Below are 453,900 nucleotides of genomic sequence, written 5' to 3' on the forward strand. Positions count from 1 at the left end.
CCCACCCCGATCTGCAGGCACGCACCGTGCGGCACCAGGTCGGCCACGAGGCCGGCGATCGCGTGGTCGGCGGGGGAGGGGTCGCGGTGCCGGACCGGCGGCAGGGCCCGGTCGCTCGCGATCCACCCGACGACCTGGTCCGCGCGCAGCAGGTTCTCGCCGCGCGTGAACGGCATCGCCGGGGTGACCTCGAGCAGGAACGGCACCTCGCCGATCATCGAGGCGACGTAGTCGGCGTTCGTGCCCAGGCTGAACCGTCCCTCGTCGTCGGGACCCGCCGCCGCCGCGAGGACCACGGTGCGCTGCGTGGCCTGGCGGAGGAGCAGTGGCATCTCGGAGAAGTGGTTGGGCACGAGGTCGCACGTGCCGCGCCGGTAGGCCTCGCGGGAGCCCGGCCCGAGGTAGTAGTCGACGTGGCGCAACCGGTCGCCGAACTCCCCGCGGATGTAGGGGCGCTCGACGAACGGGTCCATCCGGTGCACGCGCACCCCGTCGAGGTCGTCGGCGATGGACTCGAGGAGGTCGAGCAGCGTCTGCGGCTCGCCCTGAGCGATCGGCACGATCACGTCGGCGCCGTCGGGGATCAGCTCGCGGAGCCGCGTGCGGGCCTCGTCGGGGGACAGCGGTGCGATCACGATCATCGACGTACCCCGCCGCGTCCCGGGGGGAACAACGCGGAGCCCGGGGCGGTTCGACGCTTGACGCATCAATCGAGGAGGGGACATGGAGGCCACGCTCTGGGACCGGGGCACCTTCCACGCCGAGCTCGGGCAGTGGATCGACGCCGCCCGCGTGCTCGCCGAGCTCGTCGAGGCCGAGCCGGACGCGTCCGCGGCGCGCCTGCTGCTGGCCCGCGCCTACTACCACTCCGCGCAGCTCTCGCGGGCGGAGGAGCAGGCCCGGCGGCTGGTCGCCGACCGTCCCGACGACGGGTACGCCCACCTGCTGCTCGGACGCTCGCTCCAGCGGCAGGGCCGCCACGACGAGGCGACCGGGTCGATGCGGATCGCATCCGCGCTCGGGGCGCGGTGATACCCGGTCGCTGGGCCGTGTGAGTGAACGACACGCCGACTCCGGTTGCGCCCTACTCAATGTGATCGATCCGCGTCACGCGGCTGACGTCCGTCCGTCGTCGGCCGATATCCCGCACGTCGAGCGACGGCGAGGGAGTGGGATGACGCAGGTGGGAGAGCCGTGGGTGGTGGTCCTCTCGGATCCGCAGACGGGCGGGATCGAGAGCTTCGGACCCTATTCGCGGGAGGAGGCCGAACGGCTGCGCTACTGGTGCACCGCCGAACTCGACCTCGACGAGCTCGGCGACGTGCTCGTGCTGGCCGCCCCGATGCGGGCGTGATCGCGGTGGGGGAACTGGCGCTGCGGCGCTTCGTGGTGTTCGACGAGGGGGACCGGGCGCCGGCAGGACCGGCGGAACCGCCGGCCCGGGCGCCGGAGGTCCCGGAGGACCCCGACGACGGGTGGACGGTCGCCCTGCACCACGGCGAGCGCGGGGAGTGGAGCGAGGCGGCACGGCTGCTCGGGCCCGTCGTCGAGGACGACCCCTCGACGACGATCCCGCGCATCCTGCTGGTGGAGGCGCTCATGGGGTCGGCCCAGTGGCGCCCGGCGGCCGCGCACCTGCGGGTGCTGATCGCCGAGCACCCCGCGGACGCCTACGCCCGGGACCTGCTCGAACGCTGCTCGGCTCAGCTCGGGTCCCACTCCAGGGTGGTGGTGTCGAGCGAGTCGAGCAGGTCGAACCAGGGGCCGGTGCGGGGCAGCTCGAACCGGTAGAAGTACCGGGCGGCGGCGCGCTTGCCGGTGGCGAACGCGTCGTCGCGGGAGCCGAGGACGACGAGCTGCTCCAGCCAGATCCACGCCGCGACGACGTGGCCGACGGCCTCGAGGTAGACGCTCGCGTTGGCGAGCGTGACGTCGGGGTCGCCGGTCGCGTGCAGGGTCGCGGTGGTCTTCTCGATCCGCACCAGGGCGGCCTCGAGGGCGGCGGCGTGCTCGGCGTGCTCGCCGGCCCGGTCGATCGTCGCGCGGACCGTGCCGAGCAGGAGCTCCAGCCCGGCGCCGCCGCGCATCACGGCCTTGCGACCGAGCAGGTCGATCGCCTGGATGCCGTGCGTGCCCTCGTGGATCGGGTTGAGCCGGTTGTCGCGGTAGAACTGCTCCACCGGGAAGTCGCGGGTGTAGCCCGACCCGCCGAGCACCTGGATCGCGAGGTCGTTCGCGGCGAGGCACCACTGCGACGGCCAGCTCTTCGCGATCGGGGTCAGGACGTCGAGCAGCAGCGCGGCCTGCGCCCGGGCCCCGTCGTCGGGATGGGTGTCCTTCTCGTCGACGAGGCGCGAGCAGTAGAGCCCCAGGGCCATGCCGGCCTCGGCGTAGGACTTCTGCGCGAGCAGCATCCGCCTGACGTCGGGGTGCCGTGCGATCGGGATCATCGGGGTGGAGACGTCGCGACCCCCGACCGCGCGGCCCTGCGTGCGGGTGAGCGCGTACTCCAGCGAGTGCAGGTAGCCGGTGACGCCGAGGGCGGTGGCGCCCATCCCGACGCCCACCCGGGCCTCGTTCATCATGTGGAACATGGCGGTGAGCCCGCCGTGCTCGGCGCCGACCAGCCAGCCGACGGCCCCCTCGCGCTCGCCGAAGTTCAGCAGCGTGTTGACCGTCCCGCGGTAGCCCATCTTGTGGTTCAGACCGGCGAGCGCGACGTCGTTGTGCGTCCCGTCGTCGAGGTAGCGGGGCACCGCGATCAGGCTGATGCCCTTCACCCCGGCCGGGCCGCCCGGGATCTTCGCGAGCACCAGGTGGACGATGTTGTCGGTCAGCTCGTGCTCGCCGCCCGAGATCCACATCTTGGTGCCGATCACGCGGTAGGAGCCGTCGTCCTGCGGCTCCGCGCGGGTCGTGATGTCGGCCAGCGACGACCCGGCCTGCGGCTCGGAGAGGCACATCGTCCCGGAGGTGCGGCCCTCCAGCATGCCCGGCACCCACGCCTCGACCTGCTCCGGCGTGCCGTGCGCGAGGAGCAGGTTGACCGCCGCCGTCGTCAGGAACGGGTAGGAGGCCGTGCCGATGTTGGCGGCCTGGAACCAGGCCAGGGCCGCGCGGGCGACGGTGAACGGCAGCCCGGTCCCGCCGTGCTCGGCCGGGACGGACGCGGCGATGAACCCGGCCTCGGCGAACGCCTCGATCGCCTCCCTGACCCCGTCCACGAGGACGACGCGGCCGTCCGGGCCCTGGTGGGGCTCGGCGAGGTCGGCGGCCCGGTTGTGGGGCTCGAAGCGCTCCGTGGCGATCTGCTCGGCGAGGTCGAGGACGGCGTCGATCGTCTCGCGGTCGTGCTCGGCGAACGGTGCGCGATCGAGCAGGTCGCCGACGCGCAGCCAGTCGTGGAGGAGGAAGTCCAGGTCGGCGCGGTCGAGGATCCGGGAGGTCACCGGTCCATCATGCGCCAGCGTCCGGCCCACCGCCTTGATCATTCTCCGGTCGCGGTTCCTGGCGGCCAGGCCCGGGATCCGCGACCTCTACAAGATCTTGGGAGCCGTACGCGCCTCCCTGTCGTCCGAGCAGATGTGAAGGTCCAACGTCTGCTCGCGTCCAACCACGGCGTCATCAGCCTCGCCCAGGCCCGCCGCTGCGGGCTCAGCGACGACCAGATCGCGCGGAAGGTGGCCTCGGGGGAGTGGATCCGGCGCGCCCCGGGCGTGTACTTCGCGATCGCCTGGGCGTGGACCCCGGCCGCGCGGGTGCGGGTCGCCGCGGAATGGGTCCGGCCGACGGGAGCGCTGGCGGGTCCGACCGCGGCGTGGTGGCTCGGGCTCGACATCGAGTCGCCCACGCCGATCAGCGTGGTGGTGCCGAGAGCGTCCTCCCGGCGCCCGCCCGGCGGGGTGCACATGACCCGCCGCGACCTCAGGGGCGACCGCGTCGAGCACCGCGGGTTGTGGGTGGTGGCCCGGGCGCTGGCGGTGCTGGACGCGGCGGTCGCACTGGGCCCGCAGGGGCAGGCGTTCCTGGACCGGGCGTTGCAGCAGAAGCACGTCACGCTCGAGGAACTGCGCGCCATGCAGGCACGGCACCTGGGGCGGCGCGGGTCGCGGACCGCCCACGAGTTGCTGGTGCGGGCGGGGGACCGGGCCGCGTCCGCGGTCGAGCGGCGCACCGTGGCACTGCTGCGCGGCGCGGCGATCGACGGCTGGGAGGTGAACGTCGAGGTGGTGCTCGCCGACGGCCGGACCGTCGTGCTCGACCTCGGTTTCCTCGAGCTCAGGATCGCCCTCGAGGTCGACGGGTGGGCCTTCCACACGGACCCGTCCCGCTTCGTCGAGGATCGGGCCCGGAAGCGGGCGCTGGTCGCCGACGGGTGGCTGGTCGTCGAGGTGACGTGGGACGACCTGGTCCGCCGGCCCGAGAAGGTGCTCCACGAGCTGCGTCGCATCATCGCCCTGCGCACCGTCGCTCCATGATCACCAGGATGTCGCGGATCCCGACGGCGAGGCCGGGAATCCGCGACGTCCCGGTGATCTTGGAGCGGCGCCTACCGGCCCGCCCCGAGCCAGGCGCACGCCAGCAGCGCCAGCTCCACGTCGAGGCGGTCGCCGTCGACGGGGCGTCCGCGGATCTCCTTCGCCCGGCGGACCCGGTACTTCACCGTCGACGGGTGCACGCCGAGCTGGCTCGCGGTGGCCGCGTTGCTGCCGCCGGTGGCGAGGAAGACCCGGAGCGTCTCGCGCAGGCGCGCGCACGTCGCCCCGGGTTCGGCGAGCGGGCCGAGCACCCGTCGCACCCACGCTGTGGCCCCGTCGAGGTCGGCGCAGAGCAGGGCGACCGCCCCGACCTCGTCGAACAGGGTCACCGCCGGCGCCTCCTCGCCGGCCGCGAGCGTCACCGCGCGGGCCCGCAGCGCCTGCTCGTGCGTCACGCGGAACCCCTCGACGTCCGCGGCCGGGGCCCCGCACGCCACCCGGACCGGCTCGCCGCCGCGGCGCACCACGGCCGCCACCGTCTCCCGCGACACCTCGACGACGCCGGGCAGCCACACCCACGCGCTCGTCGTGTCCCAGGGGACGACGAGGGCCCGTCCCTGGGCGTCGAGCGCGAGCGCCAGGGCGTCGGCGCAGCGCTCGAGCGCGACCAGCGCCGGACCCGCCGTCGGAGGCTCGTCGAGCCAGAGGACCAACCCGAGGTGCTCCCGCCCGAAGCGGTAGCCCAGGACGGACTCGACGGCGAGGCGTTCGTCGGCACCGTGCGGGCCCCGGCGGTCGAGCACGTCGCGGATGCGGGCGACCCGGATCGCGTGCCGGTTCTCCAGCCAGCGGTCCCGCTCCGCCTCGTACACGGCGACGACGTGCTGCGAGACGTGGTCGACGTACTCGAAGACGGTCAGCACCACGTGCTGGGACACCGCGGCGACCGCGTCCCGCTCCACGGCGGCCTCGACACAGGTGAACGCCCACTCCATGAGGTGGGCCTGCCCGAGCCGGTACGCGCGGACCAGCGCGTTCACCGGCACCCCGCGCTGCGCGAGCCGCCGGGCGTACTCGACGGCGGCCGGGGGCGCCTCCACCTCGCGGGGCGGCAGGTCGTGCGCGAGCACGTGCAGGATCGTCTCGACGTTGCCGCCGACGCTCGCGCCGAGCAGGTCGATCAGGCCGGGGTCGCCGCGCAGCTCGTCGATGCGGGCGGCGAGCAGGTCGCGGATCGCGTCCGAGATCTCGTCCCGGTGGCGCGCGAGACCGGCGGCGACCGCGGCGACCGCGGAGGACCCGTCGTCGGGACGGGGCAGCGTGCCGTGGAGCTCCCGCACCTGACCACCGTCCCCTGTGACGCCCGCCACCCGACGGTAGCCGCCACGGGGCGGACGAACCAGCGCGCGCGGTTCGTCCCCGCGGGACGAAGCGTCGTGCTGTGTCCTGGGTCACGGTGGAGGTCCCGACGAGACGAGGAGATTCCGTGCCCCTGCACCCCGAGGCCCAGGCCCTGCTGGACGCACTGGCCGAGATGGGCAGCCCGCCGTTCGAGTGCATGACCGTGCCGCAGGCCCGGCAGGCCACGGCCGCGTTCCTGGACCTGCAGCCCCCGGCGGAGGAGGTCGGGACGGTCTCGGACCGGGCGATCCCCGGCCCGGGCGGCGACATCCCGGTGCGGATCTACGTGCCGTCGGGGGAGAAGGTCCGCGGCGTCCTGCTCTACTTCCACGGCGGCGGCTGGGTGATCGGCGACCTCGAGACCGTCGACCGGCCGTGCCGCAGCATCGCCAACGCCGCCGACGTGGTGGTCGTGTCGGTGGACTACCGCCTCGCGCCGGAGCACCGTCAGCCCGCGGCGTTCGAGGACTGCTACGCCGCGACCACCTGGGTCGCCGAGCACGCCGAGGAGCTGAACGTCGACCCCTCGCGGCTCGCCGTCGGCGGCGATTCCGCCGGTGGGCACCTCGCCGCGGCCGTCTCCCTGCACGCCCGCGACCACGGCGGCCCCGCGATCGCCTTCCAGTTGCTGATCTACCCGGTGACCGACTTCGCGTTCACCACCCCGTCGCACGCCGAGAACGGCGAGGGCTACCTGCTGCAGCGCGCGACGATGCAGTGGTTCTGGGCGCACTACCTGGGCGCGACCGACCCGGACAAGGACCAGACCGTCTTCCCCGCCCGCGCCGCGACCTTCGCCGACCTGCCGCCCGCCTTCGTCGCGACCGCCGAGTTCGACCCGCTGCGCGACGAGGGCGAGGCCTACGCCGAGTCGCTGCGCGCGGCCGGCGTCGAGGTCACCAGCACCCGGTACGACGGCATGATCCACGGCTTCCTCTGGACCCTCGGCGCCACGCCGTCGGGCGCCCGGATGGTCGACGACGGTGTGGCCGCCCTGCGTTCAGCCCTGGAGAGGTGAGCACGATGACCGTGACCGAGACCCGTCCCGAGACCACCGGCACCGGGGGAGTCGAGCACGTCGACGTCCTCGTCGTCGGGGCCGGCGTCGCCGGCATCGGCGCCGGACACCACCTGCGCGAGAACTTCCCGGAGCGCAGCTTCCTCATCCTCGACGCGCACCCCGACCGCGGCGGGACGTGGTGGACCCACCGGTACCCGGGCGCCCGCTCGGACTCCGACCTGTTCACCTACGGCTACCGGCACAAGCCGTGGCGCGGCCCGTCGATCGCCGCGTCGGGGGAGATCCTCAGCTACCTGGACGAGGTGATCGAGGAGGACCACCTCGCCGAGCGCATCCGCTACCAGCACCGGGTCGTGTCCACGAGCTGGTCGTCCGACGACGCCCGCTGGACCGTCGAGGTGCACCGCGAGGACACCGGCGAGACCGTGCGGCTGAGCTGCAGCTTCCTCTGGATGTGCCAGGGCTACTACAAGCACGACGAGCCCTACACGCCGGAGTTCCCCGGTCGCGAGCGGTTCACGGGCCCGGTGCTGCACCCGCAGAGCTGGCCCGAGGACCTGGACTGGACCGGGAAGAAGGTCGTCATCATCGGGTCCGGGGCCACCGCGGCGACGGTGGTGCCGGCGATGGCGGAGACGGCCGAGCACGTGACGATGCTGCAGCGCACGCCGACGTTCATGATCGCGGCGCCGAAGACCCACGAGCTCGCGATCCAGCTCCGGGCGCTCGACATCCCGGAGGAGTGGACCTTCGAGATCCTGCGGCGGACCTACATCGAGCAGTTCAACGAGCTGACCCGCCTGTCGCACGATGACCCGGACGCGGCCCGGCAGTACCTGCTCGACGAGATGCGTCCGCACCTGCCCGAGGGCTTCGACATCGAGAAGCACTTCAGCCCGAGCTACCGCCCGTGGCAGCAGCGGATCGCCCTGCTCCCGGACGGCGACATGTTCGCGTCGATCAAGGAGGGCCGGGCCTCGGTGGTCACCGACACCATCGAGACGTTCACCGAGACCGGCATCCAGCTCTCCTCGGGGGAGGTGCTCGAGGCCGACATCATCGTCTCGGCCACCGGCTTCAACCTGTCCTGCTTCGGCGACGTCGCGTTCTCCGTGGACGGGGAGCCGGTGGACTTCTCGGAACGGGTCACCTGGCGCGGGATCATGATCGACGGCGTGCCGAACATGGCCTTCGTCTTCGGCTACTTCCGGCACTCGTGGACGCTGCGGGCGGACCTCATCTCCGACCTGGTGACCCGCCTGCTGCAGCACATGGACTCGCTCGGGGTGCGCTCGGTGACCCCGGTGGCCGGTCCGGACGTCGAGCTGCGGCCCTGGTCGGACCCGGAGAACTTCAACCCCGGGTACGTCATGCGCTCGCAGGACAAGATGTTCAAGCAGGGCGACCGCGCCCCGTGGACCCACATGCACGAGTTCGCCGAGGAGCGGCACACGCTGCCCGCGGCCGATCTCGACGACGGGTCGCTCAAGTACGACTAGCTCGACGCCCAGAGCACGAGCCCGGCCAGCACGAGGCTCGTCGCGAGGGTGAGCCAGCCGCCGAGGGCGTGGGCCAGGGCGCCCCACCCTCCGCGGCGGGCGCCGAGCGCCGCGACGACCACGGAGCCGAGCACCCCCAGCGCGATCACCACGAGGGCGACGAGTTGGGGGAGCCCGGTGCACAGCAGCGCGGCGCTGCTCGCGGTGCACGAGTCCGCCGCCACCGCGATCGGCAGCAGCGCGACCATCCCGACGAGCCCGCCCGCGGCGAGGAGCACGGCCGCGTGCACGGCGGCGAGGGTCACGACGGCGGGGCGGGGCCGGGTCTCGAGCAGCATGGTCGGGACCCTGCTCGCGCCGACTCGTCGTCGGGACCGGGGAACTACTCAGGCACCCCGGTAGCGCGGCGGCCGCTTCTCCGCGAACGCCGCCGGGCCCTCCACGGCGTCGTCGGTGCGCATCACGCCGAGGAACGCGGTGTGCTCGCGCGCCATCGCCGTCTCGTGGTCCAACCCGAGCCCGTCGAGGACGCGCTCCCGGGCCGCCCGGACCGCGAGCGGACCCTTCGCCGCGATCGACCGGGCCAACGCGCAGGCGGCCGGCACGAGCTCGGCGGGCTCCACGACGCGGTTGACCAGCCCGGAGCGGTACGCCTCGGCGGCGTCGATCGGCTCGCCGGAGAGGATCATCTCCATCGCGAGGCCCAGCGGCACGGCCCGCGGCAGCCGCACGGTGCCGCCGGCGCCCGGGATGATCGCCCACTTCGTCTCGGCGAGCCCGAAGGTCGCGTTCGGCGAGCACAGTCGGATGTCGCAGGCCAGCGCCATCTCCAGCCCGCCCGCGAGGGCGTGCCCGTTGACGGCCGCGATCAGGGGCTTGTCCCGGGTCGTCGCGGTGAAGCCGCCGAAGTTCCAGGGCGGGTCCTCCCCGGCGCGGACCGCCTCGCGGTAGGCCGGGATCAGTGTCTTGAGGTCGGCGCCCGCGGAGAACGTGGTGTCCCCGGCGCCGGTCAGCACCGCGACGAGCCGGGTGTCGTCGGCCTCGAAGTCGGCCACCGCGGCGCCGAGGTCGCGCTGGTGGTCCGGGTCGAGGGCGTTGCGCGCCTCCGGACGGTCGATGGTGATGACGACGACGCGGTCGTCCTCGGGATCGGTCGCGACGCGGATCGGCACGGTCGGAGAGCTTCGCGGAGGGCGGCCGCCGGTTCAACGTCTACGGTTGTGTGCGATCGACTGGGGTGCGATGGTGGTGTGGATCACCACACGACTCGTGACGGGGGCCACCACCACATGAGCAGCACCTCACTCTTCGAGCGTCTCGGCGGGACCTACGCGATCGCGGGCGCCGTCGACGTCCTGGTCGACCGCCTCTTCGAGAACGCCGGGGTCATCGCGAACCCGGCCGTCGCCGAGCACCACGTCGCGGCCAACGGGCCCGGCTACAAGTTCCTCGTCACGGCCTGGTCGATCGAGGCGGCGGGCGGGCCGAAGTGCTACCCGGGGCTCGACATGATCGCGGCGCACACGAAGCTGCACATCACCGACGAGCAGTTCAACGCCGTGTACTACGAGATCGAGGCGACCCTGCGCTTCCTCGGCGTCCCGGAGCCCGAGACGAAGGAGTTCATGGCGATCATCGAGCACTACCGGCCCGAGGTGACCCAGCAGCAGAAGGTCGAGCAGGCCGGGACGCTGGAGCCCGCCGTCGCATGATCTCCGCGTGAGCGAGGAGTCGCTCGACGTCGACCTGCAGCGGGCGTCGGCCGCCTGGCCCCGCCCGCTGCGGGTCGACCTCGTCGACCCCGACCCCGCCTGGCCCGAGGAGGCCGGGCGCTGGAGCGTGCGGCTCGGTCTGCCGGTGCACCACGTCGGCGCGACCGCCGTGCCCGGCCTCCCCGCGGTCCCGCAGATCGACCTGCTGGTCCTCCTCGACGATCCCGACGACGAGGCGGTGCACGTCGCGCTCGAGGCGCGCGACCTCGTCGATCGCGGCGCTGGCCTCTGGCGCCGTCCCGCTCTTCCCGACGACGGGGCGTGCCCGACGGCCGTCGAGGTCCGCCTGCTGCGTCCCGACGACCCGGCCGCCGAGTCCGTGCTCCGGTTCCGGGACCTGCTGCGCACCGACCCCCGCGCGGCGGGCCGGTACACCGACGTCCGGCGCGGCCTCACCGGCGAGTACGCCGACCTCGGCATGTACCGCCGTGCGAAGGGGCCCGTCATCGCGGCGCTGCTGCGGGGCTGAGCGCTTCCGCGAGGTGCACAGGAGTCAGGTCCCGCGGCCACCCGGCGTGCGTGACGTGAACCTCGGCGTCGGGAGGGCGGGTCGCCTCTCCTCGAGGGTGACGTGGGGCAGGTCCCGCGGCCGCCCGGCGTGCCTGAGGCGAACCTCGCGACGGCGAGCTGACCCGCCCGGCGTCGTGCGGGTCACAGGCCGTGTGCGCGGGCCGTCAAGAGGACCCGGCGACGCGTCAACGGCGCGTCAACGTCCGGTCCACCGCCGGGCCCCCGACGCAGGGTGGCGTCCGCACGGCGGCCCGCCCCACCGAAGGGTCGCCCGGACACGGAACGGACGGCGGACGTGGCGGACCTCCTCTACGTGGGCCTGGTGATCGCGATGTTCGCGGTCCTGGTGCTCGCGGCGCGTGGGCTGGAGCGGTTGTGAGCGGGGTGGCCGGCGACGTCGTCGGCGGGCTCGTCGCGCTCGCCCTGCTGCTCTACCTGGTCGTGTCCCTGCTGCGCCCCGAGTGGTTCTGATGTCGGACACCGCAGCCGGGCTGGTGCAGGTGGTCGTCCTGCTCGTGCTCCTCGCGGCGGCGTGGCGTCCCCTGGGCGACTGGATGGCACGCGTCTACACGAGCGAGAAGCACTGGCGGGTGGAGCGCATCGTCTACCGGATCGGGCGCGTGGACCCCGACGCCGACCAGCGTGCGAGCACCTACGCGCTGGCGATCCTCGCGTTCTCCTTCGTCGGGGTGCTGCTCGTCTACCTGATCCAGCGGCTGCAGGGGTTCCTGCCGTTCGACGCCACGGCGGGCGGCGACGCCAAGGGCGCCGTGGACCCGTCGGTCGCCTTCAACACGGCGATCTCGTTCGTCACCAACACGAACTGGCAGTCGTACGTCCCCGAGACGACGATGAGCCACGTCTCGAACGCCGCCGCGCTGGCGGTGCAGAACTTCGTGTCGGCCGCGGTCGGGATGGCGGTCGCGGTCGCGCTCGTCCGCGGCTTCGTCCGCTCGCGCAGCGGCCGGATCGGCAACGCCTGGGTGGACGTCGTCCGCGGCACCGTCCGCGTGCTGCTGCCGATCGCGGCCGTGCTCGCCGTCGTGCTCGTGGCGTGCGGGGTCGTCATGAGCTTCCGCACCGGCCTCAGCCTGACGGCGGCCGACGGCAGCACCCACGCGGCCGCGATCGGCCCCGTCGCCTCGCAGGAGGCCATCAAGGAGCTGGGGACCAACGGCGGCGGCATCCTCAACGCCAACTCCGCGCACCCGTTCGAGAACCCGAACGGCGTCTCGAACCTCCTCGAGATCCTCGCGATCCTGCTCATCCCGGTCTCGTTGACCCGGACCTTCGGGCGCATGGTCGGCGACATGCGCCAGGGCGTCTCGCTCCTCGCCGTCATGACGATCCTGTGGGGCGGCATGCTCGCCGTCATCTGGGCCGCCGAGGCGCACGCCCCGGCGGTGACCGGCAGCGGGATGGAGGGCAAGGAGACCCGGTTCGGGATCCCCTCGTCGGCGTTGTTCGCCGACACCACGACCGGCACCTCGACCGGTGCGGTCAACTCGCTGCACGACTCCTACACCGCGTTCGGCGGCGGCGGGACCCTGCTCAACATGCTGTTCGGGGAGCTCAGCCCCGGCGGCGTGGGCACCGGGCTCTACTCGATCCTGGTCATCGCGATCATCGCCGTGTTCCTCGCGGGGCTCATGGTGGGCCGGACCCCGGAGTACCTCGGCAAGTCGCTGGGGCGCCGGGAGGTCACCTGCGCGGCGATCGTCGTGCTCGTGATGCCGGCCCTGGTGCTGCTCGGCACGGGGGCGGCGGTCGTCCTGCCCGGCACGTCGGACGCGCTGACCAACTCCGGCCCGCACGGCCTGTCCGAGGTGTTCTACGCGTTCGCCTCCGCGGCCAACAACAACGGCTCGGCGTTCGGCGGCCTCACCGTCACCTCGCCGTTCTTCCAGATCGCGCTGGCCGTGGCGATGCTGTTCGGCCGCCTCCTGCCGATCCTCGCCGTGATCGCCCTCGCCGGCCTGCTCTCCGCCCAGCCCCGACGGCAGGCGTCGGCCGGGACGCTGCGCACCGGCACGCCGCTCTTCGCGGGCCTGGTCACCGCGACGGTCCTGCTGGTCAGCGCCATCACCTTCCTGCCCGCCCTGGCCCTCAGCCCGATCGCCGAGGGTCTGACGGCGACCGCCTCGATCGGAGTTCCGCAGTGACCTCCTCGGTCCTCACCCCGCCCTCCGGCACGGACACCCCTCCGGAGCAGCCCCGCGGCACCGGCCGGGCCGTCCCGGCAGGCGCGTTCCGGCCCCGGGCCCTGCTCGAGGCCCTGCCCCTGGCGCTGCGGAAGTTCGACCCGCGGGTGCAACTGCGCAACCCGGTGATGTTCGTGGTGTGGGTCGGGTCGGTCGTCGTGACCGTCGCGGCGATCGTCGACCCGAGCGTGTTCGCGTGGCTGGTCGCGGTCTGGCTGTGGTTCACCGTGCTCTTCGCGAATCTCGCCGAGTCCGTCGCCGAGGGCCGCGGCAAGGCGCAGGCCGACGCGCTGCGGCGCACCCGCACCGGCACCGTGGCCCGCCGCGAGGACGGGACGGAGGTCCCGGCCACCGAGCTGCGCCCCGGCGACCGCGTGGTCGTCGAGGCCGGCATGACGATCCCCGGGGACGGCGACGTCGTCGAGGGCATCGCGACGGTGGACGAGTCCGCCATCACCGGTGAGTCCGCCCCCGTCGTCCGGGAGTCCGGCGGCGACCGGTCCGCGGTCACCGGCGGCACCACCGTCCTCTCCGACCGCATCGTCGTCGCGGTGACGGCGAAGCCGGGGGAGTCGTTCGTCGACCGGATGATCGCCCTGGTCGAGGGCGCGCAACGGCAGAAGACGCCGAACGAGATCGCCCTGTCGATCCTGCTCTCGGCGCTGACGATCGTCTTCCTGCTCGCCGTCGTGACGCTGCAGCCGATCGCGGTCTACTCGGGCTCGCCGCAGACGCTCGTCGTGCTCGTGGCCCTGCTGGTCTGCCTCATCCCGACGACCATCGGGGCGCTGCTCTCGGCCATCGGCATCGCCGGGATGGACCGGTTGGTGCAGCGCAACGTGCTCGCGACGTCCGGCCGCGCGGTCGAGGCCGCGGGCGACGTGTCGACGCTGCTGCTCGACAAGACCGGGACCATCACCTACGGCAACCGGCGCGCCACCGCCCTGCACGCGGTCGGTGTCCCCGATGGCGAGCTCGCCCGGCTCGCGCGGCTGGCCTCGCTCGCGGACGGGACCCCCGAAGGACGCTCGGTGGTGGAGCTGTGTGCGGAGCGGTTCGGGCTGCCCGCCGAGGCGTCGGCGGAGGAGGCCCGGGCAGAGTTCGTGCCCTTCTCGGCGACCACCCGCATGTCCGGGGTGGACCTGGCCGGCCCGGACGGAACCACCCTCGCCGTCCGGAAGGGGGCCGTCGCGTCGGTCCTCGCCTGGCTCGACGAGCACGGCGGGGTCGACCCGGCCGCGCAGGAGCGCGTCCGCACGATCGCCGGGGAGATCTCGGGGCGGGGCGGGACGCCGCTGGTGTCCGGGCAGGTGTCCGGCGCCACGGCCACGCTGGGCGGTGCGATCGAGCTGTCCGACGTCGTGAAGCCCGGGATCGCCGAGCGCTTCGCCGACCTGCGGGCCATGGGGATCCGCACCGTCATGGTCACCGGCGACAACCCGGTGACCGCCCGGGCGATCGGCGACCAGGCCGGGGTGGACGAGGTCCTCGCCGAGGCCACGCCGGAGGACAAGCTCGCGCTGATCCGGCGCGAGCAGCGCGGCGGGCGGCTCGTCGCGATGACGGGCGACGGCACCAACGACGCCCCCGCACTGGCGCAGGCCGACGTCGGGGTCGCGATGAACACCGGCACCACGGCGGCGAAGGAGGCCGGGTCGATGGTCGACCTGGACTCCGACCCGACGAAGCTGATCGGCATCGTCGAGGTGGGCAAGCAGCTGCTGGTCACCCGCGGGGCGCTCACGACGTTCTCGGTGGCGAACGACCTGGCCAAGTACTTCGCGATCCTGCCCGCCATGTTCGCCGCGCTCTACCCGCAGCTCGGCCTGCTCAACGTCATGGGCCTCGCGACCCCGGAGTCGGCGATCCTCTCCGCGGTCGTGTTCAACGCGCTGATCATCATCGCGCTCATCCCGCTGGCCCTGCGCGGCGTGCGCTTCCGGCCGGTGAGCTCGGAGCAGATGCTGCGGCGCAACCTGCTGATCTACGGGCTGGGCGGCGTCGTCGTGCCGTTCCTCGCGATCCCGCTCATCGACCTCGTCGTCCGGCTGATCCCGGGGATCGGGTGACCACCACATGACCAGCACTCTGGACCAGAGGTCCGACAATCTCCCCGACGCGACCGAGGAGGCGCCCCGGACCCCCGTGCTGCGGGGGCTCGTGCGCCAGCTCGGCCCGGCCCTGCGGCTGATGCTCGTCGCGACCGTCCTGCTCGGCGTCCTCTACCCCGCCGTGATCTGGGGTGTCTCGCGGCTGCCCGGGCTCGCGGGGCCGGCCGAGGGCTCCGTGTCGGCCTCCGGGTCGTCGTCCCTGATCGGGATCGACCCGGTCCCGGCGAACCCCGCCGCCGACCCGTGGTTCCACCTCCGGCCGTCGGCCTCCGCGCCGGAGTCGGCGACGGCGGGCCTCGGCCCGGCCGACCCGTCGACCTCGGGCGGCTCGAACCTCGCGACGACGGCGGGAGAGCTCGCGCAGGCGGTGGCGCAGCGGCGGGCGGCGATCGCCGCACGGGAGGGCGTGGCCCCGACGGCCGTGCCCGACGACGCGGTGACCGCCTCCGCGTCCGGGGTCGACCCCGACATCAGCCCGGCCTACGCCGCCCTGCAGGTGCCGCGGGTGGCCCGGGTGACGGGCCTGCCGGCCGCGCAGGTCGAGGCCCTCGTCGCGGACGCCACGCACGGACGCGCGCTGGGCGTGCTCGGGGAGCCGACGGTCGACACCTCGGAGCTGAACGCGGCGCTCGCGGCCACCCGACCGGGGCTCAGGTAGCCGAGGTCGTCGGGGGGTCGGGCCATGATGGACGACGTGGAGGACACGTCGACGCGGTACGACTCCCGGCCCGCCGGCCGGGAGTCGGTGCGCAGCGACCCCACCCGTGGTGAGCTGCGCATCCACCTCGGCGCCGCACCCGGCGTCGGGAAGACCTACGCCGCGCTGTGCGAGGCGCGGCGGCGGCACGCCCGGGGGACCGACGTGGTCGTCGGCCTGGTGGAGACCCACGGGCGGGCCCGGACCGCGGAGCTGCTCGAGGGGCTGGAGGTGCTGCCGCGGCGCACGGTGGTGCACCGGGGGACCGCGCTGACGGAGCTGGACGTGGACGCCGTCCTCGCGCGGGCGCCCGAGGTGGTCGTCGTCGACGAGCTGGCGCACTCCAACGCCCCGGGCAGCGTGCACGCCCGGCGCTACGAGGACGTCGAGCAGCTCCTGGCCGCCGGGATCGACGTCATCTCCACGGTGAACGTGCAGCACCTGGAGTCCCTGCACGACGTGGTGGAGCGCATCACCGGCACCCGCCAGCAGGAGACCGTGCCCGACGCGGTGGTCCGGGCCGCGGAGCAGGTCGAGCTCGTCGACATCACGCCCGAGGCGCTGCGCCGGCGCCTCGCGCACGGCAACGTCTACCCGGCCGAGCGGATCGACGCCTCGCTGGCGCACTACTTCCGCCCCGGCAACCTCATCGCGCTGCGCGAGCTGGCCCTCCTGTGGGTGGCCGACCAGGTGGACGTGGCGCTGCGCCGCTACCGGGCCGACGAGCACATCGACGAGGTGTGGGAGGCGCGGGAACGCGTGGTCGTCGCGGTCACGGGCGGCCCGGAGAGTCTCACGGTGCTGCGGCGCGCGGCCCGGATCGCGCGGCGGGCGGGCTCCGCCGACCTGCTCTGCGTGCAGGTGCTGCGCGGCGACGGCGTGGCCACGCGCGACACCGGCCGCGGGCGGGACCTCCGTCGCCTGGCGAAGGAGGTCGGGGCCTCCTTCCACACCGTGGTGGGCGACGACGTGGCCGCGGCCCTGCTCGACTTCGCCCGGGGCGCCAACGCCACCCAGCTCGTGCTCGGCACGTCCCGCCGGTCGCGGCTGGCCCGCCTGGCCGACCCCGGGATCGGTTCCCGTGCGGTCGCCGGCTCGGGGTCCATCGACGTGCACCTGGTCCCGCACGTGGAGGCCCCGGCCGGGGGCGGGACGCCCGCCGACGGCGGGTGGTGGCCGCGCCTGGCGCGGCTCCTCCGTGGGCGGCGCGCGGCCCGGGGGTGGCCCGCGGCGGTGGTGCTGCCGCTGCTGGCCTGCGGCTTCGGGTGGTCCTTCCCGCTCGTCGGGCTCTCCACCGACACCGTCGCGTTCTTCCTCGCCACGGTGATCACCGCGATCATCGGCGGTCTGGTCCCGGCGATCGTGGCGGCGCTGTTCGCGGGGGCGCTGCTCAACTACTTCTTCACCCCGCCGCTGCACTCCTTCACGATCGCCCGCTTCGAGGACCTCGTCGCGGCGACGACGATGTTGGTGATCGCCGTGCTCGTGGCCGCGGTGGTCGACCGCGCCGACCGGCGGGCGGCCCAGGCGGCACAGGCCCGGGCCGAGGCCACCCTGCTCACCACGTTCGCGCGCGTGGTCATCTCCCGCTCCGACCCGCTTCCACGGCTCCTGGAACGGGTGCGGGAGGCGTTCGGGTTCGACTCGGTCGCCGTGCTCGAACGCGGGCCGAAGTCGTCGTGGACCGTGAGCGCCCGGATGCCGGCGGTGCTGCCCGGGGACGATCCGGACCACGGAGCGGGCGACGACCGGGACGCCGGCGACCCGGCCGACGCGGACGCCGACGTGGAGATCGACGAGGGGTCCCACCTCGTCGGGCGCGGCCGCACGCTGACGGCCGCCGAGAACCGGCTGTTCGCCACCGTGGCCGGGCCCGCCCTGCTCGCCCTGCGCAACCGCCGGATCAGCGCCGAGGCGGTCGACGCGGCCCGTCGGGCGGAGGCGAGCGGGCTGCGCACGGCCCTGCTCTCCGCCGTGGGGCACGACCTGCGCACGCCGCTGTCGGCGATCAAGGCGGCGGTGTCGAGCCTGCGCGACCCGGACCTCGCGCTCGACCCGGCGGACGCCGAGGAACTGCTCGCCACCGTGGAGGAGTCCGGCGACCGGCTCGTCGCCCTCGTCGACAACCTGCTGGACTCCTCGCGGCTGGCCACCGGCGCGGTCACCCCGCACCGGACGACGGTCGGCGTCGCCGAGATCGTCGACGCCGCGGTGGCCGCGCTGCCCACCGCGGAGGTCCGGGACCGCGTGGAGATCGCGCCGCCGGTGCCCGGCGAGTCCGACGAGGTGGTCGCCGACCCGGGGCTGGCCGAGCGCATCGTGGCCAACCTCGTGGACAACGCGGTGCGCCACGGCGGGGGCGGTCCGGTGTCCCTGCGCACCAGCGCGCACGCGGACCGGGTGGAGCTGCGGGTGGTCGACCGGGGCCCCGGGATGGCCCGCGACGCGGAGCTGTTCACCGCGTTCCAGCACCTCGGCGACCACGACTCGCACGGGGCGCCGGGCGGTCTGGGTCTCGGGCTGCACGTCGCCCGGGGCTTCGCGCGCGCCATGGGCGGCACCCTCGATCCGGAGGAGACCCCGGGTGGTGGCCTGACGATGGTGCTGTCCCTGCCGCGGGCCGACGTCCCCCCGCCGGCCCGGCCGGTGGTCGCGCGGGCCGGGGGAGACGGAGCGGGGCGGAACTCCACCGGGGTGATGGCGTGAGCCGGGTCCTCGTCGTGGACGACGACCCCCACCTGCTGCGCACCCTGCGGATCAACCTCACCGCCCACGGTCACACCGTCGTCCCGGTGGCGACCGGGGCGGGCGCCCTGCGCGCGGCGGCGGACCGGCCCGCACCCGACGTCGTGGTCCTCGATCTCGGGCTGCCCGACATCCCCGGGCTCGAGGTGCTCGAGGGCATCCGCGGGTGGAGCGCGATGCCGGTGATCGTGCTGTCCGCCCGCACCGACGCCGGGGACAAGGTGGCCGCGCTGGACGGCGGCGCCGACGACTACGTCACCAAGCCGTTCGGCATGCCGGAGCTGCTCGCCCGCATCCGGGCCGCGGTCCGCCGTGCGGCGACGGTGGCGTCCGAGGGCGAGCCACGCGTCACCACGCCCGACTTCGAGGTCGACCTCGTGGCGAAGAAGGTCGTGCGGGACGGTGCCGAGGTGCACCTCTCGCCGACCGAGTGGGGCGTGCTGGAGCACCTCGTCCGGCACCCGGGGATGCTCGTCACCCAGCAACAGCTGCTGCAGGAGGTGTGGGGACCGCAGTACGGCACCGAGGGGCACTACCTGCGGGTCTACCTCGGGCACCTGCGCCGCAAGCTGGAGCCCGAGCCGTCGCGACCGCGCTATCTCGTCACCGAGCCGGGCCGCGGCTACCGGTTCGAGCCCGCGGGCTGACCGGAGCAGCGGAGGTGCACGGCCCCGGCCCGTGGCGGGACGGACCGGGAGCCGCGCGACCCGACGACCGTGCGGGGGGTGTGTCCGGTCGCCGGGGGTCGGTTCAGCCCGGCACGCGGCCGGAGTGCCGGGGGACGGCGGCCGTGCGGTCCGCAGCCGGCCAGCGCGCGCCGGTCACCCGGTCGGCCGCGTCGGAGAGCAGGAACCGCACGGCGTGGGCGGTGTCCGCCGGGTCCTGGCCCTCGCCGACCGAGTTCACCCGCACCCCGTCGTCGGCGAGCCAGCGCGCGAGGGCGGAGGCCTGGTCGCTCGCGTCGCCCACGAGCACGACGGCGGCGCGCCGCGACGCCCGCAACGGTGCCCGGGCGGCGCGCAGCACGGCGACGGTCTCGCTCTCGTCGCGGTCGACGGTCACGACGCCGTCGAGGAGGCCGCGGTCGGCGACGACCGTGGTGACCACCCGCCGGACCACGTCCGCGCACGCGTCCGGCTCCAGCGGTCGCGCCGAGACGCGACCGAGCGGACCACCGTGCCGACGCGCCGCCTCGCGGGCGGCGACGTCGTCCTCGTCCACGATCTCCACACCCGCCCCGTCGGCGACGAGTGCGTCGACGATCGCGCGTCCGGTCCCCCCGGCACCACCGACGACGAGGAAGACTCGCCCGTCCAGTTCCCCCATGGTCCTGCTCCGTTCCCGCGCGTGGAGGCACGGTCGCGATGCGTGAGCAACGGAAGGTAGCCGCCCGGCATTCGGGTGGCTATGCCGCTCACGCACGTGTTGTCCCCCTGACGCACAGCCTGCCCCACGATCGTGGAGACGGCCGCGCGGACACCGTCTTCCGGACGAACCGACCGCCGAACCGGGTCGTGTCGAGGTCGCGCCGAGTTCCTCAGGGGAAGGGCCAGCCGGACATGTTCTTGGTCCGGGCCGGCGCGAAGGTCCTCGACCTGGACGTGGACAACCCCAGCCTGACCAGGGCCTCCGCCGTCGTCACGGCGGCCGGCACGCCGTCGACGACGGGGACGCCCGTGCGTCGCGTGACCGCCTCGGCGAGGCCCGACATCCCCCCGCAGCCGAGGACGATCACCTCGGCGTGGTCGTCCCGGACCGCCGCGGCCGCCTGGGTCGCGACGGCCTCCGTCGCGCGGACCGGATCCCGCTCGAGCTCGAGGACGCCGAGGCCGCTCGCACGGACCCCGGCGCACCGGCGGTCGAGCCCCGCGAGCAGGAGGCGGTCCTCGATGAGAGGTACGGTGCGGTCGAGCGAGGTCACCACGGCGTAGCGCCGGCCCAGGAACAGCGCGGTGGTCGCGGCGGCCTCGGTGATGTCGACGACGGGGACGTCCACCGCCTCCTGCAGCGCCTCCCGGCCGTGCTCGCCGAAGCCCGCCTGCACCACCGCGTCGTAGGGCCCGGGGTGGTGCAGGACCGCGTCCAGCACCCCGACCGCGGCGAGGTGGCTCTCGACGTTGCCCTCCACCGACTCCGCGCCGAACCGCGGGGTGAGACCGACGATCTCGGTGCCGGGCGCGGCGACGGCGCGCGCCTGTACGGCCACGGCCTCGGTGACCGCAGCGGTGGTGTTGACGTTGACGACCAGGATGCGCACGGCCGCCACTGTGCTCGTCGCCGCCAGGTCGATCGTGTGAGCATCTCGTGAACGATCCGGACATCCTCCGTTCGCCGCGTCCCGTGCGACCTAGCGTCCCGGGGGAGACGACCCCGGGGGAGGACCGCGATGACCGACCAGATGAGCGCAGGTCACGACGACCTGGTGGAGGCCGCCGCCCCTCCCGTCGGGGTCGGCGCCGCGCACGAGGGCTACGACCCGCGGCTGACGAACGAGGACCTCGCGCCGCTGCGCGAGCAGACCTGGTCGTCCTACAACTTCTTCGCCTTCTGGATGAGCGACGTCCACTCGGTGGGCGGCTACATCACCGCCGGGTCGTTGTTCGCCCTCGGCCTCGCGGCGTGGCAGGTCCTGGTGGCGCTGCTCGTCGGCATCGCGATCGTCTACGTCCTCTGCAACCTCGTCGCACGGCCCTCGCAGGCCACCGGCACGCCGTACCCGGTCGTCTGCCGGTCGGCCTTCGGCGTGCTCGGCGCGAACGTCCCGGCGATCATCCGTGGTCTGATCGCGGTCGCCTGGTACGGCATCCAGACCTACCTCGCGTCGGCGTCCCTGGTGATCGTGGCCCTGAAGCTGTGGCCGGGCCTCGCCCCGTACGCCGACGACGCGACCGGGTTCACCGGTCTCTCGCTCGTCGGGTGGGTCGCCTTCGCCGTGATGTGGGTGCTGCAGGCCCTCGTCTTCTGGAAGGGCATGGAGGCCATCCGGCGCTTCATCGACTTCTGCGGTCCCGCGGTCTACGTCGTGATGTTCCTGCTCGCGGGCTACCTCGTCTGGCGGGCCGGTGGCTTCTCCGCCATCGACCTCAACCTGTCGGAGAACGTCATCGGCGGGTGGGCCGTGCTCCCGGTCATGGCGACGGCGGTCGCCCTGGTCGTCTCCTACTTCTCGGGTCCGATGCTCAACTACGGCGACTTCTCCCGCTACGGGAAGAGCTTCCGGGCGGTGAAGAAGGGCAACGTCCTCGGGCTGCCCGTGAACTTCCTCGTCTTCGCCCTCCTGGTGGTCGTCACCGCCGCCGCGACCCGGCCGGTGTTCGGAGAACTGATCGACGACCCGGTGGAGACCGTCGCCCGCCTCGACTCGACCACGGCCGTGGTGCTCGGTGCCCTCACGTTCATGATCGCCACGATCGGCATCAACATCGTGGCCAACTTCGTCTCCCCGGCGTTCGACTTCTCCAACGTCGCACCGCAGCGCATCAGCTGGCGGACCGGGGGCATGATCGCCGCCGTCGGGTCGGTGCTGCTGACGCCCTGGAACCTGTACTCGAGCCCCGAGGTCATCCACTACACGCTGGACACCCTCGGCGCGTTCATCGGGCCCCTCTACGGGGTCCTCATCGCCGACTACTTCCTGGTCAGGCGTCGGCGGATCGACGTGGACGCGCTGTACACCCTCGCCCCGGACGGGCGCTACTTCTTCCGGGGCGGGTACAACCCGGTGGCGATCGGGGCCACCGCCGTCGGTGCCGTCGGCGCGATGCTGCTGGTGCTGCTCGGCTCGTCGGACGCGGCCGCCTTCTCGTGGTTCGTCGGGGCCGGGCTCGCCTTCGTGGTGCACCTGGTGGTGAGCCGCCGGGCGGCGGTGACCGCCTGACGGGTCAGCGCCCCGGCTCGACGACCACCACCTCGCCGGGCACGGGCGCCGCGGCGAGGGCGGCGGGGGCCTCGTCCAGTCCGACACGGCGGGTGACCAGGCGGGCCGGGTCGAGCCGACCCGACGTCACGAGCTCCATCAGCGCCGGGTAGTCCGCGGCCGCCATGCCGTGGCTGCCGAGGACGGCGAGCTCGCGGGCGATCATCGCGGGGACCGGTACGACGGGGGCGGCGGTCAGCAGCCCGACCTGGACCAGCGTCCCCTGCCGCCGCAGGGCGCCCAGACCCGCCGTCAGGGACTCCGGGCGGCCGGCGGCCTCGATCGCGACGGCGAACCCGCCGTCGCCGGGCAGCTCCGCCGGGTCGAGCGCGTGGACCGCGCCGAGGGCGAGGGCACGTTCGCGGGCGGCGGGGGCCGGGTCGGCGACGACCACCTCCGCCCCGAGGAGGCCCGCGACCAGCACGGCGGCGAGGCCCACCCCGCCCGCCCCGAGGACGAGCACACGGTCCCCGGCGCGGACCCGGGCCCGGGCGACGACGGCCCGGTGGGCGGTGGCGACGCGGCACCCGAGCAGGGCCGCGCCGCCGGCGTCGAGGCCCTCCGGCAGCCCGATGAGATTGGTGTCGGCGTGGCGGAGGGCGACGTACTCGGCGAACGAGCCGTCGTGGGTGAAGCCCGGCTGGGACTGGTCCGGGCACACCTGCGCCTGCCCGGCGGCGCACTCGGCGCACCGCCCGCAGCCCTCGACGAACGGGGTGAGCACCCGGTCGCCGACCGCGACGCGCCGGACCTCCGGGCCGACGGCCACCACCCGCCCGGCCAGCTCGTGGCCCGGGACGAGGGGGAGCACCACCCCGTCGTCGTGCCCCCGCCAGGCGAAGCGGTCGCTGGCACAGAGCCCGGTCGCCTCGACCGCGACGACCACGCCGTCGGGGTCCGGGGCCGGGTCCGGTCGCTCGACGACGGCGGGCTCGGCCCCGAACTCGGTGATCACCACGGCTCGCACGCCGGACATTGTCGGGGGTCGGTGGCAGCATCACGCGCGTCGAGGAGCCCACCGTCGCGAGGAGCCGCCCGTGTCCGTCCTGTCCGCGTTCGCCGACGCGCTGCGCTCCGGAGCGGTGGAGGTCGTCGACCTCACCACGCCGCTGCAGTCCTCGACGCCGATCCTGGAGCTGCCGGAGCCGTTCGCGAACACCTCGCGCTTCCGGCTCGAGGAGCTCTCGCGCTACGACGACCGCGGGCCCGCCTGGTACTGGAACGACATCCACACGGGCGAGCACACGGGCACGCACCTCGACGCCCCCAACCACTGGGTCACCGGGCGGGACGGGCCCGACGTCTCCCAGGTGCCGATGCGGACCCTCGTCGCGCCCGTCGTCGTGATCGATCGGACCGCCGAGGTGGCCGCCGACCCCGACTTCCTGCTCGAGGTGTCCGATCTCGAGGCGTGGCAGGCCGAGCACGGTCCGCTGCCCGACGGCGGATGGCTGCTCTACCGCACCGGCTGGGAGGCCCGCGGCGGGACGCAGGAGGAGTTCGCCAACGCGGACGAGGCCGGCCCGCACACGCCGGGCGTGTCCGCGGCGTGCGCGCGCTGGATCGCCGAGGAGTCCCCGCTCGCCGGGTTCGGGGTGGAGACGGTCGGCACCGACGCCGGTGCCGCCGGCGGGTTCGACCCGCCGTTCTCCTGCCACCACTTCCTCATGGGCGCGCACAAGTGGGGCTTGACCAGCCTGCGCAACCTCGGCCGGGTCCCGACGACGGGCGCGGTGCTGGTGGTCTCCCCGCTCCCGATCGTCGGCGGTTCCGGGTCGCCCGCGCGGGTCCTGGCGCTGGTCGAGCGCGCGTGAGCACGGTCGCGGAGCAGGTGGGGACGCTGCTGGCCGACCTCGGGGTCGGGCACGCCTTCGGGGTGGTCGGCAGCGGGAACCTGCACGTCACGAACGCGCTGCGGGCCGGCGGGGTCGCCTACACCGCGGCCCGGCACGAGGGCGGGGCCGCGACGATGGCCGACGCCTACGCCCGCACCTCCGGCGAGGTCGGGGTGCTGACGGTGCACCAGGGGTGCGGGCTGACCAACGCGCTCACGGGGATCACGGAGGCCGCGAAGTCGCGCACGCCGCTGCTGGTGCTGGCCGCCGACGTCGCGGGCCACCACGTGCGGTCGAACTTCCGGGTCGACCAGGACGCCCTGGCCCGGGCGGTCGGCGCCGTGCCCGAGCGGGTGCACTCCGCGGCCTCGGCGGCGGCCGACGTCGTGCGCGCGTACGGGACCTGCCGCGACCAGCGGCGCACCGTGGTGCTGAACCTCCCGCTCGACGTCCAGGCGGCGCCCGCGGTCGACGCTCCGGTGCCCGCGCGGACGACGTGGGGACCGCCCTCGCCGGACGCGGACGCGGTGGTCGACCTCGCCGGGCTCCTCGACACCGCGGAGCGGCCGGTCTTCGTGGCGGGCCGGGGTGCGCGCGGGGCCCGCGCGGAGCTGGAGGCGCTGGCCGACCGGTGCGGCGCGCTGCTGGCCACGTCGGCGGTGGCGCACGGGCTCTTCACCGGATCGCCGTGGTCGGTCGGCATCTCCGGGGGGTTCGCCACGCCGCTGGCCGCGGAGCTGATCGCCGACGCCGACGTCGTCGTGGCCTGGGGCGCCTCGCTGACCGCGTGGACCACCCGGCACGGCGAGCTGACCGCCGGGGCCACGCTCGTGCAGGTCGACGACACCCCCGAGGCACTCGGTGCCCAACGCCCGGTCGCGCTGGGGGTGCTCGGCGACGTGGCGGCCACCGCGCGGGAGGCGCTCACCGTCACCGACGCCCAGGAGGGCTACCGCACCGCCGACGTCGCGGCGCGGCTGCGGAGCGAGGGGCGGCACGCCGCGCCCCCGGAGGTCGTGGGGGAGCGGATCGACCCGCGCGTCCTGTCCGCCGCGCTCGACGACCTCCTGCCGGCCGAACGCACCGTCGCCGTCGACTCCGGGAACTTCATGGGCTACCCGGCGGGCTACCTGCAGGTCCCCGACGAGGCGGGTTTCTGCCTCACCCAGGGGTTCCAGTCGATCGGTCTCGGCCTGTCGACGGCGATCGGCGCGGCCGTGGCGCGCCCCGACCGCGTCGCGGTCGCCGCCTGCGGGGACGGCGGGTTCCTCATGGGTGTCTCCGAGCTGGAGACCGCGGTCCGCCTCGGCCTCGGGCTCGTGGTCGTGGTGTACGACGACGCCGGGTACGGCGCCGAGTTCCACCACTTCACCGACGCCGACCAGAGCACGGTGCGCTTCCCCGACACCGACCTCGCGGCGCTGGCGCGCGGATACGGGTGCGACGGCGCGGTGGTCCGGTCGACGGCCGATCTCGCCACCCTGCGGGACTGGCTCGCCGGGCCGCGCGACCGGCCGCTGCTCCTCGACGCGAAGGTGATCGCCGACGAGCCGTCCTGGTGGCTCGCGGAGGCGTTCCGGGGCCACTGAGTGGCGCAATGAGAGGAGACGGACACGGTGCGGCGCCGCGGGGTCCGGTGGCCGAGCCCGGGTGGCCCCTGTATCAAGTTCTCATGCCGATCCTGATCGAGACCACGGTCATCCGGTGAGCGCCCCGACCCGCGCGAACGTCGAGATGACGATCCACGGGAGGCGGCTCCGACGCGACCGCGCCCTCATCATGGCGATCGTCAACCGGACGCCGAACTCCTTCTACGACCACGGCTCCACCTGGCGGCCCGCCGCCGCGGAGGCCGCCGTCGAGCGGGCCGTGGCGCAGGGAGCCGACGTCGTGGACCTCGGCGGCGTGCCCGCGAGCCCCGGGCCGGAGGTCACCGTCGCGGAGGAGATCGACCGCGTGCGCCCGACGCTCGTCTGGGCCCGCGAGCGGTTCCCGGAGCTGACGATCTCCATCGACACCTATCGCGCCGAGGCCGCCGAGGCGCTGCTCGCGGCCGGCGCGGACCTGGTGAACGACAGCTGGGCGGGCTGGGACGAGGACATCCTCCCGGTCACCGCCCGCTACGGGGCCGGGTACGTCGCCGCGCACACCGGCGGGCTGACCCCGCGCACCGACCCGGAGAAGCCGGTCTACGACGACGTGATGGGCGACGTCGTGGACTTCACCGTGACGCTCGCGCAGCGCGCGGTCGAGGCCGGGGTGCCGGCGGACGGCATCCTGCTCGACCCCACGATCGACTTCGGCAAGAACACCCTGCAGAGCCTCGAGGTGCTGCGTGCGCTGCCGCGGCTGATCGACACCGGGTGGCCGGTGCTGCTCGCGATGAGCAACAAGGGCGTGGTGGGGGAGACCCTCGACGTCCCGCTCGACGGCCGCCTGACCGGCACGCTCGCCGCGACCGCGCTGTGCGCGCAGATGGGCGTCGCGATGGTCCGTGCCCACCAGGTGGAGGAGACCCGCCAGACCCTGGAGATGGTCGCGAGCGTGCTGGGCCACCGCCCGCCGTCGCGCGCCGAGAGGTGGATGTAGTGCACCAGGTGTGGCCGCTGCCGGCGGGGGAGCTCTCGGCCGGGCAGCTGGAGGAGCTGTACACCTATCCGCAGCACGACGGCGGGTGGGTGACCGTCAACTTCGTCAGCTCCCTCGACGGCGGGATCGAGATCGACGGGACGAGCCGGGGGCTCTCCTCCGACGCCGACCGGAAGGTCTTCGGACTCGGCCACGACCTCGCCGACGTCGTGCTGCTCGCCTCCGGCACGGCGGTCGCCGAGGAGTACCCGGGCCTGCGGCCCGAGGGGGAGTCGGCCCGTCGTCGGGAACGGCACGGGCTGGCCGAGGTGCCGCCGCTCGCCGTCGTGACCTCCGGGTCGCTGCCGGCGGACGCGCCGAGCATCGTCGACGTCCTGGTGCCGACGATCGTGATCACGTGCGCGTCCGCGCCGGCCGAGAAGCAGCAGGCGTGGAAGGACGCAGGCGCGGAGGTGCTCGTCGCCGGTGACGACGACGTCGACCTGGTCGACGCGGTGCGGCAGCTCGCCGAGCGCGGTCTGCGGCGGATCGACTGCGAGGGCGGCCCGGGCCTGACCGGCAAGCTCCTCGCCGCCGACCTCGTCGACGAGATGCGGATCAACTTCGTGCCCACCGCCGTCGCCGGGCAGGCGGGCCGGGTGGCCCGCACCGACGACCCGCTGGACTCGCCACGCGGGTTCACCGTCGACTCGTTGCTGGTCGAGGACTCGACGATCCTCGTCCGGTACCTGCGCGCCCGCTCCGCGTGAGGGGAACCCTCGAGCCGTAAGAGCGCTCGAATCCTCCCCTCACGATCCGCTCGCCACCATTCCGGCCCACGGTGTCGGACCCCTCTGTCACCATCGTGATCATGACGACGGGGGTGGCACAGCGGCGCGGGGTGGAGGTCCTCGCCGTCGTGCTCGTGGTCGCACTCGGGCTGCGGGTGCTCGGGGTCGACCCGCTGGTCACGCCGCAGCTGCGGGTGGGGGCGACCGTCTTCGTCGCGGTCGTCGTGCAGGCGCTGCCGTTCCTGGTGCTGGGCGTCCTGCTGTCCGGTGTCCTCACCGCCTACGTCTCGCCGGCGGCGCTGCGGTGGGTGCTGCCCGCCCGGACGGGGGCGGCGGTCCCGGTCGCGGTGGCCGCCGGGGTGGCGCTGCCGGGCTGCGAGTGCGCGTCGGTGCCGGTGGCCCGGCGCCTCGTCGGGCGCGGGGTGCCCGACGCGGTGGCGCTGGCCTTCCTGCTCGCCGCGCCCGCGGTGAACCCGATCGTCCTCGTCGCCACCGCCGTCGCCTTCCCCGGTGCCCCGGAGATGGTGGCGGCCCGCTTCCTCGGCTCCTTCCTGACGGCGAGCGTGGTCGGGTGGGTCTGGGCCCGTGCGGGTCGCGCGGAGTGGATGGCCGAGCGGGTCCGGCGGGTCCCCGCGGCGGGTGCCGGTCCCCGCTGGCGGGTCGCGGCCGCCACCGCGCGGCACGACCTGGTGGACGCGGGCGGTTTCCTCGTGCTGGGCGGCCTCGTGGCGGCGGTGCTCACGACGGTCGTGCCGGAACGCTGGGTGGCCGGTCTCGGCGAGCAGGTGGTGCTCGCCGTGCTCGTCATGGCCGTGCTCGCCGTGGTGATGTCGTTGTGCAGCGAGGGCGACGCGTTCGTCGCCGCCTCCCTGTCGGCGCTGCCGCTGCTCCCGCGCCTGGTGTTCCTCGTGGTCGGGCCGGCCGTCGACCTGAAGCTGATCGCCCTGCAGGCGGGCACCTTCGGGCGCGGCTTCGCCGCCCGGTTCGCGCCGTTGACCTTCGTGGTCGCGGTGCTGTGCGGCGTCGGCGCGGGCCTGGTGGTGGGGCTGTGACGCCGGGAGACGCAGCGGAGCGGAGCTCGACCCGATGACGCGCGAGGTGCGCAACGCGCTGCTGGTGTTCGTCGGCGCGGTGCTGGTGCTCATCGTGGTCGACGGCACGGTCCTGCACTACGTCCGTCCCGGGATGGCGCCGCTCGTGGCGGTGTCGGGCGCGGTGCTGATCGGGCTGGCCCTGCTCGACGTGGCGCGGGACCTGCGGTGCCCGGGCCCCGGGGACGGGGCGGACGACGAGGACGAGCACGACCACGGTTCCGGCCGGTCGGCGTGGCTGCTGCTCGTCCCGGTGCTCGTCGTGCTGCTGGCCGCGCCGCCGTCGCTGGGGTCGGACGCGGTGGACCTCGCCGGGTCGCGCACCGTCGCCGTGGGCCGGGTCCCCGAGGAGCCGTTGCCGCCGGGGGAGGCGCCGGCGGTCCCGGTGGTCGACCTCGTGGCCCGGGCCGCGGCCACGGCGGACGGCGGCGCCCTGGCCGGTCGCGACGTCACGCTCACCGGGTTCGTCGTGCCGGCGCGGGACGGACGGGGGCTCGACCTGGCGCGGTTGGTGATCTCCTGCTGCGCGGCCGACGCGAGCCCGGTGCGGGTCCACCTGGACGACCCGCGCGCCCTGGTCGGGGCGCCGGGAACGACGGGCGACCGGTGGGTCGACGCCCGGATCCGGCTCGTGCCGGGCACCGCCACGCGGGGGACCGGGTTCGTCCCCACCGTCACGGTCGTCGACGCGCGCGAGGTCGCCGAACCCTCGCCCGCATACGAGTACTGAGCATCCGACGTTCGTCGGCGCGTCGATCGGGGTACCTCGCGGCGGCTCCGACCTCCGTCACCCGTTCCCACGGGTGGACGGGCGCAGAGGGCGGCCCGGGTCGCGTCGTCGTCCCGGGCCGTTCGCGTCCCGGGGTCAGCGTCGCGGCGGGGGCGCGCAGATGCAGCCCCGCGTCCACACCCCGACCTGGGTGGCGGTGCAGAACCGCCGCCCGAGCGCGTCGTGCTCGGACCACGGGTGGGGGCACATGGCGCAGGTCGGGTCCGTGGTGGCGCGGGCGCCGTCGGAGCGGGGCGGGCGCTCGGCGCTCACCGGGGGAGCTCCGCGCCGGCCAGGAGCTCGGTAGGGGAGTGCCGTTCGGCCGGGTCGGCCGCCGCGCTCATCACCGACTCGGCGGTCGCTCCCGACGTGGTCGCGGGAACGACCAGCAGGACCAGCCGGAGGCCCGTCGGTCCCGTCAGGGTCACGGTGTGGGGGACGGTCGAGCGGAAGCCCTCGAGCCGGACCTGGCCGTGCGGGAGCCGTCGCGGCGCGGGCCCCCAGTCGTCGAGCCGGTAGGCGACCCGGGCCACCGGGCCCGCACCCGGCTCGAGGTCGGCCAGCAGCGGGGGCAGCTCGGCGGACAGGTCGTCGGACCGGGGCCACCAGGCGCCGTCGACGGTGCCGGTCACTGGTCCGGCGGCCTTGAGCCGGAGACGTGTGGTCGTGGTGTTCGGGGCCGGGCTCACGCCGGCACTCCCGTCTCCGGTCGGACGACCGGGCGAGGACTGCGCCGACGACGACCGCGGCTCGTACGCCGCCGTGCAGGAAACCCCCGGTGACCGCCACCGTACGCGCTCCTCACCTGCGCGGACCCGTGTGCCAGGGTCATCCGCGTGCCTCCCGCGCTGCAGCCGGTCGCCGACGGGGTCCTCCTCGGCGCGCTGTTCCCCCGCCACCTGTTCAACACCGTCGTCCTGGAGGGCCCGGCCGGTGACGTCGTGATCGACGCCGGGTTCCCGTGGTCGGGGAAGCGTCTGGCGGGTCTCCTGCAGGGCCGTGACGTCGTGGAGCACGCCGTCACCCACGCGCACGGAGATCACGTCGGGTCGTCGGCCTGGCTGTGCGCCCACACCGGCGCCACCCTCTCGATGAGCGCCGTCGAGGCCGACGGCTTCGAGCACGGGAGCGTGGCCTGGCACTCCGGCGCGATCGGCCGGATCGGCGTCGCCCCGTTGGCGCGGCGGCGTCGGACCGTCGACCGCCGTCTCGAGCCGGGGGACACGGTCGCCGGGTTCGAGGTGCTCGCCCAGCCCGGACACAGCCCCGGCCTCCTCGCCTTCTGGCGGGCGGCCGACCGGCTCCTGGTCGTGGGCGACGGACCGATCAACGTCTCCACCGACCCGGGCGCGCCGCGCTGGCTCCCCCTGCCGGCCGGCCTGCACCACGACCCGGCCGCCACCGCGGCGTCGCGGCGGCGGATGGCGGCCCTGGAGCCGGCCCTCGTCGTCTCCACGCACGGCCATCCCGTCCGCGGCGACCGTTGGGCCGCGGCCGGCTGCTGAGGCGGGGTCGTCGTGGGACGCTCGCGCCCATGAGCGCCGTCTACGCCCTGAACCTCTTCGACCTCGCGCCGAACGACGACTACAAGGCCTACTCGAAGCGGTCGGTCGCGGCCGTCGGCGCGCACGGCGGCCGGGTCGTGGCGCTGGGCCGGCTCAGCGAGGACTCCCCGTCGAGCGGCGGCACGCCCCGCCAGGTGATGGTGCTCGTGGAGTGGCCGTCCGCGGAGGCGTTCCAGGCGTTCAAGGACGACCCCGACCACACGGACCTCCACCCGCTGCGCGAGGGCGGCACCGAGAACTACCTGTGGTGGGCCTACGACCGGCTCGAGGACCTGCGGCCCGTGCTCAACGACCGCTGAGCCCGGACCGCGGCCCGACCCGTCACTGCTCCTCGGTCTCCCGCTTCTCCACCTGCGCGGACATCGAGAGCTCCGACTCCGACTCCGCCGACTCCTCGGGGATCTCAGTGTGCCCGATGCCCTCCGGCTCGTCGTCGTTCTTCCCGGCAGCGTTCGGCATGGCGTGTCCGTTCCCCTGCGTCCGCGCCGACCGGTCCGGTCGGCGACAGCGTCGGGTTGCCGGGTCGGCGAGATCAGGAAACGGCCGATCTCGGCGCGTGCGAGACTCCCGCCATGGCGACCAGGGCGGGGAACCCCGCCGTCGTCATCGCGGCAGCGTTCGCCGGGGGCGTCGCCGCAGGCACCGGGCTGCTCATGCTGCCCGCCGCGACGGCGGCGCCGGAGGGGTCCACCTTCCTCGACGCGCTGTTCACGGCGACGTCCGCGGTGTGCGTGACGGGCCTGACCACCGTCGACACCGGCACGCACTGGTCGCCGTTCGGGCACGTCGTCCTCGCCGCCCTCATGCAGGTGGGCGGGTTGAGCATCATGACCGTGGCGTCCCTGCTCGTCGTGCTGGTCTCGCGCCGGCTCGGCCTGCGGGCCCGGCTCGTGGCGCAGGCCCAGTCCGGCAGCCTCGACCTGAGCGACGTCCGCCGGGTGCTGCTCAACGTCGTCCTGTTCAGCCTCGCCGGGGAGGCCCTCACCGCTCTCGTCCTGGGGCTCCGGCTGGGACTGGGCTACGACGTCGGCGCGGTGACCGCGGTGTGGGAGGGCCTCTTCCACGCGGTGTCGGCGTTCAACAACGGCGGCTTCGTGCTCTGGCCCGACGGGATGGCCGGCTTCGCGGGCGACCCGTGGATGCTCCTGCCGGTCGCCCTCGCCGTCATCGTCGGCGGGCTCGGCTTCCCGGTGATCTTCGAGCTCGTCCGCTCGCACCGCCCGCGCACGTGGTCGGTGACCACCCGGATCACGGTGGTCACCTCCGCCGCGCTGCTCGTCGTCGGCACCGTGCTGTACACGGCGATGGAGTACGGCAACCCGGCCACCCTCGGACCGATGGGCGTGGCCGACAAGCTCCTCGCGGGTTTCTTCTCGTCGGTCATGCCGCGCAGCGGCGGCTTCTCGGCCGTCGACGTCGGGTCCATGACGCCGGAGAGCTGGCTGGTCACCGACGTCCTCATGTTCATCGGCGGGGGCAGCGCGAGCACGGCGGGCGGCATCAAGGTGACGACCTTCGGCCTGCTCGCGCTCGTGCTGTGGGCCGAGATGCGCAGCGAGGCCGACGTCGACGTCGGGCCGCGCCGCATCCCGGAGGCCAACCAGCGGCAGGCCCTGGCCGTCGCGCTGCTCGGCCTCGGGCTCGCCGTGGTGGCCACCTTCGTGCTCTCGGGCGTGACCCCGCACCCGACCGAGCGCGTCGTGTTCGAGGTGCTCTCGGCCCTGGGTACGGTCGGGCTCACGACGGGGATCACGACCGATCTGCCGGACGTCGCGGAGATCCTGCTCGTGGTGCTCATGTTCGTCGGCCGGCTCGGGCCCCTCGCCCTCGCCTCGGCGCTCGCCCTGCGGGAGCGGCCGCGGCGCTACCGGCGGCCCGAGGAGAGGACGATCATTGGGTGACGCGCACGAGCCGGTGGTCGTCGTGGGGTTGGGGCGCTTCGGCGCGGCGATCGCCCTCGAGCTGTCGCGGCAGGGCACCGAGGTGCTCGCGATCGACTCCTCGCGCGACGTCGTGCAGGCCGTGTCCCGCGAGCTGAGCCACGTGGTGACGGCGGACTGCACCGACCTCGAGACCCTGCGCCAGCTCGGCGTGGGCGACTACCGCCGGGCCGTCGTCGCGATCGGGGACCACCTCGAGGACAGCATCCTGGTGACCTCCCTGCTGGTGGACCTCGAGGTGCCCGACATCTGGGCGCGGGCGATCAGCGCCCACCACGGCCGCATCCTCGAGCGCATCGGCGCGCACCACGTCGTGTTCCCCGAGCAGGACATGGGCCAGCGCGTCGCCCACCTCGTCTCCGGCACGGCGCTGGACTACCTCCGGCTCGACGACGGGTGCGCCCTGGCCAAGCTCCGCCCGCCGCGCGGCCTCATCGACGTCCCGCTGGGGAGTTCGGAGATCAAGGACCGGTACGACGTCACGGTCGTCTCGATCAAGCGCCGGGACGAGGAGTTCATCTCCGCCACGTCCGACACCGTGGTGCGCAAGGGCGACATCGTGCTGGTGGTGGGCCGCGACGAGGACGTCGAGCGGCTCCTCGAGGACTCCTGACCCTCAGCGGGGCACGCGGATCAGCACCTCGCCGTGGGGCAGGGAGAACCAGCCGTCGGGGTGGGCGGCCCAGTGCCGCCAGCCCGCGGCGACGTCGGCCAGTTCCTCGCGGGTGGCGAACCCGCCCGCGACCGCCCGCTCGGCGATCGTGGAGTCGACGATCCGCTCGGCCCACTGCCCGCCCCACCACGCCCGTTCCTCCGGCGTCGCGTGGCACCAGATCGACGCGCTCGGCGTGACGTCCCCCGCACCCGCGGCGTGTGCCCAGGCCAGCACGCGGCGGCCCGCGTCGGGCTCGGTCCCGTGGGCCCGGGCGACCCCGCGGTAGATCGCGAGCCAGCGGTCGAGCCGCGGGTCGTGCGGGTACAGCACCACCCCGGCGTAGTCGCAGTCGCGGACGGCGACCAGCCCACCCGGCGCCGTCACCCGGATCATCTCGCGCAGGGCGGCCACCGGGTCGGTGAGGTGGAGCAGCACCTGGTGGGCGTGGACCACGTCGAACGGTCCGTCGGGCAGCGCGGACACGTCGCCGACCCGCGCGTCGACCCCGAGCGCCCGGGCCTTCTCCACCACTCCGGGGTCGCTGTCGATCCCGAGGACCGAGCCGACCCGCGTCGCCAGGTCCGCGGTGATCGTGCCGGGACCGCACCCGACGTCGAGAACCCGCATGTCCGCCCGCAGGTGCGGTGCGAGGTAGGCGGCCGAGTTGTCGACGGTGCGCCACGTCTGCGAGCGCAGGACGCTCGCGGCGTGGCCCTGGGAGTACGCGGTCACGCCGCACACGCTGTCACGTCCGCGTAGCGTCGGAGCGGTGAGTACCGCCGTCTCGCTGCTCGAGCACACCTACGCCGATGCCGTTCCCGGCCTCGTCGCGAACTGGACCGCCGCGCCGGCGCCGCACCCGTCACCGCTGGTCGTCAACGACGACCTCGCGGTCGAGCTGGGGCTCGACCCCCGGCAGCTGCGGGAGTCCGGCCTGCTCACCGGCACCGTCGGCGAGGGTGTCCAGCCGGTGGCGATGGTGTACTCCGGCCACCAGTTCGGGATGTACCAGCCGCGGCTCGGCGACGGGCGCGCGCTGCTGCTGGGGGAGATCGTCGACCCGCAGGGCCGGCGGCACGACCTGCACCTCAAGGGCTCCGGGCGCACCCCGTTCGCGCGCGGCGGCGACGGGAAGGCCGCGCTCGGCCCGATGCTGCGCGAGTACCTCATGGGCGAGGCGATGCACGCCCTCGGCGTCCCCACCAGCCGCGGCCTCGCGGTCTCGACGACCGGCGAGGACGTCCCGCGCGACACCGGGCTCCTGCCCGGCGCCGTGCTCGCGCGCGTCGCCTCGAGTCACATCCGGGTCGGCACGTTCCAGTACGCGGCGGCCAACGGCGGACCCGACGTCGTGCGGGCGCTCGCCGACCACGCGATCGCGCGGCACCACCCCGAGGCGACCGGCTACCTCGACTTCTACCGCCGCGTGGTGCACGCGCAGGCCGAGCTGATCGCGCGCTGGATGCTCGTCGGCTTCATCCACGGCGTGATGAACACCGACAACACCACCATCTCCGGCGAGACGATCGACTACGGCCCCTGCGCGTTCATGGACCGGTACGACCCGCAGACGGTGTTCAGCTCGATCGACCACGCCGGGCGCTACGCGTACTCCCACCAGCCGCCGATCGCCCGGTGGAACCTCGCGCGCCTCGGCGAGGCGCTGCTCCCGCTGATCGACGAGAACCAGGACGCCGCCATCGAGCAGGCGACCGCGGTGGTGCAGGAGTTCGGCGACGTGTACGAGCGCCACTTCCAGGCCGGCATGGCCGCGAAGCTCGGGCTGCGCGAGCCGGACCCGGACCTGGTCGCCGACCTGCTCGCCCTGCTGCACGCCCAGCAGGTCGACTGGACCGGCTTCTTCCGCGCGGAGGACCCGCGGGACCTCTTCCTCGACCGCGAGGCCTACGACGCCTGGGCCGCACGGTGGCACCCGGAGCTGGACCGGGACAGCAGGAACGGGGTCAACCCGGTCTACGTGCCCCGCAACCACCTCGTGGACGAGGCGCTGACCGCCGCCGAGGGCGGCGACCTCGGGCCGGTCCAGGAGATCCTCGAGGTCGTGTCCCGGCCGTTCACGGTCCAGCCGGGCCGGGAGCGCTACACCGAGCCCGGCACGGGGCCGTTCGTCACGTACTGCGGGACCTGACGAGGCCGACGCCGACGACGCCGCACAGCAGGCCGAACGCCGCCAGCAGGACCGGCAGGCCGAGCGCCGTCACCAGGGACCCGACGACGATCGGCGCGCCCACGGCACCGAGGGCGCCGACCACCATCGCGGCCGACAGCGCGCGGCCCGGGTCGGAGGTCGCCACGCTCCCCGTCCAGACGGCGAGCGTGGCCGCCCCGACCATGTAGGGCGCGGCGAACACCACCGCGGCCAGCAGCGCGATCACCGGCGACCGTTCGCCCAGGGCCAGGAGCAGCAGGGCCACCCCGATCGTCAGCAGGCAGCAGGCCGCGACCCGTGGCGGCCCGATCCGGGCGGTCATCGCGCCGGTGAACAGGCCCGCGAGGCCGAGCACGCCGATGATCACGAACAGCAGGGGCCGGACGCCCGCCGACAGGCCGGCGCGGGTGGCGACGTCGGCGCTGTAGGTGAAGGCCACCGCCGTCCCGGCCTGGTAGACGATCGCGTACAGGGCGGGTGCGCGGAGCGCCCGCCACGGCATCGGGCGGCGGTCGGCGACCGGGGTGGGCGGGACGGCGGGCACCCAGCGCAGGTTGAGCAGGGCCGCGAGCGTGGAGCACACGGCCACCGCGGCCCAGGCCGCCCGCCAGGTCGTCGCGGCGGCGACCGCCACGATCGCGACCAGCACCAGGCCCCCGCACGTCCCGGTGCTGATGATCGAGAGCAGGCGGGGTCGGCGTTCGCGGGCGACGAGGGCCGCGGCGAGGTCCGAGTACGGCGCCCACACCCAGCCCGCGGCGCTCCCGGCGAGCACGGCCCCGACCGCGAGGACGCCGGGCGACGGCGCCAGCACCACGATCAGCGCGCCCAGCGCCCCACAGACACCGCCGACCGTCGTCGGGGTGCGCGGTCCGCGGCGGGCCGCCAGGAGCGGCGCGCCGACGATCCCGGCGAGAAAGCCCGCGAACGTCCCGCCGGCGATGAGCCCGAGGACGGCCTCCGGCACCCCCGTCGTCGAGAGCCCGGGGTCGACGCGGAGGTCCGGCAGCGTGAGCCCGAAGCAGAACCGGCCCATGCCGAAGGCGACCCCCACGACGGCCGCCCCGGCGATGGCCACCCGCGTCTCCGTCGTCCGCACGCGATCACCCTGTCGAGCGAGCGGCCCGTTCGCAGCATCTATGGGCGTGAGAGTGCCGTTCGCTCGGAATCCGCCGTCCCGGAGCGGGCCACGACCGCCGCGACCAGCGTCGTCACCGGCACGGCCGCGACGATGCCGATCGACCCGACGAGGGTGCGCAGCACCTCCTGGGCCACGTCCTCGGCGGTCAACAGGTCGCCGACCCCGCGCCCGGAGAGCGTGAACAGCAGCAGGAGGGGCAGCGCCGCACCCGCGTAGGCGAGCACGAGCGTGTTCACCGCCGAGGCCACGTGGTCGCGCCCCACGCGCATCGCCGCCGCGTAGAGCTCCCGCGTTCCCGACGACGGGTCGGCGCGGTGGAGCTCCCAGACGGTCGAGGTCTGGGTGACCGTGACGTCGTCGAGCACCCCGAGGGCGCCGATGATCAGTCCGGCGAGCAGGAGCCCGCGGGCGTCGATCCCGGCGCCAAGCACGCCGATCAGCTCCGTGGACGCGTCGTCCAGTCCGGTCAGCCGAGTGAGCCCGCCGAACACCAGCGCGAGCACGCCGATGAGGCCGAGCGAGACGACCGTGCCCAAGGCCGCGGTCGCGGTCCGTGCGGAGAAGCCGTGGATCGTCGGGAACACCACCGCCACGATCAGTCCGGATGCGACGAGCGCCACCGGCACGGGGGAGGACCCGGTGAGCAGCGCCGGGAGCACGAACAGGCCGAGCACGAGCAGCGTGATGCCGAGGGCGCCCAGCGCGGCGAGCCCCTGCCAGCGCCCGAGCAGCACGACCGCGAGCGCGAACACCCCCGCGAGCAGCAGCAGCGACCCGCCGCGCTGCCGGTCCACCACCTGGTAGCCCGAGGCGTCGGCCGGGTCGCCCCCGGACCACGCGACCACGACGGCGTCCCCGTCGGCGAACCGGGGCGTCGCGGGCCCGCCGGGCAGCAGGGTGTCGATCGTGCGGCCCGACGCGGGGCCCTCGTCGAGGCGGACCTGCAGCGGGAAGCAGCCGGTGCCGGCCTCGACGGCGAGGGTCGGGTCGGAGCAGTCGGCCTCGGCGCCCGCGCGCACGACGGTGCCGTCGAGCGGCTGCGTGGCCACCGCGGCGGCCGCTCCGCTCGTGGTCCCGGCGGCCGACCCCGCGGCCGCGGCGTGGCTGCCGTCGAGGACCGCCCGGTACTCCGAGGGCGACGGCGCGAGCAGCACCAGCCCCACGAGCACGGCCAGCCCGCAGGGCACGAGCAGCACGGCCAGCAGGCGCCGGACGGTCGTCCCGACGGCGGGTGCAGGGCCGTGCCCGTGTCCGTGGCCGTGACCGCCCTCTCCGCGCGCCGCACCCCGCCGCGCCGGCGCGGCGGCCCGTCGTCGGGCCCCGGACCGGGACCGCCGAGCCGGGCGAGGGGCACCCCCGCCCGGTCCCGGTGCGCGGGCGGGCCGGCCGGTCGTCCCGGGGGTGGGCCGCTGCGCGGGGATCGGCGCCGTCACCGGGTCGTCGATGTCCATCGGCGTCCAGTGTCCGCTATGTCCCGGACGGCTCGAGCTGGTAGCGGATCATCCGCGACGAGTTGGCGACCACCGCCACCGACGAGGCGTTGTGCAGGATCGCGGCGACGACGGGGGAGAGCGCCCCACCGGCGGAGACGACCAGCCCGACCGCGTTGACCGCGATCGACATGCCGTAGTTCTGCCGGATCACGCCGACCCCGCGGCGGCCGAGGTCGCGGAGGTCGAGCAGCGCGGTGAGGCGGTCGCCCGCGAGCGCGACGTCCGCGGTCTCGACGGCCACGTCGGTTCCGGCCACGCCCATGGCGATACCGAGATCGGCGAGCGCGAGGGCGGGGGCGTCGTTGGTCCCGTCGCCCACCATCGCGACCGTGAAGCCGTCGGCCTGCAGCGCGCGCACCACGTCCTGCTTGTCCTCGGGCATCACCTCGGCCCGCCACTCGTCGATGCCGAGCTCGGCGGCGACGGCCTCCGCGACGTCGGGGTGGTCGCCGGAGAGCATGACGATCCGCCGGACGCCGTCGGCGCGCAGCGCCTCGAGCACCGCGACGGCCTCGGGGCGCACGGTGTCGCGCAGGCTGATCAGCCCGGTCAGCCTCCCGTCGACCGCGAGCAGCAGCGGGGTCTCGGCCTGGCGCTGCAGGCGGCGCACCCAGTCCGACGCCTTCCGCGAGACGCTGACCTTCTGCTCCTTGAACAGGGCCCGCGAGCCGAGCAGCAGGGTGCGGCCGTCGGCCTGCACGCGCATGCCCTGTCCGAGGAGCACCTCGCACTCCTCGTGCGGCGGGATCTCGATCCGCCGCTCCTCGGTCGACCGGATGACGGCCTGCGCGAGCGGGTGCCGGGAGTGGATCTCCGACGAGGCGGCGAGGGCGAGGACCTGCTCGGGGGAGTAGCCGTCGTCGAAGGAGACGACGTTCGTGACGACGGGCCGACCCGTCGTCAGGGTGCCGGTCTTGTCGAGGACCACCGCGTCGACCCGCCCGGCCGCCTCCAGGTGCGAGCCACCCTTGATGAGGATGCCGCGTCGCGCGCCGTTGCCGATCGTGGCGCTGATGGCGGTGGGGGTGGACAGCCCGACCGCGCAGGGGCAGGCGACGAGCAGCATCGTCATGGCCCGGCGCACGTCGCGGGTGACGAGCAGGGTCGCCGCGGACAGGGCGAAGGACAGCGGGACGAAGCGGCGGGAGAAGTTCTCGCCGACGGTCTGGATCGGGGCGCGGTCGGACTGGGCCGCCTCGACCCGCTCGATGATGCGCCCGACGGCGGTGTCGGAGCCGACGGCGGTCGCGCGGACCACCAGGCGGCCGCGCAGCAGCACCGAGCCGGCGTGCAGCTCGTCGCCGACCTCCGCCGTCACCGGCAGGTTCTCCCCGGTGATCGCGGCCTGGTCGACGAGGCAGCCGAGCTCGGAGGCCTCGACCACGACCCCGTCGACCGGGAGCACGACGTGCTCGTGGACCACGATCTCGTCGCCCACGCGCACCCGGTCGATCGGCACCTCGACCTCGACGGCCTCGCCCGCGGGGTCGGCCGGGGCGACCCGCATCCAGGTGGTGGTGCGGGCGCCGGTGAGCAGGTCGGAGATCGCGCGGCGGCTGCGGCGCAGCGTGAGGTCCTGCAGGTACTCGCCGATGTTGAGCAGCCACAGCACGGTGAGCGCGACGACGTTCTCGCGCAGCACGAGCGAGGCCACCGTGGCGGCCGAGACCAGCGCGTCGGTGCCCGCCCCCCGGCCGCCCACCAGCGAGCGCAGCGCGCCGCGCAGGAAGGGGTAGCCGGTGAAGATCGTGACGCCGGTGGCCACCGTACGGCTGGTCGGCCCGAGCATCGGGGGGCGGCGCAGGACCCAGCGGCGCCCGCCGAGCAGGAGCAGCGCGATCCCGCCGACGGCCATCCGCAGCAGGTCGCCGTTGCCGACCTCCGCCGACCGCGGCAGCCGCGTCGCGGGCTCGTCGTGCGGCGTCACCGTGGTCACCCCGCGGTAGACCTCCGCGATGGCCGCGGCGGAGCAGTGGTCGCGGTGGTACCAGACGACGAGCGCCCCGGTGCGGGGGAAGGCGTGGACCTGACGCACGCCCTCGACGTCGTCGAGGGCCTCCTCGACGGCGACGGCCAGCCCGGTCGCCGCCCTCAGGTCGGGTGCGTCGAACCGCACCCGGCCGGCCGCGTCGGACACGACGTGCAGCCGGGGCCCCTCGTCGGGAACGGGGTGCAGGTGCCGGGCGCTCGTCACGACGCGCTCAGTGCTCGTGGTCGTGCTTCTCGACGGCACCCGGCGGCGGCGCCTGCTCGCCCAGCCGCTCGCGGGCCTCGGCCACGACGTCGGCGGTGTTGAGCCGGACCCGTTCGGCGCCGGCCTCGGCGGCGCGCGAGACCTTCAGTCCGAGCGTGGTGACCGCCACCGCCGACTGGTGCACCGCCCGGCCCCCGGACAGCTTCTTCACGCCCTCGACGACGGCGACACCGGCCACACCGGTCGCCACCGCCCCGGCCGCCCGCGCCGCCAGGGCACCCCACGCCACCATCCGTCGTCTCCCTCGTCCGCTCGCTGCGCAATGCCGTGATCGTCGCCCCGACGCTAGCCCACGGCACCGACAGTGGAGGTCGGCGCCGTGATCATCACCTTGTCGGAGATGATTGTCGGTGTCATTCCATCACGGAACCCGTCTGTCGGTGCGCCCGAACGGGGGGTGGATGACCCCGGTCGGATGGCGTCGGTCACGATCACGAGGTGGAACCGGACAGCGAGCACGGGACCTCCGCGGGCACGGGCACCGTCGTCACCCTCGACGACGGAGCGGTGCCCGCCCTGGTCGGCGACCGTTTCGAGCTGGGTCCGCGCCTCGGTCGCGGGGCCTCGGCGACGGTCTACCGCGCGCAGGACCACCTCCTGCACCGCGACGTGGCGGTGAAGCTGTTCGCGCCCGGCGTCGGGACCCTCGACTCCGCCGCCGTGCGCCGCGAGCTGCAGGCGGCGGCGCAGGTCTCGCACCCCGGCGTCCTCGAGGTCTTCGACGTCGGCGAGACCGACGACCGCGTCTTCCTGGTCACCCGGCTCGTCGCCGGCGGCTCGCTCGCCGACACCCTCGAGCAGGGCCCGCTGCCCGCGGAGGTGGTGGTCGGGCTCGCCGGCGAGCTGCTCGGCGCGCTCGCCCACGTCCACGCCCTCGGCATCGTCCACCGCGACGTCAAGCCCGCGAACATCCTGCTCGACCCCGCCGAGCCCGACCCGGAGGCTCCCGACGACGGGCCCGCGCGGGTCCGTCCGGTCCTCGCCGACTTCGGGGTGGCCGCCGTGGCGACCGCGACGACGGCCCACGGACAGGTCACCGGCACGGCCGCCTACCTCGCGCCCGAACAGGTACGGGGGGACGAGGTCGGCTCCCCGGCCGACGTCTACGCGCTGGGCCTGGTGCTGCTCGAGTGCCTGACCGGTCGTCGGGAGTTCCCCGGCGGGCCGGTCGAGTCCTCGGTCGCGCGCCTGCACCGCGAGCCGGTGGTCCCGGCCGGGCTTCCCGACGACCTGCGGGACCTGCTCACGGCGATGACCGCCGCCGCACCGGTGGAGCGGCCGTCCGCCGAGGCCGCCCGCACCCGGCTCCGCGCGCTCGCTCCCGCGCTGGGCCTCGACGGCGAGACGCTGGCCGTCCCCGCCGCGGCCCTGACCGAGGGGATGCCGGCGCGCTCGCCGATCGTGATCGGCCCGGCCGCGACCGCCGCCCCCTACGGTGGTGCCGCCCCGTCCGGTGACAGCAGAGCGTCGTTGCCGGCATCCCGTGGCAGGGACGCCACGTCGTCGCCGGCCGTCGTGCCCGCCGCGCGCACCGGGACCGCCGCTCCCGTCGCCGCGACCGTGCTCCGCGCCCCCGAACCGCCGACCGGGCCCGTCGCGACGCCGGCCCGGACGGGCTCCCTCCGGCGCGGCCTGCTCGGCGCGGCCGCGGTGCTGGTGCTGGCCGGCGGCGTGGTCGGCGGGGTCGTGCTGACCGGCGCCTCGTCGCCGCTGGCCGGCCCGGCGCCCGCGGTCGTCCCGTCCGCGCCGGTCCTCGCCGCCCCCGCGGCACCGCCGCCCGCACCCGCCGTCGGGAACGCGGGGGCGCAGCCGGTCGCGGCCGAACCCGGCGACGCGGCGCAGCCCGGCGTGCCGGACGCGGCGCCGGACGCCGGCGCCGACCCCGACGGCGGGGACGCGCCTCTCGCCCCGGCCCCCGCGCCGGTCCCCGCGCCCGGGGTGCCGACGCCGCCGGCCCCGCCCGCGCCCTGCACGAGCGTCGTGTCCTCGCTGGCCGGCGCGGGCGCCTCGGTGCGGATCGTGTTCACCAACCGTGGCGACACGGCCTGCACGCTCGCCGGGTTCCCGGCGGTCTCGTTCGTGGCGGGCGCGAAGACCGTGGGGAAGCCCGCGAGCCGGTCCGGTGCCCGTGGGGCCGCCCTCACGCTCGCGCCGAACGGGTCGGTGGCCGCGTCTCTGCGGATCGTGCCGGTGTCGGAGTTCGACGCGAAGAACTGCAAGCCCGTCGACGTCTCGGGGCTGCGCGTCCGGGCCCCCGGTACGACGGCCGCGGCCACGCTGCCCCGCGCGGGGAAGGCCTGCTCGGGCACCGTCGCGAAGCCTCAGCTGCGGGTCGCGACCGTCGCGGCCCTGTAGCGCAGCCCGCTAGCCCGACCGGCCGCACTCGACGGCGTGCGCGAGGCGCAACGTCGTCGTGAGCCAGAGCAGCACGTCGTGCAGGCGCAGGCGACCGGGGTGGGCGTCGAGGGCGTCGGCGACCACCTCGTCGAGGGCGGTGAACGCCTCCGCGTTGACCCGGAGCTCCCGGTGCACCACGGCCTCGACACCGCTGTCGCCCTCCTCGACGTGCGGCAGCAGCGCGCGCCGGGTGGTCGGCGTGAGGTGGGGGACCAGGCCGGGGTGCCGGTGGTGCAGAGCGGCGAGGACGTGGGCGGCGTACGGCCCGGCCTCGTCGCCGATGCCGCGCAGGAGGGCGCCGACCGTGCCCGGCTCGTCGAGCACCGAGAACTCGTCGGCGGGCAGCGCCCAGAACGGTCGCCCCGCGGCCCGCGCGCACGCCGCGTCGACGAGGGGGACGACCCGGACCAGGGCGTCGTGGACGCCGTGCCAGGCCGTGCGGTCGAGGCGGCCGTGCAGCCCCTCGGCGATGAGCACGTCGGCGTCGAGGCCCGTGCTCGGCGGGTGGGCGTCGAACCGCGCCCATCCGTACGCCGGGACCTCCACCCAGCGGCCCTCGGGACGGCCGGGGGAGCGGAAGCGCAGCCAGCGGCGGCCCCGGGCGTAGCCGACGACGGCGGCGAGCGCGCGGTCGAGCGGCACCGCCTCCGGGCCCGCGCCGGGCAGACGGAGGGCCACCGCGGTCCGTCCCGGTCCCACCATGCCCGCGATGGTGCCGGACCGGGGCGCGCGATGGGGTCCGAGGGACGAGAACAGGTCGACGATTCGGGACACGGTCGCGGGGGGCATCACCGCGCACCGCGGTCCACCACCGGCCGCCGGACTCGTTCTGCGCCCCCGCCCACCTCGGTGCGGGTGAGGCGCGCCCCCGTCAGCAGGAGTCATCTCTGTGAGCACTCGCGACACCGGTTTCCGCGCCCTCCACGACATCGGGCTCGCCGCCTGGTTCGGCGGCTCGCTGTTCGGCGTCGCCGGCCTCAACGCGGCCGCCGAGGAGGCGGACCAGCAGCGGACGACCGCGCGCATCACCAGCGTCGGCTGGGCCAAGTGGAGCCCGGTGAACACCGCGCTCATCGGGGCCCACCTCATCGGCGGCGCCGGCCTGCTCGTGAACAACCGCAAGCGGGCGGCGGCGCAGAAGGGTGCCACCGGCACCACCGTCGCCAAGCTGGTCCTCACCGGCGCCGCCCTCGGCGTCACGGCCTACACCCGCGTGGTGGGCAAGAAGGTCGAGGACGCGGTGATCCACGACTCGCCCGGGATGTCGTCGAGCACGACGACCCACCTCGACCGCGGCACCACGCAGGAAGGTCGCGGTGGCGCGGCCCAGGCGGTGCAGGAGGCCGACAAGCAGGCGGGCCGGGCGATGAGCGCCGCCGCCGAGTCGCTGCCGGTCGGCGCCGCCGAGGCGCAGCGCCAGCTGACCGTCCTGCAGCTGATCATCCCCGCCCTCACCGGTGCGCTGGTCGTCCTCAACGCCCAGGCCGGGGAACAGCAGAAGCCCACCGACCAGCTCAAGGGCGTCGCTCGTACCGTCGGGTCCGCCCTCGGGGTGGCCGCCTGACCCGTCAGGACGTGGACCCGGGGCGGACCCGTCGGGCACGGTGAGGCCTCGTCCGTCCCGCGGTTCATCTCCGACGCCGTGCGACTCCCTCGGCCCCTTCCGGGAGACCCCATGGCGTTGATCCCCCTGCCGCGCCGCGGCGAGGAACCGACCGTCGTCGTCGAGCTCGTCGGCGACCTGGACCACGCGGCGCGTGAGCGGCTCGACGTCCTGCTGGAGGCGCTGACCGCGGTCCCGCAGGCCGTCGTGCTCGACGTGTCGGAGGCCTGGTCGGACTCGTCGCTGGCCCTGGCCCGTCTGTGCCGATTCCGGGCGACCCGGCACGCCGACGGTCTCGGCTGCCGGTTGCGGGGTCTGCACCCGGCCGTCACCCGCGGCCTCGAGCGGGTACCGCTCGAGCAGGTGTTCGCGGTGTACGCGGACTCCCGGACCGGTCCGGCCGCGGGCTGACGCCCCTCCGGTGAGGTAGGGCTCCGCCGGCTCCGGGACGGGGACGACCGTGGACGCCTGCATCCGGGCCGTGGACGGTCTCGGTGCGGGCGTCCACCGCCCGACCACGCGCACCCCGGTGTGCCGGGACCCGGTCAGCGTAGGAGTCGGGGACGCGCCGGTCGCCGCGGCACCCGTTGCGGTGGCGCTGTCCGCGTCCCGGCGTGTCGGGGTGCGACGCGCCGCATCACCCGATCGAGCTAGAACAAATTTCAAGACTTGTTTCACCTTCGTTGACCTGCAGGAACATGTCCGTCGTGGTCCAACGGTCAACCGTCCGTCGCCGGACCGTTGCGTGACCGTTAAAACGCCACTTCGTTGAGGCCCGCAACACAGTCTTCGTCCGCCCGGCCGCTCCCCCTTGCGCCGATCGGACGCTGCCGGGAGGCGACGATGCCCACTCACCGAGCGACCACCACGCGCTCGCGCCCGACCACCGAGCCGGCCCACCGCGCGGACGTCAAGCGCCGCAGCTTCCTCGGGCTGCTGGTCGCGGCGCCGGTGCTCGTCACGGCCGCGGAGATCGGTCGTCAGACGATCTTCGAGTCGGTGCCGAACGCGTCCGCCGTGGCGCTGCCCTCGGCGCCGCAGCCGGCCGAGCTCTACGACCTGCTCGACGTCATCCGCGACAGCGCCCGGCCGACCGCCAACCTCATCACCGTCAAGGTGAACAAGGACGGCACGGTCTCCTTCGCGATCCCGCGGTCGGAGAACGGCCAGGGCATCATCACCTCGACCCAGATGATCATCGCCGAGGAGATGAACCTCGACCCCGACCAGGTCGTGGTCACGCTCGCCGACGCCCGGCCCGAGCTGGTGTTCAACCAGCTCACCGGCGGCTCCAGCACCACCTTCAGCACCTACACCCCGATCCGCGTCGCGGCCGCGCTCGCCCAGGGCCGCCTGCTCGGGGCGGCGGCGAACGAGCTCGACCAGGACGTCTCGGTCCTCACGAGCCGCCAGGGCCTCATCACCGGCCCGAACGGGAAGTCCCTGCCCTTCGGTGATCTGACCGCCAAGGCGGCCGCCCCGGTCACCGAGGCCGCGAACGTGGTGCTCAAGGACCGCGAGAAGTTCACGGTCATCGGCAAGAACCGGACCAAGTCCGACGCCCTGGCCATGGTGACCGGGAAGAAGAAGTTCACCACCGACCTGAAGATCCCGGACGCGCTCCCGACCGTCATCTGCCGGGCGCCCGACCTCAACGGGTTCCCCCGCTCGGTCGGCAACCTCGAGGCGATCCGGGCGATGCCCGGCGTCACCGACGTGGTGAAGGTCGGCACCGGCGTGGCGGTCCGGGCGAAGACCTACGGGCAGGCCATCGACGCCGTCAACGCCCTCGAGGTCCGCTGGGCCGCCGGCACGGTCGCCGGTGAGGACGACGAGTCGGTGCTGCGCAAGCTCCGCCGGGGCGAGCTGCCGCTCGCCGTGCCGAAGGGCGTCGGGACGACGCTCGAGAGCGACACCGTCTTCTACTTCCGCAGCAACTCCTCGCTCGAGACGAACTGCGCCATCGCCGACGTCCGCGCGAACAGCGCCACGATCTGGGGCCCGTCGAAGAGCCCGATCGCCGCGCAGGCCGAGATCGCGCGGAAGATCGGCGTGCCCCAGAACGCGGTGACCTTCCACGTCATGGAGGGCGGCGGCTCGTTCGGCCGCAAGCTCTTCTTCGACGCCGCGCTCGAGGCCGCCGAGGTCTCGAAGGCGATGGGCAAGCCGGTCAAGCTCATGTGGACCCGGTCCGACGACTCCCGCCAGGGCCGGGTCCACCCGATGGCCACGACGCGGATCCGGGCGAACGTCGCCGGCGAGGCGGTGTCGAGCTTCGAGATCCGGCACACCAGCGTGGCGACCGAGGTCAACCCGGGACTCTCCGAGGCGATCACGGCGAACGCGCAGAAGGTGCCGGGCGGGAACCTCACCGTCTCCGAGAGCATCTTCGTGACCACGCAGGTGACGCCCTACAACTTCGGTGTGTCGACGAACTTCCTCAGCGAGGTCGACATGCGCTTCAACACCAGCTCGATGCGCAACATCTACTCCCCGGACGTCGCCACCGCCCGGGAGCTGATGGTCGACCGGATCGCCGGGCAGATGGGCAAGGACCCGTACGAGTTCCGCAGCGAGTTCACCAAGCTCGAGCGCTGGAAGAAGGTCGTCGACCGGGCCGCGAAGGAGGCGGACTGGGGCAAGTCGATGGCCGACGGCACCGCCCAGGGCATCGGCATGCACGTCGAGTACAAGGGCGTGGCCTGCGCCGTCGTCGAGCTCGACTGCCGCCCCGAGACGGTCAACCGTGAGATCCGCTCGGCGCGCACCGGCCCCCGCGTCACCAAGGTGACCTACGTCGTCGACGTCGGTCTCGTGATCAACCCGCGCGGGGTGCGCGCCCAGATGATGGGCGGCATCAACGACGCGCTGGCGATGACGCTGACCTCGAGCCTGCACCTCACCGACGGCCACTTCGTCGAGGCGAGCTGGGACAACTACTTCTACACCCGGCAGTGGAACACCCCGCCGGAGATGAACATCATCGTCATCGACGACTCGGACGCCCCGGAGCCCGGCGGCGTCGGGGAGTTCGGCGTCGCCGCGACGTGCGGCGCGATCGCCTGCGCCTACGTGCGCGCCACCGGGAAGACGCCGAGCTACTTCCCGCTGGACCACAAGGACCCGCTGCCCTTCACGCCCTACCCGACGTCCCCGCCCGTGCCGCCGTCGCCGGTCAACGGCCTCGAGACCACGTTCTGACGAGGAGACCCGCATGCCCAACCACACCTTCAAGCTCAACGGCGAGTCGGTGAACGTCGACGTCGAGGACGACGTCCGCCTGCTGTGGGTCATCCGCGACCTGCTCGGGGTCACCGGTCCCAAGTACGGCTGCGGCATCAACGTCTGCAAGGCGTGCACCAGCCACATCAACGGCAAGGCGTTCAACCCGTGCTCGGTGCCGGTCGGAGCGGTGAAGCCGACCGACGAGGTCACCACCATCGAGGGCCTCGCCGACACCGCGCCCGGGGGCGACCTGCACCCGATGCAGCAGGCGTGGATCGACAACGACGTCGCGCAGTGCGGCTACTGCCAGCCCGGCCAGATCATGGCCGCCGTCGCGAAGGTCCGGCAGTGCCAGGCGGAGGGCCGTGAGGTCGACGACGCCGCGATCGAGGAGCTGCGCAACATCTGTCGCTGCGGCACCTACAACCGCATCCGCGAGGCCATCAAGGCCGGCGCGGAGAAGATGTGACCTCGAGAGAACCAGGAGAAACCGTGACCTTCCGCAAGCCGCTCGCCGCCCTCGGGCTCGCCGGTGCCGCGCTCCCGCTGCTCGCCGGCGTGGCCCAGGCCGACGAGAGCCAGAGTCCTCTCCAGGCCGTGACCGCGGTGTCCGCCATCGGCTCGGACCTGTTCGCGCAGAGCGCCGACGCCTCGAACCTCCAGGGCAACCGGCCGCAGGGTGCCGACGGCACCGAGAGCACGGTGCCGCCGGCCGACTACCGGTACGTCGAGGGCCCGGCCGGTGGCCTGGTCAAGGACGGTCCGTTCGAGTAGGTGCTCCGCATGTGAGCAGAAAAGGTCGCGATAGAGCCTGTCGGCTTTTATAGACCGGCGCCAGCGCCTCTGATTGGATCTTGGGGTGGCTCGTGACTTCCGTCCGGTGGATCGTGACACCGGGTTCCTGCTGCCCCCGGATGTGCGGGACTGGCTGCCCGAGGGGCATCTGGCCTGGACGGTGATCGACGCGGTCGAGATGTTGGATCTGACCGCGTTGATCTCCACCTACCGGCTGGGGGGTCGCGGCCGGCGGGCCTACGACCCGGCGATGATGCTCACGTTGTTGATCTACGCGTATGCGGTGGGTCTGACGTCCTCACGCGGGATCGAACGCGCCTGCGGCCACGACGTGGCGTTCCGGGTGATCACCGCCAACCAGGTCCCTGATCACGACACCATCGCCGCGTTCCGGGTCCGGCACCGCGAGGTGTTCAAGGACCTGTTCATCGAGGTCCTCAAGGTCTGCGCGGCCGCGGGGCTGGGGCGGGTCGGGACGATCTCGGTCGATGGCAGCAAGATCGCCGCGAACGCCTCGTCGCGGCGCAACCGCACCGCGGCGGGGATCGCCAAAGCCCAGGCCGAACTGGGTGAGCCGGAGCCCAGTGGCGCGGAGCTGGGTGGCCCGGATCTGGGTGACCCGGAGCCCGATGACCAGGGTCTGGCGGGGGTGGTCGAGGACCGCCTGGAACGGGCCGAGTCCAGCGACGCCGCCGAGGACGCCGAGCACGGGCCGGGACGACGGGGCGACGAGCCGCCCGAGGACATGAACGACCCGACCGCGCGGCGGGCCCGGCTGGCCCGGGCCGCGGCGAAGGTCGCCGAGCAGAACGCCGCCCGGGCGGCGGAAGCGGCCGCCCAGCAGCAACGCTACGAGACCAAGCTCGCGGCCCGGAACGCCCACCACGCCACCCACGGGCGCTTCCCGAAAGGCCGGCCCCCGAAGGCACCGGCCACCCCGACCGAGAGCACCCCGGCCGGGGACAAGCCGGTGCGGGCGAACACCACCGACCCCGACTCCCGGCCGTTGCGGACCGCGCAGGGGTTCCTGCAGGGCTTCAACTCCCAGGCCGTGGTCGGCGACGACCAGGTCGTGATCGCGGTCGAGGTCGTCGAGCAGGCCAACGACGCCGGTCTGCTCGCCCCGATGACCGCCGCCGCGCTGGACAACCTCGCCCGCGCCGGGATCGACGCCCCGGTCGAGACCGTGCTCGCTGACACCGGCTACTTCACCGCCGGAGACATCACCGCCCTCGATGACGTCCACCAGCAGGGGCGGGGTCCCCGACCGCTGGTCCCGCCCACACGTGATGCGCTGCGCGACCCCGAGCAGCAACAACCACCCCGGCAGGAGTCGCGGGTGCGCCGCGGGATGCGCGAACGGCTCGCCGAGCCCGAGGCGCGCGAGCGCTACCGACGTCGCAAAGTCACCGTCGAACCGGTCTTCGGGCAGATCAAGAACCGGATCGCCGACCGGTTCCGGGTTCGGGGTCTCGTCGCGGTCCGCGCCGAGCTCACCCTGATCGCCACCGCCCACAACCTGCTCAAGCTCCACACCGCAACCACCTGAGAAGCGGGCCACGGCGCCCTCCGGGCGCCGCAGCCCGCCCTCAGGAACCCGCCGTCAGGAACCCGCCGTCAGGAACTCGCCGTCAGGAACCCGGAATCAGCGACTGACTCCGAGCACCCACCGGACTTACAAAGTCCGACAGGCTCGATAGCGACCTTTTCTGCTCACCTGGCGTCAGCCACATCCAGCCCCGCCGTCACGATCCCGTCGGCGTCGATCCCGTGCAGGGCGTAGGCGTCGGCGAGGTCGGACGACTGCCCGAAGCCCCGCACGCCCAGGTGCTTCGCGCGGACCCGGTGCACGCCCGCGAGGAACGCGAGGGTGTGCGGGTGCCCGTCGAGCACCGTCACCAGCGGGGCCGCGCGGTCGGCGGGCAGAGCCGCGTCCAGGACGGCCCGGTCGCCGGTGTCGAGGGCGCGGAAGAGCAGGTCCCCGCTGGTCACGACGACGACGTCGGCCGGGTGCCCGAGCGCGTCCAGCCGTTCGGCGGCCTCCAGCGCCTGCGGGACGACGGCGCCCATCGCCGCGATCGTCACGTCCGGTCGCCGCTCGCTGCGCCGCAGCAGGTACCCGCCGCCCACCACCTGACGGCGCCGACGCTCCCGGGCCGCCGGGTCCTCCGGCACGGCCGCGATCGACTGGTCCACCGGCCGCGTCGAGAGGCGCAGGTACGTCGACGACCCGTCGGGGCGCCCCAGCCGACCGAGCCCGTCGAGCAGGCACCACGCCACCTCGACGGCGAACGCCGGCTCGAACGCGACGCAGCCCGGCTGCTCCAGCCCGATCGACGGCGTCGTGATCGACTGGTGGGCCCCGCCCTCGGGCGCCAGGGAGACCCCGGACGGCGTCCCGACCAGGATCGACTGCCCGCCCGCGTACATGCCGAAGGCCCACGGCTCGAGCGCGCGGGCGACGAACGGGTCGTAGAGCACCCCGATCGGCAGCAACGGCTCGCCCCACCGCGACCAGGTCGCCCCGAGCTCCCCGAGCAGCCCGACGAGGTTGGTCTCCGCGATCCCCAGCTCGATGTGCCGGCCGCTGGGGCGCTCCTTCCAGTGCAGGATCGTCTCGGCGTCGTCCTCGAACCAATCCCGCCGCTCCTGCGGGGACCACGAGCCGACCTTGTTCAGCCAGCCGCCCAGGTTGGTCGAGCTCGCGACGTCGGGCGAGCAGGTCACCACCCGACGGGCGGCGTCCGGGGCGGACCGGGTGAGGTCGAGCAGCGCGCGGCCGAGGGCCTGCTGGGTGGTGCCCGTGCCGGTCGGGGTGCGGCCGACGTCGGTGGGCACGTCGGGGAGCTCGGCCGGACCGTGGTCCTGCGCCGCCGGCCGGGAGCCGTCCCGCTCGGTCTCCCGGGGCCGGGCGAGCCGGGCCGACGCGTCCGCGCACAGGCGGGCGGCGGGGGAGTCGGGCGCCAGCGCCGCCCACGGCTCGTCGAGGTCGGTGCCCGCCCACGCGGCGAGCTCGCGCATCTGGTCCTCGGTGAGCAGCGACGAGTGGTTCTGCGGGTGGCCCTGCGTCGCGAGGCCGTAGCCCTTCACCGTATAAGCGAAGATCACGGTCGGGCGGGAGTCGTCGATGCGGTCGAAGGCGTCGAGCAGGGCGCCGAGGTCGTGCCCGCCGAGGTTGCGGATCGCGGCGTGGACGGCGTCGTCGTCGAGGCCCTCGAGCAGGGACGCGACCAGCGACCCGTCGTCGGGATGGCCCTCCGAGGACTGCGGGAGCCGCTCCCGCAGCTCGGCGGCGGAGCAGCGCAGCAGGCGCTGGTACTCGGGGTTCGACATCGTGTCGATCCGCCGGCGCAGGGCCTCGCCGCCCTCGCGGGCGTAGAGGTCGGTGAGCAGCCGGCCGTACTTGACCGTGATGACCTGCCAGCCCGCGGCCTCGAACAGGCCCTGCAGGCGGGTGACGGAGATGTCGGGGACGACGCGGTCGAGCGACTGGCGGTTGAAGTCGACCACCCACGTGACCTCGCCGAGCTCCCGGACGATCGGGTCGAGCACGGCCTCCCACACGGCGCCCTCGTCCAGCTCGGCGTCCCCGACCAGCGAGAACTGGCGGCCCGTGCCCGCCCGCGTGCCGAGCCCGTGCGCATACCGGCGGGCGATCGCACCCCAGATCGGGGCCGTCGCGCCGATGCCGACCGAGCCGGTCGAGTAGTCGACGGGGTCGGGGTCCTTCGACCGCGACGGGTAGGACTGCAGCCCGCCCTTCTGCCGCAGGGTGGTGAGGTGGCGGGCGTCGAGGCGGCCGAGCAGGTGGTTGATCGCGTGCAGCACCGGGCTGGCGTGCGGCTTGACCGACACCCGGTCCTCCGGGCGCAGCACGCCGAACCACAGCGCCGTCATGATCGAGACGATCGACGCCGACGACGCCTGGTGGCCGCCGACCTTCACCCCGCCGGTCGCGGACCGGACGCGGTTGGCGTGGTCGACGATCGCGGCCGAGAGCCAGAGGACCCGCTTCTCCACCTCGCGGAGCGTGTCGAGATCGGAGGACCCGTCGGCGTCGGAGCGGGGCGCGGGCATCGTCGTCGACACACTCTCCAGGTGCCCGCGCCCGGTGCGGGGCACACTGCACCGCGATGAGTGATCCGCAGCGTGCCGTGCGCGAGCTGGCCGACGACCACGTCCGCCGCCTCGCCGCCCTCGACCCGATCCTGGCCGGCGATCTCGGGTGGAACGACCACCTCGACGAGCTCCCCGACCTCTCGCCCGACGGCATCGCCGCCGGCGACGACGTCCGTCGGGACACCCTCGCGCGGCTCGCGGCGCTGCCGGAGCCGACCGACGCCGACGAGCGGCGGTGCGCGCGCCTGCTCGTCGAGCGGCTCTCCGCCGAGCTCGACCACAGCGCCACCGGCGAGCCGCTGCGCGCGGTCCAGGAGCTGTTCGGTCCGCCCGCGGGGCTGCGGGGCGCGTTCACGATGATGCCGACGGCGACCGAGGACGACTGGGCGGTGGTCGCCCGCCGGTCCGCGCGGATGCCGGCCGCGTTGGAGGGCTACCGGCGCTCGCTCGAGGAGGGCCGACGGCAGGGTCTGTTCGCGGCGCCGCGGCAGGTGCGGCGGGTGGCGGCCCAGCTCCGGGCCTGGCTCGACGACGACGGCGGGCGCGGCTGGTTCTCGGCCTTCGCGCGCGACGCCGAGGTCGGACCCGCCGTCCGGACGGAGCTCGACCGGGGCGCCGCAGCGGCGGCGACGGGCCTCGCCGGGCTGCGGGACTGGCTGCTCACCGAGTACCTCCCGGCGGCCGAGGGGACTCCGGACGGGGTGGGGGCCGAGCGCTACCGCGTGGCGAGCCGCTACTGGAACGGCGCCGATCTCGACGTCGACGAGGTGTACGCGTGGGGCTGGTCCGAGTTCCGCCGGCTGCGCGACGAGATGGCGGTCGAGGCCGACCGCGTGCTCCCCGGGGCCGACGCCGCGACCGCGATGGCCCACCTGGACACCGCGGGCGAGGTGCTCGTCGGCGGCGAGGCCACCGTGGCGCGCCTGCAGGAGCTGATGGACGCGACGATCGCCGCGCTGGACGGGACGCAGTTCGACCTGTCGGGGCCGATCCGCACGGTGGAGGCCCGCCTGGCGCCGGTCGGGAGCGCCGCGGCGCCGTACTACACGCCGCCGTCGATGGACTTCGCGCGCCCGGGACGGACGTGGCTCCCGGCGTCGTCCGACGACCGCTACCCGACGTGGGGGCTGTACTCGACCTGGTACCACGAGGGGGTCCCGGGCCACCACCTGCAGCTCGCTTCGTGGCCGCTGCACGCCGAGCGGCTGTCGCTGTTCCAGACCTCGGTGGTCGGGATGGTGAGCGCGAACGTCGAGGGCTGGGCGCTCTACGCGGAACGGCTCATGGACGAGCTCGGGTTCCACACCGACCCGGGCTCGCGGCTGGGCTACCTCGACGCGCAGATGCTGCGGGCGATCCGCGTGATCATCGACCTCGGGATGCACCTGTCGCTCCCGATCCCGGACGACGCACCGGTCGGCGCGGGGGAGCGGTGGACCCCGGAGCTGGCCCGGGAGTTCTTCGGACGGCACAGCGGGCGGAGCGCGGAGATGCTCGACTCCGAGCTCATCCGCTACCTGGGCGGGCCGGGCCAGGCGATCGGCTACAAGCTCGGCGAGCGGGCCTGGCTGGCGGGCCGCGACGCGGCGCAGCGGCGTGCCGGCGCGGACTTCGATCTCCGCGCGTGGCACGCCGCCGCGTTGGCCCAGGGGTCGCTGGGGCTGGACGACCTGGTGCGAGAACTCGCAGGTGAGCACTCAGGGGGCCTATAGGCCCCCGTAGTGCTCACCTGCGCGAAGCGCACATCAGTGGCGCAGACCCGCCTCACGCATGAGCGGCATGACCTGCTCGCCGAACTGGTCGATCTCCTCGTTGTAGTCGAGGAAGCCCATGATCATGCCCTCCATGCCGTGGTCGGAGAGCTGCTGGAACCCCTCCACGACCTGCTCGGGCGTGCCGACCAGCGGCTGTCCGGCCCAGCCGGCGATGAAGCGCTCCTGGAACTTCTCGATCTGCTCGTTGAACGACTGCGACTCCATGCCGATGATCGACATGAGGTTGCGGGCGCCCGGCCAGTCACCCTCGTCGATGATGCGCTGGTGGTCGCGCTTGGCCTCGGCCTCGGTGTCGCGGCAGACGATCAGGCCGTAGGTCATGGTGGAGATCGTCCGCTGGTACTCCTCGCGGGCCTTGCGCTTGATCTCCTTCGTGTAGTCGGCCATCTTCTCCATGTCGAGCGAGGCGAAGTTGATGTCGACGTACTTCGCGGAGAAGTCGGTGCCCGACGCCGAGTTGCCGGCGTTGATGAGCACCGGACGCGGGTCCTGGACCGGCTTGGGCTCGGACTCCAGGTTCTTGGCCTGGAAGTACGTGCCGTCGAAGTCGAACTCGCCCTCGGCGGTCCACAGTCGCTCGACGAGCTCGAGCCACTCCCCGCCGTAGACGTAGCGCTCGTCGTGCTCGAGCTGCTTCGGGTTGAACATCCCCATCTCGGGCGTGAACCAGCCCATCACCAGGTTCATCCCGAACCGGCCCTGCGCGATGTGGTCGTTGGTGACGGCCATGTTCGCGGCGACCACGGGGTGCACGGTCGGGATGTGGGTGGTGGTGAAGACGGTGATCTGCTCGGTCGCCTCGGCGATGCCGGCGGCCCAGGTGAACGTCTCGAAGTTGGTGCCGTTGAAGTTGACGTTGCCGCCGAAGCCCTTCCATCGCGCGACCGGGACCATCGCCTCCATGCCGAGCCGGTCGGCCTTCTGCGCGATCGACTTCGTGTGGTCCCAGGTGATCTCGTAGGTGGTCGGGGCGTCGGTCATGCACAGACCGCCCGAGCAGTTCGAGCCGAACAGTCCGAGCTTCATCTTCTGGTCGTTGAAGATCGACGGCCCGGTGCGCGGGTGCTCCAGGGGCAGCGTCTGCTCGCGGCCGTGCGTGATCGTCTGGACCATGGGTGGCAACCTCCAGCGGCGTCCTCGGTGACTGCGATCACGCTAGGAAATCGCGCCCCGCTGATCCATCCGGTTGACGCAGCCGGGCATCCGAAGTGCGCAGCGCCCGACGTCAGGAACGCAGGGTCTGCGACGGCAGGCGCCCGTACTTGGCGCGGTACTGCTCGGAGAAGCGCCCCTGGTGCAGGAAGCCCCACGCGGCGGCCAGCTCGGTGACCGAGCTGTCGGCCGGGTTCGCGGTGACCAGGTCGGCGTGCGCCCCCGCCAGGCGGACGTCGCGGACGTACTCGCTCGGCGTCATCCCCACGTGCCGGGCGAAGGTCACCTGCAGCGTGCGGGTGGAGACGCCCATGCGCTTCGCGAGCTGCGGGATGCTGAACGGCTCCGCGGCGTGCGCGTCGATGAACTCGAGGGTCTGCCGCACGATCGCCGGCCGCTCCTCCACGCGGGGCGCGAGCAGTTCGTTCGTGTACTGGTGCCCGACGCCGTGGAGCAGGGCGGTCATCACGTAGGTCTCGAGCTGGGCGCGCGCCAGCGGGGCGGTGGCGATCCCGCCGGGCCGGTCGAGCTCGGTCTGCAGGAAGCGCACCGCGCTCATCAGCGCCGCCCCGGGCCCCGCCGTCAGGTCCATCGAGACGTCGAAGTCGAGCGCGTCGTGGATCGGGTGGCCGAGCAGCCCGCCCAGGTGCTCCTCGAGCGGGCCGCGGGGGAACTTCATCGCGAACTGCGTCGCCTCCGGGGTCCAGGTGACCGTGGAGTCCTCGGTCGGCAGCAGGACCGCGCCGCTGCGCCCGCCCTCGGTCACCGCCCGCTCCCGCCCCCGACGACGGGTCACCTCGGTGCGCCCGGAGAGGGTGAGGTTGACGTGGTAGCAGTGCTCGAGGGGCGGGAGGTCGAGCGACGCGTCCGCGCCGTAGACCAGGTAGCCGAGCGTCAGGCGTTCCGAGGCGACGCTGTTCAGCCGCGCGTCGAGCGGGCGCCCGCCCAGCGAGTCGAGCTCGTGCGGGACGTAGACCTCGGTGACGACGTGCCGCGCCTCGTCGACGTCGTCGGTGTTCATCACCGCGTGCGCCGCCAGGGGTTCGTCGGTCGGAGCGCTCACCTGCACGACCCCTTGCTCGGTCACGTCATCGTGTGGTGGGGCTCACGGTCGCACGCATACGATCCGTCCGCAAGGCGATGGGGGACGGGGTTGGAACCGCCCGACCGCATACGATCCGTGCACCCGCCGCGTGGAGCACACCGCGAGGACCGGGCGCCGGAACGTCGTCCGTCCGTCGTCAGGAGTGTCCCTCGATGTCCTCCACCGTCTCGCAGGACGGGGCCCGCACGCAGGCCTACCGCCGCATCCGTTCCGACATCGCCGCCGGCGCCCTCGTGCCCGGCTCCTGGGTGCGCGAGGGTCCGCTCGCCGACACCCTCGGAGTGAGCCGCACGCCCGTGCGCGAGGCCCTCAACGCGCTCGCCGCCGAGGGTCTGGTGGAGATCGTCCGCCACCGCGGGGCCCGGGTCAGCTCCTGGACCCGACGCGACGTCGACGAGGTCTACTCGCTGCGGGCCCTCCTCGAGGGGGAGGGGGCGCGACTCGCCGCCGAGCGCGCCGACGCGTCGGTGATCGCCACCCTCCGCGAGCACGACCGGGCCTTCGCCGCGGCGGCCGCGGAGCTGTCCGAGCTGCGTGCCGCCGGTCACGACGAGGCGGCCGCCGTGGCGCGCGCGGTCGAGGCGAACGGCGCGCTACATCGGGAGGTGATGGCCGCCGCCGACAGTCCGCGCCTGGCCTCGCTGCTCGCGTCGGTCTCGTCGACCCCGCTGGTGGCGCTCGCCTTCGGCCACTACGCCGACGCCGACCTCGCCCGCAGCGTCGCGGGCCACCACGACCTCGTCCTCGGCATCTCCCACCGCGACGCCGCCCTGGCCGAGTCGGCGATGCGTTCGCACATCCTCGGCGCCCGCCACGCCGCCGCCCGGAGCGCGACCGACGCCTGATTCCCGACGCCGGGTCCGGGTGCGTCCGCCGTCCGACGATGCGGCTCTCCTCCCGCTGGACGACCGCAACGACGCGTCGCAGTCACAGGGGGGCGGGTTCCCCCTGCGCGAATCGGCTGACCCCGTGCGCGAGACGGATGGGGGCCGGAGGTGCAGGACGCCTACGTTCTCGGGGTACTCGCCACCCGTGAGCTGTCCGCACCCGGAGGTCGACCGGTGACCGTCTCCCTGCTCGGTCTCGTCGGATCGCCCAACGCCGGGGGCCGCAGCTCCACGGCGCTGCAGGCGTTCCTCGACGCCACGGGCGCGCCGAGCACGGTGGTCGAGCTCGGACGGGCCCCGGATCCGGAGGACCTGCAGCGGGCGGTCGAGGCCGCCGACGGCGTCGTGTTCGCCACCCCGACCTACCGGGCCCGGTCGTCCGGCCTGATCAAGGCGTTCCTCGAGAACACCCAGCGTGGGGCCGCCGGCGAGCAGCGGGCCCCGCTGCGCGGCAAGGCCACCGCGATCCTGCACACGGGGAACGCCACCGAGCACTTCCTCGCGGTCGACGACCTGCGCTCGATCCTCGCCGGGTTCTTCGCCGCCCAGGTGCTCTCGCCCGGACTCTTCCTCAGCGGCGACCACTTCGACCCCGACGGCGGGCTGGCCGCCGGGTCCCTCGACCTCGTCGCCGCCCACGGGCGCGCGTTCGGGGAGTTCACGGCGGCGGTGCGCGGCGCGCCCGCCGTCACCGCGCTCGCCCCGCTGCTCTAGCCCCGCACCCGCCGTCGAGAAGGAGGAGAAGTGACCCTCGCCGTCGCCCCGGCTCTCGACCTCGTCGAGCACGCCGTCGACGAGATCGGCCGTGGCCGACCCGTCGTCGTGCACGGAGGCACGCAGGGCGCCGTGCTGGTGGCCGCGGCCGCCGGGATCGAGCCCGCCACGGTGGCGTTCCTGGTGCGCTACGGCAGCGGGTTCCTCGAGGCGGCCGCCCCGGAGTCGCTGCTCACCGCGCTGGAGCTCCCGCCGGCGCACGGGCGCAGTGCCCGCACCGTGCCCTTCGACGCCGCGAGCGAGGTGAGCACCGGCATCAGCGCCACCGACCGTGCACGCACCCTGGCACTCCTCGCCGACCCCGGCACCCGATCCGACGACCTCACCCGCCCCGGGCACGTCGTCGCCACCGCCGTCCGCCCGGGCGGGGCCGACACGGCGGAGGTCGCGTCGGCGCTCGCCGAGCTGGCCGGGCTCGGCCCGGTCGCGGTGCTCTGCACGATGCTCGACGAGGAGTCGGGCGAGCTGCTCGACGCCGTGACCGCCGGGGCCTTCGCGCGCGTGGAGGGCCTGGCGGACCTCGCCGTCTCCGATCTGATCACGAGGAAGTGAGCCTGATGGAACAGTTCAGCATGCTGATCGGCGGCCGATCGGTCGACGCGATCTCCGGGAAGACCTTCGAGTCGCAGAACCCCTACACCGGGGAGAACTGGGCGACCATCCCCGACGGCGGGCCGGAGGACGTCGACGCGGCCGTCGCCGCAGCGCGGTCCGCGTTCGAGGGCGAGTGGGGCGCGATGACGGGCTTCGCCCGCGCCGCCTGCCTGCGCCGCCTCGGCGACCTCATCGGGCAGGACGCCGAGCGGCTCGCGAAGCTCGAGGTGAACGACTCGGGCAAGCTCTACCGCGAGATGCTCGGGCAGCTCAACGGGCTCGGCGGCTGGTACCACTACTTCGCGGGTCTCGCGGACAAGATCGAGGGCGCGCAGATCCCCTCGCCGAACCCGAACTACCTCGTCTACACCCGGCGCGAGCCGATCGGCGTGGTCGCCGCGATCACGCCGTGGAACTCGCCGCTGCTGCTCATGACCTTCAAGCTCGCGCCGCTGCTGGCGGCCGGCTGCACCGTCGTGATCAAGCCGAGCGAGCACGCGCCGGCCTCCACGCTGGGCTTCGCCGAGCTGATCGAGAAGGCGGGCTTCCCCGCGGGGACCGTCAACGTCGTCACCGGCCTGAGCCGCGAGACCGGCGCCCACCTGGCGGGGCACCCCGGCGTCGACAAGGTCGCGTTCACCGGCTCCACCGCGACCGGCAAGCACGTCGGCCAGGCCGCGATGGAGAACCTCAACCCGGTCACCCTGGAGCTCGGCGGCAAGTCGCCGCAGGTGGTCTTCGCCGACGCCGACCTGCAGGCCGCCGCGAACGGGCTGGTCGCGGGCGTGTTCGCCGCGACCGGGCAGACCTGCATGGCCGGCTCGCGGCTGATCGTGCACGCCGACGTCCACGACGAGCTCGTCCGTCTCGTCGCCGAGCGCGCCGCGTCGATCAAGCTCGGCAACCCGATGGACGCCGAGACCGAGATGGGCCCGGTCGCCAACCAGCCGCAGTACGAGAAGGTGCTGGGCTACCTCGACAAGGCCCGCGAGGAGGGCGCCACGATCGCCTACGGCGGCGTGGCCGAGGAGTCGCTGGGCAGCTACTTCGTCCAGCCCACGGTGCTCTCGGTGAAGCCCACCGACACCGTGTACCGCGAGGAGGTCTTCGGGCCGGTGCTCTCGGCGGTCACGTTCACCGACGAGGACGAGGCGATCAAGCTCGCCAACGACACGCCCTACGGGCTCGCGGGCGCCGTGTGGACCAAGGACATCCACCGCGGCCACCGGATCGCCGGGAAGATCCGGGCCGGCACGGTGTGGATCAACGCCTACCGCGCGATCGCGCCGAGCGTCCCCTTCGGCGGGTTCAAGCAGTCCGGTCTCGGCCGGGAGAACGGCCTGAACGGGATCGACGCCTACCTCGAGACGAAGGCGGTGTGGGTCGAGCTGACCGGCGGCACGCGGGACCCGTTCACGCTGGGCTAGGTGCCTGCGGCCCGTGAGTACTTTTCCGTGCCGGGGAGCCTGTCGAACTTTGTAGTTCGATGACTGCCCCGCGGTAGGTGATTCCTGACGGCGGGTTGCTGATGGCGGGGTGGCGGCGCCCGGAGGGCGCCGCCACCCAGCGGTTCAGGGGCTGGCGACGTGGAGTTTGAGCAGGTTGTGGGTCATCGCGATCAGCTTGAACTCGGCGTTGACCGCGGCCAGTCCGCGGAGCCGGAACCGGTCGCCGGTGCGTTGCTTGATCTGCCCGAAGACGGGTTCGATGATCCCGGAGCGGCGCTGGTAGTGGGCGCGTCGGTCGGGTTCGCGGAGCCGTTCACGCATGCGCCGGGCGCGGGTGGACTGGCGTTGCGGGTCGTGCCCGCCGGGCTCGGGTCGCAGCGCCGCCCGGTCGGGCGGCACCACCGGCTCCGGGCCGAGACCTCGGTCGTGGGCGGTGTCCATCTCGGTGATGGCGGTGGTGTTCCAGTAGCCGGCGTCGGCGAGCACGGTGTGCGGGACCTCGAGCCCGAGCAGCCGCAGCATGATCAGCGCGGCGCGGGTCATCGGCGCGAGCTGCTGGGTGTCGTTGGTGTCGGTGACGACCTCGGCGTCCAGGATGACCTGGTCCTCGCTGGCCACGACCTGGGTGTTGTAGCCCTGCACGAAGCCCTGGCGGGTCGCCATCACCACCGAGTCCGGGTCGGTGGTGTTCGCCCGGCCCGGCTTGCGGTCGGGATCGGGAGCGGCCGGTGGCTTCGGGGGCCGCCCGCGCGGGTTGCGGCCGTGTTCGGCCCGGTAGGCCTCCCGCGCCGCGACCTTCTGCTCGTAGCGGGCCTGCGCCCCCTGCTGCTGGGCGGCTTCGGCCGCCTCGCGGGCCGCGATCCGCGCCGCGGCCGCCGCGAACCGGGACCGCTGCCCCGACCGGTCCCGCATCCCCGGCGGCGGTTCGTCGCCGCGATCGGAGCCGAACTCGGCATCCTCGGCCGCGTCGGTCGCCTCCGCGCGCCGCAGCTGCTCGGCGACCACCGCCGCGTCACCCCCAGCCCCAGGGGCGGTCTCGGCGTCAGGGGCGGTCTCGGCGTCGAGCGCGGCCTTGATGCCGGCGGCGGTGCGGTTGGCCCCGGAGGAGGCGTTGGCGCGCATCTTGGTGCCGTCGAGGGCGATGGTGCCGACCTTGACCAGCCCCGCTTCCCGACACAGCCGCAGGACCTGGACGAACAGGTCCGCGAAGGTGTCCCGGTGCCGGACCCGGAACCCGGCGATGCTGCTGTGATCCGGTGCGTCCCCGGCGGCGATCACCCGGAACGCCACGTCGTGCTCGCAGCGGGCCTCGATGCGGCGCGACGAGGACTCCCCGACCGCATAGGCGTAGATCAACAGCGCCAGCATCATCGCCGGGTCGTAGGCCCGCCGGCCCCGCCCACCGAGCCGGTAGGACCCGGTCAACGCGCTGAGGTCCAGCGCGTCGACCGCGTCGAGCACCGTCCATGCCAGATGGCCTTCCGGAAGCCAGTCCCGCATGTCCGGGGGCAGCAAGAACCCGGTGTCACGATCGACCGGACGGAACCCACGAGCCACCACAAGATCCAATCAGGACCGGTGGCAGCCGTCTACAAAATCCGACAGCCTCCGGGACACGGGAAAGTACTCACGGGCGGGTACCGCACCCCTATGAAGGCCATCGCCTACACCGAGAAGTCCGGCCCGTTCACCGAGATCGACCTGCCCGACCCGACCCCCGGGCCCCGCGACCTCGTCGTCGAGGTCCGGGCGGTCTCGGTCAACCCCGTCGACACGAAGCTCCACCACGGCGTCGACCCCGGCGGCGAGGCCAAGGTCCTCGGCTTCGACGCCGCCGGCGTGGTCACCGCGGTCGGCGACGAGGTCACGCTCTTCGCCGTCGGCGACGAGGTGATGCACGCCGGGTCGATCCTGCGTCCGGGGACGAACGCGCAGTACCACGTCGTCGACGAGCGCATCGTCGGCCGCAAGCCCTCCACCCTGGACTGGGCCGAGGCGGCCGCCCTCCCGCTGACCGCGATCACGGCCTGGGAGTCGCTCTTCGACCGCTTCCGTCTTCCCGACGGCCGGTCGCGCACGTTGCTCGTCATGGGTGCGGCCGGCGGGGTCGGCTCGATGGTGCTCCAGTACGCCCGGGCGCTGACCGATCTCACGGTGATCGGCACGGCCTCGCGGGAGGCCTCCCGCGACTGGGCCACCGCGATGGGCGCCCACCACACCGCCGACCACCACGACCTGCTCGACTCCGTGCGCGAGGTCGCCCCCGACGGCGTCGACCTCGTGTTCTCGCCCTTCACCGAGGGGATGATCGAGACCTACGCGGAGCTGCTGAACCCCGGTGGCGGCATCGTCGCGATCGACGAGCCGGAGGGGCTCGAGACGCTGCCGCTCAAGGACAAGAGCCTGGCCCTGCACTGGGAGCTCATGTTCACGCGGTCGATGTTCGAGTCGGCCGACATGGTCGCCCAGCACGAGCTGCTGGACCGCACCGCGGAGCTGGTCGAGGCCGGCACCGTGCGCACCACGCTGTCGGAGCGCCTGGACGGGCTCACCGCCGAGAACCTGCAGCGGGCCCACGAGCTGGTGGAGGGCGGGCGGATGACCGGGAAGGTCGCGATCACCGTCTGAGCCGGGCGAGGGCGTGCGCCGTCTCCCGGGTCGAGCACGCCCTCCGAGCTCTGCGTCCCGAGGTCGATGCCGCGATGCGTGGGCGGCTCAGTCGAGGTCGATCCGCACGCCGTCCAGCTCCAGGGCGTCGACCTCGACGTAGCGGCCCTCGTGCAGCGCGACCACGGCGGTCGCGCCCTCGGGGTCGACGAGGACGTAGTGCTCGATCCCCGCCGACGCGTACTCGTCGGCCTTCATGATGCGGTCGGTCCGCCGGGTGCCGGGGGAGAGGACCTCGACCGCGAGTCGGACCTCCGACGCCTCACACCGTGCCCGCCGGCCCACGAGCCCGGACGGGACCGCCACCACGTCGGGCACGCGCACCGTCGGGAAGGGGTCGCCCTCGACGACGATCTCGACCTCGATCAGCGCCGTCCACCGGGGCGGCAACCGCGTGCACAGCGCCCGGTAGACGCGGCCGAGCACGTCCTGGTGGCGGAACTGCGGCCGGGGCGACACACGCAGCACCCCCTCCACGAGCTCGACGTGATGGAGCTCGTCGTCGGGAAGGGACTCCCAGTCCGCGAGCTCGAGCAGCCGCGAGGGAGCGGAGTAGCTGATGCTCATGGCACCTCCCGGGTCGCTGCCCATGCTCGCACCTCCCCGACGGCGGGTGGGGTCGTTTCAGTCCGCCCGGTACGACTGGATCGCGTCGTGCACGTACTGCGCGAGGCCCGGCTCCAGGTCGTCGTAGGTCCGCGCGAAGCGCTCGTCGGTGACGTACAGGCAGGCGAGGTTGCGGTGCATCTCCGGCGAGAGGTCGTAGAACCGCTCGTGGATCTGCCGGCCGTGCGCCTCGGCCGCCGCGCGGGCCGCCTCCGAGTCGGGCGCCGCCCCGGACCGCTTCGCGGCGACGAACGCGGCGTTGACCTCGTCGGTCTCGGCCTTGATCGCGGCCCAGTCGTCCTTCGTGTACCGCGCGGTCCGCGCCTGGGACTGCCGCCACTGCTCGGTGTCGCCCCAGCGCTCCCGCGCCTCGGCCTGGTACTCGTCGGAGAACCCGTCCCCGAAGAGCTCCCTGCGCTCGTCCCGCGTCAGCTGGATTCCGTCCATCTCCGCCTCCAGGGCTCGGTCGATGGCCACGACGAGGTCGGTGAGCTCGTCGAGCCGGGTGGTGACCGCGTCCCGCTGCCGGCGCAGGTGCGCCGCCACGTCGGCGCCCGGGTCGTCGAGGAGGACGGCGATGTCCTCCAGCGCGAAGCCGAGCCGTCGGTAGACCACGACGTGCTGCAGGCGGGTGATGTCGGAGTCGGTGTAGAGGCGGTAACCCGACGCGCTGCGACGGCTCGGCCGGAGCAGCCCGACCTCGTCGTAGTGGTGCAGCGTCCGGACCGTCAGCCCGAACCGCTCGGCGAGCTGACCCACCGTGAGCGCCGTCCCCGTCATCCCGGTCATGATGGAGAGGTTCCGGGCTGACGTCGCGTGAGGGTCAAGTGCACATCCGAGACTCCGTCCCCGCCGACCTCGAGGCGCTCGTCGGGATCTGGCGGCGGGCGGTCGACGCGACCCACGACTTCCTGACGACGGAGGCGGTCGACGGCTTCGAGGCGCGGGTGCGCGGGGAGCTCCCGCGGGCGGCGGTCCGGGTCGCGGTCGGTCCCGACGACGGGCCGCTCGGGTTCCTCGCCGCGCGCGGCGGTGAGATCGACATGCTGTTCGTCGACCCGGCCGCCCACGGGCGCGGCGTGGGCACGGCGCTGCTCGACGACGTCCGGGCCCCGATCCTCACCCTCGACGTCAACGAGCAGAACGAGGCGGGACGCGCCTGGTACGGGCGACGCGGCTTCGTCGCGACCGGGCGCTCGGAGACCGACGGCGACGGCCTGCCGTACCCCCTGATCCACCTCCGTCGGGTGACCCCTCCGCGATCCACGCGTGACGGTTCCGCCCACAATGGGCGATGAGGGGGAGAGGCGTTCGTGAGGGGACGACGTGAGTGGTGACGACGGAATCCAGGTGACCGACGTGATGCCTCCACGGGCCTTCGACGAGGCCTGTCGGATGGTCGTCGACTACCTCGGGGAGGCGGTCCCGCTCGGGGCCTGGGCCGTGACGCGGGTGGCCGCGGGGTGGCAGACCGTCCTGGTGGCGCACGACCGCGAGTACGGACTCGAACCCGGCGTCGGGAACCGGTGGACCGAGACGATGTGCCGCACGATGATCACCGGGGAGACCCCGCGGATCGTGCCCGACGTCGGGACGCGACCGGAGCTGGCGGGCCCCCGGGAGACCGCGGCCGCCCTCGACTTCCGGGTGGGGGCCTACGTCGGGACGCCCATCGTGCATCCCGACGGCGCCCTGTTCGGCACCCTCATCGGGCTCAACCGGGAACCGATGGAGCCCGGCTTCCTCGAGCACGAGGGCCTGCTCGACCTGCTGTCCAGCCTGCTCTCCAGCGTGCTGGAGGCCGACACGAACGCCGTGGACTCGGCCCGCGAGCTCGAGCGGGCCGTGTCCGACGCCGAGACCGACCAGCTGACGGGGCTGCTGAACCGTCGCGGCTGGGACCGGTGGCTGGAGCGTGAGGAGGAGCGGTTCCGTCGGTTCGGCGACCCGGCCTGCGTCGTCATGATGGACCTCGACGGGCTGAAGACCGTGAACGACACCGAGGGGCACGACGCCGGCGACCGCTACCTGCGGCGGACCGCCGAGACGCTGCGGCGCGCCACCCGGCACGGGGACCCGCTCGCCCGGCTCGGCGGTGACGAGTTCGCGATGGTGGCGACCGTGGGGCCCGACGACGCCGGCCCGCTGGTCGCCCGTCTGCAGTCGGTCCTCGACGCGGCCTGCACCCCGTGCTCGGTGGAGGTGGCGCCGGTCGGGGTCGCCGCGGGGTTCGCCGAGGCGGTCTCGGAGGCCGACGCGGCGATGTACTCCGACAAACGTGCCCGGAAGGGATCCTTCGCCCGTTCGTGAGCCGCACCGGCGCCCGACGGGGTGGTCGTGGCGCCGAGCAGGAGTAGAGCCCCCGCCCGCGGTGGTACCGGTACGCGCATCCGGTTCGCGACGACGAGGGGGCCACGAGTGCCGACGCGGCTCGAGGAGGTGGCGGCGGAGCTGACGCCGCCGAGGGCGTTCGACGCCGCCTGTCGGATGGTCGTGGACTACCTGGCGGAGACCGTGCCGATGGGTGTCTGGGCGGTGTCGCGGGTGGTGGGCCGGCGCCAGACGATGCTCGTCACCGCGGACCGCGCGTACGGGATCCGCCCCGGCGTCGAGGTGGCCTGGTCGACCTCGCTGTGCCGCACCATGTCGCTCGGGTCCACCCCGCGGGTCGTGGCGGACACCGCGCTCGTGCCCGACCTGGCCGAGGCCGTCGACGCGCAGGCGAGGGACGCGGTCCGGGTCGGCGCCTACGTCGGGACGCCGATCCTCCAGGCCGACGGCTCGCTGTTCGGCACCGTCGTCGGGCTCAACCCCGATCCGCTGCCGCAGACCTTCCTGCAGCACGAGACGCTGCTGGACCTGTTGTCGAGCCTGTTGTCGAGCGTGCTCGAGGCGGACAGCGCCGCCGTCGAGTCGGCGCGGGCGCTCGAGCGGGCGGTGTCCGACGCCGAGACCGACCCGCTGACGGGCCTGCTGAACCGCCGGGGCTGGCAGCGGTGGATGGAGCGCGAGGAGGACCGGTTCCGCCGCTTCGGCGACCCGGCGGCCGTCGTCATGTTCGACCTCGACGGGCTCAAGACCGTGAACGACGTCGAGGGGCACGACGCGGGGGACCGCTTCCTGCGCCGGACCGCGGAGGCCCTGGTCGAGGCGGTCCGGGCCGGCGACCCGCTCGCGCGGCTCGGCGGCGACGAGTTCGGGCTGATCGCCTCCGTCGGCGCGGACGACGCCGGGCGGCTGGGCGACCGCCTCCAGGCCGCGCTGGCCGATGCCGACGTCCCGTGCTCGGTGGGCGTGGCCCCGTTCCGGGTGGACGGCGGCTTCACGCAGGCCCTCGCCGAGGCCGACGCCGCGATGTACGCGAACAAGCGGGCCCGCAAGGCCGCACGCCCCGTCCACGCGGGCGTCGCGGGCGTGCGGGAACCGGTCGTCGAGGTCACCCCCTGACACGGCAGACCCCTTCCTCGTGACAGCGAAGCGTCGTTGCCGGCGTCCAGTGGCAGGAACGCCACACCGTCGGCCGCCCGGCAGGACGAATCGGGCACCCTGGTCCGTGGACGCGGCCGCCTGAGCGGGCACACCGGCGACATGTTCTCCACCCACGCCGCGGGCGGCGTCGTCGTCGATCCGCGGGGACACGTCGTCGTCGTGTCGCAGCGGTCGCGGACCTGGTCGTTGCCGAAGGGTCACGTCGAGGACGGCGAGAGCGTGCTCGGGGCCGCCCGGCGTGAGATCCACGAGGAGTGCGGGCTCGCCGACCTCGACCTCGTGCAGGAGCTCGGCTCGTTCAGCCGCATGGCGGTGCGCCGCGGGCTGCCCGAGTACAAGACGATCACGCTCTTCCTGTTCCGCAGCCCGACGGCGCCGCTCGCGCCGCTCGACCCGGCCAACCCGGAGGCCCGGTGGGTCCCCGCGGCCGAGGTGCCGGACCTGCTCTCGCACCCGGCCGACGGCCGGTTCTTCCGCGAGCAGGCCCTGCCGCTCATCGGAGGAGCTGCTCGGTGAGGAACGCCGCGAGGGTCTCCCGGTGGCGCCGGTCGGCCTCGTCGTCGTGGGTCGGGTTGTCCGGCACCGCGAACCCGTGGGCGGCCGGGTAGGTCTCGAGGGTCAGCGCGACCCCCGCCGCGTCGCACGCCTCGCGGAGCCGGGCGTGTGCCGCGGTGTCGAAGCTCGCGTCGTCGGTGGCGGCCGCGACGTACACGGCGGCGCGGATCGAGCCGGCCAGCAGGTGCGGGCTGGACGGGTCGTCGGGGGCCGCGAGCCCGCCGCCGTGGAAGGTCGCCACCGCCGCGACGTGGTCCGGCTCGGCCGCCGCGGCACGGAAGGCCATGGAACCGCCGAAGCAGTACCCGGCCGCGCCGAGCCCACCGGACGCCACCTCGGCCCGCGCCCGCAGCGCCGCGACGAGCGACTTCGCGTCGGTGACCACCTGGTTCGGGGTCAGGCTCCCGGCCAGGGACGTGAGCCGCGCGAACTCCTCGGGGTCGCCGAACAGCGTCGAGGTGTCGAACGGCGCGTAGGGCGTCCGGTGGTAGATGTCGGGCACCAGCACCGCGAAGCCGCGCGCGGCCAGCGCGTCGGCCATCCCGGCCAGCGTCTCCCGCACCCCGCCCGCGTCGGGGTAGGACACGACGCCCGGCCAGGGCCCCTCGCCGTCGGGGGTGTGCAGGGTGGCGCGGCAGGTGCCGTCGGGGGTCTCGACGGCGAGCTCGGTCCGGGTCATGCGGTGATCGTGGACCGTCCGGGACGGCGGGTGGGTCGGCTTTCACCGACGGCGAACGGCCTACCCGTCGTCGTCCCCGTCGTCGTCGTCCGCCGGCGGCTGTGCCGGTGGTGCGGGGGCCTGGACGGCGGGCTGCTGAGGTGCGACGCCGGGCGCGGGCGCGACCTGGCTGGTGGGCGGAGGAGCGGCGGGCGCATCGTCATCGTCGTCGCGCTCCGCTGCGTGGCCGAACCCGGTCAGCACCGCCACGAGACAGAAGATCGCCCCGAGGACCCCGAGCACGTTCGTGATCCGATCCTTCGTCATCCGCGCGACGGTGTCCGCGATCACCGGGCCGCGTCAAGATCTACAGCCAACCCGGCAGAATCAGCACGCCGGTCCCATCGGCACCTCCCTGTGCGGGAGGATGGGAACAGAGGAACGTCGCGCGTCGAACCGGGCGGTGCATGATCGAGGACGTGTCGGACCGGGAGGAACGCTTCGCGGGCTACCGGCGCGCGCGGCTGCGGATCCACGATCTCGACGGCGGGGTGGTCGAGGTGCATCCCGCCGACCCGGGCATCACGTCCGGTCGGTTCCCGTTCGCCGCGCCGGTCCACGTCCTGACGGCCTTCGACCCCGGCCCGGCGCGCCTCGCGCCCGAGGAGAACGACCGACGTCAGCAGGCGCTGCTCGGGGACCTCCCGGGGCACCTGTGCCGCTGGGACGCCGAGGCCGGCGCCTCCGACGGCTCGCACACCGAGCACAGCGTGGTCGTCGAGGGCCTGACCGACGACGAGGCGGTGTCCCTGGGCCGTCGGCACGGCCAGGACGCGATCTTCCGGTGGGACCCGGCGGCCTGGTCGATCCTCCCGTGCGACGGGGGCCCGCCGAGCCACGCGGGCTGGACGCTCAGCGGGTGAGGTCGAGGACGTAGGCGGCGTCGGGGTCGACGCCGGTCTCGCCCGGGAGTCGGTCGAGGTCCTCGGCGGCATCGCCGACCATCCGCACCCGGGCCACCGTCCACCCGACGCGGCCCTCCGGCCGGTCGCGGGCGAGCTCGCCGTCGGGAGCCCAGAGGTACGGCTCCACGGTGAGCCACCCCTCCACGAGAAGTTCGACGCCGGCCGGGACACGGCCGGCCGTGAACAGCGCGAGCGTCCACGGCCCGCCCACCAGCACGGTCGACCGCCCGACCGTGGCGGTGCGACCGGCGACGGTGGTGAGCCCGGGGCGGTCGGGAGCCTGGTCGAAGGTCTCGGCCGCCCCGGGCGAGGTCGCGGTGACGGCGAGCGCGAAGCCCGTGTGCACCGGATCGCCGGGCGCGAGTCCGACGTACTCGCCGTCGGCGAGCATCCACGCCGGCACGACCGCCTCCACCCGCACGCCCTGCACCGTAGGCCCCGTCACCGTCATCCTCCGGTCAGCCGACACGCGGGCGGGCCGTGTCGCCGACCCCGACCGGCACCAGCCCGACGACCAGCACCACGTCCTCGTCCACGTGGTCGGGCACGGCGTCGAGGTGTCGGGGTGGCTCCGGGCGCCACGACAGCCGGGAGGACAGCCGCAGCGCCGTGACCCGGTAGCGCTCACGGCACAGGGCGATCTGCTCCCCGTGGCCCGTCCCGGGGGCGAGCTCGGGGTCGAGGTAGAGGGCCCCGGCGACGGCGAGGCGGCCGGACGACGGTTCGTTCGTCGCCCAGAACAGCGGGAAAAGGCGTTCCCCGGCGTCGAGCACGCTGACCGGGCACTCCCCGTCCGCGCCGGGCAGCGCGGTGAGCACGGTGCCCTGCGCCCGCGCCAGGCCGACGTCGTCGTGCGACCAGCCGTCCGGTCCGCGGCCGGCCGGCATCGTCTCGGCGACGAACAGCGCGGGGGCCGCGTCGATCTCGGCGCCGGGCACGAGCGCGGCGAGCTCCGGGTCGTCGAGGAACGTGCCCGGCAGCTGCACGGCCAGCTCCTCGGAGCGGGTCCGTGGGACGACGACGGGGCCGCCGCGGCGGTCGCCGGCCACCCGCACCGGCCGTCGGCGCGGACGCCTCACGCCGGGACCCCGGTGGGGGCGACGTCGAGCAGGTCCACCGTCGTCCCGCGACCCACCCGGCGCCAGCCGCGGATCCGCCAGAGCCGGGCGAAGGGCGTGGCGTCGAGCGCGACGTGGAGGAGGCCCGCCACCTCGAGGCGCACGCCCGGACGGACGTCGGCGCCCGTCGCGAGCGGCCAGCGGCGGCCCACCACCTCGAGGAACCCGGGGGAGCACAGCGGTTCCCGGGGGAGCCGGCCGAACGTCCCCCGTGCGTCGACGCGGGCCCGGCCGTCGGTCCGCCAGCGGTCCGCCCCGACGAGCGCGGGCCGCACCTCGTCCTCGGCGATCGCGAGCGCGAGCCGCACGGTCTCGCCCGGCCGACGGGTCCGCAGCAGCGGCAGCGCGGCGGGCGGTACCAGGGCGGTGACGACCACACCGTCCCAGTCGGGCAGCGCCGACGGGTAGCGGCTCGCTCCGAGATCGGGACCGGAGGGCTCTCGGGTCCGGACGATCGCGTTCACGGGTACCTCCAGGGGTCACGGGTGCCGTCATCCCCTTGGAGTGCGCCGCGCCCCGATCGGTTCCAGGAATCCCCGACGGCGTTCCGACGGCGTTCCGACGGGGTCAGACCGGCCGGACCGTCGCCCCGCGTAGGCGCAGGCCGCCCGGACCGCGGCTCGCGGGTCCCGAGACCACCACCTCGGCGCCGATCAGCCGGGCCGCCGCGACGAAGGGGTCGGCGTCGGCGTCGAACCCGGCGAGCACGCTCTCGACCACCACGTCCGCCCCGGACTCGTCGAGCACCCGCAGGACCCGTCGTCGCAGGTCGACGCGGTCGAGTCGACCGCGCACCGTCGCCGCCGCCCCGTAGCGGCGCGGGGCGTCCTCGCGCGGCCAGACGTCCCGGGAGAGGTTGCCCGGGGTGAAGCTGACCGCACGGAACCGGGCCCCGCCGAACGTCGCGGTCCGCGCCACCCGGGCCAGGGCGTCGAGCAGCTCGACGCACGCCTCGCCCAGCAGCGGCGTGGTCCAGGTGGGCGGGACCTCGTTCCAGAGTCCGCGGACGAGTTCCAGGACGGCGTCGGTGACCTCGTGCTCCAGTCCGTCCCCGAGGACGCCCTCCTCGCCGACCGCGAACCGCAGCACGGTCGCCGTGCCCTCCCCGGCGAGGCCGACGAGCCGCAGCCGCGCCGCGCGCTCGACCACCCCGGCGCTGCGACCCGGTCGCGCCTGGTCGACGAGGTGGCGGGCGACCCGGGTGGTCAGCAGCTGCACGGCGCCCAGCAGCCCCCGCAGCCCGGCGGCGTCGAGCTCGCCCGGGTGGTCCGGGCCCCCGACCAGCCGCACCACGACGTCGTCGGCCATCAGCGGGCCCGGTGCGCGAACAGCACGCCGCGCATTGTGGCGCACCCTAGGGTGGACGGCGTGGTGCAGGACGAGCGGCGACCGGTCGCGCGCCCGGAGCGGGTGGTGTGGAACCGGCTCGCGGAGCGGCGCGGCGAGTTGTTCAGCCGTGAGCTCGCCCCCGACCGGCACGCCTACTGGTGGGCGCGTCGGCACGACGGCGGGCCGGGTCGGCTCAACCGCTGGGTCGACCGGTTGCGCGACACCACCCTGGAGAACGTCCCGTACGTGGACCCGACGGCGGCGGGGGAGGGCGCCCGCGTGCTGCTGCTCCTGCACGAGCCGGCGGCCGACGCGGAGGACGGCAGCGGGTTCGTCAGCCGCTACGCGAACGACGCGGTGTCGGCCAACCTCTACCGGGCCGCCGACCGCGCGGGGCTGGGCCACGAGGTGACGCTCCACTGGCACCTCGTGCCGTGGTGGATCGCCAACCCGAACCACCATCCGCCGCGGCGTCTGGCCGACGAGGTGGTGCGCGCGAAGCCCCGGCTCGCGGAGTTCCTCGACCTGCTGGGCGCTCCTCCGGCCGAGGTCGTGCTGCTGGGCTCGCCGGCGGGGAAGGCGTGGGACGTGCTCGCCCGGCGTGCGGGCCTGCCGTGGCAGCTCACCACGGCCACCGTCTCCCGCGCGCCGCACCCGAACCCCCTGGTGCACGACCGGCTCGACCCCCTGACCGGGCGGCGCAACGGCGACCGGCTGGTCGAGGTGCTGCGGCACGCAGCGCAGCGGGCCCGCGGCGAGGTGGTCCCACCGGCCCGGACCTCCGGGCGACGTCCTTTCTAGGGGCCCGGAGGCACTCCGACCAGGGCCGCGACCGCGTGCGCCGCACCCCAGCTGGCGGTGACCCCGCCACTGGCGTGCCCGTAGGCGTGCACCACCCGGCCGGCCGCCAGGTTCTCGATCTCCAGGCGCATCGTCGGGCGGCTCGGCAGGAGGCCGGCGTCGATCCGCCGGACCCGCGCGTCGACCAGGGCCGGCTCCAGCTCACGGCACCGCCGCAGGACGTCCGACGCGAGCTCGCGGTCCGGTCGCTCGTCGTCGCGCCCGGTGACCCGCACCCCGCCCAGGTGCACGCGGTCGCGGTGCGGGACGACGGACACCCACCGGCGGGAGTCGGTGGTGTCGACGACGACGCGGTCCAGCCCGGGGTTGTCGGTCACGACGTACTGCGAGAACACCGGCCGCACCGTCGGGTCCGGGGTCAGGTCGCGGGCTCCCAGGCCGGAGGCGTTCACGACGACGGGTGCGGCCGCCAGCGGCTCGGCGAGGGTCGCCACGCGCTGCTGTCGCAACCGTCCACCGGTGGTGTCGAGCCGCTGGAGCAGCCAGGGGACGTAGCGGTCCATGTCGATCAGTGGGAGCCGGTAGCGCAGACCGGCGGTGAATCCGGCGGGCAGCTCGTCACGGGCCGCGTCGCGCAGGTCGGGGGAGAGGCGGGTGAGCGCGGGGAGATGACCCGATGTGTCGCTCGCGGTCAGGGTGAGGCCCTCGGCGAGGGTGACCCCGCTGTCCGGGACGCGGCTCAGGCCGCAGAACTCCTGCAGCGACCGGGCGGCCCAGGTGAGCGAGGTCTGGAGCGGGGCGTGCGGCGTCGGCGTCCACACCGCGGCCGCGCGGGCCGACGGCGTCTCCGCCGGATCGTCCGCCGTCCACACCTCGGTCCGCCACCCCGCGGAGGAGAGCACCACGGCCGTGGTCAGACCGATCACGCCGGCCCCCACCACGACCACCTCGGCGCGGGTCGGCGGCGGTGTCGGCACGGACGGACCGTAGCGACGGCGGGTTACGGGCCGGTTCCCCACGACGCCGAGTCACTCGAACGGACCTGTCGGTGCCGCGGAAGGATCGACGCAGGGTTCCAGAAGCGTAGGAACTATCCGTCATCCGACGAGCCCGGGAACGACGACGGCGCCCGGGCCGGGGGCCACGGGCGCCGTCGAGGTGCGGTCGATCAGGACTTGAAGGCGTCCTTGATCTTCTCGCCGGCCTGCTTGATGCTGCTCTTCGACTGGTCGGCCTTGCCCTCGGCCTCGAGGGACTCGTTGCCGACCGCGCTACCGGCGGTCTCCTTGACCTTGCCCTTGAGCTCCTCGCCCTTGTTCTCGGCCTTGTCGGCGCCGCTCATGGCGTCCCCTTCCGTGATGGGCGTCGGGTCGGTTCGACCCGCTCGGGCGCTGGGCTACCCGATCGTCAGGCCGGGGAACCGCCCTCCCCGTCCGCAGGGGTGGCCAGGATCCGGCGCCACCGCCGGTGCTCGGGGTCGAGCAGGTGCGCGGGCGGCTCCCCGCCCTCGAAGAGCTCGACGTCGTGCACGTCCTGGCCCGACCACGTGCCGACCACCCGCCCCGCCCGCACGACGACGGGTGCGATCCAGCCGGCGGCGCGGCTCACGCGGCCGCGGTGGACGGGCGCCAGGATCTCGGGACTGCGCGTTCCGGGGCCGAGCACCCACTGGTCGAAGGCCGGCAGGAAGCGGAGGCGGTCATCGGGTCCGGGCCCGTCGGCGAGCTCGTCCAGGTCGGCCGTGCGGGCGTAGCGCACCTCGCCGCCGTGGTCGGGGTGGACGGCGACCGGCGTGATCGTCCCGGCGTCGACGAGATCGGCGAACCAGCGCCGCAGGGTCGCCCGCCGGGTCGCGCCGCGCAGCAGCCAGGCGTCGAACGTGGCGGGGCTCGCGGGCCCGTAGGCGTCGAGGTAGGCCGGGATCACCCGTCGGGCGGCGTCGTCCGGGTCGGGCAGCGCCGCCCAGGGGGGAGCGACGAAGGTGGGCCGGCTCCCGCGCGGCGGGCCGTTGACCAGCAGCCCCTGCCACGCGAGCGGCTTCAGGACCGTCCCCCACCCCGAGGTGAGCCGGTCGGCCAGCTCGTTCGGGACGTGGGGTGCCGCCCCGGCCACCAGCTCGTCGCGGGTGTGCGGCCCGCCCTCGAGGAGCCCGCGCACCACCTCGGCGAGGCGGGCCACATCCGGGGCCGTCGCGAACTCGCGCTGCCACGATCCCTTCTCCCACGTCCGGGCGGCGGCGAGCAGGGCGAGCAGGTCCGGGGCGCGGGTGGCGTCGAGGACGTGCAGCGTGCCGCGGACGCTCCACGTGCGGACGAGGGAGCCGTCCGCGAGGCCCGCGCGCACCGTGGTCACGTCCGGGCCGCGCACCGCGACCGCGCGCTCGGCGGCGGAGCCGACCTGGGCCTGCACGCCGAGCAGACGCGCGACGACGTCCACGGCGCGGGCGGCGGGCTCGTCGGCCAGGAAGTGACGGACGGTCCGCCGGGCCAGCACGCGGTCCCGGCGGACGACGGGGACCTCGGCGCTCGCGGGACTCATCGCGGCGCTCGCCGGGACGGGCTCACCGCTGCTCGAAGCCGCGGAACCCCTCGGGCTCCCGCTCGGTGACGTCCACGCCGGTGACCTCGGCGCGCGCCGGGCCCTCGTGCGCCCACCGGACCAGCGCGTCCACCGCCGGGTCGTCGCCCTCGGCGACCATCTCGACCGTCCCGTCCGAGCGGTTGCGGACCCACCCGGAGACCCCGAGCCGGGCGGCCTCCTGCTCGGCGGTCGCGCGGAAGAACACACCCTGCACGGTGCCGTGGACGACGAGGTGACGAGCACTCATGCCGTGCTCCGTACCCTGGCGCGGAGCCGGTGACGCGGCTTGCCGCTGCCTCGAACATGTGTTCGACTGTAGCCCATGACCGCGGTGTTCACCCCCTCCCTGTTCGACGACCCGGGGCTCGGCGTCGGGCGGCCCGGCGACGTGTCGTGGTCCGGTGCGCACCGCACGGTGCTCGACGAGCGCTCGTGGGTGGACGTGGTGCCCGGGTGGCTCCCCGGCGCGGAGGAGTGGTTCTCCCGCCTCGTGCGGGAGGTGCCGTGGCTGCAGCGGCGCCGGCGGATGTTCGACCAGGAGATCGTGGAGCCGCGGCTCACCTGCGGCTGGGATCTCGCCGGCGCCCCGGCCCCGGCGGACGAGCTCGCCCCGCAGCTCACCGGGCGCTACGGCGAGGCGTTCGACCGGGTCTCGGCGAACTTCTACCGCGACGGCACGGACTCCGTGGCCTGGCACGGCGACCGGGTGCGCTTCACCCACCCGTCGCCGGTCGTCGCGATCGTCTCGCTCGGCGCGCCCCGGCGGTTCGGGCTGCGGCCGGTCGGGCCGGCGGGGGCGGCCGGACGGAGCGGCGGCGGCACCCGGTGGCTCACGGTGTGCGGGGGAGACCTGCTGGTGATGGGCGGCCGGTGCCAGCACGAGTGGCAGCACACGGTGCCGAAGGATCCGGGCGCCGGGCCGCGGATCAGCGTGACGTTCCGGCACTCCGACCCGGGGCCGGTGGCGGCGCGCTCGGAGCGGGCCCGGGAGGTCCCGGCGTGGGCGCTGCGCTGAGCCCGGCCGGGGGAGCGGTCAGACCGGGAGGTCGGACTCGTCGCCCTCGTCCCGCGACCCGACGATCCGCCGGTCGGCCTCGTCGATGCGCAGGTCGTTGATGCTCGCCTCCCGGCGGCGCATGAGGCCGTTGTCGGCGAACTCCCAGTTCTCGTTGCCGTAGCAGCGCCACCACTGGCCGTCGGCGTCGCGGCACTCGTACTGGAAGCGCACGGCGATCCGGTTCCCGGCGAAGGCCCAGAGGGACTTGCGCAGCGCGTACTCCTGCTCGCGCTCCCACTTGCGGGTCAGGAACGCCACCACCTCGTCGCGTCCCCGCACCCACTCGCTGCGGTTCCGCCAGACGGTGTCGACGGTGTAGGCCAGGGCGACCTTCTCCGGGTCGCGGGTGTTCCAGGCGTTCTCGGCCGCCCGGACCTTCTTCGCGGCGGAGTCGGCGTCGAACGGGGGGAAGGGCGGGCGGGGTTCCTCGGTGGGGCTGCTCATGCTGATCAGCTCACCACGTCCGGGCGCCGTCGGGCGCGTCGCCGTCGGGACGGACCGGGGGCGGTGGGTAGCGTGCGGACCGCGAGCGGTGCCGAGCGACGGGGGACGGATGCGGGTTCTGGGCGTCGACCCCGGGCTGACCCGGTGCGGGCTCGGGATGGTCGAGGGAGTCCGGGGCCGCGAGGTCCGCGCGATCGCGGTCGACGTCGTGCGCACCCCGCCCGACGACGAGGTGGCGGCGCGGCTGGGGGCGATCGCGGACGCCGTCGAGAGCTGGATCGCGCGGTACCGGCCCGACGTCGTGGCCGTCGAGCGGGTCTTCAGCCAGCACAACGTGCGTTCGGTGATCGGAACGGCCCAGGCCGGCGGGGTGGTCGCGCTCGTCGCCGGGCGGGCCGGCCTCCCGGTCGTGTTCCACACCCCCTCCGAGGTGAAGGCGGCGGTGACCGGGTCGGGGCGGGCCGACAAGGCGCAGGTCACCGCGATGGTGACGCGGGTGCTCGCGCTCGACACGCCGCCGAAGCCCGCGGACGCCGCGGACGCCCTGGCCCTCGCCGTCTGCCACTGCTGGCGCGCGCCGATGGCCGCCCGCATGGCCGAGGCGCAGGCCCGGGCCGCCGAGCTGTCCCGCGTGCACACCGCGAAGCTCGCCGCCGCCACGCGCCGCCGCGGCACACGCTGACGCCGTATCCGCTGACGCCCTACGCGCCGACCGGGTCGTTCTCCCGATCGGGCGCGGCGGGTCTGCACCGAGGGTGTCGGACCCGCGCGGTAGCGTCCCGCGTCGAACAGGTGTTCGTGGTGCGGGGAGAGGTGGGCGATGATCTCGTCGGTGCGCGGTGAGGTCCTCTCGGTGGGGCTGGACCACGCCGTGGTCGAGGTCGGCGGCGTCGGGATGGCGGTCCAGGCCACGCCCACCACGCTCGCCGGGCTGCGGCGCGGGCAGGCCGCTCGGCTCGAGACCGCCCTGATCGTGCGGGAGGACTCGCTCACCCTCTTCGGCTTCGCCGACGCCGCGGAGCGGGAGCTGTTCGGCCTGCTGCAGACCGTCACGGGTGTCGGTCCCCGCCTCGCGCTCGCGACGCTCGCCGTGCTCGATCCGGCGGCCCTCTCGCGGGCGCTGGCCGACGGGAACCTCACCACCCTCATGAGCGTCCCCGGGATCGGCCGCAAGGGCGCGGAGCGCCTCGTCGTCGAGCTGCGGGACAAGGTCGCGCCGCCGGATCCGGTCGCCGACCTGCCGGCGGGCGCGGACGAGGCCGGGTTCGGCTCCGTCGTCGCCACGGGCACGATGCGCGACCAGGTGGTGGAGGCGCTCGTGGGGCTCGGCTTCGCGGCCAAGCCCGCCGAGAAGGCCGTCGACGAGACGGTGGGGGCGCTGGGCGAGACCGCCGGCTCGTCGGCCGTGCTGCGGGCGGCGCTGCACCGGCTCGGGCCGAACCGATGACCCGCCGGTGCGGCGGGGGCACCGCATGAGCGGCGACGAGCTCTCGGCCGACCTGGAGCGGGCCCTGGCCGCCACCCGGGAGGTCGGGGAGTCCGACCTGGAGAACCGGCTGCGGCCCGCCCGGCTCACCGAGTTCATCGGGCAGCCGCGGGTCCGCGAGCAGTTGGACCTCGTGCTGCAGGGGGCGATGCGTCGCGGTCGCCCGCCGGACCACGTCCTGCTCTCCGGTCCTCCCGGCCTGGGCAAGACGAGCCTCGCGATGATCATCGGCACCGAGCTGGGCAGCGGGGTGCGCATCACCAGTGGCCCGGCGCTCGAGCGGGCGGGCGATCTCGCGGCGATGCTGTCGAACCTCGTCGAGGGCGACGTCATGTTCATCGACGAGATCCACCGGATGGCCCGTCCGGCCGAGGAGATGCTCTACCTCGCGATGGAGGACTTCCGGGTCGACATCGTGGTCGGCAAGGGTCCGGGCGCCACGTCGATCCCGCTGGACGTCGCGCCGTTCACCCTCGTCGGCGCCACCACGCGCGCGGGGTCGCTGACCGGCCCGCTGCGCGACCGCTTCGGGTTCACCGGGCACATGGAGTTCTACGAGCCGTCGGACCTCGAGCTCGTCGTGGCCCGCAGCGCGCAGATCCTCGAGGTCGACCTGCAGCCCGACGGCGGCCGGGAGATCGCGCGCCGCTCCCGGGGCACGCCCCGCATCGCCAACCGGCTGCTCCGCCGGGTGCGTGACTACGCCGAGGTGCGGGCCGACGGGCGCGTCACCCGGGAGATCGCCCGGGCCGCCCTCGCCGTCTACGACGTCGACGAACTGGGCCTCGACCGGCTGGACCGTGCCGTGCTCGGCGCACTCGTGCGCTCGTTCGGCGGCGGCCCGGTCGGGGTGTCCACGCTCGCCGTCGCGGTGGGCGAGGAGCCCGGCACGGTGGAGGAGGTCTGCGAGCCCTACCTGGTGCGCGCGGGGATGCTGGCGCGCACCCCGCGGGGCCGCGTCGCCACCCCGGCGGCCTGGCGGCACCTGGGCGAGACGCCCCCGGAACCGGACGTCCGGGACGAACCGGATGGACAGGGCCCGCCGACACTCTTCGGCTGAGCTGGCAGACTCGGGGTGGACCCCACCCCGTACCCGCATTGGAGAGAGATGGACCTCCTCTTCCCCCTGCTGATCGTCTTCATGATCGGCATGATCTTCTTCTCGAACCGTCAGCGGAAGAAGCAGCAGCAGCAGCAGGAGAGCCTGCAGAACTCGATCTCGGTCGGCGACGTCGTCCTGATGACCTCCGGGATCAGCGGAACGGTCGTCGACACCGAGGACGAGCGCACCATCGACCTCGAGATCGCGCCCGACGTCATCACCACCTGGCTGCGTGCTGCGGTCCGCGAGAAGCTCTCCACCGAGGCCGAGGAGATCCTCCCGGTGGACGACGTCGAGGGCGACGAGCCCGTCGAGGCGCCGACCACCACGGCGGCCCCGGTCGTGGCCGGCGAGCCGCAGGACGCGCACCCGAACGGCAACGGCGTGTCGGCAGGCTCGAAGGAGTCCCGCAACAACTGAGCCCGTCCCTAGCGGACGCCGTCCGGGTGTCCGCCGCGGGCCGGGTGCGGTCGCCGTCGGAGGGTGGTCCTACCCTGCGGTGAGGTCCTTCGTGGGCCGCCGCGGCCTCGTGCCGCGGCGCCCCGCGGGGCGGGCGTGGCGAGATCGACGCCGGCTCGCGGGGCCGACCCGAGGACACGATCCCGCCTCACCCAGGAGTTCGCAGCGTGGCCCCTCCCACCGTCCGGTTCCGGCCCGGGCGCTACCTGGCCGTCTTCGTGGCCATCGTGGCGGTCCTGTACGGCCTGGTGTTCCTCACCGGCGACGGTCGGCCCACCCCGAAGCTCGGCATCGACCTGCAGGGCGGCACGCAGGTGACGCTCACCGCGCGCACCGAGACCGGGGCCGCGCCGACGCCCGACCAGCTGAACCTCGCGCGCCAGATCATCGAGCAGCGCGTGAACGGCCTGGGCGTCACCGGCGCGGAGGTCGTCCAGAACGGCAACAACCTCGTCATCACGGTGCCCGGCACCTCCGGGGACCAGGCCCGGAGCCTCGGCCAGACCGCGCGGCTGTACTTCCGGCCCGTCGTCAGCGGCCCGGTCGCCGCCGCGCCGCAGGCCCAGAACGGGCAGCAGGGCCAGCAGAACGGGCAGCAGGGCCAGACCGGCCAGCAGCAGGGCTCGACCGGCCAGCAGCAAGGCGGCACCGGTGGCGCCGGTGCGGCCACGCCGGGGCAGGCGCCCGCCGGGCAGGCCGTGCGGCTCCCGGCCCAGCAGCCGACCCCGCCGTCGCCGTCCCCGTCGCCCGGGGGCGGCACCTCGCAGGACCCGCGCCTGGCCGCGGCCATCGCGCAGGCCAAGGAGACCCGGCAGAGCACCGACCCCACGGTGCAGGCCCGGGCGCTCGCCACGCTCAACTGCGCCGCGGACGACCCGCTGCGCGGCTACGACGACCCGACGCGGCCCCTCGTGGCGTGCGACCGCGACGGGGCCGCCAAGTACGTGCTCGGTCCGTCGATCCTCTCCGGCACCGAGGTCGCCGGCGCGAACAGTTCGCCGAACCCGCAGGGCGCGGGCTACGTCATCGACGTGACCTTCAAGTCCGAGGGCGCCGGCATCTGGGCGCAGTACACCAGCGCGAACATCGGTCAGGCCGTCGCCTTCGTGCTCGACTCCGAGGTCGTCTCGGCCCCGGTGATCCAGGCGGCCCAGCCCGCCGGCAACTCCCAGGTCAGCGGCAACTTCAACCAGCAATCCGCGCAGGACCTCGCGAACGTGCTGCGATACGGGTCGCTGCCGCTGTCGTTCGACACCTCGGACGCCCAGACGATCTCGGCGACCCTCGGGCTCGCCTCGCTGGAGGCCGGGCTGATCGCCGGAGTGATCGGCCTGATCCTGGTGTTCGTCTACTCCCTCTTCTACTACCGCGCGCTCGGCGTCCTGACGATCCTGTCGCTGGTCCTCTCCGGTCTCATCGTCTACGCCGTGCTCGTGCTGCTCGGTCGCAGCATCGGCTTCACGCTCGACCTCGCCGGCGTCGCCGGGTTCATCGTCGCGATCGGCATCACGGCGGACTCGTTCGTCATCTTCTTCGAACGGATCAAGGACGAGATGCGGGAGGGCCGGAGCTTCCGGTCCGCCGTGCCCCGCGGGTGGACGCGCGCGCGGCGCACGATCCTCTCCGGGGACGCCGTCAGCTTCCTCGCGGCCGTCGTGCTCTACGTCCTCGCCGTCGGCCAGGTCCGCGGCTTCGCGTTCACCCTGGGCATGTCGACGATCCTCGACCTCATCGTCGTCTTCCTGGTCACGCACCCGCTGCTGGCGCTCGCCTCGAACTCGAAGCTGTTCGCGAGCCCGGCGTGGTCGGGCCTGGGCAAGGTCGCCAACCAGTCCGGGTCGTCCGGCCCGCGTCCCGGGTCGTCCCCCCGGGTGGGTGCCCGGCCCGGCGGGACCCGCAGCAGCAGCACCCGTTCCCGCTCGACCACGCGCAGCGGCTCCGGCCGCGGAGGTGCCCGATGACCCGCGCAGGCGGCCGCAACGGCCGTGACGCCCGCGACGACGAGCCCGAGGACCTGGTGTCCGACGACGCCGACCTCGACGTCGACGACGCCTCCGACGACGACGTCGAGCCGGCTCCCGCCCGGCGGGTCAAGCGCAGTCGGCTCGACTCGCTCTACGAGGGCAACGGCGGCCTCGACATCGTCGGCCGCTCGAAGACCTGGTATGCGGTCTTCGCCGGGATCGTCGTGGTCTGCCTGCTCTCGATGATCCTGCGCGGCTTCAACTTCTCGATCGACTTCGAGGGCGGCACGTCGGTGCAGTTCCCCGCGCGGGGGGCGACCGGGGTGGCCGAGGTCAGTCAGGTCCAGCAGGTCTTCGACCAGTCGGTCGGTCGGCCCGCCGAGACGGTGCAGACCGCGGGCGCCGGCGACAACGCGACGATCATCGTCAAGTCCGACCGCCTCTCGCAGGCCGAGGTCGTCGCGCTCCGGCAGGCGCTGTTCGACCGCTTCCAGCCACTGGACACGGCGGGCGTCCCCGACCAGAACGCCGTCAGCGACAGCGCCGTCAGCGCGAGCTGGGGCGGGGAGATCACCCGGCAGGCGCTGATCGCGCTCGTGGTGTTCCTCGTGCTCGTCGCGATCTACCTGGCGTTCTACTTCGAACGGCGGATGGCCCTCGCGGCGCTCATCGCGCTGGCGAACGACATCATCGTGACGGCGGGCGTGTACTCGCTCATCGGCTTCGAGGTCTCGCCCGCGACGGTGATCGGTCTGCTGACCATCCTCGGGTTCTCGCTCTACGACACGGTGGTCGTGTTCGACAAGGTCCGCGAGAACACCCGCGGGCTGCAGAGCCTCACGCGGCGCACCTACGCCGAGGCGGCCAACCTCGCGGTCAACCAGACGCTGATGCGGTCCCTCAACACGTCGCTGATCGCCGCCCTGCCGCTGATCGGCCTGTTCGTCGTCGGCGTCGTGCTGCTCGGGGTCGGCGTGCTGGGAGACCTGGCGCTCGTGCAGCTGGTCGGCACGATCATCGGTGCCGCCTCCTCGGTCCTGCTCGCGACGCCGATCGTGGTCGACCTCGCGATGCGCGACCGGGTGTGGGTCCAGCAGGCGCAGCGCGTCGCGGCCCGGCGGGCCAAGAATGCGCGGAAGGCCGAGGGCGGCGACACGGCCGCCGGCGAGCACACCGAGGTCATCGACACGCGCGCCGTGGCGGCGGCCGGCGCCGGGGCCTCCTCCCGCCCGGTCGTCGACGGCCGGGCGTCGGCGCCCCGTCCCGGGGCTCGGCCGGCGGGCAAGTCGGGTCGGCCGAGCGGCAAGCGTCGCCGGTGAGCCCGAGCACCGACCGCGGGACCGTCGAGCAGTTCTTGCGGGCGGTCCCCGACTTCCCCGAGCCGGGCATCCGGTTCTGGGATCTCACGCCCGTGCTGGCCGACGCCGAGGGGCTCGCCGCCACCACCCGGCTGCTCAGCGAGCCGGTGGCGGACGCCGCGGTCGACGTCGTCGTCGGGATCGAGGCCCGCGGGTTCCTGCTGGGGGCCGCGGTGGCGCAGGCCCTCGGGCTCGGGATCGTGCCGGTCCGCAAGCAGGGCAAGCTGCCCGCCGTCGCCGCGTCGCGGTCCTACGACCTGGAGTACGGCTCGGCCACGCTGGAGCTGCCCGCCGGTGTCCTCGCCGCCGGCACCCGCGCCCTGCTCGTCGACGACGTGCTCGCCACCGGTGGCACCGCCGCCGCGGCCAGCGAGTTGGTGGAGAGCTGCGGCGCCCACGTCGCGGCCCTCTCCGTCGTGCTCGAGCTCCCGGCGCTCTCCGGCCGCGCCCGTCTCGGCGACCGCCCGCTCCACGCGGTCCTCGAGCGCTGACCGCGGCCGTCTCCTGCCGCGAGACGTACACCAGGCACCCTCGCGCGCTCCGGAGGCTGCCTGGCGTGACCCTCGGCGGCCCGTCGGGCGGGAGGGGATTGACCACATCCGGTCGGGGAACTCCTCCCACGGCTCCACGAATTGTTTCGCACAGCTAACATTCAGGGCGGCCGAGCGAGGGAGGACGATGACCATCCAGGCGACCGGTCGCCCCACCGACACCCGGGACGACGAGCCGCAGGAGCCCGCGACCCCGACGACGCCCGAGGTCCGCGAGACACGGGCGCCGGCCACGGTGCGGACGCGCGACCGTCTGCTCGCCTCCGACCCCGGTCACGTGCGCCTCGCACTCGCCAGCCGGGCGGCCGTGTCGCTCGCGCTCTCCCTGGCGGCGTCCGCGGTCCTCGCCGCGGTGCTGGGCCTCGCCGGAACGCAGGCGATCATCGTGCTGGTCCTCGGCGCCGTGCTCACCATGATCACCACCTTCACGGCCGCCGACCCCACCCCGGGCGGCCGGGCGATCACGCACGTGAGCCTGCCGGTGGCGATGCTGGTCGGCATCACGCTGAGCACGCTGGTCGACAAGCACCGGGTGCTGTCGCTCTCGCTCTTCGTCGTCGTGATGTTCGCGGTGGTGTGGGTGCGCCGCTTCGGGCCGCGGGCCTTCGCCTGCGGGATGGTCGCGTGGATGGGCTATTTCATCGCCCTGTTCCTGCAGCTGTCGTTCGCGCAGCTCCCGACCGTGCTCCTCGCGGTCGCGACCACCACCGTGCTGCTGCTCGTGATCGCCCTGGTCCTGGTCCCGCAGCGCCCGGCCCGGCGCCTGCGTCGGATGGTCGACTCGTTCGGCGCGCGGGTCCGGATCGCGCTCGCCGAGCACCGGGACCCCGCGCTGCGCCCGTCCTGGCGGCGCGGCGACGAGACGGCGCGCGACCGCGCTGTCCTGCGGGTCAACGAGGCCGCCGTGCTGGTCGACGGTCAGCTCGCGATCCCCGGCTCGCTCGCCGCCCCGGCCCGCGCGGCCGACGTGCGCGCGGCGGTCATCCGGGCCGAGGCCGCCCTGTCCCGGGCGCTGGACGACACCGACGACGTGGCCGCCGAGCAGGCCGTCACGGCCGCGCTCGCCGACCTCGACACCGTCCTGGACGACGACCGGGCCGGCCGTCCACGCCCCGACGACGGGACCGGCGAGCCGGCGCCCTTCACCCCGGCCGCGGAGCTGTTCGCGGGCTTCCTGCCCGGCAGCGCCATCACGGTCGGGCCGATGGTGGCCCCGGAGGACGAGGCGCAGCCCGGGACGGGACGCGCCACGGGGATGCTCCTGAGCACCCGGCAGGCCTGCCAGATCGCGCTGGCGGGGGGCCTGGCGATCGCCCTCGGCGATGCGGTGTCGGGGCAGCGCTGGTATTGGGCGGTACTCGCCTGCTTCCTGGCGTTCACCGGCACGGCCACCGCGGCCGAGACCATCCGCAAGGCGGTCCAGCGCACGGTGGGCACCCTGGTCGGTGTCGTGGTCGCCCTCGTCGTGGTGCCGTGGCTCGGGAACTCCACCGCCGTCGCGCTGACCGTGATCCTGGTGGCGCTCTTCGTCGGCTTCTACCTCTTCCGCGTGTCCTACACGTCGATGGCCTTCGCGGTGACCCTCATCGTCGCCGAGCTCTACGAGATGCTCGGCACCTACTCCGACGGCCTGCTCGCGCTGCGGGTGGGGGAGACCGCCCTGGGTGCCGTGATCGGCGGCGTCGTCGCGGTCTCGTTCCTGCCGATCACCGCCATGCGGGCCGAACGGCAGGCCCGCGCCCGGCTCGCCGAGGAGCTGCGGGCGGCCACCGCCGACGTCGCCGCGGTGGTGCGCGGCGAGACCGAGGACGGCCCCGGCCGCCCGGATCTGCACGCCCGGGCCCGAGCGCTCGACGCCGCGGTGCACCAGCTCGCGCTGATCGGGGTGCCGCTCTCGCTGCGCTTCTCCCCGGGCGGGGCCCGCCGGCGCCCGACGCTCGCCCGCCGGCTCGCCGCGTGGGTGCGGTGCGCGGTGCGGGTCCGCGCCCTCGTCGAGGCCGCGCTCGAGCTCGAGCGCACCCGACGGTCGGACCCGACGGTGCGCCACCAGCGCGTCGGCGCCGCCACGCGGGCCGTCCAGGGGCTCGTCGACGCCCTGGCCGAGGGCCGCGGGCCCGGCGAGCACCGTCATCGGGCCTGGGACGACGGCCCCGACGACGTCCTCACCGAGCTCTCCGCCCTGCACGGCGCCCTCGTGGCCCTGCACGAGATCGACCCGCAGGCCGCGGGGGAGGCCCCCGCGGCGCCGGAGGCGCCCGCCCCCGCCGTCGGGAAGGAGGCCGGGGTACGGGGCCGCGTCGTCGACACCGACGGGTCCGGCCTGCCCGCCGTCGTCACGGTGGTCGACCCGCACGGCAGCCAGCGGGCGCGGGTCCGCACCGGCGGCGACGGCTGCTTCGCCCTCGACGTTCCCGACGACGGGTGGTGGCAGATGGTCGTCGCGGCCGACGGTTACGCCCCGTACGCCGGGCGGATCGCGGGCGGGACCCACGACGTGGTGGTGCTGCGCCCGTCCCGCACCGCCCGCCGTTGAACGACCGCTCACCGGACGGCGGTCCCGGCGTGGCACGGGCCACCGCCCCGGGGGGACCGGACGGCGACGTCGGCGGACGCCGGTGGTCCTCCTGACCTACGCTGAACTGATTCCGGTGTGCACGATTGCCGGGATGTGCAGGGGGCCGTTCCAGCGGAGGTGACCGTGAGCCAGGACGTGGGGCCGGTCGAGACGGTCAGTGACGGTGCGGCCGACGGCGTCGACGCGCCCGGGGAGCCGACCGTCGGGTCGAGCGAGCCGCGCGAGGCCCGTCGTCTGGAACCGGTCGGGGGCACCACCACCGGCCGGCCGCGGTCCGCGACGCGGCGGGTGCGGGCCCGCATCGCCCGCCGGATCACCGCGCAGCGCAGCGGGCCGGTCAAGCCGGTGCTCGAACCCCTCGCCACGGTCCACCGGGAGCTCCACCCGAGTGCCGACCTCGCGATCCTGCAGCGCGCGTACGACACCGCGGAGGCCTTCCACGAGGGCCAGATGCGCAAGTCCGGCGACCCCTACATCACCCACCCGCTCGCCGTCGCGACGATCCTCGCCGAGCTGGGCATGGACACCACGACGCTGACCGCGGCGCTGCTGCACGACACCGTCGAGGACACCGACTACTCGCTCGAGCGCCTGGCGGCCGACTTCGGCGCCGAGGTGGCGCACCTCGTCGACGGCGTCACGAAGCTCGACAAGGTCCAGCTCGGGGCGGCGGCCGAGGCCGAGACGATCCGCAAGATGGTCGTGGCGATGGCGCGCGACCCGCGGGTGCTCGTCATCAAGCTGTCCGACCGGCTGCACAACATGCGCACGATGCGCTTCCTCAAGCCGGAGAAGCAGGCCAAGAAGGCGCGCGAGACGCTCGAGGTGCTCGCCCCGCTGGCGCACCGGCTCGGGATGTCGACGGTGAAGTGGGAGCTGGAGGACCTCGCGTTCGCGATCCTGCACCCCAAGCGCTACGACGAGATCGTCCGTCTCGTCGCCGACCGGGCCCCCAGCCGCGACACCTACCTGCGCACCGTGATCGACGAGGTGTCCGGCCAGCTCGAGGCCGCGCGGGTGAAGGCCGAGGTGCTCGGCCGCCCGAAGCACTACTACTCGATCTACCAGAAGATGATCGTCAAGGGTAAGGACTTCGACGACATCCACGACCTGGTGGGCGTGCGCATCCTCGTCGAGGACGTGCGCGACTGCTACGCCGCGATGGGCATGGTGCACGCCCTCTGGCAGCCCATGCCGGGCCGCTTCAAGGACTACATCGCCCAGCCGCGCTTCGGCGTGTACCAGTCGCTGCACACCACGGTGATCGGGCCGGACGGGCAGCCGCTCGAGGTGCAGATCCGCACCCACGAGATGCACCGCACGGCGGAGTTCGGCATCGCCGCGCACTGGCGCTACAAGGAGACGAAGGGCAGCCACAACTCCGGCGGCCTCGAGCTCGACGAGATGGCCTGGATGCGCCAGCTCCTCGACTGGCAGCGGGAGGCGGCCGACCCGGGCGAGTTCCTGGAGTCGCTGCGCTACGACCTCGCCACCCGCGAGATCTTCGTGTTCACGCCGAAGGGCGACGTGATCACGCTGCCCGCCGGCTCCACCCCGGTCGACTTCGCGTACGCGGTGCACACCGAGGTCGGGAACAAGTGCATCGGCTCGCGGGTCAACGGCCGGCTGGTCGCGCTCGAGCGGCAGCTCGAGAACGGTGAGGTCGTCGAGATCTTCACCTCGAAGGCCGAGAGTGCGGGGCCGTCGAAGGACTGGATCGGCTTCGTCTCCTCGCCGCGCGCGAAGCAGAAGATCAAGCAGTGGTTCGCCAAGGAGCGTCGCGAGGAGGCGATCGAGGAGGGCAAGGACTCGATCACTCGCGAGGCGCGCCGCACCGGTCTGCCGCTGCAGCGCCTGGTCTCCGCCGACTCGATGGGTGCCCTCGCCCGCGAACTGCGCTACGTCGACGTCACCGCGCTCTACGCCGCGGTGGGGGAGCACCACGTCTCCGCGCGGCACGTGGTGCAGCGTCTCGTCGCCCTGCTGGGCGGGGTCGAGCAGAACGAGGACGAGCTCGCCGAGCGCGCCACCCCGTCGACGGTCCAGCGCCGCCGCGGCACCGGCGACGTCGGCGTGGTGATCAACGGGGTCGACGACGACTCCGGCAGCTCGTCCGACCTCTGGATCAAGCTCGCCCGCTGCTGCACCCCGGTGCCTGGCGACGAGATCCTCGGCTTCGTCACCCGCGGCGGCGGCGTCTCGGTGCACCGCACCGACTGCACCAACGCCGACGACCTGCGCTCGGAGCCCGAGCGGCTCGTGGACGTCAGCTGGGCCTCGTCGTCGACCGCGGTCTTCCTCGTCGCGATCCAGGTGGAGGCGCTCGACCGGCACCGCCTGCTCTCCGACATCACGAAGGCGCTGGCCGACGAGAAGGTCAACATCCTCTCGGCGTCGGTCACCACGTCGCGCGACCGGGTCGCGGTGAGCCGGTTCTCGTTCGAGATGGGCGACCCGAAGCACCTCGGACACGTCCTGCGGGTGGTCCGCAACGTCGAGGGCGTCTACGACGTGTACCGGGTGACGTCGGCCAGCTAGGTGCGCGGAGCGCTCGTGAGCAGAAAAGGTCGTGATAGCGACCGTTTCTGCTCACCTGCTGAGCTTGCTCAGCACCTCGGCGAGGTCGTCCATCGCCCGGTCGCGGGCCTCCGGAGCGAGGTGTGAGCACCACAGCGGCGCCTGGCTCATCGTCGCGTGCATGGCCTGCAGCGTGGCGTCCACCGAGACGACGCTGAACTCCCCGGCGTCGACCCCGGCGGTGATCTCGCGGCGGAACACCAGGTCGTGGCGCCGACGGAGCTCGCGGATGCGGTCGCGCAGCGCGGCGGGCCACGAGTCGGGGACGAGGAAGAGCCGCAGCGCCGCCGGGTACTCCTGCACCGCGATCGCGATGTGTGCCCGCAGCAGCGCCCGCAGCCGCTCCGGCCGGGACGCCTCGGCGAGCGACCCCGCCAGGGCCTCCAGCCGCTCGGTCCAGTCCGTCCCCAGCGTCTCGATCGCCGCCGTCGCCAGCTCGTCCTTGCCGGCGAAGTAGTAGTAGAGCGAGCCCTTCGTGACGTCGAGGCGCTCGGCGACCTCCTCGAGCGTCGTCGCCTCGTAGCCGCGCTCGCCGAACACCTCGGCCGCGACCGCCACGATGCGCCGCACGCGCTCGTCGCGCTTGCGCTGGACCCGGCTCACGGCGGCCATGCTAACCGACGATTCATCTCTTGACTCCTGGGTCAGAATTCGGCACGTTCGTCAGCATCGAGGACGGAGGCCGACGATGGACTTCGAGCTCACCGACTCCCAGCGTCGCGTCCGCGACACCGCCCGGGAGATCGCGACGAGCACGCTGCTGCCGGGGTACGCGGACCGCGAGCGGGCCGGCCGCATCGAGCCGGCGCTGCGCCGCGAGCTCGGCGGGCTCGGGCTGATCGCGCCGGAGCTGCCGTCCGCGCTGGGCGGCCGCGACAGCGACCGGGTCACCACCGGCCTGATCTGCGAGGAGATCGGCCGGGGCGACATCAACGTGGCCTACCTGCAGGTCGTCGGCTCGCTGGTGGGCCAGATCCTCGCCGGCCACGCCCCGGAGCTGGCCCGCGAGTGGGTCCCGCGGATCACGGCGGGGGAGGAGATCGTCGGGATCGGCCTCACCGAGCCGCACGGCGGCTCCGACGCGGGGGTACCGCGGATGACGGCCGTTCCCGACGCCGGGTGCTGGCGGCTGGACGGGGTCAAGTCGCTCTCGTTCGCGGCGGACGCCGCCGCGGTCGTCGTCTTCGCCCGCACCGACCCGTCGTCGGGACGGGGGAAGGGCATCTCCGCGTTCCTCGTGCCGCTCGACGCGGACGGGGTGACCCGGGAGGACTACCCGGACATCGGGACCACTGCGGTCGGGCGCGGGGCGGTGCACCTCGACGGCGTGCGGATCCCCGGGTCGAACCTGATCGGCGCCGAGGGCGCGGGGTTCGGGCCGGTGATGCAGGGCTTCGACTTCAGTCGGGCGCTGATCGGGCTGCAGTGCCTCGGGGCGGCGGAGCAGTCGGTCGACGAGACGTGGGAGTACGTCAGCGGTCGGGAGGCGTTCGACCGGCCGCTGTCGACCCGGCAGGGCGTCGCCTTCCCGCTCGCGGAACAGGACACCTACCTCGCCGCCGCGCGCCTGCTCTGCCTGGAGACGCTGTGGCGCAAGGACACCGGCCGGCCGCACACCGCCCAGGCCGCGATGTGCAAGTGGTGGGCCCCGAAGGCGGCCCACGAGGCGATCACCGCCTGCCTGCTGCTGCACGGGCAGTACGGCTACCGGCGGGAGCTGCCGTTCGACCAGCGGATGCGCGACGTCCTCGGTCTCCAGATCGGCGACGGCACCGCCCAGATCATGAAGCTCGTCATCGCGCGCCAGCGCGTGGGCCGGGCGCTCGCACCCTAGGGAGGCACACGATGGGAAGACACGACGGGAACGTCGCGATCGTCACCGGCGCCGGGCGCGGCATCGGCCGGGCGATCGCGGAGACGCTGGCGGCCGAGGGCGCCACGGTGGTCGCGACCGACGTCGACGAGGGGTCGGCGAAGGACACCGCGGCGGCCGTCGGCGGCACCGGTATCGCGGCCGACGTGAGCGACCGGGCCGCGGTCGACGCCCTGGTCGCGCAGGTCCGCGAGCAGCACGGGCGGATCGACGTCCTGGTCAACAACGCCGGCTACGACGAGGTCGGGCCGTTCGTCGACTCCGACCCCGACCGCTGGGGCCGCATCATCGGGATCAACCTGGTCGGGGTGCTCAACACCTGCCACGCGGTGCTGCCGGTGATGGTCGAGCAGCTGCGCGGCGCGGTGGTGAACCTCGGGTCGGACGCCGGGCGGGTCGGTTCCTCCGGGGAGGCGGTCTACTCCGCGGCAAAGGGCGGGGTCATCGCGTTCACCAAGACGATCGCGCGGGAGACCGCCCGCCACCAGGTGCGGGCGAACTGCGTGTGCCCGGGTCCGACGGACACCGCCCTCTTCGCCTCCGTGGTCGAGGGCAACGATCGGCTGCGCGACGCGCTGATCAAGGCGATCCCGATGCGCCGGCTCGCCCAGCCCGCGGACCTGGCCCCGATGGTCTCGTTCCTCGCCTCCGACGAGGCCGGCTTCGTCACCGGCCAGACCGTCAGCGTCAGCGGCGGGATGTCGATGTCGTGAGCTACACCTACGACCCCACCGCGTACCGCCGGTACTTCGAGCACTCCTTCACCTACCTCGCCGGGTTCCGGCGCACCGCGAGCCGGTACGCCGAGCGCCCGGCGATCACCGACCCGTCGTCCGGACGGACGTGGACCTACGCCGAGCTCGCCGTCGACGTCGACCGGCTCGCCGCCGGTCTCGCGGCGGCCGGGGTACGCGCCGGCGACGTCGTCACCTACCAGCTCTACAACTCGCCGGAGTTCGCGCGGCTCTACCTCGCCACGCAGGCGCTGGGGGCCGTGGGCTCGCCGATCAACTTCCGCCTGGCCGCCGGCGAGGTCGCGCACGTGCTCGCCGACAGCGAGCCGCGGGTGTTCCTCTACGACGCGACGCTGCAGGACACGGTGGCCGAGGCGCTGCGCCGCAGCCCGCACCGACCCGACGTCGTGATCGCGCTGACGCCGGGGGAGGAGCTCGCGGACCTTCTCCCGGACGACGGCGCGGTGCCGGTCCCGGAGCGGACCGTGTACGACGAGACGACCCGGCTCTACACCTCGGGCACCACGGGGATGCCGAAGGGCGTGCCGCTGAACAGCCTGGTCGAGGTGTTCAGCGCGCACGACGTGGCCATGCACTTCCCGCTCGGCCCCGAGGACGTCACGCTCAACATGACGCCGTGGTTCCACCGCGGCGGGCTGTACTCCGGGGGCCCGAACCCGGCGTTCTACGTCGGCGCGCAGGTGGTGCCGCTGCGCGCGTTCGACGCCGACGTCGTGCTCGACCTGGTCGAACGACACGGCCTGACCTTCCTGATCGGGGCGCCGACCAACCTCGCGATGCTCGCCGCCGCGCAGGAGGCCCGGCCGCGCGACCTGACGTCGTTGCGGGGCATCGTGACGATGGGGGCGCCGCTCGAGCGCGAGGCGTGCCTGCGCTACCAGTCCGTGCTGACGCCGAACATCTTCAACGGCTACGGCACCACCGAGTCGTTCTGGAACACGTTCCTGCGTCCGGCCGACCTGCCCGGACACGCCGGGGCGGCGGGGCGGGCGTGCACCGACGACGAGGTGCGGGTGGTCGCGATCGGCGGCGGTCCGGGCGAGGAGGTGCCGAAGGACGCGGAGACGGTCGGCGAGGTCGTCGTGCGCTCGCCGAAGGCGGGCTACGCCTACGTCAACGTCCCCGAGCAGGAGCGCGCGAAGTTCGACGACGACGGGTGGATCCACCTCGGCGACCTCGCGACGTGGGACGCGGGGGAGTTCGTGACGATCGTCGGGCGCGCCGACGACATGCTCGTGTCCGGCGGCGAGAACGTGCACCCGGTGCAGGTCGAGGAGGCCCTCAACGAGCTCCCGGGGGTGGCCGACTCGCTGGTGGTGGGCGTGCCGGACGAGCGGTGGGGACGGCGGGTGGTGGCCTACGTCGTGCGGGCCGACCCCGCGCTGACCGCGGCCGACTGCGAGGCCCACTGCCGGGACCACCCGATGCTCTCGCGGTACAAGCGTCCGCGCGGCTACCGGTTCGTCGACACCCTGCCGCTGACCGCGACCGGGAAGAAGATTCACTACCGGGCGACCGAGCAGGCGGCCGCGGACGTCGCGGCCGGCCTGTTCACCGAGGTGCGAGGAGGCACGGATGTCCTTCGATGACTACCAGCAGCTGCTGTTCGAACGCCGCGACCACGGCGTCCTGCTCATCACGATCAACAACCCGGAGAAGTACAACGCCACCGACGAGGTGCTCCACGGCGAGCTCGCCCGGGTGTGGCGGGACGTCGACGCGGACGCGGACGTGCGGGTCGCGGTGGTGACGGGCGCCGGGAAGGCGTTCTCCGCCGGGGGCGACCTCGCGATGGTCGAGCGGATGACGGGGGACCACGCGCGGGTCTCGCACATGCTCAAGGAGATGTCGCAGCTCGTCTACAACATCATCGACTGCGAGAAGCCGGTCGTCTCGGCCATCAACGGGGTCGCCGTCGGGGCCGGTGTGGTGGTGGCGCTGCTCGCGGACGTCGCGATCGCCGCCGAGGACGCGAAGCTCGGCGACGGCCACGTCAAGCTCGGCGTCTCCGCGGGCGACCACGCCGCGATCATCTGGCCACTCCTGGCCGGCATGGCGAAGGCGCGCTACTACCTGCTGACCGGCGAGATGGTGACCGGGGCCGAGGCCGAGAAGCTGGGCATGGTGGCGAAGGCGCTGCCGCGCGACCAGGTGCTCGACGAGGCGCTGCGGGTCGCGGACGTGCTGGCGACCGGGTCGCAGCAGGCGATCCGGCTGACGAAGAAGTCGCTGAACAACTGGCTGCGGGCCATGGGACCGACCTTCGACCAGTCCGCCGCCTACGAGATGCTCTGCTTCCTCGGCCCGGACGTGCCCGAGGGTGTGGCGGCGTTGCGGGAGAAGCGTGCGCCCGTGTGGCCTTCGGCCAGGTGAGCAGAAAGTGGGGTCATAGGCCCACTTTCTGCTCACCTGCGGGTACCGCACCTCCATGAGCGCACGCGAGCTCGCCCGCGACTTCGTCGCCGGCGTGATGGAGCACGACTTCGACCGGATGCACGCGGCGCTGGCCCCCGACGCGACCTGGAGCGTTCCGGGCGACCACGGCATCTCCGGGGTCGCCCGGGGTGCCGACGCCGTCGTCGAGCGGGCCCGCGCGGTCGCGGCCGGCGGCGTGGCGATCCGACTGCAGTACGAGCTCACCGGCTGGGACCGGGTCGCGGTGCTGCTGCACAACACCGGCGAGCGGAACGGGACGGTGCTCGACGAGCAGGTCGTCATCGTGTTCACGATCGCCGACGGGAAGATCGCGGCGGCGGAGAACCTGATCTCCGACGTACCCGGCCTGGAGGCGTTCTTCCACGTGGGTTCCTGACGGCGGGTCGGCCGACCACGAGCCGGACCACCGACTGCACCTGGAGGGCAGCCAGGGTCGCCGGCACCGACGCGCCCACCCGTCGGCCCGGGCATCGGACCGCGGCCGTGCGCCGCGGACCAGCAATCGATCCCGGGGTGCGGTGGCCCGCTCGAGAGAGTGGCCGTAGCGCTCCAGGAACCGGCGACAGCGGCATGACGTCGAGGGCCCCGGTCGACGCGCAGTGCCGGGACCTGGTCCGAGGGGAGTCCTCGAAGCTCCGGTATGAAGAAGCTAGGCTGCGAGTATGAGCGCGGAGAGGGTCACGGTGAGCCTGCCGGCCGAGGTGCTGGCCCAGGCCCGTGGTGCCGTGGCCGCCGGAGAGGCGGAGAGCGTGTCGGCCTACGTCGCCCAGGCGCTGGCGGCGCGTCAGTCGAAGGCGCGGGCGTTGGCCCGGCTCGACGAGGTGCTCGGGGGGCGGCCGTCGGTCGCGGCGCTGAACGAGGTGCGCGCCCAGCTCGGCCTCCCGTTGCTCCCGACGGCGTGATCGGTGGCCGGGTCCTCGACCTGTCCGCCCTGTTGGCCTTCGCCGAGCGGCGGTCGGTCTACGCCGACGCCCTGGTGTGGACCGCCGTCGAGGAGGACGTCGTCCTGCTGATGCCCTCCAGTGCCTGCGGTCTGGCGTGGGCCCGTCTCGACGACCGCGCGCGCCCGGTCCTCGAGGTCCTGCTCGGTCTTCCGGTCGCGGTCGCCGACGACCTCGGTGCCGGTCGCGCCCGCGAGATCGGTCAGCTCCTCCGCGGACGAGACGGGCGCCTGGACATCGCCCATGCGGCTGTCTGTTCGCGCCAGCGCGGCTGGCCACTCGTCACCACCGAGCCCGAGAGCTACGCGGTCCTCGACGTCGATCTCGAGATCGAACCGCTGATCTGACCGTGTGGCCTCCGGCCAGGTGAGCAGAAAGTGGGCCTATAGGCCCACTTTCTGCTCACCTGGGCGAAGCCCACAGGCAGAACACGGCGTCGCCTGCACCATCGCGTCGACGCTCTCGAACGTCCACGGGAAGTCGGCCCGCGGCAGACCGCACACGGTGGCGGTGGCCCCGGTGTCGGCCAGCAGGTGCACCTCGCCGGACGGGCGACGGAAGATGTCCGGCTTCCCGGCGTAGACCCGGCCGGCGCGGAGGCCGGGGTAGTCGCTCCAGGTGAACCGCGAGGCCACGACCATGGTCATGAGCGGAGCGTAGAGCGGATCAGGCCCGCGTGGCCTCCGGCCAGGTGAGCAGTAAGTGGGGCTATCGGCCCACTTACTGCTCACCTGGGCGGAGCCCACACGGATCAGGCCGCCTCGGGGACCACGTCGACGGCGGGGTCGCGCTGGTACTCGGGGCGGGCACTGCGGGGGTCGAGCGCGTTCACCGTCGCGGGGTCGACGGTGCCGTCGGACGCCCGCATCAACGACCGGACGCCGTTGTCGAGCACCGTCACCAGCGGCACGGCGAGCAGCGCACCGGCGATCCCGGCGACGACGAGGCCGCACGCGATCGGCAGGACCACCGCGAGCGGGTGCAGCTTGATGGACTTCCCGAGGAAGAGCGGCTGCAGGATGTAGCCCTCGAGGTTCTGCACGGCGAGCAGGAGCAGGACGACCAGCAGGGCGTCGGTCAGGCCGCCGCTGACCAGGGCGACCAGGGCCGCGACGGCACCCGAGATGACGGCGCCGAGGGTCGGGATGAACGCGCCGAAGAAGATGAGGGCGGCCAGCGGGACGGCCAGCGGGACACCGATCAGCCAGAGGCCGATGCCCGCCGTCACCGCGTCGATGAAGGCGACCACGATGATCGCGCGGGTGTAGCCGACCAGGGAGGCGAACGCCCGGCGACCCGCGACGTCGGCCCGGTTCCGCACGGTGCGCGGGACCCCGCCGAGGAGGAACCGCCAGATCGCCCCGCCGTCGTGGATGAGGAAGATCAGGGTGAACAGCGCGAGCAGGCCCTCGGTGAACAGCTCGCCCACCGTGCCGACCGCGCCCAGCGCGCTCGCCGCGATCGCGGCCTGGCTCGACTGGATGCTGCCGAGGATCTGGTCCCCGATCTGCGCGAACTGCTGGTTGTTGAGCCCCAGCGGCCCGGTGCGCACCCAGTTCTGGATCTCGGCGAGGCTGCCGGTGAAGGCGCTCGTCAGCTGGGGGAGCCCGGAGATGAACGCGTAGACGACCCCGGTGAACACGCCGCCGACCACGGCGAGCCCGGCGATGATGACGATCGCGGTGGCGACGGAGTGCGGGAGCCAGCGCACCCGCGAGCTCATCAGGTGCGCCTCGGGTGCGAGCAGCGAGGCCAGGATCAGGGCGATCACGACCGGGATGAGGACGACCGAGAGCGTGCTCGCGACGAAGATGAGCGTGGCGACCGCAGCAGCGATGAGCACGACACGCCACGCCAGCCCGGCGGCCACGTCGAGCCCGTGCGGGATCGTCCAGCGCTGTTTCGGCCGCGCCGCCGCGGGTCCGATGGCCGGCTGCTCGGTGGTGGCCCGGCCCGCAGCGGGGTCCGTGGCCCGAGCGCCCACCACCTCCGGGGCGCCGGTCCCGGTGTCACGCTGCGTCGTCACGGGCGTCACGCTAGACCTGCGCTGGTCAGAGGGCCGGACGGGCAGCCTGAAGATGTCGAGCGGCCCGATGCCGTGTCCTGCCCTACTGGATCGGTGCAGAAGCGCGTAGTCTGGGGGTGTGAGCCGTCGCGCGAAGATCGTCTGCACGCTGGGCCCGTCGACGTCGTCCCCGGAGCGCATCCGCGCCCTCGTCCGCGCCGGGATGGACGTCGCACGGCTCAACTTCTCCCACGGGGAGCACGCGCAGCACGCGGAGGTCTACGCCCGCGTGCGCGAGGCCGCCGACGCCGAGGGGCGCGCGGTCGGCATCCTCGCCGACCTGCAGGGCCCGAAGATCCGGCTCGGCCGCTTCACCGACGGGCCCCAGATGTGGGCGACCGGCGAGACCGTCCGCATCACCACCGAGGACGTCGCCGGCACGCACGACCGCGTCTCCACCACCTACAAGGGCCTGGCCGACGACGTCCGCGCCGGCGAGTCGCTGCTGATCGACGACGGGAACGTGTCGGTCGAGGTCACCGGGGTCGAGGGCCGCGACGTGGTCTGCCGCGTCGTCGAGGGCGGCCGGGTCTCGGACAACAAGGGCATCTCGCTGCCGGGCACCGTCGTGTCGGTCCCCGCGATGAGCGAGAAGGACGAGGCCGACCTGCGCTTCGCGCTCGGCCTGCGGGTCGACATGATCGCGCTGTCCTTCGTCCGCTCGCCCGCGGACGCCGAGCTCGTCCACAAGATCATGGACGAGTACGAGTGCCGGCTCCCCGTGATCGCGAAGCTGGAGAAGCCCGAGGCGGTCGACGCCCTCGAGGCCATCGTGCTCGCGTTCGACGCGGTGATGGTCGCGCGCGGTGACCTGGGCGTGGAGCTCGCGCTCGAGGACGTCCCGCTGGTGCAGAAGCGCGCCGTGCAGATCGCCCGGGAGAACGCCAAGCCGGTGATCGTCGCGACGCAGATGCTCGAGTCGATGATCCACAACTTCCGCCCGACCCGCGCCGAGGCCAGCGACGTCGCGAACGCCGTGCTCGACGGCGCGGACGCGGTGATGCTCTCGGGGGAGACCTCGGTCGGCGACTACCCCATCGAGACGGTGCAGACGATGTCCCGCATCGTCGAGGCCGTCGAGTCCGGCCCGGCGTCGGTCCCGGCGATCCAGCACGTGCCGCGGACGCAGCGCGGCGTGGTCACCACCGCGGCCCGCGACATCGGTGAGCGCCTCAACGCCCGCGCGCTGGTCGCCTTCACGCGCTCCGGGGACACCGTGCGTCGCCTCGCCCGGCTGCACACCCGCCTGCCCGTGCTCGCCTTCACGCCCGTCCCGGCGATCCGGTCGCAGCTCTCGCTCTCGTGGGGCGTCGAGACCTTCCTGGTGCCCTGGGAGGAGACGACGGACGCCATGATCGCCCGCGTCGACGCCTCGATCCTGCAGATCGGCCGTTTCGCCCCGGGCGAGCTCGTCGTCATCGTCGCGGGCTCCCCGCCCGGGCAGGCCGGCAAGACCAACCTCCTCCGCGTGCACCGGCTGGGCGAGGACACGCACTAGGCCGTTCGGCGGCGTCCCGGTGCGGAGCGAACGGCACCTTCGCAGTCTCTATGTGCGCGAAAGTGCCGCTCGTTCGTTTGGATGGGGTCATGCCCGACACCGCCGCGCACCCGTTCGACGCCCTGACCGCGGACGCGATGCGGGCCGGCGGCTCGTGGAAGTGGTCCGGCCAGGGGGTCGGCGACGGCGTCGACCGGCACGGTCGCCCCCTCATCGGGGCGTTCGTCGCGGAGATGGACTTCCCGACGGCGGGTCCGGTGGTCGAGGCGGTCCGCGCGAGCGCCGGGGCGTCGCAGTTCGGCTATCTCGCGGACGCATGGGTCGCCGACCTGGCGGCGGCGTGCGCCGCGTTCTGGGCCGACCGGTTCGGGTGGTCGGTGGACCCCGAGCGAATCCGGCCCGTTCCCGACGTCATGACGGCGCTCGTGGCGACGATCGAGCACTTCACCCCGCCGGGCACCCCGGTGCTCCTGCCGACGCCCGCCTACATGCCGTTCCTGACGGTGCCCGGGCGGCTCGGGCGGGAGATGGTGCCGGTCCCGATGACCGCGGCGCCGTTCGCCCTGGACCTCGACGCACTGGACGCCGCGTTCGTCTCGTCCGGGGCGAAGCTGCTGGTGCTGACGAACCCGCACAACCCGACGGGCCGGGTGTTCACCCGGGACGAGCTGCGCGCGGTGACCGCCGTCGTCGAGCGGCACGGCGCCCGGGTGTTCGCCGACGAGATCCACGCCCCGTTGGTGTTCGACGGCCGCGCGCACGTGCCGTACGCGTCGACCTCGGAGGCGGCCGCGGCGCACACGGTCACGGCGACGTCGGCGTCGAAGGCGTGGAACCTGCCGGGACTGAAGTGCGGCCAGGTGATCCTGTCGAACGCCGCCGACGCCGCGCGGTGGTCGGAGCGCGGCTACCTCGCCGAGCACAGCACCGCGACGCCGGGCGTGCTGGCCTCGACCGCGGCGTACGCGCACGGCCGGGCGTGGCTCGACGACGTGCTCGCCTACCTCGACGGCAACCGCGCCCTCCTGCGCGACGCGCCCCTGCCCGGCGTCGGGAAGGAGATCCCGGAGGGGACGTACCTGGCGTGGCTGGACGCGTCCGGGCTCGGTCTCGACGAGCCGCCGTCGGCGTTCTTCGCCCGCGAGGCCGGCGTGGTGCTGACCGACGGGGCCCTGTGCGGCGGGCCCGGCGGGATGCGGCTCACCCTGGCGACGGCGCGGCCCGTGCTGGCCGAGGCGCTGGAGCGGATGGCGGCCGCCCTCTCCTGAGTGGCAGGAAAGCGTCGTCGCTGTCGTCCAGTGGCGGAGAAGCCACCTCGTCGGCGCCTAGGGTGGAGGCATGCCGCTGTCGTTCTCGGAGGAGCGCGAGACGGGCCTGGTCGCCGTCACGCTGACCGACGACGCCGGCGAGGTCGTGCAGACCCGGGTGGTCGGCGCCGACGAGCTGGCCCGGATCGCGGCCGCCGCGCGGCGTGCGGCCGCGCGGGCCCTGGAGCGGGGCGAGCCGCTGTTCGTCACGCTCGACGAGCTGATCGACGACCCGCCGGACTGAGCGAGGGTGTGGGTTTCCTCCCACTGGACGACAGCGACGACGCTTTCCTGCCGACGAGTGGGAATCGATCCAGGATGGACGACGACCGCTACGCCCCGCCCGCCGACCTCGCGGCCCGGGCCAACGTCACCGCCGCCGACGAGGCCCGGTTGCGCGCCGAGGCGGACGCCGACCTCGACGCCTTCTGGCTCGCGCGCGCGAAGGGACTGGACTGGGAGCGGGAGCCGACGCAGGGCTACGACGGGTCCGGGCACCCGTTCGTCACCTGGTTCGCCGACGGTCGGCTGAACGTCGCGCACAACTGCGTGGACCGGCACGTCGACGCCGGGCGCGGCGAGAAGGTGGCCCTGTCCTGGGAGGGCGAGCCGGGGGACCGGGTCGCGGTCACCTACGCGGACCTGCAGCGTCGGGTGGCGCAGGCGGCGCACGGGTTGACCGAGCTCGGCGTCCGGACGGGCGACGTCGTCGTGGTGTACCTGCCGGTGCTCGTCGAGACGGTCGTCGTGATGCTGGCGTGCGCGCGGATCGGGGCGCTGCACTCGCTGGTGTTCGGCGGGTTCTCGGCGGAGGCGCTGCGGTTCCGGGTGACCGACGGGCGGGCGAAGGTCGTCGTCACCACCGACGGGCAGTACCGGCGCGGGAAGGCCGTCCCGGTCAAGGAGAACGCCGACCACGCGGTGGCCGGCACCGACGTCGAGCACGTCCTCGTCGTCCGCCGCACCGGCCAGGACGTGCCGTGGACCGAGGGCCGCGACGTCTGGTGGCACGACGTCGTCGACCGGCAGCCGACCACGCACGACGCCGAGGCCTTCGACGCCGAGACGCCGCTCTTCCTCATCTACACGTCCGGGACGACGGGCCGTCCCAAGGGCCTGGTCCACACGATGGGCGGCTACCTCACCCAGACCGCGTGGACGGCGTGGGCGTGCTTCGACCACCGCGACGACGACGTCTACTGGTGCCAGGCCGACCTCGCCTGGGTCACCGCGCACACCTACGAGGTGTACGGCCCGCTCGCGAACGGCGTGACCCAGGTGCTCTACGAGGGCACGCCCGACACCCCGCACCGCGGGCGGCACTTCGAGATCATCGCCCGCCACGGCGTCACCGTGTACTACACCGCGCCCACCCTGGTCCGGACGTTCATGACCTGGGGCACGGAGATCACCGACGACCACGACCTGTCGTCGTTGCGCCTGCTGGGCAGCGTCGGCGAGGCGATCAACCCCGAGGCGTGGCGGTGGCTGCACGAGCACGTGGGCGGCGGGCGTGCCCCGATCGTCGACACGTGGTGGCAGTCCGAGACCGGCGCGGCGATGGTCGCCCCGCTCCCCGGCACGACGACGTTGAAGCCGGGGTCCGCGACGCGGCCGCTGCCGGGCATCTCGGTACGGGTGGTGCGCGAGGACGGCAGCGACGCCGATCCCGACGAGGGCGGGCTGCTCGTCGTCGACCGGCCCTGGCCCGCGGTGGCCCGCACCGTCTGGGGCGACCCGGACCGGTACGTCTCGTCCTACTTCTCGAAGTTCTCGGAGCGGGGCTGGTACCTCGCGGGGGACGGCGCCCGCATCGACGACGACGGGTACGTCTGGCTGCAGGGCCGGGTGGACGACGTGATGAACGTGTCCGGGCACCGCCTGTCGTCGATCGAGCTCGAGTCGGCGCTGGTCAGCCACCCGCGGGTCGGCGAGGCCGCCGTGATCGGCGCACCGGACCCGACGACGGGGCAGGCGGTGGTGGCCTTCGTTGTCACGCGCGGGGAGGGCGCCGCCGACGAGGACCTCACCGTTGACCTGCGCGCGCACGTCACCCGCGAACTGGGCCCGGTCGCGCGCCCGCAGCAGGTGCACGTGGTGTCGGTCCTGCCGAAGACGCGCTCCGGCAAGATCCTGCGCCGCCTGCTGCTCGACCTCGCGTCCGGCCGGGAACCGGGGGACACGACGTCGATCGTCGATCCGACCGCTCTCGACCAGGCCCGAGGTGCGCTGCGCGCAGGTGAGCAGAAAAGGGGGCTATAGCCCCACTTTCTGCTCACGAGGTGCGCAGCACCACACACGACTCGGCGGGCAGGACGACCGCGGCCTCGGAGAGCCCGACCTCGAACGGCGTCCACACCACCTCGGTGGCGCCGTCGACCGGCACCGTCGCCTCCCCGGCGCCGAGGTTGACCACGAGGCGCAGCGCCCCGCGGTGCACCACGAGGGTCCGGGCGCCCGCGTCGACGTCGACGTGCACCCGGTCCAGGCGCGGGTCGGCGAGCTCGCGCTCGGTGCGCCGCAGCGCGGTGAGCGTCCGGTAGACGTCGAGCAGCCAGGCGTGCTGGCCCTCCTCGGGCTCGGCCCAGTCCAGGCGGGAGCGCTCGAAGGTGGCGACGTCGGTGGGGTCGGGGACCTCCTCGGCGCCCCAGCCGTGCTCGGCGAACTCGCGGCGACGGCCCTCGCGCACGGCGTCCTGCAGCCCGGGGTCGTCGAACCCGACGAAGAATGCCCAGGGGGTGGAGGCGCCCCACTCCTCGCCCATCCAGATCATCGGTGTGAACGGCGAGCAGAACACGAGCGCGGCGCCGCAGGCGAGCCGGCCGGGGGACAGCGACGCGGACAGCCGGTCGCCGCCGGCGCGGTTGCCCACCTGGTCGTGGTCCTGGAGGTAGGCGAGGAACCGCCACCCGGGCACGCGGTCGAGGTCGACGGGCCGGCCGTGGGTGCGGCCGCGGAAGGTCGACCACGTCCCGGCGTGCACGTAGGCCTCGCGCAGGACGGCCCCGAGGGTGTCCAGGTCGCCGAAGTCGACGTAGTAGCCCTGCGTCTCGCCGGTCAGTGTGGAGTGCAGGGAGTGGTGGATGTCGTCGCACCACTGCGCGTCGAGCCCGTACCCGCCGGCCTCGCGGGGGGTGACCAGCCGCGGGTCGTTCAGGTCGGACTCGGCGATCAGGGTCAGCGGCCGGCCGAGTGCCGCCTCGAGCCCCTGCACGTGGACGGCCATCTCCTCGAGCACGTGGGTGGCCCGGGTGTCGCGCAGGGCGTGCACGGCGTCGAGGCGCAGGGCGTCCACCCCGAAGTCGACGAACCACATCGTGACGTTCTCGAGGATGTAGGCCCGGACGGTGTCCGAGCCGGGTCCGTCGAGGTTGAGCGCGGACCCCCAGTCGTTGGAGCCCGCGAAGTAGGGCCCGAAGCGGTCGAGGTAGGCCCCGGACGGCCCGAGGTGGTTGTAGACGACGTCGAGCGCCACGCCCAGCCCGCGCTCGTGGCAGGCGTCGACGAAGCGGCGGAACGCGTCCGGCCCGCCGTAGTTCTCGGTCACGGCGAACCACAGCACGCCGTCGTAGCCCCAGCCGCGGGTGCCGTCGAAGGCGTTGACCGGGAGCACCTCGACGATCGTCACGCCGAGGTCGACCAGGTGGTCGAGACGCTCGACGGCGCTGTCGAAGGTGCCGCCCGGGGTGAACGTGCCGACGTGCAGCTCGTAGATCACCGCCCCCGGCAGGCCCCGCCCCGTCCACCTGTCGTCGGGAAGGCCCGGTGGCGCCCAGACCTGCGACGGCGCGTGCACGCCGTCGGGCTGGCGGCGCGAGCGCGGGTCGGGCAGCGGGTCGGCGCCGTCCAGCGCGTAGGCGTAGGAGCTCCCGGGACCGGCGCCCTCGACGGTCGCGGTCCACCACCCCTCCTCGGCGGCCATCGGCCACGTCACACCGTCGACCACCACGCTCACCGATCCGGCCGTCGGAGCCCACACCGAGAACGTCCCGTCGACGCCCAGACCTGTCATGGGTGGCGATTGTTGCGGTCCCGACGTCCGGTCGCCGCGCGAACCGGGTACACGCCCGCGGCGATAGGCTCGATCGTCGACGGCAGGACGGGAGCGGTACGGATGGTGAGGACGGACGGGGAGGACGTGGATCCCCTGTTCGCCGTGGACGGTGACGTGGCCGCGGCCATGGCGGGGGTCGACTGGTCGTCGACCCCGCTCGGGCCGTCCAGGTCATGGCCCCAGGAGCTGCGCACCGTCGTCCGCGTGCTGCTGACCTCGCGGTTCTCCATGTGGATGTCGTGGGGCCCGGACCTGACGTTCTTCTACAACGACTCCTACCGCCGCGACACGCTGCGCACGAAGCACCCGTGGGCGCTGGGCCGGCCGCTGCGCGAGGTGTGGTCGGAGATCTACGACGCGATCCTGCCGCAGGTCCGGGCCGTCACCGAGCGGGGCGAGTCGACGTGGGACGAGGACCTGCTGCTCTACCTCGAGCGCAACGGCTGGCCCGAGGAGACCTACCACACGTTCTCCTACAGCCCGCTCACCGACGAGCAGGGGAACCTCCACGGCCTGTTCTGCGCGGTCGCCGAGACCACCCCGCGGGTGCTCTCCGAGCGCCGCATGGCGTTCCTACGCGACCTCGCCACCGCGATGACCTCGGCCCGCACCACGCGGCAGGTGGCCGACGCGTCCGGCGACGTGCTCGGCGGCGATCACGCCGACATCCCGTTCGGGCTGGTCTACCTCCGCGACGTCGACACCGGGGACCTCGCCCTGGCTGCGGCCGTCGGGGCCCGGAGCAGCGGCCCGGCCGCCCCGACGACGGCCACCCTGGACGACGACGGGCCCTGGTCGCTCGGACGCGCCCGGGCGGGCACGGTGCCCGCGGCACTGCCGCCGGCCCTGCGCGACGAGGTGCCGACCGACTGCGACCGCGTGGTCCTCGTGCCGCTGCGCCCGCCTGGTTCCGCCCCGGACGACCTGCTGGGGGTGCTCGTCGTCGGGCTCTCCCGCTTCCTCGCGTTCGACGACCTGTACCGGGACTTCGTGGAGCTCGTGGCCGGGCAGGTCACCTCAGGCGTGCTCGACGCGCGGGCCGCGGAGTCCGAACGGCAGCGCGCCGAGGCCCTCGCCGAGCTCGACACCGCCCGACGCCGCTTCTTCGCCGACGCCAGCCACGAGCTCCGGACGCCGCTGACCCTCATCTCGGGGCCCGTCGACGGGCTGCTCGCCGAGCCCGACCTCGCCCCGTCGCGGGCCCGCGGGGACCTCGAGGTCGTCGCCCGCAACGCCCGGCGGCTCACCCGGCTCGTGGGCGACCTGCTCGAGGTGGCGCGGCTGCAGGCCGGGAGCGCCGAGCCCCGGCGCAGCCCGGTCGACCTCGGCCGGTTCACCGTCGACGTGGCCGGCATGGTGGCCTCGGCGATGGCGCGGGCCGGGCTGGAGTACGTCGTCGACGCCCCCTCGTGGCCGGTGCCGGTCGCGGTGAGCCGCGTCGGGTGGGAACGCATCGTGCTCAACCTCGTCGCGAACGCCCTCAAGTACACCCGCGAGGGCTCCGTCTCGGTGCGGCTGCGCCACGAGGGCGACCGCGCGGTCCTCACCGTCGCCGACACCGGGATCGGCATCGCGGCCGACGAACTGCCCCGCCTCTTCGACCGCTTCCACCGCATCGAGGGCACCTGGGCGCGCAGCGCCGAGGGCAGCGGGATCGGGCTCTCGCTGGTCCGGGAGCTCGTCGAGTACGACGGCGGGTCGGTCGAGGTCGCCAGCGAGCCCGGCATCGGTACCACCTTCACCGTGTCGATGCCGGTCGCCGAGCTGGCGGACGGGACCGACGACGGTGATGACGACGACGCGCCGGAGGGCGCCGTCCGGTCGCGCGCGCTGGTCGACGAGGCGGAGCTGTGGGTGCCCGCCGGGGCGGCGGGGGAGCCCGACCCCGACCAGCCGGTACTCGGCCGCGTCCTGGTCGTCGACGACAACGCGGACATGCGGGCCTACGTGAGCCGGCTGCTCGCGCCGCGCTGCGCCGTGGTCACCGCGGTCGACGGGGAGGCGGGGCTGGAGATGGCCCTCGCCGACCCGCCCGACCTGGTCGTGTCGGACGTGATGATGCCGGGGCGGGACGGCCTCGGGCTGCTCACCGCCCTGCGCGAGGACCCGCGCACGTCCCGGGTCCCGGTGCTGCTGCTCTCGGCCCGCGCCGGGGAGGAGGCGGCGGTCGAGGGGCTCGTGGCGCAGGCCGACGACTACCTGGTCAAGCCGTTCGCCCCCGGGGAGCTGCAGGCCCGCGTCCAGGCCCACCTGCAGCTCGGGCGCGCCCGGCGCGAGGCCGAGGCGCGGTTCACCGCGGTGGCCGACCTGGCGCCCGCCCTCATCTGGGTGTCCGACGGCTCCGGACGGCGGGTGTTCCTCAACGCCGGGTGGGCCCGGTTCACCGGACGGGACCGCGCCGCGGAGCTGGGGTCGGGCTGGTTCGCCGGGGTCCACCCGGCCGACCGCGCCGGGTACGAGGCCGTGGTCGGACCGGCCCGCGACGAGGGCCGGAGCTGGGAGACCGACCTCCGGCTGCTCCACGCCGACGGCACCTACCACCGCCTCGTCGAGCAGGCCACGCCCGTGCCCGGCCCCGACGGTCGCGCCGGCGGCTGGGTGGGGGCCGCGGTCGACGTCGAGACCCGGCTGCGCGAGGCCGACCGGGCGCGGCTGCTCGCCGAGGTGGCCGCCGGGATGGAGTCCACCGACACCGTCACCGGTCGGCTCGGGGAGCTGGCGCGGGTGCTGCGGGACGCCCACCTCGGCGACCGCGTGTTCGTGGACGACAGCGGCGACCCCGCCCCGGCGGAGGCCCCCCGCCGGCTCTGCCGTCCGTTGCGGGTGCGGGACCGGACGCTCGGGGTGCTGGTGCTCGAGCGGGATCCGGATTCCACGCCGGTCTCCGCGGCCGACCGGGAGCTGGTGGACGAGGTCGTCGCCCGGACGCTGCCGAGCCTCGACAACGCGATGCTCCACGCCGACGAGCGCAGCGCCGCGCACCGGCTGGCGATCGTCCACCACGCCACGACGGCGTTCTCGGCCGCCGCGACGCCCGCCGAGGTCGGCCGGGCGATGATGGAGCACATCGTCGAGCTGCTCGGCGAGGACGCGCAGGCCGCCGTGTTCGAGTACGACCGGGGCCTGCGCCGGCTGCGCCTGGTCACCCGTCGTCCGCCGGCCGGGGACCCGCGCTCGAACGGCGACGACGTGCCCCTCGAGGTGGACACCCTGCTCACCCGCGCGGTGCTCAGCGAGCGGTCGATCTGGGTCCACGAGCCGGAACCGGGGGAGCCGGAGGACGCGCAGGACCCGGAGCTGGTCGCGCTGATGCGTGCCCGGGGGCTGCGCAAGGTCGTGACGATCCCGCTGATCGCCGCGGGTCAGGTCGTCGGTGCCCTCGCCGTCGGGCGGGACGTCCTCGGCCGGCTGGACGCGGGGGAGCGGACCACGCTGCTGGCGCTCGCCGAGCCCTGTGCAGTCGCGCTCGACCGCGCCCGTCTCTTCCGCGCCGAGCACGAGATCGCGCAGACCCTGCAACGCTCGTTGCTGCCGCAGGCGCTGCCCGAGATCGCGCGGCTGCCGATCGCGGTGCGCTACCTGCCGGGCGCGGTCGGGACCTCCGCCGGCGGCGACTGGTACGACGTCGTGGAGGTCGGCCCGCACCACGTGGCGGTCGTGGTCGGCGACGTCGTCGGCCAGGGCACCGCGGCGGCGGCCGTGATGGGGCAGCTGCGGACGGCTCTCTCCGGCTACCTGCTCGCGGGCCACGGCCCCGGTCCGGCCCTCGACCTGCTCGACGGGCTGGTCGCCCGGGTCCCCGGCGCGCGGGCGTCCACCGCCATCTGCCTGCTCGTCGACACCGACTCCGGCGAGGTGCGTTGGGCCCGCGCCGGCCACCTGCCCGCCCTGCTCGTCGACGACCCCGGGCCCCGGCTCCTCACCGACCCGGCGGGCCACGGCCCGCTGCTCGGGCTCGGGCTGGACGCCCGCGCGCCGCGGACCGAGGGCACGATCACGATCCGGGACGGCGACGACCTGGTGCTCTACACCGACGGTCTCGTCGAGCGGCGCGGGGAGTCCCTCGACGAGGGACTGGACCGCCTGGTCGAGGTCACGGCGGCCCGCCCCGACCCGGCGCCCGAGCAGACGGCCACCTACCTGCTCGACGCCCTCGCCCCGAGCGAGGCGATCGACGACGTCGCTGTGGTGGTGCTCCGTCTCGCCCCGTCCCCGATGACCCGCACCTTCCCGGCGGACCCGTCCGAGCTCGCCCGCATGCGCCGGGCCGTCCGCGTCTGGGCCGGGCCCGCCGGCCTGCGGGACGAGGTCGCCGAGGACGTCCAGCTCGCGCTCGGCGAGGCCGCCACCAATGCCGTCGAGCACGCCTACGGGCCGGTCCCGCCGCCCGACGCCGAGGTCCGCGTCACCCTCACCGTCCTGCCCGACGGCGGGGTGACGGTGGACGTCACCGACCATGGATCCTGGCGTGCCATTCCGAGCGACCCCGGGCACCGGGGCCGCGGCCTCTCGATGATCCGGGCGCTCGCCTCCGACGTGGTGCTCGACGCGGGTCCTGACGGGACCACGGTGACGTTCACCGTGCCCCCGGCCCGGCGGTCGCAGGAACCCGTCCGGGAGCACGCGCGGGTGTCGGAGTCCGACCGGGAGGTGTCGGTGACCGTCGAGGGGAGCACCGTGACCGTGCAGGGCGACCTCGACCTCGCGGGCGCCGACGTGCTCTCACGGGTGGTCGCGGCACCGCCGGCGCGGTCCTGGACGCTGGACGTCTCCGCCGTCGGGCACCTCGCCAGTGCCGGCATCGGGGTGCTCCTCGCGGCCGCGGACGTCGGCGCGGAGCTGGTGCTGCCGCAGTCGGGCCCCGCGGCGAGGGTTCTCGCGCTGGGCGGGCTCCCCGCACCCCCGCAGGCGGCCGTCCGATCCTGACGGCGGGCCCGGCCGCTGTTCGGGGACGTCTCCGGGCGGGCATCCGGCGGGCATGGAGTACAGGCAGCTGGGCCGGTCGGGACTCAAGGTCTCGACGATGACGATGGGCACGATGACCTTCGGCGGCCGGGGCATGTTCGAACAGCTCGGCACCACCGACGTCGAGGGCGCCACGCGGCAGATCGACCTGTGCGTCGAGCACGGGGTCAACCTCGTCGACACGGCCGACATGTACTCGGCCGGGCAGTCCGAGGAGATCGTCGGGCAGGCGACGAAGAACCACCGGGACGACCTCTACCTCGCCACGAAGATGCGCTTCCCGATGGGCGACGGGCCGAACGACGGCGGGGCCTCCCGGACCCGCATCGTCCGGTCGTGCGAGGACAGCCTGCGCCGGCTCGGCGTCGAGCACATCGACCTCTACCAGCTGCACGGCTGGGACGGCCAGACCCCGCTCGAGGAGACCCTCGAGGCGCTGGACACGCTCGTGCGCAAGGGCAAGATCCGGTACATCGGCTGCTCGAACTACTCGGCGTGGCACATCATGAAGGCGCTGGGCGTCTCGGAGCGGGGCGAGTTCCAGCGCTTCGTCTCCCAGCAGATCCACTACACGCTGCAGGCCCGCGAGGCGGAGAACGAGCTGGTCCCGGTCTCGATCGACCAGGGGCTCGGCATCCTCGTGTGGAGCCCGATCGCCGGTGGGCTGCTGTCCGGCAAGTTCCGGCGCGGCCAGGACGACCCGGAGACCTCGCGCCACCTCGGCGAGTGGTCCGAGCCGCCGGTCCACGACCGCGACCGGCTCTACGACATCATCGAGGTCGCCGCGGAGGTCGCGGAGGCCCACGGCGTGTCGGTGGCGCAGGTGGCCAACGCGTGGCTGCTCCACAAGCCCGGCGTGACCTCGCTGGTGATCGGCGCCCGCACCGAGGAGCAGCTCGCCGACAACCTCGCCGCCGCCGACCTCGCCCTGACCGACGACGAGGTGCGCCGCCTCGACGAGGTCTCGGCGATGCCGCTGCTCTACCCCTACTGGCACCAGAAGAACACGATCACCGACCGGCTCTCCCCGGCGGACGCGACGCTGCTCGGGTAGGGGCGCTGCACGTGGGCCGCCCGGGGGCGTCGGCGACGCCCTCGGGTGATCTCACGGGGACCTCATCCGGCATCCTGGAGGCGTGGCGGCGTCGGGAGCGGTGCGGGCGGGCTCGGGCGCGCGCAAGAAGTCCCAGCACGAGACGAACAAGCGCATGATCGTCGAGACCACCGCCTGGATCACCGCGATCGCCGCCGCGCTCACCGTCGGGCTGCAGGCCGCGATCTCGGCGACGGCCTCCGCGCCGGACGTGCCGCGGGTGACGCCGCTGGAGTACCAGTACACGCGCCCGCAGGAGGGGCCGCTCGTCTACACCCCGTTCACGCGGTGACCCGGTGCTCCAACTCTGGTTCGTCTCGCGCGCCCTCGGGGCCATGGGCCTGCTGCTGCTCAGCCTCGTCGTCGTCCTGGGGATCCTGCACAACACCTCGGTGGTGAAGAACGCGGACCTGGGGCTGCCCCGGTTCGTCCTGGTCGCGCTGCACCGCAACCTCTCCCTGATCACCGTCGTGTTCGTGGCGCTGCACGTGGTGACGGTGCTGGTCACCGACTACGTGCACCTGCGCGTGGTCGACGTGTTCGTGCCCGGCATCGCCGAGTACAACCCGATCGGCGCCGCCTTCGGCACGGTCGCGACCGACCTGATCCTCGCGATCATCCTGACGTCGGTGCTGCGGTCGCGGATCTCGCGGCGGGTGTGGTTCTGGGTGCACTGGTCGTCGTACCTGTGCTGGCCGATCGTCGTGGTGCACGCCGTGCTCAACCTGTCGTTCCGGGGGACGACGTGGTGGACGCTGGTGGTCCCGCTCATCGCGACGCTCGCGATCCTCGGCGCGCTGATCTACCGGCGCCGCGACAAGCGGCGGACCGCCGTGCCGGTCGCCGAGCGCGGGCGCGTGCCGGAGGAGGCGATCCGCGCCGTGACGGGGGAGCTGCCGCTCGCGCGGGCATCCAGGGCCGACCCCGGTGAGGCGGTGACCGAGACGATGGCACCGGTCGAGGCCGCGACCGAGGTGCTCCCCGCCGTCCGGCCGGCCCGACGGGTGGTCCCGTTGGCCCCGAAGCGGCGTCCGTAGCCCCGCGAGGGTCACCTCAGGCAGGCTCCGGGTCGCCCGGGGCTGCCTGGTGTCGACCTCGCGAACGGACCAGCGGGCCACGCGTCCGCGAGGGCCACGTCAGGCAGGTCCCGCAGCGCGCGGAGCTGCCTGATGTGACCCTCGCCGGACGAGTCAGGCGGGCCGGACCAGCAACGCCACGGGATAGCGGGCGAGGAGCTCCGACAACGCCGGGGCGGAGCCGTCGACGGCCTCACCGGTGACCATGTCGGTCCAGTCGGAGGCCCCGGCGGGCAGCGGGAGGACCGTGTCGGCCCACCCGCCGGCGGCCTCGAGCCCGACCGGCAGCCGGGTCGCCACGACGACGAGCCGCTCCCGCCCGGCCGGACCGCCCCGGGCGAACGCCACCGCGTGGTCGGCCGCCGGACCGGCGGCGATCAGCGGGGCGTACCCCTCGAAGAGCTCCGGCCGGAACCGGCGCAGGCGCAGTGCCGCCGCGGTCACCAGCAGCTTCGTGGCCCCGTCCGGGTCGTCCCCGGGCGGCAGCCATCCCCCGTCGATCCGGCCGAGCAGCTCCCGACGGCGGGCGAACTCGACGGGCCGCCGGTTGTCCGGGTCGACCAGCGAGTACTCGAACAGCTCGGTGCCCTGGTAGACGTCGGGCACGCCCGGCCCGGCGATCTGCAGGAGCTTCTGGCCGAGCGAGTTCGACCGCGCGTGGGCGTCGATGCCCGCGACGAAGGCCTCGATCTCGGCGACCGTGTCGGCTTCGGAGAGGACCTGGGCCGGCCACGCGGCGATCTGCTCGTCGACCTCGGCGTTCGCGTCGACGTGCGCCGTGACGAGCTTCGCCTCCTTCGACGCCTTCGTCAGGTAGCCGCCGAGCCGGTCCTCGGTCAGCGGCCACGCCCCGATCACCGACTGCCACGCCAGGAGCTCGAGCGAGGGCGAGGGGAGCGGGTGGCGGGCCGACAGGGTGCGCAGCAGCGCGCCCCACTCCGCCGTGAGCTCCGAGAGCACCGCGAGCCGGGCCCGCACGTCCTCGGAGCGCTTCGTGTCGTGGGTCGACAGGGTCGTCATCGCGACCGGCGTCGCGGCGGCCCGGTGGGCGGCGGCGACGTGGAACTCCGCGGGGGAGACGCCGAACCGGTCGGGCGCGCCGCCGACCTCGTTGAGCGCGACGAACCGGTTCCACCGGTAGAAGGTCGTGTCCTCGACGCCCTTCGCGGTGACCATCCCGCTGGTCTGCTCCACGCGCAGGGTCAGCGGCCCGTCCGGGTCGGCGATCATCGCCGCGCGGATACGGCGGACGACGGGGGCCAGCTCGGGACGGGCGGTCGACGCCGTGTCGACCGCGCGCTCCAGGTCGGCCCGCCCCTCCGGCAGGTACGACCGGTACACCGGGTACGCCGCCAGCAGCTCCGCCACCGCGTCCCGGACCGTCGCCTCGTCGTCACCGTCCTCGGCGGGCACCAGGGCCGCGATCCGGCGCACCTCCGCGACCAGGATCTCGTCGGTGACCAGCCGCTTCGCCGTGTGCTCGGCCACCGACAGGCGCTGCCGCGCCCCGGTGTGCTCCGCGGCGATCTGCTCGACCAGCGACTCGCCGCGCGGGTCGACGAACAGCCCGCACACCTCGCGCAGGGCGTCGTACCCCGTCGTCCCGTCGGCGGGCCACGACGCCGGCAGCGCCTCGGTGGCGCCGTCGGCGCGCAGGGAGGTGATCTTCTCGACCAGCAGCCAGGCGTCGTCGCCCAGCCGCTCGCGCAGGCGTCGCAGGTAGGCCCCGGGGGCGGTGAGCCCGTCGGGGTGGTCGATGCGCAGCCCGCTGACGACGTCGGGGTCCGCCCCGACCCAGCGCAGCACCTCGGCGTGCGTCGCGTCGAAGACCGCCGGGTCGTCCACCCGGACGGCGGCCAGGTCGGACACGTCGAAGAACCGGCGGTACGTCAGCTCCGCGTTGCCGCGCCGCCAGTGCACGAGCCGGTAGTGCTGGCGCTCGTGCACCTCCTGGGGCGAGCCCTCGCCCGTCCCCGGCGCCACCGGGTACCGGTGCTCGAAGTACCGCAGCTCGGTCCCGTCGTCGGACAGCTCGAGCTTCTCGACGTCCTCGGGCGAGCCGAGCACCGGGATCAGGACCGGCACCGAGAGGTCGACGTCGTACCAGGACGCGTACGGCGACTCCGGGCCGAGCTGCAGCAGCGACCACCACGACGGGTTCGCCTCCGGCACCGCGACGCCCATGTGGTTCGGCACGAGGTCGATCAGCGCCTTCAGGCCCGCCTCGCGCAGCGCCCCGATCAGCGCCACGCGGGCCTGCTCGCCGCCCAGCTCGTCGTTGACCTTCGTGGGGTCGACGACGTCGTAGCCGTGCATCGACCCGGGGGAGGGCTGCAGCAGCGGGGAGCAGTACAGCGCGCCCGCGCCGAGGTCACCGAGGTAGCCGACGAGGTCGGTGGCCGAGGCGAAGTCCTGCTCGGGCGAGAGCTGGAGCCGGTAGGTCGAGCTGGGGATCCGGGTGCTCACGAGCCGGCGTCCGTCTTCTGCAGCAGGAGCATCGAGCGGGCGGTGAGGGTGACCGTGTCGCCGCCGCCGAGGGTGTCGAGGTCCTCGGGCAGGGCGTCCACGGTGGTGAGTGCGGTCGACCGGGCCGTCCCGACGACCACGGTGCCGTCGACGGTGTCGAGCACCGTGCCCCAGCGCTCGGGCAGCCCGTGCCCGGGCAGCGTCACCTCGACGTCCTCGTGGTGGGCGTTGAACATCAGCAGGAACGAGTCGTCCACGACCCGCTGCCCCCGCTGGTCGGCCTCGGCGATCCCGTCGCCGTTCAGGAAGACCGTCAGCGTCGCGGCGGTGCCGGCCTCCCAGTCCTCGTCGCCCATCTCCTCGCCGGAGGGCGAGAACCAGGCGATGTCGCGCTGGGGCTCGTCGGAGGAGCCGGGCAGGGCGGGGCGGATCTCGCGGCCGTTGAAGAAGCGGCGCCGGCGGAACACCGGGTGTGCCGCCCGGAGCGCGGAGAGCCCACCGGTATAGGTCATCAGCTCGGAGTCGGACTTCTCCGGCGACCACTCCATCCAGGAGATCTCGGAGTCCTGGCAGTAGCCGTTGTTGTTGCCGTCCTGGGTGCGGCCCTGCTCGTCGCCGTGCAGGAGCATCGGGACGCCCTGGGACAGGAACAGCGTGGCCAGGAAGTTCCGCCGCTGGCGCTGGCGCAGCTCGAGCACCGCCGCGTCGTCGGTGGGGCCCTCGACGCCGCAGTTCCAGGAGTTGTTGTCGTCGGCGCCGTCGTTGCCGCCCTCGCCGTTGGCCTCGTTGTGCTTCTCGTTGTACGAGACGAGGTCGTTGAGGGTGAAGCCGTCGTGCGCGGTGACGAAGTTGATCGAGGCGTACGGCCGGCGCCCGTCGTCCTGGTAGAGGTCCGAGGAGCCGGTGAGCCGGGCCGCGAACTCGCCCATGGTGCCGGGGGTGCCGCGCCAGAAGTCGCGGACGGTGTCGCGGTACTTGCCGTTCCACTCCGTCCACGCGGGCGGGAAGTTGCCCACCTGGTACCCGCCGGGCCCGACGTCCCAGGGCTCCGCGATGAGCTTGACCTGGGAGATCACCGGGTCCTGCTGGACGAGGTCGAAGAACGTCGAGAGCCGGTCGACGTCGTAGAACTCCCGCGCGAGGGTGGACGCGAGGTCGAACCGGAAGCCGTCGACGTGCATCTCGGTGACCCAGTACCGCAGCGAGTCCATGATCAGCTGCAACGTGTGCGGCTGCCGGACGTTCAGCGAGTTCCCGGTGCCCGTGTAGTCCATGTAGTACTGCGGCTGGTCGTCGACGAGGCGGTAGTAGGCCTGGTTGTCGATGCCGCGCATGGACAGCGTCGGGCCCTGGTGGTTGCCCTCGGCGGTGTGGTTGTAGACGACGTCGAGGATCACCTCGATGCCCGCGGCGTGCAGGTCGCGCACCATCGCCTTGAACTCCTGCACCTGCGCGCCCGGCGACGTCGTGCCCGTGGGCCCGGTGCTCGCGTAGCCGAAATGCGGGGCGAAGAAGGCGATGGTGTTGTAGCCCCAGTAGTTGCGCAGACCGCGCTGGACCAGCGCGTCGTCGTGCACGAACTGGTGCACCGGCATGAGCTCGATCGCGGTGATCCCGAGCCGCTGCAGGTGGGAGATCGTGGCCGGGTGCGCGACGGCGGAGTACGTGCCGCGCATCTCCTCGGGGATGTCCGGGTGCTGGTAGGTCAGGCCCTTGACGTGGGCCTCGTAGATGACCGTCTCGTGGTAGGGCGTCCGCGGCGGTCGGTCGTCGTGCCAGTCGAAGAAGGGGTTGACCACGACGGCCTTCGGCACGTGCTGCGCCGAGTCGTCGTGGTTCACCTCGTCCGGGTTCTCGAAGTGGTAGCCGAACAGGCTCTCGTCCCAGGCGTAGGTCTGGCCGAGGCTCCCGTCGATGGACTTCGCGTACGGGTCGATCAGCAGCTTGTGCGGGTTGCACCGCTGGCCCGCCTCGGGGTCGAGGGGGCCGTCCACGCGGTAGCCGTAGCGCTGCCCGGGCACCACGCCGGGCAGGTAGCCGTGCCAGACGAACCCGTCCCGCTCCGGGAGCGGGATCGACGTCTCGGAGCCGTCGGGGTCGTAGAGACACAGCGTGACCCCGGTCGCCACCTCGCTGAAGAGCGCGAAGTTCGTGCCGGCCCCGTCGTAGGTGGCACCCAGCGGGTAGGACGTGCCCGGCCAGGGCTGCATCGATTCTCCTCAACACCTTCGAACACCGACAGGACGCCGGCCCGACCACGCTACCGGCCCGCACCGACCCTTCCGGGTCGTTAGGCTCCGGCGCGTGGCGACCGTCTTCACCAAGATCATCAACGGCGAGATCCCCGGGCGATTCGTGTGGTCCGACGACCAGGTCGTCGGGTTCCTCTCGATCAACCCCCTGGGGCCCGGCCACACCCTCGTGGTGCCCCGCGAGGAGATTGACCAGTGGATCGACGCGCCAACCGGGCTCTTCGAGCACGCGATGGCGACGGCGCGCACGCTCGGGACCGTGATCCGCGACGTCTTCGAGCCCCCGCGGGTCGCGCTGATGATCGCGGGCTTCGAGGTGCCGCACCTCCACGTGCACGTCCACCCGGCGTGGGGTCTCGAGGCGTTCGACTTCACACAGGCGGCGACCGACCCCGACCCGGCGGCGATGGACGACCAGGCCGAGCGCATCCGCGCGGGGCTCCGGGCCGCCGGCCACGGCGACCACGTCCCGGCGTCCTGATGCAGCTCATCCTCGCCCGCCATGCCGAGCCGGTCGCGGCCGACCCGACGCCCGACGGCGCCCCGGCCGACCCCGAGCTCTCCTCCCGCGGTCGCGTGCAGGCCAGCGCGCTGGGCTGGTGGGCCGCGAACAACACCGGCGAGAAGATCACCGAGATCGTCGTGTCCGGCATGCGGCGCGCCCAGGAGACCGCCGCGCCGGCCGCGGACGCCCTCGGCCTGACCCCCGTCGTCGACGAGGAGCTCGCGGAGTTCGACGCCGGGCGCTCCTCCTACACCCCGGTGCACCTGCGGCTCGGGTCCGACGACCCGGACTGGCAGCGGATCCAGGAGGGGTTCCTGCCGGAGTTCGTCGACGTCGGGGCCTTCACCGCCCGGGTCCGCGGCGCCTTCGACCGCATCGTCGCCCGGCACGCCGACGCGGGCCGCGAGTCGGTGCTCGTGGTCTGCCACGCGGGCACGATCAACATGTTCCTCGCCCTCGAGCTCGCCCTGGGGCGTCCACTGACCTTCCCGCTCGACCACGTGGGCCTGAGCCGGGTGCTCGTCTCCCGGTCGGGACGCCGCAAGGTGCGGTCGGTCAACGAGACGGGGCACGTCGCGGAGCTGCTGTGAGCGCCCCGGACCGGCTCCCGCCCCCCGGACGCATGGTGGCGTTCACCGACGCCGCGGTCGCCATCGCCCTGACCCTGCTCGTGCTGCCCCTCGTGGAGCTCGTGCCGGAGGCGGCGCGCGCCGGGGAGCCGGGGGCCGGCGCGATCATCGCGGGCAATCTCCCGGCGATCGGCAGCTTCCTGCTGGGGTTCGCGGTGATCGCCCGGCTCTGGGTCTCCCACCACCAGCTGTTCGGGTTCGCCGTCCGTCTCACCCCGTCCCTGGTCACGCTCAACCTCGTCTGGGTCCTGACGATCACGGCGTTGCCGTTCTTCGTGGAGCTGGTCTCCTCGTACGGGCCGAGCGACGTGGTGCTGCGGTCCTTCGTGGGCAACCTCCTGGTGTCCAGCGTCCTGCTCACCACGATGACCGTGGTGATGCGCCGGACGGGAGAGGCGGACGGCGACGGCAGCGGCCCGTCGGAGGAGTTCGTGACGTCCTCGATCGCGGCGACGGTCAACTTCCTCGTCGCCTTCCTGCTCACGCTGATCGTCCCGTGGCTGAGCTACTACTCGATGCTCGTGCTGTTCCTCGACCCGCTCACGACGCGGCTGGTGACCCGCCTGCGCCGCTGAGGTCGCTCGCGTTGCCGGGCCGTGCGTCCCGTGGTTGCGTGCAACGGAACGGCCGTTCCTCCACTCCCGGGGGCCACGGCGCCGAGCACGGAGGCACCCCACCCATGCCCCAACCGGGCAGCACGGAAGAACGCAGTCTGGCCCACTGGGCCGAGCAGGGCCGCGCGGGGATGGAGGCGTTCTACGCCCTCGCCGCCGAGGACTACCGGCAGATGGTTGCCGCCCGCGACTGGGCGGCCGACCTGCGCGAGCACGGCGACGCCGCGCGGGCGCGCGTCCTCGACGTCGCGTGCGGCAGCGGGAAGTTCCCCGCCGAGCTGCAGCGCCGGGGTCTCGCCGGGGCGGTCGGGGACCTGCGGGTCGAGGTCGACCTGCTCGACCCGTCGGCCTTCTCGATCGCCGAGGCCCGCTCGGTGCTCGCGGCGCCGTTCGTGCCGGTCGGCGAGCACGAGGTCCGCATCCAGGACCTGCCCGACGACGTCGGCGGCTTCGACGTCGCCTGGGCGACGCACGCTCTCTACGTCGTCCCGCCCACCGAGATCGGGGCCGGGATCGCGCGGATGGTCGCGGCTCTGCGCCCCGGCGGGTTCGGCGCGGTCGTCCACGCCTCGGAGACCTCGCACTACATGCGCTTCGCGCAGGCGTTCCGCACCACCTTCGCGCCGGACGCGACGCCGTTCACCACCTCCGAGCAGGTGCGGGACGCCCTGGGCGCGGCCGGGATCGAGCCGGACGTCACCACGATCCGCTACGACGTCGGGCACCCCGACCGGGCCGTGATCGAGGGCTTCCTGCAGCGCTGCGCGTTCGACGACTCGGTCGGACTCGAGCGGATGGAGACCGAGGGCGCGGTGGGGGAGTACCTCGCCGGCACGCACGGCGACGACGGCTACCGCTTCAGCCAGGTCGTCGACGTCATCACGTGGGAGGTCGCGCGATGAACCCGCACCTCAGCGAGGCCACCGCGGCCGGTGCCCCGGACGACGTCGCCCCCGCGTGGGACGGCGACAACGAGCAGTGGTGGGACTGGTACATGTCCCTCGCGGGCAACGAGGCGCCGCCGGAGCTCGTCGACGTCCCCGTCACCGACCCGGGCCCGCTGCCCGACGAGGACGCGGTCGTCGCCGAGCTCGCGGCGCCCTACGAGCTGCCCGTCGGCGCGGCGGGCGCGTTCGCCGCCGACGGCTTCGTCGTGCTGCCCCGTGTCGTGTCCCCCGGGGCGGCGGAGGTGCTGCGCCGGCGGCTGACCGACCTGCTCGCCGACACGACCGGCACGTCGCTGCGCGCCCGCGAGATGATGTGGCTGGAGGACCCGCTGGTCCGCGCGGCCGTCCTCTCGCCGCGCATCGCCGGGATCTGCGCGGCCCTGCTCGGGCACGACACGCTGCGGCTCTACCACGACAGCGCGCTGTGCAAGGAGCCCGGCGCCGGTCGTACCCCGTGGCACTACGACGCCCACCACTTCCCGCTGGACTCCCACGACGTCATCTCGACGTGGATGCCGCTGCAGGCGGTACCCGCCGCGATGGGTCCGTTGTCGTTCGCCCGCGGGATGGACACGTGGCGGCTGGTCGAGGACGTGCCGTTCGACAAGGTCGGGACCTCCTACGACCTGCAGGTCTCCGAGACGCTGCGCGAGGCCGGGGTCGTCGTGCATGACGAGCCGTTCGCCCTCGGCGACGTCAGCTTCCACTCGACGCTGTGCTTCCACACCGCCGGCGCGAACCACACCACGCGCCCGCGCATGGTGCTCGGGGCGACCTACTACGCCGACGGAGCGCGGGTGATCGACCACCCGACGATGGTCAGCGGCGACTGGCGGCTGTTCGTCCCGGACACCGAGCCGGGCGAGGCGGCGGCCAGCGCGCACAACCCGATCGTCACGGGGAACGGCTGATCGCCGCCGACCCCTTCCCGACGGCGGGTGGGGCTGGTTGTGTTGCACCGCACACGGAATTCAGCTCCGGAGGGTCCGATGACGTACCGCCTGACCGCCAGCTATCACCACCCGGCCGACAAGGAGAAGTTCGTCGCGCACTACCGCGACACCCACGCGCCGCTGGCCGCGAAGCTGCCCGACGTCCGCTCCTTCACCTGGGGCGTCTGCGAGACGCCGGACGGCTCGCAGCCGGCCCACGCGCTCGTCGCGGTCCTCGACTGGGACTCGAAGGAGGCCGCCCAGGCCTCGCTGGGCTCCGAGCCCGGGCAGGCCGCCGTCGCCGACTTGGACAACTTCGCCCGGGCCGGCGTGGACATGGAGTTCCAGGAGATCACCACGACGGTGTGACGTCGGGTCGTGGCGGCCGCTCGCGCGGCCGCCACAGCTCGGACCGCTCGGTCCGTCGCTCCCGCCCGTAGCGCGCGGTCCGCGCCCGGCTGAGCAGGACGGCGACCACCCGCACCACCAGCCCGAGCACGAGCAGCGGCGGGACGTGCACGCCGTTCGGCACGGGTAGGGCGACCATGACGACGCCCAGCACCGCCGTCAGCGCCGACGACACCGTCAGCGGCGCGACCACCGGGTCCCGACGCCAGGCCCGCGCCGCGGCGGGCCGGATCGCCCGGGGGACGGCGCGGTGCAGCCGGGCGAGGACCACCCCGACGACGGCGAGCACCACCACGACCGCCAGCGCGTGGGCGAGGGCACCTGCGCCCGCCGAGGCACCCGCGCCCGATGTCGGGAGCCGGGGGGCGAGCGCCACCCCGGCGACGGTCGAGGCGAGGAACAGCAGGGTCAGCACCAGGCCCGCCCGGCGGACGAGCCCGAGCATCGCGAGCGGCACGTTGAACGCCGCCGGCTCCAGCGTCGGGTCGAGGGCCAGGGCGTCGGCGAACGAGCGCAGCGCGCGCCGCGACCGGCCGAGGGTCAGGTCGACGACGCCGAGGGCGTTGAGGTTGGCCGGGTCGTCGGGCTTCAGCCGCACGGCCTCCTGCAGGCGGGGGAGCGCCTCGCGGGCGCCCCGTCGACCGTGGGTGGAGGCGAGGACCTGCCCCAGGGCGTAGTGCGCGTGGTCGTTCTCCGGCGCGAGCGTCACCGCGTACTCGCCGTGCGCGCGGGCGCGTGGGTAGTCCGCGCGGCCTTCGCTCCCCAGCATCTGGGCGAGCAGGATGTGCGCGAGGACGTGCTGCGGGTCGTGGCGCAGGAGGTCCTCGCCGGCCGCGACGGCCTCGGGGAAGCGGCGCGCGTGGTAGAGCGTGTTCAGCCGGGTGGCCAGGTGGCTGGTCGGCGGGAGCCCGAGGGCGGCGGCCCGGTCGAGCGCGGCGAGCGCGTCGTCGTGGTGGCCCACCCGCTGCTCCAGCAGGGCGAGCACGTGGAAGGCGGCCGCGTCCTCCGGGTCCTCGGCGAGCGCCCGGGCGATCTCGGGACGTGCGAGGTCGTACTGCCGGGCGTCGACGAGCAGGCCCGCCCGTCGCCGGGCCTCCCCGGCGGTCATGCCCCGCCCGCCCGGCTCACAGCAGCTTGCGGCGCTTCATGTAGGCGGCGAGCTCGTCGTAGGACCCGTCCCCGTTCGCGTACAGGGCGACCTGCCGGGCGGTGGTGAACCACGGGCCGGTCGACGGACGGAGCTCACCGGCCGCCGCGAGCAGGTCGGCCTGCGTGATCCTCCGGACGGTGCCGGTGGCGACCGAGTCGAGCAGGGCGTGCTCGGTCGCGGCCTCGCAGAGGTGGGCGAGATCGGCGCCGGAGAACCCCTCGGTGCGCGCGACCAGGGGCTTGAGCGCGACGTTCTCCACCGGACGGTCGCGCAGGTGGTACTCCAGGATCGCGCGCCGGGCGTCGCCGTCCGGCGGCACCACCAGCACCGTCCGGTCGAAGCGCCCGGGCCGGCGCAGCGCGGGGTCGACGTCCCAGGGCATGTTGCTCGCCGCGAGCACGAACACGCCCTCGTTGTCCGCGGACACCCCGTCGAGCTCGGCGAGCAGCTGCGTGATGACCTGCCGGAGCACCCCGCCCACGACCGCCGACCGCTTCTGCGCGATGCCGTCCAGCTCGTCGAAGAACAGGATGCAGGGCGCCGCGGCCCGGGCGGCGAGGAAGACGTCGTGCATGTTGCGCTCGGAGTTCCCGGCCCACTGGTCGAGGACGTCGTGGATGCCCACCGCCAGGAAGTTCGCCCCGAGCTCTCCCGCGAGCGCCCGCGCGAAGAACGTCTTCCCGCACCCGGGCGGCCCGTAGAGCAGCAGTCCGCCCCGCAGGCTCTTGCCGTACAGCGCGCGCAGCTCTTCGTTGCGCAACGGCGCCAGGAACGCGGCCTCCAGGCGCTTCTTCACCGCGTCCATGCCGCCGACGTCGGCCAGGCGCAGGTCGGGCCGCTCCACCACGAAGCGCCCGCCGCCGGTCGGCGCGTGCGCCGGGACCCGCTCGGGTTCGTCGTCGGGGGCGAACCGCGGCGCCACGACGTCGCTGACCTCGGCCTCCGCGGCCTCCCAGTCGAAGGAGGGCTTCCCGACGACGGGTGCGGGCTCCGGCCGGGGTGGTCGCGGCGGCTGCTGCGGGGTGAGCCCGCGGGCCATCAGGGCCGCGGCGTCGGCGTTCCCGGGGTCGCGCCCGAGCACGGCGGCGACGTGGGAGACTGCCTCCTGCTGCTCGCCGGCGTCGAGGAGCAGGCCCGCCAGGTGGAGCCGCAGCGTCGGGTCGTCCGGGGAGGCGGCGACCGCGGACCGGAGGCTGTCGAGCAGGGGATCGGCGCCGCTCACGCCCGGCACCCTAGCGACCGCCGGAGCGACCCGTCGTCGGGAATCAGCGGTCGAGCATGGCCTCCTCGTAGTCCAGCTCGCGGAGCAGTTCGCGCATGGTGCCCTCCTCGAGGCGACCCATGTCGCGGAAGCGGACGAAGGTGGTGCGCTCGGCGTCGAGCATGGCGCGGCGCAGCCGGACGAACGTCACCGACGGGGACTCGCCGATCTCCTCGGCGGGGCGGCCGAGGCGTTCCCAGGCGCCGTTCGAGCGCTGCTCGGCCCACGAGCGCAGCTGCGAGGTGATGTGCTCGGGCGTGTGGTTCCCGGGGCCGGTCAGCTCCTCCAGCGTCTCCAGTGCCCGCTCGGCCGCCGCCTGCTTCGCCGCGGCCTCCTGGAGGGTGTCGTGCTGGGCGCCGCGGTCGTGGACGTTCAGTCGGCGGATGACCCACGGCAGGGACAGGCCGTGGATCAGCAGCGTCCCCACGGTGACGACGAAGGCGAGGAACAGGACGATGTCGCGCCCGGGCATCGCGGGGTCGATCGTGAACGCCGCGGCGAGCGTGACCACCCCCCGCATCCCCGCCCAGGAGAGCACCGTCGGCACCTGCCAGGGCAGGGCCGGCCCACGCGCCCGGACCTTGGGCAGGAGCCGCGGCAGGTAGATCGTCGGGAACATCCAGACGAACCGGGCGAGGATCGTCGCGGCGAGGACGGCGAGCGAGGACGCGACGACGAGGCCGAAGGGGATGCGGAGTTCGGCGACCACGATCGGTAGCTGCAGCCCGATGAGGGCGAACACGAGCGCCTCGAGGAGCCGGTCGAGCGCCTTCCACACCGCCTGGTCCTGGATGCGGGTCGCGAAGCCGCCCTCGGTCGACTTGTGCCCGAGGTAGAGGCCCGCGATCACGACGGCGAGCACGCCGCTCGCGTGGAGCTCCTCGGCGAGCAGGTAGATCGCGAACGGCACGACGAGGCCGACCGCGCTCTCCAGCGACGAGTCCCCGAGCCGCAGGCGCACGCGGTGGATCACCCAGCCGACGGCCGCGCCGACCAGGATCCCGCCGCCGGCCGCCAGCACGAACTCGCCGAGCCCCTCGAGCAGGGACGCGCCGGTACCCAGGGCGACGGCGAGCAGGACCCGGAACAGGGTCAGCGCGGTCGCGTCGTTGAGCAGGCTCTCGCCCTCGATGATCGTCATCATCCGGCGCGGCAGCCCCAGCCGGCGCCCGATGGACGCGGCGGCGACCGCGTCCGGCGGGGCGACGACCGCGCCGAGGACGAGCGCACTCGCGAGCGGGAGCCCCGGGACCACCCACCACGCGACGAGACCCACCACCGCCGTCGTGAAGATGACGAGCCCGAACGCGAGCTGGCCGATGCGGTTGAGGTTCTCGCGCAGCCGCAGCGCCGAGGACTCGAGCGCGGCGGAGTAGAGGAGCGGCGGGAGGACGAGGAAGAGGACGAGGTCGGGGTCGAGCGGGACGTTCGGGATGCCCGGGAGGTAGGACAGCGCGAGCCCGACCAGCACGAGCAGCAGCGGCGACGACACCCGGAACCGGTCCGCGAGGGCGGTGACCGCGAGCGAGACGACGAGGACGATCAGCAGGGCGAGGCCGTTCACGGCGCGGTGCTCCCTCGGCGGTGGACGCTGACCGCGTAGCCGCCGCCGGTGTACGGCTCGGCGCCGTCCCAGTCGGCGGTGCGCGTGTGCAGGTGGAGGCCGGCGCCGACGGCGGCCGTGTCGTAGGCGTGCAGGTCGGGCACGGCGACGTCGTCGGGCAGCGAGGTCGGCACGTGCTCGGGGCCCAGGCCGAACCCGAGCACGAGCAGCCCGCCCGGCCGCAGGTGCGCGGCCAGCCGGGCGAGCACCCGCGCGTGGGTCCCGGGGGTGAGGAACGGCCAGATGTTGCCCGCGCCGACGACGAGGTCGAACCGCTGCCCGAGGTCCAGCGCGGTGAGGTCGCGCAGGTGCCAGGACAGCCCGGGCGCCGCGCGCCGGGCCTCGTCGAGCATCGAGGCGTCGAGGTCGACCCCGACCACGCGGTGGCCGAGCTCCGCCAGGTGGATCGCGACCCGCCCCGTCCCGCACCCGGCGTCGAGCACGTCGGACGGCGTCCCGTCGAGCAGGGCGTGGACCCGCCGCGCCTCGCCGTGCAGGTCGGCGCCCTCGGCGGCCAGGGTCGCGAACCGTTCCGCGTAGCCGGGTCCGGCGGTGCCTCCGGTGACGGCGAGCCAGGGGTTGTCGGGCACCGGCGCACTCTAGTGCCGGGGCGAGCGTGCGGGACGGGGATCGGGTCGGTCCAGGCGGTACACGCGGTGGTCCGGTGGGTCGATCGGGTTGTCCGGCGCCGCCGAGGCGTGGGCGACGAAGCGGAACCCGGCCTTCTCCAGCGCCCGCCACGAGGCCGGGTTGCCCGTGACCACGGGGACGAGGAGGACCCCGCAGTCGTGGTGGGCGGCGAAGGTGTCGGCGGCCAGGTCCCGGATCAGGGCGGTGCCGAGGCCGTGCCCGACGTCGGCGGGGTCGCCGATCAGGTAGTCGATCGTCATGGCGTCGCGCGGGACGTCGAGGAACGGCGCGAACTCCTCGACCTCCTCGGGGTAGGCGTGCCAGAAGGACCGCTGGCACAGTCCGATCGGGCGGCCGTCCAGCTCGGCGATCAGATCCTCGGCCGGCTCCTCGCCGCGCAGCGTCGGCCCGAAGTCGCGCTCGACCGCCTCCGGGGACCACTCGTGCGCCCACCACCGCGCGACGTGCGGCTCGGCGAGCCACCGGCCGATCAGCGGGAAGTCGTCGGCCGTCACCGGGCGGAACGTCACCTCCACGGCGCGGAGGCTAGTTCCGCCCGACGACGGGCCGCACCTGCTTTCCACCTCAGACGGTGGGGACGGTCCCGCCGTCGATCACGTACTCGGCGCCGACGATCGCCGTGGCGCGGTCCGAGACGAGGAAGCCCACCAGGTCGGCGATCTCCTCGGGGTGCGCGAACCGTCCCAGGGGCACACCGCCCAGGGAGTCGACGATCTGCTGTTTCGCGTCGTCCCGGGTGAGGCCGTTGCCCCCGGCGATCCGGTCCACGAACTCCTCGTACGCCTCGGTCTCGATCCCGCCCGGGCTGACGGCGTTGACCCGGACGCCGCGTGGCGCGACCTCGTTGGCGCGCCCCTTGCTGTAGGTGCGCAACGCCGCCTTCGCCGCCGCGTACGCCAGCGACGCGTCGTACAGGGGCAGTTCCCGCTGGATCGAGGTCACGTGGACGATCGCGCCCGAGCCGGCCTCGACCATGGCCGGCAGGAGCGCGCGGTCGAGCCGCACCGCGCCCAGGAGGTTCAGGTTCAGCTCGACGAGCCACTGCTCGTCGGTGATGGCCGCGAACCCGCCGGGCGGCGTCGAGGCCCCGCCCACGACGTGTACCAGGACGTCGAGCGGCCCGTCCTCCGCGAGCCGCGCGACCACGGCGTCGGTGCCGCCCGCCGTCGAGGTGTCGGCCGCGATGAAGCGGTCGGGCCGCTCGTACCCGCCGGGCATGGTCCGGGCCGTCGTGTACACGTCGGCGCCCATCTCCCGCAGGCGCTCGACGACGGCCCGGCCGGAGCTCTTCGAGCCGCCGGTGACGAGCGCCCGGCGCCCGTCGAGACGATCGCGATCCGTTCCCATGGTCTTCGTGTCCGCTCAGGCGTCGTGGGTGGCGATGACGAGCTCGGCCACGAGGTCGTCCCGGAGCGCGAACCGGTAGTCGAGCTCGGCGACCCCGCCCGGGAAGGTGCCTTCGAGCCGCACGGTGACCACCGCGTGGGTGTCGTCGACGCGGCGGGCGCCGATCTGCTCGGTCGTGGTCTCGAACCGGGCGCCGGCATCCCGCAGGAACGCGTGGACCTGCTCGCGGCCGCGCAGGGTCTCGCCCACGTCGACGAGCACCACGTCCTCGGTGAAGAACGACGAGGCGCCGTCGTCGTCACCGGCCACATGGGCGGCCATGAAATCGCGGACGGTGGTCGGGAGCGTGTCGGACGGGAGGTCGGTGCGCTGTGTCATGGGACCACCGTGGGAGCTCGCGGCGCGGGAGGGTCAAGGGCTGGACCCTCTCCCCGGGGGAGGGTCCAGGCTGCAGGGGTGCTGACCATCGGGGAGTTCTCGCAACTGACCCACCTGAGCGTGCGCACCCTGCGCCGGTACCACGAGGCGACCCTGCTGGAGCCCGCCGTCGTGGACGAGGCCAGCGGCCACCGCTACTACGCGGTGGACCAGATCCCGGTCGCGCAGGTCATCCAGCGTCTCCGGGAGCTCGACGTCCCCCTGGGCGACGTCCTCCGGATCCTGCGGACCCCCGACCCGGAGGTCCGGGCGGCGCTGGTCGCGGACCACCTGGAGCGTCTCGAGGACGAGCTCGCGAGGACGCGGACCGCCGTGGTCTCGCTGCGCCGCCTGCTCCGGCCCGACCCCGCGCCGCTCGACGTCGAGCTGCGCGCGGAGCCCGCCTGCACGGTCGCAGCGGTCGAGGGCGTCCTCGGGGCCCACGAGGTGGAGAGCTGGTTCGCCGGCGCGGTGGCCGAACTGGAGGCCGCCGTCGGCGCGGCGGCCGTCGGCCCACTCGGCGGCACCTACGAGAACGCCCTCTTCCAGCAGGAGCGTGGTCACGCGCTCCTGTACCTGCCGACCGCGGCACCCCCACGCACCGGGCGCGTCCACCCCGCGGACCTGCCGCCCGTGGAACTGGCCGTCACCACACACGCGGGCGAGCACGACGGCATCGAGGTCACCTACGGCCAGCTCGGCACCTGGGTCGTGGAGAACGCGATGGCGGTCGCCGGGCCGGTCCGCGAGCGCTACCTCGTCGGTCCGCGGGACAGCCCCGATCCGGCCGCGTGGCGCACCGAGATCGGTTGGCCGGTCTTCCGGGTCGGCTGATCGTCGTGGGAGCGATGGACGAGATGATCGACGCCGCCGTGATCGGACAGCTCGCACGGCTGCTGCGGCAGGTCGGCGTCGAGCCGACGGCGCTCGGGGCGGCTCGCGTCGCCGACCAGAAGCTCCGGCGTCGGGTGGACGTCGTCCGCGACGCCCTCCTGGTCGATCTCCCTCCCGGGTACCGGGAGACCGCCGCGGCGGTCCGCGCCGCGTTCGAGGACGAGGCCTTCGCGGGCTGGATGTTGTGGCCGGTGTCCGAGGCCGTCGTCGACCGGGCCCTGGCGTCGGGTTCCGCGCTGTGCTTCGACGACGCCTTGGACGTCCTCGCCCTGCTCACGACCCGGCTGTCCGGCGAGTTCGCCATCCGCCGCATGCTCGACGCCGGGCTCGAGCGGACACTCGAGGTGGCCACCCGCTGGACGGAGGACCCGGACCTGCACGTCCGCCGGCTCGCGAGCGAGGGGACACGCTCCCACCTCCCGTGGGCCACGGGCGTGCCCGAGCTGGTCTGGCGGCCCGGGGTCACCCGCCCGATCGTCGACGCGCTCTACACCGACGAGTCGGAGTACGTGCGCCGGTCGGTGGCCAACCACGTCAACGACCTCGCGCGCGACGATCCCGACCTCGCGGCCGACATCGTGGCGGGCTGGCTCGACCGTCCGGACGGGAACACGCCCCGGGTCGCCCGGCACGCCCTGCGCACCCTGGTCAAGAAGGGGCATCCCGGGGCGCTCGCGCTGATGGGGTTCGAGGGCTCCGACTTCCGGGTGGACGGGCCTCGGGTCGATGACCACGAGGTCCCCCTGGGCGGGGACGTCCGGTTCACCGCGCAGGTCACCAACACCGGGACCCTCCCGGCCCGGACCGCGATCGACTACGTCCTGCACTTCCGGAAGGCGCGCGGTGAGCTCCGGCCGAAGGTCTTCAAGCTCACGACGCGGTCGATCGCCCCGGGCGAGACGGTCGCCGTGGACACGTCCTACTCGTTCCGGGCCCGGACGACCCGGACCTTCCACCTCGGCGAGCACGCGATCGAGCTCCAGGTCAACGGGCGGCCCCACGGCCGCGCCACCTTCGACCTCGTGGAACAGGAGGAGTCGTCGTGACGGCCGGCACGCCGAGGATGCGTCGGCGCCTTCGGGATGAGCGAACGGCACACCGGCGGGTTCCGGGGATGCCCCGACCTGCACGGTGTGCCACTCGTGGTCCTGCAGGGGAGATCAGCTGCAGACGCAGTGCCCGTTGCCGCCGCCGTTGTTGCCGTTGTTCCCGCCGGTGCCGTGCCCGTTGCCGTTCCCGCCGCCGTTGCCGTGCCCGTGACCGCCGCCGTTGTCGCCGCCCTGACCGGGCTCGGTGGTCGGGGGAGTGGTGGGCGTGGTCGGGTCGACCGGAGTGGTCGGCTTCGTCAGCTCGAAGTCGTAGGTCGTGGTCGGGGTCGAGATGAGGTCCACCGCCGACTCCAGGCCTGCGTTCCCGCTGCCCTGGTTGATCACGACGCGCTGGACGACGAGGTCCGGCGCAGCCGCGACGTAATCGGCGAGCGGCTTGGCGCCGCCGTTCGAGCAACCGCGCTGGGCTTCCTCGATGACGCCGGGAATCGCCCTGGTCGAGCACCAGTTGCCGGCGCCGGCCAGGAAGCGGTTCCACTGACCCGGAGTGGTGCTGTCACCGGGGTTGTAGACCGGTTCGTACGTGAGGTTCGAGTACCCGCCGTCGGCCGGACCGTTGAAGTCCACGGTGAGCTGGAGGCTCGGGAACTGGACCGGGTTGTCGGCGGCGCCCTGGTAGGCGGAGTACGCCCCCGCCGCGATCCAGTTCTCGAGGTCGGCGTCGGCGCCGGACACCGTCGCGTAGTAGTTGACCTTGTCCGAGCCCGCGGGTGTCGACAGACGGAGTGCCGCCTTCCCGCCTCCGGTCGGTGCGCCGTACTCGTCCGACACCTCGGCCTTCCCGTCGCCGCGGGTGTCGTCCTTGACGAACGGGTCGAGGTCCGGCAGGACGTACGTCGTCGTCGCCGGGGAGCTGATCGGGAGGATGTCGAGGGGGGCGGCGCTCCCGGTGCCGAACATGACCGCGGAGGTCCCCCCGATCACCAGCGCGCCGGTCGCGGCGAGCATCGCCACGCCCCGTCGTCCGATGCTGACCCTGTGCTTGCCCATGCGAGCGATCCCCCCGAGTACTGCGGCGTGCGACCGAGAGCACGGTCACGCAACGGGTAACGACGGGGTCACGAAAGAGTGATGACGGGTCCTCGATCGTGGCGGTACGGGTCACCTCCACGCCGACTCCACATGCGCATGCGTGCATGTATTGTCCGGGTCATGGGGCACGACCACGGGCACGGTCACGGACACGGTCACGGGGCCGCCACGGACGGACGTCGGCTGACCGTCGCGCTGGTGATCACGGCCGTCGTGCTCGTGTCGGGGGCGATCGGCGCCTGGGTCACCGGGTCGCTGTCGCTGCTCGCCGACCTCGGGCACCAGGTCACGGACGTCGCGGCGCTGGTCACCGCGGTCGTCGCGGCCCGGCTCGCGCAGCGCCCCCCGAGCGCCCGGCGGACCTTCGGGCTCGGGCGCAGCGAGGTGCTCGGCGCCGCCGTGAACGCCCTGGCCCTGCTCGCCGTCACGGTGTGGGTCGCGGTCGAGGCGGTGGAGCGGCTCCTCGCCGACACCCCGCCCGAGGTGCCGGGGTTCGCGCTGCTGATCTTCGGTGCGATCGGTCTCGTCGGGAACCTCGTGTCCCTGGCCGTGCTCTCCGGCGGGAGCGGCTCGCTCAACGTCCGCGGGGCGGCCCTGCACGTGCTCGGCGACGCGCTCGGGTCGGTGGCGGTGATGGTGGCGGCCGCCGTGCTGCTGCTGACCGGCTGGCCCTACGCGGACGTCGTGGCCTCGCTGGTCATCGTCGCGATCCTCGTGCCGCGTACGGTCGCCCTCCTCTCCACCACCGCGCACGTCCTGCTCGAGGGCACACCCCCCGGGATGGACGTCGAAGAGGTCCGCGCCGCCCTGCTGGCGGTGCCCGGCGTCCGCGAGGTGCACGACCTGCACGTGTGGGTCATCTCCGACCGCACCCCCGCCGCGTCCGCGCACCTCGTCGTCGAGGACGGGACCACGCCGCAGTGCGAGGGCACCGGGCACTCCAGCGTCCTCGACCGGGCGGCCGCCGCCCTGCGCGAGGAGTTCGGGCTCGATCACTCCACGTTGCAGATCGAGACGCCCGAGCACGCCGACCACGAGGAGCACTGCCCCCCGCCCCCCGTTCGGGTGGCCGTTAACGACCCCGTGACACCGCGGCAAACCTGACCACATCGGGCTCACCCAGGCTTCACCCTGCGCCACCCGAGCGGGTCGGCCGGTGTGAAGGGGTGGGCAGATGTCGCAGGACGTGCAGGCGCCGGCGGCGGCGCCCCCGGCGAAGGCCAACGAGACCCTCGAGGACTACACCCTCCGGTTCGCGCCGCGCAGTTACCGGAAGTGGTCCACGGGCGTGGTCGCCACCTCGGCGCTGGGCGGAATCGCCTATCTCGCCGACTTCGCGATCGGCGCGAACATCGGCATCTCGTACGGCACGGTGAACGCGCTGTGGGGGATCGGCGTGTTCGCGGTCGTCATCTTCCTGTCCGGGTTCCCGCTGGCCTTCTACGCCGCGCGCTACAACCTCGACCTGGACCTCATCACCCGGGGGAGCGGCTTCGGCTACTACGGCTCCGTCGTCACGAACATCATCTTCGCGACGTTCACCTTCATCTTCTTCGCCCTCGAGGGCTCGATCATGGCGCAGGGTCTCGAACTGGGGCTCGGCCTGCCGTTGTGGGCGGGTTACGCGCTCTCGACGGTCATCATCTTCCCGCTCGTGGTCTACGGGATGAGCCTGCTCTCGAAACTGCAGCTCTGGACGACGCCGCTGTGGCTGATCCTCATGGTCGCGCCGTTCGTCTACCTGTTGCTGAGCCACCCCGAGTCGGTGCAGACGTTCTTCGCCTACCAGGGTGAGGAAGGCCAGGGGACGCCGTCGCTCGGCGCCGTCTTCCTCGCCGCCGGGGTCTGCCTCTCGCTGATCGCGCAGATCGCCGAGCAGATCGACTACCTGCGCTTCATGCCGCCGAAGACGCCCGAGAACTCGCGGCGCTGGTGGACCGCCGTGGTCCTGGCGGGGCCGGGCTGGGTCATCTTCGGCGCCGCCAAGCAGGTGGTCGGCCTGTTCCTCGCGGTGTACCTGCTCGCGAACGTGGCGGGGGCGTCGGAGTTCGCGAACGAACCGGTGCGCCAGTTCGTCGTCATCTACAACGACATCCTGCCCGGCTGGCTCGCCCTCACCCTCGCGGTCATCCTCGTCGTCATCAGCCAGATCAAGATCAACGTGACGAACGCCTACTCCGGGTCGCTGGCGTGGACGAACTCGTTCACCCGCGTCACGAAGTACTACCCGGGCCGGCTCGTGTTCCTCGGCGTGAACCTCGTGATCGCGCTGATCCTCATGGAAGCCAACATGTTCGACTTCCTGAACACGATCCTCGGCTTCTACGCGAACTGCGGCATGGCGTGGGTGGTCGTGGTCGCCACCGATATCGCGATCAACAAGTACGTCCTCGGGCTCTCGCCGAAGCAGCCGGAGTTCCGGCGCGGGATGATCTACGACGTGAACCCGGTCGGGTTCGTCTCGATGATCGTCTCCGCCGGGGTCTCGATCCTCGCGTTCTTCGGAGCCCTCGGGTCGACGCTCGCCTCGTACTCCCCGCTGGTCGCGATCGGGCTCGCCTTCGTGCTCCCGCCGATCCTCGCGATCGCCACGAAGGGGAAGTACTACCTGCGCCGTCCCGACGACGGGATCGACGCCCCGATGCTCGACGAGCTCGGCAACCCCTCGGGCGAGACGCTGCACTGCCAGGTGTGCGACCAGGACTTCGAGCGCCCCGACATGACCGCCTCGGGCACCGGGACCGGCCACGTCTGCTCGCTGTGCCTGTCGACCGATCGCAGTGGGGACCACGTCCTGCCGGCCGCCCCGTAGTCTCGCCGCCACCCGACCGGGAGGAGCCCCGAGGTGCTGCTGTCGCCCCACGAACAGGAGAAGCTGCTGCTGCACGTGGCGGCCAACCTCGCGCGGGAACGGCGGGGCCGCGGGCTCCGGCTCAACCATCCCGAGGCGGTCGCCCTGCTCAGCTCGTGGATCCTCGAGGGCGCGCGGGACGGCCGGTCGGTGGCCGAGCTGATGGCGGACGGACAGCACGTGCTGACCCGCGACGACGTCATGGAGGGTGTGCCCGAGATGGTGCCCAGCGTGGCCGTCGAGGCGACGTTCCCGGACGGGACGAAGCTCGTCACCGTGCACGAGCCGATCCAGTGAGCGCACCGGGAGAGGTGTTCCCCGGCGACGGCGAGATCGTCGCGGGGGAGGGCGCGCGGACGCTCTCGCTCACGGTGACGAACACGGGCGACCGGCCGATCCAGGTCGGGTCGCACATGCACTTCGCGTCGACCAATCCGGCGCTCGCCTTCGACCGCGAGGCCGCGACGGGCATGCGGCTCGCCATCCAGGCGGGGACCTCGGTGCGGTTCGAGCCCGGCGTCGAGAAGGACGTCGACCTCGTGGCGCTGGGCGGGCGCGGGTCGTTCCCCGGTGGGCGGCTGGACGTGGCGGACCCCGCCGGCACCGACCCGTCATCGGGAAGGACGGGCAGTGGCTGGAGCGTGGGGCGCGACCGGTACGCGGCGCTGTTCGGCCCGACGACGGGTGACCGTGTCCGCCTCGCGGACACCGACCTGACCATCCGCGTCGAGGAGGACCGCTCGCGCGGGCCGCGGGGCGGCGACGAGGCGGTCTTCGGCGGCGGGAAGGTCATCCGCGAGTCGATGGGCCAGTCGCGCGCCACCCGGGCCGAGGGTGCCGCCGATCTGATCATCACCGGCGCGCTGGTGCTCGACCACTGGGGCGTCGTGAAGGCCGACGTCGGGGTGCGCGACGGGCGGATCGTCGGGCTGGGCAAGGCCGGGAACCCGGACACGATGGACGGGGTCTCGCCGGAGCTCGTCATCGGCCCGTCCACCGAGATCCTCGCCGGGAACGGCCTCATCCTGACGGCGGGCGCGGTCGACTGCCACGTCCACCTCATCAGCCCGCAGCAGATCCCGGAGGCGCTCGGCTCCGGCGTCACGACGTGGATCGCGGGCGGCACCGGACCGGCCGAGGGCACGAAGGCGACGACCGTGACACCGGGCGCCTGGTGGCTCGCGCGCATGTTCACGGCGCTCGACGCGGTGCCGCTCAACGTGTCCCTGCTCGGCAAGGGCAACACGGTGGGCCTGGAGGCGATGCGCGAGCAGGTCGCTGCGGGCGCCTCCGGGTTCAAGGTGCACGAGGACTGGGGCGCGACGCCCGCCGCGATCGACGCCGCGCTGCGGGTGGCCGACGAGACCGGTGTGCAGGTCGCCCTGCACACCGACACCCTGAACGAGGCGGGCTACGTCGACTCGACGCTCGCCGCGATCGCGGGCCGGTCGATCCACGCGTACCACACCGAGGGGGCCGGGGGCGGGCACGCGCCGGACATCATCACCGTCGCCGGCCAGCCCCACGTGCTCCCGTCGTCGACCAATCCGACGCGCCCGCACACGGTGAACACCGTCGACGAGCACCTCGACATGCTGATGGTCTGCCACCACCTCTCCCCGTCGATCCCGGAGGACCTGGCGTTCGCCGAGTCGCGCATCCGGGCGTCGACGATCGCCGCGGAGGACCTGCTCCACGACCTCGGCGCGATCTCGATGATCGGCTCCGACTCGCAGGCGATGGGGCGGGTCGGCGAGGTCGTGCTGCGGACCTGGCAGACCGCGCACGCCGCCCGACGACGGGTGACCGGACAGTCCGGCGTCTCGGCCTCGGGCGACGACAACGACCGCGCGCGCCGCTACGTCGCCAAGTACACGATCTGCCCGGCCGTCGCCCACGGGCTCGACGGCGAGGTGGGGTCGGTGGAGGTCGGGAAGCTGGCCGACCTCGTGCTGTGGGACCCGGCGTTCTTCGGCGTCCGCCCGCAGGTCGTGGTCAAGGGCGGCATGATCGCCTGGGGCCGGATGGGCGACGCCAACGCCTCGATCCCGACCCCGCAGCCCGAACTGTCCCGCCCGATGTTCGGTGCGATGGGTGCGGCCCCGGCGGCGTCGTCGGTCTTCTTCACGGCGCCCGGCGTCACCCCGCCCGACGTGGACGTGGCGCGTCGGTTCGTGCCCGTCAAGTCGACCCGGGCGGTGGCCAAGGCCGACATGCCGCAGAACGCGGCGACCCCGGACATCCGGGTCGACCCGGAGACGTTCACCGTGACGATCGACGGCTCCGTGGTCGACCCCGACCCGGTGCGCGAGCTGCCGATGGCGCAGCGGTACTTCCTGTTCTAGATGTGGCCTGCGGCCATGTGAGCAGAAAGGGTCGCCATAGCGACCCTTTCTGCTCACATGGACCATGTCCACATGGCGGTCACGCACTCGATCACGGACAGCCCGCTCGGCCCGCTGACGTTGCGGGCCGACGACGGCGTGCTGTCCGGGCTGTACATGACCGAGCACCGCCACGGGCCCTCCGCCGACGCCCTGGGGGAGCGGGTCGACGACGCGGCGCCCGCCGCCCGCGAGGAGCTGGCCGCCTACTTCGACGGGGACCTCCGCGAGTTCACCGTCGACGTCGTGCTGCGCGGCACCGAGTTCCAGTCGCGGGTGTGGGCGGCGCTGCGGACGATCCCGTACGGCGAGACGTGGACCTACGGCGAGCTCGCGGCGCGGATCGATGCGCCGACCGCCGTGCGCGCGGTCGGGCTCGCGAACGGGAAGAACCCGATCAGCATCGTCGTCCCGTGCCACCGGGTGGTCGGGGCGAACGGGTCGCTCACCGGCTACGGCGGCGGCATGGAGCGCAAGCGCGCGCTGCTCGACCTCGAGGGCCTCGGGGCGCCCACGCTGTTCGGCTGAGCGAAGGTCCGGACGTGTGGGGCGCGTCGCCGGCGCCCGTGGGCGTGTCGCCACACAGGTCGGGATCTCCTGGTCGTAACAGAGCCCGACTACGGTGTCCGCGTGCCCGCGCCGGAGCTGTGGTTGCTCGCCGACTCCCGGCTGCCGACCGGCGGGCACGCGCACTCCGGCGGCATCGAGGCGGCGGTCCGACGCGGGTTGGTGCGGGCTCCCGACGACGTGGCGGCCTGGCTCGCCGGACGGGTCCCGACGGCGGGTCTGGTCACCGCCGCCGCTGCGGCCGCGGCGTGCGCGCTGGTCCATCCGCGAGGGGAGGATCCGAGCGCTCTTGTGGCCCGAGGGTTCCCCTCACGCGGGACGGCGGTGACCGACTGGGCGCCCTGGGACGCGGCGATCTCGGCGCGCACCCCGGTGGCGGCACTGCGTGAGGTGTCCCGCCAGCAGGGCCGGGCGATGCTGCGGACGGTCCGGCAGGCCTGGCCGCACGCCGAGGTCGCGGGCCTCGGGACCCGGCCGCACCAGGCCCTCGTGCTGGGCGTGGCGGCGGCCGCCGCCGGGGCCACTCCCGAGGACGCGGCCGGCCTCGCCGTCCACCACCTCGTCGGCCAGGTCTGCTCGGCCGCGGTCCGACTGCTCGGGCTCGACCCCCTGGCGCTCGCGGGTGTGCACGCGCGGGCCCTGGCCGAGCACGCACCCGTCGTCGGGACGGCCTCGGACGCCGGGACGACGGCGGCCGCGGCGCTCGACCCCCGACTGCTGCCCACCGCGACGACGCCGTTGCCGGAGGTGCTCGCCGTCCTGCACGCCCGATCCGAGGGAGCCCTCTTTGCTTCATAGACTCGACGAACTCGACCTGTCCGGCGGCTCGCACGACCACCCGAAGCCCGGTCGGGCGGTGCGCATCGGCATCGGTGGGCCGGTCGGCTGCGGGAAGACCGCGCTGGTGGCGGCCCTGTGCCGGGCGCTGCGGGACGAGCTGGCGCTCGCCGTCGTCACCAACGACATCTACACCACCGAGGACGCCGACTTCCTGCGCCGCGAGGCGGTGCTCGACGCCGAGCGGATCGTCGCCGTCCGCACCGGGTGCTGCCCGCACACCGCCATCCGGGACGACGTGACCGCGAACCTCGACGCCGTCGAGGACCTCGTCGAGCGATTCGACCCGGACCTCGTGCTCGTCGAGTCCGGCGGCGACAACCTCACCGCGACCTTCAGCTACGGCCTCATCGACCGCCAGATCTTCGTCATCGACACCGCGGGCGGGGACGACGTGCCCCGGAAGGGCGGTCCCGGCGTGGCCGGCGCCGACCTGCTGGTGATCAACAAGGTCGACCTGGCGCCGCTCGTCGGCGCCGACACCGACCGGATGGCCGGCGACGCGGCGCGGGTGCGGGACGGGAAGCCGACCGCCCTGGTGAGCGTCCGGACCGCTCCGATCACCGAGGTCGTCGACTGGGTGCGCGCGCAGGTGCGGGTCGCGGCATGACGGGTGCCGTCCTCGCGGCGGCGCGGGTGTCGGTCACCGGCGGGCGCCTGACGTGGGCCTCGGCCCCGCCGGTGGTGCTGCGGCGGACCGGGCCCCGGCAGGTGCACGTGGTGGCCGTCGGCGGCGGCCCGCTCGGTGGTGACCGGCTGGGCCTCGAGATCGACCTCGGGCCGGGGGAGCGCCTGACGGTGCACTCGGCCGCGGCGACGCTGGTCCAACCCGGCCGTGACCCGGCCGCCGAGGCCTCCTTCGACGTGGTGGCCCGCCTCGCACCGGGCGCGGATCTCCTCTGGGCGCCGGAGCCGACCGTGGTGTGCGACGGGGCGGTCTGGGCCCCGTCGGTCCGGCTCGAGGTGGCCGAGGGCGCGACGGCTCAGGTCGTCGAGCAGGTCGTGCTGGGGCGGGCCGGCCAGGCCGGCGGTCGGTGTTCCTCGTCGGTGGACGTGACGTTCGGCGGTCGGTCCCTGCTCGCGACGACGACGGTGCTCGCCGGCGGCGACCCGGCCCTGGCCGGCATCGGCGGGACCGGGGGTGCGCGGTCGGTCGGGACGGTGGTGCGGGTGGGTGCCGGGCCGCACGGTGAGGACGGCGGCATCGACGACGACGTGCTCTGGGCCCGGAGCCCGTTGGACGGGCCGGGGTCGGTGCTGTCGGTGGTCGGGACGGTCCGCGGGGTCGCGCGCGTGCTGGCGGCGGACGGGGCCGGGGTGATGTCGTCGGTCGGCTAGGTTGCTGAATCCCGTGTCTGGTGCGCAGGAATCCTGCGCACCAGACACGGCGCTCAGTGACCTGGCGGGTGGGGGGCACTCGCCCCGGCGTCAGTTGTCCCGGTTCTCCGTGCCGAACCCCTCGGCCGCGCCGTCCGTGACCGGCTCGAACCAGCCCGCGACCGGTGCCTTCGAGGAGCGCCGCGGAGTCTGCGGCTCGGCGGGTGTCCCGCCGACCGCCTCGTCGGAGACCTCCGGGAGCGGAGCCGACGGGCTGAAGAGGTCCGTTCCCGCTGCGGGGGTCGGCGTCGGCCGCGGTGTCCGTATCGTCCCGGCGAGGCCGGGGTGGCTCGCGGGAGCCGGTCCCGGCGACGGGTCGTCGGTGTCGGTCCGGGGCTCGTCGGCCGGGGCCGAGGGCCGGGGGCTGGGCCGCGACGACGGCTGGGACCCGGGCCCCTGATCGGCCGGGGCGGCCGCCGACCCGGTGGCAGCGGGCTGCGGCGCGGACGCAGGGCCGACCGGAGTCACGGCCGGCTGCGACGCCGACGTCGGACCGGCGGACGGCGTGACGGCGGGCTGGGGGCCGGACGACGGGCTGGGCGACGGCGCGACGGCGGGCTGCGAGCCGGACGACGGGCTCGGCGACGGCGCGACGGCGGGCTGCGGTGCGGACGCCGGGCCGGCCGGGCGGGTCACCGCCGGCTGCGGTGCGGACGCCGGGCCCGCCGCGGGCTGCGACGGCGGAACGGCCGGCATCGGCGAGGACGGCGAGGGAGAGGGCTGCGGCGACGGACGCACGGCGGGCGACGGTGCGGAGGCGGGCCCGGTGGACGCGCCGTCGCGGGCGGGCGGGGGCGTGCCCGGGTCGGCGTCGGCGGTGGTCGGGGTGCCGCCCACGGCGGCCTCGTCGACGTCGACCGCGGCGGCCGCGGTGACCCCGTTGACCCCGTTGACCGAGCGGGAGGCGGCGGGCGTCAGGTCGGTGTCGGCCTCGTCGGGGTCGGCGCCGGTGGGCGTGCCGCCGACCGCGGCCTCGTCGACCCCGGCCGGACCCGGGTCGGACGGCGGCGACACGCGAGCCGCGGAGGTCACGGGCACGTCGGGCTGTGCCACCTCGGCGGGCGAGGAGGGGGCCTCGGCGGCGTCGGGGTCGGCGCCGGTGGGTGTCCCGCCGACGGCGGACTCGTCGACCCCGGCCGGGCCCGGGTCGGGCCGGTCGGTGCCCTCGACGGTGCCCGCTTCCCTGTCACCGGGTGCACGCAGCGACGCCTTGCCTGCACTCGAGGTGCTCAGGACCGGCACGGCCTCGGTGGGCAGGTCCGCGGTGTGCTCCGGGGCGGCCGCGAACGGACCGGAGCCGGAGGCCGCGGCGGCCGCACCGAGCCCCGCGGCGCCGACGGCTGCGCCGCCCGCCGCGAGGCCGGCCGTCTGCGGCGAGAGCCGGACCCCGGCCTGGGCGACCACCTGCTGGCCGTGCTCGTCGAGCAGCGCGTGCCGTCCGGTCGGCGCGTCGTCGGCGAACGGCTCGGGCGCGAACCCCGGGGGAGGGGTGGGCACGGCCGTGGTCGGTGCGTCCGCCCCCGCGGCGGCCGCCTCGGCGGGCAGCCGGCGGAACAGCGCGGTGAGGATGAGGACCCAGGAGACGACGGTGAGGGCCGCGACCACCAGGGCGATGACGGTCGCCACCGTCACGGCCGTCTGCGGGTCCCCGCCGCCCCGGACGATCGAGGAGGGGATCACGTTGACCAGTGCGCCGGCGATGATCGCCACGAGCTGCAGGGCGAGGCCCCAGAGCGCGGGGGTGGCGACGTCGGGCTGCACCCGACGCCGCTGGATGGCGAGCACCAGGCCCACGACGACGGCGACGCCCGCCGGCAGGAAGGCGAACGCGAACCGCAGACCGGACTCGACCATGCGCCGAATCTAACGAATGGGTACGACATCCACCGCGACGTGGTTCCGGGACGATGGACCCGTGGAACCGATCACGGCCGCCGAGGCCCTCGTCGACGTCGACACCCTGGGCGGGTTCTTCGTCCTGGCCATCGGCCCGGTCGAGGGCGCCGACCCCTCGTGGCGGCCCCTCGGGGAGTTCGCCGGCGACGTCCTGGACGCCCGGATCGACGCGATCGCCGAGCAGCTCGGGGCCACCCGCCGGGTGGCCGGATCCCTGCTCGGGCTCTCGGTGTCGGCGCGGGTGACCGGGCTCGTCCTGGGCGCGGCGGCCCTGCACGGCCTGGTGCCCCGGCTGCACGACCGGCTGCACTGGCGCCCCTGGGCCGGTGGTCCCGCCCCCCTCTGGCTGGGCGAACCCGAGGCCCTGGCTCCCGACGACGGGCTCGGCGCGACCGCCGCGGCGGAGATCGACCGGACCCTCGCGCCGGTCCTCGGGGCGATCCGCGCCCAGGCGAGCGTGTCCGACCAGGTCCTCCGGGGGAACGTGGCCTCGTCGGTCGGCGGCGCGCTGCGGATGATCCTCACCGACCGCCCCGCGACCGGCGCCCGGGCGCTCGAGGTGGCCCGGTCCGTCGTCGGGAACCCGCCCTGGGAGGGCCTGGGGGAGTTCGGGCCCGAGCCCGCGCACCCCACCGGGGTCGGCTTCCGGCGCCGGACGTGCTGCCTCTTCTACCAGGTGCCTGGCGGCGGGACCTGCGCCGACTGCGTCCTGGCGAGCTGACTCACGGCAGCGGCGGCCACGCGAGCAGCAGGTTCGCCGCGAGGATCAGCGAGATCACGCCGACCAGCGCGAACAGGGCGACGACGGCACCCGCCGGGACGCCGGTGAGGCGCTCGACCTGGTCCGGGTCGGACGTCGGCGCACCGCGGCGCTGCAGCCGGGAGCGCTTCTGCGCCATCTCCAGCACCGTCTTCAGCCCGCCCACGATGAGGAACCACGTGACGAAGCAGGCGAACGCGTACTGGGTGGTCACCGAGCCGTACGCGATGACGAGCGCGACGACGGCGCCGGTGAGCACCACCGACACGACCCCGAAGACGTTGCGGATCAGCACCAGCGTGCCGAGCAGCACCATGATCGCGAGGCCCAGCATCGTCGGGACCGCCCCGCCCGCCACGAGCGCGGCCGCACCCAGCCCGAGCAGCGGCGGCGTCGGGTAGCCCGCGAAGGCCGTCGCCGCCATGCCGGGCCCCGTCGGTCGACCCTTCGACAGGGTCACGCCGGACGTGTCGGAGTGCAGCCGGATCCGGGTCATCGTCCGGCCGGTCATGATCGCGACGAGGGCGTGCCCGCCCTCGTGGGCGATGGTCACGACGTTGCGGGCCACCCGCCAGGTGGTGTCGAACGCGATCACGAGCAGCGCGACGAGGCCGGCGCAGACGACCAGGGCGACCTGGGTCTGGGCGGCGGTGAGGTCACCGAGTGGTTCGAGCACAGTGCTCCTGACCGTAGCGTGGTGCCCGTGGCGGACGAGCTGCGCATGAGGACCCCCGCGGGGCGCTGGGTCCTGGCGACGACGGTGCTGGGTACGGGGCTCGCGATGCTGGACTCGACGGTGGTCAACGTCGCCCTCGAGCGCATCGGGTCGGACTTCGGCGCCGCCTTCGCGGACCTGCAGTGGACGATCAACGCCTACACGCTCACCCTCGCCGGCTTCATCCTGCTCGGCGGCTCCCTGGGCGACCGCTTCGGACGCCGCCGGATCTTCCTCGTCGGGGTGGTCTGGTTCGCCCTCGCGTCCGCGCTGTGCGGGCTCGCGCCGTCGGTCGAGGTGCTCATCGCGGCGCGCGCGCTGCAGGGCGTCGGCGGGGCCCTCCTGACGCCGGGCTCGCTCGCACTGATCTCCGCGTCCTTCCGCGGCGAGGACCGGGCCGCGGCCATCGGGGCGTGGTCGGGCCTCGCCGGGGTGGCGGGCGCCGTCGGCCCCTTCGTCGGCGGGTGGCTCGTGGAGTGGAACTGGCGGGCGGTGTTCCTGGTCAACCTGCCGGTCGCCGCCGTCATCGTCGTGGCCGCGCTGCGCCACGTCCCCGAGTCGGTCGACCCCTCGGCCGTGAAGCACCTCGACCTGCCGGGCACGGTGCTCGCGCTGCTCGGGCTCGGGGCCCTGACCTGGTCGCTGACCGAGGCCGGCGCGGCCGGGGCCTCCCCGGCGGTCCTGACGACGGGGGTGGCCGGGGTGGTCGCGCTCGCCGCCTTCGTCGTGGTCGAGCGCCGCTCGCGGTCGCCGCTCGTGCCACCCGACCTGTTCGCCAACCCGCGCTTCTCCGCCCTCAACGTGGTGACGCTGCTGATGTACGCCGCGCTCGGGGTGCTGTTCGTGCTCCTGGTGCTGCAGCTGCAGGTCGTCGCGGGCTTCTCGCCGCTACGGGCCGGGCTGTCCACGCTGCCCATCACGCTGGTGATGCTGCTGCTGTCCGCGCGGGCCGGACGGCTCGCGTCCCGGATCGGTCCGCGCCTCCCGATGACGGTGGGGCTCGTCGTCGCGTCCGCCGGGATGCTGCTGCTCCTGCGCGTCGGCCCCGACGCCTCGTACTGGACCGACGTGCTGCCCGCGGTGCTGCTCTTCGCGCTCGGGCTCTCGGCCACGGTCGCCCCGCTCACCGCCACCGTGCTCGACGCGGCCGACGACCGGCACGCGGGCGTCGCCTCCGGGGTGAACAACGCCGTCGCCCGCGCCGCCGGCCTGCTCGCCGTCGCCGTCATCCCGGCCGCGGCGGGGATCGCGGGGGCGGACTACACGGACCCGGTCGCCTTCTCCGCGGGCTACCACCGCGCCGTCGTCATCGCGGCGTCCCTGCTGCTGGGTGCGGCCGTGCTGACCGTCCTGCTGCTGCGCCCGTCCCCGCGCTTCCAGGTGCACGAGTGCACGCACTGCGGGGTGACCGAGCCCGCGCCCGACCCGTCGTCGTGATGGGCGCCGGGACGTGTCAACCGCGCTCCGGTGGGGGAAGCTCGTCTTCGTGACCGATCAGGGAGACACCCCGCCCACCGTCTTCGTGCTGTTCGGCGCGAGCGGAGACCTCGCGGCGCGGCTCGTGCTGCCGGCCTTCTTCCGGCTCGCCCAGGAGAAGCTCCTGCCCGCGCAGTGGCAGCTGATCGGCAGCGGGCGGCGACAGCTCTCCGACGACGACTTCCGCGACCACGTGCACGAGAAGCTCACCGAGTTCGGGCCGAAGCCCGAGGACGGGCCCCGCGAGGTCTGGGACGAGTTCGCGTCGCGCCTGCACTTCGCCGGGAACGGCTTCACCGCCGACGACCCCGGCGAGCTCGTCGACAAGGTCGCGCAGGCCGAGCAGGAGCTCGGTGACGGCGACCCGTCGTCGGTGCAGCGCGTGCACTACCTGGGCCTGCCGCCCACCACCTTCGAGGCCTACACCGAGGCGCTCGCGGCCCACGACCTCGTCGAGCGCAGCCGCGTGGTCTACGAGAAGCCGTTCGGCACGTCGCTGGAGTCGTTCCGCTCCCTCGACGAGGCGGTCCACCGCGTCTACGACGAGTCGGTCATCTACCGGATCGACCACTTCCTCGGGAAGGAGGCGACGCAGCAGCTGCGGGCGCTGCGCTTCGCCAACGGTCTGTTCGGATCGAGCTGGGACCGCCACCACGTCGCCGCCGTGCAGATCGACGTCCCGGAGACCCTCGACGTCGCCGACCGCGCCGAGTTCTACGACGAGACCGGCGCCGTGCTCGACATGCTCGTCACGCACCTGTTCCAGGTCGCCGCCGAGATCGCGATGGAGCCGCCGAAGAGCCTCGCCGCCGACGACATCGCCCAGGCCCGCGCGGACGCGGTGAAGGCCTTCCGCCCGCTCACCACCGACGACGTGGTGCGCGGCCAGTTCGACGGCTACCGCGACATCGACGAGGTCGCCGACGACTCGGACACCGAGACCTTCGTGGCGGCGCGGATGTTCGTCGACACCGACCGGTGGCGCGACGTCCCGTTCCTCATGCGGACCGGGAAGATGATGGCCGAGAGCCACCAGAAGGTCTCCCTGGTGATGCGCGACCCGCAGGGCGGCCCGTACTGCGCCCCCGACGAGGCCGGGAACCCGGACTGCGCCGACATCCCGCGACGCGGCAACGTCGTCCGCTTCGACCTCTCCGGCGACGGGGAGCTCGGCATCTCGATGAACATCGAGCTGCCCGGCAGCGCGTCCGCGCTGACCACGCAGTGGACGACGATCTCGCTGCACGACGTGCACGGCGGCGACCCGTTGCCGCCCTACGTGCGGCTCATCCACGACATCCTGCTCGGCGACCGGACGCTGTTCACCCGGCCCGACGGGCTCGAGGAGGTCTGGGAGGCCGCCGGGGCCGCCCTCGACGGGTCGGCGGAGATCCGCCCGTACGAGCGCGGCTCCTGGGGCCCGAGCGAGGCCCTGCGCCTGGCCGAGCCGGTCGGCTGGACGTTAGGCGACCAGTAGGGCCGGCCCGGGCCCGTCGTCGGGGTGCAGCCAGCTGCTGACCACCAGGTCGGGCCCGGCGGCGGGCCACAGCGGAGAGTCCTCCGGGTGGTCGTCGTCGACGATCCGGTGGGCGAGCGCCGTGGCCTCCTCGCGCAGCGTCGTCGACACGGCGCGCGGGTCGACGGCGATACCGGTCAGGCCGTTGCTGACGACGTTGACCGCGGCGTCGGAGAGCTCGGGGTAGCGCCCGCTGCGGCGGCGGATCAGCACGAGCGAGCGGGCCCGCAGGAGCAGGCCGGTCACGGCGTGGTGGTGACGGGTACGGGTGCGCATGGCACCTCCAGGGATGCGGGGGAGCACCCCCAGGGTGCCCGCGGGTCCTTCCCGACGACGGGTGACGCTGATCGCCTCGCGCGTCGGTGCAGGTCAGGCGCCTGCCGTGGACCCCGGGCCGTGACGACCCCCACCTCCCGGCTCCACCCGCTTCGACGGCGAGTGCGGCGGAGTGCACTCCGGGTGACACACTCCGCCGCACTCGTGCGCGACGTACCGGCTGCCGCCGAGCCGTCGGTGACGGTGCGCCAGGTCGCCGCCGACCATCGCCGTGGGCTCGTGGCGCTGCCTCACCGCAGGGCGTCCAGCACGAGGTCGACGTCGGCGTCGGTGTTGTGCAGGTGGAAGCCCACCCGGATGGCGCCCGCACGGGCGGCGCAGCGCACTCCGGCGTCGAGCAGGCGCTGCGGGTCGCCGGGGACGGAGACGATCGGGCTCGGCGACGGCGGGAGGTCGAGCGCGGTCCGCAGGCGGGTCGCGAGCCCGACGCCGTGGGCGTGCACCGCGGACCGGTCGAGCCCGGCGAGCCACGGCAGGGCGACGGCGGCGCCGACGAAGGACGACCAGGCGGGGGAGACGTCGAGCCGTCGTGCCGTCCCGGCGAGGCGCAGCGGGAGGCCGTAGACCGTGCTCCACCGGTCCTCGCCCGCGTACCAGCCCGCCGCGCTCGGCGTGGTCCGCTCGAGGGCCCGCCCGGAGTACGCGGCCCACGCACAGCCGCGCGGGGACAGCAGCCACTTGTAGCCCCCGGCCACCACCACGTCGGCCCACGACAGGTCCGCCGGCAGCCAGCCCAGCGACTGCGTCGCGTCGAGCACGACGAACGCGCCCGACGCGCGGAGGGCCTCGAGGTCGACCAGCGCGCCGTCGGCGGACTGGGCCACGCTCACGGCGACGACCTCGTGCTCGGCCGCCCGTGCGCCGACCTCGGCCACCGGAACCTCGGTGACCTCGTGTCCGCAGGCCGCGAACGGGAAGCTGACGCTGGTGAACTCGCCGGCGGCGGTGAGCACGCGGGTGCCCGCGGGGAAGGACGCCGCCACCGGTCCGAGCAGCCCGGAGACGACCGAGCCGACCGCCACGCCCGTCGTCGGGAAGCCGGTGAGCGCGGCGAAGGCCTCGCGCGTGGCGTCGACCGGGGCGTCCATCGCGGGCGCGGAGACGGCGCCGGTCGCCCAGTCGTCCACCCAGGCGCGGACGGCGTCGACCACGTGCCGCGGCGGAACGCCGACCGAGGGGGTGTTCAGGTAGCCGGGTCCGACGTCGAACCGGGCGTCGAAGGCGGTGATCACGGCACCGACGATGTGGCTTTCCTGCCACTGGATGCAAGCAACGACGCTTTCCTGTCACAGGGGGACGAGCGCGAGCGCCGCCGATCCCACGACCGATCCCACGGCGAGCACGACCGCCACCACCCGCGCCCGCGGCGCCACCGGGTCGCGCAGCACCGGGTCGCCCGCGGAGAAGACCGGGGCGATCCAGCGCAGGTAGTAGAAGAGGCTCGCGATCGAGTTCAGCACCACCACGACGGCGAGCCACGCCGCCCCGCTGTCGAGGGCCGCGGCGAGCACGCCGAGCTTGCCGGCGAAGACGACGGTCGGCGGGGTCCCCACGAGGCCGAGCAACCCGGCCGCCAGGGCCACCGCGAGCGCCGGGTGCCGACGGGCCAGTCCACGCTGCTCGCCGATCTCGACGGCGTGCGGGCGGGCGGCGAGGACGGCGAAGGCGACGAGGTTGGTGACGGTGTACGCGGCGAGGTAGCCGAGCAGGGTCGGCAGCGCGAGCACGGTGTCCCGCGCCACCGCGACCGGCACCAGGAGGTACCCGACCTGGCTCACCGTCGAGTAGGCCAGCAACCGGCGCAGGGAGGTCTGGGCGAACGCCGCGAGGTTGCCCAGGGTCATGGACGCGACGGCGAGGATCGCGACGACGAGCGGCGTCGGCACGCCCGGGACGGCGAGCGTCAGCCGCCACACGGCCACGAGCGCGCCGATCTTGGCGGTGGTGGTGAGCACGGCGCCCGTGACCGGGGCGGTGCCGTCCACGGCGTCCGGCACCCAGAAGTGCGCCGGGACGGCGCCCGCCGCCATCAGCAGCCCCGCCAGGACCAGGATCATCCCGACGGCGGGTGCGGGTCCGGTCAGCCCCGCGAGGGCCGGGTAGGCGGTGGCCCCGGCGAGCCCGAGCAGCAGTGTCGTGCCGGTGAGGGCGAGCAGCCCGAAGAGCGCCGAGGACAGGAAGTACTTCAGCGCCGCCTCGGTGGCGCGCCCGTCCCGTCCGAGGCCGGCCAGGGCGGCGAGCGGCAGGCCGGCGAGCAGGATCGCGGCGGCGAGCAGGAGCAGGTCGGTCGCGCCGCCGAGCAGCATCGCGCCGACCGCCGAGAGCTGGAGCAGGACGGCGAACGCGGTGTCGACCCGGGCCGTCGTCGGGGAGTCCGCGGTCAGCGGTGGCCCACCGCTGCCGCTCGACGTCAGCCGTGGCCCACCGCTGACGTCCGGGCGGTCCCCGGCGAGCACCAGCGTCACCACGACGGCACCGGCCACGACGACGCGCACCACCGTGGTGGCCGCGTCCACCAGGTACGTGCCGTCGAAGGCGGCTCCCCGGGGACCGACGAGCGCGACCACGACGGCGGCCAGCGCGAACAGCACCCCGATCCCGCGGACCGCGCCCTCCCGGCCGGGCGGCAGCCACGTCCCGACGGCGAGCCCCAGCACCGCCCCGAGCGCGACCAGCGCCTCCGGGGCGAGCGCGAGCAGGTCGGCGGTCACCGTGACACCAGGTCCACCACGGTCGCGGCGGCCGGGGCGATCGTGGAGGTCACCAGCGCGGGCGCGAGCCCGATCGCGAGGGAGCCGGCGAGGAGCAGGCCGACCGCGGCGGTCTGGGTGACCCGCAGGTCGGGGGAGGCGGGACGGCGGAACGTCCCGGTGCGCGGCGGGGTCCGGTCGGCGGCGCGGGGGAGGTGCCGGTCGCCCAGCAGCATCGACTGCAGGGCCCGCACGAACAGCGCGGCGGTCACGGCCAGGCCGAGGGCGGCCAGCGCCGCGGCGACGGGGACGGCGGGCAGCGATCCCGCGATCATCGAGAACTCGGCCACGAACCCCGACAGCCCGGGGAGTCCCAGCGAGGCGAAGGCCGCCACCGCGAACGTCCACGAGAAGCGCGGCATCGGGCCGGCGATCCCCGACCACGCGGCGATGTCGGAGGTCCCGCCCCGCTCCCGCAGCACGCCGGCCAGCAGGAACAGCGCTGCGGTGACGAGCCCGTGCGAGACCATCTGCACCGTCGCCCCCGTGACGGCGAGGCCCCGGGCCTCCGGACCCGCCGTCAGGAACCCCGCGGCGCCGAGCGCGAGCAGGACGTAGCCCATGTGGTTCACCGACGTGTAGGCGACCATCCGCTTGAGGTCGCGCTGCGCGAGCGCCACCAGCGCCCCCCACAGGACCGACACCACGCCGAGGACCACGGCGATGAGCGCGACCGAGCGCCACGGGCCGGGCAGCAGCGGCAGCGCGATCCGGAGGAATCCGTAGGTGCCCATCTTCAGCAGCACGGCCGCGAGGATCGCGGAGCCGCCGGCCGGGGCGTCGGTGTGCGCGGGCGGCAGCCAGGTGTGCACCGGCCAGACCGGGGTCTTGATCGCGAGCCCGATCCCGATCGCGACCAGGGCGAGGGTCCCGGCCACGCCGCCGAGGGGGCGGGCGGCCAGCGTCGGGATGTCGAAGGTGAGCTGCGGCCCGGACACGGCGAGCGCGAGGAAGCCGAGCAGCATGACCAGCGACCCGACGAACGTGTAGAGGAAGAACTGGAGCGCCGACCGGGCCGCCGTCGAGGTTCCGGCTCCGCTGCGCTGCGCGTCCTGCGCCCCCGACCCCCACCCGGCGATCACGAAGTACATCAGCACGATCGCGACGTCGAAGAAGACGAAGAACAGCACGAGGTCGAGGGCGACGAACACGCCGATCGACACGGCCTCGAGCCCGAGGAAGAGCAGCACGTAGCCGCGGGTCCGGCGCGGATCGGTGTCGCCGTCCTGGGCCGGGTCGGCGCGCAGCGAGTACAGCGCGACGGCGAGGAACACCAGCGCCGTCATCCCCACCAGCGGCGCGGACAGTCCGTCGAGCCCGACGTGGTAGCCGACCCCGAACGCCGGGATCCACGGCACCACCACCTCGTGCGCGTAGCCGACCCCCACCCCCGCCCACGCGATGCCCGCGAGCACCACCTCGAGCAGGGCGAGCACCGTCCACGCGCCGAGCAGCACCTCCCGGCGCGTCACCGGTACGAGCAGCAGCGCCACCACCAGCGGCGCGACCCACATCGCCGTCAGCATCACCGCACCCCCGCCGTCACCACGACCACCGCCACCCCCGCCAGCACGCCGATCGCGATCACCCCCTGCGCGTAGTACTGGTGCTGCTGTCCGGTCTGCGGGCGCCGCGCCAGGTCACCGAGGCGCCGGACCCCGGCGGCCAGCCGGTCGATCGCCCCCGCGAGCGGCCGCTCGCCGTACCGGTCCACGCCCCGCGCGAGGGTCGGAACCGTCGCCGCGGCCCGGGGCACGGCCCGGCCGAGCGTCGCGTCGGCCCGGTCGAGCAGGCGCGCCAGCGCGAGGACGGGTGTCCCGACGACGGGTCCGACCAGCGCCTCGAGCCCCAGCCAGCCGCGCGCGGTGGCGGCCGCCCGACCCCACGCCGACGAGCGCAGCCGCACCGGCCGGCTGTGCAGCACCCAGGTGGCGGCGGCCGCGAGCAGCACCACCACCCCCGTCGTCACGAGCTCGCCCGGGTCGGCGCCGGGGACGAGGCCGACCGCCACCGCGACGCCGCCGAGGGCCACGGCGGGCACCGCGAGCACGGCGAGGGCGACGGTGATCGCGACCGGCACGTGGCGCCGGGGGCGGTCCCCGTCGGTGCCGCGCCGGATCGACGGCGAGCGCACCGGCCGCCACACGAACCAGGCGGCGCGCGTGGCCGAGACCGCGGAGAGGACCGTGGCGAGCAGGGCGGCGACGGTGAGCCCGCCGTCGCCGAGCGGGATCCCGGTGAGGACGGCGTCCTTGGTCCACCACAGCGAGAGCGGGGGCACGCCGGCGAGGGCGACCGCGCCGAGGGTGAACGGCACGCCGACCGCCGGGTGGCGCCGGGCCGCGCCGCGCAGCGCGGGCAGGGCCCGGGTACGGAGGAGGGCGAGCCACCCGCCCGCGGCGAGGAAGAGGAGCGCCTTGACCGCGGCGTGGGCGACGAGCAGGCCCGCCGCCCCGGCGGACGCGCCGACCCCGGCGCCCAGCACCATCAGGCCCACCTGCGAGCAGGTCGAGGCGGCGAGCAGCTGCTTGAGGTCGCGCTGCACGCAGGCGACCACGCCGAGGACCACCGCGGTGAGGCCGCCGACCCAGGCGACGGTGCCGGCGGCCCAGCCGGTCGCGGCGAGCAGCGGCGCGGACCGCAGGAGCAGCACGGCCCCGGCGGCGACCATGGTGGCCGAGTGCAGCAGGGCCGACACCGGGCTCGGCCCGATCATCGCCCCGGAGAGCCAGCCGGAGAACGGCAGCTGGGCGGACTTGCCGAGCGCGGCGACCACCAGCCCGGCCGCGACCGGTGAGCTCCACGCCGGGTCGGCGTCGCCGAGGGCGGCGAACGAGAGGCCGGGCACCCCGGCCGCGAGGGCCGCGCCGGTGGCGACGTAGAGCCCGACGTCGGCCGTCCTCGTCGTCAGGAAGGCCCGGCCCGCGGCGGGGCCGACCGCCGGGTCGCGGCGGTCGAAGGCGATGAGCGCCCAGCTCGCCGCGCCCATGACCTCCCACGGGGCGAGCAGCGCGGGCAGCGTCGCGGCGGTGACGGTCGCGAGCATCGCGCCCAGGAAGACCAGCACCATCCCCACGAAACGACCGCGCCGGAGCCGTTCCTCACCGGCCGCGGCGAGCAGCACGAGGGCGCCGATCACCGCCACCGTCACGGCGAGGACGGCGCCGAGGCCGTCGACGGCGTAGGTGAACGTGATCCCGGGGACGAGCGGGACGACCAGGGCGGGGGTCATGACGGCCGGCCGGGAGGCGGCGAGCTCCACCGCGAGGACCGCGGTCACCACCGCCGCGACGCCCCCGGCCGCGACGACGGGCGCCCCCGTGGCGCGGGGGAACGCGGTGACCAGCAGCAGCCCGGCGAGGATCGGGACGGCGAGCAGCAGCGCCAGCAGGAGGCTCATCCGGCGAGCTCCCCGGCGTCGTCGGTGAGGTCGACCTGCCGCGCGCGGTAGATCGCGAGGGCCACGGCGAACCCCATCGCCATCTCCACGGCCATGACGGTCACGAGCACCACGACCAGCACGCTCGCCGCGACCGGCTGCCCACCGGCCCACCAGAACGCGCCCGCGCCGAGGATCAGGCCGTTCACCACGAGCTCCAACCCCATCATGATCATCACGATCGACTGCTGGGACAGCGCGCCGTAGAGCCCGGTGGCCACCAGCGCGGCGGCCGCGGTGAGCGCGAGGCGCAGGACGAGCTCGGTCACCGTCGACTCACCGCCACGGCCACGGTCCCGACGATCGTGGCCAGCAGCGCGAGCCCGAGCGTCATCATCGTCAGCATCTGCCCGCCCATGAGCGCGTCGCCGAGGGCGGCCGTGGGGTCCGGACCCGGGGCAGGACCCGACGTCGGGAAGGGGACCAGCCACACCCCGGCAGTGAGGAGCCCGAAGACGACGAGCGCGATCGCCCAGGAGCCGCGCCGGTTGTGGACCATCGTCATCGGCATCAGCCCCGCCGGGTTCATCATCAGCATGACCATGAAGACGACCATGATCATCATCTCGGTCGTCATCATGAGGATGACGACCGTGCCGAGGTAGCCGAGCCCGAACGCGATCAGCACGACCGCCACCGCGACGAACGAGGCCAGGAGCAGGAACGTCGCCCGGGCCATCGAGTCCACCGTGAACACCAGGAGCCCGGTGATCACCGCGACCGCGCCGAGGGCGCTCACCAGCGCGATCACGCGAGCACCACCAGCGTGACGACGAGCGACTGGGCGACGGCGAGCGGGAGCAGGACGACCCAGGAGAGCGTCGCGAACCGGGCCATCCGCAGCATCGGCACGGCGCGGCGCAGGGCCAGGAGCAGGCCGAGCACGACCACGAGCTTCACCGCGAACCACAACACCGGCAGGCCGGGGAAGGGGTCGGGGCCGGTGATCGGCGGCGGTGCGCCTCCGCCGAGGAACAGGGGCACCGCCATCGCCGCGGCGGCGGTGAGCAGCATCCAGCGGCCGGCGAGCAGGAGCAGCCGGTCGAGCCCCGCGTGCTCGGCGGCGGCCCCGCCCGCGAGGTCGCGGCCCAGTGGCGCGGCGAACGGGCCCCAGAAGGCCATCGCGGCGACCGAGAGCAGGTAGAGCAGGAACGCCGCCGGCATCCAGACGACGTACCAGAGGTCCTGCTGGGCCGCGGCGATCGCGGTGGGGGAGAGCGACCCGGCGGCGATGGCCGGGGTGATGATCGCGAACATGTGCGGCAGCTCGTAGGCCAGGCCCAGCGGCAGGACGCGGTAGCCGCCGGCCAGGGTCGTGGCGGCGTTCGGCCCCCACCCGAACACCCACACCGCGAACCAGGCCACGACCTCCATCGCGTTGAACCACACGACGCCGACGTCGAGGTCGACCGGGGCCCGGTCGCCGAGCGGCACGACGGCGAGCGCGAGGACGGCCGCGACCGGCAGGGCGACGAGCCCGATCCGGGCGAGGGCCGGGTCGTCCGCGGGGGTGCGGCGGCGCTGGGTGCCCAGGAGCCGGAGGGTCTCGACGACGGGGGTGCTCGGGCGCTCCCCGGCCGTCACCGCCTTCGCGCCCGCGGCGAGCCCGGCGACGAGGACGAGGGCCGGGGCGAGGAGGACGAGGACGAGGAGCTCAGTGGTGCTGATGGGTCACCTCCTCCGGCGTGTGGGCGGCGACCGGGCCGGCGCCGAGCGTGGTGTCGGGGTCCATCGCGGCGAGCGCGAGCCGGGCGGCCCCGAGCTCGAGCCCCACGAGCGCCCCCACCGCCTTCTCCGCCGTCGGGCGGACCGGCGGGGCGAGGCTGCCCCCGAGACCGCCCGCGAGGTTCGCCACCCGCTGCTCCAGCGTGCGCTCCTCGACCGGCCCACCCACGAGCGGGACCCCGCGGACGGCCCACCGCAGCGGGCGGTTCCGGCGCAGGCGCCGCCCGAAGGCGGTGAGGTCACCGGGGGCGGGGTCCTGGTCGCGGAGCCGGCGGGCGCGGACGGCGAGGTGGTCGGCGCCGAGCAGGCCGAACACGCGGGTGAGGATGTCGAGCCGGGTCCGGTCGGGCCCGAGGGGTGAGCGGCCGCGGCTGCCGGGACCGACGCTCGCCGGGACGTCGAGCACCTCGGCCCGGGCGTCGGTGATCAGGTCGCCCGCGAGCGTGGCGTGCACCACGAGCCCGGCCGGCCAGTGCGGGAGCACCGGCCCCAGCGCCACGTGCAGGGCGTCGAGGGCGAGCCCGTCGCGGTCGTAGAACGCGAGGTCGGCCATCTGGGCCTCGGGCCCCGTCCCTCCTGGCAGGAGAGCGTCGTTGCTGTCGTCGGGCGACAGCAACGACGCTTTCCTGCCATGCGGGTCGACGAGCGCCGCCGCCGCGTCGTCGAGCACCGACCGGACCACACCGGTCGTCGGGACGGTTGTGAGCACCCGCGGCGCCGGGACTCCTGCCCACACGGCACGCACCACTCCGCCCAGCCGCGGGCCCGGCGTCCCCAGCACGAGGACGACGTCGGTGTCGGCGGGGGAGTCCGCGACGGGCCACCGACGGCGGCCGAGCTCGGCCTCCACGGCGAGGCGCAGCGCGGGGTCGACGGTCGCGGGCGCGATCGTCAGGACGTGCGGGCGGCGGGCGACCAGCGACCCCACGGACCTCAGGACCACCGGAAGGCGCCCTCCCGCCAGGCGTAGCCGACCCCGACCAGCAGGATCCCGAGGAACACGAACATCTCCACGGCCGCGCCCGTCCCGGTCCGCGCCACGACGAGCGTCCACGGGTACATGAAGAGCATCTCCATGTCGAAGGCCAGGAAGACCAGCGCGAGCGTCGGCCACCGGACGTGCCAGCGGGAGACGGCGTGCTCCGTCACCGGCATCCCGCCGGCGTGCGGGGCGGCGACGAGCGGGCGACGCACCCCGGCGGCCGCCCGGACCAACCACGACACCGCGACGACGATCCCGACCCCGACGAGGGCTGCCCCGCCGACGACGGCGAGCGCCACGAACGGGTTCACCGGAACCGCCGCAGCCGCAGGCTGTTGCCCACGACGAACACGCTGGAGAACGCCATCGCGGCGCCCGCGACCATCGGGTTGAGCAGCCCGAGAGCCGCCAGCGGGATGGCCGCGACGTTGTAGGCGAACGCCCAGAAGAGGTTGCCCCGGATCGTCGCGAGCGTGCGGCGGGCGAGCCGCAGCGCGTCCGGGACGGCGAGGAGGTCCTCGCGGACGAGGGTCACGTCGCCGGCCTCGATCGCCACGTCCGTCCCCGTGCCCATCGCGAGCCCGAGGTCGGCCCGGGCGAGCGCGGCGGCGTCGTTCACCCCGTCGCCCACCATCGCGACGGCGTGGCCCTCGGCCTGCAGCGCGGCGACGGCGTCGGCCTTCTGCTCCGGCAGCACACCCGCACGGACGTCGTCGATCCCCACGCTCGTCGCCACCGCCCGCGCGGCGGCCTCGTGGTCACCGGTGAGCAGCACCGGGCGCACCCCGAGCGCCCGCAGCGCCCGGACGGCGTCGGCGGAGGTCTCCCGCACGGTGTCGGTCACGGCGAGCACCGCCCGCGCGGCACCGTCCCAGCCCACGACGACGGCGGTGGCCCCGTCGGCCTGCGCGGCCTCGAGATGGGCGGTCAGTGCGGGTGAGAGCGGCATCCCGCGCTCGGCGAGCAGCGCGGGTCGGCCGACGAGCACCTCGGTACCGTCCACCGTCCCGCTCACCCCCAGCCCGTCGATCGTCCGTGCCTCCGTCGCGGCCGGCAGCGGGCCGTCCCGACGGCCCGCCTCCGCGATCGCCCGGGCGATCGGGTGCGTGGACCCGTCCTCCACCGCGGCCGCGTACCGCAGGGCGGTGTCGTCCACGTCCCCCACGACGCGCATCCGCCCCGTGGTGAGGGTGCCGGTCTTGTCGAGCACCACCGTGTCGACGCGCCGGGTGGACTCCAACACCTCCGGGCCACGCAGCAGGATGCCCAGCTGCGCCCCGCGGCCGGTGCCGACCATGAGCGCGGTCGGCGTGGCCAGCCCCAGCGCGCACGGGCAGGCGATGATGAGGACGGCGACGGCCGCGGTGAAGGCCCCGCTCACGTCGCCGGCGAGCACGAGCCAGCCCACGAAGGTGGCGACGGCCATCAGCACGACGACGGGCACGAAGACGCCCGACACCCGGTCGGCCAGGCGCTGGATCTCCGCCTTGCCGTTCTGGGCATCGGCCACCCGTCGGGCGATCCGGGCGAGCTGGGTGTCCGCGCCGACCTTCGTGGCCCGCACCACCAGCCGCGAGCCCACCGCCACGCAGCCGCCCACCACGTCCGCCCCCGGCGCGACCTCGACCGGCACCGACTCCCCGGTCACGGTGCTCGCGTCGACCGCGCCCACGCCGGAGACGACGACGCCGTCGGTCGCCACGCGCTCGCCGGGCCGGACCACGAACTCGCTCCCGACGACGAGCCGCTCCACCGGCACCCGCGTCTCGGTGCCGTCGACCAGGAGCGCGACGTCCTTCGCGCCGAGGTCGAGCAGCGCCCGCAGCGCGGCACCCGCCCGGCGCTTGGCGCGGGCCTCGAAGAACCGGCCGGCGAGCACGAACGTGGTGACCGCGGCCGCGGTCTCCAGGTAGATGGCGTCCCCGGGGTCGGCGGTGAAGGACAGCGTGTGGGTCATCCCGGGCATCCCGGCGTCCCCGAACAGCAGCGCCCACACCGACCACAGCAGGGCGGCCAGCGTGCCGAGCGAGATCAGGGTGTCCATCGTCGCCGTGCCGTGCCGCAGGTTCACGGCCGCGGCCCGGTGGAAGCGCCAACCGCCCCAGACGACCACGGGCGCGGCGAGCACCAGCGAGATCCACTGCCAGTCGACGAACTGCCAGGCCGGGGCCATCGCGAGGACCACGACCGGCACGGACAGCGCCGCACTGACGAGCACGCGGTGCCGGAGCTCGTCGACCTCGCTCCCGTCGTGCCCGGCGTCGGGCTCCTCGCCTGCGGACGGCGGGGTGGCGCCGTAGCCGAGCTGCTCGACCGTCTCGACCAGCGTGCCGGTCGACATCCCGGCGGGGTGGTCGACGTGCGCGTTCTCGGTCGCGTAGTTGACGCTCGCCGTGACGCCCTCGAGGCGGTTCAGCTTCTTCTCGATACGCATCGCGCACGAGGCGCACGTCATCCCGGAGATGGCGAGCTGGGTGCTCGCGCGGCCGTCGAGGGCGGGCGTCATCGTCTCCACGTCTCCAGGGATACCCCCAGGGGGTACCGGCGTCAATCCTCGTAGGGATACCCCACCCCGGTATGATGACACCCGTGAGCGAGCACCAGCACGGCTACTCCCCGCACAAGGACGCCCACCTGCGTCGCCTCAAGCGTGTCGAGGGGCAGGTGCGGGGGATCGCGCGGATGGTCGAGGAGGACAAGTACTGCATCGACGTCCTCACGCAGGTCAGTGCGGTGACCGGGGCCCTGCAGAACCTCGCGCTCGCGCTCCTCGAGGAGCACATGGGCTCCTGCGTGGTCGACGCCGCGAAGGCGGGCGACGAGGAGGCGAAGGAGAAGGTCGCCGAGGCCTCGGCCGCGATCGCGCGGCTCGTGCGGTCCTGACGGCGGTCCCTCCCGGACGAGGTGACCCCGCCGCCCCGGGGGGAGGGGCGACGGGGTCGGTGCGGTCCACTCGGGGGGCGAGGGACCGGCGCGCAGGACTGTCCCATCTTCACCTAGTTGCACGCAATGTGAGCAACCCCGCGCCGCGCGCGCCGAACCGACGGGCTGCGGGCCGCCCGGGTCCCGGTGCACGCGGGGTGCCGCCGGCCGCGACCCGGACATGACCGACGCCACGCCCTGCCCGCGCCCCGCGCGGATGCCTCCGACCGGCCGCGGTGTTGGACAGGATGCCGCTCCGACACCGTTCCGAGACCGGGACCCGGGGCGGCGGATCCGGGCAACGGCGCCCGGGGAGGAGGACGTCGTGGGATGTCGTCAGGCACCCTTACTCATCACCGACGCGGCGGTCTCGTTCGAGCAGGAGTTCGCCGCCCGTCGTCGTCGCTACTCGTGGATCATGGCGATGCGCATCCCGTGCCTCGTGCTCGCCGGGGTCTTCGGCATCGCCTTCGGCTGGACCTGGGTGGCGGTCGCGCTGATCGTCGCCTCGGTACCCCTGCCGTGGATCGCGGTCCTCATCGCCAACGACGCGCCGCCGCGCCGGGCCGAGCAGCCCGCCCGGTTCCGCGCCGACCACCGGGAGCACCAGCTCGAGGTCTCGACGCACGAGGTCATCGAGCCGACCGAGATCGTCGGTGCCCCGGTGGACGACGAGTACCACCGCGCGGCCTGAGCACCGCCTTCCCGACGACGGGCCGGGTCAGCCCAGCGCGGCGACCCGCGCCCGCAGCTCCGCCGCGAGGTTCTCCACGCCGCCGAAGCGCCGGTCGACGATGAGCTGTCCGAGGCAGGACAGCAGGACGGCGGGCCACTCGACGAGGCCGAGGAAGCCGGCGCCCACGAAGAGCGCGTAGAGCAGCAGGCTCTCCGGCTCCGGCACGTGCGCCGCGATCCACGCCCGGACCGCCGCGTCGTCGCCGCGGTCGAGGGCGGCGAGCAGGTCCGGGGCGTGCAGCGGGTCGCCGTGCTTCTCCGGCGGGAGGGCCGGTGCCGCCTCGGGACCCGTCGGGACGCTGGTGAGCACGCGGTCTGCCATCGCTCCGACGCTACCCGCCGTTCATGCTCCTGTCGCCGGATCGCTGTCCGTCGGAGGTCGCGCCCATCGGGTGACCCCTTTGCCGGACATCGGGCGACGACGAAAGGGGGGTCGGAAACCCGGAGCGTGATCAGTAAGACTGCCTACGTGAATGCCGAAGCTTCCGACCGGGCCGTCGCACACGAGTGCGAGGGGCTCGAGGACCTCGGGGCAGCCGTCCTGGCGCAGGCCGAGGGCTGGATCGAGAACGGGGTCGGCGAGGACGTCGGGCTGGCCCTCGTGCAGAACGCCCTGCCGTTGATCGAGGACACCGGCCACCTCACCCGCCTGCAGCGACGCTCGCACGCCCAGGTGCTGCTGGGGTTGCTCCTGCTGCTCGACGACCCGATGGCCGGGGGGATCGCGACCGAGCTCGTCGAGCTCCTGCACGGCGCGGCCACGGAGGCACGCGTCCTCGCGAGCTAGTCGGGCCAGAGCGGACGCAGCGCCCGCCGTCGCTCCCCACGGTCCAGGCCGCGCAGGTCGGCCACCCCGTGCTCGGTGACCACGACGTCGACGTCGTGGCTCGCCGTCGTCACCGGCCGCGACAGCCGTTCGACCATCGTGGGGACGCCGCGGTGCGTGCTGGCCAGGGCGATCACGGAGAGACCGTGGCGCGACCGGGTGGCGGCCGCGGCGTAGTCCGGGTGCCCGCCGATCCCGCCGACGATCGCGGACGCCGGGCCCTCGACGTTGACCTGACCGTCGCGGTCGATCTCCACGGCCGTGTTGACCGCGACGAGGGGTGGGTCGGCGGCGAGCCGGTTCGGGTCGTGGGTGACCTCGACGCCGTGGAGCACGGGGCGGCCCGCGCGACCGTGCTCGTCGGCCCACCCGTACAGCCGGGGGGTGCCGACGAGGTAGGTGGCGGTCGGGGTCGAGGCGAGCAGGCCCGCCTCGTCGAGGTCCACCACGGGGTCGCCGAGCAGGCCGGAGTCGGCGTGCACGGGGCGACCGCGGTCCAGGATGCCCCGCACCACGGCCTGGCCGAGCTGGCCGGGCGCCCACTGGACCCGGGCGTCGTCGGGGAGCAGCCCCGCGACGAGCTCGCCGATGCGGCGGTGCTCCGGGCTCGGCTCGGGGGCCACCGGCACGACGGCCGGACCGTCCGACGCGTGCCCGATCACGAAGGTCTGGTCCTCCGGCAGCGGTGGACCCGACGCGGCGCGGGGGAGCGCGTCGTCGAGCACGACCGCGAGCGGCACCCCGGCGTCGATCGCGACCCGCATCCACGAGACCTCGCTGCCGAGCACCGGCCCGTAGGGTCCCGGCGCCGCGGACACCACGAGGAGGTCCGGGCGCAGCGGTCCCGCGAGGAGCGCGGGCATCGCCGACAGGCGCGCCGGGACGGCCCGGACATGCCCCTGCGACACCCCCGCACGCAGCCCCCAGCCCGGCATGACCGTGCGGGCGTCGGCGAAGGCGGCGAGGTCGAGGCCCTCCACGGGCGCCGGCATCCACCCGAGCACGAGCCGCAGGTCCCCCCGCTCGCGTGCGATCCCGCCGAGCGCGGGGAACGCCGCGCGCGGGGTCCCGCACCCGTCGGCCACCGCGATCCGCGCCCCCGGCCGCATCAACGAGGACAGGGCCCGCGTGTCGATCTCCGCGTTCACGTTCGGTACTCCTCGGACGGGGTGGTGGAGGGCGCAGGGTGATCATGCCGGACGGGCCGACGGGTCCCCGGGTGGTCGTTGGGACACCTGTGGGTGACGGGGTGTTTCGCGGCCCCGGTCCGGCCGCCGGGATTCCTAGCGTGCGCCCGCATGGAGCTCCTCCGACCGCCGCGGCGTCCCCGGCGGGTCCTCCCCGCGTTGACCGCCGGTCTGGTCGCCCTCGTCGGCTTCACGGTCGGGACGGCCGCGCTGGCGGCCCCGGCGGACGCCGGGTCGTGGGCGGTCCAGCGCTCGTCCACGGCGAAGGTCGCCGATCTCGTGGGCGCCGGGTCGATCAACGACACGGGCGCACGGTACGGCGTCGAGGGCACCGACCTCGGACACATGTTCATGGTGGGCCCGCGCATGGCGATGGCCTTCGGCGACACCTTCGGCGCCCCGGCGGCGAAGGACTTCTTCTCGGTGAAGCACACCGACTGGCGCTCCAACGTCATCGCCTCGATCGACCCGCCCGCGAGCCCGGCGCAGGGCCTGCCGTTCAAGGGGATGATCTCCGACCGGGACGGGCACGCCAAGGAACTGATCCCCTCGCAGAAGCGCAAGGGCGTGCAGGAGACGGTGATCCCGACCTACGGCATCGCGACCGGGCCGAAGAACACCACGATGAACCTGCAGTTCATGTCGGTGAAGAGCTTCGACACGCCGGGCCGCTGGCAGCTCACCGGCTCGGGGATCGTCACCTCGACCGACGGCGGCACGACGTGGAAGGACAGCGGGGCCCGCTGGCCGGCGAACTCGAGGTTCGGGCAGGTCGCGTACGTCCGCCCCGGCGGACCCGACGACCCCGCCTCGCCCGTCGCGGCCGGGACGTCGCCGGGCTCGGAGATCTACGTCTACGGCATCCCCGGCGGACGGTACGGCGACCTGTCCCTGGCCAGGGTGGCGGCGGACCGGCTCACCGACACGGCCGCCTACCGGTACTGGAACGGCACGACCTGGGTGGCGGGGGAGGCGAACGCCGTACCCGTGGTGAAGGGTCCGGTCGGCGAGCTCTCGGTGCGCTGGAACGCGTTCTACCGGCGGTGGATCATGATGTACCTGGTCGACGACACCGGCGAGGTCGTCCTGCGCACCGCGACCACGCCGACCGGCCCGTGGACGCCCGCCCAGGTGGTCACCACCACGAAGGACTTCCCGCAGGCCTACGCGCCCTATCTCACCCCGCGCTGGAACGACGGGCCCGACATCTGGTTCACGATGTCGCAGTTCACCACCTACCGCGTCGCGCTGATGAAGACCCGGCTCACCCCGCTCGCCGCCGGCGCCGCGCTCCCCACGTCGGTGGTCCCGCGGTCCGCGCCGGCCCGCCTGGCCTCGGTCAGTGCGCCGGCCTTCCGGACGGCGGGTCCTGCCGGACCGGGGGAGACCACCTCGGCCCCGCCGACGAGCTCGACGTCGTCGGCCCCGCCGACCGGGGCGACCACGACCACCGCGCCCGCCACACCCGCGACGACGACCGCGACACCCGCGAGTCCGCCGCCGACCATCGACACAGCGTCGCCGGAGCCGGGGGAGAACCCGCCTCCGGCGTGATCTGCTGGGCCGGACGAGGGAACCTCGACCACCGACCGTCGCAACTTCGACCGTCCACTCGAACAACCGTGCTACTCCTCATGAGGGGAGTTACGGAACGGGGGGATGGCAGTGATCCAGTCGTGGATGCTGGTGCTGGGTGCCGGTGGGGTCGGCGGCTTCTTCGTCGGGCGGTGGAGCGCGGAGGTCCGCCGCGCCCGCTACGACGGACGACGTCTGTGGGCGCAGCGCAAGAACTACCGTTTGTAGGCCCCGACTTCCGGCGAAGCGGGTGATCGCGACAGGATCGTCGCGACCCGACACCGCCGGAGGACGCGATGCGCTACGACGACGACGCCCAGCTCGACGCGTCCGAGGTCACCGACCGCCGGGGCGGCTCCGACGGGGGCGGTCTCGGCGGAGGCGGTGGCTTCGGGGGAGGTGGCGGGGGCGGGATCCTCGGGCTGGTCCTCGGCCTGCTGCTCCGCGGCCGGGGCGGCAAGGCGAGCCTCGGCGTCATCGTCGTCGCGATCATCGGCTTCGTCGCCGCGCAGTACCTCGGCGGCGGTTCGGGGACGACGACGGGCGTGGCCGGCGGGTTCGGGGACCCGGGTGGCCCGGCGCAGGTCGGCACGAGCGACCTCGCGAGCGAGTGCCGCACGGGCGCGGACGCGAACTCCAAGCTCGACTGCGCGATCGTCGCGGACATCAACTCGATCCAGGGCTACTGGGCCGGCGGTGGCTACGCCCGGGCGGCCTCGGCGGTGCGGGGCGCGCAGCCGACCTACGAGCGGGTCGACACGGTGTTCTTCACCGGCGGGGTGCGGACGGCCTGCGGGTCGGCCGACTCGAGCGCCGGGCCGTTCTACTGCCCGGGCGACAACCTCGTGTACATCGACCTGAGCTTCTACGACCAGCTCCAGCAGCAGTTCGGGGCGCAGGGCGGGCCGCTGGTGAACGCCTACGTGCTCGCCCACGAGTACGGCCACCACGTGCAGGCCCAGCTCGGCACCGAGGCGAAGGTCCGCTCCCGGCAGGGGGCGACCTCCGACTCGGTCCGCCTCGAGCTGCAGGCCGACTGCTACGCCGGGGTGTGGATGAACCACGCGAGCCAGCCGTCGAACGGTCGGCCCGCGCTCATCGAGGACATCACTCCGGCGGACCTGAGCTCCGCGGTCGACGCCGCGCAGCGGATCGGCGACGACTACATCCAGGGCAAGCTCGGCGGCGGGACGGTCAACCCCGACACCTTCACCCACGGGTCGTCCGACCAGCGCAAGCGCTGGCTCACCACCGGCTACACCGGCGGCGACCCGACCCGCTGCGACACCTTCGCCACGAACAGTCTCTGACGCGCTCCGCGAGGGTCACGTGACGCAGGTTCCGGGGCGCCCGGACCTGCCCCACGTGCACCTCTCGACGGAGGTCAGCGCACCCCACGCATCGCCCGCCGCACCCACGGCGCGAGGGCGAGCAGCACTCCACCGAGCACCAGGGCCGCGATCCCGATGACGGAGAAGTAGGTGCCCTCCGTCGACGGGTCGTAGAAGCCCGCCATGGTGCCCGCGAGTGTCGAGCCGAGCGACACCGACAGGTAGAACAGCGCGACCGACTGCGAGCGGAACGCGTCCGGCCCGATGCGGGTGGACAGCGACAGCCCGACCGGCGACAGGTTCATCTCCGCCAGTGCGAACACCAGCATGATCAGCACGATCGCGAGCACGGGGGTCGTGTTGCCGGTGCCGCCGGCCCAGGGCAGGAAGAGCAGGAACGCCACGCCCATGCCGCCCGCGCCGATCGCGAACTTCACCGGCGTCGACGGGCCGCGCTCCCCGAGCCGGGTCCACAGGATCGCGAACAGGGGCGCCAGGACGATCACGAAGAACGGCTCGAGCGAGTTCACCCACGCGATCGGCATCTCCCAACCGCCGAGCATCCGGTCGAGGCGCTCGTCGGTGTAGAGCGTGACCACCGTGAACTGCTGCTGGAACAGCGACCAGAACACGACGCTCGCGAGCCACATCGGGATGTAGGCGCGGGTGCGCGACCGCTCGTCCGCCGACACCTTCGGGCTGCGCAGCAGGAGCGTGAACAGCGCGATCGCGATCAGAGCCACGACGATCGCCACGGCCGTCGAGAGGTTCTCGGCGGTCAGCACACCGAACACGAACAGCAGGGCGATCACGACGACGGCGCCCACGACGATCCCCACCGGACGCTGCCAGGCACCCGGCGTCAGGGGGGTGGGGACCACGTTCGCGGAGGCCGGGAGGTTCTTGCGACCCGTGACGTAGATGCCGAGGCCGAGCGCCATCCCGATCGCGGCGAGGCCGAAGGCCCAGTGGAAGCCGATCGTGGTCTGCGCGAGCCCCGTGAGCAGCGGCCCGACCAGGGCACCGATGTTCACGCCCATGTAGAAGATCGAGAACCCGGCGTCGGCCCGCGGGTCGTCGCGCCGGTAGAGGGAGCCGACGACGGAGGTGGCCGCCGTCTTCACGCCGCCGGAGCCGAGCGCCACGAGGACGAGGCCGACCACGACGCCGGCGAGCCCCGGGATCAGGGCGAGCGCGATGTGGCCGAGCATGACGGTGCACGCGGCGAAGAACAGCGTGCGCTCGGCGCCGAGGACGCGGTCGGCGATCCAGGCGCCGCCCACGCACGCGAGGTACACCATCCCGCCGTAGGCGCCGATGATGCTGGTCGCGGCCTCCTTGGGCAGGCCCAGCCCGCCCTCGGCCAGCGAGTAGTAGAGGTAGTAGGCCATGACGGCCTGCATGCCGTAGAAGCTGAACCGCTCCCACAGCTCCACGGAGAACAGGTTGGCGAGCGCGAGCGGATGGCCGAAGAAGCGGCGGTCCGCCGAGACGTCCTGGCCGGGGTCAGGGGTGTCGGCCGTCGTCACGCCACCGTCGGCGGGATCGACCGCCTTCGGGTCGTCGGGGTTACCAGGGGTGATGGTCACGGCCCAAGACTGTGACGCACCTGAGAGGTCCGCACCAGTAGGGCGTCCGAATTCCGTCAGGTGAGTTTCAGGTGGCTCGTACCCCTCTGTCGGGGTATGACCCACGCCACGCTCGCCGACGAGGAGTCACCACCATGTACATCCAGCAGTACGCCCCCGTGCTCGGGTCCCTGGCCTGGAGCTCCCTGGTCGCGGCGCTCCCGCTCCTCGTGCTCTTCGTCCTGCTGGGCGGCCTGCGCGTCCGTGCCTGGCTCGCCTCGATCATCGCCCTGGTCGTCTCGCTGCTGGTCGCGGTCCTGGTGTACGCGATGCCGGTCGGTCAGGCGCTCCTCGCCGGGACCGAGGGCGCGGTGTTCGGCTTCTTCCCGATCCTCTGGATCGTCATCAACGCCCTCTGGATCTACCGGATGACGGTGCGCACCGGGCACTTCGACGTCCTGCGCCGCTCCTTCAGCTCGGTCTCGGACGACCAGCGGGTGCAGGCGATCATCATCGCGTTCGCCTTCGGCGCGCTGCTCGAGGCGCTGGCGGGCTTCGGCGCCCCGGTGGCCATCTGCACCGTGATGCTCATGGCCGTCAACTTCCCGCCGCTCAAGGCCGCCGTGGTCGCACTCGTGGCCAACACCGCGCCCGTCGCCTTCGGGGCGATCGCCGTGCCGATCACCACCCTCGCCCAGGTCACGGGGCTGCCCGAGGACATGCTGGGCGCGGTCGTCGGCCGGCAGACCCCGGTCCTCGCGGTCTTCGTGCCGTTCGTGCTGGTGATGCTCGTGGACGGGGTCCGCGGTCTGCGTGAGACCTGGGGCGTCGCACTGGTCGGCGGGCTGGTCTTCGCGGTCGCCCAGTTCCTCACGTCGAACTTCCTGTCGGTCCCGCTCACCGACATCGTCGCCTCGCTCCTCTGCGCGGGCGCCGTGGTGCTGGTCGTGCGCTCCCGGAGCGGCTCCTCGGCGCGGGTCCCGGTCGCGGCGGGCGGCGGGGACCTTCCCGACGACGGGCCGGGTCCGGACGCCGGGCCGGGTCCCGACTCCGGGCGCGACGCCGGGTCGGACGCGGCCGCGCGGCACGACTCCACCCGCGACACCGTCCTGGCCTACCTGCCCTACGTGATCATCATCGCGCTCTTCTCGATCCAGCAGATCCCGGCGGTGAAGTCCGCGCTCGACGCCACCACGGCGAAGTTCCGCTGGCCGGGACTGGACGTGCGCTCGCCGTCGGGAAGCCAGGTGTCCTCGACCAGCTTCACGTTCAACTGGCTGGCCTCGGCCGGCTCGATCCTGCTCATCGCCGGCCTGATCACGATGCTGGTGCTCCGCGTCGCCCCGCGGACGGCCGTGAGTTCCTACGGCCAGACGCTCTCGGAGCTCCGCACGGCGATCGTGACGGTCATGGCCGTCCTCGCGCTGGCCTACGTCATGAACCTCTCGGGGCAGACGATCACCATCGGGCAGTGGCTCGCGGCCACCGGGGGATTCTTCGCGGTGCTGTCGCCGGTCCTGGGCTGGCTCGGGGTGGCGGTCACCGGGTCCGACACGTCGTCGAACTCGCTGTTCGGCGCCCTGCAGGTCGCGGCCGCGGAGCGCAGTGGTCTCGACCCGATCCTGCTCGCCGCCGCCAACACCTCCGGCGGGGTGCTCGGCAAGATGATCTCGCCGCAGAACCTCGCGATCGCCGCCTCCGCCGTGGGCATGGCCGGGCGGGAGGGCGAGATCTTCCGGAAGGTCCTGCCGTGGAGCCTGCTCTTCCTCGTCGGGATGGCGGTGCTGGTCTACCTGCAGTCGACCCCGGTGCTCGGCTGGATGCTTCCTTAGGTGGCCTTCGGCCAGGAGAGCAGAAAGTGGGGTCATAGGCCCACTTTCTGCTCACCTGCTCCGCACCTGGTGCAGGGCCAGCACCCCGTCCGCCGCGCCCGTCTGTTCCCAGGTCCCGGACGCCGCCGTCCACGTCCGCCCGTCGTAGCTGACCCGGTCCAGCGCCAGGCGCGTCGAGTGCCCCACCAGCCAGGACGCGATCGCCCAGCCGTTCTCCGCGTTCTGCGGGCCCGAGAGCCGGGCGTTGCCGAGCTCGGCCCGCGCGAGACCGGCGACGGTGTCCGCGGGCGGCTGCGACAGGTCGAGGTCGGTGCAGGTCAGCCCGCCCGGGTTCTGGCCGAGGAAGGCGACGGCGAGGGTGCGGGCCTCGGGCTCGTGGTCGGCGTAGGCCTCGGGGAAGCCGCTGCGCTGGACGCGCTGCGCCGCCTCCGTGACGTCCATGCCGGCCCATCCCGGCGTCGCGAGCAGGGCGTCGTAGAACTTCGTCGACGAGGTCACGGTGTCGAGCAGCTCGGACACGGTGCCCCAGCCCTGTGAGGGCCGCTGCTGGAAGAGGCCGACCGAGTCCCGGTCGCCGCCGCGGAGGTTCGCGAGCGTGGACTCCTGGATGGCCGTGGCCAGGGCGATCGTGATCGCCCGGTCCGGCGCGCCGAGCTTGCGACCGACCGCCGCGATCGTCGCCGCGTTGTCCATCTGCTCCGGCGACCCGCTCCAGCTCGACCGCAGGCCCGGGGAGTTCGGGGGAGCGGTGACCGTGCAGGTGGGCCGGGCGAGGGGACCGCTTCCCGAGACCACGACGACCAGCACCACCAGCGCGAGGAGGACCACGGCGCCCAACGTCGCCGGGAGCAGCCAGCGCGGGCGCGTCCGCGGAAGCTCCGTCACACCGGTCAGCATCCCATCCGGGTCGGTTTCGTCCGGGTGACGCCCGGGAATGATGTCTTGGTGACCAAGACATCGGACTCCGTCCGCGCCATCGCGGTGCTGGTGACGGCCGTCGCGCAGTTCATCGTCGGGTCGATCGGGGGCTCGGGTGCCCTCGGACGGCCGATAGGAGAGGTGTCCGCCTCCCTCGAGACCCCGATCGTCCCCGCGGGCGGGGCCTTCGCCATCTGGGGCCTCATCTACCTCGGGGTGCTCGTCCTCGCGATCCGCCAGGTGCTGCCCTCGCAGTGGGACCGCCCCGTGCACCGCGCCACCGGCTGGTGGCTGGTCGGCGCCGCGATCGCCAACATGGCTTGGATCGTGCTCTTCTCCCAGCCCCTGCCCGGCTTCGCCGAGATCGTGATCGTCGCCCTGCTCGTCTGCCTGGCCGTGGTCCTCGCCCGCCTCGCCACCTTCCCGACGACGGGGGCCGACTTCTGGCTCCTCGCGGTCCCGGTCGCGTTCTACGCGGGCTGGGTGAGCGTCGCGACCGTCGTCGGCACCGCGGCCACGGGTGTCTGGGCCGGCCTGCCCGGGACCGGCGGCGTCGCGATCCTGCTCGGTGTCGTGATGCTCGTCGTGACCGGTCTGATCGCGGCCGTCGTGACGTCCGCCGGTCCGGCCCCGGTCGCGTACGCGCTGTCGGTGCTGTGGGCGCTCGGCGGGATCGTCGTGGCGGGCCGCCCGGTGCTCGTCGTCATCGCGGCCCTCGTCGCGGCGGCGATCGTGATCGCGGCCGTGGTCCGTCGCCTCCTGGTCGACGGCACCGTCAGGACCCGCACGAAGCAGCCCTCCCGGGTCGCCTGACCGGCCGCCGCGGCAGGGAGTCATCGCATGATCATCAGGCCCTCATCGGTCCGGTCCGGGCCCGACCACACCGATGAGGGTCTGTTGATCACGCCCCGGGGGGGCGGGAGGATCGCGCCCCGTCGACCGGTCGTCGCGGGCACCTCACAGCGCACGGACACCACCCGGCGGGCGCACAGGGAGCGCACAGCAACGGCACACCCGACGGTGAGGGACCGGGGTGATCGTCTGCGCTCGTGACCGCCACCCTCACCCGCCCGGCCGCGCCCGCCGGTCGTCGGGAACGCGCCTGGTTCGGGCCGGCCCTCGCCGGCCTCCTCGCCGTCACGGCGCTGATCGACCTGTGGGACCTCGGTGCCCAGGGCGACGCCAACCCCTTCTACGCGGCGGCCGTGCAGGCCTCGACGCGCAACCCCGTGGCCTGGCTGTTCGCCGCGGTGGACGCCCCCGGGCTCATCACGGTCGACAAGCCGCCGGCCGACAACTGGTGGATGGGCCTGTGGGCGAACCTGTTCGGCTTCTCGCCCTGGTCGATGCTCATCCCGCAGGCGCTGCTGGGGATCGGGTCGGTGGCGCTGCTGGTCCTCGCGGTGCGCCGCTGGAGCGGGGACGTGGCCGCGATCGGGGCGGGCGCGGTGCTCGCGCTGACGCCGGTCGTGGTGATCATGTCGCGGTTCGACGACCCCGACCCCATGCTCACGTTCCTGCTGGTCGCGGCCGCGTACACGCTCGTCCGCGCGGTGGACGCGGTGACCACCCGGGCCGGGACGGCGTGGTTGGCCGCGACCGGCCTGCTCATCGGGCTGGGGTTCCTGGCGAAGATGGGCGTGGCCCTGCTGGTGCTGCCGGCGTTCGCGGTGACCTTCCTCGTGGCGGCCCGGGGCACCTGGGGGCGACGGCTGGGCCAGCTCGTCGTCGGGGGCCTCGGGATCGTCGTGGGGGCCGGGTGGTTCCTCGCGCTGGTGTCGCTCTGGCCGGCCTCGGAGCGTCCGTGGATCGGCGGGTCGGACGACGACTCGCTGCTCCAGCTCGCCGTCGGCTACAACGGGCTCTCCCGCCTGCAGGGCCGTGGCGGCGGGGGACGGCCCGGCGGCTTCGGTGGCGAGACGCCGGGGCTGGAGCGGCTGTTCACCGGGCAGTTCGCGGGCCAGATCGCGTGGTTGCTGCCGGCGGCCCTGCTCGCCCTCGTGGCCCTGCTCTGGGTGACCCGCCGGGCCCCGCGCACCGACCGGGTGCGGGCTGCGGCCCTGCTCTGGGGCGGATGGCTGCTGGTCAGCGGCGCGGTGTTCTCGTTCATGGCCGGGACCGTGCACTCGTACTACACGATCGTCATGGCCCCGGCGGTCGCGGCGCTCGTGGCCGTCGGCGCACGCGAGGCGTGGCAGCGGCGGGAATCGTTGGGCGCCCGGGTGCTCCTCGCCGTCGGGATCCTCGTCAGCGCCGCGTGGGGATTCGCCCTCCTGGACCGCGCCCCGACCTTCGTGCCGTGGGTCCGCTGGCTGGTGCTGGTCGCGGGGATCGTCGCGGTGGTCGTGGTGCTCCTCCCGGCGGGCCTCGCACGCCGCGGCGGGGTGATCGCGGCCGTGGCACTCGGCCTGGTCGGCGCGCTTGGCGGGACCACGGCCTGGGCGGTCGACACGGTGGTCAAGCCGCACACCAGCGCCGACTCCCCGGGGCCGACCGTCCACGACGCCCGCTCCACCCACGGCCCGGGCGCGGGGCGCGGGGGACCCCCGGGAGGCTTCGCCGGCTTCGGCGGCCGCACCGACCCGCAGGTCGTGGCGCTCCTGCGGACCACGACCGACCAGTGGTCGGCGGCCACCCCCACCACGATGGCCGCCGCGAGCCTCGAACTCGCCAGCGGCACCTCGGTGATGGGCCTCGGCGGGTTCTCGGGCAGCGACCCCGCGCCCACGCTCGCCGCCTTCCAGGCCGACGTCGCCCAGGGGCTCGTCCGCTACTACGTCGTCCCGACGACGACGGGCGGTTCCGCGGACGCCCGGTACGCCCAGGTCTCCGGGCACTCCGGACGGGGCCGGGCGATCCTGCCGATCCAGGACTGGGTGGCCGCGCACTACCGCGGGACCCGGGTGGGTGCGGACACCGTCTACGACCTCGTGGCGCCGCGAGCCTGATCACCCGCACCGGAGGGCGCGCCTCGACGAAGATCGGGGCGTGACCCTCCTGGCCCTCGCACGGGCGGCGCTCGGGATCGTCGGCGTGCTCGGCACCGTGGCCCTCGCGGTGATCGTGCTCGGCACCTTCCTGCCGCGGGTGCCGGTGATCGGGTTCCTGGGGTCGTTCGTGTCCGGGCAGTACCCCCTGCACGCGGCACTCGGGGCCCTCGTCGGGCTCGCGGCCGGGGTCGGGCTGCTCGCCCTCGGGGTCCCGCGCCTCGGCGGGGTGGTGACGACGGTGGGTGCGCTCGCCGTGGTCGGCACCCTCGTCGCGCTCGGGACGCAGGCCGCGGCGGCCCGGGCCGCCGGGGTGCGGGTGGACTGGGGTCTGGCCCTCACGGCGGTCGACCAGCGGGGCGCCCCGCCGGACCTCGTCGTGGAGTACCAGCCCGGGCTGGAGCTGGCCGTGCACCTGCCCTCGGGGCCGGGGCCGCACCCGGTGCTGGTGTGGGTGCACGGCGGCAGCTGGGTCCGCGGGACCACGGCGGACCGCGCGCGGGCCAACCGCTGGTACGCCGACCGGGGGCTCGCCGTGGTGGCGGTGCAGTACCGGCTGCCCGGCGACCCGCCGCTGCCCGGCGCGACCCTCGGCGAGGCGCAGCGCCACGACGTCGCCTGCGCGCTCGCGTGGGTCGGCGGACCGGGGGCCGCCCACGGGCTCGACGCGGGCGCGGTGGTCCTCGGGGGCCAGTCCGCCGGGGCGACGCTGGCGCTCTCGACGACGGCGGCGCTGGTCGGCGTGCCCCGGGCGTCGTTGCCCGCGGGGTGCCCGGCGCCGGCGCCGCGCGCGACCGTCGCGTTCTACCCCGTCGTCGACATGACGCAGATCGCGCTCGGGCTGCAGGACGCGGTGTTCGGCGGTCCCACCTCCGCGCACCCGGCCCTGACCCGCGCCGCCTCGCCGGGCGACCTCGTCGATCCCCGCCTGCCCCCGACGCTGCTGGTGCTCGGGAAAGCCGACAACTTCATCCGGGCCGACCTCGTCCGCGACCTCGACGCCGAGCTCCGCGCCGCGGGCGTGCCGGGCCGACTGGTCCAGGTGCCCTATGCCGATCACGTCTTCGATCACCCGTACGGCTCACCGGGCGCACAGATCGCCCGGCCCGCCGTCCTCGCGTTCGTCCGGGAGCGGATCTCGGACCCGTCCGGCCGCTGACGACGGGCCCCGCGTCGCGTTGCATGGTCGACGTGACGGAGCGTGGAGCGGACATCCACCGGGTGTTCCACGACGTGGAGCGGGCCGCGTCGGCCGGCCCCGCCGTGGAGTTCCTCCGGGCGGTCGAGGCGGCGCCGTCGGTGCTGGCCTACCGCACCCGGCTCGAGGAACACCTCGCCCCGGTCGCGGGGGAGACCGTGCTCGACGTCGGGTGCGGCGCCGGGCACCACGCGGCCGCGATCGCGGCGGCGCGGGCGGCGGCGGACGCGCCCGGACCCGTCGTCGGGATGGACCGACCGCGGATGCTCGAGGAGGCGGCGGACCGGTACGGGGACGCGGTGCGGTGGCTGCCCGGGGCGGCCGAGGCGATGCCGCTCGAGGACGACAGCGTCGACGCCGTCTACGCCGAGCGGGTGCTGATGTACGTGGACGACGCGGTGGACGTGGTCGCCGAGATGGCCCGGGTCCGCCGCCCCGGCGGGCGGGTGGCGCTGTTCGAGCTGGACTACGCGTCGATGGTGCTCGGCGGGGACCCGAAGACGGCCGACGAGGTGCTCGGGGTGGTGTGCGGGACGGTGGCCTGCGACCGGATGGGCCGCGCGCTCGGACGGCTGCTCACCGACGCGGGCGTGCTGGTCGTTGAGCAGGCGCCGTTCGCCATGCCGATCCCGCCGCCGGTGTGGGCCTCGGCGGTGCGCGCGCCGGTCGAGGAGGCGGTCGCCGACGGGCGGCTCGACGCCGGCCGCGTGGCCGCGTGGTTCGACGCGGTCGAGGCCCCCGGCGCCTACCCGGGGTCGGTGACGGGGGTCCTGGCCTGCGGGCGGTGATCGTCCTGGCGTGACTGGGACGATGATCGGGTGCGCCGATCCCTGCCCGCCGTGCTCGGCGCCCTCGTGGGCCTCGTGGTCGCCCTCGCGGTGCTCCTCCCCGGCTACGTCGGGCTGGACCGCGTCACCCCGTTCGTCCAGCTCGCCGCCCTGACCCCGCTGCTGCTCGTGGTGGTGATGGTCTCGGCGTTCGTCGGCCGGTTCGCCGGGGTGCTCGTCCGGCGGAAGGGACCGCCGCTCGACGAGCGCCGACCCCGTCTGTTCGCGGCCGGGTTCGCGGCGATGGTCGCGGCCGCCCTGGTGGCGCTGACCGCCGCGGGCATCGTCGGGAGCCGGCTGCTCGCCGACGACGCTCCCGTCGGGTCCCGCGGCCCCACCGTGCTCACCGTGAACACCGACCGGGGCCGCGCCGACGTCGACGCCCTGGCCGCGCTGGTACGCGAACGGGCCGCCGACGTCGTGGTCCTGCCGGAGGCCGGGAACCTGTTCCGGGCGCGACTCACCGCCCTGCTGCCCGACTACCGCGGATGGACCGCGGACGCCTCCTCGCCCGACGACGTCGCCTCGACGTCCCTGCTGCTCGGCCCGCGGGTGCCGGCCCCGCAGATCCGGTCGGTCCCCGGGCGGCTCTTCGGCACGCTCGACGCCACGGTCTCCGGGGTGCGGGTCGTCGCCGTCCACGTGGCGGCGCCCTATCCGCCCAGCCAGGTCGGCCTCTGGCGCGACGACCTGGCGCGGCTCGTCGCGCCCGCGTGCGGGACGCCGCCGGCCGGCCCGACGATCGTCGTCGGCGACCTCAACGCCACCGCCGACCACAGCGTCCTCCGGGCCGCGACGGCCGGCTGCACCGATGCCCTGCCGGCCGCGGGGTCGGGCACGGTGGCGACCTGGCCGACCGCCCTCCCACGGTGGTTCGGCCTCCAGGTCGACCACGTGCTCGTCGGGGGCGGGCTGGGCGTCGCCGACGCGGAGGTGCTCGACGTCCCCGGCACCGACCACCGGGCGGTGCTGGCCCGGCTCGTGGTGGGCTGAAGCGGCGCGGAGCAGAGTGGACCCCATGACCGTCCTCGTCACCGGCGCCCGTGGCGCCGTCGGATCCGCCGTCCGCTCCGGCCTGCTCGCCGCCGGTGTCGACGTCCGCGCCGCCGGGCGCGACCCGTCGGTCCTTCCCGACGACGGGTCCGCGCGGGTCGCGCTCGACCTCGACGACCCGTCGTCGTACGGACCGGCGCTCGACGGCGTGGACCGGGTGTTCGTCTACGTCGCCGAGGACCTGCGACCGTTCGCGCGGGCGATGGCCGACGCCGGGGTCCGGCACGCCGTCCTGCTGTCCTCCGAGTCGGTGCTGACCGAGCCGGAGCCCGAGCCCGGGGGGATCGCCGCGCACCACGCCGACGCGGAGACGGCCCTGCGCGGGGCCGGCATCACGACGACGGCGCTGCGTCCCGGGGCGTTCGCGGGCAACACCGGGCAGTGGTCGCGGGGGATCGCGGCCGGGTTCGTCGAGCTGCCGTTCCCGCGGTCCGCCACCACCCCGATCGACGAGCGCGACATCGGTGACGTCGCGGTCGCCGCCCTGCTCGCCGACCCGGTCGACGAGTCGGTGCACGTGACCGGGCCGGAGTCGCTGACGATGGCCGAGCAGGTGGCGCAGGTCGCCGAGCGGCTGGGGCGGCCGATCGAGGTCCGCGCCGTCGACCCCGACGTCGCGCGGGAGCAGATGGCCCGGTTCGTCCCGTCCGCGGTCGTCGACTCGCTGTTCCGCTACTGGCGGGACACCGACGGGGTGCCCGCCCCGGTCACCGACGAGGTCGCCCGCCGCACCGGTCACCCCGCGCGGACCTACCGGCAGTGGCTCACCGAGGTCTTCACGGGAGCGTGAGCAGCGTCGGGGCGAACGGGAGCAGCCCCGTCGTCGGGACGCAGTTGACGTACTCGAAGCGGGCGCTGCGGGGGAGCACCACCACCTCGTGCCAGGTGACGACCGAGCGGGCGTCGCCCCAGTGCCGCTTGGCCTCGATGGCGTGCTCGTAGATCGCGAGGTGCGTGTGGTGGCTCGCGGCCCACTCCTCGAGCTCGCCGAGGGCGTGGAAGTACCCGAGCACCGACGTCTCGCGGCGCGGGGCGAGGGAGGCCGGGTCGAGGGAGGTGAGGATGCGCAGCGAGAGCGTGCCGGTGTCGGTGGGGTGCTCGCGCAGGTGGTCCATCCCGGTGAGCAGCTTCGACTGCAGGTTGTGCTCGTAGTCGACGAGCTGCTCGCCCTCGGCGGGCTCCCAGAACTGCCCGGAGCGGATGACGGCCGTGTCGTGCGAGCACTCGACGCGCAGCCGTCGCCCGCGGGACGGCACGTCGGTGCGGCGGACCTGCTTCCCGACCGCCTCCAGCGGGTCGATGGCCGACACCGGGAAGCGGTCGCGGGCGGCGCCGAAGTAGCCGTTGGTGGTCATCGGCTCGCGGCTCGTCCCGCGGCACCCGGCGAAGCCGAAGGGCCACCGCGGGTCGGAGTAGATCGTCTCGAAGCGGTCGGGGTGGACCTGGAGCACCTCGTGCCAGGCGCCGATCGTCGCGGTCGCCGGGTCGAGCCGGTCGAACCACGTCGGCAGCGGCGCGTCGTGCAGCCAGCGCTCGTGGGCGGTCGGGTCCTTCCAGTACGCGAGGTGGACGAGCTCGACGGTGCCCTCCGGCCCGGTCGCGACCAGCAGCTCGGTCGACTCCGGACCGTCCGCGCTCGCTCGCGCCAGGGCCAGGAACTCCTCCTCGGCCGGGCCGCCGCGCTCCGGCAGCTGCACGGCGAGGTAGTCCGCGGTGAGCAGCGAGGTCGGCGCGTCGAGGACGAGGGTCCAGCGGGGGGCGCGCGGCTCGTGGCCGGGCGGACGGCGCTCGGGCAGGACGCGGGGGTACGACACCGTCCAACTCACCCGACGACCCTCGCAAGTGCAGGACCACCCGACAAGGTGCTGCTCGATCGGTCCCGACACGGGTCGTCCGCCGCTCCCGGGGGTCCGACACGTCTGCCGACGGGGTGTCGGCACCCGATGCGGTGTCGAGCAGGAGGAACGTGCGTGTGGGTGACCCACGGGGCGTGAACGCCGCCCGAACGGCGGGCGAACGACGGCGTTGACACCGGCCGGGCACGGAGTACCGTCGGCGTCGTCGATGTGGTCCCGATCACAGGGTACAAGTCCACGACCGAAGCACCCGTGGATCGACTCACAGCGGCACGACCGACGTCCCCTCGTGGAAGCTGGTGATCGTTTGATCGCAGGGAGCATCCCGCACCGGACCGGCTCGTGCCGCTCAGAGGACATCGGCCGCCCGTAGCCCCCGAGGCACGGCGCGGCGACGCCGAGAGAGCGCAGACCCACGAGCGGTGAGCCGCGGCCAGGACGTCAGTCCGAGGCGGGTCCCGAATCCGAACCCCTCCGAAGCCCACGGCGGCGCCACTCCCTCACGCGGGGGTGGCGCCGCCGCGGCACGTCCGGCCCTCCCCGGGCACTCAGTAGTGCACGACCCCCGGCTGCCCGCCGCCGGCGCCCAGCGAGTCGCCCGTGACCGCCACCGCGCGGGGCGAGGCCAGGAACGTGACCACGTCCGCCACCTCGGCCGCCGTGATGATCCGCCGCAGGCTCGTCGTCGCCTCGAGCCCCTCGCGCGCCTCGTCCTCGGAGATCCCGCGCTTCCCGGCGATGTCCGCGAGCATGCCCGGGGTCCGCTCCGTGTCGGTGATCCCCGGGTGCACGCAGGTCACGTTGATGCCCTGCGGTCCGAGCTCGTCGGCGAGGTTCGCCGTCAGCGCCGCCACCGCGACGTTCCGGATCGTCCCCGCGATCGACCCCGTCTTCCGCGCGTTCAGGCCGCTGATGTTCACGATGCGCCCGGCACCCTGCGCGATCATCGCCGGCGCCACCGCGCGTGCCGTCCGCAGGTAGCCCATGACCTTCGTGTCGAACTCGACCTGCACCGCGTCGTCGGTCAGGTCGGTCAGCTTCGGGATCGGCGCCCCGCCCGCGGGCCGTGCCGCCGCGTTGACCAGCACGTCCACCCCGCCCCACGCCTCCACGACCCGGTCCACCGCCGCCCGCACCGCCGCGTCGTCGGTCGTGTCGGCCGTGAGCTGGAGGGTCTCGCCGTTCACCTGCTGCGCCGCCGCGTCCAGGTCCACCGCCGTCCGCGCCACGAGCGCGACCCGCGCGCCCTCCGCCGCCAGTGCCTGCGCGCACGCCAGTCCGATGCCACGCGACGCCCCGGTGACGATCGCGCGCGCTCCACCCAGTCCGAGGTCCATGGGCGCTGCCTTCCCCGTCCGCGTCGGCTCCACCCCTTCGGAGACGACGGGTGCACCGCCGCCCCCATCGAATCGGAACGAACGAGTCGTTCGTGCACCTAGAGGCCACGAACGGCCCGTTCGTGCCGAACGGCTCGGGTTCGACGGCCCGCGATCACGAGCTCGCCGCCGTGAGGGGAGGATCCGAGCGCTCTTGTGGCACGAGGGTTCCCCTCACGCGGAGGATCAGTCCGAGGCGGCCGGGAGCAGCAGGGTGATCGTCGTCGGGGCGGCCGAACGCAGGCGGAGCCGGCCGCCCTGGTCCTCGGCGAGCCGGCGAGCGAGGGCGAGACCGATGCCGTGGCCCTCGGTGGGGGAGCGGGTCGCGAACAGCGCCGATTCGTCGACCGTCAACGCCCCGGAGTCCGCCACGTCGAGCGCCACCGCCGGGCCGGCATCCCGCACGGTCACGGTCACCGGAGCCTCCCCGTGGACCCGCGCGTTCTCCAGCAGGACGGTCAGCACCTGGCGGACCGCCGCCTCCGAGCCCGAGATGCACGCCCCGTCGTCGGGAAGGACGAGGTCGACGGCCATCCCGTCGGCGCCCACCTCCTCGACGACCCGCCGGCTCAGCGCCACGACGTCCACCCGCGAGCGGCGCTCGCCGGCGGGTTCGCGGGCGAGGGCGAGGAGTTCGGTGACCGTGCGGTCGAGGCGGTCGGCGGATTCGAGCGAGCCCTCGATCGCCTCGGCGACCCCGGGCGAGCCCGGCGGCAGCGTCGCCGCCTCCTCGAGGCGCAGCCGGAGCCCGGCGAGCGGGGTGCGCAACTGGTGGGACGCCTCGGCGGAGAACGCGCGCTCGCGGGCGAGGAGGTCGGCGAGGCGGGTCGCGGTGAGCGAGAGCGAGCGCTGGACGGCGGCGACCTCGGGGACGGCGGCGTCCGCGGCGTCGGCCGAGACGGTGAAGTCGCCCTCGCCGAGGCGGCGCGCGTCGTCGGCGAGGACCTCCAGCGGCGCGGCGAGACGGGTCGCGAGCCGCCGGGCGACGAGCCGGGTGCCCGCGACGGCGGCGACCCCGAGCACGAGCATCACCACCCACGTGACGGCGGTCCGCTCCACGGCCTCGCCCTGCGACCGCTCCGCGCGCAGCACCCCGACGCGACGGTCACCGTCCAGCACCGGCACCGCGACCAGGAAGGTCCCCGCGGAGCTGCGTCGCTCGACCCGCCCGGTCAGCGCCCCGGTCAACGACGCGTCGAGCCGGTCCGGCCCGTCGCCGGTGACCCGCCGGCCGTCCAGCGCGTAGACCGCGCCGGGGCTCTCGGCGGAGATGGGCGAGACGGCGGTCGGGACCTGCCCGGCCGCGAGCACCGGCCCGATCGCGTCCGCGGCGACCTGCGCGTCCCCCTCGAGGTCCGTCTGCTCGTCGACCACGTAGTACCGCGCTGCGCCCACCGCCAGCGGCAGCCCGAACACGGTGATCGCCACCATCGACACGATCACCGCGAACCGCACGATCCGGGCGCGCATCAGACCTTCTCGAGGCGGTAGCCGTGGCCGCGCACGGTCGCGATCACGGGCTCCGGGCCGAGCTTGCGGCGCAGGGCGGCGATGTGGACGTCGAGGGTCTTCGTCGACCCCGACCAGTGCTCGTCCCACACGTCGCTCATCAGCGCCTCGCGCGAGACCAGCACCCCCGGCTCGGCCGCGAGCCGCGCCAGCAGGTCGAACTCCTTGGCCCGCAGCCCGAGCTCCTCGCCCTCGCGCGTCACCCTCCGGGCCGCGAGGTCGATCGCCAGGTTCCCGACGACGAGCCGTGACCCGCGGTCCTCGGGCAGCGCGGCACCCGCGCGGCGCAGGTGCGCCCGCACCCGCGCGGCGAGCTCGGTGAAGCGCACCGGCTTGGTGAGGTAGTCGTCCGCGCCGGCCTCGAGCGCGACCACCACGTCCATCTCGTCGTCGCGCGCGGTGACCACCACGAGCACGGCGTCCGGGAACGTGACCCGCAGCCGCCGGCACACCTCGGTGCCCTCGAGGTCGGGCAGCCCGAGGTCGAGCAGCACCAGGTCGGGCGCGGGGAGCGACCGGACCAGCGCCGACCCGCCGTCGGGAAGGGCCGTCACCTGATGGCCCTCCGCCTGCAGACGGGAGCTCAGCACCCCCCGGATCGTGTCGTCGTCCTCGACGACCCACAGCTGCGCCACAGCCGATCACCGTACGGTCCGCGTCGCCGCCTTTGCGCCTGCGCGTCGTCTTGCCGACCGTTAACCCGTCCGCGCGCACGATCACCGCTGTGACCCCGAGGCTGCCGACGCGTGCCCGACTGGCCGTCGCTGCTGCACGCAGCGTGAGCGGGGTGGCGCGCCGGACGGGGCGGAACGGTTCCGTGATCGGGGGCCGGGTCGCGACCGTGCTCGACGGTCGGGTGCTCGCCCGGCTCGCCGTGGGCCGGACGGTCGTGCTGGTCACCGGGACCAACGGCAAGACCACGACCACCTCGATGATCGCCCGGGCCCTCGGCGGCGACGGCGAGGTGGCCACCAACCACCTCGGCGCCAACATGCCCGACGGGATCACCACCGCCCTGCTCGACGCCCCCGGCAAGCGCCTCGCCGTCATGGAGGTCGACGAGTCCTACCTCGGCGAGGTCGCCGCGGCCACGGACCCGGCCGTGATCGTCCTGCTCAACTTCAGCCGCGACCAGCTCGACCGGGTCGGCGAGGTCCGCACCGTCGCCCGTCGGGTCGGCGACGCCGTGGCGGCGCACCCGCGGGCCCGGGTGGTCGCCTTCGCCGACGACGTCCTCTGCGCCGGCGCCGGCCTGCGCTCGGCGGCGCCGCTGTGGGTGTCCTCGCCGTCGTCCTGGACCGGGGACGCCGGGGTGTGCCCCCGCTGCGACGGGCCGGTCACGCACGCGGGGCTGCGGTGGACGTGCGGGTCGTGCGGGCTCACGCGCCCGCCGGGGAACTGGGCGATCGTCGACGACGACGGGTGGTGCGCCCGCGGTCCCGACGGTGTGGACGTGCCGCTCGAGCTCGCCCTGCCCGGCCACGCGAACCGGTTGAACGCGACGTTCGCGATCGCGGTCGCGGCGGAACTCGGGGTCGAACCCGCCGTCGCGGCGGCCCGGCTGCGCGGCCTCGAACAGGTCGGGGGCCGGTACCGGACGGTGACGCGGCCGGGCGGCACCACGCGCCTGCTGCTCGCCAAGAACCCCGCCGGCTGGGCGCAGGTGCTGGACCTGCTCGACGAGGGGCCGGGGCGGCCCGTCGTCGTCGCGGTGAACTCCCGTGAGGCCGACGGCCGCGACGTGTCCTGGCTCTGGGACGTGCCCTTCGAACGGCTCGCCGGGCACCCGGTGGTGGTCGCGGGGGAGCGGTCGGCGGAGCTCTCCGTGCGGCTGGCCTACGCCGGGCTCCCGCACCGGCTGGCCGACGACGCGGTCCGGGCGACCCGGGACACGGTCGGCGCCGTCGACCTCGTCGGCAACTACACCGCCTTCCACGACGCGGCGCGGGTGCTCACGTGAGCGCCACGATCGTCCTGCTCCTGCCCGAGGTCCTCGGGACCTACGGCGACGCCGGGAACGCGGCCGTCCTCGCGATGCGTCTGCGCTGGCGCGGCCTGGACGCGGACGTCCACACCGTGGGCTGGGACGACCCGGTCCCCGCGGGCGGGGACGTCTACGTGCTCGGCGGCGGGGAGGACGCGGCGCAGATGCTCGCCGTCGAGCGCCTGCGGGACTCGGCCGGGCTCCGGCGGGCGCTCGACCGCGGCGCGCCGACCCTCGCCGTGTGCGCCGGGCTGCAGATCCTGGGTCGGGCGTTCACGGTCGCCGACGGCACCCGGGTGCCCGGGCTGGGGCTGCTCGACGTCGAGACCGTGCCCGGCCGGGGGCCCCGCCGGATCGGCGACGTGACCGCCGACGCCCTGCTCGACGGGCTCGACGACCCGCTCGTCGGCTTCGAGAACCACGGGGGCATCACCACGTTGGGCCCCGGCGCCACGCCGTTGGCCCGGGTGCGGGGTGGTGCGTCGGGGAACGGCACGGGCGACCGGGCCGAGGGGGCCGTGGGCGGCTCCGTCGTCGGGACCTACCTGCACGGACCGGTCCTCGCGCGGAACCCCGCCCTCGCCGACCTCCTGCTGACCCGCGCCCTGGGCGACCTGCCGCCGCTCGACCTGCCGGAGGGCCTGCCGTCGTCGACCGCGGGTCGCCTCGGTGCTCGATTTCGGGGACCGTTCAGCTCAGCCGCTGCGCGACGTGCGGGGGCATGAGGACGGCTCGGCGGGCCAGTAGCGCGACGAAGCGTGAGGTCAGGGCGTCGGGGTCCGGCCCCGTCGTCGCCGCCAGCTCGCGGGTGATCGCGGGGACGGGTCGGGCGATCCGGCCCGCGAACGACGTCGGGACGATCCCGGCCGGGACGAGGGCCGGTCCGAGGCCGGCCTCCACGAGCAGCGGGGCCATCGCGGTCTGCTCGGTGCGGACGGCGGCCCGGGGCCGGAAGCCCGCCTCGCGCGCCGCCCGGTCCAGTTCCTCGGCGAGCCCGTGGCTGGGGGAGTACTGCACCCACGCCGCGTCGGCGAGGCGCTCGAGCGCGATCTCGTGGTGCCGGACGTCGGGCGGGCCCTCGGCGGGGAGCAGCACCACCAGCTCCTCCGTCCCGAGCACCCGCACCCGGCCACGCCACCCGGGGGCCGTCGGACCGACCGCGACGTCGGCCTGCCCGGCCTGCATCGCCGTCGTCATGGTCTCGGTGGTGCGGTGCTCGAGCAGTCGCACCGTCACGTCCGGATGCTCCGCGCGCCACCGCGTGAGCACGGGCGGGAGCACCCCCAGCCCCGTCGAGTAGACGGTCGCGATCCGCAGCTCCCCGGCGTCGGTCCCGACGACGGCCCGGGCCGCGGTGGTGCCCCGGGCGGCGGCATCGACGGCCGCGCGGGCGTGGGGGAGGAGCGCCCGGCCGGTGGGCGTGAGCGTGACCGAGCGGGGCAGCCGGCTGAACAGCGTGGTGCCCAGCTCCGACTCCAGCGCGGCGATCTGCTGGGACAACCCGGGCTGCGACACCCCCAGAATCCCGGCCGCACGTGTGAACGAGCCCTCGTCGACAACCGTGAGGAACGACTCCAGCTGGCGCAGCGTCGGCACGTGACCAGGATAGACAAGCTGAGCTTATCGACCTCTGCGTGTCGGTTCTTCGACTTATGGGCGCGGCGTGCCGACCCTGGATCGCGTCGTTGCTGGATCGATCCCGTTGGAGAAGCCGCCGTGATCCGTCGTCCTTCCGCAGGGCTCGCGTTGTTCGCCCTCGCCGTCGGCACCTTCGGCATCGGGACCACCGAGTTCGTCATCATGGGCCTGCTGCCCGAGGTCGCCGCCGGGCTCGGGGTGTCCGTGTCCGAGGCCGGGCACCTCATCTCGGCCTACGCCCTCGGCGTCGTCGTCGGGGCCCCGCTGCTCGCCGGGGCGGGGGTGAGCTTCTCCCGACGACAGGTGCTGATCGCGCTGATGGGCACCTTCGCCGTCGGGAACCTCCTCTCGGCCCTCGCGCCGGAGATGGGCTCGCTGCTCGTCATCCGGTTCCTCACCGGACTGCCGCACGGCGCGTTCTTCGGTGCCGCGTCGGTGACCGCCGCGTCGATGGTCGCCCGGGACCGCCGCGCCACCGCCGTCGCCCGCGTCTTCCTCGGCCTGACCATCGCGAACGTCGCCGGCGTCCCGCTCGGCACCCTGCTCGGGCAGGCCCTCGGCTGGCGCGCGACGTTCGCCGCGGTCGGCCTGATCGGCGTCCTCGCCGTCGTCGCGGTGTGGGCGTTCGTCCCCGAGGCCGCCCCCACCGGCGGGGGTCGGGCGGCGTTGAAGACCGAGGTGTCCGCGCTGCGCCACCCGCAGGTCCTGCTCTCGCTCGGTGCCGTGGTGTTCGGCTTCGGCGCGATGTTCGCCTGCTACTCCTACGTCACCCCGATGCTCACCGACGTCGGCGGGTTCGCCCCCACCACCGTGACCCTGCTGCTCGCCGTGGTCGGCCTCGGCATGACGGCGGGCTCGATCGTCGGTGGCCGCCTCGCCGACCGCGCGCCGCTTAAGACCCTGTGCGGCTGCCTCGTCGCCCTGGCCGTCGTACTCGCGACCTTCCCGCTGACCGTCGGCACCCCGCTGCTCGCCGTGCTCTCGCTCTTTGGAGCAGGCATGTTCTCGCTGGCCCTGGGCCCGGCGATCCAGACCCGGATCATGGACATCGTCGGCGACGCCCCCACCATGGCGTCGGCCGCGATCCAGTCCGCCTCGAACGTCGCGAACTCCCTCGGCGCCTGGCTCGGCGGGATCGTCATCGCCGCCGGCTTCGGCCTGCTCGCCCCGGCCCTGGTCGGCGCGGTCCTCGCGATCGCCGGCCTGGCGGTGCTGCTGGTCAGCGGCGGACTGCAGGTGCAGGCCCGCCGGGAGGCCCGTCGCGACGAGGCGACGCTGGTCCCGGCCTGAGTCCCGAGTTCCGAGCGAAGGGCACCCCCGGTCGATCTACTCGTCCGGAGGTGCCCTTCGCTCGTTCTGCACGTCGGCGCGACGACCCGTTGCGGGTCGCACACGGTCGGCGCGGCTCGTCCTCGCGAGGGGCCGCGTTGTGGGCCGCACCCGATCGCTCCATCGGGGCCCTGGGGCAGCGATGAAGACGCTGGTCGCGAGCAAGATCCAGATCAGCCGAGCGAAGTGATCGCCCAGCGACCACTTCGCGCGGCGGAACCGGATCTTGCCGTGGGCCGGCCCGTCGGCGGGCCGCGCACACGTCGATCCGGCGCTCGTGTATCGCTCGTCGCGACGCGGGCGCCCTCCGACCCGGCACCACATGATCATGACCTCGTGCGCGACACGCCCAACCGCAGCTGCAACACGCTCACGAGGTCCTGGTCGGGCTGCCGACCTCACCGTGTGCGTGCCGCAACGCGCGCGGGCTGTGGAGGCCGCCCCGTCCCGCCGTGTGCGTTCCACGCAACGAAGACCCCGCGCGAGCGACGATGTGGCTTTCCTGCTGCTGGACGACAGCACGACGCTTCGCTGCCACAGGGGCCACGGGGGGAAGGGGGAGAGGACCCGCCGTCAGGAAGCCGACCACCCGGACCACCCGGTCACCGCGACCTCGATGACCGGCCCCTGCGGAGGGTCCGCCGCGTGCTGCGGGTACCGCGCGGCCAGAGCGTCGCGGGCCTCGTCGAGCACGTCGTCCCGCACGGAGGCCTCGCCGTCCGCGCGGACCCACCAGAGCGTGGACCAGTCGTCGGAGTACGCGTCGGCGAGCAGGGACACCGCCGGGTTGGCCTCGATGTTGCGCAGGCGCTTCAGGTCGCGCGTGCATTTCGGCTTCTGGTCGATCGCGATCAGCACCCGCGCACCGACCACCGCGAACACCACCGGCACCAGGTGCGGTCGGCCGGACCCGGACACCGTCCCGAGCCGGGCGACGCGCGCGGCGGCGAACCGTGCGCGCGCGTCGTCCGGACCGAGCGTCGGCATCAGTGCTGCGACACCAGCGGGGCCAGCTCGTCGAGCTCCTTCAGCACGGTGTCGCGGTCGGCGCTGGAGACGCCGTAGATGACGCGGTCGAGCCCGGCGCGGTGGTAGCCGTCGAGGGCCTCCTGCGAGGTCTCGGCCCCGAACAGCGACATCGGGATCCGGCCGCGCCCGGCGTCGGCGGCCCGCTGCTGGAGCTTCTCGGCGCGCTCGATGAACTCGTCGACGTTGTCCGGGCCGACGCGCTGCGGCAGCCACTCGTCGCCGAACTCGAGGATGCGGTCCTCGACGGTCGGGCCCATGCCTCCGACGATCACCGGCGGGTGCGGGGAGGTCACCGGCTTCGGGTAGGCCCAGCTCGTCTCGAAGCGCACGAACTCGCCGTCGTAGGAGGCCTCCTCCTGCGTCCACAGCGCCTTCATCGCCTCGACCTGCTCACCGAGGCGGCGCATGCGGGTCTTCGGGTTCGTGCCGTGGTCGGCCATCTCCTCGCGGTTCCAGCCGCCGCCGATCCCGAACAGGAACCGTCCGCCGGACAGGCGGTCGAGCGAGGCGACCTCCTTCGCGGTGTGGATCGGGTCCCGCTGGATCAGCAGGCAGATGCCGGTGGCGACCTTCAGCGTCGTCGTCGCGGCCGCCGCCCAGGAGAGCGCGACGAACGGGTCGTAGGTGTGGACGTACATCCGGGGCAGGTCGCCGCCGCCCGGGTAGGGCGACTGCCGGGACACCGGGATGTGGGAGTGCTCGGGGAACCAGAGCGAGTCGAACCCGCGGTCCTCGACCTCCTTTGCCAGGGTCGCGGGGTCGATCGCGTAGTCCGTCGGGAACATCATGATGCCGTGCTGCACACCAGGGGCTTCCCCCCGTGACGATCAGCCATGCGGCACGTCATCATGCGCGTCGTGTCGTGGGAAGAAACGCTCACCGAGCAGGAGAAGCGCCGGGCCCGGGAGCAGCTCGAGCAGCTGCTGGAACGGCAGGCCCGCATGGGCCACGCCGACGTCGTCACCTACTACCCGCCCGAGGCGATCGCCCAGCGCGACCTGTTCGCCCTGGCCGGCACGCACGTCGACGGCACGCAGTGGGCGGTCGGCGACTGCGACCACCGCTTCCCGCTGCAGTCGATCTCCAAGGTGTTCACCTATGCGCTCGCGCTGGAGGACAACGGCCGGGAGACCACCCTGACGCGGGTCGGGGTGGAGCCGAGCGGTGACCCGTTCAACGCGCTGGAGTTCGACTGGAACATGCGGCGCCCGCACAACCCGATGGTCAACGCCGGCGCCCTGGTCGCCGCGGACATCCTGGGCGGCTCGGACGTCGAGGAGAAGATCGGCCGCCTGCTCGAGCGGATGCGGATCTACGCCGGCAACCCCGACCTCGACGTCGACGAGGAACTGCTCGACTCGATGATGGCCGAGGCCGACCGCAACCTCGGCATCAGCTACTACATGCGCTCCCTCGGCATGCTGGTCGGCGAGGTCGACGAGATCCTCCGCGTGTACCTCGCCGCCTGCTCCGTGCACGTCAGCACCGCCGAGCTCTCCGAGATGGGCGCCACCCTCGCCAACGGCGGGGTCAACCCGCGGACCGGCGAGCGCGCCATGCCGCGCACCTACGTCCGCGACGTCATCGGCGTCATGTTCACCTGCGGCATGTACGACGCCGCCGGGCAGTGGGCCAACGACGTCGGCATCCCGGCGAAGAGCGGGGTCTCCGGCGGGATCATGGCCGCGATCCCCAACCAGGTCGGCCTGTCGGTGTTCTCGCCCGGCCTGGACATGCACGGCAACTCGGTGCGCGGCATCAACGTGTTCCGCGAGCTCTCCGACCGCTTCGGCCTGCACATCTTCGCCGACCCGGAGGAGACGCAGCTGGGCCGGCTCGGCGGGCGGGTCTGGCCCGAGCCGGCACCCGAGCCCGAGCCGGGGGCGCTCGACCCGGAGCCCCGGGAGGATCTTCCCGACGCCGGGTCGCCGCCGCCCGCGCTGGAGAGCTCGCAGGCCTGACGTCCGCGGCGGGAACTGGCTACGGTGCCCGCCGTGGGCATCCTCGATCGTTTCCGTCTCGACGACCGCGTCGCCGTGGTGACCGGCGCCTCCTCCGGCCTCGGGGCGGTGTTCGCCCGGACCCTCGCGGAGGCGGGGGCCGACGTGGTGCTCGGCGCGCGGCGCACCGACAAGCTCGACGACACCCGGACCGCCGTCGAGAAGGCCGGGCGGCGGGCGATCGCGGTGCGGACCGACGTGGCGTCCCCGGAGGACTGTCAGGCGCTGGTGGACGCGGCGATGAGCGAGTTCGGCCGGGTCGACGTCCTGGTGAACAACGCCGGCGTCGGCACGGCCGTCCCGGCGACCAAGGAGACCCCGGAGCAGTTCCGGCAGGTCATCGACGTCAACCTCAACGGCTGCTACTGGATGGCCCAGGCCGCCGCGACGGTGATGGGGGAGGGCAGCTCCATCGTCAACATCTCGTCGGTCCTCGGGATGACGACGGCGGGCCTGCCGCAGGCCGCGTACTCCGCCTCGAAGGCCGGGCTGATCGGCCTGACCCGCGACCTCGCCCAGCAGTGGACCCCGCGCAAGGGCATCCGCGTGAACGCCCTCGCCCCCGGGTTCTTCACCTCCGAGATGACCGACTCCTACCAGGACGGCTACCTCGAGTCGCAGCTCCCGCGCATCCTGGCCCGCCGCATCGGCGACCCGGAGGAGCTCGCGGCCGCGCTGGTCTTCCTCGTCTCCGACGCCGGGTCCTACTGCACGGGGATCACGCTGCCGGTCGAGGGCGGGCTGCTCACCAGCTGAGCCCTCGACGCGACCGGGCCCCGCGGTGTGGGATCGGCCGGTGAGCTGGGACCCCGACCTGGCCGCGGCACTGCCCGCGCTGCCCGACCTGCACATCGCCGACCTCGCCGTCGCCCGTGCGCGCATGCAGGAGGTGGCGGCGCGGACCCCGCCCCCACCGCCGGGGGCGGTCGTCGAGGAGTCGGCGCCGGGACCCGACGGTCCGGTCCGGGTGCTCCTCGCCCGCCCGCCGGTCCCGACGACGGGTGCCGCGCCCGGCGTGCTCGTGCTGCACGGCGGCGGCTTCGTCATGGGGTCCGCGGACATGTCCGCGACGCTCGCGGCCGGCCTGGCCGACGCGCTCGGCGCCGTCGTCGCGGTCCCCGACTACCGGCTCGCGCCCGAGCACCCCTACCCGGCCGCCCTCGACGACTGCGCCGCCGCGCTGGACTGGCTGGCGGCGCGACCCGACGTCGACCCCGCCCGGGTCGCCCTGCACGGCATGAGCGCCGGGGGCGGGCTCGCGGCGGCGCTGACGCTCCGAGCGCGCGATGAGGGCGGGCCGGCCGTGTGCTTCCAGGTCCTCGACGCCCCCGAGGTCGACGACCGGCTGGACACCCCGTCGATGCGGGCCTTCGTCGACACCCCGCTGTGGAGCCGGCCGGACGCCGAGCGGAGCTGGCAGCACTATCTCCGTGGGCTTGACGGAGGCGAGGTCCCGGTGCACGCCGCCCCTGCCCGGGCGACCGACCTCACCGGTCTGCCCCCGGCCTACGTCGTGGTCTACGAGAACGACCCCCTGCGCGACGAGGGCCTCGCCTACGCGTCCGGGCTGCTCGCCGCCGGGGTGAGCGTGGAGCTGCACCTGTTCCCCGGCACCTTCCACCGCTCGGTGATCCTCGCCGGGGCAGCGGTGTCGCAGCGCCAGGCCGCGGAGACGGTGGCGGCGCTGCGAGGTGGCCTGCGGCCAGGTGAGCAGAAAAGGTCGCTATGACGACCCTTACTGCTCACGTGCGCGGAGCGCACCCGGCAGCGTCACCGCCGCCTCCAATAGGCTCGGGCCGTACCAGGTGAGCAGGCGCCCGCTGACCAGCCGGGCCGGGGCGGCGAAGGCCTCCGGTCCGTCGTCGGCGGTGAAGAGGTAGGGCTCGTCGGGCAGGACGACGAGGTCGTGCGCCGGCAGGTCCGCCGGGTCGAAGCGCGGGTAGCGCTCCGCGGTCGGCCCGCCGTCGGCGAGGACGTTGTCGACGCCGAGCCGGTCGAGCAGGGCGCCCGCGAACGTGTCGCACCCGACCGCCATCCACGGCCTGCGCCAGATCGGGATGACCGCGGTGCGGCGCTCGTCGTCGGGAACGCGCCCGATCTCGCCCCACGCCTTCTCCGCGCCCTCCAGCCAGGCCGGCCGCTCCAGCCCGCACGCGGCGAGCATCCCGTCGAGGCTGGAGAACGCGCCGTCGACGGTGCGCACGTCGGTGACGTAGACGGCGAGCCCGCGGTCGCGCAGCGCGGCGATGTGCTCCGGCTTGTTCTCCTCCTCGTTCGCGACGACGAGGTCGGGCTCGAGGGCGACGATCGCGTCCAGGTCGGGGTTCTTCGTGCCGCGGATGCGGGCGGGCGGCGTGACGACCTGCTCGTCGAGGTCGACGGGGTGGGTGCACCAGTCGGTGACGCCCACGAGCAGGTGCGGGTCGGAGACCCCGATCGCCTCGGTGAGGGACGGGACGAGGCTGACCACGCGGCGCACCTTGTCGGGCACCTGCACGGTCGTCCCCTGGTCGTCGATCGGCACGGCGCTCATGGTCACCAGTCTGCCGGGTGCCTGCGCGCGGTGGTCCCGCTCACCCGGTACCGTCCGTACCTCACACTTGCGGAGGGGTGCGATGGACCGCTGGGCGTCCGGGATCGACACGGCGTGGTTGCAGCTCGAGCAGGAGACCAACCGCATGGTCGTGCACGGGCTGCTGTTCTGCGACGGGCCCGTCGACGTCGAGGAGCTGCGCGGCCGGATCCGCGAGCGGTGGGTCGACGTCTACCCCGGGTTCCGGCAGCGGCCGACCTGGCCGACCGGCCCGATCGGGCCCGCCCGCTGGGTCGACGCGCCGCCGGACCTCACCGTCCACGTCACGACGATGGCGCTCCCGCAGCCCGGGGACGACCACGCGTTGGCCCGGCGGATCGGCGAGCTGATGTCGACGCCGCTGCCGGCCGACCGGCCGTGGTGGCGGGTCGAGGCGATCACCGGCTACGCCGGCACCGCCGTGCACGTCGCGATCCACCACGGCCTCGCCGACGGGGTCGCCCTCAACCACCTGTTCCACGCGCTCGCCGACCCGGTCTCCGACCCCCGCACCCCGGCCGCGTACGTCGACCCGCCCCGGCAGGCCCAGCCGGTCCACGACGTCCGGCTCTTCCGCCGCGAGGTGCGGGACCGGGCCTCCGCCCTGTGGGCGACGGTGAAGCGGTCGCGGACGCCCGAGGGCGCGGCGGAGCTCGGCGCGACCGGCCGGGCGATCAAGAACTCGGCGTGGCTGCTCGCGGCCCCGCCGCGGGAGAAGCCGTCCCCCCTGCAGGGCCGGCCCGGCGTCGCGAAGGGCGCCCGGTGGACCCGCGACGTGGAGCTCGACGTCGTGAAGGCCGCCGGGAAGGCCGCAGGCGGCAGCGTCAACGACGTGCTCTGCGCGGCCATCGCGGGGGCACTGCGCTCCGTGCTCGGTGCGGACGTGCCCCGCCTGCGCGCCGTGATGCCGACCAACCTGCGGCCGCTGGACCGGCCGATCTCGGACGACCTGGGCAACGAGTTCGGGCTCGTGCTCCCGCCGCTGCCCACCGACGAGCCCGACCGCACGCGGCGGATCGAGCGGATGCAGCGGTCGATGGCGACGATCAAGCGGACCAACCAGGCGCTCGCGAGCTTCACCGGGATCGCGGCGGCCGGGCTGGGCACGGCACGGCACACGCAGGCGCTGGTCGCCCGCTACGCCCGCGCCGGCTCGCTGATCATCTCCAACGTCCCGGGGCCGCTCGAGGAGCTGACGATCGGCCCGGTGCGGGTCCGCGACGTCATGTTCTGGGTCCCGTGCTCCGCCCGGCTCGGGCTCGGCGTGTCGGTCCTGTCCTACGCCGGGCGCGTCCGCCTGGGTATCGACGCCGACCTCGGGCTGATCGGCGGCCAGGAGGGCCTCGACCGGTTCACCGAGGCGCTGGACGACGAGTTGGCCGCACTTCGGAGGTAGACCACCCGATCGTGGACAACTTTCGCTAAGCTGGCGGGCGCTGCCAGCCATGCTGCTGGTCGCACTCTTGCGAGAGAGGAGCGATCTCCGTGTCCCGGGCCGCGCAGAGCCGCCCGTCCACCGGCGTCCGCGGTGCCCCGTGCCCGCTGCTGCCGGGTGTCGTCCCAACCGAGCTCGTGCCCGCCCGCCCCGCGTGGGCCGCCGAGGCGCTCGCCGTCGCTCCCGACGGTCGGCTGTGGGCCGCGCATCCTCTCGCCGGCACCGTCTCGGTGCTCGACCCCGCGACCGGGGACGTCGAGGTCGTCCTCGGCCCCGAGGGTCCGCTCACCGCGCCCGTCGCGCTGGCCCTCGCCGCCGACGGCGCCTGCTTCGTCGTCGACGGGCCGCCCGGTCTCGTCTGGCGCTGCAGCCCCGGCGGGACCACCTGCCTGGTCGCCGACGGGCTCCTCGCCCCCGGCGGGATCGCGGTGCTCGGCGGCCGTCTCGTCGTCGGCGAGACCGGGCCGCACGGGCGGCTGCTGGAGGTGCTTCCCGACGGCGGGTCGCGGGAGATCGCGGCCGGGCTCGACGTCGGCGGCACCCTGGGCGTGAGCCCCGACGGGCGGGTGCTGGTCCCGGGCCCCGCCGGCGCGGTCCGGGCGGTCGATCCCGACGGCAGGGCCGAGCGGCTGTGCGACGGCCTCGAGGACCCCGTGGCGGCCCGGGTCGACCCGGCCGGTCGGACGCTGGTGCTCACCGGCGACGGTGCCGTCCACGTCGACGGGGAGGTGGTGCCGACCGGGCTGACCGGCGCGGACGACCTCGCGATCGGCCCCGACGGCACCTGGTACGTCTCCGGCCGGGGCACCGGTGAGCTGGTGGCGCTCGCCCCCGACCGGTCGCGACGGCAGGTCCTCCCGCCCGGGCTCTCCGGCCCCGGCGGGTTGGCCGTGCTCGGCGGACGCCTGTACGCCGTGGACCACCAGACGCTCGTCGAGGTGGTCGACGGCGGCTTCCGGCTGCTCGGGGTCGGCGCGTCGACGTGGCGGGGGCTCGCGGCGGTCGGGGACGAGCTCCTGGCGACGACGGTGGACGGGGAGCTGCACGCCATGACCCCCGGGGTGACCAGCCGTCGCCTCGTGGCCGGGCTGGAGCGGCCGGCCGGGCTGGTGGCGGTCGCGGGGGAGGTGCTGGTCGCCGAGTCGGGGGCCGACCGGGTCGTGCGGGCGGGCCGCGCCGGCGAGGTCGACCCCGTCGCCTCGGGGTTCGGGCGCCCGACGGACCTCACCACCGCCGACGGCGAGGTCTGGGTGACCGATGCCGAGCGCGGCCAGGTCGTCCGGCTCTCCGACGGGCTCGTGGTCGCCGCGGGGCTGGCGCGGCCCGAGGGGCTGGTCGCCCACGGGGCGGCCCTCTACGTGGTCGAGGCGGCGGCCGGCCGCCTGACGCGCGTGGACCCGCGCACCCGGACCGCCACGCCCGTCGTCGGGAACCTGCCGCTGGCGTCGCTGCCGCCGCACGTCCCGGAGCGGGGGTACGCGGTGGGCCCGCAGCGCCCCGCGCCGTACGCGGCCCTGGCCGTGCACGACGGCGGGCTGGTGGTCGGTCTGACCGGGACCGGGAGCGTGCTGAGGTGCGCCCTGCGCCGGTAAGTGCTCCGTGCCCCGACACGGAGTGCTCACCAGGTCGGAGGCCACCTAGAACTCGGTGACCCCCGCGTCCGGGGCGAGCTCGTGCGCGGTGATGTACCGCGACTCGTCGGAGGCGAGGAACAGCACGGTGTCCGCGACGTCCGCGGGCATCGTGACGTTCACGGGCAGCAGGTTGGTGAACATGCCGGCGGGCCGCGGGTTCTCCGCCATGGCCTCGCCGAGGGCGGACTGCATCGCCTCGCCGGTCATCCCGGTGGCCACGCCCGTGGGGTGGACGCTGTTCACGCGGATCGAGTGCTGCGCGAGCTCCGCGGCGAAGGCCTTCGCCATGCCGCGCACCGCCCACTTGCTCGCCGTGTAGGGAACCATGAACGGCTGGACCTTCATGCCGGCCGCCGAACTGATGACGATGACCGACCCGCCGCCCGCCGCGACCAGGTGCGGCGCGCCGACCATGATCGTGTTCCAGGTGCCGGTCACGTTGACGTCGAGGGTGTCGCGGAAGATCTCCGGGGTCACGCGGTGCCAGGTCCGCGGGATGCAGATGCCCGCGTTGGCCACGACGACGTCGAGGCGCCCGAGCTGCGCGACCCCGTCGTCCACCACCGTGCGCAGCCCGTCGAGGTCCCGGATGTCCACCTGCCCGGCGGCCACCCGCCGCCCGGTCTTCTCCACCAGCGCGGCCGTCTCGTCCAGCTCGGCCGGCGTGGCCGACGCGTAGTCGACCCCCGGCAGCGGCCCGCAGACGTCGACCACGATGACGTCGGCGCCCTCCTCCGCGAGCCGCACTGCGTCCGCCCGCCCCTGTCCGCGCGCCGCGCCGGTGACCAGCGCGACCTTCCCCTCGACCCGTCCGGCCATGTGCCACTCCCGCAGATAGGTGTCCGATCGCGCAGTTGATGGCGCTCAGTGCCAGCAAAGATACGCTCGGAGCGAACCCATTCCAGGGGCGATCGGCGGGCCTCGGCTGCTAGTCCTGGGCGAGACGCGCCGGGAAGCCGCCCGTCGCGATCGGGCCCCAGCGCTCGACGGCGAGGCGGACCAGGGTCTTGTCCTCCTTCGCCATCGCCTCCTTGTACTCCTCCCAGTCGGGGTGGCTCGCCCGAGATGGAGCGGAAGTACTCGATGAGCGGGTCGAGGGCGTCGGGCATGTCGAGGACCTCGGCGGTGCCCTCGACGTGGACCCAGGGGCCCTCGAAGTCGTCGGAGAGCATGCACATGGCGACGCGGGGGTCCCGGCGGATGTTCTTGACCTTGGCCCGCTCGGGGTAGGTCGAGACCAGCAGGCGGCCCTGCTCGTCGATCCCGACCGTCACCGGGCTGGTCTGGTCCCCGCCGTCGCTGCGCTTGGTCACGATCACGGCGTGGTGCCGGGTCCGGAGGAAGTCGACCAGCTCGTCGCGGTCGACCTTGTCGTTGGTCGCGATGTTCGCCACTCGTTGATCTTAGGCGGCGGCGTGGCCTTCGGCGGAGCGACTCAGGGAGACGGGGTCTCCGTGCAGCCGTCCTGCAGGTCCTGGGCGACCTGGCAGGCGGACGGCTGGTCCGGGTCGGCCGTCGCGAGGCGCGCGAGCAGGTCGCGGAGCGTGGCGCGCTCGTCGGGTCCGAGCGGGGCGAGCATGTGGTCCTCGGCGTCGCGCAGCTTGCGTTCGAGCTCGCACAGCCGGGCCCGCCCGGCCTCGGTCAGCTCGACGCGCCGCGCGCGGCGGTCGGCGGGATCGGGCCGGCGCTCGACGAGCCCCTCGGCCTGGATCTCGTCGAGCAGGTAGGTCATGACCGTCCGGTCGACCCCGAGCTTGCGGGCGAGGGCGAGCTGCGTGCTCGGTTCGCCGCGGGCGACCGCGGCCAGCACCTGGTAGCCGCGGGGACCACCCGGGAGGCCGACCAGCACCGTCTGGGCGGTCTTCAGGTGGGCGCGCGCGACACGCCCCAGGGCCCAGCCCAGGTCGGACTCCACCTGCTGCGGCGTGCTCACGGCCTCAATCTACGCGGTTGCGCAGGAAATCTTCTCGGTAGATAGTCTGTTGAGCAGAACATCTCGGCACACGCACACTCGGGAGATCGACATGAGCCTGCTCCGTATCGACAGCAGCATCCGCACCCAGGGCTCGGTGAGCCGCGAGGTGCTGGACAGCCTCGAGCGCTCCTACCTCGAGTCCGATCCCGGCGCGCAGGTCGTCCGCCGCGACCTCGGGCTCGACCCGATCGCGCCCACCACCTGGGCGGCGGCCGTCGCCGCGGGCATGACGCCGGAGGACGAGCGCACCGCCGAGCAGCGCGAGGCCGTGGCCACCGCGGCCGCGCTGGCCGACGAGCTCGCCGCCGCCACGGCGGTGGTGATCGGCTCGCCGCTCTACAACTTCGGGATCGCGGCCCACCTCAAGAGCTGGGTCGACCTGCTCATCACCGACGCGCGCTTCGCCCCCGGCAGCACGCCCCTGGCCGGCACCCCCGTCGTCCTCGTCGTCTCCCGCGGCGGCGGGTACGGGCCGGGCACGCCGCGCGAGGGCTGGGACCACGCCACCGGCTGGATCACCCGCATCCTGCGCGACGTCTGGGGCGCCGACGTCACCGTCGTCGAGGCCGAGCTGACCCTCGCCGAGGTCGTCCCGGCGATGGCCGAGCTCCGCCCGCTCGCCGCCCAGAAGCGGGCCGAGGCCCACGAGGCGGCGGCGAAGCTGGGTGTGGCGCTCCGCGCCTCGTGAGCACTAAGTGGGGCTATAGCCCCACTTAGTGCTCACTTGAGCGAAGCTCACATACTGCGCCGGTACTGCCCGCCCACCTCGAAGAACGCGTCGGTGAGCTGACCGAGCGAGCACACCCGGGCGGCCTTCATCAGCTCGGTGAACACGTTCTCCCCGGCCGTCGCGGCGGCCTGCAGCCGGGCGATCGCCTCGGCGGACTCGCTCTGGTGGCGGGCCTGGAAGTCGTCGAGGCGCTGCAGCTGCGAGCTCTTCTCCTCCTCGGTGGCGCGGGAGAGCTCGATCTCCTTCGGCTCCTCGCCGTCGGCGTCGGCCGGGGGCAGGAACGTGTTCACGCCGATGATCGGCAGCGAGCCGTCGTGCTTGCGGCCCTCGTAGAGCATCGACTCGTCCTGGATCTTGCCGCGCTGGTAACCGGTCTCCATGGCGCCCAGCACGCCGCCGCGCTCGGCGATCCGGTCGAACTCGGCGAGCACGGCCTCCTCGACGAGGTCGGTGAGCTCCTCGATCACGAACGACCCCTGCAGCGGGTTCTCGTTGAGTGAGAGGCCCCACTCGCGGTTGATGATCATCTGGATCGCGAGCGCCCGGCGCACCGACTCCTGCGACGGGGTCGTCACGGCCTCGTCGTAGGCGTTGGTGTGCAGCGAGTTGGCGTTGTCGTAGAGCGCGCACAGCGCCTGGAGCGTCGTCCGGATGTCGTTGAACTGCATCTCCTGCGCGTGCAGGGACCGGCCCGACGTCTGGACGTGGTACTTGAGCTTCTGCGAGCGCTCGTTGGCGCCGTAGCGCTCGCGCATCGCCACGGCCCAGATGCGGCGGGCCACCCGGCCGATCACCGAGTACTCCGCGTCCATGCCGTTGGAGAAGAAGAACGACAGGTTGGGCGCGAAGTCGTCGACGTCCATCCCGCGCGCGAGATAGGACTCGACGTAGGTGAAGCCGTTCGACAGCGTGAACGCCAGCTGCGAGATGGGGTTCGCCCCGGCCTCGGCGATGTGGTAGCCGGAGATCGAGACCGAGTAGAAGTTCCGCACCTTGTGGTCGATGAACCACTCCTGGATGTCGGCCATCATCCGGAGCGAGAACTCGGTGGAGAAGATGCAGGTGTTCTGGCCCTGGTCCTCCTTGAGGATGTCGGCCTGCACCGTGCCGCGGACGTTCGAGACCGCGTGGGCGACGAGCTCCTCGCGCTTCTCGGGCGACGGGTCCTCGCCGTGCTCCTCGCGGTAGGTGTCGACGACCTGGTCGATCGCGGTGTTGAGGAAGAACGCCAGCATCGTCGGCGCCGGGCCGTTGATCGTCATCGACACCGAGGTGGTCGGCGAGGTCAGGTCGAACCCGCCGTAGAGCACCTTCATGTCGTCGAGCGTCGCGATCGAGACCCCGGAGGTCCCGACCTTGCCGTAGACGTCCGGGGGAGTGGCCGGGTCGCGGCCGTAGAGGGTCACCGAGTCGAAGGCCGTCGACAGGCGCTTGGCCGGCGAGTCCTCGGAGAGGTAGTGGAACCGGCGGTTGGTGCGGAACGGGTCGCCCTCGCCGGCGAACATGCGGGCGGGGTCCTCGCCGTCGCGCTTGAAGGCGAAGACGCCCGCGGTGAACGGGAAGTACCCGGGGAGGTTCTCGCGGCGCAGGAACCGCACGACCTCCTCGTCGGCGGTGAACGACGGCAGCGAGACGCGGTTGACCTTCGACCCGGAGAGCGTCTCCTTGGTCAGCTGGATCCGGTTCTCCTTGTCGCGGACCTTGTAGACGAACTCGTCGCCCGCGTAGTCCTCCTTCGTCTGCACCCAGCCGTCGAGCAGCTCGCCCGCCTCCCGCGGCAGGTCGCGCTCGGCCTGCTCGAGCACGGCCGGCAGGTCACCCGCGTCGCGGTCGCCGAGCAGCTCCGCCGCCTGCTGCAGCGCGGACCGCTTCCGGGTCGCGACGACCATCGCCTCGGTGTCCTCGTGGTACCGGCGCACCGTGGCGGCGATGTCGGCGAGGTAGCGCTCGCGCTCGGCCGGGATCGCCGACCCGGCGAAGGTGGAGACGCTGGTGTCGGGGATCTCGAGGTGGCCGGCGCCCTCGGCCAGGCCCTTCTCGCCGAGCAGCGAGACGAGCTTGCCGTAGAGCGCGGTGACGCCCTCGTCGTGGAAGGTCGCGGCGCTGGTGCCGTAGACCGGCATCTCCTCCCAGCTCGCGCCCCACGCGTCGCGGTTGCGCACCAGCTGGCGGGCCACGTCGCGGCGGGCGTCGTCGCCGCCGCGGCGCTCGAACTTGTTGATCGCGACGACGTCCGCGAAGTCCAGCATGTCGATCTTCTCGAGCTGCGAGGCCGCCCCGAACTCCGGCGTCATGACGTAGAGCGAGACGTCGGCGAACTCGACGATGCCCGCGTCGCCCTGCCCGATGCCGGGCGTCTCGACGATCACCAGGTCCGCCCCGGAGGCGCGCAGCACGGCGATGACGTCGCCCAGGCGCTCGGGGAGCGCCGTGCCCGACCCGCGGTTGGCCATCGACCGGAAGGCGACGGGACCGCCGAGGGCGTTCATGCGGATGCGGTCGCCGAGCAGGGCCCCACCACCCCGACGACGGGTCGGGTCGACCGCGAGGACCGCCACCTTCAGCTTGTCCTCGCGGTCCATACGGGTGCGGCGGACCAGCTCGTCGGTGAGCGAGGACTTTCCCGACCCGCCGGTACCGGTGATGCCGAGGACCGGGACGTGCCGCTCGGAGTTCGCGGCGTCGACGCGCTCGCGGACGTCGTCGGGCAGGACACCCGACTCGGCCATCGTCACCGCGCGCGCGACGACCGCGCGCTCGCCGGTGAACAGCCCGTCCCACGACGACGGGGCCTGCGCCGACAGGTCCTCGTCGCACTCGCGGATGATCATGTTGATCATGCCGGGCAGGCCGAGCTGCTGGCCGTCCTGCGGCGAGAAGATGCGCGCCACCCCGTGCGCGTGGAGCTGGTCGATCTCGCGCTGGACGATGACGCCCCCGCCGCCGCCGTACACGCGGACGTGCCCGGCACCGCGCTCGCGCAGCAGGTCGACCAGGTAGGTGAAGTACTCGACGTGCCCGCCCTGGTAGGAGCTGATCGCGACGGCGTGGGCGTCCTCCTCGACCGCGGCCGACACGACGTCGTCGACCGAGCGGTCGTGTCCGAGGTGGATCACCTCGGCGCCCTGGCGCTGCAGGATGCGCCGCATGATGTTGATCGCGGCGTCGTGTCCGTCGAACAGGCTGGCGGCGGTCACCACCCGGATCGGGTTGCTCGGCACGTGCAGCTCGGATTCGGCCATGGTCGGTTCGCCCTCGGTCGCCGGGTGGGAAGCGGAGTACCCGGCCGACATTAGTAGGACGTCCTAGTAATTGCGAGAACCGCGGGCGCCGTCGCCGAGTGAGGTATCCGACCCGACCCGCCCGACCCGCCGTCAGGAACGCTCGGCGACGTACTGGAGGAGCCCGACCAGCGTGCCGGAGCCGAGCAGCTCACCGGCCGCGGCGAGGCGCACCACGTCGGCGACCGGGAGCCACTGCGCCTGGCCCGGCTCGTGGCGGTCCAGCGGCGCGTCGCTGCGCTCGGCGTCGGTCCAGAGATGGACGTGCACGGTCGAGACGACCCCGCCGGGCAGCGGCTGGAAGGTGATGAGCGGACGCCCCGGACCGACCGGCGCCCACCCGGTCTCCTCCGCGGTCTCCCGGGCCGCCGCGACCGCCGGGTCCTCGCCCGGGTCGACCCCGCCGCCGGGCAGTTCCCACCCGTAGCGGCCCACGGGGTAGCGGTAGGTCCGCAGCGCGAGGACCTCCTCGTCGCGGACGACGACGGCGACCGCCACCGACGGCAGGTGCACCACCGGGTAGTCGAACCGGTCGCCCTCGGGGGCGGTCACGTCGTGCAGGTCGACGCGGATGGAGGAGTCGTCGTCGTCCGTGGTCACGGACAGGGGCGCGCCCCAGACGGTGGTCACCTCATGGGTGGCCCAGGCATCCGCGGGAGTCACATCAATCCCCTCTGTCTCAACATGCGACGAACGGTCAGATCCGGGGTCACTCGGCGGGGTGATATGTGGACCATGTGTGTGTTCCTCGTGACGCTCGGGTACTTCGCAGACCCCGGCCGCCGGCCGGTTCGAACGCGAGGGAGCGTCATGATCATCCTGGGCATCATCCTGCTGGTCGTCGGATACATCGTCGGGATCTCCGTACTGACCTACATCGGGTGGATCCTGGTCGTCGTCGGCCTGATCCTCACCATCCTCGGCGCCGTCGGCCGCGGTGTGGGCGGGCGCAAGACCTTCTTCTAGGTCCCACCGTCCTGGGAAGCGGGGGCTACCCGGGGCTGCTGTCGCGAACGCCCGTTCCCGGCGAGGGGGACGGGCGAGCGCGTCACCGTCAGTGATGAACCATGGCGATTTTCGCCAGTTCTCTTCTCTCGTGCTACACAGAGCGTCACGATCGCTCCATGACCCTTCCTGCGTACTCCGGCCGTCACGCGACCTTCGACGCCACCACGGTCCTACCCGTGGTCCCGCCCGCCGGTGCGCCGCCGGGCCCGCCCGCGACGGTGACGACCGCCGTGGTCGTCCTCGCGGTCCAGGGCGGGTTCGGAGTGCTGGGCCTCGGGTTCTTCGGCCTCATGGCGGTCGCCTTCGGCCTCGGCACCGGCGACTACCCGGGGCTGGTCGCCTGCCTGCTCCTCGTGGGGGCGGGCCTGGCCTTCCTCACCGGTTGGTTCCTGCTCGCGCTGCGCATCCGGACCGGCAGCCGGGGCGCCCGCGTCGTGGTCGCCCTCGTCAGCGCGATCGGTCTCGCGGGCGCCGCGACGAGCGCCGCGCTCGTGTGGCCGTCCCTGATCACCATCGGTTCGGCGGCGCTCCAGGCGTCGGTCCTCGTCCTGCTCTTCGTCCCGTCGTCGAACGCGTGGTTCCGGGCGGTCAGCCCAGCGCCCGGTCCAGGTTCACCGCGGCGCTGATCAGCCCGAGGTGCGTGAGGGCCTGGGGGAAGTTCCCCAGCTGCTCACCCGAGGCGGAGAGCTCCTCGGCGAACAGGCCGACGTGGTTGGCGTAGGTGAACGCCTTCTCCAGCACGTTGCGGGCCTCCTCGAGCCGCCCCGCCCGGGTGAGCGCCTCCACGTACCAGAACGAGCACAGGTTGAAGGTGCCCTCCTCGCCGTCGAGCCCGTCGGAGCCGTCCGGCGGGTACCGCTGCACCAGCGAGTCGACGACGAGGTCGTCCTCGATGCGCCCGAGGGTGGAGAGGAAGCGCGGGTCGGTGGGTCCGGAGAACTTCACCAGCGGCAGGATCAGCAGCCCGGCCTCGACCTGGTCGGTGCCGGGGAACTGCGTGTAGCTGCCGAGGTCGCCGTCCCAGCAGTCCCGCTGCACCTCCTCGTAGGCCTCCGCCGCGGCCTTCTCCCACGCCTCGACCGGGGCCGGGAGCCCCCGTTGGCGGGCCAGCCGCAGCGCCCGCTCGAACGCCACCCACACCATCACCCGCGAGTAGGTGTGGAACTGCGGCTCGCCGCGGGACTCCCACAGTCCCTGGTCGGGGAGGTGCCGGTTGCGGTCGAGCCAGTCCAGCGAGCTGCGGACCCGCGTCCACAGGTCGTAGGAGATCGGGGTCTCCTTGTTCGCGATGTAGATCGAGTCCATCACCTCGCCGTAGGTGTCGAGCTGGCGCTGCGACCCGGCCGCGTTCCCGATCCGGACCGGGCGGGACCCCCGGTAGCCGGACAGGTGGGTCAGCTCGACCTCCTCGGGCGGCGGCGCGCCGTGCACGGTGTAGACCGGCAGCAGCCCCGACTCGTCGTCCGCCTCCGCCATCCGCTGCTCGAGCCACGACAGGAACGCCCGGCCCTCCTCGACGAACCCGAGCCGCATCAGCGCGTAGGAGGTGAACGCGGCGTCGCGGAGCCAGGCGAAGCGGTAGTCCCAGTTGCGCTCCCCGCCGATCTCCTCGGGCAGCCCGGCGGTCGGCGCCGCGATGAGCGCCCCGGTCGGCCGGTGCACCATGAGCTTCAGCAGCAGGGCCGAGCGGTGCACCATCTCCCGCCAGCGCCCCGAGTAGTTCGACCGTGCGAGCCAGTCCTGCCAGTAGGTGAGCACCGTGTCGCGGCGGCGATCCGCCTCGTGCTCGCCGAGGACGTCCACGTCGTTGCGGTGCGGCGCCTCGTCGTGCCAGGTGAGGAGGAAGTCGGCCGCCTCCCCGGCGCCGAGGTCGATCTCGGCGACGACGGCGGGGCCGGTCGCCTCGGGATCGTCGGCCACCCGGAGCCCGGCCGAGGTCCGGAGCACCAACGCGCCCGACCCGTCGTCGGGACGGAAGACCGCCCCGACCCCGTCGAGCAGTTCGACGGAGTGCCGCACCCGGGCCCAGTCGAAGGCCGGCGCGCAGCGCACGGTGAACCGCTGGCGGCCGCGGACCACGCGCACCGTGCGCACCAGTGGACGCGTCCCGTCGTCCTCGGGGTCCATGAGGTCGACGACCTCGGCCACCGAGGTCGCGTCGAGGAAGCGGGTCATCAGGACGTTGGAGTCGGGCAGGTAGAGCTGCTTGGTGCGCGTGCACGAGCCCGGTCGGACGGTGAACGTGCTCCGTTCGGCGGCCGCGCCCTCCTCGGTGAGCAGGGCCGAGAAGACGGCGGGGGAGTCGAAGTCGGGCAGGCAGGCGAAGTCGATGCTGCCGTCCGTGCCCACCAGGGCGACCGTCCGCAGGTCGCCGATCACGCCGTGGTCCTCGATGGCCAGCATGATCGGGTGGTACCCCGTGAGGGCGGTCCCGAGCGGATCCGCCCCCACGGAGTCCGTCACTGCTTGCGGGCGTCCTTCGCCTTCTCCTTGGCGTTCGCGACGTCGAGCGCCTCGGCCTTGGCCGCGGCCGCCGCCCGCTCGGCCTCGACGGCCTCGGACTCCGCCTCGACACGCGTGCGCCGCGCCTCGTGGGCGTGCTCGTCGGCGATCTCCTGCTTCCGCTGCTCCTCGCGCTGCGCGGCCTGCTTGCGCTCCTGCTCGCGCTCCTTCTCCTGCTGCTGACGCTGCTGCTTCTCGCGCTCGAGCCGCTGGTGCTGCTCCTGCTCGGCCTTCCGGGCCTGCTGCCGGGCCTCCTGGTCGCGCTCACGGCGCTGCGCGAGGCGGTCGTCGGCGACCTCGCGGCGGGCCTGCGCCGCCCGGTCCCGCTCGGAGGCCTCGGTCCGCTGCTGCACCCGGGCGTCGGTGACGTCGCCCTGGGCCGCCAGGCCCGGGTCGCCCAGCAGCGACCCGAGGAGCTGCCGCACGCCGCCCTCGACCGCGTCGACCGCCAGCGACGGCCCCCACTCCTTGTTGCCGCCGTTGCCGGTGACCTGGGCCAGCAGCCCCACCGGCAACCGCACCACGCCGAAGCCCAGCGAGATCACGGGCCCCGCCACCGCCGACACCGGGTTGCTCATCGGTCCTCCTCCTCGACCTGCTCGAGCGTGCGCGCCGTGCGGCGGGCCTCCTCGGCCCGCTGCTCCTCGTCGCGCACGCGGCTCTCCGCCTCGCCCCGCTCCTGCACGGCGGCGGCCTCGTCGCGCCGCGCGGCCTGCTCCCGGGCGCGGGCCGTCTGCGAGACCGCCTGCTCGCGCTGCGCGGTCTCGGCCTCGATCCGCTGCTCGCGGGCGCGGCGCTCGGCCTCGGCCCGGTCCTCCCGCTCGCTGCGGGCGTCCTCGGCCGCGAGGCGCTCGCGCTCGACGCGCAGCTCCTCGGCGCGTGCCTCGGCCTCGGCCTCCTCGCGCTTCTGCCGGGCCTCGGCCTCGGCGCGCTGCGCGTCCTTCTCGGCGTCCGCGCGCTCGCCCTGCAGCTCGCCCTCGGCGCGCAGCGTGTCGTTGCCCGTGACCGCTCCGGCCGCCTTCTTCACGGCTCCCGCGAGCCGCTGGCCCGCGCGCTGGGTCGTACTGGTGTCGGTGGGTTCGGCACCGTCGGACATGGTCCACTCCTCCCGTTCGGCGGGCCGAGGTACCCGAACGAGCGCGGAAGGATGCGTCCTATCGGACCAGGCCCTGCACCACCTCGGCGGCGGGCCCGGTGGCTGCGCGGCGGAAGTGCACCCCGGCCCAGAGGTGCAGCCGGGTGGTGTCCCCGGCCTTCGCCGCGGCGACGCGGACCGGGCGGGTCAGGTGGTGGAGCTCGGGATACGCCGCGGGGGCCGCCGGGCCGTGCTCGACGGCGAAGCGGTTGGTCAGGGCCCGCGCGGGCCGACCGGTGAACGCCCGGGTCACCGTCGTGCCGGAGAACCCGGGATCGGCGAGCGCGTCGCGGTGCGTCGTGGACGTGCCCGCCTCGTCGGTACGCAGGAACGCCGTGCCGAGCTGGACCTGCTCCGCCCCGGCGTCGAGGGCCCGCCGCACCCCGGCGGCGTCGGCGACCCCGCCCGCGGCCACCAGCGGCAGCGCCGTGACCGGCCGGATCGCCCGGAGCAGGTCGAGGGTGTCGATCTCGTCGGGCGCGGTCGTGACGGCGTGCGTCCCCCGGTGTCCGCCGGCGTCGGTGCCCTGGACGACCAGTCCGTCGACCCCGGCCGCGGCGGCCGCGCGGGCCTCCTCGACGCTGGTCACGGTGGCCACGAGGCGCGCCCCGGTCGCCCGGAGCGCCGCGAGCCGCTCGCCGTCGGGCAGGGCGAAGGTGACGCTGATGGTCTGCGGCGGGTCGGCCGCCAGGACCCGGATCTTCGCGTCGAGGCCGGGCCCGGTGTCCGGGTCGGACGCGGGGTGCGGGTCGCCGAGGTCGACGTGCACGGCACGGGCCTCGCCCGCGATGCGCGTCGCGTAGGCGGCCACCGCGCGATCCCGACGACGGGTGGGTGGCGTCGGGTCGGGCAGGAAGAGGTTCACCCCGAACGGCCGGTCGGAGCGTTGACGCAGCTCCGCGAGCTGGGCGGCGAGGGCGTCGGCGGTGAGGTAGCCGGCGGCGAGGTAGCCGAAGCCGCCCGCCCCGGCGACGGCGGCCACCAGGGCCGGGGTGGAGGGCCCGCCCGCCATCGGCGCGGCGACGACCGGGTTCACCTCGTGCCCCCGCCGTCGAGCCCGTTCGTGCTGGTCCGGACTAGTCCGACCGCCCGAACCGAAAGTCCCCCGCCGCTTCCCACGGGCCGCCACGGTAGTGCCAGAGGGCGAGGGCATCGACGGCGGTGTCGTACGGGACGTGCGTTTCCCGGACGGTCTCGAGCGTCCGCCGGGCCTCGTCGGGGGTCACCTTGTTCTGGATCGTCACGTGCGGGCGCCAGCGGCGGGCGTCCTGGTCGGTGAGGTCGGCGTCGAAGCGCTTCGCGATCGCGCCGCGGATGCCCTCGAGCTCGGAGGACTGCAGGCGCAGGCCCACCCCGCGGCCGAGCTTGAACGGGTCGCCCACGTGGATGGCCGGCCGCTCGCCCTGCGTGAGCCGGGTGAGCTGGGTCCGGACGTCGTCGATGAGATCCCCGGGCAGGGCGTGGAACAGCGTGATGTGCGCGCCCACGTGCAGGCGGTCCGCCGGGAACCAGCGGCGGCGCTGCGCGTCGAGATCGGCCTGGGCGTCGGGGACGAGGACGGCGGAGATGATCAGCGGGTCGGGCACCGTCGGGAGGTACCCGCTGGCCCCGCGAGCCAGCCCGCCGGGTCGTCCCACGCCTGCAGGGTCCGCCGCGAGTGCACCGTGACCGCTTCTCCGGACGCCGGGTCCGGCCAGCTCAACGTCCGGGCCAGCAGCTGGAGGGGCGTGCGGAGGTCGTCGAGCGGGACGTCGCGCAGGTCGGGGTAGAACGGGTCGCCCAGGATCGGGATGCCGAGCGAGCACAGGTGCAGCCGGAGCTGGTGCGTACGGCCGGTCCGCGGGGTGAGCCGGTATCGCGCGACCGGCCCGACCAGCGGGTCGTCGCGGTGGTCGACCAGCTCCACGAGCGTCTCGGCGTTGGGTTCGCCGTCGACCTCGCGGGCGGTGACGATCCCGCGCTCCTTCACGATCCGGGACCGGACGACCTGCTCGCGCGGCAGCGTCGGGTCGTAACGGGTGATCGCCTCGTAGGTCTTGGACACCCGACGGTCGCGGAACAGGTTCTGGAACGTCCCGCGGTCCTCCCGGTGGATCACGAACAGCACGAGCCCGGCCGTCACCCGGTCCAGCCGGTGAGCGGGGGAGAGGTCGGGCAGGCCGTGCTCGTCGCGCAGCCGTACGAGGGCGGTCTCCCGGACGTGCCGCCCGCGCGGGATGGTCGCCAGGAAGTGGGGCTTGTCCGCCACCAGCACCCGGTCGTCCCGGCAGGCGACGTCGATGCCGAACGGGACCGGTGCCTCGTCGGGAAGGTCCCGGTGGAACCACACCGACCCGCCGCTGACGTACGGCGCGTCGATGGGCAGCGGACCCTCGGCGTCGTGGAAGCGCCCGGCGTCGAACATGGCGTCGACCTGAGCGGCCGGGAGGGGCACCCGGGTCACGAGGTGGTCGCGGATCGTCGCCCACTCCTGCGACACCGGGAGCCGCATTCGTGCGGGGTCGAGCCCGAAGCGGGGCGGGATCGACGGGGGCGGGCGCACCAGCCCATTGTGAGGGGAGGATCCGAGCGCTCTCGTGGCACCAGGGTTCCCCTCACGCGGCACGGCTCAGAGCAGCGCGTCCGACACGATCTTGCGCTGGATCTCCGACGTCCCCTCGAAGATCGTGGTGAGCCGGGCGTCGCGCCAGTACCGCTCGGCCGAGTACTCCGTGGTGTAGCCGTTGCCGCCGAAGATCTGCAGGGCGCGCGAGGTCACGCGCTCCGCCGTCTCCGACGCGACGAGCTTCGCCTGCGAGGTCTCGACGTCGGCCGCGACACCGCTGTCCACCAGCCACGCTGCGTGCAGGTAGAGCTGCCGCGCCGCCTCGACCTGCGCCGACATGTCCGCGATCGCGTGCCGGATCACCTGCTGGTCGCCGATCGGGTGCCCGAACTGGACCCGCTGCTTCACGTAGGCGATGGCGTCCTCGACCGCCCCGCGTGCCAGCCCGACCGCCCGCGCCGCCGTCTGCACCCGCGCCGGACCGAGCCAGCGCAACGACTCCTTGAACCCCTGACCCTCGTCCTGCCCCGTGTCCTGCAGCGCGTCGGCCGGGAGTCGCAGCCCGTCGATCTGCAGCTCCCACGTGGTCAGGCCGTAGTAGCCGATCTTGTCGATGGGGGTGCCGGTGACGCCGGCCGGGAACTCGCCACGCGCCTTCTCCACCAGGAACAGCTCCAGCCCGTCGGACCGACCGTGCCCCTCGCGCGGGTCGCGGGTGCGGGCGAGCAGGTGCAGGAAGTCGGCCCGCTTCGCGTGCCCGACCCACCGCTTCGTGCCCGTGATCACCCACCCGTCCCCGTCGCGCTCGGCGTGGCACCCGACGTTCGCGAGGTCCGAGCCCGCCGAGGGCTCCGAGAACGCGATCCCGCCGATCCACTCACCCCGTGCGGAGCGCTCCAGCAGGTCGGGGCGGCCGGCGCACCCGGTGCCGTTGCCGCGGGCAATGATGCTCGCGACGCTCATCCACGCCCGCGCGAGCTCCTCGCAGATCAGGGCGTACTCGAGGACGCCGAGCCCGAGCCCGCCGTGCTCGCGGTCGATCATCACGCCGAAGTAGCCGAGCTCGGCGAGCCGCGCCATCAGCTCGTCGGGGATCTCGCCGCGCTGCGGGTCGAGCTCGTCGGCGACCGGCAGCACCTCCTCCATCGCGAACGTCCGTGCCGTCCGCTGCAGCTCCAGCCGCTCCGGGGTGAGGTACACGCTCGCCGCGGGCGCGAGCGTCTCGACGCCCTCGAGGTTCTTCCGGCTCCAGCTCATAGGGCGTGCATTCCCGACGACGGGTCCTCCCGCACCTGCGCGGGCGGAGGTCACGTCCGGACGTGCGGGACGATGCGGTCGGCGGCGAGCCGGTCGAAGACGGACGCGAACGCGTCGAGGGTGCGGACGTACCCGGTGAACCCGGCGAGCCGCGAGCGCGTCATGTCGGTGACGCACTCGATGTCGCGGCCGAGGTCGCCGTCGGTGTGCCAGAACGAGGCGACGCGGTCCAGGTCGGACTCCACGAGGTGCTCGCGCTCCGCGATCCGCGCCCAGACGTCCTCCATGCCCTGGGTCTGCTCCTCGAGCGGGCGCACGGTGCCGTCGAACCCCTCGGCCTCCACCCCGAGCAGCTCGGCGAGGCGCGGCCACATCCAGCGCCAGCGGAAGACGTCGCCGTTGACCACGTTCAGCGCCTGGTCGTGGGCCGACGGCGATCCGGTCGCCCAGATCATCTGCTCGGCGGCCTGGCCGGCGTCGGTCATGTCGGTGAGCCCGTCCCACTGCTGCTGCGAGCCGGGGAAGGTGAACGGCCGCCCGGTCTCGCGGCACAGCGCGGCGTAGGCGGCGAGCGTCGAAGCGATGTTCATGGCGTTGCCGACGGCGTAGCCCACCACCGTGTGCGCCCGGTGCACGCTCCAGGAGAACTTGTGCTCCGCCGCGGCGGCGAACAGCTCGTCCTCCTGCGCGTAGTAGAAGTTCGGGTGGTCCAGGCGCGGTTCGGTCTCGACGAACGGGGTCTCGGGCATGTCGCCCTGCCCGTAGGCCTCGAACGGTCCGAGGTAGTGCTTGAGCCCGGTCATCAGCGCGACGTGCTGCACTGTGCCCTCGGCGCCGGCCGCGGCGAGGACGTCGCGCACCATCCCGCCGTTGACCCGGATGTTCTCCTCCTCGGTGTCCTGGCGCGCCCAGGCGGTGAGGAAGATCGAGGTCGGGCGCGTGCCGGCGATCGTCGAGCGCAGTGCCTCGGCGTCGGTGAGGTCGGCGTGCAGGCCCTCGACCTCCCGCACCGTCGACGACGAGCGCCGCGACAGCCCGAGGACGTGCCCGCCGCGGAGGGTGAGCCGCTCGGCGAGGGCGTGGCCGACGATGCCGGTGACGCCGACGATCAGGGGACGGGAGAGCGCGTGCATGCGGGGCGGGTGCCCCACGGCGCGCACGGTTGAACCCTTGACCATTGCGGTAGAAGGAGGCGTGTTCGTCTACACCGCGCAGCCCGCCCGCGTCGTCTTCGGCGCCGGGAGCCTCGACCGGTTGGCGGAGGAGGTCGAGCGCCTCGGCCGGTCCCGGGTCCTCGTACTCGCCGGCCGGCGCCACGTCGAGCGGGTCGAGGCGGTGCTGGGGGAGCTCGCCGTCGGGCGGTTCGAGGGCGCCGCGATGCACACGCCCGTCAAGGTCACCGAGCGGGCGCTCGCCGTGCTGCGGGAGGCCGACGCCGACTGCGTCGTCGCCGTCGGCGGCGGCTCCACCACCGGGCTCGCGAAGGCGCTGGCCGTCCGCACGGGTGCCGACCAGGTGATCGTGCCGACCACCTACTCCGGCTCGGAGGTCACGCCCGTCCTCGGCGAGACCGAGAACGGGATCAAGAAGACGCGGACCTCCCCGGACATCCTCCCGGAGACGGTGATCTACGACGTCGAGCTCACCCGCTCGCTGCCCCACGATGTCACCGTGACCAGCGCCGTCAACGCCCTCGCGCACGCCGTCGAGGCGCTGTACTCGCCGCAGGCGAACCCGGTCGTCGACCTGCTCGCCCTCGACGCCGTCCGCCGCCTGAGCACCGGCCTGCGCGGGCTCGACGTCGGGAACGACGCCCGGGACGACCTGCTGGCCGGAGCGTGGCTGGCGGGGACGTGCCTCGGGTCGGTCGGGATGGCGCTGCACCACAAGCTCTGCCACACCCTCGGCGGGTCGTTCGACCTTCCGCACGCCCCGACCCACACCGTCGTCCTGCCGCACGCGATGGCCTACAACGCCGCGGCTGCGCCGGACGCGATGCGCCGGATCGCCGACGCGCTCGGGGTCGACGACGCCCCGCGCGGGGTCTTCGACCTGGTCGCGACGGCGGGTGGCCCCACCTCCCTGCGCGAGCTCGGGATGGCCGAGGCCGACCTCGACCGCGCGACCGAGCTCGCCGTCGGGACCCCGTATCCCAACCCCGCCGAGCTGACCCGCGACGGGCTGCGAGCCCTGCTCGGCCGGGCGTGGGCGGGGGAGCGCCCCTAGACCAGTTCCGCGCCCGCACGCAGCGCGCGGAACTTCTCCCACACGACCGTCGGGTGCACCTCGGGCTGGTAGCTCGCGCGGGAGGAGAACCCGCAGTCGGCGCCGGCGATGACCTGCTCGCGCCCGACGGCGTCCACGTAGTGCCGGAGCATCTCGGCGATCAGCTCGGGGTGCTCGACGTAGTTCTGCGCGTGCCCGAGCAGGCCGGGGATCAGGATCGCGTCGCCGAGCTGCTGCTTCAGGGCCGCGTCGTCCCAGATCGTCCACTCGTGCATGTGCCGCGGGTTCGCGACCTCGAACGAGTACGCCCCCGCCCGGATCGCCAGCATCGGGCCCGCGACCTCGGCCATCGTGATGTCGTGGATCCGCGGCCCGTGGTTGAGGCCGTAGCAGGTGTGGAGGCGGATCCGCTCGGTCGGGATGTCGCGCAGGGCGTGGTTGACGATCTCGGCGTGCTCGGCGGCGGTCCGCTGCCGCTCGTCGGGGGAGAGCTCGGGGTCGGAGAGGATCTCGATCAGCCACGGGTCGTCGATCTGCAGCAGGAACCCGGCATCGACGATGGCCAGGTACTCCTCGCGCAGCGCCTCGGCGACCGCGGTGTAGTACTCGGTGTCGGTCGCGTAGAACTCGTTGCGCCCGAACCCGCGGGGCGAGGTCGACGGCATGAACGCCTCGGTGGCGTCGACCCCGACGAGCGCCGCCTTCAGGTTGTCGATGTCGGTCCGCAGCTGCTCGTGCCCGGAGTAGGACACGGGTCCGACGCAGGCGACGGTCACCATCGGCGCGACCGTCTTCGTGTACTTCCCCATGTACTGCTCGTAGTACGCGGGGAACGCGTCGAGCTCGAGCTTCCACGACGGCGGGAGCAGCTTCTCCCCGCTGCTGGGGGAGAAGCCCTCGAGGCGGTCCTGGATGTAGGTCGCGAAGCTGACCTTCCCCATCTCGCCGTCGGTCACGACGTCGAGGCCCACCTCGGCCTGCTTCGCGACGACGTCGCGCACCGCCTCGGTCACCTGCTTGGCGAAGCCCGCCTCGTCGTACGGGCGGCCGTGCTCCTTCTCCCGCATGGTGTCGAGCAGCGCCTCCGGGCGGGCGAGGCTGCCGACGTGGGTGGTGAGGATTCGGTCTCCGCTGCGCTGCATGGCCCCGACGTTAGGAACGGTTCTCCGCGGGAGACACCGTGCCGTTCGCGTGCGCGGGACGGGGCACGTGGTGGAAACCGACCTGTGCGGGCAGCGGGACGAAGCGGCACAGGTAGACCAGACCGCGGTCGTCGCCCTCGCCCTCGACGGTGTACTGCCACCGGTCCCGCGTCTCTGTGGTGCTCGCGCGGACGAGGACGGTGTGCCGCGGGGCGCCCTCTGCGGTGGGGCGGTGGTGGACGGCGATCCGGGCCCCGACCGCGATGCCGGTCAGGCCCGTCTCCTCGAGCACCTCCCGGTGGGCCGCCGCCTCGAGCGACTCGCTGGGGTCGACGCCGCCACCCGGGAGCTGTGTGCCGGCCTCGGGGTGGTCCCGGTGGTCGAACACGAGCACCTCGGGGCCGTGGTCGGTCTCGCGGGTCAGGGCGACGGCGACGCGGAGCCGGATGGTGGGCACCGGTCGAGTCTGCCTGCGCGCGACGCACACACTCGCGACACCGGATGAAGAGTGCGGGTCACTCCTGCGCGGGATACACACGGACCGACTGGCTCGCGCCGGATATCCGTGATCGACGTGGCCGGGTTCGAAGCGAGAGCGAACGTGGCAGCGGTGCCAGGTCGGTGGACCCGCCACCGAGTCCGCACTAGGCAGTCATGCCGCGATAACGGGGCATATCACGGCATGAAGGGCATTCGCACGGCTCGAAGATCAACGAGCGGTCCAGCCTCCGTCGACGGGGGACTGGGCCAGCTCCTGGTCTGCACCGAGGGCTTCGGGTTCGTCGGCACCCGCGACGGCACCGCGATCCGGTTGCGCGCGGGCGAGTCGGTGTGGACCCCGCCGGGCGAGGAGCACTGGCACGACGCCACCGAGGGCACGATGATGTGCCACCACGCGCTGCTCGAGGTCCCCGACGACGGGACCGAGGCCACCACCTGGCTGGAGCCGGTCACCGACGAGCAGTACGAACAGGCTCAACCCGCCTAGACCTATGCGGCCGCCGACCCGAGTCGCCCCCCTCGCGGCTCGGGTCGCCGCCGCAGGCCCGGGCGGGCGGCCTGAGCAACCGAGGACCGCTCTGAGTCTCGCGGCTGGGCGGTCAGGCCAGGCCGCGGGCGTCGTAGGTGACCTCAGGCCAGGGGCGGCGCATCCGCTCGAGCCCACGGGCGACCCACCCGGTGATCGTGTCCGCCTCCTCGGACAGGCCAGCGGCGTCCGCATGCACCTGCGGGTCGAGCTCGACGCCGCGCAACAAGATCTCCGGGGCGTGGAGCCGGGCCTCGACCCAGGCCACGGGGTCGACCGTGAGGTCGGCATCGGTGCTGCGGGCGCCCGGTTCACCGTCGACCATCCCGGGGTGCCAGTGCATCCGATCGGCGGCGCCAGGTCGGCTCTCGAGCAGGTCGATCCGGCAGAACGCCGGCGCCAGGTCCCAGCGGAGCGAGGCATAGATGCTGCCCGCGTGGACCTGTCGCATTTCCCGGAGTTCGACCCGCACGCCTCGCTCCCGGACGTATGGGCCGGACTCTGCGGGGTCGTGGAAGTCGACGAGTTCGGCGGTGACCGCCAATCGCCCGACAGTCCACATCGTGGCCACGGCGTCCGACCTCAGCTCAGGTCCGGGGCGCGGACGCGGTCCGGGGCGAACACGCGGCGCACCATCGGCTCGAAGAACTCCAGCGGCTCGATGTCGTAGTCGGGGTCGAACGAGTTCTGGTCGTAGTTCGCGCAGAAGTCGACGCAGTCCTGATACCAGGGGTGGTCGGCGTACCGGTCGCGGGCGTTCGGGTCGGCGCCGACGTGGTGGAACCAGTAGACGCCCTGGAACACCCCGTGGTGGCGCATGATCCAGTAGTTGCGTTCCGAGACGTAGGGGCGCACGACGGCGGCGGCGACCTCGGAGTGGTTCGCGGGGGCGAGCATGTCGCCGACGTCGTGGACCAGGGCGCAGATCACGGTCTGCTCGTCCTCCCCGGCGCGGTGCGCGCGGGTGGCGGCCTGCAGGCTGTGCTGCAGGCGGGTCACCTGGTAGCCGGTGTGGTCGTCCATGGCCCGCAGCCAGCCCAAGACGCGGTCGGGGAATCGGGCCAGCTCAGCGTGCTCGTAGGGCTCGAGCAGGGCGTAGTCGGCGGCGGTGCCGTCGGCCATGGCGGTGAACCCGACGGTGGGTCCGGCCGCGGTGTTCGCGGCGGTCGGTCGGGTCGCGGTCATCGGGTCTCCTGCGGTTGGGCGGGCAGCGGCTGGTGCTCGCCGCGCAGGACCCGGCGGCGGGCGGTGAAGTCGTCGAACTCCATGTAGACGTCCTGGAGGTGGCGGGCGCCGCTGGCGGGGTCGTAGGGCATCCGGCCGTGCAGCACGCGGTGGGAGTGCACGGTGAGCAGGTCCCCGTCCGAGGACTTGAAGGTGGCGCGGTAGCGGCCGGAGTCGATGATGCGGGCGAGGTGGCGGTAGGCGGCGTAGAACACCTCGACCTCCTCGAAGGGCGCGGCAAGCGGCTGGGCGAGCTGGTTGGAGAACCGGAACAGTCGCACCTGCCCGTCGGTGTCGAGCTGGATCATGGGGTTCTCGGCCCAGGTGTCCTCGTCGTCGCTGAACAACTGGTAGGGCACCGGTACCCGGACCAGGGTGTCGAAGTGTTCGGGGGCGTCGCGGCGCAGCTCGGCCACTGCGGCCCAGCCGTCCACGAGTGTGGACTCGCCGCCGGTGGCCTGGTTGGTCAGGAAGTGCAGCAGCTGGATCGACGGCGGCCAGTTGTAGCTGGGCATGTCGGTGTGGGGCTTGAGCTCGCCCGGGGTGTGGGCGACGTTGTAGCCGGCGGGGTCGTGGCGCACGTTGTGGACCCGCTCGAAGGCCACCTCGCGGACGTGCCCGATGCGCTCGGCGAACCGCTCGACCTCGTGGTGCTCGCAGGGGACCCCGGTCACGATCGCGGCGCCGTGCTCGCGGACGGCGTCGAGGTAGGCCAGCTGTCCCTCGGCGCTGCCCAGCACCTCGTCGTGCGGGAATCGCGGCGGCTCGCCCGCGGCCGCCGACCACAGCGTGACCGGGGAGCGGCGGGCAGCCCGGGCGGCCGGGGAGTAGTCATAGCGACGCAGCCACGCCGGGGAGTAGGTCGCGGCCCGACCGTCGTTCCAGAGAATTTCCAGCCCGGCGTTCGGGTCGTAGGAGGCGCTGGTCGGGGCGATGCCGTCGGCGATGGAGGCGGTGAACAGCTTGCGTTCTCCGCTCTGGGCGACCCGGTCCTCGCCGGCCCAGCTGTTGTCGCGCAGCCAGACGTAATGGAACCGGCGAGCGCGGCCGTCGATCACGACGGCCAGGGCACGCGGCCCCAGGACGAGGGCGCCCTCGGGGCCGACGACGGAGCCCAGGTCGGTGTCCCGGTCGACGGTCGTGGGCTGGGGGGTGTCGTGGCCGACGAGGCTCACGGGCTCTCCTGACGAGTGGTGGTGCGGTCGAGTTCCACCGTCCCGTCCGAACGTCCCGGTATCAAACGAGCGCTCAGGCCCCTGAGACCGCAGAAAAGTAGGCCTCTCCGGGTTGCGTCGGTACGTTCGGCCGGTGCGTGTGCCGCTGCCGCCGTTGCCCGGGGTGCAGGCCTTCGAGGCGGCCGCTCGGCTCGGGAGCTTCGCCGCGGCGGCCGAGGAGCTGCACCTGTCCGCAGCGACGGTCAGCCAGCGCATCCGGTCCCTCGAGACCCACCTCGGGGTCCCGTTGTTCGAGCGGCATGCCCGCAGCGTGGAGCTGACCGAGCTCGGCCGGGCCTATCTGCCCGCGGTCCGGGAGAGCCTCGACGATCTCGCCGCTGCGACCGGCGGCCTGTTCGCCCCCGCCCGCCGAGAGCAGCTCACGGTGCGCACCCAGGTGTCCTACGCGACCACCTGGCTCGCGCCGCACCTGCACCTGTTCCAGGCCGAGCACCCCGACATCGATCTCCGCGTGGTGTCCGCGGTCTGGTCCGAAGCACTGACCCTCGGCGAGGTCGACCTCGACATCCACCAGGGCCGCGGCGCCTGGCCGAACGCCCACGCCGAGCTCCTGCACCACGACAGTGCGGTCGTCGTGCACGGACCCGGACACCTCGACCGCTGGGGGCCGGTCACCGAGGTCGCCGACCTGTTCGCCCGACCGCGCATCCAGGTCCTCGGCTTCGACGACGTGTGGCAGCGCATGAGTCACGACGGCGGGCCCGTGGGTCCCGGCGGTCGCGCGGGACCCGCGATCACCGTCGACACCACCGTGACCGCCCTCGAACTCGCCGCCGGCGGGGACGCCAGCGCGGTCGTCCCGGAGCGCTTCGCCCGCACGGCCGTGCGGGCCGGCCGGGTGAGCCTCGCGCTCCCGCAGGCCTTTCCGATGCGTCAGGCCCACTACCTGCTCCGGCCCCTCGAGGCCCCCCGTTCCTCGCCCCGCGCCCGCGTGTTCCTCGAGTGGCTCACCCACCTCGACGAGCACCAGCCCGCCCTCGGCTGAACACCCAGCCGTGCACAGCGTTGCTGGTGATTGCCATCGGCAGAGACGGTTCCTTGCCATTGCTGCCCGGCAGAATCCGTCGCGCCGCACGCCTCACCATCGAGGGCGACGAAAGGCTCGCATTGTTCCGACCTGCATCGATGCCGCTCAACTTCCGGAAAGCTCCGCTTCTCGGAAGTTGAGCTTCGGCGGTTCTACGAGGTGCTCCTGCCGGCTTGGACAGGACGGCCGGAGTCGATCCAGGCCCGGGTTCCGCCGGCCACGGAGACGGCCGGGATGCCCTGTCCGGTGAGGTACTCGACGGCGCGGGCGCTGCGGTTCCCGGACTGGCACACCATCTGCAGCCCGTGGGCGTCGCGCAGCTCGGGGAGGTGGTCGGCGATCTGGGGCAGGGGGATGAGCCGGGCGCCGGGGATGTGTCCGGCGGCGTACTCGTCGGGGTCGCGGACGTCGATCAGGGTGGTCGTGTCGGTTCCGTGGGTGGTGGCGACGTCGTCGACGGTGATCTCGGGGACGGTCATGGCGAGTGTCCTTCGTGTGGTGGGTTAGGTGGCGAGGGCGGTGACGGCCTGGAAGGTGACACCGGCGGCGACGAGCAGGACGAGTACGGCGAAGCCGCGTCGCAGCACGGCGGCGGGGATGCGTCGGGCGAGGCGCCCGGCGGGCAGTGAGACGGCGATGGCGGCGAGGGCGAAGACGGCGATGACCGGCCAGTTCATGGTGCCGGTGCCGTGCGCTGCCGCCAGGTAGGGCGTCAGGCCGGCGATCGAGTTGACGACGATGATCACCAGCGAGGTCGCGACGGCGTTCGGGGTACGCAGCCCGAGGGCGATGACGAGGGCGGGAACGAGCAGGAAGCCACCGCCGACGCCGAGCAGTCCGGTGAGGAACCCGACGGCGAGGCCGGTGAGGATCGCGCGGGGCAGGCAGCGTCGCCAGGCGACCCCGCCGCCCGGGAGGTCGCAGACGCCGCCGGTCTCGGTGGTGGAGCGCAGCATGCGGACCGCGGCGGCCACCATGATCGCGGCGAAGACCAGCAGGAGCACCTGTGGGTCGAGGTGGTGGTTGACGAGGCCGCCGAGCAGGGCGGTGGGGATGCCGGCGGCGCCGACGATCCCGGCGATGCGCCAGTTCACCTCGCGTCGGGCGCGGGGGGCGACGGCGACGGCCGAGGCGGATCCGACGACCACGAGGGAGGCGGGGACCGCGGCGGCCACGGGGAGTCCGAGGCCGTAGACCAGAGCGGGGACGGCGAGGATGCCGCCTCCGCCGCCGACGAGGCCGAGCAGGGCGCCGATGACGGCGCCGAACAGGGCGGCGAGGGCGAGCACGGCTCACGCGGCCCGGGTGCGTCGGGCGAGTCGGTCGAGGGTGTCCGTGGGCTCGGGGTCGGTGTGGTCGCGGTTCCAGGGCATCCGGGCCAGGGCTGCGCCCATGGCGCAGGTGTCGGTGAGGGCGGAGACGGTCAGGCCGGTGCCGATCGCGGCGGCGAGCAGCCGGGCTCGGGGGGAGACGAACCGGCCGGCGGCGAGTCCGGTGACCACGAGGCTCCCGGCGGTGAGGCGGACCTGGCGTTCGAGGGCCCAGGCGCGGCGGCCGCGGACGACGTCGCCGCCGGCCTGTTCGTAGGCGGCGACGCCGCCGTCGAGGACCTGGGCGTGCTCGAGGCCGACGGCGGCGAGGTGGCGGCGGCCCTGTTCGGCGCGCACGCCGGACTGGCAGACGAGCACGACGCGGTCGTCGTGGGCGAGGTGGTCGGCGAGCTCGCGGGTGTGTTCGCCGAGGGTCGGCAGGGGGACGTGGTAGGCGCCGCGGACGTGGACGGCGTCGAACTCGGCGGCGCTGCGGACGTCGATGACCAGCGGCGCGGCCTCCGACGTGGACTGCCAGGCGAGGAGTTGAGCGGCGGACACGGTGGACGGTGAGGTCACGGGTTTCTCCGGGGTCGGGGAGGCGGGGTCGGGGAGGTGGAGGGGGTGGCCCGGTGCAGGCGCGCGGCCGGGCCACCCCGGGTGCGCGGTCCCGTCGGGGGAGGTCGGGACTGCGCCGTTCAGGTGGCGCTGCTCGGTCGGCGCTGCTCAGGCGGCGCGGCGGTCGTCGTCCCGGACGACGGCGAGCCCGGCCTGGGCGGCGTGGGGCCAGTCGTCGTTGACGACGACGAGGTCGCGGTGGCGTCCGGGCTGGGCGGCGAGCAGGGAGGCGGCGACCGAGGCGCGGTAGCCGGAGCCGCAGTAGATCCAGACCTCGCCGTCGGGAATCTCGTCGCGGCGGGCGAGGAGCTCGTGCAGCGGGAGGTGGAGCGAGCCGGCGACGCCGCCGCCGGCGCGCTCGTTCTCGGTGCGGGCGTCGACGACGACCACCCGGGCCGGGTCGCGGTCGGCCAGGCCGGCGAAGTCCGAGACCCGGTAGGACGCCAGGTCGGTGCCGCCGGCGAGGTCGTCGATCGGGCCGGTCGTGGCGCCGGCGAGCCGGTCGATGCCGATGCGGACGAGTTCGCGGCGGGCGTCGGCGACCTGTTGCTCGGTCTCGCCGATCAGGGTGAGGTCGGCGTCGTCGGGCAGCAGCCAGCCGAGGTAGGTGACGAAGGGCTGGGCGAGCTGGAAGGACAGCGATCCGGCGAGGTGACCGCCGGCGAAGGCGGTGCGTTCGCGCAGGTCGACGACCCACTGGCCGGCCGCGAGGCCCTTCTCCAGTCGGCCACGCAGCTCGTCGGGGGAGACCGGTTCGGGCAGCGACAGGTCGACCGGCTCCGGCCCGGCGGAGTTCGTGGGCGCCATGCGGGCGTAGTAGGCGGGGTAGGCGCCGAGCCCGGCGACCAGGGTGTCGACGAAGTCCTGTTCGTCGGAGGTGAGCGCGGGGTTGGTGCTGCGCTGCTCGCCGACGGTGGAGGCTTCGCCCGAGGGCGGGGTGGCCGAGCAGAAGCTGCCGAACCCGTGGGTGGGGAAGACGGTCGCGTCGGCGGGCAGCTCGTCGACCAGGCGTCGCACCGAGTGGTACTGGGCGTGGGTGAGCTCGACGGTGTCGTCGGGGGAGACCAGGTCGGTGCGCCCGGTGGTGCCGTAGAGCATCGAGCCGCCGGTGAACACCGCCTCCACCTGACCGGACTCGTCGACCGTCGCGTCTGACAGCGCGTAGGACAGGTGGTGGTGGGTGTGGCCGGGGGTGGCGATCGGGCGCAGTCGCATGCTGCCGATCGCGATGTCGTGTCCCTCGCGGGCGGGGGTGCGGTCGAAGGCGACGTGGTCGCGGGCGTCGACGAGGTAGACGGCGTCGAGGCGGCGGGCGAGTTCGAGGCCGCCGGTGACGTAGTCGTTGTGGATGTGGGTCTCGGCGACGTGGGTGATGCGCACGCCGAGTTCGTCGGCCAGGGCGAGGACCCGGTCGATGTCGCGCTGCGGGTCGATCACGAGGGCGACCTCGCCGTCGTGGGCGAGGTAGCTGCGGTCGCCGAGGCTGGAGGTGGCGATCGTGCGGACGTCGATCATGTTGGTTCCCTACCCGGTAGGGTATCTACCGTCGAGACGGGAACCCGCGGCAGCGGGTTCGGGAATGGTGGGCCGATCAGCCCGGGGACAGTCAGGCCAGGGACAGGAAGAGGCGCTCGAGCTCGGCGACGTTGACGACCTGATCGCCCTCGTCGTTCTCGGTCATGCAGTGCTTCAGCCCGGTCGAGATGATCTTGAAGCCGGCCTTGTCGAGGGCACGGGACGCGGCCGCCAGTTGGGTGACCACGTCCTTGCACTCACGGCCGTCCTCGATCATGCGGATGATCCCGCTGATCTGGCCCTCGACCCGACGCAGTCGGGCGACGACGTCGGTGAGCTGTGCGGCCTGTACCTGCATGGCGTTCTCCGTCCCGGCCGCCCGCGGTGGGTCCGTGGGCTTGCCCTCTCGCCAACCAAGGTACCCCTGGGGGTATTCCGATAGGGTCGTGACCCCGGCCACCACCGCGGTCGGCTCCCCATCAGGAAGGACGACCAGCATGCAGATCGCGCACACCGTCGAGGTCGACCTCGACCATGCCGCCGCCATCGACGCCGTCACCGCCGCCCTCGGCGAGCAGGGCTTCGGGGTGCTGACCACCATCGACATCAAGGCCACCCTCGCGGCCAAGCTCGGCGAGCAGGTCGACGACTACACCATCCTCGGCGCCTGCAACCCCCGCCTCGCCCACGCCGCGCTCAGTGCCAGCCCCGAGGTCGGGCTCCTGCTCCCGTGCAACGTCACCGTCCGCCGCGCCGGGGGTCGCACCGTCGTCCAGGCCGTCGACCCCGGCGCCCTGCTTGGCATGGCCGCCGGCGAGCAGGCCGACCTCGCCGACACCGCCGCCGACGCCGGCGCCCGCCTGCGTGCCGCGCTCGACTCCCTGACGAGCAGGTGACCGTGCCCGGCGGGGCCACCATGACCGGTGTCGTCCTGACGGCGTTCGGGGGACCGGAGGTGCTGGTCGTCCGGCGCGATCTTCCGGTCCCGTCCCCGGGTCGGGCGCAGGTCCGGCTCCGGGTGCACGCCGCGGCGCTGAACAACACCGACATCTGGACCCGCGAGGGCGCCTACGGGACCGCGGAGGACCCCGCCGCCCGCGCAGGGTGGCTCGGGCCGATCGCGTTCCCCCGCATCCAGGGCGGCGACGTCGCCGGGGTCGTCGACGCCGTCGGGGAGGGCGTGACTCCGGGGCTCGTCGGGCGTCGTGTGCTGGTCGATCCCGCTCGCTACGCCCACGACGGGCCCGACGCGCCGGTCGCGGCGGTGCTGGGCAGCGAGTTCGACGGCGGGTTCGCCGAGTACACCGTCGTTGACGCCGCCCGCGTGCACGACGTCACCGGCTCACCGTTGACCGACGAGCAGCTCGCCTGCCTGCCCATCGCCTCCGGCACCGCCATGGGCATGCTGGAACGCGGCGGCGTCCGGGCCGGCGAGACGGTGGTGGTGACCGGTGCATCCGGAGGGGTCGGGTTGGCCGCGGTCGGGCTCGCCGCCGCGCGCGGCGCCCGGGTCACCGCGATCACCGAGAGGTCCAAGGCCGGCCTGGTGCAGAGCGCGGGCGCGGCGGAGACCGTCGACCGCTCCGGGGCCGACGGAGATGTCGTCGCCGCGGTCCGCGCCGCCCACCCGGACGGGGTCGACGCGGTGATCGACGTCGTGGGCGGCGACCAGCTCGCACGCCTCATCGATGTCCTTCGACGGGGTGGGCGGGCCGTCGTGGCGGGGGCGGTGGCCGGGGCGGTACCGGCGATCGACCTGCGCCGGCTCTACCTGCACAACCGGCAGCTCATCGGCTCGACGATGCACACCGCCGCGTACTTCGCGAAGCTGGTGGAGCACGCCCGGGCCGGTGATGTCCGGCCTCGGGTCGCCGCCCGGCACGCCCTCGCTGCGATCGGCGAGGCCCAGGCGGAGTTCCTGCGCCGCGAACACGTCGGCAAGATCGTCGTAGTGCCGCCGGGCGCGAGCTCAGGAGGATGATTCGTCCTGGCCAACACCCCGGATGACGGCTCCACCTCTCGCTAAGGTTCCGATGTGCCGGGACGCCAGGACGCTCGTTGGACATTGGTCGCCGCGATTGCGTCGGCCGTCGGTCTCGGGGCTCTGGTCGCACCGTCGCGTGCACTGCGGGCACTCGGTTCGCCCCCGGCGATGGACGGTCGTGGAGACCTCGGCTGGCGGCTGTTCGGAGCGCGCAACCTGGCTGTCGTCGCCGGGCTGCTGCGCGCCGACCGGTCGGCGCAGGTGACGGCCGTGGCGCTGCAGGTGCCAGACCAGGTCGCGTTCGTCGCCGCCTACCGCTCGGGCGACCTCGAGCGCCGCACCTTCGTCCTCGCGATGGTCCTCTCGACCGCCATCATTGGCCTCGGCGGCTCAGCTCTGGCGAGTCCGCCCCAGAGGTGATGCTCGCGCTCATCGATCTTCGAGTCGCGGTCCAGCTGGCTGAAGAGCAAGCCCGATTCTCGCCCTCTGCGAACGCCTGTCGTCGGCTGTCCCACCTCGAGGCCTGCGCCGGCGGAAGCTCCACCGAGCTCGAACAGTTCAGGGTGGTTGCGGCCCCGCCCGCTCCGACGAAGCCACCAACCTTGCAGGCTCGTCCCATACGCCTGGTGCTACTCGCCTGGGCGAGGGGTCGAATCTCGACAGTCCTCTGACCTGGGCTGATGCGGCTCAACTTCCGGAGACACCACTTCTCGGAAGTTGAGTGTCCGGAAGGTGACCGTCTCCGTGACCCGGCGCCGTGAGTGCTCGTCACGACCGGCCCAGTGCTCTGAACGGTGTGGGAGCGGGGCGCTGACTCCTGGTGCCGCGATACGAGGGCTCATGGCAATTTCTCCATGAACTGGCCAGCGGTGATTGGTCTGCGGCTCCTGGTGGGCCTCGAGGTCTGCCCTGCATAGAGGTGTGCGGCACGCGCAGGCATCTCGGGTGAGCCCCGGCCCGGCCGCGCAGCGCGTTGATCAGCCCCGGCGCGCGTCCTCCACGGCCCGGCGGATGGCGATGACGGCGCGGTCGCGCTCGGCGACGAGCTCCGCGAAGGACCGGTCGGTCGCGGTCCCGTCCACCATGGCATCGCGAAGCTCCGGCGTGAGCGACGGCGCCCCGAGCCGCGTCCACGGCGCCTGCAGCGACGGGCCGAAGTGGTCGAGCATGTGCGCCATCCCGCCCTCACCGCCGGCGAGGTGGAAGGTCCGGCACGGCCCGTGGACCGGCCAGCGCAGGCCCGGGCCCTCGGTGATGGACGCGTCGATCTGTTCGACCGTCGCGTCCCCGTTCGCGACCATGTGCAGCGCCTCGCGCCAGAGCGCCTCCTGCAGCCGGTTCGCGACGAACCCCGGCACCTCGTGGTCCATCTCGATCACCGACTTGCCGATCGACCGGTAGAAATCCGCCGCCCCCTTCACGACGGCGGGTGCGGTCGCCTCACCGCCGACCACCTCCACCAGGGGGATCAGGTACGGCGGGTTGAACGGGTGCCCGACGACGAGGCGCGAGGCGTCGACCGCCCGCACGGCCATGTCGGTCATCGGGAAGCCGGAGGTCGACGACGCGACGATCGTGTCCGGCCCGGTCGCGGCGGCCAGGTCGGCGAGCAGGGACCGCTTCAGCTCGAGGTCCTCCGGCGCCGACTCCTGCACGAAGTCCGCGTCCTGCACGGCGGCGGCGAGCGAGCCGGCGACGGTGAGCGAGCCCCACCCGTCGTCGGGAAGGCCCAGGCTGTTGAGCGCGGGACGGGCGGCCTCGACGATCCGGCGCAGCCGGGCCTCGGCGTCGGGACCCGGGTCCCAGGCGACGACGTCGTGGCCCTGCGCGAGGAAGTACGCGGCCCAGCCGCCGCCGATGACTCCGGCGCCGATGCAGGCGATCACCGGTGCAGTCCGAAGATCTCGCGGGCCTCGTCCGGGGTGGCGACGGCCGACCCGAGGGACTCGATGATCGTGGCCGCCCGCTCCACGAGCTGGGCGTTCGTCGCCTTCACCCCACGCGCGAGGTAGAGGTTGTCCTCGAGCCCGACGCGCGCGTGCCCGCCGAGCAGCACCGACTGCGCGACCCACGGGAGTTGGTCGCGGCCGAGCGCGAAGGAGGTGAACTCGGCGTCGTCCGGGAGCTGGTTGACCATGGCCATCAGCAGGCCCGGGTCGGCGGGCGCGCCGTAGGGCACGCCCATGCAGAGCTGGAAGAGCCCCGGCGTGTCGATGAGTCCCTCCTCGCGCAGGACCTTCGCGAACCACAGCTGGCCGGAGTCGAACACCTCGAGCTCCGGCTTCACACCGATCTCCTGGAACCGCTTCGCGCCCTCACGCAGCATGTCGGTGGTGGAGACGTAGAGGGCCTGGCCGTCACCGAAGTTGTAGGACCCGCAGTCGAGGGTCGCGATGTCGGGAAGGAGTTCCTCGACGTGCGGCATGCGGTCGTGCTGGCTGACGAGGTCGGTGCCGTCGACGGGCTTGAGCGGGTCCTCGGCGTCGACGACGAGGTCGCCGCCCATGCCCGCCGTCAGGTTGAGGACGACGTCGACGTCGCTCGCCCGGATCAGCCCGGCCGCCTCGCGGTAGAGCGCGACGTCGCGGGACCGGATGCCGGTCTCGGGGTGGCGCACGTGGACGTGCACGACCGCCGCGCCCGCCCGCGCGGCGGCGATCGCGTCGTCGGCGATCTGCTGCGGGGTGACGGGGACGTGCGGGCTCTTGGCGGGGGAGTCGGCGGCGCCGGTGAGCGCGGCGGTGACGACGACGCGGCGGTTCCTGGGTCTCACGGGTGGTCCTTCCGGACGATGGATGCGGTGAAGTCGTGCAGCGCGGCGCGCATCTGCGCCGGGGTCGACGCCCCGGTCATGACGCCGACGCCGAGGCCGTCGACGAGGGCGGTGAGCTGGCGGGCGCGCAGGGTCTGGTCGCCCTCGGTGAAGACGCCGGCGCGGGCGCCGCTCTCGAGGGTGAGCAGCACGGTGCGGAACCAGCGGTCCTGGCCGCGGGCGTAGAGGTCGCGGTGGCTGCCCGGACTCCACCGTTCGGTGACCGCCTCGACCCACACCTGCATCCAGATCGACCACTCCGGCTCCAGCACCGGGCCCTCGGGCATCTGCAGGTCGAGGAGCTTCTCCAGCCGGGCGACCGGGTCGTCGATCGCGGTGAGGGCGGCCGACTGCCGGTCGTGGGCGAGCTCGACGTTGTGGCGCAGCGCCTCGTCGAGCAGGGCGTCCTTGTCGGCGAAGTGGTAGTGCACCGAGGCGCTGCTCGTGCCGGCGGCCTCGGCGACGTCGGCGATGCGCACGCGGTGGTAGCCGCGGGACGCGATGAGCGTCCAGGCGGCGTCGAGGATGCGCTTGCGGGCGTCGTCGGGGTCGCTGCGCGCACTGATGAGGTCAGACGTCGCCGTCACCGGGGGCGGGCCCTCGCCGCGGAGCAGCCAGGCCAGGTCGGTGCCGGTCGCCGCGGCGATCCGGTCCAGCTCGTCGGCGGTGAACCGGCGTCGCCCGGCGAGCGACTTCGACAGCTTCGTCTCGTCGAGCCCGACCGCCGCCGCCACCCGTCGTCGGGAACCCGCCGCGTCGATCGCCGCGCGGACCCGGTGGCGGAGCCCGTCGTCGTCCATGACCCGACCTTAGGGCGCGGCTTGCTCAGATCGCAAGGACTGACTGGCTAGTCAGCTCAGGTGTTGCGATCGTGAGGGGAGATTCCGAGCGCTCTTGTGGTGCGAGGGTTCCCCTCACGAGGATCGGGGGCGTGGCGTACGCGAACGACGTCGGCGGGATGCACGGTTTCGGCGAGCTGCCCGAGGAGGGGCACGGCTTCGAGTCGGTGTGGGAGGCGCAGGTCTTCGCGCTGAACCAGGCGTGCGTGGCGGCGGGCGTCTACACGCTCGACGAGTTCCGGCACACCATGGAGCAGATCCCGCCGGCGCAGTACTACGCGATGCCCTATTACGAGCGCTGGCTGTACGCGGTCGAACGGTTGCTGGCATGAGCCCCGGCGACCGGGTACGCGTGCGCATGCTGAACCCGCCGGGCCACAACCGCGCGCCGGTGTACGTGCGCGGGCGGACCGGGACCGTCGTGCGGTCGGTGGGGGACGGGCGGTTCCCCGACGAGGCCGCGGCGGTGGGTGCCGACGCCCGCCGGGAGGAGATCGTCACCGTCGCCTTCGACGGCGCCGAGCTGTGGGGCCCCGACGGCGGCCCGCACGACCGCGTCCACGTCGACCTCTTCGTCAGCTATCTGGAGCGTGCATGAGCGGGTCCGGCCACCATCGCAACGGCGAGCTGCAGGCGCGGGTGAACGTGCTGCTGGCGCTGGCCGAGGAGCGCGGCGTCGTGACGCGCACGCAGATCGACGAGCGGATCGAGGCGCTGGGGACGTCGGTGTCGCCGCTGAACGGCGCGCTCATGGTCGTCCGGGCCTGGAACGACGACGGGTACCGCGAGCGGCTGCTCGCCGACGCCGGGGCGGCCGCGGCGGAGGTCGGGATCGCCGGCGGCGGCTACTCCTCGGACATCCGGCTGCACGCGGTGGCGAACACCCCGGAGGTGCACAACGTCGTCGTCTGCACCCTGTGCTCCTGCTACCCGCTGGCATGGCTCGGCCCGCCGCCGGCCTGGTACAAGTCCGAGGCCTACCGGTCGCGGGTGGTGCGCGACCCGCGCGGGGTGCTGGCGGAGTTCGGGACGGTGTTGCCGGACGACGTCGAGGTCCGGGTGTGGGACGCGAGCGCCGAGGCCCGGTACCTGGTCGTGCCGATGGCGCCGGACGGGGCCGGCGCGCTGTCCGAGGACGACCAGCTCGACCTCGTCACCCGGGACTGCCTGATCGGCGTCGCCGTTCCCTGACCTGATGGCAGGAAAGCGTCGTTGCTGTCACTGGGCGCCAGCAACGACGCTTTCCTGCCAGGGGGGTTCCCTACGACGACGCGCGCTCCAGGGCGACGCTGATCCGCTCGGCGGCACGGCGGACCCCCTGCACGAGCGCAGGCTTGCGCGGCCCGAGCACACGGGAGGTCGACCCCACCACCGACACGGCGGCCACGGCCCGACGACGACCGGCCGCGCCGGTGAGGATGGGCGCTGCGATCGACGACCAGCCCTGGTCGTACTCGTCGCGGCACGTGGCGTAGCCCTGCTCCCGCGTCTGCACGAGCGTCCGCCGCCAGCGGAGCGGGTCGACCACGGTGAACGGGGTCCGGCGCTCCAGGCCGCGTTCCAGGATGGCCACGACCAACGACGGGTCGGACGCGGCGAGCACCCGGCCGATCGACGACGAGTGCGCCGGGTTCCGGTGGTAGTCGGTACGGAACCGGAGGCCCGCGCCCGGCGTCTCCAGCCGCTCGAGGTAGAGCACGTCGGTGCCCACCGCGACGCCGAGCTGCACGGTCTCGCGGACGGTCTCCCGCAGCTCGCCGAGCACCGGCATGGCCACCTCGCGGAGCAGCAGTCGATCGACGGCCAGCTGCCCGTACTCGAACAGCCGCAGGCCGAGCCGGTAGCGCCCCGAGCCGGCCTTCTCCAGCAGCCCGCCCGCGGCGAGGGCCGCGAGCATCCGGCACGCCGTCGACTTCGCGATCCCGAGCCGCGCCGCCACCTTCGTCGCACCGAGCTCGGCCTCGGAGGCGAAGCAGTCGAGGACGGCGACCGCGGTCGAGACCGACCGCAGCGGGGTGTCCTCCAACCCGTCGTCGGCCACCGGCGGCGAGAAGGGCAGCACCGTCATGGTCACGCCTCCCAGTTCGGGAACTCGTCGGGCGGAGGCACGTTCACCTCGGTCACCCGATTCCGGTAGGAGACGAACGCGGTGCGCCCGCCCTCGCGCATCTTGACCCGGATCTCCTCGGTGTTGAGGGGTTCGCCGGGGTCGTAGCCGTGGGCCCAGGTGGCGAAGGCGCGCATCGGGCCGGAGTGCGTCGCGGCGAGGATCCGCTGGTGCCCGGGCTGTTCGGACATCAGCCGGTGGAAGCCCCGCCAGAACCGCCGCACGCACATCGCCGGCGGCTCGAAGTACATCATCGGGATCGTCAGCCACTCCTGGATCGGGTCCGCCCCGCCCAGCTGGGTCCGGTAGAACCGGTCGATCTCGACGAGCCACCGCGGCCGGTCCCCGACGGCGAGCCGCTCCAGCGTCTCGTTCGTCGCCTGGTACTGGCGGAACGCCGAGGTCACGTCGCGCAGCCCGTCGGGGGTCCACACCCCGAAGTTGCGCAGCTCCGGGATCGGCTCCTTGTCGGTGATCTCGGCGTCGATGCCCCACATCGACAGGCCGTCCTTGGCGCCGCGGAAGAGCTGGTCGGCGGTCTGACGGGCCCGGTTGGTGTCGGCGCAGACGAGCAGGACGCGGTCACCGTCGGAGAAGCGCCGCGCGAGCTCGTGCCCGCGGCGGTGCGCCTGCCAGGCGCCCATCGGGGTCAGCCCGGCGTCGGTGGAGTACCCCTGGGTGATGCCGTGCCGGATGATCGAGATCTCGCAGGTGATCTTCTCGGTGGCCTTCCGCTCCACCGGCGCGGCGATCTCCTTGCCGCGGCTGGCCTCCGCGAGGGCCGGGGTGAAGCGCTCGCCCTCGTAGGAGACCGACGTCTCGCTGCCCGACGACTCCGTGGTCCGTTCGCGGAAGCGGCGCAGGTAGAGCGGGACGCCGTCCTCCGCGGGGGCGTCGCCGCCGGCACCGACCTGCCGTCGGGACCGGTACTTCGAGAGGTAGTCCGGCGTCTCGTAACGGTCGACGGACCGGGGATCGCGGGCCATCAGGAGTGCACCGTGAAGAAGCGCTCGTTGACCTGGCGGTGGTAGTAGAAGATGGCGCGCCCCATCTCCTCCTCGGTCCACGTGATCGGCTCGAAGTCGGGGTCGACCCAGTAGCCGCCGGTGAACAGTTCGTTCCGGTTGCCGGCCGGGTCGAAGAAGTAGGTGGTGTAGCCGCGGGTGACGCCGTGGCGCGTGGGCGCCACGTCGATCGGCACGCCGTGGTAGGCCAGCGTGTCGGCGGCGTCGCGGATGCCGTTCCAGTCGTCCATCCAGAACGCGAAGTGGTGCAGCGCCCCGTTCGGGCCCGTGATGACGGCGATGTCGTGCGGGGTGTGGGAGTGCTCGAGGAACGTGGCGAGCTGGTGCCCGTCGTTCGCGAGGATCTGCTCGGTGAGCCGGAACTCGAGCAGGTCGCAGAAGAACGCGGTGAACGCCTCGACGTCCTCGGCCATGACGAACACGTGGTCCAGGCGCGGCGGCGCGATCCCCACCAGGTCCTGCGGACGGGGCGGCGGGTTCTGCATCGGGAGCATGTTCCCGATGCGCTCCATGCCGTGGACCAGCTCCACGAGGTGGCCCGACGGGGCCTCGAACCGGATCGCCTCGCCCCATCCGGGGCCGAGCTCCCGCGCGGCGAACCGCTTGACGGGCACCCCGGCCGCCTCGAGCTTCGTCGTGAAGTGGTCGAGGTCCTCGGCGGCGTGCAGCTTGAACGACATGTGGTCCAGGCCGTGGGTCGGCGCGGACCGCAGGATCACGGAGTGGTGCTCGCGCTCGTCCCAGCACTTGAGGAACACGCGCTCGGCGCCGTCGCGCTCGTCGCGCGCGGTCTCGACGAGGCCGAGCACCTCGGTGTAGTAGGCGGTCGCGAGCTCGAGGTCCGGGACGCGGATCTCGACGTGCTGCAGGCGCAGGATGCGGTCGGAGGTCGAATTCGCCGGCATGTCGGGGCCCCTCACGTGTGCATGCGCAGGAAGCGCTGGCTGACGACGTTCTCGTAGTAGAAGAGGCCCTTGCCGAAGTTGTCCTCGGTCCACGTGAGGATCTCGGTGTCGGGGTCGACCCAGTAGCCGCCGGTGAAGACCTCGTTGCGGATCCCGAGCGGGTCGAAGAAGTAGATGGTGTTGCCGCGGGTGACGCCGTGGCGCGTCGGGCCCTGGTCGATCTGCACGCCGTTGTAGGCGAGCGTGTCCGCGGCCTTGCGGATGTGGTCCCAGTCGTCGAGCCAGTAGGCCCAGTGGTGCAGCGCGCCGTTCGGACCGTTGACGATCGCGATGTCGTGCGGGGAGTTCGTGCGGCCGGCGAGCCAGACGCCGAGCTGGTGGCCGTTGCCGTCGAGGACCTGCTCGGTCATCCGCAGCCCGAGCACGTCGATGAAGAACTTGGCCGACTCGGCGACCTCCTCGGCGTTGACCAGCATGTGGTCCATCCGCGGGGGCGCGATGCCCGGCAGGTCGGGCGGCGGCGTGGGCGACGGGTTGTGCTTGCCGAGCAGGTTGCCGGTCTTCTCGATGTCCCAGACCAGCTCCATGATCTGGCCGGACGGGACCTCGAAGCGCAGCGACTCGCCCTGCCCGACCGCCTCGCCGCGGCTCACCCGCGAAATCGGGCACCCGTACGCCTCGACCTTGTTCTCGAAGTCGGCGAGGTCGTCCTCGGCTTCCACCCGGAACGTGAAGGAGTCCATCCCGGTGCGCGGGTGGTAGCGCATCCGCAGGGAGTGGTGGTCCTCCTCGTCCCAGCACTTCAGGTACACCGTGTCGTCGGTCCGCTGCACCTGCTGCAGGCCCATGACCTCGGTGTAGTAGGCCGTCGAGAGGTCGAGGTCGGGGGTCCGCACGTCGATGTGTGCGAGGCGCAGGATGCCCACGTCGGGGTCCTCTCCGTCGGGGACTCGTGTGCTTGACGTCACGACGCTAGCCGCCCTAGCGTTCCGGGGAGAAGACCTGCCGTTCCGGCGTCCGGAACGAGTGCGAGGAGGCGACGTGGCCGACCCGATGGCGATGCGCCGTGCCGTCGCGGGCTACGTGGAGGGCATCCACGCCGCGTACGCGACCCAGGCCGCGACGTTCCCGCCGGCGGTGCGCGGGCGGATGCCGCTGCTCGCCGCCGGGCGGTTCACGGTCGTCGCGGCCGGGGCCCGGCACCTGCACGTCCTCGCCACCACGGAGCCGCTCGGCCCGCTGCGCGGCGAGGAGGTCGAACTCCCGGGATCGCTCGAGGGCCTGGACTGGGTGGTCCGGTTCTACGACCCGGTGGTGCTGCCCGCGCTCGGCCTCATCGACGAGGGCGCCGGACCCCGTCCCGACGACGTCCGGGGCACGTTGGGCGTCTCCACGGTGCTCTACCACCTCGTCACGCAACCGGGCTCCGGGCTCTCGCCGCATCACGCCGGGCACGTCGGGGCCGGGCTCGCCGCCGGGCACTCCGCCGCCGCCCGCGACTTCGACGCGCTGCGCTCGCGCGCCCGGGGCCGGGAGGTCCTCGTCGACGAGATGCAGGGCGCGGCGACCGCGGGCCTCGCGCGCGCCCAGGTGCTGCTCGCCCGGGCGATCGCGCCGCAGAACGCCCCGGTCGCCGAGGCCGTCGACGCCGCTCTGCGTCCCGGTGCGGCCGTCGACCCCGACGCCGTCCGCCGCGTCCTGGTCACCGCGCTCGGGGGCACCCCGGCCGGCACCGCGGGGGCGGCCTGACGTGGACGCGACGCTCCAGTCGGTGACCAACGCCGCCCGCCTGCTCAAGGCCTTCCTCTCCCGCGAGGAGTCGCTCGGGGTCTCGGAGCTGTCCCGACGACTGGGCCTGGGCAAGTCCGCCGTCCACCGCCTGCTCGCCACGCTGGCGGCCGAGGGTCTGGTGACCCGCGCCGAGAGCGGCGGCTACCGGCTCGGGATGGTGATGTTCGAGCTGGGCGAGGCCGTGCGCGCGCACCTGGACCTGCACGGTGCCGCCGGGCCGGTGCTCGTCGAGCTCCGGGCGCAGACGGGGGAGTCCTCGCAGGTCGGGGTGCTCGACGGCGACGAGGTCGTCTACGTCGACCGGCTCGAGAGCACGCACTCGCTGCGCCTGTTCCACGAGACCGGTCGCCGCGTGCCGCTGCACTGCACGAGCTCCGGGAAGGTGCTGCTCGCGGCGATGCCCGAGGAGCGGCGCGAGGCCGTCGTCGCCCGGGGCTTCACCGCGCTGACCCCGCACACGATCGTCGAACCCGACGCCGTCCGCGCCGAGCTCGCGACCGTCCGCCGCCGGGGGTGGGCGGAGGCGATCGACGAGCGCGAGATCGGGGTCGCCTCCCTCGCCGCGCCGGTGTTCGGCCCGGGCGGGGACGTCGTGGCCGCGATCAGCGTCGGCGCCCCGGTGCTGCGCTTCCTGGCCCTCCCGCGCGAGCACCTCGTGCGGTGCGTCGTCGAGGCCGGGGAGGCCGTGTCGCGGCGACTCGGCTGGAGCCCGGAGACGGAGCGGCCCGCGAACCCGAGTGACCCGTCGTCAGGAAGGCTGGAGGAGCCCCGGCATGCCCGTGTCTGACCCGGAGTCCAAGGCCCGCGCGCTCTACGACGCGCGGCGCATGCGGACCCCGATCCCGCCGTTCACCGACGAGGACCCGTCTCTGGGGATGGCCGACGGCTACGCGATCCAGCGGGAGCTGGTGCCGCTGCTGCTCGCCGACGGCGACCGGATCGTCGGCTACAAGGTGGGCCTGACCTCGAAGGCCATGCAGAAGATGATCGGGGTGGACGACCCCGACCACGGCCCCGTCCTCGCCTCCACGGTCTACCGCGACGGGGACACGCTCTCGCTCGCCGACTTCATCGCCCCCAAGGTCGAGGCCGAGATCGTGTTCGTGCTGGGGGAGCGGCTGGCGGGCCCCGGCGTCGGGCCGACCGACGCGGCCCGGGCCGTCGCGGGCGCGGCGGCGGCGATGGAGATCGTCGACTCCCGGATCGCGGACTGGCGGATCCAGCTCGCGGACACGGTCGCCGACCTCGCCTCGAACGGCGCGGTCGCGGTGTCGTCGCGGGTGGTGCCGCTGGCGGGCCTCGACACGCGGTTGATCGGCATGACGCTGACCCGCAACGGGGAGCTGCTCGACACCGGGGCGGGCGCGGCGGCGCTCGGCGACCCGCTGGCGGTGGTGGCGTGGCTCGCCAACGTGCTCGGCGAGCACGGCGTGGCGCTGGAGCCGGGGCACCTGGTGATGACCGGCGCCCTGCACGCGGCGGTCCCCATGGCGGCGGGCGAGGTCTACCGCGCGGAGTTCGACCGGCTGGGTCCGATCAGCATCAGGGTGGCACCGTGAATCACGAGGAACTGGCGGCACGGCTGTCGAAGGCCGTGGCTGAGCGGACGGCGATCGAGCCGCTCAGCGACGAGTACCCCGACCTCGACCTGGAGGCCGGCTACGCCGTGCAGCGGGTGCTGCGCGACCAGGCCGGGCCGCTCGCGGGCTGGAAGCTCGGCGTCACGTCGCGGGCGAAGCAGGCCCAGGTCGGCGTCTCCGCCCCGGTCTGCGGCTTCCTGCCGGCCGCCGCCGCGCTCGACCTCGGCGAGCCGCTGCGCGCGGGCGAGCTGATCCAGCCGCGCGCCGAGCCGGAGATCGTGTTCGTGCTCGGACGCGACCTCTCCGGCGCGCACTGCACCGCCGTCGACGTGCTCTCCGCGACCTCGGGCCTCGCCGTCGGGATCGAGATCCTCGACTCCCGCTTCCGCGACTACCGCTTCACGATGGCCGACGTCGTCGCCGACGACACCTCGGCGGCCCGCTACGTCGTCGGGACCCCCGTGCCGCCGGCGGGCGTCGACGTCCGCCTCGTCGGGGTGGTGCTGGAGAAGAACGGCGAGCTGGTCGCCACCGCCTCGGGCGCGGCGTCGCTGGGCCACCCGGCCGCGGCCGTGGCGTGGCTCGTCCGGCGCCTCGCGCTCTCCGGCGAGGGGCTGCGGGCCGGTGAGGTCGTGCTCTCCGGCGGGCTGACCGCGGCGACCCCCGTGGCGTCGGGCGACGTGGTGACCGTGTCGATCGACCGGCTCGGCACCGTCGAGCTGCCCGTCTCCGAGTAGAGGAGTCCCCGTGCCCCTGGTCCAGATCACCCTCGCCCGTGGCCGCACCCCCGAGCAGCTGGCCGCGCTGGGGGAGAAGGTGACCGCCGCCGTCGCCGACGCCGTCGGCGCGCCCGCGGGCAACGTCCGCGTGGTGGTCACCGAGTGCGAGCCGGAGCACTGGTTCGTCGGCGGGGAGTCGCTCGCCGAGCTGCGGGCGTCCGGGAAGCGGTAGGAGGTCGGTCGTGCTCCTCGCCCTGGGCGACCCGGCGGGTCGGACCGCGTGGACGGTCTCCAGCCCCGACGGCCGGGAGTTCGCGGTCTTCCGTCCCGACGCCGGGGTGGTGCGGGTGACCGACGCCGGCTGCCCGCACCGGGGCGGACCGATGGTCGAGGGACGGGTCGCCGACGGCGAGGTGCGCTGCCCGTGGCACTGGTACCGGTTCGACCTGGACACCGGCGAGTGCCGGACCACCGACGCCCACCGGCTCGCGGTGTACCCCGTGGTGGAGCGTGACGGGGCGTGGTTCGCCGACGTGGGCGAGCCGGCGCCGGTGCTGTCGTGGTCGGAACGGCTGCGGGCGCACGCGCGGGGGGACTGACCCGCTCGACCGAGCGCGGTCTACCTAGATAGAGTTAAGCGGTGCCCGGTCCACGCATCACCCCGCAGACGGCCTCGGTGCTCGCGGCACTGCTCGACCGCGAGCAGGCGTGGGGCTTCGAGATCGGTCGGGCGACCGGGCTGAAGGCGGGCACCATCTACCCGATCCTGGCGCGGCTGGTCGCCGCCGGATGGGTCGAGGACGCCTGGGAGGACCCGGAGCTCGGCCGGGCCGAGGGACGGCCGTCGCGGCGGTACTACCGGTTGACGACGACGGGTCGGGCCCGGGCCGTGCACGCGACGGCGTCGGGGTCGCCCACCCCGGGAGCGGTCGGCGACGCCCTGCCCGGGACCTCCTCGTGAGCGCGGTCCGGCCACGGTTCTGGCTCGTGCCGTTCGTCCTGCTGACGGCGGTCCTGCTGCTCGCACCGCGGGTGACCGATCCGGCGCCGGCCCGCGTGTGGGCCGCCCTCGCCGCGCTGGTGGCCGCGTCGACCTTGCTCCGCGGGGTCGCCGCCCTCCGCGCCCCGGACCGCGACCGCCGTGCCCTGGCCTTGCTCGGCGTCCTGCTGCCTCCGGGGGCACGGGAGGACTGGCGGGCCGAGATGGCGACCGTGTTCCACCACGTCGGTGCCGGCCCGGCGCGGCGCCGGGAGGCCCTCGGCTACCTCCTCGCCCTGCCGGGCACGGTGGTGTGCTGCTGGCGGCTGCACCGGTCGCGGTCATGAAGCTCCGGGGCGTCCGCCACCGGTTCCGCGGCACGGGGTGGGTGCTCGACGGCGTCGACCTGCGGATCGAGCCGGGCCGACCCGTCGTCGTGACCGGGGGGAACGGATCCGGCAAGTCGACGCTGCTCCGGGTCGTCGCCGGGGTGCTGCGCCCGACCGGGGGGACGGTCGGCGGGCGGCCCGGGGTGACGGGCTACCTACCGACGCCGTTCCCCGACTCCCGCCTGTCGACGCGCCGCCTGACGGAGCATCTCGACGCCGTGCACGGGCTCCGACGCGGGGCCGCCCTGGACGTGCTCGACCGCCTGGGATTCGACGCCGACCCCGACCGCCCGGTCGCCGACCTCTCGGCGGGCACCCGGACGAAGGTGGGGCTCGCCCAGGCGGTGGCGGTCCGCGAGGGGCTGGTGGTGCTCGACGAGCCGTGGACCGCCCTCGACGACGAGGCCGCCGCGGCGCTCGACGTCGTCCTCGCCGAGGAGCCGGCGCGGACGCTCGTCGTCGCCGACCACTCCGGCCGCGCGACGACCCTGCCCGGGGCCCTGACGTACCGCCTGGCGGACGGGGCGCTGACGCGCTCGCGGCCGTGCCGGCCCGGTGGCACGCGGATCGAGCTGTCCTGCCGGGGTCCCGCCGCCGCGGTCGCGGCCGCCCTGCCGTCGGCGGCCGTCGGCTGCTGCGAGGGGGAGCGCCTCGTCGTGACGGTCGACGTCCCCGGTGCCGACCGGTGGCTCGCCGCCGCCCTCGCGGCGGGCTGCTCGGTCATCGACGTGACCCGACTGCCGGAACGGTCGGCGTGACGACGACCGATCTCCGGCGCATCCGGGCCCTCGTGGTGCTGCGGCTCGCGGAGGTCCTCGCCGCCCAACGTCCGCTCGTCCCCGCCGTGCTGTTCGTCGTGCTGGTCCTCGTGCTGACGGTGAACGACCCGTCGTCCGCACCGGGGCCGTGGCCGGTCACCGTGCCCGTTCTCTCCGCGGCGAGCACGTGGCTCACGCTGGCCGCGACGAACACCGGGGAGGACCGCACGGTCGCCACGGCCGCGGCGGGAGGACCCGGCCGCTGGGCCGTCGCCGCGATCGGCGCGGCGCTGTTGCTCGAACTCCCGCCCGTGGTGGTGGGCGCCCTGCTACCGGCCCTCCTGCACCCCGCGGGGTATCCGCCCGCCGTCATCGGCGGCGCGGTGGTCGCCCACCTCACGGCGGCCATGGCGGGCACCGCGATCGGGCTGGGGTGCTCGCGCCCGGTGGTCGACCGACCGGGGTTGGCCGCTGCTCTCGCGTTCGTGGTCGTCGTGGTCGCCGCCACGGTGCCGTGGCTCCCGCCGGTGGGGACGGCGGTGCGGGCGGTCGGCGAGGGGACCCCGTCGGTGGCCGACCCGGTCGTGGCCGCCGCGCTTCTCGGCGTCGTGAGCGTCGGGTGGTGGGCTCGCTCCCGCCGCGGGTGAGCCGCGCGTAAGCGGCAGCGCGCTCCCACTTCCGGTGTTACGGTCGGTGGTGCCGTCGTCGTGAGGAGTCACCACCGTGTCCGTCGATGCCAGCGAGCTCCCGCTCCACGTGCAGCGCGACCAGTTCGACCCACCTGCGGAGATCAGCGCCCTGCGCGACCGGCCGGGCCTGGAGCGGGTGCACGACTCGCTGGGCCGCGAGGCCTGGCTGGTCACCCGCTACGACGACGCCCGGGAGGTGCTCGGCGACGCGACCCGCTTCTCCAACCAGCGCGTCCCCGCCGTCCCGATGCCCGGGGTCGACCCCGAGAAGATGCGCGCCGGGCAGCTGCTCGCGCTCGATCCGCCGGACCACACCCGGCTGCGTCGTCTGCTCACGGGCGAGTTCACCGTCAGGCGGATCCGCCGTCTGCAGCCGCGCGTGCAGGAGATCGTCGACGAGCACCTGGACGCGATGGCGGCCGCCGGCCCGCCCGCCGACCTCGTCACCGACTTCGCGCTGCCCATCCCCAGCCTCGTCATCTGCGAGCTGCTCGGGGTGCCCTACGACGACCGGGACGACTTCCAGACCCGTGCGTCGAAGCAGATCGACCTGACGCTGCCGATGGCGGAGCGCGGGAAGGTCGCGCTCGAGTCGCGGGAGTACATGGGCGGTCTCGTCGACCGCGCCGTGGCGTCCCCGGGCGACGACCTGCTCGGCATGCTCGTCCGCGAGCACGGCGACGACGTGACCCGCGACGAGCTGATCGGCATCGCGTCCCTGCTCCTCATCGCCGGGCACGAGACCACCGCCAACATGCTGGCCCTCGGCACGCTCGCGTTGCTGCGCCACCCCGACCAGGCCGCGCTGCTGCGCGAGGACCCGGACGCCGTGGCCCCCGCCGTCGAGGAGCTCATGCGGTTCCTGTCGATCGTGCACGCGGCGGTCCCGCGGGTGGCCGTGGACGACAGCGAGGTCGGCGGCGAGCGGATCGCGGGCGGCGACATGGTGCTGGTGCAGCTCGCCGCGGCCGACCGCGACCGGGCGCTCGCCGACGACCCCGACCAGCTCGACATCGGGCGCGCCGCCGCACCCCACGTCGCGTTCGGGCACGGGGTCCACCACTGCCTCGGCGCCCCGCTCGCGCGGATGGAGATGGCCACCGCCTTCCCGGCGCTGCTGCGGCGCTTCCCGACGCTGGCCCCGGTCCACGACGTCGCCCGCGCGGACTTCCGCGAGGGCACCTTCATCTACGGGATGCGGAGCCTGCCGCTCACGTGGTGACCCACGCGGCGTGACGGGCGCCGATCGGGGAGGGTGCGTGCCGTGCGCCTGGCGACGTTCAACCTGCTGCACGGCCGCTCCCCGGCGGACGGCATCGTCGACCCCGACCGGCTGGTCGCGGCGGTGGCCTCCCTGGACGCCGACGTCCTCGCGCTGCAGGAGGTGGACCGCGGCCAGGAGCGCAGCGGCCGGGCGGACCAGACGGCGCTCGCGGCGCACGCGCTGGGTGCCGTGGAGGCGCGGTTCGTGCCCGCGCTGGTCGGGACGCCGGGGGAGCGGTGGCGACCGGCCGAGGTCGGCGACGCCGACGCCGAGCCGACCTACGGCGTCGGGCTGGTCAGCCGGCTCCCGGTCGCCCGCTGGCGCCGGATCCCGCTCGGGTCCTCGCCCGCGCGGCTGCCGCTGCTGATCGACGCCCGGCGACCGGCCCTGGTCCGCGACGAGCCCCGGGTCGCGGTGGCGGCGGAACTCGCGGGTGACGGGCCGGTGGGCACGGTGGTGGCGACGCACCTCTCGTTCGCGCCCGGCGTCAACGTCGTGCAGCTGCTGCGCCTCGCGCGGGCGCTGCGCGACGCCCGTCCGCCGGTGGTGCTGCTCGGCGACCTCAACCTGCCCGGGCCCGTGCCGCCGGCGGTCCTCCCGGGCTGGCGGTCCCTGGTCCGGGCGACGACGTTCCCCACCGACGACCCCCGGGTCCAGCTCGACCACGTGCTGGCCCGCGACCCGTCCGGGCTCGAGGTGACCGACGCCGCGGCGGTCCCGTTGTCCGTCTCCGACCACCGGGCGCTCGTGGTCGACGTCGAGGCGGTCACGGCACGACCGTGACCGGCCACTTCCCGGCCTTGATGAGCCGCCCGGCGAGGGACCCGACGAACCGGTGCCCGGCCTTCATCGAGGCGCCGACGACCACGGCGTCGGCGCGTAGGTCGTCGGCGGCGCGCACGATCTCCAGGTACGGGTCGCCGTGGACGAGGATCAGGCGGGCCTGCATCTCGAGCAGCTGCAGGTACTCCTTGGCCTGCTCGTGCAGGTCCGTCGCGAGGTCCCGGGCGGATTCCGCGAGGACGGTGACGGCGTCGGCGGACATGCCGGCGAGCGCGGGCGTGGTGGTCACGGTGATGACGACGAGCTCGGAGTGCTGCCGGCGGGCGAGGCCCACGGCGTAGGCCCCGGCCCGCAACGAGGTGGTCGAGCCGTCGACTGCGGCGAGGATGAGGGACGGACCGTCGGTGCCGAGCTCGAACTGACTCACGGCCCCATCCTGCTCCTCAGTGCTCGGGTTCGTGCCCCCGTGCGGTGCCGCCGGTGGTGGTCACCTCACCGGTCCAGTCGCACGCCGCGCACCAGCAGTAGAACCGGCGCTCGTCGCCCTCCCAGAACTCGCTGGCGAGGTCCAGCCCGGCGGCGCACGCCGGGCAGTACCGGGGCTGGTCGCGGCGGTGGGCGTCGGCGTCCGCGACGAACCGCCGGTCGGGTGCGCTCATCACTCGCTCATCTCTGCGTCATCGCGGCACGAGCCCGGAGTCGACCTGCGCGTCGGTACCCGGCTCGAGGGTCGCGGTGCCGATCCCGCCCTCGGGGGTGACCGACGGGCGTCCGGCCGCCTTGTCCTTCCCGACCCGTTCCGCGGCGGACAGGTGCACCTTGCGGATCGCGTCGAGCATCGGCGAGAAGCGGGTCGACCCCATATCGCAGAAGTCGAGCGCGAACTGGGCGCCGCCGCCGGCGTGGAACTTGTCCTTCTCGCACGGCAGGTCGATCCGCTCGTGCGGTTCGCGCACGGTGCCCAGCGGGTCCTCGCCGTTCTCCACGGCCACCATCTGCTGCTTGAACATCTTGCGCAGCATCGACACCCCGATGTCGGACCGCCCCAGGTGCTCGGTGGTGCGGTCGGTGATCGGCCCCTGCGTCGCCCAGGCCATGATGTCCTGGCCCTCGACGTAGTTCACGACGTGCCGGCCCTGCGCGTCGAACACCGGGATCTCGTAGTCCGGGATCGTCGGCTGCTCCAGCGACTCGTAGCCCTCGGGGGCGTGCACCGTGTAGAGCATGAACCGGGTGGTGGTCCGGTTGATCGGCACGCGGATCTGCATCTGGTGGATGCCGCCGCCGCCGACACGCATGTTGTAGGGGAAGACGAGCGGGTGGCCGACCTTCCAGTCGTCGCTGTCCTCGTCCGCGCCGGAGAGGATGCGGCGCTTGATGATCCCGTACTCGAAGGCGTCGAACCCGATCCGCTGGTGCTTCTTGCCGAACGACGCCGGCGCGACGAAGCCCTCGTGCGACCCGATGAACTCGAAGTACCGGCCGTGCAGGTGCTCGACGTGGTGCGGGTCGACCGCGTTCTCCATGATCTGCACGTAGTTGCACGGCACGTCGGCCCAGCCGATGTCGCGGAACCCGTCCATCACGTAGACGTCGAAGCGCGGCAGCAGCGGCGCCGGGTCCGGGCCGAGGTAGGCCCACACCAGGCCGCCGAGCTCCTCGACCTTCCCGGCCGTCGCGCGGACGCGGTCCTGGAAGTTGGTGTTGTCCTTCTCGGCGGGCTGGTCGGTGCACGCACCGTCGGTGTCGAACCGCCACCCGTGGTACGGGCACCGCAGGCCCGCCTCCTCGACGACCCCGTAGGCCATCGACGCCTTCCGGTGCGGGCACGGCTCCGGGATGATCCCGTACCGGCCGGACGGGGTGCGCCACAGCGCGAAGAACTCGCCCAGGAGCTCGACCCGCTTGACGGGGAACTCGGTGAGCTCACGGGTGAAGGCGACCGGGTACCAGTAGCGCCGGAGGACATCGCCCATCCGGGTCCCGGCCTCGACGGCGGTGAGTTCGTCGTTCTGCTCGGCGGTCAGCACGGCTGCCCTCCCGGGGGTCGTGGTGGTGCCCTCGACGGTAGGGCGGGCCCGTCCGGTCGGGAAGCGCACTGTGCCGCGCTGCGGGACACGGCCCGTGCTCCCGCGCGCGAGCCCCTCGCGGGGTCGGGTGAGCCGGGGCCGTGCTCGAGGTTCACATGAGGCAGCTCCGCCGGCCTGGGAACCTGCCCTGTGTGACTCTCGCGGCGGGCCACTCCGGCGTCGGCGACCATGATCACCGAGATGTCGCGGATTCAGGTGCTGGGCCGCGGGATCCGCGACGTCCCGGTGATCTTGCTCAGCCGTCCGCGCCCGGGCCGGGCGCGAGGTTCACGTCAGTCAGGCATGCGGACCGCAGGACCTGCCCCACGTCACTCTCGCGACGGGGGGTCGTCCCGGCCCGGGTGCGAGGTTCACGTCAGGCAGGCCTGCGGGCCGCAGGACCTGCCCCACGTCACCCTCGGCGCAGGCGACTCAGTGCCCGCCACGGTTGAGCCGGGTGAGCATCCGGTTGTAGGCGGCGAGGGCCTCGTCGTCGTCGTCGAGGTCGCCCGACCCGTCGTCGGGACCGGCGTCGGAGCCCCCGGTCTGCTCCCGGAACGCGTCCCGGCGCGCCGACTCCAGCCAGGGCCCGAAGTCGACCTTCGCCGAGGCGTCGGTGACCCACAGCCGCCCGAGCAGCACCATGATCACCATCATCAGGCCGTCGCCGACGACCCACATCAGGGCGCCGCCGAGGTGCACGCCCTCGAGGTCGTAGGACGGGAACATCGACGCCGGCGCCTGCATGAGGACCACTCCCACGAGCGTGTCGACGCCCATCGCCAGCGCCATCAGCACGTAGCGCACGAAGTAGGCGGGGCGGTTCGGCAGCAGGTCGACGCCGATCGCCACGTGGAAGAACAGCACGCCGGCCACCAGGTAGAGCCCCTGCTCCGCGTGGTGCAGGGCCATCGACGCCGCCATCGCCTCCATGAACGACGTCAGGTGGGTCAGGACGATCACCAGCGTGTAGAACACGAGCACGGTGCCCGGGAAGAACAGGGCCCGGGAGGCCCGCGAGTCCAGGGCCGCGTCGAAGCGTGCCCCGGCCCGGGACGGCAGGGCCGAGCGGAGCAGCTCCAGCGGGTGCGCCGCCACCCAGAACGCGGGCACGACCATGATCAGCGCCAGGTGCATCACCATGTGCACCGCGAAGGCGGCGTGCCCGAACACCGCGATCCCGGAGTTCCAGGTGATGACGCCGCAGGCCAGGGCGGCGAGGAACGACGCCGTCCGCCGCACCGGCCACGCCCCGTGCCGCCGGGCGGCGACGAGGTAGAGCGCCGCCAGGACCAGCAGCACCGCGTTCACACCCCATGCGGGCGACCACGTGGTGATCACGTCCACCCAGGCCGGGCCCGGCGTGGGCCCCATCGGCATCAGCACGGGTCCATGGTGCGCCTGCCCGACGACGGGAGCAGGATGCGGCCCCGTGCGTGGGTACGGGTTCGTCGCGGTAGGTGGTCCGGAGCAGCAGGCGTGGGTGGAGGTCGACGAGCCGACCCCCGGGCCCGGGGAACTCGTCGTGGCGGTCCGGGCCGCCGGCGTGAACCCGGGGGACTGGAAGGTCCGCGACGGGTCCTACGGCATCAGCGGGCCCGCCGTGCTGGGCCGGGAGGTCGCCGGCACCGTCCTCGCGACCGGCCCCGACGTCACCGGCTTCGGCGAGGGCGACGAGGTCTTCGGGGGCTGCCCCGACATGCAGGGCGGATGGGCGCCGCGGACCCGCGTGACCGCGGGATTCGCCGCGCACCGACCTGCGTCCGTGCGCCCGGAGGACGCGGCTGCCCTGCCCGTCGCGGCCGGGACCGCGTGGGACGCGCTCGAGCAGCTCGGCCTGGCGTCGGGGGCCACCCTGCTGGTGAACGGCGGGGGCGGCGGCGTCGGCATCCCCATGATCCAGCTCGCGGCCGCCCGTGGCCTGCGGGTGGTGACGACGGCGAGCCCGGGCAAGCACGCGATGCTGAGCGGCTTCGGGGCCACGCCCGTCGCGTACGGCGACGGCGTCGTCGACCGGCTCCGCGAGGTCGCCCCCGACGGCGTGGACGGCGTGTTCGACCTCGTGGGCGGCGACGCCCTGCGCACGGTCGCCCCGTTGCTGACCGACCCGACGAAGCTCATCTCGGTGGCCGACTACGGCCTGTCGACCGAGCTCGGCGGCCAGCAGATCCGCCGCGACCGCAGCACCGAGGTGCTCGAGCGCCTCGTCGGCCTCGTCGCCGACGGCACCCTCGACCCCCACGTCACGGACGTGCGCCCGCTGGAGGAGGTCGAGGCCGCCCTCGCGCTCGTCGAGAGCGGCCACGCGACCGGCAAGGTGATCGTCACCGTCGGCTGACGGCGGGGCGTTCCTGCCACGGGACGCCGGCGACGACGCTTCGCTGCCACGGGGGCGGGCCGTGCTCCACGGCCCGCCTCCTCCGCACCCCTACGTCGGCAGCGCCGACATGGACTGCCACTCCTGCCAGGAGAGCGACCAGTCGTAGATGTCGGTGCGCGGCATCGGCACGGGGCTGCCCGTGACCTCCACCGGGTCACCGAACATCGCCGTGTTGAAATACGCCTCGGCGTCCTGCGTCGACAGGTTGACGCACCCGTGGGTCACGTTCTCGTTGCCCTGCGCGCTCGTGGACAGCGGGTTCGCGTGGATGAACTCGCCGTTGTTCGAGATCCGGACCGCCCACTTCTCCGGCACGTTGAAGTAGCCGTAGTCGGGGTTCGTCATGAGCTTGGTGGCCTCCTTGCTCATGACCACGTGGATCCCGTTCGTGGTGTTGCGGTTCGGGTCCGCGCCGAGGCCGTAGCTCGCCGGGACGGTCATGACCGTCTGCCCGTCGCGGACCACCACCATCTGGAACGAGTTGACGTCCGCCTTGACGATCTGCGAACGACCGATGGTGAAGTGCGAGGTGACGTTCGCGCTGCCCCAGGAACCGTCGCCCACGTCGACCCCGACGAGGTTCGCCGCCACGTCGACCTGCGTGCCGGGCTTCCAGTACTCCTTCGGCCGCCAGTGGGCGCGCGACCCCTGCTCGGCGTCGGGCAGCCACGCCCACGAGCCCTCGGTGGGCACCGAGGTGCGCACCGTCAGCGCCCGCTGGGCCGCGGCCTTGTCGGTGACCTCGCCGTTGAACTGCACGATGATGGGCGCACCGACGCCCACCGTCGCGTCGTCCGCGATGTTGATGTTCGCGGCGACCTTGCGCTGCGGCGTCACCGTGGTGAACGACCCCGCGACCGGCGTCGGGTTCCCCGCCGTGTCGACGGCGAGCCCCTTCCACGTGTACGTGGTGCCGTACGCGAGCGTGCCCGTCGAGCTCCACCCGTCGGCCGTCGGCCGCCCGGGCACGCTCTTGCCGTCCGCACCCATGAGTGCGATGTCGGTCAGACGTCCCTGCGCCACCTTCACGACGGCGGGTGCGGCCGGCGCGACGCCGGCCGTCCCGTCCGCAGGGCTCAGCGTCACCTGGGCCGCCGGCGCGCTCGGCGCCTCCTGCGACCCCGCTTCGACCGAGGCGCCGGGCGTCGAGCCCGAGGCCCGTTCGACCGTGCCCCACACCGTGATCGCGGCCAGTGCCACCGCGAACGCCACCATCAGCCCGAGCACCGTGCGCCCGAGTGCCATGCCTGACCCCCACCCGTTCCCTGGCGTGCCCCCGCCGGCCCGCCGTAGATCCGGACGTCCACGAGGACGCCCGGTTCCACCATCGTGCACCGGGGGACCGACAACCTCACGGCACCACCCCGCGCCACGGGCCGAGTGGCCCACCCCCGACGTGCACGAACGGGCCGTCCGTCACGGTCCCACCGTGACGGACGACCCGCTCGGGGAGGTCCTACCGCCCCGGGATCGGCTTCCCCGAGAACAGGTACTTCTGGGCCAGGGCCACCGGGTCGTAGGCCGGGGCCGCCGTGGTGACCGGCTCCACGGTGGTGACGGGGCGGGTCTGCACGATGCACACCGGGTCGCCGGCCCGCCGGTGGCGGCCGATCACCCACTCCACGTCGACCGGGTGGCCGTAGTGCGTCTCGATGGAGGTGACCGCCGCGGCGATCGCCGCGATCTGCTCGTCGTCGAGGACCCGCCGGTCGGCGAGCTTGGCCGGCATCTCGATCTCGGTCACCGCGCCGACGGCGAAGTCGAAGGCCGACACGACCTTCTTGTGTGCGACGTCGTACCGGAGCACGCGGCCGTCGGCCTTGCCCACCTCGACGTGGTCCGGGTCGACCAGGCCCTGCACGATCGCCTCGCCCCAGCCCCAGCTGGTCTCGATGACGATCCGGTCGCGCTTGCCGGTGACCGGGTGCACCGAGAACGCCACCCCGGAGGACCGGGCGTGGATGAGCTCGATGACCCCGACCGCGATCGGCATGGCGTGGTGGCTGATGCCCCGGCGCAGGCGGTAGGCGAGCGCCCGCGCGGTGAACAGCGAGCCCCAGCAGCGGCGCACCGAGTCGACCACCCGCTCGATGCCCGAGACGCCGAGATAGGTGTCGAAGATGCCGGCGAACGAGGCGTCGGCGGCGTCCTCCCCGGTCGCCGAGGACCGGACCGCCACGGGCACGTTCACGTCCACGCAGCGCAGGCACAGCTCCTCGTAGGCCTCGGTGAGCCGCGCGGTGAGCGCCTCCGACATCGGGGTGGCCACGAACAGCTCGCGGATGGCCGCGGACGCGGCCTCCACCGCCCCGTCGTCGGGATCGGGGCCGAGGCCGGCCAGGACGGCGTCGATGCGGCCGTCGAGGCCTGACTCGGCGCAGTGGCGCAGGTAGGCGTCGACGGTCACGGCGAACCCCTGGGGCACGAGCACCCCCGAGGCCAGCAGCTCGGCGAGCCGGCCCATCTTCGCGCCGCCGCAGGCGACCGCCTGCGCCGGATCGACCTCGTCGAGCCAGGCGATCGCCTCGCAGCTGTGTCGCTCGGTCACGGAGTCCTCCACGGCCACCACCCCCGACGTCCCCGACACCACCGTCATGCGGTGACCCCCTCCGCCGCCGCCGGAGCCACGACGTCCGCCGCGCGGGTCAGCACCGTGACGACGCCGGCGCTGCCGTCGACCTCGATCTCGTCGCCGTCGTGGATCGACAGCGTCGCCACGCCGGTCGCGGTGACCGTCGGGACGCCGTACTCGCGACCGACGATCGCGGCGTGCGAGAGCATCCCGCCGCCGTCGCAGACGCAGCCCGCGATCTTCCCGAACGCCGGGGTCCAGTTCGGCGACGTCGACTCGCACACCAGGATCGACCCCGGCTCGAGGCGGTGCAGCTCGTCCGAGGACTGCAGCACCCGGGCGATGCCCCGCGCGGTGCCCTTGGCCGCGGGCACGCCGGAGATGGTCGTCTGGGCCGCCGCGTCGGGGTTCTGCACGGCGCGGATGGAGTTCGGGTTGAGGCCGAAGATCTCGATGAGGATGGGGTCCTCGACCGACTCCGGGATCGTCCCGAGCACCTTCGGCATCTCGCTGCGCCGGCCGTGCCAGTGGTCGAAGTACTGGCGGCGGTCCTCGACCAGCGAGCGGAGGCCGGCGTCGTAGGGCCGCTCGCCGGTGGCGACGTCCATGAGCTCCGGCCAGAAGAGGTAGAGCATGTCGTCGTTCCGCTCGGCCTTCACGCGGTTCGCGAGCTCCTGGCAGCCCCACCGCAGGGGCAGCATGACCTTGAGGTCGATGTAGTAGTTGTGGTCGTCCTGCCACCAGGGGAAGTTCGCCTCCTGGTTGGAGGCGAGCCCGGCGTCGAAGACGGCCTGCTCCTCGCGGGTGAGCCCGGCGCGCGCGTTGTCGATGGCCTCGTCACGCTCGGCGAGGGCGTTGCGGGCGGCCGCCTCGAAGTCGTGGGCGTCGCCGCGCTGCAGGAACGTCCGCACCAGGTCCAGCGGGATCGTGTTGTCCTCGATCCAGGCCGGGACGCCCACGTCGCAGGTCGCCTCGGCGCGCCAGCCGTAGACCTGCAGGAAGTCGTCGAACTCGGTCAGCCACTGCGAGGCGGCGCCGCCGTGGCGACCCAGCGCGTCGCGCAACTGTGAGCCCGTGTGCGCCTGGAAGACGCCCTCGAGCCCGACCGCCCGCGCCTTCATAGCCAGCGCGTAGAGCGCCCGGTCGGTCTCCATGATCTTGGTGTCCTCGCCCTGGAGGAACTTGCCGATCTCGTTGGGGTCGATCCCCATGTCCGCGCACGCCCCGTAGAAGCCGAGGAAGTTCGCGAGCATCGGGTACATGACGCCGAAGTGGATCTCCATCGACCGCTTGTGGTAGCGGCGGCCCTTCACCAGCAGTTCGGGGAGCTCGTCGCCGCGGGCCTGCGTGAAGTCCACCCCGCGGAAGTAGGACCAGGTGTTCTCCAGCTCGTCGCGGCCGCCCTCCCAGATGTGGCGGTAGTTCTGCAGGAAGTGGGGGAGGTTGGTGGCGATGCGTCCGGCCCGGGCCTCGATCTCGCGGGGATCGGTCTCGGGGAGGGCGCTGCCGTAGAGGTGGGTGCCGGCGAAGCGGGCGCTGACCCCCCGGCCCGGCGGCAGGGGGAGGGACTCGGCGGCGTGCTGGGTGCCCCAGCAGTAGCCGTCGCCGCTCCAGAGCGTGGCGCCGAGCGGGGTGAGGCCGCGCGACCAGTGGAAGTCGAGGAACCAGAACTGGTTCTCGTCGCCGGGCTTGAAGGGGCCGGCCGGGTCGACGATCCACGGCATGTCGAAGTACTCCGGCTTGTACCCCGGGTACCACTCGCCCGTGCTGTAGGCGTCAACCGGAACGATGTTGGCCATCGGACCCTCCTCCGCGATGAGATCGAGCCGACCGTGATCCAACCGCAAGGGTGACGCAAGCAACACGTTCGCGGGACGGGAACGTTGCCGGGGCGCGAACGGGGACCGGTACGGAGGGCGGTCGAACCCCTACCGTGCGGCGCATGCGGGGAGACGCAGCGACGCGGAGCTCGACCCATCGACCGCAGGCACTGCTGCTCGACATCGGGGGCGTCCTGCTCGTCTCGTCCCACGAGCGGATGGTGGACCTCGACGCCCCGGCGGACTTCACCGAGGTGCGCGGCCTGCTGGGCCCGCGCCCCGACCCGGCCTGGGACGACGTCCTCACCGGCCGCGGCCGGGAACGCGCCTACTGGGCCGCCCGCGCGGCGGAGTACGGGGCGCTCCGCGGCGGCACGGGCACGGTCCCGGAGCTGATGGCGGTGCTCTATCCCGACGACGAGCCCTTCCGGCCCGAGGTGATCGCCCTGATGGACGACGCCCACCGCGCCGGGCTCACGGTCGCCGCGCTCACGAACGACCTGGCGGCCTTCCACGGCGACGCCGACATCACCCGCCACCCCGTACTCGGCCGCTTCGACGTGATCGTCGACGGCTCGGTGACCGGCGTGCTCAAACCGGACCCCCGCGCCTACGCCCACGCCCTCGAGGTCCTCGACGCACCGCCCGAGGCCGTCGTGTTCCTCGACGACCTCCCCGGCAACTGCGCCGGCGCCCGCGCCGCGGGGATCGTCACGGTCGAGGTCGACCTCCGGGACCCCTCCGCGGCGGTCGCCCGCGCCCGCGACCTCCTCGCGCTCCGGGCCGTGGCATGAGCCTTCCCGACGACGGGGCCGGTGAGATCGCGGTCGTCGTCGGTGCCTCCGGCGCCTTGGGCTCGGCGATCGCCGAGCGGCTCGGCCGTGCGGGGCTCACGGTGGTGGCGGTCGCCCGGACCGCGCCGGACCGGTCGTCGGGAGTCCCGTGCGCCGCCGACATCGGCGCCGACGCGGCGGTCGACGCGATCCGGGAGGCGGTCGACGCGGTGGACCGGCCGGTGCGGATGGTGGTGCAGGCCGCCGGACTGCCGGCGGCGGGACCGCTGCCGACGATCGACCCGGCCGCGCTCGGGACGGCCGTCGCGCTCAAGGTCGGCGGGATGCTGCGGCTCGTGCGGGCGGTGTCGCACCGGCTGCGGCCGGGCTCGCGGCTCGTCGCGCTCGGCGGGCACTACGGCAGCGAGCCCTCCCCGCACACGTGTGCCGCCGGGGTGACGAACGCGGCGCTGGCCAACCTCGTGCGCCAGCTCGCCGACCACCACGGTCCCGACGGGGTGACCGCCCACCTCGTGGCCCCCGGGCCCGCCGACACCGACCGGCTGCGGCGGCTCTCGCAGGCGAGGGCCGACGAGCGCGGGGTGGACGTGTCGGTGATCCTCGACGAGCGCCGGGCCGAGTCTCCGCTGTCGGCGCTGGTCACGCCCGCGCAGGTGGCCTGGGCCGTCGCGACGCTGCTCGACCCCGAGGCCGACGCGCTGACCGGCTCGACGCTCGCCCTCGACGTGGGAGCACGGCGCGGGCTCTTCTAGTCCGCGCCCGGGATCGGCGCGCCCGCCGGGACCCCCGCGGCCACGAAGTCGTCGTAGTGCCGTCGCCACTCCGGGGTGGGCCCGTCGGTCCGCGGCGCGACGCGGCCGGCGAGGGCGGCGTCCAGGGCCTCGAGGCACACCTCCCAGCCCGCGGCGGTGCGGGCGGCGGTGTCCCGGCCGTCGAGGAGCGTGGTGAACGCGAGTCGGGCGCCCGCCTTCAGCGGCGTGATCTCGAACCGCAGCTCGTCGCCGCCCCAGGTGAACACCAGGCGCGACGGCGGGTCGCACGCCAGCACGGTCCCGCTCCCGCCGTCGCCCTCCGCGGTGAAGGTGAAGGTGACCGTCGCGCCCCGCCCGGGCGACCCGGCGTCGGGGAAGGCGACGCGGGCGGGGAACCAGGCGGTGAGCTCGGTCGGGTCGCTGACGGCGGCCCAGAGGCGGTCGACGGTGTCGGGGTACTCCCGCACGAAGCGCAGCGCCGGACGGCCGTCGATCTCCAGGTAGGTTCCGGTGGTCATCGTTCCTCCAGGTGGTCGCCGAGGCGGTCGAGGGCGTCGGACCAGAGCGCGCGGTAGGGCGCGAGCCAGGCCTCGAGCTCGCCGATCGGGCGGGGGTCGAGGGCGTAGACCCGTCGCTGGGCGTCGACGCTGGCGTGCACGAGACCGGCGCGGCGCAGGGTCGCGAGGTGCTTCGACGCGGCGGGCTGGGCGATGTCCAGGCGGTCGACGAGCTCGCCGACCGCGTGCGGGCGTTCCCGGAGCAGGTCGAGGATGGCGCGCCGGGTCGGGTCGGCCAGCGCGGTCCAGGTACTCACGGCCGCGAATATGCCATAGGCGGCATATTCTCGTCCAGGGATGTGCGTGCTCGTTCGGCCCAACGGTGCAACCGCGGCCTGCGGCCCCGCGTCTCTTGATCGAGACAGCACCTCCCGGTGGGCCGGGCCCGGAGGTGGATCGGCGGACCGGCGCGACGGGGGATCGCAGGTGGCGGTGACGGACCCGGACCAGGGGACGGCGGGCGACCGGGCGGCGGCCTGGATGACGCGGCGGCTGAGCTCGATGGTCACGGTGTACGTGACGGTGGGGCTCTCGGTGCTGTGGATGGTGCTCGGCGCCCGGGGGCTGCTCGGCTTCGACCCGTACCCCTACCCGGTGCTGCTCTTCGTGGGCAACGTGGTGCAGCTGCTGCTGATCTTCGTGATCCTCGTGGGGCAGCGGACCCTGTCGGCGGCGGGGGAGCGGCGCTCGCAGCAGACCTACGACGACGCCCAGGCGATCCTGCGCGAGTGCCACCGCCTCCAGGCGCACATCGACGAGCAGGCGCGCATGCTCAACCGCGCGGCGGCGCCGCGGGACCGTCTCGACCCGTGTGACACCGCGCCCATCCTCATCGCCCCGCCCGTCGCGCTGGAGCCGGCGGTGGCCGGGCCGAACCGGCGCATCGCGGCGTGGCTGGTCCAGTGGCTGGGCTCCACCGCCGCCGTGGTCTGGACGGCGGTCATCGTCTTCGGCTGGATGGCGCTCGCACTCGCCGGCGTGATCCCCGACCCCTACCCGTTCCCCTTCCTGCTGTTCTGCTCGTCGCTCGCGCAGCTGGTCTTCATGTTCCTGATCATGGTCGGGCAGGACGTGCTCGGCGAGGCCTCCGACCGCCGGGTGATCCAGACGGCGGACCACACCGCGGTGGTCCTGCAGCAGTGCCGCCACCTGCGGCAGCACCTGGTGGCGCAGGACGAGCTGATCCTGTCGCTGGTGGCGTCCCTTCCCGACGACGGGGGCGGGGCGCCGGCCCCGCGCACCCCCGACGGACTCCCGGCGGCGACCCGCCGCGCCACCTAGGGTTCCGGGTGTGACGTCGCTCGACGAGGACACCAGAGCCGGGGAGCTGCTGCGCGCCGAGGAGCGGGCGGACGAGCTCTTCGCCGAGATCACGCGGCGGGGGCTGATCGCGCCCGGGGCCTGGGAGTCGGAGGTCAGCCGGGCGATCCGCGACCTCGGTGCGGACCTGTTCGGGACCTCCCGGTACTGGCACAAGCGGGTCGTCCGCTCCGGCGAGAACACCCTGCAGCCCTACAAGGAGAACCCTCCGGACCGTCGGATCGAGGCCGACGACATCGTGTTCGTCGACCTCGGGCCGGTCTTCGCGGAGTGGGAGGCCGACGTCGGACGCACCTTCGTGCTGGGCGACGACCCGCACAAGCACCGCCTCGCGGCCGACCTCGACGCGGTGTGGGAGGCGGGCCGGACGTTCTACGAGTCGACTCCCGATGTCACCGCTGCCGGGCTCTACGAGCACGTCTGCGGGCTCGCCGCGGAGCGCGGCTGGACCTTCGGCGGCGTGCACAGCGGGCACCTGGTCGGCGAGTTCCCGCACGACCACATCGACCCCGACCGCGTGCACAGCTACATCACCACGGGCAACGACATCACGATGCACGACGCGACCGACTCCGCCGGACGGCGCTGCCACTGGATCCTCGAGGTGCACCTCGTCGACGCCGAGCGGCGCATCGGGGGCTTCACGGAGCAGCTGCTGTCGCTGCGCCACTGACCCGACCGGGCCGCGAGAATCACGTGGGGCAGGTTCCGGGAGGGCGAAACCTGCGTGGTGTGGACCTCGGGGCGGCGCCTACAGCCGCGACGAGCGCGCCACGATCTCGTCCCGACGCCGGGTCGCGGCGGGGACGCCGCCGATGGCCCAGTCGTCGGGCGGCACCTGGACCACGCGGCCGCGCACCCGCGAGCGGGTCACGCCGAGGACGTCGCAGAGCACGTCGGTGAGCTCGGCGAGGAGCCGGTGCCGTTGCTCGACCGGCCGGCCCTCGAGGACGGCGGCCGCGAAGTACGGCGCCGGGTCGCCGTCGACCGCGGCCGTCACACCGCCGGTCATCCAGTGCTGCGGCGCGTGCACCGTCACGAAGGCGCGCACCCGGTCGATCGGCGACTCCAGCACGGCCGCGTACCGCTCGCTGACGCGGCGGAGCAGGTCCTCGATCCGCCGGTCGTCGTGGGCGCCCGCCACCAGGTGGATCTCGACGACGGGCATCAGCCCTCCTCGCGGGCCCGGGCCAGCTCGAGCGCCACGTCGATGATCATGTCCTCCTGGCCGCCGACGAGCCCGAGCTCGCCGCAGCGGCGCAGGATCTCGTGGGTGGGCACCTTGTAGCGCTCCGACGCGTGCTCGGCGTGCAGCAGGAACGACGAGTACACACCGGCCCAGCCCTGGACGATCGCGTTGCGGTCCATCTTCGGCCAGCGGTGCAGGTAGGGGCGCACGACGTCCTCCGCCGCGTCGAGCAGCGCCATCACGTCGAGCCCGGTGCTCACGCCGAGCCGGTCGAACACCGCGGCGAGCACCTCGGTCGGTGAGTTGCCCGACCCGGCGCCCAGCGCGCACAGCGACCCGTCGATCTCCTTCACCCCGCACTCGGCGGCGATCACGGAGTTCGCGACGCCGAACGAGAGGTTCTGGTGCCCGTGGTACCCGACCCACGCCTCGTCGCCGACCTCCGCGACGAGGGCCTCGAACCGCGCGCGGGCCTCGTGCATCAGCAGGGCGCCCGCGGAGTCGGTGACGTAGGGGCACTGGCACCCCGCGTCGACCATGATCCGGGCCTGCTTCGCGAGGTCCTCCGGCGACGTCCGGTGCGCCATCATGAGGAACCCGACCGTCTCCATCCCCAGGTCCCGGGCGACCCCGAAGTGCTGCGGGCTGACGTCGGCCTCGGTGCAGTGGGTGGCCACCCGCACCACCTCGGCGCCGGCGTCATGGGCGCGGCGCAGGTCGTCGACGGTGCCGATGCCGGGCACGAGCAGCACCGCGATCCGGGCGGAGCGGGCCTCCTCGCGGGCGGCGGCGATGAGGCGCAGCTCGTCGGTGTGCGAGAACCCGTAGTTGAAGCTCGACCCGCCGATGCCGTCGCCGTGCGAGACCTCGATGACCTCCACCCCGGCCCGGTCCAGCGCCCGGACGGTGTCGCGGACCTGCGGCTCGGTGAACTGGTGGGCCTGCGCGTGCGAGCCGTCGCGCAGGGTGGTGTCGGTGATGCGGACGTCGTGGGTGATGACCGGCCGGCTCATGCCGCCACCCCCGCGCCCAGCTCGGCCGCGAGCAGCTCGCCGACGCGGGTGGCCGCCGCCGTCATGATGTCGAGGTTCCCGGCGTACTCGGGCAGGAAGTCGCCCGCGCCGCGGACCTCGAGGAAGGTCGCGACCCGGCCGTTGCCGCCCCACTCCGGCCGTGGCGGGTCGAACTGCGGTTCGGCGCGCAGCGTGTAGCCCGGCACGTACTCCTGCACGCGCGCCACCATGGCGTGCACCGCCCCGGCGATCGCGGTGGTGGTCGCGTCGTCGTAGACCGCGCCGGGGATCGCGCAGTACACCGTGTCGCGCATGATCATCGGCGGCTCGACGGGATTGAGGATGATGATCGCCTTGCCGCGGGCGGCGCCGCCGACCTCCTCGACGGCCCGCGCGGTGGTCTGCGTGAACTCGTCGATGTTGGCCCGCGTGCCCGGCCCGGCCGAGCGGGACGCGGCGGACGCGACGATCTCGGCGTAGGGCACGTCGACGACGCCGGACACCGCCGCGACGATCGGGATCGTCGCCTGGCCGCCGCAGGTGATCAGGTTGACGTTCGCCGCGTCGAGGTGCTCCGGCATGTTCACCGCGGGGCAGACCATCGGTCCGAGGTGGGCGGGCGTCAGGTCGACCGCACGGATGCCGGCGGCCTCGTACCGCGGGGCGTTCGCGGCGTGCGCCCGCGCGGACGTGGCCTCGAAGACGATGCGGGGGAGCGGGTCCTGCGCGAGCAGCCAGTCCACGCCCTCGGCCGAGGCCGGGATGCCGGCGGCGCGCGCCCGGTCGAGGCCGGGCGACTCGACGACGCCGACCATCGCGGTGACCTCGATCGACGACGTGCGCGCCAGCTTGGCCAGCAGGTCGGTGCCGATGTTGCCCGGGCCGACGATGGCCGCGGGGACCTTGTCGCTCATGGCCCGACGGTGGCACGGACCCCCGACGGCCCGGAACGGCTGCGTTCGCGAGACGGCAAAGCCGACCCGACGAGGGCGGGCGTGGTTGAGGTCACGCAGAGCGGACAACCCCGGGACAACGGCCCACGACAGTCCTCCCGGGAGCACCCCATGAACACCGCCGACGTCTCACCCGGCCACAAGGTCGTCGTCGTCCACCGGGTCGGCGCGGTCGTCGTCGCCCTCGTCATCGCCACCTTCGGCGTCCTCGGGTTCGTCGGCGGCCTCGGCTTCTTCGACACGTCCGGGAGCCCGGTGCTGGGGCTCTCGTCGAACGGTCTGCTCTCGACGATCTCGATCGTGACGGCGTTGGTGCTGATCGCGTCGGCCGCACGCGGGGGCCGGCTCTCGTCGACCGTCATGATGGTGGTGGGGACGCTCTTCCTCGTCTCCGCGTTCGCGAACCTCGCGGTGATGGCCACGCCGTACAACCTGCTGGCCTTCCGGCTGCCCAACGTCTTCTTCTCCATCGGCGCCGGGCTCGTCCTGCTCATCCTCGGCAGCTACGGCCGGGTCAGCGCGAAGCTCCCGGACGACAACCCCTACCGCGCCCCGCAGCCCGAGGACGAGCGTTCCGCCGACCCGGAGGCCTCCCTGCCGTCGCGGCCGCACACGCGGGCCGAGATGCGGGCCGACCGGGAGATGGCCGAGGCGTCGCGCGCGGCGGTCAGCGGGGCCGCCACCGCCGAGCAGCGCCGTCGGCTCGCCGAGATCGACACCCTGCGCACCCACGAGGACCGGCGGAAGCGCTGGATGGCCACCGAGGAGGACCTCGACCGCGGGTCCGCCATGGCCTGACGCGTCCCGATCGTCCCCCTGCGGTCGGAGGGGTCGGTCCTCCTCGACCGGCCCGCGTCCGGGCCCGGAGCCGCGCCGACCTGTCGTCGGGAACGCATGGCTGCTAGACCATGGGACATGGCCGCCCCCGTGACGCAGGAGCAGGACACCGTGCGCGTGGAGGTCGACGACGCCACCGCCCGCGTCGTGCTGACCGCCGCCCGTCGCCGCAACCCGCTGTCGGTGGCCACGATGCGCGCTCTCACGGCGGGGCTGCGGGAGGTCTCGGCCACCGAGGGCGTGCGCGTCATCGTGATCGCCGCCGAGGGCCCGGCGTTCTCCGCCGGCCACGACCTCTCCGAGATGGTCGACCGCACCCTCGCCGAGGAGCGCGAGGTGTTCGCGGTGTGCACCGAGATGATGCGCGCGGTGCACGACGTCCCCCAGCCGGTCATCGCGGCCGTGCAGGGGATGGCCGTCGCGGCGGGCTGCCAGCTCGTCGCCACCGCCGACCTCGCGATCGCCGCCGACCACGCCGTGTTCGGGACGCCGGGGGTGAAGATCGGGCTGTTCTGCTCGACCCCCATGGTCGCCGTCAGCCGCGCCATCGGCCGCAAGCGCGCGATGCAGCTGCTGCTGACCGGACGCACGATCGACGCCGCGACCGCGGTCGAGTGGGGCCTGATCAACGAGGCCGTGCCCGCCGACGCGCTCGAGGCGCGGGTCGCCGAGCTCGCGCAGCAGGTCGCCGACGCCAGCGGGGCGACGCTGCGCATCGGCAAGGAGGCGTTCTACCGCCAGATCGACCTCTCCGAGGACGAGGCGTACGCCGAGATGAGCGAGGTCATGGCGACCAACGCCATGACCTGTGATGCCCAGGAGGGCATGTCGGCCTTCCTGGAGAAGCGCCAGCCCGTCTGGCAGCACCGGTAGACATCCCGAACAGCCAAGGCAAAGGAGCCCTGTCGATGACGTTCCCCGGCCTGCAGCACGTCGCGATCACCGTGAGCGACCTGCAGCGATCCACCGACTGGTACGCCAAGCTCTTCGGCGCCGACCCGGTCCTCGACGAGGACGAGGAGGGCGGCGAGTTCCACCACACCGTCTTCGCCCTCGACGGCGGGATGCTGTTCGGCCTGCACACCCACCAGGGACGCGAGTCGAAGGACACCTTCGACGAGCGCCGCACCGGCCTCGACCACGTCGGGTTCGCGCTGCCCGACTCCGCCTCGCTCGAGCAGTGGGGCAAGAAGCTCGACGAACTCGGTGTGCAGCACGGCGGGATCAAGAAGGCGCACTACGGCTCCGGCATCTCGTTCCGCGACCCCGACGGCATCGCGCTCGAGTTCTTCATCGCGCCGGGCACGTAGCCCCCACGCACGAACGAACGGCACTCTCGCGCACATCAAGGCTGCGAGAGTGCCGTTCGTCCGGTCCGGGCCGGGGTCTACCGCTGCCGCACCAGCTGCGCTCCGATCACGAAGAGCGGGCCGAAGGAGAGCAGGACGCCCACTGCGAGGCCGGCGGTCCCGAGCAGCCCGGGCAGGACCACCATCGAGGCGGTGCCCGCGACCGGGAGGGCGAGCAGCCACCAGCTCGCGGCGCGGGCGTAGGCGAGGGCGGCGACCACGAGCGCAACCCCGAGGAAGCCCACGAGCTTGCCCGAGTACAGCCACGTCGACATCCAGAGGTCGGACCCGGCCGCCTCGAAGATCGCCGCACCCTGCTGGGCGCCGACCGCGCGGCCGGCGGCCATCGCGTGCCAGTCGCCGAGCAGCAGACCCGAGATCTGGATCGCGCAGAAGGACATGGCCACGGCGGCCACCCCGACCACCCCACGGCCCCGGGAGCCGCGCACGAGGGCCGGCACGGCCAGGATCCCCAGGGCGAAGAGCACCCACGAGTAGTGCAGCAACCCGGCGGAGAGCGCGGTCAGCCACGGGGTCGCGGCCAGCGAGGCGACGTAGCCGGCGGTGGTGCCGTCCTCCCCGGGCGGGATCGTGACCATGCCGCCCGCCAGGAGCAGCGGCGACGCGAGGAGGGCGATCCCCCCGGCGCTGGTCATGGCCCTGCGACGGGGCGCGACGGCGGGAGTGGCGGCGAACGTGGTGGTCGGGGCGTCGAGCGTGGTCATGATGTCTCCTCGTGACGGTCGCTGCGCTGTTCGAGCGATGGGAGAACCGTAGGTCGGCGAGTACCATCACGGATCGTGTTCGCGGTCCGACGTGCTCGTCCTGCGGTCCACGCGGGGTCGTCCCCTGGGAGGACCCCGCGGGACGCCGCGCGGCCTAGCCTGCGGCGGATGCACCCGATGCTGATCCGGCTCGGTGTCGGGCTCCTCGCGGGCACCGTCGTCGTGGTCGGCTCCGCGGCCGAGGCCGGGGTCTACCGGGGCGTCGACGTCGCCTTCTACCTCGTGCCGGTCCTCACGCTCGCCGTCGGTGCCGCCCTCGCCCCGCTGCTCCCGGAGGCGGGCCTGCCGGCGGCCGCGGCGACCTTCCCCCTGCAGGCGCTCGCCGCGCCGCACAGTCCCGGCGTGGGCGGGATCGCCCTCATCACGATGATGGTGCTGGTCGCGCACGGGGCCCGGCGGCTGCCGCTGGGCCGGAGCGGGCCCGGCGCGGCGCTCGTCGCCGTCGGCGGCGCGAGCGGAACGATGCTCGCCGGGGCGCCGTGGTTCGAGCTCGTGTTCTTCGGCGCCACCATGGGGGGCGCGTGGACGCTCGGCTGGCTGGTGCGCCGCGAGAGCCGACGCAGCACCGAGCTCGCCCGGCTGGCCGACGAGCTCGCGACCGAACGGGAGCGCACCACCCACATCGCCCTCGTCGAGGAGCGGACCCGGATCTCCCGCGAGCTGCACGACGCGGTGGCGCACTCGGTGTCGGTGATGACGCTGCAGGTCGGGGTGGTCCGGCGGCGCCTCGAGCGGGCCGACGACGACGGGCCGGAGGTCACCGCGCTGCGCGCCGTCGAGGACCTCGGCCGCCGTTCGGTCGACGAGCTGCGCCGCGTGGTCGGGGTGCTGCGCGCCCGCGACGGCTCCGACCCCGGTCCCGACGACGGGCCGCTCGCGCCGGCCCCGTCGCTGCACCAGCTCGACGACCTGGTCCGGCGTCTCGCGGGCGTCGGGCTCGCGGTCACCGTGACCGTGCACGGCGAGCCGGGTCGGCTCGCCCCGGCCACCGACACCTCCGCGCACCGGATCGTCGCCGAGGCGCTGACCAACGTCCTGCGGCACGCGGCCACCGACCGCGCCGAGGTCGTGCTGCGCTGGGAGGGCGCCCGGGTCGTCGTCGAGATCCTCGACCGGGGGCGCGGCCCGACGCCCGGGGGCGAGCCGGGCCACGGGCTCGTCCACCTGCGGGAACGGGCGCTGCTGGCCGGCGGCACGCTGGAGACCGGGCCCCGTCCCGACGGCGGGTTCCGGGTCCGGGTGGTCCTCCCGGTCCTGGTCGTGTCGGAGCCGGCGGTCCTGCGGTGACCACCGGGGTGGTGGTCGCCGACGACGAGGCGCTCGTGCGGATGGGGCTGCGGATGCTGCTCGACGCCGAGGACGACCTGGCCGTGCTCGCGGAGGTGGCGGACGGGCGGGCGGCGGTGGAGGCGGCCCGCCGGACCGCGGCGGACGTGGTGGTGATGGACGTGCGGATGCCCGGGCTCGACGGGATCGCCGCCGCCCGGGCGCTCGCGGCGGCGGGGAGCCGGGCGCGGGTCCTCGTGCTGACCACGTTCGACGACCACGCCACCGTCGACGCCGCGCTGCGCGCCGGGGTGGCCGGCTTCCTGCTGAAGACCGCCCCGCCCGAACAGCTGCTCGACGCCGTGCGACGCGTCGCGGCCGGGCAGGGGGCGCTCGACCCCGACGTCGTCCCCGGGGTCGTGGCCGCCTACGGACGGACCGCGGCGGCGCCCGCCCGCCCCGCCGCGCTCGACACGTTGACGCCCCGGGAGTCCGAGGTCCTCGCGCTGGTGGCCCGCGGACTGGCGAACGCCGAGGTCGCGGCGCGGCTGCACCTGGGGGAGACGACGGTGAAGACGCACCTGGGCCGCATCCTGGACAAGCTGGCGATGCCCGACCGGCTGCGCCTGATCGCCTGGGCGTGGGAGCACGGGGTCGTGACGTCCTGATGTGGTGCCGCCCGGTCCTACAAAGTGACCGGAGGATGGTCGGGCGGTACTGTCGCGGTATGGCTCCTCGGCGCGACTACTTCGACGGCTGCGCGGCCGCCCACGGTCTCGACCTCGTGGGGGAGCGGTGGGCGCTGCTCGTCGTCCGGGAACTGATGCTCGGCCCGAAGCGGTTCACCGACCTGCGGACCGGCCTGCCGCACGCGAGCCCGAACGTCCTCTCGCAGCGGCTGCGGGAACTCGAGGACGCCGGGGTGCTCCGTCGCCGCCGGCTGCCCCCGCCCGCCGCCTCCATGGTCTACGAGCTCACCGACTGGGGCTACGAGCTCGAGCCGGTGCTCCAGACCCTCGGGCGGTGGGCCGCCCGGTCGCTCCCGCAGGCCGAGTCCATCGGGGTCGACTCGCTGGTGATGTCGATGCGCACGATGTTCGCGCCGGAGCGGGCCGGGGCGAGCGGAGCGACGGGGAAGGACGCCGACGGCGTCGAGCAGGTCGTGCAGTTCCTGTTCGCCGACCAGCCCTTCGTCGCGACCCTGCGCGGTGGGGACTTCACCATCGTCCGGGGTGAGGCCTCGGCACCGGACGCGACCGTGAGCGGCGCCCCCGAGGCGTGGGCCGCGGTGCTCTACGCGGGCCACCCGGTCGCCTCCGCAGTAGCCGACGGGATGCTGGCGATCAGCGGGGACGCGTCGGCGGTGGAGCGCTTGCTGGACCTGTTCCCGATGCCCGAGCCGCTCGCGCCCGTCGGCTGAGAGTTCGTCGCCCGAGACCCCGCCGGCCGACCGCGGCCGCACCCCCCGCCACCGACAGCACGCCCGAGGCCACGAGGACGACCGTCCCCCACCCCTCGAGCGCGCCGTCGGTGAGCACGGCGTGGCCGATGCCGAGCACCGTGGCGAGCAGGGCGAACCCGCCGTGCAGCAGCCGGAAGGTGGGCCCCGACCAGCCGAGCCGGCGCCGCGCCAGGCCGAGCAGCACGACGACGACGAGCAGCACGAGCGAGATCAGCGCCATCCGTGCCCGGGTGGGCCCGTCCGGCGACATCGCGAACAGCGCGTCGTCGGGGGAGAGCACCACCAGCGCGACCACGTGCACGCCCACCAGCGCCAGCACCGCGAGCCCGGTGGCGGTGTGCGCGCGCACGCGGCCGCGCACCAGCCACGGCTGGGCGGCCAGCCCGGCGACCGCGAGCACCGCGGTCACCGTGGAGACCACGAGGACGAGCGGGGCGCCGGCCAGGTGCGACGAGGTCAGCGCGACGACGAGGCCCGCGAGGCCGAGCACTCCCGCCGTCAGGAAGCCCGTCGTCCGGAAGCCCGCCCTCACGGCGAGAGCACCAGGTCGACCTGCGCGCCGGTGTCCCCGTCGCGCGTGACGTTCCGCAGGAACACCCGCCGCCAGGGCCCCGGGTCGTCGTAGCCCACGTGCACGTTGGGCTCCCCGAACTGCGCGACGAGGGGGTCGGTGTCGACCCGGTAGCGGCCCTGGTCGTCGGTGCGTACCGATGTGCGGTTGCGCTGCTCGCTCGCCGTCGCGGTCTGCGCCCAGACCTGGATGCGGACCCCGGGGACGGGACGGCAGGCCTCGTCGCGGACGGTGCCGGTGACGGTGAAGCCGGACCCGAGGGGGTTCGCCCAGGGCGCCTTCGGCACGTAGTTGTTGGTGCCGCCGGGGTTGGTCACCGTCGGCGCACAGGTCCCGGCGGCGAGCTCGGCGACCGACGGGCCCTCCGGGCCACTGGCGCGGACGCCCACGTCGCGGGCGCCCGTGCCGTGCAGCGAGCTGGTCGCGAGGAGCACGCCGACGACCCACACCACGGCGACGAACACCGTGATCGCGGCGGGGTGGGGCCTCACACCTCTACTGAATCACGTGTCACGATCACTGCCATGACCAGCGCCGCCGAGCCGCCCGTCCTCGTCGAGACCGACGACCAGGAGGCGGTGACCACCGTCCGGCTCAACCGCCCGGACAACCGCAACGCGCTGACCCTCGAGCTGAAGGTCGCCCTGCGCGACGCGCTGGAGGCCGTGGCCGACGACCCGTCGGTGCGCGCGGTGGTGCTCGCCTCCTCCGGCAAGGCGTTCTGCGTGGGCCAGGACCTGCGGGAGCACGCGGAGGCGCTGCGCTCCGGCGAGGACGGGGCGATCGGGGCCGACGCCCTCTCCACCGTCCCCGAGCACTACAACCGCATCGCGATGGCGCTGGGCTCCATGCGCAAGCCCGTCGTCTGCGCGATCAACGGCACGGCGGTCGGGGCCGGGCTCGGCTTCGCGCTCGCCTGCGACCTGCGGGTGGCGACGGCGGGGACGAAGTTCGCGACGGCGTTCGCGGGCATCGGCTTCGGCGGGGACTCCGGGCTCTCCGGGACCCTCGCGCATTGCGTGGGCTCCTCGCGGGCGACCGAGCTTCTCCTGCTCGGCGACACCTTCACCGCGGAGCAGGCCCGGGACTGGGGGATCGTCCGGGAGGTCGCGGAGACCCCCGAGGCGACCGACGCGGCCGCCCTCGCGCTGGCCCGTCGGCTCGCCGCGGGCCCGACGCTCGCCTTCGCCGAGATCAAGGCGGCCGTCGCGATGGGCACCGTGTCGTCGCTGCGCGAGGTCCTGGAGCACGAGGCGGCGGCGCAGGCCCGGCTGGGGGCCACCGAGGACCACCGCAACGCGGTCGACGCCTTCGTCGCGAAGGAGAAGCCCGTCTTCCGAGGTGCCTAGCGGAGCACCTCCAGGCCGACCACCCGCAGCAGGTCGAGCTTCTCGGCGTCCTCGGTCCCCGGGGCCGCCGAGTAGACGATCAGGCGCTGGTCGTCCCGGGGGACCTCGAGCACGTCGCAGTCGAGGACGATCGGACCGATCCCCGGGACGTCGTAGCGCTTGCGGGCGACCCGGTCGTGCTCGACCGGGCGCGCGTCCCACAGCTCGGCGAAGCGCGGGTGAGTGCGGTACAGCTCGTCGACGATCCCGCGCAGCCGACGGTCCTGCGGATAGCGGGCCAACGCGGCCCGGGCCCGCGCGACCGCCGAGAGCTCCAGCCGGGAGTCGTCACCCTGCTCGTCGGTGGCGAGGCGGACCTCGCCCGCGAACTGCAGCCACAGCAGGTTGCGGCGCTCCCGCGGGACCGCCGACACGTCGCCCCACAGGGCGGCGAGCAGCGGGTTCCAGGCGAGGACGTCCTCGCGGGCGCCGATGAGCATCGCCGGCAGGTCGTGCATCCGGTCGAGCAGGCGCAGCACCGACGGGCGGACGGTGTCACGGACCCGCTCGGGCCCCGGCAGCGGGACACCCGCCAGCGTGAAGAGGTGGGTGGTCTCGGCCGGGGTCAGCCGGAGCGCGCGGGAGAGTGCTCCGAGCACGGACTCCGACGGGTGCGGCCCGCGGTCCTGCTCGAGCCGGACGACGTAGTCGACCGACACCCCGGCCAGCTGCGCGACCTCCTCGCGCCGCAGCCCCGGGGTGCGCCGCCGCGGGCCCGCGGGCAGGCCCACGTCGGCCGGGGTGAGGCGCTCACGCCACTGGCGCAGCGCCGCGGCGAGTTCTCCGGTGTCGCTCACGGTCCCCAGCCTCCCCCACCCGGAGGGTGCGGTGCCTGGGACCGTGGGTCCCTGGCTCGGGCCGGGCACCGGGCGCACGGTGATCGACATGACCACAGCACTCATCACCGGCGCCTCCCGGGGCATCGGCGCTCACGCCGCCCGTCGTCTCGCCGCGCAGGGCGTCACCGTCCTCGCCGGCGTCCGGAACCCGGACACCACGTCCTTCACCGAGGAGACCATCCACCCGATCGCGCTCGACGTCGCCGACGACGCCTCCGTCGCCGCCGCCGTGAAGGAGGTCGAGGCGTCCTTCGGTGCCCTCGACGTCCTCGTCAACAACGCCGGCATCGCGGGGAGCGAGGCCGCGCCCGCCGACACCGGTCCGGACGAGGTCCGCCAGGTGTTCGAGACCAACGTCGTCGGCCCGGTCCGCGTCACCCACGCCTTCCTGCCGCTGCTGCGCGCGGCGCAGCGGCCCCGGCTGGTCATGGTGTCCTCGCAGCTCGGCTCGCTGACCCTGATGGACGACGGCCGCTGGCAGAACTGGCCCCACCTGGCCTACCCGTCGTCGAAGGCGGCGCTGAACATGACCGCGGTGATGTACGCGAAGACGCTCCCCGAGGTCCTCGTCTCCGTCGTCAACCCCGGGTTCACCGCCACCGACTTCAACGGCCACCGCGGGCACCAGACCCTCGACGAGGGCACCGAGGCGCTCGTCGCCGCCGTGCTCGACACCGCGGGGCCGTCCGGTCGGTCGTTCTCCCGCGAGGGCGTCACGCCCTGGTGATCGTCTCCCGCAGGTCCCGCTTGAGGACCTTCCCGACGGCGTTGCGGGGCAGCGGGTCCGTCGTCGTCCGGATGGTCGACGGGGCGGCGAACGCCGCGATCCGCGAGGCCACCCGGTCGCGCAGCGCGGCCTCGTCGGGCGCGTGCCCGGGGGCGTGGACGACGACGGCGGCGACCTCCTCGCCGTAGGTCGGGTGCGGGATGCCGACGACGGCGGCGTCCAGCACACCGTCCACCTCGAGCAGCTCCGCCTCGACGGCGGCGCAGTAGACGTTCTCGCCGCCCCGGATCACGACGTCCTTGAGCCGGTCGACCACGCGGATCACCCCGTCGTCGACCCGCCCGAGGTCGCCGGTGCGGAACCAGCCGTCGACGAACGCCGCGGCCGTCGCCTCCGGCGCGTTCCAGTAGCCGCGGACCACGTTCGGCCCGCGGAACCACAGCTCGCCCACCTCGCCCTCGCCGAGATCGTTCCCGGACGACGGGTCGACCACCCGGACGTCCGCGCTCGGCACCGGTCGGCCCACCGCGTCGGGGGCGGCGACGTACTCGTCGCCGGAGTTGAACGCGATGCCGGCGGTGGTCTCGGTCAGCCCGTAGCCGTTGCCCGGGGTCGCGACGGGCGCCGCCCGGCGCACGAGTTCGGGCGGGATCGGGGCGCCGCCCATGCCGATGTTCGTGAGGGTGGCGAGGTCACCCCGTCGTCCGGTGGCCTCCGCGACGCGCAGGAGGTCGCTCGCGACGGTCGGGACGCCGGCGACGCCGGTGAGCCCCTCGGCGGCGATGAGATCCAGCGCCTCGACGGCGTCCCAGCGGTACTGGGTGGCGAGGACCGACCCGGCCAGGGTCATGTTCACCATCGCGCACAGCCCGGCGACGTGGAACATCGGGAACGCGAGCAACATCCCCGGCCGGTCGGGCGGCAGGACGCCGGTCACCCGGGCCCCGGCGGTCGCGAGGAGACCACGGTTGGCCACGTCGGTCAGCAGGTTCCGGTGGGTACCGATCGCGCCCTTGGGTCGGCCCGTCGTGCCGGACGTGTAGAGGATGAAGGCGTCGTCGTCGGGGCCCGGTCGGTGGTCGGGCAGCGGGCCGTCGGCCGGGTCGCCCAGGAACGTCGCGAACGTCGTCCCTCCGGTCCCGCGCACCGTCACCACGTCGACGTCGTCGGGGGTCACCTCGCGCAGCACCGCGCTGCGCTCGCCGTCGGCCACGACGAGGCGCGGCCCGGCGTCGGCGACCGCGTGGGCGAGCTCCGCGGCCTGCCACCACGCGTTGAGGGGGACCACCACCAGCCCGGAGGTCCAGGCGGCCCAGCACAGCGCGGGCCACTCCGGGTAGTTGCGCAGGCAGACCGCCACCCGGTCGCCGGGGCGCAGGCCCGCCGCGGCGAAGCGGCGGGCGAGCGTCGCCACCCGGGCCCGGTGCTCGCCGAAGGTGACCCGCTCGCCGTCGTACAGGGTGAAGAGCCGGTCGTCGGGGACCGCGAGCGCCTCGTGCGCCTCGCGCAGGCTCTGTGGTCCGGTGACGTGCACCCGTAGTGGCACGCCCCGCACGACGGCCCCGGCCAGCTCGAACGGCCCGCCCGGACCGGTCAGCTCGGCGATCACGTCCGTGCGCGACGGTCCGGCCTCGTCGATGGACACGACCGGCAGTCTGCTCCGGATCGCGCGCGGCCGCGGACCGGCGGGCGGTCTGCCTCGGTTGTCGGAATCGTGCGGCCGCAGGAGTGACGGCGGGCACGATCGGGTAGGCCCCTCTCCTATGCCCGGGGGCACCGCCGCCGGGCCCCGTCCCGGCGTTCCTCTCGCCGGACGGCGAGGAGGCGGCCATGACGCTCGAGGCGATCCCCACGCTGGACCCCACGCGCGCTCCCCGGAGGCCCGGACTGCCCGTGGACGCCCGCGGGACGCTGCCCGACGCCGCGACCCTGAGCTGCCGCCTGCACAGCGCCCTCGACCGGGCGGCCGGTGCGGGCCTCGACCTCGAACTGCACGTGGACGCCGAGCCGCTGCCCCCGGCGCTCACGCGCGTGGTGGCCTGCGCGCGCGAGAGCGCGGCCAGCCGCGGGGTGGATCTCCGCATCGTCAGCTGAGCCCTGCGTCACACCCACACGGCGGTAACCGATCGGGAGCCGTGCGGGGATTCACCGCGACCTCTCAGGAATCCGCGGCGTGTCGCCCCGGTCGAGGCCGTCCCGTCCGGTTCGACCGGTCGGCACGGCTCGTCCGGTTCGTCAGTCTCTGGGTGAGAATGCCCAGCTCAGCGGCCCGGTCCCCGGCCGCGGGGAGTGGATCTCGGCGTGCAGACTCCTGGCGCCCCACCGCAACGGACCCGCTCCGTGGGCGTTGAGGGTGCGAGCAGTCCGCATCACCGATCGCGAAGGAACCACACCATGGGTCGTCACCACCGGGACGCGTCGTCACCCTCGGGTGTCGCAGGAGCGCGACTGCGGGTGGGCGCCGGGTCCCTCGGCGTGGTGGGCGTGAGCCTGCTGGCGCTGGGTGCGCCCGCGATCGCCGCTCCCGCCGCCGCTCCCGCGCCGGCCCCGGCCACCGCGCCGGGCAGTCAGACCCCCTGCGCGCCGACCGCGAAGGCGTGCGTCGACATCTCGGCCAAGAAGGCGTGGCTCACCGACGGCCACGGCAAGATCGTCTACGGCGCCGTGCCGATCACCACGGGCGGGAAGGGCTACGAGACGCCCACCGGCACCTTCTCGGTGATGTGGAAGGACAAGGACCACAAGTCCGGGGAGTACGACGGCGCCCCGATGAACAACTCGGTGTTCTTCGCGCCCGGCGACGCCTTCCACGAGGGCAGCCTGCAGCGGGACTCGGCGGGCTGCGTCCACCTCTCGCACGACGCGTCGGAGAAGTTCTTCGACTACCTCAACGTCTACGACCAGGTGCAGATCGTCCCGTAGCCCCGGGCTGGGAGGCTGCCCCCATGGCCGCCACCCCGGACGAGCGCGACGAGCGCATCGCCCTGCTCCTGGACTACGAGAACCTCGCGATCGGGGCCCGGGAGGGCCTGGGCGTCTCCCCGTTCGACCTCGGCCCGGTCGCCGACGCCCTCGCGGTGCGCGGCCGGGTCGTCGCGCGCCGGGCGTACGCCGACTGGTCCTCCTTCGACGAGGACCGTCGGCTGCTGGCCCGGGCGCAGGTCGAGCTCATCGACATCCCGCAGCGCCTCGGCGGGTCACGCAAGAACGCGGCCGACATCAAGATGGCCGTGGACGCCATCGAGATCGCCTACGAGCGGTCCTGGGTCACGACCTTCGCCATCGGCACCGGGGACTCCGACTTCACCCCGCTGGTGCACAAGCTGCGCGAGCTCGACAAGCGCGTGATCGGGATCGGGGTGGCGTCCTCCACCTCCCGGCTCCTCCCGCCCGCATGCGACGAGTTCCTCTACTACGACCGGCTCGTCGACACCACGCCCCCCGCGCCCGCCCCCGAACCCGCGGCAGCACCTGCCGTCGGGAAGGAGGAGCCGTCGGAGCCCGAGGACGAGGAGGCGGTGGAGCGCCTGGTCACGCGCACTCTGTCGGGCCTCGCGCGACGGGGGGACGGGCCGGTGCTCGCGTCGCGGCTCAAGCGGGCGATGCTGCGCCAGGACCCGACCTTCGACGAGGCCGAGCACGGCTTCCGCGGGTTCGGCGAGCTGCTGCGCCACCTGCAGGAGCGACGGATCGTGGCGCTGGGGGAGGGGTCGGCCCACGGCGATCCCGAGGTGAGCTTCCCGGTCGACGAGCCGGCCGAGGACGACGCGTTCCGCCTGCTGGCCGAGGTGGTCGGCGAGCTCGCGCGGCGCGACGGCACGGTGCCGCTGTCGGGGCTGAAGGACCAGGTGCGCAAACGGCGCGCCGACTTCAGCGAGAAGACCTACGGCTTTGCTTCTTTCCTGTCGTTCGCCAAGGCCGCGCGGGCCCGGGGCGTGGTGCGGATGGACTGGGACGAGCGGGCGGGGGACTGGCGGCTGCGCCCGGCGTGATCCGCACATCTCATCGGTTGCTGAGGTATTGACGGTGTGAGTCGAGGGGTCCTAGCGTCGATCACCCCACCCAGACCGAGGAGACCTCCCGTGACCTCTGCCGGCGCCGCCCGCGCCCGTGCCACCGCGACCACCGCGGTCGGCAACCTGCCCTCCCTGATCGGCGCCCTCGTCGTCGGGCTGCTGCTCTTCTACTTCGTCGGCTTCGACGAGGGCGCGACCTCGCTGTTCGGCAACACGATGGTCGTGCACGAGTTCGTCCACGACGCCCGCCACTTCCTGGGCTTCCCGTGCCACTGATGCACGCGAGGGCCGTCATCCCGCGGGCGGCGCTCGCGGGCGCGTCGGGCGACGTCGTCGCCTGGCTGTTCGCGCTCCTGTTCGCCGAGCCGCTGATCCAGGCCGCGATCGACTACGAGGCCGAACGAGGGGAGGCCGAGGCCGCGCTGGACGCCGCCGTCGGGATCGCGCCGCCGGAGGAGGCCCCGGAGATCTTCAGCCGGACCGTCCAGGGCGTGTGGGGCATCGGTGTGGGCATGGTGCTCGCCGGCGTCGCGCTGGGCCTGCTCTTCGCCGTGGTCTACACGCTCCTGCAAGGGAAGGTGTCGCTGCGGCCCCGGGCCCTGGCGCTCCTCGTGGCCGGGGCGGGGTTCCTGACCCTCTACGCCACGCCGTTCGTCAAGTACCCGGCGAACCCGCCGGCGGTGGGGCACGACGAGACGATCGGCGACCGGTCGGCGCTGTTCCTGGTGATGGTGGTCGGGTCGGTGGTCGCGCTCGTCGTGGCCGGGCTCGTGGTCCGGGCGCTGCGGGAGCGGCTCGGCACCTGGAACGCCGTGCTCGTCGGCGGGCTCGCCTACGTCGTGCTGGTGGGCGTGCTCATGGCCGTGCTGCCGTCGCTCGGGGAGCTGGCCGCCAACGTGGCCACGTACGGGCCGGCGGTGTCCGAGACGCCGCAGCCACTGCGCGACCCGGTCGGGCGGATCGTGTTCCCCGGCTTCGACCCGGACGTCCTGTACTCGTTCCGCGTCTACGCGTTGACGGCGCAGATCCTGCTGTGGGGCGTGCTCGGTCTGGTGTTCGGCGCCCTGGCCGAGCGGACCGTCGACCCGCGGCCCTCGGAGCGGGCACTCGAGAGCGTCTGAGGTCCGGCCCCGCCCGGCCCGCCCCGCGAGCTGCACATGGCGCAGGTTCGCGGGGTCTCTCGCCTGCCTGGTGTGAGTCTCGCGGTGGGCGCCCCGGCGCGGTCGAGCCACTGCAGCGCCAGGTACGCGAACGGGCACGCCGGATCGACATAGGGTCGCACCCCGCCAGCATGACCCAGGAGGCCGACGATGCCCGACCAGTTCGACGTCACCGACGTCCCCGAGCGCCACCGCTACGAGATCCGCGTCGGCGACCAGGTCGCCGGGTTCGCCGAGTACGCGCTGCGCTCCGACCGGCACGGCGACGGCGAGACGATCGCGTTCATCCACACGGAGGTCGACGACGCCTTCGCCGGGCAGGGCCTGGCGGGCCGGCTCGCCCGCGCGGCGCTCGACGACGCCCGCGCCCGGAAGCTCGCCGTCCTGCCGTTCTGTCCCTTCATCCGGGGCTGGATCGCGAAGCACCCCGACTACGTCGACCTGGTCCCGACCGGACGCCGGGAGCAGTTCGACCTGGCCTGACCCGAAGGCGTAGTTTCTTGCGCTCAGCACCGAGCGCAGGGAGGCGCGGCATGGCCACGGACGCCGGATCCGTCCCGACGGCGGGGGCGAGTGCCGCGCTCGAGGGCCTGCCGCTCTCGCGGTGGCACCGCACGATCGTCGTGCTCGTGGGCATCGGGTCGTTCTTCGACCTCTACGAGGTGTTCCTCGGCGGGGTACTCGCGCCGATCCTGGCGCGCGAGTTCGCGCTGGACTCGGTGGGCAAGGCGGCCGTCGTCGCGAGCGGGTTCCTCGGCATGTTCGTCGGCGCCAACGTCCTCTCGGTGGTCGCCGACCGCCTCGGGCGCAAGCGCGTCTTCCTGCTCAACCTCGTGATCTACAGCCTGTTCAGCCTGCTCGCGGCGTTCTCCCCGAACATCGAGGTGTTCCTGCTCCTCCGGTTCCTCGGAGGGATCGGGCTCGGCTGCGAGTTGGTGCTGGTCGACACCTACCTCGCCGAGTTCCTGCCCGCGAAGGTCCGCGGCCGCTACATCGCCTGGGCCTACACGGTCGGCTTCCTCGGGGTACCCGTCGCGGCGCTGCTCGGCGGCAAGCTCGTCGCGGCGCAGGAGATCGCGGGGATCGACGGCTGGCGCTGGCTGCTGGTCGCCGGCGCGCTCGGGGCGCTGTTCGTGATCGTCATGCGCCGCGTCCTGCCCGAGTCGCCGCGCTGGTTGGAGTCCCGCGGCCGGTACGCGGAGGCCGAGGCGACCGTGCGGGACATCGCGACGAGGGCCGGGGCCCCGACGGCGGTCGACGACCTCCCCCCGCGCGCCGCCGCCCCGCAGCAGGGCCAGGAGCGCACCACCACCGAGGTCCTGCGGATCGCGTTCCGCGACTACCGCAACCGGACGGTGATGCTCCTGATCTTCCAGGTGCTCCAGACCGTCGGCTACTACGGGTTCGGCACCCTCGCGCCGCTGGTGCTGGTGTCCAAGGGCTTCGAGATCACCGAGTCCCTCGGCTACGCCGCCCTCAGCTTCGCCGGCTACCCGCTCGGCTCGCTGCTCTCGGTGCCCCTGGTGGAACGCTTCGAGCGCAAGTACCTGATCATCGCCTCCGCGCTCTCGATCGCGGTGTTCGGCATCGTCTTCGCGGCGGCGGCGGCGCCCTGGCTCATCGTGCTCGCGGGCTTCCTGCTCACGACGGCGAGCAACGTCTTCTCGAACTCGTTCCACATCTACCAGGCCGAGATCTTCCCGACGGCGATCCGCTCCACCGCCTCCGGCGTCGCCTACTCGCTCTCCCGCGGCACCTCGGTGGTGCTGCCGTTCATCGCCGTCCCCCTGCTCGCGACAGCGGGCCCGGTGTGGGTCTTCGGCGGCTCGGCGGTGCTCATCGTGCTGCTCTGTCTCGACGTCGGGCTCCTCGGACCCCTCACGACCGGCCGCGCCCTGGAAGAGGTTCACTGACCCGCGTGACCCCGACCCTCCCCGCCTGGCGGCGGGCCACCACCGGCGAGCAGCGCTGGCCGGTGGCCGTGGCGATCCTCGTCGTCGCGGGACTGCAGTTGACCCTTCCCGACGAGGTGGTGATCGGCTCCTCGTGGCTGCTGCCGGTCCTCGAGATCGCGGTGCTCGCGGTCCTGCTGGTCGCCAACCGGTTCGAGGCCGAGCCGGTCTGGCGGCGCCGGGTGAGCCTCGTGCTGACGGCGATGATCAGCGTGGCGAACGGCTTCTCCGCGGTCCGGCTCGTGTACCACCTCGTCGAGGGGCGCGGCGGGGTTCGACCCCGGCACCCTGCTCGCGACCGGCGCCGCGATCTGGGCGACCAACGTGATCGGCTTCGCCCTCTGGTACTGGCAGTTCGACCGGGGCGGCCCCTCCGTGCGGGCGTGCGGGGAGCGGTCGCTGCCCGACTTCTGGTTCCCGCAGATGCAGTCGGCCGACCTCGACCCCGAGTGGGAGCCGCACTTCGTCGACTACCTGTACGTCTCCTTCACCAACGCCACCGCCTTCAGCCCGACCGACACCATGCCGCTGTCGCGCTGGGCCAAGCTCACGATGCTCGTGCAGTCCGCGGTCTCGCTCGCGACCGTCGCCCTGGTGGTGGCGCGGGCGGTCAACGTCCTGAAGTGATCAGTTGACGCAGGGCACCGTCGGGGCGGCGGTCCCGGCGTCCTCGGAGGGCACCGCGGGGGCGGCGCTGGTCTTCGGGGCCGCGCTGCCGGGGGAGGAGCCCCCGGTGTTCGATCCGCCCGAGGTCCCCGCCGACGAACCGCTCGCCTTCGGCGCCGTCGTCGTCGCGCCGGCGTCGGAGATCGTGTCCGAGATGTACTTCTGCACCGCCGTCGGGTCGACCTTGACCGCCTCGCCGTCCTCGGCGGTGTCGTAGGAGGCGTTCACGATCGGGATCGTGTGGAAGCCGATCGACCCCGAGCTCACCCCCTGGACCTGCGCGGCGAGGTCGAGGACGTCGAGCTGGCGGTCGACCGTGACCGCCTTGTCCACCGCGTCGATGAGGGCGTTGCGCTTCGTCGAGTCGGTGATCGTGTCCGAGGACAGGACCGTGCGCGCCATGCTGGCGAGGAAGACCTGCTGACGGCGCGCGCGGTCGAGGTCACCGCCGGGCAGGCCGTGGCGCTGCCGGACGAAGGCCAGAGCCTGTGGCCCGGACACCGTCGTCTGCCCGGCCGGGAACTTCGCCCCGGAGAACGAGTCGTTCACGGCCTTGTTCAGGCAGACCGGAACGCCGCCCACCGCCTCGCTGATCTGCGCGAACCCGGCGAGGTTGACCGCGGCGAAGTGGGTGATGGTGAGGCCGGTGAGGCCCTCCACGGCGCCGATCGTGGTCCGCGCGCCGGCGGCCCCCGCCTGCACGGCGAGGGCGTTGCCCTGCACGCCGTCCTTGGACAGGTCCTGGCGCGCTGCGTTCGAGCCGTAGCTGTACGCCGAGTTGATCTTGTGCGTGCCGAACCCGCCCGTGACGTCGACGTAGGAGTCGCGCGGGATCGAGAACCCGGTGGCGGGACCGCCGCCCCCGGGGATGTGCAGCACGATGATCGTGTCGGTCGAGTCGCCGCCGGAGTCGCCCGCGCCGGCGTTCAGGGAGGCCAGGACGTCCTTGGGCAACGGGTTGCCGAACGAGTCGGTGCGTGTGTCCAGCCCCACCAGCAGGATGTTCTGGTCGGTGCCGAAGATCGACCCGAACGACGTCGAGATGACGTCCACCCGCGACAGCCCGGAGTCGAAGGTGCGCGCGGCCAGCACCGTCCCCCCGGAGAGCACGAGGACGAGCACGGAGGCGGCGGCCAGCACCAGGAGCAGCACGCGGGTGGTGGCGAACGTCCGGACGCGCTCGAGGAGCGCCACGCCGCCGGACCGTCCCGACGACGGGGCGTCCCCGACCCCGTCACGGCCGTCCGGGCCGTCGGGGAGGGGCGAGGGAGCGACGCGGGTCGGGGTCGGGGCAGGGCGTCGGCCGCCGGCGGGCGGACCGGGCGGCGGACCTGCGGGCGATCCAGGTGGCGGGCCGGACGGGCCGCGACCCCCCGGACGCGCTGCACCCGGTCGGGGCGCACCCGGTCCCGGCGAACCCGGTCCCGGCGAACCCGGTCCCGGTGCGGGTCGCGCCGAGGGGCCCGGCCCGGGCGACGGCGCTGCGGGTCGGCCGGGCGCTCCGGCGGGCGGTGGGCCGGCGGGTGACGGTCCGGCGGGCGACGGTCCGGCGGGCGACGGTCCGGCGGGCGACGGTCCGGCGGGTGACGGTCCGGCGGGTGACGGGCCGGCCGGACGCGGGGGACCGGGTCGCGGGGCACCTGCGGGCGGCGGCGCGGGCTTCGGGTCGGGGCGGGTGTCGCGGCGGCCGGGCATCCGGAATCCACCGGGGCGATCTGAATCCGCCATCACGCGTTCCTCACATCGCGTACGGCGCCCAGGACGGAGAATCCGGGATTGGCCTCGCGGAATCGCAGGAATCCGAGGAGCACACTGCCGACGAGTGCGACGAGCATCCACCAGAACAATTGTGCGAGCGGCGCGAACACGCCCAGCACGAACAGGGTGGTGCTCGTCGTGTCCCCCCGGACGATCGACGCGACGACCAGCCCGAGGAAGGCGACGACGGGGGGTTGGAGGGCGGGGACGAGCACGCCGTCGACGCGGACGGCGCACACCGCGAGCAGGGACACCACGAGGTAGCCGACCGGGAAGAGCAGCCCGAGGATGCCGCCCCGCAGACCCAGCAGCCAGGCCAGCAGCGCCGTGACCACCAGCGACGCCGCGACGACGAGCGGCCACGGGAAGCCGGGCCCGACGGCGAAGCGCCCGGCCTGGCGGGGCCGGACGTCACGGGGCGGGCGCTCGGCCCCGGGGCGCCCGCCCGGGCGGGGGCCGGGACGGCTGCGGGAGGACCCGGTCGACCACCGTGACGGCGCCGACGGCCGTGGAGCCCCTCCACCGCCGGGTCGCGGATCCCAGCGGTCGGCCACGGCGCCACGATAGCCGAGGGCCCCGACCGGGCCTCGCCCGCCGTCGGGAAGTGTGTGCCGGAAGGCGACGCACAATCGCGGGGACAGAGGATCCGATTCCGGCGCAATTCCGGCGGGACCGCGGTGCGGCGCCACCCGACCGGGCGACGACCCCGGGCGTCGGCGGCAGGACGGACGTAGGGTCACCCACGCCGGTGATTAGGCCGTACGGAGTAACGGCGGGATCGCGCGAGTCGATACACCCGGTACACGACTGCTCACCGTCCGTGCCCTCGGCACCACCCGGAGGACTCGCGTGCCCCTCATCCACCTGCTCACCCGCCGCGTCGGCGCCGCCGTGGCCCTGGCCCTCGTCGCCGTCCTGGCGCTCGCCGTCCCGGCCCTCGCGCAGACGCCCACGCCACCACCCCTGCCGTCGGGACCGGGGTCGACGAACCGGCCGACGCCGGTCGAGGCCCGCGCCGGACAGGCGGCGAAGCAACGGATGGACGAGCGGCGCGGCCGGGCGCCGGCCAACGTCACGGCCTGGTTCGTGGATCCTGCGACCAACCAGACCGTCGTCGCCGTCGTCGGTCCCGTCACGAAGGCCGCGACCGACTTCGCCGCGGACGAGAACCCGGCCGCCGTCCGCGTGCAGCCGATGTCCGCGCCGATCCGGCCCCTCGCGGCCGCGCCGCTGGTCGGTGGCAGTGCGATCACCACGGTGACCAGCACGACGACCTCCGGCGGCGTCACCACGCGCAGCGGTCTGCGCTGCTCGGACGGCTTCTCGGCCCGCCGGGGCACGACGACCTACCTGCTGACCGCGGGGCACTGCACGCGGAACACCTCGACCTGGTCCGGACCGAACGGGCAGGCGATCGGCCCGGTGAGCCGGACGGCGTGGCCGACCGCCGACTACGGCGTCATCCAGGTGACCAACACGGCGGCCTGGCGGGGCAGCGGGCAGGTCGCGGGCGGTCCCACGGTCACCGGTGCCACCGAGGCCCCCGTCGGGACCCGGGTGTGCCGGTCCGGCTCGACGTCGGGCTACCACTGCGGCGTGATCCAGGCGAAGAACGTCACCGTGAACTACGGCGGCGGCGTCACCGTGCAGGGCCTGACCCAGACCAGCGCGTGCGCCGAGTCCGGCGACTCCGGCGGGTCGTTCCTCGCGCCCGCGACCGCTCAGGCCCAGGGCCTGCTCTCGGGCGGCAGCGGCGACTGCACCACGGGCGGGACGAGCTACTTCCAGCCGCTGCGGCCGGTGCTGAACGCGCTGGGACTGACCCTGGTCACCGGGAGCTGACGAGCACGTCGACGAGCGCCGCCCGGGCCTGGGCGGCGGTCGTCCACCGGCGGCTGTCCCACTGCTCGCCGGCCAGGGAGTCGCCCGCGAACAGCACCTGGGAGAACGTCACCCCGCGGAAGCGGGCCACCGCGATGAGCGCGGAGGCCTCCATCTCGACGGTGAGGCAGTCCTCCGCGCGGCGTCGGTCGGTGCGCGTGCGGGTCTCGCGGTAGACCGCGTCGGTGGTCCACGTGCGGCCGACCGTGTGCGCGACGTCCGCCGCGTGCAGGGCCGCGACCAGCGCCTCGACGCCGGCCGGGTCGGCCTCGACGACCCGGCCGGGCGCCAGGTAGTGGAACGAGGTGCCCTCGTCGCGCAGGGCCGAGGAGACCACCACCGCGTGCCCGAGGACGAGGTCGGGCACGAGGACCCCGGCGCCGCCGACGGCGGTGAACCGACGGCCGCCGAGCACGATCAGCTCCTCGAGGGTCACCGCGGCCATCGGCGCACCGACGCCCGGGTGGGCCACGGCGACGACCCGGCCGTCGGGCAGCGGCACGCCGAGCACGGCGGACCGTCCGTTCTCGGAGTGCAGGGTCGCGATCTCCGGGTGCTGCTCCGCCAGCGCGGTCATCACCTCGGGGAAGAAGCACAGGACGACGTTGGGCGGCACGTCGCCCCGCGTGCGCATGGCGCCCGGCGCGATGATGCCGTCCTGGTCGAGGTCGTCCTCGGCGAGGGGAAGGGCGAGGGGGAGGTCGCTCACCCGGCGATCTTCGCGTAGGCCGCCCGCACGTGGCGGGCCGCGTCGCGGTCGGCGTCGGTGGCCTCCACCACGGTGTCGCGTCCGATCCGCCAGTCCGGCTCGTCCCCGGTCAGCGCCCACGCCGCCTGCCGCGCCGCCCCCAGCGCCACGTACTCGGCCGGCGCCAGCACCTCGACGTCGAGCCCGAACACCGCCGGGGCGATCGTCGCGACCGCCCGCGACCGGCTGCCACCCCCGATCAGCAGGACGCGCGAGCCCTCGACCCCGACGTCGGCCAGCGCCTCCACCCCGGCGGCGAGACCGCAGAGCATCCCCTCGACGACGGCGCGGGCGAGGTTCTCCCGGGTGCCGTTCGCGATGGTCAGGCCGCCGACCGTGCCCGTGGCGTCCGGCCGGTCCGGGGTCCGCTCGCCCTCGAGGTAGGGCACGAGCACCAGCCCCCCGGCGCCGGGTTCCGCAGACAGGGCCAGTTCGTCGAAGCCGTCCGGGTCCACGCCGAGCAGGGTCGCGCCGACCCCGAGCACGCGCGCGGCATTGAGGGTGCACACCAACGGCAGGTAGCGGCCGCGCGCGTCGGCGAAGCCGGCCACCAGTCCCGAGGGGTCGGCGGTCGGGCGGTCGGCGGCGACGAAGACGGTGCCGGAGGTGCCGAGCGAGACGATCAGCTCGCCCGGCGCGGTGCCGATCGCGAGCGCGGCCCCCATGTTGTCGCCGGTGCCGGGGGCGACCACCGCGCCGGGGACCGGGCCGTGCTCGTGGCCCCGTCCCACCGCCTCACCCGGGGTGGCCACGCGGGGCACGTCGAGCGTCCGGCCGAAGGCGAGTTCCAGCAGGTCGGGGCGGTAGTCCTCGGTGTGCGGCGACCAGTAGCCGGTGCCCGAGGCGTCGCCCCGGTCGGTCGTCGGGTCGGCCCCGGCCCGGGCCCCGCCGCGCAGGCGCCAGGTGAGCCAGTCGTGGGGGAGCATGACCGACCGGGCCCGCTCGGCGTTCGCCGGCTCCGCCCGCGCGGTCCAGCGCAGCTTCGTCGCCGTGATGCTCGCGACCGGCACCGTGCCGACGGCGTCGGCCCACGCCCCGGGGCCGCCCAGTTCCTCGACCAGGTCGTGGGCGGCGTCGGCCGAGCGCGTGTCGTTCCACAGCAGCGCGTCGCGCACCGGCTCGCCGCGCGCGTCGCACAGCACCATCCCGTGCTGCTGGCCGGCGACGGCGATCGCGCCGACGTCGTCGGTACCGACCTCGGAGAGCGCGTCGCACAGCGCCGTCCACCACGCGCGCGGGTCGACCTCGGTGCCCTCCGGGTGGGCCCGGCGGGCCTCCCGGACGACCGACCCGTCGTCGGGATCGACGACGACGACCTTGGTGGCCTGGGTGGAGGAGTCGACCCCTGCGACGTAGGTGGTGGGCATGCGCCCATGTGAGCACTAAGTGGCGCTATAGCACCACTTTCTGCTCACCTGGCGCAGCCACACGACTCACGCACCACGAACGACGGCGGGAGGCGCAGCACCTCCAGCGGGGCCTCCGGCTGGGACCGGCGGCGCAGGAGCAGGCGCACCGCCTCGCTGGCGATCCGGTCGAACGGCTGCGCCATCACCGTGAGCCGCGGGGAGAACAGGTCGGCCCACGCGAAGTCGTCGAAGGCGACCACCGCGACGTCGTCGGGCACCCGCGCCCCGGCGTCGCGCAGGGCGGCGATGACGCCGATCGTCATGCTGTTGTTCCCGACGACGACGGCCGTGGGCGGCTCGGGCAGCGCCAGCAGGCGGGTCATGGCGGCGCGCGCGGGCTCGGTGGCCGACTCGCCGGAGACCTCCAGGGCGGGGTCGCGCGGGACCCCCGCATCGTCGAGCGCCCGACCGAACCCGGCGCAGCGCTCCTCCGTCGTCGTGAGGCCGTCGAGTCCCGCCACCAGCGCGATGCGGGTGTGGCCGTGCTCGACGAGGTGGCGGGTGAGGGTCGCGGTCGCGTCGTGGTTCTCGCTGCCGACCTGGTCCAGCGCGGCGGCGCGACCCTCGGTGCTCAGGCGGTCGAGCAGCACCGTGGGCACCTCGTGGCGGGCGAGGTACTCCAGGGCCTCCGCCGGCCGGGCGGACGGCGCCAGTACGACGCCGTCGACGCGGTGGTGGTGCAGCCGGGCGACGACGGTGCGCTCGTAGTCCGGGTCCTCGTGCGGGTCGACGAGCAGCAACGTGTAGCCGGCCGCGGCCGCGGCGGACTCCGCGGAGGAGAGCAGGTCCCCGAAGTAGGGGTTGGAGATGGCGGAGATGACCAGCCCGAGGGTGGTGGTGCGGTTCGTCGCCAGCGAGCGGGCCACGGTGTTCGGCGTGTAGGCCGTCTCCTCGACCGCGGCGAGGACCGCGGCACGGGTGTCGGCGCTGACCGCACGCGTGTTGTTGAGGACGTGCGAGACGGTGGCCGTCGAGACGCCGGCACGCCGTGCGACGTCCGCCATCGTGGTCACTCGTTGGACCTCCGTCCGCCGCCGCCGTTGCCGTCCGCATGATGCCCGGTGCCGGGCGCCGGGGGGAGCAGTGAATTCCGACGACGGTCCGAGATGTACCGGTCAAGCGCTTGCGTCCGCACACACCGGGGTCCTACGGTCGCCCGACGTGACGTCGGGGTGAACCACGTCACTGCCGAGCGGGACGGAGCGGGGCGTGCGGGGACCGACGGGACGACGACCGCGGCGGCGCCCCGCGCTGGCGCTGCTCACGACGGCGCTGCTCGCGCTCGTCGCGGGATGTTCGGGTGCGGGGGCCCTCGGCGCGGCCGACGGCGTGGAGACCGTGACGGTCGCGATCGTCTCCAACCCGCAGATGGAGGACGCGATCACGCTCTCGCCCGAGTTCGAGCGGGAGAACCCCGGCATCCGCCTGCGGTTCGTGACGCTCTCGGAGAACGAGGCCCGCGCCAAGATCACCGCGTCCGTGGCGACCGGCGGCGGCGAGTTCGACGTCGTCATGATCTCGAACTACGAGACGCCGCAGTGGGCGCAGAACGGCTGGCTCACCGACCTCGAGCCGCTGATGGCGCAGACGCCCGGCTACGACCGCGCCGACTTCCTGCCCACGGTCCGCGACGCGCTCTCCTACGAGGGCCGGATGTACTCGGTGCCGTTCTACGCCGAGTCCTCGTTCCTCATGTACCGCACCGACCTCTTCGCCCAGGCCGGCCTGACGATGCCGCCACAGCCGACCTGGCCGCAGGTCGCCGACGCCGCCGCCCGGCTCGACGACCGGCAGCGCGGCGGGAACACCGCCGGCATCTGCCTGCGCGGCAAGCCCGGCTGGGGCGAGATGATGGCGCCGTTCAACACCGTGGTGAACACCTTCGGCGGCCGCTGGTACGACCCGCAGTGGAACGCCCAGCTGACCAGCCCGCAGTTCGAGCAGGCCACGCAGTTCTACGTCGACCTGGCGCGGGCGCACGGCATCGCCGGCGGCTCGCAGGCCGGGTTCTCCGAGTGCGGCACCGCGTTCAGCCAGGGCAACGTCGCCATGTGGTACGACTCGACCTCCGCGGCCGGGACCGTCGTCAACCCGGAGGACTCGCGGGTGGTGGGCAAGGTCGGGTTCGTCCCGGCGCCCGTCGTCGCGACCCCCAGCTCGGGCTGGCTGTACTCCTGGTCGCTCGCGATCCCGAAGACCTCGCCGCGGGTCGACGCCGCCTGGAAGTTCATGAGCTGGATGACGTCCAAGCAGTACATCCAGCGCGTGGGCACCGAGCTCGGGTGGGAGTCCGCGCCGCCCGGATCGCGCACCTCGACCTACGACAACCCGCAGTACCAGCAGGCCGCGGGCGCCTTCGCCAACACGGTCCGCGACGCGATCGTGCGCGCCAACCCGCAGCAGCCGACGGTGGAGCCGGTGCCCTACCAGGGCGTGCAGTTCCTGCGCATCCCCGAGTTCCAGGACCTCGGCACCCGGGTGAGTCAGCAGCTGTCCGCCGCGATCGCCGGGCAGATCACGCCCGCCGAGGCGCTCGAGCAGTCCCAGGAGTACGCGACGACGGTGGGGGAGAGCTACCAGCGATGACGTCCACACTCGAGCGTCCCGCGGCCCCCTCCGGGCCACCGCCGGCCCCGGGCCAGACCCCGACCCGGTCGGCGCGCGCGGAGGGGTGGGTCCGGCGGGCCCCGCTGCTGCCCGCCCTGATCTTCACGATCATCGTCACGCAGATCCCGTTCCTGCTGACGATCTTCTACTCGCTCCAGTCGTGGAACCTCGTGCGGCCGGGCTCCCAGCAGTGGGTCTGGTTCGACAACTACGTCAGCGTCTTCCAGGACTCGCAGTTCCGCGGCGTCGCGCTCAACACGGTGATCATGACCCTCGGGTCGGTGCTCATCGCGGTCGTGCTCGGCCTGGTGCTCGCCCTGCTGCTCAACCGGCACTTCATCGGCCGCGGCGTGGTGCGCACCCTGCTGGTGACCCCGTTCCTCATCACCCCGGTCGCGGCGGCGCTGCTCTGGAAGACGACGCTGCTCGACCCGACCTACGGCCTGATCAACTTCGTCCTCTCGCCGTTCGGGGTCGGCGAGGAGGCGTGGATCTCGGACTTCCCGCTCGCCTCGGTGATGGTCGCCCTGATCTGGCAGTGGACGCCGTTCATGATGCTGCTGCTGCTCGCCGGCCTGCAGTCGATGCCGACCGACCAGATCGAGGCCGCGCGCATGGACGGCGCGGGCGCCTGGGCGATCTTCCGCGAACTGACGCTGCCGCACCTGCGCCGCTTCATCGAGCTGGGCACGGTGCTCGGCGCGATCTACCTGGTGAACACCTTCGACGCGGTCTACATGATCACGCAGGGCGGGCCGGGGACGGCCTCGGCGAACCTGCCGTTCTACATCTACCAGCGGGCGTTCCTCGGCTTCGACATCGGCCAGTCGGCCGCCATGGGCGTCGTCGTCGTGGTCATGACGATCATCGTGGCGACCTTCGCGCTGCGCCTGGTCTTCCGGAGCTTCGGCGCCGCCGAGGGGAGCAACTGATGGCCACCACCACGGAGCGCCAGCCGGCCACCGCCGCCCCGGCCCCGGCCGAGCGCGAGCCCCGTCGGTCCTCGCGGACCGGCCCCGTCCTCCTGACGACGCTGACCTGGATCCTCGGCATCGGGTTCTTCTTCCCGGTGCTGTGGATGATCCTCACGGCGTTCAAGACCGAGGGCGACGCCCAGTCGAGCCCGCCGACCTTCGTCTTCACGCCGACCTTCGAGCAGTTCCGCACGGTGTTCGACGCCGGGATCGGGCCCTACCTCGCGAACTCGCTCGGCGCGACCGTGATCTCGACGGTCCTGGTGCTGCTCCTCGCCACGCCCGCGGCGTTCGCGCTCTCGATGCGGCCGGTGGAGAAGACGCAGGACGTCCTGTTCTTCTTCATCTCGACGAAGATGCTGCCGGTCGTCGCGGCGATCGTGCCGATCTACGTCGTGGTCAACAACGTCGGGCTGCTCGACAACATCTGGACCCTGATCGTCCTCTACACCGCGATGAACCTGCCGATCGCGGTGTGGATGATGCGCTCGTTCTTCCTCGAGGTGCCGAGCGAACTGCTCGAGGCGGCCTCGATGGACGGCGCGTCGCTGGCGCGGACGCTGCGCGAGGTGGTCCTGCCGATCATCTCGCCCGGCATCTTCGCGACCGCGCTGATCTGCGTGATCTTCTCGTGGAACGAGTTCTTCTTCGCGGTCAACCTGACCTCGGCCAACGCGGGCACGATGCCGACGTTCCTCGTCCAGTTCGTGACCTCGCAGGGCCTCTATTTCGCGCAGCTGTCCGCAGCCGCGACCCTGGCCGCCCTCCCGGTGATCCTCGCCGGGTGGGTGGCGCAGAACAAGCTGGTGCAGGGTCTGTCGTTCGGCGCGGTCAAGTGAACGGACACGTAGCGCAGCGGAGCTGGACCATCTAAGGGGATCAAGGACATGGCCGAAGTGGTGTTCGACCAGGCGTCGCGGATCTACACGCCGGGCGCGACGCCCGCCGTCGACCAGCTGAGCCTGACCGTGGACGACGGCGAGCTCGTGGTGCTCGTCGGTCCGTCGGGTTCCGGGAAGTCGACGGCGCTGCGCATGCTCGCGGGCCTCGAGCCGATCGACGCGGGCAGCCTGCGCATCGACGGGCGGGACGTGGTGGACGTGGCGTCGAAGGACCGGGACATCGCGATGGTGTTCCAGAGCTACGCGCTCTACCCGTCCAAGACGGTCCGCGACAACATGGCCTTCCCGCTGAAGATGCGCGGGATGGACAAGGACGAGCAGGCGAAGCGGGTGAACGACGCGGCCGAGATCCTCGGGCTCACCGAGTACCTCGACCGCAAGCCCAAGGCGCTCTCCGGCGGGCAGCGGCAGCGCGTGGCCATGGGCCGCGCGATCGTCCGTGAGCCGCAGGTGTTCCTCATGGACGAGCCGCTGTCCAACCTCGACGCGAAGATGCGCGTGCAGACCCGCGCGCAGATCGCCGGGCTGCAGAACCGGCTCGACGTCACCACCGTCTACGTCACCCACGACCAGGTCGAGGCGATGACGATGGGCGACCGGGTCGCGGTGCTGCGCGACGGGAAGCTGCAGCAGTACGCCACGCCGTCCGAGCTCTACGACCGTCCGGTCAACGCGTTCGTCGCCGGTTTCATCGGCTCGCCGGCGATGAACCTGCTCGACCTGCGGCGCGCCGGCAACGGGGTGACGCTCGGCGGCGTCGAGGTCCCCCTGACCCGCGAGGTGCGGGACGCCGCGGGCGACGGGTCGAGCGTGACGGTCGGCGTGCGCCCGGAGGACCTGGCGCTCACCGACGGCGACGGCGTCAAGGCGGTCATCGACGTCGTCGAGGAGCTCGGCAGCGAGTCCTACCTCTACGCCCACCTCGCCGAGGACGAGTCGACGACGCTGGTGGTGCGGGGTCCGGGCCGGACGAAGGTCCGCTACGGCGAGACGATCGCGGTGCGGATCGACCCGGACGCCGTGCACGCCTTCGACGCGTCCTCGGGAGAGCGGCTCGCCTCCTGATCGATGTCCCGACGACGGGGGCTGCGCGCCCCGTCGTCGGGAAGGAGATCGATCAGCCGTGCAGGTCGGTCCACTGCACGGACACGCCGCTGCGGTGGTGCTCGAGGCGCCGCAGCCGACGGCGGGCCTCGTGGGTGAGCCCGTCGATGCGGTCGAGCAGGTGGCTCAGCTCGGCGGTCTCGGAGTCGATGAGCGCCTCGCGGGCCTGCTCGTCCTCGAACGCGCGCGGGGCGGGGCTGCTGACGAACGGTGCGTGCTCGGTGGCGGCGTCGAAGACGGCCACGGCTTCTCCTTCACGGGTTGCGCTGCAGGGTCGGGGCCGGCGGAGAGGTCGTCCCCGCCGATCTCTGAATCGTTCAACACGCTAGCACGCACACCATTCCCGTCCCGGGACACGGACGCGTGCCCCGGGAGTCGAGTCGTTCCCGGCCGGTCGGTCAGGCCCCGTCGAGCACCGCGCGCAGGGCGGCGCGGGCTCCGTCGGAGTGGAGCCGGTCGAGGTGGCGCCGGTAGGCGGCGGTGAAGCGCTCGTCGTCGGCGAGGTCGCCGAACAGCGAGGTGTCCCGGAGGAAGGCCAACGGTTCGTCCGGGTAGCGCCGGGCGGCCGCGGTCCGCTCCTCGGCGCGGCCGGTGTCGACGACCTCGATCGGCTCACCGGCCTCGTCGACGCCCTCGGCGTACCGGGCCCACGCCGCGACGATCAGCGCGGAGCGCTCGATCTCGCCGTCCTGCGCGAGGTTGCGGCGGATCACGGGGACCAGCCACGGCGGGATGCGGTCGCTCGACTCCGCCGCGAGCCGGGCGAGGGTGTCCCGGATCTCCGGGTTGGCGAACCGCTCGATCAGCGTGGCCTTGTAGTCGTCGAGGTCGACGCCCGGCACCGGCAGCAGGGTGGGCGTGGCCTCGGCGTCCATGTAGCCGCGCACGAAGCGCACGAACTCCTCGTCGGCGCAGACCTCGTGCGCGTAGCGGAAGCCCGCGAGGTACCCGAGGTAGGCGATCGCCTGGTGCGAGGCGTTGAGCAGGCGGAGCTTCATCAGTTCGTACGGCTCGACGTCGTCGACCACCTGCACGCCCGCCTCCTCGAACGCCGGGCGCCCGGCGGCGAAGCGGTCCTCGAGCACCCACTGCGTGAAGGTCTCGCAGACCACCGGCCAGCCGTCGTCGACGCCGGAGCGGTCGGCGAGTTCCCGGCGGTCCTCGTCGGTGGTGCGCGGGGTGATCCGGTCGACCATCGAGTTGGGGAAGGGGACCTCACGCTCGATCCAGTCCGCGAGGTCGTCGGAGGTCCGGCCGTCCCGCTCCCGGGCGAACGCGGTGATCATCCGGTGCGCGACGTCGCCGTTCCCCGCGATGTTGTCGCAGCTCATCACCGTGAAGGGGCCGGTCCCGTCGTCGCGGCGCCGGCGCAGGGCCTCGACGAGGAACCCGAAGGCCGAGCGGGGCACCGTGCCGGCCTCGCGGGCGATGTCGTGGGCGACGCTCTCCTCGGAGCCGTCGAACTCCCCGGTGGCGGTGTTGACGTGGTAGCCGCCCTCGGTGACGGTCAGGCTCACGATGCGGGTGGCCGGGTCGGTCATGCGCTCGAGGACCGCGTCCGGGTCGTCGGGGGCCACCAGGTAGTCGACCATCGACCCGATGACGCGCGGCTCGCGCGAGCCGTCGGCGTGCTTGAGCACGAGCGTGTAGAGGTCGTCCTGGCGTTCCATCACGGCGCCCATCGCGCGGTCGGCGTCGAGCACGCCGACCCCGCAGAGCGCCCAGTCGTGGTCGCGCCCCGCCGCGAACAGCCGGTCCAGGTACATCGCCTGGTGCGCGCGGTGGAACCCGCCGACGCCGATGTGGACGATCCCGATCGCGAGGCCGTCCCGGTCGTACTCCGGCACCGGGACCGAGAGCTCCGGCAACGAGGCGCGGTTCAGGGCCACAGCGTCGGCGCTCATGCGGCACACCCTAGGAGCGCAAGCGCTTGCCGTCACGGGTCGCCGTGAGTCGATCACGGGGAGGTGGGTAGCCGCGCGTTCCGAGCACTCGACGACGAGGAGATCCCGATGAGCGAGCAGCCGCGGCCGCAGGCCGACTCCGACGACGACCACGCCCGCAAGGAGGTCAACCCCGACCTGCACGGGCAGGCGAAGGACGTCGAGGAGAAGCGGGCGAACGACGACCCGGAGACCACCGGCGCCTGACGGGCCGCCCGTGTCGTCCTACCGGCCACCGGCGACGTCGAGGACGCTGCCGGTGGCGTAGGACGCCTCGTCGGAGGCCAACCACACGACGGCCGCCGCGATCTCGTCGGCCGTGCCCGCCCGTCCGAGGGGCACGGCCGGTCCGAGGCGTTCGACCCGGTCGGGCTGGCCGCCGGAGGCGTGAAGGGCGGTGTCGATGATGCCGGGCCGCACGACGTTGACCCGGATCCCCTCGCCCGCGACCTCCTTGGCGAGGCCGAGCCCGAGGGTGTCGACCGCCGCCTTCGACGCGGCGTAGTCGACGTACTCGCCGGGCGAGCCCAGCCGCGACGCCGCCGAGCCGACCAGCACGATCGACCCGCCGTCGTGACCGTGGGCGGTGGACATCCGCCGGACGGCCTCGCGGCAGGTGACGATCGTCCCCGTCACGTTCGTCGTGAGCATCCGCTCGACGCGCTCCACGGTGAGCTCGTCCACCCGGGACTTCTCGCCCACGATCGCGGCGTTCGCGACGACGGCACCGAGCCGCCCGAGGGTCGTCGCCGCCTCCACGGCCGCGACGACGTCGGCCTCCACCGCGACGTCCGCCCGCACGGCCGCCGCGCGCCCGCCCTCGCGCTCGATCGCGGCGACGACCGCCGACGCGGCGTTCTGGTCGGAGCGGTAGGTCAGGCACACCGCCCATCCGGCGGCGGCCGCCCGCCGCGCGGTCGCCGCGCCGATCCCACGGCTGCCTCCGGTCACGAGCATGCTGCGCATGGGGGGATCATCCCGCGCACTTCTCCGGAGCGCGTCGCTCGGCGCCTGATCGCGGATCGATGCGGACGAGCGGACCCTCATGGGGCCGGACGACCTCGGCGTGGACCGCTGAGGGCCCGTTGATCATCGACGTCGTAGGGTACGGCGGCACCGTAGGCTGCGGCGGGTGTACGACCTGCTCGACCTGCGTCTGTTCGTCGCCGTGCTCGACGAGGGGTCGATCACGGCCGGCGCCGACCGACTGCCGCTGAGCCTGCCGTCGGCCAGCGCCCGCATCCGAGCCCTGGAGGCGCGGGCGGGCGTGACCCTCCTCGCGCGGGGCCGCCGCGGGGTCCGGCCGACCCCGGCCGGCGTCGCGTTCGGCCGGCGGGCGCGGGAGGCGCTCGACGCGCTCGGACGGCTCGACACGGCGGTGGCCCCCTACGTCGCCCCGGCCGCGCGGCGGCTGACCCTCGTGGCCGGGAGCTCGGCGATGGAACGCCTCGTGCCGCGGGCCCTCGTCGCCTTCCTGTCCACCCATGCGGAGGTCGACGTCGCGCTGCTCGAGCGCAGCACCGCGGACGGCCTGCGCCTGCTCGCCGACGGGGAGGTCGACCTGGGCATCGTCATCGCCGACCCGCGGGACGGTCCGCCCGCGCCCGGGGACCGCCTCGTCGACGACTCGCTCGTGGTCATCGGAGCCGCCGGGGGAGTCCTCGCCGGGACCGACCGGGTGGGCTTCGCCGAGGTCGCCGAGCACCCGATGGTCGGCCTCGCCGTGGACGCGCCGCTGCAGGCGACCCTGGAGGCCAACGTCGGGGACCGTGCTCCGCTCGCCCGGCTCCGCGGCCGGGCCGCCCGGCTGGGCACCGTGGTCGACCTCGTCGCGGCGGGCGTCGGCCTGGCCGTGGTGCCCCGCCACGTCGTCGACCCCGGGCGGGGCCTGGAGGTCAGTGAGCTCGCCGAGCCGTGGGCGCACCGCACCCTGGTCCTGCGCCGCGGCACCCGTGCCCGCCCCGGGGTGGAGGAGTTCGCCGCCGCCCTGCGCGCCGCCGCTGGGCACGACGCTGCCTCTGTCGGAGCCGAAGGCTGACTTCCGCAACCCGTTCTAGGAGGCCCGCCGTCGGGACCGGACCGTGGAACGCATGGCCCCCTCCACCGTCCGTGCCCTCCTCCCGACGGTCTCGACCGTGCTCGTCGTCGCCGTCGGCGCCGCCGCGACCCGTGCGGTCCACGGCGGGGTGCCCGCCCTCCTCGTGCTCGGCGTCGTGCTCGGCGTCGCGCTGATCCTGGTGGCCGTCGCAGCCGTCGCGACCAGGTCCGGCCGCGCGACCCGCCGTCGGGACGACCTCGATGCGGAGTGGGCGGCCGTCGCTCCCCGGTGGGCCGGGTGGGACTCGCCACGGTGAAGGTGGGGAGGTCGTTACGTAACCTACCGACCATGCGGCGGTTCCTCACGGCCAACGCGTTCGTGCTCTCCCTCCTGGTGACGGTGGGGATCGCGACCCTCCTGCCGGCCCGGGGCGGGTTCGCCACCGTGGTCGACCACTCGACGACCGTCGCGATCGCGTTGCTGTTCTTCCTCTACGGCACCCGGCTCTCTCCGCGCGAGGCGTGGGAGGGGCTGCGGCACTGGCGGCTGCACGTGACCGTGGTGGTCGCGACATTCGTGGTCTTCCCGCTGCTGGGCCTGCTCATCGGCCTCACCGACCTCCCGACCCCCGAGCTCGCCGCCGGCGTCGCGTTCCTCTGCTGCCTGCCGTCCACCGTGCAGAGCTCGATCGCGTTCACCTCGGTCGCCCGGGGCAACGTCGCCGCCGCGATCTGTGCCGCGTCGTTCTCGAACCTGCTCGGGATCGTCGCCTCGCCGCTGCTCGTCGCGCTGGTCCTCGGCGGGCAGGGCGGGATCTCCGGGCAGGCCGTGCTCGACGTGGCCCTGCAGCTGCTGGCGCCGTTCCTGGCCGGCCAGCTCCTCCGGCCGCTCATCGGGCGGTTCCTGGCCCGCCACCGCCGGGTGCTGGGCCTCGTCGACCGCGGCTCGATCCTGCTCGTCGTCTACTCGGCCTTCGGCGAGGGAGTGGTCGAGGGCGTGTGGCAGCGGACGTCCGTGGTCTCGCTGCTGGCCCTGGTCGGCCTCGAGGTGGTGCTGCTCGCGGTCGTGCTGGTCGCGACCTGGCACGCGGGCCGCCTGTTCTCCCTGCCCCGCGAGGACCGCATCACGATCATGATGTGCGGGTCGAAGAAGTCGCTCGCCTCGGGCCTGCCGATGGCGGGCGTGCTGTTCGCCGGACCCGTCGTCGGGCTGATCGTGCTGCCGCTGATGCTCTACCACCAGCTGCAGCTGATGGTCTGTGCGGCGCTCGCCCAGCGGCTGGGGCGGGACGTCGACGATGCTGCTCCGGTGAGCACCCCCGTGGAGGTCCGCCGATGACGTCGTTCGTCCCCGAGATCCGGATGCCCGAGGGGGCGGCGGAGCTCCGCACACAGGTCCGCACCTTCCTCGGCGAGGAGCGGGCACGCGGCACGGTGCTCGACCGGCCCGACTCCTGGTTCGCCGGCTGGGACCGCGGGTTCAGCCGACGGCTGGCGGAGCAGGGGTGGGTCGGGATGACCCTGCCGGCCGCGTACGGGGGCGGGGGCCGCTCGCCCCTGGAGCGCTACGTCGTCATCGAGGAACTGCTCGCCGCGGGCGCCCCGGTCGGCGCGCACTGGGTCTCCGACCGGCAGGCCGGGCCCTCGATCCTCGCGAACGGCACCGACGAGCAGCGCGAGCGCTACCTGCGGGCGATCACCCGCGGCGAGTGCTTCTTCTCGATCGGCATGAGCGAGGAGGGCGCCGGCTCGGACCTGGCCGCCGTCGCGACCCGCGCCGAGCCCGGCGACGACGGCGTCGTCCGGCTCACCGGCGTCAAGATGTGGACCGGTGGGTCGCACGTCAACGACGCCGCGATCGTCCTCGCCCGCTCCGATCCCGACGCCGGGTCCAAGCACGCCGGGCTCTCCCAGTACGTCGTCGACCTCCACGCCCCCGAGGTCCGCGCCGAGCCGATCCACCTGCTCACCGGCGAGCACCGCTTCAACGCCACGCACCTCGACGGGGTCCCGGGCGACCCGCTCGGGCCCGAGGGATCGGGCTGGGCGCAGGTCACCGGCGAGCTCGCGCAGGAGCGCAGCGGCCCGGAGCGGTTCCTCTCGACGTTCCCGCTGCTCACGGCCCTGCTGCGCCACGGTCTTCCCGACGCCGGGGCGGGGCGGGTCGGGCTGCTCGTCGCGCGGCTCGCGTCGCTGCGCCGCCTGTCGCTCGGTGTCGCGAGCGCCCTGGAGCGGGGGGAGTCCCCGGACGTCGCGGCCGCCCTGGTGAAGGACCTCGGCACCCGGTACGAGGGCACGGTCGTGGAGGAGGTGCGGGCACTGTCCCCGGTCGTCGCCGACCCGTCCGCTCCGGTGGGGTCGCTGGCCGAGGTGCTGGCCCTGGGGATCGGCCACCTGCCCGCCTACACGCTGCGCGGCGGCACCAACGAGATCCTGCGCGGCATCATCACCAAGGGCCTCGCCACGTCGCCGGACCCGGAGGAGGGCGCGCGCGCCCTGGACGCCGACACGCCCGTGGCCGAGCAGGTCGAGGCCGCCCGCGCGCTCGGCGCCGGGGTCGCCGAGGGGCCGACCGTGGAGGACCTCGTCGCCCGTCGGGTGCTCACCGCGGCCGATCTGCCTGTGCCGGACGGCCTGCTGACCGTGGCGTTCGACGACCGCGTCGTGGTCCGCGACGCCGGGGAGAGCCACGTGGTGCTCGACGGCGAGCTCACCCGCGTGCCGTGGGGCCGCTCGGCGCCGACGGTGCTGGTCACGCGCGGCGCGCACGGCCCGCTCGCGGTGCTGCTCGAGGTGACCGAGCCCGTCGTCGGGAAGGGCGAGAACCTGGCGGGGGAGCCGCGGGACTCGTTGACGCTGCACGAGGTGACCGTGGCGGCGTCGCCGCTCGACCCGGAGGCGGCGCTGGGCGCCTGGCACCGGCTGGCGCTGCTGCGGGCGGCGCTGATCGCGGGCGCGGCACGGCGGGCGAGCGAGCTGGCCATCGAGCACGTCCGTACGCGCGAGCAGTTCGGGAAGCCGCTGGCCTCGTTCCAGGCGGTGAAGCAGTCGGTGGCCGAGCTGGTGGAGGAGGTCGCGCTCGTCGAGGCGGCCGTCGCGGTGGGGGCCGAGCGCGGCGGGGAGTTCGGGGTGGCCGTCGCGAAGGCGCAGGCCTCGGCGTCGGTCGCGGAGATCACCCGGATCGCCCACCAGCTGCACGGGGCGATCGGGTTCACCGAGCGCAGTGCGTTGCGGTTCGCGACGACGCGGCTGTGGTCGTGGCGGGACGAGGACGGCGACGAGCGCGCCTGGGCCGGTCGGCTGGGCGCGCTCGCCGTCGGGACGGACGACCTCTGGGGGCTGGTGACCGGCTGAGGTCTACCGGCCCGTGTGCGCGAAGGAGCTGTCCTCCTCCGCCGTCCGGATCGACTCCTTCTGCCGGTCGAGTCGACCGAGGACGGTCGTGAGGTCGGCGAGGAGCTGGGCCGCGAGGGAGTGGGTGAAGCCGTTGCGGATGACGAAGCGGAGCACGGCGAGGTCGGTGCGGTCGGCGGGGAAGGTGTAGGCCGGGACCTGCCAGCCGTGCTCCCGCAGCCCGGCCGAGACGTCGAAGACGCTGTAGTGGGTCACGTCGTCGCGCAGGCGGGTCGCGAAGACCGGCAGCTCGTCGCCCCGGGTGAGCAGCTCGAACGGGCCGAGGTCGGCGATCCGGTCGGCGAGCGCCGTCGCGACCTCCCGGCAGTGCCGCTGCACCCGCGTGTAGCCGTCCCGGCCCAGGCGCAGGAACTGGTAGTACTGCGCGGCGACCGGGGCGCCCGGGCGGGAGAAGTTGAGCGTGAAGGTGGCGAGCTCGCTGCCGAGGTAGTTCACGCGGTAGACGAGCTCCTCGGGCAGCGCGTCGGTGTCGCGGAAGGCCACCCAGCCGAGCCCCGGGTAGACGAGGCCGTACTTGTGCCCCGAGGTGTTGATCGACGCGACCCGCGGGAGCCGGAAGTCCCAGACGAGGTCGGGGTCGAGGAACGGTGCGACCATCGCGCCCGAGGCGCCGTCGACGTGCACCGGGACGTCGGGGCCGCCGTCGGCCGCGAGCCGGTCCAGCGCCGCGCAGATGTCGGCGACCGGCTCGTAGCTGCCGTCGAAGGTCGACCCGAGGATGGCGACGACGCCGATCGTGTTCTCGTCGACGTGCTCCAGGGCCGTCGCGGCGTCGAGGTGGAAGCGGTCACCGGCCATCGGCACGAGGCGCGGCTCGACCTCGAAGTAGTTGGCGAACTTGTCCCAGCAGACCTGGACGTTGCCGCCCATCACGATGTTCGGGCGCCCCGTCCCGGCCCCGCGGGCGATCCAGCGCCGCTTGAGGGCGAGCCCGGCGAGCATGCAGGCCTCGCTCGACCCCGCGGTCGACGTCCCGGGCGCGGTCGAGGGGTCGGGGGCGTGCCAGAGGTCGGCGAGCATCCGGACGCAGCGCTGCTCGAGCTCGGCGGTCCGCGGGTACTCGTCCTTGTCGATCATGTTCTTGTCCGCGCAGGACGCCATGAGCGCCGCGGCGTGCGGCTCCATCCACGTGGTGACGAACGTGGCGAGGTTGAGCCGGGAGTTGCCGTCGAGCATGAGCTCGTCGTGCACCAACTGGTGGGCGACCTCCGGGTCGAGCTCGTGGTCCGGGAGTCGGGTGGAGGGCATCGAGCCGGGCTCGGCGGTGAAGGTGGGCACGAGCACGGCGTCCAGGCCGCTGCCGGCCCGGGGGGTTTCAGGCGGGGTCACGTCCATGATCGTGGACCTCCCGACCGAACGGCACGGTGAACAGCCGTCGACGTCGCCGGATCGATGCGCCCGGCCCTGTGCCCGGGGGCGGGTGACGGGGTAAGGATGCGCTCGTGGCCAAGACGAAGACCAAGGCGAAGAACAAGCCCGAGGCGAAGAAGTCCGCGGCGAAGAAGTCCGCGGCGAAGAAGTCCGGGGGGAAGACCAAGGCCGCGTCGGTGACGGCGTCGACCCTCGTGCTCGCCGCGATCCGGGAGCGGGTCGCCGCCCTGCACGCCGCGGTGGAGTTCGAGTCCGACGAGCCGGTGCCGTCGGTCGACGACGCCGAGGTGGTCGACGCCGAGGTGGCCGATTCCGACGCCGGGGACGAGGACGAGGACGGTGGCACCTCGGTGACCGTGTCGGCCGCGCCGTCGGAGGTGCCGGACGCCGATGACGCCGATGACGCCGAGGACCTCGAGGACGACGACGAGGACGACTCGGTCGTGGCGGCCGGGATCGACGTCGAGGGCCTCGCCGAGGTGCTGGCGGACCTGGACGCGGTGGTGAGCGGGTTCGCGCCGTTGATCGAGGGCCCGGACGTCACGGCGCTGCGCGCGGAGCTCGCGTGGGCCCGGTCGATCGTGGACGAGGCGCACGGCCTGGAGGAGACCGTCGGGGTGCTCGAGGACCTCCTCGGCGGGCTGGACCCGTCGCTGCGTCTCGGCCCGGTGGAGCAGCGGCTGCGCCTCGTCGTGTCGGAGCGGACCACGGAGCGCCGGGACGCCGTCGCCACGATGCTCACGCAGCCCGAGTGGGCGAGCCTGGTCGAGCACGCCGACCGGCTCGTGCTCACCGCCCCGATCGCCGGCACGAAGCCGAAGCAGACCGCCGCGGTGCTGGCCCGGACGTTGACCACGGCCGACGAGGCCGCCCGCCAGGCCGCCGACGCGGCGGTGACGGAGGCCCGCGGGTCGGACCGCGCGGGCGACCCGCAGCTCGCCCCGGTGATCACCGCGGCGTCCACCGTCGCGACGACGGCCCGCGTCACCCAGCCCGTCCTCGGCAAGGACGCCCGCAAGCTCGCGCGGGCGGCCGACGCGCTGGCCACGGCGCTGGTGGAACGGCGGCGCAGCGAGTCGGCCGCGCACTGGCTGGTCGACCTCGCCGACCTGGCCCACCGGGCGGGCGAGCCGAGCTTCACCTACGGCGTGCTGCACGTGGGCGCGCGGACCCGCCGTCAGCAGGCCGACGAGGCGCTGGCCGCCGCCGTCACCGCCTACACGAAGCCGAAGCTGCACAAGCTGTAGGCGGACCGACCGGCACCGTCGCGGCAGCCCTCCGCGGTGGTGCCGGTCCGGTTCCCGTGACGCGTCCGGTCAGCGCAACGGCGGCGCCTGGCGGGCGGACTCCTCGCCGTGCTCGAAGAGCTCCGAGGCCGGCCCGACGACGGCGGGGTCGGCCGCGTAGGCGACCTCCGGGTCCTTCTCCGGGTAGTCGAAGCGGTGCAGGACGTGCCGGATCGCCTCCAGGCGGGCCCGCTTCTTGTCGTTCGACTTCACCACCGTCCACGGCGCGTCGGCGGTGTCGGTGTAGAAGAACATCGCCTCCTTGGCCGCGGTGTAGTCGTCCCAGCGGTGGATCGAGGCGAGGTCGTTGGGGGAGAGCTTCCAGCGGCGCACGGGGTCGACCTGGCGGATGAGGAACCGCGTGCGCTGCTCGGACTGCGACACCGAGAACCAGAACTTGACCAGGTGGATCCCGCTGCGCACGAGCATCCGCTCGAGGTCCGGGGTCTCGCGCATGAACTCCATGTACTGGCGCGGCTCGGCGTAGCCCATCACGCGCTCGACGCCGGCGCGGTTGTACCAGGACCGGTCGAACAGCACGATCTCCCCGGCCGCGGGCAGGTGGACCACGTAGCGCTGGAAGTACCACTGGGTCCGCTCGCGGTCGGTCGGCTTCTCCAGCGCCACGACCCGGGTGCCGCGCGGGTTGAGGTGCTCGGTGAACCGCTTGATCGTCCCGCCCTTGCCCGCGGCGTCCCGCCCCTCGAAGAGCAGCACGATCTTCTGCCCGGTGTCCTTCACCCACGCCTGCAGCTTGAGCAGCTCGATCTGCAGGAGCCGCTTCTGCTCCTCGTACTCCCGACGGTCCAGCCGCTGCTCGTAGGGATAGCCCTCGCGCCAGGTGTCGATCACCCGGCCGTCGGGGCCCAGCAGGGCGGGGTCGTCGTCCTCGGCACCGTCGGTGTCGACGGAGAGCTGCTCGATCGGCACGCCCGCGAGGTCGGCGAGCTCGTCTCGGTCCGGTGTCACGGTCGCGATCATGGAGGGGCGAGGTGACCGACAGGTGAACGTCGACCGGAGGTCGTCGTCCCGCCATCTTCCCGACGACGGGTCGCCCGAGGCTTCCGACCATGGCCCAGCTGCTCGACGGAGACGCCCTGCTCGCCCGCGCCGACGCCGCCCTCGCGGTAGCGCTGCCCGATGCCCTCGGGCTCGAGTTCGTCGACCCCGGGGACCCGCTGCGCGGGGTGGCGCTCGAGGTCGCCGGGATCGCGGTCACCCCGGCCGCGACGCTGCACGCCTCGGCGCTGGCCGCGGCGTTCGAGCTCGCCGGCTACCTCGCCGTCCTGCCCACGCTGACCGTCGCCGAGCACGCCGTCACCCACCAGAGCTCGACGCAGTACCTGCGCGCGGCGACCGTCGGGCAGCGGGTCCGGGTCCGCGCAGAGCTCGTCCGCCGGACCCGCGCCCTCGCCTTCGTGGGGGTCACCGCGGAGCGCGAGACCGACGGCGTCGTCCTCGCGCAGGGTCAGATCACGAAGTCGGTCGTGGCGTTCTGAGCAGCGTCGCGGCCAGGACGAACCCGATCGCCGCCGCGATGAGGTGCCCGACGGTGGTGAAGTCGGGCAGCAGGCCGAACCACTCGGCGTCGGCGATCGGCCACCCCAGGACGAACAGCACCCACGGCGCCCACGCCTTCCGCGGCAGGGCGACGACGAGGGCCGCGAGCGCCGCCTGCGCGCCGTAGGAGATGCCGACGTCGACGGCGGAGCGGGTGTCGTCGGGGTAGCGCCCGGAGCGCAGTGCCACGACGAGGACGGCTGCGGTCAGCAGGGTCGCCCCGACGTGACCGCCCAGGAAGACCGTGGCGGCCCGGCCCGCGCCTCGGTGCGCCTCGATCCACCAGAGCGCGACCCCGATGCCGAGCCACAACGTGATCAGCAGGCCGGGGTCGAGCAGCGGGCCGTCGGTGACGACGGCACTCCCGACCAGCGATCCCACCGGGTGTCGTGCGAGGTTTTCGAGGTTCGTCGAGAGCCAGGCGACCGCGCCGTCCGCCGCGGGGGAGAACGTGAACCAGGCGTGCGCGACGAGCAGGACGACGAGGAACCCGCAGGTCCACGGTCCCCGTCGCACGTAGCTCACGGGGAGGAGCCTCCCGTGCCCGACGTCAGGCGGGCGTGTCAGGCCGGGATCAGCCGACGACGGTCCCCGGACGGCGGTCCTGCCAGGGCAGGGCCCGCTCCAGGTCGCCTGCGAGACCGAGCAGCGTGGCCTCGTCGGCGTACGGCGCCATGACCTGGACCCCGATGGGCCAGTTCTCCTCCGTCGTCCCGAGCGGTAGGGAGATCGCCGGGTTGCCCGTGACGTTGGAGAGCGCGGTGAACCCGGCCGTGCTGAAGATGTGGTCGTACCAGCCGCGGGCGTCGAGTGTCGGGTCGTCCGCGTTCAGGTACCCGGCGGCCGTGTTGGGCGCGTTCATCGTCGGGGTGAGGACGACGTCGTACTGCTGGTGGAACACCCCGAGGGTCCGGCGGACGATATTGAAGACGCGCTCGGCGGCGTAGATGTCCGCGGCGCGCAGGGTCCGGCCGTACTCCGCGCAAGCCCGCGTCGTCGACTCCAGCTGGTCCGGGCCCGGGGTGACACCGAGCGCTGCGCCGATGATGTCGATGCCGTCGGCGAGGAAGGAGCACCACGCGATGAAGTTCGCATCGTCGAAGGCCGCAGCTTCGACAGCGGGCGCGGCGCGCTCGACGTGGTGGCCGAGTGCCTCGAGCGTCCGGCCGGCCGACTCCACCGCATCGACGCAGCGGGGGTCCACCACGCCGTGGCCCGAGAACGGCTCCGTGTGCAGGGCGATCCGCAGTGGTCGGCTCCCCGCGTCGACCTCCTCGACATAGGGCCGCGCCGGGTCAGGTAGCCGGTAGCGGTCGCCGGGCTCGTAGCCGTGGACGGCGTCGAGGAGGCCGGCGCAGTCGCGCACCGATCGGGTCAGGACGAACTCGACGCCCAGGCCCAGCAGGGGGTCGCCGTAGTCCGGTCCCGGGCTGGTCCGTCCCTGGCTGGGCTTGAGTCCCACGAGCCCGCAGGCCGCTGCCGGGATCCGGATCGACCCGCCGCCGTCGTTGCCGTGGGCGACCGGCAGCGCCCGCGCCGCCACGAGTGCGGCCGCACCGCCGCTGGAGCCGCCGGGGCTGCGGTGCAGGTCCCACGGGTTGCGGACCGAGCCGGTGGCCACGGGCTCCGTGTTGGCGTTGAAACCCAACTCGGGGGTCGCGGTCAACCCGAGGGTCGCGAGCCCGGCACGGCGGAAGCGCGTGACGAGGTGGGTGTCGGTGGGCATCGGGACACCCGCGCCGAGCAGCCTGCTGCCCGAGCGCGTGGGGACGCCGGCCGCATGGGCGATGAGGTCCTTGATCGCGAACGGGACGCCGGCGAAGGGACCGTCGGGTGCATGGTCGAGCGGGGTGTCCCACGGTCCGCTGACCAGCGCGTTGACGGCTGGCTGAACCGCCTCCAGGGCCTCGGTGGCCGCCTGGAGCACCTCGGCGTCGCCGACCTCCCCGGTCCGGATCATCGCCGCCAGTGCGGTCGCGTCCAGCTCGGCGTACTCACTCGGTTTCATCGTCGTTCCCCTTCCGAACAGGTCCGCCGCGGACGCTAGGAGCCGCCGACGGGCCTGCCATCCGTCGATTGACGGACCGGCCACGCGTGGTCGACGCTCCGGTGGTGACCGCTCTGGCCGCCGCCCGGGAGCTCGGCGAGTCCCTGCGCCGACGCGACGGGCACCCACCGCCCGCGCACCTCGCCGACGGGCTGCGGCAGGTCGTGCGGTCGGACTGCCTCGCGCTCTCGATCTGGGATCCGGTCGCCCGTCGACACCGGACGCTCACCTCGTCGTACCCGGAGGTCGTCACCGGGTTCCTCGAGGTCACGATGCACACCGAGCCGCTGTTCACCGTCGTGCGCCGCCGCGGCGAACCGGTCCGGGTGCGCGATCTGAGCCCCGCGCAGCGCTCCGGCGACGTCTTCGACACCGTCATCACGCCGCACGGCTTCCGGGACGGCGTCACCCAGTGTCTGTTCGCACCCGACGGACGCTACGTCGGCATGTTGAACGCGAGCACGCTCGACACGAGCCGTCCCGACGACGAGGCGATGACGCTGCTCGTGCTGCTCGCGCCCCAGCTCGGCACGGCACTGGACCCGACGCCGGTGCCGGGCGCCCCGGTCCGCCGGCTCGACGACGGGAACACCGAGGGGCTGCGGCTCGGGTCGGACGGCAGGATCGGTGCCCTGACGGCCGATGCCCGCCGTGATCTGCTGGAGGAGCCCTCACCGCTGCGGGCTACGGCCGCTCGGCTGCGGGGAGGACCTCTCCGTCGGCTGCTCGTGCACCGGGGCGCCGTGTACGACGTCGAGGTGTATCGCTCCGGCCCCGACATCGTGGTCCTGTACGGCGAGACGGCGGCACCGGCGGGTCTCAGCACGCGGGAGCTGCAGGTCCTCGTGCGCCTGGCCGAGGGGTGCAGCAACGCCGAGATCGGCGCGCACCTCGGCATCGGCGCGCGGACGGTCGCCACGCACGTCGAGCACATCCTGGCCAAGACCGGGGGCCGCAACCGGGTCGCCGCCGCCCGGACGGCGGCCGAATGGGGCCTGCTCTGCTGAGTCGCGCGCGTCAGGCCGCGGCGAGCACCCGTGTCGACGTGCGACGACGCCACGGCGTCCGTCCCCACGGCTTGGCGACCGAGGCCCACGTCATGAGCAGGAAGGCCGCCATGCTGACCAGCGGCCCGACCACGAGCGGCACGGCGACCGGGCTGGGGGACGTGCCGAGGGCGACGCTCTGCTCGACCCACACCCCGACGAAGAAGGTGCTGTAGAGGATCACGGCGACGGTGAGGACGAGCTTGACCAGCACCCACCAGTACGTGACGAGTCCCCACGGCGTCACGAGGGACAACACGACGCCGGTGGCGAGCGCGAGGAAGGCGCCCGGGATGACGAGCCAGAGGTCGATCGTCGAGACGAGCAGGTAGCAGGCCCGCCGCAGTTCGACGTCGTCCGTCACGGCCGCCGTCGAGGTGAGGACGACGTTCGCGGCGCCTGCGCCCATCCAGCCGAGCGAGACGACGACGTGGACGAACACCAGGAGCTGGCGGGTGCGCTTGCCGACCAGGGACGCCACGGGCATCAGGTGCCCGCGGTTTCAGGGTCCTGAAACCTCGACGGCTCGGGCGATCCGGCCGAGCAGCCCGGTGAGCGTGGCGAGTTCGTCGGCGTCGAGCCCGAGGGCCTCGGGTCGGTCGGCCTCCTCGACGAGGGGCGTGGCGCGCGCGAGGACGTTCCGGCCGGAATCGGTGAGGTGGACCGGTGCGGGTCGGCCGCGACCGGAGGCCGCGCGCTCGACGTAGCCGGCGCTCTCCAGTCCCGGCAGCAGCTCGCTCATGCTCTGCGGGGTCATGAGGCAACGGCGGGCGAGCTCGGACGAGGTCGCGCCGGGGGTGTTGTCGAGCTGGACGAGGACGCCGAACTGGGTGGGCGTGAGTCCCACCGGCGCGAGCGTGCGGAACAGCCGCGGGGCGAGCAGCAGGTGGGTGCGGATCACCGACCAGCTCGGCAGTGCCGCGATCCGCTCGTCGGTCCAGAGGTCGGGCACCCGCGGACCCTAGCCCGCCGGAGGCGAGGGCCCCGAGTGGCGTGTCCGGCGTATGGCGGCGTCGAAGTTGCTCCGTTCGCCGGTTGATCTTCTCGAACTGGTGTTCGATACTGAGTGCATGGCGATCGACGCGGCGTGGGACCCCTGGGCGGGGCCCGAGCCCGAGCCGCCGTGGGAACCCGAGGACCACGACGAGCCCGTGTTCGTCCCGCTCTCCGACGAGGAAGCGGCCTGGTGGGAGAGCATCTCCCCGCCCGTCCAGAACGACGGCTGGCACGACGACGAGCCCGCCGAGCCTGTCCTCGGAACGACCGCGCCGGAACCGGGCTGGGCGGTCCCCGGGGTCACCGACACCGCTACCGATTCGACGGACGGGGTGTCCGCGTCCTCGCAGGCGGTGCTCGACGAGGTCGACGCCGCGACCACCGCACACCGGCTGGCCGGGGCCCGGCTGTACCGGGCGGTGACGGCATTACGGGCCAGCGACGTGCTGGCCGAGACGCGCTACCAACGGCTGCCGCGGTTGTTGGAGGACCACGTCCGGCTCGACCCCAAGACCGTCGCGATGCTCGACCGGCACGCCGAGGCCCTGCACCCGCACCTCACCCCGACCGGGGCGACCACCCCCGCCCAGCTGCCCGCCACCAGTGCGGCGGTGGATGACGGGGTGATCGACGAGGCGCACGTCGAGATCATCAGCAAGACGATGGACCGGCTCCGGAAGGTCGACGACCTCGACGAGACGGTCCTCGCCGTGGCTGAGGAGCAGCTCGCCACCCTCGCCGCCACCCACTCGCCGCGAGCGTTGGCGTCGGCGGCGAAGACGGTCGCCGACCGGCTCGATCCCGACGGTGCGCGCCCGAAGGACGACGACCCGATCGGCAACGAGCTGCACCTGACCAAGCGCCGCAACGGCGACCTCCACGCCAAATTGGTGCTGCGTGAGCCGGCCGCGGCGGCGTTGTTCGACGACGCCATCCGCGCCGCGACACCCGCTCCGGCGTCGGCGGTGACCGCCGATCCCGACACCGGGCTCCCACCCGTCGCCGACGATCCAGACGGCGGGCGTCGGGTGGGGGTCGATCCGCGGGTCGAGGCCCGCGACTCCAAGCCCAACCGGCAGGCCACCGGACTGCTCGACCTGACCGCCGCGAGCCACCACGCCGGGCTCGACCACAGCGAGGACGAGCAGCACCCCGGCAGCCCCACCGCCTCCATGCCGCTCCCCGACCTCGACGACCACGGCGACACCACCGCCTGGCCCACCGAACCCGCACCCGACACCGAGGCCGCCCAGGCCGACGAGACCGTCGACGACGAGACCGCCAAAGACCCGGCCGTCGACGATGACCCCAGGCAGCCGGACTCACAGGGGCCGGACGATCAGGCCGTCGATGAGCCCGAGGTCGAACCGCCGCCACAGAAGCCGTGGACCCCGCCGAACTTCGACGCGATGTCACTGCCCGGGCGGGAGCGGGTCACCCTCACCGTCACCCTGGATTACGAGACGTTGCGCCAACAACCCAGCGACGCCCACCAGGCGCTCGCGCTGCTCGGGGACTCCACCTGGATCCGCCCCGAGACCGCCCGTCGATTGGCCTGCGACGCCGAGATCATCCCGGTCGTGCTCGGGTCGAAGGGCGAGGTCCTCGACATCGGCCGCAAGACCCGCGCCGTCCCCGCCGGGATCCTCCGCGCCGTGGTCCACCGCGACCGGCACTGCGCGTTCCCCGGCTGCCGCCGGCGAGCCCGCACCACCCAGGCCCACCACATCACCCACTGGGCCCACGGCGGCGACACCGCCCTGGACAACCTGGTCTGCCTCTGCCGGAACCACCACGACCTGGTCCACCACGCCGGATGGGACATCGCGATGATCGACCACCTGCCCTGGTTCACCCCACCGGCCTGGCTCGACCCCACCCGAACACCGAGACACAACCGCCCCTGGCAGCGGATCGCATGAGCGCGTCCGATCACCGAGGACGGGGCTCCGCGAGAACGGTGGCCCAGACGTGTGTCATCGAGCGGACGTCGCCGGAGAGGGACGGGCGCAGTCCCGTGGCCGGGCCGCCGGCGAGCTCCGCGTCGAGCTGGCGCCGGATCTCCTCCCGGTCGACCTCGGGGGTGCGGCTGCGCTCCATCCAGTCCTCGACGTCGAGCGGGTTGTCGCGCCGATCGGTGGAGACGGGTGTGGCGCCCGCGTCGGTGAGCAGCCCGTGGATCTCGTCGGTGCTCAGTGTCCGGCCGTGGCTGGGATCCCGGAGCCGCTCGAGGTGGGTGTTGCGGTCGATCAGATCCGGGTCGGCGTCGTCGAGGACGAGGTCGGTGATGCCGACCCGACCGTCGGGCCGGACGACGCGGACCATCTCGCGCACGACCGCGGCCGGGTCGGCCACCTGGTGGAGGGTGAGCCGGCAGACCACCAGGTCGAACTGGGCGTCGAGCCAGGGGAGGGCCGTGGCGTCGCCCACCGCGAAGGAGATGTTGCGCAGGTCGGCGTCGCGGGCGATGCGGTCGCCGTGGGCGAGCATCTCCGGGGTGAGGTCGAGTGCACTCACGTGGGCGAGTCGCGGTGCGAGGGCACGGCCGAGGTGCCCCGCCCCGCAGGCCACGTCCAGGGCCTGCTCGCCGGGCTCCGGTGCGAGCAGGTCGACGATCCAGTCGAGGTTGCTCGCGAACACGCCGGTGTCGGTGAAGGTCGGGGCCTGGAGCCGGAACTGCTCCCGGATCCTCGCGTTGTGCTCGTCGCTCACGTCGCGATCATCGCGCGGACTCCCGACGGCGGGTGCCCTGCACCGGGATCGCGCCCGACCAGCCGAACTGCTCGCTGTGGATCCGCTCGGCCGGGACCCCGAGCTGTTCGATCGCCGCGAGCGAGCCGGTGAGCAGCGACGGCGAGCCGCACACGAACCAGTCGAGGTGGCGGCGGCCGCGGCCCGGGACGACGTCGTCGAGCAGTCCGGCGTCGACCCGCCGTCCGGAGGTCCGGGTGATCCGCAGGTCGAGACGTCGGGCGAGCGAGGCGAGCTCGGGCTCGAAGAGCGGTTCGTCGGGGCGCTGGGCGACGACCATGTGCACCGGACGCGGGTCGTCGGAGTCCGCGAGGGTGCGCAGCATCGACATCATGGGCGTGATGCCGACGCCCCCGGCGACGAGCACGAGCCCGGGCGCCTCCGGGGCGGCGCTGAAGGAGCCGTGCGGGCCGTCGAGCCAGACCCGCGAGCCCGGCGGGAGCGACGCCAACGTGGTCGAGAAGTCCCCGCTGCCGCGGACGGTGAGCTCGAGGCGACCCGTGACCTGCGCGGACGAGGCGATGGTGAAGGGGTGCTCCTCGCTGCCCAGCACCGAGCGGCGCAGTCGGAGCCACACGAACTGGCCCGCGTGGAAGCGCATGCCGCGGTGCAGGTGCACCGGGGCGAGCACGAGCGTCGCCGTCGACGGACCCTCCGGGCGCACGCCGTAGACGACGTAGGCGCCGTCGCGGGAGAACAGCGGCCGCCACACCCACCGCAGGAACAGCACGGCGAGGAACCCGAGGGTCAACGCGGAGAGGACGACCCGCAGCACCGGGTCCTCCAGCAGGTGGCCGAGCCAGAACACGTGCAGCCCGGCCAGCACGATCGCAGCGGCCGCTAGCAGCACGTGCGCCCGCGCCCACACCTCGTACCGGCGCCCGGAGCGCCGACCCCAGGCCGCGACGAGGCCCACCGACAGCATCGCCGCCGTCGCCCACCAGCCCCATTGGATCGACAGCGAGGCCGTGAACGGGTTCCACAGCTTCGGCGAGCGCACCACGGCCACCGCGAGGTGCACCAGGACCGCGGCGATCGCCACGATCCCGAGCCACCGGTGGGTGCCGATGATGCGGTCGATCCCGAAGGTCCGCGTGAGGGTGCGCAGCCGGGCGGGGGCGACGATCGTGAGCGCCAGGGTCACGAGTGCCACGACGCCGACCGCCGTCAGGACCACCGAGAGCGGCCGACCGTCCGCGCGCCAGACCGTCAGCACCACCGGCCCCAGCAGCAGCACCGCTGCCACCGTCGTCCAGAGCGTCCGTCGTCTCGCGAGATACACGGGGCGCGACGGTAGGGAGGCGCACGGTGACGACCCCCCGAACCTGAGAGCGCCGACGATCAGTGGTGCCGTGGGCGCGACGAGAGGCGGGAGCGACTCAGAGAGCCGTCCGCAGCCGGTAGGTGCGGGTGATCTGCTGCGGGCTGTCGTTGTCATCGCTGACCAGGAGCAGGTCGAGGGCGCCGTCCGGATCGCGTCCCGTGATGGTCATGCCCTCGATGTTGTCGAGCAGCGGGTTGTGCTGCGGCTGCTTCGCCGTGGCGCCCAGCGAGGGACAGGCGCCGAGGTCCGCGAGCACGGTCACGGCCGCGGGGCTCGTCCGCGGGTCGACCAGCAGGAGGTGCACGGTGTTGCCCGTGGCCTTCTCGTAGCCGCGTTCGAGGGCGAGCAGGCGACCGTCGCCCACCGCGACCAGCTCCGAGACGCCGAGGTCGGCGGGCAGCGGCATCGGGATCTCGGTCCCCGGGACGTCGTTCCGCCAGGTGAGCAGGCGCGTGTCGGCCTCGCCGGTCAGCGGCTTCTCCAGCGACGCGACCAGCGTGCCGTCGGGTTGCCGGGCCAGCCCCTCGAACGTCGCGTTGTCCTGCGTCCGCCCCGCGATGTCCGCCGGGATCGGGAGCGCGCCGATCAGCCGACCGTCGGGGGAGTAGCGGAGCACCTGCGGCCCGGACTCGTCGCCGATCAGCAGCGTGCCGTCCGGATCGATCACCAGGGACTCGGAGTCGAGCGGCTTCCCGGCGGGGTCCGCGAGGACCACCGAGCTGAGCGGCCGGGTGGCCGACGCGTCGAGGGTGAACAGCACCGAGCGGTCGGACAGGGCGTAGAGCGTCCCGTCGGACCGGGCGGCGAGCGCGGACAGGTTGCCGACGGTCTGCCCCTCGAACGTCTGTCCCTCGAGCGCGTCGGAGTACGACTCGATGGTCGTGCTCGGGGAGCACGGTCCCGGCCCGCTCCCGTTCCCGTCGGCGGGTTGTGCCGGCCGGGGTGTCGCACATCCGGCCAGGGCGACGGCGGCGACGGCGGTGAGCAGGAGGCGGCGCACGGCGGAAGCGTGCCCGACCCGGGTGGCGCGCCGGTGAACACGGTGAGCAGCGGGACGACGAACGGACGGCACGACGGTCGCCCGGGGCGCGCGTCACGTGTGACCGACCGCCCGGCGGGCGACCCGAGCGCCATGAGCATGACGGTGGCGGTACTGGGGACGGGACTGATGGGCTCCGGCATGGCGCGGAGCCTGCTGCGCGAGGGCCACACGGTCCGCGCGTGGAACCGGACCCGCGACAAGGCCGACCCCCTCGCCGACGACGGCGCCACGGTGGTCGACACCGCGGCCGAGGCGGTCGACGGCGCCGACGCGGTGATCACGATGCTGTTCGACGCGGACGCCGTGGCGGCCACGATGAGCGACGCGCTGCCGCACTTCGGCGGGGACACGGTGTGGGTCCAGACCTCCACGGTCGGCGTCGACGGGATCGAGAAGCTGGCGCGCCAGGCGTCCGACGCGGGGGTCGCCTTCCTCGACGCCCCCGTCGTCGGGACGAAGGGGCCGGCGGAGCAGGGGAACCTCGTGGTCCTCGCCTCGGGGGAGAAGGACCTCGTCGAGCGGGTGCAGCCGGCGCTCGACGCCATCGGCCAGAAGACGGTGCACGCCGGTGACGTCGGCACGGGCAGCCGGCTGAAGCTCGTGGTGAACGCCTGGCTGTCGACGGTGGTGGGTGGCGTCGCGCAGTCGATCGCGCTGGCCGGCGACCTCGGCCTCGACCCGCAGCTCTTCCTCGACACCATCGACGGGCAGGCGCTCGACAGCCCGTACGCGCAGCTCAAGGGCAAGGGCATGGTCGAGGGCGACTTCGAGCCGTCGTTCGCGGTCGACGGGGTCCTCAAGGACACCCACCTGATCCTCGACGCCGCGCACTCGTCCGGGACCTTCACCGGGCTCCTCGCGATGCTCGCCGACCGGCTCTCCACCGCCGACCGCGCCGGCCACGGGGCGGAGGACACCGCCGCGGTGGTGCACGCCTACCGGGCGCACCGCGACTAGACCAGCCGGTCCCGCACCGTCCGCACCTCGCCCGCCAGCGCCACCAGCACCCCGTCGTCGGGTCCGGGCTCGGCGGTGCCCTCGAGCACCGCGAGCGACCGTCCGACGGCGGGGTGCTCGTGGTCGGGGTCGAGCAGGGACGCCGTCGCGAGGACGCGGAGGTCGACGAGGCCTTCGCGGAAGCGGTCGAGATCGGCCTGCTGATCGGTGGTGAGCCGGTCGTGGTCGGGGGTGAGGTCGGCGGTGGCCCGCAGGGCCCTCCGCTGCGCGGCGACCACGTCGCCCCGGGGCCCGCCGAGGGACCGCACCGCGGCCACCGTCGCCGACACCGCCTCCTCGACCCGCGCCCGCAAGACCGGCGGCCGGACCCCGGGCACCACCGCGAAGCCGACCACCACCGCGATCACCAGCGCGCCCGCCGTCAGCAGCACGTACTCCACGAGTGTCCCGACCGGGTCGAGGTGGCGCAGCGAGGAGTTCATCGCGACGCTCATGCACACCATCGCCGCGCTCCCCAGCGCCGGCCGCGTGGTGATCGTCGACAGCCCGATCACCAAGGCCACGCCCGCGATCGGGGCGTAGGCGGCGGACGGCACCAGCAGGATCACGACGATCACCACCGCCGAGCCCGCGGCTAGCCCGACCACCCGTGGCCAGGCCTTCCCGAGGGTGTCGCGCCAGCTCGCCTGCAGCACGCCGAACGTCGTCATGAGCAGCGTCGGGAGCAGCGGATCGCCGGGGCGCAGCCGCATCGAGAGCAGCAGCGCGGCCAGGACGCCGAGCCCCGTGCGCAGCGCGTGCCGCACCTGCGCGGTCCGCAACCACCCGCTCAGCGGCACCGAGCGGAGGTCCCGCCGGGCCTCGGCGGGGACCGACACCGGCGCGTCGTCCCGCTCACCGGCCGCCCGGTCGATCGCGTCCAGCGCGGCGTGCGCCGCGTCGAGGGGCCTGTTCCCGACGTCGGGTGTGGTCGCCCGGGGCGGATCGCTGCGCTTCGCCCGCACCCGGTCGGCCACCTCGTGCGCGCGGGCGCGGAGGTCGTCGAGGGCCGGGTCCTCGGCGTCGGACCGTCGGGCCAGCGCCTCGGCCGAGCGGCGGGCGAGCCGGAAGCGCCCGGCCTCCTGCAGCACCGTCCCGAGCCACCGGCGACGCCCGTCGGCGTGCCACAGCGAGACCGACCCGGAGACGTCGCCGTCCCCGTCGAGCAGGTCGGCCACGGCCGCCCGGGTCGGCTTCGACGGGTCGGCGATGCCGAACGCGAGCCGGAGCACGAGGGCCACGACGACGCCGGCCGCCGCGGCGAGCACGAACTGCCGCGAGCTCGCGGGGGAGAGCAGCGGGATGCCGTAGGCGAACAGCGTGACCATGCCGAGCCCGAGCGCCGTCGTGGAGTACCGCGACCCGCGCAGCGGCAGCAGCGCGCCCGCCGTCACGATCACCACGATCAGGGCGAACGCGGCGGGGCGGGACAGGTCGGCGAGCAGGCGGGGCCCGACCGCCGCGCCGAACAGGACCGGGGCGAGGACGGCGAGCCGGCGCAGGTCCGGCCACAGCGGGCCGCCGAGCGACGTGATGAGCCCGAACAGCGCGACGAACGCCCCGACGACGGCAGCGGGACCGGCGCCGAGCAGCGTCCCGACCACGAACGCCGGCACCGCGACGATCACGAGCAGAGGGAGCAGGCCGCCCTTCACCGGCCGGGTCCGATCACGGAATCGTGGTGCAGGTGCTGGTCGGCGACGAGGGTCAGGAGGCGGCGCGCGGAGCGCGGGGAATCGACGACGCCGGGCGGGACGGCGCCCCGGGTCTGCCGGTAGGCCCGCGCCGCGAGGTCCTCGAGCAGGTCGCTCACCGGCCCGTCGGTCGCGAGCCGGAACCCGGTCGCACGGCCGAGGTGGCGGGTCCCGGTGGAGCCGTAGGTGCGCTCGGCGTACTCGGGGAAGACCCCCGCGAGGAACAGCGCACCGTCGCCGATCCGGCGCCAGACGCCGGGACGGGCGTCCTCGGGGGTGTCGGCGAGCAGCTCGGCGAGCCGGGGCAGGTCGAGCTCGTCCCACCGGCGGCCGCGGGGCCGCCCGCGCCCGTCGCGGCGCCAGGCCACGCCCGACGTCAGGCGCGCGTAGGAGGCGAGCAGCTCGGCGAGGAAGAGCCGGTGGGCGGGATCGGCGGCGAAGGCGGCCAGGACGGGGCCGTCGAGGACCGGGATCCGGGCGCGCGGCCCGGTGCGGTCGAGGACCGAGGTCCGGCCGACGAGCGCGTTCGCCGTCCGGTGCACGGCCGCGGCGAACACGAGGAACGGCGAGACGTACCGGAAGCGCTCGCCGGGGTCGTGCGTGGCCGAGAGCACGGCGTCCGCGACCGCGGGCCGGTCGAGCAGGTCGAGGACCAGCTCCGGTCGGCGGCGCAGCGCGGGGACCTGGTCGGGCCGGTCGTCGGTGAGGGCGAGCAGGTCACGGTCGGTGAGGTGCTCGCCGTAGCGGCCGGCCACCGCCTCGCGTGAGGTCATCCGGTCATGCTGCCTGCACACCGGCCAGCTTGCCCGGACTGAGCTGTGCGGCGAGCCGCACCAGCGCCCCGGTCTCGGCGTCGAAGGCCGCCTGCATGACGACCGTCAGCACGCCGTCGACCCGGACGAGCACGCCGGGCGTCCCGTTGACCGGACCGACCTCGATCGTCGCCGCGGCGGCCTGGCGGGCCAGTCCGGCCACGAACCGGGCCACCCGTCCGCCGCCCTCCACCGGCCGCCGCGCCGCGCTCACCACGCCGCCGCCGTCGGACACCGCGACCGCGTCGTCGGCCAGCAGCGCCTCCAGGGCGCCGAGGTCCTGACCGGCCGCCGCGGCGAGGAAGCGGGCCAGGAGGTCGGCGACGCGCTCCGGGTCCGCCTCGAAGCGGCGCCGGCCGCGCACCCGCTCCCGCGCCCGGTGGAGGTGCTGGCGGACGGTCGCCTCGGACAGGTCGAGGAGGGTCGCGACCTCGGCGTGCGGATGCCCGAACGCCTCGTGCAGCACGAACACCGCGCGCTCGGCGGGGGAGAGGGCCTCCATCAGCTGGAGCACCCCGAGCGAGAGGGTCTCGCGCTGCTCGGCGGTCTCCATCGGCCCGAGGTCGGTGGCACCGGGGCCTGCCTCGGTGCGCACCGGCTCCGGCAGCCAGGGCCCGACGTAGTCGGTGCGCAGGACCCGCAGCGAGGTCAGCCGGTTCCGGCACAGGTTGACGACGACGCGGGTGAGCCAGGCGGGCGGGTCCCGCACCTCGTCCTCGGCGCCGGACCACCGCAGCCACGCGTCCTGCACGACGTCCTGGGCCTCGTGCAGTTCACCGAGCATCCGGTAGGCGAGCCCGGTGAGTCGGCCGCGTTCGGCCTCGAAGATCTCGGAGAGACGGAGCGCAGCGGAGCTCGACCATCGTCGGGGGAGACGGAGCGCAGCGGAGCTCGACCATCGTCGGGGGAGACGGAGCGCAGCGGAGCTCGACCATCGTCGGGCGCGACGGAGGCCGAGCTCATGCGCTCGTCGGGATCCAGGGGTGGCGCTGGACGCGCAGCGCGTTGACCACGACCGCCTCCTTCACCGCCGCCGCGAGCCGCCCGGTCAGCACGGCCTCCCGGGGCGAGTCGTCGGCGTGCACCAGCTGGATCAGCCCGTCCCGACGCCCCAGGCTGACGCACCGCACGGCGTACCGGAAGCGCAACGGCTCCGGCGTGGTGCCGGCGAGCAGCGCGGCGACGGTGCGCGCGGCCTGCTGGGCCTGGGGGAGTCCGGTCGCGCACGCCATGCGGAGGAGCCGGCCGTCCGCCCGGGTCGCGGCCGCCGCGTCGCCGATCGCCAGGACGTCCGCGTGCGAGGTCGAGCGGAGGTCGGGCCCGACGAGCACCCGCCCGGCGTCGTCGACGGCGAGCCCGGACCGGCGGGCGAGGTTGGGCACCGCGAAGCCCACGGTCCCGACGACGACGTCGGCCGTGACCCGCGAGCCGTCCGCCAGAACGAGGCCGTCCTCGTCGGCGGCCACCGCGCGGGCGTGCTCGCGGACGGTGACGCCGAGCCGGGCGCAGACGCGGCGCACGTGCCGGGCGCCCCGGGCGGACAGGTCGTCCTCGAGCGCCCCGGCGCCGACGAGCGTGACGCGGTGGCCGTGTTCGCCGAGCTCGGTGGCGAGCTCCAGGCCGGTGAGGCCGCTCCCCACCACCGCCACCCGACGGGGTCCGTCGGCGAGCCGGTCGTGCAGCCGGGCCGCCCCGGCCGCCGTCGAGACGTCCTGGACGGGACCGGGGAGGGCCAGCGGGTCGGCGTGGCTGCCGAGGGCGTACACGAGCAGGTCGTAGGGCAGCGTGCCGCCGTCACGCAGCTCCACCCGGTGGCCGACGGGGTCGAGCCCCTCGGCCCGGTCGTCGACGAACCGCACGCCGGTGCCCGCCAGCAGGTCGGTGAACCGGGGGGCCGCCGCGGCACCACCGACCGACGCCTCGTGCAGGCGGACCCGCTGGACGAAGCGGTCGCCGTCGTTGACCAGCGTGACCGTCGCGTCCGTCCGGGCCGCCAGCGCCTGCGCGGCGAGCTGTCCGGCGTACCCGCCGCCCAGGACCACCACCCGCGCCCGGGCACCCCGGCCGCGCGACCCTGTCGTCGGACTCTGTGCTCGGTCTGGAGATTGCTCCCGGATCGCCATCGTGGCCTCCTCGTCGTCGGTGTGCGGGGAAGACCGACGGCCGGGCAGCGGCGTGACAGGAGCGGACGTGAGCCGGAGCACAGCCTGTCCGGCCCTGTCCGTTCGACCGGGTGTCGCACCGCGCTGTTTTCCGATCGACGAGCGACGGGAACCTGAACTCGATGTGAGGTCCGCGCGACGACGTGCGGACCCGGGACGGAGGGGCCGAGATGGACCACGTGCGCTGGCTGGAGACGCTGTCGTCGGGTGACGTCGACGCCGTCGGGGGGAAGAACTCCTCGCTCGGCGAGATGATCCAGAACCTGGAGTCGGCGGGGGTCCGTGTCCCCGGCGGCTTCGCGACGACCGCGGACGCCTATCGCGCGTTCCTGTCGGCCAACGGCCTGGACGACCGGGTGCGGGAGCTCCTCGACGGGCTCGACCCGAACGGCGACAAGCTCGCCGAGGTGGGCGCCGCGATCCGCGACGAGTTCACCAAGGCGGAGTTCCCGGAGGACACCGCGGACGCGATCCGCGAGGCCTACGCCGAGCTGTCGCGCCGGTACGACACCGAGAACGTCGACGTCGCGGTCCGGTCGAGCGCGACCGCGGAGGACCTGCCGGACGCGAGCTTCGCGGGCCAGCAGGACACCTACCTCAACATCACCGGCGCCGACGCCCTGATGGCCGCCTGCAAGGACTGCTTCGCCTCGGTGTTCACCGACCGGGCGATCGCCTACCGCACCGAGCAGGGCTACGACCATCTCGACCTGGCGCTGTCGGTCGGCGTCCAGAAGATGGTCCGCTCCGACCAGGGCAGCGCCGGCGTCATGTTCACCATCGACTCGGACACCGGCTTCCCCGACACGATCGTCATCAACGCCGCCTGGGGCCTGGGCGAGAACGTCGTCGGCGGTGAGGTCACGCCCGACCAGTACACGGTCTACAAGCCGTTCCTGGAGAACACCGCGCTCCGGCCCATCATCGAGAAGTCGGTGGGGGCGAAGGAGAAGACGATGCAGTACGCGGCCGACCCCGAGCAGGCCGGCGACACCACCGAGAACGTCGACACCCCGCCCGAGCAGCGCAGCCGCTTCGTCCTCACCGACGACGACATCCTCGAGCTCGCCCGCTGGGGCACGACGATCGAGAAGCACTACGACCGCCCGATGGACATCGAGTGGGCCCGAGACGGCCGGACCGGGGAGATGTTCGTCGTCCAGGCCCGCCCCGAGACCGTGCAGTCGAACGCCGGCGCCGGGACGCTGCAGACCTACCGGCTCGACGAGACCGGCACGGTCCTCGTCAGCGGCCTCGCGATCGGGCAGGCCGTCGCCTCCGGCGCGGTGCAGCGCATCGCCTCGGCCGACGACATCGACACCTTCGAGGAGGGCCGGGTCCTCGTCACCGAGATGACCGACCCGGACTGGGTGCCGATCATGCGCAAGGCCGCGGCCATCGTCACCGACCGCGGCGGGCGCACCTCGCACGCCGCGATCGTCTCCCGCGAGCTCGGCGTGCCCGCCATCGTCGGGACGGGCGACGCCACGGCGACGCTCTCCGACGAGCAGGAGGTCACGATCTCCTGCGTCGAGGGCGACCAGGGTCAGGTCTACGAGGGGCTGCTCGAGTACACCGTCGAGGACCTCTCGCTCGACGACGTCCCCGAGACCCGCACGCGCGTGATGATGAACATCGGCAACCCGGCCGCCGCCATGCAGTGGTGGCGGCTGCCGGCCCACGGCATCGGGCTCGCGCGCGTCGAGTACCTCGTCAACAACGTCATCCAGGCCCACCCGCTGGCCCTGCTGCACCCCGACCGCATCGACGACGAGGCCCGCGCCCGGATCGAGGAGCTCACCGAGGGCTACGACTCGAACGAGGAGTACTTCGTCGAGCAGATGGCGCGGGGCATCGGCGTCATCGCCGCGTCCCAGTACCCCGAACCCGTCGTCGTACGGCTGTCGGACTTCAAGACCAACGAGTACGCGGGCCTCATCGGCGGGACGACGTTCGAGCCGGAGGAGGAGAACCCGATGCTCGGGTGGCGCGGGGCCTCGCGCTACTACAGCGACGACTACGCCGAGGCGTTCGTCCTCGAGTGCCGGGCGCTGCACCGCGTGCGCATCGAGATGGGCTTCACCAACGTCATCGTCATGGTGCCGTTCTGCCGCACCCCCGACGAGGCCGACCGCGTCCTGGAGATCCTCGCCGAGAACGGTCTGAAGCGCGGTGAGGACGAGCTGCAGGTCTACGTGATGGCGGAGATCCCGTCGAACGTGCTGCAGGCCGACGAGTTCGCCGAGCGCTTCGACGGCTTCTCCATCGGCTCCAACGACCTCACCCAGCTCACCCTCGGGATCGGCCGCGACGACGACCGCCTCTCGCATTTGTTCGACGAGCGCAACCCCGCCGTCAAGAAGATGATCTCGATGCTCATCGAGACGGCGCACGCGCACGGTCGGTACGTCGGCATCTGCGGCCAGGGTCCGTCGGACCACCCGGAGCTCGCCGAGTTCCTGGTGGAGCAGGGCATCGACTCGATGTCGCTGAACCCCGACAGCGTGCTCACCGTGATCGAGAAGGTCGCGGCGGCGGAGAAGAAGTAGTTCGACAGCGCCGCGAGAATCGTCGGTGATGCTCACCGACGACGAGATCCGGCGCTTTCGTGACGACGGGTTCGTCGCGGTCCGCGGGGCGTTCCCGCGGGCCGTGGCGGACGCCTGCGCGGCGGAGATCTGGGCGGCGCTGCCGGAGTCCCCGGGCGACCCCTCCACCTGGACCGTGCCGGTCCGCCGCCTCGACGGGTTCGGGACGCCGCCGTTCGCCACGGCCGCGCGGGCGCCCGTGCTGCACGAGGCGTTCGACCAGCTCGTCGGCCTCGGCCGGTGGGTCCCGCGGACGGGGCTCGGCACGATCCCGGTCCGCTTCCCCTCGACCGGGGAGCCGGGCGACGACGGGTGGCACCTCGAGGGGAACTTCGCCGGTCCCGACGGCGGGCCGCGCGTCGACCTGCGCTGCCACGGCCGGGCGCTGCTGATGCTGTTCCTGTTCGCCGACGTCGGACCGGACGACGCACCGACCCGCATCCGGGTCGGGTCGCACCTCGACGTCCCGCCCTTCCTCGCCGACGCCGGCGACGAGGGGCGGGAGTGGATGGCCGTGTGCCGGGACGTGGTGCCGGCCTCGGCGGACCGGCCGGTGGCCACCGCACACGGGGCGGCGGGCGACGTGTTCCTCTGCCACCCGTTCCTCGTCCACGCCGCCCAGCCGCACCACGGGACGCGGCCTCGGCTGATGGCCCAGCCGCCACTCGAGCCGACCGGCCCCGTCGACCTGGAGTCGCCGTACCCGGTCGCGGCGGCGATCCGCGCGGGCCTGGGGTCCTGACGGCGGGTCAGGCCATCCAGGGCGGGACGGTGGGTTCGCCGCCGGGGACCACGGCGTGTGCGGCGCCCGGGCCGGTGACCAGGGCGACGAGCCCGCCGTCGGGGTCGGCGTGAATCCGACGGGTCCTCCCGGCGGCGAGCACGACCGAGTCGCCCGGTCCGACGTCGTGGTTCCCGTCGTCGGTGTCCACCTGCGCCCGTCCGCGCAGGACGGTCCACACCTGCTCGCCGTCCATGGTGTGCACCGGCCCGTGGGCGGCCGGTGCCATCTCCACCTGCCAGAGAGCCTGGGCGCTGCCCCCGAGGGACGGGGACGCATAGGTCGTCATCACGGCGTTGGGGGTCTCGGTGCGGCGGGTCTCGGTACGACGGATGACGGTCACGGGATGCTCCTCGGTAGGGTCGGTCAACCAGGTTGTCTGTCGAGGAAAACGGTAAACCAGGTTGTCTTCCAGGGGAAGTGGTCCGATGTCGGGCGGTGAGCTCGCCCTGCGCCTGCTCGCGGCGTTCCGGGGGCTCGTCGACGACGTGCACGCCGAGCTCGCCGCGCACGGTCACCCGGGGGTCCGACCGGCGCACGGCTTCGCGCTGCAGGCGATCGGGTCCGGCGGGGCGACCGCGGGCGAGCTCGCGCTCCGCCTGGGCGTCAGCAAACAGGCCGCGGGCAAGACGGTCGACGGCCTGGCCGCGCTGGGTTACGTCGAACGCGCTGTGGACCCCGCGGACGCACGCCGCAAGGTCGTCGGCCTGACCGCCGCCGGACGTGAGGTGCTCGACCTGTCGGGCCGCGCCTTCGACCGCGCCCGGGGCGGACGCCTGGCGGGGGTCGACGCCGCGCAGGTGGCGGCCTTCGAGCAGGTGCTCCGAGCCCTGACCGACGGCGACGCCCCGGGGTTCGACGCCGCCTCGTGGCTGGCCGGCCCTGACCCGTCGTCCTGACGGAACCATCAGCCGTCGTCGGTGCAGCATCAGCACGTGCGGCGAGATCTTGGTCCTCGCTGCGACCTGGGGTGGGATTCCGGCATGGACGTCTGGATCGCCGAGGTCGGGGCCGAGAACGCCGAACTGCTCGCCACGCGGAGCCGCACCTCGGTGCTGGCCCGGGAGTACCGCCCGGAGGACCTCGGCGACGGTCGCATCCGCTACTCGAAGCGCGCCCTCGGGGCCTCACGGGAGCTCTCCGAGGAGGAGGAGGGCGCGATCACCGACGACGCCGAGGGCCTGCGGGTGTGGGTCGGCGACGACGCCTACGACCTCGAGGAGGTCTGAGCGGGCGCCTGCCGTCGGACGCGCGCCAGCACGGCCGGCAGGTCCACCAGCTCGCCGAGCGCGACGCCGGTGGAGGCCTCCTGGCCGGCGTGGGTGACCCGCCCGCGGTAGGTGCTCGTCGAGACCTCCTCGACGTGCCAGTCCGGGGTGCGGAACGCCGCGGTGAGGTCGTCGTCGTCGATCTGCGGCCCGAAGCCGGGGCCGCGGGTCGACAGCGCGAGCACGACCACCCGGCCGCCGGGCTCCACCACGTCGGTGAGCGCCGCCGCGTAGCGGGCGCGGTCCTCGGCGCCGAAGACGTGGAACAGGGCGCTGTCGAGCACGGTGGCGAAGCGTCCGAGCCCGGCCGGGTCGAACGCGTCGGCGACGACGAAGGACGCGTCGACCCCGGCTGCGCGTGCCCGCGCGCGGGCCAGCTCGACCGCCGCGGGGGAGGCGTCGGCGCCCAGCACCTCGTAGCCGAGCCGCGCCAACAGGATCGTGTGCTCGCCCGCCCCGCACCCGAGGTCGAGCACCGGCCCGACGACGGCGCCGGTGCGTTCGAGGTCGACGACGGCGGGCTGCGGGGCTCCGATCACCCAGGGCGGTTCCCCGGTGCGGTAGGCCTCGTCGAAGGTGGACGGCGGCGTGGTCATGGCAGGTCCTCCCGGCGGTGCGTGATCGCTCGGGAGCAGCGTGCGACCTGAAGGGCGCTCGAGGTCAAGCTCGCCGACATCGTTCAACGATCCGGCGAGTCGTACGCTGGCGATCGTGACCGACCCCGCCGGCCCCGCGCTCGAGGCGCTGGCGCGCGTGCGCACCGTGCAGACGTCCTCGACGGCGGAGCGGGTGGCCGACGCGGTGCGCGAGCAGGTGGTCGAGGGGCTGCTGCTGCCGGGGGTGCGGCTGCCGGAGCAGGCGTTGTGCGACGCCCTCTCGGTCTCGCGGAACACGCTGCGCGAGGCGTTCAGCCAGCTCATCGCCGAACGGATCCTCACGCGCGAACAGCACCGCGGGGTGTTCGTGGCGACGCCGGGGGTCGCCGACGTCCGCGACGTCTATCGCGCGCGGCGCCTCGTCGAGCCCGCCGCCGTGCGGCGGGGGACGCAGGTCGACGACCCGGCCGGGGTCAAGGCCCTGCGCGCCGCCGTCGAGGAGGGACGGGCGGCGGCGGCCGGGCGGGACTGGGCCGGCGTGGCGGACGCGAACCAGCACTTCCACCGCGCCGTGGTCGGCCTGGCCGGCAGCGCCCGGCTCGACGCCTGGATGGCGCTGCTCCTCGCCGAGATGCGGTTGATCTTCCACCGGGTCGGCGCGGTCGAGGACTTCCACGCGCCCTACCTCGAGCGCAACGCCATGGTGGCCGACCTCGTGGAGCAGGGTCGGCCCGACGAGGCCGCGACCGAGCTGGAGGCCTACCTCGCCGACGCCGAGGCCCGCATCGTGGGCGCCCTCGGGGGCTGACCCGCGGGCTACGCCTGCGCCCGCACCTCCTCGTCGTCCGCGACCCCGTCGACGAACGCCTCCCGCTCCGCGGCCGGACGCTCCCGCATCGCCAGCACCGCGGCGAGCGTGATCAGCGACAGCACGGCGATGTACCCCGACACCGACAGCGAGGTCCCCGTGACCTCCACCAGGTACGCCGAGAGCAGCGGGGCGAACGCCCCACCGAGCACCGCGCCCAGCGCGTACGCCAGGGACGCCCCGCTGTAGCGGACGGCCGCCGGGAACATCTCCGCGTAGGTCGCCGACTGCTGCCCGTACGTCAGCCCGAGGGGCACCCCGAAGACGACGACGGCGAGGACCATCAGCCCGATGTTGGCGGTGTCCAGCAGCAGGAACAACGGGAACGCCCAGACCAGCAGGGCGAGGGTGCCGACGAGGTAGACCCGCTTGCGCCCGACGCGGTCGGACCAGCGCGCGGCATACAGGGTCGCGAACCCCCACGAGACCGCGCCGGCGATGCCGATGAGCAGCATCGTCGCCGTCGAGAGCCCGAGGGTGCGGGTGCCGTAGGTGGTGATGAACGCGATGAGCAGGTAGCCCGCCATGTTGTTGGCCATGAACAGCCCGATCCCGACGAGCAGCTCGCGCGGGTGGCGGCGCAGGACGACCCCGAGCGGCGCCGACCGGCGGGCCCGCCGCTGGCGGAGCTCCTCGAACACCGGGCTCTCGTCGACCCGGTAGCGGATCACGAACCCCACGGCGATCAGCACGATCGACAGCAGGAAGGGCAGGCGCCAGCCCCACGCGAGGAACTGCTCCCGGGTGGTCAGACCGGAGACGGTGAAGAACACGCCGTTGGCGATCAGCAGGCCGATCGGGACGCCGAGCTGCGGGAACGAGCCGTAGAAGCCCCGTCTGCCGTGCGGGGCGTGTTCGACCGACATGAGTGCGGCCCCGCCCCACTCGCCGCCCGCCGACACGCCCTGCAGCAGACGCAGCACCACGAGCAGGACCGGCGCCGCGACGCCGATCGTCGCGTAGGTCGGCAGGAGGCCGACCCCGACGGTGGAGAGCCCCATCAGCACCAGCGTCGCCACCAGCACGCCGCGGCGACCGAAGCGGTCGCCCAGGTGCCCGGCGAGGATGCCGCCGAACGGCCGGACCACGAAGCTGACGCCGATCGTGGCGAACGAGGCGAACAGACCCGCCGTCGGGCCGAGCGGGGAGAAGAACAGCTGCCCGAACACCAGCCCGGAGGCCGAGGCGTAGATGAAGAAGTCGTACCACTCGATGGTGGTGCCGACGAGGCTCGCGCCGAGAACGCGGCGGACCTGTCGCTGATCGGACATCGGTGACCTTCCCGGCGACTCTGTGGGGCGCGGTCACCGTAGGGGAGGCCCCCGACGGTCACCAGCGCTCCACCGCCGGGCGGAAGGCCTCAGTCGCCGACGTCCACCCACACCGCGCCGTCGTCGATGCGGCAGGGGAAGCTCGCGACCGGTGCGACGGCCGGGATGCCCCGGGCCTCGCCGGTGTGCAGGTCGAAGGTGGAGGCGTGCGCCGGGCAGACGATCTCGTCCTCCGGGGTCACGTGGCCCTCGGCGAGCGACTGGCCCTGATGGGTGCAGGTGTCGTGCACCGCGCACGCCTCGGTGTCCGAGAGCAGCACCACGCAGACCGGGGTGTCGCCCAGCTCGACGCGGACCGGTTCGCCCTCCTCCATCTGGTCGACGTCCGCCACCGCTTCCCACGCCATCACGGGCCCCCTCGCCGACGAGACTGGTCGCCGTGATTGCCCGATCGGTGCTGCTGGTAGTCCTGCTGCTCGGAGCATGCACGGTCGCACCGGCACCGGCGTCGGTGCTGCGGGTGATGACGTGGAACGTCCTCACGGCGCGGTACGACCCGGCGGACTGGGCCCCGGTGATCGCGGCACAGCGCCCGGACGTCGTGGCCCTGCAGGAGATCTGCGCGAGCGAAGCGACCGCACTGGCGGCGCTGCTGCGCGCCCGCGGGCTCGTCTACACGGCCGTGCCGGGGCCGGTCGTACCGTCGCCCGTCGAGGACGCGGCGCCGGTGAACGCCGCGCTGCGTCGGCCGTGCGCGGACCGTGGGGCGGTCACCTACGGCCTCGCCCTGCTCACACGTCTCCCCGTCGTCGCCGCGACGACCGTGCTGTTCGCGCCCGACCGCCGCGACGAGCAACGCGGGTACCAGCGGGTCGACCTCGGCGGGCTCGTCGTCGTGAACGCGCACCTCGGGCTGAACGGGACCGCGGGGCCGCAGCTCGCGACCCTGGCGGGCGTCGTCGCGGGGGAGCGGGGCCCCGTCGTCGTGCTCGGGGACCTCAACCGCGAGGACGTGGGTCCCCTCGGGTCGCTCACCCCGGTCGGGTCCTCTCCCGACAGAGCAACCAGCACGCCGATAGGGGGCGTGGGTGCGATCGACCACGTCCTGGTCCGGGGGCTCGGCGTCGTGGGGGCGGACGCCCCGGAGGTGCCGGTGTCCGACCACCGGCCGATCGTGGCCGAGCTGAGTCGCTGAGCTGGGTACCGTCGGGGCATGGCCGGACGTGGATGGGTACGACCGTGGCTCCAGCTCGTCGAGATCTCGGTGTCCGCGCCGATCGTGATCGGAGTACGCACCGCCCGGATGGTGGCGACCGGTCGGCCGCCCGGACCGAAGGAGCGGCGGGAGCTGCGTCGCATGGTCACCGAGAAGGCGTCGGCGTTCAGCGAGGCGGGGTGGATCGCCGTGACGCGCCCGCCGACCGACGTGGCCCGCTACGTGGGCGACGTGCTCGGCCCCGTGCAGCGCACGGTGCGCGGCAACCGCCGCCGGCTCACGCGCCTCTGACGCGGGCCACGACCACGGAGTTCACGACGTCGGTGAAGGGGTGGACGACCGACAACGTGTCCATCCCGGGCAGGTCGTGCGGGTCGAGCACCGGGTAGAGCAGGCCGCGCAGGGAGTGGGCGCTCCGGGCGAGGACGAGCGTGCCCGGCGTCAGGACGCGGGCGAGGTGGGAGAGCAGGCCGAGCTTGGCGTCCGGCTCGAGCCCGGCGAGGGCCGCCAGGTAGACGAGGTCGTAGCCGGCGAGGTCGTCGCGGTCGACGACGTCGCCGGTGTCGAAGTGCAGTCCCGTCCTGCCGAGCGCCGCTGTGAGGGAGCGGCCCAGGGCGACCGCGTCGGGCTCGCGGTCGAGGTTGTCGACCGTGCACCCGTAGCGCTCGGCCAGCAGCATCGAGGTCAGCGGGAGCGGCCCGGAGCCGACGAACAGGACCCGGCCGATCCGGTGCGGGACGAGGCCGGACACCGCGTGGTGCTCGAGCCGGGTCAGGTCGACGTAGTTCTGGTGGTACGGGAACCGGGCCAGCTCGGCGGCGGGGTCGGCGGCCGCGACGATCCGCCGGGCCCAGTGCCGCTCGAGCTCGAACTCGCCGTCGGCGCACAGCTGCCGCAGCCCGGGCAGGAGGGTCGCGACGGCGGGGTCGCCCAGGATCGCGTCCGCGTCCCGGGCGGCCGTCGGGTCGACGGCGAGGGCGACCAGCCGGCCGAAGAGGTCGTTCGTCCGCGGCCCCGGCGTCAGGTCGGTGCAGGAGGCCAGCGCGTCGTGCAGGGCCCGCACCTGGGTCACCGCCGGGTGTGCGGACCCGGTGTCGGCGTGCCCGCAGGCGTGCACCGCCGGCCGGGCCGGACGGGGTGGCTGGTACGCCTGGGGCGGGTGGGTCAGGGATCGACGGGTCGGCGTCGAGCTCGTCATGATCGTTCGACCTCCACGATGGTGCTCGGCGGGAACACGTGCCAACATACGTGCTCGTGTGCGCACGCAACACCACTGAACCGGTCGACCCGTGGGGGACGCTGCCGCCGGAGGACCGGGTCGACGAGGTCGTCGACGGTCTGCGGATGCTCGCCGACCCGACGCGTCTCCGGTTGTTGTGGCTGCTCTGCGGCGACGAGCTGGACGTCTCCACCCTCGCGGAGCGCCTCGGCGTCGCCCGGCCCGCGGTGTCCCAGCACCTGACGAAACTCCGCCTGGTGGGCCTGATCACCCAACGCCGCGAGGGCCGGCGGGTCCTCTCGCGGGCCCGGGACCACCACGTCGGCGAGCTCCTGGCCGGCCTCGTCCACGACGCGGGGCACCGGCTCGCGCAGCGGTGAGGACGGCTCAGTACTTCGGTCCGACGAACTCGTCCAGCCGGGCCACGGACGCCTTCTTCGCCACCGAGATGGCGTTCCTCCGTGGTCGGCGGTGTTCCACGCCCACCACGTCGAGCGCCCGCGCGCAGATGTCGAGGATGTCGTCGGACTCGTTGGAGAACCAGTACCGCGGATATTCGTAGCGCTTCCCGTTCGCCCGCGGCCGGGCCCAGTTCACGATGCGACAGCCGTCCGAGTGGATGAGTCCGCGGAGCAGTGAGCCCGCGTACTCGCGAACGATGTCCGTCTGCCAGGGGGCCAGGACGATCGGACGCTCGTGCTTCCGACCCGGGCCGTGCTGCGGGAACAGGCAGGGCCAGTGGGTCGAGTAGCTCTTCACCTCCTGGCAGCCGGTACGTCGGACGAGGGACACCTCGGAGGTGGGCATGACCGCCCCCATGGCGGACTCGACCTCGGTGCGGACACCCGGCCAGTCGTCGGCGCAGAAGATCGACAACGACGCGACGCTCCTGCGCCCCACGGTGATGTGCCCGTCGCCGAGGTACTGGCCGAGCAGGTAGGCGTACTGCGACTCGTCGAGCGCGACGCCGTGACACGAGGGGCAACGATCGCGGCGCGACCGGGCGGAGACCGTTTCCTCACGGCGGTCGCGGCACCAGCGCCACACAGTGGTCGGGGGCAGCTCCAGACGATCGGCGATGGCGTGCATCGGCGTGCCGTCGCGGAAGAGGGCGAGGACGGCGTCCACCGTGCGTCGGTCATGCACGGCGCGATGGTGCCTCGACCCCCCGACAGTCTCGGGTCCTCACATGGTCAAGCGCTCGCGATACCGCGTCGAGGTAGGAAGGGCTCCTGCACTAGAATTGTTGACAGCAGGACCGAGTGGAGTAGCCCCCGTAGCCCAATCGGCAGCAGGCAATGGTCTCAAACTCCATACAGTGTGGGTTCGAATCCCACCGGGGGCACCACCTCTCTCGCCGAGGTGCACAGAGAGCAGGTCGGCGGGCTGCGTCGGCTGTCTAGTGTGAATCTCGCGCCGCGGCGGTGGACGATCGCCCACTCGGCCCACTGTGAGAGCGCCCTCATCGTGGCGCTCGTCGTCGACGGCGCCACCGGATCCGTCGCTAGGCTGCACTGAATCGAACCCGCCAGCACGGGGACGAGCATCGGCCCGCCCCTCGGGGGAGACACAGGGCGGGGTCGAGCCGCAGCGACGCGCACAGGAGGACCCGCCATGAGCCAGCAGGCCGCGGACATCGTCGCCGAGGCGGACACCGCACCCGAGCCGCAGGAGGCGCCCCGCGAGGCGCTGCGCGTGCTGGTGGCCGAGGACGAGGCGCTCATCCGCATGGACCTCGTGGAGATGCTCCGCGAGGAGGGGTACGACGTCGTGGGCGAGGCCGCCGACGGGGCGCAGGCCGTGGAGCTGGCCCGCAGCCTCCGGCCGGGCCTCGTCATGATGGACATCAAGATGCCCGGCACGGACGGGCTGGAGGCCGCGACCACCATCGCGCAGGAGCGCATCGCGCCCGTCGTCATGCTGACGGCCTTCAGCCAGCGCGAGCTGGTCGACTCGGCCCGCGACGCCGGCGCCATGGCCTACCTCGTCAAGCCGTTCACCAAGACCGACGTGGTGCCGGCGATCGAGGTGGCGGCCAGCCGTTTCGCCGAGGTCCGCGCGCTCGAGGACGAGGTCGCCGGGCTCACCGAGCGGCTCGAGACGCGCAAGGCCGTCGAGCGCGCGAAGGGCCTGCTGATGGCCAAGAAGAAGATGACCGAGCCGGACGCCTTCCGGTGGATCCAGCGCACCGCGATGGATCGCCGCACCTCGATGAAGGTCGTCGCCGACGCCGTCATCGAGACGTTCGGCTGAGCGGGTCGGGTGGCGCCACGCTCGGCGTCGAGACGATCACGATGACGATGCGTCGATCGTCCGCGTGAGTGAAGCGCCACCCTGACCTGCAGTAACGGGACGACCCGCCCCCGGGCTTCACCTGATCGTGACCTACGGTGTCCGGCCATGAGGCGTTCCGCTGCACTGGCGACGGCCGTGGTCGCGGCCGCGCTGACCCTGACGGCGTGCGGCGCCTCGGGTTCGTCGCCGGGGGACTGCGACACCGGCCGCGGCACCCTGACGGTCGGGCTGATCGCCCCGCTGTCCGGCGAGCTCGCCAACGTCGGGGCGGGCATGCGCAACGCGGCCGACCTCGCCGTGCGTCAGGCCAACGACCGGTGCGCCGTCCCCGGGTACCGCCTCGCCCTGGACGCCCGGGACGACCGCGCGGACCCGGCGACGGGGGCCGAGGCGGCCCGGCAGCTCGTGACGAACCCCGACCTCGTCGGGGTGGTGGGCACGTACAACTCGTCGACCGCCCAGGCCGTCCAGCCGGTCCTGGGCGAGGCCGGCGTCGTCCAGGTCTCGCCGGGCAACACCAACGTCTCGCTGACCCGCGGCGCGAACCCGGTCACCGCTCCGCTGCGGCAGTACCAGACGTACTTCCGCGTCGTCGCCACCGACGCGGTGCAGGGACCCCTGGCCGCCAACTACCTCGCCGCCACCGGGCGGACCCGGGTCGCGGTCGTCAGCGACGGCAACACCTACGGCGAGGGCATTGCCGGCGAGTTCGTCAAGCAGTTCCAGACCCGCGGCGGGCAGGTCGTGCTCCGCCAGACCCTCCCGGCGAGCGCGCCCGCCTCCGCCCGCGACGCGACCGTGGCCGCCGTGCGCGCGGCGCGCCCGCAGGCCGTCTTCTACGGCGGCGAGTACCCGGCGGGCGGCCCGCTCTCCGAGGCGCTCGGCGGGGCGGGCGGCCCGGTGATGGGCGGGGACGGCATGGTCAACCCCGGCTACGCCGCCGCCGGGGGACAGGACGGGGATCTGGGCACGTCCGTGGGCGCTCCGCCGGAGACGCTGCCGGCCGCCCAGCCGTTCATCGCGGCCTACCGGGCGGCCGGGTACGCCGAGAGCTACGGCGAGTACGGCGCCTTCAGCTACGACGCCGCCAACGTGGTGATCGGCGCCGTGGCCGGCGTGGTGAACGGTCGTGGTGGCGGAGAGTGGTCATCCGACCAACGACCCGCCGTGGACCAGGCGGTCGCGTCCACCGACCAGGACGGCGTGACGGGGCCGATCTCGTTCGACCGCTTCGGCGACGTCAGCTCGGACGCCGTAGCGGTGTATCGCCTGGTCGGGGGACGTTGGATCCCGGAGCGTACCCAACCTTAAGCGCTTGCGCCGCGTGGCCCCCGACCCGGCGATCCCGGTCGTGTTACAGCTCCGATACGGCTGAACGCTGGCTGTTGTTCCCGAAGATTTGGGTCTATCTTTCCCACCCGACCGGCGGAGTTTGGAACTTCAACGGTCGCTCTTCGAGCACACCAGCAACGGAGGTTTGTTCAGTGGTCCGACGTCGGTTCGCCGCCGCGGGCGCCCTGGTCGCGGCAGCGGCTCTGGTGCTCTCCGGCTGCGCCAACCAGAGCGGGAGCGGTCCGGCGCAGACCAGCGCGGCCCCCGCCCCCGCCCAGCCCAACAACGCCGTCCTCCCCGCGGGCGACGGTCAGGGTCGGTGCGCCCCCGGCACCTCGATCGCGTACGTCGGCACCCTCGCCGGCCAGAACGCCGCGCTCGGCCAGGCCATCGCCAACGCCACCGAGCTGGCGGTCAACCAGCACAACCAGGCCAACGCCGGCTGCCAGGTCACCCTGGTCAAGGCCGACTCGGGCGGCACGCCCGACACCGCGGTCGGCCCGACGCAGGCCGTCATCAACAACCAGGCCGTCCTCGGCATCGTCGGCCTGCCGTTCTCCGGCGAGTCGAAGGCCGTCGGCCCGGCGCTCAACGCCGCGGGTCTGGTCAACATCACGCCGTCGGCCACGAACCCCGGCCTGACGCAGAACGGCTGGACCACCTTCTTCCGCGGTCTCGGTAACGACGCCGTCCAGGGCCCGGCCGCCGCGAAGTGGATGCAGGGCAAGTTCAACCCGCAGTCGATCTGCGTCATCAAGGACGACTCGGACTACGGCATCGGGCTGGCCCAGGCGGTCACCCAGGCGCTCGGCCCCCAGGTCGCCGCGTGCCAGGGCGACGTCAAGACCAACCAGAAGGAGTTCTCCGCGACGGTCGGCCAGATCCAGCAGGCCAACCCGCAGGCGATCTTCTACGCGGGCTACTACACCGAGGCCTCGCCGCTGATCCAGCAGCTGCGTGACGCCGGCGTCCAGACGCCGTTCGTCGCGCCGGACGGCGTCAAGGACGAGCAGTTCGTGGTCAACGCCGCCGGCTCCGCCAACGGCTCGTACCTCACCTGCCCGTGCGTCCCGCAGGAGGGCTTCACCGCCTTCACGCAGGCCTACCAGCAGGCCTACAACACCCCGCCGCAGACCTACTCGGCCGAGGCGTACGACGCCGCGACCATCCTGCTGCAGGGCATCGACAAGGGCGCGAACTCGCGTCCGGCGCTGCTCAACTTCGTCAAGTCCTACAACGGTCAGGGCCTGACGAAGAAGTTCCAGTGGCAGCCCAACGGCGAGCTCACCGACACCCCGGTGTACGTCTACCGGGTCGACGGCGACAAGATCGTCACGGACTCGCCGATCTCCGGCTGATCCCCCTCGACGACGGCCGCGTCCGGGCGAAGGAGCCCGGGCGCGGCCGTCGTACGTCCGCCCCTGCGGCACCACTACGGTCACCCCCGCCGCGTTCCCCCGGCCGGATCACCCGCCCCGGCCGACGGCGACCCCCACCAGGAGAGCGTCATCCACACCCTCACCGCAGTCACGGACCTGGTCAGCCAGGGCACCGGGCCGTGGATCAACTTCGACGTCGGGTTGTTCCTCGACCGCTTCTGGGCCAACACGATCAACGGGCTCTCCTACGGGAGCATCTACGCCCTGGTCGCACTCGGCTACACCCTGGTCTACGGGGTGCTCCAGCTCATCAACTTCGCCCACTCCGAGATCTTCGTGATCGGGGTGTTCGGCGTGTACTTCACGTTCCTCGCGCTCGGCTTCCAGCCCGGTCAGACGCCGAACGTCCCGCTCGCCGGCATCATCGCCAACCTCGTGCTCGCCGGGGCCGTCGGCATGATCCTGGCCGGGGTCGCGGCCGTGATCCTCGAGCGCGTCGCCTACCGCCCGCTGCGCAAGCGCAACGCGCCCCGCCTCGCGTTCCTCATCACGGCGATCGGCGCCTCGTTCGTCATCCAGCAGATCTTCCGGATCACCCGCGGCTCGAACCCCGAGGGGACGATCCGGCTGCTGCCACCCGAGCCGCTCTTCCGCATCTTCGGGGCGCCGGTCACCAACCTCCAGGTGATCATCATCGTCGCGGCCCTGGCGCTGTTCGTCATCGCCGACACGTTCGTCAACCGCACCCGCCTCGGCCGTGGCGTCCGCGCCGTCGCCCAGGACCCCGCCACGGCGACCCTCATGGGCGTCAACCGCGAGCGCGTCATCATGATCACGTTCCTGCTCGGCGGCCTGCTCGCCGGCGCGGCGGCGCTGTTCTACCTCATGACGATCCCGCAGGGCGCGGTCTTCAACGGCGGCTTCCTGCTCGGCATCAAGGCGTTCGCCGCCGCCGTCCTCGGAGGCATCGGCAACCTGCGCGGTGCCCTGCTCGGCGGCCTGATCCTCGGCATCGCGGAGAACTACGGGCAGTCCCTGTTCGGTGGCGACTGGCGCGACGTCGTCGCGTTCGTGCTGCTCGTGGGCGTCCTGATGTTCCGCCCGACCGGGATCCTGGGCGAGTCGCTGGGGAAGGCGAGAGTATGACGACGACCGAAGAGCGCCCGGCCCCGTCGTCGGGAACGCCGGGGAAGCCGGGCCGCAGGGCCGAGCTCTCCCGCTGGTGGAACGCCCGTAGCCGCCCCCAGCAGTGGGGTCTGCTCGTGCCGGTGGCGGCGATCATCTACCTGCTGCCGGTGCTCAACCCGCCGATCATCACCACCGAGCCGGCGACCTCGTTCCCGATCGCGCTGTTCAACGCGGCGGTGTTCGCGCTCATCGCGATCGGCCTCAACGTCGTCATCGGGCAGGCCGGTCTGCTCGACCTCGGGTACGTCGGCTTCTTCGCGATCGGCGCCTACACCGCGGCGCTGCTCTCGTCGCCCGACTCCGAGCTCGGGGTGCGGTTCCCGTGGCTGGTGATCGTGCCGATCGCCATGGTCGTCACGATGATCTCCGGGGTCATCCTCGGGACGCCGACGCTGCGCCTGCGCGGCGACTACCTCGCGATCGTCACGCTCGGCTTCGGTGAGATCGTCCGCCTGCTGGCCGACAACATCGACCCGCTGCGCGGCAACCGGGGCTTCCAGGACATCGCGAAGCCCGGAGGGACCTACTCCGACGGCTCGCCGATCTTCACCCAGAACGACGCCCAGGGCTTCTACTGGCTCGCGGTCACCATCGTCATCATCATCCTGCTGTTCATGGGGAACCTGGAGCGCTCGCGGGTCGGGCGTGCCTGGATCGCCGTGCGCGAGGACGAGGACGCCGCGGAGCTCACCGGGGTCCCGACGTACCGCTTCAAGATCTGGGCGTTCGCGATCGGCGCCGCGGTCGGCGGCCTCTCCGGCACGCTGTTCGCCGCGCAGGTCGGCTTCGTGAACAACCAACGCTTCGACGTGACCACGTCGATCCTCTACCTCGCCGCGGTGGTCCTCGGCGGGCAGGGCAACAAGATCGGCGTGGTCGTCGGCGCGTTCCTCGTGTCCTACATCCCGGACCGGTTCCAGTTCGAGCCCGAGTACCGCTTCCTCGTGTTCGGTCTCGCCCTGATCATCCTGATGATCTTCCGGCCGCAGGGCATCCTCGGGATGCGCCAGCACCTGCTGACCTACGGTCGGCAGGCCTACCAGAAGCTCTTCGGGGCGGGGACCGGTGTGGCGCCGACGTCGCTGACACCGGCGAGCAGACCGGCGGGTGACCCACCGGAGGCCGTTCCCGACGACCGGTCCGGGTCGCGTCCGCAGGGAGGTGGCGAATGAGCAGCCCAGCACCCGAGGAGGGCCTGCTCGAGGCCGTCGAGCAGATGGCGCCCGAGGAGCGCGCCGAGCACGAGGCCGTGGTGGCCGAGAAGGTCGCCGCGGACCGCGAGATCTCGGTGCCGGCGGGGGAGACCCTGCTGGCGGTGGAGAACCTCACGGTCCGCTTCGGCGGGCTCACCGCGCTCGACGACGTGTCCTTCGACGTGAAGCGCGGCGAGATCCTCGGGCTCATCGGCCCGAACGGTGCCGGCAAGACGACGTGCTTCAACATCGTCACCGGCGTGTACCGGCCCACCGAGGGCGACATCCGGCTCGAGGGCCAGTCGCTCGCGCGGATGAAGCGGTACAAGATCATCCAGGCCGGCGTGGCCCGGACGTTCCAGAACATCCGGCTCTTCGGGGCGATGACGGCGCTGGAGAACGTCGTCGTCGGCACCGACGCCCGGCACCGCACCTCGGTGCCCGGCGCGCTGCTGCGGCTGCCGCGGCACCGCCGGGAGGAGCGGGAGGCCGTCGACAAGGCCATGGCGCTGCTGGAGTTCGTCGGGATCGCCGACCGGGCCGCGGACAAGGCGACGTCGCTGCCCTACGGCGACCAGCGGCGGCTCGAGATCGCCCGCGCGCTCGCGACGGAGCCGAAGCTGCTCTGCCTCGACGAGCCCGCGGCCGGGTTCTCCGCGATCGAGAAGGACGCGCTCTCCGAGCTCATCCTCAAGATCCGCGACGACGGGTTCACCGTCGTCCTCGTCGAGCACGACATGCGCGTGGTGCTCGGCGTGACCGACCGGCTCGTCGTCCTCGACTTCGGCCGCAAGATCGCCGACGGCGCCCCCGACGACGTCCGTCGCGACCCGGCGGTCGTGTCGGCCTACCTCGGAACGGCGGTGGAGGAGTGAGCCTGCTCGAGCTCGCGGACGTCAACGTCGCCTACGGGCGCATCCAGGCGCTGCGCGGCATCACGTTGTCGGTCCAGGAGGGGCAGATCGTCTCGCTGATCGGCGCCAACGGCGCCGGCAAGACGACGACGATGAAGACCATCTCGGGGCTGCTCGGCCTGCAGTCGGGCTCGATGACCTTCGACGGCGAGGACCTGACGAAGGTCCGCGCCGACCTGCGGGTGCGCAAGGGGATCTGCCAGGTGCCCGAGGGGCGGGGGATCTTCCCCGGCATGACGGTGCTGGAGAACCTGGACATGGGCGGGTTCGTCCGGTCCGACCGCCGCTCGAAGGAGTTCACCGAGGACCAGGAGCGGGCGTTCACGTACTTCCCGCGGCTGGCCGAGCGGCGCAACCAGGTCGGCGGCACCCTCTCCGGCGGTGAGCAGCAGATGCTCGCCATCGGCCGGGCGCTCATGGCCCGGCCGCGGCTGCTGCTGCTCGACGAGCCCTCGATGGGACTCGCCCCGCAGTTCATCCAGCAGATCTTCCGGGTGATCGAGGACATCAACAAGGAGGGCGTGACGGTCCTGCTCGTGGAGCAGAACGCCACGCAGGCCCTCGGGCTCGCCCACCAGGCCTACGTGCTGGAGACCGGGGAGGTGACCCGCTCCGGGCCCGGCTCGGAACTGCTCGCCGACCCGACGATCCAGGACGCGTACCTGGGCGTCTCGTAGCGCCCCGTTCGGAACGAGCGGCACTGTCGCGCACATGGATGCTGCGACGGTGCCGCTCGCTCGTTCCGGGGATGCGGCCGGACGGGCCCGCTCGCCGCTCTGCCGGGCCGCCCGTTCCGAGCGAACGGCCCGTTCGCGCTGTCTAGGTGAGCGAGCGTGCCGGTCGCCCGGACCGGGCCGCGGCGACCGCCCGGGCCGCGCGCCGGCTCAGGGCGGAGACCGCCGCCTCGAGCGGACCGCGGCCGGCCGTCGCCCGCCAGCCCCACCCCAGCAGGAGCACGGCGACGACCTGGATGACGTAGCCCGCCGTCGGGCCGTAGACGTCGAGGTCGGAGTTGATGAACAGCACGTGCAGCGCGTAGAAGGTCAGGGTCATCCCACCCGCGGCCGCGAGGGGGGCGCGCACCAGGTCGAGCACACCCGACCGCACGTGGTCGGCCAGCAGCGCGACGCCGAGGACCGCCAGGGCGACCCCGATCGTCAGGGCCAGGTCGGGCGGGGTCGAGGAGTGCGGGGTGTCGACGGCGAGCCACCACCACGTCGTCGTCGGGGTCACGCCGTCCGGGCCGACGGTGAGGGCCTCGTGGACGGCGTCGGGGTCGGCGCCCGTGGAGGCCGCGAGGATGGCCGGCAGCCCGCGCGCCAGGAGCCGGTCGGAGACCACCACGGCGGCCACGGCGAGCGCGGTGCCCGCCCCTGCGAGCGTTGCTGCCGTCCGCGCCGACGTGAGGCGCATCCGTCCGACGGCGAGGCCGACACAGAGGTACGGCAGCCAGGAGAGCACGGGGTAGTACCCGGTCACGGTCAGCTCGGTGAGGAGCCCGAGCGGATCGCCGACCAGTCCCGTGAACGACGGATTCGTCCCGGTGGCCACCGGCAGGTGCGCCCGTAGCGCCTGGCTCGCGACCGGCGCGGCGAGGACCAGCAGGCCGCCGAGGACCAGCAGCGTCCGGCGCCCCAGGAACACCAGCGGCACCGCCGCCACGAACAGCAGCGCGTAGTAGGCCAGGATCACCGCCGCGACGCTCGCGTCGTTGCCGCCCAGGAGCAGCCCGACCAGCCCGACGGCGAGGCCGCGCACCACGAGACCGACGGCGGTGGGGAGGGCGCGGTCGCTGCGGAGCGGCACCCGGGCCCGGCCGGTGGTGAACGCGATCCCGACCCCGGCGAGGACCGCGAACAGCGCGGCCGACTTCCCGCCGACCAGCACCGAGGTCCACGTGGCGTTCCCGGCGGCGTCGGTCTCGTCGAGCGAGTGCACGGCCATCATGCCGAGCAGGGCGAGGCCGCGGGCGAGGTCGACCCCGAGGACGCGTCCCCGCGGGGGAGCGGGTGCCTCGGGGGCGGGTGCTGCGGGCGGCCGGGTGAGGGCGTGCGTCATCGCGGGTCCTCCTCGTGAGGGTGGGGTGGAAGGCGCTCAGGCGGGCGGGAGCGCGCCGCGGGCGGTGAGCAGGTCGGTGACGGCGGGGAGGCCGCGGAAGGCGGCGGCGACGTCCGCCGGGGTCGCCACGCGGTGGGCGTTCACCGCGAGGTAGCGACGGACGGCGTCGTCGAAGGCCGGAGCGCCGACCCGTCGTCGGGCCTCGAGCAGCGTCGCGGCGCCCTGGGTGTAGACGCCGGCCTCGTAGCGGCCGAAGCGATCGCCCCAGGCGGACATCGGGTCCCCGAGCCGGCCGTCGAGACGGTCGGGGACGGCGTCGAGGGAGTACTCGTCGGGCCGGCCGGTGGCGACCGCCTCGGCCCAGGTGGCGAAGGCCTCGTCCATCCACGGGTGCAGGCCCTGGTCGTTGCCGACGAGGCCGTAGAACCACTGGTGGGCGAGCTCGTGGGTGGCGAGACCCGCCAGGTCGTCCGGGCGGGTGTCGCCGAACTGCAGCGCCCCCGGGTACTCGATCCCGGACGACTGGCCGGGGGCGAGCGCGACCCACAGGTCGGGGTAGGGGAACGGGCCGAGCAGCGGTTCCAGCCGCCCGATCGCGGTGTCGAGCTCGGCGACCCAGCGGCCGGGTCCGGTGCGGGTCCCGGGCGGCAGCAGGAGGTGCAGGCGCGTGCCGGCGACGTCCCGCTCGGTCACCTCGTAGGGCCCGACCGCGACGGCCACGTCGCGGACCGCGTCCGCGGTGAAGTGGTGGGTGGTGCGGCCGCCCGCGGGGACCGGGTCGAGGGCGCGGCCCACGCCCGAGACGGCGAGCCCGCTCGGCGCGGTGACCTCCAGCGAGCGCAGCGCGAACTCCTCGGACACCGCGTTCTCGCCGGGCACGGCCGCGGCCGGGGTCCGGGCCCAGCCCTGGCCGCGGACCCACGCGAGGAGGGGGAAGGCCGAGCCGAACCACGCGATGCCCCGGGAGGTGCCGAGCCGGTCGTCGGCGTCCGGCCCGAGCGTCAGCGTGAATCCGAGGTCCGCGGTGACCGTCCGTCCCGCGGGCACGCAGGACGGCAGGGGCAGCGTCACGAGCGTGCCCGGCGCCCCGGCCGGGGCACCGGCCGCGTCGATCCGCGGCGTCACCGCCGTGCCGTCCATGGCGGCGGAGTCGACGCGCAGTGCGTTGCCCTCCGCGGCGGACACGGGCGCGTTCGGCCACGCCCGGAACACCAGCTCGCACACCGGGGCGTCCGGGGTGAACGCGACGCGCTCGCGACCGGTCGCCCCGCGCAGGTCGTCCGCCACGGCGAACGCGAGCGAGACGACGGGCCGCGCCGGGTCCGGGGCGGCCCGGGGCGGGGTGGCCGGGGCCGACGAGCACGCGACGAGCAGCGTGAGGAGGGCGGCGACGACCGCGGCGCGGATCACGCGATCGCCGTCGCGACGAGGTCGTGGGCGAGGTCCCGGGCGTCGTGCACCGGCAGGCCGACGTCGGTGAACCAGTCGGGCGGCGCCTCGGGGTGCGGTCCGACGACCCCCACCCGCCCCGAGCCGTACGGGGCGACCAGGGCGGCCGGTTCACCGGCGGGGTAGCGGGCGAGCACCTCGGTGTCGTGGGTCCCGACGAAGCGGGCGCCGTCCTGGAAGAACACCGTCCGGACGGTGCCGCGCCAGCGGACCTCGACGAGGGTGTCGAGGTCGGGGTCGTCCACCGTGGCGTGCGGGGACGTCACGTACTGGTCGGTGTCGCCGGGCAGCAGGCCGAGCCCGGGACCCCGGCCGGCCAGGTAGGCGCCCAGGCAGAAGCCCAGGTAGCACCCGCCGCCGGCCGCCCACTCGCGCAGGGTCCGGCGGTGGCGGCGCAGGTGGCGCCACGCGGGGCGCAGGGTCCCGCCGCCGGGCTGCGCGTAGACCGCGGCGTCGGCGAGCGTGCGGGCGTCGAGCGGACGCTCGCCGTCGGGACCGACCCCGACGACGTCGAGACCGTGGTCGGCCAGGAGCGCGGCCACCGCCTCCGGGCAGCCCGGCAGGGTCGCCGGCCCGCGGTACACGAGGGCGAGGCTCACGCCGCCACCGCCTCGGCGGGGATGCCGCGCGACCGGCTGCCGGCGGCGAGGTGCTCGCCCTTCATGACGAGGCTGAGCGGGCCGAGCTCCGCACCCTCGCCGACCTCGCCGTCGTACAGCACGATCGACCGGTCGCCGACCGTGGCGCCCGGTGCGACCCGCACCGTGGACATCTTCATGACGCGGTCCTCGAACAGGTGGGTCTGGAGTGAGGCCTCCCGCCCCACGGTGGCGTCGTCGCCGAGGTCGACGAGGTCGAACTCGGTGAGGTACGTGGTCCCCAGCCACACCCGCGCCCCGATGCGGGCGCCGAACAGCCGCAGCGCGCCGGGCAGGAACGGGGTGCCGGTGAGCAGGGCGAGCCCGGCGGGCACGGCGGCGGCCTCGTAGAGGCCCGTGACGAACTCCGAGCGCCGCACGAACTCGTCCCACAACGGCGCGGTGCGGGGGCGGTAGGCGCCGACGACGTGGTGTTTCACCGCCGCCACGTAGCCGATCACGAGCGCGGAGGCCGTGGCGGCCATGACCGGGGCCACGAGGGCGGGGACCCAGAGCGGCTGCCCGTCCGCGACGGAGGAGAGCACCGTGAGGTGCAGGTACACCGCGAGGCCGAGGAGCGAGGCGGGCAGCGAGGCCCGGACGAACTCGACGGCGAGGCGGCGGCGCACCCGTCGTCGGGACGGCCGGAAGGTCTCCGAGTCCGGGTGCTCCTCCGACGCCTCGCGCCGGGGCAGGTGGATCGCGGGCGAACCGAGCCACGCGCTGTCGCGGCCGACCACCGGCGGCGGCGCCGTGGCCACCCCCACCAGCGAGCCGCTCTCGGCCCGGGTGCCCCCGGGCAGCAGGGCCGCGTTCCCCACGAAGGCCCGTTCCCCGACCTCGGTCGGCCGCAGGAGCATCCACCCGCGGGCGAACGTGGCGCTCCCGACCCCCGCCATGTCGGCGACGAAGCTGCCGCCGCCGAGGTCGAGCAGATCGGGGTCGACGTGGGCCACCGTGGAGACCTCCGCGCCCGGGCCGATCCGTGCGCCGAGCAGGCGCATCCAGCCGGGCGTGTAGAGCGTGGCGTAGAGCGAGTTGGTGAAGGTCAGCGAGTCGACGAGCAGGGCGTCCGCCAGCCACTTGCGCAGGCCGAGGCCGGAGCGGACGGCGTGCACGCCGACGGGGGTGCGGGGGAGGAGCAGCCGGCGTCCGGCCGCCACGATCCCGCACACGGTGAGGACGAACAGCGGCCCGGACAGCAGCGTGGCCACGAGCCCGGCGAGGACGCCCCACGTCAGCAGGGCCGCCCAGACGGCGACCACGGTCGGGACGACCATGAGGACCGCTGCCGCCTCCAGCCCGACGACGCCCGCCACCGCCGGCGGCAGGTGGTACCAGCGCCAGCCACGGGCCGGTCGGGCCCGGCCGAGCGCGGCGAGCATCGGGTCGGCGGCCGCGGCGGGGACCGGCGGCGACCCGGCGACCGTGGCGCCCGCGGGGACGTCCCCGTCGCGGGCCAGGACCGACTGCTCACCGACGACGGCGTCGGCGCCGACCCTGCTGCCGGGTGCGAGCAGCGTCCCGGTCCCGACGGCGGCCCGTTCGCCCACGGTGATCGCGCCGACCTCGACCCGCCCGGCGCGGACCTGCCACGGCCGCAGCGAGACGCCGTAGCCGAGGGAGGCGTCGTCGCCGAGCCGGAGCAGGACCGGGGCGCTGACCGTCGCGGCGGCGAGGTGGACCCGCCGCCCGATCCGGGCCCCGAGGAGGCGCAGGTAGGGCGCCGCGAACGGGCCGCCGGCCAGGACGGGCAGCGGGGAGAGCCGCAGCAGCAGGTCGACCGCCCACAGCCGGAGGTACACCGCGCCCCACAGCCGATACGTGCCCGGGCGCAGGAACAGGGTCAGCGGGCGGACGAGCAGGACCGGCAGCACCCAGCGGACGCCGAGGTAGGTCGCCGTGCCCGCCGCGAGGATCTCGAGCAGGACCGCCGGGGAGACCACGCCGTCGTTCCACCAGTAGACGACGGACGCGGGCAGCGTCAGGGCGAGCAGCACCAGGTAGAGCCCCACCGCCTGCACTCCGCCCGCGAACGCGACGCGTCGGTCGGAGTGGCGCAACGGCGGCTCGGCCGGGGCCGCCGTCGTGGGCCGGTCGTGCAGGGCCGCGGCGAGCGAGCGCACGTCGGGGTGGGCGTAGAGGTCCCGCACCGCCACCCCGAAGCCCGCGGCGCGCAGCGCGGTCACCGTGCGGGCGGCGAGCAGCGAGTGCCCGCCGAGGTCGTCGAAGAAGTCCGCGGTGGCCGGCACCGACTCGAGGCCCAGCACCCCGGCGACCACGTCCGCGATCCGCGACTCGGGCCCGGGTGCCGGGGCGTCGCCGGTGACCCCCGCCCCGACGAAACGCGGGCCGACCGGGGCCGGGAGTGCGGAGCGGTCGACCTTGCCGCTGGCCTGGGTCGGCAGCACGGTGAGGACGTCGAGCGTCGCCGGGACCATGTAGGCCGGCAGCCGGTCGGTGGCGACGCGGTGCAGGCGGTGCCGGCGGGCGTCCGGGTCGGTGACGGGACGGCCCACGGGGTCGACCACGTAGGCCGCCAGGTCCCCCGAGGCCGGGTCGAGGGCGACCACCGCGGCACCGACCTCCTCGTCGGCGAGCAGCACGCTCTCGATCTCGCCGAGGTCCACGCGGTGCCCGCGCACCTTCACCTCGGCGTCGGCGCGGCCCAGGTAGACGATCTCGCCGTCCGCGTCGAGCCGCCCCAGGTCGCCGGTGCGGTACACGCGCTCGCCGGTGTCCGGGTGCAGCACGAAGCGCTCGGCGGTCAGTTCGGGCCGGCCCAGGTAGCCCAGTGCCACGCCGGGTCCGCCGAGGGTGATCTCCCCGACCTCACCGTCGGCGACCGGCGGGTGGTCGGGGTGGTCGGGGTCGGTCAGCTCGGCGGTGTAGGTCGGGAGGGGACGGCCGATCGTCACGGGGCGTCCGGGCGTGAGCTCGCACCACGTGGCGGTGACGGTGGCCTCGGTGGGCCCGTAGGTGTTGAGCAGGCGGCGCCCGGGCCGGGCCCAGCGCTCCACGATCTCCGCGGGGCAGGCCTCCCCGCCGACGAGCACGGTCCGCAGGTCCGGCAGCTCGGTGGGCACCGTGGCCAGCAGGGTCGGCACGGCGCAGAGCACGGTGATGCGTCGGTGCGCGAGGTGCTCGCCGAGGTCGGCGCCGAACGCGCGCTCGTCGTCGGGGCCGGCGACCACGGTCGCGCCGACCGCCCAGGCCGACCAGATCTCCTCGATGGAGAAGTCGAAGGAGATCGTCATGCCCTGGTGCACACGGTCGTCGGGCCGCACGTCGTAGACGCCCGGGATCACGGCGAGGAAGTTGGCGATGCTCGCGTGGGACACCGCGACGCCCTTGGGTCGTCCGCTGGAGCCGGACGTGAAGATCACGTAGGCGGTCCCGACGTCGGGTCGCGGAGCCGGCCGGGCGGCGCTCGCGGCGGCGAGCTCGTCGCCGGCCTCGTCGAGGACGATCACGCCGGCGCGCGTGACCCGGTCCGCGAGGGCGCGGACGGTGAGCACGAGGGCGACCTCGGCGTCGACGACCACGTGCGCCACGCGGTCAGCGGGCGAGCCGGGGTCGATCGGCACCAGGGTGGCCCCGGCCTTGAGCACGCCGAGGATCGCGACGTAGGTCGACCCGGAGCGCGGCAGGAGCACCGCCACGCGGTCGCCGGCACCGACGTCGCGGGCGGCCAGCAGGTGCGCGAGCCGGTTGGCCCGCGCCTCTAGGTCGCGGTAGCGGACGGCCTCGCCGTCGGCCTCGACCGCGACGCGGTCGGGCCAGCGGTCCACGACCGCCTCGAAGAAGCCCTCCATGCGTCCGGGGCCGGGAACCGGGCCGGACGAGGGCGGGCAGGGGGACACGTGTGTCGTCACCGTCGCGCCTCCGGGCGCCCCCGGTCCGGGGGCGGTGGGGATCGTGACGGACGGCGCGCGACGCCGGGTGGTTTCCACGCGGCGGTCGTCCGGGGTCTTCAGGAAAAGATCGCGACACTCAGTCGTCGTCGACCCGGGAGGTTAGCTCCACCCGATCGTGTAAGCAAAACATCACCCGGGCGTGGCGCGGCGGTGACGCGCGGTCAGGCCCGCGGGGTCGCGTCGCGGTAGACGCAGGTCAGCTTGGCGGTGCAGACGCGTCGGCCCTCGTCGTCGGAGATCACGATCTCGAACGTCCCGACCGTCCTCCCGACCGACGCCGGGGTGCACACCGCGGTGACGAGCCCGGAGAGCGCGCTGCGGTGGTGGGTGCAGGAGAGCTCGAGCCCCACCGGACGGCGCTCGCCGATCCGGTTGAGGTAGGCCGCCGTCGAGCCGATCGTCTCGGCGAGCACCGCGCTGGCCCCGCCGTGCAGCAGGCCGAAGGGCTGGCGGTTGCCGGTCACCGGCATGGTGCCGACCACACGGGCCGGGTCCCACTCCGTGATCTCGATGCCCATCTTCGCGCCGAGCTGCTCGTCGGGGTAGGCGACCTCGAGCTCGGGGACTGCCTGCTGTTCGGGGGACCGCGCTCCCGAGGTCGAGCTCCGCTGCGCTTCGTCTCCGTCTGCCACGACTGCACCCTAGGGACGTCGGGCGAGAGTGTCGGACCCCCCTGGCAGACTCGGGTCCGTGGCTGGGACGAAGACCGCAGAGAAGCCCTCGACGACGCCGGGGGACCAGGCCGGGGGCGCGCGGCTGCTGCTGCTCGACGGGCACTCGCTGGCCTACCGGGCGTTCTTCGCGCTGCCGGTGGAGAACTTCACCACCACCTCGGGGCAGAAGACGAACGCCGTCTACGGCTTCACCTCGATGCTGATCAACCTGCTGCGCGACGAGGCGCCCACGCACGTCGGCGTGGCCTTCGACGTGTCGCGCCAGAGCTTCCGCTCCGAGACCTACGCCGCCTACAAGGCCAACCGCAGCGCGACGCCCGACGAGTTCCGCGGCCAGGTCGACCTGATCCGCGAGATCCTCGCGACGCTGCACATCCCGGTGATCATGCGGGAGGGCTACGAGGCGGACGACGTCATCGCGACGCTCACCACGCAGGCCGTGGCCGAGGGCATGCGGGTGGCCATCTGCACGGGGGACCGGGACGCCTTCCAGCTGGTGTCCGACCAGGTCACCGTCCTCTACCCGCGCAAGGGCGTGTCCGACCTCGTCCGCTACACACCCGAGGCCGTGCTCGAGCGGTACACGCTCACCCCGGAGCAGTACCCCGACTTCGCGGCCCTGCGCGGCGACCCCAGCGACAACCTGCCGAGCATCCCCGGCGTGGGGGAGAAGACCGCGCAGAAGTGGGTGCGCGAGTACGGCAGCCTCGACGCGCTGGTCGAGCGGGTCGACGAGGTGCGCGGGAAGGCCGGGGACGCGCTGCGCGAGCACCTGTCGTCGGTGGTGCTCAACCGGCAGCTCACCGAGCTGGTGCGCGACGTCGAGCTGGAGGTCACCCCGCCGGAGCTCGAGGCGCGGGCGTGGGACCGCGACGCGGTGCACCGCCTGTTCGACGAGCTGGAGTTCCGCGTCCTGCGCGAGCGGCTGTTCTCCACGCTGCAGTCCGCCGAGCCGGAGGCCGACGAGGGCTTCGAGGTGCGCGGCGCCGCCCTCGAGCCGGGTGCCGTCGCCGCGTGGCTCGACGCGCACGCCCGCGACGGGCGCCGCGCGGGTCTGGGCTTCAAGGGCACGTGGTCGCACGGCACGGGGGACCTCGAGGGCGTCGCGATCGCGGCGGCCGACGGGGAGACCACCTACGTCGACGCCCGCGCGGTCACCCCGGAGGACGAGACGGCGCTGGCCGCCTGGCTCGCCGATCCCGAGGTGCCGAAGGCGGGCCACGAGATCAAGGGGCCGCTGCACGCGGTGCGGGCCCGCGGGTGGCGGCTCGAGGGCGTCACCAGCGACACCGCGCTCGCCGCCTACCTCGCCCGGCCCGGCGAGCGCAGCTTCGACCTGGCCGACCTCGCGCTGCGCTACCTGCGCCGGGAGCTGCGGGTCGAGGAGACCGGCGCGAACGGCGCGGCGGGCGGGGACCAGCTCACCCTCGACGGCGGCGAGGAGGAGGCCGACGCGACGCTCGCGCAGACCGAGATGCTGCGCGCCCGCGCGGTGGCCGACCTCGCCGACAAGCTCGACTCCGACCTGGAGGAGCTCGGCGGGACGGCCCTGCTCACCGACCTCGAGCTGCCCCTGCTCGCCGTGCTCGCCGACCTCGAGGCCGCCGGCGTCGCGGTCGACGTCTCGGCGCTGCAGGACCTGGAGGCGCAGTTCGGCGGCCGGGTCCAGGCGGCCGCGCAGTCCGCGTACGACGTGATCGGCAAGGAGATCAACCTCGGGTCGCCGAAGCAGCTGCAGGTGGTGCTCTTCGACGAGCTGCAGATGCCGAAGACCAAGCGCACGAAGACCGGCTACACCACCGACGCCGACGCGCTGCAGACGCTGAACGAGTCCAACCCGCACCCGTTCCTCGAGCACCTGCTCGAGCACCGCGACGCCACGCGGCTGCGGGTGACCGTCAAGGGCCTGCTCGACTCGACCTCCGACGACGGCCGCATCCACACCACCTTCAACCAGACCATCGCCCGCACCGGGCGGCTCTCCTCCACCGAGCCGAACCTGCAGAACATCCCGGTCCGCACCGAGGCCGGCCGCCGGATCCGCGACACGTTCGTCGTCGGGGCCGACTCCGCCGACGGTGCGTACGCCGAGCTGATGACGGCGGACTACGCGCAGATCGAGATGCGGATCATGGCGCACCTCTCGGTCGACGCCGAGCTGATCGAGTCGTTCAAGTCCGGCGAGGACTTCCACTCGGTCACCGCGGCGAAGGTGTTCGGGGTCGCCGAGAACGAGGTCAGCACCGCTCAGCGCGCCAAGATCAAGGCGATGAACTACGGCCTGGCCTACGGGCTCTCGGCGTACGGCCTCTCCGCCCAGCTCCGCACCTCCACCGAGGAGGCCAAGGAGCTGATGGAGGACTACTTCGCGCGGTTCGGCGGGGTGCGGGACTACCTGTTCCAGGTGGTCGACCAGGCGCGCAAGGACGGCTACACCAGCTCGATCCTCGGGCGCCGGCGCTACCTGCCCGACCTGACGAGCGACAACCGCCAGCGCCGCGAGATGGCGGAGCGGATGGCGCTCAACGCCCCGATCCAGGGCAGTGCGGCCGACATCGTCAAGGTCGCGATGCTCGGGGTGCACGCGGCCCTGCGCGAGGAGGGGCTCCGCAGCCGGATGCTGCTCCAGGTGCACGACGAGCTCGTGCTCGAGGTGGCGCCGGGGGAGCGGGAGCAGGTCACCGAGCTGGTGCGTCGCGAGATGGGCGCCGCGTTCGCCCTCGACGTGCCGCTGGAGGTGTCGGTCGGGTTCGGGCGGTCGTGGGACCAGGCGGCCCACTAGAGCGGCCCACGAGAGCGGCGCACGGACCGGGACTCGGACTGGTACGCGGCGGTACCAGGCGCTAGGGTGGTACGTATGAGTACCGCGGACGGGGCCACCCCCGAGCACCTGGACGTCGTCATCGTCGGCGCGGGCCTGTCGGGCATCGGCACGGCCTGCCACCTGACCACCGAGCACCCGGGCCGCTCCTACGCGGTCCTCGAGGCGCGCGACGACCTCGGGGGCACGTGGAGCCTGTTCCGGTACCCGGGCATCCGGTCGGACTCCGACATGCACACGCTGGGCTTCCGCTTCCGCCCGTGGCCGGACTCGGTGGCGCTCGCCGACGGGCCGTCGATCCTGCAGTACGTGCGCGACACGGCCGAGGAGTACGGCGTCGACCGGCACATCCGGTTCGGGCGGCGCGTCACCGCGGCCGCCTGGTCGAGCGCCGAGCAGCGTTGGGACCTGACGGTGTCGAGCGCCGCGGGCGAGGAGCACCTGACCTGCTCGTTCCTGCTGTGGTGCTCGGGCTACTACCGCTACGACCAGGGCTACACGCCCGACTTCCCCGGGATCGAGAACTTCGGCGGCACGGTCGTCCACCCGCAGCTGTGGGACCCGGAGCTGGACTACGCGGGCAAGAAGGTCGTGGTCATCGGCTCCGGCGCCACCGCCGTGACGCTGGTGCCGGCCATGACGTCGGGGGAGGGCCGGGCCGCGCACGTCACGCAGCTGCAGCGCACGCCGAGCTACGTGCTCGCGATCGGTCGCACCGACCCGATCGCCGAGAAGCTGTCGCAGTGGCTGCCCGCGCGTATCGCCGACCCGATCGTCCGGGCGAAGAACATCGCGCAGCTCATCACGCTCTACCAGATCTCCCAGCGCTTCCCGGGGTTCATGAAGGGCGTCCTGCGCAAGCAGGCGGCCGCTCAGCTCCCCGAGGGCTACGAGGTCGACACGCACTTCAACCCGCCGTACAACCCGTGGGACCAGCGCATGTGCATGGTCCCGAACGGCGACCTGTTCAAGGCGATCAAACGCGGCGACGCCGACATCGTCACCGACAAGATCGACACCTTCACCGAGCGCGGGATCCGGCTGCAGTCCGGCCAGGAGCTCGAGGCCGACATCGTCATCACGGCGACCGGCCTGAACCTGCAGATGTTCGGCGGCGCCACGCTCACCGTCGACGACGAGCCGGTGAAGCTGCCCGACACCATGGCCTACAAGGGCATGATGCTCTCCGGCGTGCCGAACCTCGTGTTCATGATCGGCTACACCAACGCCTCCTGGACGTTGAAGGTCGACCTCGTCGCCGAGTACTTCTGCCGGCTGCTGCGCTGGATGGACGCCCACGGGAAGACCGTCGCCACCCCGGAGCGCGACCCGGCCGTCGAGGAGCGCCCGCTGCTCGACTTCGAGGCCGGCTACGTGCAGCGCTCGATCCACGAGCTGCCCCGCGGCGGCGACCGCAAGCCGTGGGCGCTGGCCATGAACTACGCCATCGACGCGGTCGCCCTGCGCCGCGGCAGCCTGGAGGAGGGCATGCGCTTCGAGCCGGAGCGCGCCACGATCTCCGCGTGACGACGATCGGTATCCACGCACCGGGCGCGATGGGGACGGCGCTCGCCCGGTGCGTGGGCGCCGGCGGGCACGAGGTCCTGACGACCGCCGCCGGGCGGTCGCCGGCCACGGCACGTCGCCTGGAGGCGGCCGGGCTCCCGGACGCCGGGTCGCTCGACGCGGTGGTCGCCGCGGACGTGGTGGTGAGCGTCGTGCCGCCCGGCCGCGCCCAGGAGGCCGCCGCCGAGATCGGGGCGGCCTGCACGCGCACCGGGGCCCGGCCGCTCGTGGTGGAGGCGAACGCCGTCGCCCCGGCGACCGTCACCGCGATCGCGGCCGACCTGCCGACCGACCTCGTCGACGCGGCGATCTCCGGTCCGCCGCCGGCCCCCGGGGCGGCGCCGCCGACCCGGGTGTTCCTGGCCGGTCCCCGCGCCGAGGAGGTCGCCGGGCTCACCGTCCCGGGCGTGGCCTGGGTGGTGCTCGGTGCGACACCCGGGGCCGCCAGCGCGACGAAGATGTGCACGGCCTCGGTCCGCAAGGGCTGGGTCGGGCTGCTCGCCCAGGCCCTGGTCACCGCGGAGCACCACGGCGTCCTCGACGAGGTCGTCGCCGACCTGCGCGTGGACTTCCCGACGGCGGGTCCGGGCCCGGCGGCCGCGGCGGCCACCAAGGCCTGGCGGTTCGTCGACGAGATGACGGCCATCGCCGACACCCAGGCCGCCGCGGGCCTGACGCGCGAGCTGTTCGACGCCTTCGCCCACGTGTACCGCGACCTCGCGACGAGCGCGTACGGCGACCGGCGCCCGGAGGACCTCCCCGACGCACCCGACGTCGGGAACCTGCGGCCGCGCGACGGGCGCTGAAGAGACGGGTCACCGCAGGCCCCCGGCGGGCCGGACCTCCCACAGCGTCCAGAGCGGGCGGTACCCCGCGCGCGGCCAGAAGACCGACGACAGCGGGTTCGGCGGGTTGTAGTAGAGGTACGTGCCGCGGACCGGGAGGCCGGACCGCGTGGTCTCGAGCTCGGGCAGGGCCGTGGCGACCAGACGGTGGCCGACCCCGCCGCCACGCTCCGACGAAGTCACCGAGGCGCAGTTGACGTAGCCCCACGCGCCGTGCGGCAGCAGCCCGGCGAGCCACGTGCCCGGCGTCGACTCGGCCCGGCCGCACTCCACCATCCCGACGGCGTGGTCGCGTCGGAGAGCGATCCAGGTGGGTTCGCCGCGGGTCAGGCGGTCGCGGATGGTGGTGCGCTTGACCGCCTCCGCGTCGGCGCGCACGAGCGACCCGCCCACCTGGCTGGAGTAGGCCAGCTCCTCCATCGCGAGGCGCACGCAGGTCTCGAGGTCGTCGGTGGTGGCCCGCCGCATCTCGAGCTCGGGGTCGGGCGGCGGCGCCGGCAGCGGCGCGGGCGGGCGCACCGCGAGCACGGCGAGCGGGACGAGGCCGTGGTCGAGGAAGACCCGGGTCGCGACGACGTCGCGGCTCGGCCAGGTCACGGTGGCCGCGGAGTCGGGCTCCCGCAGCACCGCGGGCAGGAGGCGTCCCCGCCACGCCTCCACGAGGGCGTGCAGCGGCGCGTGGCCCGCCGCGCCGACGACGGGGTGCAGCTCGGAGACCTGCGCCGCCGACCAGAGCAGCGGCCCGCTGCCGGCGGGCCAGGTGTGGTGGGTGACCACACCCGCGACGCGCTGCGGCGGTGTCCCCAACACGACGATGTCGCCCGGCGGGGGAGCGACGGCATCGGGCAGCCGCGGGTCGAGCGCCGCGAACCGGCGACGCTGCAGCTCGAGGAGGTCGGCGAGGACCTGGGCCGGGGCCTCGGGGGCGACGCGCGCCGCGTGGCGGGGCATCAGCCCGGCAACCGGCAGCGGAAGATCGCCGTGCCCGGGAAGAGTGCGCCGCGCAGCGGCGACCACTGGCCCCACACGTCGGCGAGACCGGCCGGCCACTCCGGTTCCACCAGACCCTCGAGCACGAAGCCGGCGCCCACGATCTCCGCGATCCGGTCGCCCAGCGTGCGGTGGTGCTCGACGTAGGTGGCGCGCCCGTCGTCGTCGAACTCGGCGTAGCCGGTCCGGTCGAAGTAGGAGTGGGCGACGGTGAGCCCCTCCTCGCCGGGATCGTCCGGGAAGATCCAGCGCAGCGGGTGGTTCACCGCGAACACCCACCGGCCGCCCGGGCGCAGCACCCGGGCCACCTCGGCCATCAGCCCGGCGGAGTCGGCCACGAAGGGGACCGCCCCGAAGGCGGAGCAGGCGAGGTCGAACCCGTCGTCGGGAAAGGGCAGGCGGCCGGCGTCCGCCTGGACCAGCGGCACCGCGGTCCCGGAGCGCCAGGACGCGGCGCGGGCCTCGCGCAGCATGCCGAGGGAGAGGTCGAGCCCGACGGCGTCCGCGCCGCGGTCGGCGAGCCAGCGGGCGCAGGACGCCGCGCCGCAGCCGACCTCGAGGACCCGCTTCCCGGCCAGCTCGCCCACGGGGCCCAGCAGCGCCGCGTCGGCCTCGCGGAGGCGTTCCGGGCACCACACGAAGTCGGCGTCGCCGAGGAAGGCGCCGTGCTCGGCCTGGTAGTCCGCCGCGTCGGCGTCCCACCAGGCACGCGAGGCCGCGACCGACTCCGCGTCCCCCACGGCACCGGCGCTCATGGGCGGCATCCTGGCACGGCGTCCGGACATGCCGGACACGCCGGGCGGACGCCCCCGGTGTGACCCGTTTGCCGGTCCGTCGACCGAGTGGATACGATGGGGGTCCACGTCAGTGGTCTCGCCCTGTCCGGTCGGCTCCGGCGGGCAGCGATCTCTCCGGCCCCCCAGGCCGACCAGCGCGTCAGGACGACGTCCGCCCTCGTGGGTCGAAACACACGTCCACCCGCCGAGACCTGCCCATTCCGGAGCCATCCACCGTATGTCCATCGACACCCACACCGCCCCGAGCCACAGCGCCCCCCAGGTCGCTGTCAACGACATCGGGTCGGAAGCGGACTTCCTCGCTGCCATCGACGAGACGATCAAGTACTTCAACGATGGCGACATCGTCGAGGGCACCATCGTCAAGGTCGACCGCGACGAGGTCCTGCTCGACATCGGCTACAAGACCGAGGGCGTCATCCCCTCGCGTGAGCTGTCCATCAAGCACGATGTCGACCCCAACGAGGTCGTCGCCGTCGGCGACGAGGTCGAAGCCCTCGTCCTCCAGAAGGAGGACAAGGAGGGCCGGCTGATCCTGTCCAAGAAGCGCGCGCAGTACGAGCGCGCCTGGGGCACGATCGAGCAGCTCAAGGACAACGACGAGCCGGTCAAGGGCACCGTCATCGAGGTCGTCAAGGGTGGTCTCATCCTCGACATCGGCCTCCGCGGCTTCCTCCCCGCGTCGCTGGTCGAGATGCGCCGCGTCCGCGATCTCCAGCCGTACGTCGGCAAGGAGATCGAGGCCAAGATCATCGAGCTGGACAAGAACCGCAACAACGTGGTCCTGTCCCGGCGCGCGTGGCTGGAGCAGACCCAGTCCGCCGTGCGCAGCGAGTTCCTCAACCAGCTCGCGAAGGGCCAGATCCGCAAGGGTCAGGTCTCCTCGATCGTCAACTTCGGTGCGTTCGTCGACCTCGGCGGGGTCGACGGCCTCGTCCACGTCTCCGAGCTCTCCTGGAAGCACATCGACCACCCCTCCGAGGTCGTCGAGGTCGGCCAGGAGGTCACGGTCGAGGTCCTGGACGTCGACCTGGACCGCGAGCGCGTCTCGCTGTCGCTCAAGGCGACGCAGGAGGACCCCTGGCGCCAGTTCGCCCGGACCCACCAGATCGGCCAGATCGTGCCCGGCAAGGTCACGAAGCTCGTGCCGTTCGGTGCGTTCGTCCGCGTGGACGAGGGCATCGAGGGTCTGGTCCACATCTCGGAGCTGGCCGAGCGCCACGTCGAGGTGCCGGAGCAGGTCGTCCAGGTCGGCAACGACGTCATGGTCAAGGTCATCGACATCGACCTCGACCGTCGCCGCATCTCGCTCTCGCTGAAGCAGGCGAACGAGGGCATGACGACCGAGACCGAGTTCGACCCGGCGCTGTACGGCATGGGCGCCGAGTACGACGACGCCGGCAACTACATCTACCCCGAGGGCTTCGACCCCGACACGGGGGAGTGGCGCGAGGGCTTCGAGTCCCAGCGCGAGGAGTGGGAGCGCCAGTACCAGGCGGCGTACGCCCGCTACCAGCAGCACATCGCGCAGCTGCAGCGCACCGCGGAGCAGGAGGCGGAGGCCGCCGAGGCGGCCCCGGCCAACTACTCCTCGGGCGGTCCGAGCGACGAGGCCGACGACTCGGCCGAGCCCCGCGACGACGACGACCCGGGCCAGGGCCCGCCGTCGCAGTCCGGTGCCGGCTCGCTCGCCAGCGACGCCCAGCTCGCCGCGCTGCGGGAGAAGCTCTCGGGCAACTGATCGCCCCCGGAGCCTGACCGACGGGCCCTCACCCCTTCCCGGGGTGGGGGCCCGTCGTCGTGTCGGGGGTGCCCCGGCGATGTCACTCCGGTATCTTGCGTCCCGTCAGTCACATCGGACACAGGCATCGTGGGGGTCGGAATGTTCTCGTGGCGTCGTCGGCCGGGTCGGCACCGTCTCGGGTCCACCGGTCTCACCTGGGCGGGCGAGTTCGTCGCCGTGGCCGCGGCCCTCGAGGTCCCTGCGGTGTCCCGTCGCGGCCTGTTCGAGACCTTCTTCGCGACGCCGAGGCACACGGCTCTCGCGTGATGGTCCCGTCCGGCAGACTGCCCGCGTGCTGCGTGTGGGTCTGACCGGTGGGATCGGGGCGGGCAAGTCGACGGTGGCTTCCGAGCTGGCGTCGCTGGGTGCCGTGATCGTCGACTCCGACAAGATCGCCCGTGAGGTGGTCGAGCCGGGGACCGACGGCCTGGCCGCCGTGGTCGAGGCCTTCGGTCCCGACGTCCTGGACGACGACGGGGCTCTGGACCGGCCCGCGCTGGGGAGGATCGTCTTCGCCGACGACGAGGCCCGCGCACGCCTCAACGGCATCCTGCACCCGCGCATCGGGGCACGGACCGGGGATCTCGTGGCGGCCGCGCCGTCCGACGCCGTCCTGGTGCACGACGTCCCGCTGCTGGTGGAGAACGGCATGGAGGCGGCGTTCGCGCTGGTCGTGGTGGTGGACGCACCCGAGGACGTCCGGGTGGAGCGGCTGGGCCGGACCCGGGACATGTCCGCCGAGGACGCCCGGTCGCGCATCCGGGCCCAGGCGACGACCGACGCCCGGCGCGCGGCCGCGGACGTGTGGATCGACAACGTCGGCTCCGAGGACGAGGTGCGCGCCGGGGTGCGGGCGTTGTGGCACGACCGGCTCGTGCCGTTCGAGGCGGCGATCCGGGCCGGGACCGTCACGCCGTGGCCGGAGGAGGACGTGGCGGCCGACCCGACGTGGCCGGACCAGGCGCGCCGCCTGGCCGCGCGGCTCGTCCTGGCCGGGCGCGAGCACGTCGACCGGGTGGAACACGTCGGGCCGACGGCCGCGCCCGGAGGGTCGGCCCCCGACGTCATCGACCTGCTGGTGCTCAGCGACGCGTCGCCGGACGAGCTCGCCGGCCCGTTCGGCGGGATCGGCTTCCCGACGGCTGGGGACGGTCGGTTCGGCAGCGCCGACCCGGTCCGGCCGGTGCGGGTGACGGTCGCCCCGGAGTCGTCCGACGTGGCGGGCGGGCTCCTGGACGCGCGCGAGCGCGCGCGCCGGGCCGAGTGACCCGTCGTCGGGACGTCAGCTCCAGGGCCAGTCGAGGGTGACGCCGTGCCCGGCGAGCCAGGCGTCGAGGTCGTGGCCGTGCTGGGCGATCCCGGCGTGCGTGACCGTCGCGGTGGTGAGGGCGCGCTCCGCCGGCTCCCGGGCGAGCACGCCGGCGGCGACCGCCTCGACGTACTCGTCGACGTCGAGCAGCTCGGTGCGCTCGCCGGTGTGCACGACGAGGTCGAGGTAGTAGTCGGTCGTCGTCCAGGTGTCGCCGTCGCGGTCGATGCCGGCGACGTCGACGTAGAAGTCCTGCTGCCGCTCGAACCCCGGCCGGAAGGCGAAGTCGGTGACGCGGATGCCGAGGTCGGGCAGCAGCCAGGACCGCATGTGCGTGAGCGACGGGTGGTCGGGCATCGGGCGGGAGAGGTAGAGCCCGAACGTCGTGGTCCGGTAGAGGTCGACGGCCCGGACGAAGCCCTTCGGGTCGGTGTTCGTGTACTCGGCGACGGCGAACGTCTCGACCTTCGGGGGATGCAGCGCCACGCCGCGGGACCCTAACGACGACGGGTGGCGACGCGGGGCCGCGCCGGGTCGGCTGTCGCTCGAACGGACGCTGGCGGGCACGCAGCGCCACCACGATCCTGTGCCGGTGTTCGGCTTCCTCCGTCCGTGTCGGCACCACCTGGGCCCCGAGCTGCACGGCCTCTGGAGCGCCCATCTCTGCGGGCTCTGTCTGACCCTGCGCGACGAGGCCGGTCAGCTGGCCCGGACGACGACGCACGTCGACGCGCTCGTCGTGTCCGTGCTGGCGGAGGCGCAGGGCGTCGTGGACGGTCGCCGGGCCGGACCCTGCCCGTTGCGGGGGATGCGGTCCGCGGGCGTCGTGACCGGGGACGGGGCCCGGCTCGCCGCGTCGACCGCGCTGCTGCTCGCCGCCGACCGGGTCGCCGACCACGTCGACGACGGGGACGGGCCGTTCGCCTCCCGACCCGCCGCCGCGGTCGGCGGTCGCGTGGCGACGCGGTGGGCGCGGGCGGGCTCGGCGACGGCCGCCGGCGTCGGGTTCGACCCGGCCGCCCTGCTCGCCGTCCCCGCCCGGCAGCGGGAGGCCGAGGGCGCCGTCACGACGCTGACGCGCGTCACCGCCCCGACGGAGGCGGCGGTGGGGGCGGCCCTCGCCCACACGGCGGTGCTCGCCGAACGTCCGGACAACGTCGGACCCCTCGACGAGGCCGGACGGCTCCTGGGTCGCCTCGCGCACCTGCTCGACGCCGTGGCGGACCGGTCGGCCGACGGTCTCGCCGGACGGTGGAACCCCCTCGAGGCGACGGGGACGTCGAGCCGCGACGCCCTCGCCCGCTGCCGGGAGGCGGTGGCGGGCATCGGTACGGCGTTGCGGCAGGTGGCGCTCGACCCGGGGGACGCCCGCCGTCTGACCCACCAGCTGCTGGTGCACGAGTCCGGCCGCGCGGTGGCGCGGGTCGAGCAGGGACTCCTGGTGCCCGCCCGCGGGAGCGAGCCGCCCCTCGCGCCGTGGGATCCGGCGCGGCCGCCGGGTGCGGATCCGGGTGCAGATCCGGGTGCAGATCCGGAGCCCGACGAGGTCCCGGGTCCGGACGAGGCGGACCCATCGGGTCCGCGGCGGGTCGGGCCGCAGCGCGGCCTGCTCGCCGGCTGTGCGGCCGCCGCGGGACTGTGCTGCACCGGGCAGCTCTGCTGCGCCGACGAGTTCCCCGACCCCTGGACCGGGCAGCCGCGCCAGGGTCGGTGCACGGACTGCGTGGACTGCTCGTCCTGCTCGTGGGACTGCTGCGACTGCTGCTCGGAGTGTGGCGACGGCGACTGCTGCTGCTCGTGCGACTGCGGGTCCTGAGCGGGTCCTGAGCTGCGGGAATCGTGACTGTCGGGGGGTCGGGTTAGCCTCGTGTCATGGCGTTCGCGACCGAGGTCCCCGGGGCCGCCCGTGACCAGCACGAGCACGAGACGGGCACGTTGCTCGACAACCCCGAGGGCCTGCCCGACGACGCCCTGGCCGAGTCCGAGTTCCGGCCGATCGGCGAGATCGAGCGCACCGGCGTGCCGTTCGAGGTCATCAGCCCGTACCAGCCCGCGGGGGACCAGCCGGCCGCGATCGACGAGCTGGAGCGCCGGGTGCGGGCCGGCGAGCACGACATCGTGCTGCTCGGCGCCACCGGTACCGGCAAGTCGGCCACCACGGCCTGGCTCATCGAGCGGGTGCAGCGGCCCACGCTGGTGATGGCGCCGAACAAGACGCTCGCCGCGCAGCTGGCGAACGAGCTCCGCGAGCTGCTGCCGAACAACTCGGTCGAGTACTTCGTCTCGTACTACGACTACTACCAGCCCGAGGCGTACATCGCGCAGACCGACACCTACATCGAGAAGGACTCCTCGATCAACGAGGACGTCGAGCGGCTGCGCCACTCCGCCACCTCGAACCTGCTGCTGCGCCGCGACACCGTGGTGGTGGCGTCGGTGTCGTGCATCTACGGCCTGGGCACGCCGCAGTCCTACCTGGACCGGTCGGTCAAGCTCGAGGTCGGCGAGGAGATCGACCGCGACACCCTGCTCCGGGCGCTGGTCGACGTGCAGTACACGCGCAACGACATGGCCTTCGCCCGCGGCACCTTCCGGGTGCGCGGGGACACGGTGGAGATCATCCCGGCGTACGAGGAACTCGCGATCCGCATCGAGTTCTTCGGCGACGAGGTCGAGTCGCTGTACTACCTCAACCCGCTCACCGGCGACGTCGTGAACCAGGTGCAGGACGTCCGCATCTTCCCGGCCACGCACTACGTCGCCGGGCCGGAGCGCATGGAGCGGGCGATCAAGGCGATCGAGTCCGAGCTCGAGGAGCGGCTCGCCGAGCTGGAGAACCAGGGCAAGCTGCTCGAGGCCCAGCGGCTGCGCATGCGCACGAGCTACGACATCGAGATGATGCGCCAGGTCGGGTTCTGCTCGGGCATCGAGAACTACTCGCGCCACATCGACGGCCGGGGGCCGGGCACGGCGCCCGCCACGCTCATCGACTACTTCCCCAACGACTTCCTGCTGGTCATCGACGAGTCGCACGTGACGGTGCCGCAGATCGGCGGCATGTACGAGGGCGACATGTCCCGTAAGCGCAACCTCGTCGAGTACGGGTTCCGCCTGCCCAGCGCCACCGACAACCGGCCGCTGACGTGGGAGGAGTTCGCCGACCGCATCGGGCAGACGGTGTACCTCTCGGCGACGCCGGGGGACTTCGAGATGCGCCAGGCCGGCGGCGAGTTCGTCGAGCAGGTCATCCGCCCGACGGGCCTGGTCGACCCCGAGGTGATCGTCAAGCCCACGAAGGGCCAGATCGACGATCTCGTGGGGGAGATCCGGACGCGGGTCGACAAGGACGAGCGCACCCTGGTCACCACGCTGACCAAGAAGATGGCCGAGGACCTCACCGACTACCTGCTCGAGCTCGGCATCAAGGTCCGCTACCTGCACTCCGAGGTCGACACCCTGCGCCGGGTGGAGCTCCTCCGGCAGCTGCGCGCGGGCGAGTACGACGTGCTGGTCGGCATCAACCTGCTCCGGGAGGGCCTCGACCTGCCCGAGGTGTCGCTGGTGGCGATCCTCGACGCGGACAAGGAGGGTTTCCTGCGCAGCGAGCGGTCGCTGATCCAGACGATCGGTCGCGCGGCCCGCAACGTGTCGGGGCAGGTGCACATGTACGCCGACCGGATCACGGAGTCGATGCAGTACGCGATCGACGAGACGGCCCGGCGTCGCGAGAAGCAGATCGCCTACAACACCGAGCGGGGCGTCGACCCGCAGCCGCTACGCAAGAACATCGCCGACATCCTCGACCGGGTCTACCGCGAGGCCGAGGACACCGAGGTGGAGATCGGCGGATCCGGCCGCAACGCCTCGCGCGGGCGCCGCGCCGCGGGTGAGGCCGGCGGGACGCGGGGCCACTCCGGGGTCGTGGAGCACCGCGACACCAGCGGCATGGCCCGCGCCGAGCTGGCCGACCTCATCCAGCAGCTGACCGACCAGATGATGAGCGCGGCGCGCGACCTGCAGTTCGAGCTCGCCGGGCGGCTGCGCGACGAGATCGCCGACCTCAAGAAGGAGATGCGGGGGATGGACGCGGCCGGGGTGAAGTAGCCCGGCCGCCGTCCGGGTCCTAGCCCAGGAGGGCGGCGGCGACGCGGAGGTCGGCGACGAAGCCCTCGCGCATCTCGTCGCCGTCCTGCCCGCGGGCGGGGTCGGCGCGCAGGATCGCCGACGGGTGGATCGTCGGGACGAGCGTGGTGCCCTCCCACTCGCGGGCGGTGCCGCGCTCGCCGGTGATGCGGAACGACGAGCCGAGCAGCGCCTTCCCGGCGGTCGCGCCGAGGGTGACCACGACGTGCGGGCGGACCAGGGCGAGCTCGCCGTCGAGCCAGGGGCGGCAGGCCCGGACGTGGCCGACCTTCGGCGTCTGGTGGATGCGGCGGTTGCCCTGCCGGCGGAACGAGAAGTGCTTCACGGCGTTCGTCACGTAGGCGTCCTCGCGGGCGATGCCGGCCTCGACGAGGGCGTCGTCGAGCAGCTTCCCGGCGGGCCCGACGAACGGGGAGAGCTGGCGGTCCTCCTGGTCGCCGGGCTGCTCGCCGACGAACATGAGCCGCGCCGTCGCGGGCCCGGTGCCGAACACCGTGCCGGTGGTGCCCTCGTAGAGCTCACACGCGGTGCAGCCCGCGGCGCGGTCGCGCAGATCGTCCAGGGTGGGCGCCTCGGAGACGGCGACGGAGGGCGTCGGGGACTCCTCCCCGACGGGGAACAGGGGCTCGGTCACCGGCCGGGGGTGCCCACGGCGGTCCCGGGTCACCCGCGCTTCCCGAGGTGCACGTGAGGCATCCCAGCAGGCCGCGAGACCTGCATGGCGTAAACCTCGCGGCGGGGCGGGCGCATCCGGTCAGCCGGCCGCTCGGCGAGGTGTACGTGAGGCATCCCGGCGGGCCCGGGGAGCTGCATGGTGTGGACCTCGCCACCGGGCGGCGCCTCAGTCGACCCGGCAGGCCATGATCAACGACGAGCGCAACGTCCCGTCGGCCCGGAGGTAGTGCCGGTCGCGGAGCCCCTCGACCACGAACCCGGTCGCCGCGTAGAGCGCGATCGCGCGGGCGTTGTCCGGCCACACCTCGAGGTCGACCTTGTGCGCGTCGGACAACCGCGCCCACCCGAGGGCCGCCTCGACCAGCGCACGTCCACCCCCACGTCCGCGCCCGGCGGGCACGATCGCCATGCCGAGGCCGAACACCCCACGGGTGCGCGGCGTCAGCGACACGTACCCGAGCACCGCGCCGGCCTCGACCAGGACCCACGCCGCGCCCGACCCGGCGATCAGCTCCCGGAACCCCTGCGCCCGCCCCTCGACGTCGACCGGGGGCTGGGCGCCGAGGGTGTCCTCCGGGGCCACCGCGGCGATCACCCCGGCCATCGACCCCGTGTCCTCCACCACCGCGCGCCGCACGTCCACGCCGCGAGCCTGCCCCAGCCCGGCCGGACCCGCCGTCGAGAACTGTCAGCGGGACCACGCGCCCGGTTATGCTGCAGACCACAGGAGGTGCACGTGGTGGACGACGGCGTCTGCGCGGTGACGCGGAGTACGGACCTCCGGCAGCACGCGCGCCTGCTCCACCAGGCCCACGACGCCCGGCTCTCCGGGTCCCGCGTGACGACGGGCCTGCGCCGCGTCGTGTCCCGCTCGTGGGACCGCATGCTCGCGCTCGGCGTCACCCCCGACGTCCGGTCGCTGCCCGACCCGGCCGGGCCGGAGGTCGTCGAGCGGCGCCGCGCCGAGTCGCCCATCTCCGGGGTCCTGCCGCAGCTGCGGGCGAGCCTGACGGCGGTCGCCGAGGACGCCGAGCACATCATGGTGATCACCGCCGCGGACGGCTTCGTGCTGTGGCGGGAGGGCGCGAGCCGGGTCGCCCGGCTCGCGGAGGGCCTCGGGTTCTCGCCGGGCGCCGACTGGACCGAGGAGTCGGTCGGCACCAACGCCATCGGCACCGCCCTCGCCGAGCACGCCGCGGTGCAGCTGTTCTCCGCCGAGCACTTCGCCCGGGCGCAGCACCCCTGGACCTGCACGGCGAGCCCGATCCACGACCCGCGGACCGGCGAGATGCTCGGCGTCGTCGACCTCTCCGGTCCCGCGCCGACCGTGCACCCGACCACGGTCGCGCTCGTGCACACCGCCGTCCGGTTGGCCGAGTCCGGCCTCTGGGCCCAGCACGAGCAGCGCCTCGACTCGCTGCGATCGGTCGCGGCACCCCTGCTCGCCCGCAGTCGCGGCCCGGCCCTCGTGGTCGACGACCACGGGTGGGTCGCCGGAGCGACGGGGCTCCCGCCGCGCGACCGGGTCGCGGCGCCGCGGGCGGGGGAGGTGCTGCTGGTGCACGGCCTCGGTGCCTGTCTGCCGGAGCCCGTGCCCGGCGGGTGGCTGCTGCACCCGGTCGGCGGCGAGGGGTCGACGCGCCTGCGGCTCGACCTCACCGCCGAGCCGCCGGCGGCGGTCGTCGAGGGCCGGGAGACGTGGCGGCACACGCTGTCGCGGCGCCACCTGCAGATCCTCGCGCTGCTCATGCGGGCCGGGTCGACGGGACTGGACGCCGCGGCCCTGAGCCGGGCGCTCTACGACGACGCCGACCACCTGGTGACGGTGCGGGCCGAGCTCTCGCGGCTGCGCCGGGTGCTGGGGAACCTGGTGGTCGCCCGGCCCTACCGGATCGCCCCCGGCGTCGGGGTCGAGGTGCCCCCTCCCGACGTCATGAACGGGCTGCTCGGACCTGCAACACCGCTGCAACGGTCGCCGTGACCCCGGTCACTCCCGTGGGATGGGCCCATCCCGAACGAGGAGGACCGCATGAGAGCTGCCCGCTTCCACGGCCGCGGTGACGTCCGCATCGAGGACATCCCCGAGCCGCATCCCACTGCCGGCCAGATCCAGGTGGCCGTCGAGTGGTGCGGCATCTGCGGCACCGACCTGCACGAGTACCTCGACGGGCCGATCTTCGCGCCGACGAGCGCCGCACCGCACCCGCTGACCGGCGGCGCCGTGCCGATCACCCTCGGCCACGAGTTCTCGGGCGTGGTGGCCGAGGTGGGGGAGGGCGTCACCGGGCTGTCCGAGGGCGACCGGGTGGTGGTCGAGCCCTACGACGTCTGCGGCACGTGCGTCGCCTGCCGCGACGGTCGCTACAACACCTGCCGTCAGCTCGGCTTCATCGGCCTCGACGGCGACCAGGGCGGGTTCGCCGAGAAGATGGTCGTCGACGCGCGCTGGGCGCACCGCATCGACGGTCTCACCGCCGAGCAGGGGGCCCTGGTCGAGCCGCTGGCCGTCGGCTACCACGCCGCGAAGCTCTCCGGGCTCGAGCGGGGCGGGACGGCGGCGGTCTTCGGCTCCGGCCCGATCGGGCTCGTGACGGCGGCCGCGCTGCGCGCCACGGGTGCGGGGCAGGTCATCGTCGTGGAGCCGGCGGACGCCCGGAAGGCGAAGGCCCCCGGGGCGGGCGCCGACCACGTGCTCGACCCGACCGAGGTCGACGTCCCCGACGCGATCCGCGAGCTCACCGGCGGCCGCGGCGCCGACGTGACCTTCGAGTGCGCGGGTGTAGACCAGGTGCTCGCCGCCGCCGTCGCGTCCACGCGGCCGGGCGGGACCTGCGTCAACGTGTCGATCTGGGGCCACCCGGCCACCTTCGACGTCAACTCGCTGGTGTTCTCCGAGATCAACCTCGTCGGTTCGCTCGCCTACGCGAACCGGCACGCCGAGGTCATCGAGCTGATCCGCAGCGGGACGGTGGACGTGGACCAGTTCATCACCGGGCGCATCGCGCTGGAGGACATCGTCGACCAGGGCTTCCGGGAGCTGATCGACCACAAGGAGTCCAACGTCAAGATCCTGGTGCACCCGTGAGCGCGCCGGGCACGAGGACGGCGGTCGTCACCGGCGCGGGCCGGGGCATCGGCGAGGCGATCGCCCGGCGGCTCGCCGCGGACGGGCTCGCCGTCATGGTCTCCGACATCGACGGGGCCACCGCGGAGCGCACCGCCGCGGCCATCACCGAGGCCGGCGGACGGGCGGCCGCGCAGGCCGCCGACGTCTCCGACCGCGACGCGTGCTTTGCGCTGGTCGCCGCCACCCGGGAGGCGTTCGGCGGCCTCGACGTCATGGTGGCCAACGCCGGGATCGCCCAGGTCAAGACGCTGCTCGAGGTCACGCCGGAGGACCTGCAGCGCATGCTCGCCGTCAACGTCGGCGGCGTCCTGTGGTGTCTGCAGGCCGCCGCGGAGACGATGATCGAGCAGGGTCGCGGAGGCAAGATCATCTCCGCGTCGTCGATCGCCGGGCACCAGGGCTTCGACCACCTCGGGCACTACTCGGCGTCCAAGTTCGGGGTCCGGGCGCTCACCCAGGCCGCGGCGAAGGAACTGGCGGGTCACGGCATCACCGTGAACGCCTACTGCCCGGGCATCGTCGACACGACGATGTGGGAGGAGATCGACGCCGGGCTCGGCGGCTACCTCGGGACCGGGAAGGGCGAGGCGTTCGCGCAGTACTCGCAGCTGATCGCCCTCGGACGCCCGCAGACCCCGCAGGACGTCGCGGGGTACGTCTCCTACCTGGCCGGTCCGGACGCGGACTACATGACGGGGCAGGCCGGGATCATCGACGGCGGGATCGTCATGACCTGATCGGCGGCTCCGGGGCGGACACGCCGCCCCGGAGTTGCACACCCACGTGGTCTGAGTAACATCACCGTCATGATCGCGCGGGCAGAGGTAGTACCCCAGCGCGTCGGGTGAGCCAGGCTCCCGGCGCGCACACCACGGCGCGCCGCCGTGAGCCCGAGAGTACGACTCCCGAGACCTGGCTCGGATTCCAGACAGCGGATCCCAGCACGTCCAGGAGAGTCGTCATGACCACGCTCGAGCCCGCCCGCATCCCCGCCGCCGCCATCGAGCGGGCCGTCAACGGACCCGGCCGTCGCGCCTCGCGCCTGCCCCGCCCGTTCACGATGGTCACCACCGGTGGGATGTCCGGCGTCATGACGCTCGCGTCCTCGCTCTGCGAGCTGGGCTACCGGATCCCGGACTTCGCGGTCGACGTCCACGAGGGCGTCTCCTGCACGAGCATCACCTGCACCGTCGCCCTCACCACCGACGAGTGCGACGCCTTCGCCGACACCGTCCGCGGACTGCCGGGCGTGGAGTCGGTCCAGCAGTACTGAGTCTCGACGGCGATCGGCCGTCGCTCGGCTGCTCGCGGCTCTCGACAACATGGCTGCCCGACGACGACCAGGCCGGGTCAGGCCCGTGCCCAGGGCGACCCGAAGGTGAAGTGCTCGGCCGACTCACCGTCGTGGGCGAGCGCCTCGAGCCGCGCGACGCCGTCGGCCCAGCAGGGGCGGGCACCGTCCTCGATGGTCCAGAGGACGTGGCCGGGCCACGGGCCCCGGAAAAACCAGTCGTGGCGCAGGCGCAGGGCCTCGCGGTGCAGGCCGGCGTAGACGAACTGCCGGGCGGTGGCGACGTCCTGCCAGCGGCTCAACGTCGCGATGTGGACCTGCGGGTCGTGTCCCGCGAAGTCCGGGAGCCCCAGGGGGAGGGCGTACGCGCCCCAGCGGCCCTCGTCGTCGTCACGGTGGGCATCGCCCCGCCCGAGGAAGCCCCGCGCGCGTACGACGGCGCGGTAGATCTCGGCGCCCCGGCGGGCGAAGTCGGCCATGGCGGTCGGCTCGGCGGCCGGGTCGAGCAGGCCGAAGGTGTAGAGCGCGAGAGTGCCCACACGCGACTTCCTACTCCCGCGCGGCCGGGCGCGACACCGGATTCGGGCCGGGGCACCGCCGACGGACGCGCACAATGGGGTCATGGCTGACCAGGACCGCACCCGATCGGGCGAGCGGAGCGACGGGGGAGGGCGCCGGGAGGACCCCGGCCCGGGTCCGCTGTTCGAGGACCTCCTCGGACGACTGGTCGACCTCGACCTGGGCACGCTCTTCGGCGGCTTCGACGGGCCGGACCGCGACGACCGGCGCGACGACCGAGGGGGCGACCGCCGCGACGACCGCTGGGACGCGCCCCGGCAGGACCCGCCGTCGGGAAGGCCCTCGCGGCGCACCCCCACGCTCGACCGGCACGGCCGGGACCTGACCGCGGACGCCCGGGCGGGCCGGCTCGACCCGGTGTTCGGGCGGGACGACGAGCTCTCGCAGGTCGTCGAGATCCTCGCGCGGCGGAGCAAGAACAACCCGGTACTGCTGGGGGAGCCCGGCGTCGGGAAGACCGCGATCGTCGAGGCGCTGGCCGCGCGGATCGCGGCGGGCGAGGTGCCCGCGGCCATCCGGGACACCCGCGTGGTGTCGGTCGACCTTTCGGGCATGGTGGCGGGGACGAAGTACCGGGGCGAGTTCGAGCAGCGGCTGACGGCCCTGGTCGCCGAGGCCTCGCACCCGGACACGATCCTGTTCGTCGACGAGCTGCACGCGATCGTCGGGGCGGGCTCTGCGCAGGAGTCGCCGATGGACGCGGCCGGGATCCTCAAGCCGGCCCTGGCCCGCGGGGAGCTGCGGCTCGTCGGGGCGACCACCACCGCCGAGTACCGGCGGCACGTCGAGCCCGACGCCGCCCTCGCCCGGCGGTTCGCCGCCGTCGACGTGCCCGAGCCGAGCCCGGCGCAGACGATCACGATCCTCGACGGGCTCGCGCCGGGCTACGAGGCGCACCACGGGGTGGTGCTGCCCCCGGCCACCCGGCGCGCGGCGGTGGAGCTGACCGCCCGCCACGTCCGGGACCGCTTCCTCCCCGACAAGGCGATCGACGCGCTCGACCGCGCGTCGGCGCGGGTCCGGATGCAGGACCCCGAGGGGCACCCGACGGTGGGCGTCGACGACGTGGCGCGGGTGGTCGCCGACCTGACGGGGATCCCGGTCGCCGACCTCACCGAGGACGACCGCACCCGCCTGCTCGAGCTCGACACGCGCCTGCGGGCCCGGGTCGTGGGGCAGGACGGGGCGGTGGACACCGTCGTCGACACGGTGCTCGCCGGCCGGGCGGGGCTCGCCGATCCGGAGCGCCCGCACGGGGCGATGCTGTTCGTGGGGCCGACTGGGGTCGGGAAGACCGAGCTGGCGCGGGCCTTGGCCGACGCGCTCGGCTCCGAGCTGATCCGCTTCGACATGGCCGAGTTCGGCGAGGCGCACACCGTGTCGCGGCTGACCGGCGCGCCCCCCGGGTACGTCGGCCACGACCGGCCCGGCGAGCTCGCCGAGGCCGTCCGGCGGCACCCGGCGTCGGTGGTGCTGTTCGACGAGATCGAGAAGGCGCACGCCGACGTCGTGGCGGTGCTGCTCGGGGTCCTCGACGCCGGGCGCCTCACCGACTCCCACGGCCGGACCGTGAGCTTCGCCGACACCGTCCTCATCATGACGTCGAACCTCGCCGCGGCCGAGCTGAAGATCGTCGACGATCCCGAGCTCGCGCGCGAGCCGGTGCTGCGGGTGCTGCGGCGCTCGCTGCGCCCCGAGCTGCTCGGTCGGATCGACGACATCGTGCTCTTCCGCCGGCTGACCCCGGACCTGCTCGCCCGGGTGGTCGGGCTCGCGCTCGACACCACCCGGGAACGCCTCGCGGCGCAGGGCGTCACGCTCACGGTCGAGCCCGCGGCGCTCGCCGCGCTCGCCTCCCGCGCCGACCCGGCGTCGGGGGCCCGCGGGTTGCGGCAGGTCGTGGCGCGCGAGGTGGAGCGCCCGCTCTCGCGACGGATCGTGGCCGGCGCGGTGCGGGACGGCTCCGAGGTGGTCCTCGACGGGCAGCTGCGGCTCGAGGTGCGTTGACGCGCCTGTGAGTACTTGTCCGTGCCAGAACACGGATGAGTACTCACGGGGCCGCAGGCCACCTCCTACTCCACGGTCACCGACTTCGCCAGGTTGCGCGGCTTGTCGATGTCACGGCCGAGCACCGCGGCACAGTGGTACGCGAACAGCTGGAGCGGCACGCCGAGCAGGATCGGGTCGAGCTCCGGCTCCACCGAGGGCACGCGGATCACGGCGTCGGCGAGCCCCTCGGGGAGGTCGGCGTTGGTCACCGCGATGACGGGGCCGCCCCGGGCCTTGACCTGCTCGATCGTCGAGATGTTCTTCGACACGAGCTCGTCGTCGGGCACGACGATCACGCACGGCATCGTCGCGTCGACCAGCGCCAGCGGGCCGTGCTTGAGCTCCGAGGCCGCGTAGGCCTCGGCGTGTACGTAGGAGATCTCCTTGAGCTTCTGTGCGCCCTCGCGGGCCACCGCGGACCCCCGCACCCGACCCAGGAAGAACATCGACCGCGCGTCGGCGTAGCGCCGGGCGACCGCCGCGATCTCGTCCTCCACCGTCAGGGCCTCGGCCACCGCGTCGGGGAGCCGCCGCAGCCCCTCCACCAGTCGCGTCCCGTGCGCGGCCGACAGGTCGCGGACCCGGCCGAGGAGCAGCGCGAGCAGGGCGAACGACGTCGTCATGGAGCTGAACGCCTTCGTCGAGGCGACGCTGACCTCCGGCCCGGCGTGGATGAACATGCCGGCCCCGCACTGCCGCGCGATCGCCGACCCGATGACGTTCACGCAGCCGACGACCCGCCCGCCCTTGCGCTGCAGCTCCTCGACCGCGGCCAGGGTGTCGATCGTCTCGCCGGACTGGCTGACCGCGACGTAGAGCGTGTCCGGGTCGACCAGCGGGTTGCGGTAGCGGAACTCGCTGGCCTGCTCCGCGTCGGCGGGGACGCGGGCGAGCTCCTCGACCAGCGCCGCCCCCATCTGCCCGGCGTAGTGCGCCGACCCGCAGCCCAGGAACGTCACGCGCCGGATCCCGCGCAGCTCGCGCGGGTCGAGGCGCAGGCCGTCGAGCCGGGAGGTCGCGAATCGGGTGTCCAGCCGGCCCGCCAGGACCCGCCGCAGCGCCGCGGGCTGCTCGTGGATCTCCTTGGACAGGAAGTCCGGGTGCCCGTCCAGGTCGTAGTCGTCGTCGCCGACCTCCACGGTGGTGGGCGGGCCCAGGCGCGAGCCCTCGTACCCGGTCGCGGTGATCGTCGCGATCTCGCCGTCGGCGAGGAACACGACCTGCCGGGTGTGCCGGACCAGCGCCGCGACGTCGCTCGCCACGAACATCTCGCCGTCGCCGAGCCCCAGCACGATCGGGCTGCCGTTGCGCGCGACCACCAGCTCGTCCGGACGACGGGCGTCCAGCACCACGAGCCCGTACGTGCCCTCGACCGTGCGCAGCGCCTCGCGGACCGCCGCCTCCAGCGTGTCCTGCTGCTCCACGGCCTGGGCGATGAGGTGGGGGAGGACCTCGGTGTCGGTGTCGCTGGCCAGGGTCACCCCGTCCGCGATCAGCTTCGCCCGCAGCTCCTCGGCGTTCTCGACGATGCCGTTGTGCACCACCGCGATCCGCCCCGCGGCGTCGGTGTGCGGGTGGGCGTTGCGCTCGCTCGGCTCGCCGTGCGTCGCCCACCGCGTGTGCGCGATGCCGGTCCGTCCCGACGACGGGTCGTTCCCGACCTTCGTCCGGAGGTCGTCCACCCGGCCGACCGCCTTCGTCGTCCGGAGCGCCTTGCGGTGCACGACGGCGATCCCGGCGCTGTCGTAGCCGCGGTACTCGAGCCGGGCGAGCCCGTCGACGAGGATCCGCGCCGCCGGTCGGTTGCCGACGTAGCCCACGATGCCGCACATGTTCCTGCCCCCTGAAGCCTCAGCCGTAGACGATCCGCCGCAGCTGCCGCTCGCTGACCTCGCCGGCCCGGACGGGGCGCGCCACGAGCTCCGACGCGATCACCGCCCAGATCTCGGCGTTGCGCCGGTCGCGGGCCTGCAGCTCCCGGTGGCGTCGCCGCACGAACTCCTCGGTGGTCTCCGAGTAGTAGGCGACGACGTCGGCCACCACGCGCGCGGCGACCGGACCGGGCAGACCCGTCGAGGCGGCCACGTGGCGCACCAGCTCGGGGTCCATGCCGACGAGACTGCCCGGCTTCGACGATTCAGGCCAGGTGTTTGCCCGTAAACGGGCAAGCATGTGCGCAGAAAGTGGGGCTATAGCCCCACTTTCTGCTCACCTGGCGCAGCCACATAGCGCGCCGACGGCCGGATGATCGTCGAGCTGCGCGTCTGCTCGAGCACGTGCGCGCACCAGCCGACGACCCGGCTCACCGCGAACGTCGGCGTGAACATATCGCGGGGGATTCCGGCCTGCGCCATCACCACGCCGGCCCAGAACTCGACGTTCACCCGCAGGTCGCGGCCCGGGCGGTGCTCGGCGAGCAGCGCCTCGGTGCGGTCCTGGGTCAGCGCTGCCAGCTCGGCCAGCGGCCCGCCGGTGCGCTCGGCCACCTCCCGCAGCAGCACGGCGCGCGGGTCGGCCGTCCGGTAGACGGCGTGCCCGAAGCCCATGATCCGGTCGCCGGCGGCGAGCTTCGCCCGCACGTAGGGCTCGATGCGGTCCGGGGACCTGATCTCGTCGAGGGCCTCCAGCGCCCGGTCCGGCGCGCCGCCGTGCAGCGGGCCGACGAAGGTGCCGATCGCGGCCACGACCGCGGACGCGACGTCGGTGCCGGCCGACGCCGCGACCCGCGCCGTGAACGTGGAGGCGTTGAACCCGTGGTCGATCGTCGCGACGAGGTAGCGCTCCACCGCCGCGGCCGCCGCCGGGTCCGGCTCCGTCCCGTGCAGCGCCCACAGCCACGCCGCGCCGCCGTGCAGGTCGTCCCGCGGCGCGACGGGCTCGAGACCCTGTCGGCGGCGCCACAGGGCGGCGAGGACCGTCGGGGTCACCGCCACCACCCGCAGGGCGTCGTCCCGACGACGGGCCGGGGTCGCGCCCCAGGTCGGCTGCTGTCCGTCGGCCTCCGCCAGGACGCAGAGCGCGGCGCGCAGGCCCGCCAGCGCGTCGAACCGGGCACCGGCGCCCGCCACCGTGGGCAGCACGGCCGCCACCGCGGCGGGGAGCGCGCGGTGGTCGGCGAGCTCGGCGCGGAAGCCCGCACCCCCGTCGTCGGGAAGGAGCCCGTCGAGGACGAGGGTGGCGGCCTCGTCGAAGGAGACCGTGCGGGCCAGGTCGACCGCCGGGTGGCCCCGGTAGTGGTAGGTGCCCTCGGCGCCGAGGACGTCGCCGATCGCGGTGTCGCTGACGACGACCCCGCGGAGCCCGGCAGGGAGGTCGAGTGTCGATGTCATGACGAGAACGCTGCGCCGATCGATCAATGTCGTCAATCTTGATAGCGTCAACGGGTGCGGACGTTGACGACCCGCGAGGCCGCCGCGCGGCTCGGGGTCAAGCCCGAGACGCTGTACGCCTACGTCAGCCGCGGGCTGCTCACCTCCACCCGGGGCGTCGGCGGGCGGCCGAGCACCTTCGACGCCGACGAGGTGGACGCGCTGGTGGCCGGCCGCGGGCGCCGGCCGGCCGGGGTCGCGGAGACGATCACGACGCGCCTGACGCTGGTCGAGGCGGACGACGTGGTCGTTCGGGGTCACCGGCTCGTCGACCTCGCGCGCACGGAGACGCCGGACCGGGTCGCGGCGCTGCTCTGGCTCGGCGACCTCGACGCACCGCTGCCCGAGGCCGATCCCGACGAGGCGGTGGTCGCCACGGTGCGCGGGCTGGTGGCGGGCATGCCCGGCGACCCGCGCCCGGTGGACCGCCTGCGCCTCGCCGTGGCCGCGCTCGCCCCCAGCGACCCGTGGCGCTTCGACCTCGCGGCCGCCGCGACGACGGGGCTGCGGTGCTGGCGCGGCATGACGGCGGTCCTCGGCGGCCTGTGGCCCGCGCTGTCGGACCGGCCCGAGCCACCGGACGTCCTGCGCACCGCCCTCGTGCTGCTCGCCGACCACGGTCTCGCGGCGTCGACCCTGGCCGCCCGGGTCGCCGCGAGCACCCGGGCCCACCCCTACGCGGTGGTGTCGGCCGGGCTCGGGGGGCTGGACGGTCCGGTGCACGGGACGGCGTCGACCGCCGCGTACCGGTTCCTCGGCGAGGCCCTCGACGACCCGGTCCGCGCGGTCGCCGACCGCCTGCGTGCGGGGGAGCGGCTGCCGGGGTTCGGGCACACGATCTACCGCGGGCGGGACCCGCGCACCGACGTGCTGCTGGGGACGATCGCCGGCACCCGCGAGGCAGCCCTGGTCGGCGAACTCGCCACCCAGGTCGCCGGTCGGGCGGGGATGTTCCCGAACGTCGATCTCGGCCTGGCGGCGGTGATGCACGCGCACGGGATGCGGCCCGACGCCGGGGAGGCGATCTTCGCGGTCGCCCGCACCGTCGGGTGGGTCGCCCACGCGATCGAGCAGTACGCCGAGCCGGGGCTCCGGTTCCGGGTCACGGGGACGTACGTGGGGGAGCGGCCCTAGTCCTCGCGCGTCCGCGGGGAGATGCGGGTCCACCTCGACCCGGTGGGACGAAATCGCCGCGGCGCCGTCCGCCCGCGCGGCCGGAACCGTCGCCGCGCCGTCTACGGGCCCTCCGCCGTGCCCACTCCTGGCCACGAACGATTCCTGCCCACCATCAGGAGGACCTTCATGGCAGACGAGTTGCGCGGCCTCACGGTCGCGATCCTCGCCACCGACGGCGTCGAGCGCGTGGAGCTCGAGGCACCGCGAGGGGCGCTCTACGGAGCGGGCGCCCGGACCGAACTGCTGTCGATCCACGACGGCGAGATCGCCGCCCGGCAGTTCGACCTCGATCCCGCCGGATCCTTCCCGGTCGATCGCCAGGTCGGTCAGGCGTCGGTGGACGACTACGACGCCCTGCTCCTGCCCGGCGGCACGATGAACCCGGACCAGCTCCGGACGAACGCCGACGCGGTCGCGTTCGTGCGCTCCTTCGTCGAGTCGGGCAAGCCGATCGCGTCGATCTGCCACGGCCCGTGGACGCTCGCGGAGGCCGACTGCGTCCGCGGGCGGCGGCTCACGTCGTGGCCGAGCATCCGCACCGATCTGCGCAACGCCGGCGCCGAGGTCGTCGACGAGGAGGTCTGCGTCGACGGCCAGTTCACCACCAGCCGCGGTCCGCAGGACATGGCCGCCTTCTGTGCCGCGATCGTCGGGCAGTTCGCCCGGACCCCCGCCGGCGCCTGACCCACCCCTCCCACGGAAAGGACACGACCATGAAGGCAGTCGTCTACCACGGTCCCCGCCAGGTCAGCGTCGACGAGGTCCCCGACGCCCGGATCGAGCGGCCCACCGACGTCCTCGTCCGCATCACGGCGACGAACATCTGCGGCTCGGACCTGCACATGTACGAGGGGCGCACCGACTTCGAGCAGGGACGGATCTTCGGTCACGAGAACCTCGGGGAGGTCGTCGAGGTCGGCGACGCCGTGGACAAGGTCCAGGTCGGGGACATGGTCTCCGCCCCGTTCAACGTCAGCTGCGGGCACTGCGAGAACTGCGAGCACGGCCTCACCAACTACTGCCTGCGGGCCAACGAGCCGGGGATCGCCGGGGCGGCGTACGGGTTCGCCGACATGGGGCCGTGGCCCGGCGGGCAGGCCGAGTACCTGCGTGTCCCCTGGGGCGACTTCCAGTGCCTGCGCCTGCCCGAGGACGCCCGGGACAAGCAGGACGACTACGTGATGCTGTCCGACATCTTCCCCACCGGGTGGCACGCGACGGAGATGTCCGGGCTGAAGCCGGGGGAGAGCATCGTCATCTACGGCGGCGGCCCGGTCGGGCAGATGGCCGCGCTCTCGGCGATCACGAAGGGCGCCGCGCTGGTGATGGTGGTCGACCGGCATCCCGACCGGCTGCGGCTCGTCGAGCAGATCGGTGCGGTTCCCGTCGACGACTCGAAGGGTTCGCCCGTCGACCAGGTGATGGAACTGACGACCGGTCGTGGGGCGGACCGCGGGTGCGAGTGCGTGGGCTACCAGGCGCACGACCCGCAGGGCCACGAGGACAACGCCGACACGCTGAACAAGCTGGTCGCCTCGGTGCGGTTCACCGGCGGTATCGGCACCGTGGGCGTCTTCGTCCCGCAGGATCCGGGCGGCCCGGACGAGCTGTCCCAGCGGGGCAAGGCCCGCTTCGACTTCGGGAACTTCTGGTTCCGGGGCCAGCAGATGGGCACCGGCCAGTGCCCGGTGAAGCGCTACAACCGCCACCTGCGCAACCTCATCGCGGCGGACAAGGTCACGCCGTCCTGGATCGTCTCGCACGACCTGTCGCTCGACCAGGCGGCGGAGGCCTACAAGCACTTCGACGCCCGCGAGGACGGCTGGACCAAGGTTGTGCTGCACCCCGGACAGAGCTCCTGAGGCCGGGGTCGAGCAGATGAGCAGAGCGGTGATCGACCCGGCGACGCTGGCCGGGCGCGCGATCGACACGGTCCTCGGGTTGGTCGGGCGCACCGACCGGCCCGCGGGCGAGGACGACACGGGCTCCGGCCGGTGGTTGAAGGTGACCGTCTACCGGGCGCCGGACGACGTCCGGACCGCGGTGGACGGGACGGGCCCGCTGAGCCGGATGCGGCACGAGATCGAGGTGACCGTCCGCCCGGCGCCGGGGGACAAGGGCACGGAGCTCGCGGCCCGCCCCACGGCTCCCGACGGCGGGTCGGTCGACCTGCGCCGGGCGATCCGCGGGGCGTTGCGCGAGCAGAAGTCCGTCCTCGAGTGCGGCGAGGTCGTCCAACCGTCCCGTCCGGGGTCGAGCCATCCCGGACCGGCCGGGCAGGTGCTGCGCGCGGTGACCTCGCGGGCGTGGGGAGAGGGGCGACTGTGAAGGCCTTGTGCTGGGAGGGCGTCAACCGGCTCGCGGTCGAGCGGGTGCCCGATCCCCGGATCCAGAACGCCCACGACGTGATCGTGAAGGTCCGGTACACGACGTCGTGCGGCTCGGACCTGCACCTGCTCGACGGCTACATCCCGGCCATGGAGGCCGGCGACGTGATCGGGCACGAGTTCATGGGCGAGGTCGTCGAGGTCGGCCCGGAGGTCACGAAGCACTCCGTGGGCGACCGGGTGGTGGTGGTCTCGTTCATCGGCTGCGGGAGCTGCTGGTACTGCGACAACGACCTCTGGTCGTTGTGCGACAACACCAACACCAACCCCGGGATCACCCAGGGGCTGTGGGGCCAGGATCCCGGCGGGATCTTCGGCTACTCGCACGCCATGGGCGGCTTCATGGGCAGTCACGCCGAGTACGTGCGGGTCCCCTTCGCCGACCACGGTGCGTTCACCGTCCCGGAGGAGGTCGACGACCTCACGGCCCTGTTCGCCTCGGACGGTCTGCCCACCGGCTGGATGGGCGCGCACCTCGGCGGCGTCGGGCCGGGCGACACCGTCGCGGTGTGGGGCGCCGGCGGCGTGGGCCAGATGGCCGCCCACGCGGCCATGCTCCTCGGCGCCGAGCAGGTCGTCGTCATCGACCGGCTGCCCGAGCGGCTCGGGATGGTCCAGCAGCACGTGGGGGCGGAGACGATCGACTACACCGCCACCGACGTCGGGGCCGAGCTGCGGGAACGGACCGGTGGCCGCGGTCCGGACGTGTGTATCGAGGCCGTCGGGCAGGAGTCCGCCACGAACGGCCCCGAGTACCTCTACGACAAGGTCAAGCAGCAGCTGCGGCTGGAGAACGACCGGCCGATCGCGATGCGCGAAGCGGTCATGGCCTGCCGCAAGGGCGGGTCGGTGTTCGCCCTCGGGGTGTTCGCCGGCCTGGTCGACAAGTTCCCGCTCGGGGCGCTGATGAACAAGGGGCTGACCCTGCGGGGCGCCCAGCAGCACGGGCAGCGGTACCTCCCGATGCTGCTCGACCGTCTCGCCCGCGGCGAGATCTCCACCAGCCACCTGGCGACCCACGTCATGGCGTTGGACGAGGGCCCCCGTGGCTACGACATGTTCAAGAACAAGGAGGACGGCTGCGTGCGCGCGGTCTTCCAGCCCTGAGCACGTTCCAACGAGAGGACCCCTGGCGGGGTCCCGGCCCTTGCGCCGGCCCGCCCGGAGTCCTCTCGCCGGCACCCTCCGAACCCGCATGCCAGGACGAGAGCGGACGCGGGTTCTCGACCCGGCGGGACCGCGACGGTCGGGGTGTGCGCGGCACATCGTGGACGTCCGGAGCGGACGCCGGACCGGGACCCACCTCCCGGCGCTCCGCCGACACTCCGCCGACACATCGGAATCGCGGCACGAGAGCAAGGGAGCAGTCATGGGCATTCTGGGGTGGATCGTCCTGGGACTCGTGGTGGGTGCACTGGCCAAACTGGTCATGCCCGGCGACGACCCCGGTGGCGTGATCGTGACGACCCTGATCGGGATCGTGGGCGCCCTGCTCGGCGGGTTTATCGGCCGGGCGTTGTTCGGCACCGGTCTGGGCGATTTCTTCGATCTCCGGACATGGGTCCTGGCCTTGCTCGGGTCGCTGATCCTGCTCGGCATCTATCGGTTGGTGACACGACGGCGCGCCCGGACGTGACGGCCGACGGCGCCGCGGCCGGCGGCGGGGTCTCCAACGAGGCCCCGCCGCGGGTCGACGTCGACGGTGGCACGACGACGCTGGTCGCGGGGACGTCGTTCTCGCTGTCCGCCGTGGGCGGGGACATCACCGCGGGCGGGGTGCAGGGTCTCTTCGTCGACGACACCCGCGTCGTGTCCGGCTGGCGGCTGCGCATCGACGGTGCGCCCGTCGAGCCGCTCGGTCTCCTCGAGAGCGAGCGGTTCCGGACGACGTTCGTCGGGCGGACGCCACCCCGGACGGGGCGGGCGGACGCCACCCTCCTGGTCGCACGCACCCGTAGCGTCGGCGACGGGATGGTGGAGGAGGTGACCATCCGCAACCTGGCGGCGGAGGCGGCCGGGTTGACGGTCGAACTCGAGGTGGAGGCCGATTTCGCCGACCTCTTCGAGGTCAAGGAGAGCCGGGTCGACCACCGGCCCCGGATCGCGACGGAGGACGACGGGCTCGGGGTGACCTTCGTGCTCACGTCCTCCCCGCACCGCTCGCGGATGCGGGTGGTGGGCGACGGGGATCCGGTGGCGGCCGGCGGGACGTTCCGGCACACGATCGTCGTCCCGGGCCGGTCGACGTGGCGGACCCGCTGGACCGTCGCGGTCGCGCTCGGGCCGCACGACACGCTGCCCTCGCCGGACGACGCGAGCCCGGAGCACGAAGCCTCCCGGCGGATGGCCCGCTGGCGGCTGTCGGCGCCGGTGCCCGAGTCGCCCTTCCCGGGGCTCGAGACCACCCTGCACACGAGCACCGAGGACCTCGGCGCGCTCCAGATCGCCGATCCCGCCCACCCCGACCGTCGGGTCGTGGCGGCCGGTGCCCCGTGGTTCATGGCGCTCTTCGGCCGCGACTCGCTGCTCACCAGCCTCATGGCGCTCCCGGTGGACCAGGAGCTCGCCCTGGGGACCCTGCGCATGCTCGCCGACCTGCAGGGCACCCGGGTCGACCCGATCACCGAGGAGGAACCCGGCCGGATCGTCCACGAGGTGCGCTGCGGGCGGGAGGGCAGCGTCGGGCGGGTGGGGTCCTCCGCCTACTACGGCACCGTGGACGCCACCCCGCTGTTCGTCGTGCTGCTGGGCGAGCTGCACCGCTGGGGGCTCCCCACGACGGAGCTCCGCGAGCTGCTGCCGGCGGCGGACCGGGCGCTGGCCTGGGCGCGCGACCACGGCGACCGCGACGGCGATGGGTTCGTGGAGTACCGACGGGCCTCCGACCGCGGGCTGGTCAACCAGGGCTGGAAGGACTCGTTCGACGGGATCACCGCGGCGAACGGGCGGATCGCCGAGCCGCCGATCGCCCTGGCCGAGGTGCAGGGCTACGTGTACGCAGCCCACTGCGCGCGCGCCGAGCTCGCGGAGGCGGTCGACGACCCCGCCACCGCGACCGACCACCGCCGACGCGCGGCGGAGCTCCGCGAGCGCTTCGACGAATGCTTCTGGCTGCCCGACCGCGGGTGGTACGCGACGGCGCTCGACGGCGAGAAGAAACCCGTGGACGCGCTCACCAGCAACATCGGCCACTGCCTCTGGTCGGGCATCGTGCCCCCGGAACGGGCCGGGGAGGTCGCCCGGGCACTCGTCGGGAAGACGATGTGGACCGGGTTCGGTGTCCGGACGCTCGCTGCGGACATGGGGGCCTACAACCCCATGGGCTACCACTCCGGGTCGGTCTGGCCACACGACAACGCGCTGGTGGCCGCCGGACTCATGCGTTACGGGTTCGTCGCCGAGGCCCAGCAGGTGGCGCTCGGGATCCTCGATGCCGCCCGCGCGTTCGGCGGCCGTCTGCCGGAGCTGTTCTGCGGCTTCGACCGCGACGAGTTCCCGGCTCCCGTGCCCTACCCGACGTCGTGCTCCCCGCAGGCGTGGGCGGCGGCGACGCCGGTCTCGCTCCTGCGGACCCTCCTGCGGTTCCACCCCGACCTGCGGTGCGGGCGCCTCGGGCTCGCACCGGCCCTGCCCGAGGCGATGCTGCCGTTCCGGGTCGGTGGTGTGCCGCTGGCCGGGTCGCGGCTGGAGCTCGAGGTCGACGCCGACGGGTGGCAGGTGTCCGGCCTGCCGCCCCACGTCACGGCGGTGCCGACGCCGCCCGGTCGTCCCTGACCGTCCGGTCCGAAGGAGGACCCATGACCGACCAGCACCCCGACGTCGAGGCCGGGAGGCCCTACGGACCCGCCTCCGACCCCGGGCGGCGTCGTCGCCCCCTCGTGCTCGTGCCTGCGGCGGTGGCCGCGTTGCTCGTCGCGGGTGGGGCCGTCGGCTGCGGGACCACGAGCTCCGGCAGCGCCGGCGCGACCAGCTCGGTGGTCTCGGACACCGCGAGCCCCGCACCGTCCCCGGGCGTCGCGGCGGCGCCGACCGGATCGGTCGAGGCCGTGGCCCAGGAGGTGCTGCCGAGCGTCGTGCAGCTGCGCGGCGCATCCGGCGAGGGCTCCGGCGTCATCATGTCCGCGGACGGGCTCATCCTCACCAACGCCCACGTGCTCGAGGCCGGCCGGGCCCGGACCCCGGCACCCGGTGAGGGAGGCGGCGGGCCGCCGGAGGCGCCGCCGCAGCTGCAGGTGGTCCTCCAGGACGGACGGCGCGCCCCGGTGCAGGTGGTCGGCACCGACGCGACCGCGGATCTCGCGATCGTGCGTGCAGCCGGACTGTCCGGCCTCGCGCCGATCGCTCTCGGCGACCCGAGCCGGCTCCGGGTCGGCCAGGGCGTCGTCGCCGTCGGGTCCCCGCTCGGTCTGTCCGGCACGGTGACCTCGGGCATCGTGTCCGCACTGCACCGGCCGGTCGCGACCGGTGGTGCGCAGAGCGGCCAGGCCACCGTCATCGACGCCGTCCAGACCGACGCCGCGATCAACCCCGGCAACTCCGGGGGCGCCCTCGTCGACATGGACGGCCGCCTCGTCGGGATCACCTCGGCGATCGCGTCGCTCGGTTCCTCGTCCGGCGGGGCGGGCGGTCAGCAGCAGTCCGGCTCGATCGGCCTCGGGTTCGCGATCCCGATCGACCAGGCGAAGCGGATCGGTGACCAGCTCGCGCGGCAGGGCTTCGCCACCCAGGCGGTCCTCGGGGTCGGCGTGGCGTCCGACCGGCAGCAGGGCGCCACGGGGAACGGGGCCACCATCGGCTCCGTCACCCCGGGCGGCCCGGCCGCGACCGCCGGCCTGCGGCCGGGCGACGTGGTCACGAAGCTGGACGACCGCCTGATCGACGACGGCGACTCGCTCGTCGCCGCCGTGCGGGCGGAGGACCCGGGCGCACGGGTGACGCTGACCGTGCAGTCGCCGGGCGGCCCGCCCCGCGGGGTCCCGGTGACCCTCGGCTCGGAGCGGGCGCCGTCCAGCTAGGCCCCTGCCCGCTCAGGACGCGGGCCGCGCCGCCGCCGGGGGACCCCCGGAGGCGGCCACCTGGCGGTACACCCGTTCGTAGCCGGCGGCGAGCGCCGCGGCGGAGAACCGGTCCTCGACGGCGGCGCGGCAGGCACGCGGGTCGATCTCGGCCGCACGGAGGAGTGCTGCAGGCAGCTCCGCGGGCCGGTCGCACACCCAGCCCGTCCGACCGTGGTCGACGACCTCGGGGACCGCGCCGCGCCGCAGGGCGACGACGGGGGTCCCGCACGCCATGGCCTCGATCATCACCATCCCGAAGGGCTCCTCCCAGTCGATCGGGAACAGCAGGCAGCGGGCGCCGGCGAGGAGGTCGTGCTTCTGCTGACCACCGACCTCGCCGATCCACTCCACCGCCCCGCCGAGGAGCGGCTCCACGTTGTCCTCGAAGTACGCCTTCTCGGCGTCCTCACGGCACTTGGCCGCCAGCACCAGGGGGAGGCCCGCGGCGCGAGCGGCGTCGATGGCCCACACCGGGCCCTTGTCCGGGCTCATGCGGCCCAGGAAGAGGGCGTAGCCGTCCTTGGTCGCGCGGAACGGGAACCGCTCGGGGCGGACCCCGTTGGGCACCGTCGCCGCCCACCGCGCCGACGGCAGGTGCGCCCGCTGGGCGTCCGAGAGCGCGACCAGGGACGCGCGCCGCGACAGCGTCCGGTAGTACGAGCCCAGGTCGCCCTGCACCGGGCCGTGCGCGGTGACCACGGTGGGGAGTCCGTGCGACCCGGCGACCAGCGGGCCCGCGAGCGTGTTGTCGTGCACCACGTCGACGCAGAGGTCCATCAGCAGCTCGGGGAGCTGTGCCGCGTGCACCACCTCGGGAAGCGCCTGGCCCATGAGCCGGGGGTCGGCGGTCGGTCCGGTCGGACGGAACGCCGCGGCCGTCCCGTGTCGTCCGGGGGCCAGCAGGGTGACGGCGACGCCGCGGTCGACCAGGGCGTCCACGAGGTCACTGCACATCGACTCCACGCCGCCGTAGGCGTCGGGCGGCAGCTCCAGCCAGGGCGGCGCGACGACGGCGACGCGGAGGGCGGCGCCGTCGCCCTCGCGGTCGGTCCGCGGGAGTGCGCCCACTGTGGGGGACCGGCGTCCCGCCGCGGGGCCGGATCGTCGTGGCGCCGTGTCGATCACGTTCCCTGCGGCTGCCGTGTCCGCCCGACCGTCCGTCCGTGTGGTCACCCGTACCTCCTCCGCTCCGGACCGCTCCGGCCCGGGTCACCACGGTGCCGGGGCGTGGCGGCCGGGACATCGACTCGGCAGAGCACATCCGTGCGGTGGACCCCCGCCCGGCGGGTCGAGCGGGGTGTGGCGGCCGACCCGGCACTCACGGGACGAGAGGGCCCCGCCCAGGGAGGACGGCGGGCTCGGCGACGACCGCGGCGCGGACGGCGACGTGCAGGTTGAGCCGGGTGTCGGTGTCCGCGAGGTCGTGGCCGGAGAGCTCGCGGATGCGCTGCAGGCGGTAGCGCAGGGTGGAGCGGTGGATGTGCAGCGCCGCGGCGGCGGCGTCGTAGTTGCCGCCCTGGTCGAGGTAGATGCCCAGGGTGTGGACCAGGTCGGCCTGGCGTTCGGCGTCGTAGGCGAGCAGGCTGCCCAGCCAGTCCTCGACGAACGCGCCCGCCCCCCGGCGTCCCTCGGGCGTGGCCAGGAGGCGGTAGAGGCCGAGGTCCTCGAAGGTGATCAGCCCTCGGGTGTCCGTCTGGCGGGAGCGGACGGTGAGCGCCTGCATCGCCTCGCGGTAGGAGCGGGGGAGGTGTTCCGGCCGGTCCACGAAGCTGCCGACGCCGATGGCGGGAGCGTCCTGCAGCACCTCGGTGAAGGCGTCGTGCAGGACCTGCCAGGCCGGGCCGGACCGTGGCTCGTCCGACCCGGTCCGCCCGGCACCCGGGCTCCCGGTCGTCGGTCGGTGGGCCCAGGGGGCGATCGCCGTGCCGCTGTCGTCGAGCCATGCGGCGGGGGGCCGGCACACGAGGATGGCGGTCTGTCCCCGCAGGGTGCCGAGGAACGCCATGTCCAGGATGCGTGCGGCGTGTTCCATGAGGTCGCCGACGGCGGAGCCGTCCGGCCAGCGACCGTGGCGGGGTCGGAGCGCGAGCACGCGGTGCGGACCGGTCAGGTCGTGGTCGAGCGCGGACGCCCGGCCGACCCGACGCTCGACCTCGGCCTCCAGGTCGTCCTGCTCGCACTCGAGCAGCACCGTCTCCACGAGGTCGTGCCGGAGCCGGAGCTCCGTCCGCGCCAGGTTGCGACGGTGCAGCAGGTGCAGGGTCAGGGCTCCCGTCGCCAGGCCGATCGCGTGCAGTGCTCCGGCCCGGGGGCTCCCGGGCTGGGCATCGAGCTCGGGGGCCTTCTTGTGCGCGGGCTCGAGCGTGCGGTCCGGGTCGTGGACGACGAGCAGGCCGAGGAGGGTGCCGTGGGAGGCCGCCACACTGACGAGCAGGTCCTTCACCCGGAGCGGACCCGCGACCCGTCGCGCCGCGTCCACGAGGTGGTCGCGCTGGCTGCGCGTCAGGCGCGGGTGGGTGGCGTCGCCGTCGGCCCGGGCGAGGAGGCGGCCGAAGGGGTCCTCCACGGCGACGTCGAGGTCGAGGTGGTCGTGGAGGACCTCGGCGATGCCCTGCTCGGGGACATCCGCCGTCAGGGCGCGACTGAGCTGCTCCTGGAAGCGGTACTCGCGGGCCAGGGCGGCCTCGACCTCCCGTCGGACGTCCTCCTCGCTCTGGTCCTCTCCGTCGTCCTCCACCCGATTGTCGCCGATGGGATTGGCGTCGCTACGCTGCGTGTCCGTCATTACGACACGAAACCCGAACGGGGTCTCGGGGTCAAGCGTCGGGCCGCTCCGCAGGAGTGCCCCGGGTGCAGAGCCAGGCGGCGACGTCGTAGAGCTTGACGTTGGTGTGCTGGGACGCGCGTCGCAGTCGCGTGAACGCCTCGTCCGCGTCGATGCCGTGCTGCATCATCAGGATGCCCTTCGCCTGCCCGATCACGTCGCGTCGTTCCAGCGCACGCTCCAGGTGCTCCACACGGTGGGCGCCGGCGAGGGCGATCGAGGCGTGGACGGCGAAGATGCGGGCCTCGCGGCGGATCCGGCGCCGGAGCGCGTCGTCGCGGAGGGCGTGGCGCGTCACGTGGAGGTTCAGGGCGCCCACGGGCCACGTGCTGCAGAACGGCACCGACAGGCTCGCCCGGACGCCGTGGCGGACCGCCTCCCGGACGAACCGGGGCCACCGCGTCTCCGCGGCGGCGTCGGGGAGGACCACGGTGTCGGCGCCCGCGACGGCGTCGATGCACGGACCCTCCGCCAGCCGGATCGCGGCCCGGTCGACCGCCGCCGCCGTCTCGGTCGTGTGCACCGCACAGGTGAGCCCGCCGGAACCCCGGACGGTGACACCCGCGTCGAGGACACCGGGGATGACGGCCGCCGCTCCCTCCGCGATCCGCGTCAGCGCGTCCGCGGTCCGATCGCTCCCGGCGACGCCGTACGCGGACCTCCGGAGGGCGGCGAGCAGCAGGTCCGCCGCCTCCTCGTCCTCGTCCGCCGCCGGCCACGTCGCTCGCATCACGTCCGTCATCGGTGTTGTCACTCCTCGTCCGCGGTGATTGACCCTGCCCCGTCACGGTGTCCCGGACCGGACCCACCGGGCATCGGTCTGTGCGGTCGAAAGTCCCGACCCGTCGTTCCCCCGGACGGACGACCGGGGGTCCCGCCTCGACCCGCCGGACCGCATCCGTCCCGGCCCCGTCGGCCCCGTCGGACGAGATTCGCGCCCGGCGGCCGGAGACGCGTCGTGACGGGATACCACCACCTCGCAGTGCTGGAGCAGAGGAGGACGGCATGACGACGACGGGACGAATCGGCCGGCCCGCCCGCCGGGACGGGGCGGCGGGTCTGGTGCAGGGTCTGGGCGTGTTCAGCCTGGCGCTCGGCACCGCGGAGATCACCGCCCCGGGGGTGATCGCCCGGCTGGCGGGGGTCCGGGACGCCGGCCCCACGAGCCGCGCGACGACCGTGCTCTACGGCGTCCGGGAGCTGGTGCACGGGGCCGGCATCCTCGGCGGGCGGAGGAAGGCCACCTGGGTACGGACCCGGATCGCCGGCGACGTGCTCGACATCGCCACGGTGCTGACCGGCGCGGCCCGGTCCGGGGCCTCGCCGACCCGGCTCGGACTGACCCTCGCCGCGCTCGCGGGGGTGACCGCCACGGACGTCGTGGCGGCCCGCCGACTGTCGCAGGAGGGGGACGACGGCGAGTGCGGTGCGACCGCCGCGATCACCGTGAACCGGTCGAGGGGCGAGGCGTACCGCCACTGGCGGGACCTCGAGCACCTGCCGGAGTTCATGGCGCACCTCCGCACGGTGCGGGAGGACACGTCGGGACGATCGCACTGGGAGGCCTCGGGCCCGGCCGGCACGACGGTCCGCTGGGACGCCGAGATGACGACGGACCGCGAGGACGAGGAGATCTCCTGGCGCTCCGTCGCCGGCGCCGACGTGGAGAACGCGGGCACGGTGCGGTTCCGCGACGCCGCCGGCGGTCGGGGCACCGAGATCGTCGTCGACCTGCGGTACCGCCCGCCCGGCGGGAGCACGGGAGCCGCCGTGGCGAAGCTGCTGGGGGAGGAGCCGAACCAGCAGCTGCGCGACGACCTCCGGCGCTTCAAGCAGGTCCTGGAGATCGGCGAGGTCGTCCGCTCCGAGGGCAGCCCGTCCGGTCAGTCCACCCGTCAGCAACTCGCCCAGCGACCGGCCCAGCCGGTCGCCTGAGGCGGAAGGAGACGAGCATGCGAGCCAACTGCTGGACCGGCAAACAGTCGGTGGAGGTCCGGGACGTCCCGGACCCGACGATCCTCAACCGGCGCGACGCCATCGTGAAGATCACCTCGACGGCCATCTGCGGGTCCGACCTGCACCTCTACAACGGCTTCATCCCGACGATGCGCGAGGGCGACGTCCTCGGGCACGAGTTCATGGGCGAGATCGTCGAGACCGGCCCCGGGGTGGACAACCTCTCCGTCGGCGACCGGGTGGTCGTGCCCTTCCCCATCGCCTGCGGCGTCTGTGGGGCCTGTGAACGCGGCCTGACGTCGCTGTGCGAGAACTCCAATCCCAACGCCGGGATCGCGGAGAAGCTGATGGGGCACTCGCCGGCCGCGCTCTTCGGCTACTCCCACATGCTCGGCGGCTACCCCGGTGGCCAGGCGGAGTACGCCCGGGTGCCGTTCGCCGACTTCGGGGCGCTCAAGGTGGAGTCCGATCTCCCCGACGAGAAGGTCCTGTTCCTCTCGGACATCTTCCCGACGGGGTACATGGGCGCCGACATGGCCGAGGTCGGCCCCGGTGACGTCGTCGCGGTGTGGGGCTGCGGTCCCGTGGGTCAGTTCGCGATCGCGAGCTGCTTCCTCCGCGGCGCCGACCGGGTGATCGCGGTCGACCGCGTCGACCACCGGCTGCAGCTGGCGCGGGAGACCGGGGCCGAGACGCTGGACTACGAGCAGGTGTCCGTGCCGGAGGCCCTCGCGGAGATGACCGGGGGGCGCGGGCCGGACAAGTGCATCGACGCCGTGGGCATGGAGGCCCACCACGCCAACGGGGCCCTGCACGCCTACGACCGCACGAAGCAGGCGGTGGGGCTGGAGACCGAACGCCCGCACGTGCTCCGCGAGGCGATCATGAGCTGCGCGAACGGCGGCATCGTGTCCGTCATCGGTGTCTACGGCGGCGTGGTCGACAAGTTCCCGATGGGGTCGTTCATGAACCGCTACCTGACGATGCGCGCCGGTCAGTGTCACGTGCACCGCTACATGCCGAAGCTGCTCGAGCACATCCGCAACGGCGACATCGACCCCTCGTTCGTGATCAGCCACCGGTTGCCGCTGGATCGGGCACCGGAGGGCTACCGCACCTTCGTCGAGAAGGCGGACGGCTGCGAGAAGGTCGTGCTCACCCCCTGAGGAGGTGCCCGTGTCGGACGATTCAGCGATCCTCGAGATCCGGGTGGGTCCGGTCCTCGTCGACGTCCCGCGCTCGCTCGGCTACTTCGGCGGTGTCGGCGGCGCCCTGGCGCTGGGACTGGTCGATCCACCCCTGGCCGCGTTCATCGCCGCGGCCCCGTTCCTCGTGATGCTCACGCACCGACGGCTCCCGGTCCCGATCCGGTTCGTGGGTGAGGCGCTCGAGGGCGCCGCGAAGCCCGTCGGGGGCGACGACGACGGGTACGTGAAGCTGCAGGACGAGCAGCGCGACCGGGAGCGGGCCCGGGCGCTCGCCGCCGCGACGCGTCGCGGCGGCGGGTAGGCCCGGCGGTGCTCAGGACGACGACGAGGACCGGTCCCCCCGGTCCCCGTCGTCGTTCCCGGTGCCCTGCCCGCTCTCCTGCTCCTCGCCGACCTCGTCGCGACGCTGGCGCTCGCGGTACCCGTAGGCGGCGCGGCGCACGGCCTCCTCGCTGTCGAGGCCGGAGCCGAGGGCGCCGGCCACCGTCGCCAGGCCGGTGGCCAGCCAGGACAGCAGGAGGTGGTCACCCCACGTCGGAGGTCGTCCCAGGGACTGGGCGAAGACGGACGGCTCGAGGAAGAACAGTGATCCGAGCAGGGTGAGCACGTACACCGCCGCCGTCATCACCAGCACACCGATGGACAGGGTCAGCACCGTCGACACGTTGAAGAGCCAGACCTCCTCGCGTTCCTCCGCGTCCTGGGCACGCTCCCACAGGCTGTGGGCGCCGATGATCCACACCACCATCAGCGCCACCGCGACCACCATGGTCAGGGCCAGCTTGGGGGCACCGAGACGGGTCGAGAGCAACCAGATGGTCGAGTTGATGGTCAGATAGGCGCTCGTGCCGACGACGGCGGCCAGGGCCGTGCGCATCCCCAGCACGAGTTTCCACGGCTCGTTGGTGCGCACCATCCCGAGCAGCAGACGGACCCGGCCGTACCCGGGGCTCGTCACGTAACGCCGGGTGTGTCGACCCTCGTCGCCCTCGACGGCGCGAATCCGACCCAGACGTCGGCCGAGTGCCCGCCCGAGACGGCCCGGGTGGTGCTCCTCCTGGTCGAGCCCCGCGTCGGCGACCCCGGCCAGGTCGGCGACCAGGCGGACGACGGCGTTGCGGACCTTCTCGTGCTGCCGGACGGCCCCGAACCCGGGCAGGGACAGTCCGGCCACGTTCCGGTCGTGGTCGATGTCGGCCAGGATCGGGCGGCTCCCGTGCTGGATCGGCAGGTCGGTCAGGTAGACCCCCATGTCCCAGCCGGCCTCCGCGGCGTGGTCGGCCACCGCGTCGAGGACCTGCTCGGGGTCCTGGACCGAGGCGGTGACCGGATGGGTCATGGTGCGCACGTCCCAGACCACCTCACCGTCGACGTAGTCGCTGAGCAGGGGCGAGAGCTGACCGGCCACCTTCTCGGCGACCTCGGTCGGGGTGTCGGGGTCGGCCAGCAGACCGATGACCGTGGTGTCGCGGTCCGACTCCCCGGTCAGGGTGGCGCCGTGGCGTCCGTGCTCGGACATCGTTCCCTCCTCGTCGACCGGTCCCGGCCCCGAGCCCGGGACCGGGCAGGAGGCATCGCCCCCGGGTCGGTCCACCCTCGCGGGCCGGCCGCACCACCCGCGTCGACCCCACGGGCCCAAGGTGACGCACCGGCCCCGGCCCGTCGGTACGACGACGAGGGCGGCCCGGATCACTCCCCGTGAGCTGTCACACCGCGCCCTCGGGACGCGATGTCCATTCGGCGGTGTCGCCCTCTCGGGGGCGTCCCTACCGTCTCGGGGCCGGGATCTTCGACAGCGACGGGGTATGGCGTGGTTGCACAGGCGACACCGACCGTGGACGACGCGCGGGGCGAGGACGAGCCCGGGCCGACCCACCCGTACGTCGAGGCGCTCACCGGTCTGCCCGGGGTGGAGCACATCGCGGTGGTCGACGTCTCCGGCCGGCACGTCCTGGGGGAGTGGGGCGGCCCGCCCGGGTCGGCGGGCGCCCTGCTCGACCGCGCCCGCGAGGCGGCGGATCCGTCGCGCACGGGGCGCCGCGAGCTCGAGGACGTCGTGACGACCACCCCGTCCGCGATCCACCTGTCCCGCCTGGTGCTGGCGGGACCCGGGCACCCGCAGTCGGTGTGGGTGGCCCTGCGGATCAGCCGCGCCCAGGGGAGTCTGCCCTGGTCGCGGGGGGCCCTCGCGGGGTTGGACGGTCCGATGGGTGCGTCGCACGCCCCGCGTATCCCGGCGCCACGGGAGGCGCCGGTCGCCTCGGGGGAGCCCGCTCCGACGTTCGTGCCCCCGCCGCCGGTCCCGGCTCCGGTGGTGGCCGCGCCCCCGGTCGCCCCGGTCGCCCCGGCCGCCCCGGCCGCCCCGAAGGGTCGGGTCGCGCTCACGGCGCGGATCGCCACGGCCCCGCTCCCCGCGGTGGACCCGGGCGCCGACACCGCCGAGACCACCGAGACCGCGATCGCCCTGCCCGATGCGCCCGCGACCGACGGCCCCGAGACGGCCGGCCCCGCCGCGGCGGTCACGCACGAGCTCGCACGGCCGGTCCTGGCACCCGCCCCGCCGGCCGACACCGTCGTGCCGGCCGCCGACCCGGGTCGGCGCAGCTCCTTCGCCCCGGTCATGGTCGTGCTCCCGCCGCCCTCCCCGGTCCCGGAGGACGGCAGGACCGAGGAGCCGGCCCCGATGCCCTACCCGGTCATCTTCGCGCCCGACCCCACGGCCGAGGAGGCCGACGGCGACGGCAGCGGCAACGACGGGCCCGAGCCGGTCGACGCCCCGGTGTCGGAGGACGCCGACCCGCCGGACGCTGCACCCACGCCGACCACGCCGGAGGAGGACGCCGCACCGGCGGCCGACGACGAGCCGCGGGTGGCCCGGCGGCTGATCCACGGCTTCCGTCGCCGCGCCTGAGCCCGGCGGCCGTGTGCCGGCGCCCGGCCCGCGTCCGCGGGCCGGGGCGGGCTCAGCTCGTGATGTCCTTGCTCCGGAACCACCAGACCGCGGTCGCCCCGAAGGCCGTGGCCCACACCAGCGCGGTGAGCACGCCCCGCGCCATCTCCGTGCCGTCGACGTCGGCGGTGAGCAGGTCGGTCCACGCGAAGGCGTAGTGCGTGGGCAGCACGTTCCGGATCGACCCGAGCGCGTCCACGGTGTCGAGGATCTGCGACAGGATCGACACGAGCACGGCCCCGCCGACCGCTCCGAGAGGTGCGTCCGTCGCCACCGACAGCAGCGTCGCGACGCCCGCCACCCACGTCAGCTGCAGCGCGATGTAGACCACCGCGATCGCGAGCCGCAGCACCCCGGTGCCGTAGGCGAGCGTCTCGCCGGTCGGGGAGGCCAGCGGGCCGTCGCCGTAGACCAGCGTGCCGAGGGCGAGGGCCACCAGCGGCAACACCGCGATCACCGTGATCGACAGCAGGCCGGCGACGATCACCTTCTGGCGCAGCAGCCGCACCCGGGGGACCGGGATGGCGAGCAGGTAGCGCAGCGACGACCACGACGCCTCGCTCGCCACCGTGTCCCCGAAGAAGAGGGCCACGACCACCACGAACAGGAAGCTCGCCGAGGAGAACAGCGCGAAGATCACGAAGTTCGGCCCGGAGGTCTGGGCGAGGTCGGTCAGCGAGAGCCCGGCCTGCCCCGACGAGTCGTTCCCGACCGAGAACGCGATCCACAGGATCACCGGCAGGAGCGCGAACAGGCCGAGGGTGATCTGGGTCCGCCGCCGTCGGAGCTGTCGGAGCAGCTCGATCCGGACGGGCAGGGTGCTTCCCGACGATGCCTCGCGCGGCCCCAGCCGCACGTCGCCGTCGGTCAGGGCGCCGGCTCCGCCGCGCTGCGCGTCGCGGTCGGTCATCAGCGGCTCTCCTCTCCGATGAGGGCCAGGAACGCGTCCTCGAGCCGCCGCCGGGGACCGACCCCGACGACGGCGACCCCCGCCCCGACCAGCAGCCGTACGACGGCGGAGCGCTCGGCCTCGGTCGCGGCCTCCGCGATCACCACGTCCTCGCGGTCGGGGTCGGACTCGGCGGCGTACCCGGCGTCGCGCAGCAGGATCACCGCGCGGTCCCGGTCGCCGGTGACCGCCACGGCCACCTGTCCGCCCGCCACGAGCTCGGCGACCTCACCGGCCGCCACCACCTCGCCGCGGTGCATCACCACGACGTGGTCGCAGGTCTGCTCCACCTCGGCCAGCAGGTGGCTGGAGACGAGCACGGTGCGGTGCCGCTCGCCTGCGTACTGCTTGAGCACCTCGCGCATGGCGTGGATCTGGGGCGGGTCGAGGCCGTTGGTCGGTTCGTCGAGCACGAGCAGGTCGGGCAGCCCGAGCATCGCCTGCGCGATCGCGAGCCGCTGCCGCATGCCCTGCGAGTAGGTGCGCACCACCCGGTCGACCGCGGTGCCCAGCCCGGCGATCTCCAGCGCCTCGTCCATCCGCGCCTCGCCGATGGGTCGCCCGGTCGCCGCCCAGTACAGCTCCAGGTTCGCGCGCCCCGACAGGTGCGGCAGGAAGCCCGGGCCCTCGACGAACGAGCCGATCCGCCCCAGGACCGGCGCTCCGGGCGTCACCCGCACGCCGAAGACCCGCAGCTCACCCGCGCTCGGCCGGAGCAGCCCCATGAGCATGCGCAGCGTCGTCGTCTTGCCGGCCCCGTTCGGTCCGAGCAGCCCGAGCACCTGCCCGCGCTCCACCCGGAACGACACCTCGCGCACGGCGGTGAACCCGTTGCGGTACCGCTTCGCGAGGCCGCGGACCACCAGCGGCACGTCGACCAGGTCCGGGTCGACCGCCAGGTCGCCGCCGGGCTCGAGGTCCCGACGACGGCGCCGCGCGGCCACGACGCGCCCGATCACCACCGCGGCGACCACCCCGAGCAGGAGCACCCCGATGGCCACCAAGGGCCCGGCCGGCACGCTCGACCCGCCGGTCTGCTCACCCGGGACCTCGGGCACGGACAGGGTCCGGTCGGCCAGCGCGATCCGGTACACGGCGGGATCGGCGGGCGAGGCGAAGCCCTGGTCGGTGGTGGCGATCGCGACCTCGAGGCGGTGCCCGGCCTGCACGGTCGCCGCGACGGCGGGGAGGGTCACCGTCACGGTCTGCGTCCCGGCCGGCGCGAGGGCCAGGCGCATGGGCGCCACGGCGTTGCCGAGCAGCGTCCGGGTGTCCGGGGCGCCGTTCTGACCGGGCGCGACGTCGTAGACCTTGCCGAAGAGCACGGGTCCCGACGTCGGGGCCGGGGCGCCCGGGGCGGTCGTCCCCGTCGTCGTGACGGCGATCCGGACCTGCGGGGATCCGGAGACGATCGTGCGGTCGGCCAGCGGTTCCGTGCGGAAGGTCGCCGCCTGTCCAGGGAGATCGGCGGCCAGCCGCCCGAGCAGGGCACCGGCCCCGCCACCTCCGCCGCCGGAGCCGCCACCACCGGAGCCGCCGCCCGACCCGCCGTCGTCACCCTCGTCGTCACCGGAGCCGCCGGACCCACCCGTGGCCCCGCCGGCGATCGCCGCGAGACCCGGGATCGACGAGATCGAACCGGGGACCCCGCCCGCGGGCGAGACGACGGACTGCTCGTCTCCCGTGAGCGCGAGCCCGGTCCGGGGTGCCGTCGCCGGGTAGGCGGGCGCGGTGACGACCCGCTGCGTGGGCGCCGATCGGCTGCGCACGCCGGAGGGAAGGGCGTAGGTGAACTCCGTGGGCGGCGCTGTACCGGCGCCGTCCGCGAGCAGGTAGTGGTCGAGCCACGCCGAGATCCGGGCGTTCGTGCGCGCATCGGGGGACCCGCCGTCGTGGCCACCGTTGAACCAGGCCACGGCCACCGTCCCGCCGCCCGAGGCGATGGCCCGCGCGTTGGCGTCGGCCTGGTCGAGGCCGAAGAGCGTGTCGTTCTCGCCCTGCACCAGCAGCGTCGGGGCCTGGATGCGGTTCGCGACGGACGCGGGGGAGGAGCGCTCGAGGTAGCTCGCGAGCGCCGCCGGCTCCCGCCCGGTGCGCACCGCCTCGACGTACCCGGCACACACCTCGGGGAGGAAGCGCCCGCAGACGTCGGGGGCCTGCCCGGAGCCGCTGCGCGTGCCGATCCCGAAGAACAGCGACGCCCACGAGCGCTTGAACACCCCGTCCGGCGCGTCCGCGCCCACGGCGGGGGTGGCGGCCGGCAGGGCTCCGGTGGCTGCGTCGTTCGGGAACAGGGCCTGGCCGAGGTCGTTCCAGGTGATCATCGGGACGGTGACGTCGATCCGCCGGTCGTAGGCGGCGAGCAGGAGGGCGAGCGCCCCGCCGTAGGAGCCGCCCATGACCCCGACCCGCGGGTCGCCCGGCCCGTCCTGCGTGACCTCGGGGCGCTGCGCGAGCCAGTCCACGAGCTGGGACGCGTCGGCGACCTCGTAGTCGGGGTTGTTCAGCGCGATCTGCCCGGTGCTCTGCCCGAACCCGCGGGCCGACCACGCCAGCACCACGTAGCCGCGGGCCGCGAGGCTCCGGGCCTCCCCGGCGACCGAGCGCTTGTCCGCCCCGAACCCGTGCGCGAGGAGCATCGCGGGCGCCGGGGTCCGTGCGGGCAGGTAGAGGGTGGCGTCGAGGGACTGCGGCTGGTCGCGGGCGGGACCGTCACGCACCTCGATGCGGAGGTCCTGCGTGCGCACCTCGCCGGTCGGCGTCTGCTCCTGGGCGGGCACCGCCTGGGCCGGCGCCGCGAGGAGCACCCCCAGCAGCACGACCAGGGGCAGCACGAACAGGCGGATCACCTCCGGAACCCTAGGTGGCGGCGGTGATGTGGGCGTGCGGAGCGGGGTTGGCCACCGGAGAGTGAAGTGAAGGACACCCCACGTGGTCGTCGGGCGAGGGCAATGGAATAGTCCGTCGTGGAGGGGAGTATCCCCGGAACCACTGCGAGCGCCTCGTCAGCACGACAGCCGGAAGATGTCCGGGGCGCACGGCGCGCCGACCCGTGACGGGCCGGTCGTGGGAGAGACCTCCGGTGTGGTGCCGACCTTCCCACCGGAGGAATCCGTGTTGCTGTCTGCTGTGCCGGGGCCCGTCGCGGCCACCGGGGGTGAGCCCTTCTGGGTGTGGGCCCTGACCATCGCCGGTCTCGCCGTGATCTTCGCGGTCGACCTGTGGGCGGGCCGTCAGCCCGCCGAGGTGACGATGCGCCAGGCCGGGCGGGGCGTGGCGATCTACGTCGGGCTCGCCGTCCTCTTCGCGGCCGGGCTCCTGGTGTTCGGCGGGCAGCCGCAGGCGACCGCGTTCATCGCGGGGTACGTCACGGAGTACTCGCTGTCGGTGGACAACCTGTTCGTGTTCCTGCTGATCATGACCGCGTTCCAGGTCCCGAAGGCGTTCCAGCACCGGGTGCTGCTGGTCGGGATCCTCATCGCCCTGGTGATGCGCGGCGGGTTCATCCTCGCCGGCGCCGCGGTGATCGAACGGTTCTCCTGGGTGTTCTACCTCTTCGGCGCCTTCCTGGTGATCACCGCGGTGAAGGTGTGCTTCGAGGGTTCCGACGACGGCGAGGAGGAGTTCCGGGAGAACGTCCTGCTGCGCGGGCTGCGCCGGGTCGTGCCGGTGACCGAGGACTTCCGCGACGCGAAGCTGACCGTGCGGGAGGCGGGGCGGCGGATGATCACCCCGATGCTGATGGTGATGATCGCCATCGGGCTGACCGACCTGCTGTTCGCCCTGGACTCCATCCCGGCGATCTTCGGGCTCACCAAGGACCCCTACATCGTCTTCACCGCCAACGCCTTCGCCCTGCTCGGGCTGCGCCAGCTGTACTTCCTGCTCGGCGGGCTGCTCTCCCGGCTGGTGTACCTGCAGTACGGGCTCGGGGTGATCCTGGCGTTCATCGGGGTCAAACTGGTCCTCGAAGCCCTGCACACCAACACCGTGCCGTTCATCCACGCCGGCCGGCCGGTGGACGTGCCGCTGATCGGGATCGAGCTCTCCCTCGCCGTGATCATCGGCGTCCTCGCCGTCACCACCGTCGCCAGCCTCATCCGCACCCGGGCGAGCAAGGACCGCGATCTCGAATCGGTGTGAGGCCTCACGGCGCCCGCGCCTCACGGATGGCACTCTCGATGACGTGAGCGCGGACGCCGGCACGGATCTCGAGACTCGGTGACGGCTGTCCTCGACCGCCTGCGCCCGGGGGGCGACGGCGGGACGCCCCCGCCCATCCGGTCGATCCGGGTCCGGCGCTGGACCGTCGTCGCGGTGGTGGCGGCGCTCCTCGTGGCGATCCCCGCCGTCGTGGCCGCCTGGCCCGTGTCGCCCGCCGTCCAGGTGTCCCCGACGGAGCTGCGCGATCGGGTCGCCGCCTCCGGGAACCTCCCGTGGTCCGGGTACGCCGAGGCATCCGGCGGCCTGAACCTGCCCGACGTCGCACAGTTCTCCGACGTCACCACGCTGCTGTCCGGGACCTCGCGGCTGCGCGGCTGGTACGCGGCGCCCGACCGGGTGCGGGTCGACCAGCTCTACGCGGGCGGCGAGCGCAGCCGCTACACCACGGCGACCGGCCAGGTGGTGTGGGACTACGGCGCGCAGCTGCTCACCTACGTCCGGCGGGACCCGCTCGTGCGGCTGCCCCGCCCGGACGACCTGCTCCCGCCCCAGCTCGCACGGCGGCTGCTCTCCGGGACCCTGCCCGACGATCCCGTGTCCGGTCTGCCGGCCCGACGCGTCGCCGGGGTGGACGCGGCGGGGTTCCGCGTCACGATCGCCGACCCGCGCACCACGGTGGGCGCGCTCGACGTCTGGGCCGACCCGGTCGACGGCCTCCCGGTCGCGGTCGAGGTGCGCACGAAGAGCGCCGCGGGGGCGCTCGCGGGAGGACCCGTCGTCGGGACCAGCTTCCTCGAGCTCGACCGCGAGGTGCCGGACCCGGCGGTGTTCGTGGCCCAGCCGACGCCCGGCGTCGGGGTGACCCGCAGCCCCACCTCGGACCTGTTCGGCGTGCTCGGCCGCGGCAGCCCGGACGCCGTGCCGCCCGCGGTGGACGGCGTCGACCGGGTGACGCCGCAGCGCGGGTTCGCGGCGATCGGGAAGTACGGGACGACGTTGTCGCAGCTGATCGTGGTCCCGCTGCCCGCCGACATCGCCTCCTCGCTGCTCGACAACATCGACGACGCCGGGTCCGCCGGCCGGACCATCACGGTCACCGCCCCGGAGAACGCGACCGGGCGCACCGCCAACGCGACCGCCGGCGCCCTCGAGTCCTCGCTGCTGCGCCTGGCCGTGCTCCGCGTGGGCAACCGGGCGTGGGCGGTCGGTGGGCTCGTGACCGACGACGTCCTCGACCGCGCCGTGACCGACATCGCCGCCGACTCTGGAGCACCGTGACCAACCTGGGTGAACGCAGCGACGGGGCCCGTCGCTCGACGGGCGTGCGCACCCCGAGCCAGCCGGTGCCCGTCCAGCGGGCGCGACCGCTCCCGGGGCCCCCGGTCGACACCCCGCTGGTCATCGAGACCCGGGGGCTGACCAAGCGGTACGGCTCGCGCGCCGCGGTCGACGAGGTCGACCTGCACGTGGCCGAGGGCGACCGCTACGGCTTCCTGGGTCCGAACGGCTCGGGCAAGACGACCATGGTCCGGATGCTGCTCGGGCTCGTCTTCGCGACCCGCGGGGAGATCCGGGTCCTGGGCCACGAGGTGCCGCGTGAGGTCCACCGGGTGCTCCCGCGGATCGGCGCGATGGTCGAGGGCCCGGCGGCCTACGGGCACCTCTCGGGCCGCGCCAACCTCGACCTGCTGGACGCCTCGGGCCCCGGTCCCCGCGCGGGTCGCCGACGGCGGGTGGGCGAGGCCATGGAGCGCGTCGGACTCGGCGGGGTCGACCGCCGACCGGTGCGCACCTACTCGCTCGGCATGCGCCAGCGGCTGGGGCTCGCGGGCGCGCTGCTGTCCAAGCCCGACCTGCTCATCCTCGACGAGCCGACCAACGGGCTCGACCCGCACGGCATCCGGGAGATCCGCGAACTGCTGATCGAGCTGAACCACGAGGGGACCACCGTCTTCCTCTCCAGCCACCTGCTGGCCGAGATCGAGGCCCTCTGCACCCAGGTCGGGGTGGTGGACCGCGGACGGCTCGTGCTCGAGGAACCGCTGGACGCGGTGCGGCGCCACACCGGGCGGGTCGTGGTGACCACACCCGACGTCGAGCGCGCAGCAGCGGCGCTCGGGTCCGCGCTGGTGGACCGCACGCCGGACGGCGGGCTCGTGGTCAGCCCCGCCGACGACGCGGGAGCGGCGGGCCTCGCCCGCCACCTCGTCGGAGCCGGTGTGCGCCTCGACGCGCTGGAGCCGGAGACGGTGAGCCTCGAGGACGTCGTCGTGCGCATCACGGGCCCCGGGAGCGACCGCGCATGATGGTGGTCGAGCTGCGCAAGCTGTTCCGACGGCCGCGCACGTGGGTGACGATCGGGCTGCTCTGCCTGCTGCCGGCGATCGTCGCGGTGTTCCTGGCGTCGACCCGGATCGCCCCGCCGCCGGGGCAGGGGGCGGCGTTCCTGTCCGCGGTGCTGGAGTCGGGGTCGCTGTACCCCGCGGCCGCGCTGGCCCTGGTGCTGCCGATCTTCCTGCCCGTCGCGGTGGCCGTGATCGCGGGCGACACGGTGGCCGGGGAGTCCGGCGCCGGGACGCTGCGGTACCTGCTCGTGCGGCCGGTCGGCCGGACGAAGCTGCTGGTGGCCAAGCTCGTGTCGGTCGTCGCCTTCGTGGTCGCGACGGTCGCCGCCGTGGCGGGCACGTCGTACGTGGTGGGCGTGACGCTGTTCGGCGCCGGCGATCCGGTCGCGGTGGTGAACGCGATCCCGCAGATCTCGGGCCCGGGCGGGGGAGGCTCGTCGAGTTCCGCCTCCGGGGGCGGCGGTGGCACCGGGGCGACCGCGCCGTCCGCGGGTGGCTCCGCCAGCGCCGCCGACCCGGCCGGACCGGCCCCGGCCGCGCCCGGAGCCCCGGCCGCGGGGCCCGACACCGGCTCGTCGAGCCAACTCGATCCCACCGAGGCCCGGGAGCGGGCCGCCGACTCCGTCGCGTCGCTCTCCGGCGACCCGCTCTCGCCCGCCGACCTGGCGCTGCGGCTGCTCGGGGCGATGGCCTACATCACGATCTCCATGCTCGGCGTCGGGGCGATCGCGCTGTTCCTCTCCACCGTGACCGCCTCCTCCCTCGGGGCGACCCTGGGGGCGCTCGCCGCGCTGATCTCCTCGCAGGTGCTCGTGACGCTGGACGCGGCCGCCTCGGTCACCCCGTACCTGCCCACGCGGTACTGGCTGGCCTGGATCGACTTCTTCCGCGACCCGATCTTCCTGCGCGACATCCGGGCCGGCCTGATCGTGCAGGCCGCCTACGTCGTGATCCTCATGCTCGCGGCCTGGGCGAACTTCACGACCAAGGACGTCGCGCAGTAGGCCGATCCCGCCCGGTGACGCCGGTACCGTCCCGACCATGGCCGTCCCGCAGAACGGGGTGCTCGCCCTCGGCACCTCCTCGCACGTCTACCTCGAGTTCGACCGCCGACCCCACGTGGACGCCGCCGCCCTCGCGCACGCGCTCGCGGAGCTCGCCGTCTCGGTCCGGACGACGGGTGCGGTCAGCCTCGTCGTCGGGATGCGCCCGGAGCTGTGGGCCGAGGCCGCGCCGCAGGACGCCCCGGCGGACGTGCACGGGTACGACGAGCCGGTCACCGGCCCGGACGGCTTCTCGATGCCCGCGACGCAGCACGACGCGGTGATCTGGGTGTCCGGCGGCAGTCGCTCGGTGGTGTTCGACGGCGGCACCACCGCGGTGGCCGCCCTCCACGGGGTCGCCGACCTCGCCGACGAGACCGCCGCCTGGTCCCACCACCACGACCGGGACCTCACCGGCTTCGAGGACGGCACCGAGAACCCGCCCGCGGCCGAGGCCCCCGGGGTCGTGCTCGTGCCGGACGGGCAGCCCGGCGCGGGCGGGTCGGTGCTCCTGCTGCAGAAGTGGCGCCACGACGCCGACCGCTGGACCGCGCTCGACCGCAGCACCCAGGAGGACGTCATCGGCCGGACGAAGCCCGACTCGGTCGAGCTCGACCCGAAGCCGGCGGACGCCCACGCCGCGCGGACCGACCAGGACACCTACGGCCACATCGTCCGTCGCAACTCCGCCTACGGGGACACCACCGACCACGGCACGATGTTCGTCGGCTTCTGCGCCTCGCAGGGGCCGCTCGCGGCGATGCTCGACGCCATGGCCGGGCAGGACGGTCCGCGGGACGCCCTGACCCGCTACACGACCGCCCTCACCGGCGCCTACTACGTCATCCCCGCCGCGGACAGCCTCGTCCGGCTCGCCCCCGCTCCGGCGGGCTGACCGAGCAGCGCCGCGAGGGTCGTCGTCCCCAGCACCTCCCCGTCCTTCCCGACGACGGGTGCTGCCGAGACCCCGGCGGCCAGGAGCCGCTCCCGGGCGTCGGCGAGCGTGTCGTCCGGACCGACCGTCACCGGGTCCGCCACGAGCTCCCCGGAGCGCCGTTCCACCCCGAGTAGCCGGCCGTCGTCGGCGACGCGCAGGCGGAGGCGCCCCGACCCGTCGTCCGGAACGGGGGACATGACCTCGTCGACGAACCGCACCGAGAAGGGGTCGACGGCGTACTCGCGGGAGAGATGCCCGCCGCGGCGGGCGATCTTCTCGGTCAGCACCGACCGGCGCAGGAGCAGGATCGACACGCCGTAGGCCGTGGCCGAGGCGATGAGCAGCGGGAGCAGCGCCGACCAGGCGTGGGTGAGCTCGAGCGAGAAGACCACGCCCGTCAGCGGCGAGCGCATCACACCACCGACCGTCGCCGCGAGCCCGACCAGCGCCCAGAACCCCGGCCCGACCGGCGGCAGGACCAGTCCGGCGAGCGCGCCGAGGGCCGCGCCGATCATGAACGTCGGCGCGAGCACCCCGCCCGACGTCCCCGAGCCGAGCGACAGCCCCCAGATCAGCGACTTCACCACGAGGATGCCGACGATCAGCGAGAGCGCGGCGTGGCCGGAGAGCAGGTCACCGATGACGTCGTAGCCGACCCCGAGCGCCCGGGGCACGATCAGCCCGCCGATCCCGATGATCAGTCCGCCGATCGCCGGCCACCACATCCAGTGCAGGCGGCCGCGGAGCAGTTCGAAGGTGTCCTCGGAGCGGTAGACCAGCGCGGTCACGGCGACGGCGAGCAGCCCGCCCAGCACCCCGATCCCGATCGCGAGGAGCTCCGCGGGCACGTCGATGCGCCAGCCCGCCGTGTCGAGCCCGAAGAGCGGCCCGGACCCGAGCAGCGGCGCCCGGAGCAACGTCGCCGTCACCACGGCCGCCGTCACGGGCAGGAAGCTGCGCGGCCGCCACTCGAAGAGCAGCAGCTCGACGGCGAGGAGCACGGACGCGAGCGGGGCGTTGAACGTCGCCGCCATACCCGCGGCCGCCCCCGAGACCATGAGCGCCTTCCGCTCGTCGTCGGTGAGGCGCAGCCGCTGCGCGACGAGGGAGCCGAGGGCCCCGCCGGTCATGATGATCGGGCCCTCGGCGCCGAACGGCCCGCCGGTGCCGATGCTGATCGCGGCCGAGGTCGGCTTCAGCAGCGCGACCTTCCCCTCCACGACGCTGCGCTTGAACAGGATCGCCTCGAGCGCCTCCGGCATGCCGTGGCCGCGGATCTTCTCCGAGCCGTAGCGCGCCATCACGCCCACGACCAGCCCGCCGACCACGGGCGCGCCGAGCACCACCCACCACGGGGCGTGCAGCTGCCCGGGGCTCACCGTGTCGGTCGCCAACCGGCCGCCGAACACGGCGTTGGTGATCAGTCCGATCAGCCGGAGCAGCAGCCACGCGGCCACGGCGCCGAGGGCACCGATCGGGATCGCCCAGGCGACGATCGCCCCGACGCGCGGGGTCAGCGTGAAGTCGGCGAGGGGTCCGGGACGTCGGGTCACGGTCACGGGTTCATCAGCTCCAGAGGGCCGGTGCCGTCGGGATCCGCGGCGTCCCGGAGGGCGGAGAGGGCGGTGGTGAGGGCGTCGCGGTGCTCCTCCGGCAGGCGGCCGACGAGGTCCGCGAGGGCCTCCCGACGACGGGCCAGGACGGTGGCGACCACGGCCCGCCCGGCCTCGGTGGGCTCGAGCACCACGACGCTGCGGTTCGCCGGGTCCCGACGACGGGTCAGGTGGCCCGAGGCCTCCAGCTGGTCGCCGAGGCGGGTCACCGACGAGGCGGCGGAGCCGAGCCGGTGCGCGGCGACGGTGCCCGCGCTCGGGCCGAGGTCGTCGAGGACGAGCAGGAGCCGGAACTGGGGGAGGGTCACGTCGAGGTCCTCGAGCGCCCGGGTCGCGATCCCGACGAGCAGCCTCGTCGTGCCCATGAGGGCGTCCACCGCTTCGTTCACGCACGCAACCATTGCGCACTGCAACGCCTGCGTCAGCTCAGTGTGGCCCCGATCATCCGGCCGGCGGCGGATGAACCCGGAACGCACGCGAGGGCCACATCAGGCAGCTCTCCGCGCCGTCTGCCCTGCCTGATGTCACCCTCGCGGCGGGGAGCGGCTACGTCGCCGACCGGTCCGCGGCCGGCGCGAAGACGCCCTCGGGGAAGGCGCCGGCCGCGAGGAGCCGCTTCGTCAGGCCGCCGCCGACCTCCGCGAGCTCGGCGGTCGCGTCGGGGCCGAGGTGCTCCCACGGCGCCGCGGAAGTCCGGGACGTCTGCGTCTCGATCTCCTCACGGAAGGCCGCCCCCTCCGCGGTGAGGGACAGCTCGCCGTCCACCAGCCCGCGGTCCCGCAGCCCCGCGACCGCCTCGCCCCACTGGTCGGGCGACCACCCGCGGGTCTTCTGCGCCACCTCCGGGAGGAACCCCTTCCCGGTCGCGGTGTGCAGGACGAGCGCCTCGACCCCGGACACGCCCGCCGCGAGCAGGGCCGCGAGGTGCCCGTCGCCGCGGTACTCGCGGAGCAGCGTGATCGCGTGCCACAGCGCCAGGTGCGGCTCGTCGGGCCAGGGCAGGTCGGCGTGCGCGGCGTAGAGCACGCGGTCCTCGGAGGTGCAGGCCTCCGACGCCCGACGGGCCAGCACGCCCGCCCGCTCGCACTCCCGCGACGACACGGCGTCCCCGAGCAGGCGGCGCAGCGCCCGGTCGGCGGCGCGGAGGCGGGCGTTGAGCACGACCTCGGGCGGGGCCGACAGCCAGATCATCGGTACGAACCGGGCGACCAGCGCCGGGTTGAAGTTGTAGTACGTCGCCGCCACGACCCCCGGCCCGATTGCGCCCATCGCGGCCGAGCGCTGCGCGAAGTACTGGGCCCGTGGGTGCTCGATCCCCAGCTCGCCGAGCTCCTCACCGACCTCGGGCGCGAAGTAGATCATCGAGTGCAGGGGTTCGAGGCGGCGGTACACGCGGGCGACGTCACGGGGCTCCACGAGGACGCACGCTAACGCGAGCACACACGATCATGGGCACACTGGAGGTCGTGACCCGGTGGCCCCAGCGTGCGCCCCTCGGCGGCCTCGCCCCGCGACGCCGCCTGTTCGTGCTGGTCATGGCGGGGATCGTGCTGGCCGTGGCGGTGCTCGTCGGGGTGTCGGTGGCCCGCGAGTACGCCGTGCCGCCGCAGGCCGACCCGGCGGTCATGGGCCCGGTCGTGCTCGTCCCCGGATACGGCGGCAACACCGACGCGCTGCAGGCGCTCGCGCTGCGCCTGCGGGTGGTCGGGCGGCCGGCCGTCGTCGTCGATCTCCCCGACGGCGGGACGGGCGACTTCGCCGCGCAGGCGGCGGCCATCGACGACACGGTCCGCGACCTCATCCGCCACGACGACGCCACGAGCGTCGACCTCATCGGCTACTCCGCCGGCGGCGTCGCCTCGTGGCTGTACCTGCAGACCGGGACGACGGCGCCCGCGATCCGCCGTGTGGTCACCCTCGGGTCACCGTTGCAGGGCGCGGAGCTGGCCGCGGCCGGCGGTGCCCTGGTGCCCGGCGCCTGCCCCCGGGCCTGCCAGCAGCTCGCCCCCGGCAGCGCTCTGCTCGCCCGGCTCGCGGCGGCGCCCCGGCCGGACATCCCCTGGCTCTCGCTGTGGACCGACCAGGACGACACCGTCACCCCACCCGCCTCGTCCGCGCTGCCGGGCATCCGCTCGATCCGGCTCCAGGCGGTCTGCGACGGCATCCTCATCGGTCACGGCCAGCTCCCGACGGCGGGTCTGGCCATCGGGCTGACCCTCCGCGCGCTCGGCACGAGGTCCCTCCCGGTCGCGGTGCCGGGCGACTGCTCCCGTCTGCAGGCCGAGGGGGTCGGGCGGCCGGTCCTCGTCGGCACGCGCTGACCGCCGCGAGGGTGACGTCAGGCAGGGCCGACGGCTCGGGGAGCTGCCTGGCGTGACCCTCGTGAGCTGCCGGTGTCACCTCAGGCGCTGCGGGTCGCCCGCGTCCACCTCCCCGTGCGCACCGGCCCGCTTCGCGAGCCAGATGCCGCCGCTGATCACGAGCGCGCCCGCGATCAGCCAGCCGAGGGCGCCGAGCAGGAAGTGCACGAGCGGCAGGACGACCCCGCCGAGGAGCACGAGCGCGCCGATACCGACCAGGACCCACACCACGATCTTCATGACGTCGAGCCTGCGCCGGACTGCGCCGCGCGGGATCGGGGTGCGACCCTGAGTTTCATGCGGGTCACCGTGGTGGGTGCCGGGATCGTGGGGCTGGCGACGGCGGACGCGCTGGTCCGGCGCGGGCACGACGTGACCGTCCTCGAGGCGCGCCGGCCGATGGGCGCACGCAGCGTCGGGGCGTCCCGGATCTTCCGGCTCGCCCACGGCGACCCCGCCCTGGTGGCCGCGGCGGCGGAGGCCCGGGGGCTCTGGGACGCCTGGTCGGAGCGCGCCGGGCGCCCGCTGCTCGGCGCCGAGGGCGCGATCGTCTCCGGCCCACGGGTCGACGACTGGGCGGCGGCCATGGGAGCCGCCGGTGCGGCGCACGAGGTGGGCGACCAGCCGTCGGGAACGCTCGGACGCACCGAGGGACCGACGCTCCGCGATCCGGCCGGGGGAGCGCTCGACCTCGCCGGCGCGGGCCGCCTGCTGCAGGAGGCCCTGCGCCCGGTCCTGCGACCGGGCCGGGTGGTCGACCTGGACGAGCTGATCGCCGACGCGATCGTCCTGACGGCGGGGGCGGGCACCGCCGAGCTCGCCGCGCAGGTCGGCATCGAGGTGCCCGCCGAGTTCTGCCACCACGTCCGCCTCGCGTTCCGGCTCCGCGCGCCGCGGGCGACCGTCCCGCCCGCCCACCTCGACGGCACCCCCGGACCGGATCTCGCCTCGACCTACCAGCACCGCACGCCGGAGGGCGCCTGGGCGATCGGCGGCCACCTGCCCGACGCCCTCACGACGACGGGTGAGAACTCCCTCGACGAGGTCCGCCGCCGGTCCCGCGACGCGGTCACGGCGCACGTCGCGGAGCGGATCCCCGAGCTCGACCCGGCCCCGGTCGACGAGGTCACCTGCACCCCGACGGCGGGGGAGGGTGACGGGGTACGGACGGCCCGGGCCGGGAACGTGCACGTCCTGTGGGGCGGGAACCTCGCGAAGTTCGCCCCGTTGCTGGGAGAACGCCTGGCCGGAGCGGTCGACGGGGACCACGTGGCGCACGCCATCGGTCCACCCGACGACCCGGCGGATCACGGTCGGTAACCTGGAAGGGTCCGGCACCCTGTTTGAAGGAAGTCTCTCCTCGTGACCACGTCCGCACCCGAGCGGCCCGGGTCCGCCGATCCCGCCCTGCGCACCGACCTGCGCAACATCGCGATCGTCGCCCACGTCGACCACGGCAAGACCACGCTCGTCGACGCCATGCTCCGCCAGTCGGGCGCCTTCGCCGCGCGTGCCGAGCTCGTCGACCGGGTCATGGACTCGGGCGACCTCGAGCGCGAGAAGGGCATCACGATCCTCGCGAAGAACACGGCCGTGCGCCGCGGGGACGTCACCTTCAACATCATCGACACCCCCGGCCACGCCGACTTCGGGGGCGAGGTCGAGCGCGGGCTGTCGATGGTCGACGGCGTCGTCCTGCTGGTGGACGCCTCCGAGGGCCCGCTCCCGCAGACCCGCTTCGTGCTGCGCAAGGCGCTCTCGGCCCGCCTGCCCGTGATCCTCGCCGTGAACAAGACCGACCGCGCCGACGCCCGGTGCGAGGAGGTCGTCAACGAGTCGCTCGACCTGCTCCTCGAGCTCGCGACGGACCTGGAGATGGACGACGACGTCGTCTCCCAGCTCCTCGAGCTCCCGGTCGTCTACGCCTCGGCCCGCGCCGGCAAGGCCTCCCTGGAGCGCCCCGCCGACGGCACCGTGCCCGAGTCCGAGAACCTCGACCCGCTGTTCGAGCTGCTCCTCTCCGAGGTGCCGGCGCCGGCGGACGACCCGGACGGGACGCTGCAGGCCCACGTCACCAACCTCGACGCGTCGGCCTACCTCGGCCGCATCGCGCTGTGCCGGGTCCGCTCCGGGCGCATCCGCCGCGGCCAGCAGGTCGGCTGGTGCCGCGCCGACGGCACCGTCACCCGCGTCAAGGTGACCGAGCTGCTGCGCACCGAGGGCCTCGAGCGGGTCTCGGCCGAGCACGCCGACGCGGGCGACATCGTCGCGGTCGCCGGCATCGCCGAGGTCACCATCGGCGACACCCTGGCCGACCCGGACGACCCGCACCCCCTGCCGCGCATCACCGTCGACGAGCCCGCGATCTCGATGACGATCGGGATCAACACCTCGCCGCTGGCGGGGCGCGACCCGAAGCCGGGCACGAAGCTCACCGCGCGCCTGCTGAAGAACCGCCTGGACTCCGAGCTGGTCGGCAACGTGTCCATGCGCGTCCTGCCCACCGAGCGTCCCGACGCCTGGGAGGTGCAGGGCCGCGGCGAGCTGGCGCTGGCGATCCTCGTCGAGCAGATGCGCCGCGAGGGCTTCGAGCTCACGGTCGGCAAGCCCGAGGTCGTCACGAAGACCGTCGACGGCAAGCTTCACGAGCCGTTCGAGCGCCTCTCGGTCGACGTCCCCGAGGAACACCTCGGCGCGGTCACCCAGCTGCTCGCGGCCCGCAAGGGCGAGATGCTCGAGATGACGCACTCGGCGACCTCGTCGCACGTGCGCATGGAGTACCGGGTGCCGTCGCGGGGCCTCATCGGCTTCCGCACGGAGTTCCTCACGGAGACCCGCGGCACGGGCATCGCGAACCAGCTCTTCGACGGCTACGGGCCGTGGGTGGGCGAGCTCCGGGCGCGGCTGTCGGGCTCGCTGATCGCCGACCGCGGGGGAGCGGTGACCGGCCACGCCGTCGGCCTGCTCGCCGACCGCGGCGACCTCTTCGTCGGGCCGACCACCACCGTCTACACCGGCATGGTCATCGGGGAGAACTCCCGCTCGGAGGACATGGAGGTCAACATCGTCCGCGAGAAGAAGCTGACCAACATGCGCCAGTCCAGCCAGGACGTCCTCGAGCGGCTCACCCCGCCGCGGCACCTGTCCCTCGAGCAGGCGCTGGAGTTCTGCTCCGAGGACGAGTGCGTCGAGGTGACGCCGTCCGCGGTCCGCATCCGCAAGGTCGAGCTCGACTCGCACACCCGCAACCGGCAGCGGTCGCGGCAGAAGCAGGGCCTCGCCGGCACGTAGGTCTCGCCCCGGGGCTCCTCGGTCCGTCACGATGCGCGTGACGCCGAGGAGGCCCCGATGAGCGTGACCTTCGACCTGCGGCTCGACGACGGGCGGATCACGGCCGTCTGGATGCTCGGGTCGTTCCTCGTGGTGTTCCTCGTGACCCGCGGGATCACCCGGCTGATCCGCGCCGGCCGCGGCCCGTTCCGCGACACCTCGGTCGGTGGCGTCCACGTGCACCACCTCGTCTACGGCATCGCGCTGATGCTGCTCGCCGGGGCGGGGGAGTTCATCTACCGTCCCGACGGCGGGTGGCGCACGGTCCTCGCCGTCGCGTTCGGCGCGGGGGCGGCGCTCGCGCTGGACGAGTTCGCCCTGTGGCTGCGCCTCGCCGACGTCTACTGGTCCGACGAGGGTCGGCTCTCCGTCGACGCGGTGCTCATGGTGACCGTGGTCGGCACGCTGCTCGTGCTCGGCGCCAACCCCTTCGGCACGAACGGCGAGGACGGCGCGCTCGGCGTCGCGCTGTCGGTCATCCTGACGACGGGGGCGGCCATCACGGCCGCGTTCAAGGGCAAGATCGTCACCGCGATCATCGGGGTGTTCGTGCCACCCGTGGCACTGCTGGGCGCCCTGCGCCTGGCCCGCCCGACCTCGCCCTGGGCCCGCCGTCGGTACAGCCCCGGATCCCGGCGGGACCTCCGCTCCCGGCGGCGCTACCCCGACGGGGCCCGCAATCCCTGGGACCGCGTCGTGGATCTGGTCGGCGGCATCTCGCGGAAGCCCTGAGGACCGGCCGTCAGGCCTCGTCGTCGGGAACGCGGAGGACCTGCGTCGGCGCCTCCATCTTCTTCACCGCCCGGTGCCTGCGGTAGCGCTTGACCAGCATGAACACCACGAGGGCCACCAGCAGGACGAGCACGACCGTCTGGAAGACCCCCGCGTACTGCTCGACGAGCTGCCACTGCGAGCCGAGCGCGTACCCGCCGCCCACGAAGACCGAGTTCCAGATCAGGCTGCCGAGCGCCGTGAACGCCGTGAACTCCCACCAGGGCATGCGGCGCTGGCCGGCCGGGATGGACACGAACGACCGGACGCCGGGGATCATGCGGCCCCAGAACACCGAGGCGCGACCGTGCCGGTCGAACCAGGCCTCCGCCTTCGCCACGTCGTCCTCGGAGACCAGCGGCATCCGGGCGATCGTGCGCCGGACCCAGCCGTCGGAGCAGAGCATCCCGACCAGGTAGAGCGCGACCGCGCCGACCACCGACCCCGCCGTCGTCCAGATGATCGCCGCCCAGACCGAGAACTCCCCCCGACCCGCCGCGAAGCCCGCCAGCGGCAGGATGATCTCCGAGGGGATCGGGGGGAACACGTTCTCGATGGCGACGATGAGGCCGGCGCCGGGGGCCCCGAACGAGGCCATGAGGTCGGTCGCCCAGCCGGCGAGACCGCCGTCGCTCGCAGGTGCCTGCACGGGGAGCATGACCTCTCAACGTCCGGGTCGTCCGGTTTTCTCCCGGACGTCCGAGATCTACGCCTCCGACTCGGCCCGGTCGTCGGTCGCCCAGGCGGTGTGGAAGGTCCCCTCGCGGTCGGTGCGCCGGTAGGTGTGCGCCCCGAAGAAGTCGCGCTGGCCCTGCACCAGGGCGGCCGGGAGCCGGTCGGCCCGGATGCCGTCGTAGTAGGCGAGGGCCGAGGAGAAGCCCGGCGTCGGGATCCCGAGCTGCGCGGCGGACGCGACCACGCGACGCCAGGAGTCCTGGGCCCCGCCGATGGCCTCGGCGAACGCCTGGTCGGTCAGCAGGGTGGTCAGGCCCGGCTCCCGCTCGTAGGCCGCGGTGATCTCCTCGAGGAACTTCGCGCGGATGATGCAGCCGCCGCGCCAGATGCTCGCGACCTTGCCGAGGTCGATGTCCCAGCCGTACTCCTCGGCCCCGGCCTGGATCTCGTTGAAGCCCTGTGCGTAGGCGACGATCTTGGACGCGTAGAGCGCCTGCTCGATGTCGTCGGCGAAGCCCTCGGCGGCCGCGCCCTCGAGGCGGGCGCCGGACACGCCGGGCAGGTCCTTCGCCGCGTCGCGCAGCGTGCGGTTGCCCGAGAGCGAGCGCGCGAACGTCGCCTCGGCGATGCCGGTGACGGGCACCCCGAGGTCGAGCGCCGCCTGCACGGTCCAGCGGCCGGTGCCCTTCTGCTCGGCCTCGTCGGCGACGACGTCGACGAACGGCTTGCCGGTCTCGGCGTCGGCGTGCGCGAGGACCTCGGAGGTGATCTCGATGAGGTACGAGTCGAGACGGCCCCGGTTCCACGCCGTGAACGTCTCGGCGATCGCGGCCGGGTCCATGCCCAGGCCCTTGCGCAGGAGGTCGTAGGCCTCGGCGATGAGCTGCATGTCGGCGTACTCGATGCCGTTGTGCACCATCTTGACGAAGTGACCCGCGCCGTCGGCCCCGATGTGGGTGCAGCACGGTTCCCCGTCGACCTTGGCCGAGATGTCCTCGAGCAGCGGGCCGAGGCTGTCGTAGGCCTCCTTCGGCCCGCCGGGCATGATCGAGGGGCCGTTGAGGGCGCCCTCCTCGCCCCCGGACACGCCCATCCCGACGAAGTTGAGGCCCTTCTCCGAGAGCGCCTTCTCCCGACGGCGGGTGTCGGCGTAGTGCGCGTTGCCCGCGTCGATGATCACGTCGCCCTGCTCGAGGAGGGGGACGAACTCGTCGATCACCGCGTCGGTGGCCTTGCCTGCCGGGACCATGAGGATGATCCGGCGCGGCTTCTCGAGGGCCTGCACGAACTCCTCGGCCGAGTACGTCGGGACGAACGTGCCCTCGTCGGAGAAGTTCTCCGCGAGGTCCTTCGTCCGCTTGTCGGTCCGGTTGTGCAGCGCGACGGCGTGCCCGTGCCGCGCGAGGTTCCGTGCGAGGTTGCGCCCCATCGTGGCGAGGCCGCTGACGCCGATCTCCGCTGTCTGACTCACGAGGAGCAGTGTGCCCGCGAACGGGGGGCGCACACGCTCGACGGGGTGACGTTTCGAAGGAACCGCTAACGACGGTCCCCGCGACCGCGAGGTAGCGGTCGTACCGCAATGGCAGCAGACCGTTGCGGACGGTCACGGGGAGTACGACAGACGATGATGGATCGGACGCCGGACACAACGGTCACCCACCACGGCGGTCGCGCAGCGGTACGCCGGGCCGCCACCCGCGCCACCCACAGGACGCGGTTCCTCGTCGCTGCGCTGCTCACCCTCGTGGTGGCGGCCGGCTCGCTCCTCGTCGGCAACGCGGTCGCGTCGGCCGCGACGTACCCCCAGGTGTGCGACCAGTTCGGCTCGAAGCTCGTCGGCGGCAAGTACGTCGCGCAGAACAACCGGTGGGGCACGAGCAGGAACCAGTGCATCACCCCGTTCGACACCGGCTTCTCGCTCGACGTCGCCGAGGGCACCAACAACGGCGGCCCGTCCTCGTACCCGTCGCTCTACCGTGGCTGCGTGTACGGCTACTGCACCCCGGGCTCGACGAACGTCCTCCCGGCCCCGGTGAAGTCTCTCGGCACCGTACGCTCGAACTTCGCGACGACGGGTCCGGACAAGTCGCAGCCGGTCAACCAGTACAACACCGCCTACGACATCTGGTTCGACCCGAGCGCCACGCAGTCCGGCCGCAACACGGGCGCCGAGATGATGATCTGGCTGAACCGCACCTCGTGGGTCCAGCCGATCGGCAAGCCGTACTACGACGTGAACATCGGCGGGCAGGTCTACACCGTCTGGTACGGCAAGATCGACCTGCCGGTCATCTCCTACGTCAAGAAGGTCCCGACGACGTCGGTGTCGAACCTGCCGATCGACTCGTTCGTCAAGGACGCCACGGCCCGCGGCGTGATCAAGTCCACCTGGTACATGACCAGCGTCCAGGCCGGGTTCGAGCCGTGGACCGGAGGCAAGGGCCTCAAGGTCACCAACTTCTCGGTGACGCGGAACGGGCTGTAGCGCACCCCCCTGACAGGAAAGCGTCGTTGCCTGCACCCGGTGCAGGCAACGACGCTTTCCTGTCGTTCCGGGACGGCGCTCAGGCGCGCGTGCCCTGCAGACCGAGCTTCCCGACCCAGGCCGCGAGCCCGTCCAGGGCGGCCTTCGCGCCCGCCTCGGTCTCGGGCGCGGGGGAGAAGACCCGCTCGTCGCCCTCGCCGGACACGTTCTTCATGGCGAAGGGGATCGGCACCGCAGCCGACACCGGCACCATGTTCAGCCCGACGAGCACCGGCCAGAGCGCCTCGGCGGCGCGGGTCCCCGCCGCGACCCCGCCGTAGCTGACGATCGTGGCGGGCTTGCCGGCCCACTCGCGGTTGAGGTGGTCCAGCGCGTTCTTGAGGACCGCGTTGAAGCTGTGGTTGTACTCCGGGGTGACGAACACGAAGGCGTCCGCCCGGGCGATCGTCGCGCTGAACGCCTTGGTGGTGTCGAGGGTGTAGCGGCCGAACCGGGGGTGCTCGGGCTCGGCGAACATCGGCAGGTCCACCTCGGCGAGGTCGACGATCTCGACCTCGAAGCCCTCGTACGCCCGGGCGTACTCCGCGAACCACCGCGCGATCGGCTCGCCGATGCGTCCCGGCCGGGTGCTCGCGACGATGATCTGCAGCAGCGGACGCCGGGCGTCGTCGCTCATGGGTGCTCCTTCGGACGGCTAACAGTTGTTTCCACAACCATCCTGCACCTGATGATGTCGGGGTGCCTCGTTACCCTGGGCACGTGACGACGCTCCTGTCCCGGTCCGACCTCCGCGGTGGCGTCCCGGCCCCCGCCGAACTCCGCTCGATGCTCCCGCGCGCCGAGATGAACGTCGACGCGGTCGTCGAGAAGGTCCGTCCGATCATCGACGACGTCCGCGACCGGGGGGTCGAGGCGGTCCTGGAGTACGGGGAGCGCTTCGACCGGGTGCGCTCGGAGTCCGTGCGGGTGCCCACCGCGGCGCTGCGCGAGGCCCTCGAGGCGACCGACCCGCAGGTCCGGGCCGCCCTGGAGACCAGCATCGAGCGCGCGCGGACGGTCCACGCCGACCAGCGGCGCACCGACACCACCACCCAGGTCGTCCCCGGCGGCACCGTCACCGAACGGTGGGTGCCCGTCGCCCGCGTCGGCCTCTACGCGCCGGGCGGTCTCGCGGTCTACCCGTCCAGCGTCGTCATGAACGTGGTGCCGGCCCAGGCGGCGGGCGTCGAGGGCCTCGTGGTCTGCTCGCCGCCCCAGCAGGAGTTCGATGGCCGGCCGCACCCGCTGATCCTCGCCGCCGCTGCCCTGCTCGGCGTCGACGAGGTGTGGGCCGTCGGGGGCGCGCAGGCGGTGGCGCTCCTCGCCTACGGCGGCACCGACACCGACGGCACGCCGCTCGACCCGGTGGACACCGTCACGGGCCCCGGCAACGTCTTCGTCACCGCGGCCAAGCGCGTGCTGCGCGGGCGCATCGGGATCGACTCGGAGGCCGGCACCACCGAGATCGGGATCCTGGCCGACCACACGGCCGACCCGGTGCACGTCGCGGCCGACCTGATCAGCCAGGCGGAGCACGACCCGTCGGCCGCCTCGGTACTGGTCACCACGAGCCCGGAGCTCGCCGACGCCGTCGACGCGGAGCTCGCCACCCAGGTGGGCACCACGAAGCACGACGAGCGCATCCGCACCGCCCTGTCCGGCCCGCAGTCCGGCACGATCCTCGTGGCCGACCTCGACGCCGGGATCGCGGTGGTCGACGCCTACGCCGCCGAGCACCTCGAGATCCAGACCGCCGACGCCTCCGCCGTCGCCGCCCGGATCCGCAACGCCGGCGCGATCTTCGTGGGGCCGCACAGCCCGGTCTCGCTGGGCGACTACTGCGCCGGGTCGAACCACGTGCTGCCCACCGGGGGGTGCGCCCGGCACTCCAGCGGGCTGTCGGTGCAGACGTTCCTGCGCGGCATCCACGTCGTCGACTACTCCGAGGACGCCCTGCGCGAGGTGGCCGACCGGGTCGTCGCGCTCGCCGAGGCCGAGGACCTCCCGGCCCACGGCCAGGCCGTGGCGGCCCGCTTCGGGAACCGTCGGGAGTGGGTCAAGTGAGCGACGTCGTCGGTGCGGGCGTCGAGCTGGCCGACCTCCCGCTGCGCGACGATCTGCGCGGCCGCTCGCCCTACGGCGCGCCGCAGCTGCAGGTGCCGGTCGCGCTCAACACCAACGAGAACCCGTTCCCGCCGCCGCCGGCGCTCGTCGACGACGTCGCCACGGCGACCCGCGAGGCGGCCGCGACGCTGCACCGCTACCCCGACCGCGACCACGTGGCCCTGCGCACCGCGCTCGCGGAGTACCTGACCACCGCCACCGGGGTGGCGCTCGCGCCGGAGAACCTCTGGGCCGCCAACGGCTCGAACGAGGTGCTCCAGCAGCTGCTGCAGGCGTTCGGCGGCCCGGGGCGACTCGCCCTCGGATTCGAGCCGAGCTACTCGATGCACCCCATCCTCGCGGCCGGGACGCGCACCGAGTGGCTGCCGGCGCCGCGCCGGGACGACTTCTCGCTCGACGCCGCGGCCGCCGTGGACGTGGTGCGCGAGGCACGGCCCGACATCCTGTTCGTGACCACGCCGAACAACCCGACGGGGCAGTCGGTGGAGCTCGACGAGCTGGCCGCGATCGCCGACGCGGCGCCCGGCATCGTCGTGGTGGACGAGGCCTACGTGGAGTTCTCCTCCGGCCCGAGCGCGGTGGAGCTGCTCGCCACCCACGGGCACAAGCTCGTGGTGAGCCGCACGATGTCCAAGGCGTTCGCCTTCGCCGGCGGCCGCCTGGGCTACCTCGCCGCCGCCCCCGCCGTCGTGGACGCGCTCATGCTCGTCCGGCTGCCCTACCACCTCTCGGCGCTGACCCAGGCCGCGGCGCTCGCCGCGCTGCGCCACGCCGACGAGACCCTGGCTCTGGTCGGCACGCTGTCGCGGGAGCGCGACCGGATCGCGGCGGCGCTGACCGACCAGGGCTACGCCGTGGTCCCGTCCACGGCGAACTTCCTGCTCTACGGCGGCCTCCCGCACGCCGACGCGCACGCCACGTGGCAGGCCTACCTGGACGCCGGGGTGCTCGTGCGCGACGTCGGGATCCCGGGCCACCTCCGCGTCACGGTGGGCACGCCGGAGGAGAACGACCGGTTCCTCGAGGTGAGCGCCGCGCTGCGGTGACCCGCGACGTGCTCGTCGTCGGGGCCGGCGTCGCCGGGCTGGTCGCGGCGCGCCGCCTGGTCGACCGCGGCGTCCGGGTCCGCGTCCTCGAGGCCTCCGGCCGGATCGGCGGCCGGGTCCGCACCCACCGGTTCCCGGGCGGCGCCGCGGTCGACCTCGGGGCGATGCGGCTGCCGCCGGAGTCGCACCGCACCCTCGCCCTGGTCGAGGAGCTCGGGCTCGGGGCACGCCTGCGACCGTTCCGCACGATGTTCGGCCACGCCGACGACGTCGTGCTCCGCCCGACCGGGCCGGTCCGGGTCGCCGACGCCGGCCCGGTGCTCGCCGCCGAGGCCCGCGGGCTGGCCGGTCGGCCGCTCGACGAGCGTCGCGCGGGTGCTCTCGGGTGGCTCGTGGCCGTCGTCGACGCCCTCGGCCCGCCGGAGGCGCGCCGCTCCGTGCGCGCCGACGCCCCGGCGATCGCCGCCGGGCTGTCGGACGACGTGCCGGGCGGACCGGCCGGGCTGGCGGGACGGCTGCGGGGCGACGACGACCTGCGCGGACGGTGCGGGGCGGGGCTCGCGGGCTTCGTCCTCGACCTGGCATCGGAACTCGACCCCGCGCTGTGCACCCTCGAGGGCGGACTCGGCGTCCTCACCGACAGGCTCGCGGCAGGACTGCCGGTCGAACTCGACCGGCCCGTCGTCGGGATCGCGGCCGCGGACGACCACGTGACGGTGACGACCGCCGACGGGTACCGCTCGGTCCACGACGCGGTGGTGTGCACGGCGCCGGTCCCCGTGCTGCGCACCATGTCGCTGTTCGGTCTCCCCACGGGTGACCACGAGCTCGTGGCGACCACCCCGTACGGCGCCGCCACGAAGGTCGGCGTCGCCCTGCGTGCGCCGGTCCGCCCCACCGGTGGCGGTTCCTTCGTGGGCGGGGTCGCCCGGCAGCTCTACCTCCCCGACGCCGTGCCCGGCCGAGCCGCCGCGGCGCTCGCGGGCTACGCCATCGCCGAGGACGCCGAGGGCCTGGGCGCCCTCCCGGCGGACGAGCGTCACGCGCGGGTGCTCGCCGACGTGGACCGCGCCCTGCCCGGGTTCACCGACCTCGTCGTCGGGACGGCCTCGGTGGCCTGGGCGGACGAGCCGTGGGCGCGGGGCTGCGTGGCCCGGCGACCGGCCCGGCTCCGGGGGACCCGACGTCTCGCCTTCGCCGGCGAGCACACGGCCGACCGACCCGCGTGGGTGGAGTCCGCCGTGGCCTCGGCCGTCGCCGCGGTCGATCAGGTCGTCCGGTCGCCCCGCCCCTGAACCCGGCGCACGTCCTCCACGGTGGGCGGCAGGTCCCGCAGCATCCGGTCGCGCTCGGCGGCCACCGCCGCGAACGCGTCGGCCGAGGACCGCACGGCCTCCGGCCGGTGGGCGAGCACCGGCATCGGTCCGTCCGGCTCGATCCCGAGGCCCGCGAAGACGCAGTAGAAGCTCCCGTTGGTCCAGAAGTTGCGCAGCTCGGCCTCGAAGTTGCCGTAGTAGGTGCCGACGTCGACCGTCGGCTGGTTGACCGGCAGCCCCGCCCGGTAGGTGGCGATCTTCTCCCGTACGTCGTCGCTCAGCGTCAGGTCCTGCTGCGACCGCCAGAACGCGGTGTCGGTGCGGGGCGAGAGGCAGTAGTGGGTCTGCAGGAAGTCCCGGCTGTCGTCGAACATCCGCACCACCTCGGCGTTGAACCGGTCGACGAGGCCCGGGGCGAAGCGCCGGTCGGTCAGGTGCCGGACGAGCAGGTAGAGGGCGCCGTAGACGAAGTAGAGGCCGGTGGACTCCAGGGGCTCGAGGAAGCAGGACGACAGTCCGATGCCGACGCAGTTGCGCACCCACGCCCGCTCGTTGCGCCCCACCCGGAACCGCAGGTGGCGCAGGTCGGCCTCGGCCGGGTCGAGACCCCAGAGGTCGCAGAACTCCCGCGCGGCGTCGTCGGGGTCCTGGAAGTCCGCCGAGTACACGTAGCCGGTGCCGAACCGCCCCAGCAGCGGCACCTTCCAGGTCCACCCGGCGCTCATGGCGATCGAGGAGGTGTAGGGCTCGAGGTCGGCGTCGTCGTACGGGACGGGGGTGGCGACGGCGCGGTCGCACCGCAGGCGGTCGCCCATGTCGAGGAACGGTTCACCCATCGTCCGGTTGATCAGCAGGGACGCGAAGCCCGAGCAGTCGACGAACAGGTCCCCCTCGAGGTCCCGCCCGCCGGCGGTGCGCAGGGCGGTGATGTACCCGCGCTCGTCGAGCAGGGCCTCGGTCATGCGGTCCTCGACGTGTTCGACCCCGAGGACGGTCGTCGCGTGCCGGGCGAGGAAGTCCGCGAGCAGGTTCGCGTCGAAGTGCCAGGCGTGGGCCGTGGCCGAGGTGCCGTCGGCGAACCGCGGACCCCGGCGCGCCTCCATGAGCGCGGGCTCCCAGTAGCAGTCCTCGTCGAAGGTGCCGGTGGGCTCGCCGTCGGCGCGCCGCTGGGTCCAGTACTGCGACAGGGGCAGTCCCTCGTGCTCCCGGAGGAGCCCGAACACGTGGTAGTAGGCGTCGCGGACCCGGGCCTCGCCCCGGCCCGGCGTCGCCCAGTTCACGAACTTGATCCCCATCTTGAAGCTGGCGTTGCAGTGCGGCATCCAGTCGTCCTCGGACAACCCCAGGAGGTCGAAGAAGACGCTCTGCAGGTTGGGGATGGTCGCCTCGCCGACCCCGATGCGCGGGATCTCGGGCGCCGCGAGGACGACCACCCGCACGTCGGGGAGGGACTTCGCGAGGTAGCAGGCGGACATCCAGCCCGCCGAGCCGCCGCCGAGGATCACGATGCGCCGCAGGGGTCCCGTCGGGTCCAGTTCCGCCACGTCACGAGTCCAGCACGCGCGGACGCGGCAGTGGGGTGAGTGGATCTCGGCTGTTCGTGTGGAGCTGTTCCACTCCCGCAGCGGATTCTCGTCGGGCGCCGCACGTGTCACCGTCGGGGGCGTGGCGGACGCGGAGTGCCGGGTGGTGCGGGGTGGGGGTTACCTGGGCAAGCAGGGGGTCGAGTACTCCAGTGCCGGGATCTCGGCGGAGTCCGCCGGGGCGCAGGGTCTGTGCCTGCACACCCAGGTGATCCCGCCCGGTGGCCGCGCCCGGGCCCACCGCCACGACCACCACGAGTCCGCCGTGCTCGTCGTCTCGGGCGAGGGCGAGATGTGGTGGGGCGAGGAGTTCGAGCACTACGAGCGGCTGCAGGCGGGCGATCTCGTCTACATCCCGGCCGGGGTGCCGCACCTGCCGGGCAACCCGAGCGCGACCGAGCCGGCGTTCGCGGTGGTCGCCCGGACCGACCCGAACGAGCAGGAGAGCGTCGTGCTCCTGCCCGAGCTCGACCCCCGCGCGGTCCGCCCGGAGCACGATCAGGCCTGACGGGTGCGGATGTGCGCGCGCTCGCCCTGCGGACCGAACAGGGCGAGGAGCTCGGCCGGCTCGTCGCCCGGGTTCGCGAAGGCGTGCGGGGTGTGGGTGTCGAACTCGACCACCTCGCCCGGGCGCAGCACCACGTCGTCGTTCCCGAGCAGCAGCCGCACCCGGCCGGAGAGCACGTAGGCCCACTCGTAGCCCTCGTGCGACTGCTGGGTGAGCTCCCGGTGCGGGTAGCCCACCGGCATGATCAGCTTGTAGGCCTGCAGGCCGCCCGGGCGCCGGGACAGCGGCAGGAACGTCATGCCGTGCCGCTGCACCGCCTGCAGCCGCACCCGCGGGTCGCCGGTGGCCGGGGCGTCGACGAGCTCGTCGAGCGCCACCCCGAACGCCCGCGCCAGGGGCAGCAGGAGCTCCAGGGTCGGCTTCCGGCCGCCCGACTCGAGCCGCGACAGGGTGGACAGTGAGATCCCCGTGGCCGCCGCCAGGTCGGTCAGCGTGATGCTCCGGGCCGTGCGCAGGTCGCGCAGCCGGGGGCCGACGCCGTCGAGCACCGGGGTGAAGTCCTCCATATTGCTGTTGTAGCAAGGATATTTGCCGAGAGCGAGGCCGGCGGCGCAGGCTCGGTCCCATGAACGACGAGACGTGGGACGTGGTGGTGGTCGGAGGCGGCGCGGGTGGCCTGTCGGCGGCCCTGACCCTGGCGCGGTCCCGGCGCCGGGTGCTGGTGGTCGACGCGGGCGACCCCCGCAACACCCCGGCCGACGGGGTGCACAACTACCTGGGCCGGGAGGGCACCCCGCCCGGCGAGCTGACCGCGATCGGCCGGGCCGAGGTGGAGGGCTACGGCGGGGTGGTCCGCTCCGGTCGCGTGGTCTCCGCCGCCGTGTCCGAGGGCGGCGGGTTCGACCTCGGGCTGGAGGCCGGGGAGACGCTGCACGCACGGCGGCTGGTGGTGGCGACCGGCGTCACCGACGAGCTGCCCGACCTGCCCGGCGTCCGCGAACGGTGGGGCCGCGACGTCCTGCACTGCCCCTACTGCCACGGGTGGGAGGTCCGCGACCGCCGCATCGGCGTGCTCGCGACGAGCCCGCTCGCCCTGCACCAGGTGCAGCTGCTGCGCCAGTGGAGCGACGACGTCGTCCTGCTGGACAACGACGCCATCGAGCTGAACCACGTCGCGGAGGGGGAACTCTCGGCGCGGGGGATCGAGGTGGTCCCGGGCAAGGTGACCGGCCTCGTCGTCGGGACGGCGTTGGAGGGCGCGGAGCTCGCCGACGGGACCACGGTCCGGCTCGACGCGCTGGCCGTCGCGCCGGTCTCCCGGGCCCGGGCTGAGGTCCCGACGATGCTCGGGGTGCCCGTCGTGGAGCAGTGGATGGGCGACGTGCTCGTGGGCGACGTCGTCGAGACGCAGCCGGGCGGTGCCACCGCGGTCGACGGGCTGTGGGTGGTGGGCAACGCCGCCGACCTGCGCACCGTCGTCATCGGGGCGGCCGCGGCGGGGACGGCGGTGGCGGGGGCGGTGAACGCCGACCTGGTCGCCGAGGACGTCCGCCTGGCCGTGAACGCGAGCCGCGACGGGAGCCCGGAGTTCTGGGAGCGCCTCTACGCCGCGCGCGAGCAGATCTGGAGCGGCCGGGTCAACGCGACGGTGGGCGACGTCGCCGATCCCCTCGAGCCGGGCACCGCGCTCGACCTCGGCGCGGGGGAGGGCGGCGACGCGCTCTGGCTCGCCGAGCGGGGCTGGAGGGTGACCGCGGTCGACGTCTCGCAGACCGCCTGCGACCGGATCGGCGATCTGGCGGGCGACCTGCCGGTGACCACGGAGCGCCACGACCTCACCGAGACGTTCCCGGAGGGGTCGTTCGACCTGGTCAGCGCCTCCTTCCTGCACTCGCCGAACGCCGACTTCCCCCGCACGACGATCCTGCGCCGCGCGGCGGAGGCGGTGGCCCCGGGCGGGACCCTGCTGGTCGTCGGGCACGGCCGGCTGGCGCCGTGGTCGTGGGACCCGTCCCTGCGGATGTCGACGGCCGCGGAGGTGCTCGAGGGGCTGGCCCTCGACGACACCTGGGAGGTCCGACGCTGCGAGTCCGCGGAGCGCGTCGCCACCGGCCCGGGCGGGCAGGAGGCGACGATCACCGACGAGATCGTGGAGGTGCGCCGGCGCCGGTGAGCCGGTGCGTCACACTGGGGTCATGAGCCGCACCGGGCGCGTGGAGCGCGTGACCAAGGAGTCGTCCGTCCTCGTCGAGATCGACCTCGACGGGACGGGACGCACCGAGGTCGCGACCGGGGTGCCGTTCTTCGACCACATGCTCGACGCGCTCGGCAAGCACGGCAGCTTCGACCTGGTGGTGCGCGCGACCGGGGACGTGGAGATCGACGCCCACCACACCGTGGAGGACGTCGCCATCGTCCTCGGCCAGGCGCTGCGTCAGGCCCTCGGCGACAAGTCCGGCATCCGCCGCTTCGGCGACGCCTGGATCCCGATGGACGAGGCCCTCGCCCAGGCCGTCGTCGACGTCTCCGGTCGTCCGTACTGCGTGCACACCGGCGAGCCCGAGGTGATGACCGGGTTCGTGGTCGGCAACAACTACCCGACGGTGCTCAACCGGCACGTGTTCGAGTCGATCGCCTTCCACGCCGGGATCGCGCTGCACGTCCGCGTCACCGGCGGGCGGGACCCGCACCACATCACCGAGGCCGAGTACAAGGCGATCGCCCGGGCGCTGCGGGCGGCCACCGAGCCGGACGCCCGACTCGACGGCGGAACGGCGTCCACCAAGGGCGTGCTGGAGACGTGAGCGGTGCGCAGCTGGTGGCCGTCGGGCTGCTGGTCCTCGCCGGGTTCCTCATCGGCGGTGTGATCAGCTTCGGCCGCGAGCGCCGCTGGATCCCGGCGGGGATCCTCGCCCTGCTGTCCGTCCTGGCGGCGGTCGCGGCGGTCCTGCGCCTCGTGTGATCCGGCTCCCGCGCCGGCCTCCGGTCGTGCACGGTTGAACTCCCGTCCCCGGGGAACCAGAAACCGGGATCGCGACGCGGGGGTGGTGAGGGTGGAGACGCAGCACGGTGGCAGGGCGGCGTTCGCGGTCCGGGCCCGCGCGGCCACCAACCCGGCCGAGGTGCGCGAGGTCTACGACGAGTGGGCCCCCACCTACGACGAGGACCTCTGCGGCCCGGCCGGGGACGACTACCCGCTGCCGGGCATCGTCGCCGACCTCGTGGCCCGGCTCGACGAGCCCGAGACCGACGTGCTCGACGCGGCCTGCGGCACCGGCCTGGTGGGCGCGGCGCTCGCCCGTCACGGGTTCACCTCCGTCGACGGCCTCGACATCTCACCCCGCATGATCGCCCGCGCCCGCTCCCGGACCCGCCGGGTCTACCACGACCTCGGGCCCGCCGACCTCACCCAACGTCTGCCCGGCGCCCCGGACAAGTTCGGCGTGGTGACCTGCGTGAACGCGCTCGAGGTGGGACACCTCGCGCCGACCGCCCTCGTGGAGTTCGCGCGGGTGGTGCACCGCGGCGGGCACATCGTCCTCACCGTGAGCACCGACGGCTGGCCGGACGTCGAGCACCACCTGCGCCGCCTCGCCTCCCGCCGGATCGCCCGCGTGCTCGAGACCGGCGAGCACCCGCTGCACCCCTCCGCGGGCAGCCGCCACGTCGTCGCCGTGCTGGAGGTCGTCGCGGCGTCGGCCCCGACGGGCGGGCCCGGGTGGTGAGCGGCCCCGGGTGGTGACGGTGGGAGACGCAGCGCAGCGGAGCTCGACCGTCGGGCGTCGCGGATAGGCTGGGGGCATGTCGACACCTCCCCACGTCGTCGTCCTGGACTACGGGTCGGGCAACCTGCGCTCCGCGGAGCGGGCGCTGGAGCGGGCGGGCGCGAAGGTCGAGGTGACCTCCGACTCGCGGGCCGCGATCGACGCCGACGGGCTGGTCGTCCCCGGCGTCGGCGCCTTCGCCGCGTGTGCGGCGGGCCTGCGGGCCGTCGGCGGCGAGCGGATCCTCGAGCAGCGGCTCGCCGGCGGGCGGCCGGTGCTCGGCATCTGCGTCGGGATGCAGGTGCTCTTCGAGCGCGGGGTGGAGTTCGGCGAGGAGGCCGACGGGGCCGGGCAGTGGCCGGGCACCGTCGAGAAGCTGCACGCCGACGTCCTGCCCCACATGGGTTGGAACACCGTCTCCGCCCCGGCCGACTCGCAGCTGTTCGCCGGCATGCCCGCCGACGAGCGCTTCTACTTCGTGCACTCCTTCGCCGCGAGGCGCTGGGAGATGGAGCCGGTGGAGCCGTTCACGCCCCCGAGGGTCACGTGGGCGCACCACGGGGAGGACTTCGTGGCGGCGGTGGAGAACGGGCCGCTCTGGGCCACACAGTTCCACCCCGAGAAGTCCGGCGACGCGGGGCGGCGCCTGCTGGAGAACTGGCTCGCGGTGCTCTAGAAGTTTTCTCGACGCCGGGTGTCGAAGACCCGTCGGCCCGTTCGACGCGTCGGTGCGGGCCGGGACGGACCCGGCCGCCGAGCACCGAGGAGCACTCCGATGCGCTACCTGATGATGATCCAGGCCCCCGAGTCCGCGATGGTCACCGAGCCGGACGACATGAACGCCGCCTTCGAGGCGATGGGCCGCTACAACACCGAGCTGGTCGAGGCCGGGGTGCTGCTGGCCGCCGAGGGCCTCGCGTCGAGCGCCGAGGGCTTCACGGTGACGAAGGAGGACCCGGCGTCGGAGGCGGCCACCGTCACGGACGGGCCCTTCACCGAGGCCAAGGAGCTGATCGCCGGCTTCTGGCTGCTCGACGTCGCGTCGCGGGTGGAGGCCGAGCAGTGGGCCCGGCGCTGCCCGGTCGGTTCCGGCGTGACCCTGGCCGTGCGCCGGGTGCACGAGTTCGACGAGTTCTCCGACGTCGCGTCGGCCGAGGTGATCGACGCCGAGGCCACCCTGCGGTCCCGGATCGCCGAGCGCAACGCCCGTTGACCGACCGGGGAGGATGCCCGACATGCGTTTCATGCTCGTCCTGACCTACGACGAGGCCGAGGCGGCCGGACGACCGCCGGAGCCGCAGATGTTCGAGGAGATGGGGCGGTTCAACCAGGCGATGGTGGACGCCGGTGTCCTGCTCGCGGGCGAGGGGCTCGCCCCCAGCGCGCAGGGCGCGATCGTCGCGTTCGGCGACGGCGAGGGGGAGGACCCCACCGTCACCGACGGGCCCTTCACCGAGATCAAGGAGCTCATCGGCGGGTTCTGGATCCTCCGGGTCGACTCGTTGGCCGACGCCGTCGGCTGGGCCCGTCGGGCGCCGTTCCGCCACGGCGAGCGTGTCCAGATCCGGCGGGTCTTCGACCCCGAGGACTTCGCGGGGGTGGCGCCCGACGAGGTGATCGAGGCCGAGGCACGGATGCGCTCCCAGGTGGACCAGCAGCAGACATGAGTCCGTCCCGCGATCCCTTCGCGGTGCTCGACGCCGTGTGGCGGGCGGAGTCGGCGCGGATCGTGGCCGGCGTCGCGCGGGTGGTGCGCGACGTCGGCCTCGCCGAGGAGCTGGCCCACGACGCCCTCGTCGCGGCGCTCGAGCAGTGGCCGGCCGAGGGTGTGCCGGACAACCCCGGGGCATGGCTGGCCGCCACGGCCCGGCGGCGGGCGATCGACACGATCCGGCGGGAGCAGACCTTCGCGCGCAAGGCCGAGGAGGTGGGTCGCGCGGAGTCCCACCGGGTGGCGCCGGACGCCGCCGACGTGGTGGCCGACCCGACGCGCACGGTCGGCGACGACGTACTCGCGCTGCTGTTCGCCACCTGCCACCCGGTCCTCGCCCGCGAGTCCCGGGTGGCGTTGACGCTGCGGCTCTTCGGCGGCCTGACCACCGACGAGATCGCCCGCGGCCTGCTGGTCGCCTCCACCACGGTGGGGCAGCGCATCTCGCGGGCCAAGAAGCGGCTCTCGGCGCAGGGTGTCGAGCTGGAGATCCCGTCGGGGGAGGAGCTGCCCGCCCGGCTGGGCGCGGTCCTCGAGGTCGTCTACCTGGTGTTCAACGAGGGCTACACCGCGACGGCCGGTGCGGACTGGATGCGTCACGACCTGTGCGACGAGGCGATGCGGCTCGGCCGACGGCTGGCGGCGCTGCTCCCCGCCCGGCCCGAGGTGCACGGCCTGCTCGCGCTGCTCGAACTGCAGGCCTCCCGGTTGCGGGCGCGGACCGGCCCGGACGGGCGCCCGGTGCTGCTCGCCGACCAGGACCGCGGCCGCTGGGACCGGGTGCTCGTCCACCGCGGGCTCGCCGGGCTGGACCGCGCCCGCTCCCTCGGGGGCGCCGACGCCTACACCCTCCAGGCGGCCATCGCGGCCGAGCACGCACGCGCCGGCAGCGTGGCCGCCACCGACTGGGCCCGGCTCGCCGAGCTCTACGGCGAGCTGGCCGCGGTCGCCCCGTCCCCGGTGGTGGAGCTGAACCGGGCCGTCGTCGTGGGCCGCGCGTCCGGACCGGCGGCGGCGCTCGCGATCGTCGACGGGCTGCGCGACGACCCGGCCCTGGCCCGCTACCACCTGCTCCCGGCCGTCCGGGCGGACCTGCTCGTCCAGCTCGACCGCCCGGCCGACGCCGCGATGGAGCTGGAACGGGCGGCGGAGCTCGCGTCGAACCAGGCGGAGCGCGAGCTCCTGGCCCGGCGTCTGGAGGATCTGCGGGAGTCGTCGCTCGGGTCCCGATGACGCCGGGCGCGGGGCCCGTGGAGGCGGGCGATTACGATCACGGGCCGTGAGCTTCGACCTGCTGCCCGCCGTCGACGTCGTCGCCGGCCAGGCCGTCCGCCTCGTCCAGGGCGAGGCCGGCACCGAGACCGGGTACGGCGACCCCCTGGAGGCGGCGCGCGGCTGGGTCGACGACGGGGCCCGCTGGATCCACCTCGTCGACCTCGACGCCGCGTTCCGGCGCGGGTCGAACGCCGACCTGCTGGCGTCGCTGGTGGCCGCCACCCCGGTGAACGTCGAGCTCTCGGGCGGCATCCGGGACGACGAGTCGCTGCGCCGCGCGCTCGCCACCGGGTGCGCCCGGGTCAACATCGGCACCGCGGCCCTCGAGGACCCGGAGTGGTGCGCGAAGGCCATCGCGGAGTTCGGGGACCGGGTGGCGGTCGGGCTCGACGTGAAGATTCGCGACGGGGAGCACCGGCTCGCCGCCCGCGGGTGGGTGTCCGACGGCGGGGACCTGTGGGACGTCCTCGCCCGGCTCGACGCCGAGGGGTGCTCCCGCTACGTCGTCACCGACGTGGGCCGCGACGGCACGCTGACCGGCCCGAACACCGAGCTGCTGACCGCCGTCTGCGAGCGCACCTCCGCGCCCGTGGTCGCCAGCGGCGGGGTCGCGACCCTCGACGACGTCCGCGCGCTCGCGGCGCTCGCCCCGCAGGGGGTGGAGGGCGCCATCGTCGGTAAGGCGCTCTACGCGGGGGCGTTCACCCTGCCCGAAGCGCTCGACGCCGCGGCGCGTCCGGCTCAGTAGGCTGATCGCATGGGTGTGGCCGTCCGTGTGATCCCCTGCCTGGACGTCGACGCCGGGCGCGTGGTCAAGGGCGTCAACTTCGTCGACCTCCGCGACGCCGGGGACCCGGTGGAGATGGCGCGGCTCTACGACGCCGAGGGCGCCGACGAGCTCACGTTCCTCGACGTCAGCGCCTCGTCCGGCGAGCGCGAGACCACCTACGACGTCGTCCGGCGCACCGCCGAGCAGGTCTTCATCCCGCTGACCGTGGGCGGGGGCGTGCGGACCAACGAGGACATCGACAAGCTCCTGCGCGCCGGGGCCGACAAGGTCGGCATCAACACCGCCGCGATCGCGCGCCCCGAGTTCCTCGGGGAGTCGAGCCGCCGCTACGGCTCGCAGTGCATCGTGCTCTCCGTGGACGCCCGCCGGGTGCCGGCCGACGGGAAGCCGACACCCTCGGGCTTCGAGGTGACCACCCACGGCGGCCGACGGGGCACCGGCATCGACGCGTTGGAGTGGGCGCAGCGCGGTGCCGAGCTCGGCGTCGGGGAGATCCTGCTGAACTCGATGGACGCCGACGGCACGAAGAACGGGTTCGACCTGGAGATGCTCCGCCGGGTCCGGGCGCTGGTGGACGTGCCGGTGATCGCGTCGGGCGGGGCCGGTGCGGTCGAGCACTTCGCCCCGGCCGTGGAGGCGGGCGCCGACGCGGTGCTGGCGGCCAGCGTGTTCCACTTCGGCATGATGCGGATCGGCGAGGTCAAGGACGCCCTGCGGGAGTCCGGGGTGGAGGTCCGATGACCACGATGTCGCCCGAGCTCGCGGCGCGGGTGCGCTGGAACGCCGACGGCCTGGTGTGCGCGGTGGTCCAGCAGTACGACACCCGCGAGGTCCTCATGGTCGCGTGGATGTCCGACCAGGCCCTCACCCGCACCCTCGAGACCCGCGAGGCCACCTACTGGTCCCGCTCCCGCCAGGAGCTCTGGATCAAGGGCGCCACCAGCGGCCACACCCAGGCGGTGCACGAGGTGCGGCTCGACTGCGACGGCGACACCCTGCTGGTGCTCGTCGACCAGCAGGGCGCGGCCTGTCACACCGGCGACCGCACCTGCTTCGACGCCGACGTGCTGCTCGCCGACGGGGCCTGAGCGGGCGGAGCCTGACCCGGCGCCCGGGCGGCCGCCGTCGCCCGCAGCGCGGTGACGGCCGCGCGGACCGCCGGGGTCTCCCGGTCGGTCCGCCACACGGCGTCCACGGTGCGGGCGAGCACGGGCGTCGTGGTCAGCATCCGCACCCCGGTCGGCACCACGGGCCGGGCGAGCCGGGGCACCATCGCCGCCAGCCCCGCGCCCGCGACCAGCTCGAGGTGGATGGCGAACCCGCACACCCGGCTGGTCACCCGCGGCTCGACGCCTGCACGCCGCAACGTGTCGAGCAACCAGTCGTGCGCGCGGGAGCTGCGGGTGTCGGCCACCCACTCCAGGCCCGCCCCGGCGAGCTCGGACAGCGCGACGTGGCCGGCGGAGGCCAGCGGGTGCTCGCAGGGGAGCGCCAGGTCGAGGACGTCGTCACAGAGCTGGGTGCGGCTGATGCCCGGCGGCGAGGGCGACGGCAGCCCCTCCCAGTTCTCCACCACCGCGAGGTCGAGGTCGCCCGCGAGCAGGGCCGGCATCGTCTCCTCCGCCTCGCCGTCGTCGAGCAGCACGGTGAGGTCGGGGTGGGCGACCCGCAGGCGGGCGAGGGTCGCGGGGGCCAGCGCGTGCGCCGACGTGGGGATCGCGCCGATCCGCAGCGGACCCACTACCTCGTCGTCGAGGCGGTCGAGGTCCCGGCGGGCGGCGGCCATCCGGTCGAGCAGCGCGGCGGCGTGCTCGGCGAGCACCAGGCCCGCGGGCGTCAGGCGGATCCCGCGGCCCGCGGGCTCGGTGAGGCGGGTGCCCGCCTCGCGCTCCAGCGTCGCCAGCTGCTGGGAGACCGCGGACGGCGTGAGGTGCAGCGCCGTCGCGGCCCGCCCGACGGTGCGGTGGGTGGCCACCGCGTGCAGGGCCTGCAGCCGCGCGATCCCGAACATGCAGCGCAGCTTACGGTTCCCGGCGAGGAGAAGTCGCTGGTCCTGAACAGTGCGGCCCCGCAGGCTGGACCCGTGGCCGTCCCCGACACCCTCGCGACCCCCACCCGTCGTCGGGCCGCCGACCCGCGCCTCATGGCCGTGGTCGGCAGCCTGTGCATCGCGCTGTCCCCGATCCTCATCTCGCTGTCGGGCACCTCGCCGGGCACCGCGACGGTGTTCCGCTGCCTGCTCGCGCTGCCGGTGCTGATCCCGCTCGCGCTGCTCGAGCGGCGCCGCACCCGCCGTGCGGCCCTCGGGACCGGGCGGCTCGGTCGTCCCTGGCTCGTCGTCGTCGGGGGCCTGCTGCTCGGGCTGGACATGACGCTGTGGACGGGGGCGATCCACGCCGTCGGCGCCGGGGTCTCGACGGTGCTGGTCAACGCGCAGGTGGTCATCCTGCCGCTGCTCGCCTTCCTGGTGCTGGGCGAGCGCATCCGGCTGTCCTTCCTGCTCACCGTGCCGGTGCTGCTCGGTGGCGTCGCGCTCGCCGGGGGACTGGTCGACAGCGACCCGGGCACGGCACCGGACCCGGTGCTCGGCACCGTGCTCGCCCTGCTCGCGGCCTTCGCCTACGCGGGCTACCTGCTGTTCCTGCGCCTCGGGGCGGCGCCCGGCGAGAAGGCGGCCCCGGTCACCCTCGCGACCGTCGCGGCCGCGATCAGCTCGTTCGCGCTCGGCTCGGTCTGGGAGGGCGTCGACCTGACGCCGGGCTGGACGGCGATCGCGTGGCTGGCCCTGCTCGCGGTGGTCGGGCAGTCGATCGGCTGGGTGCTCATCGCGGGCGGCATGGCGGCGCTGCCCTCGTCGACCGGGGCGTCGATCCTGCTGCTGCAGCCGGTCGGCGCGGTCCTGCTCGGCATGCTGGTGCTCGGACAGTTCCCGACGGCGTGGCAGCTCGTCGGCTGCGCGGTGGTCATCGCCGCGGTGGCCGTCGCCGTGCGGCGCCGTGCCGAGCCGGCCCCGGAGGAGGCCGCCGCCTGAGAGTGTCGGACCCGGCGTCCACAATGGGCAGCGTGTCCGTGACCGACCCGCCGACCACCCTCGGCGCCGTCCAGCCGAGCCGCGAGCAGTTCCACGAGCTCGCCGCCCACCACCGCGTGATCCCGGTGGTGCGGCGCCTGCTCGCCGACGACGAGACCCCGCTGGGGGTGTACCGCAAGCTCGCGGGCCGGCGCAGCGGGACGTTCCTGCTCGAGTCGGCCGCCAACGGCGAGTCCTGGTCGCGCTGGTCGTTCGTCGGCGCCCGCAGCGCGGCGGCCCTCACCGAGCGCGGGGGCCGGGCGTACTGGACCGGGACGCCGCCGGTCGGGCTGCCGGGCGACGAGGAGAACCCGCTCGACGCGCTGCGCGAGACCCTCGAGCGCCTGCGCACCGATCCGCTGCCCGGGCTGCCGCCGCTCACCGGCGGACTGGTCGGGTACATCGGCTACGACGCGGTGCGCCGCCTCGAGCGGCTGCCCGAGCTCGCGGACGACGACCTGCGCATCCCCGAGCTCGTGATGCTGCTGGCCACCGACCTCGCCGCGCTCGACCACCACGAGGGCACGGTCACGCTGATCGCCAACGCGGTGAACTGGGACGACAGTCCGGAGCGCGCGGACGCCGCGTACGACGACGCGGTCGCCCGCCTCGACCGCATGACCGCCGAGCTGGGTGCCCCCGCGCCCTCCACCGTCGCGCAGTACGACCCGACGGCGGGGCGCTCGCCGCAGGTCCGGCGCCGCTTCGACCGCGACGCCTACCTCGCGGCGGTGGAGTCGGCCAAGGAGCGGATCCGGGCGGGCGACGCGTTCCAGGTGGTGGTCAGCCAGCGGTTCGAGTCCGACACCGACGCGGACGCGCTGGACGTCTACCGGGTGCTGCGGGCCACCAACCCCAGCCCGTACATGTACCTCCTGCGCCTCACCGACGCCGCCGATCAGCCGTTCGAGATCGTCGGCTCCAGCCCCGAGGCCCTGGTGACGGTGCGCGACGGCGTGGCCACCACGCACCCGATCGCGGGCACGCGCTGGCGCGGGACGGACGCCGAGGAGGACCTCCTGCTGGAGAAGGACCTCCTCACCGACGAGAAGGAGCGCGCCGAGCACCTCATGCTCGTCGACCTGGGGCGCAACGACCTCGGTCGGGTCTGCGTGCCGGGCACGGTGAAGGTGCACCGCTTCTTCGACATCGAGCGCTACAGCCACGTGATGCACCTGGTCTCCACCGTGAGCGGCCGGCTCCGCGAGGGCTGCAGCGCCTTCGACGCGGTGGCCGCCTGCTTCCCGGCCGGCACGCTCTCCGGGGCCCCGAAGCCCAAGGCCATGGAGATCATCGAGGAGCTGGAACCGACGCGCCGCGGGCTCTACGGCGGGATCGTCGGCTACCTCGACTTCGCGGGCGACGCCGACACCGCGATCGCCATCCGCACCGGGCTGCTGCGCGACGGGGTCGCCCACGTCCAGGCCGGGGGCGGGGTGGTCGCCGACTCCGACCCCGTCGCCGAGGACACCGAGGCGTCGAACAAGGCCCGGGCGGTGCTCGCCGCCGTCGCGACGGCGGCGACGCTGCGCGCCCCCGAGCCCGGCGCGACGACGTGAAGGGCTCCCGCCTGCTCGGCTTCGCGGTCGTCGGGCTGCTGCTCGCCGCCCTCGCGCTGTGGGGCGCCTCGCGGGGCACGTGGCTGACCGCCACCTGGGACGTGCCGGTGCGGGGGAGGGTCGTGGTCACGGCGACCGGGGCGGACGCCGAGCCGGTCCTGGTGCCCTGGGCGCTGCTCGCGCTCGCCGCCATCGGCGGTCTGCTCGCGACGTCGGGGTGGGGCCGCCGGGCGGTCGGCGCCGTCGTCGGGGTCGCCGGGCTGTGGGCGCTGCTGCGCTCGCTGTCCGGGCTCGCGGCCCCCGCGCCCGACGCGCTGCCGGTCGCCGCGCAGCAGGCCGGCCGGGCGGTCGGGGTGCAGGCCTCGGTCGTGTGGCCGCTGCTCGGGGGCGTGGGCGGCCTGCTGCTCATCGGCGTGGGGCTGCTCGTGGCCCTGCGTGGCGCCGTGATGCCGCGCCTCGGCGCGCGGTACGACGCGCCGGGTGCCCCCGCCCGTCGTCGGGAGGACGACGAGGAGCGCTCCCTGTGGGAGGCGCTCGACGCCGGGGACGATCCCACGGCCCGTCCGCAGAGCCCGACACCGAGGGCACCGGACGGAACCCAGGGGACCGGGAGTTAAACTTCCGGTGTACTCGCCAGGGACCGGATCCGGCGCCCCGCACCTGCAGGGAACCGGCTCGATCGAGAGCCCGAAGGATGGGGGCAGCAGCCGCGTGAGCGTCCTGGAGCAGATCCTCGAGGGGGTCCGGGCCGACCTCGCCGCCCGCGAGGCCGCCGTCGGATTCGACGAGGTCAAGGCGGCCGCCGCCGCCGCACCGCCGGCGAAGGACGCGCTCGCGGCCCTGCAGGGCCAGGGCATCGGGGTGATCGCCGAGGTCAAGCGCGCCTCGCCGTCGCGCGGCCACATGGTCGACATCCCCGACCCGGCGAAGCTCGCCCGGCAGTACGCCGAGGGCGGCGCGCGGATCATCAGCGTGCTGACCGAGCAGCACTACTTCGAGGGGTCCCTGGCCGACCTCGACGAGGTGCGCGCGGCGGTCGACGTGCCGATCCTGCGCAAGGACTTCGTGGTCGGCACCTACCAGGTGCACGAGGCGCGGGCCCACGGCGCGGACCTGGTGCTGCTGATGTGCTCGGTGCTCGAGCAGAACGCGCTCGACGCGCTGGTCGACCGGGTGCACTCCCTCGGCATGACCGCGCTCGTGGAGATCCACGACGAGATCGAGGCCGACATGGCCCTGCAGGCGGGCGCGAAGCTCGTCGGCATCAACGCGCGGAACCTCAGGACCCTCGACGTCGACCGCGAGGTGTTCAGCCGGCTCGCCCCCGGGCTGCCCGGCGAGGTGCTGCGGGTGGCGGAGTCCGGCGTGCGCGGTCCCGGCGACCTCATGACCTACGCCGGCCTCGGGGCCGACGCCGTGCTCGTGGGCGAGTCGATGGCCACCGCGGAGGACCCGCGGGCCGCCGTCCGCCAGCTGGTCACGGCCGGGTCGCACCCCGCCTGCCCGAAGCCGGCGCGATGAGCCCGACCCGGCCGGAGAGCCTGCCCACCGCCTCCGACGGTCTCGCCCGGCACGACCACGACCCCGACGTCGGCGGCCACTTCGGCCGCTTCGGCGGCCGGTACATGCCCGAGGCCCTCATCGCCGCGGTCGACGAGGTCGCCGCTGAGTACGAGAAGGCCCGTCAGGACCCGGAGTTCCTCGCGGAACTCGACCGGCTGCAGCACGACTACGCCGGCCGACCGTCCCCGGTCACCGAGGCGCGGCGGCTGTCCGAGCACGCGGGCGGGGCGACCGTCCTGCTCAAGCGCGAGGACCTCAACCACACGGGCTCGCACAAGATCAACAACGTGCTCGGCCAGGCGCTGCTCGCGGTGCGGATGGGCAAGACCCGCGTCATCGCGGAGACCGGCGCGGGCCAGCACGGCGTCGCCACCGCGACGGCCGCGGCGCTGCTCGGGCTCGAGTGCGTCGTGTACATGGGCGAGGTCGACACCGAGCGGCAGGCGCTGAACGTCGCGCGGATGCGGCTGCTCGGCGCCGAGGTCGTCCCGGTGACCACGGGCTCGCGCACCCTCAAGGACGCCCTCAACGAGGCCTACCGCGACTGGGTCTCCACCGTGGGCCACACCCACTACGTGCTCGGCACGGCCGCCGGCCCGCACCCGTTCCCCATGATGGTGCGCGACTTCCACCGCGTCATCGGGCTCGAGGCGCGCGCCCAGGTGCTGGCGAGTCACGGCCGCCTCCCGGACGCCGTCCTCGCCTGCGTCGGCGGCGGCTCCAACGCCATCGGGATCTTCCACCCGTTCCTCGACGACACGGACGTGCGGCTCGTGGGGTGCGAGGCGGCGGGCGACGGCGTCGACACCGGCCGGCACGCCGCGTCGATCACCGGCGGATCCCCGGGCGCACTGCACGGCGCGCTCACCTACGTGCTGCAGGACGAGGACGGGCAGACCGTCGAGTCCCACTCGATCTCGGCCGGCCTCGACTACCCCGGCGTCGGGCCCGAGCACTCGTACCTCGCGGAGATCGGCCGGGCGGAGTACGTCCCCGTCACCGACACCGAGGCGATGGACGCGTTCCGGCTGCTGTGCCGGACCGAGGGCATCATCCCCGCCATCGAGACCGCCCACGCGATCGCCGGCGCGCTGCGCCTGGGCCGCGAGCTCGGGCCGGACGCGATGCTGCTGGTGAACCTCTCGGGTCGCGGTGACAAGGACGTCGAGACCGCGGCGCGGTGGTTCGAGGTGGTCGACCCGGCCGCCCTGCCGACCACGGAGCCGGTGCCGGACGACGCGGCCGCGGGGGAGCGGGAGCTGTGAGCGACACGGGCACCCGAACCGGCCTCGCGGTGCTCGACGAGGTCTTCAGCACCGCCCGCGCCGAGGGGCGCGCCGCGCTGATCGGCTACCTGCCCACCGGCTACCCGACGGTGGCCGGCTCGAAGGGACTGCTCGCCCAGACCCTCGACGCCGGCGCCGACCTGCTCGAGATCGGGCTGCCCTACTCCGACCCGGTGCTCGACGGGCCGGTGATCCAGCACGCGGTGGAGACCGCCCTGCGGGCCGGGGTGCGCACGCGGGACACCCTCGACGCGGTCGAGTCCGTCGCCGCGCGCGGGGGACGGGCCGTCGTCATGACGTACTGGAACCCGATCCTGCGCTACGGCGTGGACGCGTTCGCCCGAGACCTGGCGGCCGCGGGCGGACTCGGGATCATCACGCCGGACCTGGTGCCCGACGAAGCGGCCGACTGGCTGACCGCCGGGGACCGGTACGGGCTCGGCCGGACCTTCCTGGTGGCCCCGTCGTCGACCGAGCAGCGGCTCGCGTCGACCGTCGCGGCCACGACCGGGTTCGTCTACGCGGCCTCCACCATGGGCGTCACCGGCGCCCGCGACGCCGTCTCCGACACCGCCCCGGCCCTGGTCGAGCGCACCCGGCGGCACACCGACCTGCCGATCGGGGTGGGTCTGGGTGTTCGCTCCGGGGCGCAGGCGGGCGAGGTCGCGCAGTTCGCCGACGGCGTCATCGTCGGGTCCGCGCTGGTCTCCGCCGCCGAGCACGGACGGGCCGCGGTCGCGCGGCTGACCACCGAGCTCGCGGCCGGCGTCCGGGGCAACCACACCGGGCGTTGAGCCCGCCCCCACCTCACGGACGGTGTCGGGGGTGACCGATAGCGTGGCCACCGTGCTCGCGTCGCTGCCGATGACCATCCCCAGCCCTCCCCAGGGGGTCTGGTACCTCGGTCCGGTCCCGCTGCGGGCCTACGCGCTGTGCATCATCGCGGGCATCATCGTGGCCGTCTGGCTGACCGAGCGGCGCTTCGTCGCCCGCGGCGGAGCGCCGGGGTTCGTCATCGACGTCGCGGTCTGGGCGGTGCCGTTCGGCCTCGTCGGCGGCCGGCTCTACCACCTGGCGACCGACTGGCGGACCTACTTCGGACCGGGCGGCGACCCGGTGGCCGCGCTGTACGTGTGGAACGGCGGGCTCGGCATCTGGGGCGCCATCGCCCTCGGTGGTGTCGGCGCGTGGATCGCGTGCCGTCGTCGGGGGGTGCCGCTCACGGCCTTCGCCGACGCCGCGGCGCCCGGCATCGTGCTCGCGCAGGCGATCGGACGGCTGGGCAACTACTTCAACCAGGAGCTCTACGGCGCGCCGACCACCCTGCCGTGGGGGCTCGAGATCTACCGCCGGATCGACCCGGGCACCGGGGCGGTGGACAACCTCGCGGGTGTGGCGGTCGACCGCACGCCCCTCGAGATCGTCCAGCCGACCTTTCTCTACGAGCTGATCTGGAACATCCTCGTCGCCGTCCTCGTGATCTGGGCCGACCGACGGTTCACCCTCGCCCGCGGGCGGGCCTTCGCGCTCTACGTCGCGGGCTACACCCTGGGCCGCTTCTGGATCGAGATGCTGCGCACCGATCCCGCCCTCACCCGGGTCGAGGGCGTGCGGGTCAACGTGATCGTCGCGGCCGTCGTCTGTGTCGCGGCCCTGCTCTACCTCGCCCTCGCCCGCGGACCTCGCGAGGACCTCTCCGCGTCCATGCCGGTCGAGTCGGCCGGTTCGGCCGGGGGCGGCCCGGGTACGCCCGGACTCGTGACACCGAGGGATGACGAGAACGACGACGCCCGCGCCGCCCGGGCCTCGCGCGACGACGCCGCCGCGCCGGACCGGGACGACACCGCCACCCACCACGGCGCCTCCGAACCGTCCGGGGTCGACGCCGAGCCCGAGGGCATGCAGCCCGAGGAGGACGCCTCGGCGGCCCCGCCGTCGAGCGCGCACTAGCTCGAACCGGGAGCGGAGCGGGCCCGGTCCCACACCTGCCCCCGGGCTCTGCACGCCCCGCCGCCGGCCGTCCGCCGGGCTAGACTCCCTCCCGGGCCATCGTCGTCCCGGATCACCACCATCCGGCTCGCGACGACCGCCGAGCGCCCGGCGGACCTCCGGGCGCGGAGCCCGGCGCCCAGGAGGCCCGCCCCGTGCTGTTCTCGTCCGTTCCCGGGCCCCAGGGCCTCTACGACCCCGCCTTCGAGCACGACGCCTGCGGCGTCGGTGCCGTCGTCGACACCCAGGGTCGCCGCTCCCACGGCATCGTGGCCGACGCCCTGCAGGTGCTGCACAACCTCGACCACCGCGGCGCTGCCGGCAGCGAGCCGACCAGCGGCGACGGGGCCGGGATCCTGCTCGGCGTGCCCGACGAGCTGCTCCGCGCCACCGTCGACGCGGAGCTCCCGGCGCCCCGGCCCTCGGCCGACGGCGGCCAGGACGAGTACGCCTACGCCTGCGGCCTGATCATGCTGCCCGTCGACGAGGACGCGCGCACGAAGGCCGTCTCCCTGCTCGAGCGGATCACCGCCGAGGAGGGCCTCGAGGTGCTCGCGTGGCGCGAGACCCCGGTCGACCCCGACGGCGCCGACGTCGGGTCGGTCGCCCGGTCGGCGATGCCGCACTTCGCCCAGGTGCTCGTCGCCCACCCCGAGCGGACCCTGGCCGGGATCGAGCTCGACCGGGTCGCCTGGGTCGTGCGCAAGCGCGTCGAGCGGGAGTCCGTCGAGCAGGGCTGCGGGCTCTACGTGACCTCGCTGTCGAGCCGGACCGTGACCTACAAGGGCATGCTCACCACCGACCAGCTGCCCCTGTTCTTCCCCGACCTGCGCGACGAGCGGCTGCGCAGCGCGGTCGCCGTGGTGCACAGCCGGTTCTCCACGAACACCTTCCCGAGCTGGCCGCTCGCCCACCCGTACCGCGCGATGGCGCACAACGGGGAGATCAACACGATCAAGGGCAACCGCAACCGCATGCGGTCGCGGGAGGCGCTGCTGGGCACCGACCACTTCCCCGGCGACCTGCAGCGGGCCATGCCGGTGTGCCCGCCCGACGCCTCGGACTCGGCGAGCTTCGACGAGGTGCTCGAGCTGCTCACCCTCGGCGGACGTTCGCTGCCGCACGCGGTGATGATGATGATGCCCGAGGCGTGGGAGAACCACGCCGAGATGCCCGCCGACCAGCGGGCGTTCTACCAGTTCCACGCGAGCCTCATGGAGCCGTGGGACGGCCCCGCGGCCGTGGTCTTCTCCGACGGCACCCTGCTCGGTGCGACCCTGGACCGCAACGGCCTGCGGCCGTGCCGGTGGTGGGAGCTCGCCGACGGCCGGGTGGTCCTGGCGAGCGAGTCCGGGGTGCTGGACGTGCCCGCCGAGAACGTCGTCGCGAAGGGCCGGCTGCGGCCGGGCCGGATGCTGCTCGTCGACACGCGGGGACGGGGCCTCGTCGACGACGACGCCTTCAAGTCCGAGCTCGCCGCCGCCGAGCCCTACTCCGAGTGGCTGCACGCGGGTCTCGTCCGGCTCGACGAGCTCCCCGACCGCGAGCACGTCGTGCACACCCACGAGTCGGTGATGCGCCGTCAGCAGACCTTCGGCTACACCGAGGAGGACCTGCGCATCCTGCTCGCCCCGATGGCGACGTCGGGCGCGGAACCGCTCGGGTCGATGGGCACCGACACGCCCACTGCGGCGCTCTCGCGCCGCGCCCGCCTGCTGTTCGACTACTTCGTGCAGCTGTTCGCCCAGGTGACCAACCCGCCGCTGGACGCGATCCGCGAGGAACTCGTCACCTGCATGGCCCGGCCCATCGGCGCCGAGCAGAACCTGTTCCACCCCGGGCCGGCCAGCTGCCGGCAGGTCGTGCTGCCGTACCCGGTGATCGACAACGACGAACTCGCGAAGCTCATCCACATCGACGCCGACGGCGACATGCCGGGCTTCGCGGCCACGGTCCTCTCCGGCCTCTACGAGGTCGACGGCGGGGAGACCGCGCTCCGCGAGGCGCTGGACCGGGTGCGTCGGCAGGCGAGCGAGGCCATCGCGGACGGCAAGCGGATCCTCGTGCTCTCCGACCGGGACTCCGACGCCCGGTGGGCGCCGGTCCCGTCGCTGCTGCTCGTCTCGGCCGTGCACCACCACCTCGTGGCCACCCGTGAGCGGACCCAGGTGGCCCTGGTCGTCGAGGCCGGCGACGCCCGCGAGGTCCACCACATGGCGCTGCTGCTCTCCTACGGCGCCGCCGCGGTCAACCCCTACCTCGCGTTCGAGTCGATCGAGGACATGATCACCTCGGGGTGGCTCGACGACCTCGAGGTCGAGCAGGCCATCGCGAACTACGTGAAGGCCTGCGTCAAGGGCGTGCTCAAGGTGATGTCCAAGATGGGCATCTCGACGGTCAGCGGCTACACCGCGGCGCAGGTCTTCGAGGCCATCGGACTGTCGCAGGAGTTCCTCGACGAGTACTTCCACGGCACCTCCTCGAAGCTCGGCGGGGGCGGGCTGGACGTCCTCGCCGCGGAGGTCGCCACCCGACACCGGTCGGCCTACCCCGCCAACCCCACGGAGCGGGCGCACCGCCGACTCGACGTGGGCGGGGAGTACGCCTACCGGCGCGAGGGCGAGCTGCACCTGTTCACGCCGGAGACGGTCTTCCTGCTGCAGCACTCCACGCGCACGAAGCAGCGCGACGTGTTCCGGAAGTACACCGCCGAGGTCGACCGGCTGACCCGCAGCGGCGGGCAGCTCCGCGGCCTGTTCCGCCTGCGCCTCGAGGACCGCACCCCGATCGACCTCGACGAGGTCGAGCCGGCCACCGAGATCGTCAAGCGGTTCGCCACCGGCGCGATGAGCTACGGCTCGATCTCCGGGGAGGCGCACACCGACCTGGCGATCGCGATGAACAACATCGGCGGCAAGTCCAACACCGGGGAGGGCGGCGAGGACCCGGTCCGGCTCGTCGACCCGGCCAAGCGGTCGGCGATCAAGCAGGTCGCGTCCGGGCGCTTCGGGGTGACCAGCGAGTACCTGGTCAACGCCGACGACATCCAGATCAAGATGGCGCAGGGCGCGAAGCCCGGCGAGGGCGGCCAGCTCGCGGGCAAGAAGGTCTACCCGTGGATCGCCGAGGTGCGGTACTCGACCCCCGGGGTCGGCCTGATCTCCCCGCCGCCGCACCACGACATCTACTCGATCGAGGACCTCAAGCAGCTCATCCACGACCTCAAGAACGCCAACGACGCCGCGCGGATCCACGTCAAGCTGGTCAGCTCGGTGGGGGTCGGGACCGTGGCGGCCGGGGTGAGCAAGGCCCACGCCGACGTCGTGCTCATCTCCGGCTGGGACGGCGGGACCGGCGCGGCCCCGCTGACCAGCCTCAAGCACGCCGGGGCACCGTGGGAGATCGGCCTCGCCGACACCCAGCAGACGCTCATGCTCAACGGGCTGCGCGACCGCATCTCGGTGCAGGTCGACGGCGCGATGAAGACCGGCTTCGACGTCATCGTCGGGATGCTGCTGGGCGCCGAGGAGTACGGGTTCTCGACGGCCCCGCTGGTGGTCAACGGCTGCATCATGATGCGGGTCTGCCACCTCGACACCTGCCCGGTCGGCGTCGCGACGCAGAACCCGGAGCTGCGCAAGCGGTACACCGGGAAGCCGGAGTTCGTCGAGAACTTCTTCTGGTTCATCGCCGAGGAGGTCCGCGAGTACCTCGCGCAGCTCGGGTTCCGCACCGTCGACGAGGCGGTCGGCCACTCGGAGCTCATCGACGCGGGCGAGGCGGTCGACAACTGGAAGGCGCAGGGCATCGACCTGACGCCGCTGTTCGCGGTCCCGGACGTCCCGGAGGGCGCCTCCACCGACCGGCACCGCACGAAGTCCCAGGACCACGGGCTCGACGAGGCGCTGGACCGCACCCTGATCCAGCTCGCCGAGGGCGCGCTGGACGACGCCCGACCCGTCCGGATCGACCTGCCGGTCCGCAACGTGAACCGCACGGTCGGCACCCTGCTGGGCGCGGAGGTCACCCGGCGCTACGGCCGGCACGGTCTGGCCGACGACACGATCCAGGTCGGGTTCACCGGATCGGCCGGCCAGTCGTTCGGCGCGTTCCTGCCGAAGGGCGTGACGCTCGACCTGGTCGGCGACGCCAACGACTACGTCGCCAAGGGCCTCTCCGGCGGCCGGGTGATCGTCCGCCCGCCCGAGGGTGCGCAGTTCACCGGGACGCCGGGCTCGCCGGACGACCCCGACGAGCTGCACACCATCGCCGGCAACGTCATCGCCTACGGCGCGACGTCGGGCGAGGTGTTCCTCCGCGGCCAGGTGGGGGAGCGGTTCTGCGTGCGGAACTCCGGCGCGCTCGCCGTCGTGGAGGGCGTCGGTGACCACGCCTGCGAGTACATGACGGGCGGCCGGGTGGTCGTGCTCGGTGCCACCGGCCGCAACCTGGGCGCCGGCATGTCGGGCGGCATCGCGTTCGTGCACGACCTGCCCGCGATCCGGGTGAACGAGGAGATGGTCGACCTGCTCGAGGTCACCGGGGAGGACGACGACTGGCTGCGTCACGTCGTCGAGCGCCACCTCGAGTACACCGGCTCCCCGAAGGCGGCCCGGCTGCTCGACGACTGGGAGAACCAGGTCGGGCACTTCACGAAGGTCATGCCGAGCGACTACCAGCGGGTGCTCGACGCCGAGCAGCGCGCCGCGACCGAGGGTCGCGACCCGAACGAGGTCATCATGGAGGTGGCTGGTGGCTGACCCCCGCGGGTTCCTCACCCACGAGCGCGAGGACAACCCCAAGCGGCCCGTCGAACAGCGGCGGAACGACTGGCACGAGCTGTACGCCGACGTCACCGACCCGGCGATCGAGGCCGGCACCCGCGACCAGGCGGCGCGCTGCATGGACTGCGGCATCCCGTTCTGCCACTCCGGCACCGCCGGCTGTCCGCTGGGCAACCTCATCCCGGAGTGGAACGACTTCGTCCGGCGCGGCGAGTGGGACCGGGCGAGCGAACGGCTGCACGCGACCAACAACTTCCCGGAGTTCACCGGCGCGCTGTGCCCGGCGCCGTGCCAGGAGGCCTGCGTCCTGTCGATCACCGACCAACCGGGCTCGGTGACGATCAAGCGGATCGAGTGGTCGATCGCCGAGGTCGCCTGGCGGGACGGTCACGTCGCACCCCAGCCCGCCGCGGAGTCGTCCGGACGCAGCGTCGCCGTCGTCGGCTCCGGCCCGGCCGGACTCGCCGCGGCCCAGCAGCTGACCCGGGCCGGGCACGACGTCACCGTCTACGAGCGGGACGACCGGCTCGGCGGCCTCATGCGCTACGGCATCCCCGAGTTCAAGTTCGAGAAGTGGGAGCTCGACCGTCGCCTGGAGCAGATGCGGGCGGAGGGGACGCGCTTCGTCGTCAACTGCGAGGTCGGCGGCGAGGGGCTCCCGGTGGAGCGGCTGCGGGCCGAGTACGACGCCGTGGTGCTGGCCGTGGGCGCGCTCGAGGGGCGGGACGACCGGAGCATCGAGGGCCGCGACCTCGAGGGCATCCACCTGGCGATGGACTACCTCACCCCGGCCAACCGGGAGTGCGAGGGCGACGGGCCGTCGCCCATCAACGCCCGCGGGAAGAACGTCGTCGTGATCGGCGGCGGCGACACCGGAGCGGACTGCTACGGCACCGCGACGCGGCAGGGCGCGATCGGGGTCCACCAGCTCGACCAGTACCCGGCGCCGCCGCAGACCCGCGACGAGTCGACCTCGCCGTGGCCGACGTGGCCGGTGATGTACCGGACGCCGCCGGCGCTGGAGGAGGGGGGCGAGCGCCTGTTCGCCTCCGCGGTGAAGCGCTTCGTCGGCGACGACCGCGGGCACGTCCGTGCGGTCGAGCTGTCGACGGTGGAGGTGCGCCGGACCGAGGACGGCCGCCGCGAGGTGGTGCCGACCTCCGAGGAGGTGCACACCCTCCCCGCCGACCTGGTGCTGTTCTCGATCGGCTTCACCGGGCCCGACGACCGGGCGCTCATCCCCGGCCTCGGGATCGAGCGCACGCCGAAGGGCACGATCGGCTGCGGCTCGGACTGGCAGACCGACGTGCCCGGGGTGTTCGTGTGCGGGGACGCCCACCGGGGCGCCTCGCTCATCGTCTGGGCCATCGCGGAGGGCCGCTCGGCCGCTGCGGCGGTCGACGCCCACCTCGCCGCCGACGGACGCACCGACCTGCCGGCCCCCGTCCACCCCGGGGCGCTGCCGCTCAGCGTGTGAGACCGGGCTTCCCGACGGCGGGTCGCGGCGCGACCCGCCGTCGGGAACGGGCCCTCAGGACTGGACCTGGGCCTGCTGGATCTGGACCGCGGTGCGGGGCTTGCCGTCCCCGTCGCCGTTGGAGTTGTCGGTCCCGGCGGCGGCGACCTTGTCGAGCACGGCCAGGCCCTCCGGGGCGATGCGGCCCACCACGGTGTACTCCGGCGGCAGCGCCGAGTCGGCGTAGACGAGGAAGAACTGGCTGCCGGTCGTGTCCGGCTGTGAGGTCTTGGCCATGGCGACGAGGCCGCGGGCGTAGTTCGACGCGCCCTGGCCGAGCGGGGACGGGGCGAGGTTGGTCGGGGGCTCCTCGGCGTAGCGGAAGCCCGGGCCACCCGAACCGGTGCCGCTGGGGTCGCCGCACTGCAGCACCTTGAGGCCCTCGCCGGTGGTGAGCCGGTGGCAGGGGGTGTCGTTGTAGAAGCCCTGCTGGGCGAGCGAGGTCACGGCGTTCACCGCGCACGGGGCCTGGGCACGGTCGAGGGTGAGCGGGATCGCGCCCTGCGAGGTCTGCAGGGTCAGCCCGACCACCCCGGTCCGCTCCGGGTTCGGGTCCGGCGTCTGCACGGGACGCGAGGCCTGGCCGTCCGCGGTGTAGGTGCAGGCGCCCGCCGCGGTCGCCGGGGCCGCGGTGGTGTCGGAGGGCCGGGTGGCGATGTAGATCGCGATCCCGGCGGCGAGCACGGCGACCACCGCGCCGACCGCGATGATCGACAGCCGCTGGCGACGCCGGCGCGCGCGTTCGGCCCGGCGCTCGATCTGTCGCTCCAGCTTGCGCTTGGCGGCCTTGCGGCGCTGCTCGTTGGTCGGCACGGCGGCATCCTAGGAAGTCAGGCCCGGGTGAGTTCGGGCAGGTCAGGGGAGGCCGGGCGACGCCGACTAGGCTGGACGCCAGTCGTCGCGAGGAGGGTGGACCCACGTGCTGGTCGCCGGGTTCCCGGCCGGGAGTTTCCAGACCAACTGCTTCGTGATCGCCCCGGACGAGGGCGGTCCGTGCGTGGTCGTCGACCCGGGGCAGGACGCCGAGGAGCCGTTGCGCCGGGTGCTGGCGGAACGCCGGTTGAGCCCGGTCGCGGTGCTGCTCACCCACGGGCACCTCGACCACATGTGGTCGGTGACGCCGGTGTGCGACGGCGACGACATCCCGGCGTGGATCCATCCCGAGGACCGGTCGATGCTCGCCGACCCGCTCTCCGGGGTCGGCCCGATGGGCGCCCAGCTCGCCGCGATGTACCCGGGGCTGGAGTTCCGCGAGCCGCGGCGGGTGGAGACCCTCACCGACGGCGCCACCCTCGACCTCGCCGGTCTGCAGCTCACCGTCGACCACACGCCCGGCCACACCCGGGGCTCGGTGGTCTTCCGCGGCGCCACCGAGGACGGGGCGCCGTTCGTGCTCGCCGGCGACACCCTGTTCCAGGGCAGCATCGGGCGCACCGACCTCCCCGGCGGCTCGCTCGAGGAGATGATGACGAGCCTGCGGACCAAGCTCCTCACGCTGCCCGACGAGACGGCGGTCCTGCCCGGTCACGGGCAGCCGACCACGATCGGCGACGAGCGGCACACCAACCCGTTCCTGCAGGGGCCGCAGAACGCCCCCGGCCGGAACCTCTAGAGAGATCGAAGGCGAGATCGCTGTGACATCCCTTCCGGCTGGCGGCTTCGCCGCGCCCAAGGGCATCCCCGAGTACGTCGGGCCCGACTTCGTCGCCGTCCGCGACACCCTCGTCCGCGAGGCCGACCGGGCCGGCTACGCCCACCTGGAGCTGCCGGTCTTCGAGGACACCGCGCTCTACGCCCGCGGTGTGGGCGAGTCCACCGACGTCGTCTCCAAGGAGATGTACTCCTTCGCCGACCGCGGCGGACGCAGCGTCACCCTGCGCCCCGAGGGCACGGCGGGCGTGGTCCGCAGCGTCATCGAGCACGGGATGGACCGCGGCACCCTGCCGGTCAAGCTGCGCTACGCCGGGCCGTTCTTCCGCTACGAGCGCCCCCAGGCCGGCCGGTACCGGCAGCTCCAGCAGGTCGGCGTCGAGGCGATCGGCGTGGACGACCCGGCGCTGGACGCCGAGGTGCTCGCCGTCGCCGACGCCGGGTTCCGCGCGCTCGGGCTCACCGGGTACCGCCTCGAGCTGACCTCGCTCGGCGACGCCGAGACGCGCCCGGCCTACCGCGCGGAGCTCCAGCGGTTCCTCGAGAAGTGCGACCTCGACGACGCCACCCGCGAGCGGGCCCGGATCAACCCGTTGCGGGTGCTCGACGACAAGCGCCCGGAGGTCCGCGAGCAGCTCGCCGACGCGCCGCTGATGGTCGACCACCTCTCGGACGCGGCCGCCGCGCACCACGCCAAGGTGACGCAGTACCTCGACCAGCTCGGCGTGGCCTACACCGAGAACCCCCGCATGGTCCGCGGGCTGGACTACTACACGAAGACGACGTTCGAGTTCGTCCACGACGGCCTCGGCTCGCAGTCCGGGATCGGCGGCGGCGGGCGGTACGACGGCCTGATGGCCGAGCTCGGCGGGCAGTCCCTGTCCGGCGTCGGCTTCGGCATCGGCGTGGACCGGACCCTGCTGGCCTGCCGCGCCGAGGGGCTCGAGGTCGCGCCCGCGCGCCGGGTCGAGGTGTTCGGCGTCGGGCTCGGCGAGGCCGCGAAGGACCACCTGGTCGGGCTCGTCGGGCAGCTCCGGCGCGCCGGGATCCGGTCCGACCTCGCGTACGGGGGCCGCGGGCTCAAGGGGGCGATGAAGGCGGCGGACCGGTCGGGCGCCCGCTACGCCCTGGTGCTCGGCGACCGGGACCTCGAGGCGGGGACGATCCAGCTCAAGGACCTGCGCGACGGGAGCCAGACCGAGGTCGCGCTCCCGGACGCGGCGGCCGCGGTCGACCGGGCGCTGCACGGCTGAGCCCGGATCCGTCGTCGGGACCGCGGCAGGTCCTGACGACGGGTGCGGGTCAGGGCCGGGGGATGGGCCGGGTGAGGTCGTCCCCGGCCGGGACCGGGGTGGGCGCCGCGCCGGTGGGGGCGGCGTGCCGCCCGGCGGTGACCCGCAGCGGCACCCGGCCCGAGCCCGTCGTCGGGACCGGGGCGGCACCCGCGCGCTCGACCGCCTCGCGGGCGGCCTTCTCCGTGGCCGCGGCGAGCGTCCTCGCCATGACACGGCGCCCGAGCAGGATGCAGAGGTGACAGAGCGCGGCGTAGGCGAGGAACTTGACGACGTCCTCGGCGTGCCCGAGGAACGTCGCGATCGTCTCGTTGCGCCCCTCGAAGAGCGACTCTAGGACGTCGCCCCCGAGCGAGCCACCGAGCAGGGCGAGGCCGACGAGGAAGGTCAGTCCGAGGCGCTCGGCGCGCATCGGGCGGAACGCCCAGACGACGAGGGCGACACCGGCCAGGCCGTAGACGGCGAGCCCGGCGTCCTCCGGGATGCCCATGCCGGGCAGGACGGCGTCGTGGACCATCATCATGTCGTCGAAGCCGAGCCAGATGCACAGCACGGCGAGGGCCAGTCCGGCGGTGGCGGCGGGCGACGCGGTGCGGTCCGCGCCGGCGTACCGGACCCAGGCGCGGGAGACCACGAGCGACCCGAGGGCGATGCCCGCGCAGACCATGAGGGCGCTCGAGAACATGATCGTGAACAACCCGGAGTACTCGGAGTCCTCCGGGAAGCGGTCCTGCAGGACGATCGTGAGGTCGTGCCCGGTACCGCCGTACACCGCGAGCGCCAGGAGGAGCCCGACCCCGACGGGCAGGACCGTGCGCAGCAGCATCCGGCCGGCCTCGGCCAGGTCGGAGCGCTCGACCGGCGCCGGCCCCGCAGGATGCGACATGCTCGTGACTCCGTCCCGCCGGGCGACGCCCGCGATGAACGTGCTCGGTCGTGATCACGACGATCAGGTGAACGACACAGTAACGACCCATTTGGCACATCGGTTATCGCCCCCATGCTCAGCTTCTCCTCAGAACCCCTGGTCGGTACCCGCGGGTAACGCAGCGTGTGGGGCACGCTGACCGGCGACGGCCGGTAGGGGAGGAGCTCGCGATGACGGTGACCGGGACGGGTGACGACGGCGTCATCCTCGACGACCCGATGCGGACGAAGGGCACCGCGTTCACCGCCGAGGAGCGCGCGGAGCACGGGTTGCGCGGGCTGCTGCCCTACGCGGTGACGACGCTCGAGGACCAGGTGCGCCGGTGCTGGGGCGAGGTGGACCGCCAGGCGACGGACCTCCAGCGCTACGTCTACCTGCGCTCGTTGCAGGACCGCAACGAGCACCTGTTCTACTCGGTGCTGGCCGCCGACGTCCCGACCGCGCTCCCGCTCGTCTACACCCCGACCGTCGCGGAGGGCTGCAAGCGGTTCTCCGAGCTGTGGCGCCGTCCGCGCGGCCTCTACCTGGCGTGGCCCGACCGCGACGCCCTGCGCGACATGCTCCGCAACCGTCCGCACGACGAGGTCGACGTCATCGTCGTGACCGACGGCCAGCGCATCCTCGGCATCGGCGACCAGGGTGTCGGCGGCATGGGCATCCCGGTCGGGAAGCTCTCGCTCTACACCCTCATCGGGGGGATCGACCCGGCGCGCACGCTGCCGATCCTGCTCGACGTCGGCACCGACAACCCCGACCTGCTCGACGACCCGTTCTACCTCGGCTGGCGGCACCGCCGGATCGACGACGAGGACTACTTCGCGTTCGTCGAGGACTTCGTCGCCGCGGTCGAGGCCGAGCTGCCCGAGGTGCTGCTCCAGTGGGAGGACTTCGCGACGCCGCACGCGGCGCCGATCCTCGCGCGGTACCGCGACCGGCTGCTCACCTTCAACGACGACATCCAGGGAACCGCCGCCGTCGCACTCGGCGCACTGCAGGGCGCCGCCGAGGTCGCCGGGACGCGGTTGGCCGACCAGCAGGTGGTCATGCTCGGCGCCGGGTCCGCCGGGATCGGTGTCATGGAGATGGTCCGCCAGGAGATGGTCGACCAGGGGCGCTCGCCGGACGAGGCCCGGTCCCGGTGCTGGGTCGTCGACGTGCGCGGGCTCCTGACGACCGACCGCGACGACCTCTCCGGCGACCAGCGGGCCTTCGCCCACGACCCGGCCGACGTCGCCGACTGGGACGTCGAGGGTCTGCCCGGGCTGGCGGACGTCGTCGAGCACGTGACCGTCGGGGTCCTGCTCGGGCTGTCCACCGCCCAGGGCGCCTTCACCGAGGACATCGTCCGGTCGATGGCGGCGAAGGTCGACCGTCCCGTCGTCTTCCCCCTGTCCAACCCGACGGCGAACGCCGAGGCCCGCCCGGCCGAGCTGGACTCCTGGACCGACGGGCGCGCGCTCATCGCGACCGGGTCGCCGTTCCCGCCCCTGGCCCGCGCCGACGGCCCGGACGTCCCGGTGGCGCAGTGCAACAACGTCTACATCTTCCCGGCCGTCGGGCTCGCGGTGACCGCCGCGAAGGCCACCCGGGTCACCGACGCGATGATGCGGGCGGCCGCCCGGGCCCTGGGCGACGCGTCCCCGGCCCTGCACGACCCGCACGCTCCCCTGCTGCCGGCGTGGGCCGACGTGCGGGCGGTCGCCGACGGCATCGCGTTGGCGGTGGCCCGCCAGGCGGTCGCCGACGGGGTCGCGCCGGAGGCGTCCGACGACGAGCTGCGCGACGCGATCCGCGCGACCCGCTGGGACCCGGCCTACTGAGCCGCCCACGCGCGTCGGGGGCACGACCCGTCGTCGGGAAGGTCTCCGGTGCCGGCGTCAGCCCTCGACGGCCTTCTGCTTCCGGCCCGACGGGAGCCGGTCGACGATGCGTCCGAGCCGCTCGGTGGTGCCCTGCAGCGGGGCGAGGGCGTCGGCGAGGACCTTGATCTGGCCGTCGAGGTCCTCGATGCGCCCGGCGACCGTGCGCAGGTCCGGTGCGACGCGGACCAGCTCCGACGCCGCGACCGACAGCGACGAGTCGAGGGTCTGCAGGCGGGGCGGCAGCTCCGGGAACGTCGTGTCGGCGTGGTGGGCGAGCGTCTCGACGTGCTCGATCGCCGCCGTCAGCTTGCGGACCTCGGGGACGGCCTCGGCCAGCTCCCGGATGGCGGGGACGGCGTCGGCGATCTGCCGGACCGTCGGGACCGCGTCGACCACCGCCTGCACCGTCGGCACGGCGTCGGCCACCCGCTCGACGGTGGGGACGGCGTCGGCCAGGCGCCCGATCGTGCCGGTGGCCTCCGCGAGCCGTTCGATGGACGGCACCGCGCCGGCGATCTGCTCGATGGTGCCGACGGCGTCGGCGATCCGCTCGACGGTCGGGACGGCCGCGGCGATGGCCTCGACGGTGCCGACCGCGTCGGCGATCCGCTCGATCGTCGGGACCGCGGCGGCGATCTGCTCCACGGTGGTGACCGCGCCGGCGATCGTGCCGATGTCGTCGGTGGCGGCGGCGATGCGTCGGAGGTCGTCCACCGCGCTCCCGAGCTGAGCCAGCGAGTCGACGGCGCCGGTGAGCAGGTGGATGTCGGCTGCGGCGCCCCCGAGCTGCTGGAGGGCGGGGACCGCCTCGCGCAGCGCGTGGATGTCCTCGGCCGCACCCCCCAGCTGCTGCAGGGCGGGCACGGCCGCGGTGAGCGCGTGGATGTCCTCCGCCGCGCCGCCGAGCTGCTGCAGGGCGGGCACCGCCGCGGTCAGCGCGCGGATGTCGCCGGCCGCCCCACCGAGCTGCTGCAGGGCGGGGACCGCCTCGCGCAGCGCGTGGATGTCCTCCGCCGCGCCGCCCAGCTGCTGGAGCGCGGGGACCGCGGCCGTGAGTGCGCGGATGTCCTCGGCCGCGCCGCCGAGCTGCTGCAGGGCGGGCACGGCCGCGGTGAGCGCGCGGATGTCGCCGGCCGCTCCACCCAGCTGCTGCAGGGCGGGGACCGCCTCGCGCAGCGCGTGGATGTCGTCGGCCGCGCCGCCGAGCTGCTGCAGCGCCGGGACGGCCTGCGCGAGCGCGTGCAGGTCGGGCGTGGCGGAGGCCAGCTCGTCGAGCGAGCGCTGCAGGTCCTGCGCGAGCGGCAGGAGCTGCTCGAGCACGGTCACCACCCGGGGGAGCGCCCGCAGCGCGTCCCCGACGAGCGGGGTCACCTCCACCGACACGGTGTGCGCCGCCGACGCGAGCCCCCGGACGATCGAGGGCCCGCGCAGCGTCAGTTCCACCGCGGTCCGCGCCGAGGCGGCCGCCAGGGCGTAGACGGTGTCGAACACCCCCGGGGCCGGCTCGGCACGACGAGACGGCGGCGACTGCGTCATCGGTGACCCTCGCTACGACATCCGGGGGACGGGTGGTGTGGCAGAACCATAGAGGGTCGACCCCGACCCCGCCGTGATCAGCGCCCGGGGGAGGCGAGTCGCCCGCCCAGCTCCAGGAGCCGGTCGGGCGCCTTCTGGGCGAGCTTCATGAACACCTCGCCGGCGCGGGCCCGCGCGAGCGACCCGTGCCCGAACTTGCGGGACAGCCCCCCGTGGTCGCCGGGCAGCTGGTGGTGCTGGGGGGTCTGCGAGGCCTCGGTGGCCAGGGTGCGCCCGATGACCATCCGCTGGATCTCGCTCGTCCCCTCGAAGATCGTGTAGAGCTTCGCGTCCCGGTACCACTTCTCCACGGGCAGGTCGGAGACGTAGCCCCAACCCCCGCACACCTGGACGGCCTGTTCCGCCGCGCGCACGGCGACCTCCGAGGCCTTCAGCTTCGACATCGAGCCCTCGCCGAGGTGGAACGGCACGCCGTTCGCGGCCATCCAGGAGGCCCGCCAGCACAGGAGCCGGGCGGCGTCGATCTCGGCAGCGATGTCGACGAGCGGGAAGGCGACGCCCTGGTTCTCGATGACCGGGCCACCGAAGGCCTCCCGGCGCGACGCGTAGTCGCACGCGTACTCGAAGGCCGCCCGGGCGACGCCGAGGGCCATCGCCGCCACCATGGGCCGGGTCTGCTCGAAGGTGCCGAGCGCCGCGGAGCGCCCCTCGCCGCGCCGCGCCTTCTCCAGCTTGTGCTCGAGCTTGTCGGCGCCGCCGAGCAGCTGGTCGCCGGGGATCCGGCAGTCGACGAAGGACAGCTCGGCGGTGTGCGAGGCCCGGTGGCCGAGCTTGTCGAGCCGCCGTACCTGGTCCATGCCGGGCGTGCCCTTGGGCACCAGGAACATCGCCTGGCCCTTGGTGCCGAGCTCCGGGTCGACCACGGCGTTGACGATCGTCACGTCGGCGATGCCGCCGTTGCCGATCCAGATCTTGGTGCCGTTCAGCACCCAGTCGTCGCCGTCGCGGACCGCGCGGGTCTGCAGGTTCGCGACGTCGCTGCCGCCCTGCGGCTCGCTGACGGCCAGGGCCGCGAGCTTGATGTCGCCCGGTTCACCGAACATCTCCGGCGCCCACTTGGCGAGCTGCTCCGGGGTCCCGGCCTGGTTGAGGGCCGAGAGCGCGAGGGCGGGGAGCACGAGGGTCAGTCCGATGCCGGCACAGCCCCAGAAGATCTCCTCGAGGTACAGCGGCAGCGAGAGGCCCGAGGGGTCGGCGATCATGTCGGCGTAGAACAGCGGGCTGTAGAAGCCCTCGCGGGCGGCCGCGTCGACGATGTCCCAGGGGCACTCCTGGAGCTGGTCGTACTTCGCGGCCGCCGGCCGGATCACCTCCTCCGCGAACGTGTGGGCGCGGCGCACCAGCTCGTGATGCGCCGGGGTGAGCTCGAGCGTGAACGCCATGGCACGTCCTCCCGGTCCGGTGTGATCTGCAGTACCGCGTACCGGGGGTACCGAAACCAACCCGGCATGATCGAACTTGCGTTCGATCCGAACACGTGTTCGACTGCTGGTCATGCGGTGGGCGGGTCAGCAGCTGGACGACGACGGGACGTTGCCGGGGATGCCGGCCCTGAAGGGCCTCGTGCGCAGCGTGCAGACCCCCGAGTTCGCCGGCATCACCTTCCACGAGGTGCGGGCCCGCTCGGTGCTCAACCGGGTGCCGGGCGGCTCGCCGATGCCGTTCGCGTGGACGGTCAACCCGTACCGCGGCTGTTCCCACGCGTGCACCTACTGCACGGTCGGCTCGACACCGGTCCTGCGGGCCGACGGCGGCACCGTCGCGATGGCCGATCTGGCCGTGGGCGACGCGATCGTCGGCACCGTCACCGAGGGCGGCGTCCGGCGGCTCGTGCGGACCCACGTGCTCGCGCACTGGTCGAGCCGACGCCGGGTGGTGCGGGTCCGCCTGGCCGACGGCACGGAGGTCGTGGTCGGCGCCGACCACCGGCTGCTGGCCCGCACCGGGTGGCGGCACGTCTCCCGGGCCGGCGCCGACGGGCACGGCGGCACGTGGCTGGTACCGGGGGACGCCCTGGTCGGCGCCGAGACCCTGCCCGCACCGGGCCTCGCCGGGGTCCGCGACGTCCTGGACGAGTCCCGGGGCGCCGACCGGACCCTCGTCGCCGTGGAGCCCGCGGGCGAGGAGACGGTCTACGACGTCACCACGACGACGGGCGACTACGTGGCCGTCGGCCTGGTCCACCACAACTGCTTCGCCCGGAACACCCACACCTACCTCGACCTCGACGCCGGGGCGGACTTCGACCGGCAGGTCGTGGTCAAGCTGAACGCGCCCGAGGTGCTCGCCCGGGAGGTGCGCTCGCCGCGCTGGAACCGCGAGCACGTGGCGATGGGCACCAACACCGATCCCTACCAGCGGGCGGAGGGCCGGTACCGGCTCATGCCCGGCATCATCCGGGCGCTCGGCACGTCCGGGACGCCGTTGTCGATCCTGACGAAGGGCACGCTGCTCGCCCGCGACCTCCCGGAGATCGTCGCCGCGGGGCGAGACGTCCCGGTGGGTGTCGGGGTGTCCCTGGCGCTGCTCGACGCCGACCTGCACCGCTCCGTCGAACCCGGCACCCCCACCCCGCGGGCCCGGCTCGACCTCGTCCGTCGCATCGCCGGCGCCGGGCTGCCCGTGGGGGTGTTCGTGGCGCCGGTGCTGCCGGGGCTCACCGACTCCGACGAGGCACTGGACGCGCTGCTCGGGGAGATCGCCGCCGCGGGGGCGAGCGGGGCGTCGGTGCTCGCCCTGCACCTGCGGCCGGGCACGCGCGAGTGGTTCCACGGCTGGCTCGCGCGGGAACAGCCGCACCTGCTGGAGCGGTACGCGCAGCTCTACCGGCGGGGCGCGTACGTGCAGCAGGCCTACCGGGACGACCTCGCCCGGCGGGTGGCCGTGCTGCTCCGCCGGCACGGTCTCGATGGCGGGGGGCACCACATGGGTGGGCGCCTCGACGGAGACGCAGCGAAGCGGAACTCGACCCGGGTGGACGGCGGGAAGGGCGTGGCGCCCGACAACCCCGAGCCGTGGCCCGACGGCGCGCTGCCCCGGGTGCCGGCGGCCGTCGTCGAGCAGACCCCGCCGGAGCAGCTCTCCCTGCTCTGACCACTACGACCACAACGCGGTCAATCTCCCGAACGGAGACACGGGTCGGCCGCACGGGGAGCATCTCGGAGCGCGGAGGGGAGTATCCCCGGAACGCCTGCGGGTGCCTCGTCAGCACGACGGCTCGGACGCCGTCCGGGGCACCCGGTGCCGGGCCCACGACGGGTCCGGCGGCGGGAGAGACCTCCGGTGTGCACGTGATGCGTCGTCACCGGAGGAGCCATGTCGTCTGCTGTTGTCCCACCCGTCCCCGCCCCGAGCGGTGAGCCGTTCTGGGTCTGGGCCCTGACCATCGCCGGACTCGCGGCGATCTTCGCGGTCGATCTGTGGGCCGGTCGTCGGGCCCGCGAGGTGACGATGCGCGACGCGGCCCGCGGGGTGGCGATCTACGTCGGGCTGGCCGTCGTGTTCGCGGCGGGGATCTTCTGGTTCGGGGGCCGCGAGCAGGGCACCGCGTTCGTCGCCGGGTACGTCACGGAGTACTCGCTGTCGGTGGACAACCTGTTCGTGTTCCTGCTGATCATGACCGCGTTCCAGGTCCCGAAAGCGTTCCAGCACCGGGTGCTGCTGGTCGGGATCCTCATCGCCCTGGTGATGCGCGGCGGGTTCATCCTCGCCGGCGCCGCGGTGATCGAACGGTTCTCCTGGGTGTTCTACCTCTTCGGCGCCTTCCTGGTGATCACCGCGGTGAAGGTCTGCCTCGAGAAGAGCGACGACTCGCACGAGTTCAGCGAGAACGCCCTGCTGCGTCTCGTGCGGCGCGCCGTCCCGGTGACCGACACCTACCGCGGGACTGCCCTCTGCGTGTGGGAGGCGGGGCGGTGGATGATCACCCCGATGCTGATGGTGATGATCGCCATCGGGCTGACCGACCTGCTGTTCGCCCTGGACTCCATCCCGGCGATCTTCGGGCTCACCAAGGACCCCTACATCGTCTTCACCGCCAACGCCTTCGCCCTGCTCGGGCTGCGCCAGCTCTACTTCCTGCTCGGCGGGCTGCTCTCCCGGCTGGTGTACCTGCAGTACGGGCTCGGGGTGATCCTGGCGTTCATCGGGGTCAAACTGGTCCTCGAAGCCCTGCACACCAACACCGTGCCGTTCATCCACGCCGGCCGGCCGGTCGAGGTGCCGCTGATCGGGATCGAGCTCTCCCTCGCCGTGATCATCGGCGTCCTCGCCGTCACCACCGTCGCCAGCCTCATCCGCACCCGCGGGCAGGGGCAGCCGGACGGCGGGGACCCCGAGCAGTCCGAGCGAACGGCACTCTCGCGCACGTAGATGCTGCGAGCGGGCCGCTCGTGCAGACCTCCCGTCTGCGAGGGTCACGTCAGGCAGGTCCTGAGGCGCCCGGAGCTGCCTGGTGTACGTCTCGCGACGGTGAGCTCAGGGCGCGCCGGCGAGGGCGGCACGCACCCGGGCCCGCTCGGCGTCGAGGAACGACCCGAACGCCGCGCCGGTGAGGGGCGCGTCGGTCCACCCGTTGCGGGCGACCGCGGCGCGCCAGGCCGCGGTCGAGCGGACGTCCGCGGCCAGGGCGGTGAGCCGGTCGAGGTCGGCCGGGGCCAGGTCGGGCGGCGCGAGCAGGCCGCGCCAGTTCTCGAAGACCACGTCGACGCCGGCCTCGCGCAGGGTCGGTGCGTCGACGCGGGTGGAGCGGCTCGCCGAGGTCACGGCGAGGGTCCGGACCGTGCCGAGGTCCACCTGCGGCGCGGTCTCCGCGAGCCCGGTGACCGCCACGGCCACGTCGCCGCGCAGGACGGCGGGGAGCAGCGCGTCCCCGGGCAGCGCGGTGTAGCGCAGCGCCCCCGGCGGGAGGCCGATCGCGGCGGCGAGCCGGGACGCCACGAGCCAGTCGGGACCGCCGCGGGCGGAGATCCCGCCGACCACCACCCGCGTCGGGTCAGCCCGCCACGCCGCCACGAGGTCGCCCAGGGTGCGGTACGGCGAGGCGGCCGGGACGGCGACGAGTTCCGGCTCGGTGATCAGCCGGGCCACCGGGGTGGCGCGCAGCCCGCCCGGACCACCCCCGTCGTCGGGAACGGCCCCCAGCAGCCCGAGGCCCATGACCATGAGCAGGTCGGGCCCCGAGTGCTCCGCCGCGAGGCGGGCGAGGGCGGCGCGCCCACCGTCGCCCGGCACGACGACGACGGCGGGGCCGGGCTCGCTCTCCTGCTCGGCGAGGGCGGCCGCGAGGGTGCGGGCGGTGAGGTCGTAGCCGCCGCCGACCTCGGTGGGGACGAGCAGGCGCAGGTCACCGGTGCCACTGGCGCAGCCCCCGAGGAGCACCAGCAGCACGGCGAGGACCAGGCCCGCTCGTCGCACGACGATCACTGTCCCATCCGTCCCGCGTGTCACCCGCCCGCCGAGGCGCCAGACTGCTCGACGTGACCGAGCCGCCCGCGACCCCTACCCGGGGGTGGGGCCGCCGCAGCACGCTGGCGGGCCAGGCGCTGGCCCTGCAGCTCGGGGTCGTGGCGCTCGTCCTCGTGGCGGTCGCGGCGGTGAGCGTCACGCAGTCCCTCGCCGCGTTCACCCGCACCGAGAGCCGGCGGGTGCTGGCCGTGGCCGAGGACGTCGCGGTGGACGGCGTGGTGCGCCAGGCGCTCCGCGCGCCCACGGTCTCGCCGCGCAACCCGGTGACCGCGGTCGCCGACGGCGCCCGCGCCGTCTCGGGGGCCACCGCCGTGGTGGTCACCGACGCCGATCTCACGGTCGTCACCGCCACCGACCTCGCCCTGGTCGGCACCCCGTTGAGCACCGCCGACGCCGACGGCGGGGAGCCGAGCCGGGTCGCGGAGGGCCGCAGCTGGACCGGCTACCTCCGCCTCACCCCCGACGGTCCGCTCGCCGTCGCGGCCCAGGTCCCGGTGCTCGCGACCGACGGCCGGCAGATCGGTGCGGTGGCGGTGACGAGCAACCTGCCGAACGCCCTGACCCGCCTGGCCGCCTCCGCGCCGGACCTGCTGACCTACCTCGGCCTCGCGAGCGCGCTCGGCGTCGTCGGGTCGCTCCTGCTCGCCCGGCGGGTGAAGCGCCAGACCCTCGGGCTGGAACCGCGGGAGATCACCGCCCTGGTCCAGCAACGGGAGGCGATGCTGCTCGGGATCCGGGAAGGCGTGCTCGGTGTCGACGCGGACGGCCGCGTGGTGCTGGTCAACGACACCGCGCGGGAGCTGCTGGGGCTGCCGGAGCGCTCGGTCGGGCGCACCCTCACCGAGCTCGGCGTCGACCCCGACGTGCGCGAGGTGCTGAGCGGACCCGACCGCACCGCGGAGGACGCCGTCATCCCGCGCGCCGACGCCGTCGTCGTCGCGAACCGGCGGCCCTTCGTGGTCGACGGGACGGTGCGGGGATGGGTGACCACCCTGCGCGACCGCACCGAGCTCGCCGCGCTGCAGCGCGAGCTGGGCACCACCCGCGGCACCACCGAGACGCTGCGGGCCCAGGCGCACGAGTTCTCCAACCGGCTGCACACCATCTCCGGGCTCATCGAGATCGGCGAGTACGACGAGGTGGTCCGCTACGTCGGGACGCTGCAAGGGTCCGCGGAGGACGACGCGGCCGTGACGGGGCGTGTCGGGGACCCGTCGCTCGCGGCCCTGCTCGTCGCGAAGGCACGGCTGGCGCGGGAGCGGGGCGTGGTCCTCGAGGTCACCGGATCGCTCGGGCGGGTCTCCGACGACCTGTCCGCGGACCTGGTCACCGTGGTCGGCAACCTCGTCGACAACGCGCTGGACGCCCTCACCGGGGGCACCGTGACGGTGGACCTCGCCGACCCGGACGGCGACGTCCACGTCGAGGTCTCCGATGACGGCCCCGGCGTCAGCACCGACCCGCCGGACGCCGTGTTCGGGCGGGGCGTGTCGACCAAGGGCGACGGGCGCGGCATCGGGCTGGCCCTGGTGCGGGCGGTCTGCGTCCGCCGCGGGGGAGAGGTCGCGGTGACGTCGCGGTCGGGGGAGGGTGCGGTGTTCACCGCACGACTGCCGAGGGAGAGGACAGCGGATGACCGACGGGTCGGCGTCGGGCGGTGACGCCACCGAAGCCCTGCGCGTCCTGGTCGTGGACGACGACTTCATGGTCGCGAAGGTCCACGGCGGGTTCGTCGCGCGGACCCCCGGCTTCAGCCCCGTCGGGGTGGCGCACAACGGGGCCGAGGCGCTCGCCCGCGCGGTCGAGCTGCGCCCGGACCTCGTGCTGCTCGACCTCTACCTGCCCGACCGCAGCGGCCTGGACGTCCTCGCCGACCTGCGGACCGCGGTGCCCGACGTCGACGTCCTCATGGTCACCGCCGCCCGGGACGCCGAGACGGTGCGCGCCGCCGTGCGGGGCGGGGTGGTGCACTACCTGATCAAGCCGTTCGGGTTCGAGGACCTGCGCGACCGGCTCCTGCGGTACGCCGCCGGCCGGCGGGCCCTGCCCGCCGAGCAGGACGCCGACCAGTCCGCCGTCGACCAGCTCTTCGGCGGCGGGCGGCCGGCCCCGGCGCCGTCGGGGCCCGGCACGCGGACAGGCCCCCGGGCGTCGTTGCCCAAGGGCCTGTCGGCGGAGACGGCGGATTTGGTCGCCGCCGCACTGCGGGCCGCCGAGGGCGACCTGTCGGCGGCGGAGACCGCGGAGCGGGTGGGGATCTCGCGGGTGAGCGCCCGGCGCTACCTGGAGTTCTTCACCGACGGCGGGCGGGCCGAGGTCCGGTTGCGGTACGGGACCGCCGGTCGGCCCGAGCGCCGCTACCGGGCGCTCTGACTCACGCCAGGAAGGGGATCGCGCCGACGAGCACCCCGACCACGAGCATCGCGACCGAGGCGAGGCCCGCCATCCAGAGCGCCTTGCGGTGGTGGTCGCCCAGGTCGACCTTCGCCAGCGCCACCAGCAGCAGGATCGCCGGGACGAGCGGGCTCTGCATGTGGACCGGCTGCCCGACGATGGAGGCGCGCGCCATCTCGGCGGGAGAGATGCCGTAGTTCGCGGCGGTCTCGGCGAGCACCGGCAGCACGCCGAAGTAGAAGGCGTCGTTCGACATCAGGAAGGTCAGCGGCATCGAGATCAGCGCGGTGACCACGCCCATGAAGGGGCCGAACGACGCCGGGATCACCGACACCATCCACTGCGCCATCGCGTCGACCATGCCGGTGCCGTCGAGGATGCCGATGAGCACGGCGGCCGCGAGGACCATCGAGACGACCGAGACGACGGACCCGGCGTGGGCCTTGAGCTCGGCGGCCTGCTCGTCGACCGAGCGGAAGTTCACGACGAGGGCGATCGCGCAGCCGATCATGAACAGCACGGCGATCGGGAGCACGTCGAGGATCAGCAGGCCCAGCATCGCGAGCGTCAGGGTCGCGTTGAACCAGTAGAGCCTCGGGCGCAGCGTGGCCCGGTTCGGGTCGAGCGCGTCGCCGACGCCGTCGTCGTGGGAGTCGTCCCCGGTCGCGGGTGTGCCGGATCCGGTCCGGCCGACGGCGGGCGTGCCCGAGGGCGGCGTCAGGACGGTCGTCGCGGTGCCGGTCGACGTGGTCGTGGTCGTGGTCGTGGTCGAGCTGGTGCCGGCGGCCTCCGCGACGAGGACCCGCTCGGCCCCGACCAGGCGGCGGGCCTCGGCGAACGGGTCCGTGCCGAGTCGGGTGCGCTCGCGGCGGCCGAGCACCCACGCGAGGAGCAGCACCGTCGCGATACCACCGAGCATCGACGGGATCATCGGCACGAAGACCTCGGACGGCGAGATCTTCAGCGCGCTCGCCGCCCGGGCCGTCGGCCCGCCCCAGGGGACGATGTTCATGACGCCGTTGGCGACGCCGGCGACGGCGGTGAGGATGACCGGGGAGAGCCCGAGGCGCCGGTACACCGGGAGCATCGCGGCCACGGTGATGATGAACGTGGTGGAGCCGTCGCCGTCCAGGGAGACGACCGCGGCGAGCACCGCGGTGCCGACCACCACCTTGGCGGGGTCGTCGCCGACGACGCGCAGGATGCCGCGGACGATCGGGTCGAACAGCCCGACGTCGATCATCGTGCCGAAATAGATGATCGCGAACATGAGCAGCGCCGCGGTGGGCGCGAGGCTCTTCACCGAGTCGATGACCATGTCGCCCAGGCCGAGGCCGGCGCCGGCGAAGAGCCCGAAGATCGTGGGCACCAGCACCAGGGCGACGACCGGGGTGAGCTTCTTCGTCATGATCAGGGTCATGAAGACCCCGATCATGAGGAAGCCGAGGATGACGAGCACGGGGTTCCTCCTGGTGTGATCGACGACGACCGCTCCGGCGTGACGGGGACCACCGTGCGGGTCGACGCGGGGCGCGGTCGACGTTGGAGAACCGAAGCGCGTAGTGGTCGTAGTGGTCACGGGCGGAGCCGTTCTGGTCGTGGTCACGATCGGCGAGGCTCGGTCCGTGCGACGCGTCCCCGCCTGGTTCCTCGGCCTGCTGGTCTGCGTGTTCGCCACCCAGACCGCCCTGAACCTCGCGCGCCCGCTGGTCTCCTACCGGGCGATCGCGCTGGGGGCGGACGCGACGGCGGTCGGCGTCGTCACCGCCGCGTACGCGCTGCTGCCGATCGTCGTGGCGGTGCCGCTGGGCCGGGCGACCGACCGGCTGGGGCGCTCGGCCGAGGTGCTGCTGCTCGGCGTCGTGCTGCTAGGCGTCGGCCCCCTGCTGCTCGCCGGGGCGGACACGTTGGTCACGGTCGGGCTCGCCTCGACCGCGCTCGGCTTCGGCCACCTCGCCTTCATGATCGCCGCGCAGGGCCTGGTCGCGGCGCGCAGCGCGAGCGGTGACCTCGACCGGACCTTCGGCGTCTTCACCGCCGTCACCTCGGCCGGTCAGCTCGTCGGCCCGCTGCTCGCGGGTGCCCTGCTCGGCGATGCGAGCGGCGCGGCGCTCCTGCCCGCCAGCCGCACGGCGCTGCTCGTCGCCGGCGCGTGCGTCCTCCCCGCCCTGCCGGTCGCGGCGGTGACCGCCGCACGCCGGCTGCGTCGCGCGATCCCTCTTCCCGACGCCGGGGCGGCGCCGGAGGGCGGGCGCACCGGCATCCCCGCGCTGCTGCGCCGCCCCGGGATGCGTCCGGGACTGCTCGTCAGCCTCGCGCTGCTCGCCACCGTCGACCTCGTCACCGCCTACCTGCCGCTGCTCGCCGAGGAGCGGGGGATCGCCCCGTCCGTGGTCGGGCTGCTCCTCGGGGCACGGGCGGGCGCGTCGCTGGCCTCACGGCTGCTCCTGGCGCGCCTCGCGGCCCGGTGGTCGCGCTCGACCCTCGTCGTCGCGAGTGCGGCGGGTTCGGCGGTGGCCCTCGTGGTGGCCGCGTGGCCCGGCGCCGGGGTCCCGGTCCTCGCGGTCGCGCTGCCCCTGTGCGGGTTCTTCCTCGGGATCGGCCAACCCCTGACGATGACCCTGACGGTGCGCTCGGCCCCGGTCTCCGCCCGCTCGACGGCGCTCGCCCTGCGGCTGCTCGCCCACCGGCTCGGGCAGGTCGCGGTCCCGGCCGGCGCGGGCCTCGTCGCGGGGGCCACCGGCGCCGCGGGGGCGCTCTGGCTCGCGGGCGTCCTGCTCGCCGGATCGGCGGCCGCGGCGGCGGACGCCACGCGCCGCGGAGCGTTCGACGACGGCTGAGCTCCCGGGGTACTCCCCGGGCATGGACCTCGACCAGGCACGCTCCTACCTCCGCGAGCACCACCACGCCGTGCTCGCCACGACCCGTTCCGACGGCGCCCCGCAGCTCTCGCCCGTCGTCGTCGGGATCGACGACGACGGCGCCGCGGTGATCAGCACCCGGGAGACCGCGATGAAGGCGAAGAACCTGCGGCGCACGCCGCGCGCCTGGGTGTGCGTGTTCCCCGACGGGTTCTTCGGCGAGTGGGCGCAGGTGGAGGGGGACGTCGAGATCGTCGACCTGCCCGCGGCCCACGAGCCGCTGCGGGCGCTCTACCGACAGGTCACGGGCGGCGAGCACGACGACTGGGACGAGTTCGACGAGGCCATGCGCTCGGAGCGCCGGGTGGCGGTGCGGATCCACCTCGACCGGGCGGGGCCGAGCGTGAGCGGCTAGATAGCCTGGGAGTCTCCCCACCCGACGCGACCAGGAGATTCACCGCAGATGATGCGCACGCACCCCGCCGGCACGCTGCGCGCCGAGCACGTCGGCGCCACCGTCACCCTCGCCGGATGGGTGGCCCGACGCCGGGATCACGGCGGCGTGGTGTTCATCGACCTGCGCGACGCCTCCGGGGTCGTGCAGGTCGTCTTCCGCTCCGGCGAGGTCGCCGAGGCGAGCCACCGGCTGCGCGCCGAGTACTGCGTGCAGGTGGTCGGCAGCGTCGAGGCCCGCCCGGGGGGCAGCGAGAACGCCGACCTCGCGACCGGCGCCGTCGAGATCAGCGCGACCGAGCTGACCGTGCTCTCGGAGTCCGCGCCGCTGCCGTTCCAGATGGACGAGACGCCCGGTGAGGACGTCCGGCTGCGCTACCGCTACCTCGACCTGCGCCGCGAGGGCCCGGCCCACGCGATCCGGATGCGCTCGCGGGCGAACAAGATCGCCCGCGACGTGCTCTCCGACCGCGACTTCGTCGAGGTCGAGACCCCGACCCTGACCCGGTCGACCCCCGAGGGCGCGCGCGACTTCCTCGTCCCGGCACGGCTGCGCCCGGGCAGCTGGTACGCGCTGCCGCAGTCCCCGCAGCTGTTCAAGCAGCTGCTCCAGGTCGGCGGCCTCGAACGCTACTTCCAGATCGCGCGCTGCTACCGCGACGAGGACTTCCGCGCCGACCGCCAGCCCGAGTTCACCCAGCTCGACATCGAGGCGAGCTTCGTCGACCAGGACGACGTCATCGCGCTCGGCGAGGCCGTCATCGGGGCCCTGTGGTCGGAACTCGCGGGCTACGAGCTGCCCGCGCCGGTCCCGCGGATCACCTACGCCGACGCGATGGCGCGCTACGGCTCGGACAAGCCGGACCTGCGCTTCGGGATCGAGCTCACCGAGCTCACCGACTACTTCGCGGAGACGCCGTTCCGCGTCTTCCGTGCCCCGTACGTCGGCGCGATCGTGATGCCGGGCGGCGCGTCCCAGGCCCGCCGCACCTTCGACGGCTGGCAGGAGTGGGCCAAGCAGCGCGGTGCCCGCGGGCTGGCCTACGTGCTCGTCGGCGACGACGGCGAGGTCGGCATGGGCGGCCCCGTCGCGAAGAACCTCTCCGACGGCGAGCGGGAGGGCCTCGCGAAGGCCGTCGGCGCCGCCCCGGGCGACTGCATCTTCTTCGCCGCCGGGCCGCGCTCGTCCTCACGGGCGCTGCTGGGCGCCGCCCGCGGCGAGATCGCCCGTCGTCAGGACCTCATCGAGCCGGGCACGTGGTCGTTCGTGTGGGTGGTCGACGCGCCGCTGTTCGAGGCGGCCGACGAGGCGACGGCGGCGGGGGACGTCGCGGTCGGCTCCGGGCAGTGGACCGCCGTGCACCACGCGTTCACCTCGCCGACGCCGGAGTGGATCGACCGGTTCGAGGAGGACCCGGCGAACGCGCTGGCCTACGCCTACGACCTCGTCTGCAACGGCAACGAGATCGGCGGCGGGTCCATCCGTATCCACCGTCAGGACGTCCAGGAGCGTGTGTTCGCCCTGATGGGCCTGTCGGCCGAGGAGCAGCGGGAGAAGTTCGGCTTCCTGCTCGACGCCTTCTCCTTCGGCCCGCCGCCGCACGGGGGGATCGCCTTCGGCTGGGACCGCATCTGTGCGCTGCTCGCGGGGGTCGACTCGATCCGCGACGTGATCGCGTTCCCGAAGACCGGTGGTGGGTACGACCCGCTGACGGCCGCGCCCGCGCCGATCACGGCGCTGCAGCGCAAGGAGGCGGGGGTCGACGCGAAGCCCACGAAGCCGGCGGAGCCGGGATCGGGGACGCTGCCGGCGAACCCGGTGAAGCCCCAGGACCGGCCCGTGGAGGACCCCGGGACGCAGCCCTCCTGACGCCGGGTCCGGGCCCCGACCCGACGTTCGGTTGCGCGCCGTCGCTCTCACAATCGGTGACGCCGCGCAACCGTATCGTGGGGCTCGGCTCACTCACGTGCATCGATTCCGAAGGCCGTCGGAGCGAATTACTCGCGAGTAGTGCACGCCGCGGCCGGTAGGCTCCATCGTCTGATGACCCCGCTCACGGCCGATGACTCCGACACGCCCTCCGTCCTCGACGCCACGGCGCCCTCCGACCGTTCGGTCGAGCGCACGGTCGCGCTGGCCGAGGAACTCCTCACCCGCCGGGCCGGCGCCCGCGTACGGCTCGCGGATGCGGAGGATCTGGGCGGGAGTTCCCGGTCGAGGGTGGTGCGGGTCCGGGTCGCGCAGAACCCGTTCTCGCTGCCGCGCTCCCTCGTCGTGAAGCACTACCTCGGGGAGGCCACGGCCTCGGCCCGCACGTCGGCGACGGAGCGTGTCGATCCGTTCCCGTACGAGGCCGCCAGCTGCCAGCTGTTCACGGCCATGCCCGCAGGCGACCGGGCGACCCCCACGCTCTACGCCAACGACCCGCAGCGACGCCTGCTCGTGCTCGAGGACCTCGGCCGCGGCGCGACGCTGGCCGACAAGCTCCACGGCGGGGACGCCAAGGCCGCCGAGCGCGCCCTGCTCGGCGCCACCCGTGCGCTCGGGCGGCTCCAGGCGGCGACGGCCGCCCGCGAGGGGGACTTCGGCGCCCTCCTGCGCCGCTCCGGCGTCAAGCACTGGCGGGACCCGCTCGCCGACGACGCCCGCACCGCGCTCGCGGAGATCCCGGACCTGCTGGCCCACCGGCTCCGTGTCGAGGCCGCGCCCGCGGCGGTCGAGCACGCCCGCAGCGCCGCGGCGCTCCTGGGCGGCACGCGGTACCGGGCCTTCAGCCCGTCGGAGGTGTCGCCGGAGAACTGCCTGCTCACCGGCGCCGGTGCCCGGTTCCTCGACTTCGAGTGGGGCTGCTTCCGCGACGTCGCCTTCACGGCCTCGTCGGTGCGGCTGCCGTTCCCGGGGTGGGCGGCGCCGTACGCACTGCCGACCGGGATGGCCGAGGCGATGACGGCGTCGTGGCAGTCCGAGGTCGCCGGGGTGTGGCCCGAACTCGCCGACCCCGCCGTCGCCGGCCCGCGCCACCTCGCCGCGACGACGCTGTGGGTGTGGGTGTGCACGCGGTCGCTGCTGCCGCTCGTGGTCGGCGACGGGACGGTGCCCGAGCAGGTCGTCGTCGGGCGTCCGCCGATGCGCGCCGCGGCGGTGCTGTCGGGCTACTGGCAGCGCCTCGCGACCGACGCCGGTCGCCAGGGCGAGCCGGCCGTGGTCGACCTCGCCGAGGCGGTCGTCCGTGCGCTCGCCCCGTACGGCGGGCAGGTGCCGCTCCCGGTGTTCCCGGCCTTCGGCGGGCGCTGAGAGGCGCCCGGACCCGGCGTCGGGAAGCGGCGCCGGGAACCGGCCTCGGGAACTGACCTTCTGAAGCGACCTCAGGAACCGATGAAGCGCGCGATCCGCTCGAGCGCGGTCTCGAGCTGGGGGAGCGCGGTCGCGTAGGAGCAGCGCACGTGGCCCTCGCCCGAGGGACCGAACACGTTGCCGGGCACCACGGCGACCTTCTCCTGCGTGAGCAGGCCCTCGGCGAACTCCTCGGAGGTCATGCCGGTCGACGCGATCGACGGGAAGACGTAGAAGGCGCCGCCGGGCACGGGGCAGGTGAGCCCGAGCTCGTCGAGGCCCTTGGAGAAGAGGCGACGCCGCCGGTCGTAGTCGGCGACCATCTCGTCGACGTCGTCCTGGGCGGTGCGCATGGCCTCGAGGGCGGCGATCTGCGACATGTGCGGGGCGCACAGCATCGTGTACTGGTGGATGCGGTGCATGAGCTGCGCGAGCGGCTCCGGGGCGCAGGCGTAGCCGACGCGCCAGCCGGTCATCGCGTAGGACTTCGAGAACCCGCCGAGGGTCACCGTGCGCTCCGGGGCGCTCACGGCCGCCGGGGTGTGCGTGCCGTGGTAGGTGAGCCGGTCGTAGATCTCGTCGGAGATCAGCCACAGGTCGTGCTCGCGGGCCAGCGCCGCGAGGGCCTCGAGGTCGGCGGCGCTCTGGGCGCTGCCGGTGGGGTTGGACGGCGAGCCGAAGAGGATCGCCTTGGTGTTCTCCGTGATCGCCGCGCCGATGATCGCCGGGTCGAGCCGGTAGGCGTCGCCGGGGTCGAGCGCGACGGGCACCGGGATGCCGCCCGCGAACGCGACGCACGGCTGGTAGGCGACGTAGCAGGGCTCCGGGACGATCACCTCGTCGCCCGGGTTGAGCAGCGCCCGCAGCGTGAGGTCGAGGCCCTCGGAGACGCCGCTGGTGATCAGGCACTCGTCGGCTGCGCGGTAGCGCACGCCGTAGCGGTCGGCGAGGTCGTCGGTGATCGCCTCGCGGAGCTCGAGCAGGCCCGAGTTGCTCGTGTAGGTCGTCGCGCCGTGCTCGAGGGCGTGGATCGCGGCCTCGCGGGCGCTCCACGGCGTCGGGAAGTCCGGCTCGCCCACGCCGAGGGAGATGACCCCCTGCATGCTCTGCGCGAGGTCGAAGAACTTGCGGATTCCCGACGGCGGGATGGCCGCGACCGTGCGGGAGAAGGGCTTCTGCGGGGCGCTCACGGCGTCACCGACAGCCGCTGGTCGGGCTCGGGATCGGTGAGCAGTTGACCGTCGTCCTTGTAGCGACGCAGCAGGAAGTGGGTGCTGGTCGCCGTGACCCGGTCGACGCCCGAGAGCTTCTGGGCGACGAAGTCGGCGACCTCCTTCATGGAGTCCCCCTCCACCTCGACCCGCAGGTCCTGCGCCCCGCTGACCAGGTGCACCGCCCGGATCTCCCGGAAGCGCGCGATCCGCTCGGCGACGTCGTCGAACCCGCGCCCGCGCTCGGGTGCCACGGTGACGTCGACGAACGCGGTCACGCGCTGGTCGCCGAAGCGGTCCCAGTCGACGACCGTCTTGTAGCGCCGGATCACCCCGGACGCCTCCCACGCGGCGATGTGCTCGCGCACCGTCGCCTCGTCGATCCCGGTCAGCGTCGCGATGCGCTCGGCGCTCGCGTGCGCGTCGGACTCCAGCACGGTGAGGATCTCCCGCATGGTCGGTGACCCTAGTGGGGCCTCCACCGCGTCCGTGGCTGGCGGTTCAGCCGGAGTGGCAGGCGGGGCCGCCCGCCTCGGCCGCGAGGTGCACACCAGACACGGTCCGGGGTGCCGGAACCTGCCCCAGGTGAGTCTCGGGGCGGGGGGTCGGAGGTGGGCAGTAGCGTCGGGGGCGTGAGCGAGGAGGGGCTGTTCGACGTGGCGCCGCCGGAGCCCGAGCGGCCCGCCGTCGAGGACCTGCGCCCGGTGACGCGGGGCGTGGTCGAGGACCGTCCCATGCCGGCGGGCAATGACGTCCGCCCCCCGCTCGCCGTCCGGATGCGGCCCGCCTCGCTCGACGAGGTCGTCGGCCAGGACCACCTGCTCGCGCCCGGTGCCCCGCTGCGCCGTCTCGTCGAGGGCGCCGCACCCGCGTCGGTGCTGCTCCACGGCCCGCCCGGGACCGGGAAGACGACGCTCGCCCGGCTGATCTCGCTCGCGACCGGGCGGGCGTTCGAAGCGCTGTCGGCCCTCTCGGCGGGGGTGAAGGAGGTCCGCGGGGTCATCGAGGTGGCCCGCCGACGGCTGGCCGCGTCCGACCCCCGCCGGACGGTGCTGTTCATCGACGAGATCCACCGCTTCAGCCGCACGCAGCAGGACGCCCTGCTCGGCGCGGTCGAGGACCGGGTCGTGCTGCTCGTGGGGGCGACGACCGAGAACCCGAGCTTTTCGGTCGTCGCCCCACTGCTCTCGCGGTCGCTGGTGCTCGGGCTGCATGCGTTGACCGACGACGCCGTCGCGACGCTGCTCGACCGCGCGGTCGCCGACGACCGTGGCCTCGCGGGCACCGTCACGCTCACCGACGACGCACGTGCCCACCTCGTCCGGCTCGCCGCCGGCGACGGCCGGCGCTCGCTCACCGCCCTGGAGGCGGCGGCCGACGCCGTGGGGGAGGGCGGGACGATCGACCTGGCCGTGGTCGAGCAGGTCGTCGACGAGGTGGCGGTGCGCTACGACCGGGCCGGCGACCAGCACTACGACGTCATCTCGGCGTTCATCAAGTCGATCCGCGGCTCGGATCCCGACGCCGCGCTGCACTACCTGGCCCGCATGATCGTGGCGGGGGAGGACCCGCGGTTCATCGCGCGCCGGCTCGTGGTGCACGCCAGCGAGGACGTCGGACTCGCCGACCCGACCGCGCTGCAGGCCGCCACCGCCGCGGCCCAGGCCGTCGCGCTGATCGGTCTGCCCGAGTGCCGGATCGCGCTCGCCCAGGCGACGATCCACCTCGCCACGGCGCCCAAGTCGAACGCCGTGATCACCGCGATCGACGCGGCCATGTCCGACGTCCGGACCGGCGCCGCGGGGCCGGTGCCGCCCCATCTGCGCGACGGGCACTACGCCGGGGCGCAGAAGCTCGGCAACGCGGTGGGCTACCGGTACCCGCACGACGAGCGCTCGGCCGTCGTCACCCAGCAGTACCCGCCCGACGAGCTGGTCGGCCGCGACTACTACGCCCCCACCGGGCGCGGGGAGGAACGGGCGATCGCCGAACGCCTCGCCCGGCTCCGCGAGGTGATCCGCGGTCGTTAGGCCCAGGTGCCGTCACGCCGGGCCGGAACCCCCTCACGGCCTGCGGAGATCCGGTCCACCATCGCCGGCGTGACCGGCGGTGCCGCCCCGCGGCGCGGCCGGGGCACGCGCCGATCATGACCTACCGGTAGCCTTCCGCCACCGTCCGGCCCGCGGGCCGGGAGCGGACAGACGACCACCAGCGAATGGGGAATGACCGTGTCGGTCGGGCAGATCGCGGCCATCGTCGCCGCGGTGGCGTTCGTGATCCTGGTGCTGCTGCTGGCCGTTCCGCTGATCAAGCTGGGTCGCACGCTGGACGAGGCGACGATCGCCATCCGCAAGACGCACGAGGGGTCGGCGCCGCTGCTGAACGACGCGCAGGTCACGCTGACCACGGTCAACACGCAGTTGGAGCGCGTCGACGGCGTCACCGCGAGCGCGCAGGCCGTGGCGGCCAACACCCGTGCGCTGAGCTCGTTGTTCACCGCCACCCTCGGCGGCCCGCTGGTCAAGGCGGCCGCCCTGTCCTACGGGCTGCGCAAGGCCAGCCAGGCCCGGAAGCTGAAGAACGCACCGCCCTCGAAGCGGTCCACCAGGAGCAAGCGGAGCGCCCGCGCATGAAGCGTCTGTTCTGGGTCGGGGTCGGCGTCGCGATCGGCGTCAGCGCCACCCGCAAGGTCAACCAGGTCACGCAGCGGGCCACGCCCGCCGGGATCGGCACGAGCCTCGGCGAGGGGCTGCGCGAGCTCGGCGCCGGGCTCGGGGCCTTCGGGGCCGAGGTCCGCGCCGGCATGAACGAGCGCGAGCAGGAGCTGTACTCGCTCGTCGAGGACACGACCGAGATCCCGGTGCGTCCGCAGCCGATCGTCGACCCGACGCCCAGTGGCCGCCACGCACGAGCGTCCCGGCGGGGACCCGCCGGGCGCTGAGCGCGCCCGTCGTCGGGACCGTCCCGCACCCGAGCCACCCACCTCCGCGGGTGGCACCCGTCGCTGCCCGTCGGGCACGCGGAATGATGGGTGCTGCCCGCACCACTGACGACGAGCAGGACTGACGTGCAGACCCACGAGATCCGTCGACGCTTCCTCGCGCACTTCGAGGCCGCCGGCCACACCCCCGTCCCCAGCGCCTCGCTGATCCTGGACGACCCGACGCTGCTGTTCGTCAACGCCGGGATGGTGCAGTTCAAGCCGTACTTCCTCGGCGAGGCGCCGCCGCCCTACCCGCGGGCCACCTCGGTGCAGAAGTGCGTGCGGACCGGCGACATCGAGAACGTCGGGCGCACCACGCGCCACAACACGTTCTTCCAGATGGCGGGCAACTTCTCCTTCGGCGACTACTTCAAGGAAGGCGCGATCCGCCACGCCTGGTCGCTGATCACGTCGAGCCAGGACGACGGCGGGTACGGCTTCGACCCGGAGCGCATCTGGGTCACCGTCTACGAGAACGACGACGAGGCCGAGCGCATCTGGCACGAGGTCATCGGCCTGCCCCCGGAGCGGATCCAGCGTCGCGACGGGCGCGACAACTACTGGGACATGGGCATCCCGGGCCCCGGCGGACCCTGCTCGGAGATCTACTACGACCGCGGCCCGGAGTTCGGTGTCGAGGGCGGGCCGGTCGCCGACGAGGACCGGTACCTCGAGATCTGGAACCTCGTCTTCATGCAGGACGTGCGGGGGACCGAGAGCCCGAAGTACGGCGCCGCCCCCGTCGGCGAGCTGCCGAAGAAGAACATCGACACCGGCCTCGGGGTGGAGCGCGTCGCGTTCCTGCTCCAGGGCGTCGACAACGTCTACGAGACCGACCTCGTCCGCCCCGTGATCGACCGCGTGGAGCAGCTCTCGGGCCGTTCCTACGACGCGGGCACCGAGGAGGACGGCGTCCGCTTCCGCGTGATCGCCGACCACGTCCGCACCGCCACGATGATCATCGGCGACGGCGCGGTCCCGGGCAACGAGGGCCGGGGCTACGTGCTGCGCCGCCTGCTGCGCCGCGTGGTCCGCAACGCCCGCCTGCTCGGGATCACCGAGCCGGTGCTGGTCGACCTCGTCGGGGTCGTGCGCGACGTCATGAGCCCGTCCTACCCCGAGATCGCGACCGGCTTCGAGCGGATCGCCGCGGTGGTCCGCCGCGAGGAGGAGGCCTTCCTCGCCACCCTCGCCACCGGCTCGCGCATCTTCGAGTCGGCCGTGGCCGAGACCCGGGCCTCCGGCGCGTCGACGCTGCCCGGCGCCAGCGCCTTCGCCCTCCACGACACCTACGGCTTCCCGATCGACCTCACCCTCGAGATGGCCGCCGAGGCCGGTCTCGACGTCGACGAGGGCGCCTTCCGCGGGCTGATGGACGAGCAGCGGGCCCGCGCCAAGGCCGACGCCGCCGCCCGCAAGCACGGCGGCGCCGACGCGTCGGCCTACCGCGAGATCCTCGAGCGCGCGGGTCTCACCGACTTCCTCGGCTACCGCGACCAGCAGGCCGACGCCCACGTCGTCGGGCTCGTGGTCGACGGCGTCGGGGTCCCGGCGGCCACCGAGGGCGACGCCGTGGAGGTCATGCTCGACCGCACGCCCTTCTACGCCGAGGGCGGCGGGCAGCAGGCCGACACCGGCCGGCTGACCGGCGACGGCTTCGCCGTCGAGATCACCGACGTGCAGACGCCCGTGCCCGGGCTCTCGGTGCACCGCGGCCGCGTCGTCTACGGCGAGATCACCCGCGACGCCCCCGTGTCGGCCCAGATCGACATGGAGCGCCGCGCCGCCATCTCCCGCTCGCACACCGCCACGCACCTGGTGCACGCCGGGATGCGGAAGGCCCTCGGCGACTCGGCCGCGCAGGCCGGGTCGCTCAACGCCCCCGGGCGGCTGCGGTTCGACTTCACCTCCCCGGAGGGCGCCGTCCCGACGACGGTGCTCGCCGACGTCGAGGACGAGGTCAACTCGGTACTCCTCGGCGACGACGAGGTCCGGGCGTTCGTCACCGACATGGAGGAGGCCCGCCGGCTCGGCGCCGTCGCCCTGTTCGGCGAGAAGTACGGCGACGCCGTGCGGATCGTCGAGGTCGGCGACTACTCCCGCGAGCTCTGCGGCGGCACCCACGTGGAGCGCGCGGGCCAGCTCGGCCTCGTCAAGCTGCTCAGCGAGGGCTCGGTGGGGTCGGGCGTGCGCCGCGTGGAGGCCCTCGTCGGGATCGACGCCTTCCGGTTCCTCGCCCGCGAGCACGTCCTGGTGAACCAGCTCGCCGAGCAGTTCCGCGCCCAGCCCGAGGAGCTCCCGGAGCGCATCTCCGGCATCGTCGACCGCCTGCGCGCCGCGGAGAAGGAGCTCGAGACGGTCCGCGCGAAGGAGGTCCTGTCGTCGGCCGGCGCGCTGGCCGACAGTGCCGACGACGTCGCGGGCGTCGCCCTCGTGGCCACCCGGACCCCGGACGGCGTCGGCGGCGGGGACCTCCGCACGCTCGCCTCCGACGTCCGGGGCCGCCTCGGCGAGCGGCCGGGCGTGGTCGCGCTCTTCGCCCCCGACGGCGAGAAGCTCTCCTTCGTCGTCGCCACCACGGCCGCCGCCCGTGACCGCGGACTCGCCGCCGGTGACCTGGTGAAGGCCTTCGCGCCCGCCGTCGGGGGCCGGGGTGGCGGCAAGGCCGACCTGGCCCAGGGCGGCGGTGCGCCCTCGGGTGGCCCGGCCGGGATGGACGCCGGGATCGGGGCTGCCATCGACGCGCTGCGGGCGCAGGTGGCGACGGCGGGCGTCTGAGCGTGACCGGCCGTGTGCTG

General features: G+C 74.0%; 445 protein-coding genes, 1 tRNA gene and 1 pseudogene (2 of these 447 cut by a window edge). 262 read left to right on the forward strand and 185 right to left on the reverse strand.

Annotated features, from left to right (window positions below):
• Window positions 1-641, reverse strand: partial view of an acetyl-CoA hydrolase/transferase family protein gene (locus tag BJ983_RS05080; protein WP_179792821.1) — the start only. Its footprint begins 646 nt before the window's first position; 641 of the gene's 1,287 nt are visible here — the first part of the coding sequence; it begins with the start codon at window positions 639-641; the stop codon falls past the left edge of the window.
• 82 nt (window positions 642-723) lie between these two features.
• Between BJ983_RS05080 and BJ983_RS05085 the strand changes: the two genes are divergently transcribed.
• From BJ983_RS05085 to BJ983_RS05095, 3 genes are all read left to right on the forward strand, one after another.
• Window positions 724-1,032 (forward strand): tetratricopeptide repeat protein, encoded by a 309-nt coding sequence (locus tag BJ983_RS05085; protein ID WP_179792822.1) that lies wholly within the window; start codon window positions 724-726, stop codon window positions 1,030-1,032.
• Between the two features lie 142 nt (window positions 1,033-1,174).
• The gene (locus BJ983_RS05090; protein WP_179792823.1) at window positions 1,175-1,354 is read left to right on the forward strand and encodes a hypothetical protein; all 180 of its coding nucleotides are present in this window, start codon (window positions 1,175-1,177) and stop codon (window positions 1,352-1,354) included.
• Complete coding sequence (locus BJ983_RS05095; RefSeq protein ID WP_179792824.1) at window positions 1,351-1,791, forward strand: tetratricopeptide repeat protein; 441 nt, start codon at window positions 1,351-1,353, stop codon at window positions 1,789-1,791. Before BJ983_RS05090 ends, BJ983_RS05095 begins: the two co-directional genes overlap by 4 nt.
• Here the strand turns inward: BJ983_RS05095 and BJ983_RS05100 are convergent.
• A complete protein-coding gene (locus BJ983_RS05100) occupies window positions 1,704-3,449 on the reverse strand; it encodes an acyl-CoA dehydrogenase C-terminal domain-containing protein (protein ID WP_179792825.1) in 1,746 nt (581 codons plus the stop codon). The genes BJ983_RS05095 and BJ983_RS05100 overlap by 88 nt on opposite strands.
• A gap of 135 nt (window positions 3,450-3,584) precedes the next feature.
• Between BJ983_RS05100 and BJ983_RS05105 the strand changes: the two genes are divergently transcribed.
• Window positions 3,585-4,478 (forward strand): type IV toxin-antitoxin system AbiEi family antitoxin domain-containing protein, encoded by an 894-nt coding sequence (locus BJ983_RS05105; RefSeq protein WP_179792826.1) that lies wholly within the window; start codon window positions 3,585-3,587, stop codon window positions 4,476-4,478.
• A 71-nt stretch (window positions 4,479-4,549) separates the two neighbouring features.
• Here BJ983_RS05105 and BJ983_RS05110 read toward each other — a convergent pair whose 3' ends face one another.
• A complete protein-coding gene (locus tag BJ983_RS05110; protein ID WP_179792827.1) occupies window positions 4,550-5,818 on the reverse strand; it encodes an RsbRD N-terminal domain-containing protein in 1,269 nt (422 codons plus the stop codon).
• A 146-nt stretch (window positions 5,819-5,964) separates the two neighbouring features.
• Here BJ983_RS05110 and BJ983_RS05115 point away from each other — a divergent pair, with 146 nt between their 5' ends.
• Window positions 5,965-6,897 (forward strand): alpha/beta hydrolase fold domain-containing protein, encoded by a 933-nt coding sequence (locus tag BJ983_RS05115; protein WP_179792828.1) that lies wholly within the window; start codon window positions 5,965-5,967, stop codon window positions 6,895-6,897.
• A gap of 5 nt (window positions 6,898-6,902) precedes the next feature.
• On the forward strand, window positions 6,903-8,399 hold the full coding sequence (locus tag BJ983_RS05120) for a flavin-containing monooxygenase (RefSeq protein ID WP_179792829.1): 1,497 nt from the start codon (window positions 6,903-6,905) through the stop codon (window positions 8,397-8,399).
• On the opposite strand, the gene BJ983_RS05125 is transcribed toward BJ983_RS05120, so the two are convergent.
• Window positions 8,396-8,737: a hypothetical protein gene (locus BJ983_RS05125; RefSeq protein ID WP_179792830.1), complete on the reverse strand. Its 342-nt coding sequence runs from the start codon at window positions 8,735-8,737 to the stop codon at window positions 8,396-8,398. The genes BJ983_RS05120 and BJ983_RS05125 overlap by 4 nt on opposite strands.
• Before the next feature lie 48 nt (window positions 8,738-8,785).
• Window positions 8,786-9,571 carry an enoyl-CoA hydratase-related protein gene (locus tag BJ983_RS05130; RefSeq protein ID WP_179792831.1) on the reverse strand — a complete coding sequence of 262 codons (786 nt, stop codon included), beginning with the start codon at window positions 9,569-9,571 and terminating at the stop codon, window positions 8,786-8,788.
• A 117-nt stretch (window positions 9,572-9,688) separates the two neighbouring features.
• Between BJ983_RS05130 and BJ983_RS05135 the strand changes: the two genes are divergently transcribed.
• The 9 genes from BJ983_RS05135 to BJ983_RS05175 all read left to right on the forward strand — a co-directional run bounded on the left by BJ983_RS05135 (window position 9,689) and on the right by BJ983_RS05175 (window position 19,082).
• Window positions 9,689-10,111, forward strand: coding sequence for a group I truncated hemoglobin (locus BJ983_RS05135; protein WP_179792832.1), 423 nt, complete (start codon window positions 9,689-9,691; stop codon window positions 10,109-10,111).
• Window positions 10,112-10,118: 7 nt separating this feature from the next.
• On the forward strand, window positions 10,119-10,640 hold the full coding sequence (locus tag BJ983_RS05140; RefSeq protein WP_179792833.1) for a GrpB family protein: 522 nt from the start codon (window positions 10,119-10,121) through the stop codon (window positions 10,638-10,640).
• A gap of 273 nt (window positions 10,641-10,913) precedes the next feature.
• On the forward strand, window positions 10,914-11,060 hold the full coding sequence (locus tag BJ983_RS30500) for a hypothetical protein (RefSeq protein ID WP_179792834.1): 147 nt from the start codon (window positions 10,914-10,916) through the stop codon (window positions 11,058-11,060).
• The gene (gene kdpF, locus BJ983_RS32105) at window positions 11,057-11,152 is read left to right on the forward strand and encodes a K(+)-transporting ATPase subunit F (RefSeq protein ID WP_179792835.1); all 96 of its coding nucleotides are present in this window, start codon (window positions 11,057-11,059) and stop codon (window positions 11,150-11,152) included. Before BJ983_RS30500 ends, kdpF begins: the two co-directional genes overlap by 4 nt.
• The gene (gene kdpA / locus BJ983_RS05155) at window positions 11,152-12,843 is read left to right on the forward strand and encodes a potassium-transporting ATPase subunit KdpA (RefSeq protein WP_179792836.1); all 1,692 of its coding nucleotides are present in this window, start codon (window positions 11,152-11,154) and stop codon (window positions 12,841-12,843) included. Before kdpF ends, kdpA begins: the two co-directional genes overlap by 1 nt.
• Window positions 12,840-14,951, forward strand: a complete 2,112-nt coding sequence (kdpB, locus tag BJ983_RS05160) for a potassium-transporting ATPase subunit KdpB (RefSeq protein ID WP_179792837.1) — start codon at window positions 12,840-12,842, stop codon at window positions 14,949-14,951. The genes kdpA and kdpB overlap by 4 nt, the downstream gene beginning before the upstream one ends.
• A gap of 7 nt (window positions 14,952-14,958) precedes the next feature.
• A complete protein-coding gene (locus tag BJ983_RS05165) occupies window positions 14,959-15,651 on the forward strand; it encodes a potassium-transporting ATPase subunit C (protein WP_179792838.1) in 693 nt (230 codons plus the stop codon).
• Between the two features lie 27 nt (window positions 15,652-15,678).
• On the forward strand, window positions 15,679-18,396 hold the full coding sequence (locus tag BJ983_RS05170; RefSeq protein ID WP_179797366.1) for a sensor histidine kinase: 2,718 nt from the start codon (window positions 15,679-15,681) through the stop codon (window positions 18,394-18,396).
• Window positions 18,393-19,082, forward strand: a complete 690-nt coding sequence (locus tag BJ983_RS05175) for a response regulator (protein ID WP_179792839.1) — start codon at window positions 18,393-18,395, stop codon at window positions 19,080-19,082. Before BJ983_RS05170 ends, BJ983_RS05175 begins: the two co-directional genes overlap by 4 nt.
• A 103-nt stretch (window positions 19,083-19,185) precedes the next feature.
• Here BJ983_RS05175 and BJ983_RS05180 read toward each other — a convergent pair whose 3' ends face one another.
• Window positions 19,186-19,761, reverse strand: coding sequence for a Rossmann-fold NAD(P)-binding domain-containing protein (locus tag BJ983_RS05180; RefSeq protein WP_179792840.1), 576 nt, complete (start codon window positions 19,759-19,761; stop codon window positions 19,186-19,188).
• 211 nt (window positions 19,762-19,972) lie between these two features.
• A complete protein-coding gene (locus BJ983_RS05185) occupies window positions 19,973-20,692 on the reverse strand; it encodes an aspartate/glutamate racemase family protein (protein ID WP_179792841.1) in 720 nt (239 codons plus the stop codon).
• Between the two features lie 129 nt (window positions 20,693-20,821).
• On the opposite strand from BJ983_RS05185, the gene BJ983_RS05190 reads away from it, so the two are divergent.
• On the forward strand, window positions 20,822-22,312 hold the full coding sequence (locus BJ983_RS05190; RefSeq protein ID WP_179792842.1) for an NCS1 family nucleobase:cation symporter-1: 1,491 nt from the start codon (window positions 20,822-20,824) through the stop codon (window positions 22,310-22,312).
• A 4-nt stretch (window positions 22,313-22,316) separates the two neighbouring features.
• Here BJ983_RS05190 and BJ983_RS05195 read toward each other — a convergent pair whose 3' ends face one another.
• Entirely contained in the window at window positions 22,317-23,327 is a 1,011-nt protein-coding gene (locus tag BJ983_RS05195; RefSeq protein ID WP_179792843.1) for an alcohol dehydrogenase catalytic domain-containing protein, read from the reverse strand.
• Window positions 23,328-23,388: 61 nt separating this feature from the next.
• On the opposite strand from BJ983_RS05195, the gene BJ983_RS05200 reads away from it, so the two are divergent.
• The 6 genes from BJ983_RS05200 (at window position 23,389) to BJ983_RS05225 (ending at window position 29,366) form a co-directional block, all read left to right on the forward strand.
• The gene (locus BJ983_RS05200) at window positions 23,389-24,165 is read left to right on the forward strand and encodes a cyclase family protein (RefSeq protein ID WP_179792844.1); all 777 of its coding nucleotides are present in this window, start codon (window positions 23,389-23,391) and stop codon (window positions 24,163-24,165) included.
• On the forward strand, window positions 24,162-25,775 hold the full coding sequence (locus BJ983_RS05205; protein WP_179792845.1) for a thiamine pyrophosphate-binding protein: 1,614 nt from the start codon (window positions 24,162-24,164) through the stop codon (window positions 25,773-25,775). The genes BJ983_RS05200 and BJ983_RS05205 overlap by 4 nt, the downstream gene beginning before the upstream one ends.
• 145 nt (window positions 25,776-25,920) lie before the next feature.
• Window positions 25,921-26,775 (forward strand): dihydropteroate synthase, encoded by an 855-nt coding sequence (gene folP / locus BJ983_RS05210; protein WP_179797368.1) that lies wholly within the window; start codon window positions 25,921-25,923, stop codon window positions 26,773-26,775.
• Window positions 26,775-27,524 carry a dihydrofolate reductase family protein gene (locus tag BJ983_RS05215; RefSeq protein ID WP_343053743.1) on the forward strand — a complete coding sequence of 250 codons (750 nt, stop codon included), beginning with the start codon at window positions 26,775-26,777 and terminating at the stop codon, window positions 27,522-27,524. Before folP ends, BJ983_RS05215 begins: the two co-directional genes overlap by 1 nt.
• Before the next feature lie 101 nt (window positions 27,525-27,625).
• A complete protein-coding gene (locus tag BJ983_RS05220) occupies window positions 27,626-28,597 on the forward strand; it encodes a permease (RefSeq protein WP_179792847.1) in 972 nt (323 codons plus the stop codon).
• 34 nt (window positions 28,598-28,631) lie between these two features.
• On the forward strand, window positions 28,632-29,366 hold the full coding sequence (locus BJ983_RS05225; RefSeq protein ID WP_179792848.1) for a TIGR03943 family putative permease subunit: 735 nt from the start codon (window positions 28,632-28,634) through the stop codon (window positions 29,364-29,366).
• 135 nt (window positions 29,367-29,501) lie between these two features.
• On the opposite strand, the gene BJ983_RS30125 is transcribed toward BJ983_RS05225, so the two are convergent.
• Both BJ983_RS30125 and BJ983_RS32110 read right to left on the reverse strand, forming a co-directional pair.
• On the reverse strand, window positions 29,502-29,678 hold the full coding sequence (locus tag BJ983_RS30125) for an RGCVC family protein (protein ID WP_179792849.1): 177 nt from the start codon (window positions 29,676-29,678) through the stop codon (window positions 29,502-29,504).
• The gene (locus BJ983_RS32110) at window positions 29,675-30,094 is read right to left on the reverse strand and encodes a DUF5994 family protein (protein ID WP_179792850.1); all 420 of its coding nucleotides are present in this window, start codon (window positions 30,092-30,094) and stop codon (window positions 29,675-29,677) included. The genes BJ983_RS30125 and BJ983_RS32110 overlap by 4 nt, the downstream gene beginning before the upstream one ends.
• 147 nt (window positions 30,095-30,241) lie before the next feature.
• On the opposite strand from BJ983_RS32110, the gene BJ983_RS05240 reads away from it, so the two are divergent.
• Window positions 30,242-30,910, forward strand: a complete 669-nt coding sequence (locus BJ983_RS05240; RefSeq protein ID WP_179792851.1) for an MBL fold metallo-hydrolase — start codon at window positions 30,242-30,244, stop codon at window positions 30,908-30,910.
• Window positions 30,911-30,939: 29 nt separating this feature from the next.
• A complete protein-coding gene (locus BJ983_RS05245) occupies window positions 30,940-31,269 on the forward strand; it encodes a DUF1330 domain-containing protein (protein WP_179792852.1) in 330 nt (109 codons plus the stop codon).
• Between the two features lie 22 nt (window positions 31,270-31,291).
• On the opposite strand, the gene BJ983_RS05250 is transcribed toward BJ983_RS05245, so the two are convergent.
• Complete coding sequence (locus BJ983_RS05250; RefSeq protein WP_179792853.1) at window positions 31,292-31,429, reverse strand: hypothetical protein; 138 nt, start codon at window positions 31,427-31,429, stop codon at window positions 31,292-31,294.
• A 113-nt stretch (window positions 31,430-31,542) separates the two neighbouring features.
• On the opposite strand from BJ983_RS05250, the gene BJ983_RS05255 reads away from it, so the two are divergent.
• Both BJ983_RS05255 and BJ983_RS05260 read left to right on the forward strand, forming a co-directional pair.
• A complete protein-coding gene (locus tag BJ983_RS05255) occupies window positions 31,543-32,871 on the forward strand; it encodes a TrkH family potassium uptake protein (RefSeq protein ID WP_179792854.1) in 1,329 nt (442 codons plus the stop codon).
• Window positions 32,864-33,523: a potassium channel family protein gene (locus BJ983_RS05260; RefSeq protein ID WP_179792855.1), complete on the forward strand. Its 660-nt coding sequence runs from the start codon at window positions 32,864-32,866 to the stop codon at window positions 33,521-33,523. Before BJ983_RS05255 ends, BJ983_RS05260 begins: the two co-directional genes overlap by 8 nt.
• A gap of 3 nt (window positions 33,524-33,526) precedes the next feature.
• Here BJ983_RS05260 and BJ983_RS05265 read toward each other — a convergent pair whose 3' ends face one another.
• Entirely contained in the window at window positions 33,527-34,297 is a 771-nt protein-coding gene (locus tag BJ983_RS05265; protein WP_179792856.1) for a methyltransferase domain-containing protein, read from the reverse strand.
• Window positions 34,298-34,334: 37 nt separating this feature from the next.
• Here BJ983_RS05265 and BJ983_RS05270 point away from each other — a divergent pair, with 37 nt between their 5' ends.
• Entirely contained in the window at window positions 34,335-35,714 is a 1,380-nt protein-coding gene (locus BJ983_RS05270; RefSeq protein WP_179792857.1) for a protein adenylyltransferase SelO family protein, read from the forward strand.
• On the opposite strand, the gene BJ983_RS05275 is transcribed toward BJ983_RS05270, so the two are convergent.
• From BJ983_RS05275 to BJ983_RS05290, 4 genes are read right to left on the reverse strand one after another with little or no spacing between them, the layout of a single operon-like run.
• Entirely contained in the window at window positions 35,695-36,834 is a 1,140-nt protein-coding gene (locus tag BJ983_RS05275; RefSeq protein ID WP_179792858.1) for an MFS transporter, read from the reverse strand. The genes BJ983_RS05270 and BJ983_RS05275 overlap by 20 nt on opposite strands.
• 38 nt (window positions 36,835-36,872) lie before the next feature.
• Window positions 36,873-38,327 carry a YibE/F family protein gene (locus BJ983_RS05280; protein WP_179792859.1) on the reverse strand — a complete coding sequence of 485 codons (1,455 nt, stop codon included), beginning with the start codon at window positions 38,325-38,327 and terminating at the stop codon, window positions 36,873-36,875.
• A gap of 16 nt (window positions 38,328-38,343) precedes the next feature.
• Complete coding sequence (locus BJ983_RS05285; RefSeq protein ID WP_343053746.1) at window positions 38,344-40,563, reverse strand: heavy metal translocating P-type ATPase; 2,220 nt, start codon at window positions 40,561-40,563, stop codon at window positions 38,344-38,346.
• Between the two features lie 7 nt (window positions 40,564-40,570).
• Window positions 40,571-40,855 carry a DUF1490 family protein gene (locus BJ983_RS05290; RefSeq protein WP_179792860.1) on the reverse strand — a complete coding sequence of 95 codons (285 nt, stop codon included), beginning with the start codon at window positions 40,853-40,855 and terminating at the stop codon, window positions 40,571-40,573.
• A 206-nt stretch (window positions 40,856-41,061) separates the two neighbouring features.
• Between BJ983_RS05290 and BJ983_RS05295 the strand changes: the two genes are divergently transcribed.
• Window positions 41,062-42,978, forward strand: a complete 1,917-nt coding sequence (locus tag BJ983_RS05295; RefSeq protein WP_179792861.1) for a protein kinase domain-containing protein — start codon at window positions 41,062-41,064, stop codon at window positions 42,976-42,978.
• 9 nt (window positions 42,979-42,987) lie between these two features.
• Here the strand turns inward: BJ983_RS05295 and BJ983_RS05300 are convergent, their stop codons facing one another.
• Window positions 42,988-43,722, reverse strand: a complete 735-nt coding sequence (locus tag BJ983_RS05300) for a hypothetical protein (RefSeq protein ID WP_179792862.1) — start codon at window positions 43,720-43,722, stop codon at window positions 42,988-42,990.
• Between the two features lie 187 nt (window positions 43,723-43,909).
• On the opposite strand from BJ983_RS05300, the gene BJ983_RS05305 reads away from it, so the two are divergent.
• The 6 genes from BJ983_RS05305 to BJ983_RS05330 all read left to right on the forward strand — a co-directional run bounded on the left by BJ983_RS05305 (window position 43,910) and on the right by BJ983_RS05330 (window position 50,192).
• Window positions 43,910-44,584 (forward strand): hypothetical protein, encoded by a 675-nt coding sequence (locus tag BJ983_RS05305; RefSeq protein WP_179792863.1) that lies wholly within the window; start codon window positions 43,910-43,912, stop codon window positions 44,582-44,584.
• Window positions 44,585-44,695: 111 nt separating this feature from the next.
• Entirely contained in the window at window positions 44,696-45,034 is a 339-nt protein-coding gene (locus BJ983_RS05310; protein ID WP_179792864.1) for an STAS domain-containing protein, read from the forward strand.
• 432 nt (window positions 45,035-45,466) lie between these two features.
• Entirely contained in the window at window positions 45,467-47,824 is a 2,358-nt protein-coding gene (locus BJ983_RS05315; RefSeq protein ID WP_179792865.1) for a molybdopterin cofactor-binding domain-containing protein, read from the forward strand.
• 13 nt (window positions 47,825-47,837) lie between these two features.
• Window positions 47,838-48,317: a (2Fe-2S)-binding protein gene (locus BJ983_RS05320; protein ID WP_179792866.1), complete on the forward strand. Its 480-nt coding sequence runs from the start codon at window positions 47,838-47,840 to the stop codon at window positions 48,315-48,317.
• A 23-nt stretch (window positions 48,318-48,340) separates the two neighbouring features.
• Entirely contained in the window at window positions 48,341-48,622 is a 282-nt protein-coding gene (locus BJ983_RS05325) for a hypothetical protein (RefSeq protein ID WP_179792867.1), read from the forward strand.
• Window positions 48,623-48,728: 106 nt separating this feature from the next.
• Entirely contained in the window at window positions 48,729-50,192 is a 1,464-nt protein-coding gene (locus BJ983_RS05330) for a transposase (RefSeq protein ID WP_179792868.1), read from the forward strand.
• A 164-nt stretch (window positions 50,193-50,356) separates the two neighbouring features.
• Here the strand turns inward: BJ983_RS05330 and BJ983_RS05335 are convergent, their stop codons facing one another.
• A complete protein-coding gene (locus BJ983_RS05335; protein ID WP_179792869.1) occupies window positions 50,357-52,720 on the reverse strand; it encodes a transketolase-like TK C-terminal-containing protein in 2,364 nt (787 codons plus the stop codon).
• Window positions 52,721-52,776: 56 nt separating this feature from the next.
• Here BJ983_RS05335 and BJ983_RS05340 point away from each other — a divergent pair, with 56 nt between their 5' ends.
• Complete coding sequence (locus BJ983_RS05340; protein ID WP_179792870.1) at window positions 52,777-54,474, forward strand: DUF885 domain-containing protein; 1,698 nt, start codon at window positions 52,777-52,779, stop codon at window positions 54,472-54,474.
• Window positions 54,475-54,507: 33 nt separating this feature from the next.
• Here the strand turns inward: BJ983_RS05340 and BJ983_RS05345 are convergent, their stop codons facing one another.
• Window positions 54,508-55,650: an LLM class flavin-dependent oxidoreductase gene (locus BJ983_RS05345; RefSeq protein ID WP_179792871.1), complete on the reverse strand. Its 1,143-nt coding sequence runs from the start codon at window positions 55,648-55,650 to the stop codon at window positions 54,508-54,510.
• A gap of 112 nt (window positions 55,651-55,762) precedes the next feature.
• A complete protein-coding gene (locus BJ983_RS05350; RefSeq protein ID WP_179792872.1) occupies window positions 55,763-56,752 on the reverse strand; it encodes an AraC-like ligand-binding domain-containing protein in 990 nt (329 codons plus the stop codon).
• 194 nt (window positions 56,753-56,946) lie between these two features.
• Between BJ983_RS05350 and BJ983_RS05355 the strand changes: the two genes are divergently transcribed.
• The 4 genes from BJ983_RS05355 (at window position 56,947) to BJ983_RS05370 (ending at window position 60,476) form a co-directional block, all read left to right on the forward strand.
• Window positions 56,947-57,639 (forward strand): GntR family transcriptional regulator, encoded by a 693-nt coding sequence (locus tag BJ983_RS05355; protein ID WP_179792873.1) that lies wholly within the window; start codon window positions 56,947-56,949, stop codon window positions 57,637-57,639.
• Window positions 57,640-57,855: 216 nt separating this feature from the next.
• Window positions 57,856-58,395 (forward strand): NAD(P)H-dependent oxidoreductase, encoded by a 540-nt coding sequence (locus BJ983_RS05360; protein ID WP_179792874.1) that lies wholly within the window; start codon window positions 57,856-57,858, stop codon window positions 58,393-58,395.
• Window positions 58,396-58,425: 30 nt separating this feature from the next.
• Window positions 58,426-59,007: a 3,4-dihydroxy-2-butanone-4-phosphate synthase gene (locus BJ983_RS05365; RefSeq protein WP_179792875.1), complete on the forward strand. Its 582-nt coding sequence runs from the start codon at window positions 58,426-58,428 to the stop codon at window positions 59,005-59,007.
• 5 nt (window positions 59,008-59,012) lie between these two features.
• A complete protein-coding gene (locus tag BJ983_RS05370) occupies window positions 59,013-60,476 on the forward strand; it encodes an aldehyde dehydrogenase (RefSeq protein WP_179792876.1) in 1,464 nt (487 codons plus the stop codon).
• Between the two features lie 144 nt (window positions 60,477-60,620).
• On the opposite strand, the gene BJ983_RS05375 is transcribed toward BJ983_RS05370, so the two are convergent.
• Window positions 60,621-61,997 carry a transposase gene (locus tag BJ983_RS05375; RefSeq protein ID WP_281376260.1) on the reverse strand — a complete coding sequence of 459 codons (1,377 nt, stop codon included), beginning with the start codon at window positions 61,995-61,997 and terminating at the stop codon, window positions 60,621-60,623.
• A 150-nt stretch (window positions 61,998-62,147) separates the two neighbouring features.
• Here BJ983_RS05375 and BJ983_RS05380 point away from each other — a divergent pair, with 150 nt between their 5' ends.
• Window positions 62,148-63,125 carry a zinc-binding alcohol dehydrogenase family protein gene (locus tag BJ983_RS05380; RefSeq protein ID WP_179792878.1) on the forward strand — a complete coding sequence of 326 codons (978 nt, stop codon included), beginning with the start codon at window positions 62,148-62,150 and terminating at the stop codon, window positions 63,123-63,125.
• Between the two features lie 87 nt (window positions 63,126-63,212).
• Here the strand turns inward: BJ983_RS05380 and BJ983_RS05385 are convergent, their stop codons facing one another.
• Complete coding sequence (locus BJ983_RS05385; RefSeq protein WP_179792879.1) at window positions 63,213-63,731, reverse strand: Uma2 family endonuclease; 519 nt, start codon at window positions 63,729-63,731, stop codon at window positions 63,213-63,215.
• Window positions 63,732-63,788: 57 nt separating this feature from the next.
• Entirely contained in the window at window positions 63,789-64,559 is a 771-nt protein-coding gene (locus BJ983_RS05390; RefSeq protein WP_179792880.1) for a MerR family transcriptional regulator, read from the reverse strand.
• Between the two features lie 38 nt (window positions 64,560-64,597).
• Here BJ983_RS05390 and BJ983_RS05395 point away from each other — a divergent pair, with 38 nt between their 5' ends.
• The 4 genes from BJ983_RS05395 to BJ983_RS05410 all read left to right on the forward strand — a co-directional run bounded on the left by BJ983_RS05395 (window position 64,598) and on the right by BJ983_RS05410 (window position 67,775).
• Entirely contained in the window at window positions 64,598-65,068 is a 471-nt protein-coding gene (locus BJ983_RS05395) for an acetyltransferase (protein WP_179792881.1), read from the forward strand.
• A gap of 64 nt (window positions 65,069-65,132) precedes the next feature.
• Window positions 65,133-66,080: a GGDEF domain-containing protein gene (locus BJ983_RS05400; RefSeq protein ID WP_179797371.1), complete on the forward strand. Its 948-nt coding sequence runs from the start codon at window positions 65,133-65,135 to the stop codon at window positions 66,078-66,080.
• A 108-nt stretch (window positions 66,081-66,188) separates the two neighbouring features.
• Window positions 66,189-67,217 carry a diguanylate cyclase gene (locus BJ983_RS05405; protein ID WP_179792882.1) on the forward strand — a complete coding sequence of 343 codons (1,029 nt, stop codon included), beginning with the start codon at window positions 66,189-66,191 and terminating at the stop codon, window positions 67,215-67,217.
• Between the two features lie 141 nt (window positions 67,218-67,358).
• Window positions 67,359-67,775: an NUDIX domain-containing protein gene (locus tag BJ983_RS05410; RefSeq protein WP_179792883.1), complete on the forward strand. Its 417-nt coding sequence runs from the start codon at window positions 67,359-67,361 to the stop codon at window positions 67,773-67,775.
• On the opposite strand, the gene BJ983_RS05415 is transcribed toward BJ983_RS05410, so the two are convergent.
• Entirely contained in the window at window positions 67,753-68,493 is a 741-nt protein-coding gene (locus tag BJ983_RS05415; protein WP_179792884.1) for a dienelactone hydrolase family protein, read from the reverse strand. The two genes, BJ983_RS05410 and BJ983_RS05415, sit on opposite strands and share 23 nt — an antisense overlap.
• Window positions 68,494-68,553: 60 nt before the next feature.
• The gene (locus BJ983_RS05420) at window positions 68,554-68,799 is read right to left on the reverse strand and encodes a hypothetical protein (protein WP_179792885.1); all 246 of its coding nucleotides are present in this window, start codon (window positions 68,797-68,799) and stop codon (window positions 68,554-68,556) included.
• Between the two features lie 152 nt (window positions 68,800-68,951).
• Here BJ983_RS05420 and BJ983_RS05425 point away from each other — a divergent pair, with 152 nt between their 5' ends.
• A complete protein-coding gene (locus BJ983_RS05425) occupies window positions 68,952-69,395 on the forward strand; it encodes a DUF3293 domain-containing protein (protein ID WP_179792886.1) in 444 nt (147 codons plus the stop codon).
• Here BJ983_RS05425 and BJ983_RS05430 read toward each other — a convergent pair.
• From BJ983_RS05430 to BJ983_RS05445, 4 genes are all read right to left on the reverse strand, one after another.
• On the reverse strand, window positions 69,385-69,858 hold the full coding sequence (locus tag BJ983_RS05430; protein WP_179792887.1) for a hypothetical protein: 474 nt from the start codon (window positions 69,856-69,858) through the stop codon (window positions 69,385-69,387). The two genes, BJ983_RS05425 and BJ983_RS05430, sit on opposite strands and share 11 nt — an antisense overlap.
• 37 nt (window positions 69,859-69,895) lie before the next feature.
• Window positions 69,896-70,516 carry a hypothetical protein gene (locus tag BJ983_RS05435; protein ID WP_179792888.1) on the reverse strand — a complete coding sequence of 207 codons (621 nt, stop codon included), beginning with the start codon at window positions 70,514-70,516 and terminating at the stop codon, window positions 69,896-69,898.
• A complete protein-coding gene (locus BJ983_RS05440) occupies window positions 70,513-71,019 on the reverse strand; it encodes a hypothetical protein (RefSeq protein WP_179792889.1) in 507 nt (168 codons plus the stop codon). Before BJ983_RS05440 ends, BJ983_RS05435 begins: the two co-directional genes overlap by 4 nt.
• Window positions 71,020-71,122: 103 nt before the next feature.
• Window positions 71,123-71,863, reverse strand: a complete 741-nt coding sequence (locus tag BJ983_RS05445) for a hypothetical protein (protein WP_179792890.1) — start codon at window positions 71,861-71,863, stop codon at window positions 71,123-71,125.
• A 60-nt stretch (window positions 71,864-71,923) separates the two neighbouring features.
• Between BJ983_RS05445 and BJ983_RS05450 the strand changes: the two genes are divergently transcribed.
• Window positions 71,924-72,685 carry a uracil-DNA glycosylase family protein gene (locus tag BJ983_RS05450; protein ID WP_179792891.1) on the forward strand — a complete coding sequence of 254 codons (762 nt, stop codon included), beginning with the start codon at window positions 71,924-71,926 and terminating at the stop codon, window positions 72,683-72,685.
• Here BJ983_RS05450 and BJ983_RS05455 read toward each other — a convergent pair.
• From BJ983_RS05455 to BJ983_RS05470, 4 genes are all read right to left on the reverse strand, one after another.
• Complete coding sequence (locus tag BJ983_RS05455; protein ID WP_179792892.1) at window positions 72,682-73,662, reverse strand: FAD-dependent oxidoreductase; 981 nt, start codon at window positions 73,660-73,662, stop codon at window positions 72,682-72,684. The genes BJ983_RS05450 and BJ983_RS05455 overlap by 4 nt on opposite strands.
• A gap of 191 nt (window positions 73,663-73,853) precedes the next feature.
• Window positions 73,854-74,027, reverse strand: coding sequence for a CsbD family protein (locus BJ983_RS05460; protein ID WP_179792893.1), 174 nt, complete (start codon window positions 74,025-74,027; stop codon window positions 73,854-73,856).
• Between the two features lie 65 nt (window positions 74,028-74,092).
• Entirely contained in the window at window positions 74,093-75,223 is a 1,131-nt protein-coding gene (locus BJ983_RS05465; RefSeq protein ID WP_179792894.1) for a DNA glycosylase AlkZ-like family protein, read from the reverse strand.
• 22 nt (window positions 75,224-75,245) lie between these two features.
• Window positions 75,246-75,512, reverse strand: coding sequence for an acylphosphatase (locus BJ983_RS05470; protein ID WP_179792895.1), 267 nt, complete (start codon window positions 75,510-75,512; stop codon window positions 75,246-75,248).
• A gap of 75 nt (window positions 75,513-75,587) precedes the next feature.
• Between BJ983_RS05470 and BJ983_RS05475 the strand changes: the two genes are divergently transcribed.
• Complete coding sequence (locus tag BJ983_RS05475) at window positions 75,588-76,280, forward strand: alpha-ketoglutarate-dependent dioxygenase AlkB (protein WP_179792896.1); 693 nt, start codon at window positions 75,588-75,590, stop codon at window positions 76,278-76,280.
• 18 nt (window positions 76,281-76,298) lie between these two features.
• Here BJ983_RS05475 and BJ983_RS05480 read toward each other — a convergent pair whose 3' ends face one another.
• Complete coding sequence (locus BJ983_RS05480) at window positions 76,299-76,766, reverse strand: nuclear transport factor 2 family protein (protein ID WP_179792897.1); 468 nt, start codon at window positions 76,764-76,766, stop codon at window positions 76,299-76,301.
• 109 nt (window positions 76,767-76,875) lie between these two features.
• Between BJ983_RS05480 and ruvC the strand changes: the two genes are divergently transcribed.
• From ruvC to BJ983_RS05525, 9 genes are all read left to right on the forward strand, one after another.
• A complete protein-coding gene (gene ruvC, locus BJ983_RS05485) occupies window positions 76,876-77,448 on the forward strand; it encodes a crossover junction endodeoxyribonuclease RuvC (protein ID WP_179792898.1) in 573 nt (190 codons plus the stop codon).
• Between the two features lie 138 nt (window positions 77,449-77,586).
• The gene (gene ruvA / locus BJ983_RS05490) at window positions 77,587-78,213 is read left to right on the forward strand and encodes a Holliday junction branch migration protein RuvA (protein ID WP_179792899.1); all 627 of its coding nucleotides are present in this window, start codon (window positions 77,587-77,589) and stop codon (window positions 78,211-78,213) included.
• A 25-nt stretch (window positions 78,214-78,238) separates the two neighbouring features.
• A complete protein-coding gene (gene ruvB / locus BJ983_RS05495) occupies window positions 78,239-79,312 on the forward strand; it encodes a Holliday junction branch migration DNA helicase RuvB (protein ID WP_179792900.1) in 1,074 nt (357 codons plus the stop codon).
• Between the two features lie 48 nt (window positions 79,313-79,360).
• Window positions 79,361-79,774: a preprotein translocase subunit YajC gene (yajC, locus tag BJ983_RS05500; protein WP_179792901.1), complete on the forward strand. Its 414-nt coding sequence runs from the start codon at window positions 79,361-79,363 to the stop codon at window positions 79,772-79,774.
• 206 nt (window positions 79,775-79,980) lie between these two features.
• Window positions 79,981-81,774 carry a protein translocase subunit SecD gene (gene secD / locus BJ983_RS05505; RefSeq protein ID WP_179792902.1) on the forward strand — a complete coding sequence of 598 codons (1,794 nt, stop codon included), beginning with the start codon at window positions 79,981-79,983 and terminating at the stop codon, window positions 81,772-81,774.
• Window positions 81,771-83,096 (forward strand): protein translocase subunit SecF, encoded by a 1,326-nt coding sequence (secF, locus tag BJ983_RS05510; protein WP_179792903.1) that lies wholly within the window; start codon window positions 81,771-81,773, stop codon window positions 83,094-83,096. Before secD ends, secF begins: the two co-directional genes overlap by 4 nt.
• The gene (locus BJ983_RS05515) at window positions 83,093-83,626 is read left to right on the forward strand and encodes an adenine phosphoribosyltransferase (protein ID WP_179792904.1); all 534 of its coding nucleotides are present in this window, start codon (window positions 83,093-83,095) and stop codon (window positions 83,624-83,626) included. The genes secF and BJ983_RS05515 overlap by 4 nt, the downstream gene beginning before the upstream one ends.
• Window positions 83,627-83,813: 187 nt before the next feature.
• Window positions 83,814-86,219 carry an FUSC family protein gene (locus BJ983_RS05520; RefSeq protein ID WP_179792905.1) on the forward strand — a complete coding sequence of 802 codons (2,406 nt, stop codon included), beginning with the start codon at window positions 83,814-83,816 and terminating at the stop codon, window positions 86,217-86,219.
• 276 nt (window positions 86,220-86,495) lie between these two features.
• Window positions 86,496-88,799 (forward strand): RelA/SpoT family protein, encoded by a 2,304-nt coding sequence (locus tag BJ983_RS05525; RefSeq protein WP_246325887.1) that lies wholly within the window; start codon window positions 86,496-86,498, stop codon window positions 88,797-88,799.
• Window positions 88,800-88,850: 51 nt separating this feature from the next.
• Here the strand turns inward: BJ983_RS05525 and BJ983_RS05530 are convergent, their stop codons facing one another.
• Window positions 88,851-89,450, reverse strand: a complete 600-nt coding sequence (locus BJ983_RS05530; RefSeq protein ID WP_179792907.1) for a TetR/AcrR family transcriptional regulator — start codon at window positions 89,448-89,450, stop codon at window positions 88,851-88,853.
• A 76-nt stretch (window positions 89,451-89,526) separates the two neighbouring features.
• On the opposite strand from BJ983_RS05530, the gene BJ983_RS05535 reads away from it, so the two are divergent.
• From BJ983_RS05535 to BJ983_RS05565, 7 genes are all read left to right on the forward strand, one after another.
• Window positions 89,527-90,672, forward strand: coding sequence for an acyl-CoA dehydrogenase family protein (locus tag BJ983_RS05535; protein WP_179792908.1), 1,146 nt, complete (start codon window positions 89,527-89,529; stop codon window positions 90,670-90,672).
• Window positions 90,673-90,683: 11 nt separating this feature from the next.
• Complete coding sequence (locus BJ983_RS05540) at window positions 90,684-91,424, forward strand: SDR family NAD(P)-dependent oxidoreductase (protein WP_179792909.1); 741 nt, start codon at window positions 90,684-90,686, stop codon at window positions 91,422-91,424.
• Complete coding sequence (locus tag BJ983_RS05545) at window positions 91,421-93,055, forward strand: AMP-binding protein (protein WP_179792910.1); 1,635 nt, start codon at window positions 91,421-91,423, stop codon at window positions 93,053-93,055. The genes BJ983_RS05540 and BJ983_RS05545 overlap by 4 nt, the downstream gene beginning before the upstream one ends.
• The gene (locus tag BJ983_RS05550) at window positions 93,042-93,839 is read left to right on the forward strand and encodes an enoyl-CoA hydratase/isomerase family protein (RefSeq protein ID WP_179792911.1); all 798 of its coding nucleotides are present in this window, start codon (window positions 93,042-93,044) and stop codon (window positions 93,837-93,839) included. Before BJ983_RS05545 ends, BJ983_RS05550 begins: the two co-directional genes overlap by 14 nt.
• A gap of 55 nt (window positions 93,840-93,894) precedes the next feature.
• Window positions 93,895-94,278, forward strand: a complete 384-nt coding sequence (locus BJ983_RS05555) for a nuclear transport factor 2 family protein (RefSeq protein WP_179792912.1) — start codon at window positions 93,895-93,897, stop codon at window positions 94,276-94,278.
• Between the two features lie 286 nt (window positions 94,279-94,564).
• Window positions 94,565-94,804 (forward strand): hypothetical protein, encoded by a 240-nt coding sequence (locus tag BJ983_RS05560; RefSeq protein ID WP_179792913.1) that lies wholly within the window; start codon window positions 94,565-94,567, stop codon window positions 94,802-94,804.
• The gene (locus BJ983_RS05565) at window positions 94,801-95,190 is read left to right on the forward strand and encodes a hypothetical protein (protein ID WP_179792914.1); all 390 of its coding nucleotides are present in this window, start codon (window positions 94,801-94,803) and stop codon (window positions 95,188-95,190) included. Before BJ983_RS05560 ends, BJ983_RS05565 begins: the two co-directional genes overlap by 4 nt.
• Window positions 95,191-95,226: 36 nt before the next feature.
• On the opposite strand, the gene BJ983_RS05570 is transcribed toward BJ983_RS05565, so the two are convergent.
• Both BJ983_RS05570 and BJ983_RS05575 read right to left on the reverse strand, forming a co-directional pair.
• On the reverse strand, window positions 95,227-95,490 hold the full coding sequence (locus BJ983_RS05570) for a hypothetical protein (RefSeq protein WP_179792915.1): 264 nt from the start codon (window positions 95,488-95,490) through the stop codon (window positions 95,227-95,229).
• A gap of 104 nt (window positions 95,491-95,594) precedes the next feature.
• Entirely contained in the window at window positions 95,595-96,869 is a 1,275-nt protein-coding gene (locus BJ983_RS05575) for an AI-2E family transporter (protein ID WP_343053755.1), read from the reverse strand.
• Between the two features lie 118 nt (window positions 96,870-96,987).
• Here BJ983_RS05575 and pyk point away from each other — a divergent pair, with 118 nt between their 5' ends.
• The 4 genes from pyk to acs all read left to right on the forward strand — a co-directional run bounded on the left by pyk (window position 96,988) and on the right by acs (window position 101,975).
• A complete protein-coding gene (gene pyk / locus BJ983_RS05580) occupies window positions 96,988-98,406 on the forward strand; it encodes a pyruvate kinase (RefSeq protein WP_179792917.1) in 1,419 nt (472 codons plus the stop codon).
• A gap of 89 nt (window positions 98,407-98,495) precedes the next feature.
• On the forward strand, window positions 98,496-99,674 hold the full coding sequence (locus BJ983_RS05585; protein WP_179792918.1) for a MalY/PatB family protein: 1,179 nt from the start codon (window positions 98,496-98,498) through the stop codon (window positions 99,672-99,674).
• Window positions 99,675-99,744: 70 nt separating this feature from the next.
• Window positions 99,745-99,957, forward strand: coding sequence for a hypothetical protein (locus BJ983_RS05590; protein ID WP_179792919.1), 213 nt, complete (start codon window positions 99,745-99,747; stop codon window positions 99,955-99,957).
• A gap of 74 nt (window positions 99,958-100,031) precedes the next feature.
• Window positions 100,032-101,975 carry an acetate--CoA ligase gene (gene acs, locus BJ983_RS05595; protein WP_179792920.1) on the forward strand — a complete coding sequence of 648 codons (1,944 nt, stop codon included), beginning with the start codon at window positions 100,032-100,034 and terminating at the stop codon, window positions 101,973-101,975.
• Window positions 101,976-101,988: 13 nt separating this feature from the next.
• Here acs and treZ read toward each other — a convergent pair whose 3' ends face one another.
• Window positions 101,989-103,725 carry a malto-oligosyltrehalose trehalohydrolase gene (treZ, locus tag BJ983_RS05600; RefSeq protein ID WP_179792921.1) on the reverse strand — a complete coding sequence of 579 codons (1,737 nt, stop codon included), beginning with the start codon at window positions 103,723-103,725 and terminating at the stop codon, window positions 101,989-101,991.
• A 126-nt stretch (window positions 103,726-103,851) separates the two neighbouring features.
• On the opposite strand from treZ, the gene BJ983_RS05605 reads away from it, so the two are divergent.
• The 4 genes from BJ983_RS05605 (at window position 103,852) to BJ983_RS05620 (ending at window position 110,862) form a co-directional block, all read left to right on the forward strand.
• Entirely contained in the window at window positions 103,852-108,693 is a 4,842-nt protein-coding gene (locus BJ983_RS05605) for a SpoIIE family protein phosphatase (RefSeq protein WP_179792922.1), read from the forward strand.
• Window positions 108,694-108,745: 52 nt separating this feature from the next.
• Window positions 108,746-109,786 (forward strand): aldo/keto reductase, encoded by a 1,041-nt coding sequence (locus BJ983_RS05610; RefSeq protein ID WP_179792923.1) that lies wholly within the window; start codon window positions 108,746-108,748, stop codon window positions 109,784-109,786.
• Between the two features lie 82 nt (window positions 109,787-109,868).
• Entirely contained in the window at window positions 109,869-110,117 is a 249-nt protein-coding gene (locus BJ983_RS05615) for a hypothetical protein (protein ID WP_179792924.1), read from the forward strand.
• Window positions 110,118-110,121: 4 nt separating this feature from the next.
• Window positions 110,122-110,862 (forward strand): ferric reductase-like transmembrane domain-containing protein, encoded by a 741-nt coding sequence (locus tag BJ983_RS05620; protein WP_179792925.1) that lies wholly within the window; start codon window positions 110,122-110,124, stop codon window positions 110,860-110,862.
• Window positions 110,863-111,015: 153 nt separating this feature from the next.
• Here BJ983_RS05620 and treY read toward each other — a convergent pair whose 3' ends face one another.
• Together treY and glgX are read right to left on the reverse strand one after the other, a co-directional pair.
• On the reverse strand, window positions 111,016-113,367 hold the full coding sequence (treY, locus tag BJ983_RS05625; RefSeq protein WP_179792926.1) for a malto-oligosyltrehalose synthase: 2,352 nt from the start codon (window positions 113,365-113,367) through the stop codon (window positions 111,016-111,018).
• The gene (gene glgX / locus BJ983_RS05630) at window positions 113,364-115,577 is read right to left on the reverse strand and encodes a glycogen debranching protein GlgX (RefSeq protein ID WP_179792927.1); all 2,214 of its coding nucleotides are present in this window, start codon (window positions 115,575-115,577) and stop codon (window positions 113,364-113,366) included. The genes treY and glgX overlap by 4 nt, the downstream gene beginning before the upstream one ends.
• 94 nt (window positions 115,578-115,671) lie before the next feature.
• Here glgX and BJ983_RS05635 point away from each other — a divergent pair, with 94 nt between their 5' ends.
• From BJ983_RS05635 to BJ983_RS05660, 6 genes are all read left to right on the forward strand, one after another.
• A complete protein-coding gene (locus tag BJ983_RS05635) occupies window positions 115,672-116,100 on the forward strand; it encodes an HIT domain-containing protein (RefSeq protein ID WP_179792928.1) in 429 nt (142 codons plus the stop codon).
• Complete coding sequence (locus BJ983_RS05640; RefSeq protein WP_179792929.1) at window positions 116,100-116,714, forward strand: histidine phosphatase family protein; 615 nt, start codon at window positions 116,100-116,102, stop codon at window positions 116,712-116,714. Before BJ983_RS05635 ends, BJ983_RS05640 begins: the two co-directional genes overlap by 1 nt.
• Window positions 116,711-117,328 (forward strand): TMEM175 family protein, encoded by a 618-nt coding sequence (locus tag BJ983_RS05645; RefSeq protein ID WP_179792930.1) that lies wholly within the window; start codon window positions 116,711-116,713, stop codon window positions 117,326-117,328. The genes BJ983_RS05640 and BJ983_RS05645 overlap by 4 nt, the downstream gene beginning before the upstream one ends.
• Before the next feature lie 104 nt (window positions 117,329-117,432).
• The gene (locus BJ983_RS05650) at window positions 117,433-118,269 is read left to right on the forward strand and encodes a class I SAM-dependent methyltransferase (RefSeq protein ID WP_179792931.1); all 837 of its coding nucleotides are present in this window, start codon (window positions 117,433-117,435) and stop codon (window positions 118,267-118,269) included.
• Window positions 118,266-119,225: a phytanoyl-CoA dioxygenase family protein gene (locus BJ983_RS05655; protein ID WP_179792932.1), complete on the forward strand. Its 960-nt coding sequence runs from the start codon at window positions 118,266-118,268 to the stop codon at window positions 119,223-119,225. Before BJ983_RS05650 ends, BJ983_RS05655 begins: the two co-directional genes overlap by 4 nt.
• A 78-nt stretch (window positions 119,226-119,303) precedes the next feature.
• Complete coding sequence (locus tag BJ983_RS05660) at window positions 119,304-119,615, forward strand: EthD family reductase (RefSeq protein WP_179792933.1); 312 nt, start codon at window positions 119,304-119,306, stop codon at window positions 119,613-119,615.
• Here the strand turns inward: BJ983_RS05660 and BJ983_RS05665 are convergent.
• The 7 genes from BJ983_RS05665 to BJ983_RS05695 are packed head-to-tail and all read right to left on the reverse strand — an operon-like array spanning window position 119,599 to window position 126,044.
• Window positions 119,599-120,762 carry a tetratricopeptide repeat protein gene (locus tag BJ983_RS05665; RefSeq protein WP_179792934.1) on the reverse strand — a complete coding sequence of 388 codons (1,164 nt, stop codon included), beginning with the start codon at window positions 120,760-120,762 and terminating at the stop codon, window positions 119,599-119,601. The two genes, BJ983_RS05660 and BJ983_RS05665, sit on opposite strands and share 17 nt — an antisense overlap.
• Before the next feature lie 16 nt (window positions 120,763-120,778).
• Complete coding sequence (locus tag BJ983_RS05670) at window positions 120,779-122,026, reverse strand: tetratricopeptide repeat protein (RefSeq protein ID WP_179792935.1); 1,248 nt, start codon at window positions 122,024-122,026, stop codon at window positions 120,779-120,781.
• A gap of 43 nt (window positions 122,027-122,069) precedes the next feature.
• Entirely contained in the window at window positions 122,070-123,629 is a 1,560-nt protein-coding gene (locus tag BJ983_RS05675; RefSeq protein ID WP_179792936.1) for a Na+/H+ antiporter, read from the reverse strand.
• Window positions 123,626-124,258, reverse strand: a complete 633-nt coding sequence (locus BJ983_RS05680) for a methyltransferase domain-containing protein (protein WP_179792937.1) — start codon at window positions 124,256-124,258, stop codon at window positions 123,626-123,628. Before BJ983_RS05680 ends, BJ983_RS05675 begins: the two co-directional genes overlap by 4 nt.
• 9 nt (window positions 124,259-124,267) lie before the next feature.
• Complete coding sequence (locus BJ983_RS05685; RefSeq protein ID WP_179792938.1) at window positions 124,268-124,834, reverse strand: GNAT family N-acetyltransferase; 567 nt, start codon at window positions 124,832-124,834, stop codon at window positions 124,268-124,270.
• A 49-nt stretch (window positions 124,835-124,883) separates the two neighbouring features.
• Window positions 124,884-125,666: an SDR family oxidoreductase gene (locus BJ983_RS05690; protein WP_179792939.1), complete on the reverse strand. Its 783-nt coding sequence runs from the start codon at window positions 125,664-125,666 to the stop codon at window positions 124,884-124,886.
• 15 nt (window positions 125,667-125,681) lie between these two features.
• Window positions 125,682-126,044, reverse strand: coding sequence for a nuclear transport factor 2 family protein (locus BJ983_RS05695; protein ID WP_179792940.1), 363 nt, complete (start codon window positions 126,042-126,044; stop codon window positions 125,682-125,684).
• Between the two features lie 78 nt (window positions 126,045-126,122).
• Between BJ983_RS05695 and BJ983_RS05700 the strand changes: the two genes are divergently transcribed.
• Both BJ983_RS05700 and BJ983_RS05705 read left to right on the forward strand, forming a co-directional pair.
• On the forward strand, window positions 126,123-126,917 hold the full coding sequence (locus BJ983_RS05700; protein WP_179792941.1) for a MerR family transcriptional regulator: 795 nt from the start codon (window positions 126,123-126,125) through the stop codon (window positions 126,915-126,917).
• Between the two features lie 14 nt (window positions 126,918-126,931).
• Window positions 126,932-128,023, forward strand: a complete 1,092-nt coding sequence (locus tag BJ983_RS05705) for a DNA alkylation repair protein (RefSeq protein WP_218890125.1) — start codon at window positions 126,932-126,934, stop codon at window positions 128,021-128,023.
• 114 nt (window positions 128,024-128,137) lie between these two features.
• Here the strand turns inward: BJ983_RS05705 and BJ983_RS05710 are convergent, their stop codons facing one another.
• Window positions 128,138-129,076 carry a hypothetical protein gene (locus BJ983_RS05710; protein WP_179792943.1) on the reverse strand — a complete coding sequence of 313 codons (939 nt, stop codon included), beginning with the start codon at window positions 129,074-129,076 and terminating at the stop codon, window positions 128,138-128,140.
• Between the two features lie 162 nt (window positions 129,077-129,238).
• On the opposite strand from BJ983_RS05710, the gene BJ983_RS05715 reads away from it, so the two are divergent.
• The 8 genes from BJ983_RS05715 to BJ983_RS05750 all read left to right on the forward strand — a co-directional run bounded on the left by BJ983_RS05715 (window position 129,239) and on the right by BJ983_RS05750 (window position 137,095).
• The gene (locus tag BJ983_RS05715) at window positions 129,239-130,222 is read left to right on the forward strand and encodes a cation diffusion facilitator family transporter (protein ID WP_246325535.1); all 984 of its coding nucleotides are present in this window, start codon (window positions 129,239-129,241) and stop codon (window positions 130,220-130,222) included.
• Between the two features lie 70 nt (window positions 130,223-130,292).
• On the forward strand, window positions 130,293-131,930 hold the full coding sequence (locus tag BJ983_RS05720; RefSeq protein ID WP_179792944.1) for a purine-cytosine permease family protein: 1,638 nt from the start codon (window positions 130,293-130,295) through the stop codon (window positions 131,928-131,930).
• A 33-nt stretch (window positions 131,931-131,963) separates the two neighbouring features.
• Window positions 131,964-132,266: an urease subunit gamma gene (locus BJ983_RS05725; protein WP_018331582.1), complete on the forward strand. Its 303-nt coding sequence runs from the start codon at window positions 131,964-131,966 to the stop codon at window positions 132,264-132,266.
• On the forward strand, window positions 132,263-134,314 hold the full coding sequence (locus BJ983_RS05730) for an urease subunit alpha (RefSeq protein ID WP_343053758.1): 2,052 nt from the start codon (window positions 132,263-132,265) through the stop codon (window positions 134,312-134,314). The genes BJ983_RS05725 and BJ983_RS05730 overlap by 4 nt, the downstream gene beginning before the upstream one ends.
• 72 nt (window positions 134,315-134,386) lie before the next feature.
• The gene (locus BJ983_RS05735; RefSeq protein ID WP_179792945.1) at window positions 134,387-134,881 is read left to right on the forward strand and encodes a methylated-DNA--[protein]-cysteine S-methyltransferase; all 495 of its coding nucleotides are present in this window, start codon (window positions 134,387-134,389) and stop codon (window positions 134,879-134,881) included.
• Window positions 134,882-134,983: 102 nt separating this feature from the next.
• Window positions 134,984-135,718 carry an urease accessory UreF family protein gene (locus BJ983_RS05740; protein WP_179792946.1) on the forward strand — a complete coding sequence of 245 codons (735 nt, stop codon included), beginning with the start codon at window positions 134,984-134,986 and terminating at the stop codon, window positions 135,716-135,718.
• Window positions 135,719-135,734: 16 nt separating this feature from the next.
• Window positions 135,735-136,367 (forward strand): urease accessory protein UreG, encoded by a 633-nt coding sequence (gene ureG, locus BJ983_RS05745; RefSeq protein ID WP_179797376.1) that lies wholly within the window; start codon window positions 135,735-135,737, stop codon window positions 136,365-136,367.
• A complete protein-coding gene (locus BJ983_RS05750; protein ID WP_179792947.1) occupies window positions 136,364-137,095 on the forward strand; it encodes an urease accessory protein UreD in 732 nt (243 codons plus the stop codon). The genes ureG and BJ983_RS05750 overlap by 4 nt, the downstream gene beginning before the upstream one ends.
• 90 nt (window positions 137,096-137,185) lie before the next feature.
• Here the strand turns inward: BJ983_RS05750 and BJ983_RS31520 are convergent, their stop codons facing one another.
• Window positions 137,186-138,988 carry a hypothetical protein gene (locus BJ983_RS31520; protein ID WP_179792948.1) on the reverse strand — a complete coding sequence of 601 codons (1,803 nt, stop codon included), beginning with the start codon at window positions 138,986-138,988 and terminating at the stop codon, window positions 137,186-137,188.
• 61 nt (window positions 138,989-139,049) lie between these two features.
• On the opposite strand from BJ983_RS31520, the gene BJ983_RS32115 reads away from it, so the two are divergent.
• Entirely contained in the window at window positions 139,050-139,751 is a 702-nt protein-coding gene (locus BJ983_RS32115) for a (2Fe-2S)-binding protein (RefSeq protein ID WP_179792949.1), read from the forward strand.
• A gap of 1 nt (window position 139,752) precedes the next feature.
• On the opposite strand, the gene BJ983_RS05765 is transcribed toward BJ983_RS32115, so the two are convergent.
• Complete coding sequence (locus BJ983_RS05765; protein ID WP_179792950.1) at window positions 139,753-140,466, reverse strand: M50 family metallopeptidase; 714 nt, start codon at window positions 140,464-140,466, stop codon at window positions 139,753-139,755.
• 45 nt (window positions 140,467-140,511) lie between these two features.
• Here BJ983_RS05765 and BJ983_RS05770 point away from each other — a divergent pair, with 45 nt between their 5' ends.
• Together BJ983_RS05770 and BJ983_RS05775 are read left to right on the forward strand one after the other, a co-directional pair.
• Complete coding sequence (locus BJ983_RS05770) at window positions 140,512-141,942, forward strand: MFS transporter (protein ID WP_218890127.1); 1,431 nt, start codon at window positions 140,512-140,514, stop codon at window positions 141,940-141,942.
• Window positions 141,943-141,991: 49 nt separating this feature from the next.
• Window positions 141,992-143,458: a glucose-6-phosphate dehydrogenase gene (locus BJ983_RS05775; RefSeq protein ID WP_179792952.1), complete on the forward strand. Its 1,467-nt coding sequence runs from the start codon at window positions 141,992-141,994 to the stop codon at window positions 143,456-143,458.
• Here the strand turns inward: BJ983_RS05775 and BJ983_RS05780 are convergent.
• From BJ983_RS05780 to BJ983_RS05830, 11 genes are all read right to left on the reverse strand, one after another.
• The gene (locus BJ983_RS05780; RefSeq protein WP_179792953.1) at window positions 143,444-143,773 is read right to left on the reverse strand and encodes a hypothetical protein; all 330 of its coding nucleotides are present in this window, start codon (window positions 143,771-143,773) and stop codon (window positions 143,444-143,446) included. The genes BJ983_RS05775 and BJ983_RS05780 overlap by 15 nt on opposite strands.
• Window positions 143,774-144,063: 290 nt before the next feature.
• Window positions 144,064-145,065 (reverse strand): aminotransferase class V-fold PLP-dependent enzyme, encoded by a 1,002-nt coding sequence (locus BJ983_RS05785; RefSeq protein WP_179792954.1) that lies wholly within the window; start codon window positions 145,063-145,065, stop codon window positions 144,064-144,066.
• Window positions 145,066-145,119: 54 nt separating this feature from the next.
• Window positions 145,120-146,544 (reverse strand): proton-conducting transporter transmembrane domain-containing protein, encoded by a 1,425-nt coding sequence (locus tag BJ983_RS05790; protein WP_179792955.1) that lies wholly within the window; start codon window positions 146,542-146,544, stop codon window positions 145,120-145,122.
• The gene (locus tag BJ983_RS05795; RefSeq protein WP_179792956.1) at window positions 146,541-148,109 is read right to left on the reverse strand and encodes a complex I subunit 4 family protein; all 1,569 of its coding nucleotides are present in this window, start codon (window positions 148,107-148,109) and stop codon (window positions 146,541-146,543) included. The genes BJ983_RS05790 and BJ983_RS05795 overlap by 4 nt, the downstream gene beginning before the upstream one ends.
• Window positions 148,109-149,983 carry an NADH-quinone oxidoreductase subunit 5 family protein gene (locus tag BJ983_RS05800; protein WP_179792957.1) on the reverse strand — a complete coding sequence of 625 codons (1,875 nt, stop codon included), beginning with the start codon at window positions 149,981-149,983 and terminating at the stop codon, window positions 148,109-148,111. Before BJ983_RS05800 ends, BJ983_RS05795 begins: the two co-directional genes overlap by 1 nt.
• The gene (locus BJ983_RS05805; protein ID WP_179792958.1) at window positions 149,980-150,291 is read right to left on the reverse strand and encodes an NADH-quinone oxidoreductase subunit K; all 312 of its coding nucleotides are present in this window, start codon (window positions 150,289-150,291) and stop codon (window positions 149,980-149,982) included. The genes BJ983_RS05800 and BJ983_RS05805 overlap by 4 nt, the downstream gene beginning before the upstream one ends.
• Window positions 150,288-150,773 (reverse strand): NADH-quinone oxidoreductase subunit J, encoded by a 486-nt coding sequence (locus BJ983_RS05810; RefSeq protein ID WP_179792959.1) that lies wholly within the window; start codon window positions 150,771-150,773, stop codon window positions 150,288-150,290. The genes BJ983_RS05805 and BJ983_RS05810 overlap by 4 nt, the downstream gene beginning before the upstream one ends.
• Window positions 150,770-151,606, reverse strand: a complete 837-nt coding sequence (locus tag BJ983_RS05815; RefSeq protein WP_343053762.1) for an NADH-quinone oxidoreductase subunit H — start codon at window positions 151,604-151,606, stop codon at window positions 150,770-150,772. The genes BJ983_RS05810 and BJ983_RS05815 overlap by 4 nt, the downstream gene beginning before the upstream one ends.
• A 70-nt stretch (window positions 151,607-151,676) precedes the next feature.
• On the reverse strand, window positions 151,677-152,690 hold the full coding sequence (locus tag BJ983_RS05820) for a hypothetical protein (protein ID WP_179792960.1): 1,014 nt from the start codon (window positions 152,688-152,690) through the stop codon (window positions 151,677-151,679).
• Window positions 152,681-153,040: an NADH-quinone oxidoreductase subunit A gene (locus BJ983_RS05825; protein ID WP_179792961.1), complete on the reverse strand. Its 360-nt coding sequence runs from the start codon at window positions 153,038-153,040 to the stop codon at window positions 152,681-152,683. The genes BJ983_RS05820 and BJ983_RS05825 overlap by 10 nt, the downstream gene beginning before the upstream one ends.
• Entirely contained in the window at window positions 153,037-155,235 is a 2,199-nt protein-coding gene (locus tag BJ983_RS05830; RefSeq protein ID WP_179797382.1) for a heavy metal translocating P-type ATPase, read from the reverse strand. Before BJ983_RS05830 ends, BJ983_RS05825 begins: the two co-directional genes overlap by 4 nt.
• Window positions 155,236-155,309: 74 nt before the next feature.
• On the opposite strand from BJ983_RS05830, the gene BJ983_RS05835 reads away from it, so the two are divergent.
• Together BJ983_RS05835 and BJ983_RS05840 are read left to right on the forward strand one after the other, a co-directional pair.
• Window positions 155,310-155,612 (forward strand): metal-sensitive transcriptional regulator, encoded by a 303-nt coding sequence (locus BJ983_RS05835; RefSeq protein WP_179797384.1) that lies wholly within the window; start codon window positions 155,310-155,312, stop codon window positions 155,610-155,612.
• A 364-nt stretch (window positions 155,613-155,976) separates the two neighbouring features.
• Window positions 155,977-156,345, forward strand: coding sequence for a DUF3099 domain-containing protein (locus BJ983_RS05840; protein WP_343053764.1), 369 nt, complete (start codon window positions 155,977-155,979; stop codon window positions 156,343-156,345).
• Window positions 156,346-156,372: 27 nt separating this feature from the next.
• Here BJ983_RS05840 and BJ983_RS05845 read toward each other — a convergent pair whose 3' ends face one another.
• On the reverse strand, window positions 156,373-156,708 hold the full coding sequence (locus BJ983_RS05845; protein WP_179792962.1) for a hypothetical protein: 336 nt from the start codon (window positions 156,706-156,708) through the stop codon (window positions 156,373-156,375).
• A 147-nt stretch (window positions 156,709-156,855) separates the two neighbouring features.
• On the opposite strand from BJ983_RS05845, the gene BJ983_RS05850 reads away from it, so the two are divergent.
• Window positions 156,856-157,173 carry a hypothetical protein gene (locus BJ983_RS05850; RefSeq protein ID WP_179792963.1) on the forward strand — a complete coding sequence of 106 codons (318 nt, stop codon included), beginning with the start codon at window positions 156,856-156,858 and terminating at the stop codon, window positions 157,171-157,173.
• Here the strand turns inward: BJ983_RS05850 and BJ983_RS05855 are convergent.
• Window positions 157,170-158,360, reverse strand: a complete 1,191-nt coding sequence (locus BJ983_RS05855; protein WP_343053766.1) for an acetyl-CoA hydrolase/transferase C-terminal domain-containing protein — start codon at window positions 158,358-158,360, stop codon at window positions 157,170-157,172. The two genes, BJ983_RS05850 and BJ983_RS05855, sit on opposite strands and share 4 nt — an antisense overlap.
• 150 nt (window positions 158,361-158,510) lie before the next feature.
• On the opposite strand from BJ983_RS05855, the gene BJ983_RS05860 reads away from it, so the two are divergent.
• The 3 genes from BJ983_RS05860 (at window position 158,511) to ypfJ (ending at window position 161,284) form a co-directional block, all read left to right on the forward strand.
• Window positions 158,511-159,953 carry a glycoside hydrolase family 183 protein gene (locus BJ983_RS05860; protein ID WP_179792964.1) on the forward strand — a complete coding sequence of 481 codons (1,443 nt, stop codon included), beginning with the start codon at window positions 158,511-158,513 and terminating at the stop codon, window positions 159,951-159,953.
• Between the two features lie 105 nt (window positions 159,954-160,058).
• Window positions 160,059-160,202, forward strand: a complete 144-nt coding sequence (locus BJ983_RS05865) for a hypothetical protein (protein WP_179791915.1) — start codon at window positions 160,059-160,061, stop codon at window positions 160,200-160,202.
• Window positions 160,203-160,270: 68 nt separating this feature from the next.
• Complete coding sequence (gene ypfJ / locus BJ983_RS05870) at window positions 160,271-161,284, forward strand: KPN_02809 family neutral zinc metallopeptidase (RefSeq protein WP_179792965.1); 1,014 nt, start codon at window positions 160,271-160,273, stop codon at window positions 161,282-161,284.
• Between the two features lie 74 nt (window positions 161,285-161,358).
• Here ypfJ and BJ983_RS05875 read toward each other — a convergent pair whose 3' ends face one another.
• Window positions 161,359-162,834, reverse strand: a complete 1,476-nt coding sequence (locus BJ983_RS05875; RefSeq protein ID WP_179797390.1) for an oligopeptide:H+ symporter — start codon at window positions 162,832-162,834, stop codon at window positions 161,359-161,361.
• Between the two features lie 194 nt (window positions 162,835-163,028).
• On the opposite strand from BJ983_RS05875, the gene BJ983_RS05880 reads away from it, so the two are divergent.
• Window positions 163,029-164,705: an L-lactate permease gene (locus tag BJ983_RS05880; protein ID WP_179792966.1), complete on the forward strand. Its 1,677-nt coding sequence runs from the start codon at window positions 163,029-163,031 to the stop codon at window positions 164,703-164,705.
• Between the two features lie 51 nt (window positions 164,706-164,756).
• Here the strand turns inward: BJ983_RS05880 and BJ983_RS05885 are convergent, their stop codons facing one another.
• A complete protein-coding gene (locus BJ983_RS05885; protein ID WP_343053767.1) occupies window positions 164,757-165,590 on the reverse strand; it encodes a hypothetical protein in 834 nt (277 codons plus the stop codon).
• Window positions 165,591-165,650: 60 nt separating this feature from the next.
• On the opposite strand from BJ983_RS05885, the gene BJ983_RS05890 reads away from it, so the two are divergent.
• The 6 genes from BJ983_RS05890 (at window position 165,651) to BJ983_RS05915 (ending at window position 172,478) form a co-directional block, all read left to right on the forward strand.
• A complete protein-coding gene (locus BJ983_RS05890) occupies window positions 165,651-166,436 on the forward strand; it encodes a hypothetical protein (RefSeq protein ID WP_179792968.1) in 786 nt (261 codons plus the stop codon).
• Between the two features lie 236 nt (window positions 166,437-166,672).
• Window positions 166,673-168,571 (forward strand): glycosyltransferase family 39 protein, encoded by a 1,899-nt coding sequence (locus BJ983_RS05895; protein WP_179792969.1) that lies wholly within the window; start codon window positions 166,673-166,675, stop codon window positions 168,569-168,571.
• A 40-nt stretch (window positions 168,572-168,611) separates the two neighbouring features.
• Window positions 168,612-169,769: an alpha/beta hydrolase fold domain-containing protein gene (locus BJ983_RS05900; RefSeq protein WP_179792970.1), complete on the forward strand. Its 1,158-nt coding sequence runs from the start codon at window positions 168,612-168,614 to the stop codon at window positions 169,767-169,769.
• 32 nt (window positions 169,770-169,801) lie between these two features.
• Window positions 169,802-170,596, forward strand: coding sequence for a methyltransferase domain-containing protein (locus tag BJ983_RS05905; RefSeq protein WP_179792971.1), 795 nt, complete (start codon window positions 169,802-169,804; stop codon window positions 170,594-170,596).
• Window positions 170,597-170,626: 30 nt separating this feature from the next.
• The gene (locus BJ983_RS05910) at window positions 170,627-171,628 is read left to right on the forward strand and encodes an endonuclease/exonuclease/phosphatase family protein (RefSeq protein WP_179792972.1); all 1,002 of its coding nucleotides are present in this window, start codon (window positions 170,627-170,629) and stop codon (window positions 171,626-171,628) included.
• 25 nt (window positions 171,629-171,653) lie between these two features.
• Window positions 171,654-172,478, forward strand: a complete 825-nt coding sequence (locus tag BJ983_RS05915; RefSeq protein WP_179792973.1) for an NAD(P)H-binding protein — start codon at window positions 171,654-171,656, stop codon at window positions 172,476-172,478.
• On the opposite strand, the gene BJ983_RS05920 is transcribed toward BJ983_RS05915, so the two are convergent.
• From BJ983_RS05920 to BJ983_RS05935, 4 genes are all read right to left on the reverse strand, one after another.
• Window positions 172,465-173,514, reverse strand: a complete 1,050-nt coding sequence (locus BJ983_RS05920) for a phenylacetaldoxime dehydratase family protein (protein ID WP_179792974.1) — start codon at window positions 173,512-173,514, stop codon at window positions 172,465-172,467. The genes BJ983_RS05915 and BJ983_RS05920 overlap by 14 nt on opposite strands.
• A gap of 578 nt (window positions 173,515-174,092) precedes the next feature.
• Complete coding sequence (locus tag BJ983_RS05925; RefSeq protein WP_179792975.1) at window positions 174,093-174,881, reverse strand: SDR family NAD(P)-dependent oxidoreductase; 789 nt, start codon at window positions 174,879-174,881, stop codon at window positions 174,093-174,095.
• Window positions 174,882-175,106: 225 nt separating this feature from the next.
• The gene (locus BJ983_RS05930) at window positions 175,107-176,390 is read right to left on the reverse strand and encodes a sensor histidine kinase (RefSeq protein WP_179792976.1); all 1,284 of its coding nucleotides are present in this window, start codon (window positions 176,388-176,390) and stop codon (window positions 175,107-175,109) included.
• Window positions 176,390-177,064 carry a winged helix-turn-helix domain-containing protein gene (locus BJ983_RS05935; RefSeq protein ID WP_179792977.1) on the reverse strand — a complete coding sequence of 225 codons (675 nt, stop codon included), beginning with the start codon at window positions 177,062-177,064 and terminating at the stop codon, window positions 176,390-176,392. Before BJ983_RS05935 ends, BJ983_RS05930 begins: the two co-directional genes overlap by 1 nt.
• Window positions 177,065-177,216: 152 nt before the next feature.
• Here BJ983_RS05935 and BJ983_RS05940 point away from each other — a divergent pair, with 152 nt between their 5' ends.
• Together BJ983_RS05940 and BJ983_RS05945 are read left to right on the forward strand one after the other, a co-directional pair.
• Window positions 177,217-178,389, forward strand: a complete 1,173-nt coding sequence (locus BJ983_RS05940; protein WP_343053770.1) for a Mur ligase family protein — start codon at window positions 177,217-177,219, stop codon at window positions 178,387-178,389.
• Window positions 178,386-179,138, forward strand: coding sequence for a glutamine amidotransferase (locus tag BJ983_RS05945; protein WP_179792978.1), 753 nt, complete (start codon window positions 178,386-178,388; stop codon window positions 179,136-179,138). The genes BJ983_RS05940 and BJ983_RS05945 overlap by 4 nt, the downstream gene beginning before the upstream one ends.
• On the opposite strand, the gene BJ983_RS05950 is transcribed toward BJ983_RS05945, so the two are convergent.
• Complete coding sequence (locus BJ983_RS05950) at window positions 179,104-180,009, reverse strand: LysR substrate-binding domain-containing protein (RefSeq protein WP_179792979.1); 906 nt, start codon at window positions 180,007-180,009, stop codon at window positions 179,104-179,106. The genes BJ983_RS05945 and BJ983_RS05950 overlap by 35 nt on opposite strands.
• Before the next feature lie 120 nt (window positions 180,010-180,129).
• Between BJ983_RS05950 and BJ983_RS05955 the strand changes: the two genes are divergently transcribed.
• Window positions 180,130-181,341 (forward strand): MFS transporter, encoded by a 1,212-nt coding sequence (locus BJ983_RS05955; RefSeq protein ID WP_343053772.1) that lies wholly within the window; start codon window positions 180,130-180,132, stop codon window positions 181,339-181,341.
• Between the two features lie 612 nt (window positions 181,342-181,953).
• On the opposite strand, the gene BJ983_RS05960 is transcribed toward BJ983_RS05955, so the two are convergent.
• Both BJ983_RS05960 and BJ983_RS05965 read right to left on the reverse strand, forming a co-directional pair.
• Window positions 181,954-182,367, reverse strand: a complete 414-nt coding sequence (locus BJ983_RS05960; RefSeq protein WP_179792980.1) for a TIGR03668 family PPOX class F420-dependent oxidoreductase — start codon at window positions 182,365-182,367, stop codon at window positions 181,954-181,956.
• Window positions 182,367-183,197, reverse strand: a complete 831-nt coding sequence (locus BJ983_RS05965) for an LLM class F420-dependent oxidoreductase (protein ID WP_218890128.1) — start codon at window positions 183,195-183,197, stop codon at window positions 182,367-182,369. Before BJ983_RS05965 ends, BJ983_RS05960 begins: the two co-directional genes overlap by 1 nt.
• A 60-nt stretch (window positions 183,198-183,257) precedes the next feature.
• On the opposite strand from BJ983_RS05965, the gene glsA reads away from it, so the two are divergent.
• Genes glsA through BJ983_RS05980 form a run of 3 tightly spaced genes read left to right on the forward strand, consistent with a single transcriptional unit; the run spans window position 183,258 to window position 186,138 of the window.
• Window positions 183,258-184,370, forward strand: coding sequence for a glutaminase A (gene glsA / locus BJ983_RS05970; RefSeq protein ID WP_246325906.1), 1,113 nt, complete (start codon window positions 183,258-183,260; stop codon window positions 184,368-184,370).
• Window positions 184,371-184,403: 33 nt separating this feature from the next.
• Window positions 184,404-185,165, forward strand: a complete 762-nt coding sequence (locus BJ983_RS05975; protein WP_179792983.1) for a glucose 1-dehydrogenase — start codon at window positions 184,404-184,406, stop codon at window positions 185,163-185,165.
• A gap of 40 nt (window positions 185,166-185,205) precedes the next feature.
• Complete coding sequence (locus BJ983_RS05980; protein WP_343053773.1) at window positions 185,206-186,138, forward strand: alpha/beta hydrolase; 933 nt, start codon at window positions 185,206-185,208, stop codon at window positions 186,136-186,138.
• A 6-nt stretch (window positions 186,139-186,144) separates the two neighbouring features.
• On the opposite strand, the gene BJ983_RS05985 is transcribed toward BJ983_RS05980, so the two are convergent.
• Window positions 186,145-186,942: a helical backbone metal receptor gene (locus tag BJ983_RS05985; RefSeq protein ID WP_179792984.1), complete on the reverse strand. Its 798-nt coding sequence runs from the start codon at window positions 186,940-186,942 to the stop codon at window positions 186,145-186,147.
• 82 nt (window positions 186,943-187,024) lie between these two features.
• Between BJ983_RS05985 and BJ983_RS05990 the strand changes: the two genes are divergently transcribed.
• Window positions 187,025-188,377, forward strand: a complete 1,353-nt coding sequence (locus tag BJ983_RS05990) for a wax ester/triacylglycerol synthase domain-containing protein (protein WP_179792985.1) — start codon at window positions 187,025-187,027, stop codon at window positions 188,375-188,377.
• A gap of 89 nt (window positions 188,378-188,466) precedes the next feature.
• A complete protein-coding gene (locus tag BJ983_RS05995) occupies window positions 188,467-190,008 on the forward strand; it encodes an NHL repeat-containing protein (RefSeq protein WP_179792986.1) in 1,542 nt (513 codons plus the stop codon).
• Window positions 190,009-190,053: 45 nt separating this feature from the next.
• Here the strand turns inward: BJ983_RS05995 and BJ983_RS06000 are convergent, their stop codons facing one another.
• The 3 genes and pseudogenes from BJ983_RS06000 to BJ983_RS06010 all read right to left on the reverse strand — a co-directional run bounded on the left by BJ983_RS06000 (window position 190,054) and on the right by BJ983_RS06010 (window position 191,983).
• Window positions 190,054-190,869: a mycofactocin-coupled SDR family oxidoreductase gene (locus BJ983_RS06000; protein WP_179792987.1), complete on the reverse strand. Its 816-nt coding sequence runs from the start codon at window positions 190,867-190,869 to the stop codon at window positions 190,054-190,056.
• A gap of 109 nt (window positions 190,870-190,978) precedes the next feature.
• Window positions 190,979-191,444 (reverse strand): annotated as a pseudogene (locus BJ983_RS06005) (PPOX class F420-dependent oxidoreductase).
• A gap of 41 nt (window positions 191,445-191,485) precedes the next feature.
• A complete protein-coding gene (locus BJ983_RS06010; RefSeq protein ID WP_343053775.1) occupies window positions 191,486-191,983 on the reverse strand; it encodes a MarR family winged helix-turn-helix transcriptional regulator in 498 nt (165 codons plus the stop codon).
• Window positions 191,984-192,074: 91 nt separating this feature from the next.
• Here BJ983_RS06010 and BJ983_RS06015 point away from each other — a divergent pair, with 91 nt between their 5' ends.
• Entirely contained in the window at window positions 192,075-192,713 is a 639-nt protein-coding gene (locus BJ983_RS06015) for an FMN-dependent NADH-azoreductase (protein ID WP_179792988.1), read from the forward strand.
• A 47-nt stretch (window positions 192,714-192,760) separates the two neighbouring features.
• On the opposite strand, the gene icmF is transcribed toward BJ983_RS06015, so the two are convergent.
• Both icmF and BJ983_RS06025 read right to left on the reverse strand, forming a co-directional pair.
• A complete protein-coding gene (gene icmF, locus BJ983_RS06020) occupies window positions 192,761-195,997 on the reverse strand; it encodes a fused isobutyryl-CoA mutase/GTPase IcmF (RefSeq protein WP_179792989.1) in 3,237 nt (1,078 codons plus the stop codon).
• 132 nt (window positions 195,998-196,129) lie between these two features.
• Window positions 196,130-196,666 carry an NUDIX domain-containing protein gene (locus BJ983_RS06025; RefSeq protein WP_179792990.1) on the reverse strand — a complete coding sequence of 179 codons (537 nt, stop codon included), beginning with the start codon at window positions 196,664-196,666 and terminating at the stop codon, window positions 196,130-196,132.
• 180 nt (window positions 196,667-196,846) lie between these two features.
• Between BJ983_RS06025 and BJ983_RS06030 the strand changes: the two genes are divergently transcribed.
• Entirely contained in the window at window positions 196,847-197,002 is a 156-nt protein-coding gene (locus tag BJ983_RS06030) for a hypothetical protein (RefSeq protein ID WP_179792991.1), read from the forward strand.
• 158 nt (window positions 197,003-197,160) lie between these two features.
• Window positions 197,161-197,670: a hypothetical protein gene (locus BJ983_RS06035; RefSeq protein WP_179792992.1), complete on the forward strand. Its 510-nt coding sequence runs from the start codon at window positions 197,161-197,163 to the stop codon at window positions 197,668-197,670.
• On the opposite strand, the gene BJ983_RS06040 is transcribed toward BJ983_RS06035, so the two are convergent.
• The 8 genes from BJ983_RS06040 to BJ983_RS06075 form a co-directional block, all read right to left on the reverse strand.
• The gene (locus BJ983_RS06040; RefSeq protein WP_343053781.1) at window positions 197,633-199,507 is read right to left on the reverse strand and encodes a glycoside hydrolase family 15 protein; all 1,875 of its coding nucleotides are present in this window, start codon (window positions 199,505-199,507) and stop codon (window positions 197,633-197,635) included. The genes BJ983_RS06035 and BJ983_RS06040 overlap by 38 nt on opposite strands.
• The gene (locus BJ983_RS06045) at window positions 199,504-200,124 is read right to left on the reverse strand and encodes a hypothetical protein (RefSeq protein ID WP_179792993.1); all 621 of its coding nucleotides are present in this window, start codon (window positions 200,122-200,124) and stop codon (window positions 199,504-199,506) included. Before BJ983_RS06045 ends, BJ983_RS06040 begins: the two co-directional genes overlap by 4 nt.
• On the reverse strand, window positions 200,121-200,642 hold the full coding sequence (locus tag BJ983_RS06050; protein WP_179792994.1) for a hypothetical protein: 522 nt from the start codon (window positions 200,640-200,642) through the stop codon (window positions 200,121-200,123). The genes BJ983_RS06045 and BJ983_RS06050 overlap by 4 nt, the downstream gene beginning before the upstream one ends.
• Before the next feature lie 58 nt (window positions 200,643-200,700).
• On the reverse strand, window positions 200,701-201,717 hold the full coding sequence (locus BJ983_RS06055) for a nitronate monooxygenase (RefSeq protein ID WP_343053784.1): 1,017 nt from the start codon (window positions 201,715-201,717) through the stop codon (window positions 200,701-200,703).
• A 40-nt stretch (window positions 201,718-201,757) separates the two neighbouring features.
• Complete coding sequence (locus BJ983_RS06060) at window positions 201,758-202,267, reverse strand: 2'-5' RNA ligase family protein (RefSeq protein ID WP_179792996.1); 510 nt, start codon at window positions 202,265-202,267, stop codon at window positions 201,758-201,760.
• Entirely contained in the window at window positions 202,252-203,172 is a 921-nt protein-coding gene (locus BJ983_RS06065) for a pseudouridine synthase (RefSeq protein WP_179797402.1), read from the reverse strand. Before BJ983_RS06065 ends, BJ983_RS06060 begins: the two co-directional genes overlap by 16 nt.
• A 117-nt stretch (window positions 203,173-203,289) precedes the next feature.
• Window positions 203,290-204,483: an acyl-CoA dehydrogenase family protein gene (locus BJ983_RS06070; RefSeq protein WP_179792997.1), complete on the reverse strand. Its 1,194-nt coding sequence runs from the start codon at window positions 204,481-204,483 to the stop codon at window positions 203,290-203,292.
• Between the two features lie 50 nt (window positions 204,484-204,533).
• Window positions 204,534-205,643 (reverse strand): SDR family oxidoreductase, encoded by a 1,110-nt coding sequence (locus BJ983_RS06075; protein ID WP_343053786.1) that lies wholly within the window; start codon window positions 205,641-205,643, stop codon window positions 204,534-204,536.
• 34 nt (window positions 205,644-205,677) lie between these two features.
• On the opposite strand from BJ983_RS06075, the gene BJ983_RS06080 reads away from it, so the two are divergent.
• Window positions 205,678-206,709 (forward strand): maleylacetate reductase, encoded by a 1,032-nt coding sequence (locus BJ983_RS06080; protein WP_343053787.1) that lies wholly within the window; start codon window positions 205,678-205,680, stop codon window positions 206,707-206,709.
• Here the strand turns inward: BJ983_RS06080 and BJ983_RS06085 are convergent.
• Both BJ983_RS06085 and BJ983_RS31525 read right to left on the reverse strand, forming a co-directional pair.
• Window positions 206,706-207,851: a cobalamin-independent methionine synthase II family protein gene (locus BJ983_RS06085; protein WP_179792999.1), complete on the reverse strand. Its 1,146-nt coding sequence runs from the start codon at window positions 207,849-207,851 to the stop codon at window positions 206,706-206,708. The two genes, BJ983_RS06080 and BJ983_RS06085, sit on opposite strands and share 4 nt — an antisense overlap.
• A gap of 10 nt (window positions 207,852-207,861) precedes the next feature.
• Window positions 207,862-208,308, reverse strand: a complete 447-nt coding sequence (locus BJ983_RS31525; RefSeq protein WP_179793000.1) for an NUDIX domain-containing protein — start codon at window positions 208,306-208,308, stop codon at window positions 207,862-207,864.
• 225 nt (window positions 208,309-208,533) lie between these two features.
• Between BJ983_RS31525 and BJ983_RS06095 the strand changes: the two genes are divergently transcribed.
• The gene (locus tag BJ983_RS06095) at window positions 208,534-208,839 is read left to right on the forward strand and encodes a cupin domain-containing protein (RefSeq protein WP_179793001.1); all 306 of its coding nucleotides are present in this window, start codon (window positions 208,534-208,536) and stop codon (window positions 208,837-208,839) included.
• Window positions 208,840-208,951: 112 nt separating this feature from the next.
• Here BJ983_RS06095 and BJ983_RS06100 read toward each other — a convergent pair whose 3' ends face one another.
• The 3 genes from BJ983_RS06100 to BJ983_RS06110 all read right to left on the reverse strand — a co-directional run bounded on the left by BJ983_RS06100 (window position 208,952) and on the right by BJ983_RS06110 (window position 211,277).
• Window positions 208,952-209,350 (reverse strand): hypothetical protein, encoded by a 399-nt coding sequence (locus tag BJ983_RS06100; RefSeq protein WP_218890130.1) that lies wholly within the window; start codon window positions 209,348-209,350, stop codon window positions 208,952-208,954.
• A 110-nt stretch (window positions 209,351-209,460) separates the two neighbouring features.
• A complete protein-coding gene (locus tag BJ983_RS06105) occupies window positions 209,461-210,063 on the reverse strand; it encodes an HD domain-containing protein (RefSeq protein WP_218890132.1) in 603 nt (200 codons plus the stop codon).
• On the reverse strand, window positions 210,060-211,277 hold the full coding sequence (locus BJ983_RS06110) for a TauD/TfdA family dioxygenase (RefSeq protein WP_179793002.1): 1,218 nt from the start codon (window positions 211,275-211,277) through the stop codon (window positions 210,060-210,062). Before BJ983_RS06110 ends, BJ983_RS06105 begins: the two co-directional genes overlap by 4 nt.
• Before the next feature lie 133 nt (window positions 211,278-211,410).
• On the opposite strand from BJ983_RS06110, the gene BJ983_RS06115 reads away from it, so the two are divergent.
• Window positions 211,411-212,322, forward strand: a complete 912-nt coding sequence (locus BJ983_RS06115; RefSeq protein ID WP_218890133.1) for a LysR substrate-binding domain-containing protein — start codon at window positions 211,411-211,413, stop codon at window positions 212,320-212,322.
• Window positions 212,323-212,516: 194 nt separating this feature from the next.
• Here the strand turns inward: BJ983_RS06115 and BJ983_RS06120 are convergent, their stop codons facing one another.
• From BJ983_RS06120 to BJ983_RS06140, 5 genes are all read right to left on the reverse strand, one after another.
• On the reverse strand, window positions 212,517-212,843 hold the full coding sequence (locus BJ983_RS06120) for a rhodanese-like domain-containing protein (RefSeq protein WP_179793003.1): 327 nt from the start codon (window positions 212,841-212,843) through the stop codon (window positions 212,517-212,519).
• 24 nt (window positions 212,844-212,867) lie between these two features.
• Window positions 212,868-213,653 (reverse strand): TSUP family transporter, encoded by a 786-nt coding sequence (locus tag BJ983_RS06125; RefSeq protein ID WP_179793004.1) that lies wholly within the window; start codon window positions 213,651-213,653, stop codon window positions 212,868-212,870.
• Between the two features lie 3 nt (window positions 213,654-213,656).
• The gene (locus tag BJ983_RS06130; protein ID WP_179793005.1) at window positions 213,657-214,253 is read right to left on the reverse strand and encodes a rhodanese-like domain-containing protein; all 597 of its coding nucleotides are present in this window, start codon (window positions 214,251-214,253) and stop codon (window positions 213,657-213,659) included.
• 147 nt (window positions 214,254-214,400) lie between these two features.
• The gene (locus BJ983_RS06135; protein ID WP_218890135.1) at window positions 214,401-215,807 is read right to left on the reverse strand and encodes an MBL fold metallo-hydrolase; all 1,407 of its coding nucleotides are present in this window, start codon (window positions 215,805-215,807) and stop codon (window positions 214,401-214,403) included.
• Window positions 215,808-215,898: 91 nt separating this feature from the next.
• Window positions 215,899-216,165 carry a metal-sensitive transcriptional regulator gene (locus BJ983_RS06140; RefSeq protein WP_179793006.1) on the reverse strand — a complete coding sequence of 89 codons (267 nt, stop codon included), beginning with the start codon at window positions 216,163-216,165 and terminating at the stop codon, window positions 215,899-215,901.
• Window positions 216,166-216,304: 139 nt separating this feature from the next.
• Here BJ983_RS06140 and BJ983_RS06145 point away from each other — a divergent pair, with 139 nt between their 5' ends.
• From BJ983_RS06145 to BJ983_RS06155, 3 genes are all read left to right on the forward strand, one after another.
• The gene (locus BJ983_RS06145; RefSeq protein ID WP_179793007.1) at window positions 216,305-216,703 is read left to right on the forward strand and encodes a DUF302 domain-containing protein; all 399 of its coding nucleotides are present in this window, start codon (window positions 216,305-216,307) and stop codon (window positions 216,701-216,703) included.
• 20 nt (window positions 216,704-216,723) lie between these two features.
• The gene (locus tag BJ983_RS06150; RefSeq protein WP_179793008.1) at window positions 216,724-217,788 is read left to right on the forward strand and encodes a zinc-binding dehydrogenase; all 1,065 of its coding nucleotides are present in this window, start codon (window positions 216,724-216,726) and stop codon (window positions 217,786-217,788) included.
• Between the two features lie 171 nt (window positions 217,789-217,959).
• Entirely contained in the window at window positions 217,960-218,211 is a 252-nt protein-coding gene (locus tag BJ983_RS06155; protein WP_179793009.1) for a hypothetical protein, read from the forward strand.
• A 557-nt stretch (window positions 218,212-218,768) separates the two neighbouring features.
• Here the strand turns inward: BJ983_RS06155 and BJ983_RS06160 are convergent.
• Genes BJ983_RS06160 through BJ983_RS06170 form a run of 3 tightly spaced genes read right to left on the reverse strand, consistent with a single transcriptional unit; the run spans window position 218,769 to window position 221,403 of the window.
• A complete protein-coding gene (locus BJ983_RS06160; protein WP_179793010.1) occupies window positions 218,769-219,677 on the reverse strand; it encodes a 3-hydroxyacyl-CoA dehydrogenase NAD-binding domain-containing protein in 909 nt (302 codons plus the stop codon).
• The gene (locus BJ983_RS06165; RefSeq protein ID WP_179793011.1) at window positions 219,674-220,564 is read right to left on the reverse strand and encodes a 3-keto-5-aminohexanoate cleavage protein; all 891 of its coding nucleotides are present in this window, start codon (window positions 220,562-220,564) and stop codon (window positions 219,674-219,676) included. The genes BJ983_RS06160 and BJ983_RS06165 overlap by 4 nt, the downstream gene beginning before the upstream one ends.
• Window positions 220,561-221,403 carry a TetR/AcrR family transcriptional regulator gene (locus BJ983_RS06170; protein WP_179793012.1) on the reverse strand — a complete coding sequence of 281 codons (843 nt, stop codon included), beginning with the start codon at window positions 221,401-221,403 and terminating at the stop codon, window positions 220,561-220,563. The genes BJ983_RS06165 and BJ983_RS06170 overlap by 4 nt, the downstream gene beginning before the upstream one ends.
• 131 nt (window positions 221,404-221,534) lie before the next feature.
• Here BJ983_RS06170 and BJ983_RS06175 point away from each other — a divergent pair, with 131 nt between their 5' ends.
• From BJ983_RS06175 to BJ983_RS06185, 3 genes are read left to right on the forward strand one after another with little or no spacing between them, the layout of a single operon-like run.
• The gene (locus tag BJ983_RS06175; protein ID WP_179793013.1) at window positions 221,535-221,774 is read left to right on the forward strand and encodes an SH3-like domain-containing protein; all 240 of its coding nucleotides are present in this window, start codon (window positions 221,535-221,537) and stop codon (window positions 221,772-221,774) included.
• Window positions 221,771-222,040: an SH3-like domain-containing protein gene (locus BJ983_RS06180; RefSeq protein ID WP_179793014.1), complete on the forward strand. Its 270-nt coding sequence runs from the start codon at window positions 221,771-221,773 to the stop codon at window positions 222,038-222,040. Before BJ983_RS06175 ends, BJ983_RS06180 begins: the two co-directional genes overlap by 4 nt.
• The gene (locus BJ983_RS06185; protein WP_179793015.1) at window positions 222,037-222,633 is read left to right on the forward strand and encodes a nitrile hydratase subunit alpha; all 597 of its coding nucleotides are present in this window, start codon (window positions 222,037-222,039) and stop codon (window positions 222,631-222,633) included. Before BJ983_RS06180 ends, BJ983_RS06185 begins: the two co-directional genes overlap by 4 nt.
• A 70-nt stretch (window positions 222,634-222,703) precedes the next feature.
• Here BJ983_RS06185 and BJ983_RS06190 read toward each other — a convergent pair whose 3' ends face one another.
• From BJ983_RS06190 to BJ983_RS06205, 4 genes are read right to left on the reverse strand one after another with little or no spacing between them, the layout of a single operon-like run.
• Window positions 222,704-223,510: an IclR family transcriptional regulator gene (locus tag BJ983_RS06190; protein WP_218890136.1), complete on the reverse strand. Its 807-nt coding sequence runs from the start codon at window positions 223,508-223,510 to the stop codon at window positions 222,704-222,706.
• Window positions 223,511-223,512: 2 nt separating this feature from the next.
• Entirely contained in the window at window positions 223,513-224,535 is a 1,023-nt protein-coding gene (locus BJ983_RS06195; protein ID WP_179793017.1) for a histidine phosphatase family protein, read from the reverse strand.
• Entirely contained in the window at window positions 224,535-225,479 is a 945-nt protein-coding gene (locus BJ983_RS06200) for a catechol 2,3-dioxygenase (protein WP_179793018.1), read from the reverse strand. The genes BJ983_RS06195 and BJ983_RS06200 overlap by 1 nt, the downstream gene beginning before the upstream one ends.
• An 11-nt stretch (window positions 225,480-225,490) precedes the next feature.
• Window positions 225,491-226,405, reverse strand: a complete 915-nt coding sequence (locus BJ983_RS06205) for a catechol 2,3-dioxygenase (RefSeq protein ID WP_179793019.1) — start codon at window positions 226,403-226,405, stop codon at window positions 225,491-225,493.
• 115 nt (window positions 226,406-226,520) lie between these two features.
• On the opposite strand from BJ983_RS06205, the gene BJ983_RS06210 reads away from it, so the two are divergent.
• From BJ983_RS06210 to BJ983_RS06265, 12 genes are all read left to right on the forward strand, one after another.
• Window positions 226,521-227,228: a hypothetical protein gene (locus BJ983_RS06210; protein WP_179793020.1), complete on the forward strand. Its 708-nt coding sequence runs from the start codon at window positions 226,521-226,523 to the stop codon at window positions 227,226-227,228.
• Between the two features lie 22 nt (window positions 227,229-227,250).
• On the forward strand, window positions 227,251-228,057 hold the full coding sequence (locus BJ983_RS06215; protein WP_343053795.1) for an IclR family transcriptional regulator: 807 nt from the start codon (window positions 227,251-227,253) through the stop codon (window positions 228,055-228,057).
• Window positions 228,044-228,829 carry a 2-keto-4-pentenoate hydratase gene (locus BJ983_RS06220; RefSeq protein WP_179793022.1) on the forward strand — a complete coding sequence of 262 codons (786 nt, stop codon included), beginning with the start codon at window positions 228,044-228,046 and terminating at the stop codon, window positions 228,827-228,829. Before BJ983_RS06215 ends, BJ983_RS06220 begins: the two co-directional genes overlap by 14 nt.
• The gene (locus BJ983_RS06225; RefSeq protein ID WP_179793023.1) at window positions 228,826-229,587 is read left to right on the forward strand and encodes a fumarylacetoacetate hydrolase family protein; all 762 of its coding nucleotides are present in this window, start codon (window positions 228,826-228,828) and stop codon (window positions 229,585-229,587) included. Before BJ983_RS06220 ends, BJ983_RS06225 begins: the two co-directional genes overlap by 4 nt.
• A 10-nt stretch (window positions 229,588-229,597) precedes the next feature.
• On the forward strand, window positions 229,598-229,801 hold the full coding sequence (locus tag BJ983_RS06230) for a 2-hydroxymuconate tautomerase (RefSeq protein ID WP_179793024.1): 204 nt from the start codon (window positions 229,598-229,600) through the stop codon (window positions 229,799-229,801).
• A 10-nt stretch (window positions 229,802-229,811) separates the two neighbouring features.
• Window positions 229,812-230,168, forward strand: a complete 357-nt coding sequence (locus BJ983_RS06235; protein ID WP_179793025.1) for a Rieske 2Fe-2S domain-containing protein — start codon at window positions 229,812-229,814, stop codon at window positions 230,166-230,168.
• A 41-nt stretch (window positions 230,169-230,209) separates the two neighbouring features.
• Window positions 230,210-230,530: a PadR family transcriptional regulator gene (locus tag BJ983_RS06240; RefSeq protein WP_343053798.1), complete on the forward strand. Its 321-nt coding sequence runs from the start codon at window positions 230,210-230,212 to the stop codon at window positions 230,528-230,530.
• Window positions 230,527-230,895 carry a hypothetical protein gene (locus BJ983_RS06245; protein WP_179793026.1) on the forward strand — a complete coding sequence of 123 codons (369 nt, stop codon included), beginning with the start codon at window positions 230,527-230,529 and terminating at the stop codon, window positions 230,893-230,895. The genes BJ983_RS06240 and BJ983_RS06245 overlap by 4 nt, the downstream gene beginning before the upstream one ends.
• Window positions 230,892-231,695 (forward strand): ATP-binding cassette domain-containing protein, encoded by an 804-nt coding sequence (locus BJ983_RS06250; protein WP_179793027.1) that lies wholly within the window; start codon window positions 230,892-230,894, stop codon window positions 231,693-231,695. Before BJ983_RS06245 ends, BJ983_RS06250 begins: the two co-directional genes overlap by 4 nt.
• Entirely contained in the window at window positions 231,692-232,342 is a 651-nt protein-coding gene (locus tag BJ983_RS06255) for a hypothetical protein (protein WP_179793028.1), read from the forward strand. Before BJ983_RS06250 ends, BJ983_RS06255 begins: the two co-directional genes overlap by 4 nt.
• Window positions 232,343-232,418: 76 nt before the next feature.
• Entirely contained in the window at window positions 232,419-233,606 is a 1,188-nt protein-coding gene (locus BJ983_RS06260) for a cytochrome P450 (RefSeq protein WP_179793029.1), read from the forward strand.
• 42 nt (window positions 233,607-233,648) lie between these two features.
• Window positions 233,649-234,431: an endonuclease/exonuclease/phosphatase family protein gene (locus BJ983_RS06265; RefSeq protein WP_179793030.1), complete on the forward strand. Its 783-nt coding sequence runs from the start codon at window positions 233,649-233,651 to the stop codon at window positions 234,429-234,431.
• Here the strand turns inward: BJ983_RS06265 and BJ983_RS06270 are convergent.
• From BJ983_RS06270 to BJ983_RS06285, 4 genes are all read right to left on the reverse strand, one after another.
• Window positions 234,415-234,858 (reverse strand): universal stress protein, encoded by a 444-nt coding sequence (locus BJ983_RS06270; protein ID WP_179793031.1) that lies wholly within the window; start codon window positions 234,856-234,858, stop codon window positions 234,415-234,417. The two genes, BJ983_RS06265 and BJ983_RS06270, sit on opposite strands and share 17 nt — an antisense overlap.
• A 16-nt stretch (window positions 234,859-234,874) precedes the next feature.
• Window positions 234,875-235,090 carry a hypothetical protein gene (locus BJ983_RS06275; protein ID WP_179793032.1) on the reverse strand — a complete coding sequence of 72 codons (216 nt, stop codon included), beginning with the start codon at window positions 235,088-235,090 and terminating at the stop codon, window positions 234,875-234,877.
• 18 nt (window positions 235,091-235,108) lie between these two features.
• Complete coding sequence (locus BJ983_RS06280; RefSeq protein WP_179793033.1) at window positions 235,109-236,461, reverse strand: Rieske 2Fe-2S domain-containing protein; 1,353 nt, start codon at window positions 236,459-236,461, stop codon at window positions 235,109-235,111.
• A gap of 471 nt (window positions 236,462-236,932) precedes the next feature.
• Window positions 236,933-237,880, reverse strand: a complete 948-nt coding sequence (locus BJ983_RS06285; RefSeq protein ID WP_246325918.1) for a cytochrome c oxidase assembly protein — start codon at window positions 237,878-237,880, stop codon at window positions 236,933-236,935.
• Between the two features lie 52 nt (window positions 237,881-237,932).
• Between BJ983_RS06285 and BJ983_RS30545 the strand changes: the two genes are divergently transcribed.
• A complete protein-coding gene (locus BJ983_RS30545; RefSeq protein ID WP_179793035.1) occupies window positions 237,933-238,838 on the forward strand; it encodes a zinc-binding dehydrogenase in 906 nt (301 codons plus the stop codon).
• Window positions 238,839-238,928: 90 nt separating this feature from the next.
• Here the strand turns inward: BJ983_RS30545 and BJ983_RS06295 are convergent, their stop codons facing one another.
• From BJ983_RS06295 to BJ983_RS06305, 3 genes are all read right to left on the reverse strand, one after another.
• Complete coding sequence (locus tag BJ983_RS06295) at window positions 238,929-240,125, reverse strand: L,D-transpeptidase (RefSeq protein WP_179793036.1); 1,197 nt, start codon at window positions 240,123-240,125, stop codon at window positions 238,929-238,931.
• A 211-nt stretch (window positions 240,126-240,336) separates the two neighbouring features.
• Window positions 240,337-241,476 (reverse strand): PEP/pyruvate-binding domain-containing protein, encoded by a 1,140-nt coding sequence (locus BJ983_RS06300; RefSeq protein WP_179793037.1) that lies wholly within the window; start codon window positions 241,474-241,476, stop codon window positions 240,337-240,339.
• Window positions 241,473-243,251 carry a PEP-utilizing enzyme gene (locus BJ983_RS06305; protein WP_179793038.1) on the reverse strand — a complete coding sequence of 593 codons (1,779 nt, stop codon included), beginning with the start codon at window positions 243,249-243,251 and terminating at the stop codon, window positions 241,473-241,475. Before BJ983_RS06305 ends, BJ983_RS06300 begins: the two co-directional genes overlap by 4 nt.
• A 143-nt stretch (window positions 243,252-243,394) precedes the next feature.
• Here BJ983_RS06305 and BJ983_RS06310 point away from each other — a divergent pair, with 143 nt between their 5' ends.
• The gene (locus tag BJ983_RS06310) at window positions 243,395-244,066 is read left to right on the forward strand and encodes an HAD family hydrolase (protein WP_179793039.1); all 672 of its coding nucleotides are present in this window, start codon (window positions 243,395-243,397) and stop codon (window positions 244,064-244,066) included.
• The gene (locus tag BJ983_RS06315; protein ID WP_179793040.1) at window positions 244,063-244,818 is read left to right on the forward strand and encodes an SDR family NAD(P)-dependent oxidoreductase; all 756 of its coding nucleotides are present in this window, start codon (window positions 244,063-244,065) and stop codon (window positions 244,816-244,818) included. The genes BJ983_RS06310 and BJ983_RS06315 overlap by 4 nt, the downstream gene beginning before the upstream one ends.
• Here the strand turns inward: BJ983_RS06315 and BJ983_RS06320 are convergent.
• A complete protein-coding gene (locus BJ983_RS06320; protein ID WP_179793041.1) occupies window positions 244,815-245,336 on the reverse strand; it encodes an SRPBCC family protein in 522 nt (173 codons plus the stop codon). The two genes, BJ983_RS06315 and BJ983_RS06320, sit on opposite strands and share 4 nt — an antisense overlap.
• Window positions 245,333-245,632, reverse strand: coding sequence for a metalloregulator ArsR/SmtB family transcription factor (locus tag BJ983_RS06325; RefSeq protein WP_179793042.1), 300 nt, complete (start codon window positions 245,630-245,632; stop codon window positions 245,333-245,335). Before BJ983_RS06325 ends, BJ983_RS06320 begins: the two co-directional genes overlap by 4 nt.
• 169 nt (window positions 245,633-245,801) lie before the next feature.
• Here BJ983_RS06325 and BJ983_RS06330 point away from each other — a divergent pair, with 169 nt between their 5' ends.
• Both BJ983_RS06330 and BJ983_RS06335 read left to right on the forward strand, forming a co-directional pair.
• Entirely contained in the window at window positions 245,802-246,656 is an 855-nt protein-coding gene (locus BJ983_RS06330) for a DUF1003 domain-containing protein (protein ID WP_179793043.1), read from the forward strand.
• A gap of 10 nt (window positions 246,657-246,666) precedes the next feature.
• On the forward strand, window positions 246,667-247,368 hold the full coding sequence (locus tag BJ983_RS06335; RefSeq protein ID WP_179793044.1) for a M24 family metallopeptidase: 702 nt from the start codon (window positions 246,667-246,669) through the stop codon (window positions 247,366-247,368).
• A gap of 78 nt (window positions 247,369-247,446) precedes the next feature.
• Here BJ983_RS06335 and BJ983_RS06340 read toward each other — a convergent pair whose 3' ends face one another.
• Genes BJ983_RS06340 through BJ983_RS06350 form a run of 3 tightly spaced genes read right to left on the reverse strand, consistent with a single transcriptional unit; the run spans window position 247,447 to window position 249,811 of the window.
• Window positions 247,447-247,863, reverse strand: coding sequence for a tautomerase family protein (locus BJ983_RS06340; RefSeq protein ID WP_179793045.1), 417 nt, complete (start codon window positions 247,861-247,863; stop codon window positions 247,447-247,449).
• A complete protein-coding gene (dmpG, locus tag BJ983_RS06345) occupies window positions 247,863-248,897 on the reverse strand; it encodes a 4-hydroxy-2-oxovalerate aldolase (RefSeq protein WP_179793046.1) in 1,035 nt (344 codons plus the stop codon). The genes BJ983_RS06340 and dmpG overlap by 1 nt, the downstream gene beginning before the upstream one ends.
• The gene (locus tag BJ983_RS06350; protein WP_179793047.1) at window positions 248,894-249,811 is read right to left on the reverse strand and encodes an acetaldehyde dehydrogenase (acetylating); all 918 of its coding nucleotides are present in this window, start codon (window positions 249,809-249,811) and stop codon (window positions 248,894-248,896) included. The genes dmpG and BJ983_RS06350 overlap by 4 nt, the downstream gene beginning before the upstream one ends.
• 150 nt (window positions 249,812-249,961) lie before the next feature.
• Here BJ983_RS06350 and BJ983_RS06355 point away from each other — a divergent pair, with 150 nt between their 5' ends.
• From BJ983_RS06355 to BJ983_RS06365, 3 genes are all read left to right on the forward strand, one after another.
• Window positions 249,962-250,648, forward strand: coding sequence for a DUF4383 domain-containing protein (locus BJ983_RS06355; protein WP_179793048.1), 687 nt, complete (start codon window positions 249,962-249,964; stop codon window positions 250,646-250,648).
• 117 nt (window positions 250,649-250,765) lie between these two features.
• A complete protein-coding gene (locus BJ983_RS06360; protein ID WP_179793049.1) occupies window positions 250,766-251,560 on the forward strand; it encodes an enoyl-CoA hydratase in 795 nt (264 codons plus the stop codon).
• A gap of 35 nt (window positions 251,561-251,595) precedes the next feature.
• Window positions 251,596-251,997, forward strand: coding sequence for a VOC family protein (locus BJ983_RS06365; protein WP_179793050.1), 402 nt, complete (start codon window positions 251,596-251,598; stop codon window positions 251,995-251,997).
• A 77-nt stretch (window positions 251,998-252,074) separates the two neighbouring features.
• Here the strand turns inward: BJ983_RS06365 and BJ983_RS06370 are convergent, their stop codons facing one another.
• The gene (locus BJ983_RS06370; RefSeq protein ID WP_179793051.1) at window positions 252,075-252,761 is read right to left on the reverse strand and encodes a hypothetical protein; all 687 of its coding nucleotides are present in this window, start codon (window positions 252,759-252,761) and stop codon (window positions 252,075-252,077) included.
• A gap of 168 nt (window positions 252,762-252,929) precedes the next feature.
• On the opposite strand from BJ983_RS06370, the gene BJ983_RS30550 reads away from it, so the two are divergent.
• The 3 genes from BJ983_RS30550 to BJ983_RS06385 are packed head-to-tail and all read left to right on the forward strand — an operon-like array spanning window position 252,930 to window position 255,507.
• Window positions 252,930-254,108 carry a sensor histidine kinase gene (locus tag BJ983_RS30550; RefSeq protein ID WP_179793052.1) on the forward strand — a complete coding sequence of 393 codons (1,179 nt, stop codon included), beginning with the start codon at window positions 252,930-252,932 and terminating at the stop codon, window positions 254,106-254,108.
• Window positions 254,105-254,755 carry a response regulator gene (locus BJ983_RS06380; RefSeq protein WP_179793053.1) on the forward strand — a complete coding sequence of 217 codons (651 nt, stop codon included), beginning with the start codon at window positions 254,105-254,107 and terminating at the stop codon, window positions 254,753-254,755. The genes BJ983_RS30550 and BJ983_RS06380 overlap by 4 nt, the downstream gene beginning before the upstream one ends.
• 59 nt (window positions 254,756-254,814) lie before the next feature.
• Window positions 254,815-255,507, forward strand: coding sequence for a winged helix-turn-helix transcriptional regulator (locus BJ983_RS06385; RefSeq protein WP_179793054.1), 693 nt, complete (start codon window positions 254,815-254,817; stop codon window positions 255,505-255,507).
• Here BJ983_RS06385 and BJ983_RS06390 read toward each other — a convergent pair.
• Together BJ983_RS06390 and BJ983_RS06395 are read right to left on the reverse strand one after the other, a co-directional pair.
• A complete protein-coding gene (locus BJ983_RS06390; protein ID WP_179793055.1) occupies window positions 255,431-256,081 on the reverse strand; it encodes a hypothetical protein in 651 nt (216 codons plus the stop codon). The genes BJ983_RS06385 and BJ983_RS06390 overlap by 77 nt on opposite strands.
• Window positions 256,078-256,611 carry a twin-arginine translocation pathway signal gene (locus BJ983_RS06395; protein WP_179793056.1) on the reverse strand — a complete coding sequence of 178 codons (534 nt, stop codon included), beginning with the start codon at window positions 256,609-256,611 and terminating at the stop codon, window positions 256,078-256,080. The genes BJ983_RS06390 and BJ983_RS06395 overlap by 4 nt, the downstream gene beginning before the upstream one ends.
• A 33-nt stretch (window positions 256,612-256,644) precedes the next feature.
• Between BJ983_RS06395 and BJ983_RS06400 the strand changes: the two genes are divergently transcribed.
• The gene (locus tag BJ983_RS06400; RefSeq protein WP_179793057.1) at window positions 256,645-257,469 is read left to right on the forward strand and encodes an enoyl-CoA hydratase/isomerase family protein; all 825 of its coding nucleotides are present in this window, start codon (window positions 256,645-256,647) and stop codon (window positions 257,467-257,469) included.
• Here BJ983_RS06400 and BJ983_RS06405 read toward each other — a convergent pair.
• Window positions 257,466-258,305 (reverse strand): helix-turn-helix transcriptional regulator, encoded by an 840-nt coding sequence (locus tag BJ983_RS06405; RefSeq protein WP_343053807.1) that lies wholly within the window; start codon window positions 258,303-258,305, stop codon window positions 257,466-257,468. The two genes, BJ983_RS06400 and BJ983_RS06405, sit on opposite strands and share 4 nt — an antisense overlap.
• Before the next feature lie 88 nt (window positions 258,306-258,393).
• Here BJ983_RS06405 and BJ983_RS06410 point away from each other — a divergent pair, with 88 nt between their 5' ends.
• A complete protein-coding gene (locus tag BJ983_RS06410; protein ID WP_179793058.1) occupies window positions 258,394-259,074 on the forward strand; it encodes an SDR family NAD(P)-dependent oxidoreductase in 681 nt (226 codons plus the stop codon).
• On the opposite strand, the gene BJ983_RS06415 is transcribed toward BJ983_RS06410, so the two are convergent.
• Window positions 259,061-260,719: an AMP-binding protein gene (locus BJ983_RS06415; RefSeq protein ID WP_179793059.1), complete on the reverse strand. Its 1,659-nt coding sequence runs from the start codon at window positions 260,717-260,719 to the stop codon at window positions 259,061-259,063. The genes BJ983_RS06410 and BJ983_RS06415 overlap by 14 nt on opposite strands.
• A gap of 185 nt (window positions 260,720-260,904) precedes the next feature.
• Here BJ983_RS06415 and BJ983_RS06420 point away from each other — a divergent pair, with 185 nt between their 5' ends.
• The 8 genes from BJ983_RS06420 to BJ983_RS30555 all read left to right on the forward strand — a co-directional run bounded on the left by BJ983_RS06420 (window position 260,905) and on the right by BJ983_RS30555 (window position 266,829).
• Entirely contained in the window at window positions 260,905-261,168 is a 264-nt protein-coding gene (locus tag BJ983_RS06420) for a hypothetical protein (RefSeq protein ID WP_179793060.1), read from the forward strand.
• Window positions 261,169-261,528: 360 nt separating this feature from the next.
• The gene (locus BJ983_RS06425) at window positions 261,529-261,996 is read left to right on the forward strand and encodes a L,D-transpeptidase family protein (RefSeq protein ID WP_179793061.1); all 468 of its coding nucleotides are present in this window, start codon (window positions 261,529-261,531) and stop codon (window positions 261,994-261,996) included.
• A 23-nt stretch (window positions 261,997-262,019) separates the two neighbouring features.
• Window positions 262,020-263,066: a PIN domain-containing protein gene (locus BJ983_RS06430; protein ID WP_179793062.1), complete on the forward strand. Its 1,047-nt coding sequence runs from the start codon at window positions 262,020-262,022 to the stop codon at window positions 263,064-263,066.
• 90 nt (window positions 263,067-263,156) lie between these two features.
• Window positions 263,157-263,366 carry a CbtB domain-containing protein gene (locus tag BJ983_RS32120; protein WP_179793063.1) on the forward strand — a complete coding sequence of 70 codons (210 nt, stop codon included), beginning with the start codon at window positions 263,157-263,159 and terminating at the stop codon, window positions 263,364-263,366.
• Complete coding sequence (locus tag BJ983_RS06440; RefSeq protein ID WP_179793064.1) at window positions 263,366-264,211, forward strand: CbtA family protein; 846 nt, start codon at window positions 263,366-263,368, stop codon at window positions 264,209-264,211. Before BJ983_RS32120 ends, BJ983_RS06440 begins: the two co-directional genes overlap by 1 nt.
• Window positions 264,212-264,400: 189 nt before the next feature.
• Window positions 264,401-264,733 carry a GNAT family N-acetyltransferase gene (locus BJ983_RS06445; RefSeq protein WP_179793065.1) on the forward strand — a complete coding sequence of 111 codons (333 nt, stop codon included), beginning with the start codon at window positions 264,401-264,403 and terminating at the stop codon, window positions 264,731-264,733.
• A 50-nt stretch (window positions 264,734-264,783) separates the two neighbouring features.
• Window positions 264,784-266,163, forward strand: coding sequence for an MFS transporter (locus BJ983_RS06450; RefSeq protein WP_179793066.1), 1,380 nt, complete (start codon window positions 264,784-264,786; stop codon window positions 266,161-266,163).
• Window positions 266,164-266,526: 363 nt separating this feature from the next.
• A complete protein-coding gene (locus BJ983_RS30555; RefSeq protein ID WP_246325542.1) occupies window positions 266,527-266,829 on the forward strand; it encodes a DUF1345 domain-containing protein in 303 nt (100 codons plus the stop codon).
• Here the strand turns inward: BJ983_RS30555 and BJ983_RS06460 are convergent, their stop codons facing one another.
• Together BJ983_RS06460 and BJ983_RS06465 are read right to left on the reverse strand one after the other, a co-directional pair.
• A complete protein-coding gene (locus tag BJ983_RS06460) occupies window positions 266,830-268,062 on the reverse strand; it encodes an LCP family glycopolymer transferase (RefSeq protein ID WP_179793067.1) in 1,233 nt (410 codons plus the stop codon).
• Window positions 268,063-268,595: 533 nt separating this feature from the next.
• On the reverse strand, window positions 268,596-269,180 hold the full coding sequence (locus BJ983_RS06465) for a DUF6542 domain-containing protein (RefSeq protein WP_179793068.1): 585 nt from the start codon (window positions 269,178-269,180) through the stop codon (window positions 268,596-268,598).
• Between the two features lie 295 nt (window positions 269,181-269,475).
• On the opposite strand from BJ983_RS06465, the gene BJ983_RS06470 reads away from it, so the two are divergent.
• Entirely contained in the window at window positions 269,476-270,468 is a 993-nt protein-coding gene (locus BJ983_RS06470; RefSeq protein ID WP_179793069.1) for a S1 family peptidase, read from the forward strand.
• Here the strand turns inward: BJ983_RS06470 and BJ983_RS06475 are convergent.
• Genes BJ983_RS06475 through BJ983_RS06485 form a run of 3 tightly spaced genes read right to left on the reverse strand, consistent with a single transcriptional unit; the run spans window position 270,455 to window position 273,668 of the window.
• The gene (locus BJ983_RS06475) at window positions 270,455-271,216 is read right to left on the reverse strand and encodes a nucleoside phosphorylase (protein ID WP_343053810.1); all 762 of its coding nucleotides are present in this window, start codon (window positions 271,214-271,216) and stop codon (window positions 270,455-270,457) included. The genes BJ983_RS06470 and BJ983_RS06475 overlap by 14 nt on opposite strands.
• On the reverse strand, window positions 271,213-272,622 hold the full coding sequence (xylB, locus tag BJ983_RS06480) for a xylulokinase (RefSeq protein ID WP_179793070.1): 1,410 nt from the start codon (window positions 272,620-272,622) through the stop codon (window positions 271,213-271,215). Before xylB ends, BJ983_RS06475 begins: the two co-directional genes overlap by 4 nt.
• A gap of 44 nt (window positions 272,623-272,666) precedes the next feature.
• Window positions 272,667-273,668, reverse strand: a complete 1,002-nt coding sequence (locus tag BJ983_RS06485; protein WP_218890803.1) for a LacI family DNA-binding transcriptional regulator — start codon at window positions 273,666-273,668, stop codon at window positions 272,667-272,669.
• A gap of 205 nt (window positions 273,669-273,873) precedes the next feature.
• On the opposite strand from BJ983_RS06485, the gene BJ983_RS06490 reads away from it, so the two are divergent.
• From BJ983_RS06490 to BJ983_RS06505, 4 genes are read left to right on the forward strand one after another with little or no spacing between them, the layout of a single operon-like run.
• A complete protein-coding gene (locus BJ983_RS06490) occupies window positions 273,874-275,250 on the forward strand; it encodes an ABC transporter substrate-binding protein (protein ID WP_343053811.1) in 1,377 nt (458 codons plus the stop codon).
• Window positions 275,247-276,203, forward strand: a complete 957-nt coding sequence (locus BJ983_RS06495; RefSeq protein ID WP_179793072.1) for a carbohydrate ABC transporter permease — start codon at window positions 275,247-275,249, stop codon at window positions 276,201-276,203. Before BJ983_RS06490 ends, BJ983_RS06495 begins: the two co-directional genes overlap by 4 nt.
• Entirely contained in the window at window positions 276,203-277,084 is an 882-nt protein-coding gene (locus BJ983_RS06500) for a carbohydrate ABC transporter permease (protein ID WP_179793073.1), read from the forward strand. The genes BJ983_RS06495 and BJ983_RS06500 overlap by 1 nt, the downstream gene beginning before the upstream one ends.
• Before the next feature lie 48 nt (window positions 277,085-277,132).
• Window positions 277,133-278,212 (forward strand): ABC transporter ATP-binding protein, encoded by a 1,080-nt coding sequence (locus tag BJ983_RS06505; RefSeq protein WP_179793074.1) that lies wholly within the window; start codon window positions 277,133-277,135, stop codon window positions 278,210-278,212.
• Between the two features lie 52 nt (window positions 278,213-278,264).
• On the opposite strand, the gene BJ983_RS06510 is transcribed toward BJ983_RS06505, so the two are convergent.
• Window positions 278,265-278,495 carry a hypothetical protein gene (locus BJ983_RS06510; protein ID WP_179793075.1) on the reverse strand — a complete coding sequence of 77 codons (231 nt, stop codon included), beginning with the start codon at window positions 278,493-278,495 and terminating at the stop codon, window positions 278,265-278,267.
• 154 nt (window positions 278,496-278,649) lie between these two features.
• Window positions 278,650-280,155, reverse strand: a complete 1,506-nt coding sequence (locus BJ983_RS06515; RefSeq protein ID WP_179793076.1) for a mannitol dehydrogenase family protein — start codon at window positions 280,153-280,155, stop codon at window positions 278,650-278,652.
• Window positions 280,156-280,263: 108 nt separating this feature from the next.
• On the opposite strand from BJ983_RS06515, the gene BJ983_RS06520 reads away from it, so the two are divergent.
• Window positions 280,264-280,401: a hypothetical protein gene (locus tag BJ983_RS06520; protein WP_179793077.1), complete on the forward strand. Its 138-nt coding sequence runs from the start codon at window positions 280,264-280,266 to the stop codon at window positions 280,399-280,401.
• 18 nt (window positions 280,402-280,419) lie between these two features.
• On the opposite strand, the gene BJ983_RS06525 is transcribed toward BJ983_RS06520, so the two are convergent.
• Window positions 280,420-281,160, reverse strand: coding sequence for an SDR family oxidoreductase (locus BJ983_RS06525; protein ID WP_179793078.1), 741 nt, complete (start codon window positions 281,158-281,160; stop codon window positions 280,420-280,422).
• A gap of 166 nt (window positions 281,161-281,326) precedes the next feature.
• Between BJ983_RS06525 and BJ983_RS06530 the strand changes: the two genes are divergently transcribed.
• Genes BJ983_RS06530 through BJ983_RS06545 form a run of 4 tightly spaced genes read left to right on the forward strand, consistent with a single transcriptional unit; the run spans window position 281,327 to window position 285,585 of the window.
• Window positions 281,327-282,232 carry a LysR substrate-binding domain-containing protein gene (locus BJ983_RS06530; RefSeq protein ID WP_179793079.1) on the forward strand — a complete coding sequence of 302 codons (906 nt, stop codon included), beginning with the start codon at window positions 281,327-281,329 and terminating at the stop codon, window positions 282,230-282,232.
• A gap of 52 nt (window positions 282,233-282,284) precedes the next feature.
• Window positions 282,285-282,548: a hypothetical protein gene (locus BJ983_RS06535; protein ID WP_179793080.1), complete on the forward strand. Its 264-nt coding sequence runs from the start codon at window positions 282,285-282,287 to the stop codon at window positions 282,546-282,548.
• A gap of 32 nt (window positions 282,549-282,580) precedes the next feature.
• Window positions 282,581-283,570, forward strand: a complete 990-nt coding sequence (locus BJ983_RS06540) for a bile acid:sodium symporter family protein (RefSeq protein ID WP_179793081.1) — start codon at window positions 282,581-282,583, stop codon at window positions 283,568-283,570.
• Entirely contained in the window at window positions 283,567-285,585 is a 2,019-nt protein-coding gene (locus BJ983_RS06545) for an acyl-CoA dehydrogenase family protein (protein WP_179793082.1), read from the forward strand. Before BJ983_RS06540 ends, BJ983_RS06545 begins: the two co-directional genes overlap by 4 nt.
• 3 nt (window positions 285,586-285,588) lie before the next feature.
• Here the strand turns inward: BJ983_RS06545 and gad are convergent, their stop codons facing one another.
• Window positions 285,589-286,980 (reverse strand): glutamate decarboxylase, encoded by a 1,392-nt coding sequence (gene gad, locus BJ983_RS06550; protein ID WP_179793083.1) that lies wholly within the window; start codon window positions 286,978-286,980, stop codon window positions 285,589-285,591.
• 107 nt (window positions 286,981-287,087) lie between these two features.
• Between gad and BJ983_RS06555 the strand changes: the two genes are divergently transcribed.
• Window positions 287,088-288,263, forward strand: coding sequence for a CHAD domain-containing protein (locus BJ983_RS06555; protein ID WP_179793084.1), 1,176 nt, complete (start codon window positions 287,088-287,090; stop codon window positions 288,261-288,263).
• A 69-nt stretch (window positions 288,264-288,332) separates the two neighbouring features.
• Here BJ983_RS06555 and ppk2 read toward each other — a convergent pair whose 3' ends face one another.
• The gene (ppk2, locus tag BJ983_RS06560) at window positions 288,333-289,283 is read right to left on the reverse strand and encodes a polyphosphate kinase 2 (protein ID WP_179793085.1); all 951 of its coding nucleotides are present in this window, start codon (window positions 289,281-289,283) and stop codon (window positions 288,333-288,335) included.
• 89 nt (window positions 289,284-289,372) lie between these two features.
• Here ppk2 and BJ983_RS06565 point away from each other — a divergent pair, with 89 nt between their 5' ends.
• Window positions 289,373-289,801, forward strand: a complete 429-nt coding sequence (locus BJ983_RS06565) for a PaaI family thioesterase (protein WP_179793086.1) — start codon at window positions 289,373-289,375, stop codon at window positions 289,799-289,801.
• Here the strand turns inward: BJ983_RS06565 and BJ983_RS06570 are convergent.
• Both BJ983_RS06570 and BJ983_RS06575 read right to left on the reverse strand, forming a co-directional pair.
• Window positions 289,776-290,387 (reverse strand): rhomboid-like protein, encoded by a 612-nt coding sequence (locus BJ983_RS06570; protein ID WP_179793087.1) that lies wholly within the window; start codon window positions 290,385-290,387, stop codon window positions 289,776-289,778. The genes BJ983_RS06565 and BJ983_RS06570 overlap by 26 nt on opposite strands.
• A gap of 49 nt (window positions 290,388-290,436) precedes the next feature.
• Window positions 290,437-291,870 carry an amidase gene (locus BJ983_RS06575; RefSeq protein WP_179793088.1) on the reverse strand — a complete coding sequence of 478 codons (1,434 nt, stop codon included), beginning with the start codon at window positions 291,868-291,870 and terminating at the stop codon, window positions 290,437-290,439.
• Between the two features lie 104 nt (window positions 291,871-291,974).
• Between BJ983_RS06575 and BJ983_RS06580 the strand changes: the two genes are divergently transcribed.
• Window positions 291,975-292,916 (forward strand): LuxR C-terminal-related transcriptional regulator, encoded by a 942-nt coding sequence (locus tag BJ983_RS06580; RefSeq protein WP_179793089.1) that lies wholly within the window; start codon window positions 291,975-291,977, stop codon window positions 292,914-292,916.
• A 10-nt stretch (window positions 292,917-292,926) separates the two neighbouring features.
• Here BJ983_RS06580 and BJ983_RS06585 read toward each other — a convergent pair whose 3' ends face one another.
• Complete coding sequence (locus BJ983_RS06585; RefSeq protein ID WP_218890139.1) at window positions 292,927-293,442, reverse strand: hypothetical protein; 516 nt, start codon at window positions 293,440-293,442, stop codon at window positions 292,927-292,929.
• 15 nt (window positions 293,443-293,457) lie between these two features.
• Window positions 293,458-293,907, reverse strand: coding sequence for a MarR family transcriptional regulator (locus tag BJ983_RS06590; protein WP_179793090.1), 450 nt, complete (start codon window positions 293,905-293,907; stop codon window positions 293,458-293,460).
• A gap of 118 nt (window positions 293,908-294,025) precedes the next feature.
• On the opposite strand from BJ983_RS06590, the gene BJ983_RS06595 reads away from it, so the two are divergent.
• Window positions 294,026-295,873 carry an HNH endonuclease signature motif containing protein gene (locus tag BJ983_RS06595; RefSeq protein ID WP_179793091.1) on the forward strand — a complete coding sequence of 616 codons (1,848 nt, stop codon included), beginning with the start codon at window positions 294,026-294,028 and terminating at the stop codon, window positions 295,871-295,873.
• Window positions 295,874-295,883: 10 nt separating this feature from the next.
• Here BJ983_RS06595 and BJ983_RS06600 read toward each other — a convergent pair whose 3' ends face one another.
• The 3 genes from BJ983_RS06600 to BJ983_RS06610 all read right to left on the reverse strand — a co-directional run bounded on the left by BJ983_RS06600 (window position 295,884) and on the right by BJ983_RS06610 (window position 299,026).
• Window positions 295,884-296,663, reverse strand: coding sequence for a methyltransferase domain-containing protein (locus BJ983_RS06600; RefSeq protein ID WP_179793092.1), 780 nt, complete (start codon window positions 296,661-296,663; stop codon window positions 295,884-295,886).
• Between the two features lie 7 nt (window positions 296,664-296,670).
• Window positions 296,671-297,984 (reverse strand): ferredoxin reductase family protein, encoded by a 1,314-nt coding sequence (locus BJ983_RS06605; protein WP_343053814.1) that lies wholly within the window; start codon window positions 297,982-297,984, stop codon window positions 296,671-296,673.
• Between the two features lie 97 nt (window positions 297,985-298,081).
• On the reverse strand, window positions 298,082-299,026 hold the full coding sequence (locus BJ983_RS06610; RefSeq protein WP_179793093.1) for an esterase-like activity of phytase family protein: 945 nt from the start codon (window positions 299,024-299,026) through the stop codon (window positions 298,082-298,084).
• 132 nt (window positions 299,027-299,158) lie between these two features.
• Here BJ983_RS06610 and BJ983_RS06615 point away from each other — a divergent pair, with 132 nt between their 5' ends.
• Window positions 299,159-300,025: an NAD(P)-dependent oxidoreductase gene (locus BJ983_RS06615; protein ID WP_179793094.1), complete on the forward strand. Its 867-nt coding sequence runs from the start codon at window positions 299,159-299,161 to the stop codon at window positions 300,023-300,025.
• Here the strand turns inward: BJ983_RS06615 and BJ983_RS06620 are convergent.
• From BJ983_RS06620 to BJ983_RS06635, 4 genes are all read right to left on the reverse strand, one after another.
• Window positions 300,022-301,692, reverse strand: coding sequence for an FUSC family protein (locus tag BJ983_RS06620; protein WP_179793095.1), 1,671 nt, complete (start codon window positions 301,690-301,692; stop codon window positions 300,022-300,024). The genes BJ983_RS06615 and BJ983_RS06620 overlap by 4 nt on opposite strands.
• Before the next feature lie 23 nt (window positions 301,693-301,715).
• Complete coding sequence (locus BJ983_RS06625) at window positions 301,716-302,531, reverse strand: hypothetical protein (RefSeq protein WP_179793096.1); 816 nt, start codon at window positions 302,529-302,531, stop codon at window positions 301,716-301,718.
• Window positions 302,532-302,535: 4 nt separating this feature from the next.
• Window positions 302,536-303,399 (reverse strand): sigma-70 family RNA polymerase sigma factor, encoded by an 864-nt coding sequence (locus BJ983_RS06630; protein WP_179797428.1) that lies wholly within the window; start codon window positions 303,397-303,399, stop codon window positions 302,536-302,538.
• Between the two features lie 130 nt (window positions 303,400-303,529).
• Entirely contained in the window at window positions 303,530-304,615 is a 1,086-nt protein-coding gene (locus tag BJ983_RS06635) for an NAD(P)/FAD-dependent oxidoreductase (RefSeq protein ID WP_343053816.1), read from the reverse strand.
• Between the two features lie 287 nt (window positions 304,616-304,902).
• On the opposite strand from BJ983_RS06635, the gene ppsA reads away from it, so the two are divergent.
• A complete protein-coding gene (gene ppsA, locus BJ983_RS06640; RefSeq protein WP_179793098.1) occupies window positions 304,903-307,281 on the forward strand; it encodes a phosphoenolpyruvate synthase in 2,379 nt (792 codons plus the stop codon).
• Between the two features lie 28 nt (window positions 307,282-307,309).
• Entirely contained in the window at window positions 307,310-308,062 is a 753-nt protein-coding gene (locus tag BJ983_RS06645) for a phytanoyl-CoA dioxygenase family protein (protein ID WP_179793099.1), read from the forward strand.
• A gap of 7 nt (window positions 308,063-308,069) precedes the next feature.
• On the opposite strand, the gene BJ983_RS32125 is transcribed toward BJ983_RS06645, so the two are convergent.
• Window positions 308,070-308,444, reverse strand: coding sequence for a cupin domain-containing protein (locus BJ983_RS32125; protein ID WP_179793100.1), 375 nt, complete (start codon window positions 308,442-308,444; stop codon window positions 308,070-308,072).
• Between the two features lie 85 nt (window positions 308,445-308,529).
• On the opposite strand from BJ983_RS32125, the gene BJ983_RS06655 reads away from it, so the two are divergent.
• Both BJ983_RS06655 and BJ983_RS06660 read left to right on the forward strand, forming a co-directional pair.
• Window positions 308,530-309,000: a MarR family winged helix-turn-helix transcriptional regulator gene (locus BJ983_RS06655; RefSeq protein WP_179793101.1), complete on the forward strand. Its 471-nt coding sequence runs from the start codon at window positions 308,530-308,532 to the stop codon at window positions 308,998-309,000.
• 84 nt (window positions 309,001-309,084) lie between these two features.
• Window positions 309,085-309,330 carry a hypothetical protein gene (locus tag BJ983_RS06660; protein ID WP_179793102.1) on the forward strand — a complete coding sequence of 82 codons (246 nt, stop codon included), beginning with the start codon at window positions 309,085-309,087 and terminating at the stop codon, window positions 309,328-309,330.
• Here BJ983_RS06660 and BJ983_RS06665 read toward each other — a convergent pair.
• A complete protein-coding gene (locus tag BJ983_RS06665) occupies window positions 309,309-309,965 on the reverse strand; it encodes a class I SAM-dependent methyltransferase (RefSeq protein ID WP_179793103.1) in 657 nt (218 codons plus the stop codon). The two genes, BJ983_RS06660 and BJ983_RS06665, sit on opposite strands and share 22 nt — an antisense overlap.
• Before the next feature lie 115 nt (window positions 309,966-310,080).
• Between BJ983_RS06665 and BJ983_RS06670 the strand changes: the two genes are divergently transcribed.
• Window positions 310,081-310,773, forward strand: a complete 693-nt coding sequence (locus BJ983_RS06670; protein ID WP_343053817.1) for a GntR family transcriptional regulator — start codon at window positions 310,081-310,083, stop codon at window positions 310,771-310,773.
• An 8-nt stretch (window positions 310,774-310,781) separates the two neighbouring features.
• Here BJ983_RS06670 and BJ983_RS06675 read toward each other — a convergent pair whose 3' ends face one another.
• Both BJ983_RS06675 and BJ983_RS06680 read right to left on the reverse strand, forming a co-directional pair.
• Entirely contained in the window at window positions 310,782-312,104 is a 1,323-nt protein-coding gene (locus BJ983_RS06675) for an MFS transporter (protein ID WP_179793104.1), read from the reverse strand.
• 89 nt (window positions 312,105-312,193) lie between these two features.
• Window positions 312,194-312,511: a Rieske (2Fe-2S) protein gene (locus BJ983_RS06680; RefSeq protein ID WP_179797432.1), complete on the reverse strand. Its 318-nt coding sequence runs from the start codon at window positions 312,509-312,511 to the stop codon at window positions 312,194-312,196.
• A 32-nt stretch (window positions 312,512-312,543) separates the two neighbouring features.
• On the opposite strand from BJ983_RS06680, the gene BJ983_RS06685 reads away from it, so the two are divergent.
• Together BJ983_RS06685 and BJ983_RS06690 are read left to right on the forward strand one after the other, a co-directional pair.
• Window positions 312,544-313,299 (forward strand): endonuclease/exonuclease/phosphatase family protein, encoded by a 756-nt coding sequence (locus tag BJ983_RS06685; RefSeq protein WP_179793105.1) that lies wholly within the window; start codon window positions 312,544-312,546, stop codon window positions 313,297-313,299.
• An 18-nt stretch (window positions 313,300-313,317) separates the two neighbouring features.
• Window positions 313,318-313,611 (forward strand): hypothetical protein, encoded by a 294-nt coding sequence (locus BJ983_RS06690; RefSeq protein WP_179793106.1) that lies wholly within the window; start codon window positions 313,318-313,320, stop codon window positions 313,609-313,611.
• Here the strand turns inward: BJ983_RS06690 and BJ983_RS06695 are convergent.
• Window positions 313,598-314,518, reverse strand: a complete 921-nt coding sequence (locus tag BJ983_RS06695; RefSeq protein WP_179793107.1) for a nicotianamine synthase family protein — start codon at window positions 314,516-314,518, stop codon at window positions 313,598-313,600. The genes BJ983_RS06690 and BJ983_RS06695 overlap by 14 nt on opposite strands.
• A gap of 56 nt (window positions 314,519-314,574) precedes the next feature.
• Between BJ983_RS06695 and BJ983_RS06700 the strand changes: the two genes are divergently transcribed.
• On the forward strand, window positions 314,575-314,919 hold the full coding sequence (locus BJ983_RS06700) for an ArsR/SmtB family transcription factor (RefSeq protein ID WP_425484741.1): 345 nt from the start codon (window positions 314,575-314,577) through the stop codon (window positions 314,917-314,919).
• Between the two features lie 7 nt (window positions 314,920-314,926).
• Here BJ983_RS06700 and BJ983_RS06705 read toward each other — a convergent pair whose 3' ends face one another.
• Window positions 314,927-315,685, reverse strand: a complete 759-nt coding sequence (locus BJ983_RS06705; protein ID WP_179793108.1) for a hypothetical protein — start codon at window positions 315,683-315,685, stop codon at window positions 314,927-314,929.
• 124 nt (window positions 315,686-315,809) lie between these two features.
• Between BJ983_RS06705 and BJ983_RS06710 the strand changes: the two genes are divergently transcribed.
• The 8 genes from BJ983_RS06710 (at window position 315,810) to BJ983_RS06745 (ending at window position 323,517) form a co-directional block, all read left to right on the forward strand.
• A tRNA-Leu gene (locus BJ983_RS06710) sits at window positions 315,810-315,887 on the forward strand.
• Window positions 315,888-316,153: 266 nt separating this feature from the next.
• Complete coding sequence (locus BJ983_RS06715) at window positions 316,154-316,792, forward strand: ANTAR domain-containing response regulator (RefSeq protein WP_179793109.1); 639 nt, start codon at window positions 316,154-316,156, stop codon at window positions 316,790-316,792.
• Between the two features lie 147 nt (window positions 316,793-316,939).
• Window positions 316,940-318,145, forward strand: a complete 1,206-nt coding sequence (locus BJ983_RS06720) for a branched-chain amino acid ABC transporter substrate-binding protein (protein WP_179793110.1) — start codon at window positions 316,940-316,942, stop codon at window positions 318,143-318,145.
• 173 nt (window positions 318,146-318,318) lie between these two features.
• Window positions 318,319-319,524 (forward strand): ABC transporter substrate-binding protein, encoded by a 1,206-nt coding sequence (locus BJ983_RS06725; protein ID WP_179793111.1) that lies wholly within the window; start codon window positions 318,319-318,321, stop codon window positions 319,522-319,524.
• Window positions 319,525-319,746: 222 nt separating this feature from the next.
• A complete protein-coding gene (locus tag BJ983_RS06730; protein WP_246325544.1) occupies window positions 319,747-320,691 on the forward strand; it encodes a branched-chain amino acid ABC transporter permease in 945 nt (314 codons plus the stop codon).
• Window positions 320,688-321,905 carry a branched-chain amino acid ABC transporter permease gene (locus BJ983_RS06735; protein ID WP_179793112.1) on the forward strand — a complete coding sequence of 406 codons (1,218 nt, stop codon included), beginning with the start codon at window positions 320,688-320,690 and terminating at the stop codon, window positions 321,903-321,905. The genes BJ983_RS06730 and BJ983_RS06735 overlap by 4 nt, the downstream gene beginning before the upstream one ends.
• Window positions 321,902-322,801 carry an ABC transporter ATP-binding protein gene (locus tag BJ983_RS06740; RefSeq protein ID WP_179793113.1) on the forward strand — a complete coding sequence of 300 codons (900 nt, stop codon included), beginning with the start codon at window positions 321,902-321,904 and terminating at the stop codon, window positions 322,799-322,801. Before BJ983_RS06735 ends, BJ983_RS06740 begins: the two co-directional genes overlap by 4 nt.
• Window positions 322,798-323,517, forward strand: a complete 720-nt coding sequence (locus tag BJ983_RS06745) for an ABC transporter ATP-binding protein (RefSeq protein ID WP_179793114.1) — start codon at window positions 322,798-322,800, stop codon at window positions 323,515-323,517. Before BJ983_RS06740 ends, BJ983_RS06745 begins: the two co-directional genes overlap by 4 nt.
• A gap of 142 nt (window positions 323,518-323,659) precedes the next feature.
• Here BJ983_RS06745 and BJ983_RS06750 read toward each other — a convergent pair whose 3' ends face one another.
• The 5 genes from BJ983_RS06750 to BJ983_RS06770 form a co-directional block, all read right to left on the reverse strand.
• On the reverse strand, window positions 323,660-324,898 hold the full coding sequence (locus BJ983_RS06750) for a heparan-alpha-glucosaminide N-acetyltransferase domain-containing protein (protein WP_179793115.1): 1,239 nt from the start codon (window positions 324,896-324,898) through the stop codon (window positions 323,660-323,662).
• A 36-nt stretch (window positions 324,899-324,934) separates the two neighbouring features.
• Window positions 324,935-326,308, reverse strand: coding sequence for a M1 family aminopeptidase (locus BJ983_RS06755; protein WP_179793116.1), 1,374 nt, complete (start codon window positions 326,306-326,308; stop codon window positions 324,935-324,937).
• Window positions 326,305-326,946 (reverse strand): hypothetical protein, encoded by a 642-nt coding sequence (locus BJ983_RS06760; RefSeq protein WP_179793117.1) that lies wholly within the window; start codon window positions 326,944-326,946, stop codon window positions 326,305-326,307. The genes BJ983_RS06755 and BJ983_RS06760 overlap by 4 nt, the downstream gene beginning before the upstream one ends.
• On the reverse strand, window positions 326,943-330,800 hold the full coding sequence (locus BJ983_RS06765) for a Pls/PosA family non-ribosomal peptide synthetase (RefSeq protein ID WP_179793118.1): 3,858 nt from the start codon (window positions 330,798-330,800) through the stop codon (window positions 326,943-326,945). The genes BJ983_RS06760 and BJ983_RS06765 overlap by 4 nt, the downstream gene beginning before the upstream one ends.
• A gap of 263 nt (window positions 330,801-331,063) precedes the next feature.
• Window positions 331,064-331,534: a hotdog fold thioesterase gene (locus tag BJ983_RS06770; RefSeq protein ID WP_179793119.1), complete on the reverse strand. Its 471-nt coding sequence runs from the start codon at window positions 331,532-331,534 to the stop codon at window positions 331,064-331,066.
• A 124-nt stretch (window positions 331,535-331,658) separates the two neighbouring features.
• Here BJ983_RS06770 and polA point away from each other — a divergent pair, with 124 nt between their 5' ends.
• From polA to BJ983_RS32130, 3 genes are all read left to right on the forward strand, one after another.
• Window positions 331,659-334,358 (forward strand): DNA polymerase I, encoded by a 2,700-nt coding sequence (gene polA, locus BJ983_RS06775; protein WP_218890810.1) that lies wholly within the window; start codon window positions 331,659-331,661, stop codon window positions 334,356-334,358.
• Window positions 334,359-334,433: 75 nt separating this feature from the next.
• Window positions 334,434-335,924 carry a flavin-containing monooxygenase gene (locus tag BJ983_RS06780; protein WP_179793121.1) on the forward strand — a complete coding sequence of 497 codons (1,491 nt, stop codon included), beginning with the start codon at window positions 334,434-334,436 and terminating at the stop codon, window positions 335,922-335,924.
• A complete protein-coding gene (locus tag BJ983_RS32130; RefSeq protein WP_179793122.1) occupies window positions 335,921-336,769 on the forward strand; it encodes a DUF1932 domain-containing protein in 849 nt (282 codons plus the stop codon). Before BJ983_RS06780 ends, BJ983_RS32130 begins: the two co-directional genes overlap by 4 nt.
• Before the next feature lie 9 nt (window positions 336,770-336,778).
• On the opposite strand, the gene BJ983_RS06790 is transcribed toward BJ983_RS32130, so the two are convergent.
• Together BJ983_RS06790 and BJ983_RS06795 are read right to left on the reverse strand one after the other, a co-directional pair.
• Window positions 336,779-337,759: a GNAT family N-acetyltransferase gene (locus BJ983_RS06790; protein ID WP_179793123.1), complete on the reverse strand. Its 981-nt coding sequence runs from the start codon at window positions 337,757-337,759 to the stop codon at window positions 336,779-336,781.
• Window positions 337,759-338,553 carry a class I SAM-dependent methyltransferase gene (locus BJ983_RS06795; RefSeq protein ID WP_179793124.1) on the reverse strand — a complete coding sequence of 265 codons (795 nt, stop codon included), beginning with the start codon at window positions 338,551-338,553 and terminating at the stop codon, window positions 337,759-337,761. The genes BJ983_RS06790 and BJ983_RS06795 overlap by 1 nt, the downstream gene beginning before the upstream one ends.
• 259 nt (window positions 338,554-338,812) lie before the next feature.
• Here BJ983_RS06795 and rpsA point away from each other — a divergent pair, with 259 nt between their 5' ends.
• The 3 genes from rpsA to coaE all read left to right on the forward strand — a co-directional run bounded on the left by rpsA (window position 338,813) and on the right by coaE (window position 341,645).
• Window positions 338,813-340,336, forward strand: coding sequence for a 30S ribosomal protein S1 (gene rpsA / locus BJ983_RS06800; protein WP_179793125.1), 1,524 nt, complete (start codon window positions 338,813-338,815; stop codon window positions 340,334-340,336).
• A 129-nt stretch (window positions 340,337-340,465) separates the two neighbouring features.
• Complete coding sequence (locus BJ983_RS30565; protein WP_179793126.1) at window positions 340,466-340,645, forward strand: hypothetical protein; 180 nt, start codon at window positions 340,466-340,468, stop codon at window positions 340,643-340,645.
• Between the two features lie 25 nt (window positions 340,646-340,670).
• The gene (gene coaE / locus BJ983_RS06810; protein WP_179793127.1) at window positions 340,671-341,645 is read left to right on the forward strand and encodes a dephospho-CoA kinase; all 975 of its coding nucleotides are present in this window, start codon (window positions 340,671-340,673) and stop codon (window positions 341,643-341,645) included.
• Window positions 341,646-341,660: 15 nt separating this feature from the next.
• Here coaE and BJ983_RS06815 read toward each other — a convergent pair whose 3' ends face one another.
• Window positions 341,661-342,173 (reverse strand): DUF402 domain-containing protein, encoded by a 513-nt coding sequence (locus tag BJ983_RS06815; RefSeq protein ID WP_179793128.1) that lies wholly within the window; start codon window positions 342,171-342,173, stop codon window positions 341,661-341,663.
• A gap of 106 nt (window positions 342,174-342,279) precedes the next feature.
• Here BJ983_RS06815 and BJ983_RS06820 point away from each other — a divergent pair, with 106 nt between their 5' ends.
• Both BJ983_RS06820 and uvrB read left to right on the forward strand, forming a co-directional pair.
• Window positions 342,280-343,503 carry a DUF5685 family protein gene (locus BJ983_RS06820; RefSeq protein ID WP_179793129.1) on the forward strand — a complete coding sequence of 408 codons (1,224 nt, stop codon included), beginning with the start codon at window positions 342,280-342,282 and terminating at the stop codon, window positions 343,501-343,503.
• A 56-nt stretch (window positions 343,504-343,559) separates the two neighbouring features.
• On the forward strand, window positions 343,560-345,791 hold the full coding sequence (gene uvrB / locus BJ983_RS06825) for an excinuclease ABC subunit UvrB (protein ID WP_246325545.1): 2,232 nt from the start codon (window positions 343,560-343,562) through the stop codon (window positions 345,789-345,791).
• Between the two features lie 19 nt (window positions 345,792-345,810).
• Here uvrB and BJ983_RS06830 read toward each other — a convergent pair whose 3' ends face one another.
• A complete protein-coding gene (locus BJ983_RS06830) occupies window positions 345,811-346,464 on the reverse strand; it encodes a UdgX family uracil-DNA binding protein (protein WP_179793130.1) in 654 nt (217 codons plus the stop codon).
• A 207-nt stretch (window positions 346,465-346,671) separates the two neighbouring features.
• Complete coding sequence (locus tag BJ983_RS06835) at window positions 346,672-347,148, reverse strand: GNAT family N-acetyltransferase (protein WP_179793131.1); 477 nt, start codon at window positions 347,146-347,148, stop codon at window positions 346,672-346,674.
• Window positions 347,149-347,241: 93 nt separating this feature from the next.
• Between BJ983_RS06835 and BJ983_RS06840 the strand changes: the two genes are divergently transcribed.
• The 4 genes from BJ983_RS06840 (at window position 347,242) to BJ983_RS06855 (ending at window position 350,905) form a co-directional block, all read left to right on the forward strand.
• A complete protein-coding gene (locus tag BJ983_RS06840; protein WP_343053821.1) occupies window positions 347,242-348,486 on the forward strand; it encodes a helix-turn-helix domain-containing protein in 1,245 nt (414 codons plus the stop codon).
• A 48-nt stretch (window positions 348,487-348,534) separates the two neighbouring features.
• Entirely contained in the window at window positions 348,535-349,590 is a 1,056-nt protein-coding gene (locus tag BJ983_RS06845; protein ID WP_179793132.1) for a 2,3-butanediol dehydrogenase, read from the forward strand.
• On the forward strand, window positions 349,587-350,369 hold the full coding sequence (locus BJ983_RS06850; protein WP_179793133.1) for an acetoin reductase: 783 nt from the start codon (window positions 349,587-349,589) through the stop codon (window positions 350,367-350,369). The genes BJ983_RS06845 and BJ983_RS06850 overlap by 4 nt, the downstream gene beginning before the upstream one ends.
• Before the next feature lie 224 nt (window positions 350,370-350,593).
• Complete coding sequence (locus BJ983_RS06855; RefSeq protein WP_179793134.1) at window positions 350,594-350,905, forward strand: hypothetical protein; 312 nt, start codon at window positions 350,594-350,596, stop codon at window positions 350,903-350,905.
• A 77-nt stretch (window positions 350,906-350,982) separates the two neighbouring features.
• On the opposite strand, the gene BJ983_RS06860 is transcribed toward BJ983_RS06855, so the two are convergent.
• On the reverse strand, window positions 350,983-351,462 hold the full coding sequence (locus BJ983_RS06860; protein WP_179793135.1) for a DUF3291 domain-containing protein: 480 nt from the start codon (window positions 351,460-351,462) through the stop codon (window positions 350,983-350,985).
• 82 nt (window positions 351,463-351,544) lie between these two features.
• Between BJ983_RS06860 and BJ983_RS06865 the strand changes: the two genes are divergently transcribed.
• Window positions 351,545-353,509 (forward strand): AAA family ATPase, encoded by a 1,965-nt coding sequence (locus BJ983_RS06865; protein ID WP_179793136.1) that lies wholly within the window; start codon window positions 351,545-351,547, stop codon window positions 353,507-353,509.
• Between the two features lie 65 nt (window positions 353,510-353,574).
• Here BJ983_RS06865 and glmS read toward each other — a convergent pair whose 3' ends face one another.
• The 3 genes from glmS to BJ983_RS06880 form a co-directional block, all read right to left on the reverse strand.
• Window positions 353,575-355,383: a glutamine--fructose-6-phosphate transaminase (isomerizing) gene (gene glmS / locus BJ983_RS06870; protein WP_179793137.1), complete on the reverse strand. Its 1,809-nt coding sequence runs from the start codon at window positions 355,381-355,383 to the stop codon at window positions 353,575-353,577.
• 19 nt (window positions 355,384-355,402) lie between these two features.
• Window positions 355,403-355,660, reverse strand: a complete 258-nt coding sequence (locus BJ983_RS06875; protein WP_179793138.1) for a hypothetical protein — start codon at window positions 355,658-355,660, stop codon at window positions 355,403-355,405.
• An 80-nt stretch (window positions 355,661-355,740) separates the two neighbouring features.
• A complete protein-coding gene (locus BJ983_RS06880) occupies window positions 355,741-356,880 on the reverse strand; it encodes a citrate/2-methylcitrate synthase (RefSeq protein ID WP_179793139.1) in 1,140 nt (379 codons plus the stop codon).
• A gap of 54 nt (window positions 356,881-356,934) precedes the next feature.
• Between BJ983_RS06880 and BJ983_RS06885 the strand changes: the two genes are divergently transcribed.
• The 8 genes from BJ983_RS06885 to BJ983_RS06920 all read left to right on the forward strand — a co-directional run bounded on the left by BJ983_RS06885 (window position 356,935) and on the right by BJ983_RS06920 (window position 365,497).
• Complete coding sequence (locus BJ983_RS06885; protein WP_179793140.1) at window positions 356,935-358,053, forward strand: citrate/2-methylcitrate synthase; 1,119 nt, start codon at window positions 356,935-356,937, stop codon at window positions 358,051-358,053.
• 168 nt (window positions 358,054-358,221) lie between these two features.
• Window positions 358,222-358,779 (forward strand): type 1 glutamine amidotransferase domain-containing protein, encoded by a 558-nt coding sequence (locus BJ983_RS06890; protein ID WP_179793141.1) that lies wholly within the window; start codon window positions 358,222-358,224, stop codon window positions 358,777-358,779.
• Between the two features lie 29 nt (window positions 358,780-358,808).
• Entirely contained in the window at window positions 358,809-359,957 is a 1,149-nt protein-coding gene (locus BJ983_RS06895; protein ID WP_179793142.1) for a glutathione-independent formaldehyde dehydrogenase, read from the forward strand.
• 16 nt (window positions 359,958-359,973) lie between these two features.
• Window positions 359,974-360,423 carry a hypothetical protein gene (locus BJ983_RS06900; protein WP_179793143.1) on the forward strand — a complete coding sequence of 150 codons (450 nt, stop codon included), beginning with the start codon at window positions 359,974-359,976 and terminating at the stop codon, window positions 360,421-360,423.
• On the forward strand, window positions 360,420-361,589 hold the full coding sequence (locus tag BJ983_RS06905) for an alcohol dehydrogenase catalytic domain-containing protein (RefSeq protein ID WP_179793144.1): 1,170 nt from the start codon (window positions 360,420-360,422) through the stop codon (window positions 361,587-361,589). The genes BJ983_RS06900 and BJ983_RS06905 overlap by 4 nt, the downstream gene beginning before the upstream one ends.
• Before the next feature lie 262 nt (window positions 361,590-361,851).
• The gene (locus tag BJ983_RS06910) at window positions 361,852-362,118 is read left to right on the forward strand and encodes a GlsB/YeaQ/YmgE family stress response membrane protein (protein WP_179793145.1); all 267 of its coding nucleotides are present in this window, start codon (window positions 361,852-361,854) and stop codon (window positions 362,116-362,118) included.
• Window positions 362,115-364,256 carry a glycogen debranching N-terminal domain-containing protein gene (locus tag BJ983_RS06915; protein WP_179793146.1) on the forward strand — a complete coding sequence of 714 codons (2,142 nt, stop codon included), beginning with the start codon at window positions 362,115-362,117 and terminating at the stop codon, window positions 364,254-364,256. The genes BJ983_RS06910 and BJ983_RS06915 overlap by 4 nt, the downstream gene beginning before the upstream one ends.
• A 23-nt stretch (window positions 364,257-364,279) precedes the next feature.
• Window positions 364,280-365,497, forward strand: coding sequence for a S1C family serine protease (locus BJ983_RS06920; RefSeq protein WP_218890141.1), 1,218 nt, complete (start codon window positions 364,280-364,282; stop codon window positions 365,495-365,497).
• A gap of 12 nt (window positions 365,498-365,509) precedes the next feature.
• Here the strand turns inward: BJ983_RS06920 and BJ983_RS06925 are convergent, their stop codons facing one another.
• The 3 genes from BJ983_RS06925 to BJ983_RS06935 all read right to left on the reverse strand — a co-directional run bounded on the left by BJ983_RS06925 (window position 365,510) and on the right by BJ983_RS06935 (window position 369,105).
• Window positions 365,510-366,607: a glycosyltransferase family 4 protein gene (locus BJ983_RS06925; protein WP_343053826.1), complete on the reverse strand. Its 1,098-nt coding sequence runs from the start codon at window positions 366,605-366,607 to the stop codon at window positions 365,510-365,512.
• Window positions 366,608-366,857: 250 nt separating this feature from the next.
• Window positions 366,858-368,276 (reverse strand): PucR family transcriptional regulator, encoded by a 1,419-nt coding sequence (locus tag BJ983_RS06930; protein ID WP_343053827.1) that lies wholly within the window; start codon window positions 368,274-368,276, stop codon window positions 366,858-366,860.
• A gap of 79 nt (window positions 368,277-368,355) precedes the next feature.
• Window positions 368,356-369,105 (reverse strand): GAF and ANTAR domain-containing protein, encoded by a 750-nt coding sequence (locus BJ983_RS06935; protein WP_179793148.1) that lies wholly within the window; start codon window positions 369,103-369,105, stop codon window positions 368,356-368,358.
• A 263-nt stretch (window positions 369,106-369,368) separates the two neighbouring features.
• Between BJ983_RS06935 and BJ983_RS06940 the strand changes: the two genes are divergently transcribed.
• The 3 genes from BJ983_RS06940 to BJ983_RS06950 are packed head-to-tail and all read left to right on the forward strand — an operon-like array spanning window position 369,369 to window position 371,828.
• Entirely contained in the window at window positions 369,369-370,298 is a 930-nt protein-coding gene (locus BJ983_RS06940; protein ID WP_179793149.1) for an SRPBCC family protein, read from the forward strand.
• 17 nt (window positions 370,299-370,315) lie between these two features.
• A complete protein-coding gene (locus BJ983_RS06945; RefSeq protein ID WP_179793150.1) occupies window positions 370,316-371,485 on the forward strand; it encodes a zinc-dependent alcohol dehydrogenase in 1,170 nt (389 codons plus the stop codon).
• A gap of 10 nt (window positions 371,486-371,495) precedes the next feature.
• Window positions 371,496-371,828: a hypothetical protein gene (locus BJ983_RS06950; protein WP_179793151.1), complete on the forward strand. Its 333-nt coding sequence runs from the start codon at window positions 371,496-371,498 to the stop codon at window positions 371,826-371,828.
• A gap of 12 nt (window positions 371,829-371,840) precedes the next feature.
• On the opposite strand, the gene BJ983_RS06955 is transcribed toward BJ983_RS06950, so the two are convergent.
• Window positions 371,841-373,046: a hypothetical protein gene (locus tag BJ983_RS06955; RefSeq protein ID WP_179793152.1), complete on the reverse strand. Its 1,206-nt coding sequence runs from the start codon at window positions 373,044-373,046 to the stop codon at window positions 371,841-371,843.
• Window positions 373,047-373,361: 315 nt separating this feature from the next.
• Between BJ983_RS06955 and BJ983_RS06960 the strand changes: the two genes are divergently transcribed.
• Entirely contained in the window at window positions 373,362-374,438 is a 1,077-nt protein-coding gene (locus BJ983_RS06960; RefSeq protein WP_179793153.1) for a hypothetical protein, read from the forward strand.
• Window positions 374,439-374,490: 52 nt separating this feature from the next.
• On the opposite strand, the gene BJ983_RS06965 is transcribed toward BJ983_RS06960, so the two are convergent.
• Together BJ983_RS06965 and BJ983_RS06970 are read right to left on the reverse strand one after the other, a co-directional pair.
• Entirely contained in the window at window positions 374,491-375,387 is an 897-nt protein-coding gene (locus BJ983_RS06965; RefSeq protein WP_179793154.1) for an ABC transporter permease, read from the reverse strand.
• Window positions 375,387-378,275 (reverse strand): alpha/beta fold hydrolase, encoded by a 2,889-nt coding sequence (locus tag BJ983_RS06970; protein ID WP_179793155.1) that lies wholly within the window; start codon window positions 378,273-378,275, stop codon window positions 375,387-375,389. The genes BJ983_RS06965 and BJ983_RS06970 overlap by 1 nt, the downstream gene beginning before the upstream one ends.
• Before the next feature lie 265 nt (window positions 378,276-378,540).
• On the opposite strand from BJ983_RS06970, the gene BJ983_RS06975 reads away from it, so the two are divergent.
• From BJ983_RS06975 to BJ983_RS06995, 5 genes are all read left to right on the forward strand, one after another.
• On the forward strand, window positions 378,541-379,569 hold the full coding sequence (locus tag BJ983_RS06975) for a TerC family protein (RefSeq protein ID WP_343053828.1): 1,029 nt from the start codon (window positions 378,541-378,543) through the stop codon (window positions 379,567-379,569).
• Window positions 379,570-379,647: 78 nt separating this feature from the next.
• Window positions 379,648-380,868, forward strand: coding sequence for a hypothetical protein (locus BJ983_RS06980; protein WP_179793157.1), 1,221 nt, complete (start codon window positions 379,648-379,650; stop codon window positions 380,866-380,868).
• Window positions 380,865-381,896, forward strand: a complete 1,032-nt coding sequence (locus BJ983_RS06985) for an ABC transporter ATP-binding protein (protein ID WP_343053830.1) — start codon at window positions 380,865-380,867, stop codon at window positions 381,894-381,896. The genes BJ983_RS06980 and BJ983_RS06985 overlap by 4 nt, the downstream gene beginning before the upstream one ends.
• The gene (locus BJ983_RS06990) at window positions 381,893-382,939 is read left to right on the forward strand and encodes an ABC transporter permease (RefSeq protein ID WP_179793158.1); all 1,047 of its coding nucleotides are present in this window, start codon (window positions 381,893-381,895) and stop codon (window positions 382,937-382,939) included. The genes BJ983_RS06985 and BJ983_RS06990 overlap by 4 nt, the downstream gene beginning before the upstream one ends.
• Before the next feature lie 37 nt (window positions 382,940-382,976).
• Entirely contained in the window at window positions 382,977-383,873 is an 897-nt protein-coding gene (locus BJ983_RS06995) for a Dyp-type peroxidase (RefSeq protein WP_179793159.1), read from the forward strand.
• On the opposite strand, the gene BJ983_RS07000 is transcribed toward BJ983_RS06995, so the two are convergent.
• From BJ983_RS07000 to BJ983_RS07010, 3 genes are all read right to left on the reverse strand, one after another.
• Window positions 383,816-385,474: a chloride channel protein gene (locus BJ983_RS07000; protein ID WP_179793160.1), complete on the reverse strand. Its 1,659-nt coding sequence runs from the start codon at window positions 385,472-385,474 to the stop codon at window positions 383,816-383,818. The two genes, BJ983_RS06995 and BJ983_RS07000, sit on opposite strands and share 58 nt — an antisense overlap.
• On the reverse strand, window positions 385,471-385,917 hold the full coding sequence (locus tag BJ983_RS07005; protein ID WP_218890142.1) for a MarR family transcriptional regulator: 447 nt from the start codon (window positions 385,915-385,917) through the stop codon (window positions 385,471-385,473). Before BJ983_RS07005 ends, BJ983_RS07000 begins: the two co-directional genes overlap by 4 nt.
• Window positions 385,918-386,074: 157 nt before the next feature.
• Window positions 386,075-386,944 carry an SCO6745 family protein gene (locus tag BJ983_RS07010; RefSeq protein WP_179793162.1) on the reverse strand — a complete coding sequence of 290 codons (870 nt, stop codon included), beginning with the start codon at window positions 386,942-386,944 and terminating at the stop codon, window positions 386,075-386,077.
• A 50-nt stretch (window positions 386,945-386,994) separates the two neighbouring features.
• Between BJ983_RS07010 and BJ983_RS07015 the strand changes: the two genes are divergently transcribed.
• Entirely contained in the window at window positions 386,995-387,849 is an 855-nt protein-coding gene (locus BJ983_RS07015) for an esterase/lipase family protein (RefSeq protein ID WP_343053831.1), read from the forward strand.
• A 75-nt stretch (window positions 387,850-387,924) separates the two neighbouring features.
• On the opposite strand, the gene BJ983_RS07020 is transcribed toward BJ983_RS07015, so the two are convergent.
• Window positions 387,925-388,128 carry a hypothetical protein gene (locus tag BJ983_RS07020; RefSeq protein ID WP_179793164.1) on the reverse strand — a complete coding sequence of 68 codons (204 nt, stop codon included), beginning with the start codon at window positions 388,126-388,128 and terminating at the stop codon, window positions 387,925-387,927.
• A 57-nt stretch (window positions 388,129-388,185) separates the two neighbouring features.
• On the opposite strand from BJ983_RS07020, the gene BJ983_RS07025 reads away from it, so the two are divergent.
• From BJ983_RS07025 to BJ983_RS07035, 3 genes are read left to right on the forward strand one after another with little or no spacing between them, the layout of a single operon-like run.
• Window positions 388,186-389,208, forward strand: a complete 1,023-nt coding sequence (locus BJ983_RS07025; RefSeq protein ID WP_179793165.1) for an NAD(P)/FAD-dependent oxidoreductase — start codon at window positions 388,186-388,188, stop codon at window positions 389,206-389,208.
• Between the two features lie 42 nt (window positions 389,209-389,250).
• Window positions 389,251-391,179 carry a translational GTPase TypA gene (gene typA / locus BJ983_RS07030; protein ID WP_179793166.1) on the forward strand — a complete coding sequence of 643 codons (1,929 nt, stop codon included), beginning with the start codon at window positions 389,251-389,253 and terminating at the stop codon, window positions 391,177-391,179.
• A 57-nt stretch (window positions 391,180-391,236) separates the two neighbouring features.
• Window positions 391,237-391,950: a hypothetical protein gene (locus tag BJ983_RS07035; RefSeq protein ID WP_179793167.1), complete on the forward strand. Its 714-nt coding sequence runs from the start codon at window positions 391,237-391,239 to the stop codon at window positions 391,948-391,950.
• 10 nt (window positions 391,951-391,960) lie between these two features.
• Here BJ983_RS07035 and BJ983_RS07040 read toward each other — a convergent pair whose 3' ends face one another.
• Window positions 391,961-392,647, reverse strand: a complete 687-nt coding sequence (locus BJ983_RS07040; protein WP_179793168.1) for a DedA family protein — start codon at window positions 392,645-392,647, stop codon at window positions 391,961-391,963.
• Window positions 392,648-392,695: 48 nt separating this feature from the next.
• Window positions 392,696-394,135 (reverse strand): NADP-dependent phosphogluconate dehydrogenase, encoded by a 1,440-nt coding sequence (gene gndA, locus BJ983_RS07045; RefSeq protein ID WP_179793169.1) that lies wholly within the window; start codon window positions 394,133-394,135, stop codon window positions 392,696-392,698.
• 153 nt (window positions 394,136-394,288) lie between these two features.
• On the opposite strand from gndA, the gene BJ983_RS07050 reads away from it, so the two are divergent.
• Window positions 394,289-395,149 (forward strand): GH12 family glycosyl hydrolase domain-containing protein, encoded by an 861-nt coding sequence (locus BJ983_RS07050; protein WP_179793170.1) that lies wholly within the window; start codon window positions 394,289-394,291, stop codon window positions 395,147-395,149.
• A gap of 79 nt (window positions 395,150-395,228) precedes the next feature.
• Here BJ983_RS07050 and BJ983_RS07055 read toward each other — a convergent pair whose 3' ends face one another.
• Window positions 395,229-395,825: an NADPH-dependent FMN reductase gene (locus BJ983_RS07055; RefSeq protein ID WP_179793171.1), complete on the reverse strand. Its 597-nt coding sequence runs from the start codon at window positions 395,823-395,825 to the stop codon at window positions 395,229-395,231.
• Window positions 395,826-395,974: 149 nt separating this feature from the next.
• Here BJ983_RS07055 and hisD point away from each other — a divergent pair, with 149 nt between their 5' ends.
• The 3 genes from hisD to BJ983_RS07070 are packed head-to-tail and all read left to right on the forward strand — an operon-like array spanning window position 395,975 to window position 399,653.
• The gene (gene hisD / locus BJ983_RS07060) at window positions 395,975-397,252 is read left to right on the forward strand and encodes a histidinol dehydrogenase (protein WP_179797449.1); all 1,278 of its coding nucleotides are present in this window, start codon (window positions 395,975-395,977) and stop codon (window positions 397,250-397,252) included.
• Window positions 397,249-398,358: a histidinol-phosphate transaminase gene (locus BJ983_RS07065; protein ID WP_179793172.1), complete on the forward strand. Its 1,110-nt coding sequence runs from the start codon at window positions 397,249-397,251 to the stop codon at window positions 398,356-398,358. Before hisD ends, BJ983_RS07065 begins: the two co-directional genes overlap by 4 nt.
• The gene (locus tag BJ983_RS07070) at window positions 398,355-399,653 is read left to right on the forward strand and encodes an FAD-dependent oxidoreductase (RefSeq protein ID WP_179793173.1); all 1,299 of its coding nucleotides are present in this window, start codon (window positions 398,355-398,357) and stop codon (window positions 399,651-399,653) included. The genes BJ983_RS07065 and BJ983_RS07070 overlap by 4 nt, the downstream gene beginning before the upstream one ends.
• Here BJ983_RS07070 and BJ983_RS07075 read toward each other — a convergent pair.
• A complete protein-coding gene (locus BJ983_RS07075; protein ID WP_343053835.1) occupies window positions 399,626-401,218 on the reverse strand; it encodes a tryptophan halogenase family protein in 1,593 nt (530 codons plus the stop codon). The genes BJ983_RS07070 and BJ983_RS07075 overlap by 28 nt on opposite strands.
• 121 nt (window positions 401,219-401,339) lie before the next feature.
• Here BJ983_RS07075 and BJ983_RS07080 point away from each other — a divergent pair, with 121 nt between their 5' ends.
• Window positions 401,340-401,765, forward strand: a complete 426-nt coding sequence (locus BJ983_RS07080; RefSeq protein WP_343053836.1) for a cupin domain-containing protein — start codon at window positions 401,340-401,342, stop codon at window positions 401,763-401,765.
• Here BJ983_RS07080 and BJ983_RS07085 read toward each other — a convergent pair.
• A complete protein-coding gene (locus BJ983_RS07085; RefSeq protein WP_179793175.1) occupies window positions 401,756-402,331 on the reverse strand; it encodes a helix-turn-helix domain-containing protein in 576 nt (191 codons plus the stop codon). The two genes, BJ983_RS07080 and BJ983_RS07085, sit on opposite strands and share 10 nt — an antisense overlap.
• 59 nt (window positions 402,332-402,390) lie before the next feature.
• Here BJ983_RS07085 and BJ983_RS30575 point away from each other — a divergent pair, with 59 nt between their 5' ends.
• From BJ983_RS30575 to hisI, 11 genes are all read left to right on the forward strand, one after another.
• Complete coding sequence (locus tag BJ983_RS30575; RefSeq protein ID WP_179793176.1) at window positions 402,391-403,938, forward strand: bifunctional NAD(P)/FAD-dependent oxidoreductase/class I SAM-dependent methyltransferase; 1,548 nt, start codon at window positions 402,391-402,393, stop codon at window positions 403,936-403,938.
• A gap of 22 nt (window positions 403,939-403,960) precedes the next feature.
• Window positions 403,961-404,569, forward strand: a complete 609-nt coding sequence (gene hisB / locus BJ983_RS07095) for an imidazoleglycerol-phosphate dehydratase HisB (RefSeq protein ID WP_179793177.1) — start codon at window positions 403,961-403,963, stop codon at window positions 404,567-404,569.
• A complete protein-coding gene (locus tag BJ983_RS07100; protein WP_179793178.1) occupies window positions 404,566-404,727 on the forward strand; it encodes a hypothetical protein in 162 nt (53 codons plus the stop codon). Before hisB ends, BJ983_RS07100 begins: the two co-directional genes overlap by 4 nt.
• Window positions 404,728-404,818: 91 nt before the next feature.
• Entirely contained in the window at window positions 404,819-405,490 is a 672-nt protein-coding gene (locus BJ983_RS07105) for a methyltransferase domain-containing protein (protein WP_179793179.1), read from the forward strand.
• A gap of 76 nt (window positions 405,491-405,566) precedes the next feature.
• Window positions 405,567-406,205: an imidazole glycerol phosphate synthase subunit HisH gene (gene hisH, locus BJ983_RS07110; protein WP_179793180.1), complete on the forward strand. Its 639-nt coding sequence runs from the start codon at window positions 405,567-405,569 to the stop codon at window positions 406,203-406,205.
• Between the two features lie 99 nt (window positions 406,206-406,304).
• Window positions 406,305-406,742, forward strand: coding sequence for a YciI family protein (locus BJ983_RS07115; RefSeq protein WP_179793181.1), 438 nt, complete (start codon window positions 406,305-406,307; stop codon window positions 406,740-406,742).
• 22 nt (window positions 406,743-406,764) lie between these two features.
• Complete coding sequence (locus BJ983_RS07120; protein ID WP_179793182.1) at window positions 406,765-407,196, forward strand: YciI family protein; 432 nt, start codon at window positions 406,765-406,767, stop codon at window positions 407,194-407,196.
• Window positions 407,193-408,473, forward strand: coding sequence for an RNA polymerase sigma factor (locus BJ983_RS07125; protein WP_179793183.1), 1,281 nt, complete (start codon window positions 407,193-407,195; stop codon window positions 408,471-408,473). The genes BJ983_RS07120 and BJ983_RS07125 overlap by 4 nt, the downstream gene beginning before the upstream one ends.
• A 46-nt stretch (window positions 408,474-408,519) precedes the next feature.
• Window positions 408,520-409,263, forward strand: a complete 744-nt coding sequence (gene priA, locus BJ983_RS07130; protein WP_179793184.1) for a bifunctional 1-(5-phosphoribosyl)-5-((5-phosphoribosylamino)methylideneamino)imidazole-4-carboxamide isomerase/phosphoribosylanthranilate isomerase PriA — start codon at window positions 408,520-408,522, stop codon at window positions 409,261-409,263.
• A 9-nt stretch (window positions 409,264-409,272) separates the two neighbouring features.
• Window positions 409,273-410,046 carry an imidazole glycerol phosphate synthase subunit HisF gene (gene hisF / locus BJ983_RS07135; protein ID WP_179793185.1) on the forward strand — a complete coding sequence of 258 codons (774 nt, stop codon included), beginning with the start codon at window positions 409,273-409,275 and terminating at the stop codon, window positions 410,044-410,046.
• The gene (gene hisI / locus BJ983_RS07140; protein ID WP_179793186.1) at window positions 410,043-410,393 is read left to right on the forward strand and encodes a phosphoribosyl-AMP cyclohydrolase; all 351 of its coding nucleotides are present in this window, start codon (window positions 410,043-410,045) and stop codon (window positions 410,391-410,393) included. Before hisF ends, hisI begins: the two co-directional genes overlap by 4 nt.
• Here hisI and BJ983_RS07145 read toward each other — a convergent pair.
• Window positions 410,336-411,316, reverse strand: a complete 981-nt coding sequence (locus BJ983_RS07145; RefSeq protein ID WP_246325547.1) for a LysR family transcriptional regulator — start codon at window positions 411,314-411,316, stop codon at window positions 410,336-410,338. The two genes, hisI and BJ983_RS07145, sit on opposite strands and share 58 nt — an antisense overlap.
• 72 nt (window positions 411,317-411,388) lie before the next feature.
• On the opposite strand from BJ983_RS07145, the gene BJ983_RS07150 reads away from it, so the two are divergent.
• The 9 genes from BJ983_RS07150 to BJ983_RS07190 all read left to right on the forward strand — a co-directional run bounded on the left by BJ983_RS07150 (window position 411,389) and on the right by BJ983_RS07190 (window position 425,033).
• Window positions 411,389-412,336: a DMT family transporter gene (locus BJ983_RS07150; RefSeq protein ID WP_343053841.1), complete on the forward strand. Its 948-nt coding sequence runs from the start codon at window positions 411,389-411,391 to the stop codon at window positions 412,334-412,336.
• A gap of 23 nt (window positions 412,337-412,359) precedes the next feature.
• Window positions 412,360-413,934 carry an anthranilate synthase component I gene (locus BJ983_RS07155; RefSeq protein WP_179797455.1) on the forward strand — a complete coding sequence of 525 codons (1,575 nt, stop codon included), beginning with the start codon at window positions 412,360-412,362 and terminating at the stop codon, window positions 413,932-413,934.
• Window positions 413,931-414,551, forward strand: coding sequence for a Trp biosynthesis-associated membrane protein (locus BJ983_RS07160; protein ID WP_343053842.1), 621 nt, complete (start codon window positions 413,931-413,933; stop codon window positions 414,549-414,551). Before BJ983_RS07155 ends, BJ983_RS07160 begins: the two co-directional genes overlap by 4 nt.
• A gap of 94 nt (window positions 414,552-414,645) precedes the next feature.
• On the forward strand, window positions 414,646-415,455 hold the full coding sequence (gene trpC, locus BJ983_RS07165; RefSeq protein WP_179793187.1) for an indole-3-glycerol phosphate synthase TrpC: 810 nt from the start codon (window positions 414,646-414,648) through the stop codon (window positions 415,453-415,455).
• The gene (trpB, locus tag BJ983_RS07170) at window positions 415,452-416,762 is read left to right on the forward strand and encodes a tryptophan synthase subunit beta (RefSeq protein WP_179793188.1); all 1,311 of its coding nucleotides are present in this window, start codon (window positions 415,452-415,454) and stop codon (window positions 416,760-416,762) included. The genes trpC and trpB overlap by 4 nt, the downstream gene beginning before the upstream one ends.
• Window positions 416,759-417,577 carry a tryptophan synthase subunit alpha gene (trpA, locus tag BJ983_RS07175; RefSeq protein WP_179793189.1) on the forward strand — a complete coding sequence of 273 codons (819 nt, stop codon included), beginning with the start codon at window positions 416,759-416,761 and terminating at the stop codon, window positions 417,575-417,577. Before trpB ends, trpA begins: the two co-directional genes overlap by 4 nt.
• Window positions 417,578-417,647: 70 nt before the next feature.
• On the forward strand, window positions 417,648-418,733 hold the full coding sequence (gene lgt / locus BJ983_RS07180) for a prolipoprotein diacylglyceryl transferase (RefSeq protein WP_179797460.1): 1,086 nt from the start codon (window positions 417,648-417,650) through the stop codon (window positions 418,731-418,733).
• 194 nt (window positions 418,734-418,927) lie between these two features.
• Complete coding sequence (gene gltB / locus BJ983_RS07185; RefSeq protein ID WP_179793190.1) at window positions 418,928-423,532, forward strand: glutamate synthase large subunit; 4,605 nt, start codon at window positions 418,928-418,930, stop codon at window positions 423,530-423,532.
• A complete protein-coding gene (locus tag BJ983_RS07190) occupies window positions 423,525-425,033 on the forward strand; it encodes a glutamate synthase small subunit (RefSeq protein WP_179793191.1) in 1,509 nt (502 codons plus the stop codon). The genes gltB and BJ983_RS07190 overlap by 8 nt, the downstream gene beginning before the upstream one ends.
• A 54-nt stretch (window positions 425,034-425,087) precedes the next feature.
• Here the strand turns inward: BJ983_RS07190 and BJ983_RS07195 are convergent, their stop codons facing one another.
• On the reverse strand, window positions 425,088-425,885 hold the full coding sequence (locus BJ983_RS07195) for a peptidylprolyl isomerase (RefSeq protein ID WP_179793192.1): 798 nt from the start codon (window positions 425,883-425,885) through the stop codon (window positions 425,088-425,090).
• A 106-nt stretch (window positions 425,886-425,991) separates the two neighbouring features.
• Here BJ983_RS07195 and BJ983_RS07200 point away from each other — a divergent pair, with 106 nt between their 5' ends.
• A complete protein-coding gene (locus BJ983_RS07200; RefSeq protein WP_179793193.1) occupies window positions 425,992-426,684 on the forward strand; it encodes an MBL fold metallo-hydrolase in 693 nt (230 codons plus the stop codon).
• Window positions 426,685-426,706: 22 nt separating this feature from the next.
• Window positions 426,707-427,975 carry a histidine--tRNA ligase gene (gene hisS, locus BJ983_RS07205; RefSeq protein ID WP_179793194.1) on the forward strand — a complete coding sequence of 423 codons (1,269 nt, stop codon included), beginning with the start codon at window positions 426,707-426,709 and terminating at the stop codon, window positions 427,973-427,975.
• A gap of 49 nt (window positions 427,976-428,024) precedes the next feature.
• Here hisS and BJ983_RS07210 read toward each other — a convergent pair whose 3' ends face one another.
• Complete coding sequence (locus BJ983_RS07210) at window positions 428,025-428,900, reverse strand: hypothetical protein (protein WP_179793195.1); 876 nt, start codon at window positions 428,898-428,900, stop codon at window positions 428,025-428,027.
• Window positions 428,901-429,112: 212 nt separating this feature from the next.
• Between BJ983_RS07210 and BJ983_RS07215 the strand changes: the two genes are divergently transcribed.
• Entirely contained in the window at window positions 429,113-430,762 is a 1,650-nt protein-coding gene (locus BJ983_RS07215) for an NAD-dependent malic enzyme (RefSeq protein ID WP_179793196.1), read from the forward strand.
• Between the two features lie 57 nt (window positions 430,763-430,819).
• On the opposite strand, the gene BJ983_RS07220 is transcribed toward BJ983_RS07215, so the two are convergent.
• Window positions 430,820-432,340, reverse strand: a complete 1,521-nt coding sequence (locus BJ983_RS07220; protein WP_179793197.1) for a hypothetical protein — start codon at window positions 432,338-432,340, stop codon at window positions 430,820-430,822.
• Between the two features lie 77 nt (window positions 432,341-432,417).
• A complete protein-coding gene (locus tag BJ983_RS07225; RefSeq protein WP_179793198.1) occupies window positions 432,418-433,782 on the reverse strand; it encodes an acyl-CoA dehydrogenase family protein in 1,365 nt (454 codons plus the stop codon).
• 112 nt (window positions 433,783-433,894) lie between these two features.
• Here BJ983_RS07225 and BJ983_RS07230 point away from each other — a divergent pair, with 112 nt between their 5' ends.
• Window positions 433,895-435,493: an Rv2578c family radical SAM protein gene (locus tag BJ983_RS07230; RefSeq protein ID WP_179793199.1), complete on the forward strand. Its 1,599-nt coding sequence runs from the start codon at window positions 433,895-433,897 to the stop codon at window positions 435,491-435,493.
• Between the two features lie 222 nt (window positions 435,494-435,715).
• A complete protein-coding gene (locus BJ983_RS07235; RefSeq protein ID WP_179793200.1) occupies window positions 435,716-436,771 on the forward strand; it encodes a TerC family protein in 1,056 nt (351 codons plus the stop codon).
• Between the two features lie 105 nt (window positions 436,772-436,876).
• Here BJ983_RS07235 and BJ983_RS07240 read toward each other — a convergent pair whose 3' ends face one another.
• The gene (locus BJ983_RS07240; protein WP_179793201.1) at window positions 436,877-437,815 is read right to left on the reverse strand and encodes a tripartite tricarboxylate transporter substrate-binding protein; all 939 of its coding nucleotides are present in this window, start codon (window positions 437,813-437,815) and stop codon (window positions 436,877-436,879) included.
• Between the two features lie 62 nt (window positions 437,816-437,877).
• Here BJ983_RS07240 and BJ983_RS07245 point away from each other — a divergent pair, with 62 nt between their 5' ends.
• Both BJ983_RS07245 and BJ983_RS07250 read left to right on the forward strand, forming a co-directional pair.
• Window positions 437,878-439,527, forward strand: coding sequence for an ATP-binding protein (locus tag BJ983_RS07245; protein ID WP_179793202.1), 1,650 nt, complete (start codon window positions 437,878-437,880; stop codon window positions 439,525-439,527).
• Complete coding sequence (locus tag BJ983_RS07250; protein WP_179793203.1) at window positions 439,499-440,239, forward strand: response regulator; 741 nt, start codon at window positions 439,499-439,501, stop codon at window positions 440,237-440,239. The genes BJ983_RS07245 and BJ983_RS07250 overlap by 29 nt, the downstream gene beginning before the upstream one ends.
• A gap of 1 nt (window position 440,240) precedes the next feature.
• Here the strand turns inward: BJ983_RS07250 and BJ983_RS07255 are convergent, their stop codons facing one another.
• Window positions 440,241-441,719: a citrate:proton symporter gene (locus BJ983_RS07255; RefSeq protein ID WP_179793204.1), complete on the reverse strand. Its 1,479-nt coding sequence runs from the start codon at window positions 441,717-441,719 to the stop codon at window positions 440,241-440,243.
• 166 nt (window positions 441,720-441,885) lie between these two features.
• On the opposite strand from BJ983_RS07255, the gene BJ983_RS07260 reads away from it, so the two are divergent.
• From BJ983_RS07260 to BJ983_RS07275, 4 genes are all read left to right on the forward strand, one after another.
• Window positions 441,886-443,100, forward strand: coding sequence for an MFS transporter (locus BJ983_RS07260; RefSeq protein WP_179793205.1), 1,215 nt, complete (start codon window positions 441,886-441,888; stop codon window positions 443,098-443,100).
• A gap of 22 nt (window positions 443,101-443,122) precedes the next feature.
• Window positions 443,123-443,536, forward strand: coding sequence for a PPOX class F420-dependent oxidoreductase (locus tag BJ983_RS07265; protein ID WP_179793206.1), 414 nt, complete (start codon window positions 443,123-443,125; stop codon window positions 443,534-443,536).
• A 48-nt stretch (window positions 443,537-443,584) separates the two neighbouring features.
• Entirely contained in the window at window positions 443,585-445,444 is a 1,860-nt protein-coding gene (gene aspS / locus BJ983_RS07270; RefSeq protein ID WP_179793207.1) for an aspartate--tRNA ligase, read from the forward strand.
• A 174-nt stretch (window positions 445,445-445,618) separates the two neighbouring features.
• The gene (locus BJ983_RS07275; RefSeq protein WP_179793208.1) at window positions 445,619-446,869 is read left to right on the forward strand and encodes a hypothetical protein; all 1,251 of its coding nucleotides are present in this window, start codon (window positions 445,619-445,621) and stop codon (window positions 446,867-446,869) included.
• 71 nt (window positions 446,870-446,940) lie between these two features.
• Here BJ983_RS07275 and BJ983_RS07280 read toward each other — a convergent pair whose 3' ends face one another.
• Together BJ983_RS07280 and BJ983_RS07285 are read right to left on the reverse strand one after the other, a co-directional pair.
• Window positions 446,941-448,098 (reverse strand): aminotransferase class I/II-fold pyridoxal phosphate-dependent enzyme, encoded by a 1,158-nt coding sequence (locus tag BJ983_RS07280; protein ID WP_179793209.1) that lies wholly within the window; start codon window positions 448,096-448,098, stop codon window positions 446,941-446,943.
• A complete protein-coding gene (locus BJ983_RS07285) occupies window positions 448,095-448,574 on the reverse strand; it encodes an Lrp/AsnC family transcriptional regulator (RefSeq protein ID WP_179793210.1) in 480 nt (159 codons plus the stop codon). The genes BJ983_RS07280 and BJ983_RS07285 overlap by 4 nt, the downstream gene beginning before the upstream one ends.
• 177 nt (window positions 448,575-448,751) lie before the next feature.
• Between BJ983_RS07285 and BJ983_RS07290 the strand changes: the two genes are divergently transcribed.
• The 5 genes from BJ983_RS07290 to ruvX form a co-directional block, all read left to right on the forward strand.
• Entirely contained in the window at window positions 448,752-450,149 is a 1,398-nt protein-coding gene (locus tag BJ983_RS07290) for a replication-associated recombination protein A (protein WP_179793211.1), read from the forward strand.
• Between the two features lie 198 nt (window positions 450,150-450,347).
• Complete coding sequence (locus tag BJ983_RS07295) at window positions 450,348-450,752, forward strand: DUF948 domain-containing protein (RefSeq protein WP_179797461.1); 405 nt, start codon at window positions 450,348-450,350, stop codon at window positions 450,750-450,752.
• Window positions 450,749-451,060 (forward strand): hypothetical protein, encoded by a 312-nt coding sequence (locus tag BJ983_RS07300; protein WP_179793212.1) that lies wholly within the window; start codon window positions 450,749-450,751, stop codon window positions 451,058-451,060. Before BJ983_RS07295 ends, BJ983_RS07300 begins: the two co-directional genes overlap by 4 nt.
• Before the next feature lie 126 nt (window positions 451,061-451,186).
• Window positions 451,187-453,880 (forward strand): alanine--tRNA ligase, encoded by a 2,694-nt coding sequence (alaS, locus tag BJ983_RS07305; RefSeq protein ID WP_179793213.1) that lies wholly within the window; start codon window positions 451,187-451,189, stop codon window positions 453,878-453,880.
• A gap of 2 nt (window positions 453,881-453,882) precedes the next feature.
• Window positions 453,883-453,900 carry the start of a Holliday junction resolvase RuvX gene (ruvX, locus tag BJ983_RS07310; RefSeq protein WP_179793214.1) on the forward strand. It continues 432 nt past the right edge of the window, so only the first 18 of its 450 coding nucleotides appear in the window; it begins with the start codon at window positions 453,883-453,885; the stop codon falls past the right edge of the window.

It is taken from the genome of Actinomycetospora corticicola (assembly GCF_013409505.1).
In the GTDB taxonomy this organism is placed as follows: domain Bacteria; phylum Actinomycetota; class Actinomycetes; order Mycobacteriales; family Pseudonocardiaceae; genus Actinomycetospora; species Actinomycetospora corticicola.

Coding starts and splice junctions, on each gene's coding strand:
- BJ983_RS05585 (WP_179792918.1), top strand. CDS start 98,496: ATGCCCGACACCGCCGCGCACCCGTTCGACGCCCTGACCGCGGACGCG.
- BJ983_RS05310 (WP_179792864.1), top strand. CDS start 44,696: ATGGCGTTGATCCCCCTGCCGCGCCGCGGCGAGGAACCGACCGTCGTC.
- BJ983_RS06795 (WP_179793124.1), bottom strand. CDS start 338,553: ATGAGCGCCGGTGCCGTGGGGGACGCGGAGTCGGTCGCGGCCTCGCGT.
- glgX (WP_179792927.1), bottom strand. CDS start 115,577: ATGCAGCCCTGGCCGGGCACGTCCTACCCGCTGGGTGCCACCTACGAC.
- BJ983_RS05375 (WP_281376260.1), bottom strand. CDS start 61,997: ATGCGGGACTGGCTTCCGGAAGGCCATCTGGCATGGACGGTGCTCGAC.
- BJ983_RS05930 (WP_179792976.1), bottom strand. CDS start 176,390: ATGCGCGCCCGGATCGTGCGGTTCGCGGTGATCGTGTCGATGGTGGCG.
- BJ983_RS05390 (WP_179792880.1), bottom strand. CDS start 64,559: ATGACCGGGATGACGGGGACGGCGCTCACGGTGGGTCAGCTCGCCGAG.
- BJ983_RS06140 (WP_179793006.1), bottom strand. CDS start 216,165: ATGCAGGTACAGGCCGCACAGCTCACCGACGTCGTCGCCCGACTGCGT.
- BJ983_RS06445 (WP_179793065.1), top strand. CDS start 264,401: ATGCCCGACCAGTTCGACGTCACCGACGTCCCCGAGCGCCACCGCTAC.
- BJ983_RS05180 (WP_179792840.1), bottom strand. CDS start 19,761: ATGGGGGAACTGGACGGGCGAGTCTTCCTCGTCGTCGGTGGTGCCGGG.
- BJ983_RS05705 (WP_218890125.1), top strand. CDS start 126,932: ATGGACGAGATGATCGACGCCGCCGTGATCGGACAGCTCGCACGGCTG.
- rpsA (WP_179793125.1), top strand. CDS start 338,813: ATGTCCATCGACACCCACACCGCCCCGAGCCACAGCGCCCCCCAGGTC.
- BJ983_RS07055 (WP_179793171.1), bottom strand. CDS start 395,825: ATGAGCGACGACGCCCGGCGTCCGCTGCTGCAGATCATCGTCGCGAGC.
- BJ983_RS07040 (WP_179793168.1), bottom strand. CDS start 392,647: ATGCTCCCCGTGCAGGCACCTGCGAGCGACGGCGGTCTCGCCGGCTGG.
- BJ983_RS06155 (WP_179793009.1), top strand. CDS start 217,960: ATGGACGGTCGTGGAGACCTCGGCTGGCGGCTGTTCGGAGCGCGCAAC.
- BJ983_RS05715 (WP_246325535.1), top strand. CDS start 129,239: ATGGGGCACGACCACGGGCACGGTCACGGACACGGTCACGGGGCCGCC.
- BJ983_RS07050 (WP_179793170.1), top strand. CDS start 394,289: ATGATGGATCGGACGCCGGACACAACGGTCACCCACCACGGCGGTCGC.
- BJ983_RS06420 (WP_179793060.1), top strand. CDS start 260,905: ATGACGCTCGAGGCGATCCCCACGCTGGACCCCACGCGCGCTCCCCGG.
- BJ983_RS05665 (WP_179792934.1), bottom strand. CDS start 120,762: ATGACCGCCGGGGAGGCCCGGCGACGGGCGGGCCTGCTCGTCGACGCC.
- BJ983_RS05925 (WP_179792975.1), bottom strand. CDS start 174,881: ATGGACCTCGGACTGGGTGGAGCGCGCGCGATCGTCACCGGGGCGTCG.
- BJ983_RS05520 (WP_179792905.1), top strand. CDS start 83,814: ATGACCATCCAGGCGACCGGTCGCCCCACCGACACCCGGGACGACGAG.
- BJ983_RS05735 (WP_179792945.1), top strand. CDS start 134,387: ATGGCGGTCACGCACTCGATCACGGACAGCCCGCTCGGCCCGCTGACG.
- BJ983_RS06765 (WP_179793118.1), bottom strand. CDS start 330,800: ATGGAGGGCTTCTTCGAGGCGGTCGTGGACCGCTGGCCCGACCGCGTC.
- BJ983_RS06875 (WP_179793138.1), bottom strand. CDS start 355,660: ATGGACCCCGAGCTGGTGCGCCACGTGGCCGCCTCGACGGGTCTGCCC.
- BJ983_RS05555 (WP_179792912.1), top strand. CDS start 93,895: ATGAGCGCACGCGAGCTCGCCCGCGACTTCGTCGCCGGCGTGATGGAG.
- BJ983_RS07265 (WP_179793206.1), top strand. CDS start 443,123: ATGGACCTCGACCAGGCACGCTCCTACCTCCGCGAGCACCACCACGCC.
- BJ983_RS06500 (WP_179793073.1), top strand. CDS start 276,203: ATGGCCACCACCACGGAGCGCCAGCCGGCCACCGCCGCCCCGGCCCCG.
- BJ983_RS07235 (WP_179793200.1), top strand. CDS start 435,716: ATGTCGTCTGCTGTTGTCCCACCCGTCCCCGCCCCGAGCGGTGAGCCG.
- BJ983_RS06940 (WP_179793149.1), top strand. CDS start 369,369: ATGACGACGACGGGACGAATCGGCCGGCCCGCCCGCCGGGACGGGGCG.
- gad (WP_179793083.1), bottom strand. CDS start 286,980: ATGGACGTGACCCCGCCTGAAACCCCCCGGGCCGGCAGCGGCCTGGAC.
- acs (WP_179792920.1), top strand. CDS start 100,032: ATGGACGACGACCGCTACGCCCCGCCCGCCGACCTCGCGGCCCGGGCC.
- BJ983_RS06855 (WP_179793134.1), top strand. CDS start 350,594: ATGACCACGCTCGAGCCCGCCCGCATCCCCGCCGCCGCCATCGAGCGG.
- BJ983_RS07145 (WP_246325547.1), bottom strand. CDS start 411,316: ATGTTCGGGATCGCGCGGCTGCAGGCCCTGCACGCGGTGGCCACCCAC.
- BJ983_RS06305 (WP_179793038.1), bottom strand. CDS start 243,251: ATGGCCAACATCGTTCCGGTTGACGCCTACAGCACGGGCGAGTGGTAC.
- BJ983_RS06145 (WP_179793007.1), top strand. CDS start 216,305: ATGCAGATCGCGCACACCGTCGAGGTCGACCTCGACCATGCCGCCGCC.
- BJ983_RS07125 (WP_179793183.1), top strand. CDS start 407,193: ATGAGTCCGTCCCGCGATCCCTTCGCGGTGCTCGACGCCGTGTGGCGG.
- BJ983_RS06865 (WP_179793136.1), top strand. CDS start 351,545: ATGGCTGACCAGGACCGCACCCGATCGGGCGAGCGGAGCGACGGGGGA.
- icmF (WP_179792989.1), bottom strand. CDS start 195,997: ATGGCCGAATCCGAGCTGCACGTGCCGAGCAACCCGATCCGGGTGGTG.
- BJ983_RS05880 (WP_179792966.1), top strand. CDS start 163,029: ATGTACATCCAGCAGTACGCCCCCGTGCTCGGGTCCCTGGCCTGGAGC.
- BJ983_RS06085 (WP_179792999.1), bottom strand. CDS start 207,851: ATGCAGCGCAGCGGAGACCGAATCCTCACCACCCACGTCGGCAGCCTC.
- hisH (WP_179793180.1), top strand. CDS start 405,567: ATGTCGACACCTCCCCACGTCGTCGTCCTGGACTACGGGTCGGGCAAC.
- hisD (WP_179797449.1), top strand. CDS start 395,975: ATGCTCCCGCGCGCCGAGATGAACGTCGACGCGGTCGTCGAGAAGGTC.
- BJ983_RS07275 (WP_179793208.1), top strand. CDS start 445,619: ATGACCCCGCTCACGGCCGATGACTCCGACACGCCCTCCGTCCTCGAC.
- BJ983_RS06585 (WP_218890139.1), bottom strand. CDS start 293,442: ATGCCCGTGGCGTCCCTGGTCGGCAAGCGCACCCGCCAGCTCCTGGTG.
- BJ983_RS06675 (WP_179793104.1), bottom strand. CDS start 312,104: ATGTCCGATCAGCGACAGGTCCGCCGCGTTCTCGGCGCGAGCCTCGTC.
- BJ983_RS06320 (WP_179793041.1), bottom strand. CDS start 245,336: ATGACCACCGGAACCTACCTGGAGATCGACGGCCGTCCGGCGCTGCGC.
- BJ983_RS05135 (WP_179792832.1), top strand. CDS start 9,689: ATGAGCAGCACCTCACTCTTCGAGCGTCTCGGCGGGACCTACGCGATC.
- BJ983_RS05475 (WP_179792896.1), top strand. CDS start 75,588: ATGACCGCGGTGTTCACCCCCTCCCTGTTCGACGACCCGGGGCTCGGC.
- BJ983_RS07220 (WP_179793197.1), bottom strand. CDS start 432,340: ATGACGCAGTCGCCGCCGTCTCGTCGTGCCGAGCCGGCCCCGGGGGTG.
- BJ983_RS06050 (WP_179792994.1), bottom strand. CDS start 200,642: ATGTCCGACGGTGCCGAACCCACCGACACCAGTACGACCCAGCGCGCG.
- BJ983_RS05380 (WP_179792878.1), top strand. CDS start 62,148: ATGAAGGCCATCGCCTACACCGAGAAGTCCGGCCCGTTCACCGAGATC.
- BJ983_RS06740 (WP_179793113.1), top strand. CDS start 321,902: ATGAGCAGCCCAGCACCCGAGGAGGGCCTGCTCGAGGCCGTCGAGCAG.
- BJ983_RS05530 (WP_179792907.1), bottom strand. CDS start 89,450: ATGGCCGCCGTGAGCCGGGTCCAGCGCAAGCGCGACGAGCGCGTGCGG.
- BJ983_RS30575 (WP_179793176.1), top strand. CDS start 402,391: ATGAACGACGAGACGTGGGACGTGGTGGTGGTCGGAGGCGGCGCGGGT.
- BJ983_RS06535 (WP_179793080.1), top strand. CDS start 282,285: ATGGCCCCCTCCACCGTCCGTGCCCTCCTCCCGACGGTCTCGACCGTG.
- BJ983_RS05195 (WP_179792843.1), bottom strand. CDS start 23,327: ATGTCCGGCGTGCGAGCCGTGGTGATCACCGAGTTCGGGGCCGAGCCC.
- BJ983_RS07120 (WP_179793182.1), top strand. CDS start 406,765: ATGCGTTTCATGCTCGTCCTGACCTACGACGAGGCCGAGGCGGCCGGA.
- ypfJ (WP_179792965.1), top strand. CDS start 160,271: ATGCGCTACGACGACGACGCCCAGCTCGACGCGTCCGAGGTCACCGAC.
- folP (WP_179797368.1), top strand. CDS start 25,921: ATGACGATCCACGGGAGGCGGCTCCGACGCGACCGCGCCCTCATCATG.
- BJ983_RS07085 (WP_179793175.1), bottom strand. CDS start 402,331: ATGGAGGACTTCACCCCGGTGCTCGACGGCGTCGGCCCCCGGCTGCGC.
- BJ983_RS05225 (WP_179792848.1), top strand. CDS start 28,632: ATGACGCGCGAGGTGCGCAACGCGCTGCTGGTGTTCGTCGGCGCGGTG.
- BJ983_RS06680 (WP_179797432.1), bottom strand. CDS start 312,511: ATGGCGTGGGAAGCGGTGGCGGACGTCGACCAGATGGAGGAGGGCGAA.
- BJ983_RS06625 (WP_179793096.1), bottom strand. CDS start 302,531: ATGACCTCACGCGAGGCGGTGGCCGGCCGCTACGGCGAGCACCTCACC.
- ppsA (WP_179793098.1), top strand. CDS start 304,903: ATGGACCACGTGCGCTGGCTGGAGACGCTGTCGTCGGGTGACGTCGAC.
- BJ983_RS06440 (WP_179793064.1), top strand. CDS start 263,366: ATGCACGCGAGGGCCGTCATCCCGCGGGCGGCGCTCGCGGGCGCGTCG.
- BJ983_RS06285 (WP_246325918.1), bottom strand. CDS start 237,880: ATGCCGATGGGGCCCACGCCGGGCCCGGCCTGGGTGGACGTGATCACC.
- BJ983_RS05420 (WP_179792885.1), bottom strand. CDS start 68,799: ATGACGAAGGATCGGATCACGAACGTGCTCGGGGTCCTCGGGGCGATC.
- ruvC (WP_179792898.1), top strand. CDS start 76,876: ATGCGGGTTCTGGGCGTCGACCCCGGGCTGACCCGGTGCGGGCTCGGG.
- BJ983_RS05660 (WP_179792933.1), top strand. CDS start 119,304: ATGACGTACCGCCTGACCGCCAGCTATCACCACCCGGCCGACAAGGAG.
- secF (WP_179792903.1), top strand. CDS start 81,771: ATGACCCGCGCAGGCGGCCGCAACGGCCGTGACGCCCGCGACGACGAG.
- BJ983_RS07155 (WP_179797455.1), top strand. CDS start 412,360: ATGGGCAGCGTGTCCGTGACCGACCCGCCGACCACCCTCGGCGCCGTC.
- BJ983_RS05465 (WP_179792894.1), bottom strand. CDS start 75,223: ATGAGTCCCGCGAGCGCCGAGGTCCCCGTCGTCCGCCGGGACCGCGTG.
- BJ983_RS05860 (WP_179792964.1), top strand. CDS start 158,511: ATGGAGCTCCTCCGACCGCCGCGGCGTCCCCGGCGGGTCCTCCCCGCG.
- BJ983_RS07230 (WP_179793199.1), top strand. CDS start 433,895: ATGCGGTGGGCGGGTCAGCAGCTGGACGACGACGGGACGTTGCCGGGG.
- BJ983_RS05345 (WP_179792871.1), bottom strand. CDS start 55,650: ATGGTCCAGACGATCACGCACGGCCGCGAGCAGACGCTGCCCCTGGAG.
- BJ983_RS05795 (WP_179792956.1), bottom strand. CDS start 148,109: ATGCTGACGGCGATGTGGGTCGCGCCGCTGGTGGTGGCGCTGCTGCTC.
- BJ983_RS06485 (WP_218890803.1), bottom strand. CDS start 273,668: ATGGCGGACGTCGCACGGCGTGCCGGCGTCTCGACGGCCACCGTCTCG.
- BJ983_RS06250 (WP_179793027.1), top strand. CDS start 230,892: ATGAAGCTCCGGGGCGTCCGCCACCGGTTCCGCGGCACGGGGTGGGTG.
- BJ983_RS05385 (WP_179792879.1), bottom strand. CDS start 63,731: ATGAGCATCAGCTACTCCGCTCCCTCGCGGCTGCTCGAGCTCGCGGAC.
- BJ983_RS06315 (WP_179793040.1), top strand. CDS start 244,063: ATGAGCCTTCCCGACGACGGGGCCGGTGAGATCGCGGTCGTCGTCGGT.
- BJ983_RS06035 (WP_179792992.1), top strand. CDS start 197,161: ATGACCCTTCCTGCGTACTCCGGCCGTCACGCGACCTTCGACGCCACC.
- BJ983_RS06015 (WP_179792988.1), top strand. CDS start 192,075: ATGAGCCTGCTCCGTATCGACAGCAGCATCCGCACCCAGGGCTCGGTG.
- BJ983_RS05960 (WP_179792980.1), bottom strand. CDS start 182,367: ATGCCGACGCTCGGTCCGGACGACGCGCGCGCACGGTTCGCCGCCGCG.
- BJ983_RS06660 (WP_179793102.1), top strand. CDS start 309,085: ATGGACGTCTGGATCGCCGAGGTCGGGGCCGAGAACGCCGAACTGCTC.
- BJ983_RS06065 (WP_179797402.1), bottom strand. CDS start 203,172: ATGCGGCTCCCGGTGTCGCAGGAGTGGGCGACGATCCGCGACCACCTC.
- BJ983_RS05120 (WP_179792829.1), top strand. CDS start 6,903: ATGACCGTGACCGAGACCCGTCCCGAGACCACCGGCACCGGGGGAGTC.
- BJ983_RS06665 (WP_179793103.1), bottom strand. CDS start 309,965: ATGACCACGCCGCCGTCCACCTTCGACGAGGCCTACCGCACCGGGGAA.
- BJ983_RS05445 (WP_179792890.1), bottom strand. CDS start 71,863: ATGGCCGACGACGTCGTGGTGCGGCTGGTCGGGGGCCCGGACCACCCG.
- BJ983_RS06695 (WP_179793107.1), bottom strand. CDS start 314,518: ATGACGAGCTCGACGCCGACCCGTCGATCCCTGACCCACCCGCCCCAG.
- BJ983_RS06845 (WP_179793132.1), top strand. CDS start 348,535: ATGAGAGCTGCCCGCTTCCACGGCCGCGGTGACGTCCGCATCGAGGAC.
- hisI (WP_179793186.1), top strand. CDS start 410,043: ATGACCACGATGTCGCCCGAGCTCGCGGCGCGGGTGCGCTGGAACGCC.
- BJ983_RS05780 (WP_179792953.1), bottom strand. CDS start 143,773: ATGCGCACCCGTACCCGTCACCACCACGCCGTGACCGGCCTGCTCCTG.
- BJ983_RS07300 (WP_179793212.1), top strand. CDS start 450,749: ATGAAGCGTCTGTTCTGGGTCGGGGTCGGCGTCGCGATCGGCGTCAGC.
- BJ983_RS07250 (WP_179793203.1), top strand. CDS start 439,499: ATGACCGACGGGTCGGCGTCGGGCGGTGACGCCACCGAAGCCCTGCGC.
- aspS (WP_179793207.1), top strand. CDS start 443,585: ATGATGCGCACGCACCCCGCCGGCACGCTGCGCGCCGAGCACGTCGGC.
- BJ983_RS06185 (WP_179793015.1), top strand. CDS start 222,037: ATGAGCGGGTCCGGCCACCATCGCAACGGCGAGCTGCAGGCGCGGGTG.
- BJ983_RS05255 (WP_179792854.1), top strand. CDS start 31,543: ATGGCGACCAGGGCGGGGAACCCCGCCGTCGTCATCGCGGCAGCGTTC.
- BJ983_RS06365 (WP_179793050.1), top strand. CDS start 251,596: ATGACGTTCCCCGGCCTGCAGCACGTCGCGATCACCGTGAGCGACCTG.
- BJ983_RS06995 (WP_179793159.1), top strand. CDS start 382,977: ATGGCCGTCCCGCAGAACGGGGTGCTCGCCCTCGGCACCTCCTCGCAC.
- BJ983_RS06515 (WP_179793076.1), bottom strand. CDS start 280,155: ATGAGCGCCGACGCTGTGGCCCTGAACCGCGCCTCGTTGCCGGAGCTC.
- BJ983_RS05720 (WP_179792944.1), top strand. CDS start 130,293: ATGTCGCAGGACGTGCAGGCGCCGGCGGCGGCGCCCCCGGCGAAGGCC.
- BJ983_RS06505 (WP_179793074.1), top strand. CDS start 277,133: ATGGCCGAAGTGGTGTTCGACCAGGCGTCGCGGATCTACACGCCGGGC.
- BJ983_RS05370 (WP_179792876.1), top strand. CDS start 59,013: ATGGAACAGTTCAGCATGCTGATCGGCGGCCGATCGGTCGACGCGATC.
- BJ983_RS05830 (WP_179797382.1), bottom strand. CDS start 155,235: ATGACGCCCGCCCTCGACGGCCGCGCGAGCACCCAGCTCGCCATCTCC.
- BJ983_RS06355 (WP_179793048.1), top strand. CDS start 249,962: ATGAACACCGCCGACGTCTCACCCGGCCACAAGGTCGTCGTCGTCCAC.
- BJ983_RS06690 (WP_179793106.1), top strand. CDS start 313,318: ATGGCCGGACGTGGATGGGTACGACCGTGGCTCCAGCTCGTCGAGATC.
- BJ983_RS06990 (WP_179793158.1), top strand. CDS start 381,893: ATGATGGTGGTCGAGCTGCGCAAGCTGTTCCGACGGCCGCGCACGTGG.
- xylB (WP_179793070.1), bottom strand. CDS start 272,622: ATGCCCACCACCTACGTCGCAGGGGTCGACTCCTCCACCCAGGCCACC.
- BJ983_RS05835 (WP_179797384.1), top strand. CDS start 155,310: ATGACACCCGTGAGCGAGCACCAGCACGGCTACTCCCCGCACAAGGAC.
- BJ983_RS06385 (WP_179793054.1), top strand. CDS start 254,815: ATGGCTCCTCGGCGCGACTACTTCGACGGCTGCGCGGCCGCCCACGGT.
- BJ983_RS06735 (WP_179793112.1), top strand. CDS start 320,688: ATGACGACGACCGAAGAGCGCCCGGCCCCGTCGTCGGGAACGCCGGGG.
- BJ983_RS05280 (WP_179792859.1), bottom strand. CDS start 38,327: ATGGACATCGACGACCCGGTGACGGCGCCGATCCCCGCGCAGCGGCCC.
- BJ983_RS07115 (WP_179793181.1), top strand. CDS start 406,305: ATGCGCTACCTGATGATGATCCAGGCCCCCGAGTCCGCGATGGTCACC.
- BJ983_RS06105 (WP_218890132.1), bottom strand. CDS start 210,063: ATGACCGCGACCCGACCGACCGCCGCGAACACCGCGGCCGGACCCACC.
- BJ983_RS07285 (WP_179793210.1), bottom strand. CDS start 448,574: ATGCGGGAGATCCTCACCGTGCTGGAGTCCGACGCGCACGCGAGCGCC.
- BJ983_RS05320 (WP_179792866.1), top strand. CDS start 47,838: ATGCCCAACCACACCTTCAAGCTCAACGGCGAGTCGGTGAACGTCGAC.
- BJ983_RS05415 (WP_179792884.1), bottom strand. CDS start 68,493: ATGACCCGGACCGAGCTCGCCGTCGAGACCCCCGACGGCACCTGCCGC.
- BJ983_RS06645 (WP_179793099.1), top strand. CDS start 307,310: ATGCTCACCGACGACGAGATCCGGCGCTTTCGTGACGACGGGTTCGTC.
- BJ983_RS05190 (WP_179792842.1), top strand. CDS start 20,822: ATGACCGACCAGATGAGCGCAGGTCACGACGACCTGGTGGAGGCCGCC.
- BJ983_RS06720 (WP_179793110.1), top strand. CDS start 316,940: ATGAGGCGTTCCGCTGCACTGGCGACGGCCGTGGTCGCGGCCGCGCTG.
- BJ983_RS05985 (WP_179792984.1), bottom strand. CDS start 186,942: ATGAGCGCCGTGCCGATCGACGACCAGGGGACGACCGTGCAGGTGCCC.
- BJ983_RS05085 (WP_179792822.1), top strand. CDS start 724: ATGGAGGCCACGCTCTGGGACCGGGGCACCTTCCACGCCGAGCTCGGG.
- BJ983_RS05650 (WP_179792931.1), top strand. CDS start 117,433: ATGCCCCAACCGGGCAGCACGGAAGAACGCAGTCTGGCCCACTGGGCC.
- BJ983_RS05800 (WP_179792957.1), bottom strand. CDS start 149,983: ATGAGCCTCCTGCTGGCGCTGCTGCTCGCCGTCCCGATCCTCGCCGGG.
- BJ983_RS06935 (WP_179793148.1), bottom strand. CDS start 369,105: ATGACGGACGTGATGCGAGCGACGTGGCCGGCGGCGGACGAGGACGAG.
- BJ983_RS06965 (WP_179793154.1), bottom strand. CDS start 375,387: ATGACCGACCGCGACGCGCAGCGCGGCGGAGCCGGCGCCCTGACCGAC.
- BJ983_RS06575 (WP_179793088.1), bottom strand. CDS start 291,870: ATGAAACCGAGTGAGTACGCCGAGCTGGACGCGACCGCACTGGCGGCG.
- BJ983_RS06715 (WP_179793109.1), top strand. CDS start 316,154: ATGAGCCAGCAGGCCGCGGACATCGTCGCCGAGGCGGACACCGCACCC.
- BJ983_RS07225 (WP_179793198.1), bottom strand. CDS start 433,782: ATGGCGTTCACGCTCGAGCTCACCCCGGCGCATCACGAGCTGGTGCGC.
- BJ983_RS05915 (WP_179792973.1), top strand. CDS start 171,654: ATGACCGTCCTCGTCACCGGCGCCCGTGGCGCCGTCGGATCCGCCGTC.
- BJ983_RS05220 (WP_179792847.1), top strand. CDS start 27,626: ATGACGACGGGGGTGGCACAGCGGCGCGGGGTGGAGGTCCTCGCCGTC.
- BJ983_RS06900 (WP_179793143.1), top strand. CDS start 359,974: ATGAGCAGAGCGGTGATCGACCCGGCGACGCTGGCCGGGCGCGCGATC.
- BJ983_RS05460 (WP_179792893.1), bottom strand. CDS start 74,027: ATGAGCGGCGCCGACAAGGCCGAGAACAAGGGCGAGGAGCTCAAGGGC.
- BJ983_RS06595 (WP_179793091.1), top strand. CDS start 294,026: ATGGCGATCGACGCGGCGTGGGACCCCTGGGCGGGGCCCGAGCCCGAG.
- glmS (WP_179793137.1), bottom strand. CDS start 355,383: ATGTGCGGCATCGTGGGCTACGTCGGCAACCGACCGGCGGCGCGGATC.
- BJ983_RS06360 (WP_179793049.1), top strand. CDS start 250,766: ATGGCCGCCCCCGTGACGCAGGAGCAGGACACCGTGCGCGTGGAGGTC.
- BJ983_RS06880 (WP_179793139.1), bottom strand. CDS start 356,880: ATGACATCGACACTCGACCTCCCTGCCGGGCTCCGCGGGGTCGTCGTC.
- BJ983_RS06565 (WP_179793086.1), top strand. CDS start 289,373: ATGGCCCAGCTGCTCGACGGAGACGCCCTGCTCGCCCGCGCCGACGCC.
- BJ983_RS06410 (WP_179793058.1), top strand. CDS start 258,394: ATGACCACAGCACTCATCACCGGCGCCTCCCGGGGCATCGGCGCTCAC.
- BJ983_RS05470 (WP_179792895.1), bottom strand. CDS start 75,512: ATGAGTGCTCGTCACCTCGTCGTCCACGGCACCGTGCAGGGTGTGTTC.
- BJ983_RS06750 (WP_179793115.1), bottom strand. CDS start 324,898: ATGACGCACGCCCTCACCCGGCCGCCCGCAGCACCCGCCCCCGAGGCA.
- BJ983_RS05245 (WP_179792852.1), top strand. CDS start 30,940: ATGAGCGCCGTCTACGCCCTGAACCTCTTCGACCTCGCGCCGAACGAC.
- BJ983_RS06200 (WP_179793018.1), bottom strand. CDS start 225,479: ATGCCGGCGAATTCGACCTCCGACCGCATCCTGCGCCTGCAGCACGTC.
- BJ983_RS06195 (WP_179793017.1), bottom strand. CDS start 224,535: ATGGCCCGCGATCCCCGGTCCGTCGACCGTTACGAGACGCCGGACTAC.
- BJ983_RS06780 (WP_179793121.1), top strand. CDS start 334,434: ATGAGTACCGCGGACGGGGCCACCCCCGAGCACCTGGACGTCGTCATC.
- BJ983_RS05340 (WP_179792870.1), top strand. CDS start 52,777: ATGAGTGATCCGCAGCGTGCCGTGCGCGAGCTGGCCGACGACCACGTC.
- BJ983_RS06525 (WP_179793078.1), bottom strand. CDS start 281,160: ATGCGCAGCATGCTCGTGACCGGAGGCAGCCGTGGGATCGGCGCGGCG.
- uvrB (WP_246325545.1), top strand. CDS start 343,560: ATGGCGTTCGCGACCGAGGTCCCCGGGGCCGCCCGTGACCAGCACGAG.
- trpB (WP_179793188.1), top strand. CDS start 415,452: ATGAGCCCGACCCGGCCGGAGAGCCTGCCCACCGCCTCCGACGGTCTC.
- BJ983_RS06540 (WP_179793081.1), top strand. CDS start 282,581: ATGCGGCGGTTCCTCACGGCCAACGCGTTCGTGCTCTCCCTCCTGGTG.
- BJ983_RS06300 (WP_179793037.1), bottom strand. CDS start 241,476: ATGACGGTGGTGTCGGGGACGTCGGGGGTGGTGGCCGTGGAGGACTCC.
- BJ983_RS06910 (WP_179793145.1), top strand. CDS start 361,852: ATGGGCATTCTGGGGTGGATCGTCCTGGGACTCGTGGTGGGTGCACTG.
- hisB (WP_179793177.1), top strand. CDS start 403,961: ATGAGCCGCACCGGGCGCGTGGAGCGCGTGACCAAGGAGTCGTCCGTC.
- BJ983_RS06895 (WP_179793142.1), top strand. CDS start 358,809: ATGAAGGCAGTCGTCTACCACGGTCCCCGCCAGGTCAGCGTCGACGAG.
- BJ983_RS05400 (WP_179797371.1), top strand. CDS start 65,133: ATGCCTCCACGGGCCTTCGACGAGGCCTGTCGGATGGTCGTCGACTAC.
- yajC (WP_179792901.1), top strand. CDS start 79,361: ATGGACCTCCTCTTCCCCCTGCTGATCGTCTTCATGATCGGCATGATC.
- BJ983_RS05540 (WP_179792909.1), top strand. CDS start 90,684: ATGGGAAGACACGACGGGAACGTCGCGATCGTCACCGGCGCCGGGCGC.
- BJ983_RS06220 (WP_179793022.1), top strand. CDS start 228,044: ATGCCCGTGTCTGACCCGGAGTCCAAGGCCCGCGCGCTCTACGACGCG.
- BJ983_RS06890 (WP_179793141.1), top strand. CDS start 358,222: ATGGCAGACGAGTTGCGCGGCCTCACGGTCGCGATCCTCGCCACCGAC.
- BJ983_RS06120 (WP_179793003.1), bottom strand. CDS start 212,843: ATGACCGTCCCCGAGATCACCGTCGACGACGTCGCCACCACCCACGGA.
- BJ983_RS06955 (WP_179793152.1), bottom strand. CDS start 373,046: ATGTCCGAGCACGGACGCCACGGCGCCACCCTGACCGGGGAGTCGGAC.
- ruvB (WP_179792900.1), top strand. CDS start 78,239: ATGAGCGGCGACGAGCTCTCGGCCGACCTGGAGCGGGCCCTGGCCGCC.
- BJ983_RS05750 (WP_179792947.1), top strand. CDS start 136,364: ATGACGGGTGCCGTCCTCGCGGCGGCGCGGGTGTCGGTCACCGGCGGG.
- BJ983_RS05695 (WP_179792940.1), bottom strand. CDS start 126,044: ATGACACAGCGCACCGACCTCCCGTCCGACACGCTCCCGACCACCGTC.
- BJ983_RS06450 (WP_179793066.1), top strand. CDS start 264,784: ATGGCCACGGACGCCGGATCCGTCCCGACGGCGGGGGCGAGTGCCGCG.
- BJ983_RS06945 (WP_179793150.1), top strand. CDS start 370,316: ATGCGAGCCAACTGCTGGACCGGCAAACAGTCGGTGGAGGTCCGGGAC.
- BJ983_RS05170 (WP_179797366.1), top strand. CDS start 15,679: ATGGACGACGTGGAGGACACGTCGACGCGGTACGACTCCCGGCCCGCC.
- BJ983_RS06655 (WP_179793101.1), top strand. CDS start 308,530: ATGTCGGGCGGTGAGCTCGCCCTGCGCCTGCTCGCGGCGTTCCGGGGG.
- BJ983_RS30550 (WP_179793052.1), top strand. CDS start 252,930: ATGCACCCGATGCTGATCCGGCTCGGTGTCGGGCTCCTCGCGGGCACC.
- BJ983_RS06790 (WP_179793123.1), bottom strand. CDS start 337,759: ATGCCCCGCCACGCGGCGCGCGTCGCCCCCGAGGCCCCGGCCCAGGTC.
- BJ983_RS05690 (WP_179792939.1), bottom strand. CDS start 125,666: ATGGGAACGGATCGCGATCGTCTCGACGGGCGCCGGGCGCTCGTCACC.
- BJ983_RS05990 (WP_179792985.1), top strand. CDS start 187,025: ATGGACCGCTGGGCGTCCGGGATCGACACGGCGTGGTTGCAGCTCGAG.
- ppk2 (WP_179793085.1), bottom strand. CDS start 289,283: ATGATCGCGACCGTGACACCGGACCGAGACGAGCTCGCCGACCTCGCG.
- BJ983_RS06400 (WP_179793057.1), top strand. CDS start 256,645: ATGACCAGCGCCGCCGAGCCGCCCGTCCTCGTCGAGACCGACGACCAG.
- BJ983_RS31520 (WP_179792948.1), bottom strand. CDS start 138,988: ATGGTCGAGTCCGGTCTGCGGTTCGCGTTCGCCTTCCTGCCGGCGGGC.
- BJ983_RS06545 (WP_179793082.1), top strand. CDS start 283,567: ATGACGTCGTTCGTCCCCGAGATCCGGATGCCCGAGGGGGCGGCGGAG.
- BJ983_RS05610 (WP_179792923.1), top strand. CDS start 108,746: ATGGAGTACAGGCAGCTGGGCCGGTCGGGACTCAAGGTCTCGACGATG.
- BJ983_RS05315 (WP_179792865.1), top strand. CDS start 45,467: ATGCCCACTCACCGAGCGACCACCACGCGCTCGCGCCCGACCACCGAG.
- hisF (WP_179793185.1), top strand. CDS start 409,273: ATGGGTGTGGCCGTCCGTGTGATCCCCTGCCTGGACGTCGACGCCGGG.
- BJ983_RS05640 (WP_179792929.1), top strand. CDS start 116,100: ATGCAGCTCATCCTCGCCCGCCATGCCGAGCCGGTCGCGGCCGACCCG.
- BJ983_RS05335 (WP_179792869.1), bottom strand. CDS start 52,720: ATGCCCGCGCCCCGCTCCGACGCCGACGGGTCCTCCGATCTCGACACG.
- BJ983_RS06295 (WP_179793036.1), bottom strand. CDS start 240,125: ATGGCACTCGGGCGCACGGTGCTCGGGCTGATGGTGGCGTTCGCGGTG.
- BJ983_RS05125 (WP_179792830.1), bottom strand. CDS start 8,737: ATGCTGCTCGAGACCCGGCCCCGCCCCGCCGTCGTGACCCTCGCCGCC.
- BJ983_RS05535 (WP_179792908.1), top strand. CDS start 89,527: ATGGACTTCGAGCTCACCGACTCCCAGCGTCGCGTCCGCGACACCGCC.
- BJ983_RS06045 (WP_179792993.1), bottom strand. CDS start 200,124: ATGAGCAACCCGGTGTCGGCGGTGGCGGGGCCCGTGATCTCGCTGGGC.
- BJ983_RS07210 (WP_179793195.1), bottom strand. CDS start 428,900: ATGTCGCATCCTGCGGGGCCGGCGCCGGTCGAGCGCTCCGACCTGGCC.
- BJ983_RS05550 (WP_179792911.1), top strand. CDS start 93,042: ATGTCCTTCGATGACTACCAGCAGCTGCTGTTCGAACGCCGCGACCAC.
- BJ983_RS07020 (WP_179793164.1), bottom strand. CDS start 388,128: ATGAAGATCGTGGTGTGGGTCCTGGTCGGTATCGGCGCGCTCGTGCTC.
- BJ983_RS06030 (WP_179792991.1), top strand. CDS start 196,847: ATGATCATCCTGGGCATCATCCTGCTGGTCGTCGGATACATCGTCGGG.
- BJ983_RS05410 (WP_179792883.1), top strand. CDS start 67,359: ATGTTCTCCACCCACGCCGCGGGCGGCGTCGTCGTCGATCCGCGGGGA.
- BJ983_RS06340 (WP_179793045.1), bottom strand. CDS start 247,863: ATGCCCGTCGTCGAGATCCACCTGGTGGCGGGCGCCCACGACGACCGG.
- BJ983_RS05865 (WP_179791915.1), top strand. CDS start 160,059: ATGGCAGTGATCCAGTCGTGGATGCTGGTGCTGGGTGCCGGTGGGGTC.
- BJ983_RS06000 (WP_179792987.1), bottom strand. CDS start 190,869: ATGGCCGGACGGGTCGAGGGGAAGGTCGCGCTGGTCACCGGCGCGGCG.
- kdpA (WP_179792836.1), top strand. CDS start 11,152: ATGTCGGACACCGCAGCCGGGCTGGTGCAGGTGGTCGTCCTGCTCGTG.
- BJ983_RS05355 (WP_179792873.1), top strand. CDS start 56,947: ATGTCCTCCACCGTCTCGCAGGACGGGGCCCGCACGCAGGCCTACCGC.
- BJ983_RS05300 (WP_179792862.1), bottom strand. CDS start 43,722: ATGGTGGGACCGGGACGGACCGCGGTGGCCCTCCGTCTGCCCGGCGCG.
- BJ983_RS05770 (WP_218890127.1), top strand. CDS start 140,512: ATGAGGACCCCCGCGGGGCGCTGGGTCCTGGCGACGACGGTGCTGGGT.
- BJ983_RS07215 (WP_179793196.1), top strand. CDS start 429,113: ATGACGGTGACCGGGACGGGTGACGACGGCGTCATCCTCGACGACCCG.
- BJ983_RS05655 (WP_179792932.1), top strand. CDS start 118,266: ATGAACCCGCACCTCAGCGAGGCCACCGCGGCCGGTGCCCCGGACGAC.
- glsA (WP_246325906.1), top strand. CDS start 183,258: ATGCGCGTCGTGTCGTGGGAAGAAACGCTCACCGAGCAGGAGAAGCGC.
- BJ983_RS06430 (WP_179793062.1), top strand. CDS start 262,020: ATGGCCGCCACCCCGGACGAGCGCGACGAGCGCATCGCCCTGCTCCTG.
- BJ983_RS05590 (WP_179792919.1), top strand. CDS start 99,745: ATGCCGCTGTCGTTCTCGGAGGAGCGCGAGACGGGCCTGGTCGCCGTC.
- BJ983_RS06520 (WP_179793077.1), top strand. CDS start 280,264: ATGAGCGAGCAGCCGCGGCCGCAGGCCGACTCCGACGACGACCACGCC.
- BJ983_RS05165 (WP_179792838.1), top strand. CDS start 14,959: ATGACCAGCACTCTGGACCAGAGGTCCGACAATCTCCCCGACGCGACC.
- BJ983_RS06135 (WP_218890135.1), bottom strand. CDS start 215,807: ATGATCGACGTCCGCACGATCGCCACCTCCAGCCTCGGCGACCGCAGC.
- BJ983_RS05710 (WP_179792943.1), bottom strand. CDS start 129,076: ATGGGCAAGCACAGGGTCAGCATCGGACGACGGGGCGTGGCGATGCTC.
- BJ983_RS05570 (WP_179792915.1), bottom strand. CDS start 95,490: ATGACCATGGTCGTGGCCTCGCGGTTCACCTGGAGCGACTACCCCGGC.
- BJ983_RS06070 (WP_179792997.1), bottom strand. CDS start 204,483: ATGAGCTGGAGCCGGAAGAACCTCGAGGGCGTCGAGACGCTCGCGCCC.
- treZ (WP_179792921.1), bottom strand. CDS start 103,725: ATGACAGGTCTGGGCGTCGACGGGACGTTCTCGGTGTGGGCTCCGACG.
- BJ983_RS06370 (WP_179793051.1), bottom strand. CDS start 252,761: ATGACCACGCTCGACGCCCCGACCACCACGTTCGCCGCCACTCCCGCC.
- ruvA (WP_179792899.1), top strand. CDS start 77,587: ATGATCTCGTCGGTGCGCGGTGAGGTCCTCTCGGTGGGGCTGGACCAC.
- BJ983_RS05290 (WP_179792860.1), bottom strand. CDS start 40,855: ATGGTGGCGTGGGGTGCCCTGGCGGCGCGGGCGGCCGGGGCGGTGGCG.
- BJ983_RS05965 (WP_218890128.1), bottom strand. CDS start 183,197: ATGATGTTCCCGACGGACTACGCGATCGACCCCGCGACCCTGGCAAAG.
- BJ983_RS06275 (WP_179793032.1), bottom strand. CDS start 235,090: ATGAGCGCACCCGACCGGCGGTTCGTCGCGGACGCCGACGCCCACCGC.
- lgt (WP_179797460.1), top strand. CDS start 417,648: ATGACCATCCCCAGCCCTCCCCAGGGGGTCTGGTACCTCGGTCCGGTC.
- BJ983_RS06150 (WP_179793008.1), top strand. CDS start 216,724: ATGACCGGTGTCGTCCTGACGGCGTTCGGGGGACCGGAGGTGCTGGTC.
- BJ983_RS06495 (WP_179793072.1), top strand. CDS start 275,247: ATGACGTCCACACTCGAGCGTCCCGCGGCCCCCTCCGGGCCACCGCCG.
- BJ983_RS06350 (WP_179793047.1), bottom strand. CDS start 249,811: ATGAGCGACAAGGTCCCCGCGGCCATCGTCGGCCCGGGCAACATCGGC.
- BJ983_RS06180 (WP_179793014.1), top strand. CDS start 221,771: ATGAGCCCCGGCGACCGGGTACGCGTGCGCATGCTGAACCCGCCGGGC.
- BJ983_RS06920 (WP_218890141.1), top strand. CDS start 364,280: ATGACCGACCAGCACCCCGACGTCGAGGCCGGGAGGCCCTACGGACCC.
- BJ983_RS06190 (WP_218890136.1), bottom strand. CDS start 223,510: ATGACGGTGCTGCCCTTCTCGCCGCCGGTGGCCGACGACGGGTTGGAG.
- BJ983_RS05480 (WP_179792897.1), bottom strand. CDS start 76,766: ATGAGCAGCCCCACCGAGGAACCCCGCCCGCCCTTCCCCCCGTTCGAC.
- BJ983_RS05250 (WP_179792853.1), bottom strand. CDS start 31,429: ATGCCGAACGCTGCCGGGAAGAACGACGACGAGCCGGAGGGCATCGGG.
- BJ983_RS05560 (WP_179792913.1), top strand. CDS start 94,565: ATGAGCGCGGAGAGGGTCACGGTGAGCCTGCCGGCCGAGGTGCTGGCC.
- BJ983_RS07025 (WP_179793165.1), top strand. CDS start 388,186: ATGCGGGTCACCGTGGTGGGTGCCGGGATCGTGGGGCTGGCGACGGCG.
- BJ983_RS05090 (WP_179792823.1), top strand. CDS start 1,175: ATGACGCAGGTGGGAGAGCCGTGGGTGGTGGTCCTCTCGGATCCGCAG.
- dmpG (WP_179793046.1), bottom strand. CDS start 248,897: ATGAGCCGGCCGGTCATCACCCACGACGTCCGCATCACCGACACCACC.
- BJ983_RS05845 (WP_179792962.1), bottom strand. CDS start 156,708: ATGGCAGACCGCGTGCTCACCAGCGTCCCGACGGGTCCCGAGGCGGCA.
- BJ983_RS07035 (WP_179793167.1), top strand. CDS start 391,237: ATGAGCGTGACCTTCGACCTGCGGCTCGACGACGGGCGGATCACGGCC.
- BJ983_RS06310 (WP_179793039.1), top strand. CDS start 243,395: ATGCGGGGAGACGCAGCGACGCGGAGCTCGACCCATCGACCGCAGGCA.
- BJ983_RS06615 (WP_179793094.1), top strand. CDS start 299,159: ATGAGCATGACGGTGGCGGTACTGGGGACGGGACTGATGGGCTCCGGC.
- BJ983_RS06170 (WP_179793012.1), bottom strand. CDS start 221,403: ATGGACGACGACGGGCTCCGCCACCGGGTCCGCGCGGCGATCGACGCG.
- BJ983_RS06095 (WP_179793001.1), top strand. CDS start 208,534: ATGAAGGGCATTCGCACGGCTCGAAGATCAACGAGCGGTCCAGCCTCC.